Source organism: Mycolicibacterium setense (assembly GCF_000805385.1).
Taxonomy (GTDB): domain Bacteria; phylum Actinomycetota; class Actinomycetes; order Mycobacteriales; family Mycobacteriaceae; genus Mycobacterium; species Mycobacterium setense.
In genome coordinates, this window is the sequence record NZ_JTJW01000010.1 from 114,740 (window position 1) to 576,112 (window position 461,373).

Sequence of the window (461,373 nt, forward strand, 5' to 3'; positions counted from 1 at the left end):
CTCGCCCCCGTAGCTCAGGGGATAGAGCACGGCTCTCCTAAAGCCGGTGTCGCAGGTTCGAATCCTGCCGGGGGCACCAAGCACGTTGTATGACGTCGGGTCCCCCACCGCCATTTGCCTCACGTCGCCTTGGGCCTGAGCACCCACGCCGGAACCCAGTGCGTGACGGTCTTGCTCTCGGCGCCGTACCGCACGGCGTAGGTGACCAGGCCCCACCACTGGCCTTGCTCGCACAACGCCCAGCAAGTGAGTCTGCCTTCGACGACTCGCGCCATCTGGATGCCGCACGGGTGATAGCGGCCGAGCGAGTGAGGCTCGCGGGGAAACAAAGCCACCAGATCGATCAGGACGGTGGCCGGTGGCCGGACGACGCGGAACACGTCGCGGACCGGCTGACCGCCGTATCCGATGGCCTGCATATCGCCCACGTATCGATCATATGTTCGAATGACGTCCCCGTTGCGCGAAGGTCACTCTTCCCCGATTTTGTCGGCGAGCGCCAGTAGCGTCAGCAGCAGATTGGCGCTTGAGGGGGATGACGAGTGAACCGCACCGTGCAGTATTGGCGGCTTCTGCAGCCGGACGGCACTCCGCTGGCCGGTGAGTTTCCGGCCGAGCAGGTGGTGCATCGGCTCACCCGGGCCGAGGCCGACGGCCTCAACCGCTACCGCCGCTGCCCCGACGGGATGCTGCTCATCGCCCACGGCACGGACGACAGCCGGATGATGATCCTCGACAAGGTGCGTCGGGAGAACCTGCCCAGCATCGGTAGCGCGGCCGGCGCCCGGCGGGCCATCGGTCTCACCCCGGACGAGGGTCTGCTGGAACCGACATATTGTCTGTTCGGTGAGCGCAACATCGTTGCCATGCTGACAAGCGGTGACGGCCCGCGGGCGCGGCGGCTCGTCGACTATCTGGAACACAAGCTCGAGATCGAGGTCGGGATCGAGCCGGTACTGACCCAGAACCTCGACCAGGCGCTCGATGAGATGAGCGTGTCCAGGATCGACGTCGCCATCCCGGCGACTCGCATCAACCGCGAGCTGGTGGGTGGCGACTGGGTTCAGGCGCTCGACGGGGCCCGCGCGCTGGCCCAGGACGGTGTCGTCCGCATCGGAATCTCGGTGGGCCGTCGGGGTACCGGGGCCCAGAAGGATGCGATCCGCCGGCGGTTGCGCGAGCTGGTCGACAACCTACGGGGCTCCGGCGCGCTGTCGGAGTTCGAGAGTGCGCGCGTCGTCGGGTCCATCAGTGGCACCCCACAGTCGGTCGACCTTCTCGAAGACAGGTTCGTGGAGCGGACCGTGGTGGATGCCGACCGCCTGAACGATCCGGTCCGGTCAACCGCATATGCGCGAGAGCTGTTGCGGCAGTCGCTGACTCGCAACCATGACTATCTCTTGTCGGCTGTGGCGGCGGTTCCCGGTGCACCCGCACCGTATGCCGACACCTTCATAGAAGCGCCCGGCGATGAACGCGAATAAACGCCCGGTCGTACCGTTCAGCCTGCGAGAAAGGCTGCAGCACAACTGGGTTCGCCATCAGTGGGTGGACTGGCTGCTCGCCCTGGTCGTGGTCAGCGGGTGGCTGGCGTTGGGGCGGGCCGGTTGGTTGCCGTGGGCCCTGACCGAGGTTCCGCACGACACCCGCCGCACCGTGTATCAGGTGGTCGCGACGGTGGCGGCGACGATGGGCGGGTTCACGCTGACCAGCATCTCCATTCTGGTCAACCTGCTGCGCGCTCCGATGACCACGGTCGACAAGCTCCTACCCGCCGACGACAAACGCAGGGTGGGCACCGCATTCGTCGCGGCGTTGCCGACCCTGTTCACGTTGTTCGCCGCAGCGCTTGTCGGGCTGACCACCGACGCCAATCTCGACGACGGCTATTGGTGGATTCAGGCGGCCATCGTCGTCGCAGCTGTCGCGGCCGTGGCGTCGCTGGCGCGGGTCGTGTGGATCCTGCGGCGCCTGCTCGCGTTGTCGTCGGACGGATAAACCGCAGGGCGCTCAGTTGCCCACGAGGGAACGCCCACTGGCCTGCCAGGCTTTCATGCCACCGTCCAGTTCGACCACATCGGTATAGCCCAACGACTTCAGGGTCTCGGCGGCAGTCGCGCTCATGGGTCCGGTTCGGCAGTAGATCGCAATCGTGGCACCGCGATCGCTGGGCAGCCGGTCCGATTGCTCGGCGACCCGGTCGAATGGAATCGACAGGTCGGTACCGGGGATGTCGCCCTGGTAAGGCACGTGGACGTTGACCGTCAGCGTGTCGAATTCTCCTATGGTGGTGGCGAATTCGTCAGCATCGACCAGTCGATGGTGCGCAATGTTCGCCGCGCCGGATTCGAGGGAACCGGCAGACGGCCGGTCGGTTGATGCGCCGCACGACGCCAGAGCCACCGCGGCGACGATGGCCGCCCCTCCTGAGCACATCCGCTTGAACATGCCGAAATCATACCCCTAGGGGGTACTTGCACGTGGCACTTCGCCAGTGCTACGGTCGCCGTGTCACATACCCCCTAGGGGTATCAACGAAAGGAGCGGGACGATGACAGCTTCCTCGACGCAGGTCGATTGGCATTTGCGCGGAGAATGGTTCGACGTGTGCAGCTGCAAGCTGCCTTGCCCGTGCAGCTTCGCTCAGGAGCCGACGCACGGAGATTGCTTGTTCACCCTGGTCTGGCATGTCCGCGAAGGACACTACGGCGATACCGATTTGGCGGGCCTCACCGTGATCGCGCTCGGTGAGTTCGCCGGCAACATGTGGATCGGCGATCCGAACGCGACGATGAAGCTCATGTTCTACATCGACGAAAAGGGTGACGCGGCTCAGCGTGATGCACTCGAGCGCATCTTCACCGGCAAGGAAGGCGGCTGGCCGGCCGAATTCGCCAGCCTGATCGAGGAACTGCGTGGCATCGAATACGCGCCGATCACTTTCGAGGCCGCCGATGATCTGGCCTTCTGGCGTGCCGAGATTCCCGGCAAGGTCGACCTGCGGGTGGAAGCCCTGACCGGGCCGACGGCCGACCCGAATCGCCGGGTGACCACAACCAATGCCCCCGGCGCCGAGGTCGGTCCGGGCCAGGTCGCGACCTGGGGCGTCGTCAAGGAGGACTACGCCGTGGGCTTCGACTGGTCACATGAGCACAGCGGTGACTCGAGTAAGCACTTCCCGTTCGACTGGCGACCCGGGTCCGCGGATGCGGGCTCCGGCGCGGCGAACGCGGAAGCACAGGCCTCCTGCACCTGCGGCTGCTGAGTCGGTGACCGAAAGCCGGGCGGAGGCACCTGAAGCCTCCGCCCGGCTTCGGGCCACGACGCTTCGCCGGAAGTGCGTCAGTTCAATCCGTTCGACAAGATCATGGATTCCCCGGTCTTGAGCCTGCCCCGATCCGACACCAGGTACAGCACCGCATCGGCGACGTCTTGCGGCTCAAGCAAACCCGGCCGTGGCCTCCCCTGGGCGAACATCTCCTCGACATCGTCGAGGCCCGGATTCTCCAGATCCGGCCGGATCATCTTGTAGGTCGCCGGGTTGTGGATCATCGGGGTATTCACCCCGGACGGCAGCACCGCATTGACCGTGATGCCGAACTCGGCAACCTCATATGCGACCGATTTCACCAGCGCCACCACCCCGGCCTTGGCCGCCGCATAGTGACCGGAGTTGGTGGCTCCGGTACCCGCCACAATCGACGACGTCGCGACGATCCGCCCGGCCCGACGCTCGATCAGATGCGGCAGCACCGCCCGGAAGGTGTTGAACACCCCGGTCAGGTTGATGTCGATCATGGTCTGCCACCGCTGCTCGTCCATGGTTGCGATCGGGCCGCTACTGGCGATCCCGGCGTTGGCCAGCACGACGTCGATTCCGCCGAACTGCGCGACTGCGGCATTCGCCACTGACTGCATGGCCGCCAGGTCGCGAACATCGGCGGTCACCGCCAGGCAGCACCGCCCGAGCGCGGACACCTCCTGCACGGTCCGCTCCAGATCCGCCGGTGTGGGCAACGGATAGTCGACCGATTCGACCGGCGCGACGATGTCGCACACCACGATGTCGGCGCCTTCGCGCGCCAGCGTCGTGGCATGCGCTCTTCCCTGCCCGCGGGCCCCTCCGGTCACCAGAGCCGTCTTGCCATCCAGCGCTCCCACGAATACCCCTCCTGTAGTTCGGCCTACAGATGCAGACCACGAGCGGCGGCAAAACTCGTCGACGCGCACCGTCGCACCACCGGACTCACGTGTCACACAACCCGGCTGGCAACACACCGAGAAGTCGTCAGCGAGCCTTCTTCGGCCCGGCAAATGAATGCAATGGCCTGACCGGGGAGAGTTCCTTGAGAGCAAATCCGCTGCACCGTGAGGTCCCAGGGGGTTTTCAGGAATATCGTGAGTTGTACTAATGTTATCTACAGACGGGGGTCTTCAGCTCACACACAGCTAACAACCCGGAGGCGAGAAAGATGCGTTCGAAACTGATCAAAGCCGCTGCAGTCGGGCTGGGTACGTTGGCCGTGCCGGTCGGCGTGGCAGTCGCGGGTGCAGCGCCGGCATCGGCTGGTCCCGAGATCTGCGCAACCGGTCCGTACGGCTACGTACAGGCTTGCGTCGAAGGTCCCGGCTGGGGTCGCTGGAACGGGTGGGACAACGGTTGGCACGGTCGTGGCCACGGCCACGGGCACGACGACTGATTCGGCTTTAACCACGGGTAACGCCGTGGCGGGATCCAAGGATGGATTTCCGCCACGGCGTTATTCGTTTCAGGATCTCGAGTCGCTCTCTTAGTTGTAGTAGCGTCGCCGCCATGGAGGACGTCTGGATTCTCGGCGGCTATCAGAGCGATTTCGCGCGCAATCTCACTCGTGAGCATGTCGACTTCGCCGGCCTCACCCGCGAGGTCGTCGACCGCACGTTGGACAACGCCGGCGTCGACGCCGCCGGCATCGGCGTCGTGCATGTCGCAAACGCCTTCGGTGAACTGTTCGCCGGCCAGGCCCACCTCGGTGCCATGCCGGCCACGGTGCATCCCGACCTGTGGGGCACCCCCGCTTCCCGGCATGAGGCCGCATGCGCGTCGGGCAGCATCGCGATCCTGGCGGCCGTCGCCGACCTGCGCTCAGGCGCGTACGGCAGTGCCCTGGTCATCGGAGTGGAGCTGGAGAAGACAGTGCCCGGCGATACCGCGGCGGCCCACCTGGGCACCGCTGCCTGGACCGGCTATGAAGCCGACGGCACCAGGTTCGTCTGGCCGTCGATGTTCTCCGACGTCGCCGACGAGTACGACCGGCGCTACGGCCTGGACGCCGAGCATCTGCGTGCCATCGCCGCGCTGAACTTTCGCAACGCCCGGGCCAACCCGAACGCCCAGACCCGGGGCTGGACGGTGCCCGACCCGATAGAGGATGACGATGCGACCAATCCGTTGGTGGAAGGCCGGCTGCGCCGCTTCGACTGCAGCCAGATGACGGACGGCGGAGCGGGGCTGGTGCTGGTCAGCGACAGCTTTCTGCGCGCGCATCCACACGCCCGGCCGATCGCCCGCATCGACGGCTGGGGCCACCGCACCGTCGGCCTCGGTCTGCGCCAGAAACTTGACCACAGCGCCGATGATCCCTATCTGCTGCCACATGTCCGTGACGCGGTGCTCGATGCCTTCTACCGGGCCCAGGTGGCTCTCGATGACGTCGACGGGTTCGAGGTCCACGACTGCTTCACCCCCAGCGAGTACCTCGCCATCGACCACATCGGGCTGACCGGTCCCGGCGAATCCTGGAAGGCCATCGAGAACGGCGAGATCGAGATCGGGGGCCGGCTGCCGATCAATCCCAGCGGCGGCCTCATCGGTGGCGGCCACCCGGTCGGTGCCTCCGGAGTGCGGATGCTGCTCGACGCCGCCAAACAGGTCAGCGCCGACGCGGGGGCGTATCAGATCGAGAACGCAAAGACCTTCGGCACCTTGAACTTCGGCGGCAGCACCTCAACCACTGTCAGCTTCGTCGTCACGGCAGGCAAGGAGTAGGCATGCACACCGAGATCGTGACCAAATTCCTGTCCACCCTGCCCGAGGATGACACCCACCCCTACCGCACCGGGGCGTGGCGTCCGCAGACCACTGAATTCGACGCGGATGACCTACGGGTCGTCGACGGTGAGATCCCTTCCGACCTCGACGGCGTCTACCTGCGCAACACCGAGAACCCGCTGCATCCGGCGTTGCAGACCTACCATCCCTTCGACGGGGACGGAATGTTGCACATCGTCGGCTTCCGCGACGGAAAAGCGTTCTACCGCAACAGGTTCATCCGCACCGACGGCTTCCTGGCGGAGAACGAGGCGGGCGGGCCGCTGTGGCCCGGTATCGCCGAGCCCGTCGAACTGGCCCGGCGCGACCACGGCTGGGGCGCCCGCACGCTGATGAAGGACGCCTCGAGCACCGACGTGACGGTGCATCGTGGCGTAGCGCTGACCAGCTTCTACCAGTGCGGCGACCTCTACCGCGTCGACCCCTACACCGGAGACACGCTGGGCAAGCAGGATTGGGGTGGAGCCTTCCCCACCGCTTGGGGCGTATCGGCGCACCCCAAGGCCGACGACGCCACCGGTGAACTGCTGTTCTTCAATTACGGCAAGCAGGCGCCCTACATGCACTACGGCGTGGTGGACGCCGACAACCGGCTGGTGCACTACATCGACGTAGAACTGCCCGGACCGCGGCTGCCCCACGACATGGCATTCACCGAAAACTACGTGATTCTCAACGACTTTCCGCTGTTCTGGGACGCCGAGTTCCTGAAGAACAATGTGCACCTGCCAAAGTTGCACCGCGACATGCCGTCCCGGTTCGCGGTCCTCCCCCGACGCGGCACGGCCGCCGACGTCAAGTGGTTCGAGGCCGATCCCACCTACGTGCTGCACTTCACCAACGCCTTCGAGGACGGCGACGAGATCGTGCTCGACGGATTCTTCCAGGGCAACGCGGCACCCGCACTGGCGCTCGACAAGATGCAGACCAGGCTGCACCGCTGGCGGTTCAACCTCGTCACCGGGCAGACCCGGGAGGAGCAATTGTCGGACAGCATCACCGAATTCGGCATGATCAACTCCCGCCACGCCGGACGCGACTACCGCTACGCCTATGCCGCCACGGGCAAGCCGGGCTGGTTCCTGTTCGATGGATTGGTCCGCCACGACCTGCACACCGGTTCCGAACAACGCTATGCCTTCGAGGACGGGGTGTACGGCAGCGAGACGGCCATGGCCCCGCGAGTGGGCAGCCGCGATGAGGACGACGGCTACCTGGTCACCATCACCACGGACATGAACGACGACGCATCCTATTGCCTCGTGTTCGACGCGGCCCGGGTTACTGATGGCCCGGTGTGCAAACTCGCTCTGCCGGAACGTGTTTCCAGCGGCACCCACGCCACCTGGGCGCCGGGCGACGAGCTGCGTCGTTGGCTGGTGCGTGACTGACGCAGCACTGCCGGGCGGCGCCACGAACGCCGTCGGGCAGATGCTGGCGCTCGCCGGCGACGAATGGACGTTGCTGGTGATGCAACAGGCCCTGCTGGGCGCCACCCGTTACGGGCAGTTCATAACCAGGCTGCCGATCTCCAACTCGGTACTGACGCGCCGCCTGGCTTCTCTCACCGAAGACGGTCTGCTGCAACGTCACCGCTATCAGGAGCGCCCGCCACGGGACGAATACCTCACCACGCCGCGCGGGCGGGCGCTGTGGCCGGTGCTGGTGTCGATCTGGGAGTGGGAACGCCACTGGGTTTCCGAGCATCGTGAGTCACTGCCCCGGATGCGTCACCTGGCCTGTGGCGCGGATTTCACGCCGGTTCTGACGTGCGGAGAGTGCGGGGCGCCAACCACTTCCGGTGAGGTGACCGCCGCGTGGGGACCCAGTGGCGGGTGGCGGCGATCGCTGCCCGCGGTGAAGACCCGGCGACGCTCCGAGGATGATCGGCGCGATTCCCCGTCCGGTCTGTTCCCCCAGACCATGAGCGTGCTGGGAAACCGGTGGGCGTTCGCCATCCTGGTGGCAGCGTTCACCGGCACCAGCCGGTTCTCCGAGTTCCAACGGGTGCTGGCCGCTCCGCCGGCATCGATCGCCGACCGCCTCCAGACGTTCCGGGACAACGGAATTCTCTCCACCTCCGACGGCGGCCCCGAATACCGGCTGACGTCGAAAGGGTCCGCATTCCTACCCGTGCTGGTGACGGCACTGGCCTGGGCGCAGCGGTCGTTCCCGGCCGTCGAAGGCCCCGCCGTGATCCTCACGCACAACGGTCCCGGGCACGCCTTCTCCCCGGTGCTCAGGTGCGATGGTTGCGGAGATCGGCTCACCGGCGCGACGGTGTCCGCCGTCGAATCGCCATGACCAGTGCCGCCGACAGTGCGAGTGCGGTCAGGGCAACGGTGGTCCACACGGGGCCGAGGTTTCCCACCCTGGCGCCCAGCGAGGCTGCGGCCAACGCCGGACCACAGGTGGCCCCGATGTTGAGCGCCGCCGTCGCATACGAGCCACCCATCGTCGGGGCGCCGGACGCCGCGTACAGAACGCGGGCAATGAGTGTGCTCCCGACGGCGAAGGCCGAGACTCCCTGGAGAAAGACCAGGAACAGCAACGGCGCCGGATGAGCCGCCAAGGCGGCCAACATGATCCAGCCGAGAAGCAACAGCGGGCCGCCCACCGCGATGATCAACCGGGGACGACGGTCCGAGAACCGGCCGGCCACCGTCACGCCGATGAACGAGCCGCACCCGAAGATCGCCAACGCCACCGGCACCCAAAGCTCTCCCATACCGGCGGTGTCGGTCACGATGGGCGCCAAGAATGTGAAGGTGGCGAATGTGCCGGCATTGACGAGGGCGGCCAGCAGCATCGTCGATGCCAGGGCCGGTGTCTTGAGTGCAGCCAGCTCGGCACTGAGCGCAGGGGCATCACCGACGCGGCTCGAATTCAGTTCCGAGCGACCGCAAATCCCGTGCAGAATGCCGAGAGCGGCGGGAACACAAAGCAACGCGATCGCCCAGAACGTCGCGCGCCATCCCAACAGCGCACCGAGCATCGCCCCGCCCGGCACGCCCGCGATGGTGGCCGCCGTCGTACCGCCGAGCAGCACCGACAGCGCCCGCCCCTTGCGATCCGGCGCGACCAGTGTGGTGGCGGTGCTCAGCGCGACTGCCAGGAATCCCGCATTGGCAAGCGCGGCGATCACCCGGGTGACGAAGAGGACCGAAAAGGTGGGCATCACCGCACTGATCACGTGACAGAGCCCGAAGATCACCACGCAGCCGAGCAGGCTCGTCCGGGCGGGCCACCGGCGGGCGAGTGCCGCCATGACCGGCGCGCCGATGACCATCCCGACGGCGAAAGCCGAGGTGAGTAGGCCGGCAGCGCCGACTGTGACGCCGAGACCGACGGCGATGTCCGGAACCAGTCCGGCGAGCATGAATTCCGAGGTGCCCATGGCGAAGACCGCCACGGCAAGTAGGTACAGAGCAAGAGGCATCGAGGACTCCGAGGCAAGAGAACGGACAGGAGACGTCTCGTCACCACGGCCAGCACCCGACCGGCGCGAAAGAACCGAAGAGTCAGTGATTCAGGGGGCTGACGGTGTGACCGAAAGCCCCCAACTCGTGCGCCTCAGGGCTCGACATGCCGCCACCCTACTCAATGCCCGGGACGGGCGCGCAACCGAATTTACTTCGCGGCGCTCACTGTGAGCCTCTAAAAAGAGGTTGCTGACGTCGGTGCCGACCCGAGCCGGCGACTGTCAGGCGCACACGCGGGGACAGGTCTGTCCGGGGATGGAGAGCGGGGGCCGAATTCGTACGGCGCGACGGCCGCCGTCACACCATGGCCATCGCGCCGGCGTACCGGCCACACCCGATTCCAGGAAGTTGACATGCACAAACCAGTCGAAAACACACCAAAAATATTCTGGCACTCTCCTACGTCGAGTGCTAATATCGGCGTTGCACAGTGATTGGCTGCCTGCCAGGGTGGCGGGCTCTGAGACGTTACGGGAGGTGAATTGCTGTGCTTCGTTTTGATCCGTTCAGCGACCTTGATGTGTTGACCAGGAGTTTGCTGACAGGTGATTCAGGGTCAACACGTACACCCAGGTTCATGCCCATGGACCTCTGCAAGATCGGGGACCACTACGTCCTGACGGCCGACCTTCCGGGCGTCGATCCGGGCTCGGTGGACGTCAATGTGGACAACGGCACCCTCACCATCTCGGCGCATCGGACCGCCCGTTCCGAGGAATCCGCCCAATGGCTGACCAATGAGCGGTTCTTCGGCAACTTCCGACGCCAGCTGTCGCTCGGCGAGGGGATCGAGACGTCGGCGATCTCAGCCACGTATGAAAACGGTGTCCTCACCGTGACGATCCCGATGGCCGAACGTGCCCGGCCCCGCAAGATCGAGGTGGCCCATGGCGCCGACCGCAAGTCGATCGAAACCACCACTGTCGACGCGGACAGTTGATCCCGCCGCGGCGGTCCAGCCTGAACTTCAGGTTGGACCGCACCGCGGGCCATTCGATGTCCAAGATCGAGTAGACGACGGTGTCACGGCGCGAGCCGTCAGGCGACAATTGATGGCTGCGCAGCACCCCGTCGAGCTTGGCTCCGAGCCGTTCGATCGCCGCCCGGCTGGTGAAGTTGAAGAAGTGCGTGCGGAATTCCACTGCCACACAATTCAACTCGTCGAAGGCATGGCCGAGCATGAGTAGTTTGGTCTCGGCGTTGACGCCCGTGCGGCGCGCTGCAGCGGTGTACCACGTGTGCCCGATCTCCAGCCGCCGGTTGGGGCCGTCGACGTGCAGGTAGCTCGACGAACCCACCAGCTTGCCGTCGAGGTCGCGCACCACGAAGGTCACGCCGTGGTCGGAAGCTCGCAACTCGAACATGCGCTGCACCCACTCGGCGGCACCGCCACGTTGCGGCGTCATCGTGTACCAGAGCGAGCCCAGCTCACCGTCGGCCGCGGCAGCGTCGATCTCGGGAACATGCTCAGAGGTCAACGGCTCCAGCGTCACCCAGCGTTGCCCGGTCAACTCCACCGGAGACACGAACTCGCTCACCGCTTCACTCCTTGCTCTTCGCGCAAGCGCTCATCTTCACCCGTTGCTCTTCGCGCAAGCGCTCATCGGGTCCCAAACGTCGACACCAACGACCACACCGAACACAACCCCGCCAGTACAGCCATCGCGCCACCGACATAGAGCCCGTAACCCGCGGCCACCGGCCCTTTGACGTTGAGCGTGTAGTACCACACCGTCAACCCCACCAGGCCGAGCGAAATCACGAATGCCACAGCCGAAGCCCAGCGCTGTGACAGTCCGCGCCCGGCCATCGCACCTGCCACGATCAGGCCGGCCCCCAGCAGAACGATCAGCTGACCGACGCCGAAACCACGCGGTAGCACGATGCTTCCCACGGCCCCACCGATCGCATTCGCCCGGCCTCCGCCGTCGGCACTGGTGGTCAGCCACGGTAACCAGGCCACCACCACGAGGACCGCGGCGCAGAGCGCCACGAGCCACCCTGGACGCAGACGAACCATGCCGACGAGACTATCGGGTGTGACCGAACTACCCGACTGGGCCAGACAGCTCGATCTCGCCCCGCACCCAGAAGGCGGCTGGTACCGCGAGACCTGGCGCAGCGAACTGACGATCAGCCAGTCGTCGCTGCCGTCCGGCTACTCGGGCCCGCGCAGCGCCGGTACCGCGATCCTCTTCCTGCTCATGCCCGGCCAGCAGTCGGCCTGGCACACAGTCCGCAGCGCCGAGCTGTGGTTCCACCATCGCGGCAGCCCGCTGGTGCTGGAGATCGGCGCGGACAAGGACACGGCAGCCACGCGGCTGCTTGGCCCGGACATCTCGGCCGGGCAGCACCCGCAACTGCTGGTGCCGCCCGGCCACTGGCAACGCGCCAAACCTCGCGATGACGAGCCCACCCTGGTCAGTTGTGTGGTGGTGCCCGGCTTCGACTTCGCCGACTTCGCGCTCAGCCCTGCAGCGACGACAGATTGAATCCGGCGCCGGTCGGATCCGTCACCGCGGCCAACCGGCCGTACGGCGTGTCCTCGGCCGGACGCACCACCGAGCCGCCGTTGGCCACGATCACCTCGATCGTCTTGTCCACGTCTTCGGCACCGAAGAAGGTGGTCCACGCGCCTGGCACACCCTCGGGGAGGTACACCGAACCGTCCATCACACCGACCAGCGCCTCGCCGTCGAAACTCGCGGTGCTGTAACGGAACTCATCGGTGTCCGACACGACCTCGGTGCTCCAGCCGAACACCTTGCGGTAGAAGTCCAAACCCCCGGCGTAGTCACGGGTGGTCAGCTGGTGATACACCGGTGCGCCGGCCTCGTTGAACAATGCGAAGCCCTCATGTCCGGCGGGCTGCCAGATGCCGTAGAAGACGCCTGCCGGATCCGTCATCATCGCCATCCGGCCCTTCGCCGGGATATCCATCACCCCACCGCAATTGCCGCCACCGGCGGCCGTGGCCGACGCCACCGTGGCATCGGCATCCGCGGTGTGCAGGTAGGTGGTCCAGGCATCGGGGGCGTTCCACTGCGGGTCATTGCGCATCAGGCCGGCGACCACATGGCCGTCGACGGACCCGGTGATGTAGCCGCCGTATTCCGGGCCGCCGGTCTCGAACGTCCAACCGAACACCGCGCCGTAGAACTGCTGGGCACGCTCCGGGTCGGAGGTGGTCAAGTCGATCCAGTTGGGGGCGCCCAGCGGCGCGCTCTGACGGGTAACCACGATGGTTTCTCCTTCACGGTGAATGGTCGGTCGCTAGGTCTGACCATCGCCGCGGGGAAAACTCATCGGTAGCGCGCAGAGATCCTCGCGCGGTGTTCGGCGGGTGAGCCGTAGAGCGAACGGTTGAGCGCGGCCCGTTTGAGATAGACGTGCACGCCGCTCTCCCAGGTGTAGCCGATGCCGCCGTGCAGCTGCATGGCCTTGCCGGCCACGTCGACTGCCGCCTCGGTGGCATAGGCCTTGGCCATTGACACCTCCACGCCACCCGGATTCTCGACGGCGGCATTCACGAGTCGCCGGGCCACCGAGATCGCGACGAGCATGTCGGCGCAGGCGTGCTTGACGGCCTGGAACGAGCCGATCGGCCGGCCGAATTGCTCACGGACCCGGACGTAGGACACCGCGGCATCGAGCATGGCCTGCGCGACACCGAGACTGTCGCAGGCCACCGCGAGCGCGGCTCGTTCGTTCAGCCCATGCAGCGCGGCATCCGGGTCGCCGTCGAATCGCCACACCGCATCCTCGCCGACCTCGACTCCCTCGGCCGTCACGGTTGCGAGCCTGCGGGTTTCGTCGAGCACCGGTTGCTCGGTGATCGTCAGCCCCGGGGCGTCGGCGGCCACGTCCACCAGCACCGGCACCCGATCGGCGTCTCGTGCGGGCAGCAGCAGCCGCTGGGCGCCGGCCGCGTCCGGCACGAAGGCGGCCCGGCCGTGGACGCGCCAGCCCAGTCGGGTGGTGGCCAGATCGAAGGCTGCGGGTTCACCTGCCCCCGGTAGGGCGAGCGCGGCCCGGGAACTTCCGGCAACGACGTCCCGTAACAGCGCCTCGCGCGAGGTGTTCGGTTGCACCGCGTTGAGAGCACCGATGGCCAGCACCGCAGCTCCCAGGTAGCCGGTGGCCGCAGCGGCGCGGCCCAGCTCCTCACAGATCACCGCGATCTCGGCGAAGGTGGCGCCGGCACCGCCGGCCTCCTCGGGGGCATCCAATCCGACCCAGCCCGCCGAGACCAGCAGGGGCCAGTCGATGGTGTCCTTGGCCAGTAGATCGGCTGCTACCGAACGCAGTTCGTCGTGAATCGCCGCAAAATCAGGAACGTCGCTCATCACACCGCACTCGGTTCTCGGGGCAGGTCCAATCCACGCTCACCGATGATGGTGCGCTGGATTTCGCTGGCTCCGCCGGGGATGGTCCATTCCCACGATCCGATGAAATCGAGCATCCAGGCGCCCGACTCCCAGCCGCTGGAGGCCGGTTTGGCCAGCACGGTGTGAGCGGCCGGGCCGCCGATCTCCGCGCCGAACCCGGTCATCCGCTGCAGCAGTTCGCTGTAGTACAGCTTGACGATCGAGGCGTCGGCCGGCCCGGCTTTCCCCGCCTCGGTGCGTTCCACCAGATCCCGGCACAGCCCTCGCAGGCCCGTCAGCTCGGTCTCGAACCGCGCCAACCGATCTGCCACCACGGGGTCCTCGACGGGAGCGGCTTCGAGAAGCCACCTGAAGCCGGCATTACCGAGCCGTTCGGAAAGCTCCAGCATGGTCATGCCGCGCTCGGCGCCGAGCGTGGCCTGGGCGACCTGCCAGCCCTTGTTCACCGGCCCGACCAGATTCGCCGCGGGTACCGCGACGTCGTTGAGGAAGATCTCGCAGAAATGCGAGTCCCCCACCGCGTTCCGGATCGGCCGCACATCGATGCCGGGGCTGGTCATGTCCATCAGGAAGTACGAAATACCGTGCCGCTTGGGCGCTTCCGGGTCGGTACGGGCCAGCAGCAGACACCAGTCGGCGTGCATCGCGCCACTGGCCCACAGCTTCTGGCCGTTGACGATGAAGTTGTCGCCCTCGGCGCGGGCGGTCGTACGCAGCGCGGCCAGGTCCGAACCGGCCTCCGGCTCGGAGAAACCCTGCACCCAGGTCTCGCCGTCGAGAATCGCGGGCAGGTGCCGTCTGCGTTGCTCGTCGGTGCCCGCGGCGAGCAGGGTGGACGCCGCATGGTGGATGCCGACGAACGCCAACACCAGGCGTGGCGCATCGTGGGCGGCCAGTTCCTGGTACAGCACGATCTGTTCGGGCACTCCCATGCCGCCGCCCCATTCGGCCGGCCAGTGCGGCACCGCGTATCCGGCGGCGTGCAGTTCGGCGAACCAGGCCTTCTGGAAGGACACGAACTCGTCGTCGCTGACACCAGTCTGGTTGGCGCGCCAGTCTTTCGGGACGTGCGCTGCGCACCAGTCCCGCACGGTGGCGCGGAACTCGTCGAGGTCGGTCATGACGAGAACAATCCGGTGAGCCCACGCCCGCCGAGCCGGGTGGTCAGGACATCTCGGGTCTTGGACACCCCGAATGGCAAGCGACGCAACGGCTGACTGTAGCGCGAGAGCCATGACAGCACCGTCTCGTCGCAGAACCCCACGGCCCCGTGCAGCTGATGGCAGACCCGGAACACCACCTCGGCGGCCTCGATCGCGGCCAGGCGCAGCGCCAGCGCATCGTTGACGGCCTCGTCGGCCGGGTTCGTGGCCACACTCCACAGCGTGTACTTGGCCAGCATGTCGACGCCGCTGCGCTCCACCTCGGCGTCGGTCAGCTGGAACTGCACACTCTGGAAGGACGACAATGTCTGCCCGAACTGTTTACGCAGGCTGACGTGCGCGGTGGTCAGATCGATCGCCCTGTCCAGCATGCCGAGCAGGGTCCAGGACGGCAGGGTCAGTGCCAGAGCCACATCATCACTGCCGGCACCGTCCACAGCGGACAGCTCCAGCCCGGTCGCGAACGACGGACCGGCACCACCGAGTCTCGCCACAGTGCTGCGCGCACCGTCCAATGTGACGGTGGCCCAACGGTTGTCCAGCCCCTGCAGGGCGGCCTCGGGCGCGGCCCCGTCCACGACGATCAGGCCGTCGACTTCCAGGTCTTGCGGGGCGGACAACCGCTCGGCGACCGGATAGGGCAATGCCCAATAGCCGGCGCTGCGGCACACTGCGGCCGCCGCCTCCAGTGAGTCGGCGTCGGAGCGGGGTTCGAGTTCCAAGACACCGAGGCTGTCCAGCACGGGCGTGACCAGTGCGGCCCGGGTGTCGGGCTTCGCGTCGGCCTGGGCCAGCAGTTGGTCGCCGCCTGCCGCCTCGAACGCCTTGAGCGCCTGGCGGCCATATTCTTTGGCGTCGTCGCTGAGATCGAGGATCATCGCCGTCACGCCTTCCCGGCCAGCATGGTCCGCGACAACAGGATGCGCTGCATCTCGATGCTGCCCGACGACACGGTCGACGCCTGCGAGTACCGCCAGTGGTCCTCGACCTCGGCCCGGAAGTACTCGGCGTGACTGTCGCCACCGCGCGGCACCGCTGCGGCAATCTCCATGAGCACCTCCGCACTCTCCTGATCCAGCCGCGTCACCGCAATCCGATAGGCCGCGGAGTCACCGGGATTCACCCGTCCGGTCGCCTGCATCGACACCACCCGGTAGGCCATCAGCCGAGCGCGGCGACAGTGCGTGAGCATCCGCGTCCACCGGCCCCGCAGCTCGGCCGGCAGTTCCTCCCACTTGTCGCCCAGCACCCCGGGGGCGGCCTGCAGCAGCCGCTCGCAACGTGCATAGCGGGCGATCCCGACGCGTTCGAAGGACACCACGTCCTGCACGATCGACCAACCCTGATCAACAGTGCCGAGCACATCGGCCTCGGTAACTTTGAGGTCGTCGAAGAACACCTCGTTGAGGTGATGCGGGCCCATCATGGTGCGGATCGGACGCACTTGAATACCCGGTGAATCCATCGGCACCAGGAAGATGGTCATGCCCTGCTGCTTCTTCTCACCTTTCGAGGTGCGCGCCAGCAGGAAGCACCACTGCGCCATGGTGGCGTAGGAGGTCCAGATCTTCTGGCCGTTGACCCGCCAGCCGTCACCGTCCCGCCGGGCGAAGGTCCGCAGCGAGGCCAGGTCAGATCCCGCCTCGGGCTCGGAAAAGCCTTGGCACCAGATGACTTCACCATTGGCGATCGGGGGGAGATGCTTGCGCTGCTGTTCCTCGGTGCCGTGCCGCATGATGATCGGGCCCACCCAGTTGACACCCATGTACTGGGCGCCACGGGGCTCATGGTGCGCCCACATCTCCTCGCGCACCACGGTCTGCTCCCAGACCGACGCGTCACCGCCGCCGAACTCCTCCGGCCATGACATGCACAGCAGATGCCGCTGCGCCAATGTTCGGCAGAACTGCTGGGTCACAGCCAGATCCGCGGGGTCATCGGTGAACGCGCCGAGAAAATCGGCGGGCACCTGGTCGGCGATCAGCGCGCGCAGATCACCGCGCAGCGTGTCGGCCGCCTCACCAAAATCGAAATCCACTCCTGGCCTTTCTGTTCCGACTGTTCAGCCGGCGATATCCCGGGGACCCAGCCCAGCGAGCACTTCGGCGGTGTCCGCGCCCAATTCGGGTGCGTACCCGGCGATCCGGCCCGGCGTCCGGGAGAACCAGGTCGGCACACCGGGCATGCGCACTCGACCATGCTGGGTGTCGACGCTCTCGAACAATCCGACGGCCTTGAGATGCTCGTTCTCGAACAGCTCATCGGGTGTGAGCATCGGTGCCGCCGGAATCTCCAACTCCGTGAACAGATCCAGCCACTCGGCGGTGGTGCGCTCCTTGAGCGTCTGGGCCACCAGGCTGTACACCGTGTCGATCTGGCGCGCCCGCTGCTCCAGGGTGGCGAACTCGGGGCCATTCCAGCTCGGCTGCACCCGGTCGATGAAGGTGTTCCAATGCTTGTCGTTGTAGATCAGCGCCGCGATGTGACCGTCCTTGGTCTCATACGGCCTGCGGTTGGGCGTGACCGCCCGGGGATATATCGCGGGCCCCAGCGGAGGGTCGAACATGGCGCCGTTGGCATGTTCGACCAGCATGAAGGACGCCATGGTCTCGAACATACTGACCTCGACCTCCTGCCCCTCGCCGGTGCGCTCCCGGTGGAACAACGCCATGGTCGTGGCGTACAGCGCGGTCAGGCCGGCCACCTTGTCGGCCATGATGGTGCCGACATAGGAGGCCTCACCGGTCAATTCCTGTTGCACCGCAGGCAATCCGCACTCTGCCTGGATGGTGTCGTCGTACGCCGGACGGTCGGCATCCGGGCCGCGACGGCCATACCCGTAGCAATTGGTGTACACGATGCCGGGGTTGATCGCGGCCACATCGTCGTAGCCGAAGCCGAGCTTGGCGACAGCCTTGGCCCGCATCGAGTGGATGAACACGTCGGCGTCCTCGATCAGCGCCCGCAGATCGGCCTTGCCCTGCTCCGAACGCAGATCCAGCACCACACTGCGCTTGCCGCGGTTGACGTTGACGAACACGCCGCTCATGCCGGGCGCCGGGCCCACCGAGATGTAGCGGGTGTTGTCCCCCGCCGGTGTCTCGATCTTGACGACGTCGGCGCCCATGTCGGCCATGATCTGCGTGCAGTACGGACCCATCACCATGGCCGTGAGGTCGATGACCCGAACGCCCTTCAGTGGGCCGGTTCTCATGAGCTGACTCCCTCTGCGGCCGCGCCGCTCTTCGCGTGCGCGGCACTGAAGCTGTAGCGGATATGATCGGCGTGCCCGTCGGGAACGACCGGGAAGATCACCGGGTCGCTGATCTCACGGATGCGATCCATCTGCTCGCCGACCTCCTCCACGGTCCACGACGGCTGGTACACCCCCGGCGACTCGGCAATGACCGCGCGGGCCAGCCGCCCGGCGATCGCCACGAAGAATTCGCCGGTGACCGAACAGGATTCATGTGACAGCCAGCCCACGGCGGGGGCCACGAGATCCGCGCCCATCGGCGGATACGCCGAGGTGTCCAGGCCCTCTGCCATCCGCGTCACCGCGCCCGGCACGATCGCGTTGCACGACACACCTTCGGCAGCACCTTCCAGCGCCACCACGTTGCACAGCCCGAGGATGCCGGCCTTGGCAGCCGCGTAGTTGGCCACCTCGTGGTTGCCGTACAGCCCGCCGATCGACGAGGTCAGCACCACCCGGCCGTAGCCCGCGTCGCACATGAGCGGAAACGCCGGCCGCACAACGTGGAACGCACCGCGCAGATGCACGTCGAGCACCGCGTCGAAGTCGTCATAGGTGAGTTCCTTCAACGATCCGCGACGCACCGTGCCCGCGTTGTGGATCAGGATGTCGATGCGGCCGAAGCGGTCGACGGCGGTGTCGATGATGGCCTGGCCACCGTCTGCAGTGGCGACAGAATCGGTGACGGCCACGGCTTCTCCACCGGCCGAGACGATTTCGTCGACGACGGCCTGCGCGGGCGCGGAGTCCGTGCCATCTCCGGTGAGACTGCCGCCCGGATCGTTGACGACGACCTTCGCGCCGCGCGACGCCAGCAGCAGCGCGTACTCACGACCCAGCCCCCGGCCGGCCCCGGTGATGACTGCGACGCGATCGTCGAATCTGAGGGTGCTCAAGCGAACGGTTCCTCGCCCTCGAGCTTGGTGCGCTGCAACAGCCGGCCGGACATCGGGTCGTACGGGGTGGCCCGGTGCATGGTCCCGGTGTTGTCCCAGATCACCAGATCGCCGACGCTCCACTTGTGACGGTAGGTGAAATCGGGCTGAGTGGCCCAATCCCGCAGGCGCACCAGCAGTTCGGCGCTTCTCCGGAAGTCGACGTCGACGATATGGCGCGCCGTGGCGCCCAGCACCAGCGACTTACGACCCGACTGGTGCGTCCACACCAACGGCAGTTCGCGGTCGCCGATCGCCATCATGCGACGCAGCGCCTTCGCGGTCGGTTCAGGGTCGTAGTAGAACAGCGTGTTCCACGCCGAGTGCATGACCCGCAGCCCCTCGATGTCGGCCTTGTCCTCGTCGGACAGGTCGTCATAGGCGGCGTAGGTGTTGCAGAACTCGGTGTCACCCTCCTCCGGATTACCCAGCGCCACACTCTGCAACAGCGAGGCCAGGATCGGCACCTCGTTCATGGTGCCGTCGATGTGCCAGTACAGGGAACCTTTGAGATAGTCGGCCTGCTTGTTCACGTCGGTGTCGAGGCTGACCTTGTACAGCTTTTCGCCTTGGTGCTCCGCGGCGAAGGTGCCGAGGGTCTCGGTGAACGCGATCTGCTCGTCGTCGGTGAACCCGATCTGCGGGAACACCAGCACCCCGCGCTGCTCCAGCAGCTCACGGATGCGCCCGGCATGCTCACCGGAGAGCAGCGCCGCCTTGTCCGCCCGTATCTCGTTGCCGATGCGCGGCTTGATGTCCCGGGTTTCGAGTGCGGTCGTGGTCGTCATGACGTGAGCTCGAGTCCGTCGAGGTCACCGTTCGCGCGCCATTCCGCGATCAGATCGTCGAACGCGTAGAACCCCGGCGAATAGAAATCGCCAAGGAAGGCGCCGTTGCGCTCGGCGCCACCACGGCCTTCATTGTTGTAATAGCCAGGCGTACAGGACAGCTCGAACGCCGAGTTGTCGATAGACAGTTCGCGCACCGTCGAGACCCAGGCGTCCTGGCCCTCCTGGCTGGGTTCGACCGTTGTCGCACCGCGGTTCTGCGCCTCGGCGATGATGTAGGCGATGTGCTGGGCCTGCTGCTCGAACATCGCCGTGGTGTTGGCCGACACGCCGCCCTGGATGAAGCCCATGAAGAACTGGTTGGGGAATCCGCGGCTGGTCATCCCGTGCAGGGTCTTGTAGTCGTTCTGCCAGTAGTCGAACAGTGACAGTCCGTCCCGGCCGACGATGCGGTCGATCGCGAACCGGCGGCTGATCTCGGTGGAGATCTCGAAGCCACTCGCGAAGATCACGCAGTCGACCTCGAATTCGACACCGTCGGCGACGATCCCCTTCTCCGTCAGCCGTTCCACACCCTTGGACGCCGACACGTCGACGAGCTTCACGTTGGGACGGTTGAACGTGGCCAGATACTGCTCACTGGAAGTCGGCCGCTTGCACATGAATCGGTAGTACGGCTTCAGCGCCTCGGCGGTCGCGGGATCCTCGACGATCTCGCCGACGAGGCGGCGCAGCCGCTCCATGATCTTGAAGTCCTCTTCTTCGCGGAAGGCCATGATCTGCTCGATGGTCACTTCTGCGGGGTTCGGTGTGGCGGCGATCCGGGCGGTCAGGTTGCGTCCGAGCTCTGTCCAGAAGTCGCACACCAGGTCCGGTTCGCCGAACACCACTCCGACGAACGGCGACCAGTTGTGGAAGTTGCGCTTGCGCTCTTCCTGCCAGCCCGGTTGCAGGGACGCGGCCCACGCCGGATCGGTGGGCGGGTTGGATCGCGCATCGACCGACGACGGCGTCCGCTGGAAAACCAACAGCTCCTTGGCGTCGCGGCCGAGGTGCGGCACCAACTGGATACCCGTGGCGCCGGTGCCCACCAGGGCGACGCGCTTGTCGGCCAGCTTGTGCAAACCACCGTTGGCATCACCACCGGTGTAGTCGTAATCCCAACGTGCGGAGTGGAACACGTGGCCGCCGGCGGCCTTGTAGTCCTTGATTCCCGGGATACCCGGCAGCTTCGGACGGTTGTAGGACCCTTGGGCCATGACCACGAAGCGGGCCCGGATGTCATCGCCCCGGTCGGTGCTGATCTGCCAACGTTGTGTCGCGTCGTCCCAGCGCAGTTCGCGCACCTGGGTGGAGAACAGCGCGCCGTCGTACAGGCCGAAATGCTTGCCGATGTTGCGGCAGTGCTGGAGGATCTCGGCCCCGTCGGCGAACTTCTTCGACGGCATGAAGTCGAGCTCTTCGAGCAGCGGGATGTAGCAGTACGCGTCGTTGTCACATTGGATTCCGGGGAAGCGGTTCCAGTACCACACCCCGCCGAAGTCTCCGGCCATCTCGATGACGCGGATCCCCTCGACGCCGGCCTTCTTCAGGTACGCGCCGGCCAGCAGACCGGCGAAGCCACCTCCGAGAATGACGACGTCGGAATCCTCGGTGATCGGATCCCGCTCGGTCACCGTCGTGTACGGGTCCACCTCGTAGAACTCGGCGAACTCGCCTTCCAGCTCCAGGTACTGATCGGCGCCCTCGGGCCGCAGACGCTTGGCCCGCTCGGCGGCGTACTTTTCGCGGATCGCATCGATGTCGAAGTCGGCCGGGGTGTCGGTGGGCCCGCAGGTGTTCGGCTGGGTTGATGGCTCCTCGCGCAAGCGCTCGTCGGCCCTCATACGTTGGCCTTCTCGGGCAGCGCCGCGGGGTGTAGCGGCGCGGGCATGTCGTGCACCGCGGGCAGCACCTCGGCGGCGAACAGCTTGGTGGACTCCATCGCCTTCTCGTACGGCATGGTGCCGAACTGCGGGACGATGGTGACCTCACAGAACGAGCAGGCTTCCTGTGCGGCCTTGAGCTTCTCGAACACCGTCTCCGGCGTGCCGATCAGCAGGTTGGACGCGTGGTATCCGGGCGGGCCGCCCTTCTTCTGGTTGCCGACCTCCGAGGCCAATACCGCCGTCGCGCTGGCCTCACGGGCGGCGTAGGCCTCATAGCCCTTGACGCCCTTGAAGTTCGAGGCGTCGGCAAATCCGTAGTGCACGTTGACGTCCCGGTTGGCGGTCCAGATCCACTCTTCTGTTTGAGCGACCTCATCCTCGGAGCCGACGCAGTACATGAACATCACGTTCTTGGGCTGACACGGCCCCAGGCCCTCTTCGGCACGGAAGGTGTTGACCTTGCGTACTTCCTCACCGGCATCGGTGATCGGCTTGTTGCCCACGAAGAGCGGCACCATGCCGCGCCGGGACAGGATCTCCAGCGACTCGGCGGTCGACGAGGAGCTGTAGATGCGGTCGAACAGGTCGGTGCTGATCGGCTCGGGGCGCAGCGACATCTCGGGGAAGCTGAAGATCTTGCCCTCATAGGAGAACCGCTCGCCCGAGAACGCCAGCTTGAGGATGTCCAGCGTCTCGTTGAAGCGATCGCGGCTCTCTTCGCGCGGCACGCCGACCGCGGCGAACTCACCCTTGGACACCCCACGTCCCAGGCCGATCGTGGTGTAGCGACCGTTGGAGACGATGTCGAGGTAGGCGATCTGGGTGGCCAAGCGGATCGGGTTCCACCACGGCACCACCGCCACGAAGGTGCCCAGGCTGACGCGCTCGGTGCGCCCGGCGAAATAGGTCAGGGCCTGAATCGGGTTGGGCGTCATGCCATATGGCGTGCCGTGGTGCTCGGGGAACCAGATCCCGTCGAAGCCGAGTGGCTCGGCGAGGTCGCCGAGGGCCAGCGCGGCCTGCACACACTTGTAGTCCGGTGTGGCGGGCGGGGTGCTGAAGTCACCGGCCAGCACACGCTCCCAGTCCTGCGAGTTCTGCGCCCCGGTACCCAGATTAACTTTCATGTTCGCTCCTTATCGGGCGATTTGTGTGCGTTTGGCGGCGCTGACCGCCGGTGAACGCACACAAATCACTGGATGTCTTGGGGCTCTCCGACGCCCATGTACTTGGAAAGTTGGTAGTGCAGGTTGACCGTGCTGCGTTCGCGGTACGGATTCGGCAGAGTTCCGGGGAATCCTGCTGATTTCATCCCCTGTTGCACCGCCGCCATATTCGAGAAATCCTGCGGCAGCACCGACAGCCAGTTCGGTGAATCCTTCGGGGTGTAAGCCCACTCGGTCTGCGGTTCTTCCCCTTTGGGGTACAGCTCGAAGACCGCGACCTCGAAGATGCACTTGTCCGGGTTGTAGCTCGGATCGGGTCGCGCGCTGTAGCACAGCGCGCTGGTCAGACCCTGTCCCACTTGGAAGTTCGGGAAGATCTGCCACGCCGTGCCGCTCTGCCCCAGGATGTCCGGCGGGATGGTCGGCCAGATCACGCCACGCTTCTCGTCATCGCGGCGCGCCGAGGCCAGCCAGTGCTGCAGCACCTCGTCGGCGGGGGTGCCCTCGGGCAGTTCATCGACCAGTCGCTTGGCGGCATTGACCAGTGTCTGCGTGGTGGTCGCGTTGGTCTCTTCCATGGTGTAGACCTGCATCTCGGCAGTGGAGATGCGCGGATCACCGGTGCCCAGGCGGATCTTGGACTTGGTCTCGTCCATGCCTTTCGGTGCGTCGTAACCGATGTTGCTGTGCTTGCCCTGCGCCTTCGCCCAGCCCTTGAACTCACCGAACTTGTTGAACTCCGGGTGCGTGGTGAACACGTGGTAGGTCTCGTTGAAGGCCTCCATCGCGACCTTCCAGTTGCAGTCGAAGTACAACCATTTGCGCCACTTGTAGCGCATGTTCTCCAACCCGAAGGGGTCGAGGATCTTGGCGGCCGGCATCAGATAATCGGCCAACGACTCACAGTCGGGATCCATGTTGATGAACAGCCACCCGCCCCACGTGTCCACCTGCACGGGCGCCAGGTGGGTGTTGCGTGGCGTGAGTTTGCCCTGCCAGTCGTCCTGTTCCCGGATGTGCGTGCACGTTCCGTCGAGACCGTAGGTCCAGCCGTGGAAGCCGCAGACGAAGGATTTTCGGGCCCGGCCGGTCGCGTTCTTGGCCCCATCGGGGTTGTCGATCAGCTTGCGTCCGCGGTGCATGCAGACGTTGTGATAGGCCGAAAAGGTGTGCGCGCCCGTTCGTACAATGATGATCGAATCGTCGAGGATGTCGTACGTCAGGTAGCTACCGACCTCGGGGATCTCTTCGACCCGCCCGACCTGCTGCCACACCTTGCGCCACAGCCGATCCCGTTCGGCACGTGCGTAATCCGCGGAGATATAGGCCTCGACCGGGATGGTCGTCGGCGCAGACAGGTCCTCGGCGATGGCTCCGGTCGAACCGTCCGGTTCGGCGTCGACCTCCATCGCGGCGTCGAGATCGGATTCGGTATGGGCCATTACATCCTCCTGATGGCGTCGCGGAAGGATTCGTCCTTGAGGAACAGCGAGGTGTTGTCGGCGCCGAGATGGGTCCAGCGCAGGTTCAGCCCGCCATCGACCAGGATGGTCTGGCCGGTGATGTAGCTCGACAGATCCGAGAGCAGAAACAGGATTGCCCCGGCCTGCTCCTCGGGCGTTCCACGGCGGCCCATCGCGATCGCCCGCTGGTCACGGTCGGGGTCGGCGTCCACATACGTTGCCGACGCCGCGGTTTCGGTCACCCCGGGCGCGACGGCGTTGACGCGGATGCCTTCTGCGGCAAGCTCTGCGGCCATGGTGCGGGTCGCCGCGACGATCGCGGCCTTCGCGGTGCCATAGGCGACGTGGTAGGGCGCGGTGTTCATCCCGCTGATCGAGGACACCGACACGATCGAGCCCGGAATCCCTTGCGACCGGATCTCGGAAGCCACAGCCTGGCTCATGAAGAACATCGTTTCCAGGTTCGCGGTGAACAATTCGCGCCAATCGGCCCGTGACACCCGCGTTGCCGGCATCCACGTGGACGGGGCTGCGCCGCCGGCAACGTTGACCAACCCGTACAGCGCGCCGTCGGCCCGTCGTGCCGCGTCGAGCACGGTGGCGATGCCCTCATCGGTCGAGGCATCGGCGGCCACCGTCACCACGTCCAGCCCTTTGTCCGCCAGGGGCGTGACGTGCGTGTCGAGGTTGTCCTGCGACCGGCTCACCGCCACGACCGTGGCCCCTGCCTCGGCCGCCATTCGCGTGACGGTGGTGCCGATGCCTCCACCGCCGGCACCCGACACCACCACGACCCGGCCGTCCAGGCTCAGGGAACTGTCCATGCGCAACCCTTGCCGACTCTCGTGTCTTAATTGTCCGGACAACAAATAGCGATCTTCATATTGGAGAACACTATTCCCCAGCACTTATTCGACCGTCAAGGGCTGATCTGAAGACCATGACATCTATTGTCTGGACTACGGAGAGTTGCTAACGTCCGAGGTCATGAGCGCGCCTCCGGTATCCGACGCGAGATACACCGCAAACCCGACCGTGGCCGAGACCTGGACGCTTCAGCAGGTCAGCGGCCCGAGCCGGCTGTTCGGCGCGAACGGCCTGCGGACCGGTCCGGACGGCCGTATCTACATCGCACAGGTCACCGGCAGCCAGATCAGCGCGCTCGACCTGGGAACCGGCCGGCTGGAAACCGTCAGCGCCAAGGGCGGCGACATCATCGCCCCCGACGACGTGGCGTTCGACGCCAGCGGCAACCTCTATGCCACCGAGGTGATGGACGGACGGGTCAGCGTCCGCGGCGCCGATGGCACCACCCGGGTACTGCGTGGCGACGTGCCCTCGGCCAACGGCATCACGTTCCATCAGGGCCGCCTGTTCGTCGGGGAGTGCCGCGAGGGCGGTCGGCTCATGGAGTTCGACCTCGCCGGTGGCGCCCCGCGCATCCTGCTGGAGGACGTGCCCTCGCCCAACGCCATGGAAGTCGGCCCCGACGGGTTGCTCTACTTCCCCGTGATGGGGGCCAACGAGATCTGGCGGATAGACCCCGACCAAAACGGCCCTGTCGAGCCGCAGGTGGTGGCAGGTGGGCTCGGGGTTCCGGATTCGGTCAAGTTCGACGCCGACGGCCACATCGTCTCGACACAAGTGGCCAGCGGTCAGGTGCTGCGCATCGACCCGCGCAACGGTGAGCAGACGCTGCTGGCCCAGTTGACCCCCGGTCTGGACAATTGCACCTTCGTCGACGGTCGGCTGTTCGTGTCCAACTTCACCGGTGAGATCACCGAGATCTCGTCAGACGGCGCTGAGGCGCTGCTGCCGGGAGGGCTGAACTGGCCACTCGACCTGGCCGTGGGCCCGGACGGCAACCTGTATGTCGCCGACGGCACCTACTTCTACCGGGTCAGCCCAGACGGGACCCTGCAGACCGTCGCCATGCTGTTCTCCCCCGGCTATCCAGGGTTCCTGCGTGGGGTGATCGCCTCGGGCCCAGGAGAATTCATCGTCACCACCGCCGCCGACACCGTGACCCGTTTCCGCCCCGATGGCGCCGAGGATGAGGTGAGTGAGGTACTCGCCGGCGGCATCGATCAGCCCTACGGCGTGGCACTGGCCCCCGACGGCTCGGTACTGGTGGTCGAACAGGGTGCGGGACGGCTGCTTTCGGTGCGCGACGGATCCGTCACCGTCCTCGCCTCGGGCCTGGACACCCCGGTCGGTGTGGCGGTCGGACCCGACGGCGCACCGCTGGTCTCGGTGGCCGGTGCCGTCCTGCGCATCAGCGGCGGAGGTGGCACGCCCCTGGTCGACGGATTGCGCACCCCGCACGGCATTCTGGTACGCGACGGTGCGCTGTACATCGTCGACTCCGGCAGCAAAGAGGTTGTCGAGTATGACCTGGATACGGCGGCCCGCACCACGATCGCCGCCGGGCTGCCGGTCGGCCCACCACCCGGGGTCACCCCGAAGCCGCTGAAAGGTATGCCGCCGTTCTCCGGGCCGCAGGGCCCGTTCGCCGGGATCGCCGCGGGACCCGATGGCACCCTCTACATTTCGGGCGACGGCGACGGCAGTGTGCTCGCATTGCGGCGGAGTTGATCGAATTATGACAATCACCCCAGCGGATCACCGCTACCTGCAGGTCGCACGCACCCTTCGCAAGGAAATCGTCGACGGGGTCTACCCGGTGGGCTCTCAACTGCCCACCGAGCACGAACTGTGCGAGCGCTTCGAGGTGAGCCGCTACACCGTGCGCGAGGCGTTACGGCGGCTGCGCGACGACAACCTCGTCACCTCGCGGCCACGAGCCGGCACCACCGTCGCGCCCAGGGCCGCGACCAATACCTATGCCCAGGACGTGGTCTCGATCAACGACCTGCTGGCGTTCGCCACCGGAGCCCAATTCACCATCGAGTCCAATGCGATGGTCACGATCGACGAGGAGCTGGCCGGGCGCACCGGGCTTCCGCTCGGGGAGCAGTGGCTGGCGGTGCGCGGCTACCGGCAGTCCGAGGACGATCCCGCACCGGTGTGCCGTACCGAGTACTACATCAACCGCGCCTTCGCCGCGGTCGGGCGGATGCTGCAGCGACATTCCGGCCCGATCTTCCCACTGATCGAAGACCTGTTCGGGGTCAGCATCGTCGAAGTGCACCAAGAGATTTCAGCGATCGTCACCTCAACCGAGCTCGCGGCGGGCCTCAAGGTCGCGGCGGGCACCGCGGCCCTGCAGATGCAGCGCACCTATACGACGTCCGACGGGGAGATCGCTCAGGTCACCGTGAACACCCACCCGTCGGATCGGTTCCGTCACGCCATGACGATGCGCCGGGTCAAGGGCTGAGGCCGTGGTGCGAAGCCTGGTGCGACAGGACGAGGCACGTACCGCCGACGCCTATGCCCGCGGGCTGTGGGTGTCGACCACCTTGGCCGACGCGCTGGCCGCCGCGGCGCACGACGAGCCCGACCGAGTGCTGCTGATCGACGGCGAGATCGCCCTGACGGCCCGCGAATTGCACGAGCGGGCACGGGCTCTGGCGATGCAGCTGGGCGACTGGATGCCGGCGGGCAGCGTGGTGTCCTTCATGCTGCCCAACTGGTACGAGGCGGCCATCATCTACCTGGGCGCCACGTTGGCGGGAATGGCGGTCAACCCGATTCTGCCGTCGCTGCGCGACCGGGAGCTGTGCTTCATTCTCGATGACGCACAGAGCCGGGCGATCTTCATTCCCGCCGAGTTCGGTAATCATGACTACGCCGCGATGCTCACCCGGGTCTGCAGCCGGATGGAATCACCGCCGCACGTGGTGGTGCTGCGGGGCGATCCGGGACCGCACCGGGCATTCGACAGCCTTCCCGCGGCAGCCGACCGTGCACTGCCGGCACTCGATCCGGATGACATCCGGATGATCATGTACACCTCGGGCACCACCGGTCGCCCCAAAGGCGTCCTGCACAGCCACAATTCGATCCATGCACTGATCCGGCAACTGCACGAGCACTGGATGATCGACCCCGGCGACACCTTCCTGGTGCCCTCTCCCATCGCCCACATCGGCGGCTCCATCTATGCCTTCGAATGCCCGCTGCTACTGGGCAGCACCGCGGTGCTGATGCAACGCTGGAACGCCGAGGCCGGAGTGGCCTCGATGACCGCGAACGGCTGCACCCACATGGCCGGGGCGACACCGTTTCTGGAACAACTGCTGGGTGCCGCCGAGCAGGCCGGCACCCGGCTGCCCGACCTCAAGGTGTTCATCTGCGGCGGCGCATCGGTGCCTCCATCCCTCATCCGGCGGGCGTCGGACTACTTCGAACGCGCCCTGGTCAGCCGGGTCTACGGTTCTACCGAGGTGCCCGTCACCACCGTCGGCTCATTGGCACCGAGGAGCGTCGAGCACGCCGCGGAGACCGACGGCCGTCCCGGCATCGCCGAGGTCCGGCTGGTTTCCGGCGAGATCCGCGCCCGCGGTCCCCAGATGCTGCGGGGCTACCTGCACCCCGAGGACGAGATCGAATCCTTCGACGAGGACGGCTTTTTCCGCACCGGAGACCTCGGCCGATGGGTGGACGGCGATTACCTTCAGGTGACCGGTCGGGCCAAGGACCTCATCATCCGCAACGGCGAGAACATCTCGCCCAAGGAAGTCGAGGACATCCTGGTCGGTCAACTCGGCATCACCGAGGCCGCCGTGGTGGGCCTGCCCGATGACCGCACCGGGGAACGGGCCTGCGCAGTTCTGGTGACCGCCGACGGCCATCGCCCGGATGTGGCCGAATTGGGCCGGGTGCTGGCCGAACACGGGCTCGCCCGGTTCAAGACACCCGAGCAGGTGGAGGTCTGGGATGCTCTGCCGAAGAACGATGCGGGCAAAGTACTCAAGCACCACATCCGAGCGACGCTGAAGGGTTGACCGAAATGCAGGTTGCGATCGTCACCGGGGCCAGCAGCGGTATCGGATTCGGCTGTGCCACCGCGCTTGCCGCCGCGGGCATGGCGGTGCTCGGCGCCGGACGCGACGAGGACCGACTGGCCGAACTGGAACGCGCGATCGGCGATCCGGAGCGGGTGGAGACCATCGCGGCGGACCTGACCTCCGACGACGGCCCGAGCCGAGTGGTCGAGGCGGCCGTGCGACGCTGGGGCCACGTCGACTTCCTGATCAACAATGCCGGCATCGGCAGTCCCAAACCCCTGCATGAAACCGATGACGACACCCTCGACTACTTCCTGGGGATCATGCTGCGCGCCCCCTTCCGGCTGGCACGAGATGTGCTGCCGCACATGGGCCCCGGTTCGGCGATCATCAACGTCACCTCGACCTTCGCCGTCGTCGGAGGGCTGCGCGGCGGCGCGTACTCGGCCGCCAAGGGCGGGTTGACGGCGCTGACCACCCACATCGCTTGCCAGTACGGTGCACAGGGCATCCGGTGCAACGCGGTGGCTCCGGGTGTGACGGTGACGCCGATGGTCGAGCACCGCCTCCAGGACGACGGATTCCGCAAGATGCAGACCGAGATGACCCCGCACACCCGTCTCGGCCGGGTGGAGGACATCGCATCCACCGTGGCATTCCTGTGCTCCGAGGGCGGCAGCTTCATCAACGGCCAGACGATCGTCGTCGACGGTGGTTGGAGTTCGACGAAATACCTTTCCGACTTCGCACTGAACGCAAAGTGGACTGCGCAATGAATATGTTCGCCGTACTCGACCAGGCGGCAGCGCGTTTCGGTGATCGGGGTGCGCTGTTCCTCGGCGAACGTCAACTCCTGACGTGGGCGCAGTTGCGCGATCGGGTGCTACGGCTGGCCACCTCGCTGAAGACGCTCGGTGATCGTGGCACCCGCGTCGCCGTCGCGAGTGAGAACCGGCCCGAGATCGTCGAGCTGATGTTCGCCATCTGGGCGGCCGAATGCGTCTTCGTCCCCATCAACTACAAGCTGCATCCCCGCGAGATGGCGGACATCCTGGCCGATTCCGGTGCGGCCCAGGTGTTCGCGTCGGCCAAGATCGCGGACGGCCTGGCGGCCGTCACCGATGTCCCGGTCGAGATCATCGGCAGCCAGTCCTACTCGGACCTGTTCAACGCCGAGCCGGCGACCCCGCCGGCGACCGATCCGGATACCCTGGCGTGGCTGTTCTATACCAGCGGCACCACCGGAAAGTCCAAGGGCGCCATGCTGTCCCACCGCAACCTGATGGCGATGACGGTGGCGCACCTGGCCGATTTCGACGATCCGGATGAGAATTGCGCGCTGATCCATGGCGCCCCGATGTCGCACGGCTCCGGCCTGTACATCCCGCCCTACGTGCTGCGCGGCGCCCGCCAGGTGGTGCCCGAATCTGCCGCATTCGAGCCCGACGAGTTCCTGGACCTGTGTGGCCAACACCCGGGCAGCAGCGCCTTTCTCGCGCCGACCATGGTGCAGCGCCTCATCCAGACCGGCCGGCCCCGCCCGCAGAACCTGAAAACCGTGGTCTACGGGGGCGGACCGATGTACGTCGACAGCCTCAAGAAGGCACTGGCCGCCTACGGTCCGATTTTTGTGCAGCTCTACGGGCAGGGCGAGGCACCGATGACGATCACCGGTCTGCGCAGGAGCGATCACATTGGCGCCGACGACGCGACGCTGGGCTCGGTCGGGTATCCGCGTTCGGGCGTGGAAGTTGCCGTGCTGAGCGAGACCGGCGAGCCGGCGGCCGTCGACGAGATCGGCGAGATCGTCTGCCGCGGCGACGTCGTGATGTCCGGCTACTGGAACAACCCGGCCGCCACCGCCGCCACGCTCAAGGACGGCTGGCTGCACACCGGCGACATGGGTTCCTTCGATGCCCGCGGCTATCTCACCCTGCGTGACCGCTCCAAGGACGTGGTGATCAGCGGCGGCAGCAACATCTATCCCCGCGAGGTGGAGGAAGCGCTGCTGGAGCATCCCGACGTGGTCGAGGCCGGCGTCGTGGGTGCGCCCGACGCCGATTGGGGTGAGGTGGTGGTCGCGTTCGTGGTGGGCTCCGGGACCAACAGCGTGGACGCCGCTGCGCTCGATGCGCACCTGCTGGAACGCATCGCCCGGTTCAAACGGCCCAAGCGCTACGAGTTCATCGACGCACTGCCGAAGAACAGCTACGGCAAAGTGCTCAAACGCGAACTGCGCGCGCGTCTGGTTTGACTCTCACCACATCAGGCCGCGGATCAGCTCTGTCGGCGGGATATCCTCGGCGGCAACCAATCCCGACGGTGCGCGGCATACCCAGTCGATGGCATTGACCACCCGGGCGGCTGTGGACAAGCACCCGGCGTCGGTCACGTCGAGGACCGGATGGGAGAGGCTGGTGCTCATCTCGATGCGCGGCTCGCCCTCGACGATCACCTTGTGAATGCCGGACTGCCCCTCGGGCGGGTACTCCCAATCCGGCGCCGCCGCAGGCGTGAGCCGGGTGGTGTGCTCGACGGTGATCACCGGCACGCCGCCGCGCAATCCTTCGGCGGCGAAACGGGTTCCGGCCAGCTGCCCCGGCTCGACGGTCATCATCGTGCAGTCGATGCGCTCGGTGGCATACCACGGCTCGAATCGCTGACCCACCTCGTCGAGTTCCACCCCGATGCGATCGGCGAGGTTGCGTACCAGGCCGCCGAACATCGACGTGATCACCCCGGGCTGGAATGCCATCGGCAGGTCGTCATCCGGTGTGGTGCCGAAACCCATGGCGGTGCCGGTGTATTCGTAGTCGTCGTAATTGCCGTAATCGAAGATCTCCTTGACCGTCACCGACTCGGCGCGAGTGACCAGGCTGAGCGCCGCGTACACCGCGGTATCGCCCGAGAAGCCGGGGTCGATGCCGTTGACATACAGCGTGGAATTCCCCGCGGCACATGCCTTCTCAAGCGGCACCCGCAACCAGTCGTCGGCCTGGCGCGGTGTCACCAGCCACACCATCGAGGTGCCGACCACATTGATACCGGCCGCCAGGAACCGTGACATCTGTTCGATGGCCTCCATCGGGCGGGTCTCGCCCAACGCCGTGTACACCACGCAATCGGGGCCGAGCGCGATGAGCGCATCGATGTCGTCGGTCGCGACGACGCCCGTCGGCGCAGGGTGTCCACACAGTTCGGCGGCGTCGCGCCCGATCTTGTCCGGCCCGGCGGCATGGACACCGACCAACGACAGATCGGGCCTGCCGATGATCGCCGCCAGAGAATGCCTACCGACATTGCCTGTCGAGAACTGAACCACTCTGCGCATCCCGTCAACCTATATTGTTGACTTCAGTCAGCAGAAGGGGCCGGGAAACGAGATGCCGGAGAAGACTTATCGCGTGATCCAATGGATGACCGGCGACGTGGGCCAGGTCGGGATACGTCATTTCGCCGACAACCCGGTGTTCGACCTCGTCGGTGTCCTGGTCCACACACCGGAGAAGGTCGGCAAGGATGCCGGCGACATCGTCGGCATCGCTCCCACCGGCGTCATCACCACCGACGACGTCGAATCCATCACCGCACTCGACGCGGACTGCGTGTTCTACACGCCGGTGATCATGGATGTCGACACGGTGTGCCGCCTGCTGCGGTCCGGCAAGAACGTCGTCACCACCAGCGGCTTTTTCCACCCGTCACCGGATTTCGCGGCGGATGCCGAGAAGATCCGTGCGGCCTGCGAAGACGGCGGAGCATCGTTTCACGGCGGCGGAATCCACCCCGGCTACGCCGGGGACATCCTGCCGCTCACCCTGTCCAGGGTGATGAACAGGATCGACGCCATTCATGTGTACGAGGTCGTCGACGTCCTGAAAGATGCGCCGATCGACCACATCGATTGGATGGGATTCGGCAAGGACAAGGACAAATTCCTCACCGAGCCAACCATTCTGGGCCTCGGACAGCCGTTCTTCGCCCAGTCGATGCACATGATCGCCGACGGCCTCGGCGTCACCATCGACGAGGTGACCGCCGCCGAGGTCGGCGTCGCGACCGCGGTCGCGGACATCCCGCACGACGAGGGCGTGATCCCGAAGGGCACGGTCGCCGCCCAGCGGCACCAATGGACCGCGTGGGTGGGCGGGCGACCACTCATCACCCTGCACGCGATCTATGTGACCGCGGGACCCGACGGACTCGAACCTGCGTGGGACTGGGGCGAGACCCGGTACGAGATCGTGATCGAGGGCGACCCGGCGACCGAGCTGACCCTCAAGGGCGTCAGGCGGGCCGACGGCACCATGTCCCATCCCGGCTACGACTGGACGGCCATGGGTGCGATCAACGCGATACCCGATGTGTGTGATGCCCCGCCCGGCTGGCTCAATCACCTCGATCTGGGCCTCATCCGCCCCCGCGGACTCGTCCGCCGATGACCGCCCGATCCCCGTAACGCGCGAGCAGACGCGGAGTCGCACAAAACTGGCTGCAAAAGTGCGACTCTGCGTCTGCTCGCGAGAGAACGTTACGACGCGTAGAGCGCCTTGAACTTGTTGAGCGACTGCTGGATATCACCCTTGAGTGCCGCCGCGACCACCATGCCGATGGGCCCGAACAGGGCCGGCCCCCCGAGGTGGACGTCGAAGGAGACCTTGGCACCGTCCCCTCCATCAACGGCGGCCGGCGTGATCTTTCCGATCAGCTTGACCTTTACCCCGCCACGGCCATCGCCGTTGAGGGTCAGGGACTGCGGCGGCTTGTAATTCACCAGCGTCCACTTCACGCGGTTCAGCATGCCCTTGACTTCGACGATCGAGTCGATGACCGTGCCCTTTTCCAGGGTCTCGGGCAACTCCGACCGCCAAGCGCGGTGAATGCTCAGCCATTGGTCGTAACGGGACAGATCAGAGGCGTACTCCCACGCCTTCTCCGGCGGCAACGGAACATCGACGGAGACAGACAATTTAGCCATAGGTTACTGCTGCGGAGCCTGCGGATCGTCCTTGCGGATCGCGCCCTTGGCCGCGTCCTGCGCCTTGTCGACATGCTGGCTGTACTTGCCCTGCGTCTTCTGATCGACGATGTCGCCGGCCTTGTCGATCGCCGTGTCGACCTTGTCGGCGTTCTTCGACAGCAGGTCTTTCACCTTGTCCAAAAATCCCATTTACCCACCCTATCGTCTGGAGATCATCCGAACTTCTTCTGGGAACGCGCGTCATTGTGCCCCGCGTCAGCTATCTCCACAACCGCCGCGTCTCCCCCAGCACGATGCCCTGCACCCACCACAGCACCTCGATCAGCGCGGCCCCGAGCAGGCCGATACCCAGCGCGATGCCGGTGACCTTGAGATTCGACGGATCCAGCATGAACAGGCGCTGAGCCAGCGGCAAACAGAAGATCAGCACATACGCCAGGCCCGACACCGCCACCAGCGCCACCCGCCACCATTCATACGGCCGTGCCACCACCGACAGCACCCACAACGAGGACACCAACAGCGTGATCAGCGCCGCGGTCGAGGCCTGCGTCTGTTCCACCGCACTGGCGGCCCGGCCCTGATAGGCCACCAGATAGGAGACGAACGTGGCGGTGCCGACCACCAGCCCCGAGGGCAACGCCGCCGTCATCACCCTGCGCACGAAACCGGAGTGGGCCCGTTCGGTGTTCGGGGCCAGCGACAGGATGAACGCCGGGATGCCGATTGTGAACCATGCCGCGATGGTGACGTGGATGGGCTGGAACGGGAACAACAGCGGATCGGTGCCGAACCACTTGGACGACAACCCCGCGATCCCCACCAAGACTGCCAGCAGCACCGAGTACACGGTCTTGGTGAGAAACAGATTCGAGACCCGTTCGATGTTGCCGATCACCCGCCGGCCCTCACCGACCACGTAGGGCAGCGTGGCGAACTTGTTGTCCAACAACACGATCTGAGCCACCGCACGCGAAGCCGAACTGCCCGAACCCATCGCGACGCCGATATCGGCATCCTTGAGGGCCAGCACATCGTTGACCCCGTCCCCGGTCATCGCCACGGTGTGACCACGCGACTGCAGGGCGTGCACCATGGCCCGCTTCTGGTCCGGGCGCACCCGGCCGAACGTCGTGTACTGATCGAGAGTCTCGGCCAGCTGCTCCGGGTCGTGAGGCAACTGCCTGGCGTCCATCGTCTCGCCGTGCAGGCCGAGCTTGCCCGCCACCGCACCCACCGACACCGCGTTGTCGCCGGAGATCACCTTGACCGAAACATGCTGGGAAGCGAAGTAATCGAGAGTGTCACCGGCATCGGGACGGATCCGCTGCTCCAACACCACCAGCGCAACCGGCGTGACGGTGCCGGGGGCCCGCGGCGCGTCGACAGCCAGATCGGAGGAACCCACCAGCAGCACCCGCAGGCCCTTGGCGCCGATCTGCTCGGCCTGCTCGGCCACCGGCGAGGCGGAATCCAACAACACGTCCGGCGCGCCGATCACCCAGTTGCCGTGGTCGCCGTAGGACGCTCCACTCCATTTGGTGGCCGACTTGAACGGGGCTGTCGCCGTGGCCGTCCACCCCGGCGGCATCTTGTAGGCCTCGGCGATGGCCACCATGCTGGCGTTGGGCCGGGCATCGTCGGCGGCCAGCTGGGCCAGTACCTCGGCGACATCGTCTTCGGTGAACGCTTTGAGATCGCTTACCCGCATACCGTTTTCGGTCAGCGTGCCGGTCTTGTCCGCGCACACCACGTCGACCCGGGCCAGGCCCTCGATCGCGGGAAGCTCGTTGACCAGGCACTGACGCCGGCCCAGCCGCACCACGCCCACCGCGAACGCGATCGAGGTCATCAGCACCAGACCTTCAGGCACCATCGGCACCAGCGCACCCACCATGCGCAACACCGCGTCCTGCCAGTCGGCATCGGTGGTAAACAGCTGGGTATAGATGGTGAGCAGGCCGGCAGGCACCAGCAGGTAGGTGATGAACTGCAGAATCTTGTTGATGCCGTTGCGCAGTTCGGATTTCACCAGGGTGAACTTGGAGGCCTCCGCGGCGAGCTTGGCGGCGTAGGCCTCGCGCCCCACCTTGGTGGCCCGATAGGCACCGGAGCCGGCGACAACGAAACTGCCCGACATCACCGCGTCGCCCACATCCTTGGCGATCGGATCGGCCTCACCGGTCAGCAGTGACTCGTCGACCTCGAGGTTGGATTCCTCGATGACCTCGCCGTCCACCACGATCTGATCGCCGGGCCCGAGTTCGATGATGTCGTCGAGCACGACCTCGCTGGGAACCACCTCGCGACTTCCCGCCGCCCGGCGCACGGTGGGCCTGGCCTGCCCGACGATGGCCAGCTTGTCCAAGGTCTGCTTGGCGCGGATCTCCTGGATGATGCCGATCGCGCTGTTGGCGATGATCAGCAGGCCGAACGCACCGTTGATCACCGATCCGGTGGACATCACGATCAGGAACAGCACACCGAGAATCGCGTTGATCCGGGTGAAGACATTGCCGCGCACGATCTCCGAGACGCTGCGGGCGGCCCGGGTTGGGACATCGTTGCTCTTACCCTCGGAAACCCGCTGAGCCACCTCGGCTTCGGTGAGACCAGTGACATTGATCGTCGTCATGCGCGCGAAGTCCTCGTCCCGTCGGGGTCGTGATCAGACGTCAGTTTGCCATCCGAGAGCGCTCAGAACTCCCACCACGGATCTAACGCCGCAGAATCGGCATCAACCCGTTGCCCGGGACGCGGCACCGCGATCTGCACACCGGCCGGGTCGGCCGCCGTCATCAACCGTCGCACCGGCTCGGCCCACGGGTGCGGGGCCAAGCGGAACGTCGCCCAGTGGACCGGCACCAGCAACCCCGAATCGGTGACATCCAGATGGGCGCGCACCGCCTCCTCGGGGTTCATGTGGATGTCTGGCCAACTCGGGTGATACGCCCCGACCGGAAGCAAAGTCAGATCGAAAGGCCCGTATTCCGAACCGATTTCGGAAAAACTCTTTGTGTAGCCGGTGTCCCCGCCGAAGAACGCCCGGTGTTGGGGACCGATGACGGCCCACGACGCCCACAGCGTGGTGTTGCGCTCGAACAGCCGTCCCGAGAAATGCCGGGCCGGCGTGCAGACCAGGGTCAGCTCGCCGATCCGGTGACTCTCGTTCCAGTCGAGCTCGATGATGCGATCTTCAGGTATCCGCCACTTGCGCAGATGTGCCCCGATGCCCAGCGGCACCACGAACGGCGCGCGCTGCGTGCGGGCCAACCCCAGGATGGTGTCGATGTCGAGGTGGTCGTAGTGATCGTGGCTGATCAGCACGGCATCGACGGCGGGCAGCGCCTCCAGCGGCAGCGGGGGTTCATGCAACCGCTCGGGGCCCACCACCCGCGACGGCGAACACCGACGGCTCCAGATCGGGTCGGTCAGCACGCGGTAACCGTCGATCTCGATCAGCGCGGTGGAGTGCCCGTACCAGGACACCGCGCACACCGCGGCTTCCCCGTCGGCAGGTTCTGCCAGCGGGATCGGCCCGGGTGGCCGGCTGGCGGAGCGGGAGCTCAACATCTCGGAGAGCAGCATCCGCCACTCCTCGCGGCTCATGCTGACGCCGGGCGAGGCGGGCTCGATGTTGACGAACACACCGTCGGCGTACTGCGTGGACCGCTGCGCCGTCGGGCGGATATCACGAGGCAGGGCGCCCACCGAGGCATACGTCCCGTTCAGCGCGCGCACCAACCACCCACCGGCCAGCACTGGCACTGACCTGACCCCGAACCGCAGCGCAGCGCCCAGCATGTCAGGCCCCGATGAAGTTGGGCGGCCGCTTCTCGATGCGCGCCACCTGCGCCTCGATGACGTCCTTGGACGCCCACGCCTTGTCGAACAGCTCCTTGTGCGCCGGCCAGGACTCTTCGTAGGCACCGTCGTCGTTGAGTACACGCTTGGCGTGCTGCAGCGCCAGCGGAGCGAATCCGGCCAGCTCGGCGGCCCACTTCTGGGCGTCGGCCAGGGTGCCGATGCGGTTGGCCATCCCGGTCTGCAGTGCGGTTTCGGCGGTGAGCTTCTCCGCGCCCAGCAGCATGCCGCGCGCTCGGCCGTAGCCGACCAGCGACGTCAAGCGCCGGATGCTCCAGTTGTCCAGGGCGAGGCCGTACTTGGCCACCGGGAACTGGAAGTAGGCACTGGGGGCGACGACCCGAAGATCGCAGATCATCGAGAGGATCACACCCGCGCCGATCGCCGGCCCGTTGATCGCGCCGATGACCGGAACCGGGGTCTTGTCGATCGCCAGGTTCAGCGCCAGGGCCTTGTCGGGAAGCTTCTCGGCCATGCCTGCGGCATCGGTCAGGTCAGCTCCCGAACTGAACACCGGACCCGCGCCGGTCAGCACGATGGCCCGCACATCCTCGGTCACGGCGCTCTCCACGGCTTCCCGCAAGCTGTCGACAAGCTCGCAGTTCAGCGCGTTGCGCCGCTCCTCGCGTTGCAATTCCAGGGTCAGGACATTGCCGTCTCTGGTCACACCAATCATGTGGTCAGCCTATATACGCTTCAGCTGTGAGTCGGATCGGCGCCCGCGCGCTACGTGATGCAGTGCTCGACGAAGGTTCGTTCCGGAGTTGGGACGCTCCGCCGCTGACGGTCGCCCGTTCGCAGGACTACCAGCGGGAACTCGACGCGGCGTCATCGAAGACCGGGCTCGACGAATCCGTGTTGACCGGCGAGGGCACCATCTTCGGCCGCCGCGTGGCCGTCGTGGTCTGTGAGTTCGACTTCCTGGCCGGATCGATCGGGGTGGCCGCCGCCGAACGGATCACCGCCGCGGTCACCCGCGCCACCGCCGAGGGACTGCCGCTGCTGGCCTCACCGAGTTCGGGCGGCACCCGCATGCAGGAAGGCACCGTGGCCTTCCTGCAGATGGTCAAGATCGCCGCGGCCGTCGAACTGCACAAGCAGGCTCACCTGCCCTACCTGGTGTACCTCCGCCATCCCACCACCGGCGGGGTGTTCGCGTCCTGGGGTTCGCTCGGGCATGTCACCGCCGCCGAGCCCGGTGCGCTGATCGGTTTCCTCGGGCCGCGGGTGTACGAGCACCTGTACGGCGAACCGTTCCCGCCGGGGGTACAGACCGCCGAGAATCTGCATGCCCATGGCGTGATCGACGGGGTGGTGCCACTCGCGCTGCTGCGCGACACCCTCAATCGCACCTTGCGCGTGGTTTTGGACCCTCCTGCCCCGCCCCCCGCCGCGGCGGTACCCGAGCCGTTGCCCGACGTGCCGGCCTGGGAATCGGTGCTGGCGTCACGGCGCCCGGACCGGCCCGGCGTCGGCTACTTGCTGCGCCACGGAGCGACGGACCGGGTGCTGCTGTCGGGAACCGAACGCGGCGAGGCGGCGACGATGCTGCTGGCGCTGGCCCGCTTCGGCGGACAACCCGCGGTGGTCGTGGGCCAACGACGCAGCGAGGGCGGACTCGTGGGGCCCGCCGCCTTGCGCGAGGCCCGGCGGGGCATGGCCTTGGCGGCCGGACTGCAGCTGCCGCTGGTACTCGTGATCGACACCCCGGGCCCGGCACTGTCCATCGAGGCCGAGCAAGGCGGGCTGGCCGGTGAGATCGCCCGCTGTCTGGCTGAGCTGGTCACGTTGAACACGCCCACGGTGTCGGTGCTGATGGGTCAGGGCAGCGGCGGGCCCGCGCTGGCGATGGTTCCCGCCGACCGCGTGCTGGCTGCCGCGAACGGCTGGCTGGCTCCACTGCCGCCCGAGGGCGCCAGCGCCATCGTGTACCGCGACACTGCCCACGCCGCGGAACTGGCTGCCGCGCAAGGGGTTCGCTCTGTCGATTTGTTGCGCACCGGCATCGCCGACGCGATCGTGCCCGAACATCCCGACGCCGCCGACGAGCCGCGGGCGTTCACCGCGCGGCTGTCGGCCGCCATCGCCGGCGAGTTGGCCCACTTGCGTGCGGTGCCCGGCGAACAGCGGTTGCAGACCCGGTTGGAGCGCTATCGGCGCATCGGGCTCGGTTGAGGCTCCCGGGCCGCCCGGACCGCCCGGACCCAGATCGCCGAGATCGACGCTATGGTCGTCGGGATCGCAGATTCACGACCATAGCGTCGATCTGGGCGCGCGGATTGCCCGCGCTCAGACCTCGATGGGCGGGTTCAGCCGGTCCATCGTGTACTGCCGATCACGCCGCGCGGCCCACGAACTCGCGGCCAGCGAGGCCACCAGCACGCCGGCCAGCACCGCGATCGCGATCCACAGCCGTGAATCGATCCCGCCCACGATCAACTGGCGAAGACCGTTGACCGCATACGTCATCGGATCGACAGGATGCAGGATCTGGAACGGTTTGGCGGTGGTCTCGACGGGATAGATGCCGCCGGCCGAGACCAGTTGCAACATCAGGAAGGCCAGTGTCACCACCCGGCCCACCGACACCCCGAACAATGCGTTGAACGCCTGGATCAGGGCCAGGAACGCACCCGCGACCAAGAGCAGGAACGCCACGGTGGCCAAGGGGTATTTGGCTTGCAGACCCACCCCGAAATGCACCACCACATACATCACCAGCACCTGGCAGACCACGATCAGCAGCGCGGGCCAGTAGGAGGCCAGGACCACCCGTAGCGCCCCCAGCCCATTGACCACCGGACGGGACTGCAACGGCTTCAACAACATCCAGATGATGAGCGCACCGATGAACAGCGCCAACGGCAGGAAGAAAGGTGCGAACCCGGTGCCGAACGTGGCGGCCGGATTGTGCGTCTGGATGTCCAGCGCCACGGGCGCGGCCAGTGTGCGCGCCACCTCGGTGCGCTGCTGCGGGGTCCAGGACGGGACCTGGGTGGAGCCCTCCTTGAGCGCGGTGGCCAGTTGCTGGTTGCCTGCCTGCAGCTTCTCCGTGCCCGCGGCGAGCTCCCCTGCCCCGCTGGACAATTGGCGCCCACCGTTGGCCAGCTGCACCAAGCCGCTGTTGAGCCGCCGGGCGCCGTCGTTGAGCTGGTGCGCACCGTCGCGCAGTTTGACGACGTCGGAGCGCAAACCGCCGGTGACCGCCTTGGTGATGAACACCCGCAGTTTGCTGTTCGGGTCGCCCAGTTCGTTCTCCAGCTGGGCGGCGTTGTCACGCAACCGGATCAAACCTTCATCGGTGGTGGGGTCGAGGCCGCGAGCCTGCAACAACCGCTGCGCACCGGCCAGGAACTCCCCGGTGTCGCGCACCGTGGGATCGGGGCTGTTGCGCAGGATTCCGACCGCCTGGTCGACGATCGCCGCGGCCTGGGCCTGGTCGATGTTGAGCGCCGCGATCCGGTCGGTGGTCGAGCGCACCGCACCGGACAACCGCTGCGCGGCCATGCCGACTTCGTTGGGATCCAGGCCGAGCCCGCTCACCCGGTCCAACACCGTCAGCAGCGGATCGGTGGCGGTATCCACCGCCGTAGACAGTTGCCTGGTACCCGCGGCCAACTGGGCAGACCCATCACGCGCGGTGACCAGGCCCGCGGTCAGAGCGTCGGCCCCGGTGGACAGCCGGTGCGCACCGTCATTGGCCGCGGCACTGCCGTTGGCCAATTGCTGCGCGCCGTCGGCGGCCTTGATCAGACCGGCCCCGGCGTCGGTCAACCCAGTGAGGACGGTGCCGACCGTCCGTTCGCCGATGTTCGCGTTGATCTGGTTGATCACCTCACGAGCCGCGTTCTGGCCGATGATCGAACCCAGGTAGTTGTTGGCGTCGTTGAACGTGAAGCGGACATTGGCCTGGTGCGGTGAATCACTCGACGGTGAGGAGATGCTGGTGCTGAAATCCTCCGGAAGCGTGATCGAGAAGTAGTACTTGCCGCTGGATACGCCCTCGGCGGCTTCGGCAGCCGAAACCCGGTGCAGCTGAAGCTGTCCCGAATCCACGAGCGCGTCGGAGACCTCGTCGCCGGCCTTGATCTGCTGGCCCTCCGCGACGGTACCCCGATCCTCGTTGACCAGTGCCACCGGAACCTTGTCCACCTCACCGAACGGGTTCCAGAACGCCCACAGGTACATCGCGCCATACAGCAGCGGCAGCAGGATGACCGTCACGAGCGCGATACGCGGCATCGTGCCGCGCGAGAAGCGTTTCAGGTCAGTGCCCAAAGACATTCCGGCCAGCACGGTTACTCGCCACCTTTCTGCGAACCGGCCAGCTCGGCCGGCGTCGTGTTGGGCACTGTCAGCTGGGCACGCACAGCCGAGGCCAGATGGCCGGGCACCCCGTTGATCGTCGCGGTGATGACGGTCTGCTTCTCCCCCAGCGCGATCAGGCGCCCCAGCAGGATGTCCCGGTTGCGGTCATCGGTGAGGTGGTCGAGGTTGCCGACCACCAGCAGCGGCGGGCTCGAGGTGTTGGCCAGAGCGATGCGCAGCAGGATCTGATCGAGCTCGGTCAGCCCGTCGAAGTACGCCGTCAGCGACGGCAACGGCAGTTCACCGAACACCGGTGCGCACATGGCGGCCAGCGCGTCCTCGTCGGCCCGGCCCACCAGGGTGTACCAGGGCGCGTCCCATCGGAGTTGCTCGGTCACCAGGTCGCGCACCGTCACCGACTCCGACACCGTGTCGAGTTCATCGATCCCGGCCAGCGCCGCGGCACGGAAGATGTCGGTGGCACCGGTGCGCCCGAATACGGTCAGCTGCCCGCGTGCCGTTCTCATCCGCCCGGCCAATGTCATCAGCAGTGCGGTACGACCGGTACCGGCCGGACAGACCAGCACCGTGACGCCGCCTTCGTCGATATCGAGGTCGACGGGCCCGTACACCGGGCCCCATGGGCCGTGCATGGCGATCGCGCGCGCGGTGATTGCCGGTGGCTTTTGCTCGTCCTCACCGGTATCAGGCTCGAGACTTTGCTCAGGCATAGGCACATCACAACACATCCGGCGGGTGCGCACAGGCAACCGCAAACCCGGATTACCTGTCGATTCTTGTGGGGACGCTGGCGAAGTCCTCGCCGGTCTTCCGGTGACGACGGTCACTCCAAGGCTGCGACGTGTCATTGCCGAACTGACACAACCGATTTCGGATCGGGACTCCGGCGGCGGCACGTGTTGACAATTTCGCGGTGTAGGGTTTCTAATGAAAGCCGCGCTTCGTTAGGTGAGGCTCCTACTCGAACACAGGCCACTGATCCGACGACGTCGAGAGACGCCCAGGGTTAGGACAGGTCTTCCCGGCCTAAGGGATGACCCGAAGTGGCTTCCCACCTCTGGTGGGACACGTCGTGTAGTGCCAAAGCTCTGATGAGGAAGTGCACGCGCCGGCATATTTGGCCGCGCGCCCAACTTCCTCTTCAGCGTGTTTGCATCTGATGATTGCGCGCCCGCACATCAAGATCAGCGGCGTTGCGTGCGCCCGACAGCAAGGAGGTGACGACGACATGACATCGAGCGACGATCCGTATCCCAGTCCGATTCGAAAACGTCTGTCCACAAGCACCTTTCCGCTGTCGATGACCGCCTAGGTCCGCCTCCCCGGACGCCCGTGGTGGCTGACTGCCGCACGCCTGTCGACGCGGAGAGCTCCGATTCAACTGGAGATGATCCGATGCAGCGCAACACCTTTCTCCGTCATGCCCGCGGCTTGGTCAAGGGACCGATCGCGTGGATTCACACGCGGGCGTCGCTGACCCCGCAGGAACGGCACAACCTGCGGATGAGCAACACCCCGGTGGCGGTCCTGACCGCGTCCCTGGGCGGCGGCTCACATTCCGCTCCGTAGCCGATCCAGGCGCAAATTCCTTTGATCTGACCATGTTTCACGTCACCAACCGCGTGAACTGACCCCTTCCCAATCCGCACACCGCCTCAAGTCTCACCGAATCCGGCTTCCCCCAGCCGGTTCGGTGCGATTTGTGGTGCATGCCGACCACCGACCGGAGCAGCGACGATGAACACCTCTGTCGAACAAGCCACTCTCACCCCCACGAAGGCCGCCGACCGCCTGCTCCCGCGCGCGGCCGCTGAGGCACACCACGATGTCGAGATCACGCTGGCGAACGTGCGAGGCCACGTCGACGGCCTGACCATCGCGGATGCCGCCGAACGCCTCACCGAAGACGGCCCCAACGAGGTCGCCCACGACAAGGCACCGCCCGCGGTCCTCCAGCTCTTGGAGGCCTTCAAGAACCCGTTCATCGCGGTACTCGTGGTGCTGGCCACCATCAGCTCGGTGACCGACATCTACCTGCCCCTTCGCGGTGGGCAGGACGCCGACTACACCGGTGTCGTGATCATCGTGATCATGGTGGTGCTCAGCGCCCTGCTCCGGTTCTGGCAGGAGTACCGCTCGGGCAAGGCGGCCGAGACCCTCAAGGCGATGGTGCGGACCACCGCGACAGTGCGACGCCGGGCCGCTCCGGGTGCCGCACCCGAGCTCATGGAGGTCCCGATGGCGCAGATCGTCACCGGCGACATCGTGCAACTGTCGGCCGGCGACATGATCCCGGCAGACATCCGCCTGCTCGATTCGCGCGACCTGTTCGTCAGCCAGGCGGCACTGACCGGCGAAGCCCTGCCGGTGGAGAAGTACGACACGCTCGGCGCGGTGGCGGAGAAATCCGCGACCGTGGTCGCCGACGACGATGCCGGCCCGCTCGACCTGCCCGGCATCTGTTTCATGGGCACCAACGTGGTGAGCGGCACGGCCACCGCGGTCGTCGTGGCAACCGGCGCGCACACCTACTTCGGGTCGCTGGCCAAGGCGATCGTGGGCTCACGCGCGGAGACGGCCTTCGACCGGGGAGTCAACAGCGTGAGCTGGCTGCTGATTCGCTTCATGTTGGTGATGGTGCCGATCGTGTTGCTGATCAACGGTTTCACCAAGGGCGATTGGCCCGAGGCCTTCCTGTTCGCGCTCGCGGTCGCGGTAGGGCTCACCCCGGAAATGCTGCCGATGATCGTGTCGTCCAATCTCGCCAAGGGCGCGGTCGCATTGTCGCGTCGCAAGGTGGTGGTCAAGCGCCTCAACGCAATCCAGAACTTCGGCGCCATGGATGTGCTGTGCACCGACAAGACGGGCACGCTCACCCAGGACCGGATCATCCTCGAGCATCACACCGACATCCGGGGCGAGCGGAACGACAACGTGCTCGCCTTGGCCTGGCTCAACAGCTTTCATCAGAGCGGCGTCAAGAATCTGATGGACCGCGCCGTCCTGCACTTCGCTGAAGGGACTCCCGAAACGCTGCTCGCCGCGTCCGCCTATCGCAAGGTCGATGAGCTTCCGTTCGACTTCGAGCGACGCCGCCTGTCGGTCGTCGTGCAAGACGTCGACCGGGACCATCTGCTGATCTGCAAGGGAGCAGTCGAGGAGATGCTCGCGGTGTCGAGCCGGGTGTGGGACGGCGCAGCGGCCCGAGCGCTCACCGACGCCGACCGTGGGGCGCTGGCCGGAACCGCACGCGACTACAACCGCGAGGGATTCCGGGTGCTGCTGGTGGCCACCCGGCAGATCCCGCGCAGCCGGCGCACGCACCGCTACCGCATCGAGGACGAGAACGACCTCGTCATCCACGGCTTTCTCACCTTCCTCGATCCGCCGAAGGAGACGGCCGCGCCGGCCATCACGGCCCTCGCCGAACACGGCGTCACGGTCAAGGTCCTCACCGGTGACAACGAGGTCGTCAGTGTCAAGATCTGCCGTGAGGTGGGGCTCGATCCCGGACAACCCGTTCTCGGCCCCGAGATCGACACGCTTGACGACGACGACCTCCGGCGCATCGTCGACGAACGAACCGTGTTCGCGAAGCTGACGCCGCTGCAGAAGTCGCGCGTGCTGCGGGCACTGCAGGCCAACGGCCACACCGTCGGTTTCCTGGGCGACGGCATCAACGACGCACCGGCACTGCGTGATGCGGATGTGGGCATCTCGGTCGACACCGGCACCGACATCGCCAAGGAATCCGCCGACATCATCCTGCTGGAGAAAAGCCTGATGGTGCTCGAAGAAGGTGTGGTCAAGGGCCGGGAGACGTTCGGCAACATCATCAAGTACCTGAACATGACCGCGAGTTCGAACTTCGGCAACGTGTTCTCCGTACTGGTGGCCAGCGCCTTCATCCCGTTCCTCCCCATGCTGGCGATCCATCTGCTGATCCAGAACCTGCTGTACGACATCTCCCAGCTGGCGCTGCCGTGGGACCGCATGGACAAGGAGTTCCTGCTCAAGCCGCGCAAGTGGGATGCCAGGAACATCGGCCGGTTCATGATCTGGATGGGACCGACGTCATCGATCTTCGACATCACCACCTTCGCGGTGATGTGGTACGTCTTCGCGGCCAATTCGCCCGAGATGCAATCGCTGTTCCAATCGGGCTGGTTCATCGAAAGCCTGCTCTCGCAGACGCTGGTCGTGCACATGCTGCGCACCCAGAAGATCCCGTTCATCCAGAGCACCGCGGCGCTGCCGGTACTGCTGACCACCGGGGCGGTCTGCGTGCTCGGGATCCTGATCCCGTTCTCGCCACTGGGAGCGGCGGTCGGATTGCAGCCGCTGCCGTGGCAGTACTTCGGATGGCTGGTCGCGACACTGGTGTCCTACTGCGTTGTCGCTCAGGGGATGAAGACCATCTACATCCGCAAGTTCGGTCAATGGTTCTGAACATCTGAGGGACGATGGGCAGATGACTGAGTCACGGACCTACCCACCCGGCGTCCCCTGTTGGGTGGACACCGACCAGCAGGATGTGGCTGCCGCCCAAGACTTCTACGGTCGGCTGTTCGGCTGGACATTCGAGAACGTGCTGCCCGAGGACGCCGAGGAGTCGTATTCGATCGCCACCCTGGAGGGTCGGGACGTGGCCGCGATCGCGTCCGCACATTCCGGTGACGAGATCGCCTGGAACACCTACATCGCGGTGGCCGACGCGGACGCCACGGCCACCGCGGTGGCGGCCGCCGGAGGGACCGTGACGAGCGGGCCCGTCGACGCGGGACCGGGTGGGCGTCAGGCCGGTTGCGTCGATCCCCGCGGCGCACATTTCAAACTGTGGCAACCGCGGCGGCGCCTCGGCGCCCAGCTGGTCAACGTTCCCGGCACCTGGAATTTCAGCAACCTGCAGACGACCGATCCGCAGGCCGCCGCGACCTTTTACGCGCCGTTGTTCGGCTGGGAGTTCGACAACGCCGGCTTCGCGACGATGATCCGCCGGCCCGGCTACGCCGACCATCTGGCCGCCACCGTCGACCCCGGTATCAAGGAACGGCACGCCGCTGCGGGTACCCCGCCCGGATTCTCCGATGCGGTCGGCTGGGTCGGGCAGCTGCAGGACGAGCAGCAACCCGAACACTGGGAAGTGGCATTCGCCGTGGCCAACCGCGACGAATCCGTGTCACTGGCCGAAAAGCTCGGCGCGGCAGTCATTTCCAGCTCCGAAAACGAGTGGTCGAACAACGCCCTGATCCAGGACCCCCAAGGCGCCCGGCTCATCCTGAGCCAGTTCGTCCCCCCGACGGGGTGAGAACCGAGCGGTGCCGGGTGCGGACGGTGAGCACCGCCGCGGCGATGATCACCTCGACCAGAGCCAGCAGGGTCGCGGTGGTCATCAGCGCCGAGGTCGCCGGCGCCACCGCCGCCGCGCCGTGGCGATGCGCGGGCATCGGGGCGTGCACGGCGATCATCGCCAGGCTCATCAACGCGATGGTGCACCAGACTCCGGGGGTGCCACTGCGCCACAGGTGAGCCGCGCAATACAGACAACCCACGATCATCGCCGCAAGCACACCGGCGGCCACCAGGTTGGCGGTCGCCTCCAGCATCAGCACGTGCAGCGCCGCCGAACTCGCGGCCAACAGCGCGCACGTCCGCCGCCCGAGAACGCTGCAGGCATGTGCGGCCGACATGATCCCTATCGTCGCAGCAATGAGACCTCAGCGTGGCTTGAACCGGATGAGCTGCGAAATCCCCGGTGCGAGTCCGCGTATCGCCGTACCGTCTGCCCTATGACCAACTTCGAAGCCCGACCCGCGCGTCGTCGCCGTCGGCGCCAACGCTTGAGCCGGTCACCACGGGTGATGGGCACAGTCCTGCTCGCGGTCGCGCTGACCGCCGCATGTTCGACCAACACGACCTCCAGCGGCACGACGAGCAACACCGCCGACGCCGTCAAGGGCGAATCCGCGTCCGGCCGTGTCGTGGTGATCACCACCGGTGGCACCATCGCCACGAGCACCGATGCCAACGGCGTGCGCCGCCCGACCGTCAGCGGCGCCGATCTGGCCGCCGGCCTGGACGTTCAGGTCGTGGATGTGATGAAGAAGGACAGCTCGCAGCTGACGCCGGCCGACTGGGACGTGATCGCCTCGGCAGCCAAGAAAGCGGTCGCCGACGGCGCCTCCGGAGTGGTCATCACCCATGGCACCGACACCATGGAGGACACCGCGATGTGGCTGGACGTCACCTACAACGGACCCGCACCGATAGTGCTGACCGGGGCGCAGCGCAGTTCCGACGCCCCGGACGCCGACGGGCCGACCAACCTGCGGGACGCGCTCACCGTGGCGTCCAGTCCTGCCGCCCGCGACCAGGGCGTGATGATCATGTTCGCCGGGGACGTCTTCCAGGCGTTGGGAACCCACAAGGTGAACACCCAGGATCTGCACGCGTTCGGCGGCACGCCACCGATCGGTTCCGTCGCCGACAACACCTTCAAGCTGGACCACCCCGCGCAGCGGCCCTTCGTCGGTGACGTGCCTGCGGCCGGTGCACCACGGGTCAACGTGGTCGCGGCCTACCCTGGCGACGGCGCCGGGCCCATCGATGCCGCCGTGGCCGCGGGCGCACGCGGAATCATCGTGGAGGCACTGGGATCCGGCAATGCCGGTGAAGGCGTGGTGGACGCGGTGCGCCGCCACGCGCCGGCCGGCGTCGCCTTCGGAATATCCAGTCGAGTCCCCGACGGTGAGGTCATCGCCGAATACGGTCCGGGTGACGACATGGTCAAGGCCGGCGCGGTGATGGTTCCTCGCCTCCGGCCCAGCCAGGCCCGAGTGCTGATGATGGCTGCGCTGGCCACCAAACAGCCGGTCGGCGAGGTGATCAAACGCTGGGGCTGAACGGTTTTCAGCGCTACCCGTCGGCGAGCCCGAGGAGTTTGACGCTTTCGCTCCGCATGTCGACCTTGCGGATCTTGCCGGTGACGGTCATCGGGAACTCGTCCACGACAAGCACATAACGCGGGATCTTGTAGTGGGCCAGCTTTCCGGTGGCGAAGGCGCGCAGTGCCTCGGCATCCACGGGCGCGCGGCCCGGCTTCATCCGCACCCACGCGCAGATCTCCTCGCCGTACTTCGCATCGGGCACGCCGATCACCTGGGCATCGTCGATGTCGGGGTGGGTGTAGAGGAACTCCTCGATCTCACGGGGATAGACGTTCTCACCGCCGCGGATCACCATGTCCTTGATCCGGCCGACCACGGTGCAGTAGCCGTCCTCACGCATCACCGCCAGATCCCCGGTGTGCATCCAGCCGTCGGGGTCGATGGCCTCGGCGGTTTTCGCCGGCTCATCCCAGTAGCCGAGCATGACCGAGTAACCGCGGGTGCAGAACTCACCGGGTTGCCCGCGCTGCACCGTCTCGCCGGTGTCCGGGTCGACGATCTTGACCTCGATATGCGGATGGGCCCGACCGATGGTGGCGGTACGGCGCTCCAGATCGTCGTCGACCAGCGTCTGACACGACACCGGTGAGGTCTCGGTCATGCCGTAACAGATCGCCACCTCCGCCATGTGCATGTCGGCCACCACGCGCTTCATCACCTCGACGGGGCACACCGACCCCGCCATGATCCCGGTCCGCAGTGAGGACAGGTCGAATTGCGCGAAATCGGGGTGCCCCAGCATCGCGATGAACATCGTCGGCACCCCGTACAACGCGGTGCACCCCTCGGATTCCACGGTGGCCAAGGTGATCCCGGGATCGAAACCGGGTGCAGGGATGACGATCGTCGCTCCGTGGGTGAGCGCACCGAGGTTGCCCATCACCATGCCGAAGCAGTGGTAGAACGGCACCGGGATACACACCCGGTCGCCGCGATCGAAATTGATCAGCCCGCCGACGAAGAACCCGTTGTTCAAGATGTTGCGATGGCTGAGCGTCGCCCCTTTGGGGAATCCTGTTGTCCCCGAGGTGTACTGGATGTTGATCGGGTCGGTGTTGGAAAGCTCGCCGCTCCGGGCCCGCAATTGTTCCTCGCCGACCTGCTCGATGTGTAACCGGTCCCAGTCCAGGGTGCCGAGGAAGATGATGTCCTTCAGCGCCGGACACTCCGCTTGCACCTCGGCCACCATCGTCACATAGTCGGAGGACTTGAACGCGGTGGCCGACACCAAAGTCCGGATGCCGGATTGCTTGAGGACATAGGCCAGTTCGTGAGTGCGATACGCCGGGTTGATGTTGACCAGGATCGCGCCGATCTTGGCCGTCGCGAGCTGAAGCATCACCCATTCGGCACAGTTGGGCGCCCAAATGCCGACGCGATCACCCTTCTGCACGCCCAGGGCCATGAGACCGCGTGCCACCGCGTCGACTTCGTCGTTGAGCGCGGCATAGCTCCAGTGCCGCCCGGTGGCCACCTCGACAAGCGCATCCGCGTCCGGCCCGGCCGCCACCATGCGCTCGAAGTTCGCCCCGATGGTCTCTTCCAGCACGGATACATCGGTGGGGCCACGGTCATAGGAACTGATCGCCGTATTCATTCCACAAGATCCTCGTATCGGTATTCGGTGGAAATCGGTTCGCCCGCTGCATGAGCCGCGTCCTCACGCTTGCGCAACTCGACGCGGCGGATCTTGCCCGAGATGGTCTTGGGCAGATCGAAGAACTCGACCCGGCGCACCTTGAGATAGGGCGCGAGATGGTCACGGGCATAGGTCATGACGTCTTTCGCTGTGTCCGCGTTGGCTTCCCAGCCTTCGGCCAGCGCCACATACGCCTTGGGCACGGACAGCCGGGTGTCATCGGGCTGCGGCACCACCGCGGCCTCGACCACCGCTGGATGCTCGATCAGCACGCTTTCCAACTCGAACGGCGACACCTTGTAGTCACTGGACTTGAACACGTCGTCGGTGCGGCCGATGTAGGTGATGTAGCCGTCCTCATCACGGCTCGCGACGTCGCCGGTGTGGTAGTAACCGCCGGCCATCACGGCCTCATTGCGTTGCGGGTCACCGAGATAGCCGGTCATCAGATTGTGCGGGTGCGCCGCGAGGTCCAGGCAGATCTCCCCCTCGTCGGTCGGCTTTCCGGTGATCGGATCCACCAGCACCACCGGGACGCCCGGCATGGGACGGCCCATCGAACCGGGTTTCACCGGCTGGCCCGGAGTGTTGCCGACCAGCAGCGAGGTCTCGGTCTGGCCGAATCCGTCGCGGATCGTCAGGCCCCACGCCTTCTCGACCTGGGCGATCACATCGGGGTTCAGCGGTTCACCTGCGCCCAGGATCTCCCGCAGCCCCTCGGGCCGCTCACCGAGGTCGGCCTGGATCAGCATGCGCCACACCGTCGGTGGGGCACAGAACGTGTTGACCTTCGCCCGCCGCAACTGGCCCATCAACGCCGCGGCGTCGAATCGCGCGTAGTTGTAGACGAAGATGGTCGCCTCGGCGATCCACGGCGCAAAGAAACAGCTCCAGGCATGCTTGGCCCAACCGGGTGAGCTGATCGCCAGGTGCACGTCACCGGGCGTGACGCCGATCCAGGCCATCGTGGTCAGATGCCCGACCGAATAGCTGACCTGGGAATGCTCCACCAGTTTGGGCCTGCTCGTGGTGCCGGAGGTGAAATAGATGAGCATCGGGTCATCGACCGTGGTGCCCGGGTCGAATCGCCGCGCCGGCACCGCGTCGGCGTCGGCGTAGCTGTGCCAGCCGGCGGGCGCGTCGCCGACCGCGATACGCACATAGTCGCCCGGCACCTCGGCGAACTTGACCGCATCGGCGGAGTTGGCGATGACGAACCGTACGCCACCGCGAGCGATGCGATCCGACAGGTCCGCCGGGCCCAGCGCCCCGGTGGTCGGCATGATGACGGCGCCCAGCTTGGCGATGGCCAACATGGACTCCCACAACTCAACCTGGTTGCCGAGCATCAGCAGGACCCGGTCACCCTTGGTCACGCCCAGCTCCTGCAACCAGGCCGCGACGCCATCCGACCGCTGCGCCATCTCGGCAAAAGTGACCTTCTGCTCGGAACCGTCCTCCTCGACGATCCACAACGCTGTGCGGCTGTTGCCCCTGGCGATCACATCGAACCAGTCGACAGCCCAGTTGAAAGCACCTGTGATCGACGGCCAGGCGAACTCCTCGACGGCCTTCTCATAGTCGGCGATGGTCGCGACCAGCTGGTCACGGGCCGTGCGGTACCGGTCTGTGTTGCTCGCGACGGAATCCATGACAGCTATGCTCTACGTCACACTTGCCCGCCCGCTACCCCCGAAAGTGGGTGCCGACGATGCGCCCCTGGTTGCTGCGCCCGCGCGACGCCGACGCGGTCCGTGCCGAGCTGCGCAGGATGGCCGGCGATACCGGGCTTCCGTTGGCCTTCGGCGGGCAGGTTCATGAGGGCACGCTGCTGTTGAGCGAGTTCTTCGGCACCCGCACCGGCGCCATGCGCGGGCTCGCGGTGCTGCCCCGGGCGGGGCTCGGCGGGGCCAGCGTGGTGTCCCGTCGCCCGATCTCCGTGCCCGATTACCGGCGTGCGTCGACCATCACCCACGACTATGACGAGCCGGTGCTGTCCGAGGGCATCCGCTCGATCCTGGCCGTGCCCGTGATCGTCGACGGCACAGCCCGGGCCGTGCTGTACGGGGCGCACCGCACCAGCGCCCCGATCGGCGGGCGGACCGCGGCCGCGATGGTGGCCTCGGCGCAGCGGTTGAGCGAGGAGCTGCGGGTACGCGACGAGGTGGACCGCCGGCTGCGGATGCGTGAGGCCGCACTGACCAACTTCGCCGATCAGCCGGCCGATACCGAGCAGATCCGTGAGGTGCACGCCGACCTGCGCCGGCTGGCGGCCGACACCCCGGACCTGGCCGGGCCGTTGCGGGAGCTGGCCGACCGGCTGGCCGTGGCACTCCGGGGCGACCCGCCGGCCAGCGCCCCGCTGACCACCCGCGAGCTCGACGTGCTGGCGCAGGTGGCTCTGGGATGCACCAATGCCGAAGCTGCCCAGCGGCTTTCACTCAAACCGGAAACGGTGAAGAGTTATCTGCGCAGCGCGGCAGCAAAACTCGGTGCCCGCAACCGGCACGAGGCGGTGTCCAAGGCCCGGCGGCTGCGCCACATTCCTTGACCGTGGGGCGTCAGAGACACTTGCGCTGAAGATAGCGGCCACTGGGTGGCAGTAATCTTCAGCGTAATGCTCGGCACCGCACACCACCTCGGACTGGGAGGATGGCCCACATGACCTCGATCCAGCCGTTCCGCATCGCAATTCCCGACGCCGACCTCGACGACCTCAAGCAGCGCCTCGCCCGGACCCGGTGGCCCGAGGCCGAATGCGTCGACGACTGGACCCAGGGCATCCCACTGGACTACACCCGCGACCTCGCCGACTACTGGGCCAACACCTACGACTGGCGGGCCCGCGAGGCCGCGCTGAACCGGTTCGACCACTTCACCACCGAGATCGACGGGCTCGACATCCATTTCATCCACCAGCGGTCCGGGCGTGAGGACGCGTTTCCGCTCCTGATCACCCACGGCTGGCCCGGATCCATCGTCGAATTCCACAAGGTGATCGAGCCGCTGACCGAGGCCGGGTTCGACGTGGTGTGCCCCTCGCTGCCGGGCTACGGATTCTCCGGCAAACCGAGCACCCCGGGCTGGGGTATCGGGAAAATCGCGCAGGCCTGGGACACGTTGATGACCCGGCTGGGCTACGACCGGTACGGTGCCCAGGGCGGCGACTGGGGTGCCGCGGTGACGACGCAGATCGGCCGAAACGTAGGCTCGTGCGTGGCCATTCACGTGAACATGCCGATCGCCCAGCCGCCGGCCGAGGGCATCGGGGAGATGACCGAGGACCTACAGAAGGCCCTGGCCCGCATCGACTACTACCGCAAATGGGATTCGGGCTACATGAAGCAGCAGTCCACCCGACCACAGACCGTCGGGTACGGGCTGGTGGACTCCCCCGTCGGTCAGCTGGCGTGGATCGTGGAGAAGTTCTGGTCATGGATGGACTGCGACGGGAACCCCGAAAACGTGGTGCATCGCGATGAACTGCTCGACAACGTGATGCTGTACTGGCTCACCGCGTCGGCGGCGTCGTCAGCCCGGCTGTACTGGGAGAGCCACGACACCTGGGGCGGTGGCGGGGAATACGTCAGCCTGCCCACTGGGATCGCGTCGTTCCCGCTGGAGATCCTGCGCGCGCCGCGAAGCTGGTGCGAAACCGGTTACAACGTCACCCACTACACGACGATGCCCCGGGGCGGCCACTTCGCGGCGTTCGAGCAGCCGGAGTTGTTCGTCGAGGACGTGAAGACTTTCTTCGACACGGTGCGGTGAAACCGGCCCGACATCGAAAAGCTGTGATCGCGCGTCGGTTTCTGCACTTGCGCTGTGGATTCGGCGCGGCAGCAGCCGGAGGGTAGAAAGCGGAGTAGGCGTGCCCGCAGCACCTCAGGCCAGCGAGTCCACCCAGGCCCGGTGCAACGCCGCGTAAGCCCCGTCGGTCCGGCCGATCAGATCGGCGGGTGCGCCGTCCTCGATGATGCGGCCGTGCTCGAGCACCAGCACCCGGTCTGCGATCTGCACCGTGGACAGCCGGTGCGCGATCACCAGTGCGGTGCGGTCGGCCAACACGGTTTCCAACGCGCGCTGCACCATTCGTTCGCTCGGGATGTCCAGTGAGGACGTCGCCTCATCCAGGATCAGCACCGCCGGATCGGCCAGGAATGCCCGGGCGAATGCCACCAGCTGTCGCTGCCCCGCCGAGAGCCGGCCGCCGCGCTTGGCGACATCGGTGTCATACCCGTCGGGCAACATGCCGATGAAGCGGTCCGCACCAACTGCCTCGGCCGCCTCCCGAACCTCCGCGTCGGTGGCCTCGGGCCGCCCGAACCGGATGTTGTCGGCGACCGTCCCGGAGAACATGAAGTTCTCCTGCGTGACCATCACGACGTGCCGGCGCAATTCGGACTGCGTCAGCGCCCGCAGGTCCACACCGTCGAGGGTCACCGATCCGGCTGTGGGGTCATAGAAGCGGGAGATCAGCTTGGCGATGGTGGTCTTGCCCGCACCGGTGGTGCCGACCAGCGCCACGGTCTGGCCGGCCGGCACCGAGAGCTCAAGCCCGGGCAGGACCGGACGGCCCGGCGAGTACTCGAACCGCACGTCATGAAACGTGACGGCGCCCTTGGGGTCCGGTAGTGCGACCGGTGCCGCCGGATCCGCGATACGCGGCTGCTGCGCCAGCACCCCGGCCAGCTTCTCCAGCGCCGAGGACGCCGACTGGAACGTGTTGAAGAACTGCGAGATCTCCTGCATCGGTTCGAAGAACATCCGCAGGTAGAGCAGGAAGGCGGCCAGCGTGCCGATGGTCATCTCGCCGTGAAGCACGCGAGAACCGCCGTAGAGCAGCACCACACCCGTGGTGAGGTTGCCGACCAGCTTGACGCCGGGCATGAAGATGGCCAGCAGCTTGAAGGTCTTCTCGTTGATCGCCCGGTACTCGTCGGCGACATCGTCGAAGATCTCCTGGTTGCGCGGCTCGCGCCGGTACGCCTGCACGGCCTTGATGCCCGTCATGGTCTCGACGAACTGCACGATCACCAGCGCCGCGCTCTCGCGCACCAGCCGGTACGTCTTGCCCGACTCGTTGCGGAACCACCACACCAGGGCGACCAGGATCGGAAACGCCACCAGGCACATCAGGCCCAGCCGCCAATCGAGTGCCACCAGCAGGACCGCTGTGCCGAACAGCGTCAGCACCGCGGTGATCAGGCTGTCGAAACCCGTTTCCAGCATGTCCTGGATGGCCTCGACGTCGTTGGTGGACCGGCTGACCACCCGGCCCGACGTATACCGGTCGTGGAAGGCCACATCGAGTCTGCCGAAATGCCGGAACACCCGACGGCGCAACTCCAACAGCACGCGCTGGCCGACCCGACCGGAGCGGCGCAGGAAGAACATGCGGCTGATGGCCTGCACGATCACCACCGCGCACAACGTCCCGACGATGAGCATCAGCTCACGGGCCGGGCCGCCCTCGAGAATCGGCGGGATACCCCGGTCGATACCGCGCTGCACCAGGATCGGAACCGACAGCCGGGCAGCGTTTTCCACGACGACCACCAACGCCAGCGCCGCGACAGTCCACCGGTACGGACGCAGCAGTGACACGAGCAGTGCCCGCGCCTCACGGCGCCGGGGCACGCTTTCGTCGATCGGGAGGGTGTTGGCGTCGCCGGTGGTGCCGGTGGCACCGTCGCGGTCCTCGGTGACCTGTCCGCGCCAGTCAGTGACGGTCATCGGCGCTGCACCTCCGCGCTGAGATGTGGTGGCTCGCCGACTTCATCGATGGCCGCACGTTCGGCTTGGCCACGTTCCAGCCGGCCCAACTCCTCGTCGTCCTCCCATTCACAACTGCGCTCGCAGGCGTCGTCGAGTTCGTCGTCGGCGGCCAGCAGATAACGGTATTGCGGCACCTGCGCGAGCAATTCGGCGTGCGTCCCGATGTGGGTGATGGTGCCGTCCTGGAGCAGGGCGACCTTGTCCGCCAACAGCACGGTCGACGCACGATGCGCCACGATGATGCCTGTCACCCCGCGCAGCACGCGGCCCAGAGCTTCCGTCACCACGGCCTCGGTGTGTACGTCCAGCGCCGACAACGTGTCGTCGAGCACCAGGATCTTCGGCGCCGCCAGGATCGCGCGGGCCAGCGAAAGACGTTGGCGCTGACCGCCGGACAGGCTCATGCCCTGCTCGCCGATCCGGGTGTCCAGGCCGAACGGCAGGTCGTAGACGAACTGCGCCGCCGCGATCTCGATGGCCTGGCCCAACTGCTCGTCCGTGGCGTCCGCACGGCCCAGCCTCAGATTCTCGGCCACCGACATCGAGAACAGCGTCGGATCCTCGAACGCGGTGGCGACGGTCTGCCGCAGCGCCGGCAGGCTCAGTTCCCGGATGTCGCGGCCGTCGATCAGGATCTGCCCTTCGGTGACGTCATAGAGCCGCGAGAACAACGCCGCCAGCACCGATTTGCCCGATCCGGTCGCGCCCACCAACGCCAGTGTCTGCCCCGGCTCGACGACGGCGGTGGCATGGCGCAGTACCCATTTGCCCTCCCCGTCGGGGAACTTGAAACCCACATCACGCAATTCCAGCCGGCCGCCGCGGGGCGGCAGCGACACCGGGCCGTCGGCGATCTCGATCGGAGCGTCGAAGATCTCGGCGATGCGGTTGGCCGCGGTGAACGACTCCTGCGTCATCGACAGCAGGAAACCCAGGGAAGCGATGGGCCACACCAGCGACAGCATCATCGTGATGAAGGCGACCAGGGTGCCCATCGTGACGTGGCCGTGGCCCGCCGCGTACGCACCGAACCCCAACACCACGATCAAGGTGAGGTTGGGAATCACCTCCAGCAGCGTCCAGAACTTCGCCGACACACCCACTCTGGCGACCTGGGTGTCATACAGCTGCGTGGCCTGCTCGTCGAACCGGTCGATCACATAGTCCTCACGGCCGAATGCCTTGACCACCCGCAGCCCGAGCGCCGCCTCCTCGACATGAGTCGCGACGTGCCCCGTCTGGTCTTGCGCCAACCGCGACAGCCGGGTGTACTCGCGCTCGAAATGCAGGACGGTCAGCGTGATCGGCACGATCGACACCAGCACCACCACACCGAGCGGCCAGTACATGGCCAGCAGGATCGACGTCACCACGACGATCTGCAGGCCGTTGAGGATCAGGAACACCAACCCGAAGGACAGGAACCGGCGGATCGTGGACAGGTCGTTCATCACCCGCGACAACAGCTGCCCGGACTGCCAGCGGCTGTGGAAGCTCATCGGCAATATCTGCAGGCGCGCGTAGAGATCCTTGCGGATGTCCGCCTCGACGCCCATGGTCGCGCGGGCCACCAGCCAGCGCCGGATGAACCACAGCACCGCCTCGGAGATGCCGACCGCGACCGCGGCCGAGCCCAGGACCCACAGCCCGTGCGGATCCTGGTGGCGCACCGGACCGTCGATCACGGCCTTGGTCATCAGCGGAATCGCCACCGTCGCAGCCAGGCTGACCACCGCGACCACGACCATCACGATCCAGCGGGCCCGGTACGGCAGCAGATAAGGCAACAGCCGCCACAGATCTGAACTGGTCCGGAGCCGCTTCGAGGGCGGGGCGATCGCGGGTTGGCTCACTGAGTCCATCTTCCCATCACGGGCAAACGATTAACCTCACGCAGCCGGTGCCTCCTCGGCGAATTGCGTGTCGTACAGCTCGGCGTACCGGCCGCCGCGGGCCAGCAACTCGCGATGCGTGCCGCGCTCGACGATGCGCCCGTCCTCGACGACGAGAATGAGATCGGCCGCGCGGACCGTGGACAACCGGTGCGCGATGACGATCGAGGTGCGCCCGCCCAATGCCTCGGCCAGAGCCTGCTGAACGGCGGCCTCCGAGGCCGAATCCAGCGACGCCGTCGCCTCATCGAGCACCACCACCCGTGATCGTCCCAACAGCAGGCGCGCGATGGTCAACCGCTGCCGCTGTCCTCCCGACAGACGGTATCCGCGCTCACCGACAACCGTGTCCAAGCCGTCGGGCATGGCCGCGACCACATCGTCGAGCCGGGCGCGGCGCAGGGCCTCCCAGAGTTGGTCGTCGCCCACACCCGGGGCGGCCAACTGCAGGTTCGCGCGGATCGACTCGTGGAACAGATGCCCGTCCTGGGTCACCATGCCCACGGTGTCCTTGAGCGACGCGAACGTCACGTCCCGCACGTCGGTCCCGTTGAGCCTGATCGCCCCGGAGTCGACGTCGTAGAGCCGGGCCAGCAGCGACGCGATGGTCGACTTGCCTGCCCCCGACGATCCGACCAATGCCACCATCTGCCCGGGCCGGGCGGTGAACGAAATACCGTGCAGCACCTCGTCACCACCACGCTCATCCAGCGTCGCCACCTCTTCCAGCGAGGCCAGCGACACCTTGTCCGCCGACGGGTAGGCGAACCGGACGTCGTCGAATTCAACGGACACCGGATCCCGGTCATCCTGGCCGGGCACAGCCACCGCGCCGGGCTTCTCGGCGATGAGCGGCACCAGGTCCAGCACCTCGAAAACCCGCTCGAAGGAGACCAGCGCGCTCGCGATCTCGACCCGCGCGTTGGCCAGTGCGGTCAGCGGCGCATACAGCCGGGTCAGCAACAGCGCCAGCGACACGACGGCACCGGCCTGCAGCTGCCCGCCGATCGCCAGCACGCCGCCCAGCCCGTAGACCAGGGCCAGGGCCAGCGCCGACATCAGCGTCAGCGAGTGCATGAACGCCGCCTGCAGCATCGCCGTGCGCACCCCGATGTCACGCACCCGGTCAGCGCGCACCGCGAACTCGTCGGACTCACGCGCCGGGTCGCCGAACAGCTTGACCAGCGTGGCCCCCGGTGCGGAGAACCGTTCGGTCATCTGGGTGTTCATCGTGGCGTTGTGGGTGGCCGCCTCGCGGGACAGCCCGGCCATCCGGGCGCCGATGCGGCGGGCCGGCAGCACGAACAGCGGCAGCAGGGCCAACGACAGCAGGGTGATCTGCCAGGAGATGCTGAGCATCACCACCAGCGTCAATGTCAGAGTGACAAGGTTGGCGACGATGCCCGAGAGCGTGTCGGAGAAGGCGCGCTGTGCCCCGATGACGTCATTGCCCAGCCGGCTCACCAGCGCGCCGGTCCGGGTGCGGGTGAAGAACGCCACCGGCATGCGCTGCACATGGTCGAACACGGCGGTGCGCAGATCCAGGATCAGCCCTTCACCGATGTTGGATGACAACCACCTGGTCAACAGGGCCACCGCGGCTTCAGCGACGGCGATCGCGGCGATGGTGCAGGCCAGCAGGACCACCGTCGACGCCGGCCCGCCCTGCGTGATCGCGTCGACCACACGGCCGGCCAGCACCGGCGTCGTCACCGTCAAAACGGCACTGACCACGCTGATCGCCACGAACCCGCCCAGCATCCGGTGGTGGCGCGCGGCGAACCGCCAGATCCGGGACAACAGCCGCCGATCGGCCAGTGCGCGCAGGTCACCGTCGCGGGCATGTGCCTGCCGGTACAGCGACTGCCGCGCCACCGTTTCCATACTCATGAGCATCACCGTAAAACCTGAACAATTATTGAGGTCAAAGATTCCCGGGCGCCTGCGCGATCAGCTGTGGTTCATCGGGCAAGATGGCGGTTATGGATAGCGCAACCGGTGGCATTGCCTCGCCCCGGGTCCTCGTCGTAGACGACGACCCCGACGTGCTCGCCTCCCTGGAACGTGGGCTGCGGCTGTCCGGGTTCACCGTATCGACGGCCGTGGACGGGGCCGAGGCGCTGCGCAGCGCCACCGAGACCCGCCCCGACGCGATCGTGCTCGACATCAACATGCCCGTGCTCGACGGTGTGAGCGTGGTGACGGCCCTGCGCGCGATGGACAACGACGTGCCCGTCTGCGTGCTGTCTGCGCGCAGCAGCGTCGACGACCGCGTGGCCGGGCTGGAAGCCGGCGCCGACGACTACCTGGTCAAACCGTTCGTGCTGCAGGAGCTGGTGGCCAGGGTCAAGGCCCTGCTGCGCCGGCGCGGCGCCTCGGCCACCTTCTCGTCCGAGACCATCCAGGTGGGCCCGCTGGAGGTCGACATCCCGGGCCGCCGCGCCCGCGTCAACGGTGTCGATGTGGACCTGACCAAACGCGAGTTCGACCTGCTGGCCGTGCTGGCCGAACACAAGACCGCGGTGCTGTCCCGGGCACAGTTGCTGGAACTGGTCTGGGGCTACGACTTCGCCGCCGATACCAACGTGGTGGACGTGTTCATCGGCTACCTGCGCCGCAAACTCGAGGCCGGCGGCGCGCCGCGGCTGCTGCACACCGTCCGGGGCGTCGGATTCGTCCTCAGGACCCAGTAGCGACATGACGAGCGCCACCGCCAGGAGTCAACGGCCATGAGCCTGCTGACCCGGATCTTCCGCCGCACACCGTCGCTGCGGACCCGGGTCGCGTTCGCCACCGCCATCGGCGCGGCGATCGTCGTCGTCATCGTCGGCACCATCGTCTGGGTCGGCATCACCAACGACCGCAAGGAACGCCTGGACCGCCGTCTCGACGAGGCCGCCGGATTCGCCATCCCGTTCCTGCCGCGCGGCCTCGGCGAGATCCCCCGCTCCCCCAGCGATCAGGACGCGGTGATCACCGTGCGACAGGCCGGCGACATCTCCTCGAACTCCAACGTGATCCTGCCCGAGCTGCCCGACGGCTACGCCGACACCTATATCGACGGCGTGCGCTGGCGGGTCCGCACCGTGCAGATCCCCGCGCCCGGCCCGATGTGGGTGGCGGTCGGCGCGACCTACGACGCCACCATCGCCGACACCAACAATCTGCACCGCCGCGTGATCATCATCTGCGTTTTCGCCGTCGGTGCAGCGACCGTATTGGGCTGGGTACTCGCCGCATTCGCGGTGCGTCCGCTCAAACGGCTGGCCGAGCAGACCCGGCAGATCGAGGCAGGCGACGAGGCGCCCGACGTCGAGGTGCGCGGCGCGAGCGAGGCCGTCGAGATCGCCGACGCCGTCAACGGCATGCTGCAACGCATCTGGAAAGAACAGGACCGCACCAAGGCCGCGCTGGCCTCGGCCCGCGACTTCGCCTCGGTGTCCGCCCACGAACTGCGCACCCCGCTCACCGCGATGCGGACCAACCTCGAAGTCCTTTCCACCCTGGACATGCCCGACGACCAGCGCAAGGAAGTGGTCGGCGACGTCATCCGCACCCAATCGCGGATCGAGGCCACCCTCGGCGCGCTGGAGCGCCTCGCCCAGGGTGAGCTGACCACCACCGACGACCACGTCACCGTCGACATCACCGAACTGCTCGACCGCGCCGCGCACGACGCCATGCGCGTCTATCCCGATCTCGAAGTGTCGCTGGCGCCCTCACCGACCGTCATCATCATCGGCCTGCCGACCGGGCTGCGGCTGGCCGTGGACAACGCGATCGCCAACGCCGTCAAACACGGCGGCGCCACCCGGGTCCAACTGTCGGCGGTCAGCTCACGCGAAGGCGTCGAGATCGCCGTCGACGACGACGGGGTGGGCGTGCCCGAGGAAGAACGTCAAATGGTGTTCGACCGCTTCTCCCGCGGGTCGACGGCGTCACGGTCCGGCTCCGGCCTGGGACTGGCCCTGGTCGCCCAGCAGGCCGAATTGCACGGGGGCACAGCGGCTCTCGAATCAAGCCCACTCGGCGGGGCACGGCTGCTGCTACGCCTTCCCGGCCCGCACTAGGTTCCCGCTGGTTTCCTGCGACAAGCAAAATCGCCCGCCCCGTTGCGGAGGCGGGCGATCTGCGTCGTGCCGTTACTTCTTCTCGCGCTGGGACTTACCGCTGTCCCAGCGGTTGAACCCGGCCTTCTCCGCGGATTCGACGTCCGCGAACCAGATCTCGGCGACCGTCACCGAGTAGGACGGGCTCTCCGGCGAGTGATAGAGCATCGAATCCTCGTTGCCCTTGATCAGATAACCCGTCGGCGTGCCCGCACCCGACACCCGCACCGAGCCGGCACCGTACGGCGACTCCTCGACGACCTTGACGTCATCGTCGGGTGCCTCATGAGCGCCGCCACCGGAGGCGAACTTGGCCGCCCCGGCCGCCCCCGCTGCGCCGGCAGCCGCGGCACCGGTGCCGCTGACCTTGGGCAGCTGCGTGGTGGGCTCGTCTCCCGCACCGGCCCTGGGCAGCTTGGTCGTCGCATCATCGGCGACAGCCGTTGATGCGGCAGCGGTTCCGCCGGCGGCCTTGGCCGCGGTGCCGCCACCACCCGCGCCCTCGGGGCGACGGCCGAGGGCGCCGTACACCGGCACCTCCCGCTTGACCCGACGCAGCGTCAACGCGAGCGTCAGCACCAGCCCGAGCACAAAGGCCAGGGCCATCAACCACCAGTTCACATCGCTCATCGTCGTGCTCCAATCTCACGAGAGCCGGGCAGTTCGGCGAACGCCTCTTCCTCACTGGTGGGCTTGACCGTCACCACCGAAATCAGCCAGGCCACCAGTGACCCCACCACGAATGCGAGCAGATACCACAACCATTGGATTACGAAGTCCATGTCGAATCTCCCTAATTGACCGTGATCTCGACACGGCGGTTCTGCGCCTTGCCTTCTGGGGTGTCATTGCTGGCGATCGGATTCGCCGAACCCGCGCCCGACGACCTCACGTGGTCCGCCGGCAGGCCTTGTGAAACCAGGTAATCGGCAACGGCTTTGGCACGGTTGCCGCTCAGCGGAACGTTGATCGCGTCATTGCCCGAGCTGTCGGTGTAACCGGTCACGTCCACCTGCGCACCGGCGCAGGACTTCAGCTTGTCGGCCACCTGCGACAGCAGCTGCTGCGACGCCGGGGCCAGCACGAATCCGTCGGTGCTGAAATTGATCGGGGTACGCAGCAGTGCACTCACGTCGCCCTGCAGCGCAGCGCACGGCCCGGGTGTCCCTCCGGGGGCTCCGGGAGCCGCAGGCGCCGAAGGAGCCGGTGTAGCCGCGACCTGAATGTTGTTGACCAGCTTGATGTTGGGCCACGCCGCCTTCGCGGCCGCCTCGACCGCGGCACGTACCTCCGCCGAAGGCGCGGTGCCGGTCAACGTCAGCGTGTCACCCTCGATGCTGAAATTGAAATCCGGAATACCGTCGGCCGCGGCATCGAAAACCTTGCCCAGCGCCGAGACATCGGGAGTACTCACCCCCGGCCGCAGATTCAGGTTGTCGATCAAATTGACATCCGCACCGAACTTTCCGCGCAGCCAGTCCAGCAGCGAGGCCTTCGCCGCCGCATCGGGCAGGTCACCGGTGAGGGTGAAATCGTTGCCGTTACGGGCAATCGACAACGGCGCGAACGAAAGATTCGGCAAATTGACGTTGGGCGCGTTGACGTCCGGGGCATTAACATCCGGAGCCGTCATCGTCGCCGTGGGATTGATATCGGGAAGAGTGACATCACCGTTCTTCCGCGAGTGGTCCAACCCACCCCAACCGATCAGCCCCAGCAACAATGGAACCGCCGCCAGCGCCAACAACCAACCCAAACCGGGTGGTCGTCGATATAGTTTGGAGGCTGTTTGCCAGCCTGTGATTGTCCGAGATTCGTCCGAACCCGACATTTGGGTACTCCTGAAAGTCGACGAACAGTTATCTACAGCAGCGAAACAGGTTGACGGTAGCAGCAAATGGAATTTGACGGTTAGGTTCGGCCAATACTTACCGAACCCACGGCAACATCAACGCGTGGCGAGCAGATCGATCACGAAGATCAACGTCTTGCCCGAAAGCCGATGTCCCGAACCGGCCGGTCCATACGCCTGCTCCGGTGGTATGACGAGCTGGCGGCGACCGCCGACCCGCATCCCGGGAATTCCGTCCTGCCAGCCCTGAATTAGGCCCCGCAATGGAAATTCGATGGATTCTCCGCGGTTCCACGAGCTGTCGAACTCCTCGCCGGAGTCGTATTCGACACCCACGTAATGCACCTCCACAGTGCCCCCTGGCACTGCTTCGGCGCCGTCGCCGACCACCAGATCGGTGATGACCAATTCAGTTGGGGCGGGTCCGCCCGGGAACTCGATGTCAGGTTTTGTACTCACCCGATCAACGCTAGTCCGGCAGACTGGTCGCGTGGCCAAAGATCAAGACATCCTCGCCGAAGTTCACCGGCTCGTCGCCGAAGAGCAGGAGCTGCGGGACAAACTGCAGCACCGGGAGATCGATGAGTCCGAAGAGCAGCAACGACTGAGATCAGTGGAAGTCGCGCTCGACCAGTGTTGGGACCTGTTGCGCCAGCGCCGCGCGCTGCGTGACACCGGACAGGACCCGGGCCTGGCCCAGAAGCGCCCTCCCGACGAGGTCGAAGGTTATCGGGGCTGAGCGGACCGGCGTGAGGTGACAGATAAGGCGTTGGACGCCGTCATCATCGGCGGTGGGCACAACGGCTTGGTGGCTGCCGCCTACCTGGCTCGCGCGGGGCGCCGGGTCCAGGTGCTCGAACGCCTCGACCACGTAGGCGGCGCAGCGGTTTCGGCACACGCCTTCGAAGGCGTGGACGCCCGGTTGTCGCGGTACTCGTACCTGGTCAGCCTGCTTCCCCAACGGATCATCACCGACCTCGGGGCCCGAATCCGGCTGTCCCGTCGCAGAATTTCGTCGTACACGCCGGATCCGGCCACCGGCGGCGCCGCCGGACTGCTGATCGGCCCGCATCCGACCTTCGATGCGATCGGCGCCGGCGCCGACGCGGCCGGATTCGCCGATTTCTACCGCCGCTGCGGACTGATCACTTCCCGGATCTGGCCGACGCTGCTGCAGCCGCTGCGCGGCCGGGCCCAGCTGCGCCGCGACGTGCTCGGCGGGCAGGATGCCGAGACGGCCGAGGCCTGGGAAGCACTGATCGAACGGCCCGTCGGCCAGGCGATCAGCGCCGCGGTGTCACATGATCTGGTGCGCGGTGTGATGGCCACCGATGCCCTGATCGGGACCTTCGCCGACATCGACGATCCGACACTGATCCAGAACGTGTGCTTTCTCTACCACCTGATCGGCGGCGGCACCGGCGACTGGGACGTCCCGGTCGGCGGGATGGGCGCGGTGAGCGGGGCCCTGGCTGCCGCCGCCACCGGATTCGGCGCCGAAATCATCACCGGGGCAGATGTTTACGCGGTCAACCCGGACGGCGAGGTTCGCTATCGGCAGGGCGGGTCGGCACGACGGGTGAACGCCGACCGGGTGCTCGTCAACGTCACCCCCGCGGCTCTCGCCGGCCTTCTCGGCGATCCGGTCCCCGAGACCGCGCCCGGCGCGCAGGTGAAGGTCAACCTGATGTTGCGCCGGTTGCCCCGGCTGCGCGACCAACGCGTCACGCCCGAACAGGCTTTCGGCGGTACGTTCCACATCAACGAGGGGTTCGGCCAACTGGCCGCAGCCTACCGCGATGCGTCAGACGGACGGGTTCCCGATCCGCTCCCCTGCGAGATCTATTGCCACTCCTTGACCGATCCGAGCATCCTGTCCGAGGACCTGCACGCCTCAGGGGCACACACGCTGACCGTATTCGGTCTGCACACCCCGCACTCACTGGCTGCCGGTGATCCCGACCGGACCCGCGACCGGCTGACCTCGGCCGTGTTGAACTCGCTCAATTCGGTTCTGGCCGAGCCGATTCAGGAGGTCCTGATGGAGGACGCCGCCGGCCGGCTGTGCATCGAGGCCAAGACCACCGCCGACCTGGAACAGTCCCTCGGTATGACCGCGGGCAACATTTTCCACGGCGCGCTGCGGTGGCCGTTCGCCGAGGACGACACACCGCTGGACACCCCGGCGCAACGGTGGGGGGTGGCCACCGCCCACGACCGGATCCTGTTGTGCGGCTCTGGCTCGGTCCGCGGCGGGGCGGTTTCGGGTATCGGCGGGCACAATGCCGCGATGGCCGTGCTCGAAAGCTGACGGGGTTCAGCGGCCTTCGATCAGTTCGGCGAGGCCGTCCAGCACACGCGCCAACCCGAACTCATAGGCATGCGTAGCGCTGTAGGCCGCTTCGAACGCCTGGCCGGCCGCTGTCCCGACGCGCGAGGCCAACGGATACACATCCTCGTCGAGCACCCGCTCCAGCAGCGGGCCGGCCCGTTCCCACCATTGCCCGTCACTCTGGCCGCTGCCCGCCGCGGCCCGGCGCGTATCGATGGCGATCCGGGCAACCGAATTGACGAAGCCGAGCACATACGTCAGGGCGCCATCCATCTCTAGATCGCTCAGACCGAGAGCGTCGAAGGCACTCAACTCATGGTCGTACTTGGCGATCATGCCCGGCCCGAGCGGCGGACGGGTGGTGGGCAGGTAGGCCAGCCAGGGGTGACTGTCGAACATCGCCAGGTTTTCTTCGGCGATCGCGGAAACCTTTTCCCGCCATGACTTTCCGCTGAAGGCGCGGCGCGGCATCTGGCGGTAGACGGTATCGACCATCAGGTCCAGGAGTTCGGCCTTGCCCGGTACGTAGGTGTAGGTGGCCATCGGAGTCAGGCCAAGTTCCGCGGCGACCGCCCGCATGGTGAGCGCGTCGAGGCTGTCGGCGTCGGCGATCCGGATCGCGGCGGCGACCACCGCGTCTACCGTCGTGCGTTGTTTCGGTCCCCGCCCGCTGCCGCCCTGACCAGGCTCCCGCCACAGCAGTTCGAGCGTGCGCACCGGATCTCCGGCACTGCTGCGGTCCGCACCTGCGCGTTCCTTCACCACGGCGCTCCTCTCCGTACTATGTATAGTGTACGACGTACAGACTACTTCCCCCGAGGAGAAACATGGCCACCACGCCCCAGGCCGGCGAGTTCACCCCCACCACAGCCGATGTCGACTCGGTGAACGCATGGTTCGCCCGATACGACGCACTGGTCAAGGAAACGAACGTCGAAGCCATGGCGGACGAGGCGATGTTCCCGCTCAACGAGGTGACCGACGGCCGCGCGGAGGCAGTCGACCGCGCCGGGTTCATCGCGCAGATGGCCCAGCAGTTGGGCCAGAACACCGATTTCGCGATGGAGTCCACCCGCACCCCGCATTTCATCAACGAGAACCTGGTGTTCGTCATCACCGACGCGACGTTCACCGCCGACGGCTCCAGCCAGCGGGTGCGCTACGGCGATCTACTGGTCAAGTGCGACGGCGACTGGAAGTTCCAGACCATGGTGCAGGGCGGGTGGGGAGAGAGCTGATCCCGGGCGGACACGACTAAGGCGTGGTGATCTTGCACAGGATCGCCCGCAAGGCTTCGAGGTCCCCGGCGTCGAGCGCTGCGAGCGCTTCCGGCGCCGGGTCCTCGACCCGATCGATGCGCGCCAGCAGCGCGCGCCCGGCGTCGGTGAGCGAGACCACCTTGCAGCGCCGGTTGGCCGGGTCGACCGCACGCACCACCAGCCCCCGCTCCTCGAGGTCGTTGACCGCGACCGTGGCCGCAGGGGCATCGACCGTCGCCGCGTAGGCCAGTTGTTTGACCGTCAGTGGTTCGCGCGCAAGCCGTTTCAGGATGCGGATACGACTGAACGGCAGTCCGGACCGCTCGATCACCGCCCGCCGCCAGCCGTCCCGATGGTCGAACACCAATGCGGTCAGGGCGCGCCACACCTCATCGGCCAACTCGGATCGCCGCTCACCGGACATGGCTCACCTCCGGCACATGATGCTCACCGATCAGCGGCGCCAGCTTCTGCGCGGAGCGTAAAGCCCACGGCGTGGTGGATATGACGCCCAGCGCGAAGATGACCAAACCCAGTGCGGCACAGACGAACCACAGCGGCCGGGCGGCCACGGCGAAGTCGGCGCCTGTCCCGGCCAGCGCGGCACCGGCTACCGAACCACACAGTGCCACACCGACACTGACGCCGACCTGACGACTGGTGGAGGCCACCGCCGACGCGGCACCGGCCCGGTCGAGCGGCATACCGCTGACGGCCGTGGTGGTGATCGGTGCGTTGACCATCGAGAAGCCGATGCCGAAGACCGCGAACATGATCAGCAGCTGCCACACCGGGGTGTCGGCGGTCAGCCGGGTCAACAGGATGGTGGCTACGGTGATCGTCGCTCCCGACACCAGCAGCGAGGGCCGGCTGCCGTAGCGGCCGACCAGCCGGCCCGACAACGGCGAGAAGATCAACGCGCCTGCGGCAACAGGCAGGTAGATCAGGCCGGTGTGCATCGCCGAGTAGCCCCGTTCGGTCTGCAGGTACAGCGACATCATGAACAGGAATGCCCCGTAGGCGGCGAAAGCACAGACCGCGATCAAGGTGGCCGACGCGAACGGCACGCTGCGGAAGAACCTCAGATCGATGAACGGGTCCTTCCGGCGCGATTCGTAGCGCAGAAACGCCACCAGGGCCACCAGAGCGACGGCGGCGACAGCGAGCGTGCGCGCGTCGGCCCAGCCGTAACCAGGGCCCTCGATGAGCACGAACGCGACGCCGAACAGGAACGCCACCCCGAGGGCCTGGCCAACGGGGTCGAGGTCCCGCATGGTCGCCGACTTGGATTCGGGCACGAAGATCGCGGTGAGCACGACGGCCAGCGCGCAGATCGGCAGGTTGATCCAGAACACCGCGCGCCAGTCGACATACTCGATGAGCGCCCCGCCCACGATCGGGCCCAGGGCCATCGAGATGCCGACCACCCCGCCCCAGACGCCGATCGCGCGGGCGCGCTCGACCCGGCCGGTGAACACCTGCGTGATGATCGACATGGCCACCGGGTTGAGCATCGAACCACCGATGGCCTGCAGCAAGCGGGCGGCGATGAGGGTTTCGATGTTGGGCGCCAGGCTGCACAGCAGCGAGGCCACGGCGAAAATCGTCAGGCCCAGTTGGAAGGTCCGCCTGCGGCCGAACCGGTCCCCGGTGGCACCGGCCAACAACAGCAGCGAGGCCAGCACCAGGGTGTAGACGTCGACGATCCACTGCAGCTGTGACGGCGACGCGCCCAGATCGTCGCGGATGCTCGGCAACGCGACGTTGACGATGGTGGCGTCCATCGACACGATCAGCAGGCTCAGGCAGCACGACACGAGGACGATCGCCTTGCGCCGCGGGCTGAGCGTGCCGATGGTTGTATTCACACAACTATTGTGAAACTACAACTGTTGTTCGGGCAAGTCGAAACTTCCCACCGCACGAGACCCGCCATGGGAACCTCACGCCGGCGACGATGAATGGCGTTGGGAGACAATCGTCACCGTGAACGAACGGAACTCCCGCGTCGCGGCCGCGGTGACCGCCGCGGGCATCGAACCGGCCATCAGAATCCTGGACGCCGACGCCAAGACCGCCGCCGCGGCGGCCGAACAACTCGGCTGCGAAGTCGGGGCGATCGCCAACAGCCTGGTGTTCGAGTGCGACGGCGAACCGCTGCTGGTGATGGCCAGCGGTGCGGCGCGGGTCGACACCGACGTCGTCGCCCGACATCTCGGTGCCACCGCCATCCGCAAGGCCGGCCCCGAGCTCGTCCGCAGCGCGACCGGACAGATCATCGGCGGCGTCGCGCCGACGGGCCATCCGGCACCGCTGCGCACCGTCGTCGACCAGACCCTGGCGTCCTACCCGGTGATCTGGACGGCAGCAGGCACCGCCGATTCCGTGATGCCCCTGACCTACGCACAGCTACTGGCACTCACGGGCGGGGTGGCGCTGGCCGTGCGCTGATCCGGACATGGCAGAAGCCCGGCAGCGCAGGGCTTCCGGGCTTCTGTCAGTTGGTCTCAGCGCTTGTCGATGTTGACGTAACCGCGCTCGGTGTAGCCGGTGTAGATCTGGCGCGGACGGCCGATCTTGTTGGGCTCCGAGTGCATCTCCCGCCAGTGCGCGATCCAGCCGGGCAACCGGCCCAGCGCGAACAGCACGGTGAACATCCGCGTCGGGAAACCCATCGCCCGGTAGATCACGCCGGTGTAGTAATCGACGTTCGGGTACAGCTTGCGCTCGATGAAGAAATCGTCGGTCAACGCGATCTCTTCGAGCTGCTTGGCGATGTCGAGCAACTCATCGTCGCCACCGAGCTTGCCCAGGATCTTGTCGGCCTGCTCCTTGACGATGCGCGCCCGCGGATCGTAGTTCTTGTAGACCCGGTGACCGAAGCCCATGAGCTTCACGCCGTCTTCGCGGTTCTTGACCTTCTTGACGAAGGTCTGCACATCGTCGTCACCGGTGCGGATCTTCTCCAGCATCTCCAGCACCGCCTGATTGGCGCCGCCGTGCAGCGGGCCCCACAGCGCGTTGATGCCACCGGAGATCGAGGTGAACAGGTTGGCCTGCGACGAACCCACCAGGCGCACCGTCGAGGTCGAACAGTTCTGCTCGTGATCGGCATGCAGGATCAACAGCATGTCCAGCGCGCGGACGATCTCGGGATCAACCTCATACGGCTCGGCCGGGAAGCCGAACGTCATCCGCAGGAAGTTCTCCACCAGCGTCAGCGAGTTGTCCGGGTACAGGAACGGCTGACCCTCGGACTTCTTGTAGGCATAGGCCGCGATGGTCGGCAGCTTGGCCAGCAAGCGGATGGTCGAGAGCTCGACCTGCTTGTTGTCCAGCGGATCCAGCGAATCCTGGTAGTAGGCGCTCAGCGCGTTGACCGCACTGGACAGCACCGGCATCGGGTGCGCGTTGCGCGGGAAGCCGTCGAAGAAGCGCTTGAGATCCTCGTGCAGCAGGGTGTGCCGCTGGATCTGGGTGGTGAACGCCTCCAACTGCTCGGCCGTCGGCAACTCACCGTAGATCAGCAGATAGCTGACCTCGATGAACGTCGAATTCTCGGCCAGCTGCTCGATCGGGATGCCCCGGTACCGCAGGATCCCGGCGTCACCGTCGATGTAGGTGATCGCCGACTTGGTCGACGCGGTATTGACGAAACCACCATCGAAGGTGGTGTAGCCGGTCTTGGCCAGCAACGGACCAAGCGCGATGCCGTCACTGCCCTCGGTGGCTTGGACGATCTCCAGATCAATCTCGCCACCGGGGTACTTGAGAGTGGCAAGCTCCTGCCCACTCGACGGGTTTTCGGCCACGGGAATCCCTTCATCCTCGTCGGGAACCGACAACTGCTCTACAAAAGGTAGTCGCAATCGATCGGCGCTGCCCGCGGGGGGTTACCAACGGGTTGTGAAACCGGCTCAGTCTCGGCTGGGCGGGCCGCCTGCGACCTATCCCAGGCCCGCAACGACGTCGAGGAAATCGGAGTACGTGGCCTCGATCCGGGCGACGATGTCGTCCACGGTCACGGAAGCCCAATCGGCCCGAGACCCCAGCTCAGCGATGCCGGTCATGATGATCGAACTCCACAACACCGCCGTCAGTTTGAGCCGGCGATCATCCCCGGGCACGCCCATCCGCTGCGCCAGCACCGCATTGACCGCGTCCGCCCGGAACTCCGAGGCCGACTGCATCAACGCCGGCGACGAGGTGATGATGCGCGCCGAAGCCAACAACCGTTCCGAGGTGAGCTGAGTCGGCGGCGCGGTCTTGGTCTTCAGGAACGCCTGGATGTGCGCCCGGTACAGCGCCTCGATGTCACTGATTCCGGACGGTTGCGCGGCCAGCTCGACCGCGACGATCTCGATCACCTCATCGATGAACGCGAGGATGACGGCATCCTTGGTCGCGAAGTAACGGCTGAATGTGCGCGGGGACACATCGGCCACCGCGGCAATCTGTTCGACCGTGGTCTGCTCGAAACCCTGGCGGTCACAAAGATCGATGGCGGCCTCGATCAACATCGTCCGGGTGCGTTGTTTTTTACGCTCACGCAAACCCGTAGCCGCCTGCCGCGCAACGTCACCCACGACACTGGATGCTAGCGGTCAAAGGCCTGATTTTCGGTCCTTTCGGCAACTATGTGGCGCGGAGTGCCATTCGCCGGTGGTCACACTTTGTCAGGCTCGGACTGTTCGAGCGGCACGCCGGCGTTCACCCGGTAACGCACGAACGCCGGCACCACGAGCGCTGCGATCACCACGCCGACGACCACCAGGGCACCGCCACCGGCCGCGGCGGCCGTCGTGCCCACCGCCGCCGCTGCAGCGCCGTGCAATGTGTCGGCCAACCGCGGACCACCGGCGACCACGACCGTGAACACGCCCTGCAGCCGGCCGCGCAGTTCATCCGAGGCCGCCTGCTGCAGGATCGTCGACCGGAACGCCGCCGACACCATGTCCGCCGCACCGCCGATCGCCAAGAACGCCAGCGCAATCCACAACACCAGCCCGGCCTGACCGTGGCCCATCCCACCAGCCAGTCCGAACCCGACCATCGCCACGCCCCACACCACGATCGCCAGCACCACCGCCAGGCCCTGCCTGCGGATTCTGGGCAGCCAGCCCGAGAACACCCCGCCCGCGACCGCACCCACCGACATCGCCGCCGCCAGCAGCGCCATCGCGGTGCCACCCGCGACCGGCCCGCCGAAACTCTCGTGCGCCATCTGAGGGAACAACGCGCGCGGCATGCCGAAGATCATCGCCACCAGATCGACGACGAACGACATCAACACCACCCGGTTGCCTGCCAGATAGCGGAAGCCGTCCAGCACAGCCGTCAGCCCCCAACGGGAGGTCCCCTCCTCGGTGCTCGCCGGTGGCATCGGCGCCAGCCGGAAGGTCGCCCAGATCGGGACCAGGCAGGTCACCGCATCGATCAGGTACAGCGTCGACAGGTCCACCCAGTTCAGCAGCAGTCCGGCCAGCAGCGGGCCGACGATCGCGCCGAACTGCATGACCGTCATGTTCAGGGAGTTCGCCGCGGGCAACTGCTCACCCGGCAGCATGCGCGGTATGGCGGCAGAACGGGTCGGGCTGTTGACGGCATAGAACGCCTGCTGCACACCCAGCAGACACAGCACCACCCAGACGTTGTTCAGTGCCAGCGCGGCCTGCAGCCACAGCAGCACCGAGGCCGCGGCCAATCCGATCGAGGCGATGATCAGCAGCAGCCGGCGATCCATCGCGTCGGCCCAGGCGCCGCCCCACAGCCCGAACACCACCAGCGGCACCAGTGCGAACAGACCCGACAACCCGACGTAGAACGAGTTCTCGGTGAGCACGTAGAGCTGCACCGGCACCGCGAAGATGGTCAGGTTGGCGCCGATGACCGTCGGGATTCCGGCCAACCACAACCGCCGGAAATCCGGTGTGCGCAGCGGGGTGGTGTCGGCGAAAAGGCGTCTCACCTACGGCTGGAGGCGTTCGGCGCGGTTGCCGATCACGCGAATTCGGTTGTGCACCCGGTCCTCCCGGCCCTGCCAGAACTCCACACTCTCCGGGGAGATCAGATACCCGCCCCAGTTCGGCGGCACCGGAACGGTTTCGAGCCCGGCGAACCGCTCGGTCACCTCGGCGAGCTGAGCCAGCAGCGCCTGCCGCGACGCGATCGGAGCGGACTGCTGCGATGCCCAGGCACCCAGCTGTGAACCCCGGGGCCGTTTGGCCCAGTACTGCTCGGTGTCCTCGCGGGTCACCTTGGTCACAGGACCACGCACGTGCACCTGCCGTCCCAGCTGGTACCAGGGGAACGTCGCGGACGCGTAGGGGTTCGCGGCCAGCTGTGTGCCCTTGGCAGAGTCGTAGTTCGTGTAGAACGTGATGCCCGTCTCGTCCATGCTCTTGCACAACACCGTTCGGGTGACCGGTCTTCCCTCGGCGTCGGTGGTGGCCACCACCATGGCATTGGGTTCGGCCACCCCGGCGCGGTACGCGTCTGCCAGCCAGGTCCGCAGCAGACTCAGCCAGCCGATCGCCGGGTCCTCGCCGAGCCAGTCGACATCGAGGTCGCCGCAGCCGTCCTTCTCGACGTAATCCACGCGCATGGCAGCCAGGTCATGGTGGTGTTCGGGGGGTTGTCCGGAGGGTCTTGCCACCGCGGTAACGCTACGCCTGGGAGTGGTGCAAGAATCTGGCCATGCCAGCTGTACCGGAAGACTTCGTTGCAGGCCTCGAAGGCGTCGTTGCCTTCACCACCGAGATCGCCGAGCCGGACAAGGACGGTGGTGCGCTGCGCTACCGGGGCGTGGACATCGAGGAGCTGGTGAGCCGCCGGGTCACCTTCGGCGACGTGTGGGGCCTGCTGGTCGACGGCAGCTTCGGTACGGGTCTGCCCCCGGCCGAGCCGTTCCCACTGCCGATCCACAGCGGCGACGTGCGGGTCGACGTCCAGGCCGGGCTGGCGATGCTGGCACCGATCTGGGGTTATGCACCGCTGTTGGACATCGATGACACCACCGCGCGGGACCAGTTGGCCCGGGCGTCGGTGATGGCGCTGTCCTACGTCGCCCAATCCGCCCGCGGTATCTACCAGCCGGCTGTGTCTCAGCGCACGATCGACGAATGCGACACGGTCACAGCGCGTTTCATGACGCGCTGGCAGGGCGACCCGGATCCCAGGCACGTCGAGGCCATCGACGCCTACTGGGTGACCGCCGCGGAGCACGGGATGAACGCGTCGACGTTCACCGCGCGGGTGATCGCCTCCACCGGCGCCGATGTCGCGGCCGCCCTGTCGGGCGCGGTGGGCGCGATGAGCGGACCGCTGCACGGCGGCGCCCCGGCCCGGGTGCTCCCCATGATCGAAGAAGTCGAGAAGACCGGCGACGCCCGCGCGGTGGTCAAGGGCATCCTGGATCGCGGCGACAAGCTCATGGGCTTCGGCCATCGCGTGTACCGCGCCGAGGATCCGCGGGCACGGGTGCTGCGGGCCACCGCCAAACGTCTTGAGGCGCCCCGTTACGAGGTGGCCGCCGCGCTGGAGCAGGCCGCATTGGCCGAGCTTCGGGAGCGCCGTCCTGACCGGGCCATCGAGACCAATGTCGAGTTCTGGGCCGCGGTGATCCTGGACTTCGCCCAGGTGCCTGCGTCGATGATGCCTGCGATGTTCACCTGTGGGCGCACCGCCGGATGGTGCGCGCACATCATGGAGCAGAAGCGGCTGGGCAAGCTGGTTCGCCCGGCCGCCATCTACGTCGGCCCCGAACCGCGCAGTGTGGAGTCGGTCGCCGGATGGGACAAGATCGCCACCGCATGACTGGTGGCCGCGACGTGTTCGCTTCTGCAGCACACGCTTTCGCCCGGCTGGTGCAGGTGCTGCCGGCGGGCTCGCTGGACGGGCCCGGCCTCGGCGAGTGGGATCTGCGCGCCCTCGTGGGCCACACCTCGCGCTCGCTGATCACCGTCAGCACATATCTGCAGAACCCGGCGCCGACGGCCGACCTGGCCGGTCCGGTGGAGTACTACGCGGCCATGCGGACAGTCATGTCCGACGCCGGTGCCGAGGCCATCATCGAACGCGGCAGGCAGGCCGGGCGCGACCTGGGCTCCGATGCGGCTGCCGCGGTGGATGCGCTGGCGAGCCGGGCGCTGGACGACATCGACGATGCGGGCGATCCTTTGATCACCGTCATCGGCGGGTTCGGCATCCGGTTGAGCCACTACCTGCCCACCCGCGTCTTCGAGCTGGCCGTACACAGCCTCGATATCGCCAGGGCCACAGGCCTTTCGGCGGATCTGCCGGCGGAAGTACTGGAGGCAGCCGGTGTGCTCGCGACCCAGATCGCGGTGGAACTGGGCGAGGGCGAGACCGTGCTGATGGCGCTGACCGGGCGGGCGGAGCTGCCGCGAACGTTCTCCGTCACCTGACCGTTGCCGCCGCGGCCACGGCTTCTGACGAGATCAGGTCCCTTTCCGTCACAAGGCGTGGGTTCGCGTCCGAGCTTTTGTCGGAGGGCAGTGGTTGCATGGGAAGTGTCCGGCGATGAGATCCGCCCGCCGCGCGGGTCTGCATTGAGTCCGCTCACCAACCCCAGGAGAAGATCATGGCGATCGAAGTAACACCCGCAGTCCTGCCGCACCTTGTTGTCGACGACGCCGCGGCGGCAATCGACTTCTACGTCAAGGCCTTCGGCGCCACCGAGCTGGGCCGGGTGCCCGGGCCCGACGGCCGCAGGCTCATTCACGCCGCGCTCGGCATCAACGGGTCCACGGTCATGCTCAATGACGACTTTCCCGAGTACAACGACGGCAAGTCGACGACGCCTAAAGCCCTTGGTGGCACCCCGGTGACCATCCACCTCACCGTGACCGATGTCGAGGCCAGTTTCGCCAAGGCGGTCGACGCCGGCGCAGAGGTCGTAATGCCGCTGGAAGACCAGTTCTGGGGCGACCGCTACGGCATGGTGCGCGATCCGTTCGGTCACCAGTGGTCACTCGGGCAGCCGGTGCGCGAGGTCAGCCCGGAGGAGATCGAAGAGGCGATGAAGTCAGGCCAATAACCCCGCTCTCTCGCGATACATCCGGGCGCTGTCGCACCGTCGCCGCCGGTTTCGGTGCGGCAGCCCCGTGGCGTGGCGCCGCCGGACACGCCCGGTCGCCGCGCCCGAGTGGCATCCTGAGCCGGTGATCGACGTCGTGGTCGCCGAGCCTGCGGAGATGGGCCCAGACGCCTCGGGCGCAGCCGAGCAGTTGGTCCGATCGGCATTCGGCGACGGCTTCCGCGAACATGACTGGCTGCACGGCGTCGATGGCGTGCACGTGCTGATCACCGAGGACGGCGAACTGGTGGCCCACGCCGCGGTGGTGCCCCGCACACTGCGCCACCTCGACGACGTCTTCGACACCGGATACGTCGAAGGCGTCGCCGTGCGCGGCGACCAGCAGGGCCGTGGCCTGGGCCGGCTGGTGATGGACCACGCCGAATCGATCATTCGCACCCGGCACCGGATCGGGGCCCTCAACGCCGTGGAGGACGCCGCCGCCTTCTATGCCGGCCGCGGCTGGCAGTTCTGGGCCGGTCCAACCGGTGCTGACACCCCCGAGGGGGTGATCGACACCTCCGACCCGACCGACCGGATCTTCCTGTTCCCGACGGGCAGCACAGCTCTCGATCTGACGATGGCAGCACCGCTGATCTGCGATTGGCGCGTCGGCGACGTCTGGTAGCCGCCGACCCTGCCACGGCATCTGACCGGCCGCGCACAGTCCATACTGGTCTCCGCGCGCTGTCGCGATACGCCACGAAGGAGACCGATGAACACCCAGCCGACCGGCACCTCGCCGGCTGCCCGGCAGCTGCGCTGGCGCGTCGTCGACATCGTCGTCGCCAGTGTCCTCGCGACGGCGGCCGGCCTGGTCTTCGTGGTGTGGAACATCGCGTCCAACCCGATCAGCGCGCCGCTGAGCGCGCTGCTGCCCGGACTGCAGGCACTGCTCGCCGGAGGGTGGCTGTTCGCCGGCGTGCTCACCGCCCTGGTGGTCCGCAAACCGGGCGCTGCCCTCTACGGCGAGCTCGTGGCCGCCACGGTGTCGGCGCTGGTGGGCAACCAGTGGGGTGTGCTCACCCTCGAATCCGGACTGGTGCAGGGCCTCGGCGCGGAACTGGTCTTCGCGGTGTTCGCGTATCGCCGTTGGGGATTGCCCGTCGCGTTGATCGCGGGCGCCGTCGCCGGATCGGCCCTGGCCGTCAACGATCTCATCCTGTGGTATCCCGGCTCGTCCAACACGTTCGCGGCGATCTACACGGCCTCGGCGATCATCTCCGGTGTCCTCGTCGCCGGCCTGCTGTCCTGGTTCGCGGTCAGGGGTCTGGCCAAGACCGGGGCGTTGAGCCGATTCGCCTCGGGCCGGATCGGCCCCGACGCTCGATGAGCCCGGCGCACGGCACCGGTGCCACCGTCAGGGCGCACAACTGGGGTTGGTGCCACGCCGGACGCGCCACCTGGGCCGTGCGCGATCTCGACCTGAGGATCGAACCCGGGGAGCGGGTCCTGCTGCTCGGCCCCTCAGGGGCCGGGAAATCGACTCTGCTGCACGGTATCGCCGGTCTGCTCGGAGGGGCCGAGGAAGGCCGGCAGACCGGCACCCTCCTGGTCGACGGCGGCGCGCCGGCCGACCAACGGCACCGGATCGGCATGGTGCTGCAGGATCCGGACTCCCAGGTGATCCTGTCCCGGGTCGGTGACGACGTCGCCTTCGGCATGGAGAACTTCGGGGTCGAACGCGAACAGATCTGGCCCCGCGTCCGGGCCGCGCTCGACGCAGTCGGGTTGAATCTCGGGTTGTCCCAATCCACTTCGGAGCTTTCCGGCGGTCAGAAGCAGCGGCTCGCGCTGGCCGGGGTGATCGCCATGAATCCGGGTCTCATCCTGCTCGACGAACCCACGGCCAACCTCGACCCGGCCGGTGTCGTCGACGTGCGCGACGCCGTTGCCGAATCCGCTGCGCGCACCGGCGCGACACTCATTGTCATCGAGCACCGCACCGAGATATGGCTGCCTGTCATCGACCGGGTCATCGTGCTCGGGGCCGATGGCAGCGTGATTGCCGACGGAACACCGGAGCAGACCATCCGGCGCCACCACGACTACCTGGTCCGGGCCGGTGTCTGGGTACCCGACACCGCGCTTCCCGAGATCAGCCGCCGCCGGTTCGCCCCGGACGAATCACTGTTGTATGCCGCAGATCTCGCACTGGCACATCCCGGTGATCCCCCGATGCACATCGGGTTGAATTTCGAGATCACACCCGGCCGGACGACGGTGATCACGGGCCCGAACGGGGCAGGCAAGTCAACGCTGGCGCTCACCATCGGCGGTCTGTTGCCCGTGCCCGCCGGGCGCCTCGAAGCGCATCCCGCTTTCGCTCCCGCCCCGTCGCGGCGCACCCCCGTCAAGTGGCGGTCGAAAGAACTGCTCACCCGGATCGGCAGCGTGTTCCAGGACCCCGAACACCAGTTCCTCGCCGGCACGGTGCGTGACGAACTCTCGTTGGGCCCCAAGGCGATCAAGCTCGGCACCCGCGAAATCACCGCCCGCACCGACGAACTCCTCGAACGCCTGCACCTGGCACACCTCGCGGCGGTGAACCCCTACACGCTCTCCGGCGGTGAGAAGCGCCGGCTGTCGGTGGCCACCATGCTGGCCACCGCGCCCAGGGTGATCATCCTCGATGAGCCCACGTTCGGCCAGGATCGCCGCACCTGGGAGGAATTGACCCGCCTGCTCGCCGAAATCGCGGACGCCGGAACGGCCGTCGTCGCTGCCACCCACGATCTGGACTTCGCCGCCCTGCTCGCCGACTCCCGCATCGTGCTGCCGGACTGGGAGCCCTCGTGATCAATCCGGTCGCGCGACTGCTCACCGCCCTGATCATCGCGGCCGCCCTGGTGCTGTCGGTCGACTGGGTTTCGGCACTGACCGCACTGGTGGGTGAGATCGTCTTGTTCGCCGCGGTCGGGGTCCGGCTGCGTGCGGCCCTGACCCGCGGCGCCGTGGTCGCCGTCGCGGCCGCGCTCACCGCCGTCACCATCCTGCTCTATGGCCAGACGAGCGGAACCGTGTACTGGCACTTCTTCCTCGTCACCATCAGTGACGGATCCATCGCGCTCGCGGTGGCCACCTTTCTTCGCGTGCTGGCCATCGCCCTGCCCTCGGTCATCCTGTTCATCGACGTCGAATCGACCGAATTGGCAGACGGTTTGGGACAGGTGCTCCGGCTGCCGGCCCGGTTCGTGCTCGGCGCACTGGCCGGCCTGCGTATGGTCGGCCTGCTCGGCCAGGATTGGCGGTATCTCGGTTATGCCCGCCGGGCCCGCGGGGTGGCCGACCACGCCAGGATCCGGCGGATCGCCGGTCAGGCGTTCGCCCTGCTGGTGTTCGCCGTGCGCCGCGGGTCGAAGCTCGCCACCGCGATGGAGGCCCGCGGGTTCGGCGCCTACCCGCACCGGACCTGGGCCCGCCCGTCACCCTTCGGTGCACGCGAATTCGCTCTGATCGCGGCGGGATTCGTGATCGCTGCAGCCGCGATCGCAGTGTCGGTCGCCTCGGGAACGTGGAACTTCATTGGCACTCGATGACATTCTGCGCCGCCTCGGCGCTGCAGCGACGACCGTGCTGATCGACGGCCGTTCCGGATCGGGCAAGTCGACGCTGGCAATGGATTTGCACCGATTGTGGACCGGCAGCGTCGTCGTCCGGCTCGACGACATCTACCCGGGCTGGGACGGGCTGTTCTGGGCCGCAGAGCATGTGCGGCACTCACTGCTCGAGCCGCGAGCTGCCGGGCGTGCCGGCCAGTGGCGACAGTGGGACTGGGCCACCGCAGCGCCCAGTGGCCGGCACACGGTCGAACCCGCACAACGCCTGATCGTCGAGGGCATCGGTGCGCTCACCCCGGCCGGCCGGGCGTGCGCGGATCTGGGCATCTGGGTCGAGGCCGACGACGCCGAGCGCAAGCGCCGCGCGCTGGAGCGCGACGGCGACACCTACCGACCACACTGGGACCGGTGGGCCGCCCAGGAGGACGAGTTCATCGCCCGGTTCCAGCCGAGGGCATGCGCGGATCTCATCGCGGTGCCCACCGCGGACGGTTTCGAGTTCGCCGCGGCCGGTTAGCGCCCGGTCAGCGCAGGGCCGACAGAACCTTTTGCCGCACAGTCGGTTTCGGCGCCGTCGCGGCGACGGCCACCATCTCGTCCACCGAGGTGAACTTGACGCGCGGCCGGTCCTCGCCACCGCGGGCGATCTCGGCGGCATCGATGGCCTGCCAGCCTGCGGCGTCGACCATGGCGGGCCGGCGCGTCCGCACCAGCTTCTCCAGGGCGGCGGGCTTGTGCACCGGATCGGTCAGCACACCCGCGTTGTAATCGTCGACCAGCTGACGCACGGTCTGCGCCGCACACGACTTGTTGGTCCCGATGAATCCGGTGGGCCCACGCTTGATCCAGCCGGCCACGTAGGCGCCGGCCGTGTCGCGGACTCGTCCGCCGTCGTTGGGCACGACAGCCGCGTCGTCATCGAAGGGAAGATCGGCAATTGCCTTGCCGCGGTACCCGATTGAGGTCAGCACGAGCCCGGCGTCGAGGCTGCGCACCTCGTCCGTCCCGGTCACGCCGAATTCGATGCCGCTGACTCTTCCCTGCCCGAGCATCCGCTGGGGGGTGAGCCGGTAGGCCAACCTGATCCGCGGGCGGGTGGCAGGGGCGGACGAATTGCCGAGCTTGGCCAGGATCTCGAGCTTGTTGCGCGTCAACGGATCCGTCGCACGGGCCAGGTCCGCGACCACCAGTTGATGATCGGCCTCATCGAGCACGACGTCACAGCTTCCGGTCAGACCGATCAGCTCAGGAAGTGTGAAGGCCGATTCGGCGGGGCCACGGCGGGCCGCGATGACCACCTCGGAAACCTTCGAGGAACGCAGGGCCGCGAGCGCATGATCGGAGATGTCGGTGCGGGCCAACACGTCCGGATCGGTGGTGAGCACCCGGGCCACGTCGAATGCGACGTTGCCGTTGCCCACGATCACCACCCGCTCATGGCTCAGGTCCACGGGGAGGTCGGTGAACTCGGGATGCCCGTTGATCCAGGCCACCATCTCGGTGGCGGTCCCGGTGCCGGGCAGCCCCATGCCGTCGATCTCGAGACGACGGTCGTTGGGCGCGCCCACGGCGTACAACACGGCGTGATGATGCTCCAGCAGGTCGGCATGCGACAGGTGCTTGCCCACCTCGACGTTCAGGAAGAACTTGAACCCCGACTGCTTGCCGATCACGTCGAACAGCCGCGTCACCCGCTTGGTGCTCTGGTGGTCGGGTGCGACACCGGCACGGACCAGCCCGTAGGGCGTCGGCAGCTTCTCGAAGACGTTGACCCGCACACCCCGCTGGGTCAGCAGCTCGTCGGCCGCGTACATGGCGGCCGGACCGGAGCCCACGATCGCCACGGTCAGGTGGCGGTCACGCGGCTCGATCCGCGGCGCCGCGATCACCGGCGCCAACTTCGACGTCGGCGGCAGCTTGCCTTCCCGCTTCGGGTAAAAGGCCGCGTTGAGCTCGATGAACGGCAGCTGTTTGTCGGTCAGCTTGGTATCGGCCGCGATCGCGCCGACCGGGCAGGCGCTCACGCACGCGCCGCAGTCCACACACGCGTCGGGATCGATGTAGAGCATCTCGGCCGTCGCGAAGCCCGGCTCATCCGGTGAGGGATGGATGCAGTTCACCGGGCACGCGTAAACACAGGACCCGTCGCTACAACACGACTGGGTGATCACATGGGGCATCTAAACCTCTACAGACCTTGCGCTTCCGGGCAAGCTTCAGGCGACCGAGACCAGGTGCTCGCGCTGCGGTTCGCTACGGTAGCGGCTCGGCGGACCGTCGATCTTGCAGATCCGCCAGATCAGCTTGGCGATCGGGTTCATCAGGCCGGTGTCCTGGCACAGCATCCGGACATCGCCGAACATGTCCCGCAGCATCTTGCGCGACTCGGGCGACCGGAAGAACAGCTCCTTGCGCACCGAGCGCGGGATGTCGAATTCCTTCCAGAACGCACGCGGCGGCACGATGATCGCCGAGCACAGGATGCGCATGGTCAGCGGCACGAACAGCGACAGGATCCAGCGCTGCCGGCGACGCAGGTTCGGCACCCGCTTGTGCAGGTACTGGTGGGCGAACGAGATGTGCCGGGCCTCCTCGGCGACGTGAATCGCCATGACCCGTTCCATGATCGGATGCAGGGCCTTGCCCTCGCGCAGCACGTTCTTCTGCGTGTGGTCGATGGGCTCCTCGCCGGCGAGCACGCCGAAGAAGAACGGGATCGGCAGCGGGCCCGCGGCCAGCGGGATCAGCGGCTGCAGCCACTTGAGCAGGCGCGGCATACCCGGCACGTCCATGCCGATCCGGTTCACCATCTCCTGGAACATCAGCGTGTGGTTGCACTCTTCAACCGATTCGTGCAGGCAGTACCGGTACTCCGGCGAGCCGTTGGGCACCCAGAACGAGTACTCCATCAGGCCGCGGATCAGGATGTTCTCGAAGTGCAGGCCGACCTTGGCGACGTTGGCCTGGCGCCACATACCGATCTCGATCTGCCGCTCGACGGGCTGCGACTGGTACCACGGGTGACCGCCCATCGGGTCGGTCCCGGGCAGGATCCAGCGCGGATCGTTCGGGATCACGGCAAACTCCGGGGAATCCCAGTCGATGTCCTTGTAGGGGTTGAAATTGCGCCGCACCGACCCCTCGGACAGTGTGGCGAGCATGTCGACGTACTGGGTGTCGTCGCTGACGTCCATGTTCTTGCGCCAGCGCCTGACCATCTTGGTCCGAGCCATGTTGCAGAACCTCTCTATACTCGTCGGCGGTTTACATCTACCCACTTGTTGTACAAACGGTACCGCAGGTATCGAGTAAAAGTCCATGCCTGATTCCACCGGCTCGACCACAGGTCTCCATCCCTGGTCGCCACCTCGACAAAACGCCAGATAGGCGCACCGGCGGCAGGGCGACAGTGATGGGCGCCACATCCGGGCCGGTTCGCGTGGAAGGGCCCACGCTCGGCCGATCCCAGCCGCCTTTAGGCTGGTCCCATGGCTGAACTGATCATCCCCGCCGACCTCCAGCCCCGCGACGGGCGTTTCGGATGTGGCCCCTCCAAGGTCCGTCCCGAGCAACTCACCGCGCTGGCCGCTGCCGGGGATCTGTTCGGCACGTCGCATCGGCAGCCGCCGATCAAGAATCTGGTGGGCCGCGTCCGCGACGGGCTGCGGCAGCTGTTCTCGGTTCCCGACGGCTACGAGGTCATCCTCGGCAACGGCGGTTCGACCGCATTCTGGGACGCCGCGGCCTTCGGCCTGATCGACAAGCGCTCACTGCACCTGACCTACGGCGAGTTCAGCTCCAAGTTCGCCTCTTGCGTGGCCAAGAACCCGTTCATCGGCGACCCGATCATCGTCAAGACCGACCCCGGCACCGCGCCGCAGCCCCAGTCCGACCCGTCGGTGGACGCCGTCGCCTGGGCGCACAACGAGACCTCGACCGGTGTCTCGGTGCCCGTCCAGCGTCCCGCCGGCGATGCCCTGGTTCTGATCGACGCCACCTCGGCCGCCGGCGGCCTGCCCGTCGATATCGCCGACACCGACGCGTATTACTTTGCGCCGCAGAAGAACTTCGCCGGCGACGGCGGCCTGTGGCTGGCCATCGTCAGCCCCGCGGCGCTGGCCCGCATCGAGGCGATCGCCGGATCCGGCCGGTGGGTTCCCGACTTCCTTTCGCTGCCCATCGCCGTGGAGAACAGCCTCAAGAACCAGACCTACAACACCCCGGCCATCGCCACGCTGATCCTGCTGGCCGAGCAGATCGACTGGCTCAACGGCAACGGCGGGCTGGACTGGGCGGTGAAGCGCACAGCAGATTCGTCACAGCGGCTGTACTCATGGGCCGAGAGCACGTCGTACGCCACCCCGTTCGTCACCGATCCGGCACTGCGTTCCCAGGTGGTCGGCACCATCGACTTCAGCGATTCGGTGGATGCCGCCGCGGTCGCCAAGGTGTTGCGAGCCAACGGGATCGTGGATACCGAGCCCTACCGCAAGCTGGGCCGCAATCAGTTGCGGATCGGCATGTTCCCGGCCGTGGAGCCGGACGACGTGAGCGCCCTGACCAGCTGCGTCGACTGGGTCGTCGAGAAACTCTGAGCAAAACTCTGAGCAGAACCCTTCAGCGCACCTTCGATTCGGCCGTCTCCCGCCAGCGTGTCAGCCCGGTCACGGGCCGATAACGCAGTAGGGTTCGCGAAGGAGGTCAGGTCGGTATGCGAGAACTCAGAGTCGTTGGATTGAACGTAGACGGCAGACGCATCATCTGTGAATCCGACGACTCCGAGAAGGACATGTTCAGCTTGCGTGTCGATGACCGGCTCCGCGCTGCGATGCGCGGTGACAAGGTCGCCTCGAATCAGACCGACATCGATGTAGAGGTGCAGAACGTGCTGCGACCCAAGGAGATTCAGGCGAAGATCCGCGCCGGTGCGTCGGTCGAGCAACTGGCCGCGTCCGCTGGGGTGCCGGTCGAGCGGGTCGAACGGTTCGCGCATCCAGTGCTGCTGGAACGCGCCCGCGCGGCCGAGTTGGCCACCGCAGCGCATCCGGTCCTGGCCGACGGACCCGCAGTGCTGACACTGCTGGAAATCGTCACGACAGCCCTGGTGGGCCGCGGCCTCGATCCCGACTCCGTCGCCTGGGACGCCTGGCGCAACGAGGACAGCCGCTGGACCGTGCAGCTGGCCTGGAAGGCCGGCCGGTCGGACAACGTCGCACATTTCCGGTACACCCCCGGAGCCCACGGCGGCACCGTGTCCGCCTCCGACGATGCGGCCCGTCAGCTGATCAACCCCGATTTCGGCCGGCCGCTGCGTCCGGTTGCCGTGGTGCCGCACCTGTTCGACAACCACGAGCCTCACGAGGTTCAGGAGACGCCGGCGGCGGTGCCCGAGCAGATCAGCCGCCCGGCCGAACCCGCGCCCGCTCCCCCGGCCCCCAAGCGCGGCCGCAAGGCCCGACCCGCCGTCCCGGCCTGGGAGGACGTGCTGCTGGGCGTCCGCTCGTCGGGAACTCAACCCTGATCGTTTGATCGCTCAACGCCGAGGAACCCAGCCAGCGCGCTGCGAGCCTCGGCGTAGTGCATTTCTCATGTGACGCATGCGACGGCCTCACCCGCTCCGATATTAGTTATAGTGTCTAATAACTAGACTTGCTATACATCTGGAGGGGTCATGCCGCGCACCGAGAACGACACCTGGGATCTGGCCACCGGCGTCGGCGCCACCGCCACCGGCGTGGCCGCGTCACGGGCGCTGGCATCCAGCGCGTCCGACCCACTGATCTCCGACCCGTACGCGCGGCCCCTCGTCGACGCCGTCGGCGTGGACTACTACGTCCGCCTGGCCCAGGGCGACCTGGTCGCCGCCGACACAGCCGACCCGCTCGATCCGCACCTGATCGCCGACGGCATGGCCATCCGCACCCGCTACTTCGACGACTTCCTGCTGGCCGCCGGCGAGGCGGGCATCCGGCAGGCCGTCATCCTCGCCTCGGGCCTGGACTCCCGCGCCTACCGGCTGCCCTGGCCGGCCGGGACGACGGTGTTCGAACTGGACCAGCCCGCCGTCATCGAGTTCAAGAGCCGCGCGCTTGCCGGTCTGGGCGTCGCGCCGACGGCGGAGCTGCATGCCATCGGCATCGACCTACGCCACGACTGGCCCGCCGCCCTGCGGACCCGAGGTTTCGACCCGCAGGTCCCCACCGCGTGGATCGCCGAAGGACTGCTCGGCTACCTGCCGCCCGACGCGCAGGACCGGCTGTTCGACAACATCACCACACTGAGCGCACCGGGCAGCCGCCTTGCCACCGACTGGATCAGCGAGCAGTCGCAGCTGGCCGACAGCCGGATCCGGACGCTCACCGAGCACCAACGCGAGCAGGGCCTGGAAGTCGACGACCTTTCGGAGCTGATCTTCACCGGCGACCGCAACGCCGTCGCGGACTACCTGACCGAAACCGGCTGGAGACCCGAAACCACCACTGCCGAACGGATGTTCGCGGTCCACGGCAGGAAGTTCCAGCGCGACGAGGCCGTCGCCGGATTGCTCGACGCCAACTACACCGCGGCAGAACTGGTGGCCTGAGCCGTCAGCCCTGGCCCAGCCCGATCGCCAGGAGCGCCAGCCAGCCGCACGCCACGCCGACGCCCGAGCCCAGGACGAACCAGCGCCACACCGGCCGGTGCCGCCAACCCCACACGGTGGGCGCCAACCCGCCGACGGCCACCATGTTCAGTCCGATCGCCAGCAGCGGGTGCACCCGAAGCAGTCCTACCCCGAGCACCACGATGGCCGCGCCCAGCACCACGGCCACGAAGCCGGCCACGGTCAGGCCGGTCCCCCACGGCGTGGAATCGTCGGTCACGGAGTCAATCTAACGCGATCTCAGCTCCCGAGCCTGGCACGTTCATAGAACGCGAGCGCCGCCGCCGTGGCGACGTTGAGCGAATCGGTGCCCCGCGACATCGGGATGCGCACCCGCACGTCGCTGGCCCGCATCGTGTGCTCGGTCAGCCCGGGCCCCTCGGCGCCGACCAGAACCGCCACCCGATCGCCGTCGAGCTGCGACATCGCCTCGGACAGGGTGGCGGCAGCCGGATCAGGCGTCATGGCCATCAGCCGAAAACCTTTGTCCCGCAGTAGTTCTAGATCACCGGGCCATGAGTCGGCCCGCGCGAACGGCACCAGCAGGGCATGACCCATCGACACCCGCACCGCCCGCCGGTACAGCGGGTCGGCACAACCCGCGCCGAACACCACCGCATCGACCGCCAGCCCGGCGGCATTCCGGAAGATCGACCCGAGATTCTCGTGGTCGTTGACGCCTTCGAGCACCGCCACGGTGCGGGCCCCGGAAATCACCTGCGCCACCGACAACTCGGGCGCCCGCGAGGCCGAGGCCAGCACGCCGCGGTTGAGGTGGAACCCGACCGCGGCGGCCATCACGTCCGGACTGGTCCGATAGAACGGCACGTCCACGCCCTCGAGGTCGGCGGCCAGTTCCGTCAGGCGCCGGTCGGTGCCCAGCAGCGCGCGAGGGACGAAGCGAGACGCCAGCATGCGCTGAGCCACCAGCACGCCCTCGGCGATCACCAGACCCTTGCCACTCGGCAGGTCGGGCCGGCGGTCCACACTGTTGAGATCGCGGAAGTCGTCCAACCGGGAATCGGCCGGATCCGCTATATCGATGACCTGCAGCAGTCTCACGCGCCTTCGAGGACCATCGCCGACAATAGATCGGTCGCCGTCAGCAGAGTCTGGCGTTCATCAGGGCCCAGCCGGGACAACTGCACCTTGAGCCATTCCTGGCTGGCCTTGCGCTCGGCCTCGACAAGGCTCACCCCGGCCGGCGATGCGGACACCACGATCTGACGTCCGTCCACCGGATGGGCGGCGCGGGCCACCAGGCCCTGCTCGGCCAGAGAAGCGATGACCCGGGTCATCGACGGAGGGCGCACCCGCTCACGCAACGCCAAGGCGCCCGGCGTCATCGCACCTTCCTTGGTCAAGGTGGCCAGCGCCGAGAACTGGGTCAGCGAAACCGGGGATTCCGCACGCCGCGTACGCAATTGACGGGCGAGACGGACCACTGCCAGAGCGAGATCATTCGCGAGCCGCGCCTCCGGATCTTTCACATCGGAAATAGTACTGAGGCTGGCGTCGTAAAGGGCTAAAACCAAGACCAATGAATGGCCGCCCCATCGGATACGTTGGTCACCGATGACCGAGGAGACCAACGACGCGCCAGAGCCCCAGCCGCCGTCACTGCCCGCCGCCCTACTGGAGCCGTGGCCGGTGATCGTGGTGATCGCCACGGGCTGGCTGATCGCCACCATCGTCGCCTTCACCGTCGACGGTCTGCAACACTGGCGGCCGTTCACCGTCGCCGGCCTGGCAATCGGCGTCCTCGGCACAACCATCTTTCTGATCCAGCGCCGTGCCGTGCGCCGCGGATCCCGCGGCGCACAAAGCGGATTGACCTGAGGAGACACCATGGCCGCACCACTTCTGCAAGCCAGCGTCGACATCGACGCACCGGTCGACAAAGTCTGGGAACTCATCTCGGACCTGAGCCGGATGCCGCAGTGGAGTCCGCAGTGCCGGCTGATGAAGCCGCTGGGCCCGGTGCGTCCCGGCACCCGCACGTTCAACCTCAACCGGCGCAAGTTCATGTTCTGGCCCACCACGTCACGCATCACCGAGGTCGTCGACAACAAGCGGCTCGCGTTCCTCGTGGAAGGCAACAACACCATCTGGAGCTACGAACTGGAACCGACCGCCTCGGGCACCCGGGTGACCGAGTCCCGTCACGCCGAGAACGGCACCACCGCGGTGTCCAACGCTCTGGTCGGGGCGTTGTTCGGCGGAGTGCCGAGCTTTGAGGACGAACTGGTCGACGGGATGAAGGCCTCGCTGGCGCGGATCAAGGCCGCCGCCGAGAACTGAGCCAACCCGCCGATTCGCCTCAGTCAGCGGTATCAAGCACGCCGTCGTCATACGGCTCATACAGCGGCGACCCGGTGCCCTGCGGTGCCGGTGTGTCCGAATGAGCACCGCAGCCGTACTCGGCCTCCACCACATGACCGTCGGCCGACAGATCGTTGGCGCACACACCGAACATCACGCCCAGCGCGCCGCCGAGCGGTAGATAGAAACCACAGTCACGGCAGACGCGCCGCGTCGAGCGGGCCATCGCCGAACCGGGCCCGTAATCGCCGTCGTGCCAACGCTGCGCGGCCTGCGCCCGGCCCCACTCACTGAGCACCCGGCGCCGGCCGAGGCCGAGCTCGAGAGGGGCGTCGTCGATCAGCGGATCCCCGGTGGCCACATAACCCGGAACCAGCCGCGGATCATCCGTCGGTGGAGCCAGCAGGTCGCCGGGGCCGAGATCACCAGGGCGGAGCCGCTCGTTCCACGGAATCCACTGCGGCGCCAGCAGCGCCGTCGGCCCGGGAATCAGGACCAGCTCGCTGATGGTCACGTGATCGGCACCTGGATAGGCCGCCACCACGACAGCCCACTGCCAACCGCGGTAACCAGGCAGATCGGCCAGGAATCGGTGTGTCGCCGAGGCAGCGTCCTCGATGCTGACGCCGAGGTATTCACCCACGGCACCCTCGCCGCTGAACTCGATCAGCGCCGCACGAGCCTGTTCGGCGGCACCGCGAAGCAAGGCCTCCTGCTCGCGCGACGGCGCCGCCGGGGGAGCTGCCCGGCCGGATTCGGAAGACTGCTCAGCTGGTTCGGTCACGCTTTCCATCGCCTCCATAGTGCCTGATCGGGGCAACCACAGGCCACACCGGTCGCCTGTCGGCCGTCTGCGGGCCGGATAGGAGAGAATCGGGAGGTGACCTACTACCCGCCGCGGCCGCCGGCCGATCACGGCGCGGAACATCCCGGAATGGCCAACTACCCCAGCGGGGAGACACCGCGTCGGCCACGCAGGCAATCGGTGCCCAGCTCCAACCGCTGGCTCCCGCCGCTCGACGAGCAGCACACCGCCGCATATTCGGCGCCACAGGACGCACCACCGCCCCGCGGGGTCGGATCAGCGGCCGGTGAGCGTGTCACCGTCACCCGGGCGGCCGCGGCACGCAGCCGCGAAATGGGTTCGCGGATGTACGGTTTCGTGCACCGCGCCGCCACCGCGGACGGCGCCGACAAGTCCGGGCTGACGGCACTGACCTGGCCGGTGGTGGCGAACTTCGCCGTCGACGCGGCCATGGCCGTGGCGCTGGCCAACACGCTGTTCTTCGCCGCGGCCAGCGGTGAGTCCAAGAGCAAGGTCGCCCTCTATCTGCTGATCACAATCGCCCCGTTCGCGGTGATCGCCCCGCTCATCGGGCCCGCCCTGGACCGCCTGCAGCACGGCCGCCGGGTGGCGCTGGCCGCCTCGTTCGCATTGCGTACGGGGCTGATCGTGGTGCTGATCGCCAACTACGACGGCGCCACCGGCAGCTATCCGTCCTGGGTGCTCTACCCCTGTGCACTCGGCATGATGGTGCTCTCGAAATCGTTTTCCGTGCTGCGCAGCGCGGTCACCCCGCGCGTGCTGCCCCCGTCGATCGACCTGGTCCGGGTGAACTCCCGCTTGACCACCTTCGGCCTGCTGGGCGGCACCGTCGTCGGCGGCGGTATCGCCGCGGGTGCGGAGTACCTGTTCAACGTGGCGCAACTGCCCGGGGCGCTGTACGTGGTGGTCGCGGTCAGCGTGGCAGGCGCGGTGCTGGCGATGCGGATCCCGAAATGGGTCGAGGTCACCGAGGGCGAGGTACCCACCACGCTGAGCTACCACGGCCAGTCGGGTGACCCGGGCGAGCTGCGCCGTCACCCCGGCAAGCCCAAGGCCGAACGTCAGCCGATGGGCCGCAACACCATCACCGCGTTGTGGGGCAACTGCACCATCAAGGTGATGGTCGGATTCCTGTTCCTCTACCCCGCATTCGTCGCCAAATCCCACGATGCCAGCGGCTGGGAACAGCTGCTGATCCTCGGACTGATCGGCGCCGCGGCAGGCGTCGGCAACTTCGGCGGCAACATCGCCGCCGCCCGGCTCAAGCTCGGCCACCCCGCCCAGCTGGTGGTGCGGGCCGCCACCGCGGTCACCGTCGTCGCCCTGGCCACCGCGCTGACCGGGAATCTGCTGGTGGCTGCCGGCGCCACCCTGGTCACCTCGGCCGCCAGCGCCGTCGCCAAGGCCTCGCTGGACGCGTCGCTGCAAGACGACCTGCCCGAGGCGTCGCGGGCATCGGCATTCGGCCGGTCGGAATCGGTGTTGCAGCTGGCCTGGGTGGCCGGCGGCGCGACCGGGGTGCTGATCTATACAGACCTCACAGTCGGGTTCACTACGATCACGGCCGTGCTGATACTGGGTCTGGCGCAGACCATCGTGAGTTATCGCGGCGAATCACTGATTCCCGGCCTGGGCGGTAACCGCCCCGTCCACGCCGCACCGGAAGGCGGCGGCCGGCCCGCGGCGGCGCCGTCGACTGCACAGTGGGGGTCCCGATGAAGCGTGCCCTCGCGGTCCTGGCGGCCGTTGTCGTGCTGGCGATCGCCGGCACCGCGGTCGGGGTCTGGCGGTTGCACAGCTCCCACGGCGAGCGGCTGCCGCAGATCAGTGCGTACTCGCACGGGCACTCGGTGCGCATCGGCCCGTTCCAGTACTGCGAGGTGCTCAACCTCGACGACTGCGAAGAACCGCGTGACACAGGCGAGTTGGTGGTGACGAAGGACAATCCGATCCAGCTCTCGGTGCCCAGCTCGGTCGGCCGGGCGCCGTGGCGGCTGCTGCGGGTGTACGAGAATCCGATCGACACGACGGTCACGTACTTCGCGCCCAACACCACACTGGCCGTCACCATCCCCACGGTCGACCCCAACCGGGGCCGGCTCACCGGGCTGGCGGTCCAGCTGCTGACCCTGGTCCAGGATCAGGCCGGCGAGGAGTTCGCGCTACCCCATGCCGAGTGGTCGGTCAGCACCGTCTGGCCGGACAGGCCGGCGCTACCCCGCTGAGTGGCCTGCCGGTACCCGCTCCCCCTCGGGTGTCGGACCGGGCGGCGTTCCATCGCCGAAAGGCTTACCGCCCAACGATTCCCGGCCATGCGGCGTGAGCCAGTTGGCCAGGTCCGGACCCTTGGGCACGATCTGCGTCGGATTGATGTCCGAATGGACGATGTAGTAGTGCTGCTTGATCTGGACGAAGTCGATGGTGTCACCGAAGCCCGGTGTCTGGAACAGATCTCGCGCGTACGCCCAGAGCACGTCCATCTCGGCGAGCTTGGACCGGTTGCACTTGAAATGGCCGTGATAGACCGGATCGAACCGGGCCAGCGTGGTGAACAATCTGACGTCGGCCTCGGTGATGGTGTCACCGACCAGATACCGCTGGGTGCTCAGCCGCTCGGTGAGCCAGTCCAGCGCCGTGAACAACCGGTCGTAGGCGGCCTCGTAGGCCTGCTGTGAGCCGGCGAACCCGCACCGGTACACACCGTTGTTGACCTCGGTGTAGATGCGCTTGGCCACCGCATCGATCTCCGCGCGCAACGGTTCGGGATACAGCTGCGGGGCACCCTCGCGGTGATACTCCGACCACTCGGTGGAGAAGTCCAGCGTCATCTGGGCGAAGTCATTGGTGACCACCGCGCCCGTGGCGACCTCGACGATCGCGGGCACCGTGATGCCCTTCTGGTAGTCCGGGAACCGCTTGAAGTACGCGTCCTGCAACCGCGGAATCTTCAGCACCGGGTCGAGCCCGTCGGAGTCGAGGTCGAACGTCCAGCTGCGGGCGTCATGCGTCGGACCGCAAAAGCCAATGGACAGAGCACTTTCCAGGCCCAGTAGCCGTCGGACGATGATCGTGCGGTTGGCCCAGGGACAGGCCCGCGCCACGATCAGCCGGTACCGGCCCGCCTCGACGGGGTAACCATCGGATCCGTCGCGCGTGATGCGCGTGGTGATGTAGTTGGTGTCGCGGTTGAACTCACCGCTTCCGCTCGCGACGTAGGAGCCCTGGGTCATGACACCAGCATGCCCGCCGAGAGTTGGCTTGTGTTCGAGAAATCAGTGGATCCTCGAACACAAGCCGACGTTCGGCCACGGTGCTGTCAGGCGTCGAGTTCCTGCGCGACGGCCTTGACCACCTCGGACACCCGGCGCGCGACCTTGCGGTCGGGGTAGCGGCCCTTGCGCAGCTCGGGCTGCACGATGTCCTCGAGCAGCGTGATCATGTCCGAAACCATGCCGTGCAGCTCATCGGGAGTGTGCTTGTGTTCGGGACGCTCGGCCTCCCGCCGGGCACGGCTCAGGCTCGGCGGCGGGTCGATGAGCTTGAGGCTCAACGCCTGCGGGCCACGACGACCGGCGGCCACACCGAACTCGACACGTTGACCGGCCTTGAGGCCTTCGACACCCGCGGGCAACGCCGAGGACCGCACGTAGACGTCCTCACCGTCCTCCTGGGACACAAAGCCGAAGCCCTTTTCGGCGTCGTACCACTTCACCTTGCCGGTCGGCACTGCTACTCACCCGCTCGTCTTGTCAGAACCTGTACACACATAAAGTTCGCGCCCCGTCAGCGCCGGGACGCGATGCAGAGATCTTACTCGGCCCTGGCCGGGTGCTTCACCCCTATTACTCGGTAGGCTTGCAACCACCTCTGAAAGAGAGATGCGCGGCTGATGCGAGTGATACTCAACGTCATCTGGTTGATCTTCGGCGGCCTGTGGCTGGCGCTGGGATACCTGCTGGCCGCGTTGATCTGTTTCGTCCTGATCATCACCATCCCATTCGGGTTCGCCTCGCTGCGCATCGCCTCCTACGCGCTGTGGCCGTTCGGCCGCACGATCGTGGACAAGCCCGGAACCAGGCCCGGCGCCCTGATCGGCAACATCATCTGGGTGCTGCTGTTCGGCATCTGGCTGGCCATCGGCCACCTGGTCAGCGCCGCGGCCATGGCCATCACCATCATCGGAATCCCGCTGGCGCTGGCCGACCTCAAGATGATCCCGGTCTCGCTGGTCCCGCTGGGCAAGGAGATCGTCCCGGTCGACTCACTGAAGGCCGCGGTATGACTCTGACCCCGCTCGGGTTGCCCTCGGTGCACCGATCCGGCGTACCGGGCGACGGCGCGTCTCTCGGCCCGGCCCCCGCCACCGGTCCGTTGGTGGACACGTACGGCCGGGCCGCCACCGATCTCCGGGTGTCGCTGACCGACAAGTGCAACCTGCGCTGTACCTATTGCATGCCTGCCGAGGGTCTGGACTGGCTCCCCGGCGAGGCGCTGCTCAGCGCCGAGGAACTGAGCCGCCTGCTGCGCATCGCCGTCACCCGACTCGGCATCACCAGCGTGCGGTTCACCGGCGGCGAGCCGTTGGTCACCCGCCACCTCGAAGATGTGGTGGCCGCCGCCGCGGCTCTTCACCCGCGACCGGAGATCACCCTGACCACCAACGGCATCGGCCTGGCCCGGCGTGCCGCGGGCCTCAAACGGGCCGGGCTGAACCGGATCAACGTGTCGCTGGACAGCATCGACGCCGCGCACTTCGCCCGGATCACGCGCCGCGACCGGCTGGCCGATGTGCTCGAAGGCCTCGCGGCCGCCAAAGCCGCCGGACTGGAGCCGGTGAAGGTCAACGCCGTACTCGACCCGGTTTCGGGTCTCGACGATGTCGTGGACCTGCTTGGCTACTGCCTGGATCACGGATACCAGTTGCGGATCATCGAGCAGATGCCGCTGGACGCCGGACACACCTGGCAGCGCGGGACCGTCATCGACGCCGATGCCATCCTGGGCGCCCTGGGCCGTCACTTCGACCTACAGCCCCATCCGTCGCCGCGGGGATCCGCTCCGGCCGAGCTGTGGCAGGTCGCCGCGAGCGCAGACCATCCGGCAGGCGCAGTCGGGGTGATCGCCTCGGTGTCGCACGCGTTCTGTTCGGCTTGTGACCGCACCAGGCTGACCGCGGACGGCCAGATCCGCAGCTGCCTGTTCTCGACCGAGGAGAGCGATCTGCGTGCGCTGCTGCGGGGCGGCGCCGACGACGACGCCATCGAGGCGGCCTGGCGGACCGCGATGTGGGCCAAGCCCGCGGGGCACGGCATCAACGACCCGGATTTCGTCCAGCCCGTACGACCGATGAGCGCGATCGGCGGCTAGATGACAGACCCCACCGTGGCCGTGACGGTCCGTTATTTCGCCGCTGCGGCCGCCGCCGCGGGAGTTGATACGGAAACGTTAGATTTGGCAAAGGATTCGACCATCGCGACGCTCGTCGATCACCTCAGCGGTCGCGACGCGGACCTCGCACGAGTGCTAAAGCGCTGCTCATACCTGTTGGACGGGGTGGCGGTCCGCGATATGGGCAAGCGTGTGTCAACGTCTCAGACCGTGGATGTGTTACCGCCTTTCGCCGGCGGTTAATCGTGATTTCCATCACATAACGAAATGATCACGAGCTGGCTACAGCACGGTGGAGCGCCTCGCCCACCTGCGGCAACACAAAAATAACCTGCACCTTTAAACAACTTTTAGAGTTTGCTCTGGGCCAAAACGCCCGAGGCCGCCAAAAGTGACGCGATAGCGGGCAGCGGTTACCGTTCATTCCCAAGTCAACCGACCCTAATCGGTTGGCCCACCCCGACCGATAGCGCCGAGCTCCATCCATCGGGCAAGGGTTCACAACGAACAACGAGGATGGAGGCGGGGGACCCAACCGGTCCACCGATTTATTTCAGGACCAGGAGCCGCTTGCGGCCCCTTGGGGTGAAGCCGTCGCCGTTTCGACGACGCCGGCCGGGTGACCTCTCTGACCCGAACCCGACAGCTGACCTCGTGGGCGCATACGAGAGGACCTTCACGCTTATGAGTGGACGGCATCGCAAGCCTGCTTCCTCGTCTTCAGCAAAGAATGTCGCCAAGATCGCCTTCACCGGAGCTGTGCTCGGTGGCAGCGGCCTCGCACTGGCCGGACAGGCCATGGCCGCCACCGACGGCGAGTGGGATCAGGTAGCCCGCTGCGAGTCCGGCGGCAACTGGGCGATCAACACCGGCAACGGCTATCACGGCGGTCTGCAGTTCTCCCCCAGCACGTGGTCGTCCCACGGCGGCGGCGAGTACGCACCGGCGGCCTACATGGCCACCAAAGAAGAGCAGATCGCAGTCGCCGAGCGCGTGCTGGCCGGCCAGGGCAAGGGCGCTTGGCCCACCTGCGGCCGTGGCCTGTCGGGCGCCTCCCCGCGCAACGTGGTCGCCGAACCCGCTCCGGCCCCGCTGGATGCGCCCGCCGTGAACGGTGAACTGCCGCCGCCGCCCGAGGCTCCGGCCCCGGCACCCGAGGCCGCCCCGATGGACGCCCCGCTGCCGCCCGCCCCCGAAGCGCTGCCGCCGGCCCCCGAGGCTCCGGCCCCGGCACCTGAGGCCGCCCCGATGGACGCCGCACTGGCGCCCGCTCCCGAGGCCGCGCCGATCACCGACGCCGCACTGCAGGTGCCCGCCCCTGAGGCCCCGGCCCCGGCTCCTGAAGCGCCCGCTCCGGCCCCTGAGGCCCCGGCTCCCGAAGAGGCGCCTGCCCCGGCACAACCGGTCGCCTACGTCGATCAGATCCAGCAGGCCATCGAGAAGCAGGGCCTCGACGGCAACATCGTCATCAACGGCTGAGTGTCAGGCCGAACCGACCCATTCGTCGGTGCCGTCGGAGAAGTACTGGTGTTTCCACACCGGTAGCCGCTCTTTGACGGTGTCGACGAGACGGGCACAGGTTTCGAACGCCGCCCTGCGATGGTCCGCTGCGACAGCGGCCACCAGGGCGGCGTCTCCTATATGTAGGGTTCCGATGCGGTGGCTGACCGCGATCGCCCGCACGCCGGACGCCTGCTCGGCCACCTCGGCGGCGACCTCTTGCAGGGTTCGCAGGGCATAGGGGTGAGCGGAGTAATCGAGCCGGATGACCGAACGTCCCTCGTCGTGATCGCGCACCACGCCGGAGAACCCGACCACCGCGCCGGCCGCCTCGTGGGCCACCAGCGCCTCGTATTCGGTCAGCGAGATCGGTGTCTCGGTCAGTTCGACACGTATGATGGACGCGCTCATGTGTGGTCCTTTCCGCCCAGCTGGTCCAGGGCATGCTCCAGCACACCGCCCAGCACGCCCAGCCCGTCCTTCACGCCACCCGGCGACCCGGGCAGGTTGACGATCAAGGTGCGCCCAGCGACACCACACACGCCGCGGGACAACACCGCAGTGGGCACCTTGTGCGAGCCGGCACGCCGGATGGCGTCGGCCAACCCGGGGATCTGATAGTCGAGCACCGACATGGTCGACTCCGGCGTCGCGTCGGTGGGCGATATGCCGGTCCCGCCGGAAGTGATGATCAGGTCGACGCGCTCGGCCAGGGCGGCCCGCAGGGCGTCGGCGACGGCGTGTCCATCGGCGACCACCACCTGCTCGGTGACGTCATACCCGCGGTCGGAGAGCCAGCTGACGATCAGGGGGCCCGTCCGGTCGTCGTACACCCCTGCCGCGGCACGGGTCGAGGCGATGATGACCCGCGCCGAACGCGTCACTGCTTGGTTTCTTCCGGCTGTCTTTCCCACAATCCCGTTTTACCGCCTTCTTTGCGCACCACTTTGATGTCGTCGATGCGCGCAGCGGGGTCGACGGCCTTGATCATGTCGTACAGGGTCAGCGCGGCCACGCTCACCGCGGTCAGCGCTTCCATCTCGACCCCGGTGCGGTCCGTGCTGCGCACGGTCGCGGTCACGGCCACCGCGGCATCCCGGACGTCGAAGTCCACGTCGACGCCGGTGAGGGCCAACTGGTGGCACAGCGGTATCAACTCGGGTGTCCGCTTGGCGGCCAGGATCCCGGCCACCCGCGCGGTGGCCAGGGCATCACCCTTGGGCAGGCCGCCGGAGGCGATGAGGGCCACCACATCCGGCCGCGTGTGCAAAGTGCCCACGGCGACCGCGGTGCGCTTGGTGACGTCCTTTGCCGTGACGTCGACCATGTGCGCCGCGCCGGACTCGTCGAGGTGCGACAGTCCCACTGTTACCTGTTGACGACCGTGGCCGACTGGATGAAGGGCAGCTCTTCGGCCGGCAATGGAAAGGTCACATCGCCGAACGGTGACAGTGCGCCGGTGCGGTCGGTGGCGAGCTCGCTGACGGCGTGATCATCGCCGTCGGAGAGCACCGGCCAGCCGTTGTCGACGTAATGGTTCTTCTTGTTGTCAGCCACGCCCCACATTGTGGCAGGCGGCCGATCCGGTGGCGAGACCGGCGCGGCGGTCGGCGCGAAGTAGCTTTACGCTGGTCAGGATATGACCGCCGCACAGACCCCCGGAATCCCGCTGGGCGCCTGGTTGGCCGAACTCGACGACAAGGGCCTGATCCGCCTGCTGGAACTGCGGCCCGACCTGAGCCAGCCGCCGCCGGGAACGATCGCCGCGCTTGCCGCGCGCGCCACCTCACGCCAGTCGGTCAAGGCTGCCACCGACTCACTGGACTTCCTGCGGCTGGCGGTCCTGGATGCACTGCTGGTGCTGCACGCCGAGACCCACGCCGTCCAGATGTCCCAGGTAATTGACCTGTTGGGTGACCGCGTCGGCTCCGGCGACGTGACCGCCGCGGTGGACGACCTGCGCGAGCGCGCCCTGGTGTGGGGCGAGGCCGCCGTCCGGGTGGCCCCCGAGGTCGCCGCCGGCCTGCCCTGGTTTGTCGGCCAGGCCGCCATCGAGAGGCCCGAGCGCAGCCCCGACGAGATCGCCACCCTGCTCGGGAGCCTCGACGACGCCCAGACCGAGCTGCTGGCCCGGCTGCTGGAGGGCTCGCCCATGGGCCGCACGCGCGACGCGGCTCCCGACACTCCGCCCGACCGGCCGGTGCCGCGACTGCTGGAGGCCGGGCTGCTGCGCCGGATCGATGACGAGACGGTGATCCTGCCCCGGGTGGTCGGCCAGGTGATGCGCGGCGAGGCACCCGGCCCGCTTGAGCTGACCGCACCGGCACTCCGGACGACGTCGACGACGCCTGCCGATGTGGACGCGGTGGCCGCCGGCGCGGCCATCGACCTGCTGCGCGAAATCGACCTGATCATCGAAACCCTCGGCAGCACACCGGTTCCCGAGTTGCGCAACGGCGGCCTCGGCGTCCGCGACGTCAAACGGTTGGCCAAGGCCACCGGCATCGACGAAGCCCGGCTGGGGCTGCTGCTGGAATTGGCCGCGGGTGCGGGACTGATCGCCGCCGGGATGCCCGAACCCGACCCGGGTGACGGGACCGGGCCCTACTGGGCGCCGACGGTGGCCGCCGACCGTTTCATCGAATCGCCCACCTCGGTGCGCTGGCACCTGCTGGCCGCGACCTGGCTGGACCTTCCGGCCCGGCCCGCCCTGATCGGCAGCCGCGGGCCGGACAACAAACCTTTTGCCGCACTGTCGGATTCGCTGTACTCCACAGCGGCGCCGTTGGATCGCCGGCTGATGTTGAGCGTGCTGGCCGAACTGGATCCGGGCGCCGGGGTCGACGGAGCCGAGGCTGCCCGGGCGATGCTGTGGCGGCGTCCACGCTGGGCGGCGCGTCTGCAACCGGCCACGGTCGGCGGACTGCTCGCCGAGGCGCACGCGCTGGGCATGGTGGGCCGCGGCGCGATCAGCACGCCGGCCCGTGGGCTGCTGGCCGGCGATCCCGACGAGGACGTGCTGGCCGCGATGGCCAAGGCCCTGCCCAAACCGCTCGACCACTTCCTGCTGCAGGCCGACCTCACGGTGATCGTGCCCGGCCCGCTGGAGCGGGATCTGGCCGAGCACCTGGCCGAGGTGGCCACCGTCGAATCGGCGGGCGCGGCGATGGTCTACCGCATCAGCGAAGCGTCCATCCGTCGCGCGCTCGACGCCGGACGGACCGCAGGCGACCTGCACACCTTGTTCGAGAAGCACTCAAAAACCCCGGTGCCGCAAGGGCTGACATATCTCATCGACGACGTCGCGCGCCGCCACGGCCAGCTGCGGGTCGGGATGGCCACCTCGTTCCTGCGGTGTGAGGATCCGGCACTGCTGGCCCAGGCCGTCGCCGCGCCTGGCGCCGACCGCCTCGAGCTGCGGCTGCTGGCGCCCACCGTGGCGGTGTCCCAGGCGCCGATCGCCGACGTGCTCACGGTGCTGCGGGAAGCGGGATTCGCGCCCGCCGCCGAGGACTCGACCGGCAGCGTCGTCGACATCAGGGCGCGCGGCGCGCGCGTCGTCGCACCGACCCGGCGCCGCGTCTACCGCCCGCCCTCACCGCCGAGCGCCCAGACCCTCGGCGCGGTCGTCGCGGTGTTGCGCAAGGTGGCGTCCGGACCGTTCTCCAGTGTGCGTCTCGACCCGGCGATGGCCATCACCCAGTTGCAGGACGCCGCCATCAACCAGACCTCTGTGGTGATCGGCTACGTCGACCCCGCCGGAGTGGCCACCCAGCGGGTGGTCTCCCCCATCAACGTGCGCGGCGGTCAGCTGACCGCGTTCGATCCGGCCGCCGGCCGGGTCCGCGAGTTCGCCATCCACCGGGTCACCTCGGTGGTGTCCGCCGACAATTAGCATCCCCGACCAAAAATAATGACCGCTGTTGCGGCGTGTCGGCGTGCGGACTCGGTCACTCGTCGGCCGGTGTGTCTGCGCGCTCTGGATAATGGACAGGATGACCAGCCAGCCTGAAGCCGAGGGAGCCGCGCATGACTGACGGCCCCCTGATCGTGCAGTCCGACAAGACGGTGCTGCTCGAGGTCGACCATGAGCAGGCCGGAGCGGCCCGTGCGGCCATCGCACCGTTCGCCGAGCTCGAACGCGCCCCCGAACACGTGCACACCTACCGGATCACCCCGTTGGCGTTGTGGAACGCCCGCGCGGCCGGCCACGACGCCGAGCAAGTGGTCGATGCGCTGGTCAGCTTCTCGCGATACCCGGTGCCGCAGCCGTTGCTGGTCGACATCGTCGACACCATGGCCCGTTACGGACGCCTACAGCTGATCAAGCACCCCGCACACGGATTGACGCTGGTCAGCCTGGACCGCGCGGTGCTCGAAGAGGTGTTGCGCAACAAGAAGATCGCCCCGATGCTGGGCGCCCGCCTCGATGACGACACCGTGATCGTGCACAACAGCGAGCGCGGCCGCGTCAAGCAGATGCTGCTCAAGATCGGCTGGCCCGCCGAGGACCTGGCCGGCTATGTCGACGGCGAAGCCCACCCCATCTCGCTGGCCCAGGACGGCTGGCACCTGCGCGACTACCAGGAGATGGCCACCGACTCGTTCTGGGCGGGCGGCTCAGGTGTGGTGGTGCTGCCGTGTGGTGCCGGTAAGACCCTGGTCGGGGCGGCCGCGATGGCCAAGGCGGGCGCGACGACGCTGATCCTGGTCACCAACACCGTGGCCGGCCGGCAGTGGAAGCGCGAGCTGGTGGCCCGCACCTCGCTGACCGAGGACGAGATCGGCGAGTACTCGGGTGAGAAGAAGGAGATCCGGCCCGTCACCATCGCGACGTATCAGGTGATCACCCGCCGGACCAAGGGCGAGTACAAGCATCTGGAGTTGTTCGACAGCCGCGACTGGGGGCTGATCATCTATGACGAGGTGCACCTGCTGCCCGCCCCGGTGTTCCGGATGACGGCCGACCTGCAGTCCCGCCGCCGGCTCGGCCTGACCGCGACGCTCATCCGAGAGGACGGCCGCGAAGGCGATGTGTTCTCACTGATCGGCCCGAAGCGCTATGACGCGCCGTGGAAGGACATCGAAGCCCAGGGCTGGATCGCCCCCGCCGAGTGCATCGAGGTCCGGGTGACGATGACCGACAACGAGCGGATGCTCTACGCCACCTCCGAACCGGAGGAACGCTACAAGCTCTGTTCGACGGTGCACACCAAGATCGCGGTGGTCCGCTCGATTCTGGAACGCCACCCCGGCGAGCCGACGCTGGTGATCGGCGCCTACCTGGACCAGCTGGAAGAGCTGGGCGAGGAACTCAACGCCCCGGTGATCCAGGGGTCGACGAAGAACTCCGAACGCGAAGCGCTCTTCGACGCATTCCGCCGTGGCGAGATCTCCACCCTGGTGGTCTCAAAGGTGGCGAACTTCTCCATCGACCTGCCGGAAGCCTCTGTCGCCGTTCAAGTTTCAGGCACTTTCGGCTCCCGCCAGGAAGAGGCCCAGCGTTTGGGCCGGCTGTTGCGGCCCAAGGCCAACGGCGGTGGTGCGGTGTTCTACTCGGTGGTCTCGCGTGATTCCCTGGACGCGGAGTACGCCGCGCACCGGCAGCGCTTCCTCGCCGAGCAGGGCTACGGCTACGTCATCAAAGACGCCGACGACCTTCTGGGCCCGGCGATCTGACGGTGCGCGTTCAACGCTGAAGATCGTGGTTACCTGGTGACCACAATCTTCAGCATTGCGAGTTATCCACAGATCGCGGAACGGGTCTGGTGAGCGCGGCGTCGCGTATACAACCATGACAGCGTGGACGTCGACGAAGTGCTTCGACATCAGTCGGGGGTCATTGCGCGTCGGCAAGCCCTCGATGCAGGGATGCAGTCGCATGACATTCGGCGGTTTCTCAGACGCAATGAGTGGGCACGCGTCCACGACGGCATCTATGTGGATCACACCGGACCGTTGACCTGGTTGCAACGAGCTTGGGCCGCAGTGCTTTACGCAGCTCCGGCAGCGCTGTGCCTGGAGTCGGCGTTGACCGACGGAGGCTCGGTGATCCATGTCGCGGTCGGCCGCGACCGAGGCGTGCTGGCCGAACCACATGGAGTTCGGATCCATCATCTCGCGCACCTGCACGAGCGAGTGCTGTGGAATATCGGTCCGCCGCGGCTGCGTTACGAGGAAGCCGCGCTTGACGTCGCATGCCAGGCCATATCCGAATTCGACGCGATTGCGGTGCTGGCCAACGCCTGCCAGTCACGGCGTACCACCGCGCTACGTCTACTGCGAGCTCTTGACGCACGCCGACGGGTTCGCCGACGGCGGTGGCTACGGGCGGTGCTGGCCGACATCGTCGAGGGCACCTGCTCGGTCCTGGAGCACGCGTACCTCAATCGCGTGGAGCGGGCACATGGATTGCCGCGGGCCGCTCGACAGAAACGCTCAGCCTCGTCAGTCGGTGTGTGCTACCGCGACGCCGAGTATGGCCAACGGCTCGTGGTGGAACTCGACGGCCTGCCGTTCCACAACTCGGCGTCAGCACGGAACAAGGATTTCGAGCGCGATCTCGACGCCGCGGTCGACGGCCGATCAACCATCCGATTGTCCTATCGCCAGGTTTTCGACCGACCCTGCCAGACCGCCGCGAAGATCGCTCAGGTGATGCGCCGGCACGGGATCGCGGTGAGTGGCCACGCCTGCGGGCCGGGATGTGAATTCGGCCGCCTCGGTCTCGCGGCCTGACGTCTGGACACCTGCCAACGCTGAAGATCGTGGCTACCTGGTGACCACAATCTTCAGCACTCGCGACTCAGGCTCAGGTGTGCGGCCCCATCTGCTTCACGACGGTCAGCAGCACCACCGAATCCGCGAGCGCCTGCAGGCTGTGCCGGGTGCGCGGGATCACGATGTGATCGCCGGGCGAACCCTCCCAGCTCGCTTCGGAGTTGGCCAGCTTCACCCTGCCCTCGATCACCTGCAGCGTGGCTTCACCGGGACTCTCGTGCTCGTCGAGCCCGTTGCCCTCGGTCAGCGCGATCAGCGTCTGGCGCAGTTGGTGTTCATGCCCGCCGTACACCGTGTGGGCACTGCGTCCGCTGCTGGCCGAGCGGGCTGTGGCCAACTGCTGACGTGCGATCGCGGTGAGCGAGATCTTCTCCATATCCGCCAATCGTGCCACCTCCTGTCGATGAACCGTGAGCGATTTCCCACGCTACGCCCGAACGTGCTCCGCGCGTCCACCGTCGTCGACACCGTCGTTGGCACGGGACAGCTGAGACTTCACCTGGCGCGATAGTTCGTCGGCCAGGATCTCCGGCCGGCCGTCGAGCAGCCCCGCGATGGCCTGGGCAGCCACCAGCGCAGGATCGGTCTTCTGCTCTGCCGGGATGTAGCTGACCATGTCGGTGTCCATGTATCCGACATGCAGTGCGGCAACGTGGATCCCGCGGGGCGCCAGCTCGGTGCGCAATGCGTCGGTGAGCGCCCACTCGGCGGACTTCGCCGCCGCATACGCTCCCGATGTCGGTACGTGGTACCACGAGAGCACCGACAAGACGTTGAGAACCGCTCCGCCACCGTTCTTTTCGATCACGGGTACGAACTCGCGGCTCACATTCAAGGTGCCGAAGTAGTGCGTCTCCATCTCCGCCCGGATGTCCTCGATCGGGCCCGTCAGCAGCTGCGCCCGGGTGGAGATACCGGCGTTGTTCACCAGCACCGTGACGTCGTCGGCGACGGCGGCCGCGCGGCGTACCGACTCCGGGTCGGTGATGTCCAGCTGGATCGGGATGGCACCGGGCAGGTCCACGGTGTCCGGGTTTCGGGCCGCGGCGTACACCTTGGCGCCGCGGGCGAGCAGTTCGGCGGCCAGATGGCGGCCCAACCCGCGGTTGGCCCCGGTGACCAGTGCGGTGATGTTGTTCGTCATGGCATCCTCCAGGTGATTCGACGTGTCGTTCAGTGCCCACCTCAACGCGCCGCCTCGCGTCCACAGTCCCGATCGGTGAGAGATACCGCCTTCCAGCTGTGAGGCGTTATGTCGTGGCGCCGGCAGATCGGCTTGCCACACGATGGGCCGATGCGCACACACGGACATGTCGCACGAACCGCGGCGGCGCTCGCATCGGCGATGGGAATCGGCCGCTTCGTCTACACCCCGATCCTCCCGTTGATGTCGGCCCAGGCCGGCCTCAACGCCCACGACGCCGCGATCCTCGCGACCGCGAACTACGTCGGGTACCTCGCCGGCGCGCTGGCCGGGTCGATCTCGCCGCGCCTGTCCCGCTCGATCACGGCCTGCCGCGTGTGCCTGCTCGCCATGGCCGCCAGCCTGGCCGCAATGCCCTTGTCCACCAACACCATCGAATGGGTCGTGTTGCGCGGCGTGGCCGGTTTCGCCAGTGCGTTGGTGTTCGTCATCGCCGTCAACACCATGCTCGAGCACCTGCACGGCCATCCCGCACACCTGGCCGGATGGGGTTTCGGCGGGGTCGGTGCCGGTATCGCACTGTCCGCCCTGCTGGTGCTGGCCACCGGCGACTGGAAGGTGGCCTGGTGGGCCTCGGCGGCGGTGGCGGCGCTGCTGGGCGCCTGCGCCTGGTCCATGCCCGCGTCGCCACACCCGGCCGCGGCCACTCCGGCCACCGAAACCCGGCCGGCCCACGGACCATTCACGTTGCTGCTCACCGGCTACACGCTGGAAGGCGTCGGCTACATCATCGCCGGCACCTTCCTGGTGGCGGCGGTCGCCGAGGGCGCACCGGGCTGGTTGGGCGGAAGCACCTGGCTGGTCGTCGGACTCGCCACGGTGCCCTCGGCAGCGCTTTGGGCGGCGTTGAGCAGCCGATGGTCACATCCGGCGCTACTGGTCGCGGCGCTCGCGCTACAGGCAGTCGGGATCGCCGTGGCCGGCGCGGTGGGCGGGGTCACGGCCGCACTAGTGGGCGCGGTGCTGTTCGGCGGCACCTTCATCGGTGTCAGCACACTGGCACTGGCGGCAGGCAGGCTGCTGCGGTATCCGCGCGCCGTCGCGCTGCTCACCACCGGGTACTCGGTCGGCCAGATCGCTGGGCCGGTAGTGGTCGCTCCGCTGCTGCACCGCGGCTTCGCTCCCGCCCTCCTCGTGGGTGCAGTCGTGGTGCTAGCCGCCGCGGTGGTGTGCGGGGTGATGCGGATCGTCTTCCGGCAGCCAGACGTCGGGGGCATCGAGCCCGAGATCGCCGACACCGCGGGTGAACTCGTCGACCACGGCGAGCACGGCCGGGGCGGTCTCGTCACGACGCCACACCAACGACCAGGTCCACAACGGTGACGGGGACACCACGGGGCGGCGGACCAGTCCCGTGGGCAACGACGCGTCCTGCCCCTTGGGGTTGTTGAGGACAGGCCGGCGCAACCGCCGGACATGTTCGAAGAACGTGGGGCCGGTGACGCCGCCGTCGTCGGTCCGCAGCACACGTGCACCGACGGCTGCGGCGAACTGTTCGCCATAGCTGTTCCAGGAAGACCAACTCGCCGCGTCCGTGTCGATCAGCACCGTCGTGTCGCGGGCGTTGACGGGGGATTCGTCGGTGCCCGTGCACAGGGCATACAACCGGTCCACCCCGATCAGCCTGGCCTGCAATGAGAGCGACTCCAGGTCACGGTTCTGCACCCAGCAGATCGCCAGATCGAGGCTGCCGTCGGCGACCCGGGCCGCCTGGGTGTGCGACGGCATCACCCAGGTGTCCACCCGGACCTGGGCCACGCCCACCGCCCGGTCGGCCCAATCGGTCGGGCACCAGTTCACATACCCGATCCGCACCGGATCCGACGTTGCCAAACCGTGTGCGCGCCTGCGCAATTCATCGGCCTTGTGAATCAGGGACCGCGCCTCCGGCAGCAGCGCGCTGCCGGCCTGCGTCAACGCCACCGAGCGCCGGTCACGGTCGAACAGGGTGACCTTGAGATCGCGCTCCAGTGCCTTGATCTGCTGGGACAGCGACGGACCGGCGATCCGCAGCCGTTCGGCCGCGCGGCCGAAGTTCAGTTCCTCGGCGACGGTCACGAAGTACCGCAACTGGCGCAACTCCACCGAACGAGCGTATTAGGCGGAACCTCTCAGAAACGAGCCAACCCGTCATATCAACCGGACATCACCGCCGCCGGGGATGCGTTGAGCAGTGCATCAGACCAGATCCAACCGAAGGGACCACCCATGAGCACCACACCACACGTCGCGGTCATCACCGGCGCCTCGCAGGGCATCGGCGAAGCCCTGGTCGCGGGCTATCGCAAACTGGGCTACGCCGTCGTCGCCAACTCCCGGAACATCGGCGAAAGCGATGACCCGATGGTGCTGGCCGTACCCGGCGACATCGGGCAACCCGGTGTGGGCAGGCAACTGATCGACGCCGCGATCGAGCGCTTCGGCCGCGTCGACACCATCGTCAACAATGCAGGCATCTTCATCGCCAAGCCCTTCACCGAGTACACCGACGAGGACTACGACGCCGTCACCGGAGTCAACCAGCGCGGCTTCTTCGAGCTGACCCGCGCCGGGATCGCCGCGATCGAATCGCACGGCGAAGGCGGGCACGTGGTCACCATCTCCACGAGCCTCGTCGACCACGCCAACTCCCAGGTGCCCTCGGTACTGGCGTCCCTCACCAAGGGCGGGCTGAACGCCGCGACCAAGGCGCTGTCCATCGAGTACGCGTCACGGGGCATCCGCGCCAACGCCGTCGCTCTGGGGACCATCCGCACCCCGATGCACGCCCCCGAAAGCCACGAATTCCTGTCTGCGCTGCATCCGGTCGGTCGCATGGGCGATATCGACGATGTGGTCGAGGCGGTGCTGTACTTGGAGCGGGCCGGATTCGTCACCGGCGACATCCTGCACGTGGACGGAGGCCAAAGTGCCGGGCATTGAGGAAGATACGGCGACGATACTTCGCCATGTCCTCGACGAATGGAAAGCCGGCATCGCCGCGCACGATCCACAGCGGGTGGCCGCGGTATTCACCGAGGACGCGATCTTCCAGGGGTTGCGCCCCTACAGCGTCGGCCGACAGGGGGTGATCGACTACTACGAGTCGCAGCCGGTCGGGCTGACAGTCGATTACCGGATCGACGAGATCCGCCGGCCCGCCGACAACGTCGTGCTCGGATACCTCCGCGCAGACTTCACGCGGCCCGACGGCACGACCATCCCGCTGAACCTCAGCGTCCTGGCCACCCGCGACGACGACTGGCGCATCGCGCACTATCAGGTGTCAGCGGTGCCCGACTGAGGGCAGCTCAGCGCACCACCGACCGGCCCCACTTGGGTTCCCGATTACAGGCACCAGGGATAGCACCGAGTGCTCGGCGGGGGATTCGGCCCATCCCACACCCACGGATCGGGAGGCCCGGGCTTGTTACGAGGAACATTGCCCTTTCCGTAGTCGACGAACCAGAAGGTATGGCAGATGTTCATGTCCCACACCATGTCGCGACCCGGCCCCGGCGGGTAGGCCATGTCCTGCCCTGGGCACCATTGAAATGGACCTTGATTGTCGGCCTGGGCGGGGCCTGCGCCCAGGCCGAGCCCGCCCGAAAGCAGGGCAACGGTTGTCATCCCCGTGATGAGTGTTCTTTTCATCATGTTTCCCTTCGAGAGGCGCACCCCTCAGTCGGCGTCCCTCAGGCAGGAATCCGCTGCTAGCTGCAGGTCACCTTGATGGTGAAGGGTTTGGTGATCATTCCGGCCATCGGGTTCTTCACATCGGCGCCCTGGGCCTCACCGGAGATGGTGTAGGTGTCACCGTCGACTTTCACCTCGGCCGTGCCCGTCTTGACGCCCATCATGTCGCTCACGCCCAACGCGTTGCCGTCGACCACCAGGGCCACCGACTCGACCTTCGGCGGGGCTGCATCAGACATCACGACGGCGACTGCCTGTTGGGGACCTGCCGCCCCGCTTCCGACGGTGATCTTCCCCCCGTGCTTGACGCAGGACACCGAAGCCGGGTCCAGGTCGGCCAACTGACCGCCGTCGACCGTGACCTCAGCGGCGCCGCCGGTGCTGACCTCGGCACCACCGGCACTCACGTCGGCGCCGGCTGCTGCCGGGGTCGCCGGAGCCTCTGCGGGGGTGCTGCCCTTGTCGTCGGAACAGCCCACCAGCACGCCCGCGCCGGCTATCAGTCCGATCAAGGCCGGAACAACTCGGTTCATCGATCTTCCCTTTCATTCGTGCGTCGCGTACATCGCGCGGTGTGAAGCAGTCGAGGAAGACCAAATCGCCACCGATCCCGAATGATTCGCTTCAGGATGCAAGTGAACGTAAGGCGCTCACCATCGGGTGACTGAGGTAACGGACTACCCCAGTTTCGTCGGCGCCGCTACGTCATCGGCGGCGTCCGAATCGGATCGGAGACTGGGGTAGTCGATTACCCCAGCCGAAATCGCCGACAGCGTCAGCCTTGATTCATGGCCACCGATGCCCGTCGGGCCCGATACCTGCAGCGGTTGCCATTGCCGTATGCGACCGCATTGCGGTTGCGCGACGCCGGGATTGCCGACGAGCTCATCGCCGAGTGCGTCGGCGTCGATCTCGATGCACTCCCGACGTTCATGCGATTGGCCCAGGCCAAGCTCAACCGGGCAGCCAGGGAATCGCCGAACGAATCGGACCGCGATGGGTCGGATTGATTCGTGTGCGTGAAACTTTCGGGTGTGCGAGATCGCCGAAGCGAGGCGCCCGCAGCGGTTAAGATTTGCCGGTGATCCGCCAGTGGCCACTGGTCGGACGATCCGAGGAACTTCAGGTGATCGCCGACGCCACGCGGGCGGGCGCCGAGCGCGCCCGCGGGATCGTGTTGTCCGGCTCCTCCGGCGTCGGCAAGACACGAGTGGCCCGCGAAGCTGTAGCCGGCTGTGGTCCGCGGAACGCGCGCCGGCACTGGATCGTCGGCACGGCCTCGGCCCGCAGCGTCCCGCTGGGCGCTTTCGTCGACATCGCCAGCGATTTCGGCCCCGACCCGTTACGACGGGTACGCGAGGTGATCGACGGGCTCATCGGTGACGCTCGGTATGGCGAAGTTGTCGTCGGTGTCGACGATGCGCATCTGCTCGATGACCTCTCGGCATTCACCGTGCACCAGCTCGTCACCCGCCGACTGGCCACCGTGATCCTGACGATCCGCTCGGGAGAATCACCGCCGGACGCGATCACCGCGATCTGGAAGGACCAACATCTGGAACGCCTTGAACTGCAACCGCTCTCACCGCCAGAAATCGCCGACCTGGTGGAGCGCGTACTCGATGGCCCGCTGGACTCAATCAGCGCACAACGACTTTGGCAGTACACCCAGGGAAACGCCCTGTATCTGCGTCACCTCCTCGACAACGAGGTGGCCGCCGGACGGATGACACAGCGCGCGGGAGTCTGGCTGTGGGACGGGCAACCCCGGCTGTCACCGACGCTGGTGGAGTTGCTCGAGGCGCGGATAAGTGAGGCGCCGACCTCCGTCCACGAAGTTCTCGACGCCCTCGCCATAGCCGAGCCGTTGGAAACCGACGTTCTGGAGGTGATCGCCGAAGCCGACGCGGTCGCCGAGGCCGAATCACTGGGCTTGATCAGCGTCGACCCCAGCGTACGACCCGCGTCCGTGCGGCTGGCGCACCCGCTGCTCGGCGAGGTCCGGCGCACCGGATCCCTACGGCTGCACCGGCTGCGCGGGCGCATCGCCACCGAACTCGCGCGAAAGGGCTCCACAGATCCCCGAGACCTGATCCGCCGCGCAGTGCTCGTCATCGATTCCGACCTGCCGCCCGACCCAGAACTCCTCCTCGCCGCCGCAGCGGCCGCGATGCAACTGCTGGACCATCGGCTGGCCGAGACCCTCGCCGCGCGCGCCGTTGCCGTCGGCGGTGGGCCTTGGGCCAAGATCGCGCACGCGATGGCGATCACGTGGCAAGAGCGCGGCATCGAGGCGGAGGCAGTACTGGCCGAACAGGCCGAGCAGGCGACGGGTCTCGAGCGGACTCAGGTGGCGATTCTCCGCGCGATGAACTTCCTGCTGATACTCGGGCGAGTGGCCGATGCCGAACGCGAACTTGAGTTGCTGCCCGCAGACGATGAAGCCGCCCAGGCGATCGCCACGGCACTGCGGCCACTGATCGAGCTGGTACGCGGTCACTCCAGAACCGCGGTCGACATGGCGGTGGCCGCCGAGGCCGAGGCACCAGCCAGCGACGTCGCGAAAATCTTCCTGGCTTGGGTGTTTGTCACCGGTCGTGGCGACCTCGGACGCATCGACGAGATCGAGTCCGCGGCGAACAGCGGCTATGCGGTCGCCGACAAGTCTCCGGAAGTCGGACACCTGCGGCGCCGGTTGGCATTTCAGGAAACACACGGCTACCGGCTGGCGGGTGCGCTGACCCAGTCGGACGCCGTCGTCGCCCGGATCAGGCGCGACACTCTCGATGTTCCGTTCGAGGAGTCGTGGCACATGGTGATGGTCGGCCTGTCCGCGATGAGCCGGGGGGCTCTCGATGACGCACGGCGTTCATTGCGCGACGCGCTTGCCTATCTCGGTACCGGCGACAGCGGCCGAATGGTGAAGACATTCGGGCGGACGTGGTTGACGACGGTGATCGCGATGGCCGGACAAGCAACCGATGCACGCCGTGAGTTCGATGGCATCGAGTGGTGGGCCCAAGACCCCGAGGCCTGCATGTTCGACCCCTATCTGCGCCTCGCGGAGGCCTGGGTGTGTGCCGCCGAAGGCGCTGTCTCTCAGGCTGTCTCGATCGCTCGCGGTGCCGCGGCCAAGGAATTGGAGCTTGGCAGGCCGGCGTGGGAGGTGGTGCTGTTGCAGACTGCGACGCAGTTCGGCGACCGCACCACCGCGCCGCGGCTCGCCGAACTGACAGCCCATGTCCAGGGACCCCGAGCGCCCGCTGCGGCGGCACATGCAGCTGCGCTGGCGGCCGGGGACGGCGACGCCCTGCTCGACGCGTCACATCGCTACGAGACGTTCGGTGACCGCCTTGCAGCCGCCGACGCCGCGGCCCAGGCTGTCGTGGCCTACCAGCACGCGAGCTTGCGTGGCGCGGCCATGACCGCGTCGGCCACCGCCGGCCGCCTCAGCGACGAGTGCCAAGGGGCTCAGACCCCCGCGCTGCGGGCCGGGACCACCGCGCAGCCCTTCACCGCCCGCCAACGCGAGATCATTTCGCTTGCCGCACAAGGCCTGTCCAACAAGCAGATCGCAGAACGGCTCACGATGTCCATCCGCTCCGTTGAGGGTCACCTCTTCCGGGCCTCGCAACGCGTCGCAGCGAACAGCCGCGAACAACTGATCTCGATTCTGCGGGGAAGCTGACCGCAGCGTCGAAGTTCAAATCACCCGGAGTGAATCTCCGTCGTATCCGAACCGGGACCGCAATTGGACGAGCAGACGCTCTGCCTCGGCGATACGCGCATGTAGCCGCACCAGCGCTTCCGGCATCGGCGCGTCGACCACCCGGCTGCGTTCCCTCACCCGCCGCCACCGCAGTTCGGTGGCCGCGAGATTCTCCCGCAGCTCGGCGATTTCGCCGATCAGGATGTCCTCGAACAGCCGCGATTGGGCAATGTCGGCGCTGTGCACGGGCCTGGAACAGTCGGCCGCCGCGGTCGCACGGCAAACCACGCGCGACAAGGGGTTGAACACCGCGGCCGCATCGGCCCCGACCGTCAGGGCGGAGATGCTTCCGCTCCCGAACTCCCGTGATATCAGCGTCACGTGAGGATCATGGAGCACCTCACCAGCCCAGGCCACCTCACACGTGTAATCCGGCATACCGCCTCTGGTCATCTGCCGGTTACCCGATGTACCTTTGACGGCCTTCACGCGGGGTCCGCCCAGGGCCGGCCTCGGCGGCTAGCTCAGCGCGGGGATGACCTTCTGCTCGAACAGTTCGATACCGGACCGGTCGTAGGCAGCCTCGGGGAAGTACAGGATTGCGTACTCGCACCCGAGGTCGCGCATCCGCTGCAGCTTCTCGATGACCTGCTCGGGTGTACCGCTTGCCGATTCGGGTGCGGTCACATTCGCGAGCATGGCGTCGACGGAGGCCTCGCCGGCCACCGGTGCCTGTCGGGCCCGCAACCGCGCTACGCGATCGGCGACATCGGCGTCGGAGTCGCCGATGACGGCGTTGAAGTTGGCCGATCGCACGATGGCGCCGTAGTCGGTCCCGACATCGCGGCAATGGTCGGCCAGCACCTGCGACTTGTGGGCGAAGCCTTGGGGCTCTGAGGTGAAGTTGGTGTACTGCGCGTACTTGGCAGCGATGCGCAGCGTGACCTTCTCTCCACCGCCGGCGATCCACATCGGGATCCCGTTGTTCTGCAGCGGCTTCGGGGCGACGATCGCACCGTCGACCTGGTAGTGCCTGCCGTCGAAGCTGACCCTCCCGTCACGCCAGGCGTCACGCATGATCTGGACACCCTCATCGAGCCGGCCGAGCCGCACCCCGGCGGACGGAAAGCCGTAGCCATAGGCCCGCCATTCGTGTTCGTACCAGCCACCGCCGATGCCCATCTGCACGCGGCCACCGGAGATGATGTCGGTGGTGGCGGCGATCTTGGCCAGGTACACCGGATTGCGGTAGCTCATCGCGGTGCACATCTGGCCGAGCTTGATCCGCGATGTCGTCGCGGCATAGGCCGACATCAGGGACCAGGCCTCGTGTGTCGCCTCGTCGGTCGGAATCGGAACGGTGTGGAAGTGGTCGTAAACCCACAACGAGTCCCATGCACCTGCGTCTGCGTAAGCAGCCAGGTCACGCATCACCGACCAGTGCTTTTCGGTGGGAATGTCGACGAGGTCAAGGCGCCAGCCCTGCGGGATGAAGAGTCCGAAGCGCATGGACCCCGACTCTACGACGCCAACTCGTGTCGCGGTACGGCGCTAGCCTGAATTCCATGGCCCTTTCCAAAGAAGAACGCGAACAGTTCCTGGCTGAACCGCACATCGCCGCCCTCTCGGTGTACGCAGGCGACAAGCGCGGTCCGCTGACCGTCCCGATCTGGTACCAGTACACCCCCGGTGGCGAGCCGTGGGTGTTGACCGGGGTGGGATCACGCAAGCACCGGCTGATCGAGGCGGCCGGTCACGTGACATTGATGGTCGAGCGTCTCGAACCGACGGTGCGCTACGTTGCCGTCGACGGTGCGGTGAGCCGCATCGAACCTGGCACCGATGAGCAACTCGTCGAGATGACCAAGCGGTATCTGGCCCCCGAGAAGGTGGAGCCCTACCTGGAGTTCGCCCGCCGCGAGCATGGCGAGAGCGTCGCCGTGTTCATCAAGCCCGAGCACTGGCTGTCGTCCGATCTGGGGTCTCTGTGACACCGTGAGCTCGCGTCAACGGCTGTTCCGGTGGCTCTATCGCCTGGGATTCACCCCCTGGGACGGTCATCCGTTGGCGCACAGCCTGACCGAGCTGGTCGAAAACACCTCGTTGCCCCCGGGAACCGCGCTCGATCTGGGCTGCGGTACCGGGGACAACGCGATCTACCTCGCCAGGCACGGGTGGCAGGTCACCGGTGTGGATTACGTGGCCAAGCCGCTGAAGAAGGCCCGCGCCAAAGCCGGCCCGCTGCCGGTGCAGTTCGTCAAAGCCGATGTGACGCAACTGAGTTCAACGGGCATCCGACCCGGCTTCCAGCTGATCATCGACAGTGGGTGTCTGCACGGCATGAGCGCTGCCGACCGCGACGCCTATGTCCGGGAGGTCAGCGCGGTCGCCGCCCCCGGTGCGCAACTGCTCATCGTGGCCTTCATTCCCGGTGCGTCGACGGGTGTGCCGGGCATCGGATTCGAGGAAGTGCAGCGCCGTTTCAGCCACGGCTGGACACTGCTCTCGAGCGGAGACGAGCCGGCGCTGGACCAGAACAACATCCACGGGGCACGGCATTATCTGTTCGCGCGGAGCGACTGAGCCTCACTCCGCACGACCGCCGAGATGCTTGGCGAGGAACCGATCGGCCCGGTGGTAGAAGTCGAGGCGGTTCTCGGGTTTGACGAAGCCGTGGCCTTCGTTCTCGTACATCACATACTCGTGATCAAGGCCGCGTTCTTTCATGGCCGCCACGATCTGCTCGGACTCCGCCCGCTTGACCCGCGGATCGTTGTCGCCCTGGCCGATCAGAATCGGAATCCGGATGGCATCCACCCGCGACAGCGGCGACCGAGACCAGAGAAAGTCCGAATCGTCCCCAACGCGCTTGTGCCACAGCATGATCAACGGCTTCCAATATTCAGGGAACGACGCGATGAGAGTGTTCAGATTGGACGGGCCCACCATCGAGATCGCACATTTGAACACCTCGGGCGTGAAGGTCGCGCCGACCAGCGCCGCGTACCCGCCATAGGACCCACCGTAGATCGCCACCCGGTCCCGGTCGACGATCCCCTGCCCGACAAGGTGATCGATCGCGTCTAGCAGGTCATCGTGCATCTTGGCGGCCCACTCACGGTTACCGGCGTTGAGGAAATCCTTGCCGTAGCCGCTGGAACCACGGAAGTTCACCTGCACGCACAGGTAACCACGGTTGGCCAGCCATTGCGCCTCGGGGTCGAGGCCCCAACCGACACGGGCCCACGGCCCGCCGTGCACGTTGAGGACGGTGGGCAGATTCTTGCGGTCGCCCCCAGGCGGAAACGTCAGATAGCCGTGGATCGTCAGGCCGTCACGTGCGGTGTAGCTGAACGGTTCCATAGGCACCAGCGGATACTCGTTCAATTCTGGCCGGTGATCGAACAGAAATGTGGCCGTTTGCGTTTCACGATCCCAGCGGTAGAACTTCACTGGTCCTGAATCCTGGTCGAACGCGACAAGCCAGGTCGTGTCGTCACCGTCGCGGTCGCTGATCATAAGATCGCCGGGATGCAGCCGCTCGAGTGCCGCGATGTCGCCACGAATCGAGTCGTCGAAGATCCGGTATTCCAGCCGCTCGCCGTACACCGTCACGCCCTGGATCTCGCGGGTGTCGGGATGGACGATCACACCGTTGATGTCGTAGGTGGGGTCCTCGGCGATCACCTCGGTGACGCCCGTCTCGATATCCATCTTGACCAGCCGGCTGGTGTTCGAACCTACCGAGGACTGCAGGTACATCGCCGTGCCGTCCTTCGTAAAGCCAACCGGCCCGGTAGATTCCGCGTCCTCCGGCCCGACTTCGAGCAAGGTCCGCCACGGAGACGTCTCGTCGTCACGCACCACGATGACGAGGCCGCCGTCGGCGGTCGGCGTCGCCGCCCCCCGAACCTTCAGCTCGTTGTCGACCACCCAGCCGAGATAGCCTGGATTCTCCACGATCTTGCGCAGCTCACCGGTGCGCAGGTCGAGGTGGTACACATCGTGCAGCTGCGGATTCTCCTGGTTGATACCGACCAGGACGTCGTTGGGAAACTGCTTGCGGTGAGCGATAATTCGACACTGCACGCCATCGATCGGGGTCAGGTCCCGTTCGACCCCGGTCTGCATATCGACATCGAACAGCCGGAAGTTCTCGCTGCCGTCCTTGTCCCGGACGAACATGACGTGCCGATTGTCCCAGGTCCAGAAGTAGTTCTGGATCCCACGGCCGGTGTCGTGGGTAACCGGTTTCTCGTTGCCCACCCCGGCGTCACCGACAAACACGTTCAGCACGCCGTCGAGCGGGGCGAGATAGGACAACCGCGCGCCGTCCGGGGATATCTGCGCCGCGGCGCGTTCGGGCTGGCCCAGTAGGACCTCGAGCGGGATGAGTTTGACGTCTCCCATGGCATCGGACATTCCGGCCCCCGTCGTCGGCGATGCGATCAATCATGCCCACACGAAGGTGCCGGTGGCTACAGGCCCAGCGCGGCGATCGCGCCGTCGACTGTTGCCTGACGCAGTTGCTCGTAGGGAACATCGGGGAACTGCAGGCAGCAGTCCTGCAGGCCGCCGAAGGCGATCACGGCGCGGGTGGACTGCTCGAGCGTCGGTCGGCGGCCGAACACCAGCACGCCCAGCCTGGCCCGCCACGCCAGCAGCTGGTCGATCAGCCCGAGATCGGCCAGCGTGGTCAGCTCGGACACCACCAACACGAGGTCGGCCAGGTGCCGATAGTGGAAGTCGAAGTACCCCTCGAGAAGTTCCCGCGGTGTGGCCCGCGCGGCTCCACGCTTGCGTTCCTGCTCGGCGATGAAGGCCTCACCCTCGTCGATGAGGGGTTGCACGATGCTGCGGACCAGATCCTCACGCGACCGGAAGTGGTAATACAACGCGGGTTTGGTCATGCCGAGGCGGTCGGCGATGTCCTGCAGACTCGTCCGCACGACGCCCTTCTCGGCAAACAGTTCGCGCGCCACATCCTGGATGCGTTGCCGGGTATCCAATGGAGGCTTGGCCACGTACCCACCCTAACTTACTTAACGATAGGTAAGCTCGCGACAGGAACACTTACCGACCGTTAAGTAAGGGGGCATCGTGAAGGTACTCATCTCCGGCGCCAGCATCGCCGGGCCCGTACTGGCCTACTGGCTGTCGCGACACGGGGTAGACGTCACCGTGGTGGAACGCTCACCGGCGCTGCGCAAGACAGGCGGCCACGCCGTCGACCTGTTCCGGCCTGCCATGGAGATCTCCGAGCGCATGGGGGTACTGCCCGAGATCGAGGCGCACGCCACCGGCACCACGGAGATGGTGATCCACCGGCCGGGCGCGTCCCGCCCCGCCCGCCTCGACTACGTCAAGATCATCGGAGCGATGTCCGACCGGCACGTCGAGATCATGCGTGACGACCTCAGCGAGATCTACTTCCGGGCCGGCCGAGACGACGTCGAATATCTCTTCGGGGACACCATCACCTCGATCTCGCCGGACGGCGATGTCACCTTCGAGCACAACGCGCCCCGACGTTTCGACGTGGTCGTCGGCGCCGACGGACTGCACTCCGGCGTACGTCGGATAACGTTCGGCGACAACGTTTCCGAGAGCTTCCTCGGGGGATACCTCTCGGTGGTGTCAGTGCCGAAGAGCTTGGCCCGTGACGGCGAGATGACCGGCTACTTCAAACCCGGCCACATGGCCGGTATCTACACCGCCGACCATCTCGACGATGCCCGCGCGGTGTACGTCTTCCGTCCGGACCGGCCGCTGGATTACGACTACCGCGATGCGGAGCGCCAAAAGTCGCAACTGCGCGCCGCGTTCGAGCACATGGGTGCCGAGGTGGACCGCTGGCTGGACGAGGTCCAGCGGACGCCGACGTTCTACTTCGACGCCATCACACAACTGCAGATGTCCACGTGGTCGCGGGGCCGGGTGACCCTCGTCGGCGACGCCGGGTACTGCCCCGGACCCGCTGTCGGCGGTAGTACCAGCCTCGCGGTGTACGGCGCCTATGTCCTGGCCGCCGAGATGGTGCGGGCCGGTGATGATTACGCCGCGGCGTTCGCGGCCTACGAACGCACGATGCTCGCGCCGGTCCAGGGCAGCCGAAAGCTGGCCCGGGTGAACGCCAAAACCGTGGTGCCGACGAGCGGATGGGGTATCCGCGCGCTGGTGGGCGCGGGCCAGTTGATCTCGCTGCTGCCACTGGGTCTGGTCCAGTCACTTGCCCGGCTCAACACCAAGGGAGTACGGCTCTACGACACCATGCCGCTGCCTGACTGGCCCGATCGACGGCCGTCCGGAGCCTAGGTGCGTCGTTAGTCCTCGATGAAGGTGACTGTCTCGTCGAGAGGCGCGCGGCCGGTACGGATGTAGTTAACCGAGACGTCCTCGTACCCGATCGACATACCGCAGAAGAGCATGAGCTCCTCCGGGGGCGACACGAACGCCGCGACGGTCTTGCGAACCTTCGCCCACGACATCTGCGGACAACTGTGCAAGCCCTCAGCGCGCAGCAGCAGCATGACCGTCTGGAGGTACATTCCCAGGTCCGACCACTGGGGCCGCCCGAGGTCACGGTCGACATAGCAGAACAGCGCGGCGGGCGCTCCGAAGGCGTCCCAGTTCGCGATGGCTGCCCGCTGCCGGGCCTCCCAATCCGCCCGGACGATACCGAGCGCGCTGTAACGCTCCTTGCCGAATTGGGATCGGCGCTCGCTGTAGGGCGATTTGAGCTCATCGGGATACATCACGTACTCCGGCTCGTCCCACGGGTCACCGGCGGCGACGCGCTCGACAGCAAGCTTCCTGAGCCGTGCGAGCGGTTCGCCGGTCAGCACGAAAATGTGCCAAGGCTGGAGGTTCGAACCCGACGGCGCCCAGGCGGCTGCCGACAGCACGCGCTGCAGCACCTCCTTCGAAACGGGCTCGTCCGTGAACCCACGCACCGCACGCCGGGTCGTAACCGCCTCATAGACGTCCACAATCACCCACCTTTCCGAGTGGACCCGATACGACCTGCCGTATTCAGCCTGACGGCTGCCGGACGCGGACGCGCCCTTGGAAGTCCGTAGTCAGTGGTCGGTCATGGCGGTCGGTCATGGCGGTCGGTCAGGACGTGACGCTCAGCTCGCCCACGAGATCGTGCGCAGCTGCCTGCGGGAGGTGATACCGAGCTTGACGAACACCTTCCGCAGATGCCATTCGACCGTATGAGTGCTGATGAACAGTTGGGCACCGATCTCCTGGTTGGTCAAACCCTCGCCTGCCAGCCGTGCGATCTGAGTCTCTTGGCCCGTCAACGCGTCACCCGAACTCGCCGGTTGCTTGCGCACCTTTTCACCGGTAGCAACCAGTTCCCGGCGGGCCCGCTCGGCGAAGGCCTGTGCGCCCATCCGCGTGAACATCTCATGAGCCTCACCGAGTTGGCGGCGAGCGTCGATACGCCGGTTCATACGGCGCAGCCATTCGCCGTACAACAAGCCCGCCCGCGCGCGGTAAACCCCGAAGCTGGTGCGCCCCAAGTACTCGATGGCCTCGCGGTAGAAATCCTCGGCTCTGTCGTCCTCCGCAATCAACGCCCGGGCGTAAGCCACGAAGCCCCGAGCCAAGTCGGCTGTGCTGACCAGTCCTCGTTCGACCACCCGATGCGCCGCGAGCGACGCTGCGTCGCGCTCCCCCACGCGCACCGCTGCCTCCGTCAGCTCCAGCAGGCACCAGCCGTGAAATCCGAGGTTCTCGAATTCACACGCCCCTCTCACGGCGGTGAATGCCTCCTCATATCGTCCGAGAGCGTTGTAGAGCACGGCACTGAGGCCCCCGGCGGCATCAAGCGCCCGACCTTCGCCCCGGTCGGCCGCGGCAGCGGCCACCGCCTTCAACTTGCCGATCGCATCGTCATTGCCCCTCCACGCGGCAAGCGACAGCACGTGATACCTCAAGGGCGCATCACCCGTTGCCGCGGCGATCAGGTTCGCCTCATCGAAAAGGGTTGCTGCCGTCATGAACTCACCGGCGAACACATGGGCGCCGGCCCGGAAAGCCAGCGCCGGCGGAAGCACCGCCAGGGCCCCCGCATCACGGGCCTGCCGAACCAAAGCGGTGGCCAATCGCTGCCAGAGCCCGTCGTCCCATACATCAATGGCGGCCGCATCCTGGACGATGGTCAGCCCCAGTGACATCCACTGCAGCGCTTGTTCGTCGTTGCTCTTCGCCTGGTCACACATGAGTTCCAGCGCGGAACGGAGCTGATCGGCGCCGGTGGTGATGCTCCCCGACAGCCGGCTCGCCAAGCCACTCAACAACAGATCGATCGGCCGCTTCAAGTCCGCCACCCGGTCCACCGCGCGGCATGCGGCGTCGGCCACTGTCGCCAGTAGGCCATCGCCGAGCCGCCCCGCGTACATCGAAGCGACGAGCGCCTCGAGATACGTCTCGCGGGCCAGGTCGTCATCCAAGCCTTCCAGCCGCTGGGCCGCCTCGAAGAGTTGAGCCGCGGCTCCGCTGAGCAGACGGCCACCGCCGGCACCCCCGCGTCTGCGGGCGAACTCGATCTGGGCGCTCAATCGTATGGCCTTGGCGCGCTGCAGGTCCGACAATGGCGCGAGTTCGGCAATCGCGAGAAGCTCGCCGGCCGACGCTGGCGCCGCCGCAACGAGTTTCGCCTCCGCGGCAGCAAGCGCTCGTGCGCCACGCAGTGCCGGATCGGCCGTCAGGACAGCGGCGCGCTCCAGAAACGCTGCCGCGGCCGCGATACCGCCGCGGCTCTGGGCCCGCGCGGCCGAGGTTTCCAGCTCCGCGGCCACCACATCGTCGGGCCCGCCGGCCGCGTTGGCGGCATGCCACGCCCGACGGTCGGGATCGGACTGCGGATCAGTGGCAGCTGCCAGTGCCCGATGGATGGCCCTGCGATCGGTCAGATCGGCCGCGCGGTAGGCGGCCGAGCGCATCAGCGGGTGGTGAAAGCGCATGCGCGGGCCGAACTCGATCAAGCCGGCAGCCTCAGCGGGACCCAGTGCGTCGATCGGAATGCTCAGTTGCTCGGCAGCACGCACAAACAGAGAAGGGTCGCCCACCGGCTCGGCGGCCGCGAGCAACAGCAACTGTCGGGTCAGTGGTGGCAGGTCCTGAATGCGGAGGATGAAGCCTGCTTCTGTGGCCGCCGCCGAGCCGCGCTTACCCGCGATCCAGAAACCTCCAGACAGCTCAGCCGCTGTCACGTTGCGGGGCACGTCGAGCAGGGCCAGAGGAATGCCGCGCGTCTCCGCAACGATGCGGTCGCGCACCAGCGGGTCGATTCCTCCCACCATCACCGATTCCAGCAGGTCGCGCGCGTCGTCTGCGGACAGGCCACTGATCGACAGGTGCGGCAAGCCGACCAACTCCTGCGCGCCGTCGTCGCGGGCTGCGAACAGAACGGCGATCGGCTCGGCCAGCAGACGCCGTGCAACGAAAGCCAGTGTCTGGACCGACACCTGATCCAGCCACTGCGCGTCGTCGATGACGCAGAGCAGCGGTCGGTCATGGGCGGCCGCCGCAAACAGGCTCAAGACGGCGAGCCCGACCAGGAACCGATCCGGGGTCGGACCGACACCTCGGCCGAACGCCACGACCAGCGCCTCACGCTGCGGATCCGGCAATTCATCGACGTGCGCCATCAGCGGCGCGCACAACTGTTGCAGCCCAGCGAATGCCAGTTCCATATCGGACTGGACGCCTGCCACCTGAACGCAGCGGATCCCCGAGGCCTGCTCAACGGCGTAGTGGAGGAGTTCGGTCTTGCCGACGCCGGCCTCACCCCGGAGTACCAGCACCTGGGAACTACCTGCTCGCGCCGTCGAGATCAGCCCGCGTAACACCGTGCACTCGTCTGCGCGGCCGCGCAGACGTTGCCCCTGACCCTGGCTCGACATAGGCACCACCGCGTGATTTTGCAGTGGACCTTACCGTTTTGGCGACCGTACCGATTTGCTGTTCGCCGAGTTTTCCGATCGCCGACACCTCACGAATCCGCGCACCGGTGGCTGGTTGCGGCACGACCACGCACTTTCAAGGGCGCTCGGGACTGCGCAGTGGCGTGATGCTCAGCTCTGCCCGGTTCAACAATCGAGGAGATCTGATGAGCGAAACAAATACGCTGCCGCGCAACACCTCAAGCTCCGACGAGTTGGTGCCGTCGCGCTACGCGATGCGCGTAGGCGACATCGAAGTGATGGTGATCAGCGACGGAGTGCTGCCCATCGCAGGCAAGACCATCGCCTACAACGCCGACTCGGCCGACCTGGCGTCCTGGATGAACGACCAGTTCCTGCCGCCGGATGTGCTCGACTGGCCGCTCAATGTGATCGTGGTGCGCAGCGGCGGCCGCACGATCCTGGTCGACGCCGGGCTCGGGCTCGAGTTTCCGGACTTCCCGACGGCCGGGCGGATGGCCGCGCGGCTGCAGGCTGCCGGGGTCGACCTCGCATCTGTGACCGACGTGGTACTCACCCACCTGCACATGGACCACATCGGCGGCCTGCTCGGCGACGGACTACGAGAGCGGCTCCGTCCGGACCTGCGGGTCCACGTGGCGGCCGCCGAGGCCGAGTTCTGGGAAGCGCCCGATTTCTCCCGCACCGCCATGCCGGACGGTGTTCCCGATGCGCTTCGCTCCGCCTCCGCACGGTTCTTGGAGCAGTACCGCAGCCAATTGCGGCCGTTCGAGACCGAATGCGAGGTGGCGCCGGGCGTACTCGCGGTTCGCACCGGCGGCCACACTCCCGGGCACAGCGTGGTCCGCCTGGCCTCCGGTGCCGACAGGCTGACATTCGCCGGTGACGCGGTGTTCCAGGTCGCGTTCGAGCACCCCGAGTGGTTCAACGGCTTCGAGCACGACCCCGAGGAGTCTGCCCGCGTCCGCATTCGTCTCCTGCAGGAGCTGGCCTCGACCCGCGAGGCGCTGGTCGCCACCCACCTACCGTTCCCGTCCGTGTGTCACGTTGCCAACGCCGGCAACGCCTTTCGTTGTGTGCCTGCTGTCTGGGACTACTGAAGAGTTTTGAACGACGGTCGTCGGCGGCCGGGCGTAACGTGACCGCATGGGCGAACTTTCCGAGCAAGTGATCGCGTTCCTGTCCGAAGGCACCCGTACCGCGGTGCTGGGTTGGGTTGCGGCTGACGGCCGACCTTTGGCGGCGCCGGTGTGGTTCGTGGTGGATGACGGCGCGCTCGTCTTCAACACCGGCAAGGACACCGCCAAGGGCCGGGCTCTGGCTCGTGACCCGCGAGTGGTGCTGTGCGTCGACGATTCCAAGCCGCCGTATGGCTTCGTCCAAGTCCAGGGCGTCGCGTCGATCAGCGAGGATCCCGACGAGCTTCTCGACATCGCCACCCGCACCGGCGGCCGGTACATGGGTGCCGAGCGTGCCGAAGAATTCGGCGCGCGCAATGGCGTGCCCGGGGAACTCGTGGTGCGGGTGAAACCGACGAAAGTCCATGCCGCGTTCGACGTGGCGGATTGAGGTGGCCTGATGGGAACCGGAGTGCCCGAAATTTCGGCGTTCGCCGACATGCTGTCCAGCGATCACGGGCTCTGTGTGCTGAGCACGCTGCGCCGCGACGGCAGTATCCAGTCCTCGGTGGTCAATGCCGGCGTGATGGCACACCCGGGCACCGGTGAACCCGTCGTCGCCCTCGTGGCCATCGGCGGAGCGCGCAAGCTCGCGCACCTCCGCCAGGATCCGCGGGCCACCGTCGTCGCCCGCGCCGGCTGGCAATGGGTGACGGTCGAGGGCACGGCCGAGATCATCGGGCCCGACGATCCGAGCCCTGACACCGACGCCGAGAAACTACGGCAGCTGTTACGCGCGGTCTTCCAAGCGGCCGGCGGCACGCACGACGACTGGGATACCTATGACCGCGTGATGCGCGAGGAGCGTCGCGCCGCGGTGCTGATCTCGCCCGTCAGGGTGTACTCGAACCCTTCCTGACGACAAGACGTGAAAACCCCCAAAATCCTTGGAAATTGGGGGTTTTCACGTCTGGTCGCGCTAGGAGTTAGCCCTCCAGCGAGGCGGGCGGCAGGAAGCGGTCGCCGTACTTGGCGGCCAGCTCCTTGGCCCGAGCGACGAACGCCGCCTTGCCAACACCACCGGCACCTTCGTAACCGACGATGAACTGGGCCGAACCACCGGTGTACGGCGGGAAGCCGATACCCATGATCGAGCCGATGTTCGCATCAGCGGTCGAGGTGAGAACGCCCTCGTCGATGCACTTCTGGGTCTCCAGCGCCTCGGCGAACAGCATGCGGTCGATCATGTCCTGCAGCGGCGGGGTCGAGGACCCGGACTTGAACGTCTCCCGCAGGCCGGGCCACAGCTGGGTCCGCTTGCCGTCGACGTACTCGTAGAAACCGGCACCCTTCAGACGCGACGGGCGGCCGAGCTCGATCATCTTCTCCACGACAGCCTCCGCCGGGTGCGGCACGTGGGTGCCACCGGCGGCCTCGACACCCTCACGGGTGGCGACGGCGATCTTGTGCATGAGTTCAAGGTTCAGCTCATCCGACAGCTGCAGCGGCGCCGCCGGGTAGCCGGCCTGCGAACCCGCCTGCTCGATGGACGCGGGCTCGACGCCCTCGCCCAGCATGGCCAGTGCCTCGTTGACGAAGGTGCCGATCACGCGGCTGGTGAAGAAGCCGCGGCTGTCGTTGACGACGATCGGGGTCTTGCGGATGGCCAGGGTGTAATCGAACACGCGGGCCAGCGCCTCGTCAGAGGTCTTCTCGCCCTTGATGATCTCCACCAGTGGCATCTTGTCGACAGGCGAGAAGAAGTGGATACCGATGAAGTCCTCCTGGCGCTTCACACCGGTCGCCAGACCGGTGATCGGCAGCGTGGAGGTGTTCGACCCGAGCAGTGCGTTGGGCTCGACGATGTCCTCGATCTCCTGGAACACCTTGTGCTTGAGTTCCTGGTTCTCGAACACGGCCTCGATCACGAAGTCGACGCCCTTGAGATCCTGCGGATCGGCAGTCGGGGTGATCTTGGCGAGCAATGCGTCGCTCTTCTCCTGCGTAGTCTTGCCACGCTTGAGCGCCTTGGCCTCGATGCCCTCCGAGTACGCCTTGCCCTTCTGGGCGGCCTCGATGGTGACGTCCTTGAGGACGACGTCGTAGCCGGCCTTGGCCGACACATAGGCGATACCGGCGCCCATCATGCCCGCGCCCAGCACACCGATCTTCTTGATCTCCTGCTTGGCGATGCCCTCGGGCCGCGAGGCGCCACCGTTGATGGCCTGCAGGTCCAGGAAGAACGCCTGAATCATGTTCTTGGCAGTCTGGCCGGTGACCAGCGAGACGAAGTAACGGCTCTCGATGCGGCTCGCGGTGTCGAAGTCGACCTGCGCACCCTCGACCGCGGCGTCCAGGATGGCGCGCGGTGCGGGCATCGGGGCGCCCTTGAGCTGCTTGCGCAGCAACGCCGGGAACGACGGCAGGATCGCCGCGAGCGCCGGGGTGGACGGGGTGCCGCCGGGGATCTTGTAGCCCTTGACGTCCCACGGCTGCGTGTGGGCTTCCGGGTTGGCCTTGATCCACGCCTTGGCGGCGGGGATCAGCTCGTCGACCGAGCCGACGAGTTCATCGACCAGGCCGGTCTCCTTCGCCTTGGTCGGGTTGAACCGGGTGCCCTGACTCAGGACCTCCATGAAGGCCTTCTGGATGCCGAACATGCGCACCGTGCGGGCCACGCCGCCACCGCCGGGCAGCAGGCCCAGGGTGACCTCGGGCAGACCGATCTGGCTCCCCTTGACGTCGGCGGCGATGCGGTGGTTGGTGGCCAGCGCGATCTCCAGGCCGCCGCCCAGCGCGGCGCCGTTGATGGCGGCCACGACGGGCTTGGGCAGGGTCTCCAGCTTGCGGAGGTCGGCCTTGATGGTCTCGACCATCTCGAACGCCTCAGCGGCGTCGTCGGGCCCGATGTTCATCATGCCCTTGAGGTCGCCACCGGCGAAGAAGGTCTTCTTCGCGCTGGTGATGACCACACCGGTGATCGAATCCTGCTCAGCTACAAGCTTTTCCACGACATTGTGCATGGATTCCTTGTAGTGCTCGTTCATCACGTTGGCCGAACCGGTCGGATCGTCCAGCGTCAGGGTGACGATGCCGTCGGCATCCTTGTCCCACTGAATGGTGTTCTCTGCCATGGCTTTTCCTTAGACTCGCTCGATGATGGTGGCCACGCCCATGCCGCCGCCGATGCACAGCGTGATCAGGGCACGCTTGGCGCCGCGACGCTCGAGCTCGTCGACCATGGTTCCGGTGATCATGGCGCCGGTGGCGCCCAGCGGGTGGCCCATCGCGATGGCGCCACCGTTGACGTTGAGCTTCTCGTCGGGGATGTTGAGGTCCTTCTGGAACTTCAGCACCACGGAGGCGAACGCCTCGTTGAGCTCGAACAGGTCGATGTCATCGACGGTCAGGCCGGCACGGTCCAGCACCTTCTTGGTGGCCGGGGTGGGGCCGGTGAGCATGATGACCGGGTCGGCACCGCTGGTGGCGGTGGCCACGATGCGGGCGCGCGGGGTCAGGTTCTGAGCAGCCCCGGCGCTCTCACTGCCGATCAGCAGCAGGCCGGCGCCGTCGACGATGCCCGAGCTGTTGCCACCGGTGTGGACGTGGTTGATCTTCTCGACGTAGTGGTACTTCTGCAGCGCCACGTCATCGAAGCCGCCCATCGCACCGATACCGTCGAACGCGGTCTTCAGCTTGCCCAGGCTCTCCACGGTGGAGCCGGGACGCATGTGCTCGTCGTGGTCGAGAACCACGAGGCCGTTCTGATCCTTGACCGGGACGACCGACTTGGCGAAGTAGCCGCCGGACCAAGCCGCGGCCGCGCGCTCCTGCGACCGCGCCGCGTAGGCGTCGACGTCCTCGCGGGAGAAGCCCTCGATGGTGGCGATCAGGTCGGCGCCGATGCCCTGCGGAACGAAGCCGATGCGGTAGTTGGTCTCCGGGTCAGAGGCCCAGGCGCCGCCGTCGGAGCCCATCGGAACACGGCTCATCGACTCGACACCGCCGGCCAGCACCAGGTCGTCCCAGCCGGAACGGACCTTCTGGGCGGCCAGGTTGACTGCCTCAAGGCCCGACGCGCAGAAGCGGTTGAGCTGGAAACCACCCGTGGTCTCGGGCAGTTTGGCCACCAGGCCCGCGGTGCGGGCGATGTCGCCGCCCTGGTCGCCGACCGGGGACACCACGCCCAGGATGACGTCGCTGATCAGCGTCTCGTCCAGGTCGGGGTAACGGCTGCGGATCTCCTCGATCAGGCCGACAACCAGGTTGACCGGCTTGATCTCGTTGAGTGCGCCGCCGCGCTGCTTGCCACGGGGCGTGCGGATCGCCTCGTAGATGAAGGCTTCTTCGGACATGTGTCTACTCCAGGTCCTGTTCAGGTTGGGTTGTGGAGCCACCCAGCGAATGTGGGCAGCACGCTGACCGCAGCCTAACAGGCTCGCCCAACCCGTTGGTTGGGCCTATGCTCAGCATCTCCTGTGTGCGAGTGCCGGACCAACCCCGGCGCAGTTTTCTACCTCTGGGCTGTGCCACGCGAGGCGCAGCGACCCTCAAGTGGAAAACGGCGTGGCAGCAGGCAATGCCTCACCCCAGCGCCTCACCTTCACCCGACGCCGTTTTCGACGCCAGGGCTGCCCACGCGAAATGCAGCGACCCTCAAGTGGAAAACGGCGTGGCAGCAGGCAATGCCTCACTCTCACCCGTCACCGTTTTCGACCCCAGGGCTGCTCCCCGCGAACCGCAGCGACCGTCAGGTAGAAAACCGCGTGAAGGGGCGAAGGTCAGGCCGAGCGCGGCGCTTCGATCTCGATCAACGACGGGTAGTCGGTGTAGCCGATGGGCCCGGGGGCGTAGAAGGTCGTCACGTCGGGCTCGTTGAGTTCGGCACCCAGGATCAGCCGGTCGATCAGATCCGGGTTGGCCAGGAAGGCCCGCCCCACCGCGGCCGCACTGATGGCGCCCCACTCGGCGTAGCCCTCCAACTGTGAGAAGTCGGTGCCGGAGTTGCGGCCGGTGTTGAGCACGAACGTTCCCGACCACACGGCGCGGATGACGCCGAAGGCGTGCTCGGCCGGGTCGATGAGCACGTGCAGGTAAGCCAGGCCAAGTGGTGCGATGCGCTCCAGCAGCGCCTCATAGGTGCTGACCGTGTCGTCTTCCCGCATATCTCCGGCGGTGTTCCCGGGAGAGATCCGCAGCCCGACCCGGCCGGCGCCGATCTCGTCGACCACGGCCTCGACCACCTCAGCGGTGAACCGAGCCCGGTTCTCCGGCGAGCCGCCGTAGGCATCGGTGCGCTGGTTGACCACATCGGAGCTGAACTCGTGCAGCAGGTAGCCGTTGGCGCCGTGGATCTCCACGCCGTCCATGCCCGCGTCGATCGCCCGGCGCGCGGCCGCACGGAACTGCCCGACGATCTCCGCGATCTCGGCGGTGTCGAGCGCCCGGGGCGTCGGCAACGGCTTCTTGCCGGCAGGCGTGTGGGCGAGCAGGTCGGCGGCGATCGCCGACGGCGCGACCGGATCGAACCCGCTGATGTCGGGGTGCGCCATGCGGCCGACGTGCCACAGCTGGACGAACATCTTGCCGCCGGCGGCGTGCACCGAGTCCGCGATCTCGGCCCAGCCATGCTGATGACGGTCGGTGTAGATGCCCGGCGTGTTCATGTAGGCGCCGTTGGCGGTCTCGGCGACCGCCGTGGCCTCGCTGATGATCAGGCCCGCGCCCGCCCGCTGCGTGTAGTACTGCGCGGCCAGCGGCGACGGGGTGCCATCGGCATCGGCGCGCGAACGCGTCAGCGGCGCCATGAACAGACGGTTGGCGGCAGCCGTGTCGCCCACCTGGATCGGCTGCAGCAGCGCGGCGTCGGCGTTCAGTTTGTAGGTCACGCCGATCTAAAGCGCCGTCGGCATCCCGATCATTCCCGCACTAGCCTCATGCAACATGACCGTCACACGGCTGCAGCCCTATGCCGTCACCATCTTCGCGGAGATGTCTGCGCTGGCCGCCCGGCTGGGCGCGGTGAACCTCGGACAGGGTTTTCCCGACGAGGACGGCCCGGCCGAGATGCTCAAAGTGGCGCAGAACGCGATCGCCGAAGGCCACAACCAGTACCCGCCCGGGCTCGGCATCCCCGAGCTGCGCCACGCGATCGCCGCGCAGCGCAAACGCCACTACGGCATCGAGTACGACCCCGACACCGAGGTGCTGGTGACCGTCGGCGCCACCGAGGCCATCGCCGCGTCGGTCCTCGGGCTGGTCGAGCCGGGCTCCGAGGTACTGGTGATCGAGCCGTTCTACGACTCGTATTCACCCGTGATCGCGATGGCCGGGTGTGTGCGCACCGCCGTACCGCTGGTCGCCGACGGCGCCGGCTTCAGGATCGACATTGACGGTCTACGCCGGGCGGTGACGCCCAGGACGCGCGCGCTGATCCTCAACTCCCCGCACAACCCGACCGGCGCCGTGGCCTCCGATGCCGAGCTACGCGGCGTCGCGGCGCTGGCCATCGAGCACGACCTGCTGGTGATCACCGACGAGGTCTATGAACAGTTGGTGTTCGGTGTCCAGCACCTGCCGTTGGCCGGCTATCCCGGCATGGCCGAGCGGACCGTGACCATCTCCAGCGCGGCCAAGATGTTCAATGTCACCGGCTGGAAGATCGGATGGGCCTGCGGCCCTGCCGACCTCATCGCCGGGGTACGCGCCGCCAAGCAATATCTCAGCTACGTGGGCGGTAGCCCTTTCCAGCCCGCGGTGGCCCATGCGCTCAATCACGAGGACGGCTGGGTGGCCGACCTGCGGGAGTCATTCCAGGCCAAACGGGACCGGTTGGGCAACGCCCTGGCCGACATCGGATTCGAAGTGCACGACAGCCGGGGCACATACTTCCTGTGCGCCGACCCACGGCCACTCGGCTATTCGGACAGCACGCAGTTCTGTGCCGAGCTGCCGCACAAGGCCGGAGTGGCCGCGATCCCGATGTCGGCATTCTGCGACCTCGAGGCCCCACACGCTGATCTGTGGAATCACTTGGTGCGCTTCGCTTTCTGTAAGCGCGACGACACCATGGAAGAGGCGATCCGCCGGCTCGGCGTGTTGCGGAGCTAGCTTTCGTCGCTCAGTTCGACGGCGCGTTCCCTGGCCGTCATCGCACCCCAGATGCCATAGGCCTCCGGAGCGGAAAGGGCGTGCACGCGGCATCGTTGCAGCACCGGACATTCCCGGCAGATCGCCTTGGCGGCGTCCTCCCGCCGGCGCAGCTGGCGTCCCCGGACCTCATCGGGGAAGAAGACCTCTGCCGGATGGTCCCGACACAGGCCGCGCAGCTGCCAGCTCCATTCATCCAGCGCGGGTGGTGGCAGATTGCGCGGTGAGCGGTAGACCGGGATGGAAGGGCGAGGGGCGGCTGTGCCAGGTATCGATTGGCGCGCAACGATTTCCAGTGGCGGATGGTTGTCGAAAAGCGTGCGGGACAAGGCATTCACCCCTTCGGCGGACGTGGCGTGTGGCCTGCCATGCTGCCAGCCCAGCCCGAGACGCCACGCTGTCAGCATGTAAGGAATCAGCCGCAGATCCCGACACTTTGCTGCCCCATTTCGCCACGCCGTGCGCGATCGAGTGGTAGGCCCTGTCTCCACCGGGACGGGTGCGATTCGAGTAGTCCGATACTCGCGCGCAGCGTCCAAGTATTTGCCACCATCGTAAAGACACTGGTGGGAGGGCTGATGAACCTCGAATCGACAACGCTTGGCCGCGCTGCCGGCCTCATCGCGACCGCGGCGGCGGCAATGCTGACGGTGGCTTGCAGTGGAGAGACCAAGAGTGACCCGCCGCCGCCTCCGCCTCCGGCGAGTGGGAGCGCGACACTGCCGTCGACCACAACCACAGCGTCAGGGCCGGCCACCACTTACAGGGCCCCGACAACCACCGTCAATCCAGGCGGGTACACCAGTACGACGACGTCGACCACGACAACGCTCACCGTCCCGGGGCCGACCACAACATTGCCCACTCCGACGATCACCACAACCACCCCCACCACCACGGATGTGCCGTCGGTTCCGTCGACCACTCAGGCGCCGCCAACGTGAGCGACGATGCAAAGTCGCTCACCCAATCGGCGGAGCGGTGGCTGAGCCTGGCGGCCCTCGTGGTCGCGCCCACTTCGCTGGTCACCGGGTTGTGCTACTTCTTCGGCCTGCTCTTCATCCGAAGCAAGCTGCAGTATTTCGGTGTCGACCCGTCGACGCTGGGTTACACGTCGGCTGACTATGCCGTCACCACCGTGGGGCTCTTCTTCTTCGCAACCCTGCGCGTGTTGATCGTCCTCGCGGTGCTGGTGGTGCTTGTCGTGGCTCTCCGGCACTGGGCCGGCACCGGGCGCCGAATCACGTTGTTGCGCACCATCGCATGGTTGTCGGCGGCCCTCGGCGCAGTGAGCTTGACCGCCGCCGTGGTCTGGCTGGCGTCGGAGCTCAATCTGATCAAGTGGATCGTCGACAACCCCACTCAGATGCACATGGCGGTCACGATCGCCGCCGGAATCGCACTCCTGGCTGCCGGCTATTGGATTCTCACCCTCACCGGGTTGGGCCGGCTACCCAAGATGGCCGAGCGGGTACTGCTGGCCTTGGCGGCCACAGGCCTGGTGGTGGCACTGTTCTGGGCCACCGACCTGTACGCCGTCGATCAGGGCAAGGGCCACGGCAGGTATGCGTCAACACACCTGTGGGCGGCCGACGGTGAGTACACCGCGGTGCAACTCGACACCACTGAGGCGCTGAACATTCCGGACAACCTGGTGAAGATGACGGTGCTGCCTTCCCAGGGTCCACCTGCTGCACCGATCTACCGCTACCAGTGTCTCCGCGTCCTGGAAGCACATGCGGGCCGCTACGTGCTGGTGCCGGCCAAGTGGTCACGGGAGCAGGGTTACGCCATCACCGTGACGCCCGATGCGACACACCGCGTCACGTCGGTGGTGGACTCGACACCCGTGGCGAAGGGGGCGACAGTCGACGAGTTCTGGCAATGCCCGGAGGTGGTCCGCACCTACCAGAAGCCCGACCTGGAGCCGATCATGATCGGTCCCGAGCAGGCACAGACGCTCGTCGGCGCCGACAATCTCAGTACTACCGGCCCTGACACCAACAGCGACACCGCACCCGCAAACGGGCAGCCCACGTCGAAAGGTTGTGTACCCGAAGGAGATCCGGCCGCACTCCCCGCGGCGCTGCCGCCGTATCCGGAAGGCATTGCCGCGACGCGGGAACGCGAGATCGCGGGCGGCGAAGCATCCAAGCGGGTGCGGTTGCAGCAACGGGTGATGATCTTCCCTGACCCCTCAGCGGCCGAAAATTTCATGGCCGCCGTGCAGGATCACTGGGGATATTGCACGGGCAAGACCATCGCGGTACATCGACAGGGGCAGGCTCAGCCACGCACCCTCGGCGCGCGCGTGGTGCAAAACAGCGTTCTGTCAGTGACGGATTCAGCGCCATCGAGTTCAGTCGCCGACTGCGCCCACGCCCTGGCCGCCAAATCCAATATCGTCGTCGCGGTCGACCTGTGTGGCGCCGAGGAGCCGGCTCAGGCGGCCGCGGTCGCCTTCGACGTGCGTAAACGTATTCCCACCGACTAGGGCAGCGTGGCCGCCACCGTCCACAGCGCGGCCAAATCCTGCGGCTCGGTCCGGATCGGGCTGAGCGCCACATCGGTGGCCCCGGCGTCGAGATAGCTCTGCAACTGTGCGCGGACTTGCTCCGCCGTCCCGACCGCCGCCAGTTCGGCGACACCGGAAACCTGTTCGCGGGCAATCACTTTCTGATATGACGGAATGGACTCATAGAACGCCAGCTGTTCGGCGGCCGTGGCACGGGCCGCGTCCGCATCATCGTCGACGAGTACCGGCACCATGGCCACCACCTTCGGCTGCGGCCGGCCCGCCGCCGATGCCGCCTCGGTGATCGTCGGCACGATGAACTCTCCCACCGTTCGCGGGCCCGCGAGATACGGCAACGTCCCGTCGGCCAATTCACCTGTCACCCGAAGGGCTTTCGGCCCCATCGCGGCGACGTACACGGGGACCGGGGTGCCACCGGGCACGTCGACGGGCCACTCGGGACTCGCGGTGAACGCGGCCCCATGGAAGTCGACCGCACGATCGTCGAAGATTGCGCGCAGCACCTGGAGGTGCTCCCGCAATCGCCCCACCGGATCGGCCCACACCGTCCCGAAGGCCTGGTGCTCGGGTGCATGCGAGCCCAGACCGAGCCCCAGCGTGAAGTTGCCGTGCGTGCCCGCCTGCGCAGTCTGCGCGGCAGAAGCCACCAGCAGTGGATGCCGCGGATTGAGCGGCACCACCGACGTGCCCACACCGAGACCGGGGACCGCGGCCCCGATCAACGCGGCCAGGGTGATGGCATCGGCATCGAAGCGTTGGGCCAGCCAGATCTGGCGGACACCGGCCGCATACGCGGTGCGCGCCTGTGAGATCGCGGCGTCGACGAGGTTGGGGGCGGACGGGTCGGGGGCGAGGACTACTCCGGTCGGCATACCGGCACCAACCGCCCGGCCAGTCCGGGCTATTCCGTTCTGCTCACGCTGCGCCATACCGGCGACAAGCCGGAAGAGTTGATCACGACCGCCGTGAACGGCTCATGACGCGCTGCCGCAGGCGCTCGATGGCCACGTCGAGGACGAGTGTCCGTGCGCGCTTGACGAGGAACTCCGGGATCGGCATCGCGAGGTCGACGATGACGTCGAACCGCACCCGGGTCCTGTCCACCTCCGGGGTCAGGTTGTATTCGACGTGCTGCCCGCGCTGCTGCATGTTGGGTTCGGCATCCCACACCATCCAGTGGTCGCCCCAATGGAATTCGAGCAGCTCTTTGTCGGTGATGCCCAGCAACCGCATCGTCGCCCTGACGTGGTGCGGCTTGCCGTCGGGGTAGCGGTCGATGACCTTGACGCGACGGTGCAGTGCAGACCAGGACGGCAGCGCGTCGACATCGGCGAGCACCTCCATGATCGCCTCCGGCGAGGCGTCGAAGACCTCCTCGCGTGATGCCCGTACGGCCATATCACCGAATGTAGCGACCCGGGCCGCCAAAGGTCGGCATTTGGCGGCCGACAGCAAACACCGAAACGGCTGGGCTCAGCCTCGCGCGACGATCACCGGTGTGGTCGAGGAATTGACGACCGCGGAACTTACCGACCCGAGCAGCAGTCCGGTGAATCCGCCGCGTCCGCGATTGCCGACCACGACCAGCTGCGCGGTTTCGGCCTGGGCCAGCAGTTGCCGGGCCGGCTTGTCGGGCATGACCACGCGCCGCACCACGACGTCGGGATACCGCTCGCCCCACCCGGCCAACTGCTCGGCAAGCGCCCGCTCGGCATCCGCGCTCAGGTCTCCCCACTTCATATCGGGAAACTCGGAGTTCAGATCGGTCCAGGTGTGCACCACCACGAGCTCCACACCACGGCGCGACGCCGCGTCGAAGGCGATCTCGGTGGCGAACTCGGAGGCGCGCGATCCGTCGACCCCGACCACCACTGGCCCCTCCGACGGATAGTCGTTCTCAGGGATCACGGCGACCGGTCCGTGGGCATGAGCCGCGAGACTCGAGCTGACCGATCCGAGCAACCGGCGTCCCCATTTGCTCAGACCACGGGAACCCACCGCCACCAGATCGGCATGCCGCGAGTAGTCGATCAGGGTGGCAACCGCATGCCCGGGAACCGCTTTCGCGATGATCCGAGGCTCCTGATGGCCGGCGATGGTGGTGACAGCGACGCGGCGCGCGGCATCGAGCACCTCCTGGCCCTGCTGATCCTGGTAGTCCCAATAGTCCTGGGGCAACGCGACATCCAGCCAGATCGGTGACGCAGCGCCCGGCAGCGCGTTCACCAGCGTGAGCCCCACGCCCCGCAACACGGCCTCGCGCGCGGCCCAGGCGACTGCCGCGTCCGACGACGCCGATCCGTCAACTCCGACGACGATGCCGTGCCGTACGTCGTGATCACTCATCCGAATCTCCTTGTGCCGCGCGGCAGATGATCACCGGCACGGGGCTGTGGTGTAGCAGGTTGAGACTCGTCGAGCCCAGCAGCACACCGGCCAGTGCGTTGCGGCCCCTGGACCCGACCACCACGAGTCCGGAGTCGTCGACATGTTTCAGCAGCGCCTTGCCGGGCGAGTCCGGCTCGATGAAGCACTTGGCATCGACGCCCGGGTGGCGCTTGTTGTGACCGCCGACGGTCTCGGTAAGGGCGGCCAGTTCGGCGGACTCCACGCCATCCCAGTCGATCAGCAGCGGGATGGTGACACCGGTCTCGGCCGGTGCGGCCAAGGACAGCGAGCGCACCGCGTGGACCGCCAGCCCGAACTGATCGGCGAACTCGAATGCCGTCGCAAGCGCGGCCTGCGCAGCTGCACTGTCATCGACGCCGACCACCACGGGCCCATCCCCCGGCACGAGCCGGTCTCCGCGGAAGGCAACCACCGGGCACGCGGCCCGGGTGGCAACCGACAGCGCCGTCGACCCGAGCAGCAGCGCCGCGGCCGGGGTCACCGTCTTACCGCCGAGAACGACGAGACGCGCGTCGGCTCCGGCGTCGATCAGTACCTGATCGGCGGGTTCGTTGAACGAGACCGTGGACACCGCCAGCTCGGGCTGGCCGTCACGCACGGCCTGCTCAGCGGCCTTGAGGAACGCGTCCGCCATATCGCGCTGGTACGACATCATCGCTGCGGTGAATGCCGCCGCGGTCTGGGTCAGGTTGCGGCCGACGGACGGCAGTGCGTGCACGATGCGCAGCGGCACGCCGAACCGCGCCGCGACCGCGCCGGCCCAGCGTGCCGCGGCGAGCGCACCGTCGCTGCCGTCGATTCCAACCACTACGGGTGCGTTCGAGGAAGTCACACCCTCATCGTGGCTGCTGCGCGTCGCAATGGCCAGGGACCAAAGACCCTGGCTGCCTGTCAGCTCCAGCCGATGTCGGCGATGTCGGTGCTCGACTGCGGTGGCCGTCCGGGTGCGGCCGGCGAGGTCCGGGAGAACCTCGGAGCAGGGGCGGCCTGCGCGACACCGTCGACGGTGACCAGCGTCGACCGGGCCTGGAGATGCTCGCTCTCGGCGGCCTCACCCCAGGTGAGCACCGGCGTCACACAGGCGTCGGTGCCGGCGAAGATCTCGGTCCACTCCGCCCGGGTCTTGGTGGCGAACCGCTCAGTGAAGATGGCCCGCATCTCGTCGTAGCGCGTGAGCTCGAACTGGCCCGGGATCTCGCCGGGGTCCAGGCCGAGACCGGCGACCAACTGTGCGAAGAACTGCGGCTCTATGGACCCGACCGCCATGTAACCGCCGTCGGAGGTCTCGTAGGTCCGGTAATACGGGGCGCCGCCGTCGAGCAGGAACGACTCACGTTCGTCGCGCAACGATCCGGTGGCCCGCATGGTCCACATCATCTGCGACAGCATGCTGACCCCGTCGACCATCGCGGCGTCGATCGCCTGCCCCTTACCGGAGCGCTCCCGCTCGAACAGCGCGGTGACGATGCCGATCACGACGAGCATCGAGCCGCCGCCGAAATCCGCGACGAGATTGAGCGGGGCCACCGGCGGGCGGTCGCGGTAGCCGATGGCCGATAGGGCGCCCGTCTGTGACAGGTAATTGATGTCGTGGCCGGCGGTGGTGGCCAGCGGGCCGTCCTGGCCCCAGCCGGTGATCCGGGCGAAGATCAGCCGCGGGTTCACGGCCTCGCACTCGGCGGGACCGATACCGAGGCGCTCACAGGTTCCGGGCCGGAAGCAGTCCAAGAGCACGTCGGCCTTGGCGACCAGATCCAGTAGCTTGCCCGGCTCGGCCTTGACGTCGAGGTCCACGATGCGCTTGCCGCGGTGCAGCAGGTCGACGTTCTCGGCCGGCATGGTCAGCCCACCCGGTCGGCGCACCCGCACGACGTCGGCGCCCAGGTCCGACAGCATCATCGCGGCGTGCGGCCCGGGGCCGATGCCTCCGAGTTCGATAACTCGCACTCCGGCGAGCGGTCCGGTATTGGTCATGCGAGGCACACTAAAGGATGAGCGAAAACCCCTACACCGTCGGCGACTACCTACTCGACCGGCTCGCAGAACTCGGGGTCACCGAGGTCTTCGGCGTTCCCGGCGACTATCAGCTGGAATTTCTCGACCACATACTGGACCACCCGACGCTTCGGTGGGTCGGCGGCGCGAACGAACTCAACGCCGGCTACGCCGCCGACGGCTACGGCCGGCTGCGTGGCATGGCCGCACTGGTCACCACATTCGGGGTCGGCGAGCTGTCGGCGGCCAACGCGATCGCGGGCAGTTACGCCGAGCATGTGCCGGTGGTGCACATCGTCGGCGCGCCGTCCAAGGATTCCCAGGGTGCGCGCCGGATCGTGCATCACACACTCGGTGACGGCGACTTCGAGCACTTCCTGCGGATCAGCCGCGAAATCACCTGCGCCCAGGCCAATCTGGCGCCCGCGACGGCGACCCGTGAGATCGACCGCGTGCTCTCAGAGGTGCGCGAGCAGAAGCGGCCCGGCTACCTGTTGCTCGCCACCGACGTGGCCAGGTTCCCCACCGAACCTCCCGCCGCGCCGCTGCCCCGCTACACCGGCGGCACGAGTCCCCGGGCGCTGTCGATGTTCACTGCCGCCGCCGCCGAGCTGATCGGGAAACATCGGCTGACCGTGCTCGCCGATTTCCTGGTGCACCGACTGGACTGCGTCGACGAACTCAACGCGCTGCTGGCGGCCGACACCGTCGGCCACGCCACCCTGATGTGGGGCAAGAGCCTCGTCGACGAGAGCTCACCGAACTATCTGGGCATCTATGCCGGTGCGGCCAGCGAGGATTCGGTGCGCGAGGCGATCGAGGACGCGCCGGTGCTGGTGACCGCCGGCGTGTTGTTCACCGACATGGTCAGCGGATTCTTCAGCCAGCGTATCGACCCCGCGCGCACCATCGACATCGGTGTCAACCAGAGTGTGGTGGCCGGACAGGTCTACGCCCCACTGGACATGGCGGCCGCGCTCGGCGCCCTCACGGCGATCCTCAGCGAGCGCGGCGTCACGTCACCGGCGCTGCCCCCGCTGCCCGCCCGGCTTCCTGTCGAGCCACCGGGCCGGGACACCGCGCTGACTCAGGAAGCCCTGTGGGACAGGCTTTCTCAGGCACTGACCCCCGGCAACGTGGTGCTCGCAGATCAGGGTACGTCGTTCTACGGGATGGCCGGACACCGGTTGCCCTCGGGGGTGACGTTCATCGGCCAACCTCTCTGGGGCTCCATCGGTTACACACTGCCCGCCGCGCTCGGCGCCGGGCTCGCCGATCGCCTGCGCCGCACGGTGCTGCTGATCGGCGACGGCGCCGCCCAGCTGACCATTCAGGAACTCGGTGCGTTCGGCCGCGAGGGCCTGGCCCCTGTCGTGGTGGTGGTCAACAATGACGGTTACACCGTGGAACGCGCAATCCATGGCGTCACAGCCGAATACAACGATATCGCCGGGTGGCGCTGGACCGAGCTGCCCGCAGCGCTCGGCGTCCCCGATGCACTCACGTTCCGGGTCAGCACCTTCGGGGAGCTCGACGATGCCCTGACCAGGGCCGCGGCCGCGCGCGATCACATGGTGTTCGTCGAGGTGATGCTCGGCCGGATGGACATCCCGCCCCTGCTGACCGAGTTGGCGCAGTCCGCCTCGGACGCCAATTCGAGCTAGCCCGGCGACGCGCGACATCGGAATCGAGTAGGTCACTACTCTATGCGGCGCCGCGCCCCCTGGATGGAATGGCAGTTGTATCGCCTACCTCACAGGGAGAACGTCCGATGTCGACAGAAATCTTCGCGAAAATTGGTGACATCAAAGGTGAATCGGTCGATATCAGGCATCCCGACGAGATCGATGTGGTGTCGTTCTCGTGGGGTGTCGCCAACAGCGCCACCGCGGCACCGGGTGGCGGTGGCGGCGCGGGCCGGCCGACGTTTCAGGATCTGCTGTTCGTCCACGCCATCGACAGCGCCACACCCGAACTGCTGCTCACCTGTGCCACCGGGCGGCATCTGCCACAGGCCACGATCAGTCACCGCAAGGTCGGCGAAACCCAGGACTATCTGACCGTCAAGCTCTCCGATGTGACCGTCACCGCCGTCGCCCAGAGCGGCGCCGAGGTTCAGCCATACACCGAAACGGTGAGTCTGCGGTTCGGGAAGGTCGACCTGCTGTACCGACGGAGGCGCCCGGACGGCTCCTTGGACGAGGGCAGGCACTTCATCTTCGACGTGCGAACCAACCAGCCCGGCTGACCGCGCCCGGAGGCTCAGCCCTTCTTGACCTTGAGCACCTGCTTGCGCAGACCCTCGGTCGCGGTTTCCACGCCGCCCTTCATGGTCCGCTTCAGGATGAAGCCCGGCAGTGGCACCGACAGGTCGATCGTGATGTCGAACCGAACCTTGGTCTTGTCGCCGTCGGGGGTCAGGGTGTAGCTGGCGTCCTGAGCCTTGAGTTGCCCGGCGCTCACCAGCGTCCAACTGACCTTGTTCTCGCCCCAGGTGTATTCGATCACCTGCTCGTCGGTCAGCCCGGCGGCCTTCACCGTCATCTTGACCTGCTTGGGCCGGCCATCGTCGTAGCTCTCGAGGATCTCGGCGCGCTGGTATTGCGGCGACCAGCTCGGTGTCGCCTCGACGTCGGCGACAACGTCGAGGATCTCCTGCGGGGTCGCCTCGATGACTACTTCACGGGAATCGCTGGTTGCCATGCGGCGAGATTACTCGGCGCTAGGCTCAGGATATGAGCAATGCCGTCGATCCGACCGCTCGTCCCAGCGGACCCGGATGTGCGGAGTGCACGGCCGCGGGTGGCTGGTGGGTACACCTGCGGCGTTGTGCGGCGTGCGGGCACATCGGGTGCTGCGATGATTCGCCTGCCCGTCACGCGTCGGCGCACTGGGGCGAAAGCGGACATCCGATCATCCGCTCGTTCGAACCGGGCGAGGACTGGTTCTGGAACTTCGAAACCAACGAGTACTACGACGGGCCCGAGCTCGCCCCGCCGCAGCATCATCCGAAAGATCAGCCGGTGCCGGGCCCGAAAGGCCGGGTGCCGCGGGACTGGGCCGAACAGTTGCGGAACCGTTAGCCGTTAGCCGGCCAGCACCGCCTTGGCCGCGTTGTAGCCGGGGATGAAGGTGATTCCGGGGCCGCCGTGGCATCCTGCGCTGGCCAGGTACAGGCCGTCGATGGGAATCGGTTGACCGACATACCCTTTGGGACCGGGGCGGTTGGGACCCATCTGCTCGGGATGAATGAGACCGTGGCAGTAGTCGCCGCCCGGTGCGCCGAACATGGTTCCCATGTGGCGCGGCGTGAACGTGGTGTGGCGGATGATCCGGCGTTCGAAATCCGGTGCCAACCGGGCGATCTTCTCGATCACGCGCCGGCCCATCTCGGCTTTCGTCTCTCCGTACCCTGATGTGGACTCCTCGACGGGGAACCACAGCGCAAACGCCGAGGCCGCATGCTTGCCCGCCGGGGCCAGCGTCGGATCGTGGGCTGAGGGAATCTGGAAGGCGATCGCGGGATCGGCGGGCACGATCCCGCGGCGGGCGTCCTGCCACTGCTGTTGCAGTTCTTCGGGAGTGCTGAAAAGCCCGATGGCAGCTTGCATCTCAGGATCGTTGAGCATCTCGTACGGGCTGTCGAAACTGGGGGCTCCGTCGAGCGCGAAGTGCATCTGCAGGTAGCTGCCGCGGTGGTCGATGCGGGTGAACCGCTCGCGCACCTCGCCCGGCAGCGCCTCGGCGTCGATCAGCTTGGTGACCGTGGTGTCCGGGGCGATCGCCGATACCACGATGGGCGCGGTGATGGTCGTGCCGTCGACCAGCCGTACTCCGGTGATCCGGCCGGCCTCGACCGATATCCGATCGACACTGCTGCGCAACCGCAGCTCACCGCCGGCCGCGGTCAGCATGCCGCCCAGATGTTCGGTCAGAGCACCGATTCCACCCACCAGCTTCTTCATCAGCACGGCGTTCTCGTCGGGCACCGCCAGTCCGTACGCCAGCGCGGCCGCACTGCCCGGCGTCTCGGGCCCACGGTAGGTGGTGTTGACCGCAAGAAAGGCCAGCATGCCACGCAACGCGCCGTGCTTGTCCCGGTCCGGTAGGTAGCGGTCCAGCACGTCGCTGACCGATCCGAACAGCAGGTCATCGATCGCGGCCCGCTCGGATTCCGTTGTCGCACAGGAATACATCTCATCGAGTGAGCGGGGTGGACGGCCGGCGTCGAATCGGCCCAGCGCCCGGGTGGGCGCCATGCTCCAAGACATCAGCCCGGCCATCCCCGCCACCGCGTCGGCGCCGTGGACCTCACCGAGGTGGGCCAGCATCTTCATCGGGTCGGCGTAATAGACCACCGGTGGGTCTCCGATCCCGCGCAGCGACACCGACATGACCTCGAGGTCCACGGTCGGCAAGCTGTCCAGCCCGAGTTCGGTGCTGACGACAGCCGAGGTGGGGAACTGCAACGAGCCGGCGATCTCGAACCGGTAGCCGTCGAACAATTCCACGGTGGATGCCATGCCGCCGGCATATCGCTTGGCCTCCAGACACAGGGTCCGCATTCCGGCCCGGGCCAACATGGCCGCAGCGGCCAGCCCGTTGTGCCCCGCGCCGATCACGATCGCGTCGTAGTCCGCCATCGACTGAGGCTGACACCGACCCGCATGTTTTGTCAATAATGACAAAACATCAATCAAGCCCGGTTCGCAGCGCCTCCAGGGCGGTCCGGCACATCCGCGCCAGTTCGGGCAGTGAGCGCTCTCCGGCCTTGTCGCCGACCATCCACAACTCCATGGCACCGAACACCGCGGCCGCGACGCATCGGGCCGTGACCACGATCCGCAGCCCGTCGTCGCCGTGCGGCACCTCGCCTCGGCGCGCCACGAGCCGCTCGGCGACCGCGTCGGCGAAGTCGGATTCGACCTGCCGGATGTGTCGGACGATCCGATCCGGATCGAGTTCGGCCGCGCGCATCCCGGCGATCTTGGTCACCGCGTCGACGTCATACGGGAAGGCCAGGACCGCGGACTGCACCGAGTCGAGGATCGATTCGGTGGCCGGCCGCTCGGCCAGCGCGGCCCGGAACCAGTGCAGGCCCGCGTCATAGTCGGCGAACAGCAGATCGTGCTTGGACGTGAAGTGCCGATAGAAGGTGCGCAGCGATACGCCGGCGTCGGCGGCGATCTGTTCGGCCGACGTGTCCTCGACGCCCTGGGCGAGGAACCGCACCAGCGCGGCCTGGCGCAACGCCTCGCGAGTGCGCTCACTGCGCGCGGTCTGCGCCGGCCTGGCCATGCCGGTGAAGTTACCGCATCGGCAAGCCCGCGCCACAGAATGTCAATATTGACAAAACTCATGTTGGCGAGTGTGCTCACGAAATGGTGTCTCTCATCGTTCACGCGATACTGGGTATCGCCGTCGTCGCGCTCATCGTGAGACTGAATCCGCAGATCTTCTCCCGCCCACCCGGGCCCGCATTCTCTGCGGTGGAGGTCGCCTTCTATGCCGTCGGCCTCGCGTCGATCCCGATCTGCTGGTACTTCAACATGCGGTTCGTCGCGGACTACGCGCAACCGGACGGCAACCCGATCTGGGGGCCGGGCAGCTGGGCCGAGTTCATCGCGCTGGGGTATACCAACCCCGCGGCCGGCTCGGCCAGCGCCGACTACACGATTGCCAATGTCGTTCTGCTGCCGCTGTTTACCATCATCGACGGGCTGCGCCGCGGCATCCGTCACCCCTGGCTGTTCTTCGTGGCGAGCCTGTTCACCAGCTTCGCGTTCGCGTTCGCCTTCTACTTCGCCACCATCGAACGGCAGCGCCGCCACCAACAGGCGGCAGTCGCCGTCAGTTGAGCGGTCTCAGCATCGCGGTGCACGCTGCCACCGCATCCTCGGTGATCTCCCCTATCTGACCACCGCTCTCCACGGTGATCGCGGTGAGCTCGCGCAACCCGCCGATCATCATGATCGTGCGACGCCGCGAGATCGACACACCGGCAGAGCGGAACGCTTCGCTGTTCGTCATCGCCTGCACCATGGCGATGAAATTCTCCATCGACTCACGCTGCATGGCCCGCGCTGCGGCACCGAGCGTCGGGAGATCGCGAATCCAGGCCAGCATCAACGCGGGGTTGGCCTCATATGAGGCGATCCACGCCTCGACGGCCTGGCGGACCTGGTCCTGCCATGGCGCAGTCCGGTCCACTCCCCCGGCGACCTCACGCACATGTTTGGTGTTGACGCTGGTCAACAGCGCCACAAAACACTCCTCGCGACTCGCGAAATGCTCGTAGAAGGTACGGCGCGACGTCTTGGCCCGGCGCACGATGTCAGCGACGGTCGTGTTCTGATAACCGTCCTCCACGATCGATTCGATCATGGCAGCGAGCAGTCGCGATCGGAACGCGCTCTTGCCGGCCTCGACCGACGTGGTGGGACTGTTCATCTCGGGCAGTCATCGTAATGCCGGCCAGGGGTGCGTGGTGGTGCTGTTTCAGCCGATCGGTGTCAGCGGGCTCAGCACGTCGCGCACGAACTGGGCGATGTTCACCGACGGATTGCCGTCGGGGAAGCTCACCGTGGCCAGCACAGTGCCCCCGGCGTCGGCGAAGTTCTGGTCGGCGCGCCCCTGATGTGTCGACGATGTCACCACGATGATTCCCGTCGCGCCCGCCTTCTTCGCCAGCGGAACCGAGAACTGCGCGTTCTGAACCGTGCTGTTGGCCCGGTCTTCGACGATGATGCGGTTGGCCGGAAGACCGAGCATGAGAAGCAGATTGCGCATCTGGCCGGCCTCGGTCTGTCCGTTCCGCGGGTTGCCGCCGGTGACGATGACGGGCGATTGCGGAAACGCCTGCGCGATGGCGAGGCCGGTGAGGACGCGGTGATACAGGATGGCGCGCATCGAACCGTCGGGCTTCAGGCCGTAACCAAGGATGACGATGGCGGGCTTGGTGAAGTCCTTGCCCGCCACTGCCGGCGCGGCCGGAGCGGGCACCGGACTGGCGATCAGGGCCAGGGCGCACACCAGCGCCGCGACGAGAACCCGCACGCCGTTCCGCATCTCACCCCCAACAGCTGCGACACTTGTGAATGTCGTTGCCAATGAGGTCGATGTTACCGATCGGGCAAATGTGGCATCAGTGCCGAACCGCGCCGCTCATTCCGCCACGCTCACGTACACCGTCTCCGGCCGCGTGACAGCGGCCACCTTGCCGCCCGCCACCAGCACCGTCGTCCTGGACCGGCGCCGGCGCACCGCCTCGGCAGTGGGAGCCTGTTCCGGATCCCGCCCGGCCAAGTGATGTAACAGCCGCAAGGTGGACCACAGCCCGGTCCCGGTGGCCCCGTGTGCGGCGTCGGTCGACACCAGCGCCCGCGCCACCGCCCCGTCGGTGAACAGCCCGTCGAACGCCCGGCCCGCGGCCGCGGCCAGCATCCTGTCGTGGCCGAACGGCATCGACGCCGGCATCCGGTCACCCGCCCGGACCAACACCGCCCCCGAACCGGGCTCAGGAACATGCACCCGGGTGAGGCACACCAATGACACCGTGTGACCGCGCTCATCACGGCCGGGATCGGATACCACGGTGATCGGGAACGGCTCGGTGCCATCGAGGACGTGCGCATGCGCACGCTCGCCGGCGATCCAGCCGGCCGTCTGTGCCACCGTCTGTCCCTTCGCCGGGTCCATCACCGCGCCGGGCAGCGACAGCTGCCCGGCGTGCGGGTCACGTTCACGGCGGTAGAGCACCAGCGCCGGGTCCTCCGGATCGTCGGTGATCGCCACGAGGTCCACCGACAGCCATGTGCGCCGATCGTCTGCGGGTTCGTCACGCACATCCCAACTCTGTCATGCCACCTGCTCTCGTCGGGCCGTCGCGGCCCGCAATCGCGCCCAACTGGCGCGGAGCTCGGCGCGCACCCCGGCGAACGTCGTGGTGCCGGTGAGCACACCGTCCTCGAAGACCGTCCGCAGCCGTGAATTGGCTTCCTGATCCGCGGTGGCCCGCTGCACCAGCGCCAGCGAGCCGTCCATGCCGCCCAGCACCGCCAACCGACCGCGCGCCGAACGCTTGGTGCCCGAATCGGTGACCGGTTCCTTGAAGATGTCGCGGCCCTGCCCGCCCACCTGCACCCAGGTCGCCTTGACCGCCAGCGAGAAGGTGTCCCGGGTGACGAATTGGTATGTGTAGGAACCGAATCCGAAGACCGGGACGGTCGAGACATAACCCTGCCGCATCAGGTTCGTGGTGATCGAATCGGCCCGTTCGAAATTGATGGAATCGCCGTAGATCACTCCGACGTGCGGGTCCAGTTCTCGGTAGCCCGCGGCGTTCTCGATCGTCCCGAACGTCTCGGCCAGCAGATTCACCACACCCTTGCGCTGCGGGCTACCGGCCGGCGCGGCCGGATCGCCACACAGGATGAGCTCTGGTTCGCCAGAGTCGGGGCGGATCACCAGCTTTCCGTCGCGCGCCATGATCGTGTCCTTCAGCGCGGGCAGGAACTCCGTCATCACCTGCCACAGGTCCCAGCTGTCGCTGACCACCGAGACGATGCCCGACGGATACAGGGCCAGCAGTCGCTCGAAGGTGGCCAGCTCCCCCTCGGGTCCGTTCGCAGTCATCACCGAGTGCTCGGTGGCCGGCACCGAACCACCCAGCACGGTCCCGTCGGGTGAGCCGGGATAGAACCGGTCGATCCATCCGAGTGCCGACAGCGAATCGGTGCCGGTGAAGCTCAGCAGGTGCGCGGCGCCACTGACCGACGCCGCACCCATGCCGGCCATGCCGCGGGCCGAGAAGTCGTGGCCCTGCCAGTCGACCGCCGCCAGCGGGGCGCCGGACGCAGCGGCGCGCTCGTCCAGCAGGCAGCGGTTGCGCCAGGCCGTGGTGGCCGAGGTGATGGGCTGCCAAAGCGCGGCCGACAGATCGGTCTCGATGTAGTTGGTCAGCCAGAAGAACCGCGGTTCGGTGTTCTCCACCGTCAGGTACGGCACCCCCAGCGGGGTGACGGTCCCCTCGGGCAGCGCCCGGAACCGCAGCGGCAACCTTCCGTACGCGTGCAGCTGCCGAATGTGCTCGGAACCAACACCGTTCGGACCCAGAATATCGGTGACACGCTCGTCGTAGGCACGGCACACCTCGTCGATGTCGGCGTCGAAGAAGGTCTGCCAGCGGGCCGCCAGATCGGTCAGATATGCCTGCAGCCCGAAGAACACGGTCCAGTCAACCTCGGGGATGCGGCTGCCGCGGGCGGTCAGGTTGGAGTACACGAACTCGGTGCCATCCGGGTACTGCCTGCGGTGATCGAGCTTGTAGGCGTCGGTCTCCATCAACACGGTCAGCGCATCCAGGGTGTCGCGGCGGTAGTCGCGCGGGTTGAAAGTCATGATCAGTTCTCCATTTCGGTCAGCAAGGACACGACGTGCCCGATCAGCGGCACCTGCTGGACTTCGGCAGGCAACGCATCCGGGTCGACGTCGGGGCTGGTGTTCGCGGCGGTGATCGACGCGAAGTGAGGCAGCAGGTTCTCGCGCCACCGCCCGGTGAACAGCCCGTGCGTCACCCACAGGTGCAGTTCGGCAGCGGGCTCGGTTTCGCGGATCGCCTGTGCGAGACCGGCGAAAGTGCCTCCGCCGTCGCAGATGTCGTCGACGAGCAGGTACCGACCCTCGGTGAGCCCGTCCGGCGCGGCGAAGCCCGACAGGGCCCCCGACTTCGGGTCGCGCACCTTGCCCGCGGTCAGCAGCGGCACGCCTAACTTGTCCGCAACGGCGCCGGCGCGGTCGACGGCACCCTTGTCGGGCGCGATCACACCGTCCCAGGCGATCTCGGCCAGAGTCGATGTTGCGATGAGTTCGGTGGCGCTGACGGAGTGGACTGTCGTTCCGTGGGCTGCGGCCGCCGCAGCCCACGCCCCGGAGTGCGGGTCGGCCGCGATCACGTCACGGATCCCCGTCGCCCCAGTCAGGCGTGCGACACCCTGTGCGTCGTAGGTCGCGTCGTGATCACCTCGCGCCGACGGCAGATACGGCATCACCAGAACCGGACGTGCGCCCTCATGGAAGGCGGCCCATTGCGCCAGTGCGGCGAAATCCAGTGCGCCACCGGTATTCCAGGCGACCGGGCGCCCGCCGGAGACCGGTTCGAGGTGACGGACTGCGACGTCGCCGCCGGGGTACGCCTCTACGGCTCCAGGTGCGGCGCGCAACTGCGGGGTGACGGGGTCGAAGGTGTGGAAGCTCAGGCTCATGATCGAAGCGTACCAGAGATATGGGCATATTTGCCCATATCTCTTTCATGGCACTGATCGCACCCGTAGATGACGCGAAATTTCCTCAGACAACAGCCACCAACTCCTCAACAGCCCTTGTCCCCCGCCATGCACGCTGGCGGGACCACAGATCCGCTGAAAGTTGTGACCGGTAAGGAGTTTGACGCACGCAAGGTGATCTCAACCGAAACACCTGGAGGTGATGTGATGTCGATGAAGAAATCGCTCGATCTGTACACCGAGGCGATAACCGCACAGGGGTACGGATATCTCGCCGCATTGGCAACGACAGTGGTCTTCGCGGTGCTCTGGCGGATCGCGGTTGCCCCGCGGCGTCCCGCGGTGACCGAGCCGCTCAGCCCGACAGAGCTGGCGTTTCTGCGATCGGACATCGCACCGGTGGTGAGCTCGCTGGCAAGTCTGCGCGCCAGTGGACGTATCACGGCCGACGGACGGGTGGACCACGCTGTGCGCAGCCCGGAGATCGACCGGTTTACCGGACAGATCTTGGAACGCGTCGACGCCGACTCGGACCACACCGTGTCGGGTCTGTATGCGGCGGCCGGCGACGAGCTCGCAGCGCTGGAAGAGCACTTGAGCCTGCGCGGCCTGGTGCGCACCAGGGCCGAACGGGCCCGCATGCGCTGGGGCACAGCACCGTCGATCGTGATGATGGTGGTCGGCATCGGTTACGGCGTGTACCTGCTGACGTCGTTGTCCGACCGTCCGCTCCACGCGGCCACCCTCAGCGCCGTCGTGCTGGCCACCGTCCTGTATGGGGCGTTTGCGCTCCCGCACCTGCTCGGCGTGAATCGCCTGACCCGCGCGGGCCGCCGGCTACTCGCCGCCCAGCAGAAGGAACTGGCCTATCTGGAACCGGCCAAGCGCCCCGCCTTCGACACCTACGGCCCGGCAGCAGTGGCGATGTCGGTGGCGCTGTTCGGCACCGGCGCACTGTGGATGCTGGACTCCGATTACTCGACGTCGGTGGAACTGGCCGGCGATTCCTCCGGCGGCGCCGACGGCGGCGGTTGCGGTGCCTCCTGCGGGGGCGACGGCGGTGGTGGCGGTGGCGGCGGCTGCGGTGGTTGTGGTGGCTGCGGAGGTTGCGGCGGATGAGTGCCGCGAGCCGTACCGTGCCCGCACTGGGCGATGTGGGCCTCGGCTGGCGGCGTGAGATCGCCGGGGTGATCGCCGATCTGCGGCCCGGGTTCTGCGAGGTGATCGCCGAGTCGATCCCGATCCGTCGCCGTCGAGCTCGGCCCGACCCGGCGCTGTCGGATCTTGCCGCCCGCGGCATCCCGGTGATCCCGCACGGCGTAGCACTTTCGCTGGGCGGCGCAGAACCCGTGCAGCCCAAGCGAGTACGCAGGCTGGCGGCCTGCGCGGAAGCACTCGGCTCCCCGGTGGCCAGCGAGCACATCGCCCTTGTCCGGGCCGGCGGGATCGAAGCCGGGCATCTGCTGCCGGTGCCCCGCACGCACGAAGCGCTCGACGTGCTGGCGGCCAACATCGACCGCACTCGTCGCGAGCTTCCCGTGCCACTGGCACTGGAGAACATCGCCTCCTTCGTCGAATGGCCGGAGTCAGATCTCACCGAGTCGGAGTTCCTCACCGAGTTGGTGGAACGCACCGGGGTGCTGTTGGTTCTCGACGTGGCGAACGTCTACGCCAACGCACGCAACCGCGGACGTGATCCGCTGCGGGAGCTGGAGCGGCTGCCGGTGGAGCGAGTGGCCTACAGCCATGTCGCAGGGGGTCGGCAGGGCGAGGATTTCTACCACGACACCCACACCGCTCCGACCCCGCCGGAGGTGCTGGACCTCGTCACAGCGCTGCGGGAACGGGTCGACACCCCTTTCATGTTGGAACGCGATGGCCAGTTTCCGCCCGCCGCAGAGCTTTTCGACGAGTTGGACACGATCGCCGTGGCGGCCGGGGCCGCTCCGATCACGACCGGGGCAAGGGAGGTGTGGGTATGACGAACACATTGGCCGCACGTCAGGAGGCTCTGGTTCGGGCGTTGGTAGCCGGCGGCCCCGTGCCGCCGGGCTTCGATCCCGCCGCAGTGGCCGCGGCGGGCGAGGTGTGCCGTCACAAGCGCGACGCGCACTCGGGTGCGAGTACCCGTCGGCGTTGGTGGTGGCCCGTAGGGCGCTGAAATACCGGACAGCGACCAGCGTGACACGATGATCAGATGAGTGACTGGACGAGGGAACGACTTTTCGGCGCTGTGAAAGCGGCCGGAGCGGCTTCGATGGTGGGTTGTGCGTTGGTGCTGGGTGCCGGTGCGGCGCAGGCAGATCCGGTGCCGTTCGAGCCGCCGAGGCTCGTGCCGACCGACGGCTCGACCGTCGGTGTGGCCCAGCCGATCATCATCAACTTCCCGGGCCCCGTCGATGACGCCGGTGCCACCGAAAACGCCATCCACATCTCGTCCGTCCCGGAAGTGCCCGGCAAGTTCTACTGGATGACTCCCACGCAACTGCGCTGGCGTCCGCTGAGCTTCTGGCCCGCCCACACCTCGGTCACCGTCGACGCCGCCGGCACGGTGTCCAGCTTCAACACCGGGGACACGCTGGTGGCCACGGCCAATGACACCACCCACCAACTGACCGTCACCCGTAACGGGACCGTGGAGAAAACCATCCCGATGTCGATGGGCATGGCATCCGGCGGCCACCAGACTCCGAACGGCACCTTCTACGTGCAGGAGAAGATGCCCTCGGTGGTGATGGATTCGTCAACCTATGGCGTTCCGGTCAACTCGCCGAACGGATACAAGCTGAACGTCGATCTGGCCGTCCGATTCGACGACAGCGGCGACTTCGTCCACAGCGCCCCATGGTCTGTGGCTGACCAGGGCAAGCGCAACGTCAGTCACGGCTGCATCAACATCAGCCCCGCCAACGCGAAGTGGTTCTTCGACAACGTCAAGCCCGGCGATCCCATCATCGTCGAGAACTCGACCGGCACCTACACCCGGCACGACGGCTCCAACGACTGGCAGATCTAGGTCTCGAGAAGCGCCGCGACGGTTCCGACGATCGTTGTCAGCAGTCGATCTGACGCCGGTTGCCACATCTCGTGGCGCTTCTTCGGCGTGATGTCCACAGGGTCACCGTCCCGTGTGACACGGCCCGTCGTCAGGCTGATCCTGAATCAGCCATCGTCGTACTTCCGCGTAGCCGATCAATGCATGGCACTTCGTCGCGGTGCCGCCCCTAGGCATGATTGCGGCGATGCTGCGCCGCCGCCAACCGGAGCAACTCGGAATACCCCTGTTCAAAGTTCTTCCGTGTATCGGCATCGAATCGATCCGCGAGGTAACCGTTCAGCTCGTTGGCGATGATCGCAACGAGCTGCTCCTGCGACCGATCACGTAGGTCAAGCATCAGGATGTTGTTGTCACGCAACTCGACGATCTCGGCCTTGCGATCACCGTCGGGCAGACGATCCTCAAGCAAGTCGAACACGATCTCCGTCATCCACGAATTCCAGGACCAGCTACCGTCCAGAAACCGGACAAGGCTGTTCATTACTCGTCTCCCACTGTGACCGTATCGGGATTCCCGCCGATGCCTGCGAACCGCACAAACTGGATGTCGTCCAGGTCGTCGGGATCGTCGTTGGTATGGCGAAAGACCACGACCTGCCCGACATGCACGTAAGCGTCTGCTGGGTAGTCCTGACTGTAGAGCCGCCGGTGGATCTTCTCCTTTCCGGGAAAGTCGGCGCTGATCACGAGCGTGAACGTGTCGTGTCCGCCGATCTCCGAGGATGGTTCCGCGTTCCGGAAGTCGACCATGCCGGTCGACTTGTAGCCAGCGGCGAACCTCGACTCGCGGACCCGGTCCTGTGCTTCGGTCTCCAGGAATGCACCGACGACAAGGAGCGCGAGGCCTACCCAGGTCGTCCAGATGAGAACAGTGAAGACGCTGTCGTCGCCGGTAACCTGCTGCACCAGTAGTGCGATCCCCAACGTGGCGAACGGGAGCGCGATACCGACGAGCGCCATCCCAGCAGCCAAGCTTTGTATTCGTGACCAGCGGCGTACACGTGCCTGGAGCTCCTGAGCCGTCGCAGTGCTCATGTCAGACATAGTTTCTCGCAACCGCTGCTACCGATCACAAGAACCCCACCGGAGTTGGGATCGGTAGCGTCGCCGCGTGTGGTCCGCTTTGTCCCGTAACGACATAGACGGCACGGGAGGACGAGATCATGTGGTGGTTGATTCCGGTGGTGGTCATCGCGTTCGACCTGGCGCTCGTCGCGATCTTCGCAACCCTCAAACGGCGGCGGCTTGGTGGGCTTGGGACTGCCCGCCGCGGGAGGTTCGGGTCAGTTGCCGGCGCCGGCGGAGCAGCCATCTGGGCGACAGGTGCTGACTTCGGTCTCGGCGACGTAGGTCATGGGGGCCACTCGGGTTGCGCTGGTGGCCACAGCGGCTGCGGCGGCGGAAGCAGTTGTGGCGGGGGCGGCTGCGGCGGTGGCTGCTGATGATCACGCTGCGAAGGGCTCGCGCCCGGCATGCCGCCGGGCAGGTGATCGCTGATCTGGAATTGCCGGAGGCGGTGTTCAAGACCTGCCCCTGGCAGCCGCGTGAACTCATCGAAACCGGTCTGCGACAGTGGTTTCGATGCTGTGCGGTAGCGCTGCGCGACGGTCAGACCATCGGGATGCCCTCGCGTGCGGTCGATGAAGCCTGGCATGGCCTGATCCTGTGCACCGTCCGCTATGCGGCGTTCTGTGACGCCGCCTACGGGCGGTTCCTGCACCACCATCCCGAGGGCGGTGCGCCGCCTGCCGTCGCTGCGGCCGGAGAGTGCATGGACGAACAGTTGCGCCGCACCGTCATCGCTTGGTCCATGGTCGCTGAGCCGGGTGAATGTTGCGTCCTGTGGGATCTGGACTCTCGCCTCGGGCTCGATGAGCCATGGGGCATCGCTGCGCACCGGGTCGCGGACATCGAGGCGGCGCTGACCGGCCGGGCCGGCGTTTCCGTGTCGGGGTGACAAACCAGTCTGGCGGCGGGGCCACCGCGCGGGCGATTAGATCCTCAATGGTCGCTCTGGGTCATCGAGCGCTCGCCGCGGGCCCGGCCCCAGACACAGAAAAACCCGCTACGAATAGCGGGCTATCTCAGTGGCCAGGGCCGGGATCGAACCGGCGACCTTCCGCTTTTCAGGCGGACGCTCGTACCAACTGAGCTACCTGGCCGGAAGGCACCGGCTCTTGCAAACCGAACTGCCTCGCCGTGATGGCGACCCTGACGGGACTCGAACCCGCGACCTCCGCCGTGACAGGGCGGCGCGCTAACCAACTGCGCCACAGGGCCTTGCTTTCCTGCGTGCTCCACGTTTCCGTGGTGCGTACCCCCAACGGGATTCGAACCCGTGCTACCGCCGTGAAAGGGCGGCGTCCTAGGCCACTAGACGATGGGGGCCTGTCCGAATCTCTCCGGGGTACTCATCAACCTCGTTCGTTGGGAGCTTCGATAGCTTAGGGTACAGATGCCCAAATCCTCAAACCCGGTGGTCGTAACACCAAAATCATCCATCTTGTACCCTGTCTTTTCGCGCCCCTATAGCTCAGTTGGTAGAGCTACGGACTTTTAATCCGCAGGTCCTAGGTTCGAGTCCTAGTGGGGGCACCACACACCCCGCCCACGCGGCGGGTAACGGTGCGGCGCACGCGCTCTGCGCGTGAGCCGTTCACACGCTCCGCTACAGCCGCCTCACAGGTCCGGGGATGCGTGAGCACCACGAGCCACACCCGTTTATCGTTATGCCCGGGGGTCGGAAGTGGACCGAGCGTGAACTCTTCGCGTTCGGGTCGACAGTTCGAATGAAGGAGTCACCGAATGCTCTCCCGGCGCCCGCGTACCCGAGTCCTGGCCACCGCGATCGGTGCCGCCGCGCTGGCTGCCAGTGCCGCATTCGGGGTCGCACCGGCCCACGCCGACGCCCAGGACGACCAGTTCTTCACGATCGTCAAAGACCTGAACATCCCCACCACTTCGGCCGAGGAGGCAGGGCAGGTCGGCCGCGGGGTTTGTGACGCACTCACGAAGGGCAAGATCGAGCCCGCCCGCACCGTACGGGGAGTCATCAGCCAGTTGATGAATCAGGCCGGTATCGACAAACACCAAGCCGCGAACCTGGTGCGGGGCGCGGTCAAGGTGTACTGCCCACAGAACGCCGCATTCGTCGGGCGCTGAGGCGGGCTGTTCAGACCTTCGGGCAGTAGTGCATCCCGTTGTCGCGGTGCCCGATTGGCGGCAGGTTGCGGGCCGGGGTGTGCACCAGCGGAGCGTCGGCCGGAAGTCGTCCGGAGGCACGGTCCCAGGCGCTGCGCGCCCGTGGATGCATGCGCCGCCGCGGGGGCACCAGGTTGAACACCCTGCCAACCACTTTGCCCAGCAGTCGGTGCAACTTCTCGTCGCGCTCAGACCAGGTGTATCCCATCAGCTCCCGCACGGCCGGGTGGTAGAGGCCGACGGTGAACCAGACGAACAACGGGTGCACCAGGTACTTACGCTGCACGGCCCACATCCAGTCGGGCAGCTTCGACGCGAACGGCGGCTTCGGCAGCTCACTGAGATCCAACACATCGCGAGCAGCCTGGTTGTTCTCCAATACGTTGCGGCACATGTGTTCCCAGTAGACCTGGAAGTCCTCCCAGGTTTCCGGTACTGGCCGCATGCTCATCCCGTACATCGAGTACCACTGCTTGTGTTCCTCGAACAGCTGCCGCTTGTCGGCCTCGGAGATCCCGCCCGCGAGCCGGTCCGCGACGATGATCGTGCCGACGAAGAACGTGGAATGCGCCCAGTAGAAGACCTCGGGATTCAACGCGTGGTAACGGCGCCCCTGCGAGTCAGTCCCTTTGATGTTGACGTGGTAGTCGCGCACCTCGGCACCGGTCCGCGGCGCGCGGTCGCCGTCGAACACCACGCCGCCGATGGGGTACAGCGAGCGCAACAGGCGGGGCCAACGTTCTTGGAAGAAGATCGAATGCTCGGTCACCGCCGCACCGAGCTGCGGGTGCATGTTCTGCATCGATCCGGCCCACGGCCCCTGGAGCATGCCCCGCCAGTCGCCGAAGTACTTCCACGTCAGCGAATCCGGTCCCAGCGGGATCGGCGGCGCCTCGTAGCCGCCGGGGGCGGCCGGGCAGCCCGCGGCCACCGCAGCGGATCCGCTGGTCACGGGGCATGTCTCAGAAGTATCTTGTGTCACAGGTGCGCTTTCTGCCGGCAAGACGATGGTTCTCTGTGAAATGTGACTACATACGTTGTCATCAGAGCTTAGGAGTAGATGTGCCGTCCGGTCAACGACGCGGCCGATGGTCGGGTGTTCCGCTACAGGAACGCGCGGCTCGTCGCCGCGACGAACTGATCGCCGCAGGCGTCACCCTGCTGGGCAAAGCGGACGGCCCGGCGCTGACGGTCCGAGCGGTGTGCCGGGCGGCCGAACTCACCGAGCGCTACTTCTACGAGAGCTTCAATGACCGCGACGCGTTCGTCCGGGCGGTCTACGACGACGTCTGCGCGCGGGCGATGTCCGCCCTGACCACCGCCGCCACTCCCCGGGAGGCAGTGGAACGGTTCGTCACACTCATGGTCGACGACCCCACCCGCGGCCGGGTGCTGCTGGTCGCCCCGGAAACCGAACCGGTGCTGACCCGCTCGGGCGCGGAATGGATGCCCGACTTCATCGGCCTGCTGCAGCGCAAACTGACCCGCATCGCCGATCCGGTACGTCAGGCCATGGTCGCCACCAGCCTGATCGGGGCCCTGACCGCGCTGTTCACCGCCTATCTCGACGATCGCCTGCCGGCCAGCCGCGAACAATTCATCGACTACTGCGTCGACATGCTGGTCGGCCGCGTCGGCAGTTTCTGAGAAGGCCCCGACTATTCGTCAGGGGTGCTGGCCTCGGCGATCGGCTCCTCCTCGGCCGCGGCGGCCTCATCTTCGGCAGCCTTGGCCTCGCGGCCCGCCGGGCTGCCGATCGATGCCCCCGGATGGGTCTCGGTGGCATGGTCGCCGTCGCAATTGAGCGACACCTGCGTCACGTCTTCTTCGTATTCGTAGTAGGTGTCGGAGGTTTGCGGCACCAGTTGCCGGACAGTCCAGGCGTTGGTCACTATGCACTCGTCGCGCGGCAACCGACTGCCGACGGTGACAGCGACATGCGCGGTGCCCCCGCCGTCCTCGATAGCGGTGACGGCGTCGCTGTAGGTCTGCCCCACGACATCCGGCGCCGCATGGGCCGCCCCCGCGCCCATCACCGCGAACGCAAATCCCGCCGCGGACACACTGATGACACTTCCGAACCCGATCGCGATCCTCATATAGCCAGACCTTCCCCGTCCGGTGATCTCTCCCGGAGAGGTGGGGTGCCGGCACCTCAGGCCCGCGTGTCAGCATCCCCTCGTTCCGCGGCAGGTGCCACAGATGACTCTTTGGGAGCTGACCTGCATTTTAGTCCGCAGTGGGGCTCAGATCGAGGAATTGACGCCGACTCAATCGCTACTCGTCGGGAGTGCTGGCCTCGGCGAGTTCTTCCTCCTCGGCTGCGGCCGCCTCGTCAGCGGCCTTCTTCGCCTCGCGCCCAGCCGGGCTTGCCAGCGACGCACCCGGGTGGGTGGCCGAGGCATATCCGCCGTCGCAGTTGAGGGACAGCATCACCTCGTCCTCGGCGTGGGTGTACTCGTCACCGGCGTCGCGGACAAAAGGGGCATCCCAGGCATGGGTCACCACACAGTCGTCCTGGGACAACTTGCTGCCGACGGTCACCGCGACCTTGGCAGTGCCGCCATCGTCCTCGATCGCGGAAGAGGCGTCACCGAACGTCTCGCCCACGACATCAGGGGCGGCCGTTGCCACACCCGCTCCGAACAGGCTGACGGCGATGAAACCCACCGCCCCAACCCCGGAAATGACGAGGTTCTTCATGTGCGCTCGACCCCTTACGGCTATCTCGGACTGCAACATCAGTCGGCGAGATTACCGAGCGGTGAACGAAAAGCGGTGGCGCAGAAGGGAACTGTACGTGAACGCTAAGTGGCGTCGAGCCGAATGAGCACGGACCTACTCGTCGGGAGTGCTGGCCTCTTCGAGCTGCTGCTGCTCCTCGGCAGCGGCCTCGTCGGCGGCAGCCTTTGCCTCACGGCCGGCCGGGCTGGCGACCGAAGCGCCCGGGTGGGCGGCGGTGGCGTGGTCGCCGTCGCAGTTCAACGCGACCATGACCTCGCTGTCGGCATGCCCGAACGAGCCGCCGCTGTCACGCACGAACGGGGCGTCCCACGCGTTGGTGACGATGCAATCGCCCTGGGACAGCTTGCTGCCCACCGTGACCGCCACCTTGGCACTGGCACCGCTGTCCTCGATCGCGCTCGAAGCGTCCGAGTAGGTTTGGCCGACGACGTCAGGTGCGGCAACCGCGACGCCCGCACCGAACAACATGGACACGGCCGCACCGGTGACAACGGCAGCTCCGGCACCAACGACAAGCTTCTTCACGTGTGCCCAACCTCCGAGCGTGGTATCCGATAGATGTTCGTGCGGATCCTACAGTCGGCACCGGATCGCCGCAGGACTCGTGAAGTAGCCCCGGCGGGGCAACTTGATGTCACCGGTTTACACAGATATATTGACTGCAACCAGCAGGTACAGATAACTGAGCGTCCGCGGGACGCGAGGAGGGTGAGGGCATATGACGCAGGAATACACCGACCTGCAGCTCCTGCACGAACTCGAGCCTGTCGTGGAAACCAGCATCAACCGCCACATGCGGATGCGTAAGGACTGGAATCCGCACGACTACATCCCGTGGTCGGACGGCAAGAACTACTACGCGCTCGGTGGCCAGGACTGGGAGCCCGGACAGTCCAAGCTGTCCGAGGTCGCCAAGACGGCCATGATCCAAAACCTGCTCACCGAGGACAACCTGCCCTCGTATCACCGCGAGATCGCGATGAACATGGGCATGGACGGCGCCTGGGGTCAGTGGGTCAACCGCTGGACCGCCGAGGAGAACCGCCACGGCATCGCCCTGCGCGACTATCTCGTCGTCACCCGTGCCATCGATCCGGTGGAGCTCGAGGAACTGCGCGTCGAGCAGGTCACCCGTGGCTTCTCCCCCGGCCAGAACCAGCAGGGCGACCTGTTCGCCGAGAGCCTGTTCGACTCGGTGATGTATGTCTCGTTCCAGGAGTTGGCCACCCGCGTCAGCCACCGCAACACCGGCAAGGCCTGCGACGACCCGATCGCCGACCAGTTGCTGCAGCGAGTCTCCGCCGACGAGAACCTGCACATGATCTTCTACCGCGACGTGTCCGCGGCCGGCCTGGACATCGCGCCCAACCAGGCGATGGGCTCCCTGCACCGGGTGTTGGACAACTTCAAGATGCCCGGTTACACGGTGCCCGACTTCCGGCGTAAAGCCGTGATCATCGCCGTCGGTGGCGTCTACGACCCGCGCATCCACCTCGACGACGTCGTGATGCCCATCCTGCGCAAGTGGCGCATCTTCGAGCGTGAGGACTTCAGCGGCGAAGGTGCCCGGCTGCGTGACGACCTCGGCCGCATCATCGAGGAGCTCGAGGATGCCTGCGACAAGTTCGAGGTCGCCAAGGAGCGCCGCCAGGAACGCGAGCGCAAGGTGGCCGAGAAGAAGGCCATGAAGAACCTGCTGGTGTCGTCTTCGACTTCATGACCCTGACCGCCCCGCCGCCCACAGCAGCGGCAGCGCCGGCCCGATCCCAACTTCGGATCGGGCCGTTCGCGTTGCCCAGTCCCGTCGTCCTGGCGCCCATGGCCGGGGTGACCAACGTGGCGTTCCGCACCCTGTGCCGCGAGCTAGAAATCGCCCGCGCCGGCACCGTCAGCGGTCTCTACGTGTGCGAGATGGTCACCGCGCGGGCACTGGTCGAACGCCATCCCGTCACCATGCACATGACGACCTTCGGCCCCGACGAATCGCCGCGGTCGCTGCAGCTCTACACCGTGGACCCGGAAACCACCTACCTGGCGGCCAAGATGATCGCCGACGAGGGCATGGCCGACCACATCGACATGAACTTCGGCTGCCCGGTGCCCAAGGTCACCAAGCGCGGCGGTGGGTCGGCGCTGCCCTACAAGCGCAGGCTGTTCGGCCAGATCGTCGCCGCCGCTGTGCGCGGCGTCGCGGGCACTGACATTCCGGTGACGGTGAAGTTCCGGATCGGTATCGACGACGCGCATCACACTCACCTGGACGCCGGGCGCATCGCCGCCGAGGAAGGCGCGGCAGCCGTGGCGCTGCACGCTCGCACCGCCGCCCAGCGCTATTCGGGCACGGCCGACTGGGATCAGATCGCCGCGCTCAAGGCCCACGTCACGAGCATTCCGGTGCTCGGCAACGGCGACATCTTCGAGGCCGACGACGCGCTGGCGATGATGGCCGCGACCGGCTGCGACGGCGTGGTGATCGGCCGTGGCTGCCTGGGTCGGCCATGGTTGTTCGCCGAGCTCTCCGCGGCCTTCAACGGCCGGCCTGCCGCCACTCCGCCGACGCTGGGCGAGGTGGCCGACATCGTCCGCCGCCACGGCGAGCTGCTCACCGCGCACTTCGGTGAGGACAAGGCCATGCGTGACATCCGCAAGCACGTGGCCTGGTACCTGCACGGATTCCCGGCCGGAGCCGAGCTGCGGCGCGGCCTGGCCCTGGTGAAGACGCGTGCCGAACTCGATGACCTGCTCGGCCAACTCGACGGCGACGCGCCGTTCCCGCCGGCGGCGGGCGGCCCGCGCGGCCGGCAGGGTTCGGCCGCCTCGGTGTCACTACCCGAGGGGTGGCTCGACGATCCCGACGACTGCGCGGTGCCCGTCGGGGCCGATGTGATGCATTCCGGGGGCTGACCTGCATTCGCACCGAGATGACATCGAGACGGCACTGTCACCGGGTTGGGTCTAGCTCGGTCTCAGGATGCCTCAGTACGATGAAACCCCTGCCGCGACTGGCTCGACTGGCCAGTCCGGCACCGTGCTGCTAGAAGAGATGAGGAGAAAAACCTCAGCAGCACCAGAACACACCGCGGGAACGATGCGCACCGACGCGCACGCGCGAGCTCGAAGAGTCGGAGGCCGGTAAGGACATGAGTGACGCGGATAACGCCACTCCCGGCCGTCGCCACCGCTCGCCGGAGGGTGCGTCGGACAACCAATGGATTACCCGATCCCGCAAGCCCTTGCCAGGCGCCGCGCCGTGGGAGCGCCAGGATGCGGATCTACCCGATGATTCAGCCCCCGATGAGCCCACCGGCAGTCACGCCGACGGGGTAACTGTCGCCGATCTGATCGCCAAGGTCGCCGGCACCGGGTTCACCCCGTCGCGCCACCGGCTCGAGCCGGACGAGCCTGATGAGCTTGAGGCAGAACCAGAACCCGAACCCGAACCGCAGCCTCAGGCGCATTACTTCCTGGAACCCGAGCCGGAACCAGAAGTTGAGCCGGAGGCTGCGCCGGAACCCGAGCCGGCGTACGCACCCGCCTATGTCCGCCCGCCCGTGCCGGAGCCGACCGACGTCATCGCCGCGGTGCGGATCGAGCCGGACAGCGATGCGCCTGAAGATCCCTTCGGAGCCGAGGATTTCCCGGAGTACGAGGACCCGGTCGAGGACCCGCTGGATCACCATGAGACCGACACCGACAGCACGGACACCGATGTGCTGCCTGCCCTGCAGGTCTACGACTACGACGCACCCGAGGAGCGCCCGGCGTGGCGCGTCCGCCCGACGCCGCCCGACGAGCACGATCCGGACGAAACCACCGTGATCGAGGGCCTGCGGCCCCCCATCAACCGCCGGGTGATGCTGGCCGGACGAGCCGCCGCCGCGATGCTCGCGGTACTCACGCTGGTCCTGACCGGCGGCGCCTGGCAGTGGCAGTCCTCGAAGAACGACAGTCTCAACAAGGTCGCCGCGCTGGACCCCAACTCGCGCGACATCCTCGACCCCAATGCCCAGTTCGGCGACGAGAACTTCCTGATCATCGGCACCGACAGCCGGTTCGGTGAGAACGGGGGCATGGGCGCGGGCGACACGGAGGACGCCGGCGGCGCCCGCTCCGACACGATCATGCTGGTGAACATTCCGGCCAACCGGGAACGTGTCGTCGCCGTGTCGTTCCCCCGCGACCTGTCGATCAGCCCGATGCAGTGCGAACCCTGGAACCCGGAGACGGCAACCTACGGTCCGCTGTACGACGAGGAGACCGGGACCTACGGTCCGGACGAGATCTACACCGAGACCAAGCTGAACTCGGCTTTCGCCTTCGGCGGGCCGAAGTGCCTGGTGAAAGTGATCCAGAAGCTGTCCGGGTTGTCGATCAACCGGTTCATGGCCGTCGATTTCGCCGGCTTCTCGAAGATGGTCGATGCGCTCGGCGGGGTCGAGGTGTGCAGTACCACCCCACTCGAGGACTATGAGCTGGGCACCGTGCTGCCGATCGCCGGACGTCAGATGATCGACGGCCACACCGCGCTGAACTATGTGCGGGCCCGCCAGGTGACCACCGAATTCAACGGGGATTACGGGCGCATCAAACGCCAACAGCTGTTCTTGTCCTCGCTTCTGCGATCGCTGATCTCCCGCGACACATTCTTCTCGCTGAACAAGCTGAACAACGTGGTCAACATGTTCATCAGCGACAGCTTTGTCGACAACATCAAGACCAGGGACCTGGTTGACCTCGGCCAATCGGTGCAGGGTGTGAACGCCGGCCGGATCACCTTCGTGACCGTGCCGACCGTCGGTTACGCCGACGAGTACGGCAACGAGGTCCCGCGCACGGACGACATGCGCGCCCTGTTCGACGCGATCATCAACGACGACCCGCTGCCCGGTGAGAAGAACCCCGACAACACCCCGGTGCCCGGCACCCCGGAATCGGCGACGTCGTCCGTCCAGGCTGCCGCCCCATCGGAGACTCCCCAGTCGACCGCTCCGGCCCCCGCACCGGCCACCACCGACAGTGGTGAGACGGTCAGCGCCGTCACCACCGAACCGCAGCAGGTCACCGTGCAGGTGTCGAACTCGACAGGCGAGAGCGGCCTGGCCTCCACGGCGGCCACTGAGCTGCAGGAACACGGTTTCAACGTCAACACCCCCGACGATTACCCGAGCACGCTTCCGGCCACCACGGTGTTCTTCTCCCCCGGCAACGAAGAGGCGGCCGCGACGGTGGCCAGCTCCTTCACCAACCCGACCATCGAACGCGTCTCAGGCATGGGCGACGTGGTGCAGGTGGTGCTGGGCTCGGACTTCAATTCGGTGAGCCCGCCCACTCCGAGCGGCTCGGAGGTGCAGGTGCACGTGCTGAAAGGCACCGGCGCCAGCCCGACCCATCTTCCCGAGGACCTGACGGTCACCAACGCCGCCGACACCACCTGCGAATAGTCCGGTAGGCGGCATTCACCGTTCGTTCATCGGCGGATCGTGACTACAGGCCCGCTGACCGCATAATCTTGCAGCATGCGTACCCATTACAACGAGCAATTGCGTTCACTTACGGACCAACTCGGCCAGATGTGCGAGTTGGCGGGTACCGCAATGGAGCGCGCTACACAGGCGCTGCTGCAGGCCGATCTCGCGCTCGCCGAGCAGGTCATCAGCGACCACGACCAGATGACCACGCTGAGCACTCAGGCCGAGGAGGCCGCGTTCGTGTTGCTGGCGTTGCAGGCTCCGGTGGCGGGTGACCTGCGCTCGGTAGTGGGTTCCATTCAGATCGTTGCCGACGTGGACCGGATGGGCGCGCTGGCGCTGCATGTCGCCAAGATCGCACGCCGTCGCCACCCGCAGCACGTGCTGCCGGAGGAGGTGAACGGCTACTTCGCCGAAATGGGCCGCGTTGCAGTCGAATTGGGGAACGCCGCTCGCGAGGTGCTGCTCACCCAGGATCCGGAGAAGGCCGCCCGGATCCAGGAGGAAGACGATGCGATGGATGATCTGCATCGCCACCTGTTCTCGGTGCTGATGGACCGCGAGTGGAAGCACGGCGTGACCGCTGCGGTCGACGTCACGTTGCTGAGCCGCTTCTACGAGCGGTTCGCCGACCACGCTGTCGAGGTGGCCCGGCGGGTGATCTTCCAGGTCACCGGCTCCTACCCGGACGGGGATCCGGTTTCGACGAACCAGTGACTCAGGGCCGGTCGGCGGGCGGCACCAGACGGACCCCGTCTTTGTGCGCCCCGGCCAGGTCTCCGAGCACCTTGACCAGCACCTGCAGGTCCGCACCGCTGTAACGCAGCAGGAACTCGCGTGTCCCGCGATCCATCTCCTCGTGCAGCTGCCGGTGCACGTCGGCGATGAGTTCTCCGTCGGCGGTCAGCCCGAGCTGGATCTCCTTACGGTTGCCAGGCACCGGTGCGCGGGCCACCAGGCCGGCCTCGACCAGCCGCTGCACGTGTTTGGAGACGGTGCCCTTGAGCCGGCCTGAGCGTGCCGCGAGTCCGACGACGCTGACCGGGCCCTCGGCGATCTCCGCCAGCAGGTGCATCGACGACGTCGGGAGCGTACGCAGCACGTGCTGCAGCCGCTGCGGGCATCGGGCCGCCATGAAATCGCGCTCGGCGTCGCCGTCCCCGTCGTTCCCGAGCCGGTCGCCCACCGTGGTCATGAGCCCGGCGATGGCCTCGATCAACTCGAGTTTGGTTTTCACGGAAACCATCTTGCCACCCGGCGCGGGTGTGCGTAGATTGTTTCCACAGAAACCATATCCCTCGAAACCAAAGGAGCCGCCGTGAAAGCAGCACTGGTCACCGAATGGGGCGCGCACCCCGCCTACACCGACGTGCCCGAGCCTGAGGCGCACGACGGCACCGAAATCGCCGCCGTCGAAGCCTCGGCCCTGACCAATCTCACCCGTGCCCTGGTGTCCGGAAAGCACTACGCCAGCACGGAGATTCAACTGCCGGCCGTTCCGGGCGTCGACGGAGTGGCGCGGCTTACCGACGGCCGTCGCATCTACACCGGAGCGCTCGGCTACTCGGGGATGATGGCGCAGCGCGCACTGGTCGACCCCGACGGCGGTGTCGAGGTCCCCGAGCATGTGGATTCGGTGACCGCCGCCGCACTACCCAACCCCGGCATCTCGGCCTGGACTGCACTGTCACACGCCGCAGCCGTCAAACCCGGCGACCACGTGCTGATACTGGGCGCCACCGGCGTAACCGGTTCGATGGCAGTGCAATTGGCCAGCGCCATGTTCGGCGCGGAGACGGTGGTGGCCGCCGGTCGCAACGCCGAACGGCTGGCGTGGCTACGGTCGGCGGGCGCCCACCACACGATCGCGCTCGGTGAGCAGGATCTGGGTGCCCAGGTCGCCGAGATGCACGCCGAGCGCCCGTTCGACGCGGTACTCGACTACCTGTGGGGAGACCCGGCCGCACAGGTGCTCACCGCCCTGGCCGCCGGCCATTCCGCCGCGCACTACCATCCGACCCGCTTCGTGCAGATCGGGTCGATGGCCGGACCGGGGCTGCATCTGGACGCCGGAATACTGCGCGGCACCGGGATCACCCTGAGCGGGGTGGGCATCGGCAGCGTGCCACCCGAGGTGCTGGCCCGGGCCCGAACCGAGGCACTGCCCCGGCTGTTCGCGATGGTCGCCGACGGACAACTCGAATTACGCACCCAGCCAAGGGCATTGGCGGACGTCGCCGAAGTGTGGGCGGGCCGCGAGCCGTCGGGAACCCGCGTGGTGCTGACGCCCTAGACGCCTCGGCCGGTCAGCCGAAGCGGCCCGAGATGTAATCCTCGGTCGCCTTCTGGGTCGGGTTGGAGAAGATCTTCTCGGTGTCGTCGATCTCGATCAGCCGGCCCGGTTTGCCGGTGGCCTCGAGATTGAAGAATGCGGTCTGATCGCTCACCCGGGCGGCCTGCTGCATGTTGTGCGTCACGATGACGATCGTGAAATCCTGCTTGAGCGTGGAGATCAGATCCTCGATGGCCAGCGTCGAGATCGGGTCGAGCGCCGAGCAGGGCTCGTCCATCAACAGCACATCGGGCTGCACAGCGATCGCGCGGGCGATGCACAACCGCTGCTGCTGACCGCCCGACAGGCCGCCGCCGGGCTTGTCCATGCGGTCCTTGACCTCGTTCCACAGGTTGGCACCGCGCAACGAACGCTCGGCCACCTCGTCGAGGGTCTTCTTGTTGCGCACACCCTGCAGTTTCAGCCCGGCCACCACATTGTCACGAATGGACATGGTGGGGAACGGGTTCGGGCGCTGGAACACCATGCCGATGGTCTTGCGCACACCCACCGGGTCCACGCCGGCGCCGTAGATGTCCTCACCGTCGAGCAGCACCGACCCCTCGACACGGGCCCCGGGGATGACCTCGTGCATGCGGTTCAGCGTGCGCAGCACGGTCGACTTGCCGCAGCCCGACGGGCCGATGAAGGCCATCACACTGCGCGGCTGCACCGAAAGCGAAACCTCGGAAACGGCGTGAAACGCGCCGTAGTAGATGTTGACGTCCTTGAGATCCAGCCGCTTGGCCATGGGTAACTCCTACACCTTCTTGGGGGAAAAGAATTTGGCCACCGCACGCGCGCCGACGTTGAGCAGGGCGACCAGAAGGATCAGCGTCAGCGCCGCACCCCAGAGCCGGTCGGTGGGCACCGGGTTGGCGCCCGCGCCCGCCGAGATCTGGTCGTACATCATGCCCGGCAGCGATCCCATGAAGCCGCCGAACATGTCGAAGTTCATCGCCTGCGCATAGCCGACCAGGACCAGCAGCGGCGCAGTCTCGCCCATCACGCGGGCCAACGCCAGCATGATTCCGGTGACGATGCCCGACAGCGCCGTCGGGATCACGATTCGGACGATGGTCTTCCATTTGGGCACGCCCAGCGCGTAACTCGCCTCACGCAGGTCCATCGGAACGATGCGCAGCATCTCCTCGGTGGCCCGCACGATCACCGGAATCATCAACAGCACCAACGACAGTGACACCGCGAACCCGGACCGGCCGAATCCCAGCGTGGCCACCCAAAGTGCGTAGATGAACAGTGCGGCCACGATCGAGGGCACGCCGGTGAGGATGTCCACCATGAACGTGGTGACCTTGCCCAGCCGCGTGCCACCGCCGTACTCGACGAGGTACACGCCGACCATCACGCCGATCGGAATGGAGATCAGCGAGCACACCAGGCCTTGGAGCAGGGTTCCGACGATCGCGTGGTAGGCACCGCCACCTGCGGTGAACGTCGTCATCCCGGACTGAGAGTTGGTGAACCACGTGGGCGAGCTCAATGCGGCCCACCCCCGCACGATCACCGAGTACAGCACCCACACCAGCGGTACCAGGGCGACCAACAACGAAAGGCTCACCAGCACCGTCGCGAAGTGGTTGGTCAGCTTGCGGCGCAGACTGACGCCCTGGAACACAGGCGTCTTGACCGGCCGCTCAAGCGTGGACGTCATGCGCGCCCCTTTCCGGCGACCGCGGCGCGGGCCAGCGAGTTCACCACGAAGGTGAGGATGAACAGCACCAGGCCGGCGGCAATGTAGGCGCCCGCCTTGTACTGGTCGTTGAATTCGCTTGCGGTGGCAGCGATCTTGCTGGCGAAGGTGTAGCCGCCGTCGAACAGCGTCCAGCCGAACGCGGTCTGGGTGCCGCGCAGGATGATCAGCAGCGCGATGGTCTCACCGAGGGCGCGCCCCAGACCGAGCATGGCGCCGCTGATGTAGCCGGACAATCCGAAGGGCAGCACCGTGGTTCGCACCACTTCCCAACGGGTGGCGCCCAGCGCCAGCGCGGCCTCGATCTGTCCGCGTGGGGTCTGGGTGAACACCTCGCGGGTCACCGCGGTGATGATCGGCAGGATCATCACCGCCAACACGATTCCTGCGGTGAATATGGTGCCGCCGCCGGCCACCGAAGCGGTGCCCGTCTTGAACAGGAACAACCAGTCCAAGTGCGTATTGAGCCACACCGCAAAGGGTTTGATCGCCGGTGCCAGCACGTACAGGCCCCACACGCCGTACACGATCGACGGCACGGCGGCCAGCAGGTCCACCAGGTAGGCCAACGGACCGGCCAACCGCCGCGACGAGTACTGGGTGAGGTAAATCGCGATGCCCAACGCCACCGGCATGGCCAGTATGAGCGCGAACACCGAGACGAACACGGTCACCTGCAGCAGATCGAAGATGCCGAAGTGCATCGCCGAGGTGTCGGTGGTGATCCAGTTGCCGCCGTAGAGGAAGAAGTTCTCCTCGTTGCGCCTCAGCGCCGGAATCGCGCGCCAGAGCAGGAACACCGCGATCGCCGCGATGAGCGCGACGATGAGGATGCCGGAGCCTTCTGCAAGCCCACGGAAGATTCGGTCGCCGAGGCGAACCTTGGCTCCCTTGGATGGATCGGTGGAGATGGGTTCCGGCTCGGGGAAGGGGGAGGCGAGCGTCTCCCCCGACCCCGAATCAGCTGGATTCGGCGTTGTCACTATTGTCCCGTCGGGGCCCCTGGTGGTCATGTGGTCGGAAAATCCATCCTCACCCAGATCCGTCCTCTAATGCCAGCCGGGCTACTACGCGATGGCTTCGACGGAGGTCAGCAGACGCTGCTTGAACTCGTCGGGGAGCGCGATGTATCCGGCCTGCGACAGGCTGGCCTGGCCCTCGTTGGCGGCCACGGTCAGGAAGGACTTCACGGCCGCCGCGGTGTCGGCGTCGTAGCCCTTGGAGCAAACGATCTCGTAGGTGGCCAGCACCAGGGGGTAGACACCGGCTTCCTTCGAGGCGTAAAGCGCGTTCAGATCGAGGATCAGGTCCTTGCCCTCGCCCTCGAACTTGGCTGCGCCGACGGCCTTGGTGGTCGACTCGTCATCCAGCGGCACTGCGCCGGCGCCGCTGTCGATCTGGGCGTAGGGCAGGCCGGCTGCGGCGGCGGGGCTCTTCTCGACGTAGCCGATCGAGCCGGGGGTGGCCTGGACGGCCTGCACCACACCGGAGGACTTCTGGGCGCCCTCACCGGCGCCGCCCTGGAACTCCTTGCCCGCACCCTTGGTCCAGGTCTGCGGCGCGGCGGCGGCCAGGTACTTCTGGAAGTTGTCGGTGGTGCCTGAGGAATCCGAACGGTAGATCGGCTTGATGTCCACGTCCGGCAGGGTGGTGCCGGCGTTGAGCGCGGCCACTGCCGGATCGTTCCACTTCTTGATCTGGCCCTGGAAGATCTTGGCGAGCACGTCGGGGGTGACCACGAGCTTGTCGACGCCCTCGACGTTGTAGGCCAGCGCGACCGGACCGAACACCAGCGGCAGGTTCCAGGCCTCGTTGCCTCCGCAACGCTCGGCGGCCTTGGCGACCTGATCGTCCTTCAGCGCGGAGTCGGATCCGGCGAAGTCGACCTGCTTGGCGATGAACTGGTCCACGCCAGCGCCCGAACCGGTCGGGTTGTAGGCCAGATTCTTGCCCGAGCAGACCTGACCCCACACCTTGTTGAACTCGGCAATGGCGTTCTGCTGCGCCGTCGAACCTTCGGCCGTCAGCGAGTTCTTGCCGCCGCACTCAGCCGATGCGGCCGACGCGCTTCCCGCGGCCGACGAGCTCGTGCCTGCGGCGTTGTTGTCGCTGCCGCACGCAGTCAGGGTGAGCGCCGCAATGGCGGTCGCGGACAGCGCGACGCCGAACGGCTTGCCTACACCCTTGCCAATGCTGATGAGCTTCACTTGTCCCACTTTCCGTTGACGGCTTCGAACCCTCCGGCAACGTATTAGGCCCCAGTGGACGGCTCGCGGACAGCAGGTGAATCGGCAGTGAATAGGTTCAGCGTGTTCACAGCTGAGCGGGTTAACCGGCGGCGTACGCCACGTCGACGCCGAACACCTCAAAACCCAAGTTTCGGTAGGTCGCCACGGCGGCCGAGTTATCTGCCTCGACGTAAAGTAGCACCGTTGGCAGGGACCGCGCGGCGAGGTGGTGCAGGCCGACCAGGGTGAGCACCGAACCCAGACCCCGGCCCTGTGCGGACGGATCGACGCCGACGACGTAGACCTCGCCGAGGTGGCCCTCATGGACGGCGTCGCGGGGCGCGACATGAACCTTCGTCCAGTGGAAGCCCAGGAGAGCCCCGGTGTCTTCGTCGAACGCCTCGAACAGGCCCTCCGGATCGAACCACGGCTCGCCGCGCCGTTCGGCGATGTCGTGTTCGGTCCAGCCGCCCTGTTCCGGGTGCCAGGAGAACGCGGCGTTGTTGACGCGCAGCAACTCGGCATCGTCGCGCGGCCCGGCATAGGTGGCGATCCGCACACCCTCAGCAGTACGCACCGGCGGCAGGTCTGTCAGCGGACGACGCATCTGCAGCAGTTCGCGCACCGACTTGAGATCCAGTGAGGCCGCCAGCGCCCGGGCTGCTTCCAGGTTGCCGTGCGCCCAGACTCGCGTGCCCGCTGCGCCCGCGGCGAGGCCGGCACGGGCCAGCGCCGCACCGATGCCGCGGCGGCGGGCCCGCGGATGCACCGCCAGTTCGGCCATCGCCGGGTCATCCTCGGCGGCCGGGGCCAGGTTCAGGTAGCCGACGAGGTCTGCACCGTCGGTGGCCAGGAGATGGCGGGTGCGGTCGTGGGCGAGCTCGCGCAGCACCTGATCGCCTACCGGTGCCACGCCGTCGGACGCAGCGGCTGCCGCGATGAGGGCACGAATCTCGGTCTGCTCGGCGTCTGACAGCCCGGTGCGCCAGTCGAGTTCGGTCACTGGCTGGGCAACCGCCCCGCCAACGGCTCGCCCGCGTCGTCGGTTGCCGGTTCGAAGTCGTCGTCGCCGTGGTCGTCCGGTGAGGCATCGGCATCGCTCGGCTCGGCTGCCGCGGTGCGGCCGCGCGACGGGCGCACCGCCTTGTAGCCGACGTTGCGGACGGTGCCGATCAGCGACTCGTACTCGGGGCCGAGCTTGGCCCGCAGACGACGCACGTGGACGTCGACCGTGCGGGTACCGCCGAAGAAGTCGTAGCCCCACACCTCCTGCAGCAGCTGCGCCCGGGTGAAGACGCGGCCGGCATGCTGGGCGAGGTACTTGAGCAGCTCGAATTCTTTGTAGGTGAGATCGAGGGGGCGCCCACGCAGGCGTGCGGTGTAGGTGCCTTCGTCGATCGCGAGCTCACCGAGAGTGATCTTGCCGACATTCTCCTGGTTGGCACCGCCGCCACGCCGGCCCACCAGCAGCCGCAGCCGGGCGTCGATCTCGGCCGGTCCGGTGCCCGGCAGCAGGATCTCGTCCAGGCCCCACTCGTGGTTGACGGCAACCAAGCCGCCCTCGTTGACCACGGCGACGACCGGGACGGAGCTACCCGTGGTTCCCAGCAGGCGGCAGAGGCCGCGCGCGGCCGCGAGATCGGTACGCGCGTCGACGATCGCCACGTCGGCACTGCCCGCTTCCAGCAGCGAGGACACCTCTGTCGGTGCTGTGCGCACGGTGTGAGCCAGCAGTGTCAGGGAGGGCAGGACCGACTCGGGATGCGGGTCGACGGTAAGTAGCAACAGATCCAACAGGTCCTCCGGCGCGCCGGCAATCACTTCTCACGAGCGCCCGGACCACGATGTCCACACGGTCGGATTCATGACTGACATGTAGCCGTTACCGGCCTTTAGTGATCTAACGATAACGCCTCACCTGCTGATCAGCCGCGCCGAGCGCTTCTATCCGAGCGCTGTGGGCGACAATGTGCCCGTGCGCAAACTGCTGATCGGGCTCACCGCGACCGTGACCGCGCTCATCGTCGGGGTTGTCGGCACCGATTTCGGCTCGGCGATCTACGCCGAGTACAAGCTTGCCCGCAACGTACGCACTGCGGCCGGGCTCGAGTGGGATCCGTGGGTCGCCATCCTGGGTTTCCCGTTCCTCACCCAGGTGCGTAACCACCGCTACCGGGAGGTCGAGATCCGGGCCGCCGGCGTCGACCATCCCGTGGTGGGCAAGGCATCGCTGGAAGCCACGCTGCACGGTATCGACCTCACCGACTCGTCGTGGCTGATCAGGCCGGACGCGAAACTGCCGGTCACCAAGGCCGAGAGCCGCATCATCATCGACTCCACCCATATCGGCAGGTTCATGGGCATCGACGACCTGCTGGTGGAGGCTCCGTCCCGGGAAACCAACGACTCCACGGGAGGCACCACGGAGTCCGGCATCTCCGGGAGTCAAGGACTGGTGTTCACCGGCACCCCGAGACAATCCGGGCTGGACAAGCGGGTCAGCGTCGCGGTCGACCTGTCCTTCGCCGACAGCGACGACACCACCCTGGTGCTGACCGCGACCGGGATCCTGACCGGTCCCGGGACGGCCGACGAGCCCGTGCCCGAGGAGAAAACCGCCGCGGTCCTGTCAGAGTTCAGCGACTCGATCACAGGTCAGAAGCTGCCGTTCGGGCTCTCCCCGACCACGGCAGGCGCCCGCGGCTCGGACGTGATCATCGAGGGCATCGCGTCGGGAGTAACGATCGACCTCGCGGGGTTCAGACAATCATGAGCTCTTCGATGGTGCTGGTAATCGTGGTACTCATCGCCGCGCTCGGGGTGGCCTACGTGATCGGCCGCCTGATCACACTGCGTGCCGGCATGATCAGAGCGGGCGAGCAGGCCGCCAACATCGACACCAGTGACCTCGGGCTGTCGCAGACGGGCCCGACCGTCCTGCATTTCTCGGCCGAGTGGTGCGGACCCTGCGCCGGGGTCCGACGAGTCGTCGACCAGGTCTGCGCCGAGTTGCCAGAAGTTGCTCACGTCGAAGTCGACATGGACGCCAATCCCGAAGCCGCCAGGCGGCTTTCGGTCCTGTCGCTGCCCACCACCATCATCTTCGACAGCCACGGGCGGCCGCGGTACCGCACCAGTGGGGTTCCCAGGGCCGCTGACCTGCGCTCGGCGCTGGAACCGCTGTTGGCCTGACCCGGCGGTTATTGGGTAAGCTGTCGCTCGTGTCAGCCCGCCTCGAGCTTGTGCTCACCAAGCGCCGCGCAGTCGATCTGTGCCGCGTCGCGGGTTGCTGCTGTTGTTGTTGCTGTTGATTGCAGCCGCGCGTTTTCGCGCGCCCGCTCAGGCCTCGTGCCTGGGCCTGCACACCATCAGACCTTCTACGACAACAGGAGTTCGTCCTCATGTCATCGACATCAACCCGGCCCATCGCCGATAGCCGGCCTGCCCAGGTCGACGTTCGGGGGCCACGGTTCGCCGCCTGGGTCACCACCGCGGTACTGATCGCCACCCTGCTGGCCGCCGGGGTGAGTGAGTTCGCGGCCGCGGTGCTGCTCGGCGCTCAGGCGGCGGTGTTCGCCATCGGCGCGCTCGGCGGCCCGCGCAAGCATCCCTATGGCCGGCTGTTCGCCACGTTCGTCGCGCCGCGTCTGGCACCGGTCACCGAACGTGAGCCGGTACCGCCGCTGAAGTTCGCCCAATTGGTCGGCTTCGTTTTCGCCGTCATCGGTACCGCAGGTTTCGCCTTCGGCATCACTGCCGTCGGCCTGACCGCCACCGCCCTCGCATTGGTGGCGGCCTTCCTCAACGCCGCCTTCGGCATCTGCCTGGGTTGCCAGATCTACCCGCTGGTTGTCCGGCTCCGCCGCATCCCCAGTCCTGCATGACACCCGCCTGACATCTCAAATAGCAAGCAATCGAAAGGAATTCGTACATGGCACGTTCCGACGTCCTGGTCTCGACCGAGTGGGCCGGGAACAACCTCGATACCGCCGGCGTGGTGTTCGTCGAGGTCGACGAGAACACCAGCGCCTACGACGACGAGGGGCACATCCCCGGCGCCGTCAAACTGGACTGGAAAGACGATCTGCAGGACGCCGTGAAGCGTGACTTCGTCGACCAGCAGCAGTTCTCGAAGCTGCTGTCCGACAAGGGCATCAGCAACGACGACACGGTGATCCTGTACGGCGGCAACAACAACTGGTTCGCGGCCTACGCCTACTGGTACTTCAAGCTGTACGGCCACGCCGACGTCAAGCTGCTCGACGGCGGCCGCAAGCGCTGGCAGCTCGACGGGCGCCCGCTGGTCAAGGATGCGGTGACCCGTCCGGCAACCTCCTACACCGCCTCGGCTCCGGACAACAACATCCGCGCCTTCCGCGATGAGGTCATCGCCGCGATCGGCGCGAAGAACCTGGTCGACGTGCGCTCCCCTGACGAGTTCTCCGGCAAGATCCTGGCCCCGGCGCACCTGCCGCAGGAGCAGAGCCAGCGGCCCGGGCATATCCCCGGCGCCATCAACGTTCCCTGGAGCAAGGCAGCCAATGAGGACGGCACCTTCAAGTCCGACGAGGAACTGGCCAAGCTGTATGCCGCAGCCGGCCTCGACGGCGACAAGGAGACCATCGCCTACTGCCGGATCGGTGAGCGCTCGTCGCACACCTGGTTCGTGCTGCAGGAGCTGCTGGGACACGCGAACGTCAAGAACTACGACGGCAGTTGGACGGAATACGGCTCCCTGGTGGGCGCCCCGATCGAGTTGGGAAGTTGATATGTGCTCTGCACCCAAGCAAGGACTGACGTTGCCCGCCGGCGTCGACCTGGAGAAGGAAACCGTCATCACCGGTCGTGTGGTGGACGGCTCCGGCCAGGCCGTCGGCGGTGCCTTCGTGCGCCTGCTGGACTCCAGCGACGAGTTCACCGCTGAGGTCGTGGCCTCGGCGACCGGTGACTTCCGGTTCTTCGCCGCTCCGGGCACCTGGACGCTGCGTGCCCTGTCCCCCGCAGGCAATGGCGACGCGAGCGTGGCCCCGACCGGTGCGGGCATCCACGAGGTCGACGTCAAGGTCGCGTAGCGACGATCAAGGCGAGGCACGAGCCGATGAGGAGCTACGCCATCGGCACCGCTTGATTTCTGCCGCCCGAACGTGGGCTTGTGTACGAAGATTCATCGTGATCTCGGACACAGGCCCACGTTCGGCGTGTATACGGGCGTCCCGACCCGGGGCGCCGACACCCTCGACCAGGAACTAGACTTACTCCCGTGGTGCTCTTCTTCGAGATAATGCTCGTCGCGGCCGTCGTGGTCATCACGTGGTTCGCGTTGTACGCGCTGTACCGCCTCGTCACCGACGAGTCGTGACCTCCGGCGGCGACGCCCCGGCGCGAGAGCCGGGATCCGGTGATCGAGCCTTGGCGGCGGCCGCCGAACGGGCCAAGGAAACCGCCGCCCGCAACATTCCGGTCTTCGACGACCTCCCGATTCCCGCCGATACGGCCAACCTGCGCGCCGGCGTCGAGCTCAACGATGCGTTGTTGGCGCTGTTGCCGCTGGTCGGCGTCTGGCGCGGTGAGGGTGAAGGCCGCGACACCCATGGTGACTACCGGTTCGGTCAGCAGATCGTGGTGTCCCACAACGGCGGGGACTACCTGAACTGGGATTCGCGGTCGTGGCGGTTGACCGAGTCGGGCGAATACGACTCCCCCGGGCTTCGCGAAAGCGGTTTCTGGCGGTTCGTGACCGATCCCGACGATCCGGCCGGTCGTGACGAGTCGCAGGCCATCGAGCTGTTGCTGGCCCATTCGGCCGGCTATGTCGAACTGTTCTACGGCAAGCCGCTCACCCAGGCCTCCTGGGAGCTGGTCACCGATGCGCTGGCCCGCAGCAAGTCCGGTTTGTTGGTCGGCGGCGCCAAGCGGCTGTACGGAATCGTCGAAGGTGGGGACTTGGGGTACGTGGAAGAACGCGTGGATGCTGACGGCGGGCTCGTCCCGCACCTGTCGGCCCGGCTGTCACGGTTTGTCGGCTGATGCGCCGGCCGATTGTCGCGGCAGGTCTGCTTGCCGCAGCAGCATTCCTCGGTGCGTGTTCGTCGGAGGGGCCGCAACCGGCTCCCACCTCACCGCCGCCCGAGCACGGGACGTACGCGCACTGCCTGTCCGAGCACGGTATTCCGGCGGCGCCGGGCCCGGTCGCCGGGCCGCCGTCGGGGGTCGATGATCAGACCTGGCAGCAGGCCACCAAGGCCTGTTCGACGCTGGCGCCCGGCCCCAGCTAGTCCAGGCGTCCTCCGCCTACCTCGCCATTCAGCGGCTCGACGGGCTGCCCCAGATATGGGGCGGCCCCCGAGCCTTGGTACCTGGTTGGACAGACCGGGAGGCTCGGGGGCCGGGTGGCTGCGGGGAATTCGCCAGCGCGCGCAGGCTTTACCCCGGCGCTGCTAGCGGGCAGCCACCTCACATGTCCATAAGTCACTCAATTTGACGGACCACCTCCTTCCCTGTGTGCCCACGAAGGTACCCCCGTCGGCGCACCCCGACAAGCGATTTATGAGCAGCTCAGCGATCGCTGACGATCGCGGAGTCGACCAGGCCGGAAACGTCCGCTGCCAGCGGCGCATGGGGCAGCAGCCGCCCGTCCAGAGTGTGCACCCGAGCCGCGAGGGTGATGCTGGAAACCAGCCAAACACCTTGCGCGCTAAGCAGATCCGATGGTTTGAGCGCACGGAAGTCGCAGTCATAGCCCTTGTTGCGGGCCACCTCGAACAGTGCCTGTTGAGTGGTGCCGCGCAGGATCGGATACCACGGCGGCGGGGTGAGCAGCAGCGGCTGGCCGGCCTCGCCTTCGGTCGCGATCACCACGGTCGAGCGCGGCCCCTCCAGCAAGTAGCCGTCGGAGCTGACGAAGATCACGTCGCCCGCACCGTGACGCTCGGCGTGCCGCAGTGCGGCCATGTTCACCGCATACGACAACGTCTTGGCACCCGCGGCCAGCCATGGCATGTCGCCGGCGTTCAGGGGCAGCCCGCGGTCCAGGGTGATCGCCGCCAGCCCGGCACGCCTCACCCCGGCCACCCGATCGGCCAGGGCGCCGATGGTGGCGAAAGAGGTCGCGGGCCCGCCGCTCTCCCGTCCCCGGCTGTACACCAGGCGCAGCACGCCCTCGCCGTCGTTCTCCGCGGACCAACGCTCGACTCCGAGCTGTACCGCCGCCCGCCAGGCCCGCAGATCTGGCTCAGGTAGGTCGAGCATCTTGGCCGACTGCGTCAACCGCGCCAGGTGGGCCTCCAGCAGACACGGCCTGCCGTCGCGCACCAGCAGCGTCTCGAAAACTCCGTCTCCGCGCACGGCGGCCAGATCGTCGGCATGCAGCAGCGGAGCGTTGGGGTCATGGATCTGCCCGTCGAGGGTGACCAGTACGGCTGGTGGGCTCGCCATGGGTCGCCAGCGTAGCGACAAGCCCGATGAGCCGCTTGCGCGAAGAGCGACAAACGTAGAGTTGGCGTATGTCTGCACTGCCGTCAGCTGTTCCGGCGCCCGAGACCAGTCCCGACGCCGGCTCCGTCTGGCACTACGGCGATCCGCTCGGTGAACAGCGTTCCGCGGCGAGCGCCGCGGTCTGGGTGGACCGCTCGCACCGGGCGGTCCTGACCCTGACGGGCAAGGACCGTCAGACGTGGCTGCACAGCATCTCCAGCCAGCACGTCAGCGCACTGCCCGAGGGGGCGGTCACCGAGAACTTGAGCCTGGATCTGCAGGGTCGTGTCGAAGATCACTGGATCCAGACCGACCTCGGCGGCACCACCTATCTGGACACCGAGCCGTGGCGGGGCGAACCGCTGCTGACCTACCTGCGCAAGATGGTGTTCTGGGCCGACGTACAGATCGAGCCCGCGGATATGGCGGTGCTGTCGCTGCTCGGGCCCGGTCTGGCCGATCAGCAGGTCATTGAGGCCCTGGGCTGCGATCAGGTGCCGGCCGAGGCGACGGCGGTGGCCCTGCCCGGCGGCGGCTTCCTGCGGCGCCTTCCTGCTGCCGGCATCGAACTGGATCTGGTGGTTCCGCGGCAGTCCGTCGCCGAGTACACGCGGCGGCTCAGCGAGGCCGGTGTGCGGCCGGCGGGTGTATGGGCCTATGAGGCCCACCGGGTGGCGGCCAGGCGTCCTCGATTGGGTGTGGACACCGATGAACGGACGATCCCGCACGAGGTCGGCTGGATCGGTGAACCCGGTCTCGGTGCGGTCCATCTCGACAAGGGTTGTTACCGCGGTCAGGAGACCGTCGCCCGGGTGCACAACCTGGGTAAACCGCCCCGGATGCTGGTGCTGCTGCAACTCGACGGCTCCGCCGACCGGCCTGTGACCGGCGACGCGGTGACCGCGGGTGGGCGCAACGTCGGTCGGATCGGCACTGTGGTGGAGCACGCCGACGAGGGCCCGATCGCGTTGGCGCTGCTCAAACGGGGATTACCGGTCGATACCGAGCTGGTCGCGGGTGCCGAGGCGCAAGCACCGGCCGTGATCGACCCGGATTCGATGCCGGAGGCCGATGCCACCGCCGGCGCCGGCCGGGCAGCTGTGGAACGTCTCCGGGGGCGTTAAGCCGTGGAACTGCGCAAGAGCACGTAAACTCACTCGGTCACCGACGACGTGACGACCGTCTCCGCGCGGATTCCGCGATCCTGGTGACGGTCGTGTTGTTGTGCAACGAGGCATGGCAGCCGGGCCCCCAGCCGCTCACCGTGAGGCAGGGCCTGACAGCACTTCGCGGGCGGGCACGGTAAAGTGTTGGCAGGACAATAAAGACACACAGATCGGAGCCGCCTAGCAATTGGGCCGCTCCGTTATTGCGCGAGGGGGTCCCCCCATGGGCCGCGGCCGGGCGAAGGCAAAGCAGACCAAGGTGGCACGTGAGTTGAAGTACAGCTCACCGAACACCGACTTCAGTCAGCTCCAACGTGAGCTGTCGGGATCTCCCGATTCCGGTGACGGCAGTGACGACGCCGATGAATGGTCGGGTGAGGATGACTGGCGGCGCTGAGCCGCCTGCATTCCGTCCCAGAACTTAGATATGGGTCGCGCTGGCTGCGCATGACGCTTACCAGCGCGACCCTGTCTACTGCCTAGAACCGCGGATGCTGTCCAATCAGCTGGGCGCGCACACTGTCCTTGCCGCCCTTCTTGACGGTTCCCAGCGTCCAGCAATCCAGGTGCCGTGCGGTCAGGATGGCCAGTGCGCGGTCGGTGTCCTCGGGGGCCACTACCGCGACCATCCCGATGCCCATGTTGAACGTCTTCTCCATCTCGGCACGCTCGATGCGTCCGCGCTGGGCGATCATCTGGAACACGGGTGCCGGGGTCCATGTGCCGCGGTCGAGTTCTGCGGTCAGTCCGTGGGGCACCACGCGCTCCAGGTTGCCTGCCAGGCCGCCGCCGGTGACGTGGCAGAACGTGCGCACCTGCGTCTCGGCGGCCAGCGCCAGGCAGTCCTTGGCGTAGATGCGGGTCGGCTCCAGGAGCTCCTCACCCAGGGTGCGGCCGAATTCCTCGACATGGCCGGCCAGGTTCATCCGGTCGATCTCCAGCAGCACCTTGCGGGCCAGGGAGTAGCCGTTGGAGTGCAGTCCGCTGGAGGCCATGGCGATGATCACATCGCCCGGACGGACACGATCGGGCCCGAGCACATTGTCGGCCTCGACGATGCCGACGCCGGTCGCGGAGATGTCGTAGTGGTCGGGTTCCATCAGCCCGGGGTGCTCGGCCGTCTCGCCGCCCAGCAACGCACAACCGGCCTGGACACAGCCTTCGGCGATGCCTGAGACGATCGCGCTGACCCGTTCCGGCACGGTGCGGCCGACGGCGATGTAGTCCTGCAGGAACAGGGGCTCGGCGCCACACACCACGAGGTCGTCGACCACCATGGCGACCAGGTCCAGCCCGACGGTGTCGTGCTTGTCCATGGCCTGGGCGACGGCGAGCTTGGTGCCCACGCCGTCGGTCGAGGCGGCGAGCACCGGCTCGCGGTATCCGCCGCGTAAGGCGAACAGCCCGGCGAAGCCGCCCAGGCCGCCGCGAACCTCCGGACGGGTCGCCTTGGCGGCGAGGGGTTTGAAGAGTTCGACAGCGCGGTCACCGGCTTCGATATCCACCCCGGCCGACGCGTACGAAATGCTGTTGTGTTCGGCGATGCCGTGCTGTTCGGCGCCCTTAGTCATCGCAAGCAAGGCTACCGCCCCGCTGTTGCGGCGGTACAGCGCAGGAGGTGTTAAGGACCCCTCAAGGAGGCCGGGACGACGACCTCAGGGCCTGCGCAGCGCCGATGCGTTGTCGTTGTCGGCCTGCAGCGGGACACCTGTGCGGGCCGCGGTGGCGAGCATGTGCTCGATGACGTTCTTGCCCAGTGCGGTCTCCCCGGGCAGTTCGATCGGGTAGTTCCCGTCGAAGCAGGCCGAGCACAGCCGGGTCGGCGGCTGTTCGGTGGCCGCGATCATGCCCTGCTGGGAGATGTAGCCCAGGCTGTCGGCGCCGATGGCGTGCCGGACCGCCTCCAGCATCTCGCCCTCGTGCTCGGCGGATGCCGCGTTGGCGATGAGCTCGGCCGGGGTGGCGAAGTCGATGCCGTAGAAGCAGGGCCAGCGCACCGGCGGTGAGGCGATCCGAACGTGGACCTCCAGAGCCCCGGCCTCACGCAACATGCGGACCAGGGCGCGCTGGGTGTTGCCCCGCACGATCGAATCGTCGACGACGATGAGCCGTTTGCCCCGGATCACCTCCCGCAGCGGGTTGAGCTTGAGCCGGATGCCGAGCTGCCGGATGGTCTGCGAGGGCTGGATGAAGGTGCGGCCCACGTAGGCGTTCTTCATCAGGCCCTGTCCGAACGGGATGCCCGATTCCTGGGCGTAGCCGACTGCGGCCGGGGTGCCTGATTCCGGGACGCCGATCACGAGGTCGGCGTCGATCGGGTGTTCCCGGGCCAGCCGGCGGCCGATGTCGACGCGCGTGGCGTGTACCGACCGGCCCACCAGTGTGCTGTCCGGGCGAGCGAGGTAGACGTACTCGAAGACGCAACCTTTGGGTTCGGGGTTGGCGAACCGGGTGGAGCGCACGCCGTCGGCGTCGATGGCCAGGAGTTCACCGGGCTCGATGTCGCGGACGAAGGAGGCCCCGACGATGTCGAGTGCGGCGGTTTCCGAGGCCACCACCCAGCCGCGGTCGAGCCGACCGAGGGCCAGCGGACGCACGCCGTGCGGGTCGCGCGCGGCGTAGAGGGTGTTCTCGTCCATGAAGGTCAGGCAGAAGGCTCCGCGCACCGTAGGCAGCAACTCCAGGGCAGCCTGCTCCAGCGTCGCGTCGGCCGCACCGTGGGCCAGGAGCGCACCGAGGATGTCGGAATCGGTGGTGGCCAGCATGTTTCCGGCGTGCTTCGTGTCGATCAGGCCGGCTGAGCGGGCCCGGGCGGCGAGTTCGGCGGTGTTGACCAGGTTGCCGTTGTGCCCGAGGGCGACGCCGGTGCCCGCTGCGGTGTTGCGGAACACCGGCTGGGCATTCTCCCAAGTGGTGGAGCCGGTGGTGGAGTAGCGACAGTGGCCGACGGCGACATGTCCCGGCATCGCGGCCAGGGTCTGCTCGTCGAACACCTGGCTTACCAGCCCGAGGTCTTTGAACACCAGAATCTGCGAGCCGTCGGAAACGGCGATGCCGGCGGCTTCCTGGCCGCGGTGCTGCAGCGCGTACAGGCCGTAGTAGGTGAGCTTGGCGACGTCTTCACCCGGGGCCCAGACCCCGAATACGCCGCATTCCTCGCGCGGTTCGTTCTCGTCGTCGAGTTGCTGGCCAGTCACGATAGGGCTGCTCCCGGGGCGGGCGGTTTGGTGACGTAACCGAGTCTACGGTCATCCCGGGTGTAGGACGGAATCCGATGCCGTGTCCGAAACGGAATTCGCTCGTTCGGGTGGCAAAGGGCCGGGTTTCGGATCGGAAAGGCCCAGGCGAACTTCCGTGGACCGGCCGGCAAATGACCGGTGCACGTCACAGTCGCCACGGATGGTGAGAAATGTCGCACTCCCGCGGCTCCAGCTAAGGCGGGCTCCGGAATGTCGCTGACGTCGGAGGGGCGGTCAGGAGCCCATGGCGTGGGCCATCGCGACCACGACCGGGCCGAGCAGCGGCAGCGCCACGTTGGAGAAGGCGTAGACGATGGTGTAGGCCATCAGCGGCGTGGCGTTGCCCGCGGCCTGCTGGACGGCGGTGACGCCGGGGGTCGAGCACTGCTGGCCGGTGATGGCGCCCAGCGCGAGCGGTGCCGGCAGGCGCATGACCTTCCACGCCACCAGCAGCGACACGGTCGCCGGTATCGCGGTCATCGCGATACCGGCGATGGGGAGGCCGATCCCGAACTGCTCGACCAGCGCCACCGCTTGCGGCCCCGACGACAATCCGACGGCGCAGATGAACACGGCCAGCCCGAGCGTCTTGATGACGTCGGCCGCATCCGAGTCGTACTGCCCGAACGTCGGCCGCTTCGAGCGAATCCAGCCGAACAGCAGACCCGTGAGCAGGCAACCCCCGCCGGTGCCGAGCGTGAGCGGGATGCTTCCGACCTGCCAGACCAGGCCCCCGATGAGGAAGCCGGCAACGATGCCAACCGAGATGAAGACGAGGTCGATCTTGACCGTCGGGTCGAGCCGGAACCCGACCCTGCCGACCACTCGGTCGAGGTCGCGGGAGGCGCCGACGAGGCGAACGATGTCGCCGTGCTGGATCACGGTCCCGTCGTTGACGGGGAGGTCCTGGTCGCCGCGGGTCACGCGCTGGAGGAACACGCCGCGACGGTCTTTCACGCTGACCTCGCGCTTGAACTGGCCGAGCGTCGTGGTCCGGTACTCACGGGAGGTGAACACCACCTCGGCCACATCGATGTCCATCGTGAGGTCGTCGCCTGCGACTTCCTCGCCGATGTTGTCGCGCACTCGCACGAGATTGTCGCGCAGGCCCACGACGAGAACTTCATCGTTTTCGGCCAGTTCGAGGTCGGGACGGAGTTCGAGAAGCTTGCCCGCCCTGGAGATCTGCTCGATGGCCGTGGCATCACCCAGGCCGTCCTGGACGCGCGCGACCGTCTGACCTGCCGCCGTCTCCACCCGATAGACGCGTCCGACGATGCGCGGTGCCGCCGGCGTGGCGGTGTCCTCATCCGCGCCTCCGCCGAGCTTCTTCCACAGTTTGGTCGCCTCGTCCCGCAGGGAGACACGCATGACGAGCGGAAAGATCTGACTGGACAGCAGCACGATGGTGATGAGCCCGCAGATGTAGGAGATCGAGTACGCGGTGCCCACATTGGCCTGCAGCGTCTCGATCTCGGATTCCGACAGCGGCAGCCTGGCGATCGCGTCGGCGGCCGTGCCCACCACGGCAGACTCGGTGGCTCCGCCGGCGAGCAGTCCGGCCGCGGTACCGACGTCCAGCCGCATCAGCAGGATCGCGGCGGCGGTGATGCCGAGGACCGACGCGATCTCGATGACCGTGAATGCGGCGTATTTCAGGCTTTGGCGATTGAGGCTGCCGACGAAAGTCGGCCCGGAGATGTAGCCGAGCGTGAAGATGAACAAGGCGAAGGCGATGGTCTTGACTTCGTCGTTCAGCTTGATGTCGCCGAGCATGCCGATCAGGATCGCGACGACCAGCGTTCCGGCCACGCCGCCGAGCGAGATCTTCCAGACGCGCACCTTGCCCACCGCGAACCCGATTGCCAGGCAGAGGAAGAGCGCGATCTCGGGCGTCGATTCCAGCGCGTAGACGATGCGGTCGATCACGGTCATCTCTCGCCCGCCCGCAGGAGTTCGCCATAGAGACACGCACGGACCATTGGGGGCGGCTCCTCTACTGTCGAGCGGTCATCGCCTGGTGGCCACGGCTTTACCGTGACTGAATCTATCGGGATCCCCCGCTGTACGCGGCGCAACCGCCGATTCCATTTCCGCTGGGGTACAGGAGTATCCGCAGATCATTCGGCATCGAGCCGTACCAGGGGCAGCCAGCGGGCCACCTCGCCGGCCCGCGATCCCGACATCTGTACGGCCACACCGGCCGCGTCGAGGTCGAGCAGTCCGGTGGCCAGCAGCAGCCAGGTGCGGGCATCCGTCTCCACGACATTGGGCGGGTTGCCCCGGGTGTGGCGCGGCCCTTCGATGCACTGCACCGCAACGAAAGGCGGGACCCTGACCTCGACGCTGGCGCCCGGCGCCAGCGCGGCGAGGGTGCGCGCGGTCAGGCGGACCGCCTCGGCCAATTCGGCGCGAGCGGGTTCGGCACGGGTGGGTTCGCGCAGCCACCCCGCCACGGCGGCGACCGCCGCCCTTGTCTTCTGCGGATCGACACTGCCTCGCGCGGCCATGACATAGAGTCTCGCAAAGTGTTTGCCGATCACCGTGATCCGCCGTACCGCACGGCCGGTGCGGTGCTGTTGCTGATCCTTGCGCTGGTGTTCGGGTTGATCGTCGGGCAGTTCCGGGGCGCATTCGAAGCCAAGACGCCCCTGACCCTGCTGGCCTCGCGGGCCGGCCTGGTCCTCGATCCGGGGTCCAAGGTGACCTACAACGGCGTCCCGATCGGCCGGGTGGGCGGGGTGAGCACCGACGGCGGGGACCCGCTGCGGGCGTTGGTGCGGCTCGACATCAACCCGAAGTACCTGGACCTGCTGCCGGCCAACGTGCAGACCTCGATACAGGCGACCACGGTTTTCGGAAACAAGTACGTGGCCTTCACCTCGCCGGAACATCCGAGTTCGCAACGGGTTTCGAGCTCCACACCGATCGACGTCACGGCGGTCACCACAGAGTTCAACACCTTGTTCGAGACCATCACGGCCATCTCCGAACAGGTCGACCCCATCAAGCTGAACCAGACCTTGTCGGCCACCGCCCAGGCGCTGACGGGTTTGGGCAGTGCGTTCGGGCAATCGCTGACCGACGGCAACACGATCCTCGACGATGTGAACCCGCGCATGCCCGCGCTGCGCCACGACATCGCCGCACTGGCCGACCTCGGCGAGCGCTATGCGGCGGCCGGACCCGACCTGTTCGACGGCCTGGCCGACGCCGCGCGCAGCGCCGGGACCTTCAACTCCCAGCGCGGCCACCTCGACGCCGCGCTGGTGGCGGCCGTCGGTTTCGCCGCGACCGGTTCCGACATCCTCGAGCGCGGCGGCCCGTACCTGCAGCGCGGCGCGCAGGACCTCATCCCGACGTCGAAGCTGTTCGACGCCTATCAGGGGCAGTTGTTCTGCACCATCCGCAACTACCACGACGTCGCGCCCGCCTTCTATGCGACGTTCGGCGGCGATAACGGATATTCGTTCGAAAGCACGGGGACCTTGTCGAGCTTCGGCGTGGGCAACACCTACGTGTATCCGGACAACCTCCCGCGGGTCAACGCCAAGGGCGGGCCCGAGGGCAAGCCCGGTTGCTGGAAGCCGATCACCAAGGACCTGTGGCCCGCGCCGTATCTGGTGATGGACACCGGCCTGTCGATCGCGCCTTACAACCACGTCGAGCTCGGCTCGCCGATATTCGTCGACTACGTCTGGGGGCGGCAGATCGGTGAGCCCACGATCAACCCGTGACGCCTTTACGATCTTGAGCCAGGGAGAGCTTCGCGCGATAAAGGGGACTCGTGAACGGTAGTGCCGATGCCTAAGCGCGCAGTACGAGCGAGCCCGCAACAGCCCGCAGCCTGGCCTCCCGCGCTGCCCGCCTGGCGCGCCCTCGGTCTTTCGCTCGCGCCGATCGGGGGTGCGGCGTTCAACGGGGTCGCCGGCTTGTGTGCCGCCGCGATAGCCGCGGTGTTGGTTTTCGCGTTCGCCCGGCTTCACCGGCATGCCCCGGATGCGGTGTCGACGGGCGATCTGGTCGCCTCCACCGTGGGCGCGGCCGCCGGGCGGTTCACCAGCCTGATCCAGCTGGCGGCGTACGTGTTGTTGGGCGTGGGTGCCGCGCTCACCCTCGCGCTGCAGCCATTGACCGGGGCACCGGATCTGGAGACTGCGCTGGCGGGCTGGTGGTGGCCGGGGTGGTCGGTGACCGTGGTGGTCATCGCGGGCGCGGTGGTGGCGTATCTGCCCACCCGGGCGGTGGGCGCGACGGCCGCTGCGCTGGCCGGCGTGGGCCTGCTGATCTTCTTCTACATGGCGCTGGCGATCGTGGCCCGAGTGTTCTCTGGCACGCCCCCGATGGAGTTCGGGCCGAGCCACGTCGATTCGGTTCTGCTCGCCACGGCTGCGGCCATACCGCTCGGCCTGGGGCTGGTGGGATTCGAGGCGGCGACGGTGGTCAGCGGACGCCTGGCGTCGGTGGCACGCCCAGTGGGCGCCGCGGTCGGCATCACCGCGCTCGGCGCGATCGCCCTGTTGCTGGCCGCCAACATCGGCTCGACCGGCGGTTTCCACACCACCGCCGTGAACCTCTCGCTGATCATCTCCCAGTTCTTCGCCGACGCCGGGTTCTATTGGTTCGCCACCGGGGCGTTGTGCGTGGGCTCTGCGGCGCTGCTGGCTCTGACGTGGGCGGCCACCCGCGTCGCGGGACGGTTGTTCGGCTCGGGGCCCGAGGTGGCGATCCTGGTTCCCGCGGTGATGTGTCTGCTCGCGGTGGCGTCCTGCCGGTTTCAGGAACATCTGGGCAGATTGCAGCTCACGGTCCCTGCACTACTTCTCCTCGTCGTCTATGTGGTTGTCACCGAGGCCAATTCGCGGGTCGAGGGATCAGCGGCCGCACAGCAGGCGCCGCGCCTGATCCTGGTGGTCGTCGTGGTGTGTGTGGTGCTGGTTCCGCTGCGGGTCACCGATTTCTCGGTGCCCGCGCTGGCGCCGCCGGCCGTCACCGCGGCGCTCCTGGCGGTGGCAGCGCTTTTGGCGCGGCTTGGTAGGCCAGTGCAGCCAGCGCACCTACCTCATTGATCGCCAGGTGGGTCAACACCGACGCGGCCAGGCTGCCCGAGCGTTGCGCGAACCGGCCGAACACCCATCCGGCGATCCCCGTGACCAGAACGGTCGGGATCACGGGCTGGCCCGCGGCGCGGGCGTCGGCGATGTGTGACAGCCCGAAGGCCGTGGCCTGCAACATCTGACCGCCTGCCGGGCCGAACGCCTCGGTGCCGACTTTGGACAGTGCGGCCCGGAAGGCGGCCTCTTCAGGCCAAACGGTCCCGAGCGGGATCCGCAGTGCCAACCATCGCCCCGGATTTCCGGGCAGCACCTTGTCGCGCATCTCGGTCCGCACCAACGGCACCGCCGAAGTCGCCGCGACACCCGCGCTCACCGCGGTCGCTGCGACCGCGCCCAGCCTCAGACCGGACCACAACGCCGGTGGGCGCAGCCCCGCACGCGCGCCCGTCGCGACCATCAGCAAGCTGCCCAGCGCGGCGCGTACCAGCGGCTGCCACCGGCCCGGTAGCCGGGGATCGACCAAGCCGTTCCACACGACCAGCCCCGTGGCCAGCCCCACCGCGTGAATCCGACCGGCCGCCATCAGAATTCGGGTCCGTCGTTGGCCTGGCTCTTTTCCAGCGCCACCCTGATGCGCTCGGTGTCCTCGGATGTCCACCCCTCGGGTGGCGCCACTGCCGCCCACCCGTCGAGCACCCAATGGCCGTAGTTGTGCCCGTGTCCGGCCGGAACGCTCGACGCGTTGGTGATGTCGGCGGCCACCTGCCAGAACGTGATGATCGGATACCAGCGCATCGAGGTCGTGCGGTCCCCGCCCGGCGGCTCGACCAGCCAATCCGGTTCGGAGAACAGCAGATCCGTCGACCACCAGATGATCGGATCGGATGGGTGCTGCAGGAACAGCACGCGGGTGCCCTCCCACGGCGCCGCGGCGTCGTCGGCGATCTCGGCCGCGCTGGCGGCCTCCGAGAACCGCACGGTGCGGCCGTTGTCGTAGCGGGGGCGCACTTGCGGCGTGCCCGGATCGCGACGCTCGGTCAGGCCCCGCCACAGCGGGCTGGCGTTGGGCGGGCCGACCCAGAGGACCGAGGAGAAGCCCATCCGGGAGATGTCGGGCAGCCAGCTGAACGCGCCCTGGCCGCCCATCGATCCGAGGCTCTCGCCGTAGAGCACCAGCTTCGGGCGGCGTTCGGGAGGCAGCTGCTCCCAACGCTCGTGGATCGCGTCGATCATCAGCCTGCCGATGTCCATGGATTTCTCCCGGTCGGCCATGAACGAAATCCAGCTCGGCAGATATGAATACTGCATACCGACCATCGCGGTGTCCCCGTTGTACATCATCTCCAGCGCCCGGGCGGCCACCGGGTTGACCCAGCCTGTGCCGGTGGTGGGGACGATGACCAGCAGCTGGCGGTCGAAGGCATGGGTGCGTTCGAGTTCGCTGAGCAGCACCGCAATTCGCTGATCCTCGGTTTCGGCGGTGTGCAGGCCGGCGTAAACGCGGATGGGTTCCTTGGCCGGCGCACCGTTGACCTCTTCGAGCTCGGCGGCACGCGGGCCGGTCGCGACGAAGTTGCGCCCCTGGAATCCCAGCGAGTCCCACGCCGCGAATGAGTCTGGGCTGCCAGACCTTTCACGTTCGGTCGGTTGGCTGACACCCTCTCGGGTGGTGGCGTCCTGTGGCTGGAAGACCCGGCTCGCGCCGGCCAGGAATCCGCGGTAGAGCACGCCGTTGACAAGGGTGATCACCAACACCACCACGATGGCGGTTCCGATGAACTGGGCCACCTCGCGGTGCAGGTGCCAGCGCCGGATGAACAATCTGGCCAGCGACCGCACGGCATCGCGCAGCATTCGCGCGGTTGCGATCAGTGCGGCGCCCACCGCCACCGCGATGATCAGGGTGCGCAGATAGCCGAGTGTGGCCGGACCTTCCATGCCCATCAACGCCGAGACCTGCCGTTGCCATGCCGCCGCGGGGATCAGCATCAGCACTCCGGCGATGGCCGTGCCCACCACGACGAATGCTTGCAGCCAGAACAACTGCTGCTTGGACGGTGGCCACCAGGCGCGTTTGCGTAACACGAAGCGGTACAGCGCATTTCCCAGCAGGACGCCGATGCCGTAGCCGATGGCGAAGTTGATGCCGCCGATCAGCCCGGCGAACAACCAGTCACGCGGCAGCAGCGACGGGGTCAGCGACAGGCAGAAGAACAGGGCTCCGACGGCGATGCCGACGAAGTCCAGTCGCACCAGGCTCCAGGCCCAGCGCAGCAGAGGATGACGTTCGTTGAGGTTTTTCGCCGTCACCCGAACAGCCCGGGCAGCACGCCCTCCGACGTGCTCCGTAGCTCCGCGAGGCTGATACTGAACTGGCCTTGGACCTCGATCGAGGGTTCGCCGCCTTCGGGGCCCTGGTCGACGACACCGACCCGGGTCACCGGCAGGTCCCTGGCCTCACACATCGCCCGGAACCGGCTCTCCTCGGTGCGGGGCACCGCGACGAGCACGCGGCCCGCAGACTCCGAGAACAGGAAGACAAACGGCGTCACGCCTTCTGGGAGGTCCTCCGGAAGGATGACCCGGCAACCGGTTTCACCGGCCAGCGCGGCCTCCACGACGGCCTGGATGAGCCCGCCCTCGGACAGGTCGTGGGCCGCGGAGATCAGGCCGTCACGCGACGCCGCGGTCAGCACTTCGGCCAGCAGCTTCTCGCGGGCCAGGTCCACCTTCGGCGGAACCCCGCCCAGGTGATCACCAGTGACCTGGGCCCAGACCGATCCGTCGAACTCGTCGTGGGTGTCGCCGAGCAGCAGCAGCGTCTCACCCGGTTCGGTGCCGAGAGACGTAGGGACACGTCGGCGCACATCTTCCAACACGCCGAGCACGCCGACCACCGGAGTGGGCAGGATCGCCGTCGAACCGGTCTGGTTGTAGAAGCTGACGTTGCCGCCGGTGACCGGAATGCCAAGGGCGGCACAGCCGTCGGCGAGCCCGCGGACGGCCTGGCTGAACTGCCACATCACGCCGGGGTCTTCGGGGGACCCGAAGTTGAGGCAGTTGGTCACAGCGACCGGGGTGGCGCCGGTGACCGCGACGTTGCGGTAGGCCTCGGCCAGCGCGAGCTGCGCACCGGTGTACGGGTCGAGCTGGGTGTAGCGGCCCGAGGCGTCGGTGGACACGGCGATGCCGCGGCCGGTCGTCTCGTCGATGCGCAGCACACCGCCGTCGGCGTGTTCGGCCAGCACGGTGTTGCCGCGCACGTAGCGGTCGTACTGCTCGGTGATGAACGCCCGGCTGCACAGGTGAGGGCTGCCGATCAGCGCCAGCAGCGTGGCCTTGAGCTCGTCACCGGTCTGCGGGCGGGGCAGCTTGGCCGAGGTGTCGGCGACCAGCGCGTCCTGGGTGTCGGGACGGGCCACCGGACGCTGGTAGACCGGGCCCTCGTGGGCCACGGTGCGGGGCGGGACATCGACCACGGTCTCGCCGCGCCAGGTGATCTGCAACCGGTCCCCGTCGGTGACCTCACCGATCACCGTGGCCAGCACTTCCCATTTGCGGCAGACGGCCATGAACGCGTCGACGTTCTCCGGCGTCACCACGGCGCACATGCGTTCCTGGGACTCGCTGGAGAGCACCTCGGCCGGGGTCATGTCCTTGGCCCGCAGCGGCACCTGATCCAGCTCGATGCGCATCCCACCGTCCCCGGCGGACGCGAGTTCGGATGTGGCACAGGACAATCCGGCTCCGCCAAGGTCCTGGATGCCGACCACCAGGCCGGCCGAGTACAGCTCGAGGCAACACTCGATGAGCACCTTCTCGGTGAACGGGTCGCCCACCTGAACGCTCGGGAGCTTCTTGCGGCCCGCACCGGATTCGTCGCCGCTGAAGGTGTCCGACGCCAGCACCGAGACACCGCCGATGCCGTCCAGGCCGGTGCGCGCACCGAACAGGATGATCTTGTTGCCGGTTCCCGAGGCGAACGCCAGGTGCAGATCCTCTTTGCGCAGCGCACCCACGCACAGCGCGTTGACCAGTGGGTTGCCGGCATAGGACGGGTCGAAGATCGTCTCGCCGCCGATGTTGGGCAGGCCCAGCGAGTTGCCGTAGCCGCCGACACCGCGCACCACACCGTCGAGCACGCGACGGGTGTCGGGGGCGTCGGCCGCGCCGAAGCGCAGCTGGTCCATGACAGCGACCGGGCGGGCACCCATCGCCATGATGTCGCGGACGATGCCGCCGACGCCGGTGGCCGCGCCCTGGTAGGGCTCGACGTAGGACGGGTGGTTGTGCGACTCGACCTTGAAGGTGACGGCCCAGCCGTCACCGATGTCGACGACGCCGGCGTTCTCGCCGATACCGGCCAGCATGCCGGCGCGCATCTCGTCGGTGGTGGTCTCACCGAAGTAGCGCAGGTGCACCTTCGAGGACTTGTAGGAGCAGTGTTCGCTCCACATCACCGAGTACATGGCCAGTTCGGCGTCGGTGGGGCGGCGGCCCAGGATCTCGCGAATCCGCTGGTACTCGTCGTCCTTGAGACCGAGTTCGCGGTACGGCTGGGGCTGATCGGGGGTGGCGGCTGCCCGCTCAACAGTGTCGGTGTCGTGGGTGAGCTCAGACGTCACGCCCACGAGTCTATCGTTGCCGATATTGCACGTCCGACCGGCGAAAGCTGACTGCGCCTCCACCTGCCCGCACGGCGGCATACTCAGCGGATGCGGAAGCTCGGCAGCAAGGGCCGTCTCGCCCGTCGGGCTTGGCGCTATGAACCCGCGATGCAGAAGGCGTTGCCCTCGGGGTCGGCGAGCACAACCCAGTTGAACTCCGGGCCGAAGCTGTGCCGACCGGTCTCGGCGGCCCCGAGTGCCACCAGCCGCGCCACCTCGGCCTCCATGTCTGCAGCATGGAAGTCGAGGTGGATCCGGTTCTTCCCCGGCGTCGGGTCCGGAACCTTCTGAAACCCCAGCCTCGGGCCGTCAGACCCTTGCAGCATGACGAATTCACCTGGCGCAAAGGCATTTACGTCACCACCCACGGCCTGCGCCCACCACTGGGCCAATGCGTCGGGATCGCTGCAGTCGAACGTGATCATCTCCACAGACAGTGCCATGGCGCCGACCCTAGATCAGGCCGGTGACAAAAACGCCCGCAATGCCGCCGCGTAGGCGGCCACATCGCCGGCACCCATGAACTCCCTGGCCGAATGCATCGCGAGTTGCGCCGCCCCGACGTCGACGGTGGGGATCCCGGTGCGTGCCGATGTCATGGGGCCGATGGTCGACCCGCACGGCAGATCGGCCCGGTGCTCGTAGCGCTGCAGCGGCACCCCGGCCTGATCGCAGGCCAGCGCGAACGCCGCCGCGGTCCGGCCGTCGGTGGCGTAGCGCAGATTGGGCTGCACTTTGAGCACGGGACCGGCGTTGACAGCGATCAGATGGCCCGGCTCGTGACGGTCCGGGTAGTTCGGGTGCGTCGCGTGCGCCATGTCCCCGGAGGCCACCATCGATCCGGCCAGCCGGCGCAGGAAGTCCTCCCGGGTACCGCCTGCGGCGAGCACGATGCGTTCCAGCACGGTCGGCAGCAGCTCGGACTGGGCGCCGTGATCCGACGTCGAGCCGACCTCCTCGTGGTCGAACAACGCCAGCACGGGGATGTGACCGACGGAATCGGCCGCCAGGAAACCCTCCAATCCCGCGTAGCAGGTGGCCTGGTTGTCCAGCCGGGGCGCGCTGACGAACTCCCCGTCGGCGCCCGTGACCGCCGACGGCGTCAGGTCGTGGGTCATCAGATCGAAGCCCAGCACGTCGCGCTCGTCGACCCCGGCCCGCTCGGCGACGAACCGCAGGAACGATCCGGGGCGTTCCCCCAGGCCCCACACCGCGTTGACGTGGCGCTGCGGGTCGGGGCTGACGCCCTTGCGGTCCTCGGAGAGGTGGATGGCGAGCTGAGGCACACGCAGGATCGGATCGTCGATCCGCACCAGCAGATGCTCGATCGTCGGACCCCGGCGCACCGAGAGGCGGCCGCTGATCCCGAGGTCGCGGTCCAGCCAGGAATTCAGCCAGGCCCCGCCATAGGGCTGCAGCGCGACCACCTGCCAGCCGGCGACGACGCGGTCAGGGTGCTGCTTGACCCTCAGATTCGGACTGTCGGTGTGGCCGCCGACCACCCGGAACGGCGCGGCCGGTTCGGTCCGCTCGGTATTCCACGCGACCAGCGAACCCGCCCGCACCGTGAAGAATCTTCCGCTCAGGCCCGATTCACCGCTCGCGGTGGCGGGCCAGCTGTCGGTCTCGGCCAGCTCGGTGAACCCCGCATCACGCAGACGCTGCGCCGCGGTGGCGCATACGTGAAACGGTGACGGCGAGGCATCGATGAATTCGCACATGCTCTGGGGGCTGGCTGCCATATCTCTATCTTGACCGGGTTTCCGCCGCGCGCCGCGTTAGGGTTCACGTTGTGCCCGCACCACAGCCCCAGCCGGTCCTGGCCCCGCTGACGCCGGCCGCCGTGTTCATGGTCATGACCATCGCCGAGGGCGGCGAACCGACGGTTCACGACACCCTGGCGGACATCTCAGGTCTGGTGCGCGCCATCGGCTTCCGTGACCCCACCAAGCACCTGTCGGCGATCGTGTCGATCGGGTCCGACGCCTGGGACCGCCTGTTCTCCGGTCCCCGCCCCGCCGAACTGCACCCGTTCGTCCCGTTGGAGGGCCCGCGTCACCGGGCCCCGGCAACTCCGGGTGATCTGCTGTTCCACCTGCGCGCCGAGTCCATGGACGTGTGCTTCGAACTCGCCACCAAATTCGCCGATGCGCTGGCGGGCGCGGTGACGATCGTCGACGAGGTGCACGGGTTCAAGTTCTTCGACAACCGGGATCTGCTCGGCTTTGTCGACGGCACCGAGAATCCGAACGGTTCGGTGGCCGCCAATGCCAGCCAGATCGGTGAGGAGGATCCCGATTTCGCCGGTGGCTGCTATGTGCACGTGCAGAAGTACACCCACGACATGAGCTCGTGGAATTCGCTGTCCACCGAGGAGCAGGAGCGGGTGATCGGCCGCACCAAACTCGACGACATCGAACTCGACGATGCGGTCAAACCTCCCAATTCGCACGTGGCGCTCAACGTGATCGAAGACGACGACGGCAACGAGCTCAAGATCATCCGGCACAACATGCCGTTCGGTGAGATCGGCAAGGGCGAATTCGGCACCTACTACATCGGTTATTCGCGCACACCCGCGGTCACCGAGCGGATGTTGACCAACATGTTCATCGGCGATCCGCCCGGAAACACCGATCGCATCCTGGATTTCTCCACCGCCGTCACCGGTGGCCTGTTCTTCACGCCCACGATCGACTTTCTGGATGATCCACCGCCGCTGCCGACCTCCCCCGACGAGGCGGCGGCAGCGGAATCTCCACCGGCTCAGGGCCACGACGGCTCGCTCGGCATCGGCAGTCTGAAAGGAATCCCGCAATGAACAACCTGTACCGCGAGCTCGCCCCGGTCACCGAGGCCGCCTGGGCCGAGATCGAACTCGAGGCAAGCCGGACCTTCAAGCGTCACATCGCCGGCCGCCGCGTGGTCGATGTCAGCGAGCCCGGCGGCCCGGTCACCGCGGCGATCAGTACGGGCCACCTGCTCGACGTCAGCTCGCCTGGTGACGGCGTGGTCGCCCACCTACGTGAAGCCAGGCCACTTGTGCGCCTGCGGGTTCCGTTCACGGTGTCGCGCACCGCGATTGACGATGTCGAGCGTGGCGCCCAGGACTCCGACTGGGATCCCGTCAAGGATGCCGCCAAGAAGCTGGCGTTCGTCGAGGACCGGGCGATCTTCGAGGGCTATCCCGCGGCTTCGATCGAAGGCATCCGCAGCTCCAGCTCCAACCCGGCGCTGGCCCTGCCCGACGACGCCCGCGAAATTCCGGACGTGATCGCCCAGGCTCTTTCGGAACTGCGCCTCGCCGGCGTCGACGGGCCGTACTCGGTGCTGCTCTCGGCCGAGACCTACACAAAGGTGAGTGAGACGACCGCGCACGGTTATCCGATCCGCGAGCACCTGAGCCGACTGGTGGACGGCGAGATCATCTGGGCGCCCGCGATCGACGGCGCGTTCGTGTTATCCACTCGCGGTGGGGATTTCGACCTGCAGCTGGGCACCGATGTCTCGATCGGCTACCTGTCCCACGATGCCGAGAGCGTGCAGCTGTACCTGCAGGAGACCCTGACGTTCCTGGCCTATACCGCCGAGGCCTCGGTCGCCCTCACCGCCTAGTTTCGCCCACCGCGAGCGCGCGTGTCGGTACGCCGGCCCGCCGCTCGCGTACCTCAGCGGTCGCTCGCGGTGCGATGCCCGTTAGGGCGGGGATACCAACGAGAACAATCGATCGTTGGTGCGTTGAACCAGAGTGGTATTGACCTTCCAGACCTCTTTTGCTTCATGTGAAGCAGGACCGGGTATCGACCACAGCACGTCGCAGGTCGTCAGATCCACACCTGCTACTAGTCCGTTGCCCTCGTCGCGCGCAACGGCAACTTCTCCGTCAGAGCCGATGTAGTACGTCCAAAGGCTTTCGCCGTGGCAGGTTTTGCCGGCCTCACCAGTTCGTAGATCAAATTGCTCCCACACTCGGTGATCGGCGTCCGATGCAACGAAGAATCGAGATCCGATCAGACGGGCGTACGGGGAAGGCACTGACGGGGGCAGCTCGAGAAGCTGTTGCCCTTCGACGGTAAGGACGAGGTCTCTTGCCTTCGACCCGACAATTGGCACGTCGAGGGACCGGGTCTCTAAGGTGCCCGTGGTCGCCGGTTCACCGAGTTTGTTGCCACCGCTATCAAAGAAAGCAACTCGCTCGGCCGTGTAGTCGCCTGCCGTGGTGTACTCGTACCCGAAGCCGCCCGGATAGACGACCGCCCTGCCTAATTGAACGCCGTCCGGCATCACCGGTTTCACGACTTTGCCGTCGGCCACAGAGAACACGAGATCGGCGACCTTGCCAGTGCCCTGGACTGCAAGAACGGACGGAATGCTGTCGAGATGCCGCACAGTGAATTGCGAGGTTAAATTTCCATCGCCTGGTACGAACCAGGTCAATTCACCATGCGGACCGACGCCATACACACCCTTATTCGCAACCGACGCGATTGCATAGTCGGCAAATTGCTCGAGATTCGGTTGGCCCTGCGGACCAGCGACGCGCAGATCCGTCGGGCCGTCGAAAACTAGTTCGCCGGACGTGGTATCGACGACCCAAGCCGTTGACGGCAGGTTGGGGCCAGAGTTCTGCCGAACACAAAGCACCTTCGGCGGCCCATTGACGAAACAATTGAAATCCGTTGCGCCGTCTGCTGGGCCAAGCCGCACCGGCCCGAACATCCGCTTACCGCTAGACACATCGAGGCCGAGCAGCAACCAACCCTCATCGGTAATCCCTAGGAATACACCCAGGTCATCAATGTTCCCTACCGGCCGCACCACAGTTCCGGGCGCTAGCCCGAGGTCGCCTACAGTGACTGTCCACCCAGGCACCGGCTGTTGGCGCATCGACGACGACAACAGCGTCTGTTGCGGCAAGTTGGGCGCAATCGGCTCGGATTGCGGGTTTCCCTCTGTCGCTTTGCCGCCACAGCCCACTACGGCCAGGAGGACAACGATCACTACTGATAGCCGCCAATACGGCGAGGGCAGCACGTGCCTTGACATCATCCGCGCACTCATGCAGCTGCCTTGAGCCGCTCCACCGCGCGGCCGTCGGCGAGTTCCTCGCGGTGTTCGGGATGCTCCCAGTAGAAGCGCACCAATTGCCGCAATTCGCTACCCCCAGGCGTGTACCAATCAGACGGAAGCGTTCGGACCGTACCGTCGGTGGTCGTGATGTACGTCGTTCCGGTGGGCTTGCGACCATTCCGTGGACGGTCCGCAACTTCCGCCAGTTCGTTCCAGGAGCGCCGCGCTGTGGACATCGTGTTTCCTATCTCGATGCCTTCGAAACTCATTCGTAGACAGCTCATTCCACGTTGCCTGAGGATCTGACGCACGCTGAACACTCCGACAAGAACTCCAGCAGCGGAAATGAATATGAAGTATCTCTCGTCTCCGCTAGGTACCGGGATACTCAGCATGCCAAGGGGCGCGAACACCGCGTAGACAACCATCGCAAGGAACACAGCGACCGTCGACGACATGAGACAACGGTCAACACGGGAATCCGGCCTGAAGGTGGTGCTACCAGTCCGACAAGCGGCACGTGGCACGACATTGCGAGAAGCGACGATCACCAGCATCGCAACCAGACCCAGAGCGAACACTGCGAACCCCAAAGCCACTACCGCCGACAGCAACTCCCCGCGCTGGAGGAATATGACCGTCCAAATGACGCAAAACACTCCGAAAGGGCCAAAAAGGACAGACAGATATCCGACTGCGATGGAAGATTTCATGGCGCGCACATCACGTTCCCGACGAGCTTCCCAACGTAGCCAAAAACGAATCCACCCGCCGCATTTCCACCCATCGCAGCGAGCGGACCGACACCCGGTATCGCACCTACCGCGACAGTGGTGGCCAAACCTCCGGCCAATCCGATTCCACCGGACCAGGCGGCGACACATTTCTCGTACGCGGAATCGCCCATATATACCCCGAGAGCCATCTGCGCGATGCCCATTGCCGGGCCGCCCCACTTTGCGCCTGCCTTCAGCCCATCAAGGACGTGTGGGCTGATCCCTTGGATGCCCGCGCCTGCCTTTACCTCCAGCCCCGAAAGCGCACCGCCTGTCAACGTCGGTATGGGATCTTGGAAAAACGAATCCGGCAGCACCGCATATTTTTTGTCTGCCGTCAGACAGTCGCCGGATCGGGTTCCATCCGGGTTCTGGGAGATGGTCATGTGCGTGCCATCAGCCCACGTCACCTCAGTGGTTTTTCCGCCGTCCTGACGGGGAGTGGTAGTCGTGTCGGATATCCAATTACCGTTCTTGTCGAGATGGAGGACTCGGAGGGTCCCGATCGGGTAGTCCATCTGGCTCGGCAAGTCTTCTAGGTACTCCGTTGCGATCTGCTGACTGCCGTCAAGCATCGTGTACGTCGTGACCTCATTGCCCCGTGGGTCTTTCGTATGAGTTACTTCGCGAACAGTCGTTGCCATGTCCTGGGCGCGCGCTATCTCTTGGAATTTCCTACCCTCTTCGGTCTCAGGGTTCGGCACGTCGTCAGCCGGGGGAGGTGGTAGAATTTTGGGCGGTCCCTCGACCATTTGCCCGAATGGGGCCCCTTTGCTGGCCCTTACCGCGAGCAGCCTTCCCCTCGTTGCACCATCGGCTTCATCTACCGCCACGAGTAGTCGATTGACTTCGCTTTGCGCGGCCTCAGCCTGCTTCTGGAGTTTCGCAGCTTTTTCGGCTGACATTTCCGCCGGGTCGATCAAGACAACCCACTGGTCAGTGACATGGAGTTCACTTGCGTCAATCTCGTCAGCCTTGGCAAGCAAACCCTGGCGGGCAGCGCCAATCCACGCACTGCCGCTCTGCAATGCGCCTCCGAAGTCCTCGGTGTAATCCTTGAACGCCGAAGCTCTGTCGGTTGCTTTTACGAACATGTCCGCAGCAGCATCGTGGGCTTTGCCGGCCCACCCTCGCGACTCAGGCATCCGATCGATGCGGTCGTCGAGGTTGCGGACCGCTGTGTAAAAGGACTCTCCTGCGGCCTTGATCGAAGCCCCGGCAGGATCCAGCGATTGAGGGTTCCAGCTTTGTAGCCGGGAACGCGACGGCAACACTCAGAACAGTCCTTTGAAGCTAGTGGCGAGTGCCGCGTCGTCCACTTCATACCGGTCACCGGCGCCACGGACGGCTCGGCCCATAGCACCGATATCGTTCGCGATGTCAGTGGCCACCAGGCCCAGATGCTCGCCTACCAGGCGTGCCGCCCACTGTGTTTCGGATCCAGGCAGTCCGTCCGCACTGGTGGTCGCGGTTTTGCCGACATCCAGCCCGCTGATTTCAGCAGACACTGCATCCACCTGTGCAGCAAAGCTGCGCAACACGTCCGGATCGACTAACACCGCGCCCCCAAGGATGTTTCAAGCCAGCGATGCTTCGCTAGCACACCAATGTCGCGATTGAATCTAACACCGCGTGCGTGGGAGTCACCGCACCGAATTAGAGCGTGAAGGTCAGACCGAAAGAACCGCGTCCAGCGCGGAGTAGAACAGTCCGAGCCCGTCATCGGACGGACCGGTCAATGCCTCGGTGGCATGTTCGGGGTGCGGCATCAGGCCGACGACGCGGCGGTTGGCCGAGCACACGCCCGCGATGCCGCGCATCGAGCCGTTGAGGTTCTCGCGATAGCGGAACACCACGCGGTCCTCGCCCTCGAGTTCGTCGAGCACGGCTTCGGAGGCGACATAGCGGCCCTCCCCCGATTTCAACGGGATCAAAAGGTCCGCGCCGGCGTCGTACCGGGTCGTCCACGCCGTGGTGCTCGACGCCACTTCCAGCCACACATCACGGCAGATGAAATGCAGGCCGGCGTTCCGTGTCAAGGCGCCGGGCAGCAAGCCGGCCTCGCACAGCACCTGAAAGCCGTTGCAGATACCCAGCACCGGCATGCCGCGACCGGCAGATTCGACGACCGAGCCCATGACGGGTGCGAACTTCGCGATCGCACCGCAGCGCAGGTAGTCGCCGTAGGAGAAACCGCCAGGGACGACGACTGCGTCCACGCCCTTGAGGTCGGCATCGGCGTGCCACAGGCTGACCGCCTCGGCCCCGGCCAGCCGGACCGCACGGGCCGCGTCGACGTCGTCGAGCGTCCCTGGGAAGGTGATCACCCCGACACGGGTGGTCACACGCCCTCCCGGCTCACCGAGAAGTCCTCGATAACAGTGTTGGCCAGCAGAGATTCCGCGATCTCGGCCAGGGTTTCGTCGGCTACGGAGTCGTCGACTTCGAGCTCGAAACGCTTGCCCTGACGGACGTCCGAGATGCCACCATGTCCGAGCCGACCAAGTGCCCCGACGATCGCCTGACCCTGCGGGTCGAGGATCTCCGCCTTGGGCATGACGTGCACAACCACCTTTGCCACGGCGCACACTCTACCGGCACGACCCTATGTAGGCCGTGCACAGTGGGTCGGTCAGCGCATCGAGCACCCGGCGATCCGCCGGCGCCGACCACGCGACCCGTGGCGGTGTGCTCGACCACATGGCCAGCTCGACCACGGTGCTGTTGCGCGGATCGGCGATCAGGTACTGGTGCAGGACCCGGGTATTGCCGAAGTTGATGGCCGCCGCGAGCCTCCCGGGCCGATCGGTGGTGATCGACGTCCCGGCCCCCGGGCAGCTGCGCAACGCGCCGGCCGCCCCCTGAACCACCGCCAGGGCTGTCTGACCGCCCTGCCACGTCTCCCCGCGCCAGTGGATGACCTGGACGCGCAGTTGCCAGTCCCCGTCGGGCTGCCCGACCTCCGATCGCGCCGCCACGGCGTACTCGCGCGGATCCCCCGGTATCGGCGGCGACGCGCATTCCTCTTCGAAGCGGAAGCGTGGAGCGGTCGCGGTCACCGCCAAACCGGCCAGCCCGGGCCAGTGGTACTGCCGGTCCAACGGAAGGTTCGACGTGGCGATCCACGCCGAATCCGGGATGCGGTCACACAGGGGCGGACAGTCGGCGCCGGGGTCCGGCCAGGCTGAAGGGGGCGCTGCGGCCAGCCCGCAGAGCACGAATGACATCGCCACGATCACCCGCCATATCCCCACCGAGCGCCACAATATAGGTATGCAACTCACGCATTTCGGACATTCGTGCCTACTGGCCAGCATTTCGGAAACCACCGTGCTGTTCGACCCGGGAAACTTCTCGCACGGTTTCGAAGGCATCACCGGCTTGTCGGCCATCCTGATCACCCACCAGCACCCTGACCACGTCGATACCGCCCGACTGCCCGCGCTGATCGCCGCCAACCCCCAGGCCGCGCTGTATGCCGATCCGCAGACCGCGGCCCAGTTGGGTGAGCCCTGGCGGGCCGTGCATCCCGGTGACGAGTTCCGGATCGGCGCACTCAACGTACGAGGGGCCGGCGGCAAGCACGCGGTGATCCACCCGGAAATCCCTGTGATCGACAATATTTCGTACCTGCTGGGCGACGACGAACATCCGGCACGGCTCATGCACCCGGGTGACGCCCTGTTCGTCCCCGGCGAACCGGTCGACGTGCTGGCCACGCCGGCAGCCGCACCGTGGATGAAAATCTCTGAGGCCGTGGACTTCCTGCGCGCGGTGGCTCCGACGCGGGCCGTGCCCATCCATCAGGGCATCGTCGAGCCGAATGCGCGGGGGATCTATTACGGGCGGCTGGCCGAGATGACGAACACCGATTTCCAGGTGCTGTCCGAGGAGAACGGCACCGAATTTTGATGCACGGCTCGGCCGTGGGCTTCTGACCGCGAGCAGTTCTCAGGCGATATCCGCGGCCGCACCCCGTCCGGCCGCGCGCCCGGAGAAGATGCAGCCGCCGAGGAAGGTCCCCTCCAGCGACCGGTAACCGTGCACCCCTCCTCCGCCGAACCCGGCCGCCTCGCCTGCGGCGTAGAGGCCGGGGAATACGGCACCGTCGGATTTGAGTACCCGTGAGTCCAAGTCGGTTTCCAACCCGCCCAAGGACTTTCGGGTCAGGATGTGCAGTTTGACGGCGATCAGGGGACCCGCCTTCGGGTCGGTCAGCCGGTGCGGGGCGACGACGCGGGTGAACCGGTCACCGAGGTAGCCGCGGGCCGCCCGAATCGCGGTGACCTGCCCGTCCTTGGTGAACTTGTTGACCACCTCGCGGTCTCGCGCGGTCACCTCGGCCGCCACCGTGGCGTAGTCGATTTCGGCCACATCCGGCACATCGTTCATCGCGGCCACCAGTTCGCGCAGCGAGCGTGCGCTGACGAAGTCGACGCCGCGGTCGACGAATGCCTGTACGGGCGCCGGCGCACCGGGGCGTACTCGCGCCAGCACATCACGCACACTGCGCGACGTGAGGTCGGGGTTCTGCTCCTGGCCGGACAGCGCGAACTCCTTGGCAATGATCCGCGCGTTGAGGATGAACCAGGTGTAATCCTGCCCGGTGCGGCAGATGTGTTCGAGCGTCCCGAGGGTGTCGAACCCGGGGTACAGCGGCCCGGGCAGCCGTTTCCCGTTGGCATCCAACCACAATGAGGATGGGCCCGGCAGAATGCGGATCCCGTGGTCGGGCCAGATCGGATCGTAGTTGGTGATGCCTTCGGTGTAGTGCCACATCCGGTCGCTGTTGATGACGTGAGCACCGGCGGTCTCGGAGATGCCGATCATGCGGCCGTCGACGTGGGCAGGCACGCCGCTGAGCAATTGCTCGGGCACCCGTCCCATGCGCGCCGGCCAATTCTTGCGGACGAGATCGTGATTGCCGCCGATGCCGCCGCTGGCCACGATCACCGCGGATGCGCGGAACTCGAACTCTCCGACGACGTTCCGTGACGACGGCGCGCCGCGAGGCGCATCGGACGGCTCAAGTACCGCACCCCGTACCCCGACGACGGCGCCCTCGGAGACGATGAGTTCATCGACCCGGTGTCGATGCGCGAACCGCACTCGGGGCTCATCCGACAACCGGCGGGCGAAGACGTCGACGATGGCCGGGCCGGTCCCCCAGGTGATGTGAAAGCGCGGCACCGAATTGCCGTGGCCCAGTGCGCCGTAACCGCCCCGCTCGGCCCATCCGACCAACGGGAAGGTCTGCAATCCCCGGGCGCGCAGCCAGCTGCGCTTCTCGCCTGCGGCGAAGTCGACGTAGGCATGAGCCCACTCGCGGGGCCAGTGGTCTTCGGGCCGGTCGAAGCCTGCGGTGCCCAACCAGTCCTGCAGGGCCAGTTCCTGACTGTCACGTATACCGAGCCTGCGCTGTTCGGGACTGTCGACGAAGAACAGGCCGCCGAAGGACCAGAAGGCCTGCCCTCCGAGGTTGGCGGCATTCTCCTGATCCAGGACGAGCACACGGAGCCCCTGGCCATGGTTTCCGGTTCGGTCGGCGTGCTCCACCAGTTCGCACGCGGCGACCAGTCCGGCCAGACCCGCCCCCACGACAATGACATCGGCGTCTGCCATGAGACGCAAGACTAGCCCTAGTCAGGCGGCGTCGGTCAGTACCGCAAGGCCTTGCCATCGATAGACCGTGGGCACGCAGCGGTGCAGCAAAGCCAGGTCTATCGCGTCCAGCATCGCCTGGCGCGGGCCGGGCCTGCGCAGATGCCGTGCGGCGACCGCGACGCGCACCGTCCCCTCGCGACGCGCCGTCCGTTCGGCCGCGAGCACCACGGTGCGGCACCACCATGGCTCCGACAGGAATCCTTCTCCGATGCCCACCACCCGGGCGCGGGTCGTGGTCTGACGGACCAGGTCGGTGATGCCGTTGAGGTCAGCGAGCAAACGAAAGCCGTTGCGCGGCAATGCGGTCACCGTGCCCTGCGATACCGTCCAGCCGGGAGCGGCGAACAACCTGGTGCGCAACCCGAGGTGTTCGAGGACCCGGTCGGCGCCCATCAGCCTCAGGTTGGCCTCATGGGCGGGCAACGAGGCGAACTCGCCGCGCCGCTTCTTGGTGGCCGCCTCGTCGTAGCCGTGCAGGACAACGGCGTCGCCGCCGGTGCGGCGTTGCGCCACCCAGTCCACGGTGTGGGCGTCCCGGTCCAACCGGTAGCCGCCCTTGAGCCGCGGTGCCACCATCAACGACGCGGGAACGCCACGGGCATCGAGCTCGGCGCAGAACGCCACGACATCGGCCAGCGTGCGGTCGCTGATCTGCGATATCGAGACGATGAGTTGTCCGGTCACGCTGCCAGTGTGGCAACGTCACATGTCGGGACGGTGTCGAACACTCTGACGCAGAATGTCCATTCGGCCAGAGCCGTCGGTCAGGCGGGCAGGACGGCCTCGATGGCCGCGATGACCTCGGGTGCATCCGGCTCGGTGCGGGGCCGGAACCGGTTGGCCACCGTGCCGCCCGGGGCGAGCAGGAACTTCTCGAAGTTCCACTGGATGTCCCCGGCCTCGCCGGCCGCGTCGGCGGCCTGGGTGAGCTCGGCGTAGAGCGGGTGGCGGTCGACGCCGTTGACGTCGGTTTTGGCGAGCAACGGGAACGTCACGCCATAGTTGGTCGAGCAGAAGGTCTGGATCTCCTCCGCGCTGCCCGGCTCCTGGCCCATGAACTGGTTGCAGGGCACGCCGACGACGGTCAGCCCGCGCGGGCCGTATTCCTGGGCGAGCTTCTCCAGCGCGGTGTACTGCGGCGTCAGCCCGCATTTGGAGGCTACGTTGACCACCAGGACTGCGCCGGTGGCCAATTCGGCCAAAGTTGTCGGCTTGCCATCGAGAGTGGTCAGCGGGATGTCGTTGAGGCTCATCGCCCCGACGCTACCGGACCTACTTGTCGAACAGGATCTCGGCCAAACTCTCCACCTTGGCGATCGGATCGCCCGCGGTGTCGATCGCATCGTTGAGCCACAGCATCGAAAAACCGTGCACCAGAGACCAAGCGGCAAGCGCGGCACTCGCCGGATCAGCGGCCGCCTTGGGGTCGGTCAGTGTGCCGACGCCGCGGTTCAGTTCGGCGCCGGCGGCCGAGGCTGCGGCGACCAGTTCAGCGTCGGTGTCGTCGTAGAGCGACTTGTCGAACATCACCTCGTAGTGGCCGGGGTGGTCGAGGGCAAAGCGCACGTAGGCCTTCGCGGCGTCGATGAATTGCGGGCGGGCCCCGGTCAGTGCGGCGGCCAGGAGCCGGAATCCTTCGGTGGCCAGTGCGGTGAACAGCCCGCGCCGGTCGGTGAAATGGTGGGCGGGCGCCGCGTGTGACACGCCTGCGGCCCGCGCGAGCTCGCGCAGCGAGATGCCGTCGGCGCCGCGCTCGGCCACCAGCGTGGCGGCCTGAGCGAGAATCACGGCCTTCAGGTCGCCATGGTGATAGCCCATGCGCGTCATCTTATCCCCACATCTTGACAGCGCCTAGATCATGCGGATGTCGATGACCACGCGATCAAGCGTTCGGACCGCCGAAGAGGCTGTCTACCTGGCCGCTGCCGTAATTGTCGCGGTCGGCGGCGGCTAGCAACCAGGCGTACTGGAACGCGGCTTCCTTCCACCGCTCGTATCGTCCCGACAGGCCGCCGTGGCCGGCCACCATCTCGGTCTTCAGCAGGACGGGATGCCCGTCCGTCTTCGTATGCCGCAGAGCGGCAACCCATTTGGCCGGTTCGACGTAATACACCCGAGTGTCGTTGAGCGAGGTCATCGCCAGGATCGCGGGATAGTCCTGCGCCGCCACATTCTCATACGGCGTGTAGGACTTCATGTAGCGGTAAACCTCGGGGTCCTCCAACGGATTTCCCCATTCGTCCCACTCGGTCACGGTCAGCGGCAACGACGGATCCAGAATGGTCGTCAAAGCATCGACGAACGGGACCTGAGCCAGGATCCCCGCGAACAACTCCGGCGCCATGTTGGCCACCGCACCCATCAGCAACCCGCCGGCACTGCCCCCGAGCGCCACCAGATTCTGCGGGCGGGTAACCCCGCTCTCGACGAGATGCCTTGCTGCCGCGATGAAATCGGTGAAGGTGTTGGTCTTCTCCAGCAGCTTGCCGTGCTCGTACCACGGCCGCCCCAGCTCGCCGCCGCCGCGCACGTGCGCGATCACGAACACCATGCCCCGGTCCAGTAATGACAACCGCGCGATGGAGAACCGTGGATCCTCACACGATTCGTAGGCACCGTAGCCGTAGATCAGCGCAGGCGCCGGAAACTGCAACCCGGCCCGATGGATGATCGACACCGGGATTCGCGCCCCGTCAGGTGCGGTGGCCCAATCGCGGCGCTCCACATAGTCTTCCGGCCGGTAGCCACCCAGCACCGGCTGCTCGCGCAGCAGGGTGCGCTCGCCCGTCGCCAGGTCCAGGTCGTAGATCCGCGCAGGAGTGATGAACGACGTGGCGCCGATCCGCAGCTTCGGTGTGGACCAGTTCGGATTCCCGCCCATTCCCGCGGCGGTCAACTCGGAGTCGAAGGTCAGCTCTTCGCGACTGCCGTAGCCCTCGTCGGTGAGCCGCCACAGCGCCATCTTCGGCAATGCCTCACTGCGGTAGCTGATCACCAGGAAGCCGTCGAATGCGTCGACGCCGTCCAATCGCACATCCGCACGATGCTCGATCAGCGTCCGGAAGTCGCTGGGGTCGCTGACCGGAGCGTCCACCAGCATGAAGTTCTCGGCACCGTCGTTGTGCAGGATCAGGAACCGGTCCTCGCCCCCGACCACGGCGTGCTCGACCGAATACTCCACCAGGTCGCGGCGCTCCCATACGGTGGTGAGCTCGGCGGTCGGATCGTTCGCGTCGACATATCGGACCTCGGTGGTGACCGCGCTGCCCGAGGCGACGAACAAGTATTTGTCGCTGCGGCTACGGCCGATCGCGACCCAGAACCGTTCGTCGGGTTCGTGATACACCTTCTCGGCGGCCAGACCAGAAGCCAGGCGGTGCCGCCACACCGTGTCCGGCCGCCAGGCTTCGTCGACGGTGGTGTAGTAGAACGTGCGGCTGTCGGCCGCCCAGGTGCCACCGGCGCCGATGCCGACGATCGTGTCGTCGTACAGCTCACCGGTGCGTAGATCCTTGAACCTCAAGGTGTAGCGTTCGTCGCCCTTGACGTCGACCGAGAAGGCCAGAATGTTGCCGTCCAGGCTGACCGTGGCCGCGCCGAGCGAGAAGTATTCGTGGCCGTCGGCCTCTACGTTCTCGTCGAGGAGAATCTGCTCGCCGGGAATCTCACCCTCGCCGAGTTCGGGCGGCGTCCAGTCGTCCGGATCGCCGATCGGGCACCGGCAGTGCACCGCGTACTGCTTGCCCTCGAAGGAGCGCGCGTAGTACCACCATCCGGCCCGGCGCATCGGCACCGACAGGTCGGTTTCCTTGGTACGGGCCTTGATCTCGTCGAAGATCTTCTGCCGCAACGGCTCCAGATGAGCGGTCGCATCGTCGGTGTACGCGTTCTCGGCCTCCAGGTGCGCGATCACCTCCGGATCGTCCTTGTCGCGCAACCACTCATAGGGGTCGATGAACACGTCGCCGTGATGCTCGCGGCGGTGGTTGCCCCGCTTGGCCACGGGCGGCTTCACGGACCCGGTCATGCGCCGATCCAATCTTCGAATCGCAGACCCGAAATCCGTTCGTATGCCTCGATGTAACGGTCACGGGTGGCAGTCACGATGGCCTCGGGAAGCGGTGGCGGCGCAGTGTCACCGTGCCGGTCCCAGCCGGAGTCCGGACCGGTCAGCCAGTTGCGGACGAACTGCTTGTCGAAACTGTCCTGTACCACGCCCGGTTGGTACGTTTCGGCGCGCCAGTACCGGGACGAATCCGGGGTGAAGACCTCATCGGCCAGCACCACGTTGCCGTCCGGATCGACTCCGAACTCAAATTTGGTGTCGGCGATGATGATGCCCTTGGTCAGCGCGTGGTCCGCACCTTGCAGGTAGGTCTGCAGCGTGCGTTCCTTCAATTGATCGGCCAGCTCCGCACCCACGAGGTCGATGACGGCGGCGAATGCGATGTTCTCGTCGTGTTCGCCGATGTCGGCCTTGGTGGCGGGGGTGAACAGCGGCTCGTCGAACTTGCTGGCCTCACCGAGCCCGGCAGGCAGCGGGATACCGCACACCGAACCCGACGCCTGGTAGTCGAGCAGCCCGGAGCCGGTCAGGTAGCCACGGGCCACGCACTCAACGGGCAGCATCTTGAGTCGGCGTACCACCAGGGCACGCCCCAGCACCTCTGCGGGGATGCGCTCGTCGTCTGGCGGACCGGCCAGGTGATTCGGCGCGCTGATCAGATCGAAGAAGAACACGCTCATGGCCGTCAGGATCCGGCCCTTGTCCGGGATCTGTGAGTCCAGGACATGGTCATAGGCCGAGATACGGTCGGTTGCCACGAAGAGCAGATGGTCGTCGTCGATGCGGTACAACTCGCGGACCTTGCCGCTGGCCAGGTGCTGGTAGTCGGACAGAGCGGGGCGCATTGGGCCACCCTATGTGTTGGGATCGGTTTCATGAGATCGCGGTACCTGCCCTATGCCAGCAGACCGGGCCGCTTGTTGGCGCAGTTGTTCAGCGACGTGGCCGTCATCACCTGGACCGCGGTCTGGGTATTGGTCGGGGTGGCCGTGCATTCGGCCGTGTCGACCATTGCCGAGGTCGGCAGGCAGGTCCAGAGCGGCGCCGACGGGGTCGCCGACAACCTCGCTTCCGCTGGTGACAGCACCGATCACGTTCCGCTGATCGGCGACACGCTGAGCACGCCGTTGCGCGCCGCGAGCGAGGCGGCCCTGGACATCGCGGGTGCGGGCGCCAACCTGGACAGCACGGCCAGCTGGCTGGCCTGGGTGCTGGCCCTGGCCGTGGCCGCGGCACCGATCTTGTTCGTGGCGATGCCGTGGCTCTATCTGCGCGTTAGGTTTTTCCGGCGCAAGTGGACGGCCATCACCCTGGCCTCGACGGCGGCCGGGGAACAACTGCTGGCGCTGAGGGCGCTGGCCAACCGGCCGCTGGCCAAGCTGACCGCGGTGTCCGACGACCCGGTCGGTGCGTGGCGCAGTCAGGATCAGCAGGCCATTCGCGGCCTGGCCGCCCTCGAACTGCGCTCCGCCGGCATGCGCCTCCGCCGCATCGAGTGACAACCCGTGATTTGTGTGCGTTTAGCGGCGCCCACCGCCGGTGAACGCACACAAATCACAGGGGTGGGAACCGTTTGGCGGCGCAACCACGTCCAAACTTCGTGCTCGACGACTATCTGCGTGACCACGACGGCGTGATAACCCTGGCTCAGGCCAAGCAGGCCGGCCTGAGCCAAGACGCGGTCAATCGCAGAGTCCGCTCCGGGAAATGGCTGCGCTGCTCGCCTGGGGTGTACTTCGCCGATGATCGTCAGTTCACCGATTCAGCCCGGATCAGGGCCGCGGTGTGGTCACTCGGTCCCCACGCGACGGCCACTGGGCTGGCAGCAGCTTGGTGGCACAGCGTGACGAAGTACCCGCCCGAGTTGGTCGAGGTCACGGTCCCCAGGGACAGCCACCATCCTCGCCGGTACGGCACCAAACTGCGCCGGCGTGATCTCGACCCCACAGACATCGTCGAACGCAGGGGTCTGCGGGTGACGGCGCTGCCGCTGACGGTCGTGGAGGCCGCGGCCCGGCGGGGCGGCGGCGCAAAGCTGATGGACAGCGCGTTGCAACGCCACACTGAACTGGGCGACCTGTGGCGCGCGCACCTGCGCAACAAGGGCAGGCACGGCTCGCCTGCCGCCCGCAGGTTGCTGATCGCCGCGGCGGACGGAGCACGCTCCGAAGCGGAACGAATGCTGATCAAGCTGCTCAGGGAAGCCCGGATCACCGGATGGAAGGCCAACTACCGCCTGGGCCGATACGTGATCGACGTTGCCTTCCGCGCCTACAAGCTCGCGATCGAGACCGACGGCTGGGCGTTCCACAGCGATCAGGAGGATTTCCAGAAAGATCGGGTCAAGCAGAACGAGATCGCGCTGATGGGCTGGCAGGTGCTGCGGTTCACCTGGCTGGACTTGACCGAATACCCGCAGCGGGTTGTCAGCGAGATTCGCTGCGCTATCCAGTACCGCTGAGCCGCCGCAGCCAGCTTCCGAACGGGTGGCGCACGGTGACCGAGCCCATCCGCACCCGGCCGCGCACGATGAGATGGAGGTGGTCCGACGGCGGGCTGGTGCGCACCTTGACCGTGGCACTGCCTGCGACGGCGTTGACGCCGTTGAGGTCGGCGGTGGCCGCGGTGGGCACGATGATCTCGGTCGAACTGCAGTAATCGTCGACGAGGATCTCGACGACCCGGCTGGGCAGGACCGCCGAGGTGAAGTCGAGGGTCGTGCTGCACAGCCGGGTGTTCAGGCGCAGCGTCGGCGCCACGGTCCACTGGCCGCGACGCACGATCGACGACATCCACCCCCGCAGTTCCTCGGGCGCGACCGCCGGCCGCTGCGTTGCCGGTGCTGCCAGTGGCAGATCGGCGACCACGGCGTTCAGCTCGCCGCGCGTGCGCGCCGCCAAGGCGGCGTCGTAACGTTCGGTGAACTCGTCGAGCGTGATCATGCCCTCGGCTACCGCGCGTTCGAGCAGATGTCCCACCCTGGCGCGCTCGGCATCTGAGACTCTGAGATGGTCATCCTGGCCTGAGTCCATGTCCGCCAGGTTAGGCGAATTCCACGACCAGGTGCCGGATCCCGGTGTGGCGGTTGCTGCGGGTCCACTCGACGGCCTTGGCCAACTGGGCAGACGAGAACCGTGACAGCAATTCCTCGAACAACACGCGAAGCTCGAGCCGGGCCAGGTTGGCACCAAGGCAGTAGTGGATTCCGTAGCCGAAACCCAAGTGGGGGTTCGGTTTACGGGTGATGTCGAAAGCGTCCGGCCGGTCGAACACCAACCCGTCGCGGTTCGCAGACCCTTCCCATACCTGGACCTTCTGCCCGGCCTCGATGTCGCAGCCACCCAACGAGACGGCTCGGGTCGCGGTGCGGCGTTTGGACGGTGACGGCGAGGTCCAGCGCACCATCTCCTCGACGGCCGTGGGCAGTTGGCCGAGATCCTCACGCAACAACGCCATTTGGTCGGGATGCTCGATCAGTGCCAGCAGCCCGCCTGCCACCGAATTGCGGGTGGTCTCGGCGCCTGCGCTGAACAGCAGGCTGAAGAACAGGTAGAGCTCGAGATCGCTCAACTCGGCATCCGACGCGTTGGCCACCACCGACAGCATGTCGTCGGTCGGCTCGGCACGTTTGGCGGCGATGAGTTCCTGGCCGTAGGTGTACATCCGCGAGCCGGCCTCTTCGGGCGACAACTGTGCCATCGCCGCCGAACGGGAGCCGCCGAAATCGAACTGCGGCTCGATCGCCTGGAACAGCCAATGCCGTTCGGATTCAGGCACTCCCAGCAGAATGCAGATCATCTGCATCGGCAGCTCGGCCGCCACGTCGACCAGGAAGTCGAACGGCACACCCGGCTCGATCCCGTCGAGCAACCGGCGCGTGCGGACCCGCAGGTCGTCTTCGACCCGCCGGATCATCCGCGGGGTCAGCCCGGAGCTGACCAGCCGCCGGATCTCGGAATGCCGCGGATCGTCCATCATGTTGAGCACCTGCCCGGCGATCGAAAGATCCTGCAGCAGCGTGCCCCCGAACGGCCGGGTGCCGCCGGTCACCGACGAGTAGGTTTCCGCATCACGCAGCACCGCAAGGGTTTCGGCGTGGGTGGCCACCGACCAGAAGCCCTCACCGTCGGGAGTGTGTTCCGTCGGCGAGTGCCAGTACACCGGTGCTTCGATCCGGTGCACCGCGAACAACTCGTGCGGGAATCCGGCAGCGAAATTGTCCAGATCGGTGAGGTCGGCCGTCAAACTCACAAGATGGCGCCGGAGGTGTACTTTGCGGCTTCGGGGTAGCGGCTGACCAGCTCGTCGACGGCGGAGACGACTCCGTCGACCTGGGCTCCGGCGGCTCCCGTGAAGGCCTGCTTGTCGGCCAGTGCGGCTGCCAGAGCTGCCCGGTCCAGCGGCAGCCGCGGGTCGGCGGCCAACCGGTCCAGCAGATCCGGCTCCAGTCCGCGCTCACGCATGTCCAGCGCGACGGCGACGGCGTGTTCCTTGATCACCTCGTGGGCGGTTTCGCGGCCCACCCCGGCGCGCACCGCGGCGATCAGGATCCGGGTGGTGGCCAGGAACGGCAGGTAGCGGTCCAGCTCGCGCTGGATCACCGCCGGGTAGGCGCCGAACTCGTCGAGCACGGTCAGGATGGTCTCGGTCTGCCCGTCGATGGCGAAGAACCCGTCCGGCAGCGCAACGCGGCGCACCACCGAGCAGAAAACGTCGCCCTCGTTCCACTGCGCGCCGGCCAGTTCGGCGGCCATCGAGGCATAGCCGCGCAGTACCACCTGCAGGCCGTTGACCCGCTCGCACGACCGGGTGTTCATCTTGTGCGGCATGGCCGAGGAGCCCACCTGACCTGGCGCGAAGCCCTCGGTGACCAACTCATGGCCGGCCATCAGCCGGATGGTGTGCGCCAGCGAGGACGGGCCGGCGCCGACCTGCACCAGCGCCGAGAGCACGTCGTGGTCCAGTGAGCGCGGATACACCTGCCCAACGCTGGTGAAAACGTCTGTGAATCCCAGGAATTGGGCGACACGCCGTTCCAGTTCGGCCAGCTTGTCGGTGTCCCCGTCGAACAGATCCAGCATGTCCTGGGCGGTGCCCATCGGCCCCTTGATACCGCGCAGCGGGTAGCGGTCGATCAGCTCACGCAGCCGGGTCAGGGCCACCAAACACTCTTCGGCAGCCGAGGCGAACCGCTTGCCCAGAGTGGTGGCCTGGGCGGCCACATTGTGCGACCGGCCCGCCATCACCACGTCGCGGTAGACCACGGAGCGTTCGGCCAGCCGGGCCACCACCGCCACGCCGTGGGCGAACACCAGCTCGAGGGATTGGCGGATCTGCAACTGCTCGACGTTCTCGGTGAGGTCGCGGCTCGTCATGCCCTTGTGGATGTGCTCATGGCCGGCCAGCGCGTTGAACTCTTCGATGCGGGCCTTGACGTCGTGGCGGGTGACGCGCTCACGCGCCGCGATGGAGGCGAGGTCAACGTTCTCCAGCACCCGCTCGTAGTCGTCGATCACGCCGTCGGGCACCGGGACACCCAGCTCGGACTGCGCGCGGAGCACGGCCAGCCAGAGTCGGCGCTCGGCGACGATCTTGGCCTCGGGCGACCAGATCGCGACCATTTCGTCGCTGGCGTAGCGGTTGGCCAGAACATTCGGGATCGTCACGAACACACAGCTTACGACCCGGGCCGGGGTACCAATGAGACAGTGGACGGATGTACTTCGTCGGACTCGACCTCGCGTGGGGCGAGAAGAACCAGACGGGCGTGGCCGCCATCGACTCCGGTGGGCGGGTCCTCCACGTCGGTGTGGCGCAGGACGACGACGATATCGCGGCGGCCGTCGAGCCCTACGTCAGTGGTGACTGCCTGGTGGCCATCGATGCGCCGCTGATCGTGAAGAACCCGACCGGCCACCGGCAGTGCGAACGGGATCTCAACCGGGACTTCCAGCGGTTCGACGCCGGCGCGCGCCCGGCCTTCACCGAACGCCCCGAGTTCAAGCATCCCCGCGGCGCCCGCATCGCCTCGGCGCTCGGATTGGACATGGATCCGTCATCGACGTCGAACCGCCGCGCGATCGAGGTCTATCCGCATCCGGCGAGCGTCGTGCTGTTCGGCCTCGACAAGACCCTGAAGTACAAGCGCGGCTCGTTCGGCGATCGCCAGCACGAGCTGCTGCGGTTGATGACGTTCATCGAAGAGCTCGACGGGGCGACGCCGCGGCTGCGCGCAAACCGCAGCGTCAGTTGGGTCGAGTTGCGTCGGCGCATCGAGGCCGCCACGCGGCCGGGCCAGCTCGACCGTGACGAGGACCCCGTCGACGCCATGCTCTGCGCCTACATCGCGCTGTACTGGTATCACCGGCCCGAGGACGTGACGATCTACGGCGATTTCGCCTCCGGTTACATCGTCACCCCGTCACTGCCCGCCGACCGGCTGCCCCGCTCACGACCAACACCGGCACGCGAAGATCCGCCGTCGAGCGCGGTGGCCGAATACGCTGCCCGGCGTCCGGATCTGGTGGCTGCCACAGAGAAGTACCTCAAGCTGGTCACCGGACTGCTCGACGAGGCGGGCATCAACTACCTGAGCATCACCGCACGGACCAAGAGTGTCGATTCGTTCGCCGCGAAAGCCAACCGCCGTGCGGCCGACGGCACTCCGCTGTACAGCGATCCGCTGGTGGAGGTCACCGACCAGGTGGGCCTGCGCGTCATCACCTATCTGCGTGAGGATGTCGACGCCGTGGCCAACCTGCTGGCCGAGGAGATGCGGCTGCTCGACGATCAGGACATGGGTTTGCAGACGGCCCGCCAGGGCCGGTGGGGTTATGCGAGCCGGCACCTGCTGATCGGTGTGGAAGGCGAACAGTATCCGGCGTCCATCCAGGTCCGCACCGTCCTGCAGCACGCGTGGGCCGAGTTCGAGCACGATGTGCGGTACAAAGGCTCGATCCCGGCCGAGCATGTCAGCGAACTGGACCGCCGGTTCACGTTGGCCGCCGGGCTTCTGGAGCTGGCCGACCGCGAGTTCACCGAGATCCGGGAACGGCTGCGCCAGACCATGTCCGACGAGGACGAGGGCGCGGAATTCGCAGAGTCGTCTGCGGACGCGCGCATCGCCACCCCGGTGCTGGCCACCTTTCTGGGCAACCGCTTCGCCGACGCCGGCTGGTCGCGCACCGACCACTACAGCTGGATCTCGGGGCTGCTGCTCGAGCTCGGCATCACGTCACTGGATGCGCTGACCGGTGTGCTGGATTCGGTGGACACCGATGAGATCAACCGCCTGATGGACTACCGGTACCCGCCAGGGGCAGTGCGTCGCCTCGACGATGCCCTGCTGGCCGTATTCGGAGACCGCTACCTCGGGCTCGACGGCAATGCCCATCGGATCGCGTTGCTGCAGAACCGGATCGAGAAGTTGCGCGCCGACTCCTAGGGCGCGTCACCGAGGTGGGTCGGGTCGGTGATACCCGGCCCACGAATACCCAGTTGACGGTTGATCAGCATGGTGACGCCGAACAGAACGACGCCGATGACGACGAGGGCGAGCGCCAGGATGTACTGCTCCGGCGGTCGTCCCGAGGTGGGCAGCACCAGGTACATCGAGGCGATGAAGCCGATGACGGGCAGCACGGTCGGAGTCTTGAAGTGCCCGCCCTCTTCTCGGACATCACGTCGCAGCACCAGGACCGCGATGTTGACCACCGAGAAGACCGCGAGCAACAACAGCGACGTGGTGCCGCCGAGGATCGCGACGGTGTCTCCGCTCGCGAAGGCCGACACATAGAAGATCAGGCTGAACGCGATGAGCGTGGTGAACAGGATTGCCACCCAGGGGGTGTGCCGCCTCGGGTGCACCGCGCCCAGCACCGGCGGCAGCACGTGCTGACGGGCCATGCCGTAGATCAGTCGACTGGCCATCAGCATGTTGATCAGCGCGGTGTTCGAAACCGCGAACATCGAGATGATCGGCAGGATGTTCGAGAACGGCAGCCCGGGTGCGGCCGCTTCCATGACCTTCACCAGGGGTGACGAGTCGGCCTCGGCAAGTTCCCCGACCGGCACCAGCGCGACGGCGATGATGGCTACGACGACGTAGACGAGGCCGGCGATCCCCAGGCCCGTCAACAACACCTTGGGGAAGATCCGCACCGGATCCTTGGTTTCCTCAGCCATATTGACCGAATCCTCGAAGCCGACCATCGCGAAGAACGCCAGCGATGTCGCCGCGGTGACGGCGATGAAGGCGTTCTTCTCCCCGGACGTGTCGAATGCGACAACGCGGGAGAAATCGACCTCGACACCGCTGATGATGGCCCACAGTCCGACCACGACGACAATCACAAGGCCGGTGATCTCCACGAACGTGAGAAAGACGTTGAGCTTGACGCTTTCGCTGACGCCTCGGAGATTCACCGTGGCGATCAACGCCATGAACAGCAGTGCCAGCGCGACAGTGCCCAACCGCTGCCAGCTGAAGATGTGGTCGAAATTCACCTCGATGGCGTCGAAGAAGCTGATCGCGAAGAACCGTGAAGCCGTTGAGGCCGAGGTGATTCCAGAACACATCACGATGAACGCCACCAAAAAGGTGACGAACTGGATGCCAAATGCCTTGTGCGCGTACAGCGCTGCGCCGGCTGCCTGCGGATACTTGGTGACCAGCTCGAGATAGCTGAACGCGGTGATGGTGGCGATCAGGAAGGCCGCCAGGAACGGTAGCCACGCGGCACCGCCGACTTCCTTGGCGACTTGCCCCGTCAACGCATAGACGCCCGTGCCGAGAATGTCGCCGACGACGAACAGTAGTAAGAGTCCGGGCCCCATCACCCGCTTGAGCTGTGGCTCCTCCGCGGTTGCGGGTTGCGACATTCCCCCTCCTTCAGCCGGTCAGACGCGTACCCGCCCGCTCATCGACGGGCGCCAGCACGTCGATGACGTCGATCAATGTGGCGCGGGCACTGGCTCTGGGCCCCTCCCCTTCGTCGACCAACGATGCCACGACGGCTCCGTCGACCGCACACACCAGGGCGGTGACCAATTCTGCCCGCACCGAACGACCCGAGCGTTCCACCACCTCGACCACCGCGTCGGTGCGCTGTTGGAGGATGCGGCGCTGGATGTCGCGCAGCCCCGGCTGGCGGGCGCAGGCGATGTAACGCTCGTAGCGCGAGATCAACTCCTCGGTTCCGCGCCACTCCGGTGATTCCCCGAGCAACAAGTCGACGAGGATGTCCGCAGTCGATTCGGCACCGCGGCGCCGTCGCGAAAGGGCAGCCACACCGGCGGTCAGTTGTTCGGTTTCCCGGGTTCCGATGTACTCGACGGCCTTCGCGATGAGGTCGTCCAGTGACGAGAAGTAGTACGTCGTCGAGGCCAGCGGGAGGCCGGCGCGACGGGCCACGGCACGGTGCCGGACGGCGTCGAAACCGCCTTCACAAAGTAATTCAGCAGCCGCCCTGACGAGGGCGTACCGCCGACGCTCCCCTTTAGGGGTGACCGCTGCCGTCACGGTTCACATGCTGCCAGCCAGGCCCTCTCCACATCGGGCTTTCGGTCAATCATCAGGCTCTACTCAGGTTTTGCCACCGCCTCGCCGGCATTGCGAATGCCACCGTCCGATGCCATTGTCGGGCGATGGCAAGATGGCCCGCATGCCCAACTTGACCCGTCGCGCAGTTCTGCGCCTCGGCGTCGGTGCGGCTGCCGGCGCTGCCGGTGCTGTAGCCCTCGCCTCCGCCCCGGTCTCACCCGCCAGCCCGGTGTCTGCCCCGACATTCACCACCGGCTCATTCGTGTCCGCCGCGCGCGGCGGGACGAACACCAACTGGGCCATCGCGCGCCCACCCGGTCAGACTGGCAAACTCCGTCCGGTTATCGCGTTGCACGGCAAAGGGCAGGATGCGGCCGGCGTGATGGCCGGCGGAGTGGAACAGGGCTTGGCCGACGCGGTGGCGGCCGGGCTGCCGCCGTTCGCGGTCGTCGCGGTCGACGGCGGCGGAAGCTATTGGCACAAACGGGCGTCCGGTGAGGACTCAGGCGCGATGGTGCTCGACGAGCTGATCCCGATGCTCGGCGATCAGGGCCTGGACACCTCACGGGTTGGGTTCCTCGGCTGGTCGATGGGCGGCTACGGGGCGTTGCTGCTGGGCTCACGGCTCGGGCCGGGCCGCACCGCAGCGATCTGTGCGGTCAGCCCGGCGCTCTGGACGTCCTCGGGCGCCGCTGCGCCCGGCGCCTTCGACAGCGCAGCCGATTACGCCGCCAACAGTGTGTGGGGCCAGAGCGCGCTGGGATCGATCCCGATCCGGATCGATTGCGGCAACAGCGATCCGTTCTACTCGGCCACCAAGCAGTTCATCGCCGAGCTGCCCAATCCGCCGGCGGGTGGCTTCTCCCCCGGCGGACACGACGGCAGCTTCTGGAGTTCGCAGCTGCCCGCCGAGATCTCCTGGATGGCCCCGCTGCTCGTGGCCTAGTTGGCTAGACGCTGATCCGACCCTCGGCGGCGGCCAGACCGATGTCGGTGCGGAAGTGGCTGCCCGGCAACCGGATCGACTTGACGAGCGCATATGCCGCATCACGTGCGGCGGGCAGGTCCGCCCCGGTGCCTACCACCGAGAGCACCCGGCCGCCCGAGGACACCACTTCGCCGTCCTCACGGCGCGCCGTGCCGGCATGCAGCACGCCATCGGCTTCCGATCCGTGGATGACGTCGCCGACCCGCGGCCGGCCCGGATAGTTCTCGGCGGCCACCACGACGGTGACGGCGTAGCCGTCGCGCCACTGCAGCTCACCGAATGAGGCGAGTTCGCCGGTGGCCGCGGCGTTCAGCAGTTGACCGAGCGGCGAATCAAGCAGCGCCAGAACCGATTGCGTCTCCGGATCACCGAAGCGGCAGTTGAACTCCACCACCGCCGGGCCGTTCGACGTGATCGCCAAACCCGCGTACAGCAGACCCGAGAACGAGCTGCCGCGCGCAACCAATTCCGCGGCAACGGGTTTCACCACCTCGTCGACGATCTGGTTCTTCACCGAGTCCGGCAGCCACGGCAACGGGGCGTAGGCGCCCATGCCGCCGGTGTTCGGCCCGGTGTCGCCGTCGCCGACGCGCTTGAAGTCCTGCGCGGGCAGCAGTGGCACGACGGTGGCGCCGTCGACCACGCAGAACAGCGACACTTCGGGACCGTCGAGGAACGACTCCAGCAGTACCGGGTGCCCCGAATCGAGCAGGCTGGCGGCATGCGCCCGGGCGGCGTCGCGATCGGCGCTGACCACCACGCCCTTACCGGCGGCCAGGCCGTCGTCTTTGACCACCCAGGCGGCCTGACCGGCCGACGGGCCGAACCGGTCCAGTGCCGCGTCGAGGTGGGCGGGGTTGTCGACGATCTCGCTGCTCGCGGTACGGACGCCGGCCGCGGCCATGACGTCCTTGGCGAAGGCCTTGGAGCCCTCGATGCGGGAGGCGTCCTTGCTCGCTCCGAAGCAGGCGATTCCGGCGGCCCGGACGGCGTCGGCCACTCCGAGCACCAGCGGAACCTCGGGGCCGATCACCACAAGGTCACTTCGCAGGCGCTGCGCCAGCTTCACCACGGCCTCGCCGGAGGTGATGTCGACGTCGTACTGGTCGGCGATGGACTGGGTGCCGGCGTTGCCGGGGGCCACCGCCAACTCCTCCACCTGCGGATCGCGGCGCAGGGCCAGCAGCAGGGCGTGTTCACGGGCACCGGATCCGATAACGAGGACGCGCACGGTCGTAGCGTAGCGGGAAACCTCCGGGCATACACTTGACGCCGCAGTGTATGGTCGAACGCAGAAATGTGCTCGCCGTCACACGAGGAGATGATCCGGCTTGACCACGATGAATGCCTGCCCGTTCGGCGCCGACGGTGATGTCCCCCCAGTCGCTTCGCTCCTACCCCCGGGGATGGACTTCACCGATCCCGACGTCCTGCTCCGCGGAATCCCCGTCACCGAGTTCGCCGAACTGCGCAAGACCGCGCCCGTGTGGTGGAACGAGCAGGATGAGTCGATCTTCAATGACGGCGGCTACTGGGTGATCACCCGCCACGAGGACATCAAGACCATCTCCCGCGACGGCGGCGCGGTGTGGTCGACCAACGCCAAGGGCGCCGTCATGCGCCTCCCCGAAGGCGTCACCTCAGAACAACTCGACCTCACCAAGGCACTGCTGATCAACCACGACGCGCCCGAGCACACCCGGCTGCGCAAACTGGTGTCACGACTGTTCACGCCGCGTTCAGTGGCTGGGTTGGAAGAGAAACTGGCCGTGGCGGCCCGCAACATCGTGGCGGCGGCGGCCGAGAAGGACACCGGCAATTTCGTGGACGACGTGGCCATGAGCCTGCCGCTGCAGGCCATCGCGGACCTGATCGGCGTACCCGAGGAAGACCGGGAGAAGCTCTTCCACTGGACCAACGCCATCATGAATACCGACGATCCGGATTTCGACAGCGATCCGACCATGGCCAACGCGGAGCTCATGGGCTACGCGTACAACATGGCCGAGCAGCGCCGGAACTGCCCGGCCGATGACATCGTGACGCGCCTGGTGCAGGCGGATGTCGATGGCGACTCGCTCGGCGAGGTGGAGTTCGCGTTCTTCGTGATCCTGCTGGCCGTGGCAGGCAACGAGACCACCCGCAACGCCATGACGCACGGGATGAACGCGTTCCTCGAAAACCCCGACCAGTGGGAGCTTTTCAAGCGCGAACGGCCCGAGACCGCCGTTGACGAGATCATCCGCTGGGCCACCCCCGTGCACTGCTTCCAGCGCACCGCTCTGGTCGACACCCAGATCGGGGATGTCACCGTGAAAGCCGGCCAGCGCGCCGGCCTGTTCTACAGCTCGGCCAACTTCGACGAAGACGTCTTCGACTCGCCCTTCACGTTCGACATCCTGCGCAACCCCAACCCGCACCTGGCCTTCGGTGGCAACGGCGCGCACTACTGCATCGGCGCCAATTTGGCCCGCATGGAGATCAAGCTGATGTTCAACGAGATCGCCGATCAGATTCCCGACATCACCAAACTGGGCGAGCCGCAACGTCTTCGGTCCGGATGGATCAACGGGGTCAAGGACCTGCCGGTGTCCTATCACCGTTGACCGACTGCTTGGCCTGTCGGTTGTTCTAGGATTCGCCCATGCGTACGCACGGGTGGGCCGGCTCGGCGCCGGCCACGGACGACGAGGCGATTGCCCGCATCCTGGCCGCAGCCGGGAAGGCGATCGACGAGCGCGGGGCGGATTTCTCGATCGCCGACGTGGCCCGCACCCTCGGCGTCACCCGCCAGACCGTCTACCGCTATTTCCCTAGCACCGATGCCCTGCTGGTCGCGGCTGCCGTCCATGCAGCCAGTGACTTCCTGGACCGGTTGGCGGCGCACATCAAGGGCATGACCGATCCGGTGGAGGCGGTCACCGAATCCATCGCCACCTCGCTGGAGTGGTTGCCCCAGGACAAGCACATCGGTTTGCTCGTGGCTCCCGGGCGTGCGAACGCGCACACCGAGTCGGTGACGTCGGATGTCGCAGTCGACTTTGCCCGCGCCATGCTGCACAAGATGGACGTCGACTGGGCCGAGGTGGGGTACTCGGACGCCGAACTCGATGAGCTCGCCGAGCACCTACTTCGGATCATCCAGTCGTTCGTCATCGACCCGGGCCGGCCGCCCCGCACCGGAGCGGCCCTGCGCGGCTATCTGACGCGGTGGGTCGGTTCGGCCGTGGTGGGCGGCCGTGTGACGTCCGACAGGCGGCCGGCGGGAATCTGAACCTGTATCCGCCTTCAGCGTCGTTCGAAATGCTGGTAGTCGACCGGGTCCCGCCAATGCCCACCCCACCGCCAGCCGCGCTCGCCGAAAGCGCGCACGACGACGTCACCATCGCGGATCATCCCCTGATCGGTGCGGGTGCGGTCCAGGTACTTCCGGGCCGTGGTCGGCTGCAATTCACCCGAGGCCGAGATGAACGGATTGATCAGCGGGTTGACGTCCACCGCGCGACCGTAGGCATGCAACGACCATGATCCGTTCGCCAGCGACCGGCAATTGAACGCCGAGGTGTTGTTGTCCTGCATGGACAGTTCATCATCGGCACGCGGATAGTTCTCCACCGTGCGAATCTTCTCGATCGGGAATCGCGCCGCATACAGATCCCCGAAGATCCCGATCACGTCGCTGACCGCGTCACGGTGCACCACCAGCTCACCCCGGTGCGAGCGCCCGCCAAACCCGATATACGACAAGGTAATTCGGCGAAGGTCGGCTGGCGGCACCGGACATCCGGGACGCCAGCTGACACCCAGTGCGGCCGCGTCCACCGGCCGAACATGCGCGGGTTGCATCGCCGCGGAACTGGGCTGCGGCGCGCCGACGGCAGGCGACTGCATCCTCGGCTCCGGCGCATCATCGGCACAGCCCGCCATGCACCCGGCGAACACACCGACCACCAGGGCACAGGCGCGGACCGTTGCGATGCCCACCCAGCCACTCTAGGTCGCGAATCGACGGACTTCCGTGGACGCCGAAACGAGAAATTGGCGCCCGAGCGACCCTCGACCGGAATTTAGACTCGAGCCCTCGACACAGCTGAGGGGCGGTGAAGCATGGGGAACAGAGGTAGGGCGACACTGGCCCGGGCCCGTGCGGCAGCGTTCTGCTGTTGCGTTTCGCTGTTACCGGCTTGCAGCGTCGGCATATCCGTGAAGTTCAACGCACCGAGCACCGCCGCCGCCGCCGCAGCCACAGTGCTTCCCGTCGAAGACGTGCGCAGCATCTCCGGAGTGGCGGAATTCCATGAAGTAGCCGAGTTGGATGTCGCCGCACCGGCTGCCATCCCGAACACACCCGCTGGGTGCCGCGGACTGTTCGACCCACCCACCGTGTTCGGCGCCGACTGGGAACAGTTCCGCGCCGCAGGCTACAGCGCATTGCTCGACGCTCCGGTGCTCCCCATCATGGCCGACGTTCGCCAAGCAGTGGCCGTCTACCCGGACTCGACCACAGCGCAGACGAAATTCGACCGGCTCACGGACGCGGTACCCGACTGCACCAAGGCAGGTACCGGATACCACCGGCGCACGGTGCAGAGCCCTGATCGGAACACCCTGCTGCTCAACAGCGAAGAAGCCGACGGCCCCTACACCACGTACCGGCTCACCGGCACCACGCTGATCAGCACGACCGCACTCGGACTTCCCGACAGCGAGCGCGTCGCTCGGGAGGTACTCGACGATCTGGAACGAGCGCAGCGGTAAAGGACTGCCCCTGAGGGCTAAACCACCGTCAGCGGCAGGGACTTCCGCGGCTCGAACACAAACGATGCACCACCGCTGAACTTCGCCACTGCGACCTCACCGAATTCCTTTTTCGCGGTCTCGGTTTCGATCACCCGAGCCGTCCACTCCTGGTCTGAACCGATGACCTCGACGGAGAGGTGCGCGTCGACGGCGGCGACGATGGCCTCCAACGGCCGGGTCTCGGCAGGCCCGGCCAGGGACACCCAGGCACCGTCTTCATGGGCCGGGGAACGCCGCACCGACACCGTGTCGGGGCCGAACTCGGCATCGACGTATGCCACGGGATTGAACATCGGATGCAGTTCGAGTACCCGCATCGCACCTTCGATACCGCCCGGCAGATTCAGTGCCCGGTGAATACGCTCGGCACCCAGTCCCGCCACGCCGATCAGCTGCTTGGTGCAGATGTCGGTGGCCAGTGCGGTGTCCGCGCCGGCGCGTGCCCCCACCGCCAGGATGAACGACAGGTTCAGCAGATGCATCTGCAGGCACACCTCGTCGGCGATGCGGACCAGCGCCGAGTGAGAGAACGCCGCGAAGTCGAAGTCCGACAGCAGCGGCCCCGAGTAGTCCGATGCGCCCTCGTCAGAGGTGTCGATGGGGTCCAGAACCGTTCGGGCAGCACGAGTCCGGCCGATCACCTCGAGCGCCGGGATGTCATCGACCTCCGGGTAGGACTCGTCGATGATCACGGTCCAGGCGCAGTGTGGCTGCCGGTCGGCCGGGGTCCGGGGCGGCCGGTGAATCGGGCGCACCTGGCATTTACGGTTGGTGGCCAGCGCGGTGGCATCGAAAGTGGGGTCCTCGATGTCGTGGCACATGCCGCGCACGTAGTCCTCACCCATCGGCTCGACGTCGAGCAGCGCCCCACAGTGATCGAGGTGGAACTCGCCGTGCCAACGATCGTGAACCGTATAGCGGAAATCCATGAACTGCGGCGGGGCACCGATGTCGAGCTGCAGGCCCTTGAAGATGGTGATGATGTCGACGCCCTCGTATTTGAGCGCCTTCTGCATCCGCCTGGTGTAGATCGGGCTGGCTGCCGCCCACTCCTCGATGGCGATCTGCAGCATTTCCGGTCTGCCGAAATTGCTGATGCACCAAGCCATCCCGGAGCGGTCGATCATCTGCCCCATGAGCAGCAGCTCGGGAACCAGGGTGACCAGCTCGTCGCGGGTCAGCGAGGCGTACCTACTTGTCATCGAGCTCGCTCCCGGTGTTCATCTTCACGGCGGCGTTCACGTTGGCGCGCCGATCCTCGTCAAGCCCCTTCTCAGCGGCCTTGCGGCGCTTGGCCACCACCTTGGACACCGTGCCGTTGAGGCCGGAACCGAGCGGGAAGCCGAGGTACTGGGTGAGGAAGATGGCGATGTCCTTGAGCTCTTCCTCGGTGAACTCCCCGTTGAGCAACGCGGCGTTGACCTGGATCTCGGCGAGGTCCTGCGAGCCGACGGCAGTCACCGCCGACAACGTCATCAGCCGCTTCTCGCGCATGGACAGTCCGGGCTTGGTCCAGATGGTGCCGAAGAGGTGGTCGACCGTCAGATCGAAGTAGGGGTCCCCTTCGATGTTCGGCATCTCCCAGCCGTAGACCTCGTTCATCTTGGCCAGGCCCTTGGCGCGCAACTCGTCCATTTCTCGATCCTCTCTAACCGACTTCGCCGTGTGAAGCCGTGTGCGGCACACCGAGTCCGGCGGCCAGGTCACGCAGGGCGATCTCGGCCAGCGGCAACTCGACGCCGGTGGCCTCGCCGAGCCCGAGCGCCAACCGCAGGTCCTTCTCGGCCAGCCCCCGCGTGTGGACGAACATGTCGTAGATCCAGTGGTCCGACGGCAACGGTGACGTGTCGTCACGAACCATGATCGCGCCCGGCCCGCCGCTCTGCGCATCACTGTGCCGCACCACGCGGCCGAGCTTCTGCAGGTCGATCCCCGCCGCCTCGGCGAGCTTCTGCGCCTCGCATGCGGCGGCGAAGCCGATGAACGTCAACATGTTGCGGGCGATCTTCATCCGCGTGCCCGCTCCGGGTTCTCCGGCGCGGACCACCATCGAGGCCCACTTCTTGAACACGGGCTTGACCAGGTCGTACGCGTCGTCATCTGCGCCGACCATGACGGCCAGTTCGCCCTTGTCGGCCGCGCCGGCCCCTCCGCTGACCGGAGCATCGACGATACGAATGCCCTTGGGTCGCAGCTGGTCTGCCAACTCTCCGGCAGTGCCCGGCTCGATCGTGGAGTGGATGGCGATCACGGTGCCGGGCTTCGCATGAGCGGCGAGTTCGGCCACCACGTCGCGCACCTGCGCGTCGGTCAGCACGGTGACACTGATGACGTCGGCCACCGAGACTCCGGCAATGCCGTCCGCAGAGGTCGCCCCGAGCTCCACCAGCGGCGCCATCGCCTCGGCGCGCACGTCGAACACGACGAGTCCGCCAGGCCAGTCGGCAAGCCGCTTGGCCATCGGTGCGCCCTGATTGCCCAGGCCGATGTAGCCGAGTTTCAGCGCGGTGCTGGTTTGCTCCTCGCGCGAGCGCTCGTCGGTCATGACCGGATGATCTGTCCGCCGTCGACGTTGAAGATCTGGCCGGTGATCCACTTCGCCTGATCACTCAGCAGGAACAGGCACATGCCGACCAGATCCTCCGGTTGGCCCATGCGCGACAACGGGATTCCCTTGACGATGTCGTCCACCATCTCCTTGGGAGTGGTGGTGCGGTTGGCCTCGGTGTCGATGGGGCCGGGCGCGATGGCGTTGATCCGGATGTTCTGGCCGCCGAGCTCACGTGACAGCTGCTGGGTCAGGCCGTTGATGCCGACCTTGGCCAGACCGTAGTAGTTGGCGTACAGCCAGGCTGCCGTCGATGACTGGTTGACGATCGCACCGCCGCCACGCTTGGCCATCTTGCGGTACACCGCACGGGTACACACCAGCGCGCCGTCGAGGTTCACGCTCATGAACTTCTTGTAGTAGTCCCAGTCGACGGTGAGCAGGAAGTCCAGCTTCATGCCGCCGAAGATCGCGGCGTTGTTCACCAGGTAGTCGATGCCACCGAACTCCGAAAGCGTCTGCGCCGCCATGTCCTTGGCCGAGTCGATGTCGGAAACGTCGACGCGCACCGCGAGCGCGTTACCGCCCTCGCCCTTGATACCGTCGGCGACCTTCTGCGCGCCTTCGGTGTTGATGTCGGCGACCACGACGGCCGCCCCCTCACGTGCCAGAGCTTCGGCGTAGGCCTGGCCGATACCGCCGCCCGCGCCGGTGACGATGGCCACCTTGCTGTCGAACTGTCCCATGTCTCATTCCTTTCCGGCCGACTGGCCAGTCATGCCACGGTTCTCACGAGATCGCGTGGCACAACTGGCCGCTCGACATCAATTAGCCAGGGTCGCGATGGTCTTGATCTCGGTGTACTCCTCGAAGCCGGCCAGGCCCATCTCGCGGCCGACCCCGGACTGCTTGTAGCCGCCGAAGGGTGCATCTGCCGAGTACCAGATGCCGCCGTTGACGTTGACGGTGCCGACGCGCAAGCGCGCCGCCACAGCCTGGGCACGGTCGTCGTCGCCGGAGAACACCGTGCCGGACAGGCCGTACGGCGAATCGTTGGCGATCCGCACCGCATCGTCGTCGCCATCGTGGGCGATGACGGTCAGCACGGGCCCGAAGATCTCCTCGCGCGATACCCGGGCATCGTTGTCCAGGCCGGCGATCACGGTCGGCTCGATGTAGAACCCGGTGTCGAGATCCGCGGGACGTCCACCGCCGCACGCGAATCGGCCGCCCTCCTGCAACGCCAGATCCAGGTAGGACTGCACGCGGTCGCGCTGACGAGCCGAGATGAGCGGGCCGCACACCGTGCGCTTGCTGTTGGGGTCGCCCGGCTTGATGCCGCCCAATGTGGCTGCCGCGGCCTCGACCGCCTCGTCGTAACGGGCCCGTGGGACCACCAGGCGCGTGGTGATCGCGCAACCCTGACCCGCATGCATGGCCACCGTGAAGGCCGCCATCGAGCAGGCGCCGGCCAGGTCGGCGTCGTCGAGCACCAGGAAGGCCGACTTGCCGCCGAGCTCCAGGAACACCTTTTTGAGGGTCAGAGCCGCGTCCGTCATCACCGCACGTCCGGTCGCGGTGGATCCGGTGAACGAAACCATGTCCACCCGAGGATCTTTGGACAGCAGCGCGCCCACCGAGTGATCACTGGAGGTGACAACGTTGATCACGCCGGCCGGGAAGTCAGTCTGCTCGGCGATGATCTGGCCGATGGCCGCGGCCGCCCACGGGGTGTCCGGGGCCGGCTTGAGGATCAGGGTGTTGCCTGCAGCCAGCGCCGGGCCGACCTTGGCCAGGTTGATCTGGTGCGGGAAGTTCCACGGCGTGATGGCACCCACGACGCCGACAGCTTCACGGGCCACCACCCGATTGGTCGGAATGCCTTGCGGGGTGGCGTGTCCCAGGTCGGTGCGCCACTGGTAGTTCTCAGCGGTGTCTGCCGAGAAGGCCAGATCGTCGATCGGCCCTTCGAGCTGGGCACCGGCGGTGAGCATGCGCGGGGCGCCCACCTCGGCGATGGTCAGTTCCCGCAATTCCTCGACATTTTCGCGCAGCGCATCCCGCAGCTGCCGAAGGCAGCGCACTCGGAGCGCGGTGTTCGTCGACCAGTCCGTGTCATCGAACGCCCGACGCGCGGCGTTGATGGCGTTGCCCATGTCCTCGGTGTTCGCATCGGCGGCGACGCCGAGCACCTCCTCGGTGGCGGGGTTGACGGTCTCGAAAGCTCCACCGCCCCCGGCGACCAGCTTGCCGTCGATAAGCAGTTGACTCTGGCGATCGGCCAGTACCGGCATCGGTGAACTCCACTTCACGAATTCTGGACAACTGTCCGGCTGTCTCGTCTCGAACGATAGCCGCAGACAATGTCGAGCCGCAAGGCCGTACCCCACCGAGCCCTGTCCCTCCTAGAAATGCACTGCTCATCGCGGCAGGTGGGGATCCATACTTGCTCAACCTCGACATCGTCGGATAACTTGGACATGTGTCCAGCGATGCGGTGTCCGCAGTCACAGAACCAGCTCCGGAGCCAGGCAAGGAAGCCCCGCGCAACCGTCGGCAGGAAGAGACCTTCCGCAAGGTCCTGACCGCCGGAATCGAAATGTTGCGCGAGTCGTCCTACGCCGATCTGACGGTGCGCGCGGTCGCCGCACGCGCCGGGGTCGCCCCCGCCACGGCGTACACGTACTTCTCGTCGAAGAACCACCTGATCGCGGAGATGTACCTGGACCTGGTCAGCCAGTGTCCGTACTTCACGGACGTGAACGACTCCATGACCACCCGCGTCGACAAGGCGCTGCGCGCGTTGACCCTGGTGGTCGCCGACGAGCCCGAGGTCGCTGCCGCCTGCACCACAGCCCTGCTGGGCGGCGGCACCGATCCGGCGGTGCGCAAAGTGCGCGACCGCATCGGAGCCGAGATCCACAAGCGCATTCGTTCGGCCGTCGGGCCGGATGCCGATTCCCGCATCGTCTCCGCCCTGGAGATGACGTTCTTCGGCGCCCTGGTGAATGCCGGCAGTGGCGCGTTCACCTACCACCAGATTGCCGACCGATTGACCTACGTGGTCGGTCTCGTCCTCGGAGAGGACAGATGAGCATGAGCCTCGGAGGAAACCAAATGAGCCACGTCGTCGGAGAAAACCAAATGAGCCACGTCGTCGGAGATGACAAATGAACCTGAGCCAAGTCGAGCCGATCCTCGACCCGTACGACTACGACTTCCACGAAGACCCGTACCCGTACTACCGCCGCCTGCGTGACGAGGCGCCGCTGTACCGCAACGACGAGCGCAATTTCTGGGCGTTGTCCCGGCACAAGGACGTCGTCGCCGGCTTCAGAAACAGTGTTGCGCTGTCCAACAAGCACGGCGTCGCGCTCGACCCGATCTCACGCAACGACGAGGCCCACCGGGTGATGTCCTTTCTCGCCCTGGACGATCCGGCCCACCTGCGGTTGCGGACCTTGGTGTCCAAGGGCTTCACGCCACGGCGGATCCGCGAGCTGGAGGGCCGGGTAACCGAGATCGCGGTGCAGCATCTCGATGAGGCGTTGCAGAACAACAGCTTTGATTACGTCGACGACTTCGCCGGGAAGCTCCCGATGGATGTGATCTCCGAGCTCATGGGTGTGCCGCAGGAGGACCGGGTGCGCATCCGTGCCCTGGCCGACGGTGTGATGCACCGCGAAGATGGCCTCGCCGACGTTCCCGAATCGGCCATCGCCGCATCGGGTGAGCTGCTGGTGTACTACGCCGACATGGTCAAGCAGCGCCGCAAGGCAACCAGCGACGACCTGACCTCCGCACTGGTGGAGGCCGAGATCGACGGCGACAAGCTCACCGACGACGAGATCATGGCGTTCCTGTTCCTCATGGTGGTCGCCGGCAATGAGACCACCACCAAACTGCTCGCCAATGCCGCGTATTGGGGCTACAAGAATCCCGATCAGCTGGCCCCGGTATTTGACAACCATGACCTGATCCCACTGTGGGTCGAGGAGACGCTGCGGTACGACGCCTCCAGCCAGATCCTGGCCCGCGCGGTGGTCGAGGACATCGACTTCTACGACACCACCGTTCCCGCGGGTGATGTGCTGATCCTGCTGATCGGCTCAGCCAACCGCGACGAGCGCGTTTTCGAAAACCCAGACAAGTACCAGATCGGCCGTGACATCGGTTCGAAGCTGGTGAGTTTCGGCAGCGGTGCCCACTTCTGCCTGGGCGCGCACCTCGCCCGTATGGAGGCCCGGGTGGCGCTGACCGAGTTGTTCAAGCGAATCCGTGGATACGAGGTGGATGAATCCGCAACCGTGCGGGTGCATTCCAGTTCCGTTCGAGGATTCGCGCATCTCCCTATCTCGGTGTCCCACCGATGAGACCTATTGCGGTGTCCCCCACACAAACCCATCAACGTAAAGGCACGTAAATGGCCCGATTCGAACCTCATCCCGACCGCAGACCGGCCATCGTGGCCGGTGCGTCTTCCGGCATCGGCGCCGCCACGGCGACAGAGCTGGCCGCACACGGCTTCCCGGTCGCCCTCGGCGCACGCCGTGTGGAGAAATGCCAGGAATTGGTCGACCAGATCACGGCTGCCGGTGGAGAGGCGGTCGCGTTGCCGCTCGACGTCACCGACGCGCAGTCGGTCAAGTCGTTCGTACACAGCGCCACCGAGGCCCTCGGCGATATCGAGCTGCTGGTGGCCGGTGCCGGTGACACGTTCTTCGGCCAGCTTCACGAAATCAGCACCGACGAATTCGAGAATCAGATCCAGATTCACCTGATCGGGGCGAATCGCCTCGCCACTGCGGTGCTTCCGGGCATGGTCGAACGCCGGCGTGGCGACATCATCTTCGTCGGCTCTGACGTGTCCCTGCGGCCGCGGCCGTACATGGGCGGCTACGGCGCGGCCAAAGCCGGCCTACTGGGCATGGCCAAGACCCTGCAGATGGAACTGGAGGGCACCGGTGTGCGCGCCTCCGTTGTCCATCCCGGACCTACCAAGACCGCCATGGGCTGGAGTGCGCCGATGGACAAGGTCGGCGAGATGCTCGAGGACTGGGCCAAGTGGGGCCAGGCGAGGCACGACTACTTCCTGCGCGCAGCCGATCTCGCGCGGGCCATCACCTTCGTCGCGGAAACCCCGCGCGGCGGCTTCATCGCCGAATTGGAGATTCAGCCCGAAGCTCCGCTCGCCGATGTCAAGGATCGCCAGAAGCTGAAAGTGGAAGGCTGAGAAGCATAATGACAAGCTCAGAACTCAAGGAAGTGCAACGCGTTTCGGGTGGTGAAGGCGAGGAACACGGCCACCTCGAAGAATTCCGCACCGATCCGATCGGGCTGATGCAGCGCATCCGTGACGAGTGTGGCGATGTCGGTTGGTTCCAGCTCGCCGACAAGCAGGTGCTTCTGCTGAGCGGAGCACAGGCCAACGAATTTTTCTTCCGCTCCAGCGACAGCGAGCTCAACCAGGCCGAGGCCTACCCGTTCATGACCCCGATCTTCGGCGAAGGTGTGGTGTTCGACGCCGACCCGGAGCGACGGGCCGAGATGCTGCACAACACCGCCCTGCGCGGTGAGCAGATGAAGGGCCACGCGGCCACCATCGAGAACGAGGTCAAGAAGATCATCGCCGATTGGGGCGACGAGGGCGAGATCGAGCTGCTCGATTTCTTCTCCGAGTTGACGATCTACACCTCGACGGCCTGCCTGATCGGGCTGAAGTTCCGCGAGCAGCTCGACCGCCGGTTCGCCGAGTACTACCACCAGTTGGAGCGCGGCACCGACCCGCTGTGCTACGTCGATCCCTACCTGGACATCGAGAGCTTCCGCATCCGTGACGAGTCGCGAGTCAAACTCGTTGCGCTGGTGCAGGAAATCATGAACGGTCGGATCGCCAACCCGCCGAAGGGCAAAGAGGATCGCGATCTGCTCGACGTGCTGGTGTCCATCAAGGATGAGGAAGGCAATCACCGGTTTTCTGCCAACGAGGTCACCGGCATGTTCATCTCGCTGATGTTCGCCGGGCACCACACCAGCTCGGGTACCTCGTCGTGGACTCTCATCGAACTGCTGCGCAACCCCGACGTATACGCACAGGTGCAGCAAGAGCTCGACGAGCTCTACGCCGACGGCCAGGAGGTGAGTTTCCATGCGCTGCGCCAGATCCCGAAGCTGGACAACTCGCTCAAGGAAACTCTCCGCCTGCATCCGCCGCTGATCATCCTGATGCGGGTGGCCCAGGACGAGTTCGAGGTTGCCGGTCACCCGATCCACAAGGGCCAGATGGTGGCGGCCTCGCCGGCAATCTCCAACCGGATCCCGGAGGACTTCCCCGACCCCGACGCCTTCGATCCCGCCCGCTACGAGAAGCCGCGACAGGAAGACCTGATCAACCGATGGACCTGGATCCCGTTCGGGGCGGGCAAGCACCGTTGCGTGGGTGCCGCGTTCGCCCAGATGCAGATCAAGGCGATCTTCTCGGTCCTGTTGCGCGAGTACGAGTTCGAGATGGCGCAGCCGTCGGAGAGCTACCAGAACGACCACTCCAAGATGGTCGTGCAGCTGGCCCAGCCGGCCAAGGTCCGCTACCGCAGGCGTGTTAAGGCCTGAAATGGGCTGCTACCGCGTTGAGGTCGACGAGGATCTGTGCCAGGGCCACGCCATGTGCGAGCTCGAAGCACCGGACGTGTTCCGGGTGCCCAAACGCGGCGTCGTCGAGATCCTCGATCACGAACCACCCGACGACATGCGCGCGGCCGTCGAGATGGCTGTCGAAATGTGTCCTACCCAAGCACTATCCGTAAAAGAGAAGGAAGGCTGACAATGGCGTCATTCGAGCGTGCCAAGCTGGAGGACTGGGTCGAGCGTTGGCTTCAGGTCAACCGCGACGCCGAGAAGGCCGGCGATTGGAAACCGTTGGCGGACTTCTACACCGACGACGCAACCTACGGCTGGAACATCGGCCCCAAGGAAGACGTCATGTGCGTCGGGATCGACGAGATCCGCGAGATCGCGTTAGGCCTGGAGATGGCGGGACTGGACAACTGGACCTACCCCTACCAACGCACCCTCATCGACGACAAGCAGGGCGAGATCGTCGGTTTCTGGAAGCAGATCGCCACCGACGGCGACGGCAATCAGGAGGAGATCTACGGCATCGGCGGCAGCTGGTTCCGGCTGGCCGACGTTGACGGCGAACCCAAGATCGAGTGGCAGCGTGACTTCTTCGACTTTGGCCACGTGCAGAAGCTGTATCTGAAGCTCATGGAGAACGGCAAACTCTCCGAGGGCATGCAGAAGCGCATCGAGCGGTCGCTGGCCGGGGAGAAGCTGCCCGGCTACTACCCGCTCGGTGAGGCTCCCGTCAAAATCTGGTAGTTCCCGGCCAAGCAGTTGCTTGGGGGTGGGTGTGACCCACGCAACTAATGGCTCTAGTCTGTGGTCAACGGCTCTAGTGGAAGGCACACGCGATGAAGACCAAAGGCGCTCTCATCTGGGAGTTCAACCAACCGTGGTCGATCGAGGAGATCGAGATCGGTGACCCCGTCAAGGACGAGGTCAAAATCCAGATGGAAGCCTCGGGCATGTGCCATTCCGACCACCACCTGGTGACCGGTGACATCCCGATGGCAGGTTTCCCGGTGCTCGGCGGCCACGAAGGCGCCGGCATCGTGACCGAGGTCGGCCCGGGCGTCGACCACATCCAGCCCGGCGATCACGTCGTGCTGTCGTTCATCCCGTCCTGTGGTGAATGTCCGGCCTGCCAGGAAGGTCTGCGCAACCTGTGCGACCTCGGCGCACTGCTGCTGAGCGGGACGGCCGTCTCCGACGGCACCAACCGCATCCACGCGGTCAAGAACGGTCAGCCCGTCATCCCGATGACCCTGCTCGGCACGTTCAGCCCGTACATGGTGGTGCACAAGAGCTCGGTCGTGAAGATCGATCCGTCCATCCCGTTCGAGGTGGCCTGCCTCGTGGGTTGCGGTGTCACCACCGGTTACGGCTCCGCCGTCCGTAGCGGCGATGTCCGCCCCGGCGACGACGTCGTGATCGTCGGCGTCGGCGGTGTCGGCACCGGCGCGCTGCAGGGCGCGCTGGCCGCCGGTGCGCGCAACGTGTTCGCCGTGGATCCCGTTGAGTTCAAACGGGACAACGCGCTCAAGTTCGGTGCCACCCACGCTTACCCGGACATCTTCTCCGCCATGGCCGGCGTCGCCGAAGTCACCCAGGGCCGGATGGCGCACAAGACGATCGTCACCGTCGGTGAGCTCAAGGGCGAGGACATCGACCACTACATGAACATCACCGCCAAGGGCGGCACCGTGGTCGCCACCGCGGTCGCCAACATGGCCGAAAGCGACGTCAAGCTCAACCTGTCGATGCTGACGCTGCTGCAGAAGCGCCTGCAGGGCACCATCTTCGGCGGCGGCAATCCGCACCACGACATCCCGCAGCTGCTGAGCATGTACAAGGCCGGCCGGCTGAACCTCGATGACATGGTCACCCGGCAGTACAAGCTCGAGCAGATCAACGACGGCTACGCCGACATGCTCGAGGGCCGCAACATCCGCGGCGTCATCCGCTACACGGACGCTGATCGCTAGCCATTTGCCCGCGAAACGGCATTCCAGCAGAAAAAGATCGAGTGCCCCCCTGCTGGAATGCCGTTTCGGCATTTACGGAGGAATTTCGTGACCGAAACACAAACCGAGACACCCGTAGTCCTCGCCTCACGGTCGTCGTGGAGGTGCGTGCAATCCGGCGACCGCGAGGGCTGGCTGGCGCTCATGGCCGAGGACGTCGTGGTCGAGGACCCGATCGGTGAGGCCGTCACCAACCCCGACGGCACGGGCGTGCGCGGCAAGGAAGCCCTTGGCGCGTTCTACGACGCCAACATCGGGCCCAACGAGCTGACCGTCACCTGCGAGGAGACGTTCCCGTCCAGCTCGCCCAGCGAGATCGCCTACATTCTGGTGCTGCGCACCAAGTTTCCCAACGGGTTCACCGCCACCGTGCGCGGTGTCTTCACGTACAAGGTGAACGACGCAGGGCTGATCACCAACCTGCGCGGGTACTGGAACATGGACGCCATGGAGTTCGCAGACGCGTCAGAAGAAGGCAAGAACTGACCGGCGGAACGCTCGCCGGCCGCGGTGCGATCGTGGTCGGCGGCACCCGTGGCATCGGCTTGGCGGTCGCCGAACTACTGGCCGCTCAAGGCGCCGGAGTCGTGGTCAACGGCCGTGACTCCTCGGCAGTCACAGCCGCCGCCGAAGCCATTTCCGGTGTGGCCCATGCTGGTTCACCCGCCGACCCGGCGGTGGCCGACGCGCTCGTCGACACCTGTGTGGCCGAGTTCGGCCGCATCGACATCCTGGTCAACTGTGCCGGTACCGCCGAGCCGGCCGGGTCCTCGATCCTGAATGTGTCCAGTACCGAATTTCACGATCTGCTCGACGCCCACCTGGGCACGGTGTTCGAGACCTGCCGCGCCGCGGCGCCGAAGATGGTGGCCCAGGGCGGTGGCGCCATCGTCAACACCAGCTCGTTCGCCTTCCTCGGCGACTACGGCGGCAGCGGCTATCCGGCGGGCAAGGGTGCGGTCAACGGGCTGACCCTGGCCATCGCCGCCGAACTCAAGGAACACGGGGTACGGGCCAACGTGGTGTGCCCGGGCGCCCGCACCCGCCTGTCCACCGGATCGGACTACGAACAGCACATCGCCGACCTGAATCGGCGTGGTCTGCTCGACGACGTCAGCATGCAGGGTGCTCTCGACGCCGCACCGCCGGAGTATGTCGCCCCGACGTACGGCTACCTGGTCAGCGACCAGGCCAAAGACGTGACGGGCCGCATCTTCATCGCCGCGGGCGGGTTCATCGGCGAATTCGCCCGGCCCTCAACCGGTTTCATCGGCTACCGGGACCACCACAGTGCGCCGCCGTGGTCGGTCGACGAACTGCACGGACTGATCTCCGGAGCATCGGGGACGTAAGGCGTAGGGCCGGATCGCGGGCTCACTATGCTTGGCGACCATGGCGTCCGTCTTCACGAAGATCATCAACGGAGAACTGCCCGGGCGATTCGTCTACCAGGATGATGACATCGTCGCGTTCCTCACCATCGCACCGATGACGCAGGGTCACACGCTGGTGGTGCCCCGGGCCGAGATCGACAATTGGCAGGACGTCGAACGTGCCGTGTTCGGCCGGGTGATGGAGGTGTCACAGCTGATCGGCAAGGCTGTGTGCCAGGCGTTCGGTGCGCAACGTGCCGGGGTGATCATCGCCGGCCTTGAGGTGCCGCACCTGCATGTGCACGTTTTCCCGGCCTACAACCTGGCCGATTTCGGCTTCGCCCACGTCGACAACAACCCATCGCCCGAATCCCTCGACGAGGCGCAGGCCAAGATCAAAGCCGCGCTGGCAGATCTGCAATCCGCGGCAAGCTGACGGTGAACCGGCAGCCCTGACCGGGCGCCGTGGTGACCTTGACGGTGCCGCCGTGAGCCAGCACGAGCGAATGCACGATCGACAGTCCCAGGCCGGTGCCGCCGCTGGCCCGGGTGCGTGAGGTATCGGCGCGGTAGAACCGTTCGAATACCCGCCGCGCGTCGTCCCCGTTCATTCCGGGACCCTCGTCGCACACCTCGATGATGGCGTCGTCGCCTTCGGTGCCGACGCGCACCGTGATCCCGGCGGTTTCCGGGGTGTGCTGCACCGCGTTGGCGACCAGGTTGCTCAGCACCTGACGCAGCCGGGCCTCGTCGCCGAGCACCTCCGGGGTTCCGGGGCCGTCGAACACCTCCATGCGCACGCGACGTTTCGGAGCGATCGACTGCGTGTCGTGCACGGCATCGGTGGCCAGCGTCAGCAGGTCGACGCGATTCTGATCGAGTGGGCGCTGCGCGTCGAGGCGGGCCAGCAGGAGCAGATCCTCGACCAGCAGGCCCATCCGCCGGGATTCGCTCTCGATCCGGCCCATGATCATCTCGACATCGCGGGCAGCGCCCTGGCGGTACAACTCGGCGAAGCCGCGGATCGTCGTCAGCGGGGTCCGTAACTCGTGGCTGGCATCGGTGATGAAGCGGCGCATCCGGTCCTCAGAGGTCCGTGCCTGCTCGGCCGAGGCGTCCGAGGACGCCACCGCCCGCTGAATCTGCGCCAGCATGCCGTTGAGCGCCGAGGACAGCCGTCCCACCTCGGTACGCGGATCACGTTCGGGGACACGACGATCCAACTGTCCGGCCGCGATGGCAGCGGCGGTGCGTTCCACCTCGACGAGCGGACGCAGGCTGCGGTGCACGACGGCGTAGCCGACGATACCGAGGACCACCAGCACAACCGTGCCGATGCCCACCTGCGACCAGATCAACGCGCGCACCGACGACTGGACGTCGGACAGATCGATCGCGACCGTCGTGAGCTCGCCATTCGGGCCCTGCACGGTCATGGCCCGCCACTGCACATTCGACGCGCCGACGGACTCGACGGTCACCGGCGCCGGGCCGACGTCGTTGTCGTCCGGTAGCTCCGGTTCCGCCTCGCGGTCGTTGATCGCGATCCAGGTTCTGCCGTCCTGATCGACGCCGCGAACATAGAAGTTCGACGGCGGCCGAGTCGGGTTCGGCCCTTCCAGGGGCGTCGAGGCCAGTTGACGGGGCTCCTGGGCCCAGCTTCCCGCCGCGTCGAGCAGCGTCTGATCGATGCGGCTGATCTCGGTGTGCCGCATGATCGAGGTCACCGCGACGCCGGAGGCCAACAGGCCACACGCCACCAGAACCAACGCGACGGCCACCAAACTGACCCGCAACGGCACACCGCGCCGCTCCACCCGGTCAAACACCTCAAAAGTATGCCGCCGACGGGCCGGCCGTCAGCGCGGCTCGCGCAAAACGTAGCCGACACCGCGCAGGGTGTGCAGCAGGCGCTTTTCGCCGGTGTCGATCTTGCGGCGCAGGTAGGACACGTAGGACTCGACGACGTTGACGTCACCGCCGAAGTCGTAGCGCCAGACGTGATCGAGGATCTTGGGCTTCGAGAGCACGGTGCCCGCGTTGATGATGAAGTAGCGCAGCAGGGTGAACTCGGTCGGGGACAGCGATACCGGCTCGCCGGCCTTCCACACCTCGTGCGTGTCCTCGTCGAGCTCGATGTCGGCGAACGACAGTTTGGCGCTGCGGGGTTCCTCGACGCCACGCCCGGACCGGCGCAGGATGACCCGCAGCCTGGCCACGACCTCTTCGAGGCTGAACGGCTTGGTCACGTAGTCGTCCCCGCCCAGGGTCAGGCCGGCGATCTTGTCCTGCAGGCTGTCGCGGGCGGTGAGGAACAACGCGGGTGCGTCGATGCCGTCGGCACGCAGCCGGCGCAGCAGGCCGAAGCCGTCCATACCGGGCATCATCACGTCGAGAATCACCGCGTCGGGGCGGACTTCCCTGGCCTTGTCCAGCGCAGCGGCACCATTGGACGCGGTGTAGACCTCGAAACCCTGGAACTTCAAGCTGACGGACAGCAGCTCCACGATGTTGGCCTCGTCGTCGACGACGAGGATCCGGGCTTCCGGGACGCTCTCAGGTACTGCAGGCATGGCCATTCCCTGATGTTGATGGTGCCTGTTGAACTCATCCTGCATGCACGCTGTGCACTTCCTGTGAGTTTAGCTGTGATGCGGGTAACTACACTGACGCCCATGAACCTCGGCAAGACGCTGGTCCAGGTTGCTACCGCGCCCGTGCGTGTGAGCCTCGCCATCGCCGACCTCGGCCTCGGCATCGCCGGCGGGACCGTGAGCGTCGTCCAGCGGTCGCTGAACGATGCCAACCCGCTGGGCGGCAGGTCATCGGTGGCCGGGATGCTCGGACTAGACGATGCCGTGGAGCGGGCGAACCGGTTGGCGCGGCTCCTCGACGATGACGCGCCGCTCGGCCGGGCACTGGCGCCCGAGGGCCCGATCAATCGTTTGCTGCGACCGGGCGGGATCGTCGACCAGCTGACGGCCGAGGGTGGTCTGATGGACCGGTTGACCGCGGACAACGGCGCCGTGGCCCGGGCGGTCGCCCCCGGCGGCCTGGTGGATCAGGTCACCATGGAGGGTGGCCTGCTGGACCGGTTGACCACCGCCGATGGCGCCGTGTCCCGGGTGATTGCCCCGGGCGGGCTGGCCGATCAATTGTTGGCCAACGACGGGCTGTTCGAGCGGGTGCTGCGCGAGGACGGGGTGGCCGATCGCCTGCTCGCCGAAGGCGGTCTGCTCGACACCCTGACCGATCCCGACGGCCCGCTGCTCAAGCTCGCCGACGTGGCCGACACCCTGAACCGGTTGGCGCCGGGGCTGGAGGCCCTGGCCCCCACCATCGACGCGTTGCACGAGGCCGTCATCACCTTGAGCCAGGTGGTCAACCCGCTGAGCAACATCGCCGACCGCATCCCGCTGCCGCGCCGTTCGTCTCGGCGGACCTCCCCGCGACCGGTCGTCTCACAGCGCATTGTCGATGCCGACGACTGACCCGTTAAGCTAGGGCGCGTTCCACCCGCCTCCTTAGCTCAGTGGTAGAGCGTTCGCCTTGTAAGCGGAATGTCATCGGTTCAATCCCGATAGGAGGCTCCACACGTGCGCCGATTGTTGTCGGTGCCAGCGAGTAGCTTCCCGATATGAGGCTGTGTCGAGGCTGTGGCTCACCACTGGAGAAGCGCAGCCAAAAGGTCTACTGCAGTAACGCATGTCAGGGGTCAGCCCGGCGGAAGGCCAGCACAAAACGCTGGCTCGAATCCGGGGAGGCGTACATCACTTCGCTTCCCAGCCACTACATCCGGCTCTACCTCACTCAAGCGCAGTCAGGCTGCTGCGCTATCTGTGGCGCAGCCAGCACCTGGCAGGACCTCCCCCTCGTATTGGTCATGGACCACATCGATGGGAACCCGACGAACAATCGCCGGGAAAATCTGAGACTGGTCTGCCCGAACTGTGATTCGCAGCTGCCGACGTACAAGAGCCGCAACCGTGGCAATGGCCGCCATTTCCGCCGACAGCGGTACGCCGACGGCCAGTCGTATTAGGTTCCCTGCAGAATCGCGACCAACTCATCACGGCTGTTGGCTCCCACCCGCTGACAGGCCCGGAACAGGTGACCTTCGACCGAACGGACCGACATCGTCAGCCGCTCGGCGATCGCCCTGTTCGACAACCCTTGCGCGGCAAGCGAGATGACCTCGCGTTGTCGGCCGGTGAACGGTTGTGCTGTCACCACAGCACGCAGCGCGGGCGTGAGGGCACCGTGGCCTTCGCCCGCCAATCGCTTGGCGACAGCGGACGCGCTCAACGCCGCACCGCGCAGGCCGGCTCGTTGATAGGCGACGACAGCCTGGGCCGCGGCATCGGCTGCGGCAACGCGGTCGCCGAACGCCTCATAGTGGCGTGACGCGGCGAGCAGTCCTTCCCCGCTGCCCGCCGCGAGCGCGGTTGCGTGGGAGGCGGCAGCGGGGGCCCGTGGCCCTTGCACCTGTCCAGCGAGTTCAGTCAGCCGTGCCGCGGTGGTGGCGTCGCCGAACTGTGTCGCGGTCTGAAGCAGCAGGGTTTCCTGCGCCGGACACCCCGACTCCTGGGCAGCGGCGGCCCGCAGTATCGAAATAGCCTGCGACACAGTACCTTCGGCAGCATTAACCCACGCCAGGGCGAGAGATCTCTCGGGGTCGAACAAGCACGCATCAGGATCCTGCGCCCACCACTCGAGGGAGTCGAATTCCCGACGGGCGTCCTCGGCACAGCCGGCCATCGCGGTGACGGTGGTCAACCACACTCGCCCGATCGCTCTGATGACTCGGCCGCTGTCCCCGGTGCCCAGGTAGGCCAGCGATTCCTGCAGCCACCGCCGGGCGTCGGCCAGTTCACCCAGATCCATGGCCACCATCCCGGCCAGCAGGCTGTGCCACGACTCTTCGAATGGCACGTCGAGCGTCTCGTGACGGATGCGCGCCACGGCAGCACCTGACTGCGGTAGTGCACCTGCGAACCGGTATGCCCGGGCCTGCAGGGCCGCTAGTTGAAACCGCAGATGCGACACCTCCGCCGAGTGTGCAGCCAGGCGATAGCCCGCATCGGCCGACGATTCGATCTCGTCGATGCGGCCGAGATCCCCGAGTCCGGTGACCATCACCCAGGCTGACACCATGCGGGCAAGATCATCGGCGAGCGGGTTCGCCAGTACGGGTGCGGCCAGCCCGATCGCCGCGGTGGACCGCCCCCGCATGAGATCGACGAGAGCCCGCGGCGCCTCGGCGAGCTGTTCCGTGTCATCTCCGGCGGGCAACACCTCGTCGAGTTCCCGCTCGGCGTTGGCCGGATCGCCCAGCCCGCCGGCGAAGTTCACCGCCCGCAGCACCGCAACCTGAGATCTCTCAGGACCCGTGGTGCAACCAGCGAGTTCGGCCAGGATCGCCTCGGCCGCGCCCGGCCGCTGCAACCAGATGTTGGCCATCGCCAAGGTGATCTTGGCGTCGAAGCCGCCGCCGGCAATCACCGCACGCTCCGCGAGATCCTGTGCGAGGTGTGCGTCATGCATTTGGGCGGCGGCCGAGGCCGCATCCACCAGGAGCGCAGCGTCGGGCGTCAGGTCCGATTCGATGGTCAGCACGGCACGGCGCACCACATCTCGTGGATCGGTACCAGGTCTTCTGGCCAGTTCGGCCGCGATCCGACCGCGGAGCTGACGCAGCCGCACCGAGCCGGTGCGCCTGACCTCGCCGAGCATCGGATGAGCCAGTCGCACCGCCGGGCCGTCACCGCCACCGACGCTCACCAGTCCCAGTGACTCGGCGTCGGCGAGGGCGTCGGGGTCGGTGACGGCCGCCAGCGTCTCGATGTCCAGCGGTTCGGCCACCGCCAAGGCATCGAGTACGCCCCGAACACTGTTGGGCACCTGGGCTATCCGCGCTTCGACAATCTCGGCGAGCGTGGGCGACAAGGCGGGGTGTCCATCCCACAGCCACACCCCGGAATGCCGCACCATCCGTCCGGCATGGACCTCGGTCTCGACCAGATGGCGAAGGTACAGCGCGTTGCCGCGGGTGAGGTGCCAGAATCGGCGGCCCGAAAGAGATTGCACCGGACCGTCGAGCACCTGCTCGATCAGTTCAGTGGTCTCCTCGAGTGACAGTGGTTGCAGTTCAAGACGTTCCAGGTGCTGGTCTTTCCAGATCGCAGTGATGGCATCGGGTGGTGATTCACCGGAGCGGATGGTGAGGATGACGGTGGCCAGCCGCCGGCTCACCAGTTGGTGAACCGTAAAGGCCGAAAGCTCGTCGAGCAGGTGAGCATCATCGATTCCGATGACAACGTCCGTCGCCTCACCGATGAGCCCGTCGATCGCTTCACGCACCCGGCGCAGCGGATCTGGCCCGAAGTCGCTGCCGATGCCGGCGACCGCGCCGAGCGGGACACTACGCCCCGAGGCGGTGCCGACGATCCAATGCCGCTGTGCGCTCGGAGGACTGCACGCTTCGACGGCCTCGCGCGCCAGTCGGGTCTTGCCGACGCCCGCGGACCCGGACAGCACGATGCCGCGGGCGCGATCACCGCTCTGGCGCGTAGCGTCGGCGATCAGCCGCAATTCTTCAGAGCGACCGACCAGGGGCCACCGACGGATCACCGGCGGATTCTAAACCGTCACGCGCGCCCCGCCGGCGGGATCGGACAATCCGAATATTCACACGCGCGAAAGCAATCCGGCGGATCCGCGTGCAAATGAGGTAGTCGACTACCCCAGCCGGCCAGCCGCAGCGCACCTTACATTCGGGACCGTCCAGCAGCTGGGGAGGATGCCATGTCCAAGTTCACATTCGGGTTGATGACCCGGGCAGTGGCGCTGTGCGCGTTGCTGTTCGCGCTGAGCACGCCCGTGAACGCCGGCGCGGCGCCACCGGAGGTCACGGCGAGTGAGAACCCGGTCCTCATCGCCCACCCGCATTTCACTTCGAAGAACATCGACCTGACGTGGCACCTGGACCCGTTTCAGGTGGCGACCTTGGCCGTCACCGAGGGCGGGACATCGGTACTCAACCAGGTGGTGAGTTCACCGAACGGCGAAGGCATCGTGCCGCTGAACGTCGTCTACGACAAGATCTACACGGCGACACTGAATGACGCCTTCGGCAAGCCGTTGGGTGCGCCACTCACGATCACCACCGACAAACCACAGATCGACATGCCGCTGTGCGCGCAAAGGTGTATCAAGAGCATCGACGTCCAACCACACGGCGGCTGGGCCCAATTCGACATCGAGACCAGCAAGACCATGGTGATCACAGTGGAGGCCAGTACCACGCCGCCGGATGCCAACGGCAAATGGAGCGACCCGAACGTCGTGACGTCCTTCGTCGGGACGGTCATCCCGACCAACCACTACGCACCGGGTCTGCCCAATCTCCAACCGAATACCACCTACCACTACGTCGTGCGTGCCCACCTGCAAGGCCACGAGCAGGTCAAGACCGGCAAGTTCACGACGCTGACGCGGCGAGTGGCAGTGGATTTCGACGAGGTCCAGATGATCGAGGACACCGACGGCCCGCTCGACGGCGACTGTGACTGTTTCTTCGTCTTCGGCGTCGGCGATCTGGACCCGATCTGGTACGGCGATTCCAACAATAAGAAGAGCATCGGGAGCGGCACGACCGCACCGATCGATGTGTCGGCCGGCTTCACCAACGCCCCGAACGACCTCTTGCTCGGCGTGGCGGGTTACGACGATGACACGGACGCCTTCGAGGTGATGACCTTTGACTGCCTCGTCGGACACGGCGCACCGAGGGAAGGCGAATCCTGGAAGGACAGTTGGAGCGCGGACGGATGCCTGCAGCACTCTGGCGACGAGATCACAGTGTCTTTGTCTCGCCAGGGGCCACCCGGGGATCCAGGCGCCGTCGATGAGCAGTTCACCGAGCCGTTCACGATCGCGGTCGACGGGGTTCTCAAGTACAAGATCCGCGGAACCTACCGGGTCAGCTACAGCTAAACCCGCGTGGTCAGCTTCCGCAGCGTCTGGTACTCGCTCTGCTTGTAGGGCCTGCCATCTGGTTGCAGCAGATCGCTGAACCACACGTTCGGCACCTTGGTGTAGGGCTTGTCCCACGAATCCCACGGGAAATAGGTCTGGGTCTTGCCGGCCACGAGCCCCCAGCTGTAAGCACCGACATTGTGTCGTTTGGCCACCGGCAGTACGCCTTCGACCGTGCTGCCCTGGTCCCGTGCCAGGTATTCGGTGCACAGGATCGGCCGCCCCAGCGGGGCGAGTTCGGCGATGCGGGCCTCGAATTCGGCGGGGCCCGCATACGAGTGGAAGGAGATGACGTCGGAGTTGTCGAGTTGGAAGTTGTCCATCTCGCTGCGGCTTCCGCGATCCCAGCTGCCCTGCCACACACCGCTGGTCAACGGCTGCACGGCGTTGACCGAACGCGCCCAGCCGAACACCTGGGGCAGCAGACCTCCGACGGCGTCGATCTTGTCCTTGCGCTCGACCTTGCGGTACTGCTTCGCCGGGTTGTCCGGCTCGTTCCACAGGTCCCAGCCCAGTACCCGGTTGTCGTTGCGGAATTGGCTCATCACGCCGACCACGTAGTCACGCAGCACCGTGCGGTAGCGAGGGTCGTCGATGCGCTGCGCTCCTGGGCTCTGCACCCAGCCCGAGTTGTGTACGCCTGGCGTCGGCGCCCGTTGCGCGCCGACCTGTGGGTGCGGATCCCAGCACGAATCGAAGAAGACGAACAGCGGCTTGATGCCTTGGCGCGCCGCGATGCCGACGAATTGGGCCAGCCGGCTTTGGAATCCCGCCCGATCCTGTGCCCACAGCAGATCGTGCAGAAACACCCGGACGGTGTTGAACCCGAGTAGCCGGCACGCCCCCAGCTCGCTGTCGATGCGCCGCGCGTCGTAGGTGCCGGGCGAGAACATCTCGATCTGGTTGATCGCATTGGAGGTGACGAAGTTGGTGCCGACAAGCCAGCCCTGTGCCTGATACCACGCGTTGGCGCGCTCCACGGGCCACTGGCCTGGTGCCGCGGACGCGCGCGGGGTCACGGGAAGAGGTGCCAGTACCTGAGGGAGTGCCGCTGCTGCTGCCAGAACCAGCGGGATCTTGAGGGCCGTTCGACGGTGCACTTAGTGAACATAGTGGTGCTCAGCAAAGCCCTCGGGCTCACGGATGACATTGCAACCATTGAGGTTTCAAACTGTTATCAACCCGGCACCGTCAGAGCCGGCCCACCGTGAAATCGGCGGCCTGGCCCGGCATCCCGTTCAACACGTATGCAGTGTGGGCGAAGTTGGGTACGCCCGCGGGTGTGCCGTCGCAGATGGTGTCCCCTGGCTCGCACAGTTCGATGGTCTTGTCCTTGTAACGCGGCCCGATCACCATCGCCGGTGCGCCGATGTCGCGCATGAACTCGTCGGACGGCGTGCCCAGCAGCACTACCGAGGCCACATGGTCGGCAACCTCGAGCGGCATGGGGTCGGGGATGAACTGCTTGTACTCGGTTGGGATCCCGTCCGGCACGGCGGCCGAGGTGACGAAACCAGCCACGACGGCGCCCTGGGAGTACCCGCCGAGCACGACCTTGGTCTTGGGGCAGTCCTTCGCCGTGGCCTTGATGTGGTTGGCCGCATCGCGGATGCCGTCGACAACGGTCCTGGCGAATTCGATGCGGTCGCCGAAGTTCCCGCTGGCCTGGTAGTTCACCGGATAAACCTCAACCGAACGGTCACCGGTGCGTGCGCGCAACGCGTCGACGAAGGATTGCCCCGGCCCGCCGACCCCGGGCGGCTCGTACGTGCCGCGGGCGAACACCACCTCGACGTCGGGGCACGGCTGCGCCGACGCGGTGGGCATGGGGGCGATGGGGACGGCACAAGCGGCAACCAGCATCGCACCTTGGATCAATTTGAAGACGTTCATATCGACTCCACGCCTACACCGGATCGTGACGAACGTTACGGTTCCCCATGCTGACACATTCCAAACGCGGGCAACAGGGGGCAGCGCACTCGTGTTGACCTAGCCCAGCGGTACGTCCAGGTGGGGTCTCGGGTCGGCGGCACCGGGGCCGTCGAAGTGCCACCATTCCCCGGAATAGACGGTCAACCCTCCGGCCTTCATGGCCTCGCGCAGCCTGGCCCTGTTGGCTTGGGCGGTAGGGCTGATCCCGTCGGTGGCATAGGCCAGGCTGCGCGGGGTGAAGTCGTCGAATCCGGTGCCCATGTCGGCCCCGGCGATCGTCACGTCCACCGAGCGGCCCGCCTCGTGGCTGCGGGCATAGGCTCCGGGCCTGGCCACCCAGTTGGGGTTCGGCACCACCTCGAACATTCTGACCTGCACCTCGTGTGGCCGGTAGCAGTCCCAGAACACCAGCGTCTCAGGTCGCAGCGCCGCCGCGGCCGCCACCAGTCCCGGGACCATGGACTCGTGCACCAGGCACGGCGCCCCGGATGGATAGAGCCGCTGGCCGACGAAGTTGTCACTGGTCGCATACCGCAGGTCGATCACCGCGTCGGGAATCACGGTCCGTACGTCGACCAGGCCCGCCTCGGCCGCCGGCTTGGCCGATGCCGCCGCGGGCCAGACCATGCCAGGCAGCAGGAGCAGGAGCAGGACAGCGAGGGCACGGCGCACGGTCAAATTGCACCACATCCACTTCATTTCCTGTTCAAACACCATTTCGTCTTTCGCGTCAATTTCGTCGGGCCAAGGTGCCCGCAGCGATAGGCTTTGCCCGTTCTGCGCAGGAGGACCGCATGAGCCTCGACGAGAACCAGAGATCGATCGATGAGCTGCTCGATCGGGCCGTACACGCTTGCAACCGGGGTGACCGCGCCACCGCAGCCACCCTCGCCGAGCAGGTTCTTGCTGTAGACCACGGCAACCCCGATGCCGAGGACCTGCTCGCCTCCGACGGTCACGGAGAAATCCGCCGGCTCACGTTGATGTTCATCGACCTCGTCGACTCGACGGCTCTGTCCACGCGCGTCGAACCGGAGACCTACCGCACGCTTGTCGGCCGATACCGCCAGGACGTGATACGCCTCGTCAATCACTACGAAGGCCACATCAGTTCGACCAAGGGTGACGGCCTGCTGGCCGTGTTCGGCCATCCCAAAGCCCACGAGAACGACGTCAGACGTGCCGTCGCCGCCGCTTTGGAGATCACGCATGCGGTCGCACGAATCAGCGAACAGGCCGTCCGTCGTTTCGGGGTGACAATCGATGTGCGGGTCGGCGTGCACCGGGGCGTCGTCTACCTCGACACCGCGCAGGACGACGTCTACGGATTCGCCGCGAATCTCGCCGCCCGCATCTCCTCACTCGCGGCACCGGGGACGGTCGCCGTATCGGACGCGGTCGCGGCCCTGGTCGGCGGCACGTTCGAACTCGCGGCCTGTGCGGCCGCACCGGTCAAGGGCGTCGACGAGCCGGTGAACCACCATCAGGTGCTCTCGGACTACCCGACAGTGGTTACGCCGCGGATGGCCGCGCTGGTCGGGCGGCGCCGCGAGCGTTCCTGGTTGGAGCACGCCTGGCACCAGGCAAGAAATGGCACGTCGAAATGCCCAGGAGTCGCGTTCCGCGGCGAGGCGGGCATCGGCAAAACGCGGCTGGTGCAAGTCGCCTCGGAGCTGGTCATGAAATCGGGCGGAGCGGTCGTCGAACTGCGGGGTTCACCGTTGCACGTCGACGCCGGCCTGTACCCGATACGGCGCCTGCTCGAACGCCGTTGTGGCATCAGCCGCCTCACCGAAGCCACTGAGCGGGTACGTCTGCTGGATACCGAACTACGTTCGCGGGCAATGGATCCGGCGACAGCCATACCGCTGCTGGCACCGGTGCTAGGAGTCGCACCCGAACATGGATACCAGCCCGCCATCGCCGAGGGCCGCACCCTGTACGAGCTGATCGGCGCCACAGTGCACCAATACCTGTTGGCGTGTCTGAACGGCGATGCAGGCCTCATCGTGGCCGAGGACATGCACTGGTTCGATCCTTCGACCATGGACGTGGTGAATGCCCTGCTCGCTCGGGCCGACGGGCAGCTACTGGTGGTGCTCACCGGACGAGAAGGCAAGTGGCTCAAGCCCGACTGGCCGGTCGAACTGTTCGAGCTCACAGCGCTGAGTGCCGACGAGTGCGACGAGATGATCGACGCGCTGGCGCCGGTCGTGACAGACGCGCAGAAGGCCGTCGTGCGAAGTCGGTGTGACGGAATCCCGTTCTACATCGAGCATGTCGTAGCAGCCTTGGACTCCGGCGGGTACGACGAGCATGTACCCGAGGCGCTATATGAGCAGTTGTTCGCCCGACTGCACACCCGGCCGGGTGTGGTGCCCGTGGTCGAGGCGGCGGCCGTCATCGGGCGAAGCGGTGATCTTGCCCTGCTCCGGTCGGTGGTAGGCCCCGACGTCGATGCCGAAACCGTGGTCGCTGAGCTGACCGAAGCCCAGGTATTCCAGGTCGAGGCCGCCGACCGCTGGCGGTTCCGCCATGAATTGCTACGCGAAGTGGCCGGGGAGTTGGCGCCGCCGAGTAGGCAACGTGAGCTTCACGCCCGGGTGGCACGCCAGCTGGTTGACGACGGCTCTGGTGTGGAGCCCGATTGGCGGTTGGTCGCACGTCATTACGAGGGTGCGCACCGTTTCGTCGAAGCGGTTGCGTCGTACCAGAAAGCGTGCGTACAGGCCAGGCGCCGCGGTGCCGCGTTAGAAGCGTGCACATATCTGACCAACGCGCTCGATCAGTTGGACCATTGCGCCACCGGACCGGAGCACGACAGGCTGGAGATTGCGCTGCGCCTGGAGCGGGGTTTTCTGATCGGGGCCGCGCACGGAAGCATGAGCGGTGACGCCCCGGCCGACTTCGAACGCTGCCTGGAATTGGCGGCCGACGGGCTACATCAGGACGAACTCTTCGCCACCCTGACCGCACTGCTGAGCTACTACGTCCCCCGGGCCGAACTGCGCCGAGCCCACGAACTCTTGGTCTCGGCCGGGAGCATCACGAAAGACCGGCCGTGGCTGGACCGGGCGATCGCCTCCTCGATGGGTTCCGTCACCTGGCTCGAGGGGAACTTCGCGGTGGCCCGCGGGCATCTGGTGAGGGCCTTGGTCAACCGGTCCGCGGCCGATCCACCCGAGCTGGACACAACCTGGCGAGGCAACACCGACCCCATCTCGGGCGCACACACCTACCTCGCACTCACTCATCTCATCGCCGGGGACCTCGGGCGCGCGAAGGCTGAACTGGCCGGGTCGGTGCGCCGCTGCGAAGAGCTCGGCTTCCCTCTGAACGCTTTCAATCGGGCACACACATACTTCAAGGAGATCTGGGTGTGCCTCGAGGCCGGCCAGGTCGACGCGGCAACCACCCTTTCCGCTGAAATGCGCCGCTGCACCGAGGATTCCGGTCTGGACCTGTGGCGTGTCGTCAGTGCCACCGAGCACGCCACCGTCAAGGCGGTCGCGGCCTTGCGCGCCGGCGCCGACGCCGCCGCGTTGGAAGCCGCCGCGGCGAACATCGCAAGGCGCGTCGACGGATCGCGACTGATGCATCTGAATGTCTATCTCACCTTTCATGACTCGATCGTCGGCCGACTGCTGATCGCTGCAGGCCGGACAGACAAGGCACGCGAACGGCTTGAAATGTCACTACAACAAGCGGAGGACAGCGGAATGCACTTTCACGACGCCGAACTGATGCGGTTGCGCGCCCACACGTTGTCGACGGAATCGGCCCAGCGCACGGCCCTGGCCGCTGCATTGGACCTCGCCCGCCGCCAAGACGCAGTCCTCTTCGAATTACGCTGTCTCCTGGACTCTTTCGATTTGTTCGGCGACGGTGACCCCGCTGCGCTGGCCACCGTGGTGAGCCGCTTGCCCGAGAACGCCCGCTGGCCGGAACAGGTGCGGGCCGAGCGGATCCTGTCGTGACTACCGTCGCGGTGCTCGGGGGCGGCGTCGGCGGTCTGACCGCGGCCCACGAACTGGCCGACCGCGGGTTCGATGTCACCGTCTACGAGTGGCGGCCGGCGTTCGGAGGGAAGGCCCGGTCGATGCCGTTTCCCGGGTCGGGAACCGGTCAGCGCAAGGACCTGCCCGGCGAGCACGGGTTCCGATTCTTCCCCGGCTTCTACCGCCATGTCCCGGACACCATGGTGCGGATCCCGCACAACGGCCGAACCGTCGCCGACCACCTCGTCACGGCAACGCAGATGATGTTGGCGCAGGCGAACGGCGCCAACGAGGTCATCACGCCAACCCAGTTCCCGCCTTCGCTCGACAACCTGTCGGTCACCATCAAGGCCATCTGGGACCTCGGTGTGGGCCTGGGCATCCCGCCGCTCGAGATGACCGCCTTCGTGGAACGGCTGTTGACCCTGATGTGCTCGTGCGAGGAACGCCGGTTCGGTCAGTGGGAGCACACCAGTTGGTGGGATTTCGTCGAGGCCGACAAGCGCTCAGTCAAGTTCCAGAAGTTTCTGGCCAGAGGCATGACCCGCACCCTCGTCGCGGCCAAGGCCGAGGAGATGTCGGCCCGTACCGGCGGACTCATCCTGTGCCAGTTGATGTTCGATCTGGTGCGAACCGATGGGCGCTTGGACCGGATCTTGGACGGGCCGACCAGCGACGTCTGGATCGACCCGTGGACCGCACATCTCGAGGACCTCGGCGTGGAACTGAAGCACGGCTGCAAAATCGAGAGGATCGACTGCAATGGCACCCGCATCACAGGGGTGTCGATGTCGGTCGACGGCCAGTCCACGCAAGTGGTGGCCGACCATTATGTGGCAGCGCTGCCCAAAGAGCGCCTCCAGGACCTCCTCACCCCTGCTCTGAAGGCAGCCGAGCCGCGACTGGTCGCCCTACCGCGCCTGAAGACCGACTGGATGAACGGCGCGATGTTCTATCTGGACGTCGACAAGCCCCTGATCCCCGGCCACTCCATCTTCATCGACTCCGCGTGGTCGTTGACCGCAATCTCCCAGGCCCAGTTCTGGCGCGGCTTCGATTGGACGAAGCGCGGTGACGGCCGCGTCGAAGGCATTCTGTCGGTTGACATCTCAGCCTGGGACAAGCTCGGCAGCAACGGGCAGAAAGCCAACGCATGCAGTCGTGAGGAGATCCGCGACGAGGTGTGGAAGCAACTCACCGACCACATCGACGACGGCTCGCTCGACGATGCAAATGTTCTCGACTTCTTTCTCGACCCGGCGATCGACATCCCCGCTCCTCCGTCAAAGGTCGAGACCAAGAACCACGAACCCCTGCTGATCAACACCAAGGGCTCGTGGACCGACCGGCCTGATGCTGTCACTGCCATTCCGAACCTCTTCCTGGCGGCGGATTTCGTCAGGACCTACACCGACCTGGCGACGATGGAGGCCGCCAACGAGGCCGCCCGTCGTGCGGTGAACGGGATACTCGACGCCACCGGGTCAACGGCGCAGCGCTGCCCGGTCTGGCCACTGCGGGAGCCACCGGCACTGGCGCCGATCCGCAGGTTCGACAAGCTCCGGTGGCAGGCCGGCCTCCCCGTCATCAAGCCGCCCATCAAGATCGACGCGAGCGGGGTGCCCGGCCCCACCGGTGTCCTCGCCCGCGGCCTGCTCTCGGTGCTCGGATTCAGCTGACTTCCTACAGGAAAGATCTCGCCGATTCTTTGGGGTGATCGGCGATGCCCGCGAGCGCCCGTAGGTTACCGGCGACGTCACGGCTTTCATTGCTGGTGATGCCGCGCAGGAGGAGTGCAATCGGCGGCCACTTCTTCGGCGGTTCCAGGTACCAGGCACCCAGGCCCGCCGCCCACGCGATCTGATGGACCCGCTTCTCATGCGTGGCGTCTTGGGCCAGGGCCAGACCGATCGCGAAGTTCCAGGCTCCCTCTCGGAACTGCGTGAGGGTGGTCTTGATGAACACGTCCTCCTTGGGTATGGCCAAGCGGAGCAGCCGCAGCCGAGGTGAGCGGCGCTGGACGATGTCGAGCATGTCGGGGGTCTGCAGGGCCACGAGTCCGTTGACGCGGTCGAAATCAGGTTTGATCTCCCTGAGCCGGTCCGCGGACAGCTCGACCACGGCGATCCCGAGGTCGTAGCAGATATGTGCGTTCAAGCTGGCGACCATGTGCTGCAACATGGACGCCCGGGTGTTGTGGTGGTTGATGAACGCGACCTCCCACGGGAGTGTCAGTGCCTGCCGTTCGTACCGGTCCGGATGGAAGAACGCGTTCAGCGCATCGAAGTACCGCTTCGCGAACACGCAGTCGAGTTGCTCGATCCACTGGGGATCGCGGAACTTGCCGTCTTCGACCGCGCGTTTGATCGCGATGGTTCCCCTCTTGTAGAGAACGGCGAAGTAGCCGATGGTGCTCTCCGCCTCGATCGACCAGTCGATGATCGCGTCCAGACTGCGCACCACGCCATCGAAGGTTGTCGCTTCTTCCAGGGGTTCCAGAACGAGAGTCTGTGTCGTCATGGTTGATCCACCGCCTTTGTCCGACCGAGTACAGATTCGCCCGGTACGCCCGCGGTGTCGTGAGTAGCCGCCTACCCTAGTTTCCTGCGGAAATGACACTCTCTTCTTCAGGCATGTTGCTTTCCGATGTACGATAACCACACTCTTGATAAGGCGTCGGACCCTCCGACGACCACCTGGGTTATGCGCATAAGCCCTGCGCACAAGTAGACCGACGGATTGGAGCGATCCTATGGCGTCAGCCGCACCGGAGACCGTCGCAAACCGCTACGCCGGCAGACGGGTCGAACGGGTGGAGGACACCCGGTTGCTCACCGGACGCGGTACGTACGTCGACGACATCACGCGACCCGGCATGCTCCACGCCTGCTTCGTCCGCAGTCCCTATGCGCACGCCAGGTTCAGCGTCATCAATGCCGCTGCAGCCCTGGCGCTTCCCGGCGTGCACGCCGTGCTCACCGCCGCCGACCTCAACCCGGAGGTCAGAGAGGCCTGGCACGCCGTCGCGGGCAAGGACGTACCCGACACCCCGCGCCCGCCGCTGGCCGAGGGCGAGGTGAAGTTCGTCGGCGATCCGGTGGCCCTTGTCATCGCCGCGAACCGCTACATCGCCGAAGACGCAGTGGACCTTGTCGACGTCGACTACGAGCCGCTGCCCGCGATCGCCGACTTCCGCCAGGCACTCACTTCCGAGGTGTCCGTCCACGAGGCCTTCAGCGACAACAATGCCGGCGGCATGGCCGGAATGCCGCCCGATGAGGAAGTCTTCGGGTCCGCGCCGCATGTGGTGAAAGAGCACATCTACCAACAGATGCACGTCCCGGTGCCGATCGAGACCCGGGGCATGGTCACCGAATGGTCGGCAACCTCGGGCGAGCTGACCATTTGGGCGTCTACCCAGACCCCGCACGAACTGAGGGCCTTCGCCGCGCGCCTGCTCGGCATCCCGGCCCAGCACGTGCGGGTCATCATGCGCGACACCGGCGGCGGGTTCGGCCAGAAGGTCGTTCCGATGCGCGAGGACATGTGCATCATGCTGGCCGCACGGCACGTGCCGGGTGCGCTGAAGTGGATCGAGGACCGCCGGGAGAACCTGATGTCGGCCGGTCAGTCCCGCCACGTGGACGGCGACGTGCGCATGGCATTCGACGATGACGGCAACATTCTCGCCGCCGACATCGACTTCATCCAGGATGTCGGCGCGTACCCGACGCCGTATCCGGTGCTGACGACCGCGGCGATCGGCATGTTCTTCCCCGGCCCGTACCGGGTGCCCAAGGCCAGCTTCAATTACAAGACGGTGTTCTCCAACACCGCCGGCCTGCACGCCTACCGTGGCCCGTGGCAGTACGAAACCCTCACGCGCGAAATACTTCTCGACATCGGCGCCCGCATGATGGGCATGGATCCGGTGGATCTGAGGCGCAAGAACCTGTTGCGCCGCGACGAGATGCCCTACTTCAACCCCAACGGCATGCCGTATGACCATGTGGCCCCGATCGAGACGTTCGAGCAGGCCGTCAAGATCCTCGATCACGAGGGCTTCCGCAAGGAGCAGGCCGAGGCGCTGGCTCAGGGGCGCTATCTGGGGCTGGGTTTCTCGGCCTACATCGAGCCGACCGGCGCGGCCACCGGCCACCTCGCGAGCGAGGGCTGCACCATCCGGATGGAGCCGACCGGCAAGATCAATGTGTACGTCAACGGCGGGTCCACCGGAAACAGCTTGGAAACCACCGTCATCCAGCTCACCGCCGACGCGCTCGGTGCCGACATCGACGATGTCGCGACCATTCAGGGCGACACCGCGGTGACGCCTTACGGCGCGGGCACCCAGGGCAGCCGCAGTGCCCCGATGACCGCGGGTGCGGTCAACGAGGCGGGCACCATCCTGCGCACACAACTGGTGGCGATGGCAGCGGCACGACTCGAGGTCGAGGAGTCCGAGATCGAGCTCGGAGGCTCGAAAGCGGTCGCGCGCAACAATCCCGAGAAGAGCGTGAGCTTCGCCGATCTGGCGTACCGCGCCCACTACGAGCCCCAGATGCTGCCGCCGGGAATGTCGGCCAACCTGGAGGCCACCGCGCGCTACACCGCACCGCCGACCGCCCCGATCCACTGGGCCAACGCCACCCACGCCTGCACCTGTGAGGTCGACGTGGTCACCGGGCACGTCACGCTCACCCGCTACATCGTCAGCGAGGATGTCGGCCCGATGATCAACCCCAACGTGGTCGAGGGTCAGATCGCCGGCGGCACCGTCCAGGGCATCGGCGGGGCGCTGCTGGAGAAGCTGTCCTACGATGACGCCGGAAACCCTTTGTCCTCAACCTTTGTCGACTATCTGCTGCCCACGGCCACCGAGGTGCCGGTGATCGAGTACGGCCACGTCGAGATCCCCGGCCCCGGCGTCGGCGGCTACAAGGGTGCGGGCGAGGGCGGGGCCATCGGCTCCACGCCCGCCGTCATCAACGCCGTCAACGACGCGCTGGCGCCGCTCGGGGTCACTCTCACCACACTGCCCGCCACCCCGGCGGCCATCGTCGAGGCCATCGAGCGGGCGCAGCAAACCAGCTCGCAGGAACCATCAAGAAGGGATCACTGATCGTGGAGCTCAACAACGAATTCCGGGTCGCGGTACCTGCGGCGAAAACCTGGGAGGTGCTCACTGACGTCGAACGCGTGGCGCCGTGCCTGCCCGGCGCCACGCTGCTGAGCGTCGACGGTGATGATTTCACCGGTGCCGTCAAGGTGAAGGTCGGTCCGATCACGGTGTCCTACAAGGGCGATGCCACGTTCCAGGAAAAGGACGTGGCCGCCCAGCGCGTGGTCCTCAAGGCCAACGGCAAGGAGACCCGCGGCAACGGCACCGCCTCGGCCATCGTGACGGCCCAGCTGAAAGACGAGGGCGACTCGACGACCGTGGTGGTCACCACGGATCTGGCGATCTCCGGCAAGGCCGCTCAGTTCGGCCGCGGTGTGTTGGCCGACGTGTCCGGCAGCCTGATCGACCAGTTCGCCCGCAGCTTGGAGGCCGAACTGCTCGGCAGTTCGCGGGCAGCGGCCGAGACCGGCACCGCCACAACACCTGACGCACCGCAGGAGGCCGCTCCGATCAACGCGCTCGCCCTGGCCAAGGTGATGGCGGTGCCGATGGCCAAGCGGTTCGCCCCGGCCATCGGCGCGGCCGCCGCCGCGGGCGTGCTCGGCTTCCTCATCGGCCGGGCCGGCCGCAAGAGCCGCAGACACACCGTGCTGACACCCGAGGACCTGCAGGCCGCCCTGCTGCGGTTGGTGTCATGAAGCCGGCCCCCTTCGCGTATCACCGGCCCGCCACGATCTCCGAGGCGGTGGCCATGCTGGGCGAGTACGGCGAAGACGCCAAGATCCTGGCCGGCGGTCAGAGCCTGGTGCCGATGCTCGCCATGCGACTGACGCACTTCGAGAACCTCATCGACATCTCGCGGCTGTCCGAGCTGAACGACATTGCCCTGCAGGGCAACGAGGTTCGGATCGGCGCGGCCACCCCGCATGCCATGGTGGGCCTGGACGACGAGATCGCCGATTCGGTGCCGCTGCTCACCCTGGCCACCCCGCACATCGGGCATTTCCAGATCCGCAGCCGCGGCACCCTCGGTGGTGCGATCGCGCACGCCGACCCGGCCGCCGAGTACGCAGCCGTCGCATTGGCCCTCGACGCAACGATCGAGGCGACGTCGGCACGCGGCACCCGCCAGATTCCGGCAACGGAGTTCTTCACCGGGCTGTGGGAAACGTCGCTGGCCGCCGACGAGATCCTCACCGCGGTGCGCTTCCCGGTGGCCTCGGGCCGGAGCGGCTTCGGCATTGCCGAATTCGCCCGTCGCCATGGCGATTTCGCGATAGCCGGCGCTGTCGTCGGTTTCGAACTCGACGAAGATGACCGAATTACCCACTGCGGTATCGGCCTGCTCGGGCTGGGCTCAACCCCGTTGCGGGCCACCCCGGCCGAGGCGGCGTTGATCGGCACCCCGATCGGCGGCCTCACCGCCGACGAGATCGGGCAGCTGGCGGTGTCCGAGCTCACCGACATTCCTTCCGATCTGCAGGGCACCGCGTCATACCGGGCGCGGGTCGGGGCCGCCATGGTCTCCAGAGCCTGGACCCAGGCAACCACGCACGCCGAGGAGGCTCTCAATGCATGAACTGCCGGTTGCGGTTTCGGTCAACGGGCGGGACTACCAGGGTGTGGTCGAGCCCCGCGTCACGCTGGCTGATTTCCTGCGGGACAACTGTGGTCTGACCGGTACCCACCTCGGCTGCGAGCACGGTGCCTGCGGCGCCTGCACGGTCCTGCTGGACGGGCAGGCGGTCAGGTCATGTCTGGTGTTCGCCGTCCAGGTGGACGGCCAGGAGGTGACCACGGTCGAGGGCATCGCCGGCCCGGACGGTCAGCTTTCCCCGGTTCAGTCCGCGCTCAAGGAGTGCCATGGGCTGCAATGCGGCTTCTGCACACCGGGATTCGTCACCTCGATCACCGCGATGCTGCGGGACAACCCGAACCCCAGCGACGAGGAGATCCGCGAGGGGCTTTCGGGCAACTTCTGCCGCTGCACCGGATACCAGGGAATTGTCAACGCCGTGCACCGGGCCTGCGAACACGCGGAGACCGACGCGGGGCTCAAGCCTCTAGCTCAGCAATGACTTTCGCGATCCGGCGGGCCCGGGTGTCCGCGGCCTTGGCTGCCTGCACCGAAGTGACATGGGCCTTCTGCTTGCTGTAGGAGAGGCGGTCCCACTTCGCCGCAGCGCCCGGTGACTCCTCCAGTGCGGCCCGTAGGTCATCGGGGACCTCCACGGTGCGCGGCTCGGTGTCAACGGTCAGGTCGACATCGATGGCATCGCCGCCGCCGATCCCCGACTCGTTGCGGCGCTCGGCGCTGAACGGAATCAGGAACTTGCCGCCCATCGGCGCGATCGTCGACCGGTATCGGTAACCGTTCACGTCGACCACCACGGCCGGGCGCTTCCCCGCCGCCAGCGCGTCGACCACGTCGGCGGGAACCTCGATACCGGTGTTGTTGGCGTCCTGGAACATCGTCGTCGAGAACTTCATCAACCCTCCCTCCGCCAAACGTAGCCGGTAAGAGTGGAGGTATGAAGATCGGATTCATCGGCCTGGGCAACATGGGCGCGGCAATGGCCGCCAACCTGCTCAAGGCCGGACACGAGGTCACCGCGTACAACCGCTCCCCCGGCAAGGTCGCCGAGTTGGCCGCCCAGGGTGCGCGACCGGCGGCCTCGGTGTCCGAGGCTTGTCATCGCGACGTCGTCGTGACCATGCTCGCCGACGACGCCGCGGTTGCGGCCGTGACATTCGGGGATCACGGCGTGGTCGCCTCGCTACCCGCAGGCGCCGTCCACGTCTCGTCATCGACCATCAGCGTCGCCCTCGCCCAGCGGTTGGCCCAGGCCCACGGCGAGGCCGGCCAGGGTTTCGTCGCCGCCCCGGTGTTCGGCAGGCCCGAGGCCGCCGCGGCCGCCAAGCTTTTCGTCGTGGCGGCCGGCGCCCCGGCGGTCGTCGAGACGGTGACACCGCTTTTCGATGCGATCGGGCAGCGCACATTCGTCCTCGGCCACGATCCTCAGGCCGCGAACCTCGTCAAGATCAGCGGCAACTTCCTGATCGCCTCGGTGATCGAATCCCTCGGTGAGGCAATGGCTCTGGTGGGCAAGGCCGGCGTGGACAAACAGCAGTACCTGGAGTTGTTGACCTCGACACTGTTCGACGCGCCGGTGTACCACACCTACGGCGGGTTGCTGGCCCGTGAGGAGTTCAGCCCGGCGGGTTTCGCCGCCCCACTCGGCCTCAAGGACGTCAAGCTGGCGCTGAGCGCGGGCGAGGAGCTACAGGTGCCCCTGCCGGTTGCGAGCCTGCTGCGCGACCGTTTCCTCACGCTGCTGGCCACCGGCGGCGGCGAATTGGACTGGTCGGCGATCGGTGCGCTCAGCGCGTGGGAGGCCGGAGGTGCCGGACCTGCCTAGGAACGCGACAACGCTGAAGATTGCGGTCACCTGGTGACTGCAATCTTCAGCTCAACGTCGAACGCGAAAGCTAATCGGCAGCGACGACGCCGCGCAGGCCGTCGGCGCCGTACAGCGGTTCCAGCATTCCCGAGATGTCGGGTCCGCGCCGCAGAGCATGCCCGCCGTCGACACCGATGGCCTGACCGGTGATCCAGCCCGCGGCGTCGCTGAGGAGGAACACCGCCAGGTTGGCGATGTCCTCGACCTCACCGAAGCGCGGCATCGGCGTGCAGGCCTCGTAGTCGTCACGGGCGGCCGGGAGTTCGAAGACAGGGCCGACCATCTCGGTGCGGGTCAAGCCTGGCCGGATGCTGTTGAACCGCACCGAGGAAGGCCCGAGCTCGTCGGCGGCCAGTTTGAGCAGATGGTCGAACGCCGCTTTGCTCACGCCGTACGCACCGAACCATCGGTGGGTGTTGCTCGACGCGATCGAGGAGATGCCGACGAACGATCCGCCGCCACCACGGACCATCTCCCGGCCCGCGTGCTTGATCAGGTACATCGTGCCGTTGACGTTCAGGTCGACGGTCTGGCGCCACAATTCGGAGTCGATCTGCGTGATCGGACCGATGGTCAACGACCCGCCGGCGCTGTGCACCACACCGTGCAGCTGGCCGTGCCAGGCCGTGGCAGCGTCGACCGCGTGGCGGACCTCGTCCTCGTTGGTGACGTCGGCGGGCTCGTAGCGCACCGATCCTGGCCCCTGCGCACCCAGTTCGTCGGCAGCCGCGCTGAGCTTGTCGGCATTGCGCCCGATCAGCATGGCGTTACCGCCTGCGGCGACGATGGCAGCCGCGGCACCCTTCCCGATGCCGCTACCGCCACCGGTGACCAGGTAGGTGCGATCCTTCAACGACAGTTCCATGTGTCCCATCCTTATGGTGTATCGCGCTGTGCGGGCTTCGGTTTGCCGAGGGTGCGCCAATCCGGCACATCCGGCGGCATGCCGACGGGCCAGCGGTTCTCGTTGACCGATGCCCAGTGCGCATGCCCGAGTTCGTGAATGTGGAAAGCATGGCGCAGCGCCTCGGTGAAGCCCATCGCGTCGCTGGCCGCGTTGACCGAATCCTTGACCAACAGGGCCGCCATCGTCGGCCGCTCGGCGATGCGCCGGGCGAATTCGAGTGTCTTGTCTTCGAGTTCGTCGCGCGCGAAGATCTTGGACACCATCCCCAGCCGGTAGGCCTCGTCGGCGTCGATCGAATCACCGGTCAGCAGAAGCTCTTTGGCCTTGCGGGCACCGAACTCCCACGGGTGGGCGTAGTACTCGACGCCCGGCATCCCCATCCGCACGCCGACGACGTCGCTGAACTTGGCGTCGTCGGCCGCGACGATCAGGTCGCAGGCCCAGATGAGCATCAGGGCAGCCGAGATGGCGTTGCCCTGCACCTGGGCGATGGTGATCTTGCGCAGGTCACGCCACCGCCGGGTGTTCTCGAAGTAGAAGTGCCACTCCTGCAGGTAGGTGCGCTCGGTGACTCCGGCTGCGGTGGCGCCATGTGAGCGGAATGTCGGGTGCTGCGTCGGGCCAGGTTCACGCTCGGCCAGAGCTTCCTCGGAACCGAGGTCGTGGCCCGCCGAGAAGTTCTTGCCGCGCGCGCCCAGGATCACCACGCGGACCGCATCATCGGCCTCGGCCCGGCCGAACGCCTCGTCGAGTTGCACCAGAAGTGTCCGCGACTGGGCGTTCTGCGCATCCGGACGGTTCAGCCAGATCCGGGCGATGCGTCCGTCGTCGAGTGTTTCGTATTCGACCTGGCGGGCTGCGTCGGCACTGACCATTTCGGACCACCTCTTAGGCAGGGTAAGTAAGTTACGAACTGCACATTACGTGTATCAAGTAACCGGGCTCACACCGGGATCACAGCTAATGCGCAGGCGCTTCACAGCGGGCGGACCGATATGGTCCGCCCCCGCCATCTGTGCGGCCATTTTGCCTTGTAGAGAGTATTATGTCGATACACGACAGGACCACTCACACTCGTCGCCGCACCACAGCGGCGAGACGCTCAGCAAACATCTAGAGACCCTCGAGAGAAAGCACGACATGGCTGCATCCCTGCTTGTCACCCGCCGCTTCGTCGTCGCGGCAGGCATTGCCACGGCCATCGCCTCAGCCCCCGCTCTGGCGGTCCTGACTACTTCGTCTCAGGTGCTGGCCTCCTGCCCCAACGGCGAGACCGAGGACATCTACACCGGAGTGTGCGTTCCGGACCTCGTGCCCAACTCCCCTGAGTTCACCTCCGCCCCGAACCAGTTGCCCCAGCTCGACGGGATTCCGTGCACCGGCGGCAATTCCGGCCAGTGCATCGGCCTGGCCGAGGAACAGCAATCCGAGGGCCCGCAACCAGTTCCGCAGTCGACCGTCGGCAGCAGCCCGACCGTGACCGGCCACATCGGCTGATCCAGCCGCACCGCAGAGACCGCACAGTAAACCCTCAGCGGGCCTAGACTGTTGAGGTGAGATCGCGTGTCGCGCCCGCCGTGCTGTCCATCGTGGGCGCCGGTTGTGCACTGTCCCTGTGGCTGAGTCCGCCGGTCGCCCAGGCGGCGTGCACCTCGGGTGAGCAAGAGGACGTCTACACGACCACGTGCACGCCTTTTCTGGTTCCGAATTCGCCGTCCCCGTTCACCGGGATCCCCGGCAACCCCGATCTGCCCGCGGTGGCTCTGCCCGGCGGAGGCGGGGCGATCCCGTGCACGGGCCACAACGCCGGCGAGTGCATCGGACTGGCAGAAGAGGACGAGGCCGAAGGGCCTCAACCCATTCCACGTTCGACGATCAGCTCCAGCCCATAGCACTCACAGCCAACCCGTAGATCTGATGCAGATCTCTCACAGCGTCCATACAATTCCCCCAACACAACAATCGAATACCTAGAGAAAGCGTGACGATGGCGACCTTCCCGATCTCGATGCGACGACTGATCTTTGCCGGCGGGTTTGCGGTCGCCGCAGCCACCGCGCCGGCGATCGCGGCCTTCGCCGTACCCATGTCCTCCGGCCCGGCGGTCGCCTGCCCGACGGGCGAAGAAGAAGACCTCTACACCAACATGTGCGTCCCGCACACCGTGCCGAACTCCCCCGGCAACTTCAGCAGCATCCCCGGCAACCCCAACCTGCCCGCAGTGAACGAGCCCGGTGGTGGCGGCTCGATCCCCTGCACCGGCGCCAATACCGGCCAGTGCATCGGCCTGGCCGAGGAAGCACAGTCACAGGGGCCGCAGCCGGTGCCGGAGTCGAGCGTCGGCAGCAGCCCGACCGTGCACGGTTCCATCGGCTGATGGCGTGGGGCGGCCGGGGTTCTCCCGGTCGCCTACAGTTGTGTCATGCCTGCGAAAACTGAGACCGCCGAGATCGACGACGTAGAGCCGCTCGCCGACAGCACCGCCCGCCAGGCGCGTCGCGTCGTCGCCACCTACGCGACCGACGCCGACGAGTGCCGGATGTTCCTTTCCATGCTCGGCATTGGGCCCTCGAAAACCGAGGCGTAAATGAGTCCGGAGGGCGGCCCCAAAGCCGCCTCCGGTAACTCCGACTTTGTCGTGGTGGCCAATCGGCTCCCCATCGACATGGAGCGGTTGCCGGATGGCAGCACAACCTGGAAGCGCAGCCCCGGTGGGCTGGTGACCGCACTGGAACCGCTGCTGCGTAAACGCCGCGGCGCCTGGATCGGCTGGGCCGGTGTCCCCGACAGCGGCGAAGAGCCGATCCTGGAAGACGGCGTGCAGCTGTATCCGGTGGAACTGTCCGCGCAGGATGTCGCGGACTACTACGAGGGGTTCTCGAACGCGACCCTGTGGCCGCTGTATCACGACCTCATCGTCAAACCGGTGTACCACCGCAAGTGGTGGGACAGCTACGTCGACGTGAACCGTCGTTTCGCCGAGGCGACGGCCCGGGCCGCCGCGCCTGGCGCCACTGTCTGGATTCAGGATTACCAGCTACAGCTCGTGCCCAAGATGCTGCGCATGCTGCGGCCCGACGTCACCATCGGTTTCTTCCTGCACATCCCGTTCCCGCCCGTCGAACTGTTCATGCAGATGCCGTGGCGCACCGAAATCGTCGAAGGCCTGCTCGGAGCTGACCTGGTCGGATTCCACCTTGCCGGAGGCGCCCAGAACTTCCTGGTCTTGTCGCGCCGCCTGGTCGGGGCCAACACGTCGCGCGCCTCGATCGGCGTCCGCTCACGCTTCGGCGAGGTCTCCTACGGCTTCCGCACCGTCACGGTCGGTGCCTTCCCCATCTCGATCGACTCCGCCGATCTGGACGCGAAGGCACGTAACCGGGCGATTCGGCAACGTGCCCGGCAGATCCGCGCAGAGCTCGGCGACCCACGCAAGATCCTGCTCGGCGTCGACCGGCTCGACTACACCAAGGGCATCGACGTCCGCCTGCGTGCGTTCACCGAACTGCTCGAAGAGGACCGCATCAAACGCGACGACACGGTGCTGGTCCAACTGGCGACACCGAGCCGCGAGCGGGTCGAGAGCTACATCGCGATGCGCGAGGACATCGAACGCCAGGTCGGGCACATCAACGGTGAATACGGTGAGGTCGGGCATCCGCTGGTGCACTACCTGCACCGGCCGGTGCCGCGGGACGAACTCATCGCGTTCTTCGTCGCTGCCGACGTCATGCTGGTCACCCCGCTGCGCGACGGGATGAACCTGGTCGCCAAGGAGTACGTGGCCTGTCGCAGCGACCTCGGCGGCGCCCTGGTGCTGTCTGAGTTCACGGGCGCGGCAGCCGAGCTGCGCCAGGCCTACCTGACCAACCCGCACGATCTCGAGGGTGTCAAGGACGCGATCGAAGCCGCGCTGACGCAGAGCCCCGAGGAGGGCAAGCGCCGGATGCGGGCGCTGCGACGCCAGGTGCTGGCCCACGATGTGGACCGCTGGGCCCGCGCGTTTCTCGACGCGTTGGCCAACGCGAAAACAGCTTGAGCGTTGGCCAACGCGAAATCAGCCTGAGCGGTGGCTCCGTCAGCCTGAGTGCCGGCTAGATGTACTGACCTGAGAGGTTAGGTACGCGGGTGGCCGGTGGTTGGCCGCCGAGTGCGGTGTGGCCGCGGTGGTGATTGTAGTTGTGTAACCATCTGGGGTATTCGGCGCAGCGTTCGGTGTCGGTGGTGTAGAGCCGGGCGTAGGCCCATTCATCGGCCAGGGTGCGGTGGAAGCGTTCGACCTTGCCGTTGGTCTGGGGCCGATACGGTCGGGTTCGGCGGTGTTGAATCGGGCCTAGCGCTTCTTTGAAGGCATGCGATCGGTAGCAGGAACCGTTGTCGGTCAATACTTTTCGTACGGTGATGCCGCATTCGGTAAACCATGCGTGTGCCCGCGACCAGAAAGCCGCAGCGGTGTCTTTGCGTTCGTCAGTGAGTATCTCGCTGTAGGCCAATCGTGAGTGGCTGTCGATGGCGGTGTGCAGAAAGTGGTAGCCAATCGCGGGGTGTCGTGAGGTTTTTCGCAGTGAGCGGTGGGCTTGGGAATGACGCCTGCCCGTCGAGCGACCCAGCAGTCGCCAGCCTCCACCGTCGGGGATCTTGCCCAGTTTCTTGACGTCGACATGGACCAGATCGCCACACCGCTGGGGTTCTATCCGGCGTACGACCAGGCCCGTGGGTCGGTCGAGCCAGCGCAGTTTGGCCAGGCCGTAGCGGGTCAGCACGCGATGGACTGTCGAGGGATGCAACCCAAGCAGATAACCGATGCGGGCAGGCCCCCACCGACGAATGACCCGGACTTTGATGATGCGCCGTTCGGTCCGGGTCGGAGTCTGGTTTGGACTGCGGTGCGGTCGTGAGCTGCGATCGACCATTCCGGCCTCGCCGAGCTCGCGATAGCGGCCGGCCCAGCGGGCCGCCGTGGTCACCGCGACCTGGAATCGTTCCGCGGCGCGCCGAAGCGGCCAACCGTCATCAACGACGCATCGGGCCAGGCGCAGACGCCCGGTTTCTGACAAAGGGGCATTACGGTGGGACACGAAGACCTCCGAAGTGAGTTGGTGCGTTCCTAGACAGCTCGCACTTCACTCGGAGGTCTTCGTTATGTCACCACGCCACGCCGTACCTAACCTCTCAGGTCAGTACAGCTAGATCGGATTGATCGCATTGATCAACCAGTCCCCGTCGACCTTGCGGTAGTCCACGCGAAGCCGGCTGCCGTCATACAGCGGCTGGCGAGTCTGGTCGGTCACCGTGCGATTCATGTACACCAGCACCGATCCCGATTCGCGTTCCGCGGTCATCACGCCGACGCCGACGACACTGATCTGGACCACCAGCTGGCGCTTGCGTGCCTCGGGGATCACCTTGGCGGTGGCGTCCTGCTGGAACTTCTGCCGGAAGTCCGGGGCCAGCAGCGGATAGATTTCCGTCAGGCTGCGTTCGACTGTCTGATAGTCGTAGCCGAACACCTTCGGGATCTGATCGGCCGCGACCGCGGGCAACGCGGCCCGGGTGGCCTCCTGGCCATGTTGCACCACGCGGTTCCAGTACAGCGAGCCACCGATTCCGGCTGCCGCGACGAAGACCACGGCCAAGACACCGATCAGCAGGGCAGTGAGTTTGGAGCGCATCAGTTTCCACCGTCGGGGTACTTGAGGTCGTATCCGGTCATGTGCCCGTTGTCGTCCTCGTGCACGATCACCCGCAACCGGTAGGGCCTGGTCGGTGAATTGACGCCGTCCATGTCGGCGACTGTCACCCGGACCGCCACCAGCACCGACGCGTTTCCGGCGATCTCGTCGACCTTCTCCAGCGCGGCACCGTTCACCACGGCTTCCGAGCTGGCCTGGGTGTCGCGGAACAGTGCCTTGAGGTTGTCGGCGTTGTTCCCCTGGCTCATCATGTCGCGCAGCGGGCCGCTGGTGCCGTCGATGAAGCGGCTGACGCTCTCATCGATGGTGTCCTGCGTGTAGGTGAACATGTTGATCACGGTCTGCTTGCCGGTGTCGACGAATCGTTCGTCGCGGGCCTGCACGGCGTCCACACTTTGTTGCTGATCGCGCATGACGTAGGCCAGCGTGCCCAGCGCCGCAGTCCCCACACCCAGCACGAGGACCGCCACCAGCGCCACCAGACTGCGGTGAGCCCGCCGCCGCGGCGGCGCCTTCAGCGGTGTCAGCTTGGGCGCCTTGGGCGCCGAAGTGGCCGGTGAATCGACCACGACGGCGGTTGTGGTCACCTCTGCGGCGGTCGCGGCCCCGGTCGGGCCGGCCGCCCTGGACGCGCGCCTACGCGGCCTCGGATTCGAGGCCGTTTCTTCGGTCATCAAGCCTGCCTTGGATCCAGCATCAGGTCTACCCAGGTCTCCGCGGGATGCAGATTGTCGGCGCCGGCGGCATACACACCGGTGCCTCCGTCGGCGTCAGCGAAGACCCCACTGTGCTGATCGTAGGTGCCCGTCATGGGAGCGCTGGCCAGAGGTGGTGCCTCGGCCGGCAACGGTGCGTCCGGAGCCGGTGCGGGCGCTTCCGGAGCCGGAGCCGGCTCGGGTGCTCCCGGGGGCGTCCGCCCGTACGGCGGCACGAGCTGGTCCGGCGGCGCGAAGTACGGCCACGGCGGCGGCGGGGTGCCCGGCTTGTTCGGCGGCACCGGCAGCGGGAACGGTGCGTGCGGCGCGGGCCCCGGGCCCGGCTCGACACCCGGCGGCAACTGCACCACCGGCGGCCCCGGATCCGGATCGACCTGCGGCGGGATCATCGGGAACTTGTTGGGCGGCAGGATGTTGCGCCCGTCCTCGATCGGCGTGCCGTACGGCACCGGCGGACCGCGCCAGGGGTTGGTGCCCACCGGGATGTAGCCGTTCGGATCGCGGCACAGCTGGACGGTGGGGGCTCGCTTGCCCGGGAACTCCTGGCACGGGTAGTTGCGGGCGCCACGCACCACGGCCGGGTCGTTCTGCGCGGTCTTGCAGTACATGTCGGTCGGCAGGTCCCGCAGGGTCAGATCGGCCGGGGAGCGGGTCTGGGTGGGCGGAAGGAATCCCGTGAGACACGGCGGCGCATCGCCGAGGTCGACCTTGAAGTCCAGCTTGCCGCCCTCGTCGACGGGCACACCGCCGGCCACCGTGTTCAGTGCGGCCATCAGGGCCGGGAAGATCACCAGCGCCTGCTCGAGCGACTTGCTGTAGATCACGCCGATCCGGCCGAAGTTGGCCAGGTTCGCCGCGAGCACGGGGAACGTCGGGCGGATTCCGCTGAACGCGGTGTTGGCCGCCTCGGTGGCGCCGGGAACGGTCTTGAGGGTGGTGCGCAGCTGCGGGTCAGCCTTGTTCACCTCTCCGGTGAACCGGGCGAGCCCGTCGGCCAGCGACCGGATGTTGTCACCGCTGCGCATCTGCGCTTCCAGGAACGGCCCGGCCTGGTCGATCAGCTGGGTGGTCTCGCCGGAACTGGCGTTGGCCTCTTCGATCAGCAGGCGCGAGGATTCGATGAGCCGCGCCAGTTCGGGCCCGGAGCCGTTGAATGCCTTGAACGTCTCGCGCAGCAGATCCTGCAATCGGCTGTTACCGATGCTGCTCACCAGCGCGTCGGCCTCGTGCAGCATGCCGGCGATGTCCTGGCCGACCCGGGTGTTCTGCTGGTCGATGGTCGCACCGTTGCGCAGCTTGTCGGTTGACGGTGACTCCGGCGGAATCAGATCGATGTACTGCTCGCCGACGGCCGAGACGCTTTTCACCGTGGCGGTGACGTTGTTCGGGATCGTCGTGCTGCTGTTCAGCTGCATCCTGGCGACCACACCATCGGGCGCCAGGCCCACCGAATCCACCCGGCCGACCGTCACACCGCGGTAGGTGACGTTGGCGTTCTCGTAGATGCCGCCGCCGGCGACGAAGTTGGCGTTGACGTGATACGTGCCGATACCGACGGCAGCAGGTAGATGCAGATAGAACAGCGAAATCGCACCGACGGTGAGGACGGTGACGATCCCGAAGATCATCAACTGCATGCGGGTCAGCCGGTCGATCATCTACGGCTTCTCCTCGTGCTGGGTGGCAGTTCCGGCGGGAATCTTGAACGGGTCGGCCGCCTGTCCCGACAGGTTGGCCATCTCCCCGGTCAGCCAATCCGGCGGATTGATGACCTCATCGAGGTGCTTCATGTTCGGGTCGAATCCACCCGTGGTGAAAATCGACTCGCCGAACCGGCGCAGCGTGAGGTCGAAGGTGACGAACACGTTGAGGTAATCGCCGCGGACCGCGTTGCGCAGGTACTTGTAGTGGAACGGGAAGGTCGGCAGGAACTCCAGGTCCTTGATGAAATCGTCGGCATTGTCGTTGAACGCCTTGATCACCGGGTAGAGATCCTTGATGTCTTCCGCGAAATCGTCCTTGGTCTCGGACAGGATCCGCGAACCCACCTCGGCGAAACCGCGCAGCGCGGTGAACGCCTCGACCATGTTGGCGCGGTTCTCGTTGAGCACCTTGAGTGCCCCGGGCAGGGTGTCCAACGTGCGGCCCAGGTTGTCCTTGCTTCGGGCCAGGATCGACGCGAAGCGGTTCAGGCCGTCGGCTGCGGCGATGATGTCATTGGTCTGCTGATCCAGAGATGCGGTCAGCTCCGCCAGACGCGGGATCAGCTCGGCGAAGCTTCCGGCCCGGCCGGCCACCGCGGCGTAGGCCTCATCGGTGATGTCCTGCAGCGCACCGAGATTGCCCTTGTTCACCACCATGCCGAGCGAGGACAGCACCTCTTCGGTGGTCGGGTAGCGGCTGGTCTGCGACAGCGCGATGTTGGAGCCCTCGCGCAACTGCCCCTCTGACGGTTCGTCGACCGGCTCGGCCAGCTGGACGTGCTGAGAACCCAGGAGCGACGTCTGAGCAACGCGCGCAACGGCATTCGCCGGGAGCTTGACGCCACCGTCGATCGACAGCTGCACGGCCGCGTAGAAAGTCCCGTCCGGACGCTGCACGGCGTCCAGGCCGGACACACTGCCGACGGTGACGTCGTCGACCATCACCGGAGAGTTCTGCGGCAGGGTCGCCACATCGGGCAACTGCACGGTCACGGTGTAGGAACCCGATCCGTGCCCGGCGGTCCCCGGCATGTTGAGTGAGTTCAGTCCGCCGAACTGGCAGCCGGCCAGCAGCATCGCGCCACTGCCGATCGCCAGCGTGCGTCCGCCGAGCCGGGATGCCTTACCCCTCAATGCTTTACCCCTCGTCATCCGCCGGCTCCTGCCTCAGCAGGAGCAGGTGCAGGCGCGGGTCCGGCGGCGGGCCCCGGCGCGGGACCGACCCCTGTTCCGGGTGCGGGTGCGGGTGCATCCGGCGGCAGGATCAGCGAACTCAGCGTCGCGTCATGCGGGATCTGCGGCGGCGTCACACCCGGGTTGTTCTGCCACTGCAGGTACGGCACCGGAGTCTCCGACTTCGCTTCCGTCTCGGGGGTGTCGTAGATGATCTGCCCCTTGTAGGCGGTGATGCTGTTGACCGGGTGGAACAGCACCGGCGGGTAGTTCATCGTGATGCGGCGCAGCACCGGCCCCATCCGCTGCCTGCAGATCTCGGCGCGCTTGTAGTTGTCCGGGTTGGCGCCGATGTCGAAGGTGCCACCACAGATGAACTGCGTCGGGTTGGCGAAGTTGGGCAGTGACAGCAGACCGCCGACGGTGCCCTGGGCCGGGTTGTAGATGTTGTAGAAGTTGGCCAGACCGTTGGGCGTGACGTGCAGGATCTGCTCGATGTCGTCACTGTGATCGGTCATGATCTGGGTGAAGTCCGCGAGCTTGCCCACCTGGGCGATCAGCGCGTCGTTGTTCTCGTTGAGGAAGCCACGCACATCGCTCAGCGCCTGATTCAACGTGCCCAGGGTCTGGTCGAGACCGTTGGAGCTGTCGGCCAGTACCTGCGACACCGAGGCCACGTGATTGGTGAACTGCACGATCTGTTCGTTGCTGTTGGACAACGCGTTGACGAGGACCTGCAGGTTCTTCACCGTGCCGAACAGGTCGGTGCGGGAATCGCCCAACCGGCCTGCGGTCTGGGACAACTCACGCAGCGCGTTGCGGAACGAATCGCCGTTGCCGTCGAACGTGGTGGCCGCTTGATCGACGAACTGCGCGATCGGACCCTGGACCGAGTCGGCCTGCGGCCCGAGCTGTGAACTGAGCTGGGTCAGTTGCTCTTTGACCTCGTCCCACTCGACGGGCACGCCGGTGCGGTCGAGTCCGATCGACGCGCCGTCGGCCATCACGTCGCCTTCGGTGTAGGCCGGTGTCAGCTGAATGAACCTGGCCGACACGAGGTTCGGCGAAAGGATCAACGCCTTGGCATTGGCCGGGACCTTGATGCCGCGGTCGAGGGTCATCTCGATCTTGACGTCCGAGGGCCTCGGCTCGATCGAATCGATCGTGCCCACCGGCACGCCGACGATCCGCACCTCGTCGCCGGGGTACAACCCGACAGCATTGGTGAAGTACGCCGTGAGTTTGGGACCGGTCCGCGACGGCCACACCTGGTAGACGCCGACGGCCAGCGTCACCAGCAGCAGTGCCGCAAGCGCGATGCGTATCCAGCGGCTGCGGCTGGACACCGAATTATCTTGTGTCATGGCGATTTCGGCCTAATGATCGTGCGTTCGGAGATGTATCCACGCAGCATGTCAGCGAGGCTGTCAGGCAGCTTCCCTGGCTGGAAGTAGGTATCGAGCAGCACCTCGGACATCGACGCCGGCGGCAGACCGTACAGGTTGATGTTGAAGCCCGGACCGTTGCCGACCACCTCGGCGAGTGTGGTCGCGTAGGGCGGCAGCCGCCTCAGCGCCTCGCCGATGTGCTCTTTGCGCTCCAACAGGTTGTCCATCACCAGGTTGAGCTTTTCGAGCGCCGGCTTGAACTCCTTGCGGTTGTCCGCGACGAATCCGGAGAGTTGCCGGGACACATCGTCGATACCGGCGATCAGATTGCTCAGCGCCTGCCTGCGCTCGTCGAGTGCGGCGAACAGTTGGTTGCCATCGGTGACCAGTTGGTTGACCTGGCCGGCCCGCGCAGCCAGCAGATCCGACACCCGCTTGGCATGGGTCAACAATCCCTCGAGGGCCTCATCGCGCTTGTTGATGCTGCGCGACAGGTTGGCCACGCCGTCGAGCGCACCCCGCAACTGCGGCGTCGCATCGCGGAGCGTGTCGGTCAACGTCTGGAGGGCCTGCTCGAACTTCGGCTTGTCCAGCTCGCTGACATTCTGGCCGAGATCCTGCAGGGCCGTATTGAGCGTGTAGGGAGTCGTGGTGCGCCCCAACGGGATCACCGTCGAGGTCCCGCTGCCCTTCGGTGTGACCGAGAGCGACTTCTGCCCGAGCACGGTTTCGGTCTTGATCGCCACCAGTGACTGATCGCCAATCTTGATGTTGCGATCCACGGTGAAGCTGACCTTGGCGGTGTCACCGGCCAGCGCCACCCCGGTGACCTTGCCGACCGCGATGCCGGAGACGTTGACGTCGTTGCCGGGGTCGATCCCGCCGGCATCGCTGAAATATGCCTCGTACTTCTTGCCCTGCGGGAAGAAGGGAAGCCCGCTGTAGCCGAAGGACACCAGCACCACACATGCCACCAGAGCGATCCCGAAGATCCCGGTGCGTAGCGCTGTGTCGCCGTGCTTAGCCATTCTCCGAACACCTCCCCTTGGACGGGTCCGGCGGGCCGCCGAACGGAATCAGAATGTCGCTGCCTGCCGGACCGTTGACCTTCATCCGGATCGAGCAGTAATAGATGTTGAAGAACGAGCCGTAGGCGCCGAGTCCGTTGAGCCGCAGGTAGTTCTCGGCCAGCGGTTCGATGACCTTGTTGACGTCGGCCTTGCGTTCGTCGAGGCGTTGGGCCAGCGGACGCGCATTCTCGATGACGGCCTGCAGCGGGCGACGCGACTGTTCGAGCATGTCGGTCAGATCGTTCTCGGCCGAGGCCAGCGGTGCGATGGCGCCGGCGATCGGGTCGCGCCCCTCGGCCAGGCCGGTGATCAGCTTCTGCAGCTCGTCGACGCTGGAGTCGAACTGCGCGCCCTTCTCGTCCACGGTGCCCAACACGGTGTTCAGGTTGGTGATCACGTCGCCGATCAACTGGTCGCGGGCGGCCAGGTTCTGGGTGAATGCGCTCGTGCTGGTCAGCATGTTGGCCAGCGCTCCGCCCTGGCCCTGCAGCATCTCGATGATCGCGTTGGAGATCTCGTTGACCTTGTTGCCGTCAAGGCCTTTCATCACCGGGCGCAAGCCGCCCAGCAGTGCGTCGAGATCCAGTGCCGGCTGGGTGTTCTGCTGCGGGATGGTCGCACCCGGGGCCAGCTTGCGCAGCTCGCCCGGGCCGGAGGTGATCTCCAGATACCGGTCGCCGACCAGGTTTTCGTAGCGCACCTTGGCTTGGCTCGACGTGTAGAGCTGGTAGCGCTTGTTGACGTCGAATGCCACATCGACGGTGTTGTCCGGATTGAGCTTGACCGCGTTGACCGTGCCGACCGGCACACCGGCGATGCGGACGTCCTGGCCCGCCTTCAACCGCGAGGCCTGGCTGAACGTGGCGTGATAGCCGTTCTCCGAGGCGAACCGGAATTCGCCGAACACCACGACCAGCATCCCCGCCACCAACAGCATCGCGATGGTGAAGATGCTGACTTTGAGCATGGTCCGGTCAGGACGTGCACCCGCGGCCATCAGAACCGGTCCCTTTCCGCGAACGCGCCGTTGAACAAGAACTGAAGTGTCGCCGGGGCGTCGAACTGCACCTCGGTGTTTGGCTGGAACGGCACATAGGCGTTGTCGGTCACCAGGAACGGCGCGTGGTACCAGCTACCGCCGAACTGCTTGGACGGGATATCCGGCAAGCCACGGCAGTTGGGGCCGCCCGAGGCGTTCACGATCGGCAGGCTCTCCGGATAGGTGTACGCCGGAGCGCCGGGCAGGAAGTTCGACGACACGAACAGACCGGGCCGGATGCCACCGATGATCGGCGCGAAACGGTCGACACCGATCGACACACCTTTCAGCACGCAGCCGAACTCCGGCGAGTAGTCGCTGGCCACCTTCAGCGGGGCCCGCAGTCGCTGGATCGCGGCGATGTAGTCGTCGGCGGCGGGCTGCAGGGTCGCGGTGCCGTTGTTGGCCAGACCGGTCGCGGCCAACAGCGTGGCGTTGAGGTTGGTCTTCTCGTCGACGATCGTCTTGTTCAGGGCAGGCACGTTGTCGACGATGGTGGCCAGGTCCGGCCCGGCGTCGCCGTAAATGTTGGCGACGGCGGCGGCCTTGGCGAAGTCGTCCTGCAGCGTCGGCAGCTTCGGATTGATCTGTGCCAGGTACCCGTTGAGTCCGGTCAGGGCCGCGCCCAGGTCGTCTCCGTGACCGCGCAGACCCTCGCCGAGGGCGGTCAGGGTGGCGTTCAGGCTGACCGGGTCGATCTTGTTGAGCACGTCCGACAGCGTCTGGAACAGAGTGTTGACCTCGAGCTGCACGTCCTTGGCGGCCACGGTGCTGCCCGGGCGCAGCGATGTCGGCTGCGGCTCTGCGGGCGGCTGGAACTCCACCGACTTCGCACCGAAGATCGTGTTGCCCGCGATCCGCACGGTGGCGTTCGACGGGATGTAGCGCATCTCGCCGCGCCTGATCGACAGCGTCAGCTTGGCGTCGCTGCCGGCGTACTCGATGTTGGTGACCTTGCCGATCTGGATGCCCCGGTACTTCACCTTGGCGTCGCGTTCCATCACCAGGCCGGCCCGCGGCGCGGTGAGACTGACGGTGTCAGTCGGCGTGAAGGCAGCTGTGTAGGACAGGTAGGTGAAGACCACGGCGGCGGCCACGATCGCCGCCAGGATCGCGGCGGCGATCCTGACATGGCGACGGTGTTTCGAGCTTGCCTCTGTCATAGATATTCCTGCCACCTAACCGGAAAGGTTGAAGTTGCCGGACGCGCCGTAGACGGCCAGGGAGATGAACAGGGTGATGGTGACGACGACGATCAGCGAGGTGCGCACGGCCTGACCGACCGCGATCCCCACGCCCACCGGGCCGCCGGAGGCGTTGTAGCCGTAGTAGGTGTGCACCAGCATCACCGCGATGGCCATCACGATTGCCTGCAAGAACGACCACAGCAGGTCACTCGGTATCAGGAAGGTATTGAAGTAGTGGTCGTACAGGCCCGCCGACTGCCCGTTGATGAACACCGTGGTGAACCTCGCGGCGAAGAACGCTGCCAGCACCGACAGTGAGTACAGCGGCACGATAGCGATCAGGCCGGCGAGCAGTCGGGTGGACACGAGGTAGGACACCGCATGTACCGCCATCGCTTCGACGGCGTCGATCTCCTCGGCCACTCGCATGGCGCCCAGCTGGGCGGTGGCACCCGCGCCGATCGTGGCGGCCAGGGCGATACCGGCGATCACCGGCGCCACGATGCGCACGTTGAGGAAGGCCGACAGGAAGCCGGTCAGGGCCTCGATGCCGATGTTGCCGAGTGACGAATAGCCCTGCACCGCAATCACACCGCCGGAGGCAAGGGTGAGGAAGGCCGCGACGCCGACGGTGCCGCCGATCATCACCAGGGCGCCCGCGCCCATGGTCATCTCGGCTACCAGCCGGATGGTCTCCTTGCGGTAGCGGTTGATCGCGTTGGGCAGGTACCGCATGGTCTCGCCGTAAAACAGTGCCTGTTCGCCGACGTTGTCGACGGCCTTGGGCACGCCGCGGAACAGGCGGCGGAAGCGGAGTGTGGCGTCATAGCTCATCGAACAAGCACCCGCACCCCGATTGCCGTCATGATCACATTGATCACGAACAGGCAGATGAAGGCGTAGACCACCGTTTCGTTCACTGCGTTACCGACACCCTTCGGGCCTCCTTTGACGGTCAAGCCGCGGTAGCACCCGACCAGGCCGGCCACCACACCGAACAGCAGTGCCTTGATCTCGGCCAGTACGAGCTCGCCGAGGCCGGTCAGCACGGTAAGGCCGTTGATGAACGAACCCGGGTTCACCCCCTGCAGGAACACGGAGAAGACATAGCCGCCGGCCAGGCCGATGGCGCAGACCAGGCCGTTGAGCAGCAGCGCGACGAAGGTCGAGGCCAGCACGCGGGGTACGACCAGACGCTGGATCGGGTCGATGCCCAGTACCCGCATGGCGTCGATCTCTTCGCGGATGGTGCGGGCGCCGAGATCGGCGCAGATCGCGGTGGCACCCGCGCCGGCGACGACCAGCACGGTGACCACGGGACCCAGCTGGGTGATGGTGCCGAAGGCGGTGCCTGCGCCGGACAGGTCGGCGGCACCGATCTCGCGGAGCAGGATGTTGAGCGTGAACGCGACCAGAACCGTGAACGGGATGGCGACCAACAAGGTCGGCACCAGCGAGACCCGGGCGATCATCCAGGTCTGATCCAGAAACTCTTTGAACTGGAACGGTCGACGGAACATCTTGGCGAAGGTGTCCAAGGACATCTCGACGAAGCCGCCCACGGCCCGGGCCGGAACCGCAAGCTGTTCGATCAACCTGGGCTCCGTTCTCGGGGTACTCGGATGGGAAAAATTTCGCGGAAACTCGTGTTAGCGAAAGCTTGACGGCCACGTGTCGTGGTCGCTCTCCCACCCCTTGGTCTTACGGTGCTCTTAGTGAGCCGGATCATACTAACTAGAACACGTTCGCACTGTCAAAGAATTCAAAATGCTCATGTCGGACGCTATTTCCGCTGATCAGAGCGCGCCGAACCGAACCCAGATTGGAACACGTTCTACTACTTTCGAGCGACGGTCAACGAGACCGTCAGTCTCGTGAATCCATCAGCTCAGTGGCCGAGAATCCACGCCCCAGGTCACGATCAGCAAAGTAATCGTGCAGTGCCCCGCTGAGGTCGGCCGGGTTCCAGGCATCGGAATCCGCAGTGAAATGCTTCTCCGCTGTGGGCGGCGCGACCAACGTGACAGTTGGACCATAGACGATGAACAGCTGCGCGTTGACGGCTTCGGACGCGGGCGCGGCGAGGAATCGGACGAGTGTGACGACATGGTCGGTCGAGAGCGGATCGACCTGTCCGTCCGGGGTGTCAGGCGCATCGCCGAACACGCCTGCGGTCATGGCCGTGCGGGCCCGCGGCGCGATCGCGTTGGCCCGGACACCGAAGCGCTCGAGGGCACGGGCCGCCGACACCGTCAGGGCGGTGATGCCCGCCTTGGCGGCGCCGTAGTTGGGCTGACCGACCGGACCGGACAGTCCGGCTTCCGACGACGTGTTGATGATCCGGCCGTAGACCGTCCCATCCCCCGCCTTGGCCTTGTTGCGCCAGTAGACGGCAGCGTTGCGGGTCAAGAGGAAGTGGCCGCGCAGGTGCACTGCGATGACGGCGTCCCACTCTTCGTCGCTCATGTTGAACAGGATCCGGTCGCGGGTGATGCCCGCGTTGTTGACCACGATGTCCAGGCCGCCGAGGCCGTCGGCGGTGGCGACCAGCTCATCGGCGGTCGAGCGCGCGCTGATATCGCCGGCGACCGCGACACCCTTGGAGCCGGCAGCCGCGATCTCGTCGAGGACGTCAGAGGCATCCAGCGCACCTGCCATGTCGTTGACCACCACGGTGGCCCCGGCCTTGGCCAGGCCGATGGCTTCGGCGCGGCCCAGGCCCGCGGCCGCACCGGTGACCACGGCCACCTTTCCGGACAGATCGATCTGGGCGTCGGTTGTCATTTCGCTCCTCGCGTGCGCTTCATCGTTTCCGCGCATCGCGTGCGCGGGACATTTTTATGAATGCCTCTAGTCTTTTCGGATCAGGGCAGCCCGGGGGCATTCGGCGACGGACTGCTCGGCCAGATCCTCCTGGTCGGCAGGCACCGGATCGGCCTTGACCACGGCGTAGTCGTCGTCATCAAGATCGAACAAATCGGGGGCAATACCCACGCAGACCGCATTGCCTTCGCAGCGATCACGGTCAACTTCTACTCGCATGGCGACCTCCTCACGACGTGTGCACGCACGGGGCTGCGTGCGCGCAGCCACAGAATACGACCACACCTGACGGATACCAGCCCGACACCGGCCTGGATCCTAAGACTAGAACGTGTTACAACCAGGTGAGAACTAAGGTCTATCAAGCAGTGAGGATGCAGCGCAATGCGGATCGGTTACACCCCCGAGCAGGAGGAGCTGCGCCGCGAGTTGCGCGCGTACTTCTCCAAGTTGATGACGCCCGAACGGGTCGAGGCCCTCAGCTCCTCCGAGGGCGAGATGGGACGTGGCACCGTCTACCGCGACACCGTCGCGCAGATGGGCAAGGACGGCTGGCTGACCCTGAGCTGGCCCAAGGAGTTCGGCGGCCAGGAGCGCCCGCCGATGGACGGGCTGATCTTCACCGACGAGGCCGCGATCGCGGGCGCCCCGGTGCCGTTCCTGACCATCAACAGCGTCGCGCCGACGATCATGCACTACGGCACCGAGGAGCAGAAGAAGTTCTTCCTGCCCAAGATCGCCGCGGGCGAGCTGCACTTCTCGATCGGCTACTCCGAGCCCGGCGCCGGCACTGACCTGGCCGCCCTGCGCACGACTGCCGTGCGCGACGGCGACGACTACGTGGTCAACGGCCAGAAGATGTGGACGTCGCTGATCGCGTACGCCGACTATGTGTGGCTGGCCGTCCGCACCAACCCCGAGGCCAAGAAGCACCGCGGTATCTCGATGCTGATCATGCCGACGACGGCCGAGGGCTTCTCCTGGACGCCGGTGCACACCATGTCGGGCGTGGACACCAGCGCCACCTACTACCAGGACGTGCGCATCCCGGCCACCAACCTGGTCGGCGAGGAGAACGCCGGCTGGAAGCTGGTGACCAACCAGCTCAACCACGAGCGCGTCGCACTGGTGTCGTCACAGCCGATCTATGTCGCGCTGGACGGAGTCCGCGAGTGGGCCCAGAACACCAAGGACGTTCACGGCAAGCGGCTCATCGACTCCGAGTGGGTGCAGCTCAACCTGGCCCGGGTGCACGCCAAGGCCGAAGTGCTCAAGCTGATCAACTGGGAGCTGGCCTCTGCGGACGGCGCACCGTCTCCGGCTGATGCCTCGGCCGCCAAGGTGTACGGCACCGAACTGGCCACCGAGGCCTACCGCCTGCTGATGGAGGTGCTGGGCACCGCGGCGACGCTGCGCCCGGACAGCAGGGGCGCGCTGCTGCGTGGCCGCATCGAGCGGTTCCACCGGTCGGCGCTGATCCTGACGTTCGGCGGCGGCACCAACGAGATTCAGCGTGACATCATCGGCATGGTCGCGCTCGGCCTGCCCCGAGTGAACCGGTAAGGACGGCACACCAATGGATTTCAAGACGACCGAAGCGGCCGCCGACCTGGGTGGCCTGGTGCGCACGATCACCGAATCGGTGTGCACGCCCGAACATCAGCGTGACCTCGACAAGCTGGAGCAACGGTTCGACCGTGACCTGTGGGCCAAGCTCGTCGAGGCCGACGTGTTGTCGGCCGCAGCCCCCGAATCGGTGGGTGGCGGTGGTTTCGGCGTGCTCGAGCAGGCCGCCGTGCTGACCGCGCTGGGCCGCCAGTTGGCCGCCGTGCCCTACCTGGATTCGGTAGTGCTGGGAGCCGGCGCGCTGGCCGCGTTCGGCTCCGAGGAACTGCGCACCGAGTGGGCGGCGCCTGCCGTGGCCGGCGACAAGATCCTGGCCGTGGCCCTTGACGGCGAAATGGGTCAGGGACCGGTGCAGGCCCAAGCAGACGGTTCCGGGTACAAGCTCACCGGCAGTCGCACCCAGGTCAACTACGGACCGATCGCCGACGCATTCCTGGTTCCGGCCGAAACCGATTCGGGGACCGTTGTTTTCCTGGTTTCCGGGGACGATCCGGGCGTGACGGTCAGCGTGCTGAGCACCACCGGCAAGGGCAGCGTGGCTCATCTGGAGCTGGAGGGCACCACGGTGGACGCTGCCCGCGTCGTCGGCGGCGCCGAGGTCGCAGCCTGGCTGACCACGCATTCGGCATTGGGCCGCAGCGCCTTCCAGCTCGGTGTGCTGGAGCGGGCACTGGAGCTCACCTCTGAGTACGCCCGCGAACGCGAGCAGTTCGACCGGCCGATCGGCAGTTTCCAGGCCGTCTCGTCGCGGCTCGCCGACGGCTACATCGACGTCAAGGGGCTGCGCCTGACGCTGACCCAGGCGGCCTGGCGGTTGTCCGAGGACCTGCCCGCCGACATCGACGTCGCCAGTGCGGCGTTCTGGGCGGCCGAGGCCGGCCATCGTGTCGCCCACACCGCCGTCCACGTGCACGGTGGCGTCGGCATCGATATGGACCACCCGGTACACCGGTACTTCCTGGCCGCCAAGCAGAGCGAGTTCGGTGTCGGCGGAGCGACCGGACAGCTGCTGCGCATCGGCCGCGAACTCGCCGACACGCCGGTCTAGGGATGGGGGGTCCAACCGTCACCCAGCTGCTGGCTCCGCTGGCCGAGGTCACCGACCGCGGTATCTACCAAGAGGATTCGTTCGTCAGCTGGGCCGACCACATCGCCGCCGGCGCGCAGTTGGCTGCGGCGCTGCGGAAGCGGCTGGACCCCTCCAAGCCTCCGCATGTCGGGGCGCTGCTGGGCAACACCACGTTTTTCTCCAGCCTGCTGGTGGCCGCGGGCCTCAGTGGGCTGGTGCCCGTCGGGCTCAATCAGACCCGCCGGGGCGAGGCACTGGCCCGCGACATCGCCAAGGCCGATTGCCAGCTGGTACTGGCCGACTCATCGGTGACGGTTCCACCGGGGGTGGACTACATCGATGTCGAATCCGCCGAGTGGGCAACCGAACTCGCGTCGTACGACAAGACCCCGGTGTCCTTCGCCGAGCTGTCGGCCGATGACCTGTTCATGCTCATCTTCACCTCGGGAACCAGCGGCGATCCCAAGGCCGTACGGGTCACCCACGACAAGGTGGCGTTTCCGGGGCGGATGCTGGCCGACCGGTTCGGGCTGGGCCCAGCCGATACGGTCTACCTGTCGATGCCGCTGTTCCACTCCAACGCGATCATGGCGGGCTGGGCCGTCGCGGCCGCGGCCGGTGCGTCGATCGCGTTGCGCCGCAAGTTCTCCGCCTCCGGCTTCATGCCTGATATCCGGCGCTACGGCGCCACCTACGCCAACTACGTCGGCAAGCCGTTGTCCTACATCCTGGCCACCGAACCGGCGCCCGACGATGCCGACAACCCGTTGCGGATCCTCTACGGCAACGAGGGCTCTCCGCGGGACCTGAGCCGGTTCGCCGACCGGTTCGGCGTGACGGTGGTGGACGGATTCGGCTCCACCGAGGGCGGCGTCGCGATCGCCCGCACCCCCGATACGCCCGAAGGTGCCCTCGGCCCGCTCACCGACCAGGTGAGCATCGTCGATGTGGAGACGGGTGAGCCGTGCCCGCCGGGCGTGGTCGGCGAATTGGTGAACCCGACCGGCGCCGGCTGGTTCCGCGGCTACTACAACGATCCCGACGCCGAGACGGCCCGCATGACGGGCGGCGTTTACCACACCGGCGACCTGGCCTACGTCGACGAGGACGGCTACGCGCACTTCGCGGGGCGCCTCGGCGACTGGATGCGGGTCGACGGCGAGAACCTGGGTACCGCGCCGATCGAACGAATCCTGTTGCGTCACCCCGACGTTGCCGAGGTGGCGGTGTACCCGATCCCGGATCCCGACGTCGGCGATCAGGTGATGGCCGCGCTGGTGTTGGCCGGCGACGCACGGTTCGACGCGCAGAAGTTCCGGGCCTTTCTGGCCGAGCAGTCCGATCTGGGGCCCAAACAGTGGCCGTCCTATGTACGGGTCGGCGCGGCATTGCCGCGCACCGAGACCTTCAAGGTGATCAAGCGGCAGCTGTCGGCCGAGGGTACGGACTGCGCGGATCCGGTCTGGCCCATCTCCCGCTGACCGCGCACCCGGCGCCCCTCCTTGAGCGGCAACGCTATTCATGCGAAATGCGCGATCCGCGCCAATAACGCTGTGGCGGCCTGAAGCGGATTTTTCCGCCATGGCGTTACTGGCGCGGTTGTGCAACCTCCTCGGCGCAACACCTCGAGGCCCCTGCATGGCACCCTGCGCCACCCGTTTCGATACCATTGGCATCGAAATATGGGAGGCGCAGCATGCACATCGCAGTGACCGGAGGCACCGGCTACCTCGGCGCCCACACCGTGCGGGGCCTGCTGGCCGCCGGCCATCACATCCGTCTGTTGGTCGCACCGGGCTGCGGTGCCGATGAGGTGATCGGCCGTCTTGCCGCGCTCGGTGAGATGTCCGTGCTCGAGGGCGACATCCGTGACGGTGACACCGTGGCGAAGCTGCTGACCGGCTGCGACGCGCTGATCCATGCCGCGGGCATCGTCGGCACGGATCGCCGGCGCGAGAAGCTGATGTGGGAGATCAACGCCCACGCAACGGAATCGGTGCTGAATCGCGCCGTCGAGGCCGGTCTCGATCCGATCGTCTCGGTCAGCAGTTACAGCTCGCTGTTTCCGCCGCCGAACGGGGTGATCTCCGCCGATACCCCGCCGGCGCCGGGCCGCAGCCCGTACGCCCAGACCAAGGCGTACGCCGATCGGGTGGCTCGACGGTTGCAGGACGCCGGGGCCCCGGTCGTGGTCACCTATCCGTCGAGCGTGGTGGGTCCGGCCTACTTCACCGCTGCCGGCGTCACCGAGCGCGGCTGGGCACCGATCGCCAAAGCCGGTCTGGCTCCCCGGATGACCGGTGGCATGCAGATGATCGACGTGCGCGACGTCGCTTTGGTACACGAGCGGTTGATGGCCCCGGGCCGCGGCCCCATGCGCTACGTCTGCGGCGGCGTGATGGTGTCGTTCAACGAGATGATCGACGTGCTGGAACAGGGCGCCGCCCGCAGAATCCGCCGAATCCCGTTGTCGGCGGCCGCCTTCCGCGGCATCGGCTGGTGCTCGGATCTGCTCGGCGGGGTGCTGCCACTGGGTGACGGGATCAGCCACGAGGCGGCGATGCTGCTCACCGCGGCCACTCCTACCGATGATGCGAGCACCCTCGCCGATCTCGGCATCGTGGCGTGGCGTTCGCCGCAGACTGCCATGCTGGCGTCATTCGCCAGGTGACACACCCAGGGCCTGGCTGAGCAGCTGCACCAGCTGCTGCTGGAGTTCGGGCGAATCATCGTCGGTCGCCACTGTGGTGGTGAACAGCGCCGCACCCGCCGCCATGGAGAGCACAGCCTTCGCGTCCGATTCCGTCCCGTATCCCCTGGCGGTGAACATCTCGATCGCCGGCCCGCTGAAGCCGTCCCACAGCGACCTGCGCAGTGCGGCGTTCTCACGCAGCGCCAGCAGCAGCCCGGGCACCGCCTCACTCACGTCGGGGCGGCTGAACAACTGATGGCTACCCCGTACCACCCAGTCGATCCAGCCGCCCAGGTCGGTGCCGGAAAATGGTGACATGTCCGGTGATTCGCCAAGTATCGCGTGCAGCACCAATTCAGCTTTGGACGACCAACGCCGATTGAGGCTGGACCTGCCCACCCCGGAGCGCGCCGCGACCAGCCGAACGCTGAGATCGTCCCAGCCGACCTCGACCAACAGCTCCCGCGTGGCCGCGAGCACCCGCTCGTCGATCGACGTGTCGCGTGGTCGCCCGGCCATTCCCCGATTCAACCGCATGATCGCGCGGGTAGCGTCGGGGACGTGGGCTACCGCGAGCACGATCCGCCGCCACCACTGAGCGACCTCGTGGAGTGCCGATGGGTACGCACCGGCCCGGCACAGCCCGGCCGTGTTCTGCCCGACGGGTGCATGGATCTGATCGAGATGGACGACAAGGTCGTCGTCGCCGGACCCGACACCGCGGCGTTCATCGCTGCCGGCAGCCGGGATCCCATCCAGGGGTTACGGTTTCGGCCCGGAGCCTTGCCGCGACTGCTCGGTGTCCCGGCGTACGAGCTGCGCAACACGCGGGTGGATCTGCTCGAGCTGTGCCGCATCGACCGCAGTGGGTCGCTCGACACGCTCGCCGTGACACTGGCCGCCCGGGCGATTCGAGCCGAGACCGCGCCATGGCCCCTCCCTGTACTTCGTGACGTCACGGGTCGACTGGCGGCCGGCGAATCGGTCTCTGCGACGGCACGTCATGTCGGCTGGTCGCCCCGAACCATGCAGCGGCAGTGCGCGGCGGTCTACGGATACGGGCCTGCGACCCTGCGCCGCATCCTGCGGTTCCGCCGCGCGGTCGGGCTGATCGGCACCGGCATGAGCGTCGGCGCTGTCGCGGCGCAGGCCGGCTATGCCGATCAGCCCCACCTGCACCGTGAGATCCGCGCGTTGGCCGGAGTGGGAATTCGTGAACTGCGTCAAGCGCCCAATGGCGCGAACAGGTCCACCGAGGTGCCGTCGGGATCTTCGACGGTCGCGTAGCGCTGGCCCCAGGGTGCGTCGAACGGCGTGAGGGTTCCCGGGTGGCCGGCGCCGGTGAGTCGCTCATAGAGCTCGTCCACCTCGGCCGGCGAGGCCAACCCGAAGGCCAGCGCGACACGTCCGGGCCCGGTCGGCGGCGTCCAGCCGGGGTGCATTCCGGCGATCACCTCCTCGGTGTCGAACGCGAGACGATTTCCGCCCGGCAGCGCTACCTCCACGTGCGGCCCGTCCGGTCGGGGCACCGGCAGACCGAGGAGCCGGTAGAAATCCAGGGATCGGGTCAGGTCCGTGGTGACGATCTCGATGACCGCCGCACTCAGGTTCAAAGCCATAACCGCAGGTTAGAACGGCCGATCGCGTCTCGTCGTGAACAGATCGGACAAGCTGTGTCTTTGTCGGACTGCCGGTACCGAGTAGGTTGGCCATGACTGTTAGTTACTTGCCAGTAGGGAGTCCCAGATGCCCGCTCCGTCCGCCGCCGACTTCGCCCGCCTGCGCGCGCTCGTCGCCATCGACGACGTCGAAGCCCGGCAGTCCAAGCCGATCGACGAGGTGTTCACCGGCAAGGAGCTGACCACCATCCCGGTCGGCACCGCCGATGACGTGACCGCCGCGTTCACCAAAGCCCGCGCCGCACAGGCGCAGTGGGCCAAGCGTCCGGTCAAGGAACGCGCAGCCATCATCAAGCGCTTCGGCACCCTGCTGGCTCAGAATCGCGACTTCCTGATGGATGTGGCCCAGGCCGAAACCGGCAAGGCCCGCTCAGCCGCGCAGGAAGAGATCGTGGACATGATCTTGAACGCGAACTACTACGCGCGCGAGGCGGCCCGCCTGCTCTCGACCAAGCGGGTGCAGGGTCTACTGCCCGGCTTCGTCAAGACCGTGGTCAATCACCATCCCAAGGGCGTCATCGGAGTCATCTCGCCGTGGAACTACCCGATGACCCTGTCGATCTCGGATTCCATCCCGGCCCTGCTCGCCGGCAATGCCGTGGTGGTCAAACCCGACAGCCAGACCCCCTACTGCACGCTGGCCAATGCCGAGCTGCTGTACGAGGCCGGACTGCCGCGCGATCTGTTCGCGGTCGTGCCCGGGCCGGGCTCGGTGGTGGGCACCGCGATCGTCGAACACTGCGACTACATGATGTTCACCGGTTCGACGGCCACCGGGCGATCACTGGCCGAACAGTGCGGCCGCCGCCTGATCGGCTTCTCCGCCGAACTCGGCGGCAAGAACCCGATGATCGTCACCAAGGGAGCCAACCTGAAGGTGGCCGCCAAAGCCGCCACACGCGCCTGCTTCTCCAATGCCGGTCAGCTGTGCATCTCGATCGAGCGGATCTACGTCGAGCGGGACGTCGCCGACGAGTTCACCGCCAAGTTCGCCGAGCAGGTGCGCAACATGAACCTCTCGGCGGCCTATGACTTCACCGCCGACATGGGCAGCCTGATCTCAGAAGATCAGATCAAGACCGTATCGGGCCACGTTGACGATGCAAAAGCCAAGGGCGCCAAGGTTGTTGCCGGCGGCAATGCACGTCCGGACATCGGCCCGCTGTTCTTCGAGCCGACCGTGCTGACCGGCGTCACCGACGAGATGGAATGCGCGCGTAACGAGACCTTCGGTCCGCTGGTGTCGATCTACCCCGTCGACTCGGTCGAAGAGGCCGTCGAGAAGGCCAACGACACCGAGTACGGCCTCAACGCCAGTGTGTGGGCCGGGTCGAAGTCCGAGGGTGAGGCGATCGCCGCCCGCATCAATTCCGGCACGGTCAACGTCGACGAGGGCTACGCCCTGGCGTTCGGCAGCACGGCGGCCCCGATGGGCGGGATGAAGGCCTCCGGTGTAGGACGGCGTCACGGGGCCGACGGAATCCTCAAGTACACCGAATCCCAGACGGTCTCCACTGCACGGGTGATCAATCTCGATCCGCCGCTGGGGATTTCACAGACCGTGTGGCAGAAGGCGCTGACGCCGATGATCCGGGCGCTGCAGAAGCTGCCCGGCCGCTAGACCGATCGAATGTGCGTACAGATCGCGAAAACGCACGAAATCGCGATCTGTATGCACGCTCGGGCTCTGCTCTGTCGCTATCCGGGACGCCGCGCGACGACTGCGAAATTCAGCGGGATCCGAGGCGCCTCGGGCGGCAGCATCCAGCCTTGAGGGCAAGGCACCAGAGCCGGGAAAGCCGGCCAGTCCATGTAGGGCAGTTCGGCCAATGCCTCGATGACGAGTCCGGCCTGCAGTAGGGACGTCACCACTTCGGACAGGTCGTGGCACCACTCGTGGTTACGCACCTGGGTGATCTGACCGGCCGAGTTCTCGGTGTAAGTCCCTGAGTCGTCGTAGGTTCGGACGCCGCCACCGCTGAGGTAATCGTCGGTGATGTTCCACGGTTCGTAGTCCATCGCGCTCAGGATCGGATGGTCGTCGCGGATCATGAACACGCCGCCCGGCTCGAGCAGGTCGTGGATCGATCGGGCCCAGCTGGCCAGTTCCGGCAGCCACACGATGGTTCCGGTACTGGTAACCACGGTCTCGAAGCGTCGCTGGATCAACGCCGACGCGAACCGGGCATCGCCCTCGACCCAGGTGATGTCGCGGCCGTCGGCTTCGGCAATTCTGGCCGCATGCCGCAGCGAATTCGGGGACAGGTCGACCCCGTGGACATCGCGGGCACCCAGCCTCGCCCATGAGATGGTGTCGGTGCCGATGTGGCACTGCAGGTGCAGAAGAGAGCGGTCTTTCAACCCGGCTTCCGGTAGGTGCGGCGCAAGCACGTCGAGGTCGTTGCGCACCACCCATGAGATCTCGGTGGGATCGGCCAGGAATCCTGCCACGTCATACATTTCGGAACTGGCATGCACATCGGCCCGCTCATCCCAGTTCGCGCGGTTCGCCGCAAGAGCGTCGGCTTCGTTCACCAGCTGATCCTTTCCTCGCCGACGCGACCATACCGGGCTGGACGAGGAAGTGCCGCTAGGTTTTTACCGGACCGCTCAGTTTGAACAGCCGTTGGGCATTGCCGCCCAGATAGTCGGACCGCGCCTCGTCGGTGAGGTCCAGTTCATCCAGGCCGGCGAGGGCGTGCTCGTGAACAATCATCGGGTAATTCGTGCCGAACAGAGTTTTCTGTTGTCCGGTACGGGTTTTCATGAACCTGACGAGTTCGGGTGGCAGGCGTTTGGTGGTGTAGGCCGACGTGTCGATGTAGACGTTCTCGTGCTTGCGGGCGACGGCAACCATCTCCTCTGTCCACGGGTAGCCGACGTGCCCGCACACGATCACCAGCTCAGGAAAATCCAGCGCCACCTGATCGATGTAGGGAATCGGGCGCCCCGTCTCCGACGGGCGGAGCGGGCCGGTGTGGCCGACCTGCGTGCAGAACGGCACACCGAGTTCCACGCACTCGGCGAACAGCGGGTAGTAGCGCCGGTCGGTGGGCGCGGCGCCCCATAGCCACGGCACCACCCGCAGCCCGACGAAGCCGTCGTCGCGCACCCGGCGCCGCAGTTCTCGGATTGCCTCCATCGGACGGTCCAGATCCACTGTAGCCAGACCCGCAAACCGGTTCGGGTGCAAACGAATCCATCCGGCGACCTCGTCATTGGAGATCAGGTCGAGGCCGTTGGGACCACGCCACGCGCTGAGCAACCCGACATCAACCGAACCGGCGTCCATCGCGGCCAGCGTGGCCTCGATCGGTACCTCGTCGTCCGGTATCGCCCCGCCGGTCCAGCGCCGCAGCGACGCGAAAATGTCGTTGCCGAGAAACCGCAGCGTCGGGTGCTGCATCCATACGTCGACGGTCATAGTGCTCGACTGTAGCCGCGAGCACCGCGCGGAAAGCCCTACTTTTGGGCGATACCGTCCAGGCGCTTGGTGGCCGCCTCGAAACCGCTCACCAGCTCAGCGATGATGTCGGCGACAGGGCGGATCTCGTTCATGCGTCCCACGATCTGACCGACCGGCATCGACACGGTGTCGGGATTGTCCGACTCGTTCATCCGCTGATGAGCCTCGCTGACCAGAATGTTCTGCAGTGGCATCGGCAGCGGCTCCGGGGCATCCGGCGCGTCCCAGGCGTCGGTCCACTTGGTCTTGAGCAACCGGGCCGGCTTGCCGGTGTAGATCTTGCGGCGCACGGTGTCGGCGGTCGTCGCCCGCAGCAGCGCCTCCTGGATCGTCGAGGTGCCGCCGGGCAGACGGTGCCCGAGGTCATACTCGGCCGAGGTCAGGAACGCCGAGCCCATCCACACACCCGAGGCGCCCAGCGCCAGGGCGGCGGCCACCTGCTTGCCGGTGCCGATACCACCGGCAGCCAGCACGGGGGCCTTACCGTCAAGGGCATCAACGATTTCCGGCCACAGCACCATCGAGCCGATCTCGCCGGTGTGCCCACCGGCCTCGTGCCCCTGGGCGACGACGATGTCGACGCCGTTCTCGACGTGGCGCAGCGCGTGCTTGGCACTGCCGGCCAGCGCGGCCACGGGAACACCCGCGGCATGGGCCTGCTCGATGACATCGTTGGGCGGGGAACCCAACGCGTTGGCGATCAGCTTGATGGGATGCTTGAGCGCGACTTCGACGTGGCTGCGGGCCACCGAGTGCAGCCAGCCCAGCACACCCTCGTTGCGTTCCTCATCCTCGGGCAGCGGCGGAACACCCAGGTCGGCAAGGGTTTTCGCGACGAAGTCGCGATGGCTCTGCGGGATCAGCTTGTTGATGTCGACGGCGGTGCCCTCGGTGGGGACCTTGGCCGGCATCACGATGTCGACGCCGTAGGGCTTGCCGCCGGTGTTGGCATCCATCCATTGCAAGACCTCTTCGAGGTCGTCGGCATCGTTGAACCGCACGCAGCCCAGCACGCCGAGCCCACCGGCCTTGCTGACCGCGGCCGCCACCTTCTCCGAGGGGGTGAAGACGAAGATCGGGTATTCGATCCCGAACCGTTCGCACAACTCTGTTTTCATGATTTCGCTCCGACATGATTGGCGTGCACGTCATCGGCGGCCCGCTCCTCGGTCTGGTCCTTGGCCCACCGGTAGTCGGGCTTGCCCGCCGGTGAACGCTTGACCTCGTCGACCAGCCACAGGCTGCGCGGCACCTTGTATCCGGCGATCTCGCTGCGCACGAACGCGTCGAGTTCGGCCAGGGTCGGCCGGGCGCCCTCACGTGGCTGCACGACGGCGGCGACGTGCTGCCCGAAGCGCTCGTCGGGCACGCCGACCACCAGCGCGTCGAACACGTCCGGGTGACCCTTGAGCGCGGCCTCGACCTCTTCGGGGTAGATCTTCTCGCCACCGCTGTTGATCGACACCGAGCCGCGGCCCAGCATGGTCACGCTGCCGTCGGCCTCGACCTCGGCGTAGTCACCCGGGATGGCGTAGCGAACCCCGTTGTAGGTCCGGAAGGTCTCGGCGGTCTTCTTCTCGTCCTTGAAGTAGCCGACCGGGATGTGCCCGCACTTGGCGATGATGCCGCGAACGCCCGATCCGGGCTTGACCTCGTTGCCGTCCTCGTCGAGCACCTTGGTGTTCTTGTCGATGGTGACCCGCGGGCCACCGGTGTGCGACTGGCCCTTGGCCACGATGCTGGTGCCGCCGAAACCGGTCTCCGACGAGCCGATCGAATCGGTGATGATCCGGTTGGGCAGCAGCTCGAGGAACTTCTCCTTGAGGCTGGTGGAGAACAGCGCGGCAGTGCTGGCGAGCAGGAACAGGCTCGACAGGTCGAACTCCTTGCCCTTTTCCTGGTGCGCCAGAAGCGAGTCCAGCAGCGGGCGCGCCATCGCGTCACCGGTGAAGAACAGCAGGTTGACCTTGTGGGCGTGGATCATCTGCCAGACCTCGTCGGCGTCGAACTCCGGTGCCAGCACCACGGTCTGGCCGGAGAACAGCGACATCCACGTGGCCGACTGGGTGGCGCCGTGGATCATCGGCGGGATGGGCAGCCGGATCATCGGCGGGTTGGCGACAGCCTGCTTGGACAAGTCGTACTCGTCGGCGACGGGCTCGCCGGTCGCGAAGTCGGTTCCGCCGAACAGCACCCGGTAGATGTCCTCGTGACGCCACATGACGCCCTTGGGGAAGCCGGTGGTGCCGCCCGTGTAGAGCAGGTAGATGTCGTCGGCGCTGCGGGGCCCGAAGTCCCGCTCGGGAGACCCCTGGGCCAGCGCATCCTCGAAGGCCACGCCGCCGTAGCGCTGGTAGTCGTCATCCGACCCGTCCTCGACCACCAGGACGGTCTTCACATTCGGCGTCTCCGGCAGGACATTGGCCACCCGGTCGGCGTAACGCCGCTCGTGGATCAGCGCGACCATGTCGGAGTTGTCGAACAGGTACTTCAGCTCGCCCTCGACATAGCGGAAGTTGACGTTGACCAAGATCGCGCCGGCCTTCACGATGCCCAGCATCCCGATCACGATCTCGATGCGGTTGCGACAGTAGAGGCCGACCTTGTCGTCCTTCTTCACACCCTGATCGATCAGATAGTGCGCCAGGCGGTTGGCCTTCTCCTCCAACTGCCCGTAGGTCAGCTGCTCGTCGCCGGAAATCAGCGCGACACGGTCCGGCACAGCGTCGATGGCGTGCTCGGCAAGATCAGCAATATTCAGAGCCACAGAACCTAAACTAGAACGTGTTACATTTCGATACAAGTCCGGGGTTATCCAGCATGGAGGAAAGCATTCGTGAGCGAGTCTGAGAAAGGGCCCGACGCCCTCATTGAGCAGCGCGGACACACCCTGATCCTGACGCTGAACCGGCCGGAGGCGCGCAACGCGCTTTCCACCGAGATGCTCTCGATCATGGTCGAGGCCTGGGACCGCGTCGACAACGATCCGGAGATCCGCACCTGCATCCTCACCGGCGCCGGCGGCTACTTCTGCGCCGGTATGGACCTCAAGGGCGCTACCAAGAAGCCGCCGGGCGATTCGTTCAAGGACGGGAGCTACGACCCGTCCCGCATCGATGGCCTGCTCAAGGGTCGCCGGCTCACCAAGCCGCTGATCGCCGCGGTCGAGGGTCCGGCCATCGCCGGTGGCACCGAGATCCTGCAGGGAACCGACATCCGCGTCGCCGGCGAGAGCGCCAAGTTCGGCATCTCGGAGGCCAAGTGGAGCCTCTACCCGATGGGTGGCTCGGCGGTGCGCCTGGTGCGCCAGATTCCCTACACCATCGCCTGCGACATGCTGCTGACCGGACGGCACATCACCGCCGCCCAGGCACTCGAGTACGGGCTCATCGGCCACGTCGTACCCGACGGCACCGCGTTGGACAAGGCCCTGGAGATCGCCGAGGTGATCAACAACAACGGCCCGCTGGCCGTGCAGGCCATCCTCAAGACCATCCGCGAGACCGAGGGCATGCACGAGAACGAGGCATTCAAGCCCGACACCGCCAACGGCATCCCGGTGTTTCTGTCCCAGGACGCCAAGGAAGGCCCGCTGGCGTTCAAGGAGAAGCGCGCACCCAAGTTCCAGATGAAGTAGTCGCCCTCTAGGGCGCCCGGCAGGCGTTCATCTTTGAGCCAAAATTGAGGCCCTGCTCGGTGTTTCGAGCAGGGCCTCAATCGTTTTCAGGCTCTCAGCGCCAATGCCTGGGCGGAGGTGGGCCCCAATGCCCCGGCGGGGGCGGCGGCCCCCAGAACCGCGGTGGTGGAGGTGGCCCCCAGAACGGCGGCGGAGGCGGCGGCGGCCCCCAGAACGGCGGCGGCGGAGGTGGTCCCCAGAATGGCGGCGGAGGCGGTGGCGGCGGGTGCAGCGGTGCCGGTCCCCCAAACTGCAGGCCCACCGGCGCCGAGCTGATCACCGGCTCGGCGTTGGCCTGGGTTGCCATGCCGACGGCACCGGCCAGAAGTGCCCCGCTCAACAGCATTCCGCTCATCAGAGTTCGCCCACTCGTATGTCGTGCCATAACCCGCACCCCTCCATCATCGCGTCATCCCCGATTTTGGAAGGCTATCTAATTAGATGGGCTATACGGAACCTGTGAATCACCTTGCACAGCGAATACTTAACTGGCACATAGGTGTACACAGTCGATGAAGCGCGCGCAGAAGGTCAGGCGCCCACTCGAGCCGTCGGGGTGAACACCACGGGCATCGATTCGGGCCCACTGACGAAGTTGGCCGGCCGCAACGGCAGCTGGTCGTCGTTGGCCAACCGCAGATCGGGCAACCGGGTGAGCAGCCGATCGAGCATCAACCGCAACTCCAGTCGCGCCAGCTGGTTACCGAGACAGAAATGAGTCCCGAAACCGAAAGCCAAGTGGCTGTTCGGGTTCCGGTCGAACCGGAATTCGTCGGGGTTGTCGAAAACGGCTTCGTCGAAGTTCGCGGACTCGAACATCAACATGAGCTTCTCGCCGGCCTTCAACTCGGTGCCATGGAACACCGTGTCCTCGGTCAGGGTGCGGCACATGTTCTTCACCGGCGAAGTCCAGCGCAGCGTCTCCTCGATCGCGCCGGGCAGGACATTCCGGTCCGCGACGAGCGCGTCCCACTGATCGCGGTGGCGCAGTAGCTGTTCGGTGCCACCGGAGAGCGTGTGCCGGGTGGTCTCGTCGCCGCCGATCAGGATCAGCAGCGTCTCGAACACGATCTCGTCATCGGTCATCCGCTGGCCCTCGACCTCGGCGTTGACCAATATCGAGAACAGGTCATCGGTCGGCTCGGCACGGCGCTTGGCGATGACGTCCATGGTGAACGTGGTGTACGCGGCGAACGTCTCCATCAGCTTTCCGATGGCGGCCTCGTCGAGATGCGAACTCAGCCCGCACACCAGATCGTCCGACCACGTCAGCAGCATTTCGCGCTCGGTAGGCAGCACGCCGAGCATGTCGCCGATCACCGCCATCGGCAGCGGCGCCGCGATATCGCGAACGAAGTCGCATTCCCCCCGTTCACACACCGCGTCGATCAGTGTGTCGCACAGGTTCTCGATCGAGGGCACCTTGTCCATCACGCGCTTGCGGGTGAAACCGGAGTTGACCAGCTTGCGGCGCAACACATGTGCCGGATCGTCCATGTCGATCATGTACGGCATGCCGGGCTGGTCGGGGCGGATACCGCCGGTGTTGGAGAACAGCTCCGGGTTGCGTTCGGCGTCGATCACGGCCGCATAGGTGGTGGCCGCCGCCAGGCCGTTGCGGTCGCGGAACACCGGCTGGTTGGCCCGCATCCAGCGGTAGGCCTCCCGGGCTCCCCCGTCGGCGTAGAACGTGCCGTTGGTGAGGTCGACATCGGGCTTGAGCAGGACTTGGGTCACGAAATCTCCTTGGCATCAGCGAACGTCATCTGCACATTGCGAACCGAACTGGACAACAACGCCCGCTTGGGCAGGCCCAGGGCCGCGAGTTCTTCGGCGTACGGGTGGTCCCCGAGCCGGATCCGAACCCCACCCGGCCGGTAGCGCACACCGGAAAGCCGCATCTGGCCTTCGGTTTCGCGCAGAACTCCGTCGAGATGGGAGAAGGTGGACTGCACCTGCGGCTTGGCGGTGAAGGCCGACGGCACCGGCAGGCCGGGCTTGAAGTCCATCCCCACCGCCAGCCGGCCGTCGATGTTCACGTCGAAGCTGAACGGCTTACCGTCACGAATGGTGAAATCCGCCAGGACCTTCGGATATCCCCAGATCTGCCGCCCCGCCTGCAGCGTGAATTCGCCATCGACCGGCAGGTGGTGCACGAAGGCCCCGGCCGAACCCAATCCGCGTAGCCCGGACGCCTCGGAACCGGGCCGGTTCACCATGACGTTGGTGCCGTACTCCAGATACGGACCCAGATCACCGTCGATGTAGTGCATCAGCATCAGCACGACGACCGCGCGGTGCGGCCGATGCCGGTACACACGCAGACCGCTGTAGTCGATCATGCGCTGCGCGGCGTCAGCGTCCACCGAGAACATCGCCATGTGCTGTTCGGCGGTGCGGATCTGCACCGGCATGGTCAGCACGGTGCCCAGCACATTGTGTTGCGAAGGCCCGGAAGAGGGCGCGCTGTGACTCACGCCATAAATCTAGAACCTCGAGTAGACAGGTTGCAAGAAAGTGTCTAGTCGCGCCTAAACGAGGGCGGCAAGATCCCGGATCTGCTCGACGGAGCGGGCCCCGACGACCATCATGGTGACGCCGGAGGCCTCCCAGGCCTTGATCTGTTCCTTGACGTAGTCGAGGTTTCCGACGATCGCGGAGTCGTCGACCAGTTCGTCGGGAATGATCTTGGCCGCCTCGTCCTTACGGTCGCTGCGGAACAGTTTCGTGACGTCGTCGACGACTTCCGCGTAACCCATCCGGCGGTATACGTCGGCGTGGAAGTTGGTGCCCTCGGCGCCCATTCCGCCCATGTACAGCGCGAGGTGCGGCTTCATCAGCTCCATGATCGCGGGCCGGTCATCGGTCACCACGACCTGTGCGGTCGCGCAGATCTCGAACGTCTCGCGGGTACGCCGTGCGCCCGGGCGGGCGAAGCCCTCGTCGAGCCATTCGTTGTACATGCCGGCGATGCGGGGCGAATAGAAGATCGGCAGCCAGCCATCGGCGATCTCGGCGGCCAGCGCGACGTTCTTGGGACCCTCGGCACCCAGCATCACCGGGATGTCCGCGCGCAGTGGATGGGTGATCGGCTTGAGATTCTTGCCCAGGCCGGTGGTGCCCTCGCCGGTGAGCGGCAGCGGGTAGTGCGGCCCGTCGCTGTGGACCGGGGCCTCCCGGGCCCAGACCTGACGCAGGATGTCGATGTACTCACGGGTGCGGGCCAGCGGCTTGGGGAACTTCGCGCCGTACCAGCCCTCGACCACCTGCGGGCCGGACACACCGAGGCCGAGGATGTGGCGGCCGCCGGAGAGGTGGTCCAGCGTCAGGGCGGCCATCGCGCACGCAGTCGGGGTACGGGCAGACAGTTGGATGACCGACGTTCCCAGTCGCATACGGGTCGTTTCCCGGCCCCACCAGGCCAGTGGGGTGTAGGCGTCCGAGCCCCACGCCTCGGCGGTGAACACGGTGTCGAAGCCCTCCGCCTCGGCGGCGGCGACGAGTTCGGCGTGGTTGGTCGGCGGCTGTGCGCCCCAGTAACCGAGTTGAAGACCCAACTTCATTAGCTCGCCTTTCCACACACGGTTGAAACCATTCTTAGAACCTGTTCTACTCGATGCTGTGACCACAGGCCAAAGCAGCCCGGTGCAGATCGACAAGCATGAACGGCCCCTCTCGGCGCCGCTGAAGCTTGCATTCGACTACACCCGTTCAGTCGGACCGCTCCTGTCCCAATTCTTCACCGCACTGCGCGATCGACGCATCGTCGGCGTACGCGGGTCAGATGGACGGGTGCTCGTACCACCCGCTGAGTATGACCCGATCACCTACGCGGCTCTGACCGAGGTCGTGCCCGTCAGTGCGGTCGGCACGGTGCAGTCCTGGACCTGGCAGTCGACGCCGCTCGAAGGTCAACCACTGGACCGGCCGTTCGCCTGGGCGCTGATCAAGCTCGACGGCGCGGACACCGCGCTGTTGCATGCCGTGGATGTCCCCGAGGGCACCCTGAAAACTGGCGACCGCGTACATGCGCATTGGATCGACGAACCGGTCGGCGCGATCACCGACATCGCCTATTTCGTACCCGGCGATAGTGAAGAACCAGTGGAAGCATCCTCCCGTCCCGATGACCGCGAGCCGGTCACGGTGCAGGTGACGCCCAACGTCATCGAGATCCAGCACACCGCATCCCTACCCGAGACCACCTTCCTCAAGGCGCTCGAAGAGGGCAAGCTGCTCGGCGGCCGGACCAAGAAAGGCCGCGACGGCAAGCCCGGCAAGGTCTACTTCCCGCCGAAGGAAGCCGATCCCGCGACCGGTTTGGCGCTCGACGAGTTCATCGAGCTGCCGGACCAGGGCACGGTCACCACGTTCGCGATCATCAACATCCCGTTCTCCGGCCAGCGCATCAAGCCGCCCTATGTCGCGGCCTACGTGCTGCTCGACGGCGCCGACATCCCGTTCCTGCACCTGGTGACCGAGATCGATCCGGCGGACGTGCGAATGGGGATGCGAGTGCAGGCCGTGTGGAAGCCGCGCGAGGAATGGGGCCTGGGTATCGACAACATCGATTACTTCAAGCCCACCGGCGAGCCCGATGCCGATTACGACTCCTACAAGCACCACCTGTAAAGGTGCGCCCGATGAGCGCTTGCGCGAAGAGCAGAGGACTTGAGCATGACTGATATCGCAGTGGTGGGCTTCGCACACGCGCCCCACGTCCGTCGCACCGACGGCACCACCAACGGCGTCGAGATGCTGATGCCGTGTTTCCACAAACTGTACGAAGAACTCGGCCTCAAGCAGACCGATATCGGATTCTGGTGCTCCGGCTCGTCGGATTACCTTGCCGGCCGCGCATTTTCGTTCATCTCCGCAATCGACTCGATCGGCGCGATCCCGCCGATCAACGAGTCCCACGTCGAGATGGACGCGGCCTGGGCGCTGTACGAGGCCTATATCAAGCTGCTGACCGGCCAGGTCGAGACCGCGCTGGTGTACGGCTTCGGCAAGTCCTCGGCAGGCACGCTGCGCCGGGTGCTCGCGCTGCAGACCGATCCGTACACCGTGGCGCCGCTGTGGCCGGACTCGGTGTCCATGGCAGGCCTGCAGGCGCGGGCGGGCCTGGACGCCGGCAAGTGGACGGCCGAGCAGATGGCTCAGGTAGCCCTGGATTCCTTTGCCGCAGCGGGACGTACCGACTCCGAGCAGGTCACCGGGAGCATCGAAGAACTGCTAGCCCAGCCGTACTTCGCCGATCCGCTACGGCGTCACGACATCGCCCCGATCACCGACGGCGCGTCCGCGATCGTGCTGGCCGCCGGCGACAAGGCCCGCGAACTCCGCGAGAACCCGGCCTGGATCACCGGATTCGAGCATCGGATCGAGACGCCGATCCTGGGCGCTCGCGACCTGACCACCTCGCCGTCGACCGCTGCGTCGGCGAAAGCGGCCACCGGTGGTGACGTGGGCTCCATCGACATCGCGGAGATCTACGCCCCGTTCACGCACCAGCAACTGATCCTCACAGAGGCGATCGGGCTGGGGTCGAAGACGTTGGTCAATCCGTCGGGTGGCGCGCTTGCCGCCAACCCGATGTTCTCGGCCGGACTGGAACGCATCGGATTCGCCGCGCAGCACATCTTCGACGGTTCTGCGCAGCGCGTCCTGGCGCATGCCACGAGCGGCCCTGCGCTGCAACAGAATCTCGTCGCCGTTCTGGAAGGGAAGTAACGAGATGGCTGGCACTTCAAAGAACTTGGCCGCGGTGCTGGGAACCGGGCAGACCAAGTACGTCGCCAAGCGCCACGACGTGTCGATGAACGGCCTGGTTCGCGAGGCCATAGATAAGGCGCTCCGAGACTCCGGTTCGACGTTCGACGATATCGACGCCGTGGTGGTAGGCAAGGCGCCCGACTTCTTCGAAGGCGTCATGATGCCCGAGCTGTTCATGGCCGACGCCACCGGCGCGACCAACAAGCCGCTGATCCGGGTGCACACCGCCGGTTCGGTGGGCGGCTCGACCGCCATCGTGGCGGCCAGCCTGGTGCAGTCCGGCAAGTACAAGCGTGTGCTGACGATGGCGTGGGAGAAGCAGTCGGAGTCGAACGCCATGTGGGCGTTGAGCATTCCGGTTCCGTTCACCAAGCCGGTCGGCGCGGGTGCTGGTGGGTACTTCGCCCCGCACGTGCGCGCCTACATCCGCCGCTCCGGGGCCCCGAACCACATCGGCGCTCTGGTGGCGGTCAAGGACCGGCTCAACGGCGCGAAGAACCCGCTGGCTCATCTGCACCAGCCCGACATCACCCTGGAGAAGGTGATGGCCTCCCCCATGCTGTGGGACCCGATCCGCTACGACGAGACCTGCCCGTCGTCCGACGGCGCGGCGGCCATGGTGATCGGCAATGAGGAGGCAGCGGAAGCGCACTTGTCGAACGGGCATCCCGTGGCCTGGATCCACGCCACCGCGTTGCGCACCGAACCGCTGGCCTACTCGGGTCGCGATCAGGTCAACCCGCAGGCCGGCCGTGACGCGGCGGCGGCATTGTGGCGCGATGCCGGCATCACCAGCCCCATCGATGAGATCGACGCGGCCGAGGTGTACGTGCCGTTCTCGTGGTACGAGCCGATGTGGTTGGAGAACCTCGGTTTTGCCGCCGAGGGCGAGGGCTGGAAGCTCACCGAGGCCGGAGAGACAGCGATCGGCGGCAGGATCCCGTTCAACGCCTCCGGCGGCGTCCTGAGCTCGAATCCGATCGGCGCGTCCGGCATGATCCGGTTCGCCGAGTCGGCCATCCAGGTGATGGGCAAGGCCGGCGACCATCAGGTCGAGGGGGCCCGCAAGGCTCTGGGCCACGCCTACGGCGGTGGCGCACAGTACTACTCCATGTGGGTGGTCAGTTCCGACAAACCAGCAGTCCGGTCATGACCATGAAGTACACCCTCAGCGTGGCCATGGGCCCGCTGGAGCATCTGACCGGATTGGCCCGCACCGCAGAGGAAGTCGGGTTCGATTCGATCGCGCTGCCCGATTCGCTGTTCTACATGGAGAAGCAGGCCGCGGACTATCCGTACACGCCGGACGGGTCGCGGATGTGGAATGCCGAGACCCCGTGGGTGGATCCGCTGATCGCGGCCGCCTCGATGGGTGCGGTCACCTCGACGCTGCGGTTCTACACCAACGTGATGAAGCTCGGGTCGCGCAACCCGCTGCTGCTGGCCCGCCAGGTCGGTTCGGTGGCCAACCTGACCAACAACCGGTTCGGGTTCGGTGTCGGGATCGGCTGGGCGCCGGAGGAATTCGAGTGGTGCGGGGTGCCGTTCACCAAGCGTGGCGCCCGCGTCGACGAGATGATCGAGGTGCTCAAACTGGTGCTCGGCGGCGGCATGGTCGAGTTCCACGGCGAGTTCTACGATTTCGAGCGTCTGCAGATGAGCCCGGCGCCGTCCGAGCCCGTGCCGTTCTACGTCGGCGGGCACACCTCGGTCGCGCTCAAGCGGGCGGCCCGGGTCGGTGACGGCTGGACCAGCGCGATGATGACGTGTGCGCAGCTGGCCGAGACCGTGACGGCGATCAACAAGCTGAGGGCCGAATATGGCCGCGCCGACGAGCCTTTCGAGTTCCAGGCGGTCTGCATCGACAAGTTCGATCTCGACGGGCATCGTGAGCTGGCCGAGGCCGGCATCACCGACAACATCGTCATCCCGTGGATGCTCGAGGGCCTGGGCTTCGATGCGCCGCTGGAGAAGAAGCAGGACTCTCTCAAGCGGTTCGCCGACACCTACATCCACTCCGGCTGGCAGGGCTGACATGGCGATCACGAACCCCGAGCATCCCGCGCACCTGGCGGGCAAGCGGTCCCGGGATGCTGTTGCCGCGCGGGACAAGCAGGCATGGCTGGACAATTTCGCCGACGACGCGATCGTGCAGGATCCCATCGGTCCGTCGTTCTTCGACCCCGAAGGCAACGGCCACCAGGGCAAGGAAGCCATCGCGGCGTTCTGGGACAAGGCAATCGCGCCGACCGACGACCTCGCGTTCAACTTCGTCGACACGTACCAGTGCGGCAACGAGGAAGCCAACGTCGGCAGCATCGTCACCACGATGGGCGGGCACCGCATCACCACCCCGGGTGTCTTCACCTACCGCGCCAACGAGGCGGGGCAGCTGGTGGCGTTGCGCGCGTTCTGGGAAGTGGACCGCGCGAGCGCCGAGAAGATCTGAGCGGCCCAATCCCCGCCGAAACGGCATTCCGGCAGACGAAGTGCGAGTAGAGACCTGCTGGAATGCCGTTTCGGCGGAGGCAAGTTAAAGCTCGGCGAGGCCCGTGAGGTAACGCTGGGCGAGCTCCCGGTACGCGGCCGGATTGCTCTGTATCCACGTGTGTGCACCGGTGCCCGCGATCGGTCCCCGGATCTTCGCGGGTGCACCGGTGACCAGCACCTCGTCGGGAATCTTGGTGCCCCCGACCACCAGTGAATGCGCCGCGATCAGGCTGCGCCTGCCGATCACCGCTCCGTCGAGCACCGTGCAGTGGTTGGCGATCAGCGCCTCTTCGCCCACATGTGCACCGTGCACGACGCACATGTGGGCGACGGTCGCGCCAGGGCCGATGTCGACGGGGATTCCCGGCGGTGCGTGCAGCACCGAGCCGTCCTGGACGTTGGCACCCCCGCGGATGACGATGGGTGCGAAGTCGCCCCGAAGCACGGTGTTGAACCACACCGAGGCGCCGGCCTCAACCGTCACGTTGCCGATCAGTGTTGCCGTCGGGGCCACGAAAGCGCTCGGGTCGACCACGGGCGCCCGGCCCTCGAACGAATACAGCGGCATCGTCCACATATACCGCAGGAAACCGGCCGTGGCGCAGCGACGCGTACCCTGAACAGTAACTATGTCGCTCACGACAACCAATCACCCCAGGTTCTTGATCACCATCGGCGTGGCCGCGGCCGTCATCGGCACGGCCGCCGCATGCACCCCGGCCGAGAATTCGCCACCCACGCCGTGGGCGCCCGTACCGACCTCGTCGTCGCCCACGGCCGCGCCGAAGTCGCCGAAATCGCAGCCGTCCGACTACAGCCATCTGCTGCTCCAAGCCGAGGATGTCAGCATTCCGCCGGACACGTTCACCGCGCGGTCCAGCAACGTCAACCCCGATGGTCAGTCCGGGGCCAGCGCGCTGTTCGTCAACGCCGATGACACCAGGGCGATCGCCGACACCATCTTGATCTACCCCGACGTGGCGACCGCGTCGGCGACGCTCAAGCAGGCTTCCGCCGCCGTGAGCACCATGGTGACCGGTGGCCAGCCGCAGCCGGTGCCCGTGGGGTCGAACGGGACTGTCATCGCGGGCACCGCGCCTGACGGCTCCAAGGCGGTCACGCTGCTGATGTTCACGCAGGGCCGCGCGGTGGTGCGTATCGAGTTCGACAGCACGCCGGACGATCCGGTGTCGCCGCAGACAGTGGCCAGTGTCGGCCGGATGCAACAGATCGCCTTGCGAATCGGCCTTCCGGAGCGGGAGTAACTCCCGGTCACGGTGGGTATGCCGCAGGTCACGCCTCAATTATTGCCATGAGGGCTCCAAAAACTGTAACGTGTTCTAGTTAGAGAGCACCGATACGGGAGGCCCACCGTGACTACCGAACATGCCGGCATCAGAGAGATCGACACCGGCGCCCTGCCAGACCGCTATGCGCGGGGTTGGCACTGCTTGGGACCGGTCAAGAATTTCCTTGACGGTCAGCCGCACTCTGTCGAGATATTCGGCACCAAGCTGGTCGTGTTCGCGGACTCGGAAGGGTCCCTCAAAGTTCTTGATGGGTACTGCCGGCACATGGGCGGCGATCTGTCGCAGGGAACCATCAAGGGCGACACGGTGGCCTGCCCGTTCCACGACTGGCGCTGGGGCGGTGACGGCAAGTGCAAGCTCGTCCCCTACGCCAAGCGCACTCCGCGGCTGGCCCGTACCCGGGCCTGGCACACCGACGTGCGCGGCGGCCTGCTGTTCGTCTGGCACGACCATGAGGGCAACGACCCGCAGCCCGAGGTCCGGATCCCCGAGATCCCGGAGGCGGTCAGCGACGAGTGGACCGAGTGGCAGTGGAACTCGATGCTGATCGAGGGCAGCAACTGCCGCGAGATCATCGACAACGTCACCGACATGGCGCACTTCTTCTACATTCACTTCGGCCTGCCGACGTACTTCAAGAACGTCTTCGAGGGGCACATCGCGTCGCAGTACCTGCACAACGTGGGCCGTCAGGACATCGGCGGCATGGGCACGCAATACGGTGAGTCGCACCTGGATTCGGAGGCCTCGTACTTCGGGCCGTCGTTCATGATCAACTGGCTGCACAACAACTACAGCGGCTACAAGGCCGAGTCGATCCTGATCAACTGCCACTATCCGGTCAGCCAGGATTCGTTCATGCTGCAGTGGGGCGTCATCGTCCAAAAGCCGAAGGGCATGGACGACAAGACCACCAAGAAGTTGGCCGACGCGATGACGGACGGCGTCAGCCAGGGCTTCCTGCAGGACGTGGAGATCTGGAAGCACAAGACCCGCATCGACAACCCGCTGCTGGTCGAGGAGGACGGCGCCGTCTACCAGATGCGCCGCTGGTACCAGCAGTTTTATGTGGATGTGGCCGACGTCAGTTCTGACATGACCGACCGTTTCGAGATGGAGATCGACACCACCGCGGCCAATGAGAAGTGGCATGTGGAGGTTGAGGAGAATCTCAGGCTCAAGGCCGAACAGAAGTCGGCCGAGAAAGAAACAGCGCAGTCCTGATGACCACACGCAACGAGCGGAGCCAGGCGCCGGATGTCGACGACCTGGCCCGCTCGATGCTGCTCCTACACGGCGCACATGATGACGACGATCATCACGGCGGCAGCAGCACAGGCGCTGCCGGCGGTTCTTGGGCCAAGGCACCGAATTTCGCCTCCGATCCAGAACGCGCCGCGGCAGTCCGCGAGTCCAGCGCACGGGACCGCGAGCGCTACCTGACGTCGGGCCTGGTGTCGGTCGACTGCCGGTTCTGCCATGTCGCGGTTCAGGTGAAAAAGCTCAGCGCAGAACACACTTCAGTCCAGTGGTCTTCCGAGGCCGTCCGGCGATGCGCGACGTTCGAGGAGATCCGGTCCGCCGGTGGAGATCCGGCCCGTACCCGGTCATGCCCTCGGCTGACCGACAGCATCAAACACGCGGTGGCCGAGGGATGCCTGGAAGAGGTGTCCTCGGCGCCCTCTCCCGGCGACGGCTAGTTCGCCCGCTGCAACTCAGCCACACACGCACCCAACGATTCGTCGCCGGCTCCGTCAGCCAGCGGCGGCAGCACGATACCGTCGGCGACATCACCGAACCTGGCCTTCAGGACGGCCGGGATCTCGTCATGACGCCCGCAGACCACGAGCTCGTCGAGCATGGAATCGGTGAGCACCGAGGGTAATTCGTCCCACAGCTCGGTACGGACCAACGACCGCAGCCGCTCCGGAAGGTCCGCCATGCCACGCCTGGCCAGGCCGGTGGCATAGGCCGGCGTCGAATACAGGAATGCCAACATCCGGCGTTGCCGTTCCCGTTCTCTGGCCACGGCCTCGTCGGTGCGGCCGGTGGCGATGGCGGTCGAAGCGACGACGAGCGGTTCGTCCGCCCTGCCGGAGCTGTCGGCGCCCAGCGCCAATGCGGGGCGCGCCACGTCGCGCAGGTAGTCGGGGTCCGAGTTGGTGGAGTGCGTGACGATCCCGTGCGCGATGCCTCCGGCGAGTTCACACATTCCGGCGTTCACCGCTCCCAGCCAGACCGGCGGGCGCACCGCGTCGCTCGGGCCGGGATTGAAGTAGGGCTGCATCCGGGTCAGCCGGTAGTTGTCACTCTCGAAATGCACTGTGTCCCCGGTGCGGAACGCCTCGAACAGGGCGTCCAGCGCACCAACGTAATCCCTGAGCCGGGCAATCGGATCGCTCCACGGCATGCCGTAGCGATCCCGGATGTTCTGCTTGATCTGCGTACCCAGGCCGAGCTCGAACCGTCCGCCGGAAAGCACCGACAGGTCCCAGGCTGTGTACGCCGTCAGCGTCGGACTGCGCACGAATGCCAGTGTCACGGCGGTACGCACGGTGATGCGCGAGGTGTGTTCGAGGGCCAGAAGTGAGACCGCGAGGGAATCGTGCACGGTCTCCGCGACATGCAGGCCGTCAACGCCCAGGTGCTCGGCCCGCCGCGCGTAGTTCGCGGTGGCGGTCAGCGGCATACGCGGGTCGAGCGCCAGATAGACCTTCATCTAGGGATTCTCCCGCGACCAGACGCAGAATCGCACGAAACCCCACTGGGTAATGCGATTCTCCGCCTGCTCGCGGAGAAGGTCACAGCCCCTTGAACCGCTCCTTGACCGTCTCGGAGGTCAACCCGTAGTCGGCCAGTGAATAGGTGTGCTTCGGCGCGCGCGGGCCCTGCTTGCTGGCTGTGTGGCTGTCGGTCACGGCCTGCCGCGCGGCGTCGGTGAAGTCGAGACCGAACGTGCGGTAGATGCCTTCGACTGCACCGATCGGGTCCTCGATGAACTCGAAATAGTCGACGTCGCAGAACTGCGCCGGATCATGCTTGGCCCGTTCGGCATTGAACAATTCCAGTCCGCGCGACCAGGTTTCCATGGCGTCTTCGCCGATGACATTCCCGGTGAACGTGTTGGACCACCCGGCGGTGGTGTGCTGCGACAGCGAGCACATCGAGGCCATGATGGTCTCCGCCGGGCGGTGGCACTGGACCACCAATGCGTCCGGGTATGTCGCGAACAGCGCATCCAGGGCGAACAGATGACTGGGATTCTTGAGCACCCAACGCTTCTCGGGCTCGTTGAGGCCGATCAGCTGCAGGTTCTTCCGGTGCCGCCGATAGGGCTTGGTCCAGTCCTGACGAGCCAGCCACCGCGAGTAGGTCGGCACATGGGCCAGCGTCTCGTAGGACACCGAGTGCAACGACTGGCGCAGCAACTGCCAGCATTCCTCGACCTCGTCAGCGGTCATGTAGTGCAGGCCCGTGTAATCCGGGTTCTCCTCATGGGCCTGCTTGAATCGGGCATCGAGCGCACTGAAGACCGGGTTGTCAGGCCAGGTTTCGCGCGGCGGCCGCGGCTGCGGGAACTCCGCCAGCCACATCTCCAGCCCCTGATGCATGGGGTCAGCGGTCAGCAACCGGTGGATCACCGTGGTCCCGGTGCGCGGCAGTCCGGTGACGAAGATCGGCTGTTTGATCGGCACGTCGGCGTGCTGGGGGTACTGCTTGAACGCGGCTTCCGAGACGAGACGGGCCACCAGTGCGTTGCGGGTGAAGAAGCGCTGCATCTTGCTGCCGAGTTCGGTCAGATCGGCGTCGCGCTGGTACGACTCCAGCAGCACCGCGAGTGCTTCCCGATAGTTGTCGTCGTCGGTTCCGAAATCATCCAGACCGCAGGCCTTTACGGCCGAGGCGTGCAGATCCTCGACGGTGCCCACGTTGGTCCGCGGCCCGCTCATGGCGCGACTCCTTCTCGCTCGTGCCTCGCTGCGATCATCACTCGTCGTCGCCTTCGCGTCACGCCTTGTACTCCCCGCAGTTGACGTCGAGAGCCTGGCCGGTGATGCCGCTGGACAGATCGCTGGCCATGAACAGGATCGCCGAAGCCACCTCGTCCTCGGTCGGCAGTCGCTTGAGGTCGGATGACGCCGCCGTCGCCTTGTAGATCTCCTCGACAGTGGTGCCGTACTTGCCGGCCTGGTGCGTGAAGTAGCTCTCCAGCGTTCCGCCCCAGATGTATCCGGGCAGAACCGAATTCACCCGGATGCCCTGATCGCCGAGCTCGGTGGCCAGAGTCTGCGACATCGCCAGCAGGGCCGACTTGGCCATCTTGTACGCGCCGTACTTGGCCTGCGAGTGCCGGACCACCATCGAGTTCACGTTGACGACGGAGCCGTTGCTCTGCGCCAGGGCCGGGGTGAAGGCCTGAACCATCCGAAGCGCACCGAACACGGTGAGCTCGATGGCGTCGCGCATGTGCTCGAACGTGGTGTTGGCGAAGGGTTTCATCGACGGCACCCGGAACGCGTTGTTGATCAACACGTCGACCTTGCCGTATGCCTCGAGCGACGTGTCGACCAGGTTCTTCACCTGCTCCTCGTCGGTGATGTCGGTACCGACCGAGATCGCGCGGCGGCCCAGGTCGGTCACCTGCTTGGCCACCTCCTCGAGACGTTCGACGGTGCGGGCGGCCAACACCAGATCGGCGCCGGCCTCGGCGCACCGCCGCGCCAGGGTGGTACCCAGGGCGGGGCCGACACCGCTGATGACGACGACCTTGTTATCCAAAAGACCTGACATGACTACCCCAGCATCCTGTTGGCGATTTGATTCTGGCGCAGCGCGATCCGGGCCCGCCAGTCCTGCTCTGAGATCTTGTTGTGCTCGTAGTACGGCAACGCCTTCTCGACGTCGGCCACGTCGACGAGTTCCACACTCGGGCCGTCGGCCTCGGTGAGCTCGCGTGACAGCCGCTGCCAGCGGAACTGCAGATAGCCCTTGCCGTGGCCGAGGGTCTCGCACCAGTTGGTCACGCCCGGGTTGGCGTCGGAGACCACGATTCGGATCTTGCCGTCCGGATCCGCCTGCGCCTGAGTGCCGTTGAGCGAGGTCTGGTGGTTGATGTAGTCGAGCGAGATGTACCAGAGGCTGCCGAGCTGGAAGCCCAAGTAGGGCGCGTCGGTAACCGGCAGCGTGATGACCATGGCCTGATCGGGCGTCATGTCGTAGTGCCCGACCGACGAGTACTGCGTGGCCAGACCGCCGGGCGTCAGTCGCGGCGCCACCATGGTGTTGACCGGCAGGTTGTTGTAGAACCACTGCGGGAACTGCAGCCAGGTCTTCACCCGCTGTACGAGCTGCTTGCCCGCGACGGCGTAACGCTTCTCGATCAATTCCTTGGTCAGCGGTGGCGGCGCAGTTCCGGCCGTGTCGGTGCGCGCGACGCTGATGTAACCGCGTTGCGCCGACCAGTCGTTGTACACCTCACGGACCAGCAGCTGCGACGGCGTCGTCGGGGTGAACCGGTACTCGAAGGTGCCATCGGCCGCGATGTCGAGTTCGCGGTCGTCGAAGGCGGCCTGACTGGCCGGCACGTTGTCGTCGGTGTATTCACCACCCAGGATCTGGAAGCTCAGATCGGTCGTGGTGCCCCGCTTCCCGGTGACGACGTACTCATGGCCGGGCAGCACGCGGGTCCCGAAGTACAAGGTGTCGGGGTTGTCCAGGGCCATCTTCGTGTACGGCCCGGTTCCCGACTGCATGAACGGGTGATCGCGGTCGTAGTCGAAGGCCAGGTGTATGCAACCCGAGATACATCCGGCCAGGTACTGCAGGCCTTCGAGGAGATCGGCTTCCGAGTCGATGAATGGTGCGGCGGCCACCAGGCGTTCAGCCTCGGCGATTGCGTCTGTCAACGGCTGTGAGTACATCCAGCATCTGCTCTCTCGATCCAATATTGGACCGCAGTGGTAGAGTTTCCTACCTGACACTAGAACGCGTTCCAATTCGCGTCAATGCCGAGGAGGGCAAGATGACGGACGTCGAGCCCGCCGGTCGCGCCTCACCACCCACCGCCAGGGTGGTGGCCATCCTCGATTTCCTGTCCCGCCATCCGCAGGAACGGTTCGGGCTCTCCGAACTGACCCGCCGGGTCGGATTGAGCAAGCCGACCTGTCTGGGCATCCTCAGCACCCTGGCCGAATCGGGCTATCTGATCCGGGACAGCGGTGACAAGACGTACCGCCTCGGCCCGGCGCTGATCGCACTCGGCCACCTGGCTCAGGAGTCGATGCGCGTCAACCCGGCGGCCCGCTCCGAATTGCTCGCGCTGTCAGCTGCTTTCGATACCTCGGTGGGCCTGTCCGCCGTCGTCGATGACCGGATCACGGTGCTGGAACTGGTCGGTCCGGCGGGGCGCGACCCCGGAGTGCAGGTCGGCCAGAGCTATCCGTTCGCACCGCCCGTCGGCCTGATGTTCGTGCTGTGGGACGACGATGCGCTGCGCGCCTGGCTCGCCAAGGCGCCGACCGTCCCGCTGCGCACGGAATCGGCCCGGCTGCAGCGGGTGATCGAAAACTGCCGCACCGACGGATATCTGGTGGAGCGCCTGACACCGGGCGGACGCAGGCTCTACGCGCTGATGGCGGGGATGTCGACCAACCTGCCCGACGAACTCCGCGCGCTGCTGAGCGAGCTGGTGTCCGACATCGGCGAGCGGGTGTACCTGCGTCACGAGGAGGAGACCGAAGGACGCCGCGGCAGTGCCCGCTCGGATATCAGCGTCATCTCCGCGCCGGTGTTCGACCACTACCAGCGTCAGGTCATGGCCGCCTCACTGCACATCGGAACCGCCTTGACCGACAAGGAGATCAGCGATCGGGCCAGGGCGCTCGTCGCCACAGCCGATGCGCTGACCAAGCAACTGGGCGGAACCAAGCCGGTGCACTGAGTTGACTTGCAGCCTCAGCGGCAAGGCGTATCAGTCCGCGCGAGATTTGGTGAAGAGATAGATCCGGTACGCGAAGCCCTCGGTTTCCAACTCGTGGTAGACCTTCCCGTTCTTCATGTCCATGTCGTCGCGTAATCCGAACAGCTGCTTCAGTGCGCGCTGGTCGCCCTTGCTCATGCTGGCCAGCTCCCATCGCGTCTGCATCCCGCGCATAACCTCGAGCCTGATGTCGCGTTGCGAGATCATCTTCAGGTGCGTCTTGGCCAGCGCCGCGTCCCAGTCGTCGAGCAGTTCCTTCGGTCGGGAATCCGTGTAGAGGAAGTGCCCTCCCGGGGTCAACACGCGCGCCACCTCATCCAGGAAGACGTCGAGATGCGGGTAGCAGTGCGAAGACTCGACATTGATCACAGCGTCGAATGATTCATCGGGGAACGGCAGGTGTTCAGCGTTCCCGCTGACGAAGTCCAGGCCGGGTATCTGATGGCGTTTGCGGCAGAACTCGATGCCCGCAGAGTTCAGGTCCAACCCCGTATAGGAGGCGGGCCGATACGTGCGCGTGAGGTAGGAGGCGCCGCCGCCGTGGCCGCAACCGACCTCGAGCACTCGCTTACCGGTGAGGTCACCTGCTTGCGTGGCAGTGGCGTGGTAAAGCTGGAGGGGGTAGCGGCTGGGTTCATCGGACTCTTCCAGCTTCAACCCCAGCGGAGGGTCCTCCTCGTAGCCGTTGTTCATCATCACAACGTCGTAGGGTGAGAGTCGGCGAGTCATCCAGGGATAGCTGTACCTGGTCATCGTGGGAAGAAGCTTCCAGCCGATCGGGTTGTACAGCCTGCCGACGTAGAGCCGTTCTTTGAGTGTCATAGCTGATTCTCCCAAACACCTCAGTTTGCTGAATACAAAACGAGCAAACAAATCTTCGCGAGATTGATTTCAGCCGCCACCGTCCGTCGCCCGTGGTCGCCGCCTCAGCCGTCGAGGGCACCATTTCGATGAACGCCACGGGTGCGCAGGGCGCGATGCGCCTGCAATAGGGCGCGCGTCTGCCGTCAGGTCTTGGCGGCACGGCACATCGGAACCGCCTTGACCGGCATGGCCATCAACGATCGGGCCAGGGCGCTCGCGGCGACGGCCGGTGCGCTCCGAGGCCGTGCTCAGAAGTTGTTACAGGTGTCGAAAACCGTCTGCAGCAACCCCAGATACGGCTGGTTGGCCGGTTGGGCGGCTATGCCCTCGGCCATCCGCTGCCGTTGATCCCGCGGTGAGCCGAGAAACTGACGCAATACATCCTGAACTGCCGGCGAGGCGCCGGCCATGGGACTCTGAGCGTTCAGAGCGCCCATCACCTGCGGATAACTGCAGCTGGTGTTGACGGCAGAATCCAGCCTGGGATCTGCCGACGCGACACCGGCCCCGGCGATCATCGAGAATGCCAGACCACCGACTGCGACAACCGATTTGATCGACGAACGCTTCGTCATGTGAGGACCTCCTCCCCCTGTCCGGACTCTACTCCCGCGACGTCGACAGGCCCGGGTTTTCGAGATTTGCTTTGCGGAAGCAACCATGCGCTTGCGTACGCAAACTCTTTGCCATAGGTCACTTCTCCTCCGACGGCAGCAGCAGGGAGCGGACAACCGGACGTGAAGCCGTATCCCGCAACAACGCACTGGCGGGCCGCTGGCGAACCATTTGCGGCCACCAGAACCAGCGGCCGAGCAACGCCGCGATGGCCGGGGTCATGAGTGCGCGAACCACCAAGGTGTCCAACAGCAGACCGATGCCGATCGTGGAACCGATCTGCCCGATGATTCGCAGATCGCTGGCCACCATCGACATCATGGTGAACGCGAAGACCAGACCGGCCGCCGTCACGACCTTTCCGCTACCACCCATGGCTCGGATGATGCCGGTGTTGATACCCGCGCCGATCTCTTCCTTCATCCGGGAGACCAGCAACAGGTTGTAGTCAGAACCGACGGCCAGAAGAATGATCACGGACATCGCGAGCACGAGCCAGTGGAGGTTTATGCCGAGGATGTGTTGCCAGATGAGCACCGAGAGGCCGAACGCCGCGCCGAGAGACAGCGCCACCGTACCGACGATGACGAGGGCTGCGATGAGACTTCGCGTGACCAGCAACATGATCACGAAGATCAGACACAGCGCGGCCACCCCTGCGATCAACAGATCGTATGTCGACCCGTCACGCATGTCCTTGAACGTCGGCGCGGAACCGGCCAGATAGATCTTGGCGTTCTCCAGGGGAGTCACCTTGAGCGCTTCTTCGGCCGCCTTGGTCACCAAGTCGACCCTCGAAATGCCTTCGGGCGTCGCCGGATCGGACCGATGCGAAATGATGAAGCGAACCGACTTCCCGTCCGGCGAGAAGAACAAGTTCATCGCGCGCTTGAAGTCTTCGTTCTCAAGGACTTCGGGCGGAAGGTAGAAGGTGTCATCGTTGCGCGCCGCGTCGAAGGCCCGGCCCATCGCGGTGGCATCCTCACTCACCTCGTTCATCATCGCCAGGGAGCCCGCCATGGTGCTGTGCATGGTCATCAAGCCGGCCCGCATCACCCTCATGCTGGCGATCATCTGCGGGAACTGGGCGATCATCTGGGGCATGAGCACATCGAGCCGGTCGGTCCCCAGGCTGAGTTCGTGCACTCCGTCGGAAACCGCGTCGACCCCGTCGAGCGCGTCGAAGAGGGACCGGAACGACCAGCAGATGGGAATGTCGAAGCAGTGCGGCTCCCAATAGAGGTAGTTACGGATGGGCCGCCAGAAATCGTCGAAATCAGCGATATGGTCGCGCAATTCATCGGTGACGGCATCCAACTCATGCGTGTCCTGTGTCATCGCATGGGTGGTGTCGGCCATCTTCAGACCCACATCGTAGAGACGCTGCGTGATGTTGATCATCGTGGTCAGATCGTTCGCCTGCTTCAACAGGTCACTCATGCGATCCCGCTGGAACGGCAACACCTGCTGCTGGTTGGCGTTCTGCATGCTGAGCAAGAACGGTATCGAGGTCCGATCGATCGGGTTGCCCTCGGGCCGGGTGATCGCCTGCACCCTGGATATGCCTGGTACGGCGAAAACACCCTTCGCCAGCTTGTTCAAGATCAACAGGTCTGCCGGATTACGCATGTCGTGATCGGCCTCGAGCATGAGGACGTCGGGCGTCATCCGGGACTGCGGAAAGTGCCGTTCGGCGGCCGCATATCCGACATTGGCCGGAATATCGGCAGGCACGTACAGGCGGTCGTTGTAGCTGGTTTGGTACGCCGGCAGCGCCAACAACCCGATGAGGGCGATCACACAGGCCGTGACGAGAATCGGTGCGGGCCAACGGACTATCGCCGTCGCGAGCCGCCGCCACCGCCGGACGATGATCTTGCGCTTGGGTTCGAAGAGCCCGAAGCGACCGCCCACCGCGAGAACGGCCGGAACCAGCGTGAGCGCCACCGCGACCGCGACGATCATCGCGACGGCGGTGGGGACACCCATGGTCTGGAAATAGGGCAGCCGAGCGAAGCTGAGGCAGAAGATGGCTCCGGCGATGGTCAGGCCGGAACCCAGCACCACCTTGGCCACGCTTCGATACGTCGTATAGAAGGCGGCCTCGCGGTCTTCGCCGGCCTGACGCGCCTCCTGATAGCGGCCGAGGAAGAATATGCCGTAGTCGGTTCCCACCGCGATCCCCAGGGAGACCAACAGATTGACCGCGAAGGTCGACAGACCGATCACCTGGTGTTCACCGAGAAGCGCGACCACTCCGCGCGCCGCCTGAACCTGTACCCCGACCATGACCAGGAGAAGCACCGCGGTGACGATCGAGCGGTAGACGAGGAGCAACATCGTGAAGATCACCACGAGCGTGACGATGGTGATCTTGATGATGGATTTGTCGCCGGCGTGGTTCATATCCGAGACCAACGGCGCGGGTCCTGTGACGTAGGCCTTGATGCCCGGCGGCGGCGGTGTCCGCGCCACGAGGTCCCGGACTGCCTCGACGGATTCGTTGGCCAGTGATTCGCCTTGATTGCCGGCGAGGTTCAACTGAACATAAACGCCTTTGTCATCAGCGCTCTGGACACCGGGCGCCGTGAGGGGGTCGCCCCAATAGTCCTGCACGTGCTGCACATGCCGGGTGTCGGCTTTCAGCTGGCGAACCAGCTCGTCGTAATAACGGTGCGCCTCATCGCCGAGTGGTTGGTCTGCCTCCAGGACGACCATTGCCACACTGTCCGAATCGGATTCCTCGAAGCTCTTGCCCATGCGCTGCGCCGCCTGGAATGACGGGGCGTCCTTGGGGACCAGGGAAACCGAATACTGCCGCCCCACCTGCTCGAGAGACGGAACGGCAAAGGTCAGAATCGCGACGACCACCAACCATCCGAGGATGATCGGCACCGCCAGCCGATGGATCATCCTGGCAGTAAACGGCGGCTTGTTGCTCACCGCGGTCAACGTTCGTCGGGTTTGAGCAACAGGGAACGGACCAGCGGGCGAGGGCCGGTCGGCCGGAGCATCGCGCTGGCGGGCCGCTGACGGACATGCAGCGGCCACCAGAACCATCTGCCCAGCAGAGCGGCGATGGACGGGGTCATGAACGCGCGCACAACCAAGGTGTCGAAGAGCAGACCGATACCGATCGTCGAACCAACCTGGCCGATGGTGCGCACATCACTGGCCAACAACGCGAACATCGTCGAGGCGAACACCAGACCCGCGACCGTCACGACCTTTCCGCTGCCGGCCATGGCACGGATGATGCCGGTGTTGACGCCGGCTTTGATCTCCTCTTTCATCCGGGACACCAGCAGCAGGTTGTAGTCAGAGCCGACAGCCAAAAGAATGATGAGTGCGATCGCGAGCACGATCCAGTTCAACTGGATTCCGAGAACGTGTTGCCAGATGAGCACCGAGAGCCCGAACGCCGCGCCGAGTGACAACGCCACCGTCCCGACGATGACCAAGGCCGCGACGAGGCTCCGGATCATGATGAGCATGATGATGAAAATCAGGCACAGCGCGGCGATTCCGGCGATCAGCAAGTCATAGGTCGACCCGTCCACCTGATCTTTGGCCATGGCCGAGCTCCCGGTGAGGAAGATCTTGGCGTTCTCCAGCGGTGTGCCCTTGAGTGCCTCCTCCGCAGCTGTTCTGATCGGGTTGACGCGGGCAATACCTTCAGGTGTCGCCGGATCGCCTCGCTGGGTGATGAGCAGCCGCGCCGTTTTCCCGTCCGGCGACAAGAAGACGTCCATCACTCTCTGGAAGTCCTTGTTCTTGAACACGTTGGGCGGGATATAGAAAGAATCGTCATTCTGGGCGTTGTCGAAGGCTCTGCCCATGGCAGTGGCGCCCTCGGACATCTCATCCATCTGCGCCAGGATTCCCCCCATGGTGCTGCGCATCGACAGCATCATGGACCGCGTGCTCTGCATGGTGGTGATCATGGCCGGGAACTGCGCGATCATCTGCGGCAGAAGCAGATTGAGTTGATCGAGGTTGCCGATCAGATCGTGCATCGTCACCGTGAGCTTGTCGACGCCGTCAAGCGCCTCGAACAGGGATTTCGTCGACCAGCACAGTGGGATGTTGAAACAGTGGGGCTCCCAGTACAAGTAGTTGCGAATCGGGCGCCAGAAGTCGTCGAAATCCGCCATGTGGTCCCGCAGCTCGAGCGTGACGTCTTCCAGGTCGTGAGTCTTGCTGACCACATCGTTGGTCGCGACCGCGAGCTGTTGCATGAGGCCGTACATGCGTTGCATCACCGCGATGGTTTTCGTGATTTCGTCGGCCTGGTCGAGCAGGTCGTTCATCCGGGCCTTCTGAAAGGGCAACAGCTGCATCTGGCCGGCATTCGAGGAGCTGATGATGAACGGAATCGTCGTGTGCTTGAGGGGAATACCCTCGGGTCGTGTCGCCGACTGCACCCGGGCGACTCCGGGGACGGACAGCACACCCTTGGCCAGTTTGTTGAGCACCAGGAAGTCCGCCGGGTTACGCATGTCGCGGTCGGCCTCGACCAGCAAAATGTCGGGCGAGGCCATGAGTGACTGCTGAAAATGGCGGGCTGCGGCGTCATATCCGGCGTTGGCGGGAATGTCCTTGGGCAGGTACTGCTGATCGTTGTACCCGGGCTGGTACGCGGGCAGCGCCAGCAGCCCGATCAGCGATACCGCGCAGGTGGCGACCAGGATGGGTGCGGGCCAACGAACGATCGCCGTGCCGATTCGGCGCCAACGGCGAACGATGATCTTGCGCTTGGGCTCGAACAACTTGAATCGGCTGCCCAGCGCGAGAACGGCCGGGATCAGCGTGAGTGCCACCGCAACTGCCACCATCATGCCCAGTGCGCACGGGATGCCGAGCGTCCGGAAGTAGGGCAAGCGGGTGAAGCTGAGGCAGAAAACAGCGCCGGCGATGGTCAATCCGGACGCCAGCACCACCTTGCCGACGCTGAGATATGTGGTGTAGAACGCGGTTTCGCGATCCTCGCCGGCCTGACGTGCTTCCTGATAGCGCCCGACGAAGAAGATGCCGTAGTCCGTTCCCGCCGCGATGCCGAGGGTCACCAGAAGGTTGACGGCATAGGTGGAAAGCCCGATCGCACCGTGATCAGCGAGAAGTGCGACAACTCCTCGGGCCACCTGCAATTGAATGCCCACCAGGAACAACAGGATCACGGCCGTGAAGATCGAACGGAAGAAGAAGAGCAACATCGCCAGGATCACCGCGAGGCTCAGACCGGTGACCAGGAGGACGGTCTTGTTGCCGCTCGCACTCAAATCGGCGACCATCGCCGCCGGGCCGGTGACATAGGCTTTCACGCCTGGCGGTGGTGAACTCCGATCGACGATGCCCCGGACCGCTTCCAGCGATTCATTGGAAAGCGCTTGTCCGAGGTCGCCCGCGAGACCCATCTGGACGTACACGGCCTTGCTGTCGGCACTCTGCGCTGCGCCCGCCATGAGTGGGTCGCCCCAGAAATCCTGGACGTGCTGTACATGCGCTGTGTGGGCTTTCAGCTGACGAACCAGATCGTCGTAATAGCGGTGCGCATCGTCGCCCAGGGGCTGTTCGCCTTCCAGGACGATGATCGCCGAGCTGTTCGAGGTGGCTTCGCCGAAGTTCCTGCCCATGCGCTCGACCGCCTCGAACGACGGCGCATCGCTGGGAATCAGGGATACGGAGTGCTCTTTCTCCACCTGCTCGAGCGGGGGAACCACAGCGCTCAAGACGTAGGCGATCACCAACCACCCGATGATGATCGGCACCGCGAGTACCCGGATCATCCTTGCTACGAATGGCGGTTTGCCGCCGGTCATCTGGCTACTCATGCGGCCTTCAGGAGGCAGTAGGTGAAGGCGCTCTCGCCGTTCTCGACCTTCTCCGCCTTGACCTCATCATCGACGATGATGCGGCAGCCGATCCTGTCGCTGTCTCCCTGCGCGATGACGTTGACCATGGAGGTGGCCTCGGTCATCGGGAACTTCAACGACCATGGCAGGCTTGCCCCTTCGACGAACCGCGGCTCGGCATCGACGTCGAAGTAGCTGATGTTAGCCACCGTCCCGGGTGGGCCGAACACCTCATATACCAGTTGTTTCGGGTCGTAGGGCCTACGTTCCTCGAGCTCTGTGTCGGCATATGCGGGGCGGGTCTCAGAACCGAAGACACCGTGCAGCCGCATAACGGTGAATCCCCCGGCACCGAGGACCACCAATACCAACAGCGGAATCCACATCCGCTTCAGAACCCCCAAATCACCAACCCCCTGAATCCGTGGTCCAATCCGGACAATCCGCGCCGCAGGTACCGGCCAAGTGCATCGACCGATACCCGAAAGACGCCGGCGATTCATTTGCGGCAGTGCTCTCGGGCCTGCCGCAAATGGGTGTCACGGCAAGCATGCAACAGCCCGGGTAGGACGATCCGAGCCTGACCAGTAGAGCATTCAGGCAACCTCCATATCTGTCCATTCCCAAGGTGATACGGGATCGTAATGCATTTGGCGGGGCCGCCGCCCCGGAACTCAATTTAACGCGGCTAACAATTTTCATGTAACTGAATGGCCGTTGTGTGACTCTGCAAAGAAATTCAAGATTGCCGAATTCACCGCTTCAGGCCGTTCAAGGAAGCCAAGGTGGCCCGCGTCCGCAATCTCGAGATAGCGCCCGTTGGGCAGGGCATCTGCGACTTCGGCCCCGAGATGCGGGGGCATCACCAGATCGTCGGCGAATCCGATCACGAGCACCGGAGTGTTGACCGTCCGGTAGGCCGGCCTTCGATCTTCCAGCGGAGCGACGCCATACTGAGCGCGAATGCCCGGTGTCACCTTCGCCGGCCATCTGGTGAACGTGTCGATCCAGTCCCGAGCAGAGCCTTCGTTGTTCAACGTCTTCGGTGAAAAGTTCTCCAGCAGGCGCAATTTCGCGTCGTATGTGGCGGGCAACCGCACACCGGCATCGGCGAGGTCCCGCTCCGCGATGCGAAAGAACTCGCGCGTACAGTCATGGCGCCCGCGGGTTGCCATCAACGCCGACCGGCTCACCAGCTCGGGCCTGGCCAGCATGAGCTCCTGCGCGATATACGAGCCCATCGACACCGCCACCACCCGGACGGGGGCGATGTCGAGTCGCTCGATCAACTCCGCCGTGTCGGCCACCATCGTCGTCGTGGTGAAGCCGTCGGCGTCCGACGTCGCGCCCACGCCCCTGTTGTCGAAGGTGATGACGCGATAGCCCGCGGCGCGGAATGCGGGCACCTGATAGAGATCCCAGGTACGTCCGACACCGCCCTGCCCGGCGATGAACAGCACAGGCTCACCGTCGCCGCGGTCTTCGTAGGCCAGGTTCACCCGTCATCCGCCCGCACGGCTGCTCATGCGTCCAGGCGGGCGAACTCGCCCTGCCGGTACTGGTCGACGCACGCCGCACGGCGGACCTTTCCGCTTGTGGTGATCGGAATCGAACCGGGCGGCACCAGAACCAGATCTGCGACACCCAGGCTGTGCGTGTTGAAGATCGCCGAGGTCACTTCACGTTTGACAACAGAAAGCGGATCCTCCGGCGCCTCGGGCGACGGCGCCCGCGTCCTGACTTCGACGATGACCACGAGCTTCTCGGTATGGCCGTCCGGGACGGCTATGGCCGCACACCGGCTCCGGCTGATCTCCTGGATCGTCGCCTCGATGTCGTCGGGAGAGTGATTACGCCCGTACACGATGAGCAGATCCTTGATACGGCCGATGATGAACAGCTCGTCCTCGAACATGAATCCCGAGTCCCCGGTGCGCAGCCACGGCCCCTCGGGCGTGCCGTCCGACGGAGCGACAAGCTTCCCACCGAAGGTTGATTCCGTCTCTTGCGGTCGGCGCCAGTATCCGCTCGCGACATTCTCGCCGTATACCCAGATCTCTCCGACGGTTCCGGCCGGACATTCGCAGCACGTCTCGGAATCCACGATCCGGATCAGCGGCGAGACCGGGACGCCGTAGCTGACCAGAGGCGTGCCGGCTCCGTTCTGGCAGCGCCGCGCAGTGCCCGCGGTCAGCGGTTCGGACTCGAAGCGCACGATCGCAGGGGGCTCACCCGATTCGCGAGTTGCGATGTACACCGTGGCTTCGGCCATTCCGTAGGACGGACGTATCACTTTCCCGGGCAGGTTGAACCGAGCGAAGTGCTGGGTGAAGCGCTCAAGGGTGGCCGGGTGCACACGCTCACTTCCGGTGATGATGACGAGAACGTCCGACAGATCCAGACCGGCCATGTCCTCGTCCGAAGTCTTGCGCACCGCCAGTTCGAATGCGAAGTTCGGTGCGGCCGTGTAGGTACGGCCGTTGGTCGCGAGCATCTGCACCCAACGGGCCGGGCGCTGCAGGAAGGCCACCGGGCTCATGAGTATTGCGGGAACGCCCGACAGCACCGGCCCACAGACCCCCAGGTACAGACCCATGTCGTGATAGAAGGGCAGCCACGACACGATGGTCGAGCCCTCCGGGACGACGTTTCCGAATTCCGCGAAATAGCCCGACATCAGCTGCTCGAAATTCACCAGCAGGTTTCGGTGCGACATCATCACCCCGGCCGGATTCCTCGTCGAGCCCGACGTGTACTGCAAATACGCTGTCTCCGTGGCGCTTTCACCCGGGCCTCCATGCGCTGCCGGAGCATCGAAGTCCAACGTGTCGACCTCGACGACCGCCGGAGCGGATCCGCCGCCCGCAGATCTGACGAAATCGCTCACCGCGCCGGAAACCGCGGACGTGGTGAGGATGACGGTCGGCGCCGCATCCTGGAGCACCGAGCTGACCCGCTCGTCGCTGACGCCTCCGAGTGGAACCGCCAGGGGGACGGCGATCAGTCCCGCTTGCAGCGCACCGAAGAAGGCGACGATGTAGTCCAGCCCCTGTGGCGCCAGGATGAGTGCGCGGTCGCCGGGCGCGCCGACCCTCCCGAGTTCCCGTGCAACGCCAACCGCACGCCGATACAGCTGCGCGTACGTCAGGCTCTCGGTTGAGCCTTCCCAATCATTTTCGTAGTCAACAAACGTCATCGCCGTGTCGTCGCCCTGCAGCCCAGCTCGATCCCGCAGCAGCGTCAAAATGGATGCCTCGCCCACGGACGTCAGAGTATCGCGCTAATCGCGCCAACATATCCGGAACCATCAGCAAACTATATTTCGATGACCATATGAATCACATCGAGGTCATTCCCCGCCATCGATCGCTGCGAGCGAAGCCATGGCGCGCGCACAACGATGGCCTCTGATCTTGACAATCAAGGTATTTGCCTGGTGAAGCGCGCGAAGTGCTTGCAATCGAGGCCATCTTCGCGATCGATTGAACGGATTCGGCGACAACATTCCGCAGCGAACCATACTGTTATTGATTACGACCGCCTTGGCGGGCGTTGAGCCCCTAATGGCCGCACCACATAAGCGGTCTAAATTCTGCGGCCCGACGCACGAATAGGGGGCATCGAGCCTGACAGCGGCCGAACCGCGGAAAGGCCTGTCGGGAGGAGGGGCAATTTGAGCGTCACACCAGTTACTCCGGTTGCGGTCATCGGCATGTCCTGCCGGCTCCCAGGGGGCATCGACTCGCCCGAGCGGTTGTGGGAGGCGTTGATCCGAGGCGATGACCTGGTCACCGAGGTTCCACCCGACCGTTGGGACGCCGACGAATACTACGATCCGGAACCCGGGGTGCCCGGTCGGTCGGTGTCGAAGTGGGGTGCGTTCCTCGATGACGTCGCCGGATTCGATGCGGAGTTCTTCGGTATCAACGAACGCGAGAGCGCCGCACTCGATCCACAGCACCGGTTGTTGTTGGAGACCGCCTGGGAGGCCATGGAGAATGCCGGCCTCACCCGGGAAGCGTTGTCAGATTCACCGACCGGGGTGTTCGTCGGTCTCACGCACGCGGACTATCAGATGCTCGCGGCCGACGCGCAGGCTCTCGAAGCCGCATATGGCTTCAGCGGCAACAACTTCAGTCTGGCGTCCGGGCGGATCGCTTACGCGCTCGGGCTCCACGGCCCCGCGCTCACCGTTGACACCGCATGCTCCTCCGGTTTGACCGCCGTACATCTGGCGTGCCGCAGCCTGCATGAGGGCGAGAGTGATCTCGCCCTGGCCGGTGGCGCCACCTTGGCTCTGGACCCGCGCAAGTTCGCTTCGGGTTCGGCGGAGGGAATGCTCTCGGCGACCGGACGCTGCCACGCCTTCGACGCCGCGGCCGACGGGTTCGTGTCCGGCGAGGGCTGCGTCGTCATCCTGCTCAAGCGGCTGCCCGACGCATTGCGTGACGGCGATCGGATCCTGGCCGTCGTGCGTGGTACCGCCGCCAATCAAGACGGTCACACCGTGAACATCGCGACGCCATCGGATGCCGCACAGACCGCGGTGTACCGAGCGGCATTGGCTGCCGCCGGCGTCGATCCCGTCACGGTCGGCATGGTCGAGGCGCACGGCACCGGGACGCCGGTGGGCGACCCTATCGAATACTCGAGCCTGGCCAAGGTTTACGGCACCGACGGCCCCTGTGCACTGGCATCGGTCAAGACCAATTTGGGGCACGCACAGGCAGCTTCCGGCGCCATCGGCCTGATGAAGGCCGTTCTCGCCGTACAGCACGGCGAGGTTCCGCAAAACCTGCATTTCACCCGTCTGCCCGAGCAGCTCGCCGCGATTCAGACCAATCTCTTTGTGCCCCAGGAGACCACGCCGTGGTGCACCAACGGGCATCATCCCCGCAGGGCGGCGGTGTCGTCATACGGGCTGTCGGGGACCAACGTGCACGCCATCCTGGAACAAGCACCGGAACAGCCGGCGAACCCCGCCGCCGTAGACCGGGAAACCCGATCGGCGACCGAACCCATGTTGTTCCCGTTGTCGTCGACCTCGGCCGACGAACTGCGGAACACGGCCGGCCGGTTGGCGGACTGGGTGCAGGCACATGATGATGTCGCGCTTCCGGATCTGGCCTACACCTTGGCGCGCCGACGGGGGCACCGGCCGGTACGCACCGCCGTCAGTGCGAGCGGCCGACCGGAACTCATCTCGGCGTTGCGCGAGGTCGCCGACAGCGATACCCCGTATCAGCCGGCGGTCGGACGCGACGATCGTGGTCCCGTCTGGGTGTTCTCGGGTCAGGGTTCGCAGTGGGCGGGAATGGGAGCCGAGCTCTTGGCGACCGAACCGGTGTTCGCCGCCACGGTGGCGCAGGCCGAACCGATCATCTTGGCCGAGTCCGGATTCTCGGTGACCGAGGCGATGTCGTCGGCGGACGTCGTCACCGGTCAAGATCATCTGCAGCCGACGTTGTTCACCATGCAGGTCGCCATGGCCGCCACCATGAAGGCGCACGGCGTGCACCCCGGTGCGGTCATCGGCCACTCCCTGGGCGAGGGCGCCGCAGCTGTCGTCGCAGGCGCGCTGTCGTTGGAAGACGGGCTGCGGCTCATCTGCCGCCGGTCTCGCCTGATGTCCCGAATCGCCGGCAAAGGTGCCACCGCGGCGGTGGAACTACCTGCCAAACAAGTACTTTCCGAGTTGACGGGCCGCGGTATCAACGATGTCGTGGTGGCAGTGGTGGCGTCGCCGCAGTCCACCGTCATCGCCGGCACCACCCAGACGGTGCGGGATCTGGTCGCCGACTGGGAGAAACGTGGGGTGATGGCTCGCGAGGTCCCCGTCGATGTGGCCTTCCACTCCCCGCAAGTCGAGCCGATCGTCGGCGATCTGGCCGAGGCGCTCGCCGATCTCAAACCCATGACACCCGAGATTCCGTTCTACTCGGCGACGTTGTTCGATCCCCGAGAACAACCGGTGTGCGATGCCGACTACTGGGTGACGAACATGCGCCGGATGGTGCGTTTCGCCACCGCCGTACAAGCCGCGCTGGAGGACGGCCATCGGGTCTTCGCCGAACTGTCCCCACATCCTCTGCTCACCCGCGCCCTCGAGCAGACCGCCGCAGGCCGGGAAACCCCGATGGCCGCGCTGGCCGCGATGCGCCGGCAGCAGCCGATGCCGAATGGTTTGCGCGGACTGCTGATCGACGTGCACAGCGCGGGCGCTGCGGTCGACTTCTCGGTGCTCAGCCCGAGCGGTCAACTGGTGGATGCGCCGTTGCCGACGTGGACGCACCGCCGAATGTGGATCGACGGCGGCGGTCATGACTCCCCCACCCACGGTGGCTGCACCATCGCTGTCCACCCCCTGCTCGGCGCCAACGTTCGGTTGCACGAAGAACCGGAACGCCATGTCTGGCAGGCAGATGTCGGCACAGCGGCCCAGCCGTGGCTGGGCGATCATCAAATCCGAACTGTCGCGGTACTTCCCGGAGCCGCCTTCTGCGAGATGGCGCTCGCTGCCGCCAAGGCTGTTCTGGGCGAGGTTTCCGAAGTCCGGGACATCCGGTTCGAGCAGGCTCTGCTCCTGGACGAATCGACGGAGGTCGGAGCGTCCGCCTCGGTGTCCTCCCCCGGCGGGGCCACCTTCACCGTCGAGACCGATGAGGACGGTCAGCAGACGCGGCACGCGATCGCGGTCCTGCATGCCGCCGCGGATGAGCAACCGCCTGCATACGACATTTCTGCGATCCTTGCCGCGCACCCTTGCGAGGACGACGGCGCCGAGGTCCGTAATCGCGTGGGCCAGCATGGCATTCAGTACGGCCCGGCGTTCACCGGACTGGTCACCGTGCGTACCGGAGAAGCGCATGCCCGCACGGTGCTCGCCGAGGTCGCCCTCCCCCGCTCGATCCGCTCGCAACAGGACGCGTACGGCGTGCACCCGGCGCTTCTCGACGCTTGCTTCCAATCGGTCGAGGCTCATCCCGAGGTTCAGGCGCTCGGCGGCGACGTCCTGGGACTGCCGTTGGGAGTGCGCCGGCTACGCACATACGATTCGGCCCGCAGCGCACACTACTGCTACACGCGATTGGTCAAAGCCGACCCCACCGGTATCGAGGCGGACATCGATGTACTCGACAAGGACGGCGCGGTCCTGCTGACAGTGCAGGGACTTCGCCTCGGCACGGGTGCTTCCGCAAGCGGACACGATGATCAGGTTCTCAGCGAAAGACTGCTGACCGTCGAATGGCGCCAACGGGACCTGCCGGAGGTGGAATACGCCGAAGCTGGATCCTGGCTGCTCATCAATGCCTCCGACGGCCCCGACGCGGTGGCCGACGAGCTGAGCAGGATCCTGAAAGAGCGTGGCGCACAGTGCACCACCATGAGCTGGCCCAATCAACCAGACGACTCGCTGACCTGCGCTCAACTCGGCAATCATCTGCGGGAGGGCCGGTTCACCGCCGTGGTCGTCACGACGTCGCCCAACAATGGCGACCACGCCGACCAGTCACCACTGCTGGGCCGGGAGTATGTCCGCCATCTGGTGCACATCGCCCGACAGCTACCGGAGATGAGCGGAGAACTACCTCGCCTCTATGTCGTGACCCGCAACGCTCAAACGGTCCTGGCAGGGGACGTGGCCAATCTGGACCAGGCCGAGCTGCGGGGCCTGATCCGGGTCATCGGCACCGAACATCCGCACCTGAGCGCCACTCAGATCGACGTCGACGAGGCCACTGACGTCGAGCAGCTGGCCAGCCAATTGCTCAGCGGGTCCGAAGAGGATGAAACCGCGTGGCGCAACGGCCGGTGGTACGCCGCACGGCTCTGCCTCGCCCCGCTACGCCCTGATGAGCGCCGCACCACCATCGCCCATCTAGAACGCGACCGCATGCGGCTGCAGATCCGTACACCGGGCGACCTGGAGTCGATGGAACTTGTTGCCTGCGAGCATGTTCCCCCGGGACCAGGCCAGATAGAGGTCGCAGTCAGTGCATCGAGCATCAACTTCGCCGATGTGCTCGTCGCGTTCGGACGCTACCCCGCCTTCGACGGGGTGCTGCCCCAACTCGGCATCGACTTCGCCGGTGTGGTCACCGCGGTCGGGCCCGACGTGACCGACCACAAGGTCGGCGATCGCGTCGGTGGCCTGTGCGCCGACGGTTGCTGGGGCACCTTTGTCACCTGCGATGCGCGCCTGGCGGCCACCGTGCCAGCCGGGCTGACCGACGCCGAGGCGGCCGCACTGACCATCGCGACCGCCACCGCTTACTACGGGCTCAACGACATGGCCCGGATCAAGTCGGGCGACAAGGTGTTGATCCACTCCGCGACCGGCGGCGTCGGGCAGGCCGCGATGGCCATCGCCCGCGCCGCGGGCGCGGAGATCTTCGCCACCGCCGGTAGCGAGCAGCGCCGACAGCTCTTGCGCGACATGGGTGTTGAGCATGTGTATGACTCGCGCACCGTGGAGTTCGCGGACCAGATTCGCGAAGACACCCAGGGATACGGCGTGGACATCGTGCTGAATTCGGTGACCGGTGCCGCCCAGCGGGCCGGCCTCGAACTGCTGGCATTCGGCGGGCGGTTCGTGGAGATCGGCAAGCGGGACATCTACGGTGACACCCGGCTCGGGCTCTTCCCCTTCCGGCGCAACCTCTCGTTCTATGCCGTCGACCTGGCACTGATGTCCGTCAGCCATCCCGACCGGCTCCGGGAATTGCTCGAAACCGTGTATCTGCTGACCGCGGAAGGTGATCTGCCGGCACCGGAGGTCACCCACTACCCACTCGACGACGCCGCCACCGCGATCCGGATGATGAGCGGCGCACAACATACCGGCAAGCTGGTGCTCGACATTCCACACACCGGCTCCAGCCGGCTGGTGGTCCCACCGTCCCAAGTGCAGGTGTACCGGCCCGACGGGGCCTACATCATCACCGGTGGTCTCGGCGGCCTCGGATTGTTCATGGCCGAGAAGATGGCGGCCAACGGATGTGGACGGATCGTGGTGTCCTCTCGCTCGCAGCCGACCGATCGGGCTGCGGAGATTCTCGAGCGCATCCGGGCGACGGGCGTCGACGTACTCGTGGAGTGCGGCGACATCGCCGAGTCCGCCACCGCGGAACGGTTGGTGGCCGTGGCGACCGCCGACGGGCATCCGGTGCGCGGTGTCTTGCACGCCGCGGGCGTGATCGAGGACGCCGCGCTGACCAACATCACCGATGAGCTCATCGAGCGGGACTGGGCGCCAAAGGTTTACGGGGCGTGGAACCTCCACACGGCCACCATGGGCCAGCCCCTGGACTGGTTCTGTTCGTTCTCGTCGGCCGCAGCGCTGGTCGGTTCGCCCGGCCAGGGCGCGTATGCGGCTGCCAACAGCTGGCTGGACGCCTTCAGCTTGTGGCGCCGGTCCCAGGGATTGCCGGGCACCGCGATCGCATGGGGAGCCTGGGGACAGATCGGGCGGGGCACCGCCCTGGCAGAAGGTGCGGGCATCGCCATCGCGCCTGACGAGGGCGCGTATGCGTTCGAGGCCCTGTTACGTCATGACCGTGCCTACACCGGGTACGCACCGATCACGGGAACTCCGTGGTTGAGCGTATTCGCCGAACGCAGCCCGTTCGCCGAGGCATTCCGATCAACCGGCCAATCCGCCACGGGCACCGGCAAGCTGCATGCCGAACTCGAAGAGCTGCCCCCGGAGGAATGGGCCGGCAAGTTGCGGCATGTCATCTCCGATCAGGTGGGCGTCATCCTGCGCCGCAGTGTCGACCCGGACCGCCCGCTCTCCGAGTACGGCATGGACTCACTGGGAGCACTCGAACTGCGCACCCGCATCGAGAACGAAACCGGTATTCGAATCTCGGCGACAGGAATCACGACCGTGCGCGGCCTGGCAGACCTGCTGTGCGAAAAGCTGATGCCCGCGGGGGCTGCCTGAGATGCGAAATGCCGAGAAACTGGAGCAGGCCGCGCCCAGCAAATACCGTAGCGGGCATCGGAATCGAGGTGCCCGCCGATCGACCCAGCCCGCATCCGAGTCCCGGGTCGTGCCGACCGTCACCTCCGGCGAGCCGCCTGCCGCGCCGTATGGCAGGCCCCGCGCCGACCGACTGTTTCTGACCCCGTTTCCGCGGTCACCGACCCTGAGAACATGGAAATGATTCTTTGACAATAGGTTTGGACAACTCGATACCGACCCGGCCGGGAAGATCAGCAGGGGGGCCGCACCGACGTCCGCGGGGCCGATACGCGATGAGGGCCAAGCCGTTCAGGTCGGCCGTCCCTGACATGTACAGTTCCGCGGATCCGCACGGACAGCGGGCTCAAAACTGCTCGCCGTCAGGTCGCAAGAAACCATACAGCAAATAACACACGAGGTAGGATTTCGGTCATGTGGGGCTCGTTGGTAGTACTGGCACTTTTGACGACCATCAATCCTGTGCGCCTCGGAATCATCCTTCTGGTTCTCTCACGGCCACGGCCGGTGCAGAACCTGCTCGCCTACTGGGCGGGCGCAGTGCTGATCGGACTGGCGAGCCTCATCATTCCGCTGTTCGTGCTCCACTCCACTCCGGCCTCGTCCGCTTTCGCGCAGAAGTTTGCGCACCCCACCGCCGACCCGCTCACGCAGCGCATCACCATCGGCATCGGCATAGCGCTCCTGGCCATCGCCGCGATCATGGTGGCCCGCAACGTGCTACGGAAACCTGTCGCCGCGGGTAGTCATCGGAAGGCGGCAGGCGACGGCACCGGAACCACCTCGACGCTCGTGGACGATTCCGGTGCGCCGCCGGCCATCACCAGGCTGCTGTACTCCACCCCGGGCGATGGCGATACCGATACCAAATCTCGGGGGTTGGCCGGTCGCGTGCGCGAGGCCTGGCAGAACGGATCCCCGTGGATTCCCTTCGTCATCGGGGTGATCGTGGTTCCGCCACTCGACGGTCTTCTGTTCGCCCTGGCCATCGTCGTCGCCTCCGGTGCCTCGTTCGAAGTCCAGGTGGTCGCGCTGATCGCCTTCGTCTTCGGCGTACTTCTCGTGGAGGAGATCATTCTCGTCAGCAACGTGGTCGCGCCGGAGAAAACCCAAGCGGCACTGCGCAAGTTGCACGAATGGGCCAGTGCGCATCGCCAGACGTTCGCGGCGGCCATCTGCGCGGTTGTCGGCGCCTCCTTGGTGCTCCGGGGCGTGGGCGGCCTCTGATCGGCGGATCGGTATGATCCGGCTGTCCAACGTAGGTTGATCTGTGGGGATGGAATCACATGTCTGCGCGCGTCGAGCAGTTGGAGTTTCAGGCGGAGGCACGCCAACTCTTGGACCTGCTGGTTCACTCGGTCTACTCCAACAAGGACTCGTTCCTCCGAGAGCTGATCTCAAATGCCTCGGACGCCTTGGACAAGCTGCGCCTCGAAACGCTGCGGAACAAGGAGCTGACCGCCGACACCTCCGACCTCCACATCGACATCGAGGTGGGGCACGATCCGCGGACACTGACAATCCGCGACAACGGCATCGGGATGACGCGCGACGAAGTCGTGGACCTGATCGGCACCCTCGCGAAGTCGGGAACTGCAGAGCTTCGTAAGCAATTGCAAGAGGCCAAGAAGGCGGCGGCCTCAGAGGAATTGATCGGACAATTCGGCGTCGGCTTCTACTCCACGTTCATGGTCGCGGACAAGGTCGAACTGCTCACCCGTAAGGCCGGCGAGAGCGAAGCCACCCGATGGGTGTCGAGCGGCGACGGTACCTACACCATCGAATCCGTCGACGACGCACCGCAGGGCACATCGGTCACTCTGTACCTGAAACCCGAGGACGTCGAGGATCAACTTCACGACTACACCGCCGAGTGGAAGATCAGAGAGCTCGTCAAGAAGTACTCCGACTTCATCGCCTGGCCGGTCCGGATGGAGGTCACGCAACACACGCCCTCTGCAGAAGAGGGCACCCCGGACACCGTCACCGTCGAAACCCAGACGCTGAACTCCATGAAGGCGTTGTGGGCCAAGCCCAAAGACGAGGTTTCCGAAGAGGAGTACCACGAGTTCTACAAACACATCGCCCACGCCTGGGACGACCCGCTCGCTGTCATCCCGATGAGAGGGGAGGGCACCTTCGAATACCAGGCGTTGTTGTTCATCCCTTCGCACGCGCCGTTCGACCTGTTCACCAGGGACGCCAAGACGGGTGTGCAGCTCTACATCAAGCGGGTCTTCGTCATGGGTGATTGCGAAGAACTCATGCCCCGGTACCTGCGCTTCGTCAAGGGTGTGGTGGATGCACAGGGCATGTCACTCAATGTCTCTCGTGAGATCCTGCAACAGGATCGGCAGGTTACCGCGATCCGTCGCCGGTTGACGAAGAAGATCCTGTCGACCATCGCGGATCTGCAGTCCGGCAAGCCCGAGGACTACCGCACCTTCTGGACACAGTTCGGCGCTGTCCTCAAAGAAGGCCTGATGTCCGACCTGGACAACCAGGCCACGCTGCTGCGGATTTCATCGTTTCACTCCACGTTCTCCGGCAGTGACGGCGATGAGGGGCTCACCACGCTGGCTGAGTACGTCGAACGCATGAAGGATGGTCAGGAAAGGATCTTCTACGCCACGGGACCGTCGGCGGAGCAGCTTCGGAAGTCGCCGCACCTGGAGGCGTTCAAGGCCCGAGGTTACGAAGTGCTGCTGCTCACCGACCCGGTCGACGAAATCTGGGTGGGCTCGGTACCCGAGTTCGACGGCAAGCCGCTGCAGTCGGTCGCCAAGGGCGAGGTCGATCTCGACTCCGAGGAAGACAAGTCCGAGCACGAGGCTGAGCGAGAAGCCCAGAAGCAGGAGTTCGCCGATCTGCTGGCCTGGTTGAAGCAGACTCTGAGCGAACAGGTCTCGGATGTGCGATTGTCCGGTCGATTGATCGAGTCGCCGGCCTGCTTGGTCACCCCAACGTTCGGCATCACACCGTCGCTGGCGCGCATGTACCGGGCCTCCGGGCAAACAATCAGCGCCGGGAAACCCATACTCGAGCTCAATCCGACGCATCCGCTGGTCACCAGCTTGCGGCGGGCGTACGAGACAGGCGGTGACGCTGCTTACTTGCATCGGTTGGGAGAAACCAGCGAATTGCTGTACGGAACCGCCCTCATCGCTGAAGGTGAAATCCCCGAGGACCCAGCCAAATTCGCCGGACTACTCGCCGACCACTTGGCCCGCACCGTGTAAGACGCTTCATCGCAACCGATTTCGTATCAATTCGTCAAAATCGGCGAGTGAAGCGATGCTCGGGCTCGTACCGTACGAGAATGAGCAACGTACTCGATCTGCTCGACCAGACCATGTACGACATGGAGCAGGCCACGGGATCGAAAACTCTGCTGCAGGGTGTCTGGGTGTACGACCGTCCGATCGACATCGACGGTCTACGGCAGTTCCACCGTCACCTTGAGCGAGGTCGGTTGTCTCGCTGTATCGCACGGTCGCCCTTGCCGTTCGGCCGCCACCGCTGGGTGGCACCAGACATCCTGCCTGAGCTCGAGATCGTCGAGACGGCCCGCCCGCGTGAACAATTTGACGCCTGGCTCGACGAACAGGTGAACTCCCCATTGGATTGCGAGCACGGTCCCGGATGGCACCTTGCGGTGCTCCCGTTCACCGACGGAGGCACAGGCGTGAGCCTGGTCGTCTCACACTGCCTCACAGACGGCGTCGGACTGGGGCAGGCGCTGGCCGATGCGGCATGTGGCCGCGACGACCCGATCAGCTGGCCGTCTACCGCGTCGCGCGGCCGATTACGGGCCGTGCGAGAAGACGCCGGCCAGACTGTGCGCGATTTCCCGGCCATCGGCCGTGCCATCGCCGCCGCAATACGCTTTGGACAACAAGGGCGCAACGGTGCCGAAACAGCCAGACCGCCCACCACGACATCGCCTGCGCCGCCCCCTGAAGCCGATGACACCCACCTGCTCCCAACGGCAACGATATTCGTCGACGCCGAAGAGTGGGATGCCCGCGCGAACGCGCTCGGCGGGACTCGGAACACTCTGCTTGTGGGTTTGGCAGCTCGCCTCGCCCAACGAGCCGGACGGGTTGCAGCGGACGGTTCAGTGGTCGTGACGCTACCGGTGAACCAGCGCACTGCGGACGACACCCGCGCCAACGCGATCGGAGGGGTCCGCGCCACAGTCGACCCGGCGTCTGCAACGACGGATCTGACTGAGATCCGGGCCGCGGTCAAGCAAGCGCTGATTCGGTTCTCGGAGGAACCCGACCCCCAGCAGGTACTGAATGCGCTGGTGCCCCTCATGTCTGATCGGGTCCTGAACGCCGCCCGTCGTGCGACCAGGGGAAACCCATTCAATCTCGTCGGCGCGTCCAACGTCGGAGAGATCCATCCCGCCGCCGGCCGGCCCGATGGGACGGCTGCTGATTCCTTCGCCATGAGGTTGCACCACACCGGAGTGTCCACGGCCACACTGCACCGGTACGGCGGTGTGCAAACCATGCTTTCCGGAACGATGGACGGACGGATATTCGTCTCGTTGAGTTCCTACCTACCGGGCCATGCCAATTCGAACGATGAGCTACGCACGCAGCTCTCGACAGCGTTGAATGATTTCTAGCTCACCGCTCGATAGGTGTCAGTGATCGAAAAGTCCTTCAAGGCACTCGAAAGTTCTTGTTTCAAGCTGTCATTGGAATTGAGACAGTCTGGCAGGTACGAGATAGCCGAGATGAAGACCTTGCCGTTCACCGTTCCGGAGAGCACAGACTGGATTCCGCCGAGCCGGCGCATTCTCGCCTCGGTCACGCCCAAGTGGAGAACTCTCAGGGCGAAGGACTCGGCGTCCGTGCCATCGGGCCGGCCGACGGCCGGGTTGACCACACGAAGGTTCGAAGAGCCGACTTGGTTGGGTGAGACCACAGTGGTCGCGCTGCGGGCAGCCCTGAGAAGCCGCGCAGGCAGCAGTGGGACGATGGCGTTCACTGCCATCTCGTTGTCGGCCGCCTCCCGGTGGCGAATCAGCGTTTGTTTGACCGCGGCCCGGATCTCCCGCAGGTCCGTCGTGGCGAGTTCGGGGTCGACGGTGACGGTGGCATTGCCGATCGCGTTGGCCCGAGTGTCGCCGTCAGCGCGCTCATCGACCGGCATGATCACCTCGACCGAACCGTCCGCAGCAACCCGGCCTGCCCGTTGGCCGAGCCGAGCCGCCAATCCCACGAGTAGCGAGTTGCTGGTTCCGCCGAGTGCGCGTGCGCGGGCGTCCCACTCGTCCGCATCGACCAAGACCGTTGCCATCGCGTGGATGACCAATTTGTCGGAGCCGGCGGGCGGCGCAGGTGGTGTGATGGCCGGGGCGGTGGTACCGCCGGCAGTATCGCGGCTGCGTCGGACCAACCGGATGGCGGCGGCGACCGCGCGGCCCATGGCGGGGATGTCGCGCAGGGTTTGGCCGGCGTCTTCGCGGAGGGCGCGCCACCGCCCGCGCGATCCGGCGGCCGGCCAGCTCATCGGGTCGTCGCGACCGAGCGACGCATCCGTCAGCGCGGTGCTCAAACCGACGCCGTCGGTGAGGAAACGGGAAAGGACGAAACTGACCCCGGTACCGCCGTCGGTGAACGGGAGCGCCGCGAGGCGCCATCCGGGACCGCGTTCGCAATCCAATGGGGTGTTGATCTGTTCGTCGAGCCAGTCGTCGAATTCTTCACGCGGGCGGGCCGACTCCATGATCTCGAGGTCGGGCAATCTGTCGGGTGCTATCCAGCGGTGGCGGCCGAACGGCAAGGGTGATCGCTCGATGCAGCGGGATAACCGTCCCCGCTGAAGATGTTCGTGGAACCGCCGCAGACCATCGATGTCGATCGGGCGGTCGTACACCCAGATGCACTGCAGTTGGCTGGCACCTCCGACAGCTTGCCCCACGTCGAACATGGTCTGGTCGAGCACATCGAGTACATTGCTCATTTTTCCAACCGCACTTTCCAAGAGAGCCGAGCAATTCTAGTTGGTTGCCGATGTCGAGTAAGGCGAATGCAGCCCCACAGGCCCATCGAGGATGGAGAATTTACCGCCGAGACCAGCCTCGGCTGCGAAATCCAGAAATACGTCCAAGGCCACGTGATCTTCAAATGCGAATCCGGTGCTGTCAAACACGGTTAGATCGTGCACTTGGGGCAGCGGTTGGCCAGTCGAACGTGCAATTCCGACCAGGTCCGGCAGGGTGACATTGATTGCATCCCTTTCAAGAACCTGGCATTCTCCTTCGTTCAATGCCTGGTCCAGATGGTCGACACAAATGTACGCCCGGTTCAGCACCGACAACGGCAATTCGGTCTTTCCGGGCTCGTCCGACCCAATGGAATTTATATGAAGGTGGGAGGACAGCCTCTCATCCCTGACGACCGGGCCTGCACCCGGACGTACCGATGTTGCGGTAACCAGAATGTCCGCACCCTCGACCACCCCATGCGGATCATCAAAGACCTCAAACTGAGCGGACGTGAAGTTGCAACGATCCTTCAGGGATTCAGCGCACTTTCTGTCGATGTCGTAAACTTGGATCCGCTCTAGAGCGAACGAAACACACAGCGCGTGGATCTGCGTAACGGCCTGCAATCCAGCACCCACTATCGCCGCAGTTCGCGAATCAGGGCGAGCGAGCATCGAACTGGCCACAGCGGTAGCAGCACCAGTACGAATCGCAGTGGGAACAGTGGCGTCACAGATCGCGAGCAATTCACCGCTGGAATCGCTGTACCTACATATTGCTCCTACCACAGTCGGCAACCGATGTTCGGCGTTGTTGTTCGGCTTATAGCTGATTGTTTTCAATGTCATTCCGCGGTTGACTTCGAGATACGGCATGTTCTCGATCACCCCACCGCCGACACTATGGTCGTGCACAAACCCATTTCGGGGAGGACAGCCTCGCCAACGTTCGCGGGAAACCTCCGAAAAACCGTTGCGCAACCGGTCGATACATGTCCGCATTATCACGTCCATTCCGACCATGTCCACGAGGCGCCTCGTATCGCTATACGAGAGCATTAATGCGTCCACCGTTCCTCCACCCTTGCATGTTTGATGCGTCCGTCTGACTGCCCATGTGAACTTTCATCCGCGTCGGCCTCCGACAGATACATTCCGGTGAGCGAAAAGTCGTTCAAAGCATTTGAAAGGTCTTGTTGTAAGCGGTCATTCGTGTTGGTACGGCCCGGCAGATAGGAATGGGCCGAGATGAAGACCTTTCCGTTGGCCCGTCCGGACAGAAATGACTGCGTTCCGCCGAACCGGTTGAGCATTGCTTCCGTGAGCCCCAGATGGGGCAGAACCTTGACGGCGAACTGGTCGGCGTCGGTGCCATCGGCCCGGCCGGCGGCCGGGTTGACCACACCGAGGTTGGATGAACCGACCTGGTTGGGCGAACCGACCCGGGAAGTGGCCCCGAGGAACCGCTTGGGCAACAGCGGAATGATGGCATTCACCGCGTGCTCCTCATTGGGCTCCTCCCCGTGACGAATCAGCGCTTGTTTGACCGCGGCCCGAATCTCGCGCAGGTCCGTTGGCGCCAGCTCAGGGTCGACCGTGACGGCTGCATTGCCGATTGCGTTGGCGCGAGTGTCACCGTCAGCGCGCACATTGACCGGCATTCCCACGACGACCGAGCCGTCGGGGCCGACCCGTCCCCCTCGTTTGGCGAGTCGGGCGGCCAATCCCACCAGCAGCGAGTTGCTGGTCCCCCCGAGTGCTTGTGCTCGGGCGTCCCACTCGTCGGCATCGACGAAGATCGTTGCCATCGGCACTGTGGTGGGCTCGTCGGCGCCGGGCGACGTCGTTGGCGCGATGGTCGGTCCGGCAGCTGCGGCAGCGGTGCGGCTGCGTCTGGCCAACCGGACGGCGGCGACGACAGCACGGGCCACGGCAGGGATGTCGCGCACGGTCTGCCAGACGTCCTCGAGCACGGCCCGGAGCCGCCCCCGCGATGCGGCAGCCGGCCAGCTGATGGGATCGTCGCGACCAAGCGCCGCATCCGCCAGCACCCCGCACAGCCCGACGCCGTCTGTGAGGCAGTGCGAGACGACCAAACTCACGCCCGCGCCGCCGTCGGTGAACGGGAGCACCGCCAGGTGCCACCCGGGACCGTGCTCGCAATCCAGCGGCGTGTTGACCTGTTCATCGAGCCAGGCCTCGAATTCTTCACGCGGGCGCGCCGACTCGACGATCTCGAGGTCCGATGAGCCCTCGGATGCAATCCAGCGGTGGCGGCCGAACGGCAAGGGCGATTGCTCGATGCGGCGAGCCAACCGTCCCTGCCGAAGATGTTCATGGAACCGCCGCAGACCGTCGATGTCGATCGGACGGTTATAGACCCAGACACTCTGCAGCCGGCTGGTGACTCCTATCGCCCGCCCGAGATCAAACGCACGCTGGTCGAGTACATCGAGTACGTTGCTCATTTTTCTTCGGCGCTTTCCAAAACGGACTTGAGCTGTTCCACGTATCCACTGAGCGATCCGGGGGTGAACATCTCGAAGTGTGTGCAGCCCACCGGTATCACGGTGATCTCGCCGGAAAGATAAGGGCGCCAAGTGTGCAGGAGCGATCGGGCAGCCCTGCGGTTACGCAGACGCGCCAGCCTCGACCTGATCCCTTCCCCGGTGTCCTCGCACCGCGGACGGGCAGCCGAGAACAACACGACATCGCCGTCGAACACATCGGGCGCATGGTCGAGGAGTAGCAATTGGCCCGAGCTGACGCTTCGCGCCATGAATTCCGTGAGCCGTTTGGAGGGAGGACTGGCCCCGTGTCGCGCGACGATGTCGGCCACCCTTGAATACGTCAGCGGTCTCCAATGCATCGGAACACCAATGCCATTGGTCCGCAGAACGTAGTCCAGAACCCAGCCTTCGACGACGGCTCGGTTTGTTGCGATAACCCTGGTCAGACGATTCCAGTATCTGTTCGGGTTCAACAAGGCGTCCAGTAACACGAGACGCTGCACTTCACATCCACGTCGCTGAAGCTCAACCGCGAGCGCATGGGCCGCTACGCCGCCGAACGACCATCCGAGAATCCGATACGGCCCAGAAGGATGCAGATCCTGAATCCTGTCTGCATAGCTCGCCGCCATGCTCTGTATCGACATTGCTTCGGGCTCACCATCCGGGGGAACATGATTGATCCCGATGATCGGGCCGTCCACGTACTGTCCCAACGCCCGATACGACCAACTCAGGCCGAAGCCATCATGGATACAGCACAGCGGCACACCGTTGCCCGGCTTGAGCACCTCGACCGGAACCACTTCCTGTGAGCTCTCGGCTCGGCCCACAACCTGAGCCAGACTGCGCACCGTCGGCGCATCGAACATCACCCGCACCGCCAACTCGGTTTCCAAACTGGCGTTGGCCGAAGCGATCACCCGCATTGCCGACAGCGAATCCCCGCCAAGGTCGAAGAACGAGTCATCCACTCCGACCCGCTCCAGACCCAGAACCTGCGCATAGATGCCCGCCAAGATCTCCTCGGTAAGCGTTGCCGGGGGACGGTATTCGTGACCGTCGGTGTAGTCCGGCACCGGCAGCGCCCGCCGATCCAACTTGCCGTTCACCGTCAACGGCAAACTGTCCAGCACCACCACGGCTGCCGGCACCATGTAGCTCGGCAACCGCTGCGCCAGGGCGATGCGGATTTCGGCCGGGTCTGCGCCACCCGTCACGTAACCGACAAGACGTTTGTCGCCCGGGCGGTCCTCACGAGCGATGACCGCCGCCTGATCCACGCCCGCCAGATCCGCCAGGGCAGTTTGGATCTCGCCCAATTCGATCCGATATCCGCGGATCTTCACCTGCTCGTCAGCCCGACCCAGATAAAGCAACTGCCCGTCGGGCGCCCAGGACACCAGATCCCCGGTGCGATACATCCGCTGCCCCGCAGCGAACGGGCACGCCACAAAACGCGACGCGGTCAACCCGCCCCGGCGCAAATACCCGCTGGCAAGGCCGGCTCCGGCCACGTACAACTCACCGACCACCCCAGCCGGCACCGGCCGCAACCATGAATCCAGCACGAAGAACGCCGCGCCCGGTACCGGCGTACCGATCGGGACAACGCTCGGACCGGATGCCTCAGACTTCTTCAAAGGCGCACTGAACGACGCATACCACGTCTCCGTCGGACCGTAGGCGTTGAGCATCAACCGACCCGGCGCCCACCGATCGACCAAGTCAGTCGGGCAGGCCTCACCGCCCACCACCAACGCCGTCGACTCCAAGCCGTCCGGGGAAAGCACCGCCGCAGCAGACGGAGTCTGATTCAACACCGTCACACCCTCGGCAATCAGCAACGCGTGCAACTCATCCGGTGAACCCGCTACCGCCTCGGGCACCACGACCAACCGCCCGCCGCTCAGTAGCGGGCCGAAAATCTCCCACACCGACACGTCGAACGCGTACGAATGCCACTGCGCCCACACCCCGGCGTGCAGGCCCACATCCAACGACGTGAGCAAACCGGTGACATTGCCGTGCGGGACGGCCACTCCCTTCGGAACGCCGGTAGTACCCGAGGTGTGGATCACGTACGCGATGTCGTCGGGAGCCACCGCCGGCAATGCGGTGCTCGACTGGCCATCGATCCGCGGATCGGCCACATCGACGACCTCGACCCCGCACACGCGCAGCCGCTCAGCCAGACTGCCGGTACTCAGCGCCACGACCGGCTTGGCACCAGCGACAACGACAACGATCCGCGCGTCCGGGTGTGCCGGGTCGATCGGCAGGTACGCTGCCCCGGCCTTGAGTACCGCCAGGATCGCGACGATCGCCTCAACCGACCGGTTGAGCAACAACGCCACACACTCACCCGGACCCGCCCCATAGCCGACAAGTAGGTGCGCCAGCCGATTCGAGGCCTGGTCGAGTTCTCGGTACGACATGGACCTGCCGTCGAAGGTCACCGCCGCCGCATCAGGCACCCGGGCCACCTGCTCGGCGAACAGCATCGGTATCGACATCTGAGGAGACGCAGGACGGGTCAACGTGGCACGGTTGCCGATCTCGTCGAGACGAGCATGTTCGACAGCGTCCAACACATCGATCGACGACAAGCGCAGTGTCGGATCGACGGTCATCGCCGCCAGAACCCGCTCCAGCCGCCCGATCAACGCCACGACGGTCTCGGCATCGAACACGTCGGTCCGGAACTCCACCGAACCACCGATCCCGGCCGAAAGTCCCTCCGCATCGAACCTCTCTCCCAGGGAGAACACCAGATCCATCCGTGCGGTGCGCGTTTCGGCCAGCTGTGGCGCGGCGTAAACATCGCCGGTAGCCGACTCGGCAGCAGAGGAAGCAGTGGAGTTCTGCCATGCCAACATCACCTGGATCAGCGGGTGATGGCTCAGGCTCCGGGTCGGGTTGAGCCGCTCCACCAACATCTCGAACGGCACGTCCTGATGCTCGTAAGCGGCCAGGCTGCGCTGACGCACCTGTCCGACGAGCTCGGCGACGGTGGGATCGGCGGCCAGATCCACCCGTAGCACCAGAGTGTTGACGAAGAACCCGACCAGCTCATCCAGGGCGGGATCACTACGCCCGGCAATCGGGAAACCCACCGCCACATCGGAACTGGTGCTCAGGTTGGACAACAGAGCTGACAACGCGGCTTGGACCACCATGAAACTGGTCGCGTTGTGCTCACGCGCCACCTGCGCCACCCGCTGCTGCAACTCCGCCGGCCATTCCACCTCGACGACGGCGCCCCGGTGATCGGCCACCGCCGGATACGGCCGGTCGGTCGGCAACTCGAGGCGGTCGGGCAGTCCCGCCAAGGCGTCCTGCCAATAAGCCAGTTGACCGGCGATACGGCTTGCGGGGTCAGCCAGATCGCCGAGTTGCTCGCGCTGCCACAGCGTGTAGTCCGCGTACTGCACCGGCAAGGGAGACCAATCCGGCGCCTGCCCGCCACACCGGGCCGCATAGGCGGCGGCCACATCTCGGGCGAGTGGAGCGAAGGACCATCCGTCTCCCGCGATGTGGTGGACCACTGCCACCAGCACGTGCTCGTTCTCCGAAACACGGAAAAGCGTTGCCCAGATCGGGATCTCGGTACTCAGATCGAAGGGATGCCGTACCGCTGTGTCGATGGCACCGGCCAGCCGGTCGGCCGGCCAGTCAGCTGCATCAACAACCTGGCAGCCGATATCGGCCTGTTCGGCAGGGATCACCAGCTGCCGGGGAACACCGTCGACCGCCGGGAAGACCGTGCGCAGACTCTCGTGCCGGGCCGCCACATCGGCCAACGCCCGGCGCAGCGCGTCGACGTCCAATCCGCTGACCCGATAGATCATCGGCATGTTGTAGATCGGTGAAGGACCGTGCAATTGGTCCAGGAACCACAACCGCTGCTGGGCGTAGGACAGCGGTATGACATCCGGTCGCGGTTGCGCCACCAACGGCGCACGTCCACCCGAACTTTCAGCGACACGTGCCGCGAGTTGCGCCACAGTGGGTGCCTCGAACACAGCACGAACCGCGATATCTGAGTCCAGACTCATGTTGACCGCATTGATCAGCCGAGTCGCCGACAGTGAATCCCCACCCAGATCGAAGAACGATTCGTCGATCCCGACCCGCTCCAGGCTCAACACCTGGGCGTAGATCCCGGCCAGGATCTCCTCGGCGGGGGTAGCGGGGGCACGATAACGATCGAGGTCGGAGTATTCGGGTGCCGGCAGGGCGCGTTTGTCGAGTTTGCCGTTGACCGTCAACGGCAAGCTGTCCAGCATCACCACCGCAGTCGGCACCATATACCCCGGCAACCGGTCGGCCAGTCGCGCGCGGACCTGTACCGGATCGGCCGTGCCGGTGATATAGCCGACCAATCTCTTGTCGCCTGGATGGTCCTCCCGCACAATCACGGCGGCCTGACCGACCCCTTTCAAATCTGCCAGAGCGGACTGGATTTCACCCAGTTCGATGCGGTAGCCCCGAATCTTGACCTGTTCGTCAGCGCGTCCCAGATACCGCATCTGCCCATCAGCACCCCACGCAGCCAGATCTCCCGTCCGGTACATCCGCGACCCGTTGCCGCCGAACGGACACGCGACAAACCGAGAAGCAGTCAACCCGCCCCGGCCCAGATACCCGTTCGCCAACCCGGCCCCGACCACATACAGCTCACCCACCACGCCAACTGGTGCCGGCCGCAGCGAGCGATCCAACACGAAAAAGCCAAGGTGCCCCAACGGCACACCGATGGGGCTGACGCTGCCGTCAACATCGCCGGCCACGATCTCCCGGAACGACGCGTGCACCGTCGTCTCGGTAATCCCGTACATGTTGATCAACCGGGTGGAGTCCTTGTGAGTCTCAAACCACGGCCGAAGGCGCTGTGGCTCGAGCGCCTCCCCACCGAAGATGACCGTCTCCAACTTCAACTTGCCGCTCGGGCCAGCTTGCAGCGCATCGACGGACTGCAACGCATAGAACGCCGACGGGGTCTGGCTCAACATGGTGACGTGCTCGGCAAACAACAACGCATGCAAGTCTTCCGGCGCCCGTGTCACCGCTTCCGGCACCACCACCAATCGCCCACCAAACAGCAGCGCGCCCCAGATCTCCCACACCGAATAGTCGAACGCCAACGAATGACACTGCGTCCACACCTGACCCGCCAGCCCCAGCTCGGCATCAAGGGTATCCAACAGTCGAGTCACGTTGCGGTGACTAACCGCAACGCCCTTCGGAACACCCGTCGTCCCCGAGGTATAGATCAGGTATGCAACATCGTCTGGAGCAGGCGCGGGTAATGAAACGCCGGACAGTGCGCCGATACCCGGATCGCCGACATCGATGACGGCCAAGTCCCCCCGCGCCAGCCGCGGTCGCAACTCGGAGGTGGTGATCGCCGCGACGGGGCGGGCGTCGTCGAGCATGAACTCAATACGCGCATGGGGATGCATCGGGTCTATCGGCAGGTACGCTGCCCCCGACTTCAATATCGCCAGAATCGCGACAACAGGATCCACCGACCGGGCCAGCAGCACCGCCACACACGCGCCCGGCCTCGACCCCTGCTCAACTAGCCTGTACGCCAATCGATTCGACGCTTCATCAAGTTCCCGATAAGACAGCGAGCGACCATCGAAACTCACCGCCACCGCAGCCGGGTCACGGGCCACCTGCTCGGCGAACAACTCCGGGATCGACTTCGACACGGCAACTTGTTCGGCCAGCACCGCCCGGTTGCCCCACCGGTCGATGCGGGCGTGGTCAGCAGCCTCCAGCAGATCTATCGACGACAACGTCGCTGATGGATCGGCGGTCAGTGCTTCCACCACCCGTGTCAATCGGTCGATGAACGTCTGAATGGTCGAGGCGTCGAACACATCGGTGCGGAATTCCACCGCCCCGGTGATCCCGGCCGGCTCACCGGCGCTCCATCGTTCTGCCAACGAGATCGTCAGATCCATGCGGGCGGTCTGAGTGTCCGCTTCCAGCGGGGTGGCCTGCATACCGCCCAAGGTCGGTTGGGTGGCTGGTCCGTCGTCCTGATTGGTCAGGTTCTGCCACGCCGTCAACACCTGGACCAGCGGATGGTGGGTCAAGCTGCGGGCCGGGTTGAGCCGATCGACCACCATCTCGAAGGGCACATCCTGGTGCTCATAGGCGGCCAGGCTGCGCCGCCGCACCTGCGCCAACAGATCGGCAAAGGTGGGGTCACCGTCGAGTTCTACCCGCAGCACCAGGGTGTTGATGAACACCCCGACCAACTCATCCAACGCCGGATCGTTCCGTCCCGCGATCGGGAAGCCCACCGCCACATCGGAACTGCCGCTCAGGCTCGACAGCAACACTGCCAGGGCGGCCTGCACCACCATGAAGCTGGTGGCGTTGTGTTCGGTCGCTGCGCGCGCGATCTGCCGCTGCAACTCGACCGGCCACTGCATCGCCAGGCTGGCGCCTTGATAGTCGGCCACCGGCGGATACGGCCGGTCGGTGGGCAACTCCAGACGCTCCGGCAAACCGGCCAGCGCCTCCTCCCAATACGCCAGCTGGCCAGAAATCCGGCTGTTGCAATCGGTCGGATCACCCAGATACGAACGCTGCCACAACGTGTAATCCGCGTACTGCACCGGCAACGGAGACCAAGCGGGCGCCTGCGCCGCACACCGGCTCACGTAAGCCAGGCCGATGTCCCGCACCAGCGGACCGATCGACCAGCCATCACCTGCGATGTGATGGACCACCGCCACCAGGACATGCTCGCCCTGTCCTGTCCGGAAAAGGCTTGCTCTCAGCGGAATCTCGGCGGACAGATCGAACTTGTATCCGACGACCGAACGGATCGCGTCGTGTAGTCGGTCCGGGGACCAGTCGACGGCGTCGACCACCTGCCACCCGAGATCAGCCTGCGTCGCGGGCATGACTACCTGTCGAGGCACGCCCTCGACGGCGGGGAACACCGTGCGCAACGACTCGTGGCGCTCCACCACATCGGCCAGCGCCGCACCGAGCGCACCAACATCCAACCCACCGGTGATCCGATAGGCCGTCGGCATGTTGTAGATCGGTGAGGGTCCCTCGAGCTGGTCCAGGAACCACAACCGCTGCTGGGCATACGACAACGGAAGGACATCCGGCCGTTGTTGGGCCACCAGACGTTCACGCCGCCCCGAACCCTCACCGGCATGCGTTGCCAGTTGCGCTACGGTCGGCGTCTCGAACACCGCCCGAACCGCCAGATCGGAATCCAGGCTGGCATTGATCGAGTTGATCAGCCGCATCGCCGAGAGAGAGTCGCCGCCGAGGTCGAAGAACGAGTCATCAACCCCGACTCGCTCCAAACCGAGCACCTGCGCGTAAATCCCGGCCAGCACCTCCTCGACAGGAGTCGCGGGAGCACGGTAATGATCGACGTCGGCGTACTCCGGTGCCGGCAGGGCGCGTCTGTCGAGTTTCCCGTTCACCGTCAGCGGCAACGCATCGAGCGCCACTACGGCCGCGGGCACCATGTAACCGGGCAACCGGTCCGACAGGGCGGCACGCACAACAGCCGGATCCGCGGCGCCGGTGATGTAGCCGACCAGACGCTTGTCACCCGGACGGTCCTCACGGGCAATCACTGCCGCCTGACCAACCCCGGGAAGCGCAACGAGAGCTGTTTGAATTTCCCCCAATTCGATGCGGTAGCCACGTATCTTGACCTGCTCATCAGCACGCCCCAGATAGCGCAACTGCCCGTCAGGACCCCACGACGCGAGATCGCCGGTCCGATACATCCGGGCGCCGGCCCCGCCGAACGGGCACGCCATGAACCGGGTAGCACTCAGTCCACCGCGACGCCAGTATCCGTATCCGAGTCCGGCGCCCACCACATACAACTCGCCGACCACGCCAACCGGCACCGGCTGCAGCGACGAATCGAGCACGAAGAACCCGAGATGGTCCAAAGGCACACCGATGGGGCTGACACTGCCCTCAACGTCACTGTCCACGATCTCCCGGAACGAGGCATGCACGGTCGTCTCGGTGATGCCATACATGTTGATCAGCCGAGCGGAGCCCGAATGTCGCTCGAACCACGGTCGAAGGCGCTGTGGCTCAAGGGCTTCCCCACCGAAGACCACCGTTTCCAGCTTCAACTGACGGCCGAGATCAGGCAGCAACACGTCAACGGACTGGAGCGCATAGAACGCCGACGGCGTCTGACTCAGCACCGTCACCTGCTCGGCGACCAACAAGCCCAACAGTTCTTCCGGAGATCGTGTCACCGACTCCGACACCACCACCAACCGACCGCCATACAGCAGTGCCCCCCAGATCTCCCACACCGAATAGTCAAAAGCCAACGAATGGCACTGCGTCCACACCTGCCCCGCCAGACCCAACTCGGCATCCAAGGTGCCCAGCAACCGAGCTACATTCCGATGGCTGATCGCCACGCCTTTCGGCACACCTGTCGTGCCGGAGGTGTAGATCAAATACGCCACGTCATCGGGAACCGGCCCTTGCAGTGCGGTACTCGGTTGCGCCTCGATCGCGGCATCGGCAACGTCGACGACGGTCAGCCCGATCCCCTCCAACCGCGCGCGCAATTCAGCGGTGGTCACCGCGACAACCGGAGCCGCGTCACCGAGCATGAACCGGATCCGCGCATCAGGATGCATCGGATCGACCGGCACATACGCCGCCCCCGACTTCAACACCCCCAAGATCGCGACGACTGCCTCGACCGACCGAGGCACCAGCACCGCCACGCACTCACCCCGGGCTGCGCCGTAGCCAACCAACCAGTGCGCCAACCTGTTCGACGCCTCATCGAGCTCGCGGTACGTCATCGAGCGGCCATCGAAACTCACCGCAACCGCCTCGGGCGCACGAGCCACCTGCACGGCGAACAAACCCGGGATCGACGCCACAGGAACGGCGAGCTCGGTCAACACCGCGCGATTGCCGAGATCGTCGAGGCGAGCGTGCTCGAGGACATCGAGCACATCGATCGACGACAGCCGCCGCGCCGGATCCGCGGTCAGCGCCTCAGCGACGCGGGTCAACCTCTGTATCAAGGTTTCGATGCTGGCCGCGTCGAACACGTCGGTGCGGAACTCCACGGTGCCGCCGATCCCGGCCGGCTCGCCGGCCGGATTCCACCGTTCGGCCAACGAGAACGTCAGATCCATCCGGGCCACGTGGGTGTCGACCGTCAGCGGGCTGACCTGCGCCTCACCCAACGCCGACGCGCTCGCCGCATCGGTAGAGAAGTTCTGCCAGGCCAACGCCACCTGGACCAGCGGATGATGGGACAGCGATCGGGTCGGCTTGAGCCGGTCCACCAACACCTCGAACGGCACATCCTGGTGCTCGAGAGTGGAAAGGCTGCGCTGACGCACCTGCTCCAGTACTGCGCCGGCAGTCGGATCACCCGTCAGATCCACCCGCAACACCAACGTGTTGACGAAGAACCCCACCACCCGATCCAGCGCGGCATCACCACGGCCTGCGATCGGAACACCCACCGCCACATCCGAACTCGCACTCAGCTTCGACAACAGCATCGTCAGCGCAGCTTGCACCACCATGTATGTCGTCACGTTGTGATCCCGCGCGACAACGCGGATCCGCTTGTGCAGTTCAGCCGGCAACGACACGGCCACGCTGGCACCCCGATGATCCGCCACAGACGGATACGTTCTGTCGGTGGGCAACTCGAGGCGCTCGGGCATCCCCGCCAACGCCTGTTCCCAGTACGCCACCTGCCCGGAGATGCGGCTGTCGGGATCGCCCAGATCACCCAGATATGTGCGCTGCCACAACGTGTAATCCGCGTACTGCACCGGTAACGGTGCCCAGTCCGGCGCTCGTCCCGCAGACCGGCCGGCGTACGCCAACTGCAGGTCGCCGATCAACGGGGCTACCGACCAGCCGTCGGCAGCGATGTGGTGCACCACCGCGGCCAGAACATGCTCACCCTTGTCCGCCTGGAAAAGGGCTGCCCGCAAAGGAATCTCGCGGCTCAGATCGAAGGCTTGCCCGGCCATCGCTCCGATGGCCTCGTGCAACTCAGCTGCTGACCAGCCGCCGGCATCGATCACTCGCCATCCGCAGTCGGCTTCCCCGGCGGGTACCACCACCTGCTCCGGAACTCCCCCGACCGACCGGAACACCGTGCGCAAGGACTCGTGACGCTCCACCACATCGGCCAGTGCCACACCGAGGGCGTCGGTGTCGAGATGACCGGTGACCCGTAATGCGACCGCCATGTTGTATATCGGTGACGGACCCTCCAACTGGTCGAGGAACCACAACCGCTGCTGGGCATACGACAAGGGAATGACAGCCGGCCGGACCTGCGCCACCAGCGGCTCACGCTCACCCGAACTCTCGCCCGCACGGGCCGCCAGCTGCGCCACCGTCGGCGACTCAAACACCGCCCGAACCGCCAGATCAGCACCCAGACTGGCGTTGATCGAGTTGATGAGCCGGGTCGCCGACAGCGAATCCCCGCCGAGATCGAAGAACGAATCGTCCACCCCGACCCGATCCAACCCCAACACCTGGGCATAAATGCCGGCCAACACGTCCTCAACCGGAGTGCCCGGAGCACGATACAGCCGACCGTCGGCGTAGTCCGGAGCCGGCAAGGCCCGCTTGTCGAGCTTGCCGTTGACGGTCAGCGGCAGCGCATCGAGCAGCACTACCGCCGCAGGCACCATGTAACTCGGCAACCGCTCCGACAATGCGGCACGCACAACAGCCGGGTCCGCAGAACCGGTGATGTAGCCGACCAGGCGCTTGTCGCCGGGCTGGTCCTCGCGTGCAATGACCTCGGCTTGCCTCACTCCGTCCAGATCGGCCAGGGTAGACTGAATTTCACCCAATTCGATCCGATACCCGCGAACCTTGACCTGCTCATCAGCACGCCCCAAGTACCGCAACTGCCCATCGCTGTCCCATGACGCGAGGTCGCCGGTACGGTACATCCGTTCCCCGGCCTCGCCGAAGGGGCACGCCACGAACCGCGACGCACTCAGTCCGCCGCGGCGCCAGTACCCGCATCCCAACCCGGCGCCCACCACATACAACTCACCCACCACGCCAACCGGCACCGGCTGCAAGACTGGATCCAGCACAAAAAAGCCGAGATGGGCCAAGGGCACGCCGATCGGGCTGACGCTGCCCTCAACATCGCCGGCCACGATCTCCCGGAACGACGCGTGCACCGTCGTCTCGGTGATCCCGTACATGTTGATCAACCGCGGCGAGCCGGGGTGACGGTCCAGCCACGTCCGAAGGCGCTGCGGCTCAAGAGCTTCCCCACCGAAGACCACCGTCTCCAACGTCAACTGACCCGGCCCAGGCTGCAGCGCTTCCACAGCTTGCAGCGCGTAGAACGCCGACGGCGTCTGGCTGAACATGGTGACCCGCTCGGCCACAACTAAGGCGTATAAGTCCTCAGGAGCCCGCGTCACTGCCTCGGGCACCACCACCAACCGGCCGCCATACAGCAGTGCCCCCCAGATCTCCCACACCGAATAGTCGAACGCCAACGAATGACACTGCGTCCACACCTGACCCGACAATCCCAACTCGGCATCCAACGTGTCGAGCAGCCGGACCACGTTCCGATGGGTGATCGCCACGCCCTTGGGCTGACCCGTCGTTCCCGACGTGTAGATCAAATACGCGACATCATCAGCCGCCGGCGCCGGCAACTCCTGCTGCCTGCGCCCGGGATGATGACCCACGTCGTTGAAATCGACGATCTCCAGCTCGCAGCCAGACAACCGGCACACCAACTCCGAACTCGTGACCGCCACGACCGGTTCAGCATCACCAAGGATGAACTGAACCCGCGAATCAGGATGCATCGCATCGATCGGCAGATACGCCGCCCCTGACTTCAACACCCCCAAGATGGCCGCGACCGAGTCCGCCGACCGTGGCAAAAACACCGCAACGCACCGACCAGGGCCCGCACCTTTCGCAATCAGCAAGCAGGCCAAACGATTCGACAACTCGTCGAGCTCCGCATACGACATCGACCGGCCACCGCAAGTCACCGCCACCGCATCCGGGGCACGGGACACCTGCGCTGCGAACAACACCGGGATAGAAGTCGAACCGCTGGCCGGCACAGTCAGTGCCGCCCGATTACCCCACTCGAACAACTCAGTGTGCTCGTCCTCATCCAAGAAATCGATCGCGGACAACCGTCGAGTCAAATCAGCAGTCACGACGACCCCTCACCCTGGTCTGCCTCAACGGCCCCCGAGAGGGCCATGCGGGGGCGGCTCCTCACCGAGAAGCACTTGTCGACCTGCGCAAGTTCTACCGGCAGCGACTGCTCATCGATCTTCATCGGAATCTCCCACCGCGTGGTGTACTGCGGGCTCCCCGGCTCTTCTATCCGCGGGGGCACTGACCCGGTGGGCTCCTTCGCCGGACATCACTGCCCGGCCTGCAGGATCCTCGGCGGAGGTCGCCGACAGGCTGGGTTGCTCGTCAACGTTCACCTGCCCCCCGTCAAATCGATCAGTGGCGATCGTTCAAGAATCCAGAAGGAAGGCCATTCCGCCCCGCTGCCCTACCCTCTGAAATCTGTTTCCTACGCTGCACCCCAGCTATGGATTTGCTAGTTGCAAGCTGCCAGCATATCCACTTCCCGCTGGGCGGGCGTGAGAATCGCATATCCGAGAAAAACAACCTTGCAGCGCCCTAGGGACCGAAGTCAAGGTTGACGATCTCGCCAATTTAGGCAAATAAAATCGACACCCGTCGATCGGACGAGAACCGGCCGGTTCGGCCGGCCAAGTACCTCCCCTCCGTTCGACCGAATCGCTGCGCGTTGCCGCCGCCACCACGATCGCCGTCTCGGCACGCGCCCGTAGCCGGGAGGAGCTGGTCGGACCACATGTCTTGCCCCTGAACTGCTATCGAAGATGACTCGGACACCGTGGGGACACGCATCACGCTCATGTAGTTCAATCCAGCGAAGTCGACCGCGTCGATACCCGATTCGGACGACTGCGCGGCGCCACCAGGAGGCCATCCCTGACTACGGAAAACTTCGGTTCTTTGCAACTGCAGCAAATAACACACACAAATCGCCCTGTACTGCACCGCAGGCACAATGTGGCGAAGAATGGCTTGGCGGCATACACCTCGAATACCCACTGATGCCGCCCGAAAGACGGCGAACATTAGTTTGCGATTGCAATGATTAGCGAACTTTCAAGATCTTGCTTGGGAAGCGGAAACGGATACCCCACCGGCGCAATTGCGCGGCGGTCACCAGGGTGCGAGATGTTGGAGCAGAGAAATAGATCCCGTCAACGGTCACGGGATCTGGAGTCCGGCACGCCAGAGGACTACCGCACCGTCTGGACACAGTTCGGTGCGGTAGTCCTCAAACAGGGTCTGATGTCGGACATGGACGACGGGCAGGACTCTGCCGGAGCCGAGATGCTTCTACCAACGGGCCAGTTCTACGAAAATGCTGCGGTCGGACGATCTACCTCGGTCGTCACCATACGAGTGGCACCAGCCGGTAGTGCACCTTCTGCGTGTACTCCCCATATCCGGCGAGCTGCTGACGAAGCAGCTTCTCTTCGTCTTGGATGCGGAAGGTGTACAGGGTCAGGACGGGGATGAGAACGGCCAGCCCCCACCATGAACCGAGCGCGAGAGGCATTCCCGCCACCATGAGCAGCGCCCCCATGTACATCGGGTGCCGGACGAGCCCGTAGAGGCCGGTAGAGACCAGCGTCTGCTCCGACTCGACGGTGATGTTGGCCGACGCGTAGCTGTTCTGGACGATCGTGAATATCGTGATCACGAGGCCGATCGCGAACATCGCGTTGCCGATCCACGACACTGCGGTGGGCACCGGGGACCAACCGAATCGATGGTCGAGGCCACAGAACACCGGCAGCGCGACGGACAGTACTGCGATGACGCCGACAACCGCCTTCTGCACCGGTCGCGACTCCGCCTTCTTCCCGATGCGCATGCGCCGCTCGACGACCGCCTGGTCCTTCCTCAACAGGTAGACGGTCGAGACAATCGCCATGACCGAGTACACGGTCAGGAAGACCCAGGCTTGCCAATAGTTGAACGTCCCTGCCGGCACAAAAAGCAGTGCGCCCAACGCCACCAGACCCAGAACCGACTGGACAGCCACCCGAAGATTCATGCTCATGTCATCCTCCATGTGTGAACGCGCTCAAAGATGCTTGCCGGACAGCGTGAAATCGTTCAAAGCGTTTGAAAGATCTTGTTGTAAACGCTCATTCGTGTTGGTACGGCCCGGCAGATAGGAATGCGCCGAGATGAAGACCTTTCCGTTCGCTCGTCCGGACAGAAACGACTGCGTTCCGCCGAACCGGTTCAGCATCGCCTCCGTGAGCCCCAGATGGGGCAGAACCTTGACGGCGAACTGGTCGGACTCCGTACCATCGGCCCGGCCGGCGGCCGGGTTGACCACACCGAGGTTGGATGAACCGACCTGGTTGGCCGAACCGACCCGGGAAGTGGCCCCGAGGAACCGCTTGGGCAACAGCGGAATGATGGCGTTCACCGCGTGCTCCTCGTCAGGCACCTCCCCGTGACGAATCAACGCTTGTTTGACCGCGGCCCGAATCTCACGCAGATCCGTCGTCGCACGTTCGGGGTCAACCGTGACGGTCACACTGCTTCTCGCGTTGGCGCGAGTATCACCGTCAGCGCGCACATTGACCGGCATCGTCACGATCACCGAGCCGTCGGGGCCGACGCGTCCCGCACGATGCGCGAGCCGAGCTGCCAATCCCACGAGAAGGGCGTTGCTGGTCCCCCCGAGTGCTTGTGCTCGGGCGTCCCACTCATCGGCGTCGACGAGGACCGTTGTCATCGGGACCGCCATCGATTCGTCGGAACCGGAGACAGGTGCCGTGGCAGTCGGCGAAGGTGCCGCGATGGCATTTCCTGCCGCCTCGCGGCTACGCCGGGCCAACCGCATCGCGGCGACAACGGCACGGCCCACGGCGGGGAGGTCGCGGACGGTTTGGCCGGCATCCTGGAGCACGGACCGCCACCGCCCGCGCGATCCGGCGGCCGGCCAGCTGATCGGATCGTCACGGCCGAGTGCCGCATCCGCCAGTGCCTCGCAAAGCCCGACACCGTCGATGAGGCAATGCGAGACGACCAAACTCACGCCCGCGCCGCCGTCGGTGAACGGGAGCACCGCCAGGTGCCACCCGGGACCGTGCTCGCAATCCAGCGGCGTGTTGACCTGTTCATCGAGCCAGGCCTCGAATTCTTCACGGGGCCGGGCTGTCTCGATGATCTCGAGGTCGGATGAATTGCCGCAGGCTACCCAGCGGTGGCGGCCGAACGACAGCGGCGACCGTTCGATGCCACGGGTTAACCGTCCCCGCCGAAGATGCTCGTGAAACTGTCCGAGCCCTTCGATGTCGACCGGACGTTCATAAACCCAGACACTCTGCAGAAGACTGTTGACTCCTATCGCCAGCCCGAGGTCGAACGTGCGCTGGTCGAGCACATCGAGAACATTGCTCATCTTTGGAACTGCATCCACGTCGAGTTCGCGCGTCTCGTTCTTGTATGTGGTCCGCATTGGCGATCACCGTCCCAAGATCAGCGCTCGACGCTTTCGCGCCACAGCATCGTTACGAACTATTCCGCGTCATTTTCCAAAACAGAGCTGAGTTGTTGTACGTACGTGTTGAGGGATTCGGGAGTGAACATCTCGAAGTGAGTGCAGCCCACCGGTATCACCGTGATCTGACCGGAAACATAAGGTCGCCAACTACGCTCAAGTGCTCGTGCCGCCCGTTGGTTGCGCTGTCGCGCCCACCCCGACCGCGACCTCGCCGCCGAGAACATCACCACATCACCGTCGAAAACCTCGGGTTCGTGATCGAGCAGCAGTAGCTGGCCCGCACTGACACTGCGCGCCATGAATTTCACCAACCGCCGCGACGGAGGACTCGACCCGTGCCGCGCTATGATGTCGGACACCCGCGAATACGTCAGCAACCCGAAATGCACCGGAACCCGAACCTTGTTGGTGCGCAGGATGTAATCCAAAACCCATCCCTCGGCCACCGCACGATTACTCGCAATCTTCCGGGTGATGCGTTTCCAGAACCGGTTCGGATTCAACAATCCATCCAGCAGCACCAGCCGCTGCACCTCGCATCCCCGGCGGGCAAGCTCAACAGCGAGCGCATGCGCGACCACGCCACCGAACGACCAGCCCAAAATCCGATACGGGCCAGTCGGATACAACTCCTGGAGCCGATCGGCGTAGCTGACTGCCATGTCCGGTATCGATGATGCTTCCGACTCACCATCGGCCAGCGCTCGGTTGATCCCGACGATCGGCCCGTCGACGTACTGTCCCAACGCCCGATACGACCAACTCAACCCGAAACCGTCATGCACACAGCACAACGGAACACCGTCGCCAGGTTTGAGAATCTCGATCGGAACCACTTCCTGTGAGCTCTCAGCCTTGCCCACCTGCTGCGCCAGACTGCGCACCGTCGGCGCATCGAACATCACCCGCACCGCCAGCTCCGAATCGAGACTGGCGTTGGCCGCGGCGATCACCCGCATCGCGGAGAGGGAATCCCCACCCAGGTCGAAGAACGAGTCGTCGACTCCGACGCGCTCCAGACCGAGGACTTCGGCGTAAATGCCTGCCAGGATCTCCTCGGTGAGCGTTTCCGGGGCCCGATACCGCCGAGCATCGACATAGTCCGGCACCGGAAATGCGCGACGATCCAACTTCCCGTTGACCGTCAACGGCAAGCTCTCGACCACCACCACGGCTGCCGGCACCATATAGCTCGGCAACCGGCTCGCCAGGGCGGCCCGGATTTCGGTCGGGTCTGCGGTACCGGTGACGTAACCGAACAGACGCTTGTCACCGGGGCGATCTTCCCGAGCGATGACCGCCGCCTGATCCACTCCTTCCAGCCCAGCCATCACCGCTCGGACATCACCCAATTCGACGCGATACCCACGGATCTTGACCTGCTCATCCGCCCGACCCAAATACATCAACTGTCCATCAGCGCCCCAACGCACCAGATCCCCGGTGCGATACATGCGCTGCCCCACGGCAAACGGGCACGCCACAAACCGCGACCCCGTCAACCCACCCCGGCCCACATACCCACTCGCAAGCCCGGAACCGGCCACATACAACTCACCGACCACCCCAGCCGGCACCGGCCGCAACCAACGATCCAACGCAAAGAACGCCGCACCCGGCACCGGCACACCAATCGGCACAACCCCCGAACCAGCAACCAGCGGTGCACTGAACGACGTGTACCACGTCTCCGTCGGCCCATACCCATTGACCATCAACCGACCCGGCGCCCACCGATCCACCAACTCCACCGGACACGCCTCACCAGCCACCACCAACGCCGTCGACTCCAAGCCGTCCGAGGAGAGCGCCGCGGCAGCAGACGGCGTCTGATTCAAGACAGTGACACCCTCGGCAACCAGCAACGCGTGCAACTCATCCGGCGAACCCACCACCGCATCCGGCACCACCACCAAACGCCCACCGCTCAGCAGCGCGCCGAAGATCTCCCACACCGACACGTCGAACGCATACGAGTGCCACTGCGACCACACCCCCGCAGCCGGCAACCCCACATCCAATGAAGTGAGCAACCCGGTGACGTTGCGATGAGGGACCGCAACGCCCTTCGGGACGCCAGTGGTACCTGAGGTGTAGATGACATAGGCGACGCCATCCGGATCCGGCACCGGCAATGCAGTGCTCGCCGCGGTGTCGATCCGCGGGTCCGCGACATCGACGACAGCCACGCCCAAGTCGTCCAATCGCCCGGCCAGCGCGCCAGTGGTCACGGCGGCCACCGGCCGGGCATCCCCAACCACCACCGCGATCCGCGCATCAGGATGCGCCGGGTCCATCGGCAGATACGCCGCCCCTGACTTCAGCACCGCAAGAATCGCAATAACCGCCTCAGCACTGCGATTGAACAACAACGCCACACACTCACCCGGACCAGCACCATGCCGGGCAAGTAGGTGCGCCAATCGATTCGACGCTTCGTCGAGTTCTCGGTACGACATGGACCTGCCGTCGAAGGTCACCGCCGCCGCATCCGGCACCCGGGCCACCTGCTGGGCGAACACCTCCGGAATCGAGCCCGCCACCCTAGCCGGTGCGGTCAGCGCGGCCCGGTTGCCGATCTCGTCGAGACGAACCTGCTCGTCGGCCCCCAACACGTCGATAGACGACAAGCGCTGCGCCGGATCGGCCGTCATCGCCGCCAGAATCCGCTCCAACCGCCCGATCATCGCCTCGATGGTGACCGCGTCAAACACGTCGGTACGGAACTCCACCGAACCACCGATACCAGCCGAGGCGTTCTGCTCGTCGAATCTCTCTCCCAGCGCGAAGACCAGATCCATGCGCGCCGTGTGGGTTTCGGCCATCTGGGGCGCGGCGCGTACCTCACCGTCAGCCGCCTCAGCAGTGACGCCGGCGGGGTTCTGCCATGCCAACATCACCTGAATCAACGGATGATGACTCAAACTCCGCGAGGGGTTCAGCCGCTCCACCAACACCTCAAACGGCACATCCTGATGCTCGTAAGCTGCCAGGCTGCGCTGACGCACCTGCCCGACGACCTCGGCAACGGTCGGATCGGCGGCCAGATCGACCCGCAACACCAACGTGTTGACGAAGAACCCGACCAGCTCATCGAGGGCCGGATCGTTACGGCCGGCAATCGGGAAACCCACCGCCACATCGGAACTGGAACTCAGATTCGACAACAACACCGCCAACGCGGCTTGGACCACCATGAAACTGGTCGCATTGTGATCCCGGGCAACCGCCGCCACCCGCCGCTGCAACCCGGCCGGCCATTCCACTTCGACGACGGCGCCCCGGTGATCGGCCACCGCCGGATACGGCCGGTCGGTCGGCAACTCGAGACGGTCCGGTAACCCTGACAGGGCTTCCTGCCAGTAAGCCAGTTGACCGGCGATACGGCTTGCGGGGTCAGCCAGATCGCCGAGTTGCTCACGCTGCCAGAGTGCGTAGTCCGCGTACTGCACCGGCAGTGCAGACCAATCCGGTACCTGCCCGCCACAGCGGGCTGCATAGGCGACAGTCACGTCTTTGGCGAGCGGGGCGAAGGACCAGGCGTCCCCGGCGATGTGGTGGACCACCGCCACCAGCACATGATCATCGTCGGAAACCTTGAAAAGCGTTGCCCAGATCGGGATCTCGGTTGTCAGATCGAAGGGATGCCGTACCGCCGTGTCGATGGCACCGGCCAGCCGGTCGGCCGGCCAGCCGGCTGCATCAACAACCTGGCAGCCGATATCGGCCTGATCGGCAGGGATCACCAGCTGCCGGGGAACACCGTCGACCGCCGGGAACACCGTGCGCAAAGACTCGTGACGCTCCACCACATCGGCCAACGCCCGGCGCAGCGCGTCGACGTCCAATCCGCTGACCCGATAGATCATCGGCATGTTGTAGATCGGTGACGGACCGTGCAATTGGTCCAGGAACCACAACCGCTGCTGCGCATACGACAACGGCACCACCGCAGGCCGACGCATGGGCACCAGCGGTGCCCGTCCACCCGAATCCGTGGCGATTCGAGGCTCCAGCTGGGCCACTGCGGGCGCGTCGAACACCGCGCGCACCGCCAGATCAGTGCCGAATGCGGCGTTGATCCCATTGATCAGCCGTATGGCGGACAGGGAGTCGCCGCCGAGGTCGAAGAACGAGTCGTCGACGCCGACCCGGTCCATGCCCAGGACTTGAGCGAAGATGCCGGCCAAGATCTCCTCTGAGGGCGTGGTCGGGGCGCGATAGCTGTCAGCATTGCTGTACTCCGGTGCCGGCAACGCACGTCTGTCCAGTTTGCCGTTGACGGTCAACGGTATTGCGTCGACGACGATCACCGCCACAGGCACCATGTAGGTCGGAAGGTGTTCGGCCAGCTGGGCCCGCGCCTTACCATTGTCCACCAACCCGGGCGTCGTCTCGGTGACGTAACCGACGAGTCGCTTCTCGCCTGGTTGATCCTCGCGGGCGATGACGACGGCTTGTTCCACGCCATCCAGATCGGCCAGTGCGACCTGGATCTCGCCGAGTTCGATGCGGTAGCCGCGGATCTTGACCTGCTCATCGGCGCGGCCGAGGTATTGCATCTGCCCATCACTGCCCCAGCGCACCAGATCGCCGGTCCGATACATGCGCGTTCCCACGCCGCCGAACGGGCAAGAGACGAAGCGGGATGCGGTCAACCCGGCTCGACCGACATAGCCGACGCCGACGCCGCGGCCCGCCACGTACAACTCCCCCACAACGCCTGGAGGCACTTCTCGTAGCCAGCGATTCAGAACGAACAACGCGGCCCCGGGCGCCGGGGCACCGATCGGAACAGTGTTGGCAATCCCTGTGTCAGCTGTCAACGGGGCACTGATCGCCGCGTACACCGTGGCTTCGGTGGGTCCATAGGCGTTGATCAGGACACGTCCCGGCGCCCACCGTTGGACCAACTCGGTGGGGCAGGCCTCCCCGGCCACCACCAAGGCGGTGGATTCCAGGCCCTGCGGTGAGAGCATCCCCGCGGCCGACGGTGTTTGACTCAAGACGCTGACCTTCTCGGCCACCAACAAATCGTGCAGATCCTGCGGTGAACGGGCCACCTCCTCGGGCACCACCACCAGCCGTCCGCCGTGCAACAGCGCGCCGAAGATGTCCCACACCGATACGTCGAACACCAACGAATGCCACTGCGACCACACCGTGCCTGGGCCCACCAACGCCGGATCCACTGCTCCGAGGAATTGCGTCACATTCTGATGAGTGATCGCGACGCCTTTCGGGACACCCGTGGTGCCCGACGTATAGATCAGATAGGCGACGTCATCGGCGGCCGGCTCCGACAACGCGGTACTGGGTTGCGTCTCGATCCGGGGGTCAGCGATATCGATGACAGTCAGGTCGTGCCCGTTCAGCCGTGCGCGCAACTCAGCGGTGGTGACCGCCGCGACCGGGCCGGCGTCTCCCAGCATGAACTCGATTCGCGCATCGGGCACCATCGGGTCGATCGGCAGGTACGCGGCCCCCGACTTGAGCACTGCCAGGATCGCGACGATCGCCTCGGCGGAATGGTTGAGCAGCAACGCCACGCACTCACCCGATCCGGCGCCATGGCCAACGAGTAGGTGCGCCAAGCGATTCGACGCCTCATCAAGCTCGCGATAGGTCCACGAACTCCCACCGCACACCACCGCCACCGCATCCGGGTCACGCGCCACCTGCTCGGCGAACACCACAGGAATCGAAACGCCGGTCACCGTTTCGGCCAGCACCGCCCGGTTGCCCCATGCGTCGAGGCGCACGTGATCACCGGGCTCCAGGAGATTCATCGACGACAGGTTCGCTGCGGGATCCGCGGTCAGTGCTTCGACCACCCGTGTCAACCGGTCGATGAAGATCTGGATGGTGGCGGGGTCGAACACGTCGGTGCGGAATTCCACCGCTCCGGTGATGCCGGCCGGCTCACCGGCACTCCAGCGCTCTGCCAACGAGATCATCAGATCCATGCGGGCAGTCTGAGTGTCCGCTTCCAACGGGGTGGCCTGCATACCGCCCAAGGCCGGTTGGGCGGCTTGTTCGTCGTCCTGGCCGGCCAGGTTCTGCCACGCCATCATCACCTGAACCAGCGGATGGTGGGTCAAACTGCGGGCCGGGTTGAGCCGATCGACCACCATCTCGAACGGCACATCCTGGTGCTCATAGGCCGCCAGACTGCGCCGCCGCACCTGCGCCAACAACTCAGCAGCCGTGGGATCCCCGTCGAGTTCTACCCGCAGCACCAGGGTGTTGATGAACACCCCGACCAACTCATCCAACGCCGGATCGCTACGCCCGGCGATCGGGAAGCCCACCGCCACATCCGAATTCCCGCTCAGGCTCGACAACAACACCGCCAACGCGGCCTGCACCACCATGAAGTTGGTGGCGTTGTGCTCAGTCGCTGCGCGCGCGATCTGCCGCTGCAACTCAACCGGCCACTGCATCGCCAGGCTGGCCCCGTGATAGTCGGCCACCGGAGGATAGGGTCGGTCGGTGGGCAGCTCCAGACGCTCCGGCAATCCGGCCAACGCCTGCTCCCAGTACGACAACTGGCCGGCGATCCGACTCTCCGGATCGGCCGGATCACCCAGATACGAGCGCTGCCACAACGTGTAATCCGCGTACTGCACCGGCAACGGAGACCAACCCGGGGATTCACCCGCGCACCGGCTCACATAGGCCAACCCGATATCACGCACCAGCGGACCGATCGACCAGCCATCGCCGGCGATGTGATGGACCACCGCCACCAGGACATGTTCACCCTCGCCGATGCGGAACAGGGTTGCCCGCAAAGGAATCTCGGCGGACAGGTCGAATGTGTACCCAACGGCCGCGCGAATCGCATCATGCAGCCGATCGACGGGCCAGTTCGTGGCGTCAACGACCTGCCAGCCCAGATCGGCCTGCCCCGCCGGCAGCACAACCTGCCGAGGTACACCGTCGACGGCAGGGAACACCGTGCGCAGCGACTCGTGGCGCTCCACCACATCGGCCAGCGCCACACCGAGCGCATCGATATCCAACCCGCCGGTGATCCGATACGCGGTCGGCATGTTGTAGATCGGCGACGGGCCCTCAAGCTGGTCGAGGAACCACAACCGCTGCTGGGCATACGACAACGGCAGGACATCCGGCCGAGGCTGAGCCAGCAGCGGTTCACGCCGACCCGAACCCTCACCGGCACGCGTCGCCAGCTGCGCCACCGTCGGCGTCTCGAACACCGCCCGGACCGCAAGGTCGGTATCCAGACTGGCGTTGACCGAATTGATCAACCGCATCGCCGAAAGGGAGTCACCGCCCAGATCGAAGAACGAATCATCGGCCCCGACCCGCTCCAACCCGAGCACCTGGGCATAGATCCCGGCCAGCACCTCCTCCACCGGAGTCGCCGGAGCACGATATTCCTGACCGTTGACGTAGTCCGGGGCAGGCAGGGCGCGCTTGTCGAGTTTCCCGTTCACCGTCAGCGGCAACGCATCGAGCGCCACTACAGCCGCGGGCACCATGTAACCGGGCAACCGGTCCGACAGGGCGGCACGCACAACAGCCGGATCCGCGGAGCCGGTGATGTAGCCGACGAGACGCTTGTCACCGGGGCGATCCTCCCGGGCGATGACCTCGGCTTGTCTCACCCCATCGACATCAGCCAGGGCAGACTGGATTTCGCCGAGTTCGATGCGGTACCCGCGGATCTTGACCTGCTCATCAGCACGCCCCAGGTACCGCAACTGGCCGTCAGGACCCCACGACGCCAGATCGCCGGTCCGATACATCCTCGTCCCCGCACCACCGAACGGGCAGGCGACAAACCGCGTCGCACTCAACCCACCACGACGCCAGTATCCGTATCCGAGTCCGGCGCCCACCACATACAACTCGCTCACCACACCAGCCGGCACCGGTTGTAACGACGAATCTAGTACGAAAAAGCCCAGGTGCCCGAGCGGAACGCCAATAGGGCTGACGGTGTCTTCAGCATCGTCGACCACGATCTCCCGGAACGAGGCATGCACGGTCGTCTCGGTGATCCCATACATGTTGATCAATCGCGTCGAACTCGAATGTCCTTCCAACCACGGCCGAAGGCGCTGTGGCTCAAGGGCTTCCCCACCGAAGACCACCGTTTCCAGCTTCAACTGATGGCCCAGTTCAGGTTGCAGCGCATCAGCCGACTGCAATGCATAGAACGCCGACGGCGTCTGACTCAGCACCGTCACCTGCTCGGCCACCAACAAACCGAGCAGTTCCTCCGGAGATCGTGTCACCGACTCCGACACCACCACCAACCGGCCACCGAACAGCAACGCCCCCCAGATCTCCCACACCGAATAGTCAAAAGCCAACGAATGGCACTGCGTCCACACCTGCCCCGCCAGACCCAACTCGGCATCCAACGTCGCCAGCAACCGATCCACATTCCGATGGCTGATCGCCACGCCTTTCGGCTGACCCGTCGTGCCGGAGGTGTAGATCAAATACGCCACGTCATCGGGAACCGGCCCTTGCAGTGCGGTACTCGGTTGCGCCTCGATCGCGGCATCGGCAACGTCGACGACGGTCAGGCCGATCCCATCCAAGCGAGCGCGCAATTCAGCGGTGGTCACCGCGACAACAGGTGCCGCATCGCCGAGCATGAACCGGATCCGCGCATCAGGATGCATCGGATCGACCGGCACATACGCCGCCCCCGACTTCAGCGCGGCCAAGATCGCGACGATCGCCTCGACCGACCGAGGCACCAGCACCGCCACGCACTCACCCCGGGCTGCGCCGTAGCCAACCAGCCAGTGCGCCAACCTGTTCGACGCCTCATCGAGCTCGCGGTACGTCATCGAGCGGCCATCGAAACTCACCGCAACCGCCTCGGGCGCACGAGCCACCTGGGCAGCGAAGAGGCCCGGTATCGATTCCACCGGAACCGCCGCCTCGGTCAACACCTGCCGGTTGCCGACATCGTCGAGGCGAGCGTGCTCGAGGACATCGAGCACATCGATCGATGACAGCCGCCGCGCCGGATCCGCGGTCAGCGCCTCAGCGACGCGGGTCAACCTCTGTATCAAGGTTTCGATGCTGGCCGCGTCGAACACATCGGTGCGGAACTCCACGGTGCCGCCGATCCCGGCCGGCTCGCCGGCATCATCCCACCGTTCGGCCAACGAGAACGTCAGATCCATCCGGGCCACGTGGGTGTCGACCGTCAGCGGACTGACCTGTGCGTCCCCCAGCATCGCCTCGGTTGCGGCGTCGGCGGTGAAGTTCTGCCAGGCCAACGCCACCTGGACCAGCGGATGATGGGACAGCGATCGGGTCGGCTTGAGCCGGTCCACCAACACCTCGAACGGCACATCCTGGTGCTCGAGTGTGGCCAGGCTGCGCTGACGCACCTGAGTCAACAGTTCGGCAACGGTGGGGTCGCCGGCCAGATCCGTACGCAACACCAACGTGTTGACGAAGAACCCCACCACCCGATCCAGCGCGGCATCACCACGGCCTGCGATCGGAACACCCACCGCTACATCCGAACTCGCGCTCAGCTTCGACAACAGCATCGTCAGCGCGGCTTGCACCACCATGTATGTCGTTGCGTGGTGTTCCCGCGCGACTTCGCGCATCCGCTTGTGCAGTTCGGCCGGCAATGACACAGCCAGGCTGGCACCACGGTGGTCGGCCACCGGGGGGTAGGGGCGGTCAGTCGGTAGTTCCAGGCGTTCGGGTAGCCCGGCCAACGCCTGTTCCCAGTACGCCACCTGCCCGGAGATGCGGCTGTCGGGATCGCCCAGATCACCCAGATGCGCGCGCTGCCACAACGTGTAATCCGCGTACTGCACCGGCAGCGGTGCCCAGTCCGGCGCTCGTCCCGCAGACCGGCCGGCATACGCCAACTGCAGGTCGCCGATCAACGGGGCTACCGACCAGCCGTCGGCAGCGATGTGGTGCACCACCGCCACCAGCACGTGCTCATCTCCGGACAACCGCAAAAGTGTTGCTCGCAAAGGAATCTCGCGGCTCAGATCGAAGGCTTGCCCGGCCATCGCTCCGATGGCCTCGTGCAGTTCGGTGGCCGACCAGCCGCCGGCATCGATCACTCGCCATCCGCAGTCGGCCTCCTCGGCCGGCATCACCACCTGCTCCGGAACTCCCCCGACCGACCGGAACACCGTGCGCAAGGACTCGTGCCGCTCGACCACATCGGTCAGAGCCTGTCCCAGCGCGTCCGTGTCCAGGCGCCCGGTGACTCGCAACGCGACCGCCATGTTGTAGATCGGCGACGGGCCCTCCAACTGGTCGAGGAACCACAACCGCTGCTGGGCGTACGACAGCGGAAGGACATCCGGCCGCTGTTGAGCCACCAATGGCTCACGGCGGCCCGAACTCTCACCGGCGCGTGCAGCCAGGCCCGCGACCGTCGGTGTCTCGAACACCGCTCGCACCGCGAAATCAGCGTCCAGGCTGGCGTTGACCGCATTGATCAAGCGCGTCGCCGACAGCGAATCCCCGCCGAGATCGAAGAACGAATCGTCCACCCCGACCCGATCCAACCCCAACACCTGGGCATAGATCCCGGCCAGCACCTCCTCCACAGGAGTCGACGGAGCACGAAAACCCTCACCATTGACGTAGTCCGGGGCGGGCAGAGCCCGCCTGTCGAGCTTGCCGTTCACCGTCAGCGGCAGCGCATCGAGCACCACGATCGCGGTGGGCACCATGTAACCGGGCAACCGCTCCGACAACGCGGCACGAGCGATGGCCGGGTCCGCAGAACCGGTGATGTAGCCGACCAGGCGCTTGTCGCCGGGCCGATCCTCCCGGGCGATCACCGCCGCCTCGCGTACCCCGTCGACCTCGGCCAAAGCGGTTTGAATCTCACCTAATTCGATGCGGTAGCCGCGGATCTTGACCTGCTCATCAGCACGCCCCAGATACCGCAACTGTCCATCGGCGCCCCAGGACGCCAAGTCCCCGGTCCGATACATCCGCGCGCCGCCACCCCCGAAGGGGCACGCCACGAACCGCGACGCAGTCAACCCACCCCGGTGCCAGTACCCGCATCCCAACCCGGCGCCCACCACATACAACTCACCGACCGCACCCACCGGCACCGGCTGCAACGTCACATCCAGGACGAAGAACCCGAGATGGGCCAAGGGAAGGCCGATCGGGCTGACACTGCCCTCAGCGTCCCCGCTGACGATCTCTCGGAACGAGGCATGCACCGTCGTCTCGGTGATCCCGTACATGTTGATCAACCGCGGCGAGCCGGGGTGACGGTCCAGCCAGGCGCGAAGACGCTGCGGCTCAAGCGCTTCCCCACCGAAGACCACGGTGTCCAACTTCAGCTGACGGCCCAACTCAGGCTGCCGTGCATCCACGGCCTGCAGTGCATAGAACGCCGACGGCGTCTGGCTGAAGATGGTGACCTGCTCGGTAGCCAGTAAGGCATGCAGCTCCTCCGGAGCCCGCGTCACCGCTTCGGGCACCACCAGAACCCGCCCGCCGAACAGCAACGCCCCCCAGATCTCCCACACCGAATAGTCGAACGCCAACGAATGGCACTGCGTCCACACCTGACCCGCCAGGCCCAACTCCGCATCCAGTGTGTCCAACAGCTGGACCACGTTCCGATGGGTGATCGCCACGCCCTTGGGCTGGCCCGTCGTCCCTGACGTGTAGATCAAATACGCGACGTCATCAGCCGTCGGCGGCGACAGGCTTTCGCTCTGGCCGGCCCACTGGCCCAGATCATTGAAATCGATGACCGCGAGATCACACCCGGCGAATCGGGCCTTCAGTTCCGTAGTCGTGACCGCCACAACGGGTTCGGCATCACCGAGCATGAACTGAATCCGCGCATCCGGATGCATCGGATCGACCGGAAGATACGCCGCTCCGGACTTCAACACGGCGACAATGGAAACAATCGCCTCAACGGAGCGAGGAAAGAGCAACGCCACCCGTTGGCCTGGGCCGACGCCCAGGCTGACCAACCAGTGCGCCAACCGATTCGACGCCTCATCCAACTCCGCGTATGTCATCGAGCGACCGTTGAACGTCACCGCCGGCGCCTCGGGCACCCGAGCCACCTGAGCGGCGAGCAACTCCGGAATCGACGCCGACACCGACGACGAACCGGTCAGCGCAGCGCGGTTGCCCCACGCGAACAGTTCAGCGTGCTCGTCCTCATCCAAGAAGTCCATCGACGACAGCCGCCGACTCAGGTCGGCCGTCACGACGACGCCTCCGCCTCAGCCGTGATCGCCATCAATACCTTTCGCAACCGATCGATCAACCGCACGACAGTGGCCTCGTCATAAACATCGGTGCGAAACTCAACGGTCCCCCCAATCCCGGCCGGCTCGCCGGTCTCTGTCCAACGTTCACCCAGCGCAAAGGTCAGATCAGTACGGGCAGTGTGGGTCTGGGCAGGCAGCGGGGTCACCCGGACATCGCCCAGCGTGAGGCCACCGGCAGCATCTGCGCTGTGCTGCCAGGCCAGGTTCTGCCAAGACAACAGCACCTGCACGAGCGGGTGATGGGTCAGGCTGCGGGTGGGGTTGAGTCGATCCACCACGACCTCGAACGGCACATCCTGATGCTCAAAGGCCGCCAAGCCGCGCTGACGCACTTGCTCCAGCAGTTCACCGATTGTCGGATCTCCGGCGAAGTCGACGCGGAGCACCAATGTGTTGACAAAGAACCCCACCAAGTTGTCGAGCGCGGGATCATTGCGGCCCGCAATCGTTATGCCCACCGCCACATCCGAACTCGCACTGAGCTTCGACAGCAGTAGCGCCAACGCGGCCTGCACCACCATGAAACTGGTGGCATTCTGCTCGCGGGCCACGCGCGCGATCCGCTGCTGGAGTTCAGCGGGCCACTCCACCACCAAGCTGGCTCCCCGGTAGTCGGCCACCGGTGGATATGGTCGATCTGTCGGCAACTCCAACCGCTCCGGCAGGCCCGCCAAAGCCTGCTCCCAGTACGCCAACTGACCGGAAATCCGACTATCCGGATCGGCCAGATCACCCAGATACCCCCGCTGCCACAGCGTGTAATCCACATACTGCACCGGCAACGGCAGCCACTCCGGCGGCCTCCCCGCAGACCTGGCGGCATACGCCGCGCCCAGATCTGCCACCAAGGGGGTGACCGACCAGCCGTCGGCAGCAATGTGGTGCACGACTGCGACCAGCACATGCTCACCTTCCGCGACGCGGAAAAGCGTCGCCCTCAACGGCAATTCAGTCGACAGGTCAAATGAGTGACGTGCGACTGCGCCGGCAGCCTCCACCAACCGGTCCGCCGTCCAGCCCGCTGCGTCCACGACCTCCCAGGACGGACGGGCATTCTCGGCCGGCACCACGGATTGCTGCGGCATCTCCCCGGCCAGAGTGAACAGGGTGCGCAGACTCTCATGGCGGCCCACCACATCTGCCAGCGACTGTCCGAGCGCGGCAGCGTCGAGGTCTCCGGTGAGGCGCAGCCCGACGGCCAGGTTGTAAACCGGTGACGGACCGTTCAATTGGTCGAAGAACCACAACCGCTGCTGGGCATAAGACAAGGGAACCGTCTGCGGGCGAGGCATCACCTGCAGCGGTGGACGCGCCGCGTCATCCTGTTGACGGTCCAGGCAGGCAGCCAACCGGCCGACGGTGGGCGTATCGAACAGATACCGGACCGGCACGTCCTTGCCGAGCGCCGACTGGAGCCGCGCGCTCACCCGGATGGCGATCAACGAATCCCCGCCCAGGGCGAAGAAGTCGTCGTCGAGGCCAACCCGATCCAGACCGAGCACCTCGGCGAAGACCTCGGCGACAGTCTTTTCCGTCGGTGTCTGCGGTGACCGGAACGAGGCGGCCACGAACACCGGCTCGGGCAGGGCCCGGCGGTCGATCTTGCCCGAAGAAGTCAGTGGGAACTCGTCGACGACCACGATCTGACTCGGCACCATGTATTCCGGCAGCCGAGAGGCCAGCCACTGACGAACTTCGCTGACCTTGCTGTTGGTGTCAGGGTCATTCGCGTGGGTGCTGCGCTCACGCGACCCGTCTGGCAGATAGAGATCGGTCAGGACCGGGATCTCTGCCGCTGCGGTGGCTTCGAGGAAGACCGCGTCGACGGTGCCGGGCTGCGAACCCCACGTGACGGCAACGTGATAGCCGGCGGCCTCGCCGAGCCGGTACAGCAATTCGGGTGTCACGGCATCCGAGGGCCCGTCGGCGGCCTTCGCCTGTGCCACGGCTTCAGACACTGAGCGTCCGTCGGCAAGGGCTTGTTCGATGACAACATCACCGATCACACCCGCCCGCGGGATCGCGCTGACCCGCACCGTCGACGGACGCTGAGCCGTCAACTCGGCGTGCAACCCGCTCAGGCCCGCGCAATCCGCCCACTCCCAGGTGAGTGCTTCCGCAAGCGACCGGACCTCGGATGCTGACTTGTAAATGACGACGTCGTAGCGGTAACGGGTCAGCTCATTGTCGGCTTCACCGCGCTTGACCTGGATCCCGATGCCTCCCACCTCCGGGTGGTCGGTCGCCCAGCTGGTGAAGAACTCCGGCGCCAAGAGCAACTCCGGCTCTCCGAGGACGGCGCGCTGCACTCGCTGGCGGATATCGTCGGTCTCGGCACCCGATCCACTGCGGGCCAACGCGATACCGGTCTGGAAGGCGCCTTGCAGGCTGTGATTGCGCACATCACCGACGAACAGTCTCCCCTCTGGGGCCAACAGCCCCATGGCGTTGTCGATGACCTCCGTCAGGTACGCCGCGTTGGGGAAGTACTGGATGACCGAGTTGACGATGATCGTGTCGAAGTATCCGTCCGGCAGCCCCTCGACCACATCGGCGGGCTGTACCCGCAACCGAACGCGGTCCCCCCACGGTTGTCCGGCCACCGCTGATTCCAGCGTGCGGATGGTCGGCGCGGAAAAGTCTGTGCCCCAATACTCCACGCAGTTCGGGGCGATCTCGGCAAGCACGAGACCCGAACCCACACCGAGCTCGAGTACCCGCTGAGGCCGCAGCGCCATGATTCGATCGACCGCACCCGAGCGCCATTCACGCATCTGGTCGATCGGGATCGGATCCCCGGTGTAGCTGCTGTTCCAGCCACGGAAGTCGCTGCCGAACTCCACCACTTCGAGGTCGGCGTCGTACAGCTCGTCGTAGACGTGCTGCCACTGATCGACAACCTCGGCATCTTTATCGGCACTGCTGGTCCGCTCCAGCGCAACATAGGCGACCAGGTGATCGGTGGCATCACGGTGGTAGACGGTGGCAGCGGCACGCGCGACCGGTGGGCAGGCGAGCAACGTGTTCTCGATCTCGCCCAACTCAAGACGCTGCCCGCGCAATTTCACCTGCGCATCAGCACGACCGAGATACTCCAGCGCGCCGTCGGAGTTCCATCGCACCAGATCACCCGTGCGATACAGGCGCGTCCCCGGAGCACCAAAAGGATTGGCCACAAACCGATCCGCGGTCAGATCCGGTCGGCCCACATAACCCCGCGCCAACACCGGACCAGCCACGTACAACTCGCCCACCACACCAACCGGAACCGGGTTGAGCCGCACATCCAACACCAATGCACACGTGCCGGGCACAGGAGCACCGATACGCACCGGCTCGCCGGCCGACAACGCACTCCACGTCGCCCAGATCGTCACCTCAGTCGGGCCATACGCATTGAACATCCGCCGACCAGGGGCCCATGCCGCCACCAACTCCGCCGGACATGCCTCACCACCGGTGATCAAGGTGGTCAATCCGCCCAACCGGGTACGGTCGAGCGTCGCCACCACCGACGGTGTGATCAACGCCGCTTCGACCTGTTGTTCGTCGATCACTGCCGTGAGCGCTTCACCCGCATAGGAATCCGGCGGAGCCACCACCAACGCCGCCCCCGACGCCACCGCCCACAACCACTCGAACACCGAGGCATCGAACGTCGGCGCGGCCACCATCAGCACGCGCGCACCCGCACCCACCCCGAACAACTCACGAGTGGCCGCAGCGACACCCAACACACCAGCATGGCTGATCGCCACACCCTTCGGCGTACCCGTCGATCCCGACGTGAAGATCACGTACGCCGCATCATCAACAGCCAACGGGGACAACCGGTCAGCATCGGTTATCGGTTCCGCAGAAGCTGCCGACAGGTCCAGTGCGTCCATGTCGATGACTGTGCGCGTCCCGACTCCTGCTCCGAGGTCTTCGCCCCGGGTCAGCACACACACCGCTTCGGAGGCATCGAGCACGGTGCCGATCCGCTCGGCCGGGTGCGCCCGGTCCACCGGCACGTACACCCCGCCGGCCTTGAGCACCGCCCACCACGCGATCACCAACTCAGCGGACCGGCCCATCGCCACACCGACCGCGCGCTCAGGGCCCACCCCCGCGCCGATCAGCACCCGCGCCAACCGGTTGGAGGCTTCGTCGAGCTGCCGGTAGGTGAACTCCCGTGGGTCGTCCACCACCGCCAGACCGTCCGGATCGGCGGCCACCGCAGCCGTCAACAGCTCTGGAGCCAGCCCCACCTGCGCAGCGACTCCGACGCCAGACCACTTGTTCAACACCAGATCTCGCTCGTCGGTGTCGAGCAGAGCCACCTCGCCCACCGTCACCGTCGAGTCGGCAACCACAGCCTCGACCATCCGGTCGAACCAACCCACCAAGCGTTCGATGGTGGACCGGTCGAACAAGTCCGTGGCGTAGGTCAACACGCCGGCGGCCATCGGTGCGCCCGAGTGCTCGTCGGGCACCTCCCTGATGTCGACATCGAGATCGAACTTGGCGGTGCGGGTGACCATCGACATCGGCTCGATGCCCGCACCCTCCAAGGCCACCTCGGGGCGCACGTTGTTCTGGAAGACCAGGGCGACCTGGAACAGCGGATGGTGCGAGGTGGAGCGCGTCGGGTTGAGTTGCTCGACCAGCAACTCGAACGGCACGTCCTGATTCGTGTATCCGTCCAGCGCCTTCTGGCGGACCTGATCGAGCACGTCGCTGAACCTCTGCTGAGAGTTCAACCCGACCCGCAGAACCCAGGTGTTGACGAAGAATCCGACCAATTCCTGCAGGGCCTGATCGTTGCGCCCGGCGATCGGCGTCCCCAGCGCGACGTCCTCACCGACCCCGGCCCGGTGCAGCACGACAGACATGACAGCCTGCAACACCATGGACGTGGTGACGTTGTGATGCGCGGCAACCGCTTTGATTCCTGCCCAGGTTTGGGAATCGATGCGCAGCTCGACCCCGTCGCCGCGATAGCTGGGCACTGGCGGACGCGGACGATCGGTGGGAAGCGACACCACCTCGGGCAGACCCGCCAGCTCCTTCCGCCAGTAAGACAGCTGCTCGGCGATTCGACTGCCCGGATCTTCCAGGTCTCCCAGATGTTCACGTTGCCACAGCGAGTAATCGGCGTATTGGACGGGCAGCGCTGACCAGTCAGGAACCTGCCCGGCGCATCGGGCCGCGTAGGCGATCCCGACATCCTTGACCATCGGTGCCATCGACCAGCCGTCGAAGGCGATGTGGTGCAGGACGATTCCGAGGACGTACTGCTCGGGCGCCACGGCGTAGATCTGCGCGCGGATGGGGATCTCGGTCGCCAGGTCGAACCGATACCCCGCCAGCGCGATCAACTCGCTCATGACAGCGTCTTCTTCGTCCTCTGGAACCTGCACCACTGCGGGACCGCCGCGCCGCCACATGCCCTCCTGCGCCGGCATCACCTTCTGCGACGGCACGCCATCGACGTCAGGGAATACCGTGCGCAGCGATTCATGCCGCGCGATGACGTCGTCAAGGGCTGATCCCAGAGCTTCGACGTCCACCGCACCATTGATCCGGAACCCGATCGGCATGTTGTAGGTGGCGACCCCGCCCTCGAACCGGTTGAGGAACCACAGCCGCTGTTGCGCATAGGACAACGGGATGACGGCTGGACGCTGCTGCGGGATCAGCGGCCGGCGTCCACTCGTACCCGAGCCCACACGGGAGGCGAGTTGGGCGACCGTGGGTGCGTCGAAGAGGGTGCGCACCGCAAGGTCGACATCAAGTCGGCTGTTGACGGCGGCGAGCAATCTCATGGCCGACAGCGAGTCGCCGCCGAGGTCGAAGAAGGAGTCATCGATACCAACGCGTTCCAAGCCGAGGACGTCGGCATAGATGCCGGCCAGAATCTCCTCGGTGGCAGTGCTCGGCGCCCGGTAGTGGTCGATGTCGGTGTATTCGGGTGCGGGCAGGGCGCGTTTGTCGAGCTTGCCGTTGACCGTCAACGGCAGCGCATCCAGCACCACGACCGCGGCGGGCACCATGTACGCCGGCAACCGCTGCGCCAGCGCTGCCCGCACATCTGCCGGGTCAGCCGTGCCGGTGACATAGCCGACGAGACGCTTGTCACCCGGACGGTCCTCCCGAACGATCACCACCGCCTGATCGACACCATCCAGATCAGCCAAAGCTGTTTGAATTTCACCCAATTCGATGCGATAACCACGAATCTTGACCTGCTCATCAGCACGCCCGACATACCGCAACTGCCCATCCGGACCCCACGACACCAGATCCCCGGTCCGATACATCCGGGCACCCACCCCGCCGAACGGACAGGCCACAAACCGAGACGCACTCAATCCCGCGCGCCGCACATAACCCAACCCGACACCACGACCGGCCACATACAACTCACCCACCACACCCGCAGGCACCGGACGCAACCACCGATCCAACACGAACAACGCCGCACCCGGCACCGGCACACCGATCGGCACCACACCCGACCCGACCTGTAACGGGGCCGGCCACATACAACTCACCCACCACACCCGCAGGCACCGGACGCAACCACCGATCCAACACGAACAACGCCGCACCCGGCACCGGCACACCGATCGGCACCACACCCGACCCGACCTGTAACGGGGCGCTGATCGTGGCATACACCGTCGTCTCCGTCGGACCGTAACCATTGATCATCACCCGACCCGACGCCCAACGATCCACCACCTCGGCAGGACACGGCTCAGCAGCCACCATCAACGCCGACACCGAACCCAACGCCTGCGGATCCAACATGCCTATCGCAGAAGGAGTTTGACTCAGAACCGTCACACCCTCGCCAACAACCAACCCCTGCAAGTCCTGCGGTGAGCGGGTGGTCTGCTCGGGCACCACCACCAGCCGCCCGCCGTGCAGCAACGCGCCCCAGATCTCCCACACCGAATAATCGAACGCCAGCGACGAACATTGGGCCCACACCTGCCGCGGCCCCATCTCGACACCGACATCCATCCCATCGAACAACCGCGTCACATTCTGATGAGTGACCGCAACACCTTTGGGAACACCCGTCGTCCCGGACGTGTAGATGATGTGCGCGATGTCCTCCGGCGCCGGCACCGGCAACGGGGCCGTCGACTGCACATCAATGCGCGGATCAGCCAGGTCGATGACTGCCACGCCAAATCCGGCCAGGCGATCCATCAACTCGGTGGTCGTGATCACCGCCACCGGAGCCGCGTCACCGAGCATGAACTCCACCCGAGCATCCGGCACCACCGGATCAATCGGCAGATACGCCGCACCCGACTTCAACACACCCAGAATCGCCACAACCGCATCAGCCGAACGACCGGTCATCAGGCCCACACACTCGCCGGCACCGGCGCCCTCAGCCATCAGCAAGTGCGCCAACCGGTTCGACGCCTCATCCAACTCCCGGTACGACATCGAACGGCCGTCAAAACAGACCGCCGCCGCATCCGGAGCAAGCCCAACCTGCGCGAGAAACGCCTCCGGAATCGAAGACTCCACCACCGACCCGGTCAACACCGCTCGATGACCCACCTCATCCAGCCGCGCACGATCAGCCGCATCGAGCACATCCACGGACGCCACGAGCTCAGTGGGATCAGCGACCATGCCGGCCAGTACGCGCTCCAACCGCGCCGCGAGGTCAGCGACGTCGAAATCGGAGAACGGCTGACCGGTTCCCATGGTGCTGAGCAGCAGCTGATCGCCCGAGCTGGAGAAGATCAGCCCGAACCCACCGACCACGCCGGCGTTGGTCAGCGAAGCCGATGCGGGCACTCCACCGAAGTCCAACGTGAATGTCGAGGGGAGGAAGTTCACGCTCACCCGATTGGCCATCTGGCCCGCGGCGTGCGGATTGACCTTGCGCTCAAGCGCATGCACCGGAAACCGCTGATGCAGCACGGCTTCTTGTATGCGAGCCTCGACATGGTCGACGAAATCGGCGATCGAAGTTGTCGGTGCGGCCGTCAATACCAGCGGTACGACGCCCGCGACCATCCCCGGAAGGGTCCGTGATTCGGGACGTACACGTCGGCTGACGGGGAAGTCGAGCACCACATCTGAGCCGTCTGCACACCAGCCACGCACCAGAAGTGCGCACGCGGCTGTGATGATCGAGGAGCGGGGAACGTTCTTCGAGTCGGCGAACTGATCGAGCCGGCGGAGCAGCCCTGAATCCAATTGCACTGGGGCCGAGGGCCAATGAGCGTCAGCTTTGTCGACAACTTCGGCGGACTCAAAGCGCGGGCCACCGTCCGGTGGAAGATGCTCACGCCAGTACGCCTGGTCCTCGAGATACTCGCCGGACGCTTCGTATTCCGACTCGCAGTCGATCAGATCGGACAGCGAACCGAAGATGGGGGGTGGTATCGGCGCACCGGTGACGAGTGCGGAGTACACCGAGGCGAGCCGCGACCCGACGAGAGCGATACCCGTTCCGTCCAAGACGATGTGGTGACAGCACGCGATCAGGAAGTGCTCGTCGGCACGAGTTTTGAAGAGTGCGCACTTGAACAGCGGTCCTGTCATCGACATGGGCGTGCGCTGGATTGCCGCCGCCATGTCCCGGGCGTCTTGCTCCGGATCGGCTGCGCCGGTCAGGTCATGGAACGCCAGCTCAACATTCGGATACTCGACCGTCCTCTGGAAAACCTGTCCATCCGCTTCGAAGAACGTGGCCCGCATCGGTTCGGCCTCGCGGACCACCCGGGAGACCGCCCACTCAAGGGCATCGCGGTCTACCTCACCTGCGATTCGGACGAACAAGCCGAGTTGCCACTCCGTACCGGAAGAACCGACGTCTTGCGCAAGCCATATGTCGAGCTGTGCGCGCGTTACTGGCAGCGCCTGTTCAACATGCTGCATCGAACTCTCCCACCACGAAAAGAAATGCGAACCCCCCGGCCCTGTGATTGATCGGGACCCCTAGCTCTGCGCCAATCTGTCGCGCAGGCTCTTGGGTCGGATGTCCGGCCAGTTCTGCTCGATGTAGTCCAGACACGCAGCGCGGTCAGCTTCGCCGAACACCACCTTCCAGCCGGCAGGAACATCCGCGAAGGTCGGCCACAGACTGTGTTGCTCCTCATCGTTGATCAAAACGAGAAAGCTGCCGTTTTCATCGTCAAACGGGTTGATGCTCACCCTGGTCCTCCCCATCGTCGAGTGGGCCAGGAAAAACGCTCGCGAATCCGCCGCGAGGCGTCCAGCCTCGCACCCGTCCTCACGATGCCTGTTTCTTCTCGACTCACTCCAGCTATGACGTGTCTAGTTGCAGAGCGCCAGCATATCCAGATCTTCTTGACGGGGGTGCAGAAATTAGCGATCCACGAATAATCTGTTGCTGAGCGGAGGGTATTCGACCACTTACTCGACGCATCAGTGACTATCGAGCAAATAGTCGATACATCCGTCGTGAGGAACTGCCCTCGCGCCATTCAGTACCTTCAGCCGCTGCGGGGAAGCGGAGATCCTGACCCTCGACTTCGGCAGGCGCGGTGCGCCGGCGTTGTCGCCAATGGCAGCACCTCGATGGTCGGCCGGCGGAGATGAGTGAAGTTCGTTCCGCCCGAGTGGCGTGGGCGTGAAGCACGGACGCGGGATCCTCTCGGCGAACACTACGCACGCGGCACGCTCAGCGAGATCTCCCCTCGCCGCGCCCCTCGCTGCCTGGGGGTTTTCTGTTGTCATGCTGAATGGTCGTAAGGGTTCGCCGACCGGCCGACCACGTGCCACAGCGAAGCCATGGCCACCACCGGCGGACCCGGAGCCGCTCCGCGCCCATGCGTTCAGGGGGCAGGCGATTCAGGGGTCCCGCGACTGAGCACTGGCTCCACCCGCGCCACGCGCGGCATTCCAGGGGCGCCCAAAACCCAGGGCCGAAGTGCCCCACAAACGTGTAGTTCAATCCAGCGAAGCTGAGGGCAAAACACCCAGTACGCCACCAATGCCTCAACACCATCAATGAGAAGTTCGAACCAGCCGTCAAGACTGTCAGCAAATCCGAGCTAACGCCCGCATCTGCATGACGCCGCGACTCAAGATCAGAACTGTGCGGTCAATAGTTAGCCACGCAATCCTTACTCACATTATCAAGATCACTTGATTTCAAAGTTTTCGTTCGCAATAACCGGCTAACAAATGGTCCGGAATCGGCGCCCCCTGGGTCGCGGCGACTTGATCATCATCGCCGCACGATGAAGGTCGGCTGCCTGCCCCAAAACCCGCACGAATTGACGCGACAAGCGCACGTGCGTGCAGAGACAGTAAACATCGGTACTTGACCAGTGAAAGAAATCGCCAACTTAATTGCTGGCAGCGTCATTTTTCTTGCGCCGGACGCGACTGAAACCGAAGGCCGAAAAGTTCGCTCGCGGGCGACAGCGACCAGGGCTCAGCCGAACGCCTCAGCTGACGCTCGCCAGCACCAGCGGCAGAACATCGGGCGCTCCGGCAGCGCGCAGCAGCCGGGCCGCCATGGTCAGCGTCCATCCCGTGTCGGTCATGTCATCGACCAGCAGCACCGGCCCGTCGACATCGAGTTGCGGCGGTTCCCAGGCACCGTCCAGCGCCGCCACCCGATAAGCCGAGTTCGCCGCGGTGACGGGCCGTCGTTGCGGGGCGTAGGGCAAGATGCCCAGGTTCGTCAGCCGCCCGATCTGCGCCAGCCGCTGCACCGTCGAAGAGATCAGCAGCGGATGCGTCTGGGAGTCCAGCCCCATCACCGCAGTCGGTCTCCGATCCCAGTCCCATACCTTGAGCACCTCGACCGCCGCGGCCAACACGTCGTCGGGCAGCTCCGCATCCGGCTCGGCCAGCAGACGACGCAGGCGCGCTCCCCACCCGAGATCGGTGAGCCTGCCGATCGCGCGGCCCGGCGCCGCACCCTCGCCGATTCGGCCGGACAGCGGCACACCGAGCGCAGCCAGCCCAGACGGCCACTGCTTGCGAGGGGCGACGAGGACACCTGGCCTGGACAGGCGCTGTGCGGTATCCGTGAGGATGTCCTGCGCCACCGCAGCCTCGTAACGCCGACCGGTGCAGTTGTCACAGCGCCCACACCGTGCGTCCGGTACCAGCTCGGGATCGTCGAGCTGGCCCCGCAGGAAAACCATCCGGCAGCCGGCTGTGGCCTGGTAGTCCAGCATCGCCTGTTGCTCGCGGCGCCGAGCCTCGTCCAATGCGCGGTAACGGGCCTCGTCGTAATCCCAGGGCACACCGGTGCCGACCCAACCGCCCTTCACACGGCGGACCGCACCATCCACGTCGAGCACCTTGAGCACCATCTCGAGGCGGGACCGGTTGAGATCCACCAGCGGTTCCAGCGCCTGCGTGGACTGTGCGCGATCGGTCTCCAGTGCCCCGATGACGCGGCGCACCATCGATTCGGACGGGAAGGCCACCGACGCGAAGTACCTCCAGACGTCCTGATCCTCTGTGCCGGGAAGCAGGATCACCTCGGCGCTGTCCGTCGCACGGCCGGCGCGTCCCACCTGCTGGTAGTAGGCGATCGGCGACGACGGTGCGCCCAGATGCACGACGAACCCCAGGTCGGGTTTGTCGAAGCCCATTCCCAGGGCGGACGTCGCCACCAATGCCTTGACCCGGTTGTCGAGCAGGTCTGCTTCGAGTTGTTCACGCTCGGCGGTGTCGGTGGACCCTGTGTAAGCGGCCACCTTGTGACCGCGCTCGGCCAACATCGCGGCCACGTCGTGCGCCTGGGCGACCGTCAGCGTGTAGATGATGCCTGAGCCCGGAAGGGAATCCAGGTGCGCCGCGATCCAGGCAGCGCGTTGCGCCGGAGTGCCCACCTGCACCACAGACAGCCTCAACGACTCGCGGTCCAGACCACCGCGCAGCACCAAGGTGTCCGATCCGCCGACGCCCAGCTGGGCCGCGACGTCACTGACCACCCGATCGTTGGCAGTCGCGGTCGTGGCGAGAACCGGTACCTGCGAACCCAATTCGCCGATCAAGGTACGAATCCGGCGGTAGTCCGGCCGGAAGTCATGTCCCCAGTCGGAAACACAATGGGCCTCGTCGACCACCACCAGACCCGCATCGGCGGCCAGTGCCGGCAGGACGTTGTCTCGGAAATCGGGATTGTTGAGTCGCTCTGGGCTGACCAGCAGCACGTCCAGTTGTCCGTCGGCAACCTGGCGGTGAATCCCGTCCCACTCGGTGACATTGCCGGAGTTGATGGTGGCGGCCCGAACCCCGGCCCGCTCGGCAGCGGCCACCTGGTTGCGCATCAACGCCAGCAGTGGGGAGACGATGACCGTTGGGCCGCGACCGGCGGCGCGCAGCAGCTTGGCCGCGATGAAGTAGACCGCGGACTTGCCCCACCCGGTGCGTTGCACGACGAGCGCGCGCTGCCGCTGGACCACCAGCGCCTCGATGGCCGACCACTGGTCATCACGCAACACAGCCCCCGGCCCGGCCAGTTGTTCGAGGATCGACTGGGCCTGCTCGCGGGTTGCCATGGCCCAATCATGCCGGGCTCGGACGACACTCCTCGCCGCGCCAGGTGGCGATGATCGAAAACACAAGGGCCGCTAAGCGTTCCGCTTAAACATGGATGCTTGTCATATTTGGCGAATCGCCATCGTGAGCATGGCCGGCCAGGTAGACGTGGTACTCATGCATACCGGGGGATATGTAGGGCGCGTGGGTGGTTTGGCGGTAGCCCTGGGAGTTGGATCTGCTCTGGCTCTGGGGATGGGATGCGGGGTGGCCACGGCCGACTCGACAGACTCGTCCACGTCATCTGCTTCGTCTGGTTCATCCCGGTCCTCGGGACCGTCGGCGAAGACGCCTGATCGAGCCAAACCGAAACGACAGCACGCATCGAAGCCGCGCAAGCATGCCTCAGCCAAGATGGACGACTCCGAATCCGGCGACACCGGATCCAAGGCCCTCGATGACCCCAAAGATGTCGCGTCGACTGCGAGAGCCGCGATCGACAAGTTGGGCGCCGAACTGCGCACCGCCGTGCATGACGCGCTGGGTTCGGTCGCCTCCGACCGGCCAGGCTCCGACGACAAAGCAGCGCTGAAGATCCCCACCGCCAAGGACCAGACGAAGCGCTGGGCCAAAACTGTCGAGCGCCTCCTGCCCGCTCCGGCCGTACCGTCACACCCAGAGGCGGACACCGCCGTCGAGCCCGCGAAGGCTGAGCCCCCAACGCCCGCAGCGGTCACGGTCGACGCGCTCACCCGCGTGGCACCACCACTGTCGGCGATCGGGCGTGAGCCGGGCCCGAAGATCCCCGAGCCGAAGATTCCCGCGCCGTCAACGCTCGACGACGTCGAAGGCGCGGTAACCGGTGCCGTCGCCACCGTGATCAACACGGTTCTGAATCCGTTCTCGCTGAACTCGGCGCCCGACTCGCCCGACTCGCCCGCCGAGCCTCCCGACGCCTGGGCGATGCTGGCATTCGCGCGCCGCGAGTTCGAGCACGCCCTCCGTCAGCCGCAGGATCTCCTGACCCGGGTCAGCACGCTCAGTAACGCCGTCACCGCACAGGGACCGGTGGCACTCGCGCCCGGCATCGTCGTCCCACCGGAACTCGCGGACCATGTCATCGCGACGCCCGGCCCGTCGCTGACCGACCAGATCACAGTGTTCGGCATGGAGGCGCTCAAGCAGGTCTCTCAAGTCATCGGCGTCAACATCACGATGAAACTCGGCGAGCTGATCACCACCCCCACGCCGCCGTGGTTCACCACCATCGGGCTCACGGTCACCAAGGACACCTATGAGGGCGGTGACGTCTGGGTGATCACGCCGCCCAACCCGACCGACGAGCGGGTCATCGCGGTGCACGGCAGCGGATTCGTATACGACCCCAACATCATTCACTGGATGGACTACACCCAGATGGCACGCGAGACCGGAGCCACGGTCGTCGTCCCCCGCTACCCGCTCATCCCCGACGGCGGCACCGCGGAGAAGTCGGTCCCGCCGATGGCCGACTTCATCGCCAACGAGGTCGAGACCTACGGGGCCGAGAACGTCAGCATCTACGCAGATTCGGCCGGCGGCACGCTGTCCGCCCTTGCCGTGCAGAAAATCGTCCGCGATTGCAATGGCGATTCCGGCTGCTTGGAAACCCGGGTCCCGTCGCGCATGGTGCTGCTCTCCCCCGGCCTCAACGGAGAGGAGATCTACACCGATCCGAACGTTGAGTTGGTCAATGATCCGGTCGTCTGGCTGACCGAGGAGGACAAGGAGTACTACGGCCAGTGGGCCAGCGGCCCGGAAGAACTCTGGAACCCGCTGCTAGGCCCAACCGACGGTATGCCGCCGACCACGATCTATGTGGGATCACGCGAGCAGGCCGCGCCCGGCGCCCTGCGATACGCCGAGCGGATGGTCGATGCCGATCCGAATGCCGACGTCACCGTGGTGATCGGGATGGGCCAGATCCACGACTGGGCCCAAGGCGGTCCCATCCCGATCAACTCGCAGTCGGCGAACTACCGTGACGACGTCTATCGCCAACTCGGCATCGTCGATGACACCGACGCACTCGCGTCAGTGTCTGCAGCCGACGCCATCGCGCTGGCGCCCGGAATCGTCGTGCCGGACAGCCTCATCGACGACATCGACGTGACCGACGCCGCGTCGGTGTTCGACCAAGTGACCGTGCTGGCGTTGACGGCGTTCCGGGAGATCTCCCAAGTCATCGGTGTCGATATCACGACGAGCTTAGGTGGCGGCATCGCCGTGCCCGATCCGCCGCCGATCCTGACCCTCGGGCTGGATGTGCGGGCAACGGAGTTCACCGCCCAGGACGCCAACGGTGTCGAGCAGACCTGGCAGGTCTGGGAGATCTCGAACCCCAGATCGGATTCTGACGAGCACGTCATCGCGTTCCACGGAGGCGGATTGGTTACCCCGCCCAACATTTTTCACTGGCTGGACTATGCCCAGATGTCGCGCCAGACCGGCGCGACGGTCATCGTGCCGCGCTACCCGCTGATTCCTGACGGCGGGACCGCCGACAACACCATCCCGCCGGCGGCAGATCTCATCGCCGCTTACGTCACCGAGCATGGCGCCGAGAACGTCAGTGTGTACGGAGAATCCTCCGGTGGAATGATCGCCGTGCTCGCGGTGCAGAAGATCGTGCGCGACTGCGAGGGCGACACCCAGTGCCTCCGCAGCCGGGTCCCGTCGCGCATGGTGCTCAGCTCACCCGGCCTCACCGATCCTGAGGTCTTCACCGATCCCAATGTTGTGCTGGTGAACGATCCGCTCTTTGAGGTGCCCGAGTCCGATGGTCTGGCCCAGTGGCGATCGCAGCAGGATCCCGAACTGTCCGACACGTTCCTCGGGCCGGTCGAGGGCCTGCCGCGGACCACGATCTACATCGGCACGCGCGAGATCATCGCGCCTGGGGCGTTGAAGTTCGCCGAGGTGATCGACGATGCCGGCGGCGACGTCAGCGTCGTAATCGGGATGGGCCAAATGCATGGCTGGGCCACCCTCCCGATCAACTCGCAGTACGCCAACTACCGTGACGACGTCTATCGCCAACTCGGCATCGTCGATGAAACGGTCAGCCTCTAAGCCTTGGCGGCCGCGGCTTCCTGTTCGCGCTTGATCTCCAGCGCGATATCGATCAGCTGGTCTTCCTGGCCGCCGATGAGCTTGCGCTGGCCGACGCGGAGCAACAGCTCGTGGGCGGGCACTCCGTAACGTTCGCCCTGGCGCACCGCATGCTTGAGGAAGCTGGAGTACACGCCCGCGTAGCCCATCACGAGCGCGTTGCGGTCCAGCAGGCACTCGGCCGGCATCGCCGGGGCGACAACCTCTTCGGCGGCATCGGCGATGTCGAAGAAGTCGATGCCGGTCTTGACGCCGATCTTGTCGAACACCCCGACCAGCGCCTCGACCGGGGCATTGCCGGCACCGGCACCGAACCGACGGCACGAGCCATCGATCTGCTTGGCACCCGCGCGCACCGCTTCGACACTGTTGGCCACGCCGAGACCGAGGTTCTCGTGACCATGAAAGCCAACTTGAGCGTCGTTACCGAGTTCGGCGACCAGCGCCGCCACCCGGTCGGCGACACCTTCGAGCACCAGGGCACCCGCGGAGTCCACGACGTACACGCACTGGCAGCCGGCGTCGGCCATGATGCGGGCCTGCTTGGCGAGTTTCTCCGGCGGAATGGTGTGGCTCATCATCAGGAACCCGACGGTCTCCAGGCCCAGTTCACGGGCAAGCCCGAAGTGCTGGATCGAGACGTCGGCCTCGGTGCAATGGGTCGCGATGCGGCAGATCGAGCCACCGTTGTTCTGGGCTTCCTTGATGTCTTCCTTGGTGCCCACACCGGGCAGCATCAGGAAGGCGATCTTGGCTTCCTTGGCCGTCTCGGCGGCCAGCTTGATCAACTCCTGCTCCGGGGTCTTGGAGAACCCGTAGTTGAAGCTCGACCCGCCCAGGCCGTCGCCGTGGGTGACCTCGATGACCGGCACGCCCGCGGCGTCCAGGGCGGCGACGATGGCGCCGACCTCGTCCTTGGTGAACTGGTGCCGCTTGTGGTGCGACCCGTCGCGCAGCGACGTGTCGGTCATCCGGACGTCCCAGACGGGGTTGAAGAAAATGTCACTCATGCTTGCGCACCTCCTGAAACCGCTGATGCCAGTTCCTTGGCGATTTCCTCGCCGACCTTGGTCGCCGCGGCGGTCATGATGTCCAGATTTCCAGCGTAGGGCGGCAGGTAATCACCCGCACCCTCCACTTCCACGAACACCGTGACCAGGTGGTTTCCACCGTTGACCACGGACGGTTCGTCGAACTGCGGTTCGTTGAGCAGGCGGTAACCCGGCACGTAGGTCTGCACCTCGGCCACCACATCCTTGATCGACTGCGTGATCGCGGCGTGGTCCGCATCCTCGGGTATCGCGCAGAAGATGGTGTCGCGCATGATCATCGGCGGCTCAGCCGGGTTCAGGATGATGATCGCCTTGCCATTGTGGGCCCCACCGATATCGCGCACACCCGCGCTGGTGGTCTTCGTGAACTCGTCGATGTTGGCCCGGGTGCCCGGACCCGCCGAAGCCGACGACACCGACGCCACGATCTCGGCGTAGGGCACGTCCACGACACGGCTCACGGCGTACACCATCGGGATGGTGGCCTGTCCGCCGCAGGTGACCATGTTGACGTTCGGCGCATCGAGGTGCGCGCGCAGGTTGGCCGGCGGGATGACGCCGGGGCCCACGGCCGCCGGGGTCAGGTCGATGGCACGGATACCGGCCTCGGCGTAGCGCGGCGCCGCGTCACGGTGCACGTAGGCACTGGTGGCCTCGAACACCAGATCGGGCTTCTCGTCCTGGGCGAGCAGCCAGTCCACACCCTCGTGACTGGTTTCCAGGCCGAGCTTGCGGGCCCTGGCCAGCCCTTCGGACTGCGGATCGATGCCGATCATCCAGCGCGGCTCGAGCCACTCCGAACGCAACAACTTGTACAGCAGGTCGGTGCTGATGTTGCCCGACCCGACGATGGCAACTGATGCTTTGTCAGCCATATTCGGCTCCCTTATTCGAAACTCAGTCTTACTGAACCTAACCCGGCGAAGTCAGCGACGAAATCGCTGCCCGGAGGTGCATCTATCGCACGCGTGCACGAGCCCGGCAGCACGATGTCACCGGCCTTCAGGCGCACGCCGAAGCTCTCCACCTTGCGAGCCAACCAGGCCACCGCGGTGACCGGATTTCCCAGCACCGCATCGCTGCGTCCCTCGGCTACGACCTTGCCGTGGTTGGTCAGGACGGCGTCGATGTTGCAGATATCGATGTCCTTTGGCGACACCCGCGCTTCCCCGAGCACCCAGCCGGCGCTGCTGGCGTTGTCCGCGATGGTGTCGCACAACTTGATCTGCCAGTTGGTGATGCGGGTGTCGATCAGCTCGATCGCCGGGGCGAACGCGGCCGTCGCAGCGAGCACGTCCTCCTCGGTGCAGCCGGCCCCGGGAAGATCGTCGGCCAGGATGAACCCGACCTCGACCTCGACCCGCGGGTACAGGAAGTTCGACGAGGGCACCGGGACGTTCTCGAACACCTCCATCTCATCGAGGAGATGGCCGTAGTCCGGCTCGTCGACACCCATCATGTCCTGCATGGCCTTGCTGGACAGGCCGACCTTGTGGCCGATGATGCGGGCACCCTCGGCGACCCGCTGCCGGATGTTGATCAGCTGGATCTCATAGGCATCCACCACGTCGATATCGCCGTACCGATCCGTCAACGGCGTCATCGGAACCCGGCTCCGCTCGGCCTCGGCGAGATCGGCCGCGAGCTCGTCGCGCACCTCGACACTAAGCATTTTGGTGAATTCCCCTCGCTTCTTTGACCGGCGCAGTTGTCCACAGGCCCGGCAATTCTATAACGTGTTCTACATGACTGGACAGGAGTACGACGTTGTCGTGGTCGGCAGCGGCGCTGCCGGCATGGTCGCCGCCCTCACCGCAGCCCATCAGGGCCTCTCGACAGTAGTCGTAGAGAAGGCGCCGCACTATGGAGGTTCCACTGCGCGGTCAGGTGGTGGGGTGTGGATCCCGAACAACGAGATTCTCAAACGCGACGGCGTGAAAGACACCCCTGAGGCCGCGCGCACCTACCTCCACAAAATCATCGGTGACGTGGTGCCCGCGGAGAAGATCGACACTTACCTCGACCGCTCGCCGGAGATGCTGTCGTTCGTCCTCAAGCACTCGCCGCTGAAGCTGTGCTGGGTGCCCGGATACTCCGACTACTACCCCGAGACGCCCGGCGGCAAGCCCACCGGCCGCTCGGTGGAACCCAAGCCGTTCAACGCCAAGAAGCTCGGCGCGGACGAGAAGGGCCTGGAGCCGCCGTACGGCAAGGTGCCGATGAACATGGTGGTGATGCAGCAGGACTACGTCCGGCTCAACCAGCTCAAGCGTCATCCGCGCGGCGTGCTGCGCAGCATCAAGGTGGGCGTCCGCTCCGTGTGGGCCAACGCCACCGGCAAGAACTTGGTCGGCATGGGTCGCGCACTGATCGCCCCGCTGCGCATCGGCCTGCAGAAGGCCGGTGTCCCGGTCCTGCTGAACACCGCGCTGACCGATCTCCATGTCGAGGACGGCGTGGTCCGCGGCATCTATGTTGTCGATCCCCGCGACACTTCCGCTGAGCCGCAACTGATCCGGGCCCGACGCGCGGTGATCCTGGGTTCCGGCGGGTTCGAGCACAACGAGCAGATGCGGGTGAAGTACCAACGCGCACCCATCACCACCGAGTGGACCGTGGGCGCGGTGGCCAACACCGGCGACGGCATCCTGGCCGCCGAAAAGCAGGGCGCCGCACTCGAATTCATGGAGGACTCGTGGTGGGGCCCGACGGTCCCGCTGACCGACTCGCCGTGGTTCGCCCTGTCCGAGCGCAACTCCCCCGGCTCGATCATCGTCAACATGGCCGGCAAGCGGTTCATGAACGAATCGATGCCCTATGTCGAGGCCTGCCACCACATGTACGGCGGCGAGTACGGCCAGGGCGCCGGCCCCGGCGAGAACATCCCGGCCTGGCTGATCTTCGACCAGCAGTACCGTGACCGCTTCATCTTCGCGGGTCTGCAGCCGGGACAACGCATTCCGAAGAAGTGGCTGGAGTCGGGCGTCATCGTCAAGGCCGACACGCTCGAGGAGCTGGCCGCCAAGACCGGGCTGCCCGCCGACGCGTTCGCCGCGACCATCGACCGCTTCAACGGCTTCGCCCGCTCCGGGGTGGACGAAGACTTCCACCGCGGCGAGAGCGCCTACGACCGCTACTACGGCGATCCCACCAACAAGCCCAATCCCAACCTCGGCGAGATCAAGCACGGCCCGTTCTACGCGGCCAAGATGGTTCCGGGCGACCTGGGCACCAAGGGCGGTATCCGCACCGACGTGCGCGGCCGGGCGCTGCGCGACGACAACTCGGTGATCGAGGGGCTTTACGCCGCAGGTAACGTCAGCTCACCGGTGATGGGTCACACCTATCCCGGCCCCGGCGGAACCATTGGTCCCGCCATGACCTGGGGTTACCTCGCAGCACTCGACATTGCAGGGAAGAAGTAGAAGTAGATGCCAATCGATCTCGACAAGGCGCTGGGCGCCGAGCTGGAACCCATCGAGTTCTCCTGGACCAGTAGCGACATCCAGCTCTACCACCTGGGCCTCGGTGCGGGCGCCGACCCGATGGACGCACGCGAGCTGCGCTACCTCGTCGACGACACCCCACAGGTGCTGCCGACGTTCGGCAATGTCGCGGTCAGCTTCCACATGACCGAGCCGCCCAAGGTGCAGTTCCCCGGCATCGACATCGAGCTGTCCAAGGTGCTGCACGCCAGCGAAGCCGTCAGCGTGCCCGGCCCGATCCCTACCAGCGGCACCGCCAAGTCGGTGCAGCGCTTCACCGAGATCTGGGACAAGGGCAAGGCCGCCGTCATCGTCAGCGAGTCAACGGTGACCGACTCGTCGGGCACCGTGCTGTGGACCACCAAGCGGTCGATCTTCGCCCGCGGTGAGGGCGGCTTCGGCGGCGAGCGTGGCCCGGCTACCTCGGCCGAATTGCCTGATCGCGCACCGGATATCGAGATCTCGTTGCCGACACTTCCGCAGCAGGCCCTGCTCTACAGGCTGTGCGGCGACCGCAACCCCCTGCACTCCGACCCGGCGTTCGCCGCGGCGGCGGGCTTCGACCGGCCGATCTTGCACGGACTGTGCACCTACGGCATCGGCTGCAAGGCCATCGTCGACAACCTGCTCGATGGCGATGTCTCCCAGGTGGCCTCGTACGGCGCCCGGTTCGCCGGCGTGGTTTTCCCGGGCGAGACCCTGCAGGCCAACATCTGGAAGGAAGACGGCAAGTTCATCGGGGTGCTGACCGCACCGTCGCGGGACAACGCCGTCGTGCTGTCGGGCGTGGAGCTCGTCCCGGCCTAGCCTTCTTCTCCCCCGCTTTGTCACGCTGGAGTGGCTGTCGAATTCGACGGCCACTCCAGCGTCATATCTGGAGCAAAAATGGCGACGGCGGGCGCCGGTTGACACCGACGCCCGCCCTACACCGAAAGACTGACCTACATCCGACGCCAGAGATCGTCCGACCGACGCGGAGGCTCCTGTGGTGCCACCGGGGCCGGGCCGGGTGCCGGCTGGCTCGGGCTGGGCCCGGCAGCGGCGGGCGGCGCAGCAGCGGGCGGTGCGGTCGCAGCGGGCGGAGCCGGATGAGCGGCCGGAGGCGCTGCATGCGGAGCCGACGACCCCGCCCCATCGGAGCGGTCGGTCAGCTGAGACTCACGGGCATCCAGACCTGCTTCACGCCGATCCTGCGCAGCATCGCGGTCGTTCTGCGCCGCCTCGCGGTCTTCCTGCTGCTTGTCCCGCTCGTTGAGCTTGGCTTCGCGTTCCTCTTGCTGCTGTTGCGGATTGGGGCCGCCAGGCTGCCCCGGGCCGCCGGGCTGACCTGCACCGGGTGCACCGTCCTTGCCCGCACCGTCGCCCTTGGCGCCTTCCATGGCCTTCATCAACGGCTCCATCAGCGAGCCGAACTGTCCACCCATCTGGCCCGCCATCTGGGCCGGCGCCCCGGCCATCTGACCCATCTGGCCCATTTGCCCCAGCATCTGGCCGAGTTGGCCGACGCCCTCTCCACTGCCTTGGTCAGCCTTGTCGTAGGCGCCCTGGGCGTCAGAGAGCTTGCTGTTGAACATGTTTTCTTTGGCCGACAACGCCGTGACATTCGTCGTCATCGACGCCGCCAGCGTCGGCAAGATCCCGGCGATGGTCATGCTCATCGCATCTTCGCCCGCCTGAATCGGCGGCATCTCGGGCAGGTCGACCGGCGCGGCGTTCCAGCTCAGCGGCGCGTCGGGAGTGGAGAGCGGATCAGCCACGGAGTCCCCCTTGAGTCAGCTCACCAATCGTCATAGTCGTCATCGCCATCCCCCAACTCATGTTCCAGCGGGGCTGGAACTGCCAGACCTGACGTGGTCCCTCCGCCTTCGCCACCGCGTTGGCCCATCATGCCCATCGGGCCGCCGCCGCCCATGCCCGCTGCGTTGGCCGCGGCGACCGGTGCGAGACCGGCCAGCACGGCGCCGCTGGCGCCCGGGTCAACGGAGACCGGCGCGGTGTTGCCGCCGACAAGTTTCGACAGCAGGGGTGTCTGCGGGCTGCCGCCGCCCGGCCCGCCCGGCAGTCCTGCGGACTTGACCATGCCCGCACCGTTGCTCGGGCCGGCACCGCCGGCCAGCGGATGATTCGAGAACGACGAGAACGGGCTCGGACCGGCACCCGAACCCTTCCCACCCGAACCCAGCATCGACGTCAACTGCTGCAAGGGCTGAGACAACTGCTGCAGCGGTTGGGAAAGCTGCTGGGGAATCTGACCGAGCATCTGCGGGATCTGCCCCAGCATCTGCGGGAGCTGGCTGATCAGCTGCATCATCTGCTCGCCGCCCTTTGAGGCGGCCTCCGTCGCCTGCGCGGTCGGGGGCGTGCCGACCTGCGGGAGGTTGGCTATGGTGCCCAGGCTGCCGGCCATCTCACTGCTCGCGGCCGAAACCGTCGCGATGTTCTGCGACAGCCCCATCTTGATGCGGCTCTCGATCAGCTGTTGGACATTGGGCATGACCGCCGCCGCTGCCTGGAGCGCCATGACCTCCTGCTGGACCTCTTCGGCGGCCGCGTTGACCGCGGTCTTGGTCTGCACCACGGCCGCCGCCATGGTGGTCAGCGCGGTGGCGATGGCTTGAGCCTGAGCGGCGTTCGCCTCATGGCCGGCGATCATCGTGGTGGCCTCGCCTGAGGCGGCGAGCGAACTGGCGCCCTTCCACCCCTCGCCGAGCTTCGCTAGCTGGCTGGTCTGCTGCGGAACGACGCTGCCGCTGATCTTGGTCGCGAGCTTCGTATACGACGCCGCGGCCGCAGTCAGCTGGTCCTCATCGACATTCGGCCAAGCTGGTCCTTGCAACGTCTGCGACCCGTACGGGCTGCTGTCGCGCGGCATCCCCATGCCACGGCCCCCTTCTACGCGTGATGCACATGCGGAGCAAACATTACCGTGCCGATCGGGGGTGGCGATGCACCTTTATCCGAGGATCAATCCCGACGTCGGCACCCCGGTGCCCGCGGTGACCAGCACATGCTCGACATTGTCGACCTGGTTGACCGACGTGCCCCGCAACTGACGCACACCCTCGGCAATGCCGTTCATCCCGTGGATGTAGGCCTCGCCCAACTGGCCACCATGGGTGTTGATCGGCAGCCGTCCGCCGACCTCGATGGCGCCACCGGCGATGAAGTCCTTGGCCTCGCCCTTTCCGCAGAAACCGAGCTCCTCGAGCTGGATCAGCGTGTACGGGGTGAAGTGGTCGTAGAGGATCGCCGTCTGGATGTCGGCGGGCGACAGACCGCTCTGGTCCCAGAGTTGACGGCCGACCAGGCCCATCTCGGGCAGCCCGAGCTCCTCGCGGTAGTACGAGTACATGGTGAACTGATCGGTGCCCGCACCCTGGGCGGCGGCCTCGATGATCGCCGGCCGGTGCTTGAGGTCCTTGGCGCGCTCAGGCGTGGTGACGACGATGGCCACGCCGCCGTCGGTCTCCTGGCAGCAGTCCAGCAGCCTCAGCGGTTCGGCGATCCACCGCGAGTTCTGGTGATCCTCGATGGTGATCGGCTTGCCGTAGAAATGCGCCTTCGGGTTGTTGGCCGCGTGCTTGCGGTCGGCCACCGACACAGCACCGAAATCCGCACTCGTGGCGCCATATTCGTGCATGTAGCGCTGGGCGATCATCGCCACCGACGCGGCCGGGGTGCTCAGCCCGTGCGGGTAGGACCAGCTGTACTCGACGCCGCGGGAGTCGGCGTTGACGGTCAGACCGGTCATCACCTGGCCGAAACGGAACTCCGAGCGCTCGTTGAATGCCCGGTATGCCACAACGACTTCCGCGACACCGGTCGCGACGGCGAGAGCGGCCTGCTGGACGGTCGCGGCCGCGGCACCGCCGCCATAGCCGATCTGGCTGAAGAACTTCAGATCACCGATCCCGGTGGACCGGGCCACCGCAGTCTCCAGATTGGAGTCCATCGTGAAGGTCACCAGGCCGTCGACGTCGGAAGGCTTGAGGCCGGCGTCATCCAACGCGTCGAGCACCGCCTCGGCTGCCAGCCGCAGCTCACTGCGGCCGGAGTTCTTGGAGAAGTCGGTGGCGCCGATACCGGCGATGGCGGCTTTACCAGACAGGCTCATTGTGCGCCTCCCAGAACGAGGGTGGACGTGGCGATGACGTGATTGCCAAGGCTGTTGCTGCCCACCACTTTCAGGGTCACCAGGTCGCCTTCGATCTCGGTCACCTCACCGGTGAAGGTGATCGTGTCGTAGGCGTACCACGGCACGCCGAGTCGCAGCTTGATCGACTTGACGATGGCGTTGGGTCCAGCCCAGTCGGTCACGTACCGGCCGACCAGACCGGTGTCGGTGAGGATGTTGACGAAGATGTCCTTGGAACCCTTGGCCTGCGCCTTGTCCCGGTCGTGGTGCACATCCTGGTAGTCGCGCGTCGCGATGGCGGTGGAGACGATGAACGTCGGGTCGCCGTAGATCTTGAGTTCGGGGAGTGGAGTGCCCACTTGAACGTCGGAGATAGTCAGGCTCATGCTTGGGGCTCCCATGCGTACAACGTCCAGGCCGGGCTGATCTCACTGTCCGGGAAGTCGATATAGGTTGCGGTGACCGGCATTCCGATCTTCACCTGATCGGCAGCGATACCGCGCAGTTCACCCAGCATCCGGACGCCCTCTTCGAGTTCGACCAGCGCGATGACGAACGGCAGGCTGCGTCCGGGCACCTTCGGCGCATGGTGCACGACGTAGCTGAACACCGTGCCCTTGCCGGAGGCTACGACGTAGTCAGACTCCGTCACCGGGTCCTTGTAGTCCTTCCACACGGCGGGCACCGGCGGGTGCTGCAGGGTGCCGTCGGGGCGACGCTGGATCCTCAACTCGTGGGCGTTGACACCGTCCCAGAAAAACTTGGTGTCCCGTGACGAGGACGGCCGCATCAGTTTGTCCGGATCGAGATCCTCAGGGATGACTGCCGTTTCGGCCGCGCCCTCGTCGGTCTGCTTTCCGGCCGGCAGGAACTTCATGATCCGCCAGTCCATGTCGGCAACCTCCTCGTCACCGACATGCCAGCGGATCTTCTGATTGATGAAGTAGCCCTCGCCCAATGCGGTCTGCTTCGGGCCGACGATGCCGACGATCTCGGCGCTCATCGCCACCTGCTCGCCGGGTTGGAGGTAACGGTGATAGGTCTGGTCGCAGTTGGTGGCGACGACGCCGACATACCCGGCGTCGTCGAACAACTTCATCGCACGACCCAAAGGATCATCGTCGGAGCGGGTGCGGCCCAGGCCCATCATGGTCCAGACCTGGATCATCGCCGGCGGCGCCACGATGCCGGGATGCCCGGCGGCCCGGGCGGCGGCCTCGTCGACATAGATCGGGTTCTTGTCTCCGATCGCGTCGACCCAGTGGTGAATCATGGGCTGATTCACCGGATCCCGAGCCACAGTCGGCTTGCTCGTGCCGGACGCGATGATCTGTTCGATGCCTGCCTGCAGATCGCTCACCTGCACCCTCCTCGTCGAAAGTGAAGTTGTTCGCGAGATTCGGTCAATTCTTCGCCATCGAGCTCACACTCGGCGACACCGACCGTCATCGCGGAACCCGCGGCACCTTCAGACCGGACGCCGCGATCATCTCGCGCATGACTTCGTTGACACCACCACCGAAGGTGATCACCAGGTTGCGTTTGGCCATCTTGTCCAGCCAGATCAGCAGCTCGCCGGTCTCGGGATCGGCCGGGTTGCCGTACTTGCCGACGATCTCCTCGGCCAGCCGCCCGACTTCCTGGATGCGTTCGGTGGAGAACACCTTGGTGGCGGCGGCATCGGCCACGGCGATGGTCTCGCCGGACGCGGCGACCTGCCAGTTGAGCAGCTCGTTGATCCGCCAGATCGACTTGATCTGGCCGAGAAGGCGTTTCACGTCGTCGTGCTCGATCGGGGTGACACCGTCCGAGCCGGGCTTGGATGCCCAGGCGTGCACTTGGTCGTAGATGCCTGCGATGCGGCCGGCCGGACCGAGGCCGACGCGCTCGTGGTTGAGCTGGGTGGTGATGAGCTTCCAGCCGCCGTTCTCCTCACCGACGAGCATGTCGGCGGGGACGTGCACGTCGTTGTAGTACGACGCGTTGGTGTGGTGTGCGCCGTCGGACAGGATGATCGGCGTCCAGGAATAGCCGGGATCCTTGGTGTCGACGATAAGGATCGAGATGCCCTTGTGCTTGGCCGCGGTCGGGTCGGTACGGCAGGCCAGCCAGATGTAGTCGGCGTCGTGTGCGCCCGTGGTCCACATCTTCTGCCCGTTCACGATGTACTCGTCACCGTGCCGTACTGCGGTGGTCCGCAAAGACGCCAGGTCGGTGCCGGCGTCGGGCTCGGAGTAGCCGATCGCGAAATGCACTTCACCGGCGAGAATTCCGGGCAGGAACTTCTTCTTCTGTTCCTCGGTGCCGAGCGCCTGCAGCGTCGGGCCCACCGTCTGCAGCGTGACCATCGGCAGCGGGATGTCGGCGCGGTTGGCCTCGTTGATGAAGATCTGCTGCTCGACCGGGCCGAAGCCCAGGCCGCCGTACTCCTTGGGCCAGCCGACGCCGAGCTTGCCGTCGCTGCCCATCCGCTTGATCACCGTGCGGTAGGCCTCGTTGTGCCGGTCGGACTCCATCGCCGCGGCCTCTTCGGGCGTGATGAGAGTCGAGAAGTATTCCCGCAGTTCGGTTTGCAGTGCCCGCTGCTCGGGCGTCAGGTCGATGAACATCAGGCTCCCACCAAATCGAGGCGATGCGACGGACCGCCCAACAGCCGGGTCAGATCCTTGATCGAGGAGTAGTAGCGGTCCATCGGGTAGGTGATGTCCATACCCATACCGCCGTGCAGGTGATGGCACAGCCGCATGGCCGGCGCGGCCTGCGAGGTGAGCCAATAGCCCAGGATGCTCAGATCCTCGTCGGCGTCCAGCCCCTCGGACAGCCGCCACAGCGCCGAAGTGGACAGCAAAGAGATTGTCCGCGAAGCGATGTAGATCTCGGACAACTGTGCGGCCACGGTCTGGAACGTCGAGAGCGGTCGGCCGAACTGCTCACGCGTCGCCACGTAGTCGGCGGTCAGCCGCAGCGCCCCGGCCACCAGTCCGGCCGCGAACGCCCCTGTGACCGCCAGTGCCAGCTGGTTGACCCGGTGTGCACTCGCGCCGTCGAGGACATCGGCGGCGTCGACGGCGACATCGGCGAACGTGACGGCGTATTCGTCGGAACCGTTGGAGGTCGGGGTCTTGGTGACCGTCACACCGTCGGCCGCGGGCGATACCACCACCACGGCGTTGTCGGCGGTGACCACCAGCCACTTCGCCGTCTCGGCATAGGGCACACCGATCTTCGTGCCGTTGAGCTTGCCTTCCGCGAAGTTGGTCGCGGGACGTTCGGGCAGTGACTGCCCGGGCTCGTTGAGCGCCGCCGAGAGCACCGCACCGCCTGCGACACCGGACAGATACCGGTCCTGCTGCGCCTCGGTGGCCAGGTCGAGCAGCGATACCAGACCGAGGCCCACGGTGGCCAGCGCGGGGCCGGTGGTGCCGTGCCGACCGATCTCGGTCAGCGCGGTCGACAGTTCGGGCAGACCCAACCCGTCACCGCCGAGTCGGTCCGGCACTCCCAGCGCCGCGACACCACCGGAAACCAGTGCATCCCAGGTGTTGTCGCGTTCCAGAACAGAGGTCACCACGTCGGCGACAGCCTGCTGTTCTGGGTTCGGTGTGAAATCCACCCGAATCCTCCTTGATTCGTCAGGCGATCAGTGCGCTCGTTGGGCTCAGGCGATCAGTGGTTGACCGGGCACTTGCCGGTGTAATCGACCGGCCAATGCTTGATGCCGTTGAGCCATCCGGACTTCAGCCGCTCGGGATCGCCGATCGGCTTGAGGTCGGGCATGTGATCGGCGACCGCGTTGAAGATCAGGTTGATGGTCAGGCGGGCCAGGTTGGCGCCGATGCAGTAGTGTGCCCCGGTGCCACCGAAGCCGACGTGCGGGTTCGGGTCGCGCAGGATGTTGAAGGTGAACGGATCTTCGAACACCGCGTCGTCGAAGTTGGCCGAACGGTAGGACATCACCACACGCTCGCCGGCCTTGATCTTGACACCGGAGATCTCGGTGTCCTCGCTGGCGGTGCGCTGGAAGGCCGAAACCGGTGTGGCCCAACGGATGATCTCGTCGACAGCGGTCTTCGGCCGCTCCCGCTTGAACAGCTCCCACTGATCGGGGTTCTGCGAGAACGCGATCATGCCGTGCGTGATGGAGTTACGGCTGGTCTCATTGCCCGCGACGGCCAACATGATGACGAAGAAACCGAACTCGTCGTCGCTGAGCTTCTCGCCGTCGATGTCGGCCTGGATCAGCTTGGTGACGATGTCATCGGTCGGGTTCTTGCCCCGCTCCTCGGCCATCTTCATGGCATAGGTGATGACCTCGAAGGAGGACATGGCCGGGTCGACGTCGGCGTACTCGGGATCGTCGCCCGCGGTCATCTCGTTGGACCAGCGGAACAGCTTGTCGCGGTCGTCCTGGGGCACACCGAGCAGTTCGGCGATCGCCTGCAGCGGCAGCTCGCAAGACACCTGCTCGACGAAGTCACCGGTGTTCGAGGCGGCCGCATTCTTGGCGATCTGCTGAGCCCGGGAGTTCAGCTCGTCCTCGAGCCGCGAGAGCGCTCGCGGGGTGAAGCCACGGGAGATGATCTTGCGCAGCCGGGTGTGGTGCGGGGCGTCCATGTTCAGCAGGACGGCGCGCTGCAGGTCGACGGCTTCGCGGGTCATCTCCTGGGGCCAGACCGGAATTGCGCCGTTCATCGCGCTGGAGAACACCTCGCTGCGCAGCGAGACGTCCTTGACGTCCTCGTGCCGGGTGACCAACCAGTAGCCCTTGTCACCGAAGCCTCCGGTCCCGCCGGGAACGTCGACCCAGTGAACCGGCTCGGCCTTGCGCAACTCGGCGAGTTCCTCGACCGGCAGGCCCTTGAGGTTGAGCTCGGAATCGAGGAAGTCGAATTCCTTGGGGATGTTGGGGCAGCCCATGTGTCTAACTCCTAGTGTCTGTAGCAAGCCGTGCGCGTAGCCAGCAATGCTTGAAACAACGTGGTCTAGTACCAATTGAGACCATTGAAACACGGCTTGACCGCAGATCAAAGGTAGTGGTGCATCGCCGCTTGTCAGAGTAATGAAACGTGTTCTAGCCTGACTTCATGGGTAACCCTGTCATCGTCGAAGCCACCCGCAGCCCCATCGGCAAGCGCAACGGCTGGTTGTCCGGCCTGCACGCCACCGAGCTGCTCGGAGCCGTCCAGAAGGCCCTGATCGAGAAGGCCGGAATCGACCCCGGCAGCGTCGAGCAGGTCATCGGCGGTTGCGTGACCCAGTACGGCGAGCAGGCCAACAACGTCACCCGGCAGTCCTGGCTGATCGCCGGTTTGCCCGAGCACGTCGGCGCCACCAGCATCGACTGCCAGTGCGGCAGCGCCCAGCAGGCCAACCACCTGGTCGCCGGCCTGATTGCGACCGGGGCGATCGACATCGGTATCGCCTGCGGCATCGAGGCGATGAGCCGGGTCGGGCTGGGCGCCAACGGCGGCGGCGCCCGTGCCGCATCCTGGGACATCGACCTGCCGAACCAGTTCGAGGCCGCCGAGCGCATCGCCAAGCGCCGTGGCATCACCCGTGCGGACGTGGATGCTCTGGGCCTGGCCTCGCAGAACCGGGCCAAGCAGGCCTGGGCCGAGGGCCGGTTCGACCGGGAGATCTCCCCGATCGAGGCACCGGTCATCGACGAGAACAAGCAGCCGACATCCGAATGGAACACCGTCAGCCGCGACCAGGGTCTGCGTGACACCACCGCCGAAGGCCTGGCCGCCTTGAAGCCGGTCATGGACGGCGGCATCCACACCGCCGGCACGTCGTCGCAGATTTCGGACGGTGCGGCCGCGGTGCTGTGGATGGATGAGTCCGTGGCAAAAGCGCTAGGCCTCACTCCCCGTGCCCGGATCATCAGCCAGGCCAACGTGGGTGCCGAGACCTACTACCACCTCGACGGCCCGGTGCAGTCCACCGCGAAGGTCCTCGAGAAGGCCGGCATGAAGATCGGCGATATCGACCTCGTCGAGATCAACGAGGCGTTCGCGTCGGTGGTGCTGTCCTGGGCTCAGGTGCACGGCGCCGATATGGACAAGGTCAACGTCAACGGCGGTGCCATCGCGCTGGGCCACCCCGTCGGATCGACGGGCGCGCGCCTGATCACCACCGCTCTGCACGAGCTGGAGCGCACCGACAAGAGCACCGCGCTGATCACCATGTGCGCCGGCGGGGCGCTGTCCACCGGCACGATCATCGAAAGAATCTAGTGACCTCTTCCGAGCCTTCCGCTGGGCCTGTTTCAGATGCGGACCGCATCGCAGCCGCACAGGCCTACATCGACGCACTGGTGAGCCATCAGGCCGACGCGGTCCCGTTCACGCCGGACTGTATCCGCATCGAGATGGGGCTGAAGACCGGCCGCTCCGGAGATCACCTGCGCCGCAGCCTGAACAACGGTCCGCAGTTCAAGTTGATCGAGAAGACGACGCCGCCGGAGTTCACCGTCGACGGCGATCACGTCCGTGCTCGCTTCGACGTGCTGACCAAGCCGCGCCTGTTCGGGCGCCGCGTGTGCTCGCACGTCGACGAGACGTTCCTGATCCCGGCATCCGACGGAAAGATCCACCACATCCGCGCTTCCCTCACCCCCTTCATCAGCCGCTAAGGTCCAGCGCATGGCCAAAACCCCTCGCCCGCTCAGCCCCAAACAGGTCGAACGGCTCAACGCGAAATCGACCGGCACCGCCATCAAGTGGATGTCGCGCGCCCAAACGTGGATCTTCAAGAAGACGGGCGGGCGCGTCGGAGACAAGTTCCTGCGCGGCGCCGAAGTGGGCATCCTGACCACGATCGGGCGCAAGTCGGGCGAGGAGCGGGACAGCCCGCTGCTCTATCTCCAGGAAGGCAAGCGCATCGTGCTGGTCGCCTCGCAGGGCGGCCGGGCCACCAACCCGATGTGGTACCTCAACCTGGTGGCCAATCCCCGGGTGAAGTTCCAGACCAAACACGAGACGCTGGAGCTCACCGCGCGCGATGCCACCGACGCCGAGCGCGAGGAGTACTGGCCCAAGTTGGACGCCATGTACGCAGACTTCGCGAACTACCGGTCCTACACCGACCGCAAGATCCCGATCGTGATCTGCGACCCGGCCTGACCGACGTTCGCCTGAAGCGCCCCCGACCTTGAGGTCGGGGGCGCTTCACGTTGCGAGGTGTCCGGGAGCTGGCCAATTACGCAACTCTCGGTAGCAGAATTGACGGGTGAACAGAATTTTGATTATGTTCTGTGAGCCCGCCCACAGTGAACGGCGAGTGAGCGGCAGCCCACATTTCCGTGAACCGATGGAGACCCTATGCAACGACCCACCCGCCGCCGGGCTGCCGGTGCCGCCGCGAGCACCCTGACGGCGTGTTCTCTGTTCGCGGCCGCGACCCTGCCCGCCGCGGCGATGACCGTGACCTTCATCCGGCACGCCGAATCGCAGGCCAACGCCTCCGGCTACATCGACACCAGCATTCCCGGGCCGCACCTAACCAATGACCAGGTCAACCAGAACGACGGCGAGACCGGCGAGCAGCAGGCGCAGGCCTGGGCGGATAACCAGTCCGCCGACGCGTTCGACGCGCTCTACGCCTCGACCATGATCCGCACCCAGGAGACCGCGGCACCGTTCGCGCTCAAGAGCGGGTTGCCGGTCACCGTCCTGGGCGCATACGACCCGGATCATCCGCAGCGGAACTCCGGCGTGCAGGAAATCAATGCCGGCATCTTCGAGGGCCTGCCCGAGGGTGAAGGGATCGGCCGCATCGGTTACATCCTGGCCCCGCTCACCTGGACCTTGGGCTTGCAGTTCGTGCCGATCCCCGGCGGCGAGACCGGCCTGGAGTTCAACGAACGCGTGACCAACGCGCTGACCCAGGTCGAGGATGACACCGAAGACACCAATGGCGACGGCGAGATCGACGCCGCGGTGTTCTCGCACGGCGCCACCATCATGATGTGGACCATGATGAACGTCGACAACCCGAACCTGTTGTTGATCGTTCAGCATCCGCTGAACAACACCGACACGGTGGTGGTGGAAAAGAATGCCGACGGTAGCTGGACCCTCAAGGAATGGGCCGGTGAAGAGGTCGGTCCCGCGAACTACCCGACCCAGATGTTCGTCAACGTGCGCGATCTGATCGTGGCGCCGCAGAAAGCGGCCTACGACATGCGGCTCCCGGTCCTTTCGCTCGACGCCGAGGGCATTGTCACCACCGGCGCGCAGGGTGTGCAGAACGTCGCCAACGCCGGCGTGAAGTTCGTCAAGGACTCGATCACCGACACTGTCAACGCGATCACCGGAATCCCCGGCTCGCTGGGACAGTCGACGACTCAGGTCTCCAAGCTCAGCACCGAGACGACCGCCGCTGGCGACACCGCGTCTCTCGACGATCCCGCCGAAGGCGCCACCACCGTGGTCGCGAACGTCAGCGAGACCACGCCGACGGTCGAGAAGGTGCCCGAGCCGGTTCAGCCCAAGATCACCGCCGCCCGCACCGCCAACGGCGCGACACAGCTGACCGATGGCAACAAGGCGGAGCCGGGTAAAGCTGCCTCCGCGGTGCGTGCTCGGGCCAACCAGGCCGCCGACGATGTGCGTAGCGGGATCGAGTCCTCGGTCAAGCAGGCCCGTGACACCGTCAAGAAGCTGACCGGCGCCGCGAAGGCAGACAAGTCCGATGACAACAAGGACAAGCCGAAGGTCAAAGACGCGGCGTGAAATAGGCAGTAGCGCAACGTAATACCGACCGGGCCGGTCCCCCTCCTCACGTGAGGAGGGGGACTGAGCCATGTCCGAACCCGCTGTTCCGGACGGGGAAGTTTCTTCAAATACCGTTCCGCACAATGGGATACCTGCTCGACAGACCACCAAACGGCCAGACAATGCAGTAGGCCGGCCAACGCAGTGTCACCGGCAGGTCACGTGAAATCCGTACAGCCACAATGGAGGAGACACATGAACCGCCACAAAGGTGACGCGCCGCCGTCACGATATCGCAGCATTATCGGGGGTGTCGCCTTGGCATTCCTCGCGTTCTTCCTGGCGATGCCCGTCGCCCATGCCGCCGAGGTGATGCGTGTGACGTTCGTCCGTCACGCCGAGTCGGAGGCCAACGCGAACCACATCATCGACACGACCGTTCCCGGTCCCGGCATCACCGCGACCGGACGCCAGCAGGCAGAAGACGTGGTCGACAGGCTCGGTGACAACAACTACGACGCGATCTACGCCTCGACCATGCTCCGCACGCAGCAGACCGCGACCCCGATGTCGCAGTACCTCGGCCTGCCGATCCAGGTGGTCGACGGCATTTCCGAGATCCCGGCAGGCGCGTTGGAGGGCAAGTCGCAGGATCAGTACGGGACGGCCTACATCCTCGCGCCGCTCAAGTGGGCGGGTCTCTTGCCCGGCGCGCCGGCCGACCTCACCGCAACCCAGCCGGGCACCGACTTCGACGGCAACGATTTCAATGCCGGCGTGAACGGTGCCCTGCAGGGGATGTACGACAAGGGCGATCGGAACGCCATCGTGTTCTCGCACGGCGCCACGATCATGTTCTGGACGATCATGAACGCGAAGAACCTCAGCATGGCCCAGAAGGGCATGCTGCTGAGCCAGTACACGTTGGGCAATACCGACTACGTCGTTGTCGAAGGCAACCCCGAAGACGGCTGGACCCTGGTGGACTGGAATGGCCAGAAGTTCACGCCCGAGCCATCATTCGAGCATGAGGTGGGCCTGCAGTTCCGCACCCTGAGCCGGCAGCTGCAGCAGGCTACGGACGGTATCGTGCAGTCCTTCGCCTCAGGCAATCCCGCGACCATCGCCACCGCGATCAACCGTGGCGTCGCCGCCGCGGGCTTCTCGGTGCTCAAGTTCAATCGCGCGGTCAACGCCGAGATCATCAAGCGGACGACGGCTGCGATCCCGACCAGCACCGAAGATCTGCAGGAGAAGGTGTCCACCGGCGTGGAGAACATGAAGGCCGCGGTGGAAACCAACGTCGTCACGCGCAACCTCGCCGCGGCACCGGACGCGGTGGGCGACACCGGCACGGCGTCAGGCAAGTCAGCCGACGAGCCGTCAACCGGCGCAGCTGTGAAGTCGAAGGTTCGGGAGACCCTGGACAGCATCGCCACTCCGCGTGGTGCGAGCGATCTGTCCGACGGCAACAAGGCGGTACCGGGTGTGAAGAAGGCGCTCAGCACTACCGGCGAGCAGGTTCGGACCGCCGTCAAGGATGCCCAGAGCCAGGTGTCGTCGTCGATCAAGCAGCTCGGCGACGCCGTCAAGAAGGCCACCGGCCAGACCGCCGGCGCCAGTGACGGGGCCGGCAGCGACGGCGCCGACAGCGACGCAGGCGGCGCCAAAGACGCTGCCTGAGCGACCTACATTTCCCTACATTTCCCACGGAGCCCCAGACCTTTCGGTCTGGGGCTCCCTTTTCTTTGGACGGGTAATCGGAATGGACCCGTCGGATATCCCCGTGGCAATAACAAGTCTCGAACAACGGGACATCCGCACATTTCCGAAAAAATCAGTCATACGTTCATTTCGCTCCACTTATACACAACGATTGGAGGAACGCAGCGAAATGAGTTGTTTCAGACGCTCGGGTATCCGGGCGACGATCGCGGGAATGGGAATGATGTTCCTGGCATTTCTTTTGGCCATTCCGGTCGCCCACGCAGCGGAAGTCATGCGGATCACGTTCATTCGCCACGGCGAGTCCACCGCGAACGCGGCGAACGTTGCCGACTCCTCGGTGCCGGGTCCCGTCCTCACCGAGAAGGGCCGACAGCAGGCCCGCGACATCGTTAAAGTGCTGGGCGACAACAACTACGATGCGATATACGCCTCGACGATGGTCCGGACCCAGCTGACCGCCGCGCCGATGGCCGAGTACCTCGGCCTCCCGATCCAGGTTGTTCCCGGCCTCCAGGAAATCGAGGCGGGGATCTACGAGGGAACCCCGGAATCCGATGCCGTGAAGGGTTACCTGCAGGCTCCGTTGAAATGGCTGCAGGGCGATCTCGATGCCCGCATTCCCGGTTCGATCAACGGCCGGGAATTCGATGCGCGTATGGATGGTGCGATTCAGACGATGTATGACAACGGGGACCGGAATGTGGCGGCATTCTCGCATGGCGGCGCCATCATGTTCTGGGTTTTCCTGAATGCCGAAAATGCGGACCCGATGTGGCTGATGACCAATCCCCTGCGAAATACCGGTTACGTGGTGGTGGAGGGCAATCCTGAGGACGGCTGGCGCGTCGTCAATTGGAACGGCACCGAGATCGGGCCCGAAACCCCGTTCCGCGTCGAGGCCCTGCGTCAGGTGCGGACACTGTCGAGGCAGCTCAATGCCGCGGCCACGCAGGTGACGGATGCGTTCGCCACGCGCGATCCGGCGGCCATCGCCACCGCGATCAATCGCAGCATCGCCGACGCCAGATTCTCGGTGACCAAGTTCAACCGCGCCATCGGCGCCGAGATCATCGACCGGGTGAACAAGGCAATCCCCAAGAGCGAGAGCGAATTACGCGAGAAGGTCTCGACGGGTATCGAGGACACCAAGACCGCCGTGAACAACATCGTCAAGACCGCGGCCGATGATGTCCAGACCGCGGGTGACACGACCACCGAAGAGGCGGACTCGACCGCCGAGTCGGCCGTCACCGAAGCGCGTACCGTCGCCAAGTCACGCACTGGTACAACCGATCTCAGCGATGGCAACAAGACCGTTCCCGGCCGCAAGAAGGCTGTGACCGACTCGGGCGACAAGGTACACGCAGTCGTGGAGAAGACCCGCGATCAGATCTCGTCCTCGGTGCGCGACATCAAGGATGCGGTCAAGAAGGCCACCGGCCAGACCGGCACAAAAGACAAGGCGGAGAAGGACGCCGCTTGACGCACGAGCAGACACGAAACCCCCCAATTCCACTGGGAATTGGGGGGTTTCGCTGGGGGTACCACCCGCTTGCGGGGGACTGTTCGGCGGAGAAACTTATGCGCCGTATACGGGCACCGCGGGGCGGGCCTTGGCCAGCAGGTCGTTGACGACCGGGCCCAGCTCGGCGGGATCCCACTTGGCGCCCTTGTCGATCTGCGGTCCGTGCGCCCAACCCTCGGCGATGCGGATCTTGCCGCCTTCGATCTCGAACATCTTGCCGGTGACGTCCTTTGACTCGACGCTGCCCAGCCACACCACCAGAGGCGAGATGTTTTCCGCGGCCATGGCGTCGAAAGCCTGGTCCTGGGTGGCCATCATGTCCGCGAAGACGGTCTCGGTCATCCGGGTCCGCGCCGACGGGGCGATGCCATTGACGGTGACGCCGTAGCGGCCCATCTCGGCCGCGGCCACCAGGGTCAGCGCGGCGATGCCTGCCTTGGAAGCACTGTAGGTGGCCTGGCCGACGCTGCCCTGCAGACCGGCGCCGGAGCTCGTGTTGATGATGCGAGCGTCAACGGTTTCACCGGCCTTGGACTTGGCCCGCCAGTACGCGGCGGCGTGCTTCATCGTGGCGAAGTGCCCCTTGAGATGCACTGCGGTGACGGCGTCGAACTCTTCTTCGGTGGCGTTGGCGAACATCCGATCGCGCACGATGCCGGCGTTGTTCACCAGGACGTCCAGGGTGCCGAACGCGTCGACCGCGGTCTGGATCAGGCCCTCGGCCTGCGCCCAGTCAGCGACGTTGGCGCCGCTGGTGACGGCCTCACCTCCGGCCGCGACGATCTCGTCGACCACGTTCTGCGCCGCGCTGCCGCCGCCGGCCGGCGAGCCGTCCAGGCCCACTCCGATGTCGTTGACCACGACGCGGGCACCCTCCGCCGCGAACGCGAGCGCGTGCTCACGCCCGATACCGCCACCGGCGCCCGTCACGATGACCACCCGGCCGTCGAGCAATCCCATTGTCATGTCTCCTTTTTCGAATTACTTGATGTCGGCGGTCGTGGTGGACAGGTAGTGCGGCGGCTCGCCGCCACCGTGCACCGCCAACGACGCGCCGCTGATGTACGAGGCCGCATCCGAGGCCAGAAATGCCGTGGCCCAGCCGATATCGGCCGGCTTGGCGAGCCGGCCCAGCGGCACATTGCGCGAGATGGCCGCGATGGATTCGGCGTCGCCATAAAACAGTTCGGACTGTTCGGTTTCGACCATGCCTACGACCACCGAGTTCACCCGGACCTTCGGCGCCCACTCCACGGCCAGGGTTGAGGTGAGGTTGTCGATGCCGGCCTTCGCCGCACCGTAGGCAGCCGTCCCCGGCGTTGGCCGGTGGCCGCTGACGCTGGAGATGTTGACGATGGAACCGCCGGAGCCCTGGTTCTGCATCACCGCGTTGGCATGGGTGGACACCGACAGCGCGCCGATCAGGTTGAGCTCGATGATCTTGGTGCTGAACTTCGCCGACGCATCAGCGGCCAGCACGTACGGCGAGCCGCCGGCGTTGTTGACGACCACATCGAGGCGGCCGTGCTTCTCGACGACCGCGTCGATGAGGGCCTTCACCGAGTCGTCATCGCGGATGTCGCAAGAGTGGAACTCGTACGGCAATCCCTCGACCGGACGGCGAGCGCAGGTCACCACGGTGGCGCCCTGACCGGCAAAAACCGCGCTGATCCCAGCGCCAACCCCTCGCACTCCGCCGGTCACCAGGACCACCTTGCCGGTCAAACCCAAACTGATGGCACCGGCTTCTGGCGTATCTGTCACTGTGCTAGCGTACCAAGCAAGTGCTTGCTTAGGTAGCGACCCCTTCAGGAAGTGGATTGATGACGATCACCACCAAGACAGTCGAACCGGGCATCGTCTCGGTCACCGTCAACTACCCGCCCGTCAACGCCATCCCGTCGGCCGGCTGGTTCGAACTCGGCGATGCGATCACGGCCGCGGGCCGCGACCGCAGCACCCACGTCGTGATCCTGCGGGCCGAGGGCCGTGGCTTCAACGCCGGCGTGGACATCAAGGAAATGCAGAACACCGAAGGCTTCACCGCGTTGATCGACGCGAACCGTGGCTGCTACCACGCATTCAAGGCCGTCTACGAGTGCGAGGTCCCCGTCGTCGCGGCCGTCAACGGCTTCTGTGTCGGCGGCGGAATCGGACTGGTCGGCAACGCCGACGTGATCGTCGCGTCCGATGACGCCAAATTCGGCCTGCCCGAAGTGGAGCGCGGCGCGCTCGGTGCCGCCACTCACCTCTCCCGCCTGGTCCCCCAGCACCTGATGCGCCGGCTGTTCTTCACCGCGGCCACCGTTCCCGCCGAGACGCTGCACCACTTCGGATCGGTGCACGAAGTGGTCCCGCGCGCTGAGCTCGACGAGGCCGCGCTGCGCGTCGCCCGCGACATCGCCAGCAAGGACACCCGGGTGATCCGGGCGGCAAAGGAGGCACTGAACTTCATCGACGTGCAGCCCGTCAACGCGCGGTACCGCATGGAGCAGGGCTTCACCTTCGAACTCAACCTGTCCGGCGTGTCCGACGAGCATCGTGACGCGTTCGCCGGGACCGAGAAGGGATCCAAATGATTCGGCGGGCACGAGCGAAGCGAGAAGGGGAGAAATGACAGACAAGAGGACAACTCTCGACGAGGCGGTGGCCTCCATCGAGAGCGGTATGACCATCGGCATCGGCGGCTGGGGCTCGCGGCGCAAGCCCATGGCCTTCGTGCGCGCCCTGCTGCGCACCGATGTCAAAGACCTGACCGTGGTCACCTACGGCGGTCCCGATCTGGGCCTGCTGTGCTCGGCGGGAAAGGTCAAGCGCGTCTACTACGGCTTCGTCTCACTGGACTCGCCGCCGTTCTACGACCCGTGGTTCGCCAAGGCCCGCACCAGCGGTGCGATCGAGGCCCGCGAGATGGACGAGGGCATGCTGCGCTGCGGCCTGCAGGCCGCCGCCCAACGGCTGCCGTTCCTGCCGATCCGCGCCGGGCTCGGAAGCGACGTCCGCACGTTCTGGGGCGACGAGCTCAAGACCGTGAAGTCGCCCTACCCGACCGACGGTGCCCACGAGGAGCTCATCGCGATGCCCGCGCTGAACCTCGATGCGGCGTTCGTCCACATGAATCTCGGTGACGCCCAGGGCAATGCGGCCTACACCGGTATCGACCCGTACTTCGACGACCTGTTCCTGATGTCGGCACAACGCCGATTCCTGTCGGTCGAGCGCGTGGTCTCCACCGAGGAACTGGTCAAGGCCGTTCCGACGCAGGCCCTTCTGATCAACCGGATGATGGTCGATTCTGTGGTCGAGGCGCCCAACGGCGCCCACTTCACCACCAACGAGCCGGATTACCGGCGCGACGAGAAGTTCCAGCGCCATTACGCGGAGGCCGCAGGCTCCGACGAGACCTGGGCCGAGTTCGTCAAGACGTACCTGTCCGGTAGCGAGGCTGATTACCAGGCCGCCGTTCGGAAGTTCGAGGAAGCTCAGTCGGCCCAGAAGGAAGATGCCAAGTGATTGCCGTAACCCGCGCTGAGGTGTGCGCCGTCGCCTGTGCCGAACTGTTCCGTGACGCCGGCGAGATCATGGCCAGCCCGATGACCACCGTCGTCCAGATCGGCGCCCGGCTGGCCCGGCTGACCTTCTCCCCCGACATCGTGCTGACCGACGGTGAGGCCCGGATCCTGGCCGACACCCCGGCGATCGGCGCTCCGTTCACCGTCGAGGGCTGGATGCCGTTCAACCGCGTCTTCGAGACCCTGGCCTGGGGCAAGCGTCATGTGGTGATGGGCGCCAACCAGATCGACCGCTATGGCAACCAGAACCTGTCGGCCTTCGGTCCGATCCAGCACCCGACCCGCCAGATGTTCGGCGTCCGCGGCGCCCCCGGCAACAGCATCAACCACGCCACGAGCTACTTCGTGGGTAACCATTCCAAGCGTGTGTTCACCGAATCGGTGGACATCGTCTCCGGAATCGGCTGGGACAAGATCGATCCCGAGAACCCGGCCTACCGATTCGCCAACATCTACCGCGTGGTGTCCAACCTGGGTGTGTTCGACTTCAACGGCCCCGACCACCAGATGCGCGCGGTGTCGCTGCACCCCGGCGTCGAGGCTCAACAGGTTGCCGACAACACCTCCTTCGAGGTCCACGGTTTGGACTCCGCCGAGGTCACCCGTTTGCCCTCCGACGAGGAGCTCAAGTTGCTCCGCGAAACCATCGATCCGAAGTCGTTGCGCGACAAGGAAGTGAAAGTAGTCGAGGCGAAATAGTGGGCAAGCTCAAGACTCCGCTGACCGAGCTGGTCGGTATCGAGCATCCCGTCGTGCAGACGGGAATGGGCTGGGTGGCCGGTGCACGACTGGTCGCCGCAACCTCCAATGCCGGCGGGCTCGGCATCCTGGCGTCAGCGACGATGACGCTCGAGGAACTGCAGACCGCCGTCACCAAGGTCAAGGCCGCCACCGACAAGCCCTTCGGCATCAACATGCGTGCCGATGCGGGCGATGCCGGTGCCCGCGTCGACCTCCTGATCCGCGAAGGAGTCAAAGTCGCCTCCTTCGCTCTAGCTCCCAAGCCCGAGTTGATCGCCAAGCTCAAAGACGCCGGGGTCGTGGTGATCCCGTCGGTCGGCGCGGCCAAGCACGCCAAGAAGGTGGCCGGCTGGGGTGCGGACGCGGTGATCGTGCAGGGCGGTGAGGGCGGTGGCCATACCGGTCCGGTCGCCACCACGCTGCTGCTGCCGTCGGTGCTCGACGCGGTCAAGGACACCGGCATGCCTGTGATCGCCGCAGGCGGTTTCTTCGACGGGCGCGGCCTGGCCGCCGCACTGTCCTACGGTGCGGCCGGAGTCGCCATGGGGACCCGGTTCCTGCTGACCTCGGATTCCACCGTGCCCGACGCGGTCAAGGAGCGGTATCTGCAGGCGGCGCTGGACGGCACCGTGGTGTCCACCCGCGTCGACGGCATGCCGCACCGGGTGCTGCGCACCGGCCTGGTGGAGAAGCTGGAAAGCGGCTCGCGGGCACGCGGTTTCGCGGCCGCGATCGGCAACGCCCAGAAGTTCAAGAAGCTCTCGGGCATGACCTGGTTGTCTATGGCGAAGGACGGCCTGGCCATGCGGCACGGCAAAGAGCTGACCTGGTCGCAGGTCGTGATGGCCGCCAACACCCCGATGTTGCTCAAAGCCGGTCTGGTGGAGGGCAATACCGACGCCGGCGTGCTGGCCTCGGGGCAGGTGGCCGGAATCATCAACGACCTGCCGTCCTGCGCTGAGCTGGTCGAGAAGATCGTGGACGAGGCCATCGAGCACCTGCAGTCCGCGTCGGGCTACATCCAGTAACCTCCCCTGCCGAGCAGACACAGAATCGCCCTTTTCTCCTCGGAGAAGGGCGATTCTGCTGGGGCCCCTCCCGCTTGCGTGGGACTGCTCGCGCTGTTTCGCGGCGATTGGCACAGTGGATGCATGGACATCCGTCGCGTCGAGAACCCCGTGGTGAGGCGGGCCGCCCAAGGACTGCACAACTTCAACAGCAGGCACCCGTGGAGCCACAACGACCATTTCCATCGCTGGATCCTGGCGAACCTGCCCGCGCACCGTGGCACCGCGATCGACATCGGATGCGGCCAAGGCGGGTTGGTGGCTCAACTGGCCGGTGAGTTCGCCCGGGTCCGTGGCACGGATCTCGATGCGGGCATGCGCGCTGAGACGGCCCGGCGGTGTGCCGGCCTGACCAACGTCACCATCGACGACAGCCAACTCGCCGAACTCTACGGGCCCGTCGACCTGATCACCATGATCGCGGTGCTGCACCACCTCGACGTCGAGCAGGCGCTGATCGACGTCAAACGACTGCTGCGCCCGGGCGGGCGGTTCCTGGCGGTCGGACTGGCCGCCCCCAGCTCCCTCCGCGATACCGCGTGGGATCTGGCGTCCGCGGTGACCAACCCGCTCATCGGCCTGATCAAGCACCCGCGCCCGGTGCCAGGCGGGCCGGTGCCCCCGCCATTCCCCGTCCGCGATCCTCAACTCAGCTTCGATCAGCTGCAGACGATGGTCCGGGACGTCATGCCGGGCGCACAGATGCGCCGCCGGCTGGCATTCCGGCACACCATCGCCTGGACGAAGCCCGGCGGGCAGGCCGGCGCATTGTTACCGGAGTGATAAATCATCGATCCCGCGCCTGCGGTCCGAACCGTGGATTTCCGCGCCCCGACCGCTCGCGCCGAGCCGGCATCCACGCGGTCACCGCAGGTGGGAGCGGTAATCGGAGCGGCGGCGGCAAATGGCTGTATGACTGCCACGTTCCCGCGAAATAACTTGTGCGTTAACGCGATTTCACAGGGCTGAACACGGTCCAGTGCGTTCTTTTGACGGCCTCCGCAACCCTCTTACGCTCGTGAATCAACAGCTTGGAGGGACGGATCGTGGCCGATTCACATGTGGGTGGCGCAACGCCTGCCGACGCTTTGCTGCGACTGGGGAAGTACTTCCACCGCGGTGAGATCTCGGACGATCAGCGGACCCTGCACAAGGTCGGCGGCCGCTCGGCTGATGACTTCTACCGGGACCGCTGGGCACACGACAAGGTCGTGCGCTCGACCCACGGCGTCAACTGCACCGGATCCTGCTCCTGGAAGATCTACGTCAAGGACGGCGTGATCACGTGGGAGTCGCAGCAGACCGACTATCCGTCGGTCGGCGCCGACAAGCCCGAGTACGAGCCGCGCGGCTGCCCACGTGGAGCGTCGTTCTCCTGGTACACGTATTCGCCTGCGCGCGTGCGCTATCCGTACGTCCGCGGTGTGCTGCTGGAGTACTACCGCGAGGCCAAGGAGCGGCTCAAGGACCCGGTGCTGGCGTGGGCCGACATCGTCGAGGATCCAGAGAAGTCGAAGCGCTACAAGAGCGCCCGCGGCAAGGGCGGGTTCGTGCGTGCCGAATGGTGGGAGGCCGCCGAGATCGCCGCGGCCGCCCACGTCCACACCGTCAAGAAGTACGGACCGGACCGCGTGGCCGGCTTCTCACCGATCCCGGCGATGTCGATGGTCAGCCACGCCGTCGGCGCCCGGTTCATCTCGCTGCTCGGCGGGTCCATGCTGTCGTTCTACGACTGGTACGCCGACCTGCCGGTCGCTTCGCCGCAGGTGTTCGGCGACCAGACCGACGTGCCCGAATCAGCCGACTGGTTCGACGCGGGCTACCTGATCATGTGGGGCTCCAACGTCCCCGTCACCCGAACACCCGACGCGCACTACATGACCGAGGCCCGGTACCGCGGCCAGAAGGTGGTCGTGGTGTCGCCGGACTACGCCGACAACACCAAGTTCGCCGACGAGTGGCTTCCGGCCCGCCCCGGCACCGACGCCGCCCTCGCGATGGCGATGGGCCACGTGATCCTCAAAGAGTTCTTCGTCGACAACCAGACGCCGTACTTCACCGAATACGTCAAGAAGTACACCGACCTGCCGTTCCTGGTCACCCTGGTCGAACGCGACGGACGGGTGCTGCCGGGGAAGTTCCTCACCGCGGCCGATCTCGGCGGCGAACATGCGGAAACGGAAGCCGCCGACTCCAAAACGGTCCTGCTGGACCAGGCCGGGCGGCCCGTGGTGCCCAACGGCTCACTCGGGCACCGGTTCACCGCCTCCGGTGAGGGCCGCTGGAACCTCGACCTGCAGGGTGTCCACCCGATGCTGACGCTGCACGGCGACAACGACGGCACAGCGAACGTTGCCCTGCCGCGGTTCGACAGCGACAAGCCGGGCGTGCTGGAACGCGGCGTACCCACCAAAATGGTTGCCGGACACCGCGTGACAACGGTGTTCGACCTGATGCTGGCGCAGTACGGAGTCGCCCGCGACGGGCTGCCCGGGCAGTGGCCTTCCGGTTACGACGACGCCACCGAGCCCTACACACCGGCCTGGCAGGAAACGATCACCGGTGTGCCCGCGCAGGCCGCCGAGCGCATCGCACGGGAGTTCGCCGACAACGCCGAACGTTCCAAGGGCCGGTCGATGATCCTGATGGGCGCGGGCACCAACCACTGGTTCCATTCCGATCAGATCTACCGATCGTTTCTCACGCTGGTCATGCTCACCGGCTGCCAGGGCGTCAACGGTGGCGGCTGGGCACACTATGTCGGCCAAGAGAAATGCCGGCCGGTGACCGGTTGGGCCACACTGGCATTCGGCCTCGACTGGCAGCGGCCGCCGCGGCAGATGCAGGGCACGATCTTCTGGTATCTGGCGACCGATCAGTGGCGCTACGACCCGTTCACCTCAGAGGTGATGGCCTCACCTCTGGCCGAGGGACGCTTCGCCGGCCGCACCGTGGCGGACAGTATCGCGCTGGCCACGCGGCTCGGGTGGATGCCGAGTTACCCGACCTTCAACCGCAACCCGTTGGATCTGGCCGATGAAGCCATCCGGATGAGCAAGGACGCGGCGGAATACGTGGTGGACGGGCTCAAGTCGGGTCATCTGCAGTTCGCCTGCGAGGATCCCGACGCCCCGGAGAACTTCCCGCGGTGCCTCACGGTGTGGCGGTCCAATCTGCTGGGTTCGTCCGCCAAGGGCAACGAGTACTTCCTCAAACATCTTCTCGGCACCGACTCCGCGGTGGCCGCGCGCGACGAGGACGGCATCCGCCCCCAGGAGGTGCGCTGGCGCGACGAGGCACCGGTAGGCAAGCTCGACCTGTTGCTGTCGCTGGATTTCCGCAACACCAGCACCACGTTGTTCTCCGACATCGTCCTGCCCGCCGCGACCTGGTACGAGAAACACGACCTGTCGAGCACCGACATGCACCCGTTCGTACATGCCTTCTCGCCGGCGATCTCGCCGCCGTGGGAGACCAAGACCGACTTCGACGCGTTTCACCGCATCGCCCGCGGTTTCTCGTGGTTGGCCGAAAAGCACCTGGGGAAGCGCAAAGACATCGTGGCGATGCCGCTGCAGCATGACAGCGCCGATGCCACCGCCCAACCCGGCGGTCACGTGCTGGACTGGCGAGCCGGCGAGTGTGAACCGATTCCCGGCAAGACCATGCCCCGGCTCATCACGGTGGACCGCGACTATCCGGCGATCGCCGAGAAGATGGCCGCGCTCGGGCCGATGGTGGAAACCGTCGGACTCACCACCAAGGGGGTGACCACCCATCCCGATGAGGAGGTCGAGTACCTGCGCGGGATCAACGGCGCGGTGGTCAGCGGTGTGGCGATCGGACGCCCCTCGCTGGCCAAGGACACCCACGCCGCCGAGGCCATCCTCGCGCTCTCGGGCACCACGAACGGGCGCTTGGCCGTCGAAGGCTTCGAAGCGCTGGAACGGCGAACCGGAACCGAACTGGTTGACCTGGCCAAGGAGAACGAAGGCAAGCGAATCACGTTCGCCGACACCCAGGCCCGACCGGTGCCCGTCAACACCTCGCCGGAATGGTCCGGCTCGGAGACCGGTGGCCGGCGCTACTCCCCCTTCACCATCAACACCGAACGGCTGAAGCCCTGGCACACGTTGACCGGCCGCCAGCATTTCTATCTGGATCATGACTGGATGAGTGAACTCGGCGAGCAGCTGCCGACGTTCCGGCCGCCGCTGGACATGACCGCGTTGTTCGACGAACCCGCCGTCGGCGACACCGCGGGAGGCATCACGGTGCGGTACCTGACCCCGCACTCCAAATGGTCGATTCACTCTGCCTATCAGGACAACCTGTACATGCTCACGCTTTCGCGTGGCGGCCAGTGCATCTGGATGTCGGACGTCGATGCCGCCAAGATCGGGGTCAAGGACAACGACTGGATCGAGTGCACCAACCGCAACGGCGTGGTGAACGCCCGCGCGATCGTCAGCCACCGTATGCCCGAGGGCCTGGTGTTCATGTATCACGCCCAGGACAAAGCGGTCGACGTGCCGCGCACCGAGAAGAACGGGAAGCGCGGCGGCATCCACAACGCGCTGACCCGCATCATGATCAAGCCCACCCATCTGATCGGCGGGTACGCGCAACAGTCCTTCGCCCTGAACTACCACGGGCCCACCGGAAACCAACGCGACGAGGTCACCACGATTCGTCGTCGCTCGCAGGAAGTGGAGTACTGACGCATGACCGGACACAAAGCTTGCGGAGTGGACCAATGAGGGTGATGGCGCAGCTTGCGATGGTGATGAACCTCGACAAGTGCATCGGCTGCCACACCTGCAGCGTCACGTGCAAGCAGGCCTGGACCAACCGCAGCGGTGTGGAGTACGTGTGGTTCAACAACGTGGAAACCCGCCCCGGACAAGGCTATCCACGCCAATACCAGGATCAGGAGAAGTGGAAGGGCGGCTGGACGCTCAACAAGCGCGGCAAGCTGACCCTGAAGTCGGGCTCCCGGTTCAAGCGGCTACTGAACATCTTCGCCAACCCTGACCTGCCCACGGTGTCGGACTACTACGACCCGTGGACGTACGACTACGAGAACCTGCTGTCGGCGCCGGCCATGGACACCACGCCGGTGGCACGGCCCAAATCCCTGATCACCGGCCGGGACACCAAGGTCACCTGGGGTGCCAACTGGGATGACGATCTGGGTGGCGGGCCGGAGCAGGTGGGCCGGGACCCGTTGCTGGCCAAAGTTGCCGAAGTATCCGAGAAGGTCAAGCTCGAGTTCGAGCAGACGTTCATGTTCTACCTGCCGCGGATCTGCGAGCACTGCCTCAACCCGGCCTGCGCCGCGGCGTGCCCCTCCGGCGCGATCTACAAGCGCTCCGAAGACGGCATCGTGCTGGTGGATCAGGACAAGTGCCGAGGCTGGCGGCAGTGCGTCACCGGGTGCCCGTACAAGAAGATCTACTTCAACCACAAGACCGGCAAGGCCGAGAAGTGCACGTTCTGCTATCCCCGCGTCGAGGTCGGTATTCCCACCGTGTGTTCGGAGACCTGCGTCGGGAGGCTCCGCTACATCGGCGTGATGCTGTACGACGCGGACGCGGTGCTCGAGGCAGCATCGGTCACCGACGACAAGGACCTCTACCCGTCACAGCTCGGGGTGTTCCTCAACCCGCACGATCCACGGGTGGTCGCCGAAGCCGAACGGGCCGGCATCTCCCCGGAATGGATTGAAGCGGCCCAGAATTCACCGGTGTACCGGCTGATCGTCGACTATCAGGTGGCCCTGCCCCTGCATCCGGAGTACCGGACCATGCCGATGGTCTGGTACGTGCCGCCACTGTCACCGGTGGTGGACATTCTCAAGGAGACCGGTCACGACGGCGAGAACAAGAACAACCTGTTCGGCGCCATCGACACGCTGCGGATCCCGATCGAATACCTCGCCGAGTTGTTCACCGCCGGCGAGGTGGGCCCGGTGCGAGCCTCGCTGCAGCGGCTGGCGGCCATGCGGGCCTACATGCGGTCGGCCAATCTCGGCGAAGAGTTCGACGAGACCATCCCGGAATCGGTGCGCTTGAGCGGCGAGGAGATCGAGGCGATGTACCGGCTGCTGGCGATCGCGAAATACCAGGACCGCTACGTCATCCCGACCGGGGCCGGCTCCGATGCGCACCGCCTCGACGCGATTGCCACCGGTTGCAGCCTGGACGGCGACGGCGGGCCCGGAATGACCGCATACGACACCATGGTGGACAAGTTCCATCTGACCAACACCAACGATGCTGTTCCGCAAGGTGATCCGACGCGGGTCAACCTGCTCAACTGGGACGGCCGGAGCACAGACGGGCTGTTGCCGACCACATGAAGCTACTTACTCTCGGCCGCAGAACAGGTACGGGCTCCGCTTTGTCCGAGCGCCAGCAGCGTCTGGTGTGGCGCATCACGGCGCTGTTGCTCGACTATCCGACGGCCGAAACCGCCGATCTCGTCGACCAACTGGACGCTGTCACAGCCGAACTGCCGGATTCGGTGCGGGCGCCGCTGACAGAATTCCTGCGTCAGTTCGGTGAAACGGACCCGATGCAGCGTGCGTCGAACTATGTCGAGACGTTCGACATGCAGCGGCGCAGCAGCCTGCATCTCACCTACTACGCCTACGGGGACACCCGCAAGCGCGGCATGGCCTTGTTGCGGTTCAAGCACGCCTACCGCCAGGCCAGCATCGACATCGGGGACTCAGAGCTTCCCGACTATCTGCCCATGGTGCTGGAGTTCGCGGCGACCGTCGACCAGGTGCAGGGTGAGCGGCTACTGGCCGAGCATGTCCCCGTGCTCGAACTGCTGCGACTCTCACTGCAGGACAACGACTCCTACTACACCGGGCTGCTGGCCGCGGTCCTGGCCACGCTTCCGCCGGTGAACAGTGCCGACCGCCGGCGGATCGCCCAGCTCGCCGCCGAGGGGCCGCCCGACGAGGATGTCGGCCTCGACCCGTTCGCGATGGACCCGATGACGATGGATCCCACTGGTCAGGGGGCAAGGCGATGAGCAACGTGTTGTGGGTGACCCTTCCGTACATCGCCTTCACCTCTTTCATACTCGGACACATCTGGCGCTACAAGAACGACCAGTTCGGGTGGACCACAAGGTCTTCGCAGATCTATGAGAGCCGACTGCTGCGGCTGGGAAGCCCGCTGTTCCATTTCGGCATGCTCGGCGTCGTGGGCGGGCACGTCGTAGGGCTGCTGATCCCGCAGTCGTGGACCGCGGCGGTGGGTATCTCGGAGCATGTCTACCACCTCATGTCGGTGAGCCTGGGTTCGCTGGCCGGTCTGGCCGTCATCGCCGGGGTGGGCATCCTGCTCTACCGCCGGGTCACCGTCCCGGAAGTGCGCACAGTGACCACGTTCAACGACAAGGTGATGTACCTGCTGTTGGTTGGTGCCCTGGTGACCGGAATGCTGAACACGCTGACCAACGTGTTCTCGACGTACAACTACCGCGAAACCGTGTCGCCGTGGTTCCGCAGCTTGTTCACGCTGCATCCGGCACCGGAGCTGATGGCCGAATCCCCGTGGACGTTCCAGGCGCATGTCCTGATAGTGGTTGCCTTGCTCGGCTTCTGGCCCTACACCCGGTTGGTGCACATGTTCAGCGCGCCCATCGGTTATATGTTCCGCCCCTTTGTGGTCTACCGCAGCCGCGACCCGCAGCGGGCCGGCAAGAACCGCTACGCCAAGGCGTGGGTGACGCCGCAGGCACCACCCCCGCGCAACCGTTGGGTGTGAGCCTTCCCTGACGCGCAGACGCAAATGTCCCCCAAACCGGCTGGTTTGGGGGACATTTGCGTCTGTTGGTGGAGAGACTAGAGGCGCTCGATGATCGTCACGTTGGCGGTGCCGCCGCCCTCGCACATCGTCTGCAGACCGTAGCGACCGCCCGTGCGCTCCAGGGTGTTGAGCATGGTGGTGAACAGCTTGGCGCCGGTGGCTCCCAGCGGGTGCCCCAGGGCGATCGCGCCACCGCTCGGGTTGACCTTGGCCGGGTCGGCCTTGGTCTCCTTGAGCCAGGCCAGCACGACGGGCGCGAAGGCCTCGTTGATCTCGACGGTGTCGATGTCATCGATCGACAGGCCGGTCTTCTCCAGCGCGTACTGGGTGGCCGGGATGGGGCCGGTCAGCATCATCACCGGATCGTCGCCACGCGCGCTGATGTGGTGGATGCGGGCACGCGGCTTCAGCTTGTACTTGTTGATCGCCTCCTCGGAGGCCAACAGGACCGCCGCCGCACCATCGGAGATCTGGCTCGCCAGTGCGGCGGTCAGTCGGCCACCCTCGACCAACGGCTTGAGCGACGCCAGCTTCTCCAGCGTCGACTCGCGCGGGCCCTCGTCGACGCCGAAGTCACCGACCGGGACGATCTCGTTGTCGAAGTGTCCGGCCCGGATCGCGGCGAACGCGCGCTGGTGGCTGTTGTAGGCGAACTGCTCCATCTCCTCGCGAGAGATGTCCCACTTCTCGGCGATCATCTCCGAGCCGCGGAACTGCGAGATCTCCTGGTCGCCGTAGCGGTGCAGCCAGTTCTTGGATTCGTTTGTGGGTGAGGTGAATCCGAACTCCTTGCCGACCACCATGGCCGACGAGATCGGGATCCAGCTCATGTTCTGCATACCGCCGGCCAGGATCAGGTCAGCGGTGCCGGACATGATTGCCTGCGCGCCGAAGGAGATGGCCTGCTGGCTGGAACCGCACTGTCGGTCGACGGTGACGCCGGGGACGGCCTCGGGGTAGCCGGCGGCCAGCCAGGTCAGGCGGCCGATGTTGCCGGCCTGCCCGCCGATGGCGTCGACGCAGCCGACGATGACGTCGTCGACCGCACCCGGGTCGACGTCATTGCGGTCGAAGATGGCGCGGAACGCGTGCACGCCGAGATCGATCGGGTGCACCTCTGCCAGCGAGCCATTCTTCTTCCCGACCGGCGTACGCACTGCGTCGACGATGTATGCCTCAGGCATTGTTTGTCTCCTTTGACAGGGTGATTCCGCCGAGAACTACGGCGAGGTACTGGCGGCCGACCTGCTCGGCCGTGAGTGGTCCGCCCGGTTGATACCAGCGGACCGAGACCCAGGTGGTGTCGCGGATGAACCGGTACACCAGGTCGACGTCCAGGTCGGGGCGGAAGGAGCCGTCGGCCATGCCCTGCTCCAGGATGTCCAGCCACATCCTGCGCTGCTCTTTGTTGCGCTCATCGACGAAGCCGAACTGCGGCAGCGAGGACAGCCGCTTGGCCTCGTCCTGGTAGATCACAACCTGCGCATGCCGGTGCTCGATGGCCTCGAACGAGGTCATGAACAATCCGGTGAGCCGCCCCAGCGGGGTGGACTCCTGATCCAGGATCTGCTCGTATCGGGCGAACAACCAGTCGAGGAAGTCCTTGAGCACTTCCTCGACCATCTGCTCTTTGGACTTGAAGTGGTGGTACAGGCTGCCCGACAGGATTCCCGCGGAGTCGGCGATATCGCGGACTGTCGTCGCCTTCAGGCCGCGTTCGGCAAACATGGTCGCGGCCAGGTCCAGAAGCTCGTCACGTCTGCTTGCCGGCTGGGCGGGGGTATCCGGCTCCATCGACACAGCATAGCAACCAAGCGCTTGCTAGGTCACGTGCATACGAGAAAACGGGCCCCCGCCAAGGAGCCCGCCAGTTCTCATCGGGATCACGCAGGCTGGGGCACACCCCCGGCCACCGCAACGGCGGCGCCACCGTCCGCCACAACTGACGCCACCTCTTCACCCCGTCGAACGCTACGCCGAGACAACGCCACAGACAGCGCAGTCGCCGCGACCAGCACCGCCAACGCCACCGCACCAGCCGCCACTGACGTCGGCCAGACCCCGTTGAGCAGCAGAACCGCCGACAGGCTGCAGGTCGGGATGCCGAGCAGAATGAGGAACCAACCGGTGAAATGCCCCAGGTCGAGCCGGGCCGCCTTCGTCACACCGAGCCCCAACAACACGAAGAACAACGTCCACATGATCGCCCACGTGGCCCAGATGACGGCGAACACCGGATCGGTCTCCACGCTCTTGATCGCGTAGTACGCCGCGATCACCGCGACGAACGTGCTGTACCAACCGAATCCGCGCGGATCGATGTCGAAGATCTGGATGAACGCGAACCACAGATACGTGAATCCGAACAGATAACTAGGCCACGTGGCGTTGACGACGCCGGGATCGCCGCCCGCCTGCACGAGAACCAGCGTCGGCAGAACCACCTGGGCCGCACCGACGAACAGGTTCAGCGGCGCGGCACCCCGCCCACTGACCAACCCAACAGAGACCAGTCCGTTGACGAACAGCGCCACGCCGACGAGAAGCAGCCCGACGTTCCCCATCAGCGGGCGATCCATTCCACGAACTGGTCCGACGTGATGACCGGTGCGAAGAAGTTGTTGATCCGCTCGAACGCTGCCCGCTCCTGGTCAGGATGCGCCGCACCGGTCGCATCGCCGATCACGATGGGCAACAGACCGTGATCGCGCGCCGCGCGGGCGTTGCCCTCCACGCACCAATCGAGATGGATCCCGGTGAGCACCAACACCTCGACCCGCTGCCGGCTCAACGCGCCGGGCAGGTCCGTGCCGACGAACGCCGTTTGCAGTGCTTTCTCGTACAGCTCGTTGTCGCCGGGCTCGACCAGGTCGCGCAGTTCTCCGACAAGTTCGTTGTCCCAGGCGATCTGCTCGGGCGTGGCGTCGATGTGTCCGGTCCAGCCGTCGTACTGCACCCGGTCGAAATCCGTCTTCGGGTAGTCATCGCGGAACACCGAGAACCCGATCCAGTTGAACGAGACGAAGTTCGGGGCCGAACGCGCCGCCTTCGCCACCTTCACCGTCGCCTCAAGGCTGCCGCGGAACGCGTGCCCTTCCGCGTACTGAACCCCGCCCGGCTTGTACAGCGAGTTGGACTGGCTGATCGACAGGAACGCAGCGGGCCGGGACAGGATCTCCCGGAAGTTCAGGCCCTCCCACTGCTTGGCGAGCGGCGGGATGGCGGCGCGGTTGTCGGCCGGATGGCCGAGCTCCTTTGGATCGAGCGCGATCGGTTCCAGCGGAGTGGTTCGAGAGGAGCCCTCGACGGAGAGTGCGGTCACACGGCATACCTTCGGCCCACGGCAGCCGGCCCGACAGTCTTTGAATCGGCGCGATTCTGGGCGGCCTACCGGTAGTCGTAGGACCAGTACGCCGAGCAATACTCCGGCAGATCAGTCACCGCAGGGCGATCCGCGCGTGCGCGCGACAGATTGAACAGATACCACGGGTCGGCGTGCGGTCCATCGGAGCGCACGCACGCGCGGATGTGTCCGGGCAGCCGGTGTAGTGCGGGATCGATGTCCGATGACAACCGGGACAGGTACTCGGCGTCGAGTTCACCGGTCTGCTCGAAGCGGTCGATATTGCGGTCGGCCACGAGGCGCTCGGGATTGAGCGCTGCCAACCCCAACAACGCCACCACCCCGGCGACCAGCACCGCATGGGGCAGCCACCGCCCCGACATCCGAATCCCCGTCAGTGCGACAAGAAGGAACACCACGCCCAGCCACAGTTCGATGGTCACCACCATCACCCGGTCGGTGCTGAAGCCGTAAGCCTGCTGATACAGCCACATTCGGTGGATCGCCGAAACCACGACGACAACCGATGTGGCACAGAGGATTCCGACAAGCACACGCAGCAAGCGGCGGTCGGTCACGCCGACCCGGCCGGCCACCCGGATCACCGCACCCAGCACCAGCAGGGTCAGCCCCGACACCCACAGCAGCTGCCAGAATCCCTGCCTGGCGTACTCGGCGTAGGTCAGCCCTTCGGTTTCCAGCACATGGGTGTGACCACCGAACAACACCGCGGCCTGCACCACCACGAACGCGATGAACAGCGCGTCGAGCACACCGAGCGGCAGCGCCCACTCCCACCGCGGCACCGGCCGCATCGGTGCGGGTGCCAGCGCATCGAGCCTCGGCGGGAACCGGGTCAGGTAGGCGCCGCCGAGGACGAGGGCCGCGACGATGCCGAAGACCACCACCCGGGCGACGACATCGCCGCCGTCGACGGTGGGTACGAGGCTTCCGGCCAGGTGAGCGAAAGCCGCGTCCGCCGAGGCGAACAGGGCCCCGAACACCAGCGCCAGGACCACGGTGAGGCCGATGACCATGGCGACGCGGCCAGGATTGGCGACGCCCACCCGGTTCGGCAATCCGCGTCGCACCCAACCACTCACGCGGGCCGGCAACAGCCACGGCAGGAAAGGCCCGGCGAACACCGCCGTCCACGTGCGTCCACCGAACAGGGTGCACCAGCCGGTAATCCAGGCCGCCATGATGCAGAGCACGCCCAGCCAGTCGGCGGCCAGCAGCGCGGGCACGGCCAACAACGCCAGGGTGAGCGCGATCCCTGCCCACTCCGTCCGGGTCGGCCTACGCTCGGCGGTTCCGTACACCACGGCGACGACGATCATCCCGATGACGAGGTAGCCGATGCTCAGCACCGACGGCCGCCACAGCGCGGTACCCACCAGGCCGCCGACCACTGCGGCTGTCAGCACCCGGTGTGGCGCCGACGCCAGCGGTGCGATCGGCCACACCCGCCGCGGCCATACCGTCCACCCGGGCTCGCCCGAACTCGGCAACGCCGGCCCGATCAGATACTGCGGAACTCCCGGAAATGTCATCGTCATACCGTGTCCTCCCCCGTCGTCGATTCCGGAATGCCCACCCTGATCCGGCATCCCGCCTCGGTATCCATCACTTCGATGACCCCGCCGTGCAATTCCACTGCCCACCGCGCGATCGCGAGACCAAGCCCGGTTCCACCGTCCGAGGTGGCGCCTCGGGTGAACCGCTCAAAGACCCGCTCCCGCTCGGCGGCCGCGATTCCCGGGCCTTGATCGGCCACCTCGAGTCGCAGCCCCGTCGCACCGCGGGCCGCCAGCACCGTCACATGTCCGTCAGCCGGGCTGTGCCGAATCGCGTTGTCCACCAGGTTGACCACGACCTGGCGCAGTCGTGCCGGGTCCGCGACGGCCTTCAGGTCCGGCGGCGACACCCTGATCACCACGGGCACACCGCCTGCCGAAACCGAGACATGGGCAACGGCCTCGTGCAGGAACTCATCGACGTCGAACCGACTGATCTGCAACGGAAGCGCACCGCCCTCGATGCGGGACAGATCGAGCAGGTTGGTCACCAACTCGCCGAGACGTTCGGTCTGCGACAGCGCCAATCGCATGGTCTGGGCGTCAGGTTCGACCACCCCGTCCACCACGTTCTCCAACACCGCCTGCAACGCGGTGATGGGCGTCCGCAGCTCGTGGGACACGTTGCCGATCAACCCACGCCGGTACTCGTCGGCAGCGCCCAGGTCCGCCGCCATCTGATTGAACGCGACTGCCAGTTGGCCGATTTCGTCGCGGGAGGTGGCACGTACCCGGAGGCTGTAATCACCACGGGCCATGGCCCGCGCGGCCGCGGTCATCTGCCGCAGCGGCGAGGTCATGCCGTGGGCGAGGAACTGAGTCAGGATGAGCGACGTGGCGAGCGCGGCCAGCAGCGCGTACCGGAACTGCCAGCTCGCGCCGATCCAGAACGTGAACGAGGCCAGCAGGATCGCACCTCCGACCAACAGGCCAGTCTTGACCTTGAACGACGCGAACGGGTCCAGCGGCCGGGGTAGCCGATCCCATAACTCGGCGATGACGCTCATCGTGCCCCTCGGCTCTTCGCGCAAGCGCTCATCGTGCCCCTCGGCTCTTCGCGCAAGCGCTCATCGCGGAACCTCGAGGGCGTACCCCACCCCGTGCACCGTCCGGATCAGCTCGGAACCGAGCTTGCGCCGTAGCGCCTTGACGTGACTGTCCACGGTGCGACTCTCGACATCCGAGGTCCAGCCCCAGACATGTTCCAGCAGCGTCTCGCGGGCCACCGCGGCCCGTGGCCGGCCGACGAGGAAAGCCAGCAGGTCGAATTCGGTTCGGGTGAGGTGGATTTCCACGGCGTCGTCGCCGGAGCCCTGGTGAACCCGGCGCTCGGTCAGGTCGATACGGTAATCGCCAACTGACAGCGGCTGATCGGCAATCGCTCGGTCCACGCGGCGCAGCAGTACCCGGACCCGGGCCACCAGTTCACGCATGCTGAACGGCTTGGTCAGATAGTCATCGGCGCCGATTCCCAAACCGATCAGCATGTCGGTCTCATCGGTGCGGGCGGTCAGCATGAGCACCGGCACGACCCGCTCGGCCTGGATGCGCCGGCACACCTCCAGCCCGTCGAAGCCCGGCAACATCACGTCGAGCACCACCAGATCCGGCTGGGACGCCGCGGCGGTTGCCACCGCTGACGGGCCGTCGACGGCGGTCTCGACCTCGAACGCCTCGGCGCGCAGGCGGGTGGCCACCGCGGAAAGGATGGTCGGCTCGTCGTCGACCACCAGGATTCGCTTCACGGATCTGAGCGTAAGCGCTGGTTGTGGTGCTTCCGGGCAGCGATTGTGAAGATCCTGTGGAGACCGTGGCGCGGAATGGAAGCCGAACGAGTCACACAAGCCCCAGTAGCACCGGATTCCTTGAGGTGCCGAAGTGCCCGCCTATGAGCGACAATTCAGCGATAATCGCCCCATACGCCGCATCGACAACTTCTGCCGCAGAGGCCGCCACCACACGCGTCACTCGCGCCTAAACGACCACGCAGGCAACAGTTTTCGGGTTGCCCACCTATGAGCGACAGAGTCGCTCATAGCCGGGCACGTAAGACATGCCGGCCAAAACTACGGCTGGTCCTCAGGCCCGCTGACTCGACACCGAGATGACCTCGCCGGTCAGGTAGCTCGAGTAGTCACTGGCCAGGTAGGCGATGGTGGTGGCGATCTCCCACGGCTCGGCAGCGCGGCCGAACGCCTCGTCCGAGGACAGCCGGTCCAGCAGTGCGGCGTCGGCCGACTTCTCCAGGAACTTGTGCCGCGCGATGCTCGGCGAGACGGCGTTGATCCGCACCCCGTATTCGACAGCTTCGATTGCGCTGCACCGGGTCAGCGCCATGACACCGGCCTTGGCGGCGGCGTAGTGCGACTGCGAGTGCTGCGCACGCCAGCCGAGAACACTGGCGTTGTTGACGATGACGCCACCGTGCTCGACGTCGCGGAAGTACCGCAGGGCCGCACGGGTGGCCCGCATGACCGAGTTCAGCGTGACGTTGAGGACGCGGTCCCACTCGTCGTCGGTCATGTCGACCAGTGGGGTCTCGCCGCCGAGGCCGGCATTGTTCACCAAAACGTCCAGGCGGCCCATCTTTTCGACGGACCGGGCGATGAGCGCGTCGACCGCCTCGGTGGAGGTAACATCGCAGACCACTGCCTCGACCCGGCCCTGGCCGAGTTCGGCCAGCTGATCGCGGGTCTCGTTCAGGCGCCGCTCGTGGTAGTCGGACACCACGACGTCGGCGCCCTCCAGGAGGGCGCGGCGCGCGGTGGAGGAGCCGATGCCGGTACCAGCGGCGGCGGTGACGAGGACGACCTTGCCCTTGAGCAGGCCGTGGCCCTCAACCTCTTTGGGAGCTACGGAGAGATCGCTCATCAGCCTTTTGCCTCTCGGGGTAGACCGAGCACGCGCTCGGCGATGATGTTGCGCTGGATTTCGTTGGACCCGCCGTAGATGGTGTCCGAACGCGAGAACAGGTACAGCCGCTGCCACTCGTCGAACTCACCGTCAGGCAGCGTCAGCCCGGCCGTGCCCTGCACGTCCATGGCGATCTCGCCGAGCTCGCGGTGCCAGTTGGCCCACAACAGCTTCGAAACATTGTCTTGTCCGGGCTGTTCGACATCCATCGTGGCCAGCGCGTAGGAACGCATGGCCTGCAGGCCGGTCCACGACTCGGTCAGCCGCTGACGGATCAGCGGATCGTCGGCTGCACCGGTGCGCTTGGCCAGTTCGACGAGGTTGGAATGCTCACGGGCGTAGCGGATCTGCTGGCCCAGCGTGGAAACGCCGCGCTCGAAGGTCAGCGTTCCCATGGCGACGCGCCAACCGTCGCCGGGCTGACCGACCACGAGCGAGGCCTCGGTGCGGGCGTCGTCGAAGAACACCTCGTTGAACTCGGAGTCACCGGTCAGCTGGATGATGGGGCGGATCTCGACACCCGGCTGATCCAGCGGCACCAGCAGATAGGAAAGGCCGGTGTGCCGCTTGGAGCCCTTCTCCGTGCGGGCCACCACGAAGCACCACTGCGCCCAGTGGGCCAGCGATGTCCAGACCTTCTGGCCATTAATGTGCCACTGCTCGCCCTCCGCATCGAGCTCGGCCGTCGTCGCCACATTGGCCAGGTCACTGCCGGCGTTGGGCTCGGAGTAGCCCTGACTCCACAGCTCGGTGACGTCGAGGATCTTGGGCAGGAACCGCTTCTGCTGCTCGGGGGTGCCGTACTCGATGAGCGTCGGCCCGAGCAGTTCCTCGCCCAGGTGGTTCACCTTGTCCGGCGCGTTGGCGCGGGCGTACTCCTCATAGAAGGCGACGCGGTGCGCAACCGACAGCCCTCGGCCACCGTGCTCCACCGGCCAGCCGAGGCACGTCAATCCCGCCGCGGCGAGATGCTGATTCCACGCCCGTCGCTCTTCGAAGGCTTCGTGTTCACGCCCCGGTCCACCAAGGCCCTTGAGGGCTGCGAATTCGCCAACGAGATTGTCTGCGAGCCACTGCCGGACCTCGGCCCGGAACTCCTGGACCTCTATCACCCCTGTAGGCTAACCTACCAAGCACTTGCTTTGTTAAGGGAGCATCATGACCGGGGCACACCATCCGCTCGCGGGGCCAGATCGCCGTACCGTTCCAGCGGTACTGGACCGGGTTGCCGTGCAGTTTTCCGACCATGAGGCCCTGGTCACGCCTGCCGGCGGAGTCGGCAATCCCGGCGGAGTCCAGCGTCTCACTTACTCGGAACTACGCGCGCATGTGCGCCAAGCCGCCGCGGCGATGATCGATCTCGGCGTCGCACCCGGCGACCGAGTGGCGATCTGGTCGCCCAACACCTGGCACTGGGTGGTCGCCTGCTTGGCCACCCACTACGCCGGCGCACAGATGGTGCCGCTCAACACCCGCTACACCGCGAGCGAGGCCACCGACATCCTGGCCCGCACCGAGGCACCGCTGCTGATCGCCGCGGGTGAATTTCTCGGTTCGGACCGCACCGCCGAACTGGACCGGGACGCGCTGCCCGCGCTCCGGCACATCGTGCGGGTGCCCGTTGAGAAGGAAGAGACCGGCGACGAGTCCTGGGATTCCTTTTTTGCCCGCGGGACCGACCTGGATGCGGTCGACGCCCGCGCCGCCGCGGTACAGCCCGATGATGTCTCCGACATCCTGTTCACCTCCGGCACCACCGGACGGAGCAAGGGTGTGCGGTGTGCACACCGGCAGTCGCTCGACGGATCCGCCGCCTGGGCCGAGTGCGGCCAGGTCACCAGCACCGACCGCTACCTGTGTATCAACCCGTTCTTCCACAACTTCGGTTACAAGGCCGGCATCCTGGCCTGCCTGCAGACCGGCGCGACGCTGTACCCGGTGCTCACCTTCAACCCTGAGCAGGCTCTCAAAACCATTGCCGAGCACCGCATTACCGTGCTCCCCGGCCCGCCGACCATCTTCCAGACCCTGCTGGATCACCCGAAGCGGGCGGAGTACGACCTGTCGTCTCTGCGCTTCTCGGTCACCGGCGCGGCGGTGGTGCCGGTGGTCCTGATCGAGCGGATGCAGTCCGAACTCGACATCGACATCGTGCTGACCGCCTACGGGCTGACGGAGGCGGCCGGATTCGGCACCATGTGCCGTGCTGATGACGACGCCGTGACCGTCGCCAACACGTGCGGACGGCCGATCGCCGATTTCGAACTACGCCTGGACGATTCGGGCGAAGTGCTGCTGCGCGGGCCGAACGTGATGCTCGGCTACCTCGATGACCCGGCCGCGACAGCCGAGGCCATCGACGCCGACGGTTGGCTGCACACCGGCGATATCGGCACGCTCGACGCGCGCGGCAACCTGACCATCACCGATCGCCTCAAGGACATGTTCATCTGCGGCGGGTTCAACGTGTACCCAGCCGAGATCGAGCAGGTGCTGGCCCGATTGGACGGCGTCGCCGAGTCTGCCGTGATCGGCGTTCCCGACGAGCGACTCGGTGAGGTCGGCAAGGCCTACGTGGTGGTCAAGCCCGGCGTGACGCTGGACGAGGCCGCCGTGATCGCCCATACCCGCGAGCATCTCGCGAACTTCAAGGTGCCGCGATCAGTTGAGTTTCTGGATGTGCTGCCGCGAAATCCTGGCGGCAAGGTGATCAAACCGGTGCTGCGCAGCAGAGGGACCCGAGAAGGGGTGCAATGGACCTGAATTTCGACGACGAGACCGAGGCCTTTCGGGCCGAGGTCCGCGAATTCCTGGCGGCCAACCGGGAGTCCTTCCCGACCAAGTCGTACGACACGCTCGAAGGCTTCGAACAGCATCGCCGTTGGGACAAGGTGCTTTTCGACGCCGGACTGTCGGTGATCGCCTGGCCCACAAAGTACGGCGGCCGCGATGCCACGCTGCTGCAGTGGGTGGTGTTCGAGGAGGAGTACTTCCACGCCGGCGCGCCCGGACGGGCCAGCGCCAACGGCACCGCCATGCTGGCGCCGACACTGTTCGCACACGGCACCGAAGAGCAACTTCAGCGCGTGCTGCCGAAAATGGCGAGCGGCGAGGAGATCTGGGCCCAGGCCTGGTCGGAGCCCGAGTCGGGCAGCGACCTGGCCTCGCTGCGCTCGACGGCCACCAAGGTCGACGGCGGCTGGAAGCTCAACGGACAGAAGATCTGGAGCTCGCGGGCGCCGTTCGGTGAGCGCGGCTTCGGCCTGTTCCGGTCCGACCCTGAGGCGCAGCGGCACAAGGGCCTGACCTACTTCATGTTCGACCTCAAGGCGCCCGGGATCACCGTGCGACCGATCGCCCAACTCGGCGGCGACACCGGCTTCGGTGAGATCTTCCTCGACGACGTCTTCGTACCCGACAACGACGTGATCGGCGCCGTGCACGAGGGCTGGCGCGCCGCGATGAGCACGTCGAGCAACGAGCGCGGCATGTCGCTGCGCAGCCCGGCTCGCTTCCTGGCTCCCGCCGAACGGCTTGTCGCGCAGTGGAAGTCGAATCCTGATCCGGTGTTCACCGACCGGGTGGCCGACGCCTGGATCAAGGCCCAGGCCTACCGGCTGCACACCTTCGGCACCGTGACCCGGCTGGCGAACGGCGGTGAGCTGGGTGCCGAGTCCTCGGTGACCAAGGTGTTCTGGTCGGACCTCGACGTCGCCCTGCATCAGACCGCTCTGGACATGCAGGGTCCCGATGCCGAGCTGGTCGATCACTCGACCGAGGGCCTGCTGTTTGCCCTGGGCGGCCCGATCTACGCCGGCACCAACGAAATCCAGCGCAACATCATTGCCGAGAGATTGCTTGGCCTACCGCGTGAATTGGGAGGGAAGCCGAAGTGAACTTCCAGATCGACGAACAGCAGCGCGACTTCGCGGCCAGCATCGACGCGGCGCTCAGTGCCGCCGATGTTCCGGCCGCCGTGCGCGCGTGGGGCGACGGCGACACCGCGCCCGGCCGCAAGGTGTGGGCTCAACTGACCGACCTCGGGGTGACCGCCCTGCTGGTGCCCGAGAAGTACGACGGCATCGAGGCCAGCCCGGTCGATCTGGTCGTGGCCCTGGAACGGCTGGGCTACTGGGCGGTGCCCGGACCGGTCACCGAATCCATCGCCGTGGCACCGATTCTGCTCGCGAACGACGAAAGGGCCACAGGTCTGGCTTCAGGCGAGTTGATCGCAACGGTCGCCATGCCCCCGCAGGCACCGCGCGCGGTCAACGCCGACGTCGCCGGTCTCGTCCTGCTGGCCGCCGACGGACAGGTCGGCGAGGCCACCACGGGAGCCGCGCACGATTCCGTCGACCCGGCCCGAAAGTTGTTCGACGTCACCGCCTCCGGCGACACCCAGGCCGCCGATACGGTGCGGGCCTATGAGTTCGGTGTCCTGGCGACGGCCGCCCAGTTGGTCGGCGCCGGTCAGGCCATGCTGGATCAGTCCGTCGAATACGCCAAGCAGCGCACCCAGTTCGGCCGGATCATCGGCTCGTACCAGGCAATCAAGCACAAGCTGGCCGATGTCCTCATCGCCGTCGAACTGGCCCGTCCGCTGGTCTACGGCGCGGCACTGTCGCTGGCCGAGAACTCACCCGACACCGCTCGCGATATCAGCGCCGCCAAGGTGGCCGCCTCCGACGCCGCGCTGCTGGCCGCCCGCTCGGCGCTGCAGACCCACGGCGCCATCGGGTTCACCCAGGAACACGACTTGTCCCTGTCACTGCTGCGCGTACAGGCGTTGCGCAGTGCCTGGGGCGATCCGACCGCACACCGTCGTCGACTGCTGGAGGCCCTCTGATGAGTGAAGAACGTCAACTGCTGCGCGAAACCGTCGCCGCGCTGGTTGACAAGCACGCCTCGCCGGAGGCCGTGCGCGCGGCCATGGAATCCGACCGCGGCTACGACGAGAAGCTGTGGAGCCTGCTGTGTGAGCAGGTCGGCGCCGCAGCGCTGGTGGTTCCCGAGGAACTCGGCGGCGCCGGAGGCGAACTCGCCGATGCCGCAGTGGTTCTCGAAGAGCTCGGTAAGGCCTTGGTGCCGACTCCGCTGCTCGGCACCACCCTGGCCGAGCTCGCCCTGCTCGCCGTCGACGACCATGAGCCACTCGAGAGCCTTGCCGAAGGCACCTCGATCGGCACCGTGGCCTTCGACCCCGACTACGTCATCAACGGTGATGTGGCCGATGTCGTCATCGCGGCCGACGGCGAGAACCTGACCCGCTGGACCACGTTCACCGCCACCCCCAAAACCACCATGGATCTGACCCGCCGGCTGTCCGCGGTGATCCCCGGTGACACCGTTGTCCTCGGTGCCGATCCCGGCCTCGCCGACACCGCGGCCCTGCTGATGGCCGCCGAACAGATCGGCGCCGCGTCGCGCTGCCTCGACCTCACCGTCGCCTACACCAAGGACCGGGTGCAGTTCGGTCGCGCGATCGGCAGCTTCCAGGCGCTCAAACACCGCATGGCCGACCTTTACGTCAAGGTGTCCTCAGCGCGTGCAGTGGTCAACGACGCCATCGCCGCACCGTCACCCACCACAGCCTCCCTGGCCCGCTACTTCGCCAGCGAGGCGCTGTCGGCGGTGAGCGCCGAGGCCATCCAGCTGCACGGCGGCATCGCCATCACTTGGGAGAGCGACATCCAGCTGTACTTCAAGCGCGCCCACGGCAGTGCTCAGTTGCTCGGACCGCCGCGGGAACATCTGCGCCGGCTCGAAGCTCAAGTGTTCTAGGCGGCCCGCCGCCGTGGTGTTCTAACGTGTCCAGCTTTCGCCGAAACCGCATTCCAGCAGGTGTCTACTCGCACTTTTCCTGCCGGAATGCGGTTTCGGCGGTTGGATCAGCGTTGCTAACCTCACTCCGATGACCGACCACGTCGCACTGCGCGCCGGGATCCCGCCGTTCCACGTCATGGACGTGTGGCTGGCCGCGGCCGAACGCCAGCGCACCCACGGCGACCTCGTCAACCTGTCGGCAGGGCAACCCAGTGCCGGGGCGCCGGCGGCAGTGCGCGATGCCGCCGTCGCCGCACTGAACCACGGCCAGCTCGGCTACACCGTCGCGCTCGGTCTGCCGGAGTTGCGCGCCCAGATCGCCGCGTCGTACCGCAAATACGGCGTCGAGGTCGGCGTCGACGAGGTGGTGCTCACCACCGGCTCCTCCGGCGGATTCCTGCTGACCTTCCTGGCCTGTTTCGATGTCGGCGATCGGGTGGCCATCGCCAGTCCCGGCTACCCCTGTTACCGCAACATCCTCACCGCGCTGGGCTGCGAGGTGGTCGAGATCCCATGCGGGCCCGAGACCCGTTTCCAGCCGACGGTGGCGATGCTCGACGCGCTCGATCCCCCGGTGGCCGGCGTGATCGTCGCCAGCCCGGCCAATCCGACCGGCACCGTCATCCCGCCCGCCGAATTGGCCGCCATCGCCACCTGGTGCGACCACTCCGGCGTCCGGTTGATCAGCGATGAGGTCTACCACGGCCTGGTCTACCCCGGCGCGCCCGCAACCAGCTGCGCGTGGGAAACCTCGCGAAACGCCGTGGTGGTCAACAGCTTCTCGAAGTATTTCGCGATGACCGGCTGGCGGCTGGGCTGGCTCCTGGTGCCCACCGAGTTGCAGCGCGCGGTCGACCGGCTCACCGGCAACTTCACCATCTGCCCGCCGGCCTTGGCCCAGCATGCGGCGGTGGCCGCGTTCACCCCGGAGGCGCTGGCCGAGGCCGACGGTCTGCTGTCGCACTACGCCGACAACCGCACGCTGCTGCTCGACGGGCTCCGCGGCATCGGCATCGACCGCCTGGCGCCGACCGACGGCGCGTTCTACGTGTACGCCGACGTCAGCGACCACACCGAGGATTCCTTGGTCTGGTGCTCGAAGCTGTTGGCCGACACCGGCGTTGCCATCGCTCCCGGCATCGACTTCGACACCGTGCGCGGCGGCTCCTATGTCCGGCTGTCCTTCGCCGGCCCGACCAGTGACATCGAAGAGGCGCTGCGCCGCATCGGTGCCTGGTTGCAGTAGATCGACTCTGCGGTGAGGGCGTTGTCCACTCGCACTTTCACGCCCTGAGCGCAGAGTCAGCCCTTTGGACGCTGCGTGGCGTACCAGTCGAGCAGGTCCGGGTTGTCGACGGCGCTGCGCTCGACCACCTTGGCCGCATCCGCCCCCTGGAACAGCTTCTTGATCGGCACTTCGAGCTTCTTGCCCGTGCGAGTGTGCGGAACGCCCGGTGCCACAATGATGTCGTCGGGCACGTGCCGCGGCGACACCTCGGTGCGGATAGTCTGAATGATCTTGTCCCGCACAGCATCCGTGAGCTCGATGCCCTCGGCGGGCACCACGAACAACGGCATCCAGTATCCGCCGTCGGGTTGTTCGGCCCCGATCACCAGCGCCTCGGCGATCTCGGGCAGCCGCTCCACCGCCTGGTAGATGTCGGCGCTGCCCATGCGGATGCCGTTGCGGTTCAGCGTGGAGTCCGACCGGCCGTGCACGACGATGCTGTCGTGGTCGGTGATGGTGATCCAGTCACCGTGACGCCACACGCCGGGGAACATCTCGAAATATGCGGCGCGGTACCGGGATCCGTCCGGGTCGTTCCAAAACGCGATCGGCATCGACGGCAGCGGCTTGGTGATCACCAACTCCCCGACCTCGCCACGCACAGGCCTGCCCGACTCGTCCCACGCATCCACCGCCGCTCCCAGGTAACGAGTGGACAACTCGCCCGGCCACACCGGCACCGTCGGCGCGCCGCCGATGAACGCCGAGACCACGTCGGTGCCGCCACTCAAGGAGGAGACCTGGACCCGCTCGCCGACGTTGTCGCGCAGCCACAGCGCCGACGAGGGCGGAAGCGAGGATCCGGTGATGCCCACGGTTTTGAGTGCCGACAGGTCATGCTCTTCGCGGGGTACCGCACCGGCCTTGGCGCAGGCCAATACATAGCCGGGGCTGGTGCCCAGCACCGTCGCATGGACGGTGGCCGCGATGTGCCACAGCGCGTCGGCCGTCGGATAGGTGGGGCTGCCCTCGTAGCAGACGATGGTGGCCCCGACCAGCAGCCCGGCCACCTGGAAGTTCCACATCATCCAGCTCGGGCTGGTGTACCAGAAGAAGGTGTCCGCACCGCCGATGTCGGACTGCAGCGACACCGCCTTGAGGTGTTCGAGCAGCACGCCGCCGTGGCCGTGCATGATGCCCTTGGGCAACCCCGTGGTGCCGGAGGAGTACAGCACCCACAGCGGATGATCGAAATCCACCGGCGTGGTGGACAACTCGGCCTTGCCCGTCGTGGCCGAATCCCAGTCCAGCCAGTCTTCGCGGGCCGCTCCCAGTCGCGACACCAGCACCGAAGCCTTCAACGAGGGCAGGCCGTCACGCACGGCGGCGATGTCGGCACTCTTGTCGTGCGACTTGCCGCCGAACTGATATCCGTCCGCGGTCACCAGCACGATCGGTTCCAACTGGCCGAGCCGGTCCAGGGCGGCTTTGGCGGTGTAGTCCTGCCCGCATGCACTCCAGACCGCGCCGATGCTCGCGGTCGCCAGGAACGCGATGATGGCCTCGGCGATGTTCGGCAGATAGCCGACCACCCGATCCCCCGGCTCGACACCGAGCGATCGCAGGGTGTGCGCGAAAGCCGCGGTACGGCGCAACAATTCGGACCAGGACAGCTCCGTGACGGCCCCGCCCTCGGCGACGGTGAGGATGGCCGGCCGATCGGTCCGGGCCTGCCTGGCCACCTGGTCGACATAGTTGAGGCGCGCCCCGGGGAACCACCGCACACCCGGCATCTCGTCACCGGTGAGCACCGCTTCGGGCCGCTCACCCAGATCGAAGTAATCCCACAATGCGCCCCAGAACGCCGCCGGATCGTCGACCGACCACTGCCACAGGTGCTGATAGTCCGGCGCGCTGATCCCGGTGCGGGCTTCGACGAACCGGGCGAAATCGGTGACCCGGGCGGCTTCGGTACCTTCCGGCGTCGGCTCCCATTGCGGTTGACTCATCTAGCGCTCCACCCACCATCCATCGTGTACGACGCCCCGGTCACCATCCGGGCGTTCGGGGACGCCAGCCAACCTACCAACGCACCAACCTCTTCCGGCTCCACCAATTGTTTGACGGCGCTTTCTTTCAGCAACACCTCGGCGAGCACGTCCTGCTCCGGAATGGCGTGGATGCGGGCCTGATCGGCGATCTGCTTGGTCACCAGCGGGGTCCGCACATAGCCAGGGTTGACGCAGTTGCTGGTCACCCCGTGCGGGCCGCCTTCCAGCGCGGTCACCTTGGACAGGCCCTCCAGCGCATGCTTGGCGGTGACGTAGCCGGACTTAAACTCCGAGGCGCGCAAGCCGTGCACCGACGAGATGTTGACGACGCGGCCGAACCCCTGCGAGTACATGTGCGGCAGGGCGGCGCGGATCAACAGGAACGGCACCTCGACCATCAACGCCAGCAGCATCCGGAACCGCTCGGGGGGAAATTCCTCGATCGGGTGGATGCTCTGCACCCCGGCGTTGTTCACCAGGATGTCGCAGTCCAGCTTCAGGGTTTCCAGTGCCGAGACGTCGAGAAGGTCTACCGCCCAGGCTTTTCCGTCGATCTCGCGGGCGACGGCCTCAGCCCCGGACGCATCGATGTCGGCCACGGTGACCACCGCGCCGAGGTTCGCCAGCTCGCGTGCACATGCCGCACCGATCCCGCTGGCGGCACCGGTGACCAGGGCGCTGCAGCCGGCAAGATCACTCATACCGCGGCCCGTTTCAGGTCAGCGGCATCGATGTCGGCCAGGTCCACACCCTTGGTCTCGCGGGTGAACGCCAGCGCGATCAGCGTGACCAGCGCGGCCACCGCGAGGTACACCGCGATCGGCACCGAGGAGTTGTAGGTCTTCAACAACCACACGGCGATGATCGGCGCCAGCGAGCCGGCGACAATCGAGGTCACCTGATAACCAAGGGAGACACCCGAATAGCGCATCCGGGTCGGAAACATCTCGGACATCAGCGCGGGCTGCGGCGCATACATGAGGGCGTGGATCACCAGGCCCAGCGTGATGGCCGCGGTCACCGGCAGATACTGACCGCTGTCCATCATCGGGTAGGCGAAGAAGCCCCAGCAGACCGCGCCGACGGCACCGAGGAAGTACACCGGGCGGCGGCCGTAACGGTCAGAAAGGGTCCCCACTATCGGGATGGCCACCAGGTGCACCGTGTGCGCGACGAGCAGCCACCACAGGATGTCGCTGGTGTCGGAGTGCACGTGCTCCTTGAGATAGGTGATCGAGAACGTGACCACCAGGTAGTACATGATGTTCTCGCCGAATCGCAGGCCCATCGCGGTGAACACCCCGCGCGGATAACGTTTGAGCACCTCGATCGCGCTGAACGAGCTCGCCTTGATCTGTTCGGCTTCCTGTTGGGCCGCAACGAAAATCGGGGCGTCGGTGACCTTGGTGCGGATGTAGTAGCCGATCAGCACCACCACCGCTGACAGCCAGAAGGCCACACGCCAGCCCCACGACAGGAACGCGTCGGCGCTGAGCAGCCCATTGAGCAGCAGCAACACCACGGTGGCCAGCATGTTGCCGACCGGGACACCGGCTTGCGGCCAGCTCGCCCAGAAACCACGCGACTGGTTCGGGCTGTGCTCGGCCACCAACAGCACCGCGCCACCCCACTCTCCGCCCACGGCGAAGCCCTGCACGAAGCGCAGGACCACCAGCAGCACGGGTGCCAGGTAGCCGATCTGACCGAAGGTGGGCAGACAGCCCATCAGGAACGTGGCGAGGCCGACGAGCACGAGGCTGAACTGAAGCAGCTTCTTGCGACCCAACTTGTCGCCGTAGTGACCGAACACGATGCCGCCGAGCGGGCGGGCCAGGAAGCCGATCGCGTACGTGCCGAAGGCTGCCATGATGGCGTCCAACTCATTGCCGCCCTGCGGGAAGAACAACTTGTTGAAGACCAGTGTGGCGGCGGTTCCGTAGAGGAAGAACTCGTACCACTCGACCACGGTGCCTGCCATCGAGGCGGCGACGACGCGGCGCAGGCCGGTCAGATTGGGCGCGCTCATCCGCGGCTCTCCTTGTGACATGGCACTGTGATGCCCCTTACAGCTTTGGTGAGTATTCATGCACGCCGAACGGTCCGCAATGGGTAAATCCGCACTATCAGTCTGCGAAAATGCAGAAATGGACGGTGCGCAAAGGCCCACCCGCCCCAGCGCGGACGACCTGCTGGTTCTGCTGGCCGTCGGCCGCTCCGGCCGCTACACCGCGGCGGCCGATGAGCTGGGCATCAACCACACCACGATCTCGCGGCGCATCGCTGCTCTCGAGCAGGCCATCGGGGGCCGGGTACTGACGCGGGCGGGCGGCGGGTGGGAACTCACAGACCTCGGCCGCGAGGCGCTGGCCGCTGCCGAAACCGTCGAGACCGCGGTGTCCACCCTTGCCGCCACCGGCACCCGGCAACTCGAAGGCGTGGTGCGGATCTCGGCGACCGACGGTTTCAGCGCCTACATCGCCGCGCCCGCCGCAGCCCAGGTGCAGCGTCGGCATCCGCGCCTGACCGTCGAGATCGTGACCGCCACCCGCAGGGCCTCCCAACAGCGTTCGAGCCTGGACCTCGAGATCGTCGTGGGCGCACCCCAGGTGCGGCGTGCCGAGGCGATCCGCCTCGGCGACTACTGCCTGGGCCTCTACGGCGCGCAGTCCTATCTGGCCGAACACGGGGCCCCGGACAGCATCGCGGACCTGGCCCGATTTCCGCTGGTGTACTTCATCGACTCGATGTTGCAAGTCGACGACCTCGACATGGCCGCGAGTTTCGCACCGGCCATGCGTGAATCGGTGACCTCCACCAACGTGTTCGTCCACGTCGAGGCGACGCGAGCCGCCGCGGGTCTGGGGCTGCTGCCGTGTTTCATGGCCGACCGGCACGAGGATCTGGTGCGGGTTCTGCCCGCCGAACTCACGGTTCGGCTGGGCTACTGGCTGGTGGCCAGGGCCGAGACGCTGCGCCGGCCGGTGGTGGCGGCTGTCGTCGAGGCGATCCAGGACCGGATGGCCGACCAACAGGATGTCCTGCTCGGAAACCTCGCCGCATCATGATGCGCGCGTGCCTGATGCCATGTTGCGTAGGTAGGCGTTCGACTGATGCGCCGGCCGAGCCAAATCCTTGCGGTCGTGCCCCGATATTGCTGCAGTGAGTGGTATGCCATTCATCGAGCACGACCGCGGACGGGCCTATTACCGGCACTGGGCGGTACCCGGGCCCCGCGCGGCCGTCGTCTTCCTGCACGGCTTCGGTGAGCACACCGGGGTCTATCACCGGTACGGATTCGCGCTCAACGCCGCCGGCATCGACCTGTGGGCAGTCGACCAGTTCGGCCATGGCCTGACCCCGGGCACCCGAGGCGATTTCGGCTCGATCGAGGACAGCTCGGCGCTGGCCGAGGCACTCACCGCCGTCGCCGAGCACGAGACGCCCGGCATACCGCTGGTGGCACAAGGACATTCGTTCGGTTCGGTGGTGACCTTGTTCCGGCTACTCGGCGAGCCCGACCGGTACCGCGCCGGGGTCATCTCCGGCGCCCCACTGGTGCCGATCCCCGAAATGCTGGACAGGGACACATCATTGGATCTGGACCCCAGCTGGCTCTCGTCCGATCCGTTCTACCTGGACGCCCTGGAGAACGACCCGCTGGCGTTCGTCGACGCCGACGGCGCCGCGCTCACCCGCGAGCTGGACCGCGCGTGGGATCGATTCGGTGCCGAGCTGCCGACGCTCACGGTGCCCACCCTGGCCCTGCACGGCTCGGCCGATGTGATCGCCCCCGCCGGGGCGGTGAAGGCCTACGCCGACGAGGTAGACCCGTTGCAGTTCAAGGAGTTTCCCGGCGGCCGCCATGACATCCTCAACGAGTCGGTGCACCGGGACGTGGCCGCGGCCATCGTCGAGTTCATCGACGCGCAGATCGGCTAGCGCCGAGCGTCGTACCCTGCCGTGAGCCAGTACACGGTCCGGTCGAGGCTCGGCAGGATCTCGGTGATGGCGATCTCACCGGCGGTGAACCGGCCGACCAGGCCGAACACCAGGCTGGTCACGATGGTGTCGAGATCGTGCACGAATGTCTCGTCGACCCCGGTCAGGATGGACAGACCCGTGGGCACGACCGTGTCGAGGCCTCTGCGCACCAGGCGCTCACCGCCGGGTGCGGCCCTGGCCCGCGAGTACGCCCTGAGCATGTCGGGGTGCTTCTCCCACGGTTCGAAAATGGTGCGGAACATCCGCATCAGCGCCTCATAGAGGGACTCATCCGGCTCACGCACCTGCCCGGTCATGGCCAGCCCCGAATACCGGTTCTCCGCCATCCAGGAGTCCAGCGCGGCCAGGATCAACTCGTCGCGGGTGGAATAGCGCTTGTAGATCGTGGCCAGTGAGGTCTTGGCCCGGCGCGCCACCTCCCGCAATTGGACCGCGTCGTAGCCCTCGGTCTCGAGGAGTTCGACGACGATGTCGAGGATCCGATCACGTTCTTCTGCCACTTTGAGAACACCCTTGCCGCCGGAGAGTAACCAGGTTACCGTACCGCTGTAACACGGTTACAGCCATTCGGCGGAGTGAGGATCAATGGGAAATCTGGACGGAAAAGTCGCCTTCATCACCGGGGTGGCCCGGGGTCAGGGCCGAAGCCACGCGGTGGCGCTCGCCAAGGAAGGCGCGGCCATCATCGGTGTCGACATCTGCGCCGGCATCGCCTCCAACCCGTACCCGATGGCCAGCCGCGCCGAACTCGACGAGACGGTCGCACTCGTCGAAGCCGCGGGCGGCAAGATGATCGGCACAGTCGCCGATGTCCGCGACTTCCACGCACTCAAGGACGCACTCGACGCGGGTGTCGAGCAGTTCGGACGCCTCGACATCGTGCTCGCCAACGCCGGCGTGGCCCCCACCGCGTTTCGGGAAGTGACCATCGAAGAAGACCTCGAGATGTGGACCGATGCGGTCGGCGTCAACCTCGTCGGCTCTTTCCACACCGCCAAGGCGGCCATCCCCCATCTGATCGAGGGCGGACGCGGTGGATCCATCGTCTTCACCAGCTCCACCGCCGGGCTGCGCGGCTTCGGCGGGATGCAGGGCGGCGGCCTGGGCTATGCGGCGTCCAAGCACGGCATCGTCGGGCTGATGCGCACACTGTCCAATGCCCTTGCCCCACACAGCATCCGGGTCAACACCGTGCACCCCACCGCGGTCAACACCATGATGGCGGTCAACCCGGCGATGACGGCGTTCCTGGAGAACTACCCCGACGGTGGTCCGCATCTGCAGAACCCGATGCCGGTGTCACTACTGGAACCGGAGGACATCAGCGCGACCATCAGCTACCTGGTGTCCGACGCCGCCAAGTACGTCACCGGGGTCACCCTCCCCGTCGACGCCGGCTTCACGAACAAGCTCTGATGGGGCGGGTCGCCGGCAAGCGCGTGCTGATCACCGGCGCAGCACGCGGTATGGGCCGAAGCCACGCCGTACGTCTGGCCGAAGAGGGTGCCGACGTCATCCTGGTCGACCTGTGCCGATCGGTGGACGAGATCGACTATCCGCTGGCCTCGCGTGAAGATCTCGACGAAACCGCGCGACTGGTCGAAAAGCACGGCCGGCGCGCCCTCACCTACGTGGTCGACGTGCGCGACGCCGACGCGCTGGCGACCGCAGTCGCCGACGGCGTCAAGGAGTTGGGTGGCCTGGAGGCTGCGGTGGCCAACGCCGGCGTCATCACCGCGGGCACCTGGGACACCACCACCGCCCAGCAATGGCGCACCGTCGTCGACATCAACTTGATCGGGTCCTGGAACACCTGCGCCGCGGCACTGCCGCACCTGGTGGAGCGCGGCGGCAGCCTGGTCAACATCAGCTCGGCCGCGGGCATCAAGGGCACGCCGCTGCACACCCCGTACACCGCGTCCAAGCACGGCGTGGTGGGGATGAGCAAGGCGCTGGCCAATGAGCTTGCCGCCCAGCATGTCCGGGTCAACACGGTGCACCCGACCGGCGTCGAGACCGGGATGCGGCCGGCGACGCTGCACGCCTTGATCGCCGAGCAACGTCCGGATCTGGCGCCGCTGTTCGGCAACGCCATACCCATCGTGATGGCCGAGGCGATCGACATCAGCAATGCGGTGCTGTTCCTGGTCTCGGATGAGTCCCGTTATGTGACCGGCCTGGAGTTCAAGGTGGATGCGGGGGTGACGATCCGATGACCGCATCCGATACCCGCACCGAGCGCGGCCGCCGCGAGTTCGCCGAGGTGATGACGTTCGCGGCACCCGAGGATGATTCCCCGGCGACCACCAACCTCGTCGACTTCGTGTTCGCCGAGGTGTGGCCACGCAGCGCCCTGAGCCGTCGGGATCGACGCTTCGTCACCCTGGCATGTGTCGCGGATGCCGATGCGGAAGAGCCGTTGCGCGACCACGTCTATGCCGCACTCAACAGCGGCGACGTCTCCATCGTCGAAATGCGGGAAACTGTCCTGCATTTCGCCGTGTACGCCGGCTGGCCCAAGGCCTCACGGTTCAATGGCGTGGTCGACGAGGAGTGGGCCAGGATTCACCGCGAACGCGGTCTGACCCCGCCTGCACCCGAGCCGCTGCTGCCGCTGACCACGCCGAGTGATCCGGAGGACCGGTTGCTGTGCGGTGAGCAGTCCTTCCGGGACGTCAACTGCATGCCGTACACACCGATTCGCGACAATCCCTTCTCGGGTGCAGGCATCCTCAACTTCGTCTTCGGGGAGATGTGGCTGCGGCCCGGACTCGGAATGAAGGAGCGACGGCTGATCACGGTGGCGTGTGTGGCGTTTCAGGACGCTCCCATCCCGATCGTCAGCCACGTCTACGCCGCACTGAAGAGCCGCGATGTGTCATTCGAGGAAATGGACGAACTGGCATTGCATTTCGCGGCCTATTACGGCTGGCCCAAGGCCTCGCACCTGAACCAGGTGATCGGCGAACAGAAGGAGCGCGCCGAGGCGGAATGGGCTGCTGAAGCGGAGGCGACGTCATGAGCAGCGCCCTGACGACGCTGCCCGCCGACCCGGCCGGACTGGTGGTGGGTGGTGAACGCATCACCCAGTCATCGGTGCCGCAACACCAGCATATCTTTCCGGGAAATGGACAGCCGAACGCGAGCATTGTCCTGGCCGGCCCCGCCGAGATCGACCTCGCCGTAAGTACCGCGTGGGACGCACAGCGCGTGTGGACGGCACTGACCGCGGACCGCCGCCGCGACATGCTGATCGATCTGGCCGACGTGGTGCACGAGCATCTCGACGAACTCACCGCGCTCAACGTGCATGACTACGCGGTGCCGGTGTCCTACGCGGGCACCGCGCACCTGCTCGAACGGTTCCTGCGCCACTTCGCCGGCTACGCCGACAAACCCCACGGGTCGAGCTCGCCGGTCAGCGGGTCTCACGACGTCAACCTCATCGAGCGCGAGCCCTACGGCGTTGTCGGCGTGATCGCTCCGTGGAACGGCTCGTTGGTCGTCGCCGCCTCGTGCATCCCGCCCGCCCTGGCGGCCGGCAACGCCGTGGTGTTCAAACCGTCGGAGTTGGCTCCGCTCGCCGCGCTGCGCTTCGGCGAGCTGTGCCTGGAGGCCGGATTGCCACCCGGGCTGGTCAACGTCGTACCGGCCGCGGCGGAGGGCGGCGAACTGCTGGTTCGTCATCCCGGCATCCGCAAGATCCACTTCACCGGCGGCGGAGTCACCGCACGCGCGGTGCTGACAGCGGCCGCGCAGAACCTGACACCGGTGGTCACCGAACTCGGCGGCAAGTCCGCCAACCTGATCTTCGCCGACGCCGACCTGGATACCGCCGCCCAACTCTCGGCCCACCAGGGTCCGTTGATGCAATCAGGGCAGAGCTGTGCGTGTGCCAGCCGAATCCTGGTGCACGAGTCCGTCTATGACGCCTTCGCCGAGAAGTTCCTCGCGATTGTGGGCGCCGCCCGCATCGGGGACCCGTTCGATCCCACCGTGAACTTCGGTCCGGTGATCAGCGACACCGCCGCCCACCGCATCCTGAACACGATCGACCAGGCGGTCAGCGATCGGGCCGGTGAGCTGCTCATCGGCGGGCAGCGAATCGGCGGCGAGCTCGCGGAGGGTTATTACATCGAGCCCACCGTATTCGGCAACGTGGACAATTCCTCACCGCTCGCCCAGGTCGAAACATTCGGTCCGGTCGTCTCACTCATCAGGTTCGGTGAAGAGGCCGAAGCGGTCCAGCTCGCCAACGACACCCCCTACGGCCTGAATGCCTTTGTCCATACCCGAGATCTGGCTCGGGCACACGGGGTCAGCAGGCAGCTCGAAGCCGGCTCGGTATGGGTCAACCAGTTCAGCCAGATCTCGCCGCAAGGGCCCTACGGCGGTTACAAGCAGAGCGGATCCGGCCGTACCGGCGGCCTCGACGGGCTGCACGAGTTCCAGCAGGTGAAGAACATCCGGATCGGTATGAGCTGAATTCTGCGGCTCCGGTTGACGTGAGCCACGCAACACCCCACAATAACCGTCATGAACGGTCATAAATCCACAATGACGGTCAGCCGTGTTGCCGGTTGAGCGTCATGAGGCGATCGTCGAGGCAGTCGGAACCGCGCAGGCGATCAGCACGGACGAACTCGTCCGTCGCCTCGGGGTATCGGCCGAAACAGTCCGTCGCGACCTGGCCTTTCTCGAAGAACGCGGAGCATTGCGCCGGGTTCACGGCGGCGCCGCCGCGGTAGCCGACCACCGTCCCATCGAGCCCTCGTATTCCGAGCGCACGATGATCCGCCACCAGGCGAAAGCTCAATTGGCCCGGGTGGCCGCGGGCCTGCTCGAGAACGGGCAGACGGTGATCATCGACATCGGCACCACTGCCGTCGCCGTGGCCCAGGCCATCCCCCGCTCGTTCACCGGCACCATCATCACCCCGTCACTGCCGGTGGCGGTCGAGCTGGCCGACCGCCCGGGAATCGAGCTGCTGCTGGCCGGCGGACGGGTCCGGGCCGGCGACCTGGCCTGCTCGAACGCGCACACCAAAGCCTTCTTCAACGACATCTACGCCGATATCGCCCTGCTCGGGTCCGGCGGCGTGGACGCGGCCGCCGGGCTCACCGACTTCCATCTCGATGAGATCGACGTGCGCCGCACGATCATCGCCAACAGCGCGCGCAGCTACATCCTCGCCGACTCGTCCAAGCTCGGGCAGGTAGCGCCGTACCGGGTCTGCGATCTCAGCGCGGTCGACGGACTGATCACCGACCAGAGCACCGACTTGGCTGTGGAATCGGCCTTCGGAGAGACGGGAGGTGTGGTCATGCCGGCGCGGCCGGCGAGCGCCTGAAACGGGTGCGGGCGACGTTGCAGCGCCGCCCGCGGACCGAGCCATCCCTTCGCGAAACAGTCAATTTCCCTCAGAAAGCCCGATCGATGACAAATTCTTCCACATCGCCGTACGGCTACACCGAGACCTTGGAACGCAACACCGGCAAGTTCGCATCGTTTGCCGTGGCCTTCGCGTTCGTCTCGATCGCCACCGGCATCTTCACCGCCTACGGCAGCGTGCTCAACACCTCAGGGCCACTGGGCATCTGGACCTGGCCGATCGTCATTGTCGGTCAGATCGCTGTCGCTCTACTGCTCGGTTCGCTGGCCGCCCGCATCCCGGTGACCGGCTACGCCTATCAGTGGGTCTCGCGACTGGCCAATCCCATCCTCGGCTGGATCACCGGTTGGATCTCGTTCACCTTCCTGGCGATCGTCGTCGTCGCCGTCGACTACACCGTGGCCGCGACGGTGGTGCCCGCATTATTCGACTTCACCGGCACCCCGGGCACGTCATTCCTGATCACCGCGGGCGTGATGCTGCTGCAGGCACTGCTGGTCGGGTTGTCGACGAAATGGACCGAACGCGTCAACAACTTCGCCGTCACCGCCGAACTGATCGTGATGGTCGCCCTGGTGGTGCTGCTGTTCATCGTCGGTGTGATCGCGCACAAACTGTCCGTCGGCAATCTGTTCTCCCACGGCGACATTCCCGCCGAGGGCTATTGGAGTTTCGGCACCGCCACCTCCGCCGGACCGTGGATGCTGGGATTCCTGCTCGGCGCGTTCACCATCGTGGGCTTCGAGTCCGCCGCCAACCTTGCTGAGGAAACCAAGCGACCGGAAATCGTTGTGCCGCGGGCAATGTGGCAGGCCGTGCTGGCGTCCGGCGTGCTGGGTTTCCTGTTTCTCTTGGTGGTGACCGCCGGTGTCAACGATCCCACCGCGCTGGCCCAGTCGGGTACACCGATCGCCGACGTCATCCGCGACATCCTCGGATCGTTCGTGGGGACCGCCCTGCTGGTCTTCGTCGCCGTCGGGATCTTCGCCTGCGGTCTGGTCATCACGATGAGCGGAGTGCGGTTGGTCTGGGCGATGTCCCGCGACCAGCGCTTCCCGGGTTGGCAGGTGCTGCACAAGGTGTCCCCGCGATTCAAGACGCCGCTGAACGCCACCATCGCCATGTTCACCACATCCGCTGTGATCCTGGGCGTGTTCTCCACCAGCACCGACGCCCTGTTCAAATTGTTCTCGGCGGCGACTCTGCTCCCGGCGATCATCTACGCGATCACGGTCACCCTCTACATCGCCACCCGCCGCAAACTGCCGCCCAGCGCAGGATTCAGCCTCGGCCGGTGGGAGACACCGGTGATCGTCGTGGCCGTAGCCTGGCTGGTCTTCGCACTGGCGCTGTTCCGGGACGCGTCCTTCCGTGATCCCTGGCTGTACATCGCGGTGATGGTCGCAATTGGCGCGGTGTACCTCGGCTACCTGCTGGTCACGCGCGGCAAGGACGGTTTGAAGATGCCAGGGATGGCCTCGATCGACGCCGAACTGGATGCCGTGAAATGACCGTACTGGCCATCGATCAAGGCACGTCGGGGACCAAGGCGGTCGTTGTCGACCCCGAAGATGGTGTCGTGGGCGTTGCCGAGGTCGCTGTCCACCCGCGTTACCTCGACGGCGGCGGCGTCGAGCAGGATCCGGCTGAACTGCTGGAGTCCGTGCTCGGCGCCGGACGCGCCGCGCTCGAGGAGGCAGGACGCCCGGTCGACGTCGTGTCTCTGGCGAATCAGGGCGAAACCGTCCTGGCCTGGGATCCCAGCACCGGAAGACCCCTGACCCAAGCGATCGTGTGGCAGGACCGCCGGGCCGAGGGCCTGTGTGCCGACCTCGCCCGACACGCCGACATGCTCGCCGGCAGAACCGGACTGGTGCTCGACCCGTACTTCTCGGCGCCGAAAATGGCCTGGCTGCGCCGCAATGTCGAGAGCCACGGCGTCGTGACCACGTCGGACACCTGGCTGCTGAACCAGCTCACCGGTGAGTTCGTCACCGACGCCACCACCGCCAGCCGCTCGGCGGCCGTGGAACTGGGCGCCCGGGACTGGAGCCACGAGTTGCTCGCCTTGTTCGGCCTGGACGGCGAAAGGCTTCCGCGGATCGCCGCCAACGACGAGATCATCGGCACTACATCGGCTTTCGGACCAGATGTCCCAGTCGGGGGCATCGTGGTGGACCAGCAGGCTGCGCTGCTGGCCGAGGCGTGCCTCGAACCAGGCATGGCCAAGTGCACATTCGGGACCGGCGCGTTCCTGCTGTCGAACACCGGGACCACTCCCGTGCGTTCCACCACGGGTCTGACCTCGTCGGTGGCCTGGCGGGTCGGTGGTATCGACTCGTTCTGCATCGACGGCCAGGTGTACACCGCTGCATCGGCCGTCAAATGGCTGACCTCCCTCGGGGTTATCAGCGGAGCCGCGGAGATGGATGCGATCGCCGAATCCGACAACGCCGGGGTGCTGTGCGTGCCCGCGCTGGCCGGCCTCGCCGCGCCATGGTGGAAATCGCAAGCCACCGCGACGATCTCGGGGATGACCCTGTCGACCGGGCGCGGACACCTCGTGCTGGCGGTACTGCAGGGCATCGCCGCCCAGGTTGCCGAACTGGTCTCGGCGATCGACGCCGATGCCCCGCCACTGACCCGGCTGCGTGCCGACGGCGGGCTCACCCAATCCACCGTCCTGATGCAGGCCTGCGCAGACATCCTGCAGGTGCCCGTCGACGTGTACCCGTCGGCGCATGCCACCGCGTTGGGCGCCGCCGCATTGGCGCGGCTCAGCCTGGCGCCCGAAAAGTCGGTGGCCGACGTCGTCGCCGACTGGACCCCGTCGGCAAGCTACGAACCCCGCTGGAACCCGGAGCGCGCCGCCGAATTCCGCTCGGCCTGGCGCGAACTCGCCGAGACCACGTACAACCAGGAGATTTCATGAACACCCCGAGTGGGCCCGACGTGTTCGACGTCGTGGTCATCGGAGCCGGGATCGTCGGCTCGGCCATCGCGCGCGAGCTGTCCGGATACCAACTGTCGGTTGCCCTGCTCGAAGCCCGCGACGATGTCGGCGACGGCACCAGCAAGGCCAACACGGCGATCCTGCACACCGGGTTCGACGCCAAACCCGGAACGCTGGAATCCACCATGGTCAGCCGCGGCTACGAGTTGCTGTCCGACTACGCGCAGCGCACCGGGATCCCGGTCGAGCACACCGGTGCCATCCTGGTGGCCTGGGACGACGAACAGCTCGATGCCCTACCGGGATTGAAGGAGAAGGCCGAGGCCAACGGGTATCACCGGTGCGAGATCGTGGATTCCGCAGCCGTCTATGCCGCGGTCCCCGATCTGGGGCCGGGCGCCCTCGGCGGGCTCACGGTGCCCGACGAATCGATCATCTGCACCTGGACGGTCAACCTCGCCCTGGCCACCGACGCCGTCAACCGGGGCACCACCCTGCTGACCGATCACCGGGTGGAGCGCGTCGAGACCGGCACCGAGGTCACGACGCTGCACACCTCCGCAGGCCCGGTGCGCACCCGGTGGGTGGTCAACGCAGCCGGTCTGGGTGCCGATGTCATCGACACCCTGTTCGGCTTCTCGCGATTCACCGTGACCCCGCGCCGCGGCGAGCTCATCGTCTACGACAAGCTGGCCCGGCCACTGGTCGACAAGATCGTGCTGCCGGTACCGACGTCACGCGGCAAGGGTGTTCTGGTCAGCCCCACCATCTACGGCAACGTCATGCTCGGCCCCACCTCGGAGGATCTCACCGACCGCACCGCGACCGGTACCTCGGAGACCGGTTTCGAGTTCCTACTGGAAAAGGGTCGCGCGCTGATGCCGCGGCTGCTCGACGAAGAGGTCACCGCGACGTATGCCGGCTTGCGGGCAGCGATCGACCACGGCGACTACCTGATCGAAGCCGATCCGGCGCAGCACTATCTGCTGGTCGGTGGGATCCGGTCCACCGGTCTGACCGCCGGCATGGCGATTGCGGAATACGCCCGCGGCCAACTGGTCTCGGCAGGTCTTGAGCTGACGCCGGCCGGCGAACTGCCCGATCCGCCGCAGATGCCCAACCTCGGCGAGGCGTTCCCCCGTCCCTATCAGCAGGCCGACAAGATCGCCGCCGACCCTGCCTACGGCCGGATCGTGTGCTTCTGCGAACGAGTCACCGAAGGTGAGCTGCGCGACGCCTGTCATTCCGTCATCCCACCCGCGGCTTTGGAGGGCCTGCGACGGCGCACCCGCGTGATGAACGGCCGCTGCCAGGCATTCTTCTGTGGCGCCGAGGTGCAGTCGGTGTTCGAGCGGGAATCCGAGGAGAATCACAAGTGAGCACCTACGACGTCGCGATCATCGGCGCCGGGCCCGCGGGCCTTACCGCCGCCGCCGAGCTGGCCCACAGTTCAGACCTGAATGTGGTTGTGCTGGAACGTGAATCCGAGGCGGGCGGCATTCCGCGGCACAGTGACCACCCCGGCTACGGCATCCGCGACATGAAGACTTTCATCGGCGGGCCGGCATACGCACGTCGCCTGGTCCGCGAGGCCACGGCCGCCGGGGCCGAGATCCGTACCTCCACCATGGTCACCGGCTGGACCGGCGAGAAGGTCCTTGAGCTCACCTCGCCGGCCGGCCGCGAACGCCTCGACGCACGTGCGGTCATCTTGGCCACCGGCGCCCGCGAGCGGGCCCGCCCAGCCCGGATGATCCCCGGCGACCGGCCCGGTGGCGTCTACACGACAGGGCAGCTGCAGAACACCGTGCACCTGCAGCACCGCAGCGTCGGCACGCGTGCCGTCATCGTCGGAGCCGAACTGGTCAGCTACTCGGCGGTGCTCACCCTGAAGCACGCGGGATGCGAAACCGTCCTGATGACAAGCGAATACCCGTCACCCGAGTCCTACGCGGTGTTCAACATCGCCGGCCGCACCCCGCTGATGGGTGTCGAGATTGCCACCACCACCCGGGTGACCCGCATCATCGGCAAGGGCACCGTTCAGGGTGTGGAGGTCGAGAACACGCGGACTGGGCAGCGCCGAATCGTGGCCTGCGACACCGTGGTCTTCACGGGTGACTGGATTCCCGACCACGAGCTGGCCCGCCTGGCCGGTCTCGACATGGACCCGCACAGCCTCGGGCCCGTCGTCGACACCGCACTGAGGACCAGCCGGGAGGGGGTGTTCGCGATCGGAAATCTGCTGCACCCCGTGGATACCGCCGACATCGCCGCGCTCGACGGCCGGCACGTGGCTGCACAGGTGCGCCGGTATCTGGGCGGTGCCACCGCCCCGGACCAGGCGATACGCATCGAGGCCGCGGCCCCGCTGCGCTGGGTAGCCCCAGGTCTGCTGCGGCCCGGCGATCCCGCGCCCGCGCGGCACCGGCTGCTGCTGTGGACCGACAGCCTGGTGCGCATCCCGAAAGTGGTTGCGCGCCAGGATGGGAAGGTCATCGGCCGCAAGGTCCTACCGTGGCCGGCCTCACCCGGCCGGGTGTTCCGGGTACCGTCCAGCATCCTCGACGCGGTCGATCACCGCGGCGGTCCGGTCAGCCTTTCGCTGGGGTGAACCCGCCCACCGTCACGCGGCATCATGTCCGCTACGGCGACCATCCGCGCCGCCCGCGTCGCGTGCGGTATCCGACTTTGCGGTGCCGGGCTCGGCGTTGGCATGCCTGGTGATGGCGGTGTTCTTCTTGGCACCGTTCTTGCTGACACCGTCACGAACCGTGTCGATCGATGCCGAGACCAGATCCCTCACATCTTGGGCAGTCTGCCGCGCACGGTCTTTCACGCGGGTCGACGACGTTGTCGCCTTACCGGGCGCCGTCGTGTCACCGTCCTTCACCGCCTGCTCTGCCCGCGGCTTCAGAGCGGTCTTCAGCGGCGCCGGCTGGTCGACGGTCGACTGGACCTGCCGAGTGATATCCCCGGCTAGGGTGTCCGGGGACGGATCAGCGGCCGTCGACGACACGGCTGCAGGCTCCGGTTGCGGAGCGGGCGAACCCTCGTTAACCGCCTGCTCGAGCTCGTGGATGACCTTGGCGGACACCGCACGGTTGAACTTGATGACAGAAAAGTTCGCTTCCGCCACACCCCGGTTGATCGCAGTCGCGATCGTCGCGATGTTCCCCGTGGCGAACGCATCGGTGACCTGCTGCGTGGCAGCTGCGAGCTGCCTTGTGAGCGTGCGGGCCTGGAGCTTCACCTCTGCTCCAAGCGTGGGTTCGGGGCTGAACTCCTTGCCATTCCAGCTCACCAGGGTCCAGCCGTCCTCGGGGTTGCCTTCGATGACCACGTAATCGGTGTTGTCGAGCACGCTGGTCCGCAACAGTTCGACCTTCTGCGCCAGCGTGAGATTCTGCGCGTTCATCATCGTCCAGAACATGATGGTGCCGCCATGAGAGAACACCACGGGGTTACGGTCACCCTTGTCGTACATCGTCTTGAGCGCACCGTCGACTCTGGCGTCGAGCTCATTGCCATCGATCGATCCCGGGATCCGCAGGTCGCGTTGACCCGCGATGGCCCACGCAACCATGTAGCTCGCGTAGCCGCTGCCGGCTTCGCTCTCGGGCGTCCCCTCGAAGTCACCGGCCTCGATCTCCTGCAGACCGGGCAGCACCTGAATCGGCAGACCCAGGTATTGCGACATCGGCGCGGCCGTCAGCTGAGTTCGCACCATCGTCGATGCGTAGATGGCGTCATAGTTGTTGTCGCCCAACGTGCCGACCACATCTTGGGCTTGCTGCTGACCCTTCGGTGTCAGAACGGGGCCGGGTGTCGAGGTATCGATGATTCCGGAGGTGTTGCCGAACGACTGGCCATGACGCACGAAAGTCACCCTCATCAATTCGGCTGCCGCAGCGGGGATCGCGGCCCCGACCAGAAGCGCGAATACGCCCAGGGTGACCCCTAGGAACCTCCAGAATGCTCCGGGATGAGAAGTACCATTCACTGGGCTTTTCCTGTTCCTGAGTGCGGTGATATGGCTATGCGGCCGAAGTGAATCGGATGTTCAGCGCTGTGAGGCCCCGCAGCAGGAACGTGGGCTCGTAGGTGTAGTTGCGCGCGCCCGCCGGGCCGTGCACGGATTCGTCGATGGTGATGTCTCGCATCCGGTCCAGCAGACGGCGGACGGTGATCTGTCCCTCGACCCGCGCCAACGGTGCGCCGGCGCAGGTATGGATGCCGCGGCCGAACGCGATGTGCTCGCGGACGTTCTTGCGGTCCGGGCGGAACTCGTGGGGATCCTCGAACTTGCGGGGATCGCGGTTGGCCGCACCGAGGCACAGCATCACGATGGTCCCGGCCTTCAGGTGCACGCCGCCGAGCGTGGTGGTCTTGCGGACCAGCCGGAAGTCGACCTTCGTCGGGGCGTGCATCCGCAGCGCTTCCTCGATGAAAGTCGGTATGCCGGCCGGGTTCTCGCGCAGCATCTGCTGGTACTCCGGGTAGTCGCCGAGGGTCTGGACGGCAGCGGTGAGCAGTTTGGTGACGGTCTCCTGGCCGGCGGCGAACAGGAACGTGGCCGGCTTGACGACCTCGAGCAGTTCGGGCGTGGAACCGTCGGGATACGTGGCGGTGGCCATGCCGGACAGCACGTCTCCGCGCGGCTCGCGGCGGCGCTCCGCGAGATACCCGGCGAACTTTTCGTCCAGATACCCCAGCGGGTCGCGGCCGACGGCCGATCCGTCGAGGGCACCGACATGGTTGCCCTCCGGAGGCCCCGCGCCCAACTCGGCGAGGAATTCGGGGCGGTCCTGCTCGGGAACGCCCAGCAGGTCGATGATCGCTGAGGTGGCAAAGGGTTTCGCGTACTCGGACAGGAATTCGCACTTGCCGTTATCGATGAACTGGTCGATCTGGTGATCGACCAGCTGCCACATGTAGTCCTCGTTCTCCTTGAGGCGCCGCGGCGTGAGCAGCTTGCTCAGTAGCGAGCGGGCCCGCTCATGCTGCGGCGGATCCATCACCACCATGTGCTCGTGGATCGGGAACAGGTGGCGGTGCGCTTCGATCTGCTCGCTGATGTCGTCACCGTCGGGCTCGAAGGGCAGCGGCGGGAACAGCCCGCCGATCGCGTTCACCGCCGAGAACGACCCGTGGTCTTTGAAGGCCGCCATCACTTCCTGATAGCCCGTCACTGCCACCACACCGTGATGCGGTTCGGCGAACACCGGCCCGTTGCTGCGCAGGTACTCGTAGTAGTCGTACGGATCCTGAGTGACGGCCGGATCGGCGAAGTAGTCGACTGAGGCGAGATCGGTCATGGCTCACTGGCCTTTCGTGCTGGTGGGGAGCAGGCTGATCGCCTGACGCGGGCAGGCGTCGACGGCGGATTTGACGTTTTCCCAGGTATCTTGATCCCACTGGCCGCCGGTCCGGGCAGCGCTGGCCACTTCGTCGTCGGACAGGTCGAACACCTCAGGGGCAAGTTGGATGCAGAGTGCATGACCCTCGCACAGGTCGGCGTCGACGTGGACCCCGGTCGCGCTCATGTCTTCGGGCATCGGTTTCCTCAGCTTCTGAATTTGATCAATCGATCAAACCGTTAGGATGGCTCATGCTTACCACCCCCGCCCTTCGACGGTCAAGGTTCTCTGACAGCCGGAAACATCCTTTGTCGGGCAATGATTTTCGGAGGCTGGGCTGATGGCGGCGGCACGCGCGGTCAAGGACAAGGACGCGGGCACCCGCAAGCGCCTCATCGAGGCGACCGCCCAGGTGATTCGCGATGAGGGCTACGCCGCGGCCACCACCCGGCGCATCGCAGCCGTGGCCGGGGTGCGTTCGGCGCTGGTCTATTACTACTTCGACACCCTCGACGATCTGTTCATCTCGGTGCTGCGCAGCGGCGCCGACGCCGCCCTCGCGCGATTGCGCGAGGCCATCACCACCGACGATCCGCTGCGCGCCCTGTGGCTGATCAACTCCGACTCGCGGGTGACGGGGCTGAACACCGAGTTCATGGCGCTGGCCAACCATCGCAAGGCAATTGGTGCCGAACTCAAGACATACTCCGAGCGGGTCCGCGACATCGAAGCCACGGCCATGGCCGGGGTGCTGCGCGCCCACGGCGTCGATATGGAGGAGTTTCCGCCGGTGGTGATGTCGATGCTGCTCACCCAGTCCGCCCGCAGCCTGTGCAACGAAGAGGCGGTCGGCGTGACCGAGGGCCACGCCGAGTTCCGCGCCTTCGTCGAACGGTTCCTGCGCCGATTCGGCACCGGCCAGGCGGCTACTTGAGCATGCTGCCGGCGTCCACGGTGACCGGCAGGCCGGTGATGTAGCGGGCCTCGTCAGAAGCCAGGAACAGCACCGCGTTGCTGATGTCGACAGGCTCGACCCAGCCGACCGGAAGCACGTGCATCAGCTGGGCAACAACGGCCATATCGTCGGGGCCCGGGTTCTCCAGGTCGGGACGGAACAACTTCATCGTGCCCTCGTTCATGAACATCGGGGTGTTCACGTTCGTCGGGCACACCGCGTTCACCCGGATCGAGTGCTGACCCAACTCCACGGCAAAGCTGCGCATCAGGCCGATGACCCCGTGCTTGGCCGCGATGTAGTGGCCGGTGTGCGGGTAGGCCTTGAGCCCGCCGACCGAGCTGGTGAGGATGATCGATCCGCCCCGGCCGCCGGAAATCAGATGGGGCACCGCGGCTTTCACGGTCTTCCAGACACCCGACAGGTTGACGCCGATCATGTCGTCCCAGTCGGATTCCTTGGTCTCGTGCAGCACGTCGCCGCCGTTGCCGATACCGGCGTTGGCCGCCACGATGTCGAGGCGGCCCAGCTGCTCGACACCGCTGTCGACCGCGGCCTTGAGCGCATCGAAGTCCCGCACATCGAGTTCCGCCGTGACGATCCGCCGATTCAGTCCCTTGACCAGATCAGCCGTCTCCGCCAGATCGTCCGGGGTCGACGCCGGGATCGCACTGGTATCGGTGATCGGGCTGCAGACGTCGACGGCGATGATGTCGGCACCCTCTTGCGCCAATCGCAGCGCATGGCTGCGCCCCTGTCCGCGTGCCGCCCCGGTAACGAGGGCTACCTTGCCCTCGACTCTGCCTGCCATGGCCATCCTTCCGATGATTTGATCAGTCGATCAAACCGTTACATTTGGCAGCGGCGTTGTCAATGCCTTCTTTGATCAATCGGTCAGGTTCCGGCCATCAGCCACGGCCTCCGCACAAACGTAACTGGGCCCCATCCTGTCGGATGGGGCCCAGCTAGGTGTGCTGCGTTATCTACTCGGACGAGGAGCTCGAGCTTCCCTTGGAGTCGCCGGCTCCCTTTGAATCAGTGGACTTGGCCTCGGTGGCCTTGGCCTTGGTTTCCTTGGCCTCCTTGGCCTTGGCCTGCCGGGCTTCCTTGGCCTCGTTGATCTTGGCCTTGATCCGGTCGGCGACCTTGCTCTTGCTCTTGGTCTTGGCCTCGGCCGCCTTGGCGACCGACGGCGCGGCGGCGGCTTCGGCAGGAGCCTCGGCGGCAACCACATCCGTCGCTGCCGGAACGGCACTGGCGGCCGGCGTCTCAACCTTCACGGCCTCGACAGCCGGGGTTTCGACCTTGGGTGCCTCGACGGCCGGGGTCTCGGCCTTCGGCGCCTCGACGGCCGGAGCCGCTTCCTTGACCGACTCGACGACCGACTCGGTCAACGCCGCCTTGGGCGTAACCGCCGAGACCAGCTGAGCAGCGACACTCGTCGGCACCGCCGCCGGGGCGGTGGGCTCCGGAGTGTTGTCGATGGCGTCGGCGAGGCTCTTGGGGATGTTCACCAGCAGGTTCTGCAGCAGACCTGCGACCACCCGGGCGCCTCCCTGCTCGCCGGGCTCGGCCCAGGTGAGAAGGGCCGGCCACTCGGTGTAGCCCCCGGTACCCGTCTCGTCAGGGTCGGAGTACTTGAATCCGTTGAGGGCCGCGTTGACCAGGATCCCCGGCGTGTTGATGACGGCATTGAAGGCACCCTGCGCATCTCCGGCGGCCACACTGGTGCTGACCGCCTCGGCAATGCGCGCGAGTTCGAACGCCGGGCCGCTCACCGTCGCGAAGGCACCCTGGAACACGGCGCTCACGACCACGCTCGAGGTGAAGGTCGCGGCGATCAGATTCGTGAAGTTCTGGGCGATCTGCTCCGGGATGCCGGCCAGGTACTCGGTGCCGCCACGCGGCGTGCCCGAAAGGATGAACCCGGGAGCGATCAGCGAACCGAAGGCGCCCTGGAACGCGTACAGCATGGAGTGGTTGAACCACCGGTACGCCTCACCGATGTCGCCGGCCTCAAGTGCGGCCTGCGCCTGCGCCAACCGGGCCTGCCCGTTGGGGCCGTTGTACCAGTTCTGCAGGTTGGTGGGGATGGCCTCGAACGCCGCGCCGAACTTGCCCGCGTAACCCTGCTGGTTCTCCAGCACCTGGCTCAGCAACGGTGCCGGATTGGCCGCGAGTGCGGCGCCCAGGGACTGGAGGTTGCCGAACGTGTTGCTGACGAGGGTCCCGTACACGTCGACCGGCGAGGCGGTGGCGTCCATCGTCGACGCCGTCAGGTCGAAGGCCAGGTTCTGCGCCTGCTGAATGACCGTGCTGTTCTGAGCAACCGGGGTCACCGCGATGGCGCTGGCGCTGACCATTGCGACGCCGGCGAGAAGGAACCGATCCTTCCGGCTCACCGCTGGGGCGACGCCGGAGGAGAGGGCAGGTTGGGGCACGAAATCTCCTGAAGCTGATAATTGACTGAGGAACGACCAAAAATTAGCTTAGCTTTCCCTAAATATCAATAGGTATGCCTACCCTGACTTTCTGGCACGTAAATATGCGCTGAAACGCGAACTGGGCCCCCTCTGCGGGAGGGAGCCCAGTTGCTGTCAACGACGAAAAGTCAGAGCCAGGTATCGGACGTGGTGGTCGTCAAGAACGCCTCCAGATCGTCACGCCACTGCGCCGGGGTGTTCTTGTCCGGCTCGATCCCTGTGTACTCGCCCCGGTAGAACAGCAGCGGCCGAGGCTTACGTTTGGGGACTTCGGACAACGAATGCACCGAACCGAACACCACGAAGTGATCGCCACCGTCATGCACGGAGTGCACGTTGCAGTCGATGTGGGCAAGGCTCCCGTCGATCACCGGGGAGCCGAGTTCCGATGGCGTCCAGTCGATTCCGGCGAACTTGTCCGGCGCCTTCGAACCGAACTGCGCAGACACATGCTGCTGCTTCTCGTGCAGCATGTTCACGCAGAACTTCCCACTGGCCTCGATGGCCTGCCACGCCCGTGACTGCTTGGTGGGGCAGAACAACACCAGCGGCGGGTCGAGCGACAGCGCGGCGAACGACTGGCAGGCAAAGCCGATCGGCACCTCATCGTGGAGTGTCGTGATGACCGTGACGCCAGTACAGAACTGGCCGAGCACATTTCGGAATGTGCGCGGATCGATCGCGGGCGCCGACATGTCTACTTGAATCCGACGGAGAAGTCGTGGCCCCAGAGGCTCACCCCGACACTCTCCCGGGCGATCCAGCTCTCATCCTCGACTTCGAGTCCCTCACAACCGAATTCCATGTCGAACCCACCCGGGGTCTTCATGTAGAAGGACAGCATCTTGTCGTTGATGTGCCGGCCGAGCGTCGCCGACATCTTCACCTTCCGGCGATTCGCGCGATCCAGGCAGAGGCCGACGTCGTCTGAGTTCTCGACCTCGACCATCAGGTGCACGATGCCGGTCGGGTTGGGCATCGGCATGAACGCCAGCGCGTGGTGACGCGGGTTGCAGCCATAGAAGCGCAGCCACACCGGATCGCCGTCGGCCGGGCGTCCCGCGAGCTGCGGAGGCAGCTGCATCGAGTCACGCAACCGGAAGCCCAGCACATCCTGATAGAACGCTTGCGCCGCCGCGTCGTCGTCACAGGTCAGCACCACATGTCCGAGACCCTGCTCGGCGGTGACGAACTTGTGGCCATACGGGCTGACGAATCGCCGGCCCAGGTACTGCGCACCGTAGAACGCCTCAAGCACATTGCCGGACGGATCCGAGAACCGGATCAAACCCTCGACCCGGCGCTCGCGCACCTCGTCCTTGGTGCCCTCGACGAAATCGACGCCCGCCTTGGACAGACTCTCGCGCAGATTCTGCAGTGCGGGTGCGTCGGCGACCTCCCAGCCGGAGATCAGCAACCGGTCCCGCTCGCCGGGCACGATCACCAGGCGCGCGGCGAAATCGTCCATCCGCAGGTAGAGCGCACCGGGAATGCCCACGTTGTCAGGGGCGGAGCCCTCCACCATGCCCAGGACCTTCAGCCCGAACTCACGCCAGGCTGCCACGTCGGTGGCCTCGATGCGCATGTAGCCCAGTGCCTTGATGCTCATCTGCTAACTCCCGAGGAAATCGATGGTGAGTTTGTTGAACTCGTCGAACTTCTCGACCTGAGCCCAGTGTCCACACTGCCCGAAGACGTGCAGCTGCACCCGCGGAATCTGCTTGACCGCGACCAGTGCGCCGTCGAGCGGGTTGACCCGGTCCTCCCGGCCCCAGATCAGCAGCACCGGCTGGCGCAGCTTGTACACCTCGCGCCACATCATGCCGAGCTCGAAGTCCGCACCGGCGAACGACTTGCCCATGGCGCGCGTCGCGGCCAGCGACTCCGGCGTGCTGGCGATCGCGAACCGCTCATCGATGAGCTCGGGGGTGACCAGCTTCTGGTCGAACACCATGATCCGGATGAAGGCTTCGAGGTTCTCGCGGGTCGGTTCGAAGTTGAACTTGGCCAGTGCCTTGACGCCCTCGGTCGGGTCAGGCGCGAACAGGTTGACCGACAGGCCGCCCGGGCCCATCAGCACCAGCTTGCCGGCGCGATCGGGGTAGTCCAGCGCGAATCGGACCGCGGTGCCGCCGCCGAGCGAGTTGCCCAGCAGCGGAATCCGGCCCTGCAGACCGAGATGGTCGAACAGTCCCAGCAGCGCCTTGGCGCTGTAGCGGTTGTACTGCTCGTGCTCGGTGTGCTTGTCGGAGTAGCCGTAGCCGGGCTGATCGACCGCCAGCACGTGGTAGTGCTCGGCCAGCACCGCGATGTTGCGGCCGAAGTTCGACCAGCTCGACGCGCCGGGGCCACCGCCGTGAAGGAGCACGATGGTCTGCGCGTTCGGGTCACCGGCCTCGTGGTAGTGCAGCCGCATGTCATCGCGGACCTGCGCGTACCGGGAGGTGGATTCGAAGGTGATCTCTTGCGTAGCAGTCATGTCTGGCTTCAGCTCAGACCATCGTGTCGGCCGGGGGCAGACCGAACTCGTTGTTACCGAAGATCAGGTAGGCGCGCTCGGGATCGTTGGCGGCGTGCACCCGGCCGGCGTGCGCATCACGCCAGAACCGCTGCACCGGAGCGTCATTGGCCAACGCCGTGGCGCCCGATGCCTCGAAGAGCCGGTCGATCGAGGCGATCGCGCGGCCGGTGGCGCGCACCTGATCACGACGAGCGCGAGCCCGCAGCTCGAACGGGATCTCCTCACCGGCGACCAGCAGCGCGTATTCGTCGGCGACATTGCCGGACAGCTGACGCCAGGCGGCGTCGATGTCGCTGGCCGCCTCGGCGATCCGGATCTTGGCGAACGGATCGTCCTTGGCCTTCTCACCGGCGAACGCCGCGCGGACCCGCTTGCCCTGGTGCTCGACGTGAGCGTCGTAGGCGCCGTAGGCCATACCCACGATGGGAGCCGAGATGGTGGTGGGATGGATTGTGCCCCAAGGCATCTTGTAGACCGGCGCGGTGTTGGTCTCATAGCCGCCGGCGGTGCCGTCGTTCATCGCCTTGTAGGACAGGAAGCGGTGCTTGGGCACGAAAACGTCCTTGACCACGACCGTGTTGCTGCCGGTGCCGCGCAGGCCGACCACGTTCCACACGTCGTCGATCTGGTAGTCGGTGCGCGGGATCAGGAAGCTGCCGAAGTCGACGGGGCGGCCGTCCTTGATGACGGGGCCGCCGAGGAAGGCCCAGGTGGCGTGGTCACAACCCGAGGACCAGTTCCATGAACCGTTGACGATGTAGCCGTCGCCGGCCTCGGTGACGGTGCCTGCACCCATCGGGGCGTAGGAGGAGGAGATGCGCACGGCGGTGTCCTCACCCCAGACATCTTCCTGGGCCTGCTGGTCGAACAGGGCCAGATGCCAGTTGTGGACGCCGATGATGCCGGCCACCCAGCCGGTGGAACCGCAGGCGCTGGCCAGCCGCCGGACTGCCTCGTAGAAGTCGGTCGGGTCGCACTGAAGGCCGCCCCACTGCTCGGGCTGCAGCAGCTTGAAGAAACCGATGTCCTCCAGGGCTTTGACGTTCGCATCGGGCAGCTTGCGCAGATCCTCGGTCTCCTGAGCGCGCTCACGCAGCGTCGGCAGCAATTCATCGATGCCGGCCAGAACTGCCTGCACGTCACGCTGTTCAATGGATGTCACGGAAATGCCTCCCAAGAATCGGACTGCGATAAGCGCGAGCTGACCGCTTAAACAGAGATTAGAACACGTTACGATTTGTGTCGAGCAGCGGGTTGCAATGGGCAGCTGGACCTGGGCAAGTACGTTTTTGTAACCTGTTCTAGTTATGAGTGAAGAGAGGGGCCAGCCGTGACTGATGAGCCACTGGGCAGCCATGTGCTCGAACTGCAGGTGAGTGCGGTCATCGAGGAAACAGCCGACGCCCGGTCCCTGGTGTTCTGTGTTCCTGACGGTCCTGACGGCCCTAGCATCCCCGCCGACCGGCTGCGCTACTCCCCCGGCCAGTTCCTGACCCTGCGGGTACCCAGCGATCGCACCGGCTCGGTGGCCCGTTGCTACTCGTTGTCCAGCTCGCCGGTGACCGACGACCAACTGACCGTCACGGTCAAGCGGACCGCCGACGGCTACGCGTCGAACTGGCTGTGCGACAACGCCCATGCCGGGATGCGGATGCACGTGCTGGCGCCGTCGGGCAATTTCGTCCCCAAAGATCTCGACACCGACTTCCTGCTGCTGGCCGCGGGCAGCGGCATCACCCCGATGATGGCGATCTGCAAATCCGCGCTCGCCGAGGGCAGCGGCAACGTCGTCCTCGTCTACGCCAACCGCGACGAGAACTCGGTCATCTTCGGTGCGACATTGCGTGAGCTGGCCGCCAAGTACCCCGACCGGTTCACCGTCGTGCACTGGCTGGAGACGGTGCAAGGGCTGCCCAGCCCCGCCGCGCTGGCCGGTCTCGTCGCCCCTTACGCCGCCCGCGAAGCCTTCATCTGCGGGCCCGGACCGTTCATGGCCTCAGCCGAGGAGGCGTTGAAGAAAGCCGGGGCCGCCGACGAGCGCATCCACATCGAGGTGTTCAAGTCGCTGGATTCCGACCCGTTCGCCGCTGTCGTGATCGAGGAAGACGACGACAGCGACCAAGGGCCGGCCACCGCGGTGGTCACCCTCGACGGCACCACCCACGAGGTCCGCTGGCCCCGATCGGCCACGCTGCTCGACGTGCTGCTGGACAAGGGCCTCGACGCCCCGTTCTCGTGCCGCGAAGGCCATTGCGGCGCATGCGCGGTACTCAAGAAGTCCGGAGACGTCGAGATGAAGATCAACGACGTGCTCGAACCCTCCGATCTCGACGAGGGCCTGATCCTGGGTTGCCAGGCCAGGCCGGTGTCGGATTCGGTCGAAGTCACCTACGACGAGTAACGAGCGGATACCTTTCTTGACGATGACGATCAACAGGCTCTCCGCAGCGAGCGCGGCAGCAGTGCTGACCGCGGCGGCGCTGACGTTTCCCGCGTCGGCCACGGCGGCCGCGAACTCGGCCGTCACCTCCATCCCGAGCCCCCAGGGCACGGTCGAGATGCACGTCAACGCGGACTGCGCAGGCACGCAGTGCACGTTCAACACGCAGGCCAACCTGCTGACGCCGGACGGCCCCATCGGATTCCCCGGTGACGTGTGGGCGCGCCAGACCATCACCCTGCGCAGCACCAACAAGGACACCTGGCAAGAGGCCTCTTACAGCGCACCGGCCGGGATGCCCCGGGAGATCAAGGGCTCCAACCACGACAACGTGCTGTCGAAGCTGTACCGCTCGATGAACAAGGTCGAGATCTCGGCGACCTACTTCGGCGGCGGGCCCATCGAACGCTTCCGCATCGAGGGCGTGTCGGTGCCCACCGAGTGGCGGACCGGTCAGCCGAACACCAAGGACCAGTTCATCATCTGCTCAGTCATCCAGGTGGTGTTCGGGGGCGTCAACCTGACCACGCCGACCGCCTGCACCCAGACGGGTTTCTGACATGTGCTTGTGCACGAGCTTGCGCCACCGGCGGTGCCGATAGGCGTAGATGCCTCGGGCAAGCGCCGCGACGGCCGAAGTGAGCCGGCCCGCGTCGATCTCGACGGTGTCGCTGTACCGGCACGACTGATCGGTGACCGGTTCGACGTGCAATGTGTGATCCCAGGACCGCAGCACCCCGCCGTATTCGTGGGTGCGGATCGTGCGGGTGGTGTCGTCGACATCGAGAACCTCGATGGTGTGCCGATAAGCCGGGATCACGTGGAAGGCGAACAGCCAACCAGTGCCCCGGTCCCCTGCCTCGAACGGTTCGGTACGTCCGGCCAGCGCCGGCACGCCGAACAGGCCCCGGCAGACGTAGAGAAACGTCGGGACCTGCTGCATGGCCTGCCACACTCGTCCGGTGTCGGCGGGCAGAATCGTTTCAACATGGATGCGCTGCATGCCATCAATTCTCGAGTGCCGGACAGCGGCTGACTACTCGCTTTTCGCGCGGAGGCGACGATGACCCCGACCGACCGATTTCGGGCCCGTAAGCAGCCCAGACAGCAGCGCGCGGTCGAAACCCGCCAAGCCATCCTCGAGGCGGCGGCTCGCGTTTTCGCCGAGTACGGGTACGCCGCGGGCACCACCAACCGCATCGCCGCGGCCGCGGATCTGTCGATCGGCTCGCTGTATCAGTACTTCCCGAACAAGGACGCGATCCTGTCGGCGCTGACCGACGCACACGTCGACGCCGGCGCGGCACTGCTGCAACAACGCACCGCCGCAGGTCTGCCCGAATCGCTCGAGGACCTGCTGCGGCTGTTCGTCCGAGCGGCCATCGACAACCACCGCGACGACACGCGCCTGCACCGCGTGCTGTTCGAAGAAGCTCCCCGGTCATCGGCCCTGCTGAACCGGTTGCACCACACCGAGGAAGATGCCGTCGGTGCCGCAAAGGCCTTGCTGGACAGCCATTCTGAGGTGACGGTGGCCGACACCGCATTCGCGGCGCGCATGGTGGTCGCCACCGTCGAATCGCTGACCCACCGGCTGCTGGCGTGCGAGAAGCCCGCCGACGCCGAACAACTCGAGGACGGCATCGTCACGATGCTGGCGGGGTATCTGCGGGGTTAGCGCGGCAGGCCGAGCAACCGCTCACCGGCGACGGTCAGCAGGATCTGCTCGGTGCCGCCGGCGATCGTCAGGCAGCGCGTGTTGAGGAAGTCGTGCACCTCACGGTTGCGCACCGCACCCCCGCCGTCGGACAGCTCCAGCCGGAACTCCGCCAGCGCCTGGCGGTAGCGCACACCGATCAGCTTGCGGGCGCTGGCCTGCGCCCCGGTGTCCTGACCGCTGACGGCCAGCTGGGCGATCCGCTGATCCAGCAGCGAACCCACCTGGGCCGTCAGGATCAGCTCACCCAGCCGGTCCAGATCGGCTGGGTCCACCTCCGGCTTGGCGCCGAGGGTGCGCAGCAGCTCCTCCATCGGATTGCCCAGTGCGGTGCCGCCGGCCATCGCCACGCGCTCGTTGGCCAGCGTGGTGCGAGCCAGCCGCCAGCCGTCGTTGACCGTGCCGACCACCATCTCGTCGGGCACGAACACATCGTCGAAGAAGACCTCGTTGAACAGCTCGTCGCCGGTGATCTCGCGCAGCGGGCGGATGACGATGCCCGGCGTCTTCATGTCGATCAGGAAATACGTGATGCCCTTGTGTTTCGGAGCGTCGGCATCGGTGCGGGCCAGGCACACACCCCAGTGCGCCTTCTGCGCCGCCGAGGTCCACACCTTCTGTCCGGTCAGCTTCCATCCCGGCTCCCCGTTGGGTCCTTCGGCGCGAACAGCTTTCATGCGCAACGCGGCCAGGTCGGACCCGGCGCCCGGCTCGGAGAACAGCTGGCACCAGGACAGGTCACCGCGCAGGGTGGCCGGCACGAACCGGTCGATCTGCTCCGGACTGCCGTGCTCCAGGATGGTCGGCACGGCCCACCACCCGATCACCAGATCCGGGCGCTCCACCTTCGCCTCGGCGAGTTCCTGATCGATCAGAAGCTGCTCGGCCGGGGATGCGTTGCGGCCGTACGGACGTGGCCAATGCGGAGCCAACAGGCCGGACTCGGCCAGGGCCACCTGTCGCTTCTCCGCCGGCTGCGCGGCCACCTCGGCGACGGCGGCGCTGATCTCGGGGCGCAGGTCGGCCACCGACTCCAGATCGATCCGCAGTTCACGACGCACGCCCTGCTGGGTGAGTGCCGAGACGCGGCGAATCCACCGGCGCCTACCCCCGAGCGCATGCGAAATGCCGTATGCGCGACGGAGATACAGGTGCGCCTCGTGCTCCCAGGTGATGCCGATGCCGCCGAGCACCTGGATGCAGTCCTTGGCGTTGGCCTCGGCCGCGTCCACACCCGCGGCCGCCGCCACCGCCGCGGCGACCGACAGCTGCGAGTCATCGGATTCCGACACAGCGCGCGCCGCGTCGGCCGCCGACACCGAAACCCGCTCGGAGCGCAGCAGCATCTCGGCGCACATGTGCTTGACGGCCTGGAAACTGCCGATCGGCTTGCCGAACTGTTCACGCACCTTCGCGTATTCGGTGGCGGTCTGCAGCGTCCAGCGCGCCAGGCCCGCGGCCTCGGCAGCCAGGACCGTCGCGGTGATGTCCTCGAACCGCTGCCGCGAAACCTCGAGCACCTGCGCGGGCGCCGAATCGAAAACGACCCGGGCCAGCGGCAGCGAGAAGTCCGTGGCGGTGAGCAGTTCGATGCTCACCCCAGCCGAGCTCGCGTCGACCAGGACGACGCGGTCTCCGGCAGGCAACAACAGCACCCCGGCGGCGTCCGCGCCCAGAACGTACTCGGCGATGCCCGAAACGGTGTCGAGGTCGCCGTCGAGCGTCAGGTCCGCGCTCAGCGCCGCACCGGCGGTGCGCTCACCCGACACCAGGGCCTCGAGCACGGTCTCGTCCGTGACGATCAGGGTGGCCAGAGCGGTGGTCGCCACGGGACCGGGCACCAGCGCGGCGGCGGCCTCGTCGACCATTGCGCACAGGTCCTCGACCGTGCCGCCGGCACCGCCCTGCTCCTCGGAGACCGCGACACTGAAGATCCCTAGTTCCGCGAGACCGCGAAACGGCGTGCGCCACGCATCGGGATCGTGTTCACCCTCGCGGACGGCAGAGGCTGTAGCGGTGGCTGCCGCCCAGCTCCGCACCAGGTCACGGGCGGCAAACTGCTCGTCGGTGATGGTGGCAGATGCGCCGGACATGGTGGACCTCCTAGCCCCTAAAGCGAGAAGTCCGTGCTTCCCACTAGAACGTGTTCTAATGGTGACAGTGTTCGACCGTCAAGTCGACCCGCATCACAGCAGGACACGTCCGTGTGTTTACCGGCGCGGAGGTGCGTAGAAGGAGATCGCCGTGCGTATCGTTTTCGATGAGGTACGCGACGAGAGGGGGCCACACACCGCATGTCCAGCGCACCACAGCAGGCAGGCAGCGAATCGTCCGGGTCTGACACCCGACCCCGTGAGGTTCTGAACGTGGCTGTCCTCGCCGAATCCGAGCTCGGCTCAGAAGCACAGCGGGAGCGCCGCAAGCGCATCCTGGACGCGACCCTGGCCATCGCCTCCAAGGGCGGTTACGAAGCCGTCCAGATGCGTGCCGTCGCCGAGCGTGCCGATGTCGCCGTCGGAACGCTCTACCGCTACTTCCCTTCCAAGGTGCACCTGCTGGTGTCGGCCCTCGGCCGCGAGTTCGAACGGATCGACGCCAAGACCGACCGGGCTGCCCTCTCCGGCGGTACCCCGTACCAGCGGCTGAGCTTCATGGTCGGCAAGCTGAACCGGGCCATGCAGCGCAACCCGCTGCTCACCGAGGCCATGACGCGAGCCTTCGTCTTCGCCGACGCCTCGGCCGCGGGCGAGGTGGACCACGTCGGCAAGCTGATGGACTCGATGTTCGCCCGGGCCATGAGCGACGGCGAGCCCACCGAGGACCAGTACCACATCGCACGGGTCATCTCGGATGTGTGGCTGTCCAACCTGCTGGCGTGGCTGACCCGGCGCGCCTCGGCCACCGACGTCAGCAAGCGACTGGACCTGGCGGTGCGGTTGCTGATCGGCGCGGAGGACAAACCTAAGATCTAGCGGGTGAGCCTTCCCGCCGAACTTCAACGTGCGCTGACCCAGGCCGCACAGGCGCCACGGCTGCTCATCACCTCTGATTTCGATGGCACCCTGGCCCCGATCGTCAACAATCCCGCTGATGCCCGCCCGCTGCGCGACGGCGCCGAAGCCCTTGTGTCGTTGTCCGGGTGCCCCGGCGTCGAGACCGCCCTGATCTCCGGCCGTGCGTTGGAAGTGCTGCGGGAGCTGTCCGGGATGCCCGCGGCCGTGCACATGGTCGGCAGCCACGGCGCCGAATTCGACTCCGGATTCACCCACCCGATCAACCGGGCCCTGCTCGATCAGATCGCCACCGAACTCACCGCGATCGCCGCCGCCCGGCCGGGAGCCACTGTCGAACTCAAACCCGCGAGTGTTGCGCTGCACGTGCGCAACGCCGAACCCGCCGACGCCGAAGCCGCGTGCGCGCAGGCACTCGAATCCGCCCAAGCGTGGGGTGCGCAGCTGACCAAGGGCAAGGCCGTGCTCGAATTCGCGGTGATCACCACCGACAAGGGCGCGGCGATCGACATCCTGCGCGACGAACACCAGGCCTCGGCGGTGATCTACTTCGGCGACGACGTGACCGACGAAAAGGCGTTCCGACGGCTGCGCGACGGCGACGTCGGCGTCAAGGTGGGGACTGGCGAGACGCTCGCGGAATTCCGCGTCGACGAGCCCGAAGACGTTGTGGCAGCGCTGAAGTACCTGTTGGACGCGCGCCGCTCCGCCGAAACGGCATTCCAGCAGAAAAAAGCCGAGTAGAGGCCTGCCGGAATATCGTTTCGGCGAAAGAGATCTAGACCGGGCCCGACGTCCGGCCGCGCACCACCTCGGTGGGAAGCACCTCGATCACGGGCAGCCCCGACCGTGGCGGGCTGTGGAGCAACTCTCCGGCCCGCCGCCCTTTGGCGACACTGGACTGCACCACCGTCGAGAGGCCACGGCGCAACGCCTCGGGCACCCCGTCGAATCCCGTGACCGTCATCTCGCCCGGCACGTAGATGCCGCGCGAGCGCAGATAGTCCATGGCCGACAACGCCAGCACGTCGGCGGTGCACATGAGAGCCGTGATGCGGGGATTGGCCTCCAGCGCCCTCTCGGCAGCGGCAGCGCCGGACGTCGGCATATGGTCGTAGCTCTCCACCACGGTCAGCGTGTCCGGTGCCAGACCGGCGGCCGTCATCGCGTCGTACACACCGTGAATCCGCTCGCGCTGCACATGGAAATGCGGGGACAACACCCGATCCGGGTCTGCCAGTGCGGATTTCGTGCCCGCATGCGGCCAGTCGCGACCCAGCCGCATGGTCAGCAGGCCGATGTCGCGATGGCCCAACTCCAATACGTGCTCGGCCAGCCGCCGCATCGCACCGCGATCGTCGATGCCGACCCGCGATACCCCGGGAACGTCTTTCGGCTGATCTACCACCACCACCGGCAACTGACGCTGACGCACCACCGGCAGGTACGGATCGTCATCGGAAGCCGAATACACCACGAATCCGTCGACGCCCGCCGCGAGCACCGCCGCCGAACCGTCCTCGAAACTGCGGTTGGGCCCGATTGCCACCAGCAGCAGCCCCTGCCCCACCGCCTCACACGATTCGGCAAGCCCCGCAACGAAATCCAACGCCGCGGCATCACTGAACGAATAGTTGAGCGGCTCGGTGATGATCAACCCCACAGCGCCGGCCTTGCGGGTCCGCAGCGAGCGCGCCACCGGATCCGGACCCGCGTAACCCAGGCGCTTGGCCGCATCGAAGATCCGATCGCGAAGCTCCGCCGACAACTGGTCCGGACGGTTGTAGGCGTTGGAGATGGTGGTGCGGGAAACCTTCAGTTCGGCCGCCAACGAAGCCAGGGTGGCCCGCCGTGGCGGGTGGGGACTCCTTGGCATGCTTCCCGAGGCTAGTGGATGGCTGAATTCCTCACCCGGTCAACCGTCCACACCGCCAGCCAGATGCCGCAGGCAATCGTGACGATCACGAAGCTCGGCGGCATGTTGAAGATCGCGGAGATCGTCAGCCCGGCCCACACCGACACCACGCTGATGGCGGTCGAGATCGTCATCGCCAGAATCGGCCGCGCCGTCACCATGATCGCTGTCGCAGCCGGGGTGACGACGAGTGCGAAGAGCAGCAGCGTGCCCACGGCCAGCACCGCCATGGTCACCGCGATGCCCAGCAGAACCATGAACAGCACCGACAATGCACGTACCGGCACCCCTTTGGCCTCGGCCACCTGGGCGTTGACCGATGCGAACAGCAATGGGCGGAAAACGAATACGACCGTGGCGGCCAGCACGAGCAGCAGCGCGGCGAAGGTCAGCAACTGCTGATGAGTGATGGCCAGCAGGTTGCCGAACAACACGTTGGTCAGCGTCGACGAGTTCTTGGTGGCCAGCGAGTTGAAGAACAGGCCGAAACCGGTGGCCAGGGCCAGCACCGTGCCCGTGGCCACCTCGCGGTCATGCGCCCGGCTGCCCAACGTCCCGATCACCAGGGCCCCGCCGACGCAGAACGCCAACAGGCCCATCCCGACCGGAAGCCCGAGCAGCGCCGCGCCGGTGGCGCCGGGCAGGCCGATGTGGGCCAGCGCGTGGGCGGCGAAGGCGGTGTTGCGCACGATGACGAAATAGCCGATCAGCCCGGCCGCCAGCGCCACCAGCGTGCCGCCGATCAACGCGTTGCGCATGAACGCCGAGGTCAGGATCTGCCACCAGTTGTGCTGATAGCCCAATGCGAACGTGCCCTGCGCCAGCAGACTCGCCGACATCACACGCTCCTCATGTACATCTGTCCCAGCGGGGTGTGGGCCACCTGCACCTGGGTGCCGTACAGGTGGGTCAGCAACTCGGCATCGACCACCTCGTCGATGGCCGCGTGGTGAGCGTGCCCGTCGAGCAGATAGATGGCGCTGTCGAGCACGCTCAGCAGCGGGTTGAGGTCATGGGCGACAACGAGAATCGTGACGCCGAGGTCTTGGTTCAGCCGGGCCAGCAGCTGCACGATCTCGTGCTGGTTACGCAGGTCGAGCGCGGCCAGCGGTTCGTCGAGGATGAGCATCTTCGGATGTCCGACAAGGGCATTCGCCAAGGCAATGCGCTGCCGCTGTCCGCCGGACAGTTCTGAAAGGCGCATGTTCGCGAACCCGGTTGCCTCCACCCACGCCAATGCCTCGTCGACCCTGGCCCGGTCGGCAGCCGAGGTGCGGGTGAAACCCCACCGCCGCCCCGTGAGTCCGAGTGTCACTGCACCGCGCGCCCGGATGGCCTCCCCCGCACCTGCGGCATAGTCCTGCGGGACATAGCCGATCAGGTCGTTGTGCTCTCCGGGCGCCCCACCGAGCACCTGGACCGACCCCGACGCCGCGGGCAGCAGGCCAAGCATGACCTGCAGCATCGTCGACTTGCCCGATCCGTTGGAGCCGATCAGCGCGACGATGCCACCGGCCGGGATCTCGAAGGTGCCCTCCGACCAGATCAGCCGGCCCCCTCGCACGGCACTCACGTCGTCGAAGACGAGTGCGGGCTGCTCTGCGGTGCTGTTCGGTGACACTAGTTCTGTATACCGAGCGCTTTGGCGAGCGCGGTCAGTTGGTTCACCTGCCAAGCCTCGAACGAATCCGTTCCCGGCGCCACCGTTTCGGTGACATCGACAACCGGAATTCCGGCTCCCTCGGCGGCAGCCCGGATCTGCTTGGGCAACGAACCCTCGGTCTGGGTGTTGTAGATCAGCACGTCGACGCCCCGATCGCCCAGCAGGCGCAGGAACGCGTCCAGGTCGGCCGGCGACGGGTCGGTCTCGTTGGACGACGCGGCCTGGTAGCCCTGCGGCGTCTGGTTGACCAGGCCGACCGCGGCCGCCATGTCGTCGAACACTGTCTCGGTGGCGGCGTAGCGCTTACCGGGGGCCTTGGTCTTGATGTCGGTGATCAGCTGTTGGTAGGGCTGCATCGAGGTGGTGAACTCCGCTCGGCGCTGCGCGAAGTAATCGCGCGCGTCGGGAGCCAACTGACCGAGTTCCTCTGTCACCGTGTCGGCGACGCCGGTCACCGCGTCCGGGCTGTACCAGGCGTGCGGGTTGTTCGAGTGCTCATGGGCATGTCCGCCGTCCCCGTCCCCATCCCCATCCCCATCCCCATCCCCATCCCCATCCCCATGGTCATGGTCATGGTCATGCTCGCCATCGCCGGTCCCGACAGCGGAGACGACGACGGCGTTCGGCGCGGTGCTCTGGGCCAGCTTGGCGGCCCACTCGTCGTAGTGCCCGCCGTTGATGACCACCAGCTGCGCGCCCTGGAACTTGGCCGCGTCCGCGGGCGACGGCTCGAAGTCGTGCGGATCGACCGACGACCCGGCCAGCACGGTGGTGACCTTCGCACAGTCACCTCCCAGTGCGGACACGATGTCGCCCCACTGATCGACACTGACCACCACGTTGACCGGTGTGGTCACGCAGTTTCCGGCGGACTCGGCCTGCTGGGTTTCGTCGGAGCCGCATGCGGCCAGGGCGAAGGGGGTGGCCAGCAGCAACGCGGTGGCCAGGGCGCGGAAGTTCAGGGGCGGGAGCACGGCGATAACGATAACCGTTTGCATTAGCAGATGCACGCCAGGATGATGATTTATTGAAAATCGTTTTCAATAAGGAGTCCGATGTCCGACTTGTTGCCCGTCACCGTCCTGTCCGGCTTTCTCGGCGCCGGGAAGACCACGCTGTTGAACCACATCCTGGCCAACCGCGACGGCAGACGCGTCGCCGTGATCGTCAACGACATGAGCGAGGTCAACATCGACGCCGCGCTCATCGCCGGGCAGGGCCACCTCGACCGGA

At 66.1% G+C, this 461,373-nt stretch carries 410 protein-coding genes, 6 tRNA genes, 5 pseudogenes and 2 riboswitches (1 of these 423 running past the window's edge); of the genes and pseudogenes, 190 read left to right on the forward strand and 231 right to left on the reverse strand.

The features are described from left to right. The first annotated feature begins 3 nt into the window (after positions 1 to 3). Positions 4 to 79 (forward strand) — tRNA-Arg (locus QQ25_RS25815). Between the two features lie 40 nt (positions 80 to 119). Here QQ25_RS25815 and QQ25_RS25820 read toward each other — a convergent pair. Then, complete coding sequence (locus QQ25_RS25820; protein ID WP_276014599.1) at positions 120 to 419, reverse strand: hypothetical protein; 300 nt, start codon at positions 417 to 419, stop codon at positions 120 to 122. Between the two features lie 123 nt (positions 420 to 542). Between QQ25_RS25820 and QQ25_RS25825 the strand changes: the two genes are divergently transcribed. After that, the gene (locus tag QQ25_RS25825) at positions 543 to 1,484 is read left to right on the forward strand and encodes a hypothetical protein (protein ID WP_039324783.1); all 942 of its coding nucleotides are present in this window, start codon (positions 543 to 545) and stop codon (positions 1,482 to 1,484) included. Then, positions 1,471 to 1,998 carry a hypothetical protein gene (locus QQ25_RS25830; RefSeq protein ID WP_039324785.1) on the forward strand — a complete coding sequence of 176 codons (528 nt, stop codon included), beginning with the start codon at positions 1,471 to 1,473 and terminating at the stop codon, positions 1,996 to 1,998. The genes QQ25_RS25825 and QQ25_RS25830 overlap by 14 nt, the downstream gene beginning before the upstream one ends. Positions 1,999 to 2,010: 12 nt before the next feature. Here the strand turns inward: QQ25_RS25830 and QQ25_RS25835 are convergent, their stop codons facing one another. After that, on the reverse strand, positions 2,011 to 2,448 hold the full coding sequence (locus tag QQ25_RS25835; RefSeq protein WP_052236081.1) for a rhodanese-like domain-containing protein: 438 nt from the start codon (positions 2,446 to 2,448) through the stop codon (positions 2,011 to 2,013). Positions 2,449 to 2,551: 103 nt separating this feature from the next. Between QQ25_RS25835 and QQ25_RS25840 the strand changes: the two genes are divergently transcribed. Beyond that, positions 2,552 to 3,265: a DUF1326 domain-containing protein gene (locus tag QQ25_RS25840; protein ID WP_082017689.1), complete on the forward strand. Its 714-nt coding sequence runs from the start codon at positions 2,552 to 2,554 to the stop codon at positions 3,263 to 3,265. 77 nt (positions 3,266 to 3,342) lie between these two features. Here QQ25_RS25840 and QQ25_RS25845 read toward each other — a convergent pair whose 3' ends face one another. Continuing rightward, a complete protein-coding gene (locus QQ25_RS25845) occupies positions 3,343 to 4,161 on the reverse strand; it encodes a mycofactocin-coupled SDR family oxidoreductase (protein WP_039381946.1) in 819 nt (272 codons plus the stop codon). Between the two features lie 311 nt (positions 4,162 to 4,472). Between QQ25_RS25845 and QQ25_RS25850 the strand changes: the two genes are divergently transcribed. From QQ25_RS25850 to QQ25_RS25865, 4 genes are all read left to right on the forward strand, one after another. Then, on the forward strand, positions 4,473 to 4,700 hold the full coding sequence (locus tag QQ25_RS25850; protein ID WP_039324788.1) for a hypothetical protein: 228 nt from the start codon (positions 4,473 to 4,475) through the stop codon (positions 4,698 to 4,700). Positions 4,701 to 4,813: 113 nt separating this feature from the next. Continuing rightward, a complete protein-coding gene (locus tag QQ25_RS25855; protein WP_039381947.1) occupies positions 4,814 to 6,028 on the forward strand; it encodes an acetyl-CoA acetyltransferase in 1,215 nt (404 codons plus the stop codon). 2 nt (positions 6,029 to 6,030) lie between these two features. Then, positions 6,031 to 7,482 carry a carotenoid oxygenase family protein gene (locus QQ25_RS25860; protein WP_039381949.1) on the forward strand — a complete coding sequence of 484 codons (1,452 nt, stop codon included), beginning with the start codon at positions 6,031 to 6,033 and terminating at the stop codon, positions 7,480 to 7,482. A gap of 40 nt (positions 7,483 to 7,522) precedes the next feature. Further along, positions 7,523 to 8,395 carry a winged helix-turn-helix transcriptional regulator gene (locus QQ25_RS25865; RefSeq protein WP_039382639.1) on the forward strand — a complete coding sequence of 291 codons (873 nt, stop codon included), beginning with the start codon at positions 7,523 to 7,525 and terminating at the stop codon, positions 8,393 to 8,395. On the opposite strand, the gene QQ25_RS25870 is transcribed toward QQ25_RS25865, so the two are convergent. After that, positions 8,358 to 9,530, reverse strand: coding sequence for a Cmx/CmrA family chloramphenicol efflux MFS transporter (locus QQ25_RS25870; RefSeq protein WP_039381951.1), 1,173 nt, complete (start codon positions 9,528 to 9,530; stop codon positions 8,358 to 8,360). The two genes, QQ25_RS25865 and QQ25_RS25870, sit on opposite strands and share 38 nt — an antisense overlap. Before the next feature lie 530 nt (positions 9,531 to 10,060). Here QQ25_RS25870 and QQ25_RS25875 point away from each other — a divergent pair. Continuing rightward, positions 10,061 to 10,513, forward strand: a complete 453-nt coding sequence (locus QQ25_RS25875; RefSeq protein WP_082017690.1) for an Hsp20/alpha crystallin family protein — start codon at positions 10,061 to 10,063, stop codon at positions 10,511 to 10,513. Between the two features lie 7 nt (positions 10,514 to 10,520). Here QQ25_RS25875 and QQ25_RS25880 read toward each other — a convergent pair. Continuing rightward, a pseudogene (locus QQ25_RS25880) lies at positions 10,521 to 11,111 on the reverse strand (GNAT family N-acetyltransferase); the annotation flags it as partial. A 62-nt stretch (positions 11,112 to 11,173) separates the two neighbouring features. Continuing rightward, complete coding sequence (locus QQ25_RS25885) at positions 11,174 to 11,593, reverse strand: hypothetical protein (RefSeq protein ID WP_039381955.1); 420 nt, start codon at positions 11,591 to 11,593, stop codon at positions 11,174 to 11,176. A 19-nt stretch (positions 11,594 to 11,612) separates the two neighbouring features. Here QQ25_RS25885 and QQ25_RS25890 point away from each other — a divergent pair, with 19 nt between their 5' ends. Continuing rightward, on the forward strand, positions 11,613 to 12,065 hold the full coding sequence (locus QQ25_RS25890) for a cupin domain-containing protein (RefSeq protein WP_039381956.1): 453 nt from the start codon (positions 11,613 to 11,615) through the stop codon (positions 12,063 to 12,065). On the opposite strand, the gene QQ25_RS25895 is transcribed toward QQ25_RS25890, so the two are convergent. The 12 genes from QQ25_RS25895 to QQ25_RS25950 all read right to left on the reverse strand — a co-directional run bounded on the left by QQ25_RS25895 (position 12,040) and on the right by QQ25_RS25950 (position 25,484). Then, entirely contained in the window at positions 12,040 to 12,813 is a 774-nt protein-coding gene (locus QQ25_RS25895; protein WP_039381958.1) for a VOC family protein, read from the reverse strand. The genes QQ25_RS25890 and QQ25_RS25895 overlap by 26 nt on opposite strands. 62 nt (positions 12,814 to 12,875) lie before the next feature. After that, entirely contained in the window at positions 12,876 to 13,919 is a 1,044-nt protein-coding gene (locus tag QQ25_RS25900) for an acyl-CoA dehydrogenase family protein (protein WP_101906455.1), read from the reverse strand. Further along, positions 13,919 to 15,082: an acyl-CoA dehydrogenase family protein gene (locus QQ25_RS25905; RefSeq protein WP_039324806.1), complete on the reverse strand. Its 1,164-nt coding sequence runs from the start codon at positions 15,080 to 15,082 to the stop codon at positions 13,919 to 13,921. Before QQ25_RS25905 ends, QQ25_RS25900 begins: the two co-directional genes overlap by 1 nt. After that, a complete protein-coding gene (locus QQ25_RS25910; RefSeq protein ID WP_039382643.1) occupies positions 15,079 to 16,002 on the reverse strand; it encodes an acyl-CoA dehydrogenase family protein in 924 nt (307 codons plus the stop codon). Before QQ25_RS25910 ends, QQ25_RS25905 begins: the two co-directional genes overlap by 4 nt. A 5-nt stretch (positions 16,003 to 16,007) precedes the next feature. Further along, on the reverse strand, positions 16,008 to 17,162 hold the full coding sequence (locus tag QQ25_RS25915) for an acyl-CoA dehydrogenase family protein (RefSeq protein ID WP_039324809.1): 1,155 nt from the start codon (positions 17,160 to 17,162) through the stop codon (positions 16,008 to 16,010). Positions 17,163 to 17,186: 24 nt separating this feature from the next. Further along, positions 17,187 to 18,338 (reverse strand): CaiB/BaiF CoA transferase family protein, encoded by a 1,152-nt coding sequence (locus QQ25_RS25920; protein WP_039381962.1) that lies wholly within the window; start codon positions 18,336 to 18,338, stop codon positions 17,187 to 17,189. Beyond that, positions 18,335 to 19,276 (reverse strand): SDR family NAD(P)-dependent oxidoreductase, encoded by a 942-nt coding sequence (locus QQ25_RS25925; protein ID WP_039324812.1) that lies wholly within the window; start codon positions 19,274 to 19,276, stop codon positions 18,335 to 18,337. The genes QQ25_RS25920 and QQ25_RS25925 overlap by 4 nt, the downstream gene beginning before the upstream one ends. Continuing rightward, on the reverse strand, positions 19,273 to 20,103 hold the full coding sequence (locus tag QQ25_RS25930) for a TauD/TfdA dioxygenase family protein (protein ID WP_039381964.1): 831 nt from the start codon (positions 20,101 to 20,103) through the stop codon (positions 19,273 to 19,275). The genes QQ25_RS25925 and QQ25_RS25930 overlap by 4 nt, the downstream gene beginning before the upstream one ends. Further along, positions 20,100 to 21,989, reverse strand: a complete 1,890-nt coding sequence (locus QQ25_RS25935) for a flavin-containing monooxygenase (protein WP_052236082.1) — start codon at positions 21,987 to 21,989, stop codon at positions 20,100 to 20,102. Before QQ25_RS25935 ends, QQ25_RS25930 begins: the two co-directional genes overlap by 4 nt. Continuing rightward, a complete protein-coding gene (locus QQ25_RS25940; RefSeq protein WP_039381965.1) occupies positions 21,986 to 23,158 on the reverse strand; it encodes an LLM class flavin-dependent oxidoreductase in 1,173 nt (390 codons plus the stop codon). The genes QQ25_RS25935 and QQ25_RS25940 overlap by 4 nt, the downstream gene beginning before the upstream one ends. A 65-nt stretch (positions 23,159 to 23,223) precedes the next feature. Beyond that, positions 23,224 to 24,639 carry an aromatic ring-hydroxylating oxygenase subunit alpha gene (locus QQ25_RS25945; RefSeq protein ID WP_039381967.1) on the reverse strand — a complete coding sequence of 472 codons (1,416 nt, stop codon included), beginning with the start codon at positions 24,637 to 24,639 and terminating at the stop codon, positions 23,224 to 23,226. Further along, entirely contained in the window at positions 24,639 to 25,484 is an 846-nt protein-coding gene (locus tag QQ25_RS25950; protein ID WP_039381968.1) for an SDR family NAD(P)-dependent oxidoreductase, read from the reverse strand. The genes QQ25_RS25945 and QQ25_RS25950 overlap by 1 nt, the downstream gene beginning before the upstream one ends. 163 nt (positions 25,485 to 25,647) lie before the next feature. Between QQ25_RS25950 and QQ25_RS25955 the strand changes: the two genes are divergently transcribed. From QQ25_RS25955 to QQ25_RS25975, 5 genes are read left to right on the forward strand one after another with little or no spacing between them, the layout of a single operon-like run. After that, on the forward strand, positions 25,648 to 27,255 hold the full coding sequence (locus QQ25_RS25955) for an SMP-30/gluconolactonase/LRE family protein (protein WP_039381970.1): 1,608 nt from the start codon (positions 25,648 to 25,650) through the stop codon (positions 27,253 to 27,255). A gap of 7 nt (positions 27,256 to 27,262) precedes the next feature. Next, positions 27,263 to 28,000, forward strand: coding sequence for a GntR family transcriptional regulator (locus QQ25_RS25960; protein WP_039381971.1), 738 nt, complete (start codon positions 27,263 to 27,265; stop codon positions 27,998 to 28,000). 19 nt (positions 28,001 to 28,019) lie between these two features. After that, positions 28,020 to 29,570, forward strand: a complete 1,551-nt coding sequence (locus QQ25_RS25965; RefSeq protein ID WP_039382647.1) for an AMP-binding protein — start codon at positions 28,020 to 28,022, stop codon at positions 29,568 to 29,570. Between the two features lie 5 nt (positions 29,571 to 29,575). Continuing rightward, a complete protein-coding gene (locus QQ25_RS25970) occupies positions 29,576 to 30,349 on the forward strand; it encodes an SDR family NAD(P)-dependent oxidoreductase (RefSeq protein ID WP_039324825.1) in 774 nt (257 codons plus the stop codon). Beyond that, positions 30,346 to 31,827: an acyl-CoA synthetase gene (locus QQ25_RS25975; protein WP_039381973.1), complete on the forward strand. Its 1,482-nt coding sequence runs from the start codon at positions 30,346 to 30,348 to the stop codon at positions 31,825 to 31,827. The genes QQ25_RS25970 and QQ25_RS25975 overlap by 4 nt, the downstream gene beginning before the upstream one ends. 3 nt (positions 31,828 to 31,830) lie before the next feature. Here the strand turns inward: QQ25_RS25975 and QQ25_RS25980 are convergent, their stop codons facing one another. Beyond that, positions 31,831 to 32,904: an NAD(P)H-dependent amine dehydrogenase family protein gene (locus QQ25_RS25980; RefSeq protein ID WP_039381975.1), complete on the reverse strand. Its 1,074-nt coding sequence runs from the start codon at positions 32,902 to 32,904 to the stop codon at positions 31,831 to 31,833. A 52-nt stretch (positions 32,905 to 32,956) separates the two neighbouring features. Here QQ25_RS25980 and QQ25_RS25985 point away from each other — a divergent pair, with 52 nt between their 5' ends. Beyond that, a complete protein-coding gene (locus tag QQ25_RS25985) occupies positions 32,957 to 34,015 on the forward strand; it encodes an NAD(P)H-dependent amine dehydrogenase family protein (protein ID WP_039381977.1) in 1,059 nt (352 codons plus the stop codon). An 89-nt stretch (positions 34,016 to 34,104) separates the two neighbouring features. On the opposite strand, the gene QQ25_RS25990 is transcribed toward QQ25_RS25985, so the two are convergent. The 5 genes from QQ25_RS25990 to QQ25_RS26010 form a co-directional block, all read right to left on the reverse strand. Further along, positions 34,105 to 34,551 carry a type II toxin-antitoxin system Rv0910 family toxin gene (locus QQ25_RS25990; protein ID WP_039381978.1) on the reverse strand — a complete coding sequence of 149 codons (447 nt, stop codon included), beginning with the start codon at positions 34,549 to 34,551 and terminating at the stop codon, positions 34,105 to 34,107. A 3-nt stretch (positions 34,552 to 34,554) separates the two neighbouring features. Continuing rightward, entirely contained in the window at positions 34,555 to 34,743 is a 189-nt protein-coding gene (locus tag QQ25_RS25995; RefSeq protein WP_039381980.1) for an antitoxin, read from the reverse strand. Between the two features lie 70 nt (positions 34,744 to 34,813). Further along, the gene (locus tag QQ25_RS26000) at positions 34,814 to 37,189 is read right to left on the reverse strand and encodes a cation-translocating P-type ATPase (RefSeq protein ID WP_039381982.1); all 2,376 of its coding nucleotides are present in this window, start codon (positions 37,187 to 37,189) and stop codon (positions 34,814 to 34,816) included. 62 nt (positions 37,190 to 37,251) lie between these two features. Next, positions 37,252 to 38,358, reverse strand: a complete 1,107-nt coding sequence (locus QQ25_RS26005) for an MBL fold metallo-hydrolase (protein ID WP_039381984.1) — start codon at positions 38,356 to 38,358, stop codon at positions 37,252 to 37,254. Between the two features lies 1 nt (position 38,359). After that, the gene (locus QQ25_RS26010) at positions 38,360 to 39,094 is read right to left on the reverse strand and encodes an enoyl-CoA hydratase (protein WP_039324839.1); all 735 of its coding nucleotides are present in this window, start codon (positions 39,092 to 39,094) and stop codon (positions 38,360 to 38,362) included. 26 nt (positions 39,095 to 39,120) lie between these two features. On the opposite strand from QQ25_RS26010, the gene QQ25_RS26015 reads away from it, so the two are divergent. Further along, positions 39,121 to 40,593, forward strand: coding sequence for a carboxyl transferase domain-containing protein (locus QQ25_RS26015; RefSeq protein WP_039381985.1), 1,473 nt, complete (start codon positions 39,121 to 39,123; stop codon positions 40,591 to 40,593). A 114-nt stretch (positions 40,594 to 40,707) separates the two neighbouring features. Here the strand turns inward: QQ25_RS26015 and QQ25_RS26020 are convergent, their stop codons facing one another. Both QQ25_RS26020 and QQ25_RS26025 read right to left on the reverse strand, forming a co-directional pair. Further along, positions 40,708 to 42,702 (reverse strand): YhgE/Pip domain-containing protein, encoded by a 1,995-nt coding sequence (locus QQ25_RS26020; RefSeq protein ID WP_039382648.1) that lies wholly within the window; start codon positions 42,700 to 42,702, stop codon positions 40,708 to 40,710. A 14-nt stretch (positions 42,703 to 42,716) separates the two neighbouring features. After that, positions 42,717 to 43,457 carry a P-loop NTPase family protein gene (locus tag QQ25_RS26025; RefSeq protein ID WP_039381987.1) on the reverse strand — a complete coding sequence of 247 codons (741 nt, stop codon included), beginning with the start codon at positions 43,455 to 43,457 and terminating at the stop codon, positions 42,717 to 42,719. 223 nt (positions 43,458 to 43,680) lie between these two features. Then, a riboswitch (M-box (ykoK) riboswitch) is annotated at positions 43,681 to 43,853 on the forward strand. 289 nt (positions 43,854 to 44,142) lie between these two features. Here QQ25_RS26025 and QQ25_RS30685 point away from each other — a divergent pair. The 3 genes from QQ25_RS30685 to QQ25_RS26035 all read left to right on the forward strand — a co-directional run bounded on the left by QQ25_RS30685 (position 44,143) and on the right by QQ25_RS26035 (position 48,055). Next, positions 44,143 to 44,316, forward strand: coding sequence for a hypothetical protein (locus QQ25_RS30685; protein WP_101906452.1), 174 nt, complete (start codon positions 44,143 to 44,145; stop codon positions 44,314 to 44,316). Between the two features lie 168 nt (positions 44,317 to 44,484). Next, a complete protein-coding gene (gene mgtA, locus QQ25_RS26030; RefSeq protein WP_039381988.1) occupies positions 44,485 to 47,196 on the forward strand; it encodes a magnesium-translocating P-type ATPase in 2,712 nt (903 codons plus the stop codon). A 22-nt stretch (positions 47,197 to 47,218) separates the two neighbouring features. Then, positions 47,219 to 48,055 (forward strand): VOC family protein, encoded by an 837-nt coding sequence (locus tag QQ25_RS26035; protein WP_039381990.1) that lies wholly within the window; start codon positions 47,219 to 47,221, stop codon positions 48,053 to 48,055. Here the strand turns inward: QQ25_RS26035 and QQ25_RS26040 are convergent. Then, the gene (locus QQ25_RS26040) at positions 48,021 to 48,437 is read right to left on the reverse strand and encodes a hypothetical protein (protein ID WP_039381992.1); all 417 of its coding nucleotides are present in this window, start codon (positions 48,435 to 48,437) and stop codon (positions 48,021 to 48,023) included. The two genes, QQ25_RS26035 and QQ25_RS26040, sit on opposite strands and share 35 nt — an antisense overlap. 99 nt (positions 48,438 to 48,536) lie before the next feature. Here QQ25_RS26040 and QQ25_RS26045 point away from each other — a divergent pair, with 99 nt between their 5' ends. Continuing rightward, positions 48,537 to 49,649 (forward strand): asparaginase, encoded by a 1,113-nt coding sequence (locus QQ25_RS26045; RefSeq protein ID WP_234711983.1) that lies wholly within the window; start codon positions 48,537 to 48,539, stop codon positions 49,647 to 49,649. A gap of 13 nt (positions 49,650 to 49,662) precedes the next feature. On the opposite strand, the gene QQ25_RS26050 is transcribed toward QQ25_RS26045, so the two are convergent. Both QQ25_RS26050 and QQ25_RS26055 read right to left on the reverse strand, forming a co-directional pair. Continuing rightward, complete coding sequence (locus QQ25_RS26050) at positions 49,663 to 51,279, reverse strand: AMP-binding protein (protein ID WP_039382652.1); 1,617 nt, start codon at positions 51,277 to 51,279, stop codon at positions 49,663 to 49,665. 8 nt (positions 51,280 to 51,287) lie between these two features. Continuing rightward, complete coding sequence (locus QQ25_RS26055; RefSeq protein WP_039381993.1) at positions 51,288 to 52,985, reverse strand: AMP-binding protein; 1,698 nt, start codon at positions 52,983 to 52,985, stop codon at positions 51,288 to 51,290. Between the two features lie 59 nt (positions 52,986 to 53,044). Here QQ25_RS26055 and QQ25_RS26060 point away from each other — a divergent pair, with 59 nt between their 5' ends. Together QQ25_RS26060 and QQ25_RS26065 are read left to right on the forward strand one after the other, a co-directional pair. After that, positions 53,045 to 53,884, forward strand: coding sequence for a helix-turn-helix domain-containing protein (locus QQ25_RS26060; RefSeq protein WP_039324857.1), 840 nt, complete (start codon positions 53,045 to 53,047; stop codon positions 53,882 to 53,884). Between the two features lie 110 nt (positions 53,885 to 53,994). Then, positions 53,995 to 55,104: an epoxide hydrolase family protein gene (locus tag QQ25_RS26065; protein ID WP_039382653.1), complete on the forward strand. Its 1,110-nt coding sequence runs from the start codon at positions 53,995 to 53,997 to the stop codon at positions 55,102 to 55,104. Positions 55,105 to 55,218: 114 nt separating this feature from the next. Here the strand turns inward: QQ25_RS26065 and QQ25_RS26070 are convergent, their stop codons facing one another. The 3 genes from QQ25_RS26070 to QQ25_RS26080 are packed head-to-tail and all read right to left on the reverse strand — an operon-like array spanning position 55,219 to position 60,893. Continuing rightward, positions 55,219 to 57,069, reverse strand: coding sequence for an ABC transporter ATP-binding protein (locus QQ25_RS26070; protein ID WP_039381995.1), 1,851 nt, complete (start codon positions 57,067 to 57,069; stop codon positions 55,219 to 55,221). Continuing rightward, a complete protein-coding gene (locus tag QQ25_RS26075) occupies positions 57,066 to 58,964 on the reverse strand; it encodes an ABC transporter ATP-binding protein (RefSeq protein ID WP_409370978.1) in 1,899 nt (632 codons plus the stop codon). The genes QQ25_RS26070 and QQ25_RS26075 overlap by 4 nt, the downstream gene beginning before the upstream one ends. Before the next feature lie 36 nt (positions 58,965 to 59,000). Further along, positions 59,001 to 60,893: an ABC transporter ATP-binding protein gene (locus QQ25_RS26080; protein ID WP_039382655.1), complete on the reverse strand. Its 1,893-nt coding sequence runs from the start codon at positions 60,891 to 60,893 to the stop codon at positions 59,001 to 59,003. A gap of 92 nt (positions 60,894 to 60,985) precedes the next feature. Here QQ25_RS26080 and prrA point away from each other — a divergent pair, with 92 nt between their 5' ends. Then, positions 60,986 to 61,696: a two-component system response regulator PrrA gene (prrA, locus tag QQ25_RS26085; protein ID WP_029110266.1), complete on the forward strand. Its 711-nt coding sequence runs from the start codon at positions 60,986 to 60,988 to the stop codon at positions 61,694 to 61,696. Between the two features lie 36 nt (positions 61,697 to 61,732). Next, positions 61,733 to 63,073: a sensor histidine kinase gene (locus tag QQ25_RS26090; protein WP_039324865.1), complete on the forward strand. Its 1,341-nt coding sequence runs from the start codon at positions 61,733 to 61,735 to the stop codon at positions 63,071 to 63,073. 72 nt (positions 63,074 to 63,145) lie between these two features. Here QQ25_RS26090 and arfC read toward each other — a convergent pair whose 3' ends face one another. From arfC to QQ25_RS26110, 4 genes are all read right to left on the reverse strand, one after another. After that, positions 63,146 to 63,742 (reverse strand): channel accessory protein ArfC, sunset domain variant, encoded by a 597-nt coding sequence (arfC, locus tag QQ25_RS29875; RefSeq protein WP_052236083.1) that lies wholly within the window; start codon positions 63,740 to 63,742, stop codon positions 63,146 to 63,148. Further along, positions 63,739 to 63,894: a channel accessory protein ArfB gene (gene arfB / locus QQ25_RS31145; protein ID WP_029110268.1), complete on the reverse strand. Its 156-nt coding sequence runs from the start codon at positions 63,892 to 63,894 to the stop codon at positions 63,739 to 63,741. The genes arfC and arfB overlap by 4 nt, the downstream gene beginning before the upstream one ends. An 11-nt stretch (positions 63,895 to 63,905) precedes the next feature. Continuing rightward, positions 63,906 to 64,943 (reverse strand): channel-forming protein ArfA/OmpATb, encoded by a 1,038-nt coding sequence (arfA, locus tag QQ25_RS26105; RefSeq protein WP_082017693.1) that lies wholly within the window; start codon positions 64,941 to 64,943, stop codon positions 63,906 to 63,908. Positions 64,944 to 65,060: 117 nt separating this feature from the next. Further along, the gene (locus tag QQ25_RS26110; RefSeq protein ID WP_039324869.1) at positions 65,061 to 65,423 is read right to left on the reverse strand and encodes an FKBP-type peptidyl-prolyl cis-trans isomerase; all 363 of its coding nucleotides are present in this window, start codon (positions 65,421 to 65,423) and stop codon (positions 65,061 to 65,063) included. 31 nt (positions 65,424 to 65,454) lie between these two features. Between QQ25_RS26110 and QQ25_RS26115 the strand changes: the two genes are divergently transcribed. Continuing rightward, positions 65,455 to 65,703, forward strand: coding sequence for a DUF2630 family protein (locus QQ25_RS26115; RefSeq protein WP_039324871.1), 249 nt, complete (start codon positions 65,455 to 65,457; stop codon positions 65,701 to 65,703). Positions 65,704 to 65,718: 15 nt separating this feature from the next. Next, entirely contained in the window at positions 65,719 to 67,275 is a 1,557-nt protein-coding gene (locus QQ25_RS26120; protein WP_039324873.1) for a phytoene desaturase family protein, read from the forward strand. A gap of 6 nt (positions 67,276 to 67,281) precedes the next feature. Here the strand turns inward: QQ25_RS26120 and QQ25_RS26125 are convergent, their stop codons facing one another. Beyond that, positions 67,282 to 68,058, reverse strand: coding sequence for a TetR/AcrR family transcriptional regulator C-terminal domain-containing protein (locus QQ25_RS26125; RefSeq protein ID WP_052236151.1), 777 nt, complete (start codon positions 68,056 to 68,058; stop codon positions 67,282 to 67,284). Positions 68,059 to 68,123: 65 nt separating this feature from the next. Here QQ25_RS26125 and QQ25_RS26130 point away from each other — a divergent pair, with 65 nt between their 5' ends. Next, the gene (locus QQ25_RS26130; protein ID WP_039382000.1) at positions 68,124 to 68,534 is read left to right on the forward strand and encodes a hypothetical protein; all 411 of its coding nucleotides are present in this window, start codon (positions 68,124 to 68,126) and stop codon (positions 68,532 to 68,534) included. 16 nt (positions 68,535 to 68,550) lie between these two features. Here QQ25_RS26130 and QQ25_RS26135 read toward each other — a convergent pair whose 3' ends face one another. Together QQ25_RS26135 and QQ25_RS26140 are read right to left on the reverse strand one after the other, a co-directional pair. Further along, on the reverse strand, positions 68,551 to 68,979 hold the full coding sequence (locus QQ25_RS26135; RefSeq protein WP_039382001.1) for a MarR family winged helix-turn-helix transcriptional regulator: 429 nt from the start codon (positions 68,977 to 68,979) through the stop codon (positions 68,551 to 68,553). Next, positions 68,969 to 70,423: an MFS transporter gene (locus tag QQ25_RS26140; RefSeq protein ID WP_039382003.1), complete on the reverse strand. Its 1,455-nt coding sequence runs from the start codon at positions 70,421 to 70,423 to the stop codon at positions 68,969 to 68,971. The genes QQ25_RS26135 and QQ25_RS26140 overlap by 11 nt, the downstream gene beginning before the upstream one ends. Before the next feature lie 118 nt (positions 70,424 to 70,541). Here QQ25_RS26140 and QQ25_RS26145 point away from each other — a divergent pair, with 118 nt between their 5' ends. Continuing rightward, positions 70,542 to 71,006 carry a YbaK/EbsC family protein gene (locus QQ25_RS26145; protein WP_234711984.1) on the forward strand — a complete coding sequence of 155 codons (465 nt, stop codon included), beginning with the start codon at positions 70,542 to 70,544 and terminating at the stop codon, positions 71,004 to 71,006. A 56-nt stretch (positions 71,007 to 71,062) separates the two neighbouring features. Here the strand turns inward: QQ25_RS26145 and QQ25_RS26150 are convergent, their stop codons facing one another. The 4 genes from QQ25_RS26150 to pdxH all read right to left on the reverse strand — a co-directional run bounded on the left by QQ25_RS26150 (position 71,063) and on the right by pdxH (position 75,159). Further along, a complete protein-coding gene (locus QQ25_RS26150) occupies positions 71,063 to 72,367 on the reverse strand; it encodes a citrate synthase (protein WP_039325200.1) in 1,305 nt (434 codons plus the stop codon). Between the two features lie 135 nt (positions 72,368 to 72,502). Continuing rightward, entirely contained in the window at positions 72,503 to 73,141 is a 639-nt protein-coding gene (locus QQ25_RS26155) for a TetR family transcriptional regulator (RefSeq protein ID WP_039324886.1), read from the reverse strand. 80 nt (positions 73,142 to 73,221) lie between these two features. Then, entirely contained in the window at positions 73,222 to 74,523 is a 1,302-nt protein-coding gene (locus QQ25_RS26160) for an MFS transporter (protein ID WP_039382005.1), read from the reverse strand. Next, positions 74,524 to 75,159, reverse strand: coding sequence for a pyridoxamine 5'-phosphate oxidase (gene pdxH / locus QQ25_RS26165; protein WP_052236084.1), 636 nt, complete (start codon positions 75,157 to 75,159; stop codon positions 74,524 to 74,526). Between the two features lie 92 nt (positions 75,160 to 75,251). Here pdxH and QQ25_RS26170 point away from each other — a divergent pair, with 92 nt between their 5' ends. The 8 genes from QQ25_RS26170 (at position 75,252) to QQ25_RS26205 (ending at position 81,729) form a co-directional block, all read left to right on the forward strand. Beyond that, entirely contained in the window at positions 75,252 to 76,370 is a 1,119-nt protein-coding gene (locus tag QQ25_RS26170) for a citrate synthase 2 (protein WP_039324893.1), read from the forward strand. Next, positions 76,367 to 76,981, forward strand: a complete 615-nt coding sequence (locus QQ25_RS26175; RefSeq protein ID WP_039382006.1) for a maleylpyruvate isomerase N-terminal domain-containing protein — start codon at positions 76,367 to 76,369, stop codon at positions 76,979 to 76,981. The genes QQ25_RS26170 and QQ25_RS26175 overlap by 4 nt, the downstream gene beginning before the upstream one ends. 176 nt (positions 76,982 to 77,157) lie before the next feature. Continuing rightward, a complete protein-coding gene (locus tag QQ25_RS26180) occupies positions 77,158 to 77,613 on the forward strand; it encodes a VOC family protein (protein ID WP_039324897.1) in 456 nt (151 codons plus the stop codon). Between the two features lie 124 nt (positions 77,614 to 77,737). Then, complete coding sequence (locus QQ25_RS26185; protein ID WP_039382660.1) at positions 77,738 to 78,280, forward strand: GNAT family N-acetyltransferase; 543 nt, start codon at positions 77,738 to 77,740, stop codon at positions 78,278 to 78,280. A gap of 87 nt (positions 78,281 to 78,367) precedes the next feature. Continuing rightward, a complete protein-coding gene (locus QQ25_RS26190; protein ID WP_039382008.1) occupies positions 78,368 to 78,985 on the forward strand; it encodes an ECF transporter S component in 618 nt (205 codons plus the stop codon). Further along, the gene (locus QQ25_RS26195) at positions 78,982 to 80,451 is read left to right on the forward strand and encodes an ABC transporter ATP-binding protein (protein WP_039382010.1); all 1,470 of its coding nucleotides are present in this window, start codon (positions 78,982 to 78,984) and stop codon (positions 80,449 to 80,451) included. Before QQ25_RS26190 ends, QQ25_RS26195 begins: the two co-directional genes overlap by 4 nt. Then, positions 80,448 to 81,191 carry an energy-coupling factor transporter transmembrane component T family protein gene (locus QQ25_RS26200; RefSeq protein WP_407661826.1) on the forward strand — a complete coding sequence of 248 codons (744 nt, stop codon included), beginning with the start codon at positions 80,448 to 80,450 and terminating at the stop codon, positions 81,189 to 81,191. Before QQ25_RS26195 ends, QQ25_RS26200 begins: the two co-directional genes overlap by 4 nt. After that, positions 81,178 to 81,729, forward strand: coding sequence for a nucleoside/nucleotide kinase family protein (locus QQ25_RS26205; RefSeq protein ID WP_039382011.1), 552 nt, complete (start codon positions 81,178 to 81,180; stop codon positions 81,727 to 81,729). The genes QQ25_RS26200 and QQ25_RS26205 overlap by 14 nt, the downstream gene beginning before the upstream one ends. Before the next feature lie 7 nt (positions 81,730 to 81,736). Here the strand turns inward: QQ25_RS26205 and QQ25_RS26210 are convergent, their stop codons facing one another. Together QQ25_RS26210 and QQ25_RS26215 are read right to left on the reverse strand one after the other, a co-directional pair. After that, complete coding sequence (locus QQ25_RS26210) at positions 81,737 to 83,392, reverse strand: 4Fe-4S binding protein (protein ID WP_039382013.1); 1,656 nt, start codon at positions 83,390 to 83,392, stop codon at positions 81,737 to 81,739. Positions 83,393 to 83,428: 36 nt separating this feature from the next. Then, positions 83,429 to 84,445 (reverse strand): AurF N-oxygenase family protein, encoded by a 1,017-nt coding sequence (locus QQ25_RS26215; protein WP_039324911.1) that lies wholly within the window; start codon positions 84,443 to 84,445, stop codon positions 83,429 to 83,431. Between the two features lie 255 nt (positions 84,446 to 84,700). Between QQ25_RS26215 and serC the strand changes: the two genes are divergently transcribed. The 3 genes from serC to QQ25_RS26230 all read left to right on the forward strand — a co-directional run bounded on the left by serC (position 84,701) and on the right by QQ25_RS26230 (position 87,795). Beyond that, on the forward strand, positions 84,701 to 85,807 hold the full coding sequence (gene serC / locus QQ25_RS26220) for a phosphoserine transaminase (protein WP_039382015.1): 1,107 nt from the start codon (positions 84,701 to 84,703) through the stop codon (positions 85,805 to 85,807). Positions 85,808 to 85,923: 116 nt separating this feature from the next. Next, the gene (gene sepH / locus QQ25_RS26225) at positions 85,924 to 86,733 is read left to right on the forward strand and encodes a septation protein SepH (protein ID WP_039382016.1); all 810 of its coding nucleotides are present in this window, start codon (positions 85,924 to 85,926) and stop codon (positions 86,731 to 86,733) included. 150 nt (positions 86,734 to 86,883) lie between these two features. Beyond that, positions 86,884 to 87,795 carry an SAM-dependent methyltransferase gene (locus tag QQ25_RS26230; RefSeq protein ID WP_039382018.1) on the forward strand — a complete coding sequence of 304 codons (912 nt, stop codon included), beginning with the start codon at positions 86,884 to 86,886 and terminating at the stop codon, positions 87,793 to 87,795. 4 nt (positions 87,796 to 87,799) lie between these two features. Here the strand turns inward: QQ25_RS26230 and QQ25_RS26235 are convergent, their stop codons facing one another. From QQ25_RS26235 to QQ25_RS26245, 3 genes are read right to left on the reverse strand one after another with little or no spacing between them, the layout of a single operon-like run. Continuing rightward, positions 87,800 to 88,075, reverse strand: coding sequence for a DUF2537 domain-containing protein (locus QQ25_RS26235; protein ID WP_039324919.1), 276 nt, complete (start codon positions 88,073 to 88,075; stop codon positions 87,800 to 87,802). A 20-nt stretch (positions 88,076 to 88,095) separates the two neighbouring features. Next, the gene (locus QQ25_RS26240) at positions 88,096 to 88,911 is read right to left on the reverse strand and encodes a TrmH family RNA methyltransferase (protein WP_039382662.1); all 816 of its coding nucleotides are present in this window, start codon (positions 88,909 to 88,911) and stop codon (positions 88,096 to 88,098) included. Between the two features lie 2 nt (positions 88,912 to 88,913). Then, the gene (locus QQ25_RS26245; RefSeq protein ID WP_039324923.1) at positions 88,914 to 89,345 is read right to left on the reverse strand and encodes an Rv0880 family HTH-type transcriptional regulator; all 432 of its coding nucleotides are present in this window, start codon (positions 89,343 to 89,345) and stop codon (positions 88,914 to 88,916) included. A gap of 85 nt (positions 89,346 to 89,430) precedes the next feature. Between QQ25_RS26245 and QQ25_RS26250 the strand changes: the two genes are divergently transcribed. Further along, a complete protein-coding gene (locus QQ25_RS26250; protein ID WP_039382020.1) occupies positions 89,431 to 89,694 on the forward strand; it encodes a DUF2530 domain-containing protein in 264 nt (87 codons plus the stop codon). Positions 89,695 to 89,703: 9 nt separating this feature from the next. Continuing rightward, positions 89,704 to 90,156 carry an SRPBCC family protein gene (locus QQ25_RS26255; protein ID WP_039324927.1) on the forward strand — a complete coding sequence of 151 codons (453 nt, stop codon included), beginning with the start codon at positions 89,704 to 89,706 and terminating at the stop codon, positions 90,154 to 90,156. Positions 90,157 to 90,175: 19 nt separating this feature from the next. Here the strand turns inward: QQ25_RS26255 and QQ25_RS26260 are convergent, their stop codons facing one another. Next, positions 90,176 to 90,961, reverse strand: coding sequence for a DUF3027 domain-containing protein (locus tag QQ25_RS26260; protein WP_039325202.1), 786 nt, complete (start codon positions 90,959 to 90,961; stop codon positions 90,176 to 90,178). A gap of 150 nt (positions 90,962 to 91,111) precedes the next feature. On the opposite strand from QQ25_RS26260, the gene QQ25_RS26265 reads away from it, so the two are divergent. Beyond that, on the forward strand, positions 91,112 to 92,722 hold the full coding sequence (locus QQ25_RS26265) for an MFS transporter (protein WP_234706210.1): 1,611 nt from the start codon (positions 91,112 to 91,114) through the stop codon (positions 92,720 to 92,722). Next, the gene (locus QQ25_RS26270) at positions 92,719 to 93,228 is read left to right on the forward strand and encodes a DUF2771 domain-containing protein (protein ID WP_039382022.1); all 510 of its coding nucleotides are present in this window, start codon (positions 92,719 to 92,721) and stop codon (positions 93,226 to 93,228) included. The genes QQ25_RS26265 and QQ25_RS26270 overlap by 4 nt, the downstream gene beginning before the upstream one ends. Here QQ25_RS26270 and QQ25_RS26275 read toward each other — a convergent pair. Together QQ25_RS26275 and QQ25_RS26280 are read right to left on the reverse strand one after the other, a co-directional pair. Beyond that, positions 93,217 to 94,233 carry a glutathione S-transferase family protein gene (locus tag QQ25_RS26275; RefSeq protein WP_039382024.1) on the reverse strand — a complete coding sequence of 339 codons (1,017 nt, stop codon included), beginning with the start codon at positions 94,231 to 94,233 and terminating at the stop codon, positions 93,217 to 93,219. The two genes, QQ25_RS26270 and QQ25_RS26275, sit on opposite strands and share 12 nt — an antisense overlap. A gap of 86 nt (positions 94,234 to 94,319) precedes the next feature. Beyond that, complete coding sequence (locus QQ25_RS26280; RefSeq protein ID WP_003884584.1) at positions 94,320 to 94,730, reverse strand: cold-shock protein; 411 nt, start codon at positions 94,728 to 94,730, stop codon at positions 94,320 to 94,322. A 162-nt stretch (positions 94,731 to 94,892) separates the two neighbouring features. Here QQ25_RS26280 and QQ25_RS26285 point away from each other — a divergent pair, with 162 nt between their 5' ends. The 4 genes from QQ25_RS26285 (at position 94,893) to QQ25_RS26300 (ending at position 97,870) form a co-directional block, all read left to right on the forward strand. Then, on the forward strand, positions 94,893 to 95,285 hold the full coding sequence (locus tag QQ25_RS26285) for a YccF domain-containing protein (protein ID WP_039382025.1): 393 nt from the start codon (positions 94,893 to 94,895) through the stop codon (positions 95,283 to 95,285). Next, the gene (gene moaA, locus QQ25_RS26290; protein WP_039382027.1) at positions 95,282 to 96,370 is read left to right on the forward strand and encodes a GTP 3',8-cyclase MoaA; all 1,089 of its coding nucleotides are present in this window, start codon (positions 95,282 to 95,284) and stop codon (positions 96,368 to 96,370) included. Before QQ25_RS26285 ends, moaA begins: the two co-directional genes overlap by 4 nt. Beyond that, positions 96,371 to 96,634: a MoaD/ThiS family protein gene (locus QQ25_RS26295; RefSeq protein ID WP_039324939.1), complete on the forward strand. Its 264-nt coding sequence runs from the start codon at positions 96,371 to 96,373 to the stop codon at positions 96,632 to 96,634. Positions 96,635 to 96,882: 248 nt separating this feature from the next. Beyond that, a riboswitch (cyclic di-AMP (ydaO/yuaA leader) is annotated at positions 96,883 to 97,067 on the forward strand. Positions 97,068 to 97,075: 8 nt separating this feature from the next. Next, positions 97,076 to 97,870 carry a transglycosylase family protein gene (locus QQ25_RS26300; RefSeq protein ID WP_039324940.1) on the forward strand — a complete coding sequence of 265 codons (795 nt, stop codon included), beginning with the start codon at positions 97,076 to 97,078 and terminating at the stop codon, positions 97,868 to 97,870. A gap of 3 nt (positions 97,871 to 97,873) precedes the next feature. Here QQ25_RS26300 and QQ25_RS26305 read toward each other — a convergent pair whose 3' ends face one another. From QQ25_RS26305 to QQ25_RS26320, 4 genes are read right to left on the reverse strand one after another with little or no spacing between them, the layout of a single operon-like run. Then, a complete protein-coding gene (locus tag QQ25_RS26305) occupies positions 97,874 to 98,302 on the reverse strand; it encodes a molybdenum cofactor biosynthesis protein MoaE (RefSeq protein WP_039382029.1) in 429 nt (142 codons plus the stop codon). Beyond that, the gene (locus QQ25_RS26310) at positions 98,299 to 98,775 is read right to left on the reverse strand and encodes a MogA/MoaB family molybdenum cofactor biosynthesis protein (RefSeq protein ID WP_039324942.1); all 477 of its coding nucleotides are present in this window, start codon (positions 98,773 to 98,775) and stop codon (positions 98,299 to 98,301) included. Before QQ25_RS26310 ends, QQ25_RS26305 begins: the two co-directional genes overlap by 4 nt. Beyond that, the gene (moaC, locus tag QQ25_RS26315; protein WP_039324943.1) at positions 98,772 to 99,257 is read right to left on the reverse strand and encodes a cyclic pyranopterin monophosphate synthase MoaC; all 486 of its coding nucleotides are present in this window, start codon (positions 99,255 to 99,257) and stop codon (positions 98,772 to 98,774) included. The genes QQ25_RS26310 and moaC overlap by 4 nt, the downstream gene beginning before the upstream one ends. Before the next feature lie 2 nt (positions 99,258 to 99,259). After that, positions 99,260 to 99,457 carry a hypothetical protein gene (locus QQ25_RS26320; RefSeq protein ID WP_019345946.1) on the reverse strand — a complete coding sequence of 66 codons (198 nt, stop codon included), beginning with the start codon at positions 99,455 to 99,457 and terminating at the stop codon, positions 99,260 to 99,262. 73 nt (positions 99,458 to 99,530) lie between these two features. Here QQ25_RS26320 and QQ25_RS26325 point away from each other — a divergent pair, with 73 nt between their 5' ends. From QQ25_RS26325 to QQ25_RS26335, 3 genes are all read left to right on the forward strand, one after another. Next, a complete protein-coding gene (locus QQ25_RS26325) occupies positions 99,531 to 101,786 on the forward strand; it encodes a helicase-associated domain-containing protein (protein ID WP_039382030.1) in 2,256 nt (751 codons plus the stop codon). A gap of 134 nt (positions 101,787 to 101,920) precedes the next feature. After that, on the forward strand, positions 101,921 to 103,570 hold the full coding sequence (locus tag QQ25_RS26330; protein ID WP_039324947.1) for a DNA repair helicase XPB: 1,650 nt from the start codon (positions 101,921 to 101,923) through the stop codon (positions 103,568 to 103,570). 123 nt (positions 103,571 to 103,693) lie between these two features. Then, positions 103,694 to 104,629, forward strand: coding sequence for a type IV toxin-antitoxin system AbiEi family antitoxin domain-containing protein (locus QQ25_RS26335; RefSeq protein WP_039324948.1), 936 nt, complete (start codon positions 103,694 to 103,696; stop codon positions 104,627 to 104,629). A 73-nt stretch (positions 104,630 to 104,702) separates the two neighbouring features. On the opposite strand, the gene QQ25_RS26340 is transcribed toward QQ25_RS26335, so the two are convergent. Next, on the reverse strand, positions 104,703 to 105,047 hold the full coding sequence (locus QQ25_RS26340; protein ID WP_039324949.1) for a cupin domain-containing protein: 345 nt from the start codon (positions 105,045 to 105,047) through the stop codon (positions 104,703 to 104,705). 51 nt (positions 105,048 to 105,098) lie between these two features. Further along, a complete protein-coding gene (locus QQ25_RS26345; RefSeq protein WP_052236152.1) occupies positions 105,099 to 105,815 on the reverse strand; it encodes an SDR family oxidoreductase in 717 nt (238 codons plus the stop codon). 201 nt (positions 105,816 to 106,016) lie between these two features. On the opposite strand from QQ25_RS26345, the pseudogene QQ25_RS26350 reads away from it, so the two are divergent. After that, positions 106,017 to 106,985 (forward strand): annotated as a pseudogene (locus tag QQ25_RS26350) (YbfB/YjiJ family MFS transporter); the annotation flags it as partial. A gap of 42 nt (positions 106,986 to 107,027) precedes the next feature. On the opposite strand, the gene QQ25_RS31430 reads toward QQ25_RS26350, so the two are convergent. Next, the gene (locus QQ25_RS31430) at positions 107,028 to 107,960 is read right to left on the reverse strand and encodes a LysR family transcriptional regulator (protein WP_082017695.1); all 933 of its coding nucleotides are present in this window, start codon (positions 107,958 to 107,960) and stop codon (positions 107,028 to 107,030) included. A gap of 123 nt (positions 107,961 to 108,083) precedes the next feature. Here QQ25_RS31430 and QQ25_RS26360 point away from each other — a divergent pair, with 123 nt between their 5' ends. Beyond that, positions 108,084 to 108,797 (forward strand): SDR family NAD(P)-dependent oxidoreductase, encoded by a 714-nt coding sequence (locus QQ25_RS26360; RefSeq protein WP_039382666.1) that lies wholly within the window; start codon positions 108,084 to 108,086, stop codon positions 108,795 to 108,797. Continuing rightward, on the forward strand, positions 108,784 to 109,158 hold the full coding sequence (locus QQ25_RS26365; protein ID WP_039324954.1) for a YybH family protein: 375 nt from the start codon (positions 108,784 to 108,786) through the stop codon (positions 109,156 to 109,158). Before QQ25_RS26360 ends, QQ25_RS26365 begins: the two co-directional genes overlap by 14 nt. 44 nt (positions 109,159 to 109,202) lie before the next feature. Here the strand turns inward: QQ25_RS26365 and QQ25_RS30875 are convergent, their stop codons facing one another. Together QQ25_RS30875 and QQ25_RS26370 are read right to left on the reverse strand one after the other, a co-directional pair. Beyond that, positions 109,203 to 109,508, reverse strand: a complete 306-nt coding sequence (locus tag QQ25_RS30875) for a hypothetical protein (RefSeq protein WP_131546233.1) — start codon at positions 109,506 to 109,508, stop codon at positions 109,203 to 109,205. Between the two features lie 59 nt (positions 109,509 to 109,567). Beyond that, positions 109,568 to 110,083 (reverse strand): lipoprotein LpqH, encoded by a 516-nt coding sequence (locus QQ25_RS26370; RefSeq protein WP_039324956.1) that lies wholly within the window; start codon positions 110,081 to 110,083, stop codon positions 109,568 to 109,570. 255 nt (positions 110,084 to 110,338) lie between these two features. Between QQ25_RS26370 and QQ25_RS26375 the strand changes: the two genes are divergently transcribed. Both QQ25_RS26375 and QQ25_RS26380 read left to right on the forward strand, forming a co-directional pair. Continuing rightward, the gene (locus tag QQ25_RS26375; protein ID WP_039324958.1) at positions 110,339 to 110,560 is read left to right on the forward strand and encodes a hypothetical protein; all 222 of its coding nucleotides are present in this window, start codon (positions 110,339 to 110,341) and stop codon (positions 110,558 to 110,560) included. Positions 110,561 to 110,631: 71 nt separating this feature from the next. Beyond that, a complete protein-coding gene (locus QQ25_RS26380; RefSeq protein WP_052236088.1) occupies positions 110,632 to 113,238 on the forward strand; it encodes a LuxR C-terminal-related transcriptional regulator in 2,607 nt (868 codons plus the stop codon). 15 nt (positions 113,239 to 113,253) lie between these two features. On the opposite strand, the gene QQ25_RS26385 is transcribed toward QQ25_RS26380, so the two are convergent. Together QQ25_RS26385 and QQ25_RS26390 are read right to left on the reverse strand one after the other, a co-directional pair. Continuing rightward, positions 113,254 to 113,640, reverse strand: coding sequence for a hypothetical protein (locus QQ25_RS26385; protein WP_131546235.1), 387 nt, complete (start codon positions 113,638 to 113,640; stop codon positions 113,254 to 113,256). Between the two features lie 138 nt (positions 113,641 to 113,778). Continuing rightward, positions 113,779 to 114,768 (reverse strand): LLM class F420-dependent oxidoreductase, encoded by a 990-nt coding sequence (locus QQ25_RS26390; RefSeq protein WP_039382035.1) that lies wholly within the window; start codon positions 114,766 to 114,768, stop codon positions 113,779 to 113,781. A gap of 56 nt (positions 114,769 to 114,824) precedes the next feature. Between QQ25_RS26390 and QQ25_RS26395 the strand changes: the two genes are divergently transcribed. Then, the gene (locus QQ25_RS26395; protein WP_039325213.1) at positions 114,825 to 115,250 is read left to right on the forward strand and encodes a pyridoxamine 5'-phosphate oxidase family protein; all 426 of its coding nucleotides are present in this window, start codon (positions 114,825 to 114,827) and stop codon (positions 115,248 to 115,250) included. Positions 115,251 to 115,254: 4 nt separating this feature from the next. Then, on the forward strand, positions 115,255 to 115,842 hold the full coding sequence (locus QQ25_RS26400; RefSeq protein WP_039382037.1) for a class I SAM-dependent methyltransferase: 588 nt from the start codon (positions 115,255 to 115,257) through the stop codon (positions 115,840 to 115,842). A 3-nt stretch (positions 115,843 to 115,845) separates the two neighbouring features. On the opposite strand, the gene QQ25_RS26405 is transcribed toward QQ25_RS26400, so the two are convergent. Together QQ25_RS26405 and QQ25_RS26410 are read right to left on the reverse strand one after the other, a co-directional pair. After that, positions 115,846 to 117,681, reverse strand: a complete 1,836-nt coding sequence (locus tag QQ25_RS26405) for a S9 family peptidase (protein ID WP_234711985.1) — start codon at positions 117,679 to 117,681, stop codon at positions 115,846 to 115,848. Positions 117,682 to 117,737: 56 nt separating this feature from the next. Beyond that, a complete protein-coding gene (locus QQ25_RS26410; RefSeq protein ID WP_039324970.1) occupies positions 117,738 to 118,283 on the reverse strand; it encodes a TetR/AcrR family transcriptional regulator in 546 nt (181 codons plus the stop codon). 76 nt (positions 118,284 to 118,359) lie between these two features. Between QQ25_RS26410 and QQ25_RS26415 the strand changes: the two genes are divergently transcribed. Then, positions 118,360 to 119,574 carry an FAD-dependent monooxygenase gene (locus QQ25_RS26415; RefSeq protein WP_039382039.1) on the forward strand — a complete coding sequence of 405 codons (1,215 nt, stop codon included), beginning with the start codon at positions 118,360 to 118,362 and terminating at the stop codon, positions 119,572 to 119,574. 8 nt (positions 119,575 to 119,582) lie between these two features. On the opposite strand, the gene QQ25_RS26420 is transcribed toward QQ25_RS26415, so the two are convergent. Together QQ25_RS26420 and QQ25_RS26425 are read right to left on the reverse strand one after the other, a co-directional pair. Beyond that, positions 119,583 to 120,248 (reverse strand): nitroreductase, encoded by a 666-nt coding sequence (locus QQ25_RS26420; RefSeq protein ID WP_039324975.1) that lies wholly within the window; start codon positions 120,246 to 120,248, stop codon positions 119,583 to 119,585. A 141-nt stretch (positions 120,249 to 120,389) separates the two neighbouring features. Beyond that, positions 120,390 to 123,176: a helix-turn-helix transcriptional regulator gene (locus QQ25_RS26425; protein WP_039382040.1), complete on the reverse strand. Its 2,787-nt coding sequence runs from the start codon at positions 123,174 to 123,176 to the stop codon at positions 120,390 to 120,392. Between the two features lie 206 nt (positions 123,177 to 123,382). Between QQ25_RS26425 and QQ25_RS26430 the strand changes: the two genes are divergently transcribed. The 3 genes from QQ25_RS26430 to QQ25_RS26440 are packed head-to-tail and all read left to right on the forward strand — an operon-like array spanning position 123,383 to position 125,234. Next, positions 123,383 to 124,297 carry an MBL fold metallo-hydrolase gene (locus tag QQ25_RS26430; RefSeq protein ID WP_039325214.1) on the forward strand — a complete coding sequence of 305 codons (915 nt, stop codon included), beginning with the start codon at positions 123,383 to 123,385 and terminating at the stop codon, positions 124,295 to 124,297. 46 nt (positions 124,298 to 124,343) lie between these two features. Next, a complete protein-coding gene (locus QQ25_RS26435) occupies positions 124,344 to 124,766 on the forward strand; it encodes a PPOX class F420-dependent oxidoreductase (protein WP_039324979.1) in 423 nt (140 codons plus the stop codon). A gap of 21 nt (positions 124,767 to 124,787) precedes the next feature. Then, positions 124,788 to 125,234: a TIGR03618 family F420-dependent PPOX class oxidoreductase gene (locus QQ25_RS26440; RefSeq protein ID WP_198530877.1), complete on the forward strand. Its 447-nt coding sequence runs from the start codon at positions 124,788 to 124,790 to the stop codon at positions 125,232 to 125,234. A 67-nt stretch (positions 125,235 to 125,301) separates the two neighbouring features. On the opposite strand, the gene QQ25_RS26445 is transcribed toward QQ25_RS26440, so the two are convergent. From QQ25_RS26445 to QQ25_RS26455, 3 genes are all read right to left on the reverse strand, one after another. Then, the gene (locus tag QQ25_RS26445) at positions 125,302 to 127,449 is read right to left on the reverse strand and encodes a 3-hydroxyacyl-CoA dehydrogenase NAD-binding domain-containing protein (RefSeq protein WP_039382042.1); all 2,148 of its coding nucleotides are present in this window, start codon (positions 127,447 to 127,449) and stop codon (positions 125,302 to 125,304) included. A 9-nt stretch (positions 127,450 to 127,458) separates the two neighbouring features. Continuing rightward, entirely contained in the window at positions 127,459 to 128,670 is a 1,212-nt protein-coding gene (locus QQ25_RS26450) for an acetyl-CoA C-acetyltransferase (RefSeq protein ID WP_039382043.1), read from the reverse strand. Positions 128,671 to 129,096: 426 nt separating this feature from the next. Next, the gene (locus QQ25_RS26455) at positions 129,097 to 130,203 is read right to left on the reverse strand and encodes an alkene reductase (protein WP_039382045.1); all 1,107 of its coding nucleotides are present in this window, start codon (positions 130,201 to 130,203) and stop codon (positions 129,097 to 129,099) included. Positions 130,204 to 130,258: 55 nt separating this feature from the next. Between QQ25_RS26455 and QQ25_RS26460 the strand changes: the two genes are divergently transcribed. Beyond that, entirely contained in the window at positions 130,259 to 131,425 is a 1,167-nt protein-coding gene (locus QQ25_RS26460) for a pyridoxal phosphate-dependent aminotransferase (RefSeq protein WP_039382047.1), read from the forward strand. Here QQ25_RS26460 and QQ25_RS31590 read toward each other — a convergent pair. Together QQ25_RS31590 and QQ25_RS31015 are read right to left on the reverse strand one after the other, a co-directional pair. After that, on the reverse strand, positions 131,422 to 131,871 hold the full coding sequence (locus tag QQ25_RS31590; RefSeq protein WP_082017699.1) for a WhiB family transcriptional regulator: 450 nt from the start codon (positions 131,869 to 131,871) through the stop codon (positions 131,422 to 131,424). The two genes, QQ25_RS26460 and QQ25_RS31590, sit on opposite strands and share 4 nt — an antisense overlap. Before the next feature lie 353 nt (positions 131,872 to 132,224). Further along, positions 132,225 to 132,389 carry a hypothetical protein gene (locus QQ25_RS31015; RefSeq protein ID WP_157847854.1) on the reverse strand — a complete coding sequence of 55 codons (165 nt, stop codon included), beginning with the start codon at positions 132,387 to 132,389 and terminating at the stop codon, positions 132,225 to 132,227. Positions 132,390 to 132,404: 15 nt separating this feature from the next. Between QQ25_RS31015 and QQ25_RS26470 the strand changes: the two genes are divergently transcribed. Beyond that, positions 132,405 to 133,958 (forward strand): sensor domain-containing protein, encoded by a 1,554-nt coding sequence (locus QQ25_RS26470; protein WP_039382049.1) that lies wholly within the window; start codon positions 132,405 to 132,407, stop codon positions 133,956 to 133,958. Here the strand turns inward: QQ25_RS26470 and QQ25_RS26475 are convergent. The 5 genes from QQ25_RS26475 to QQ25_RS26495 form a co-directional block, all read right to left on the reverse strand. Further along, the gene (locus QQ25_RS26475; protein WP_039382051.1) at positions 133,955 to 134,872 is read right to left on the reverse strand and encodes an LLM class F420-dependent oxidoreductase; all 918 of its coding nucleotides are present in this window, start codon (positions 134,870 to 134,872) and stop codon (positions 133,955 to 133,957) included. The two genes, QQ25_RS26470 and QQ25_RS26475, sit on opposite strands and share 4 nt — an antisense overlap. 82 nt (positions 134,873 to 134,954) lie before the next feature. Further along, positions 134,955 to 135,398: an SRPBCC family protein gene (locus QQ25_RS26480; RefSeq protein ID WP_039324994.1), complete on the reverse strand. Its 444-nt coding sequence runs from the start codon at positions 135,396 to 135,398 to the stop codon at positions 134,955 to 134,957. A gap of 75 nt (positions 135,399 to 135,473) precedes the next feature. Beyond that, positions 135,474 to 136,346, reverse strand: coding sequence for a universal stress protein (locus QQ25_RS26485; protein ID WP_039324996.1), 873 nt, complete (start codon positions 136,344 to 136,346; stop codon positions 135,474 to 135,476). Beyond that, positions 136,339 to 137,241, reverse strand: coding sequence for a universal stress protein (locus QQ25_RS26490; protein WP_039382053.1), 903 nt, complete (start codon positions 137,239 to 137,241; stop codon positions 136,339 to 136,341). The genes QQ25_RS26485 and QQ25_RS26490 overlap by 8 nt, the downstream gene beginning before the upstream one ends. A gap of 59 nt (positions 137,242 to 137,300) precedes the next feature. Further along, positions 137,301 to 138,383, reverse strand: a complete 1,083-nt coding sequence (locus tag QQ25_RS26495) for a CaiB/BaiF CoA transferase family protein (protein WP_039325001.1) — start codon at positions 138,381 to 138,383, stop codon at positions 137,301 to 137,303. Positions 138,384 to 138,400: 17 nt separating this feature from the next. Here QQ25_RS26495 and QQ25_RS26500 point away from each other — a divergent pair, with 17 nt between their 5' ends. Together QQ25_RS26500 and QQ25_RS26505 are read left to right on the forward strand one after the other, a co-directional pair. Further along, positions 138,401 to 140,068: an alpha-keto acid decarboxylase family protein gene (locus QQ25_RS26500; RefSeq protein WP_039382054.1), complete on the forward strand. Its 1,668-nt coding sequence runs from the start codon at positions 138,401 to 138,403 to the stop codon at positions 140,066 to 140,068. A 107-nt stretch (positions 140,069 to 140,175) separates the two neighbouring features. Continuing rightward, a complete protein-coding gene (locus tag QQ25_RS26505) occupies positions 140,176 to 140,652 on the forward strand; it encodes an Hcp family type VI secretion system effector (RefSeq protein WP_039382056.1) in 477 nt (158 codons plus the stop codon). Positions 140,653 to 140,666: 14 nt separating this feature from the next. Here the strand turns inward: QQ25_RS26505 and QQ25_RS26510 are convergent, their stop codons facing one another. After that, positions 140,667 to 141,107, reverse strand: a complete 441-nt coding sequence (locus QQ25_RS26510) for an SRPBCC family protein (RefSeq protein ID WP_039325007.1) — start codon at positions 141,105 to 141,107, stop codon at positions 140,667 to 140,669. Between the two features lie 32 nt (positions 141,108 to 141,139). Here QQ25_RS26510 and QQ25_RS26515 point away from each other — a divergent pair, with 32 nt between their 5' ends. Continuing rightward, positions 141,140 to 141,487, forward strand: a complete 348-nt coding sequence (locus tag QQ25_RS26515; RefSeq protein ID WP_039382058.1) for a UBP-type zinc finger domain-containing protein — start codon at positions 141,140 to 141,142, stop codon at positions 141,485 to 141,487. A gap of 3 nt (positions 141,488 to 141,490) precedes the next feature. Here QQ25_RS26515 and QQ25_RS26520 read toward each other — a convergent pair whose 3' ends face one another. Both QQ25_RS26520 and QQ25_RS26525 read right to left on the reverse strand, forming a co-directional pair. Further along, positions 141,491 to 143,047: a phytoene desaturase family protein gene (locus QQ25_RS26520; RefSeq protein WP_039382059.1), complete on the reverse strand. Its 1,557-nt coding sequence runs from the start codon at positions 143,045 to 143,047 to the stop codon at positions 141,491 to 141,493. A gap of 49 nt (positions 143,048 to 143,096) precedes the next feature. Continuing rightward, complete coding sequence (locus QQ25_RS26525) at positions 143,097 to 143,702, reverse strand: TetR/AcrR family transcriptional regulator (protein WP_039382061.1); 606 nt, start codon at positions 143,700 to 143,702, stop codon at positions 143,097 to 143,099. A gap of 83 nt (positions 143,703 to 143,785) precedes the next feature. On the opposite strand from QQ25_RS26525, the gene QQ25_RS26530 reads away from it, so the two are divergent. Continuing rightward, entirely contained in the window at positions 143,786 to 144,262 is a 477-nt protein-coding gene (locus QQ25_RS26530; RefSeq protein WP_039382063.1) for a DUF2834 domain-containing protein, read from the forward strand. Here the strand turns inward: QQ25_RS26530 and QQ25_RS26535 are convergent. From QQ25_RS26535 to QQ25_RS26555, 5 genes are all read right to left on the reverse strand, one after another. Next, entirely contained in the window at positions 144,255 to 144,854 is a 600-nt protein-coding gene (locus QQ25_RS26535) for a TetR/AcrR family transcriptional regulator (RefSeq protein ID WP_039325017.1), read from the reverse strand. The genes QQ25_RS26530 and QQ25_RS26535 overlap by 8 nt on opposite strands. Before the next feature lie 48 nt (positions 144,855 to 144,902). Continuing rightward, entirely contained in the window at positions 144,903 to 145,472 is a 570-nt protein-coding gene (locus tag QQ25_RS26540) for a YdcF family protein (protein ID WP_039382065.1), read from the reverse strand. 96 nt (positions 145,473 to 145,568) lie between these two features. Further along, complete coding sequence (locus QQ25_RS26545; protein ID WP_052236089.1) at positions 145,569 to 146,249, reverse strand: NUDIX hydrolase; 681 nt, start codon at positions 146,247 to 146,249, stop codon at positions 145,569 to 145,571. A 12-nt stretch (positions 146,250 to 146,261) separates the two neighbouring features. Continuing rightward, positions 146,262 to 147,803, reverse strand: a complete 1,542-nt coding sequence (locus QQ25_RS26550; protein ID WP_052236090.1) for a nicotinate phosphoribosyltransferase — start codon at positions 147,801 to 147,803, stop codon at positions 146,262 to 146,264. A gap of 2 nt (positions 147,804 to 147,805) precedes the next feature. Beyond that, positions 147,806 to 148,666, reverse strand: a complete 861-nt coding sequence (locus tag QQ25_RS26555) for a phosphoribosyltransferase family protein (protein WP_052236091.1) — start codon at positions 148,664 to 148,666, stop codon at positions 147,806 to 147,808. Between the two features lie 228 nt (positions 148,667 to 148,894). Between QQ25_RS26555 and QQ25_RS26560 the strand changes: the two genes are divergently transcribed. The 4 genes from QQ25_RS26560 (at position 148,895) to QQ25_RS26570 (ending at position 151,703) form a co-directional block, all read left to right on the forward strand. Next, complete coding sequence (locus QQ25_RS26560) at positions 148,895 to 149,806, forward strand: TIGR04222 domain-containing membrane protein (protein WP_039382684.1); 912 nt, start codon at positions 148,895 to 148,897, stop codon at positions 149,804 to 149,806. Then, positions 149,803 to 150,669, forward strand: a complete 867-nt coding sequence (locus QQ25_RS26565; protein WP_039382066.1) for an MbnB/TglH/ChrH family RiPP precursor modification enzyme — start codon at positions 149,803 to 149,805, stop codon at positions 150,667 to 150,669. Before QQ25_RS26560 ends, QQ25_RS26565 begins: the two co-directional genes overlap by 4 nt. After that, positions 150,666 to 150,848, forward strand: a complete 183-nt coding sequence (locus tag QQ25_RS30315) for an SCO6045 C-terminal-like domain-containing protein (protein ID WP_082017701.1) — start codon at positions 150,666 to 150,668, stop codon at positions 150,846 to 150,848. The genes QQ25_RS26565 and QQ25_RS30315 overlap by 4 nt, the downstream gene beginning before the upstream one ends. A gap of 96 nt (positions 150,849 to 150,944) precedes the next feature. Next, positions 150,945 to 151,703, forward strand: coding sequence for a L,D-transpeptidase (locus QQ25_RS26570; RefSeq protein WP_409370980.1), 759 nt, complete (start codon positions 150,945 to 150,947; stop codon positions 151,701 to 151,703). Positions 151,704 to 151,911: 208 nt separating this feature from the next. Here the strand turns inward: QQ25_RS26570 and QQ25_RS26575 are convergent, their stop codons facing one another. Both QQ25_RS26575 and QQ25_RS29880 read right to left on the reverse strand, forming a co-directional pair. Further along, positions 151,912 to 152,175, reverse strand: coding sequence for a hypothetical protein (locus QQ25_RS26575; protein WP_131546237.1), 264 nt, complete (start codon positions 152,173 to 152,175; stop codon positions 151,912 to 151,914). A gap of 50 nt (positions 152,176 to 152,225) precedes the next feature. Further along, positions 152,226 to 152,705 carry a hypothetical protein gene (locus tag QQ25_RS29880; RefSeq protein WP_052236092.1) on the reverse strand — a complete coding sequence of 160 codons (480 nt, stop codon included), beginning with the start codon at positions 152,703 to 152,705 and terminating at the stop codon, positions 152,226 to 152,228. A gap of 481 nt (positions 152,706 to 153,186) precedes the next feature. On the opposite strand from QQ25_RS29880, the gene QQ25_RS26585 reads away from it, so the two are divergent. Next, positions 153,187 to 153,702: a UCP032817 domain-containing protein gene (locus tag QQ25_RS26585; protein ID WP_039382690.1), complete on the forward strand. Its 516-nt coding sequence runs from the start codon at positions 153,187 to 153,189 to the stop codon at positions 153,700 to 153,702. 131 nt (positions 153,703 to 153,833) lie between these two features. Here the strand turns inward: QQ25_RS26585 and QQ25_RS26590 are convergent. From QQ25_RS26590 to QQ25_RS26600, 3 genes are all read right to left on the reverse strand, one after another. After that, a tRNA-Phe gene (locus QQ25_RS26590) sits at positions 153,834 to 153,907 on the reverse strand. Positions 153,908 to 153,948: 41 nt separating this feature from the next. Then, a tRNA-Asp gene (locus QQ25_RS26595) sits at positions 153,949 to 154,025 on the reverse strand. Positions 154,026 to 154,060: 35 nt separating this feature from the next. Then, positions 154,061 to 154,133 (reverse strand) — tRNA-Glu (locus QQ25_RS26600). 134 nt (positions 154,134 to 154,267) lie between these two features. On the opposite strand from QQ25_RS26600, the gene QQ25_RS26605 reads away from it, so the two are divergent. Both QQ25_RS26605 and QQ25_RS26610 read left to right on the forward strand, forming a co-directional pair. After that, a tRNA-Lys gene (locus QQ25_RS26605) sits at positions 154,268 to 154,343 on the forward strand. A 207-nt stretch (positions 154,344 to 154,550) separates the two neighbouring features. Beyond that, positions 154,551 to 154,907, forward strand: coding sequence for a DUF732 domain-containing protein (locus QQ25_RS26610; protein WP_039325026.1), 357 nt, complete (start codon positions 154,551 to 154,553; stop codon positions 154,905 to 154,907). A gap of 10 nt (positions 154,908 to 154,917) precedes the next feature. Here QQ25_RS26610 and QQ25_RS26615 read toward each other — a convergent pair whose 3' ends face one another. Next, on the reverse strand, positions 154,918 to 155,928 hold the full coding sequence (locus QQ25_RS26615) for an oxygenase MpaB family protein (RefSeq protein ID WP_039382071.1): 1,011 nt from the start codon (positions 155,926 to 155,928) through the stop codon (positions 154,918 to 154,920). An 80-nt stretch (positions 155,929 to 156,008) separates the two neighbouring features. Here QQ25_RS26615 and QQ25_RS26620 point away from each other — a divergent pair, with 80 nt between their 5' ends. Then, positions 156,009 to 156,593: a TetR/AcrR family transcriptional regulator gene (locus tag QQ25_RS26620; RefSeq protein ID WP_039325029.1), complete on the forward strand. Its 585-nt coding sequence runs from the start codon at positions 156,009 to 156,011 to the stop codon at positions 156,591 to 156,593. Between the two features lie 11 nt (positions 156,594 to 156,604). Here the strand turns inward: QQ25_RS26620 and QQ25_RS26625 are convergent, their stop codons facing one another. The 3 genes from QQ25_RS26625 to QQ25_RS26635 all read right to left on the reverse strand — a co-directional run bounded on the left by QQ25_RS26625 (position 156,605) and on the right by QQ25_RS26635 (position 158,216). Continuing rightward, positions 156,605 to 157,045, reverse strand: a complete 441-nt coding sequence (locus tag QQ25_RS26625; RefSeq protein WP_039325032.1) for a hypothetical protein — start codon at positions 157,043 to 157,045, stop codon at positions 156,605 to 156,607. 178 nt (positions 157,046 to 157,223) lie between these two features. Continuing rightward, the gene (locus QQ25_RS26630; protein WP_039325035.1) at positions 157,224 to 157,649 is read right to left on the reverse strand and encodes a hypothetical protein; all 426 of its coding nucleotides are present in this window, start codon (positions 157,647 to 157,649) and stop codon (positions 157,224 to 157,226) included. Between the two features lie 135 nt (positions 157,650 to 157,784). Further along, positions 157,785 to 158,216: a hypothetical protein gene (locus tag QQ25_RS26635; protein WP_039325036.1), complete on the reverse strand. Its 432-nt coding sequence runs from the start codon at positions 158,214 to 158,216 to the stop codon at positions 157,785 to 157,787. A 193-nt stretch (positions 158,217 to 158,409) separates the two neighbouring features. Between QQ25_RS26635 and QQ25_RS26640 the strand changes: the two genes are divergently transcribed. From QQ25_RS26640 to phoU, 4 genes are all read left to right on the forward strand, one after another. Next, on the forward strand, positions 158,410 to 159,411 hold the full coding sequence (locus tag QQ25_RS26640; protein ID WP_039325038.1) for an acyl-ACP desaturase: 1,002 nt from the start codon (positions 158,410 to 158,412) through the stop codon (positions 159,409 to 159,411). Then, on the forward strand, positions 159,408 to 160,595 hold the full coding sequence (gene dusB, locus QQ25_RS26645; RefSeq protein WP_052236093.1) for a tRNA dihydrouridine synthase DusB: 1,188 nt from the start codon (positions 159,408 to 159,410) through the stop codon (positions 160,593 to 160,595). Before QQ25_RS26640 ends, dusB begins: the two co-directional genes overlap by 4 nt. Before the next feature lie 236 nt (positions 160,596 to 160,831). After that, on the forward strand, positions 160,832 to 163,132 hold the full coding sequence (locus QQ25_RS26650; protein ID WP_039382073.1) for an LCP family protein: 2,301 nt from the start codon (positions 160,832 to 160,834) through the stop codon (positions 163,130 to 163,132). A 75-nt stretch (positions 163,133 to 163,207) separates the two neighbouring features. After that, complete coding sequence (phoU, locus tag QQ25_RS26655; protein WP_039325042.1) at positions 163,208 to 163,876, forward strand: phosphate signaling complex protein PhoU; 669 nt, start codon at positions 163,208 to 163,210, stop codon at positions 163,874 to 163,876. A 1-nt stretch (position 163,877) separates the two neighbouring features. On the opposite strand, the gene QQ25_RS26660 is transcribed toward phoU, so the two are convergent. Continuing rightward, the gene (locus tag QQ25_RS26660; RefSeq protein ID WP_039382695.1) at positions 163,878 to 164,396 is read right to left on the reverse strand and encodes a MarR family winged helix-turn-helix transcriptional regulator; all 519 of its coding nucleotides are present in this window, start codon (positions 164,394 to 164,396) and stop codon (positions 163,878 to 163,880) included. Between the two features lie 81 nt (positions 164,397 to 164,477). Between QQ25_RS26660 and QQ25_RS26665 the strand changes: the two genes are divergently transcribed. Continuing rightward, positions 164,478 to 165,452, forward strand: a complete 975-nt coding sequence (locus QQ25_RS26665) for a quinone oxidoreductase family protein (protein ID WP_039382074.1) — start codon at positions 164,478 to 164,480, stop codon at positions 165,450 to 165,452. A 13-nt stretch (positions 165,453 to 165,465) separates the two neighbouring features. Here QQ25_RS26665 and pstB read toward each other — a convergent pair whose 3' ends face one another. From pstB to QQ25_RS26695, 6 genes are all read right to left on the reverse strand, one after another. After that, positions 165,466 to 166,242, reverse strand: coding sequence for a phosphate ABC transporter ATP-binding protein PstB (pstB, locus tag QQ25_RS26670; protein WP_039325046.1), 777 nt, complete (start codon positions 166,240 to 166,242; stop codon positions 165,466 to 165,468). A 9-nt stretch (positions 166,243 to 166,251) separates the two neighbouring features. Continuing rightward, positions 166,252 to 167,166, reverse strand: coding sequence for a phosphate ABC transporter permease PstA (pstA, locus tag QQ25_RS26675; protein ID WP_039325049.1), 915 nt, complete (start codon positions 167,164 to 167,166; stop codon positions 166,252 to 166,254). Further along, complete coding sequence (gene pstC / locus QQ25_RS26680; protein ID WP_039325051.1) at positions 167,163 to 168,218, reverse strand: phosphate ABC transporter permease subunit PstC; 1,056 nt, start codon at positions 168,216 to 168,218, stop codon at positions 167,163 to 167,165. The genes pstA and pstC overlap by 4 nt, the downstream gene beginning before the upstream one ends. A 54-nt stretch (positions 168,219 to 168,272) precedes the next feature. Further along, positions 168,273 to 169,412, reverse strand: a complete 1,140-nt coding sequence (pstS, locus tag QQ25_RS26685) for a phosphate ABC transporter substrate-binding protein PstS (protein ID WP_039325053.1) — start codon at positions 169,410 to 169,412, stop codon at positions 168,273 to 168,275. Between the two features lie 121 nt (positions 169,413 to 169,533). Further along, positions 169,534 to 170,436: a mycothiol synthase gene (gene mshD / locus QQ25_RS26690; RefSeq protein ID WP_039382075.1), complete on the reverse strand. Its 903-nt coding sequence runs from the start codon at positions 170,434 to 170,436 to the stop codon at positions 169,534 to 169,536. Beyond that, on the reverse strand, positions 170,433 to 171,227 hold the full coding sequence (locus QQ25_RS26695) for a winged helix-turn-helix transcriptional regulator (RefSeq protein ID WP_039382697.1): 795 nt from the start codon (positions 171,225 to 171,227) through the stop codon (positions 170,433 to 170,435). Before QQ25_RS26695 ends, mshD begins: the two co-directional genes overlap by 4 nt. A 163-nt stretch (positions 171,228 to 171,390) precedes the next feature. On the opposite strand from QQ25_RS26695, the gene lmeA reads away from it, so the two are divergent. From lmeA to QQ25_RS26735, 8 genes are all read left to right on the forward strand, one after another. Further along, positions 171,391 to 172,206 carry a mannan chain length control protein LmeA gene (gene lmeA / locus QQ25_RS26700; protein WP_039325057.1) on the forward strand — a complete coding sequence of 272 codons (816 nt, stop codon included), beginning with the start codon at positions 171,391 to 171,393 and terminating at the stop codon, positions 172,204 to 172,206. Then, complete coding sequence (locus QQ25_RS26705; RefSeq protein ID WP_039382076.1) at positions 172,203 to 172,625, forward strand: thioredoxin family protein; 423 nt, start codon at positions 172,203 to 172,205, stop codon at positions 172,623 to 172,625. The genes lmeA and QQ25_RS26705 overlap by 4 nt, the downstream gene beginning before the upstream one ends. Positions 172,626 to 172,654: 29 nt before the next feature. Next, complete coding sequence (locus tag QQ25_RS31660) at positions 172,655 to 172,744, forward strand: Ms5788A family Cys-rich leader peptide (RefSeq protein WP_350222965.1); 90 nt, start codon at positions 172,655 to 172,657, stop codon at positions 172,742 to 172,744. Positions 172,745 to 172,834: 90 nt separating this feature from the next. After that, on the forward strand, positions 172,835 to 173,317 hold the full coding sequence (locus tag QQ25_RS26710) for a DUF4395 domain-containing protein (RefSeq protein ID WP_039382078.1): 483 nt from the start codon (positions 172,835 to 172,837) through the stop codon (positions 173,315 to 173,317). Between the two features lie 47 nt (positions 173,318 to 173,364). Then, positions 173,365 to 174,201, forward strand: coding sequence for a sulfurtransferase (locus tag QQ25_RS26715; protein ID WP_039325062.1), 837 nt, complete (start codon positions 173,365 to 173,367; stop codon positions 174,199 to 174,201). A gap of 1 nt (position 174,202) precedes the next feature. Beyond that, positions 174,203 to 174,505 (forward strand): DUF1416 domain-containing protein, encoded by a 303-nt coding sequence (locus QQ25_RS26720; RefSeq protein WP_003884652.1) that lies wholly within the window; start codon positions 174,203 to 174,205, stop codon positions 174,503 to 174,505. A gap of 283 nt (positions 174,506 to 174,788) precedes the next feature. Then, a complete protein-coding gene (locus QQ25_RS26730; RefSeq protein WP_039325251.1) occupies positions 174,789 to 175,460 on the forward strand; it encodes a heme-binding beta-barrel domain-containing protein in 672 nt (223 codons plus the stop codon). Further along, positions 175,460 to 175,708: a hypothetical protein gene (locus tag QQ25_RS26735; RefSeq protein ID WP_039325253.1), complete on the forward strand. Its 249-nt coding sequence runs from the start codon at positions 175,460 to 175,462 to the stop codon at positions 175,706 to 175,708. Before QQ25_RS26730 ends, QQ25_RS26735 begins: the two co-directional genes overlap by 1 nt. Positions 175,709 to 175,988: 280 nt before the next feature. Here the strand turns inward: QQ25_RS26735 and QQ25_RS26740 are convergent, their stop codons facing one another. Further along, positions 175,989 to 176,867, reverse strand: a complete 879-nt coding sequence (locus QQ25_RS26740) for an aminodeoxychorismate lyase (RefSeq protein ID WP_039382080.1) — start codon at positions 176,865 to 176,867, stop codon at positions 175,989 to 175,991. Positions 176,868 to 176,935: 68 nt separating this feature from the next. On the opposite strand from QQ25_RS26740, the gene ygfZ reads away from it, so the two are divergent. Further along, entirely contained in the window at positions 176,936 to 178,030 is a 1,095-nt protein-coding gene (ygfZ, locus tag QQ25_RS26745; protein ID WP_039382081.1) for a CAF17-like 4Fe-4S cluster assembly/insertion protein YgfZ, read from the forward strand. A gap of 265 nt (positions 178,031 to 178,295) precedes the next feature. Continuing rightward, positions 178,296 to 178,469, forward strand: a complete 174-nt coding sequence (locus QQ25_RS30325) for a DUF3073 domain-containing protein (protein WP_082017703.1) — start codon at positions 178,296 to 178,298, stop codon at positions 178,467 to 178,469. Between the two features lie 82 nt (positions 178,470 to 178,551). Here the strand turns inward: QQ25_RS30325 and purM are convergent, their stop codons facing one another. The 4 genes from purM to QQ25_RS26765 all read right to left on the reverse strand — a co-directional run bounded on the left by purM (position 178,552) and on the right by QQ25_RS26765 (position 183,821). After that, on the reverse strand, positions 178,552 to 179,643 hold the full coding sequence (gene purM / locus QQ25_RS26750; protein WP_039325259.1) for a phosphoribosylformylglycinamidine cyclo-ligase: 1,092 nt from the start codon (positions 179,641 to 179,643) through the stop codon (positions 178,552 to 178,554). 84 nt (positions 179,644 to 179,727) lie between these two features. Beyond that, the gene (gene purF / locus QQ25_RS26755) at positions 179,728 to 181,269 is read right to left on the reverse strand and encodes an amidophosphoribosyltransferase (RefSeq protein ID WP_039325261.1); all 1,542 of its coding nucleotides are present in this window, start codon (positions 181,267 to 181,269) and stop codon (positions 179,728 to 179,730) included. A gap of 276 nt (positions 181,270 to 181,545) precedes the next feature. After that, positions 181,546 to 183,246 carry an aspartate-alanine antiporter gene (gene aspT, locus QQ25_RS26760; protein WP_039325263.1) on the reverse strand — a complete coding sequence of 567 codons (1,701 nt, stop codon included), beginning with the start codon at positions 183,244 to 183,246 and terminating at the stop codon, positions 181,546 to 181,548. 185 nt (positions 183,247 to 183,431) lie between these two features. Further along, positions 183,432 to 183,821, reverse strand: coding sequence for a sterol carrier family protein (locus QQ25_RS26765; protein WP_039325264.1), 390 nt, complete (start codon positions 183,819 to 183,821; stop codon positions 183,432 to 183,434). 18 nt (positions 183,822 to 183,839) lie between these two features. Between QQ25_RS26765 and QQ25_RS26770 the strand changes: the two genes are divergently transcribed. Together QQ25_RS26770 and QQ25_RS26775 are read left to right on the forward strand one after the other, a co-directional pair. Then, on the forward strand, positions 183,840 to 185,048 hold the full coding sequence (locus QQ25_RS26770) for an MCE family protein (RefSeq protein ID WP_052236094.1): 1,209 nt from the start codon (positions 183,840 to 183,842) through the stop codon (positions 185,046 to 185,048). Positions 185,049 to 185,114: 66 nt separating this feature from the next. Then, positions 185,115 to 186,380, forward strand: a complete 1,266-nt coding sequence (locus tag QQ25_RS26775) for a hypothetical protein (RefSeq protein ID WP_039382085.1) — start codon at positions 185,115 to 185,117, stop codon at positions 186,378 to 186,380. Here QQ25_RS26775 and QQ25_RS26780 read toward each other — a convergent pair. The 5 genes from QQ25_RS26780 to QQ25_RS26800 all read right to left on the reverse strand — a co-directional run bounded on the left by QQ25_RS26780 (position 186,301) and on the right by QQ25_RS26800 (position 192,777). Next, a complete protein-coding gene (locus tag QQ25_RS26780; protein WP_039382089.1) occupies positions 186,301 to 186,951 on the reverse strand; it encodes an Rv0804 family intramembrane glutamic endopeptidase in 651 nt (216 codons plus the stop codon). The genes QQ25_RS26775 and QQ25_RS26780 overlap by 80 nt on opposite strands. Further along, positions 186,951 to 188,678: an alpha/beta hydrolase gene (locus QQ25_RS26785; protein ID WP_039382090.1), complete on the reverse strand. Its 1,728-nt coding sequence runs from the start codon at positions 188,676 to 188,678 to the stop codon at positions 186,951 to 186,953. The genes QQ25_RS26780 and QQ25_RS26785 overlap by 1 nt, the downstream gene beginning before the upstream one ends. Beyond that, complete coding sequence (gene purL / locus QQ25_RS26790; protein ID WP_039382700.1) at positions 188,675 to 190,993, reverse strand: phosphoribosylformylglycinamidine synthase subunit PurL; 2,319 nt, start codon at positions 190,991 to 190,993, stop codon at positions 188,675 to 188,677. The genes QQ25_RS26785 and purL overlap by 4 nt, the downstream gene beginning before the upstream one ends. Positions 190,994 to 191,130: 137 nt before the next feature. Next, positions 191,131 to 191,478, reverse strand: coding sequence for a VOC family protein (locus QQ25_RS26795; protein WP_039325276.1), 348 nt, complete (start codon positions 191,476 to 191,478; stop codon positions 191,131 to 191,133). Between the two features lie 15 nt (positions 191,479 to 191,493). Further along, entirely contained in the window at positions 191,494 to 192,777 is a 1,284-nt protein-coding gene (locus QQ25_RS26800) for a M18 family aminopeptidase (protein ID WP_039382091.1), read from the reverse strand. 50 nt (positions 192,778 to 192,827) lie between these two features. Here QQ25_RS26800 and QQ25_RS26805 point away from each other — a divergent pair, with 50 nt between their 5' ends. Together QQ25_RS26805 and QQ25_RS26810 are read left to right on the forward strand one after the other, a co-directional pair. Next, the gene (locus QQ25_RS26805) at positions 192,828 to 193,856 is read left to right on the forward strand and encodes a Dyp-type peroxidase (RefSeq protein ID WP_039325281.1); all 1,029 of its coding nucleotides are present in this window, start codon (positions 192,828 to 192,830) and stop codon (positions 193,854 to 193,856) included. After that, on the forward strand, positions 193,853 to 194,650 hold the full coding sequence (locus tag QQ25_RS26810) for a family 1 encapsulin nanocompartment shell protein (protein ID WP_039382092.1): 798 nt from the start codon (positions 193,853 to 193,855) through the stop codon (positions 194,648 to 194,650). The genes QQ25_RS26805 and QQ25_RS26810 overlap by 4 nt, the downstream gene beginning before the upstream one ends. An 81-nt stretch (positions 194,651 to 194,731) precedes the next feature. Here QQ25_RS26810 and QQ25_RS26815 read toward each other — a convergent pair whose 3' ends face one another. From QQ25_RS26815 to QQ25_RS26845, 7 genes are all read right to left on the reverse strand, one after another. Continuing rightward, positions 194,732 to 196,096 carry a 9-bladed beta-propeller domain-containing protein gene (locus tag QQ25_RS26815; protein ID WP_234711986.1) on the reverse strand — a complete coding sequence of 455 codons (1,365 nt, stop codon included), beginning with the start codon at positions 196,094 to 196,096 and terminating at the stop codon, positions 194,732 to 194,734. After that, positions 196,093 to 196,818 carry a hypothetical protein gene (locus tag QQ25_RS26820; protein WP_131546239.1) on the reverse strand — a complete coding sequence of 242 codons (726 nt, stop codon included), beginning with the start codon at positions 196,816 to 196,818 and terminating at the stop codon, positions 196,093 to 196,095. The genes QQ25_RS26815 and QQ25_RS26820 overlap by 4 nt, the downstream gene beginning before the upstream one ends. Then, the gene (locus tag QQ25_RS26825; RefSeq protein WP_039382096.1) at positions 196,815 to 198,155 is read right to left on the reverse strand and encodes a hypothetical protein; all 1,341 of its coding nucleotides are present in this window, start codon (positions 198,153 to 198,155) and stop codon (positions 196,815 to 196,817) included. Before QQ25_RS26825 ends, QQ25_RS26820 begins: the two co-directional genes overlap by 4 nt. Beyond that, entirely contained in the window at positions 198,156 to 198,440 is a 285-nt protein-coding gene (locus QQ25_RS26830) for a type VII secretion target (RefSeq protein WP_039382097.1), read from the reverse strand. It abuts the gene before it with no gap. A 111-nt stretch (positions 198,441 to 198,551) separates the two neighbouring features. After that, entirely contained in the window at positions 198,552 to 199,226 is a 675-nt protein-coding gene (gene purQ / locus QQ25_RS26835; protein WP_039382100.1) for a phosphoribosylformylglycinamidine synthase subunit PurQ, read from the reverse strand. Further along, positions 199,223 to 199,462: a phosphoribosylformylglycinamidine synthase subunit PurS gene (gene purS / locus QQ25_RS26840; protein WP_039325373.1), complete on the reverse strand. Its 240-nt coding sequence runs from the start codon at positions 199,460 to 199,462 to the stop codon at positions 199,223 to 199,225. Before purS ends, purQ begins: the two co-directional genes overlap by 4 nt. A 10-nt stretch (positions 199,463 to 199,472) precedes the next feature. Then, the gene (locus tag QQ25_RS26845) at positions 199,473 to 200,108 is read right to left on the reverse strand and encodes a hypothetical protein (protein WP_039325375.1); all 636 of its coding nucleotides are present in this window, start codon (positions 200,106 to 200,108) and stop codon (positions 199,473 to 199,475) included. 46 nt (positions 200,109 to 200,154) lie between these two features. On the opposite strand from QQ25_RS26845, the gene QQ25_RS26850 reads away from it, so the two are divergent. Further along, positions 200,155 to 200,793 (forward strand): MBL fold metallo-hydrolase, encoded by a 639-nt coding sequence (locus QQ25_RS26850; protein WP_039382102.1) that lies wholly within the window; start codon positions 200,155 to 200,157, stop codon positions 200,791 to 200,793. A gap of 39 nt (positions 200,794 to 200,832) precedes the next feature. Here QQ25_RS26850 and QQ25_RS26855 read toward each other — a convergent pair whose 3' ends face one another. From QQ25_RS26855 to QQ25_RS26880, 6 genes are all read right to left on the reverse strand, one after another. After that, on the reverse strand, positions 200,833 to 202,503 hold the full coding sequence (locus QQ25_RS26855; protein WP_039325289.1) for an FAD-binding dehydrogenase: 1,671 nt from the start codon (positions 202,501 to 202,503) through the stop codon (positions 200,833 to 200,835). A 21-nt stretch (positions 202,504 to 202,524) separates the two neighbouring features. Further along, on the reverse strand, positions 202,525 to 203,229 hold the full coding sequence (locus QQ25_RS26860; RefSeq protein ID WP_039382104.1) for a DUF2334 domain-containing protein: 705 nt from the start codon (positions 203,227 to 203,229) through the stop codon (positions 202,525 to 202,527). 80 nt (positions 203,230 to 203,309) lie between these two features. Then, positions 203,310 to 203,798 (reverse strand): glutathione peroxidase, encoded by a 489-nt coding sequence (locus QQ25_RS26865; RefSeq protein WP_039382106.1) that lies wholly within the window; start codon positions 203,796 to 203,798, stop codon positions 203,310 to 203,312. Positions 203,799 to 203,817: 19 nt separating this feature from the next. Continuing rightward, positions 203,818 to 204,363: a TetR/AcrR family transcriptional regulator gene (locus QQ25_RS26870; protein ID WP_039382706.1), complete on the reverse strand. Its 546-nt coding sequence runs from the start codon at positions 204,361 to 204,363 to the stop codon at positions 203,818 to 203,820. Positions 204,364 to 204,427: 64 nt separating this feature from the next. Next, complete coding sequence (locus QQ25_RS26875; protein WP_039382108.1) at positions 204,428 to 206,572, reverse strand: S9 family peptidase; 2,145 nt, start codon at positions 206,570 to 206,572, stop codon at positions 204,428 to 204,430. Next, positions 206,569 to 207,456, reverse strand: coding sequence for a phosphoribosylaminoimidazolesuccinocarboxamide synthase (locus QQ25_RS26880; RefSeq protein ID WP_039382109.1), 888 nt, complete (start codon positions 207,454 to 207,456; stop codon positions 206,569 to 206,571). The genes QQ25_RS26875 and QQ25_RS26880 overlap by 4 nt, the downstream gene beginning before the upstream one ends. 30 nt (positions 207,457 to 207,486) lie before the next feature. Here QQ25_RS26880 and QQ25_RS26885 point away from each other — a divergent pair, with 30 nt between their 5' ends. Continuing rightward, positions 207,487 to 208,110: a hypothetical protein gene (locus QQ25_RS26885; protein WP_039325295.1), complete on the forward strand. Its 624-nt coding sequence runs from the start codon at positions 207,487 to 207,489 to the stop codon at positions 208,108 to 208,110. 101 nt (positions 208,111 to 208,211) lie between these two features. After that, a complete protein-coding gene (locus QQ25_RS26890) occupies positions 208,212 to 209,072 on the forward strand; it encodes a type IV toxin-antitoxin system AbiEi family antitoxin domain-containing protein (RefSeq protein ID WP_039382111.1) in 861 nt (286 codons plus the stop codon). Here the strand turns inward: QQ25_RS26890 and QQ25_RS26895 are convergent. The 3 genes from QQ25_RS26895 to purB are packed head-to-tail and all read right to left on the reverse strand — an operon-like array spanning position 209,056 to position 212,277. Further along, positions 209,056 to 209,643, reverse strand: coding sequence for a DUF1707 SHOCT-like domain-containing protein (locus QQ25_RS26895; RefSeq protein WP_039382112.1), 588 nt, complete (start codon positions 209,641 to 209,643; stop codon positions 209,056 to 209,058). The two genes, QQ25_RS26890 and QQ25_RS26895, sit on opposite strands and share 17 nt — an antisense overlap. A gap of 10 nt (positions 209,644 to 209,653) precedes the next feature. After that, complete coding sequence (locus QQ25_RS26900) at positions 209,654 to 210,856, reverse strand: cytochrome P450 (protein WP_039382709.1); 1,203 nt, start codon at positions 210,854 to 210,856, stop codon at positions 209,654 to 209,656. A gap of 2 nt (positions 210,857 to 210,858) precedes the next feature. After that, complete coding sequence (gene purB, locus QQ25_RS26905; protein ID WP_039325378.1) at positions 210,859 to 212,277, reverse strand: adenylosuccinate lyase; 1,419 nt, start codon at positions 212,275 to 212,277, stop codon at positions 210,859 to 210,861. Between the two features lie 50 nt (positions 212,278 to 212,327). Here purB and relZ point away from each other — a divergent pair, with 50 nt between their 5' ends. After that, complete coding sequence (gene relZ, locus QQ25_RS26910) at positions 212,328 to 214,055, forward strand: bifunctional ribonuclease/(p)ppGpp synthase (RefSeq protein ID WP_039325300.1); 1,728 nt, start codon at positions 212,328 to 212,330, stop codon at positions 214,053 to 214,055. Here relZ and QQ25_RS26915 read toward each other — a convergent pair. Both QQ25_RS26915 and QQ25_RS26920 read right to left on the reverse strand, forming a co-directional pair. Continuing rightward, the gene (locus QQ25_RS26915) at positions 214,052 to 215,491 is read right to left on the reverse strand and encodes an APC family permease (protein ID WP_039382114.1); all 1,440 of its coding nucleotides are present in this window, start codon (positions 215,489 to 215,491) and stop codon (positions 214,052 to 214,054) included. The two genes, relZ and QQ25_RS26915, sit on opposite strands and share 4 nt — an antisense overlap. Before the next feature lie 10 nt (positions 215,492 to 215,501). Next, positions 215,502 to 216,131 carry a TetR/AcrR family transcriptional regulator gene (locus tag QQ25_RS26920; protein ID WP_039382116.1) on the reverse strand — a complete coding sequence of 210 codons (630 nt, stop codon included), beginning with the start codon at positions 216,129 to 216,131 and terminating at the stop codon, positions 215,502 to 215,504. Between the two features lie 133 nt (positions 216,132 to 216,264). Here QQ25_RS26920 and QQ25_RS26925 point away from each other — a divergent pair, with 133 nt between their 5' ends. Beyond that, positions 216,265 to 217,098, forward strand: coding sequence for an alpha/beta hydrolase (locus tag QQ25_RS26925; protein WP_039325380.1), 834 nt, complete (start codon positions 216,265 to 216,267; stop codon positions 217,096 to 217,098). A 4-nt stretch (positions 217,099 to 217,102) separates the two neighbouring features. On the opposite strand, the gene purD is transcribed toward QQ25_RS26925, so the two are convergent. Beyond that, a complete protein-coding gene (gene purD, locus QQ25_RS26930; RefSeq protein ID WP_039325307.1) occupies positions 217,103 to 218,371 on the reverse strand; it encodes a phosphoribosylamine--glycine ligase in 1,269 nt (422 codons plus the stop codon). Positions 218,372 to 218,480: 109 nt separating this feature from the next. Here purD and QQ25_RS26935 point away from each other — a divergent pair, with 109 nt between their 5' ends. Further along, on the forward strand, positions 218,481 to 219,746 hold the full coding sequence (locus QQ25_RS26935) for a cytochrome P450 (protein ID WP_052236097.1): 1,266 nt from the start codon (positions 218,481 to 218,483) through the stop codon (positions 219,744 to 219,746). Positions 219,747 to 219,784: 38 nt separating this feature from the next. Continuing rightward, a complete protein-coding gene (locus QQ25_RS26940; RefSeq protein ID WP_039382119.1) occupies positions 219,785 to 220,414 on the forward strand; it encodes a TetR/AcrR family transcriptional regulator in 630 nt (209 codons plus the stop codon). A gap of 14 nt (positions 220,415 to 220,428) precedes the next feature. On the opposite strand, the gene QQ25_RS26945 is transcribed toward QQ25_RS26940, so the two are convergent. After that, entirely contained in the window at positions 220,429 to 221,124 is a 696-nt protein-coding gene (locus QQ25_RS26945) for a M15 family metallopeptidase (RefSeq protein WP_039382121.1), read from the reverse strand. Positions 221,125 to 221,343: 219 nt separating this feature from the next. Between QQ25_RS26945 and QQ25_RS26950 the strand changes: the two genes are divergently transcribed. Beyond that, the gene (locus tag QQ25_RS26950; RefSeq protein ID WP_039382124.1) at positions 221,344 to 221,898 is read left to right on the forward strand and encodes a sensor domain-containing protein; all 555 of its coding nucleotides are present in this window, start codon (positions 221,344 to 221,346) and stop codon (positions 221,896 to 221,898) included. 17 nt (positions 221,899 to 221,915) lie between these two features. Here the strand turns inward: QQ25_RS26950 and QQ25_RS26955 are convergent, their stop codons facing one another. The 5 genes from QQ25_RS26955 to QQ25_RS26975 all read right to left on the reverse strand — a co-directional run bounded on the left by QQ25_RS26955 (position 221,916) and on the right by QQ25_RS26975 (position 226,782). Next, positions 221,916 to 223,142 (reverse strand): hypothetical protein, encoded by a 1,227-nt coding sequence (locus tag QQ25_RS26955; protein WP_039325316.1) that lies wholly within the window; start codon positions 223,140 to 223,142, stop codon positions 221,916 to 221,918. After that, positions 223,132 to 223,575 carry a carboxymuconolactone decarboxylase family protein gene (locus tag QQ25_RS26960; RefSeq protein WP_039325318.1) on the reverse strand — a complete coding sequence of 148 codons (444 nt, stop codon included), beginning with the start codon at positions 223,573 to 223,575 and terminating at the stop codon, positions 223,132 to 223,134. The genes QQ25_RS26955 and QQ25_RS26960 overlap by 11 nt, the downstream gene beginning before the upstream one ends. 13 nt (positions 223,576 to 223,588) lie before the next feature. Then, on the reverse strand, positions 223,589 to 224,485 hold the full coding sequence (locus QQ25_RS26965) for an NAD(P)-dependent oxidoreductase (protein WP_052236098.1): 897 nt from the start codon (positions 224,483 to 224,485) through the stop codon (positions 223,589 to 223,591). Next, a complete protein-coding gene (locus QQ25_RS26970) occupies positions 224,482 to 225,234 on the reverse strand; it encodes an SDR family oxidoreductase (protein ID WP_039325320.1) in 753 nt (250 codons plus the stop codon). Before QQ25_RS26970 ends, QQ25_RS26965 begins: the two co-directional genes overlap by 4 nt. Before the next feature lie 78 nt (positions 225,235 to 225,312). Continuing rightward, positions 225,313 to 226,782 carry an aldehyde dehydrogenase gene (locus tag QQ25_RS26975; protein ID WP_039382712.1) on the reverse strand — a complete coding sequence of 490 codons (1,470 nt, stop codon included), beginning with the start codon at positions 226,780 to 226,782 and terminating at the stop codon, positions 225,313 to 225,315. A gap of 188 nt (positions 226,783 to 226,970) precedes the next feature. Between QQ25_RS26975 and QQ25_RS26980 the strand changes: the two genes are divergently transcribed. The 10 genes from QQ25_RS26980 (at position 226,971) to QQ25_RS27025 (ending at position 234,939) form a co-directional block, all read left to right on the forward strand. Beyond that, a complete protein-coding gene (locus QQ25_RS26980; protein WP_039325322.1) occupies positions 226,971 to 227,582 on the forward strand; it encodes a TetR family transcriptional regulator in 612 nt (203 codons plus the stop codon). 76 nt (positions 227,583 to 227,658) lie between these two features. Then, positions 227,659 to 228,861, forward strand: a complete 1,203-nt coding sequence (locus QQ25_RS26985) for a cytochrome P450 (protein ID WP_039325324.1) — start codon at positions 227,659 to 227,661, stop codon at positions 228,859 to 228,861. 50 nt (positions 228,862 to 228,911) lie between these two features. Next, positions 228,912 to 229,721: an SDR family oxidoreductase gene (locus tag QQ25_RS26990; RefSeq protein ID WP_039325326.1), complete on the forward strand. Its 810-nt coding sequence runs from the start codon at positions 228,912 to 228,914 to the stop codon at positions 229,719 to 229,721. 8 nt (positions 229,722 to 229,729) lie between these two features. Further along, positions 229,730 to 231,097, forward strand: a complete 1,368-nt coding sequence (locus QQ25_RS26995) for a lanosterol 14-alpha demethylase (RefSeq protein WP_039325328.1) — start codon at positions 229,730 to 229,732, stop codon at positions 231,095 to 231,097. A 1-nt stretch (position 231,098) separates the two neighbouring features. Further along, on the forward strand, positions 231,099 to 231,308 hold the full coding sequence (locus tag QQ25_RS27000; RefSeq protein ID WP_039382128.1) for a ferredoxin Fdx: 210 nt from the start codon (positions 231,099 to 231,101) through the stop codon (positions 231,306 to 231,308). 2 nt (positions 231,309 to 231,310) lie between these two features. Then, positions 231,311 to 231,865, forward strand: a complete 555-nt coding sequence (locus QQ25_RS27005) for a Cif family virulence factor (RefSeq protein WP_039382129.1) — start codon at positions 231,311 to 231,313, stop codon at positions 231,863 to 231,865. A gap of 92 nt (positions 231,866 to 231,957) precedes the next feature. After that, positions 231,958 to 233,091 carry an NDMA-dependent alcohol dehydrogenase gene (locus QQ25_RS27010; protein WP_039325333.1) on the forward strand — a complete coding sequence of 378 codons (1,134 nt, stop codon included), beginning with the start codon at positions 231,958 to 231,960 and terminating at the stop codon, positions 233,089 to 233,091. Positions 233,092 to 233,178: 87 nt separating this feature from the next. Further along, complete coding sequence (locus tag QQ25_RS27015) at positions 233,179 to 233,616, forward strand: nuclear transport factor 2 family protein (protein WP_039382132.1); 438 nt, start codon at positions 233,179 to 233,181, stop codon at positions 233,614 to 233,616. A 29-nt stretch (positions 233,617 to 233,645) separates the two neighbouring features. Further along, entirely contained in the window at positions 233,646 to 234,482 is an 837-nt protein-coding gene (locus QQ25_RS27020; protein WP_039325336.1) for an SDR family NAD(P)-dependent oxidoreductase, read from the forward strand. A 40-nt stretch (positions 234,483 to 234,522) separates the two neighbouring features. Continuing rightward, on the forward strand, positions 234,523 to 234,939 hold the full coding sequence (locus QQ25_RS27025) for an HIT family protein (RefSeq protein ID WP_039382133.1): 417 nt from the start codon (positions 234,523 to 234,525) through the stop codon (positions 234,937 to 234,939). Here QQ25_RS27025 and QQ25_RS27030 read toward each other — a convergent pair. After that, complete coding sequence (locus QQ25_RS27030; RefSeq protein ID WP_039325340.1) at positions 234,899 to 236,332, reverse strand: sensor histidine kinase; 1,434 nt, start codon at positions 236,330 to 236,332, stop codon at positions 234,899 to 234,901. The two genes, QQ25_RS27025 and QQ25_RS27030, sit on opposite strands and share 41 nt — an antisense overlap. 30 nt (positions 236,333 to 236,362) lie before the next feature. Beyond that, positions 236,363 to 237,082 (reverse strand): response regulator transcription factor, encoded by a 720-nt coding sequence (locus tag QQ25_RS27035; RefSeq protein WP_039325386.1) that lies wholly within the window; start codon positions 237,080 to 237,082, stop codon positions 236,363 to 236,365. 96 nt (positions 237,083 to 237,178) lie between these two features. Here QQ25_RS27035 and QQ25_RS27040 point away from each other — a divergent pair, with 96 nt between their 5' ends. The 3 genes from QQ25_RS27040 to QQ25_RS27050 all read left to right on the forward strand — a co-directional run bounded on the left by QQ25_RS27040 (position 237,179) and on the right by QQ25_RS27050 (position 238,545). Continuing rightward, positions 237,179 to 237,994 (forward strand): hypothetical protein, encoded by an 816-nt coding sequence (locus tag QQ25_RS27040; protein ID WP_039382135.1) that lies wholly within the window; start codon positions 237,179 to 237,181, stop codon positions 237,992 to 237,994. 27 nt (positions 237,995 to 238,021) lie between these two features. Next, positions 238,022 to 238,096: transfer RNA gene (locus QQ25_RS27045), tRNA-Thr, on the forward strand. A gap of 44 nt (positions 238,097 to 238,140) precedes the next feature. Continuing rightward, positions 238,141 to 238,545: an HNH endonuclease gene (locus QQ25_RS27050; protein WP_039325345.1), complete on the forward strand. Its 405-nt coding sequence runs from the start codon at positions 238,141 to 238,143 to the stop codon at positions 238,543 to 238,545. On the opposite strand, the gene QQ25_RS27055 is transcribed toward QQ25_RS27050, so the two are convergent. Next, positions 238,542 to 241,133, reverse strand: coding sequence for a LuxR C-terminal-related transcriptional regulator (locus QQ25_RS27055; protein WP_039382137.1), 2,592 nt, complete (start codon positions 241,131 to 241,133; stop codon positions 238,542 to 238,544). The two genes, QQ25_RS27050 and QQ25_RS27055, sit on opposite strands and share 4 nt — an antisense overlap. A 174-nt stretch (positions 241,134 to 241,307) precedes the next feature. Between QQ25_RS27055 and QQ25_RS27060 the strand changes: the two genes are divergently transcribed. Further along, complete coding sequence (locus QQ25_RS27060; protein ID WP_039382138.1) at positions 241,308 to 242,498, forward strand: hypothetical protein; 1,191 nt, start codon at positions 241,308 to 241,310, stop codon at positions 242,496 to 242,498. Here QQ25_RS27060 and QQ25_RS27065 read toward each other — a convergent pair. The 3 genes from QQ25_RS27065 to QQ25_RS27075 form a co-directional block, all read right to left on the reverse strand. Then, complete coding sequence (locus tag QQ25_RS27065) at positions 242,495 to 243,640, reverse strand: glycoside hydrolase 5 family protein (protein WP_039325351.1); 1,146 nt, start codon at positions 243,638 to 243,640, stop codon at positions 242,495 to 242,497. The genes QQ25_RS27060 and QQ25_RS27065 overlap by 4 nt on opposite strands. A 91-nt stretch (positions 243,641 to 243,731) precedes the next feature. Next, positions 243,732 to 244,433, reverse strand: coding sequence for a cutinase family protein (locus QQ25_RS27070; protein ID WP_039325353.1), 702 nt, complete (start codon positions 244,431 to 244,433; stop codon positions 243,732 to 243,734). Positions 244,434 to 244,532: 99 nt separating this feature from the next. Then, a complete protein-coding gene (locus tag QQ25_RS27075; protein ID WP_052236154.1) occupies positions 244,533 to 245,165 on the reverse strand; it encodes a M15 family metallopeptidase in 633 nt (210 codons plus the stop codon). A gap of 104 nt (positions 245,166 to 245,269) precedes the next feature. Here QQ25_RS27075 and QQ25_RS27080 point away from each other — a divergent pair, with 104 nt between their 5' ends. Together QQ25_RS27080 and QQ25_RS27085 are read left to right on the forward strand one after the other, a co-directional pair. After that, the gene (locus tag QQ25_RS27080) at positions 245,270 to 248,452 is read left to right on the forward strand and encodes an ATP-binding protein (RefSeq protein WP_039325354.1); all 3,183 of its coding nucleotides are present in this window, start codon (positions 245,270 to 245,272) and stop codon (positions 248,450 to 248,452) included. Further along, positions 248,449 to 250,152: a hydroxysqualene dehydroxylase gene (locus QQ25_RS27085; protein WP_039382140.1), complete on the forward strand. Its 1,704-nt coding sequence runs from the start codon at positions 248,449 to 248,451 to the stop codon at positions 250,150 to 250,152. Before QQ25_RS27080 ends, QQ25_RS27085 begins: the two co-directional genes overlap by 4 nt. A gap of 4 nt (positions 250,153 to 250,156) precedes the next feature. Here QQ25_RS27085 and QQ25_RS27090 read toward each other — a convergent pair whose 3' ends face one another. After that, positions 250,157 to 250,993, reverse strand: coding sequence for a DUF5995 family protein (locus tag QQ25_RS27090; RefSeq protein WP_052236100.1), 837 nt, complete (start codon positions 250,991 to 250,993; stop codon positions 250,157 to 250,159). Between the two features lie 232 nt (positions 250,994 to 251,225). Between QQ25_RS27090 and QQ25_RS27095 the strand changes: the two genes are divergently transcribed. From QQ25_RS27095 to QQ25_RS27110, 4 genes are read left to right on the forward strand one after another with little or no spacing between them, the layout of a single operon-like run. Beyond that, entirely contained in the window at positions 251,226 to 253,595 is a 2,370-nt protein-coding gene (locus tag QQ25_RS27095; RefSeq protein ID WP_039382143.1) for a xanthine dehydrogenase family protein molybdopterin-binding subunit, read from the forward strand. Positions 253,596 to 253,597: 2 nt separating this feature from the next. Continuing rightward, positions 253,598 to 254,293 carry an SRPBCC family protein gene (locus QQ25_RS27100; RefSeq protein ID WP_039325361.1) on the forward strand — a complete coding sequence of 232 codons (696 nt, stop codon included), beginning with the start codon at positions 253,598 to 253,600 and terminating at the stop codon, positions 254,291 to 254,293. Continuing rightward, complete coding sequence (locus QQ25_RS27105; RefSeq protein ID WP_039325363.1) at positions 254,290 to 255,174, forward strand: FAD binding domain-containing protein; 885 nt, start codon at positions 254,290 to 254,292, stop codon at positions 255,172 to 255,174. The genes QQ25_RS27100 and QQ25_RS27105 overlap by 4 nt, the downstream gene beginning before the upstream one ends. Beyond that, positions 255,167 to 255,673: a (2Fe-2S)-binding protein gene (locus QQ25_RS27110; protein WP_039382144.1), complete on the forward strand. Its 507-nt coding sequence runs from the start codon at positions 255,167 to 255,169 to the stop codon at positions 255,671 to 255,673. The genes QQ25_RS27105 and QQ25_RS27110 overlap by 8 nt, the downstream gene beginning before the upstream one ends. Here the strand turns inward: QQ25_RS27110 and QQ25_RS27115 are convergent. Then, on the reverse strand, positions 255,651 to 256,085 hold the full coding sequence (locus QQ25_RS27115; RefSeq protein WP_039382146.1) for a YdeI/OmpD-associated family protein: 435 nt from the start codon (positions 256,083 to 256,085) through the stop codon (positions 255,651 to 255,653). The genes QQ25_RS27110 and QQ25_RS27115 overlap by 23 nt on opposite strands. Positions 256,086 to 256,126: 41 nt before the next feature. Here QQ25_RS27115 and QQ25_RS27120 point away from each other — a divergent pair, with 41 nt between their 5' ends. Further along, positions 256,127 to 257,014, forward strand: a complete 888-nt coding sequence (locus tag QQ25_RS27120; protein WP_039382148.1) for an NAD(P)-dependent oxidoreductase — start codon at positions 256,127 to 256,129, stop codon at positions 257,012 to 257,014. A gap of 70 nt (positions 257,015 to 257,084) precedes the next feature. Here QQ25_RS27120 and QQ25_RS27125 read toward each other — a convergent pair whose 3' ends face one another. Next, positions 257,085 to 257,921: an SDR family oxidoreductase gene (locus tag QQ25_RS27125; protein ID WP_039325391.1), complete on the reverse strand. Its 837-nt coding sequence runs from the start codon at positions 257,919 to 257,921 to the stop codon at positions 257,085 to 257,087. A gap of 11 nt (positions 257,922 to 257,932) precedes the next feature. Beyond that, a complete protein-coding gene (locus QQ25_RS27130) occupies positions 257,933 to 258,838 on the reverse strand; it encodes an enoyl-CoA hydratase (RefSeq protein WP_052236101.1) in 906 nt (301 codons plus the stop codon). A gap of 265 nt (positions 258,839 to 259,103) precedes the next feature. Here QQ25_RS27130 and QQ25_RS27135 point away from each other — a divergent pair, with 265 nt between their 5' ends. The 5 genes from QQ25_RS27135 to QQ25_RS27150 all read left to right on the forward strand — a co-directional run bounded on the left by QQ25_RS27135 (position 259,104) and on the right by QQ25_RS27150 (position 262,002). Next, the gene (locus QQ25_RS27135; protein WP_039382150.1) at positions 259,104 to 259,460 is read left to right on the forward strand and encodes a hypothetical protein; all 357 of its coding nucleotides are present in this window, start codon (positions 259,104 to 259,106) and stop codon (positions 259,458 to 259,460) included. 56 nt (positions 259,461 to 259,516) lie between these two features. After that, a complete protein-coding gene (locus QQ25_RS27140; protein ID WP_201774272.1) occupies positions 259,517 to 259,855 on the forward strand; it encodes a hypothetical protein in 339 nt (112 codons plus the stop codon). A gap of 95 nt (positions 259,856 to 259,950) precedes the next feature. Further along, a complete protein-coding gene (locus QQ25_RS27145; RefSeq protein ID WP_082017705.1) occupies positions 259,951 to 260,340 on the forward strand; it encodes an intersectin-EH binding protein Ibp1 in 390 nt (129 codons plus the stop codon). 45 nt (positions 260,341 to 260,385) lie between these two features. Further along, complete coding sequence (locus tag QQ25_RS30695; RefSeq protein WP_101906446.1) at positions 260,386 to 260,550, forward strand: hypothetical protein; 165 nt, start codon at positions 260,386 to 260,388, stop codon at positions 260,548 to 260,550. Next, entirely contained in the window at positions 260,551 to 262,002 is a 1,452-nt protein-coding gene (locus QQ25_RS27150) for an alpha,alpha-trehalose-phosphate synthase (UDP-forming) (RefSeq protein WP_039382154.1), read from the forward strand. A 55-nt stretch (positions 262,003 to 262,057) separates the two neighbouring features. On the opposite strand, the gene QQ25_RS27155 is transcribed toward QQ25_RS27150, so the two are convergent. The 13 genes from QQ25_RS27155 to QQ25_RS27215 form a co-directional block, all read right to left on the reverse strand. Then, the gene (locus QQ25_RS27155; RefSeq protein WP_039382156.1) at positions 262,058 to 263,041 is read right to left on the reverse strand and encodes an IS481 family transposase; all 984 of its coding nucleotides are present in this window, start codon (positions 263,039 to 263,041) and stop codon (positions 262,058 to 262,060) included. 108 nt (positions 263,042 to 263,149) lie between these two features. Then, positions 263,150 to 263,635, reverse strand: coding sequence for a mammalian cell entry protein (locus QQ25_RS27160; RefSeq protein WP_039382158.1), 486 nt, complete (start codon positions 263,633 to 263,635; stop codon positions 263,150 to 263,152). Beyond that, the gene (locus QQ25_RS27165; RefSeq protein WP_039382159.1) at positions 263,635 to 264,330 is read right to left on the reverse strand and encodes an Rv1363c family protein; all 696 of its coding nucleotides are present in this window, start codon (positions 264,328 to 264,330) and stop codon (positions 263,635 to 263,637) included. The genes QQ25_RS27160 and QQ25_RS27165 overlap by 1 nt, the downstream gene beginning before the upstream one ends. Continuing rightward, complete coding sequence (locus QQ25_RS27170) at positions 264,330 to 266,030, reverse strand: MCE family protein (protein WP_039382162.1); 1,701 nt, start codon at positions 266,028 to 266,030, stop codon at positions 264,330 to 264,332. Before QQ25_RS27170 ends, QQ25_RS27165 begins: the two co-directional genes overlap by 1 nt. Then, a complete protein-coding gene (locus QQ25_RS27175; RefSeq protein ID WP_052236102.1) occupies positions 266,031 to 267,227 on the reverse strand; it encodes an MCE family protein in 1,197 nt (398 codons plus the stop codon). It lies immediately after the preceding gene. Continuing rightward, positions 267,224 to 268,612: an MCE family protein gene (locus QQ25_RS27180; protein ID WP_039325412.1), complete on the reverse strand. Its 1,389-nt coding sequence runs from the start codon at positions 268,610 to 268,612 to the stop codon at positions 267,224 to 267,226. The genes QQ25_RS27175 and QQ25_RS27180 overlap by 4 nt, the downstream gene beginning before the upstream one ends. After that, a complete protein-coding gene (locus tag QQ25_RS27185; protein WP_039325413.1) occupies positions 268,609 to 269,664 on the reverse strand; it encodes a virulence factor Mce family protein in 1,056 nt (351 codons plus the stop codon). Before QQ25_RS27185 ends, QQ25_RS27180 begins: the two co-directional genes overlap by 4 nt. Continuing rightward, complete coding sequence (locus QQ25_RS27190) at positions 269,657 to 270,703, reverse strand: MCE family protein (protein WP_039325415.1); 1,047 nt, start codon at positions 270,701 to 270,703, stop codon at positions 269,657 to 269,659. The genes QQ25_RS27185 and QQ25_RS27190 overlap by 8 nt, the downstream gene beginning before the upstream one ends. Beyond that, a complete protein-coding gene (locus QQ25_RS27195; RefSeq protein ID WP_039325417.1) occupies positions 270,703 to 271,908 on the reverse strand; it encodes an MCE family protein in 1,206 nt (401 codons plus the stop codon). Before QQ25_RS27195 ends, QQ25_RS27190 begins: the two co-directional genes overlap by 1 nt. A gap of 15 nt (positions 271,909 to 271,923) precedes the next feature. After that, positions 271,924 to 272,766, reverse strand: a complete 843-nt coding sequence (locus QQ25_RS27200; RefSeq protein ID WP_039325419.1) for an MlaE family ABC transporter permease — start codon at positions 272,764 to 272,766, stop codon at positions 271,924 to 271,926. After that, positions 272,763 to 273,527, reverse strand: a complete 765-nt coding sequence (locus QQ25_RS27205) for an MlaE family ABC transporter permease (protein WP_003879810.1) — start codon at positions 273,525 to 273,527, stop codon at positions 272,763 to 272,765. Before QQ25_RS27205 ends, QQ25_RS27200 begins: the two co-directional genes overlap by 4 nt. A gap of 271 nt (positions 273,528 to 273,798) precedes the next feature. Then, positions 273,799 to 274,716, reverse strand: coding sequence for a 3-oxoacyl-ACP reductase (locus QQ25_RS27210; protein WP_039382165.1), 918 nt, complete (start codon positions 274,714 to 274,716; stop codon positions 273,799 to 273,801). Between the two features lie 66 nt (positions 274,717 to 274,782). Beyond that, positions 274,783 to 274,974, reverse strand: a complete 192-nt coding sequence (locus QQ25_RS27215; RefSeq protein ID WP_024453769.1) for a ferredoxin — start codon at positions 274,972 to 274,974, stop codon at positions 274,783 to 274,785. A 165-nt stretch (positions 274,975 to 275,139) separates the two neighbouring features. Here QQ25_RS27215 and QQ25_RS27220 point away from each other — a divergent pair, with 165 nt between their 5' ends. The 4 genes from QQ25_RS27220 to QQ25_RS27235 all read left to right on the forward strand — a co-directional run bounded on the left by QQ25_RS27220 (position 275,140) and on the right by QQ25_RS27235 (position 280,121). Beyond that, positions 275,140 to 276,318 carry an acyl-CoA dehydrogenase family protein gene (locus QQ25_RS27220; protein ID WP_039325427.1) on the forward strand — a complete coding sequence of 393 codons (1,179 nt, stop codon included), beginning with the start codon at positions 275,140 to 275,142 and terminating at the stop codon, positions 276,316 to 276,318. A gap of 13 nt (positions 276,319 to 276,331) precedes the next feature. Then, positions 276,332 to 277,429, forward strand: coding sequence for an acyl-CoA dehydrogenase family protein (locus QQ25_RS27225; protein ID WP_039325429.1), 1,098 nt, complete (start codon positions 276,332 to 276,334; stop codon positions 277,427 to 277,429). Between the two features lie 2 nt (positions 277,430 to 277,431). Continuing rightward, positions 277,432 to 278,931: a long-chain-fatty-acid--CoA ligase FadD17 gene (fadD17, locus tag QQ25_RS27230; RefSeq protein ID WP_039382167.1), complete on the forward strand. Its 1,500-nt coding sequence runs from the start codon at positions 277,432 to 277,434 to the stop codon at positions 278,929 to 278,931. Positions 278,932 to 279,146: 215 nt separating this feature from the next. Next, positions 279,147 to 280,121 carry an NAD-dependent epimerase/dehydratase family protein gene (locus QQ25_RS27235; protein WP_039382170.1) on the forward strand — a complete coding sequence of 325 codons (975 nt, stop codon included), beginning with the start codon at positions 279,147 to 279,149 and terminating at the stop codon, positions 280,119 to 280,121. On the opposite strand, the gene QQ25_RS27240 is transcribed toward QQ25_RS27235, so the two are convergent. Further along, on the reverse strand, positions 280,107 to 280,661 hold the full coding sequence (locus tag QQ25_RS27240; RefSeq protein ID WP_039382172.1) for a TetR/AcrR family transcriptional regulator: 555 nt from the start codon (positions 280,659 to 280,661) through the stop codon (positions 280,107 to 280,109). The two genes, QQ25_RS27235 and QQ25_RS27240, sit on opposite strands and share 15 nt — an antisense overlap. Before the next feature lie 42 nt (positions 280,662 to 280,703). Here QQ25_RS27240 and QQ25_RS27245 point away from each other — a divergent pair, with 42 nt between their 5' ends. After that, positions 280,704 to 281,429: a helix-turn-helix domain-containing protein gene (locus QQ25_RS27245; RefSeq protein ID WP_039382175.1), complete on the forward strand. Its 726-nt coding sequence runs from the start codon at positions 280,704 to 280,706 to the stop codon at positions 281,427 to 281,429. Here QQ25_RS27245 and QQ25_RS27250 read toward each other — a convergent pair. Next, a complete protein-coding gene (locus QQ25_RS27250) occupies positions 281,366 to 281,761 on the reverse strand; it encodes a VOC family protein (RefSeq protein ID WP_039382178.1) in 396 nt (131 codons plus the stop codon). The two genes, QQ25_RS27245 and QQ25_RS27250, sit on opposite strands and share 64 nt — an antisense overlap. Positions 281,762 to 281,888: 127 nt before the next feature. Here QQ25_RS27250 and QQ25_RS27255 point away from each other — a divergent pair, with 127 nt between their 5' ends. Beyond that, a complete protein-coding gene (locus QQ25_RS27255) occupies positions 281,889 to 283,442 on the forward strand; it encodes a succinic semialdehyde dehydrogenase (RefSeq protein ID WP_039382180.1) in 1,554 nt (517 codons plus the stop codon). A gap of 77 nt (positions 283,443 to 283,519) precedes the next feature. Here QQ25_RS27255 and QQ25_RS27260 read toward each other — a convergent pair whose 3' ends face one another. The 4 genes from QQ25_RS27260 to QQ25_RS27275 are packed head-to-tail and all read right to left on the reverse strand — an operon-like array spanning position 283,520 to position 288,054. Further along, the gene (locus tag QQ25_RS27260) at positions 283,520 to 284,356 is read right to left on the reverse strand and encodes a class I SAM-dependent methyltransferase (protein WP_039382182.1); all 837 of its coding nucleotides are present in this window, start codon (positions 284,354 to 284,356) and stop codon (positions 283,520 to 283,522) included. Between the two features lie 55 nt (positions 284,357 to 284,411). Further along, positions 284,412 to 285,245, reverse strand: a complete 834-nt coding sequence (locus QQ25_RS27265; protein WP_039382185.1) for an amidohydrolase family protein — start codon at positions 285,243 to 285,245, stop codon at positions 284,412 to 284,414. Between the two features lie 38 nt (positions 285,246 to 285,283). Then, a complete protein-coding gene (locus QQ25_RS27270; RefSeq protein ID WP_039325444.1) occupies positions 285,284 to 286,405 on the reverse strand; it encodes an NAD(P)H-dependent flavin oxidoreductase in 1,122 nt (373 codons plus the stop codon). Further along, positions 286,402 to 288,054 carry a medium/long-chain-fatty-acid--CoA/3-oxocholest-4-en-26-oate--CoA ligase gene (locus QQ25_RS27275; protein WP_039382187.1) on the reverse strand — a complete coding sequence of 551 codons (1,653 nt, stop codon included), beginning with the start codon at positions 288,052 to 288,054 and terminating at the stop codon, positions 286,402 to 286,404. Before QQ25_RS27275 ends, QQ25_RS27270 begins: the two co-directional genes overlap by 4 nt. Before the next feature lie 69 nt (positions 288,055 to 288,123). Here QQ25_RS27275 and QQ25_RS27280 point away from each other — a divergent pair, with 69 nt between their 5' ends. Further along, a complete protein-coding gene (locus QQ25_RS27280; RefSeq protein WP_029110305.1) occupies positions 288,124 to 288,924 on the forward strand; it encodes a crotonase/enoyl-CoA hydratase family protein in 801 nt (266 codons plus the stop codon). Between the two features lie 94 nt (positions 288,925 to 289,018). Here QQ25_RS27280 and QQ25_RS30330 read toward each other — a convergent pair whose 3' ends face one another. The 4 genes from QQ25_RS30330 to QQ25_RS27295 all read right to left on the reverse strand — a co-directional run bounded on the left by QQ25_RS30330 (position 289,019) and on the right by QQ25_RS27295 (position 292,526). Further along, entirely contained in the window at positions 289,019 to 289,348 is a 330-nt protein-coding gene (locus QQ25_RS30330; protein ID WP_234711987.1) for a hypothetical protein, read from the reverse strand. A 146-nt stretch (positions 289,349 to 289,494) separates the two neighbouring features. After that, positions 289,495 to 290,700, reverse strand: coding sequence for a cytochrome P450 (locus QQ25_RS27285; protein ID WP_039325446.1), 1,206 nt, complete (start codon positions 290,698 to 290,700; stop codon positions 289,495 to 289,497). Further along, positions 290,697 to 291,377, reverse strand: coding sequence for an acetoacetate decarboxylase family protein (locus QQ25_RS27290; RefSeq protein WP_052236155.1), 681 nt, complete (start codon positions 291,375 to 291,377; stop codon positions 290,697 to 290,699). Before QQ25_RS27290 ends, QQ25_RS27285 begins: the two co-directional genes overlap by 4 nt. A 117-nt stretch (positions 291,378 to 291,494) precedes the next feature. Further along, positions 291,495 to 292,526: an LLM class F420-dependent oxidoreductase gene (locus QQ25_RS27295; protein WP_039325450.1), complete on the reverse strand. Its 1,032-nt coding sequence runs from the start codon at positions 292,524 to 292,526 to the stop codon at positions 291,495 to 291,497. Between the two features lie 58 nt (positions 292,527 to 292,584). Between QQ25_RS27295 and QQ25_RS27300 the strand changes: the two genes are divergently transcribed. From QQ25_RS27300 to QQ25_RS27320, 5 genes are read left to right on the forward strand one after another with little or no spacing between them, the layout of a single operon-like run. Beyond that, positions 292,585 to 293,595: a Zn-ribbon domain-containing OB-fold protein gene (locus tag QQ25_RS27300; protein ID WP_082017706.1), complete on the forward strand. Its 1,011-nt coding sequence runs from the start codon at positions 292,585 to 292,587 to the stop codon at positions 293,593 to 293,595. Between the two features lie 45 nt (positions 293,596 to 293,640). Further along, positions 293,641 to 294,696: a thiolase family protein gene (locus QQ25_RS27305; RefSeq protein ID WP_039325454.1), complete on the forward strand. Its 1,056-nt coding sequence runs from the start codon at positions 293,641 to 293,643 to the stop codon at positions 294,694 to 294,696. 4 nt (positions 294,697 to 294,700) lie between these two features. Then, entirely contained in the window at positions 294,701 to 295,891 is a 1,191-nt protein-coding gene (locus QQ25_RS27310; RefSeq protein ID WP_039325456.1) for a thiolase family protein, read from the forward strand. 2 nt (positions 295,892 to 295,893) lie between these two features. Beyond that, positions 295,894 to 296,772 carry a TIGR03619 family F420-dependent LLM class oxidoreductase gene (locus QQ25_RS27315; protein ID WP_039382194.1) on the forward strand — a complete coding sequence of 293 codons (879 nt, stop codon included), beginning with the start codon at positions 295,894 to 295,896 and terminating at the stop codon, positions 296,770 to 296,772. A gap of 1 nt (position 296,773) precedes the next feature. After that, a complete protein-coding gene (locus QQ25_RS27320; RefSeq protein ID WP_039325460.1) occupies positions 296,774 to 297,187 on the forward strand; it encodes a nuclear transport factor 2 family protein in 414 nt (137 codons plus the stop codon). 84 nt (positions 297,188 to 297,271) lie between these two features. Here QQ25_RS27320 and QQ25_RS27325 read toward each other — a convergent pair whose 3' ends face one another. After that, positions 297,272 to 297,796, reverse strand: coding sequence for a gamma carbonic anhydrase family protein (locus tag QQ25_RS27325; RefSeq protein WP_039326858.1), 525 nt, complete (start codon positions 297,794 to 297,796; stop codon positions 297,272 to 297,274). Positions 297,797 to 297,857: 61 nt separating this feature from the next. On the opposite strand from QQ25_RS27325, the gene QQ25_RS27330 reads away from it, so the two are divergent. The 3 genes from QQ25_RS27330 to QQ25_RS27340 all read left to right on the forward strand — a co-directional run bounded on the left by QQ25_RS27330 (position 297,858) and on the right by QQ25_RS27340 (position 300,238). Next, positions 297,858 to 298,493 (forward strand): hypothetical protein, encoded by a 636-nt coding sequence (locus tag QQ25_RS27330; protein WP_039325462.1) that lies wholly within the window; start codon positions 297,858 to 297,860, stop codon positions 298,491 to 298,493. 108 nt (positions 298,494 to 298,601) lie between these two features. Then, entirely contained in the window at positions 298,602 to 299,762 is a 1,161-nt protein-coding gene (locus QQ25_RS27335) for a 3-ketosteroid-9-alpha-monooxygenase, oxygenase component (RefSeq protein ID WP_039325464.1), read from the forward strand. After that, positions 299,762 to 300,238, forward strand: a complete 477-nt coding sequence (locus tag QQ25_RS27340) for a hypothetical protein (RefSeq protein WP_039382197.1) — start codon at positions 299,762 to 299,764, stop codon at positions 300,236 to 300,238. The genes QQ25_RS27335 and QQ25_RS27340 overlap by 1 nt, the downstream gene beginning before the upstream one ends. Here the strand turns inward: QQ25_RS27340 and QQ25_RS27345 are convergent. The 4 genes from QQ25_RS27345 to QQ25_RS27360 all read right to left on the reverse strand — a co-directional run bounded on the left by QQ25_RS27345 (position 300,235) and on the right by QQ25_RS27360 (position 304,459). Beyond that, positions 300,235 to 301,257 (reverse strand): TIGR03617 family F420-dependent LLM class oxidoreductase, encoded by a 1,023-nt coding sequence (locus QQ25_RS27345; RefSeq protein ID WP_039382199.1) that lies wholly within the window; start codon positions 301,255 to 301,257, stop codon positions 300,235 to 300,237. The genes QQ25_RS27340 and QQ25_RS27345 overlap by 4 nt on opposite strands. An 82-nt stretch (positions 301,258 to 301,339) precedes the next feature. Then, on the reverse strand, positions 301,340 to 302,488 hold the full coding sequence (locus tag QQ25_RS27350) for a sulfotransferase family protein (protein ID WP_039325470.1): 1,149 nt from the start codon (positions 302,486 to 302,488) through the stop codon (positions 301,340 to 301,342). Positions 302,489 to 302,546: 58 nt separating this feature from the next. Beyond that, a complete protein-coding gene (locus QQ25_RS27355) occupies positions 302,547 to 303,329 on the reverse strand; it encodes an SDR family oxidoreductase (RefSeq protein ID WP_039325472.1) in 783 nt (260 codons plus the stop codon). A gap of 2 nt (positions 303,330 to 303,331) precedes the next feature. Further along, complete coding sequence (locus QQ25_RS27360) at positions 303,332 to 304,459, reverse strand: hypothetical protein (protein ID WP_039325475.1); 1,128 nt, start codon at positions 304,457 to 304,459, stop codon at positions 303,332 to 303,334. A 101-nt stretch (positions 304,460 to 304,560) separates the two neighbouring features. Between QQ25_RS27360 and QQ25_RS27365 the strand changes: the two genes are divergently transcribed. Continuing rightward, a complete protein-coding gene (locus tag QQ25_RS27365; protein WP_039382201.1) occupies positions 304,561 to 305,478 on the forward strand; it encodes an IclR family transcriptional regulator in 918 nt (305 codons plus the stop codon). A 30-nt stretch (positions 305,479 to 305,508) separates the two neighbouring features. Here the strand turns inward: QQ25_RS27365 and QQ25_RS27370 are convergent, their stop codons facing one another. The 7 genes from QQ25_RS27370 to QQ25_RS27400 all read right to left on the reverse strand — a co-directional run bounded on the left by QQ25_RS27370 (position 305,509) and on the right by QQ25_RS27400 (position 316,110). Further along, on the reverse strand, positions 305,509 to 306,270 hold the full coding sequence (locus tag QQ25_RS27370) for a phthiotriol/phenolphthiotriol dimycocerosates methyltransferase (RefSeq protein WP_308205463.1): 762 nt from the start codon (positions 306,268 to 306,270) through the stop codon (positions 305,509 to 305,511). 359 nt (positions 306,271 to 306,629) lie between these two features. Continuing rightward, positions 306,630 to 306,956 carry a hemophore-related protein gene (locus QQ25_RS27375; protein ID WP_101906444.1) on the reverse strand — a complete coding sequence of 109 codons (327 nt, stop codon included), beginning with the start codon at positions 306,954 to 306,956 and terminating at the stop codon, positions 306,630 to 306,632. Between the two features lie 118 nt (positions 306,957 to 307,074). Then, a complete protein-coding gene (locus QQ25_RS27380) occupies positions 307,075 to 309,909 on the reverse strand; it encodes an MMPL/RND family transporter (RefSeq protein ID WP_082017707.1) in 2,835 nt (944 codons plus the stop codon). 35 nt (positions 309,910 to 309,944) lie between these two features. After that, positions 309,945 to 312,827: an MMPL/RND family transporter gene (locus QQ25_RS27385; RefSeq protein WP_082017708.1), complete on the reverse strand. Its 2,883-nt coding sequence runs from the start codon at positions 312,825 to 312,827 to the stop codon at positions 309,945 to 309,947. Continuing rightward, entirely contained in the window at positions 312,824 to 313,234 is a 411-nt protein-coding gene (locus QQ25_RS27390) for an MmpS family transport accessory protein (RefSeq protein WP_101906443.1), read from the reverse strand. The genes QQ25_RS27385 and QQ25_RS27390 overlap by 4 nt, the downstream gene beginning before the upstream one ends. A 312-nt stretch (positions 313,235 to 313,546) precedes the next feature. Beyond that, positions 313,547 to 314,347: an alpha/beta fold hydrolase gene (locus QQ25_RS27395; RefSeq protein WP_039382206.1), complete on the reverse strand. Its 801-nt coding sequence runs from the start codon at positions 314,345 to 314,347 to the stop codon at positions 313,547 to 313,549. Positions 314,348 to 314,370: 23 nt separating this feature from the next. Then, positions 314,371 to 316,110, reverse strand: a complete 1,740-nt coding sequence (locus tag QQ25_RS27400; protein WP_039325483.1) for an AMP-binding protein — start codon at positions 316,108 to 316,110, stop codon at positions 314,371 to 314,373. Positions 316,111 to 316,521: 411 nt separating this feature from the next. Between QQ25_RS27400 and pks2 the strand changes: the two genes are divergently transcribed. From pks2 to QQ25_RS27420, 4 genes are all read left to right on the forward strand, one after another. Next, the gene (pks2, locus tag QQ25_RS27405; protein ID WP_052236106.1) at positions 316,522 to 322,794 is read left to right on the forward strand and encodes a sulfolipid-1 biosynthesis phthioceranic/hydroxyphthioceranic acid synthase; all 6,273 of its coding nucleotides are present in this window, start codon (positions 316,522 to 316,524) and stop codon (positions 322,792 to 322,794) included. A gap of 453 nt (positions 322,795 to 323,247) precedes the next feature. Continuing rightward, positions 323,248 to 324,060: a GAP family protein gene (locus tag QQ25_RS27410; RefSeq protein ID WP_039382212.1), complete on the forward strand. Its 813-nt coding sequence runs from the start codon at positions 323,248 to 323,250 to the stop codon at positions 324,058 to 324,060. A 59-nt stretch (positions 324,061 to 324,119) separates the two neighbouring features. Further along, positions 324,120 to 326,072, forward strand: a complete 1,953-nt coding sequence (htpG, locus tag QQ25_RS27415; protein WP_039382214.1) for a molecular chaperone HtpG — start codon at positions 324,120 to 324,122, stop codon at positions 326,070 to 326,072. Between the two features lie 80 nt (positions 326,073 to 326,152). After that, positions 326,153 to 327,469, forward strand: coding sequence for a WS/DGAT/MGAT family O-acyltransferase (locus QQ25_RS27420; RefSeq protein WP_039325490.1), 1,317 nt, complete (start codon positions 326,153 to 326,155; stop codon positions 327,467 to 327,469). On the opposite strand, the gene QQ25_RS27425 is transcribed toward QQ25_RS27420, so the two are convergent. The 10 genes and pseudogenes from QQ25_RS27425 to QQ25_RS27475 form a co-directional block, all read right to left on the reverse strand. After that, positions 327,466 to 328,812 carry a hypothetical protein gene (locus QQ25_RS27425; RefSeq protein WP_039382217.1) on the reverse strand — a complete coding sequence of 449 codons (1,347 nt, stop codon included), beginning with the start codon at positions 328,810 to 328,812 and terminating at the stop codon, positions 327,466 to 327,468. The genes QQ25_RS27420 and QQ25_RS27425 overlap by 4 nt on opposite strands. A gap of 36 nt (positions 328,813 to 328,848) precedes the next feature. Beyond that, positions 328,849 to 329,895, reverse strand: coding sequence for an ornithine cyclodeaminase family protein (locus QQ25_RS30335; RefSeq protein WP_039382220.1), 1,047 nt, complete (start codon positions 329,893 to 329,895; stop codon positions 328,849 to 328,851). Beyond that, positions 329,895 to 331,304 (reverse strand): WS/DGAT/MGAT family O-acyltransferase, encoded by a 1,410-nt coding sequence (locus tag QQ25_RS27435; RefSeq protein WP_234711989.1) that lies wholly within the window; start codon positions 331,302 to 331,304, stop codon positions 329,895 to 329,897. The genes QQ25_RS30335 and QQ25_RS27435 overlap by 1 nt, the downstream gene beginning before the upstream one ends. Beyond that, positions 331,301 to 343,591: pseudogene (locus QQ25_RS27440) on the reverse strand (non-ribosomal peptide synthetase); the annotation flags it as partial. The gene QQ25_RS27435 and the pseudogene QQ25_RS27440, both read right to left, overlap by 4 nt. 1,283 nt (positions 343,592 to 344,874) lie before the next feature. Next, positions 344,875 to 345,549 carry a methyltransferase family protein gene (locus QQ25_RS27450; RefSeq protein ID WP_039326879.1) on the reverse strand — a complete coding sequence of 225 codons (675 nt, stop codon included), beginning with the start codon at positions 345,547 to 345,549 and terminating at the stop codon, positions 344,875 to 344,877. Between the two features lie 24 nt (positions 345,550 to 345,573). After that, positions 345,574 to 346,965, reverse strand: coding sequence for a WS/DGAT/MGAT family O-acyltransferase (locus QQ25_RS27455; protein ID WP_082017710.1), 1,392 nt, complete (start codon positions 346,963 to 346,965; stop codon positions 345,574 to 345,576). 554 nt (positions 346,966 to 347,519) lie between these two features. After that, positions 347,520 to 366,860, reverse strand: a pseudogene (locus QQ25_RS31665) (non-ribosomal peptide synthase/polyketide synthase); the annotation flags it as partial. 78 nt (positions 366,861 to 366,938) lie between these two features. Further along, positions 366,939 to 368,201, reverse strand: a pseudogene (locus tag QQ25_RS31680) (condensation domain-containing protein); the annotation flags it as partial. 60 nt (positions 368,202 to 368,261) lie between these two features. Next, on the reverse strand, positions 368,262 to 368,477 hold the full coding sequence (locus tag QQ25_RS27470) for an MbtH family protein (protein WP_039382223.1): 216 nt from the start codon (positions 368,475 to 368,477) through the stop codon (positions 368,262 to 368,264). A 1,262-nt stretch (positions 368,478 to 369,739) separates the two neighbouring features. Beyond that, positions 369,740 to 371,815 carry a RecQ family ATP-dependent DNA helicase gene (locus tag QQ25_RS27475; RefSeq protein WP_039382225.1) on the reverse strand — a complete coding sequence of 692 codons (2,076 nt, stop codon included), beginning with the start codon at positions 371,813 to 371,815 and terminating at the stop codon, positions 369,740 to 369,742. Between the two features lie 394 nt (positions 371,816 to 372,209). Between QQ25_RS27475 and QQ25_RS27480 the strand changes: the two genes are divergently transcribed. After that, positions 372,210 to 374,906 (forward strand): alpha/beta hydrolase, encoded by a 2,697-nt coding sequence (locus QQ25_RS27480; protein WP_052236111.1) that lies wholly within the window; start codon positions 372,210 to 372,212, stop codon positions 374,904 to 374,906. Here the strand turns inward: QQ25_RS27480 and dmpG are convergent. The 3 genes from dmpG to QQ25_RS27495 are packed head-to-tail and all read right to left on the reverse strand — an operon-like array spanning position 374,903 to position 377,669. Beyond that, positions 374,903 to 375,955 carry a 4-hydroxy-2-oxovalerate aldolase gene (gene dmpG / locus QQ25_RS27485; RefSeq protein ID WP_039382226.1) on the reverse strand — a complete coding sequence of 351 codons (1,053 nt, stop codon included), beginning with the start codon at positions 375,953 to 375,955 and terminating at the stop codon, positions 374,903 to 374,905. The two genes, QQ25_RS27480 and dmpG, sit on opposite strands and share 4 nt — an antisense overlap. Continuing rightward, positions 375,952 to 376,872, reverse strand: a complete 921-nt coding sequence (locus QQ25_RS27490; RefSeq protein WP_039382228.1) for an acetaldehyde dehydrogenase (acetylating) — start codon at positions 376,870 to 376,872, stop codon at positions 375,952 to 375,954. The genes dmpG and QQ25_RS27490 overlap by 4 nt, the downstream gene beginning before the upstream one ends. An 11-nt stretch (positions 376,873 to 376,883) precedes the next feature. Next, on the reverse strand, positions 376,884 to 377,669 hold the full coding sequence (locus tag QQ25_RS27495) for a 2-keto-4-pentenoate hydratase (RefSeq protein WP_039382229.1): 786 nt from the start codon (positions 377,667 to 377,669) through the stop codon (positions 376,884 to 376,886). A gap of 73 nt (positions 377,670 to 377,742) precedes the next feature. On the opposite strand from QQ25_RS27495, the gene kstD reads away from it, so the two are divergent. Further along, positions 377,743 to 379,422 (forward strand): 3-oxosteroid 1-dehydrogenase, encoded by a 1,680-nt coding sequence (gene kstD, locus QQ25_RS27500; RefSeq protein WP_039326890.1) that lies wholly within the window; start codon positions 377,743 to 377,745, stop codon positions 379,420 to 379,422. A gap of 6 nt (positions 379,423 to 379,428) precedes the next feature. Continuing rightward, positions 379,429 to 380,289: an enoyl-CoA hydratase ChsH3 gene (locus QQ25_RS27505; protein WP_039325509.1), complete on the forward strand. Its 861-nt coding sequence runs from the start codon at positions 379,429 to 379,431 to the stop codon at positions 380,287 to 380,289. Positions 380,290 to 380,423: 134 nt separating this feature from the next. Here the strand turns inward: QQ25_RS27505 and QQ25_RS27510 are convergent, their stop codons facing one another. The 8 genes from QQ25_RS27510 to QQ25_RS27545 form a co-directional block, all read right to left on the reverse strand. After that, complete coding sequence (locus QQ25_RS27510; protein WP_039325510.1) at positions 380,424 to 381,239, reverse strand: hypothetical protein; 816 nt, start codon at positions 381,237 to 381,239, stop codon at positions 380,424 to 380,426. 20 nt (positions 381,240 to 381,259) lie between these two features. Then, a complete protein-coding gene (locus QQ25_RS27515; protein WP_039325511.1) occupies positions 381,260 to 382,360 on the reverse strand; it encodes a hypothetical protein in 1,101 nt (366 codons plus the stop codon). A gap of 75 nt (positions 382,361 to 382,435) precedes the next feature. Then, positions 382,436 to 383,596, reverse strand: a complete 1,161-nt coding sequence (locus QQ25_RS27520) for a 17-hydroxy-3-oxo-4-pregnene-20-carboxyl-CoA lyase (protein WP_039325513.1) — start codon at positions 383,594 to 383,596, stop codon at positions 382,436 to 382,438. After that, a complete protein-coding gene (locus QQ25_RS27525) occupies positions 383,593 to 384,003 on the reverse strand; it encodes a MaoC family dehydratase (RefSeq protein WP_196808337.1) in 411 nt (136 codons plus the stop codon). The genes QQ25_RS27520 and QQ25_RS27525 overlap by 4 nt, the downstream gene beginning before the upstream one ends. Continuing rightward, positions 384,000 to 384,977: a bifunctional MaoC family dehydratase N-terminal/OB-fold nucleic acid binding domain-containing protein gene (locus tag QQ25_RS27530; protein WP_039382730.1), complete on the reverse strand. Its 978-nt coding sequence runs from the start codon at positions 384,975 to 384,977 to the stop codon at positions 384,000 to 384,002. The genes QQ25_RS27525 and QQ25_RS27530 overlap by 4 nt, the downstream gene beginning before the upstream one ends. Before the next feature lie 85 nt (positions 384,978 to 385,062). Continuing rightward, a complete protein-coding gene (fadE29, locus tag QQ25_RS27535) occupies positions 385,063 to 386,226 on the reverse strand; it encodes an acyl-CoA dehydrogenase FadE29 (protein ID WP_029110859.1) in 1,164 nt (387 codons plus the stop codon). After that, on the reverse strand, positions 386,226 to 387,230 hold the full coding sequence (locus tag QQ25_RS27540) for an acyl-CoA dehydrogenase family protein (RefSeq protein WP_039382233.1): 1,005 nt from the start codon (positions 387,228 to 387,230) through the stop codon (positions 386,226 to 386,228). The genes fadE29 and QQ25_RS27540 overlap by 1 nt, the downstream gene beginning before the upstream one ends. A gap of 53 nt (positions 387,231 to 387,283) precedes the next feature. Then, positions 387,284 to 388,534, reverse strand: coding sequence for a cytochrome P450 (locus QQ25_RS27545; protein ID WP_039325517.1), 1,251 nt, complete (start codon positions 388,532 to 388,534; stop codon positions 387,284 to 387,286). Positions 388,535 to 388,701: 167 nt separating this feature from the next. On the opposite strand from QQ25_RS27545, the gene QQ25_RS27550 reads away from it, so the two are divergent. The 6 genes from QQ25_RS27550 to QQ25_RS29900 all read left to right on the forward strand — a co-directional run bounded on the left by QQ25_RS27550 (position 388,702) and on the right by QQ25_RS29900 (position 395,545). After that, entirely contained in the window at positions 388,702 to 389,853 is a 1,152-nt protein-coding gene (locus QQ25_RS27550) for a steroid 3-ketoacyl-CoA thiolase (RefSeq protein WP_039325518.1), read from the forward strand. Further along, positions 389,853 to 390,251: a DUF8021 domain-containing protein gene (locus QQ25_RS27555; protein WP_039325520.1), complete on the forward strand. Its 399-nt coding sequence runs from the start codon at positions 389,853 to 389,855 to the stop codon at positions 390,249 to 390,251. Before QQ25_RS27550 ends, QQ25_RS27555 begins: the two co-directional genes overlap by 1 nt. 10 nt (positions 390,252 to 390,261) lie before the next feature. Further along, the gene (locus QQ25_RS27560) at positions 390,262 to 390,741 is read left to right on the forward strand and encodes a nitroreductase family deazaflavin-dependent oxidoreductase (protein WP_039325522.1); all 480 of its coding nucleotides are present in this window, start codon (positions 390,262 to 390,264) and stop codon (positions 390,739 to 390,741) included. Between the two features lie 198 nt (positions 390,742 to 390,939). Further along, positions 390,940 to 392,352 (forward strand): histidine phosphatase family protein, encoded by a 1,413-nt coding sequence (locus tag QQ25_RS29895; RefSeq protein ID WP_052236112.1) that lies wholly within the window; start codon positions 390,940 to 390,942, stop codon positions 392,350 to 392,352. A gap of 237 nt (positions 392,353 to 392,589) precedes the next feature. Continuing rightward, entirely contained in the window at positions 392,590 to 394,017 is a 1,428-nt protein-coding gene (locus tag QQ25_RS27570; protein ID WP_039382235.1) for a histidine phosphatase family protein, read from the forward strand. Continuing rightward, on the forward strand, positions 393,956 to 395,545 hold the full coding sequence (locus tag QQ25_RS29900) for a histidine phosphatase family protein (RefSeq protein WP_234711990.1): 1,590 nt from the start codon (positions 393,956 to 393,958) through the stop codon (positions 395,543 to 395,545). The genes QQ25_RS27570 and QQ25_RS29900 overlap by 62 nt, the downstream gene beginning before the upstream one ends. A gap of 96 nt (positions 395,546 to 395,641) precedes the next feature. Here the strand turns inward: QQ25_RS29900 and QQ25_RS27580 are convergent, their stop codons facing one another. Together QQ25_RS27580 and QQ25_RS27585 are read right to left on the reverse strand one after the other, a co-directional pair. Further along, a complete protein-coding gene (locus QQ25_RS27580) occupies positions 395,642 to 396,547 on the reverse strand; it encodes an SDR family oxidoreductase (RefSeq protein WP_039325525.1) in 906 nt (301 codons plus the stop codon). Positions 396,548 to 396,568: 21 nt separating this feature from the next. Beyond that, positions 396,569 to 397,351 carry an SDR family oxidoreductase gene (locus QQ25_RS27585; RefSeq protein ID WP_039325527.1) on the reverse strand — a complete coding sequence of 261 codons (783 nt, stop codon included), beginning with the start codon at positions 397,349 to 397,351 and terminating at the stop codon, positions 396,569 to 396,571. 59 nt (positions 397,352 to 397,410) lie between these two features. Between QQ25_RS27585 and echA20 the strand changes: the two genes are divergently transcribed. From echA20 to narI, 9 genes are all read left to right on the forward strand, one after another. Continuing rightward, a complete protein-coding gene (gene echA20, locus QQ25_RS27590; RefSeq protein ID WP_039382237.1) occupies positions 397,411 to 398,166 on the forward strand; it encodes a (7aS)-7a-methyl-1,5-dioxo-2,3,5,6,7,7a-hexahydro-1H-indene-carboxyl-CoA hydrolase in 756 nt (251 codons plus the stop codon). Positions 398,167 to 398,200: 34 nt separating this feature from the next. Beyond that, positions 398,201 to 399,100 carry a cholesterol ring-cleaving hydrolase subunit IpdA gene (gene ipdA, locus QQ25_RS27595; protein ID WP_039382239.1) on the forward strand — a complete coding sequence of 300 codons (900 nt, stop codon included), beginning with the start codon at positions 398,201 to 398,203 and terminating at the stop codon, positions 399,098 to 399,100. Next, positions 399,097 to 399,858: a cholesterol ring-cleaving hydrolase subunit IpdB gene (ipdB, locus tag QQ25_RS27600; protein WP_039325534.1), complete on the forward strand. Its 762-nt coding sequence runs from the start codon at positions 399,097 to 399,099 to the stop codon at positions 399,856 to 399,858. The genes ipdA and ipdB overlap by 4 nt, the downstream gene beginning before the upstream one ends. Continuing rightward, a complete protein-coding gene (ipdC, locus tag QQ25_RS27605; protein WP_039382240.1) occupies positions 399,858 to 400,928 on the forward strand; it encodes a (3aS,4S,5R,7aS)-5-hydroxy-7a-methyl-1-oxo-octahydro-1H-indene-4-carboxyl-CoA dehydrogenase in 1,071 nt (356 codons plus the stop codon). Before ipdB ends, ipdC begins: the two co-directional genes overlap by 1 nt. 123 nt (positions 400,929 to 401,051) lie before the next feature. Further along, positions 401,052 to 401,750: a class I SAM-dependent methyltransferase gene (locus QQ25_RS27610; protein WP_039382242.1), complete on the forward strand. Its 699-nt coding sequence runs from the start codon at positions 401,052 to 401,054 to the stop codon at positions 401,748 to 401,750. 263 nt (positions 401,751 to 402,013) lie between these two features. Continuing rightward, positions 402,014 to 405,688: a nitrate reductase subunit alpha gene (locus tag QQ25_RS27615; RefSeq protein WP_234711991.1), complete on the forward strand. Its 3,675-nt coding sequence runs from the start codon at positions 402,014 to 402,016 to the stop codon at positions 405,686 to 405,688. A gap of 44 nt (positions 405,689 to 405,732) precedes the next feature. Next, entirely contained in the window at positions 405,733 to 407,328 is a 1,596-nt protein-coding gene (gene narH, locus QQ25_RS27620; protein WP_039382742.1) for a nitrate reductase subunit beta, read from the forward strand. Continuing rightward, positions 407,325 to 408,011, forward strand: coding sequence for a nitrate reductase molybdenum cofactor assembly chaperone (narJ, locus tag QQ25_RS27625; RefSeq protein ID WP_039382244.1), 687 nt, complete (start codon positions 407,325 to 407,327; stop codon positions 408,009 to 408,011). The genes narH and narJ overlap by 4 nt, the downstream gene beginning before the upstream one ends. Beyond that, entirely contained in the window at positions 408,008 to 408,751 is a 744-nt protein-coding gene (narI, locus tag QQ25_RS27630) for a respiratory nitrate reductase subunit gamma (protein ID WP_039325542.1), read from the forward strand. Before narJ ends, narI begins: the two co-directional genes overlap by 4 nt. A 77-nt stretch (positions 408,752 to 408,828) precedes the next feature. On the opposite strand, the gene fadA6 is transcribed toward narI, so the two are convergent. The 9 genes from fadA6 to ipdE1 form a co-directional block, all read right to left on the reverse strand. After that, on the reverse strand, positions 408,829 to 409,977 hold the full coding sequence (fadA6, locus tag QQ25_RS27635) for a steroid 3-ketoacyl-CoA thiolase FadA6 (protein ID WP_039325544.1): 1,149 nt from the start codon (positions 409,975 to 409,977) through the stop codon (positions 408,829 to 408,831). Next, positions 409,970 to 410,587, reverse strand: a complete 618-nt coding sequence (gene kstR2 / locus QQ25_RS27640) for a TetR family transcriptional regulator KstR2 (RefSeq protein ID WP_029108235.1) — start codon at positions 410,585 to 410,587, stop codon at positions 409,970 to 409,972. Before kstR2 ends, fadA6 begins: the two co-directional genes overlap by 8 nt. An 89-nt stretch (positions 410,588 to 410,676) precedes the next feature. Then, complete coding sequence (locus tag QQ25_RS27645; RefSeq protein ID WP_082017738.1) at positions 410,677 to 411,357, reverse strand: AmiS/UreI family transporter; 681 nt, start codon at positions 411,355 to 411,357, stop codon at positions 410,677 to 410,679. Further along, positions 411,357 to 412,115 carry a cysteine hydrolase family protein gene (locus QQ25_RS27650; protein ID WP_039325547.1) on the reverse strand — a complete coding sequence of 253 codons (759 nt, stop codon included), beginning with the start codon at positions 412,113 to 412,115 and terminating at the stop codon, positions 411,357 to 411,359. Before QQ25_RS27650 ends, QQ25_RS27645 begins: the two co-directional genes overlap by 1 nt. Positions 412,116 to 412,180: 65 nt before the next feature. Beyond that, complete coding sequence (locus QQ25_RS27655; RefSeq protein WP_039382245.1) at positions 412,181 to 413,695, reverse strand: DUF4153 domain-containing protein; 1,515 nt, start codon at positions 413,693 to 413,695, stop codon at positions 412,181 to 412,183. Then, complete coding sequence (locus QQ25_RS27660; protein WP_039326911.1) at positions 413,692 to 414,711, reverse strand: HAMP domain-containing sensor histidine kinase; 1,020 nt, start codon at positions 414,709 to 414,711, stop codon at positions 413,692 to 413,694. Before QQ25_RS27660 ends, QQ25_RS27655 begins: the two co-directional genes overlap by 4 nt. Positions 414,712 to 414,780: 69 nt before the next feature. Beyond that, on the reverse strand, positions 414,781 to 415,458 hold the full coding sequence (locus tag QQ25_RS27665) for a response regulator transcription factor (RefSeq protein ID WP_039382247.1): 678 nt from the start codon (positions 415,456 to 415,458) through the stop codon (positions 414,781 to 414,783). Positions 415,459 to 415,792: 334 nt separating this feature from the next. Beyond that, positions 415,793 to 416,584 (reverse strand): (5R,7aS)-5-hydroxy-7a-methyl-1-oxo-2,3,5,6,7,7a-hexahydro-1H-indene-carboxyl-CoA reductase, encoded by a 792-nt coding sequence (ipdF, locus tag QQ25_RS27670; protein ID WP_039325552.1) that lies wholly within the window; start codon positions 416,582 to 416,584, stop codon positions 415,793 to 415,795. Continuing rightward, the gene (gene ipdE1, locus QQ25_RS27675; RefSeq protein ID WP_039382248.1) at positions 416,584 to 417,738 is read right to left on the reverse strand and encodes an acyl-CoA dehydrogenase IpdE1; all 1,155 of its coding nucleotides are present in this window, start codon (positions 417,736 to 417,738) and stop codon (positions 416,584 to 416,586) included. Before ipdE1 ends, ipdF begins: the two co-directional genes overlap by 1 nt. A 46-nt stretch (positions 417,739 to 417,784) precedes the next feature. Between ipdE1 and fadD3 the strand changes: the two genes are divergently transcribed. From fadD3 to QQ25_RS27700, 5 genes are all read left to right on the forward strand, one after another. Beyond that, the gene (fadD3, locus tag QQ25_RS27680) at positions 417,785 to 419,389 is read left to right on the forward strand and encodes a 3-((3aS,4S,7aS)-7a-methyl-1,5-dioxo-octahydro-1H-inden-4-yl)propanoate--CoA ligase FadD3 (RefSeq protein WP_052236117.1); all 1,605 of its coding nucleotides are present in this window, start codon (positions 417,785 to 417,787) and stop codon (positions 419,387 to 419,389) included. Then, positions 419,380 to 420,522, forward strand: a complete 1,143-nt coding sequence (locus tag QQ25_RS27685; RefSeq protein WP_039382250.1) for an acyl-CoA dehydrogenase family protein — start codon at positions 419,380 to 419,382, stop codon at positions 420,520 to 420,522. The genes fadD3 and QQ25_RS27685 overlap by 10 nt, the downstream gene beginning before the upstream one ends. Beyond that, positions 420,519 to 421,472: an acyl-CoA dehydrogenase family protein gene (locus tag QQ25_RS27690; protein WP_039382252.1), complete on the forward strand. Its 954-nt coding sequence runs from the start codon at positions 420,519 to 420,521 to the stop codon at positions 421,470 to 421,472. Before QQ25_RS27685 ends, QQ25_RS27690 begins: the two co-directional genes overlap by 4 nt. Then, positions 421,472 to 422,407: an acyl-CoA dehydrogenase IpdE2 gene (gene ipdE2 / locus QQ25_RS27695; RefSeq protein WP_039325563.1), complete on the forward strand. Its 936-nt coding sequence runs from the start codon at positions 421,472 to 421,474 to the stop codon at positions 422,405 to 422,407. Before QQ25_RS27690 ends, ipdE2 begins: the two co-directional genes overlap by 1 nt. Before the next feature lie 130 nt (positions 422,408 to 422,537). Then, complete coding sequence (locus QQ25_RS27700; RefSeq protein ID WP_039382253.1) at positions 422,538 to 423,695, forward strand: pyridoxal phosphate-dependent aminotransferase; 1,158 nt, start codon at positions 422,538 to 422,540, stop codon at positions 423,693 to 423,695. 56 nt (positions 423,696 to 423,751) lie between these two features. Here the strand turns inward: QQ25_RS27700 and QQ25_RS27705 are convergent, their stop codons facing one another. From QQ25_RS27705 to QQ25_RS27715, 3 genes are read right to left on the reverse strand one after another with little or no spacing between them, the layout of a single operon-like run. Beyond that, on the reverse strand, positions 423,752 to 425,686 hold the full coding sequence (locus QQ25_RS27705) for an acetoacetate--CoA ligase (protein WP_039382255.1): 1,935 nt from the start codon (positions 425,684 to 425,686) through the stop codon (positions 423,752 to 423,754). After that, entirely contained in the window at positions 425,683 to 426,429 is a 747-nt protein-coding gene (locus QQ25_RS27710) for a 3-hydroxybutyrate dehydrogenase (protein ID WP_039382257.1), read from the reverse strand. The genes QQ25_RS27705 and QQ25_RS27710 overlap by 4 nt, the downstream gene beginning before the upstream one ends. Then, positions 426,426 to 427,754 (reverse strand): MFS transporter, encoded by a 1,329-nt coding sequence (locus QQ25_RS27715; RefSeq protein WP_039382259.1) that lies wholly within the window; start codon positions 427,752 to 427,754, stop codon positions 426,426 to 426,428. Before QQ25_RS27715 ends, QQ25_RS27710 begins: the two co-directional genes overlap by 4 nt. Positions 427,755 to 427,872: 118 nt before the next feature. Between QQ25_RS27715 and QQ25_RS27720 the strand changes: the two genes are divergently transcribed. Together QQ25_RS27720 and QQ25_RS27725 are read left to right on the forward strand one after the other, a co-directional pair. Further along, positions 427,873 to 428,793 carry a LysR family transcriptional regulator gene (locus QQ25_RS27720; RefSeq protein ID WP_101906441.1) on the forward strand — a complete coding sequence of 307 codons (921 nt, stop codon included), beginning with the start codon at positions 427,873 to 427,875 and terminating at the stop codon, positions 428,791 to 428,793. Positions 428,794 to 428,896: 103 nt separating this feature from the next. Next, positions 428,897 to 429,667 (forward strand): alpha/beta fold hydrolase, encoded by a 771-nt coding sequence (locus QQ25_RS27725; protein WP_039382262.1) that lies wholly within the window; start codon positions 428,897 to 428,899, stop codon positions 429,665 to 429,667. Here the strand turns inward: QQ25_RS27725 and QQ25_RS27730 are convergent. Continuing rightward, the gene (locus QQ25_RS27730; RefSeq protein ID WP_039382263.1) at positions 429,664 to 430,230 is read right to left on the reverse strand and encodes a TetR/AcrR family transcriptional regulator; all 567 of its coding nucleotides are present in this window, start codon (positions 430,228 to 430,230) and stop codon (positions 429,664 to 429,666) included. The two genes, QQ25_RS27725 and QQ25_RS27730, sit on opposite strands and share 4 nt — an antisense overlap. A gap of 85 nt (positions 430,231 to 430,315) precedes the next feature. Here QQ25_RS27730 and QQ25_RS27735 point away from each other — a divergent pair, with 85 nt between their 5' ends. From QQ25_RS27735 to QQ25_RS27775, 9 genes are all read left to right on the forward strand, one after another. Next, positions 430,316 to 431,146 carry a mycofactocin-coupled SDR family oxidoreductase gene (locus QQ25_RS27735; protein ID WP_039325580.1) on the forward strand — a complete coding sequence of 277 codons (831 nt, stop codon included), beginning with the start codon at positions 430,316 to 430,318 and terminating at the stop codon, positions 431,144 to 431,146. Further along, the gene (locus QQ25_RS27740; RefSeq protein ID WP_201774274.1) at positions 431,146 to 431,946 is read left to right on the forward strand and encodes a mycofactocin-coupled SDR family oxidoreductase; all 801 of its coding nucleotides are present in this window, start codon (positions 431,146 to 431,148) and stop codon (positions 431,944 to 431,946) included. Before QQ25_RS27735 ends, QQ25_RS27740 begins: the two co-directional genes overlap by 1 nt. Further along, complete coding sequence (locus tag QQ25_RS27745) at positions 431,943 to 432,752, forward strand: carboxymuconolactone decarboxylase family protein (RefSeq protein ID WP_039382265.1); 810 nt, start codon at positions 431,943 to 431,945, stop codon at positions 432,750 to 432,752. Before QQ25_RS27740 ends, QQ25_RS27745 begins: the two co-directional genes overlap by 4 nt. After that, on the forward strand, positions 432,749 to 434,215 hold the full coding sequence (locus QQ25_RS27750; protein WP_039382267.1) for an aldehyde dehydrogenase family protein: 1,467 nt from the start codon (positions 432,749 to 432,751) through the stop codon (positions 434,213 to 434,215). Before QQ25_RS27745 ends, QQ25_RS27750 begins: the two co-directional genes overlap by 4 nt. Positions 434,216 to 434,300: 85 nt before the next feature. Next, positions 434,301 to 435,080 carry a DeoR/GlpR family DNA-binding transcription regulator gene (locus QQ25_RS27755; protein WP_039382269.1) on the forward strand — a complete coding sequence of 260 codons (780 nt, stop codon included), beginning with the start codon at positions 434,301 to 434,303 and terminating at the stop codon, positions 435,078 to 435,080. Between the two features lie 86 nt (positions 435,081 to 435,166). Beyond that, on the forward strand, positions 435,167 to 436,633 hold the full coding sequence (locus QQ25_RS27760; RefSeq protein ID WP_039382271.1) for an amino acid permease: 1,467 nt from the start codon (positions 435,167 to 435,169) through the stop codon (positions 436,631 to 436,633). Next, a complete protein-coding gene (locus tag QQ25_RS27765; RefSeq protein WP_039382273.1) occupies positions 436,630 to 438,054 on the forward strand; it encodes an FGGY family carbohydrate kinase in 1,425 nt (474 codons plus the stop codon). Before QQ25_RS27760 ends, QQ25_RS27765 begins: the two co-directional genes overlap by 4 nt. Next, the gene (locus QQ25_RS27770) at positions 438,051 to 439,454 is read left to right on the forward strand and encodes an NAD(P)/FAD-dependent oxidoreductase (protein WP_039325591.1); all 1,404 of its coding nucleotides are present in this window, start codon (positions 438,051 to 438,053) and stop codon (positions 439,452 to 439,454) included. The genes QQ25_RS27765 and QQ25_RS27770 overlap by 4 nt, the downstream gene beginning before the upstream one ends. Then, the gene (locus QQ25_RS27775) at positions 439,451 to 440,689 is read left to right on the forward strand and encodes an NAD(P)/FAD-dependent oxidoreductase (protein ID WP_039325593.1); all 1,239 of its coding nucleotides are present in this window, start codon (positions 439,451 to 439,453) and stop codon (positions 440,687 to 440,689) included. The genes QQ25_RS27770 and QQ25_RS27775 overlap by 4 nt, the downstream gene beginning before the upstream one ends. 12 nt (positions 440,690 to 440,701) lie before the next feature. Here the strand turns inward: QQ25_RS27775 and QQ25_RS30345 are convergent, their stop codons facing one another. From QQ25_RS30345 to QQ25_RS27790, 3 genes are all read right to left on the reverse strand, one after another. Beyond that, a complete protein-coding gene (locus tag QQ25_RS30345) occupies positions 440,702 to 441,955 on the reverse strand; it encodes a histidine phosphatase family protein (RefSeq protein WP_234711992.1) in 1,254 nt (417 codons plus the stop codon). 157 nt (positions 441,956 to 442,112) lie between these two features. Continuing rightward, positions 442,113 to 443,393, reverse strand: coding sequence for a cytochrome P450 (locus QQ25_RS27785; protein ID WP_039382275.1), 1,281 nt, complete (start codon positions 443,391 to 443,393; stop codon positions 442,113 to 442,115). A gap of 3 nt (positions 443,394 to 443,396) precedes the next feature. Further along, positions 443,397 to 443,633 carry a ferredoxin gene (locus QQ25_RS27790; protein ID WP_234711993.1) on the reverse strand — a complete coding sequence of 79 codons (237 nt, stop codon included), beginning with the start codon at positions 443,631 to 443,633 and terminating at the stop codon, positions 443,397 to 443,399. A 142-nt stretch (positions 443,634 to 443,775) separates the two neighbouring features. Between QQ25_RS27790 and QQ25_RS27795 the strand changes: the two genes are divergently transcribed. Further along, complete coding sequence (locus QQ25_RS27795; protein WP_039325598.1) at positions 443,776 to 444,369, forward strand: TetR/AcrR family transcriptional regulator; 594 nt, start codon at positions 443,776 to 443,778, stop codon at positions 444,367 to 444,369. Here QQ25_RS27795 and QQ25_RS27800 read toward each other — a convergent pair. From QQ25_RS27800 to hsaA, 6 genes are all read right to left on the reverse strand, one after another. Beyond that, positions 444,362 to 445,201, reverse strand: coding sequence for a mycofactocin-coupled SDR family oxidoreductase (locus QQ25_RS27800; RefSeq protein WP_029108274.1), 840 nt, complete (start codon positions 445,199 to 445,201; stop codon positions 444,362 to 444,364). The two genes, QQ25_RS27795 and QQ25_RS27800, sit on opposite strands and share 8 nt — an antisense overlap. 172 nt (positions 445,202 to 445,373) lie before the next feature. Next, the gene (locus tag QQ25_RS27805; RefSeq protein WP_234711994.1) at positions 445,374 to 446,831 is read right to left on the reverse strand and encodes a hypothetical protein; all 1,458 of its coding nucleotides are present in this window, start codon (positions 446,829 to 446,831) and stop codon (positions 445,374 to 445,376) included. A gap of 170 nt (positions 446,832 to 447,001) precedes the next feature. After that, positions 447,002 to 447,568, reverse strand: coding sequence for a 3-hydroxy-9,10-secoandrosta-1,3,5(10)-triene-9,17-dione monooxygenase reductase subunit (gene hsaB, locus QQ25_RS27810; protein WP_039382279.1), 567 nt, complete (start codon positions 447,566 to 447,568; stop codon positions 447,002 to 447,004). Between the two features lie 2 nt (positions 447,569 to 447,570). Next, positions 447,571 to 448,482 (reverse strand): iron-dependent extradiol dioxygenase HsaC, encoded by a 912-nt coding sequence (gene hsaC, locus QQ25_RS27815; protein ID WP_039325605.1) that lies wholly within the window; start codon positions 448,480 to 448,482, stop codon positions 447,571 to 447,573. A 3-nt stretch (positions 448,483 to 448,485) separates the two neighbouring features. Then, positions 448,486 to 449,352: a 4,5:9,10-diseco-3-hydroxy-5,9,17-trioxoandrosta-1(10),2-diene-4-oate hydrolase gene (hsaD, locus tag QQ25_RS27820; protein ID WP_039382281.1), complete on the reverse strand. Its 867-nt coding sequence runs from the start codon at positions 449,350 to 449,352 to the stop codon at positions 448,486 to 448,488. A 13-nt stretch (positions 449,353 to 449,365) separates the two neighbouring features. Beyond that, positions 449,366 to 450,556 (reverse strand): 3-hydroxy-9,10-secoandrosta-1,3,5(10)-triene-9,17-dione monooxygenase oxygenase subunit, encoded by a 1,191-nt coding sequence (gene hsaA / locus QQ25_RS27825; protein ID WP_039325609.1) that lies wholly within the window; start codon positions 450,554 to 450,556, stop codon positions 449,366 to 449,368. 168 nt (positions 450,557 to 450,724) lie between these two features. Between hsaA and QQ25_RS27830 the strand changes: the two genes are divergently transcribed. Both QQ25_RS27830 and QQ25_RS27835 read left to right on the forward strand, forming a co-directional pair. Further along, entirely contained in the window at positions 450,725 to 451,795 is a 1,071-nt protein-coding gene (locus QQ25_RS27830; RefSeq protein WP_039382282.1) for a ferredoxin--NADP reductase, read from the forward strand. Positions 451,796 to 451,823: 28 nt separating this feature from the next. Then, on the forward strand, positions 451,824 to 452,393 hold the full coding sequence (locus QQ25_RS27835) for a hypothetical protein (RefSeq protein ID WP_039326925.1): 570 nt from the start codon (positions 451,824 to 451,826) through the stop codon (positions 452,391 to 452,393). Here QQ25_RS27835 and QQ25_RS30350 read toward each other — a convergent pair. Beyond that, positions 452,322 to 452,837, reverse strand: a complete 516-nt coding sequence (locus tag QQ25_RS30350) for an Rv1443c family protein (RefSeq protein ID WP_064876415.1) — start codon at positions 452,835 to 452,837, stop codon at positions 452,322 to 452,324. The two genes, QQ25_RS27835 and QQ25_RS30350, sit on opposite strands and share 72 nt — an antisense overlap. A gap of 60 nt (positions 452,838 to 452,897) precedes the next feature. On the opposite strand from QQ25_RS30350, the gene QQ25_RS27845 reads away from it, so the two are divergent. Continuing rightward, positions 452,898 to 453,512, forward strand: a complete 615-nt coding sequence (locus tag QQ25_RS27845; RefSeq protein ID WP_039382286.1) for a TetR/AcrR family transcriptional regulator — start codon at positions 452,898 to 452,900, stop codon at positions 453,510 to 453,512. On the opposite strand, the gene QQ25_RS27850 is transcribed toward QQ25_RS27845, so the two are convergent. Beyond that, positions 453,509 to 455,644 (reverse strand): acyl-CoA dehydrogenase family protein, encoded by a 2,136-nt coding sequence (locus QQ25_RS27850; protein WP_039382287.1) that lies wholly within the window; start codon positions 455,642 to 455,644, stop codon positions 453,509 to 453,511. The two genes, QQ25_RS27845 and QQ25_RS27850, sit on opposite strands and share 4 nt — an antisense overlap. A 201-nt stretch (positions 455,645 to 455,845) precedes the next feature. On the opposite strand from QQ25_RS27850, the gene kstR reads away from it, so the two are divergent. After that, complete coding sequence (gene kstR, locus QQ25_RS27855; protein WP_036442391.1) at positions 455,846 to 456,523, forward strand: cholesterol catabolism transcriptional regulator KstR; 678 nt, start codon at positions 455,846 to 455,848, stop codon at positions 456,521 to 456,523. 3 nt (positions 456,524 to 456,526) lie between these two features. After that, positions 456,527 to 457,306, forward strand: a complete 780-nt coding sequence (gene otsB, locus QQ25_RS27860) for a trehalose-phosphatase (protein ID WP_039382289.1) — start codon at positions 456,527 to 456,529, stop codon at positions 457,304 to 457,306. A 34-nt stretch (positions 457,307 to 457,340) separates the two neighbouring features. Here otsB and QQ25_RS27865 read toward each other — a convergent pair whose 3' ends face one another. From QQ25_RS27865 to QQ25_RS27880, 4 genes are read right to left on the reverse strand one after another with little or no spacing between them, the layout of a single operon-like run. After that, positions 457,341 to 458,438 carry an Rv3575c family transcriptional regulator gene (locus QQ25_RS27865; protein ID WP_039382291.1) on the reverse strand — a complete coding sequence of 366 codons (1,098 nt, stop codon included), beginning with the start codon at positions 458,436 to 458,438 and terminating at the stop codon, positions 457,341 to 457,343. A gap of 11 nt (positions 458,439 to 458,449) precedes the next feature. Beyond that, a complete protein-coding gene (locus QQ25_RS27870) occupies positions 458,450 to 459,316 on the reverse strand; it encodes a metal ABC transporter permease (protein ID WP_039325625.1) in 867 nt (288 codons plus the stop codon). After that, positions 459,316 to 460,098 carry a metal ABC transporter ATP-binding protein gene (locus tag QQ25_RS27875; RefSeq protein WP_039382293.1) on the reverse strand — a complete coding sequence of 261 codons (783 nt, stop codon included), beginning with the start codon at positions 460,096 to 460,098 and terminating at the stop codon, positions 459,316 to 459,318. The genes QQ25_RS27870 and QQ25_RS27875 overlap by 1 nt, the downstream gene beginning before the upstream one ends. After that, positions 460,098 to 461,138: a metal ABC transporter solute-binding protein, Zn/Mn family gene (locus tag QQ25_RS27880; protein ID WP_039382295.1), complete on the reverse strand. Its 1,041-nt coding sequence runs from the start codon at positions 461,136 to 461,138 to the stop codon at positions 460,098 to 460,100. Before QQ25_RS27880 ends, QQ25_RS27875 begins: the two co-directional genes overlap by 1 nt. Before the next feature lie 57 nt (positions 461,139 to 461,195). Here QQ25_RS27880 and QQ25_RS27885 point away from each other — a divergent pair, with 57 nt between their 5' ends. Then, positions 461,196 to 461,373: the 5' end (the start) of a GTP-binding protein gene (locus QQ25_RS27885; protein ID WP_039325629.1), read on the forward strand. It continues 953 nt past the right edge of the window; the window shows 178 of its 1,131 coding nt (coding positions 1-178); it begins with the start codon at positions 461,196 to 461,198; the stop codon falls past the right edge of the window.

Excerpts from the sequence above, each read along its gene's own strand:
- QQ25_RS31590 (WP_082017699.1), bottom strand. The coding sequence starts at position 131,871 with ATGCTGACAGCGTGGCGTCTCGGGCTGGGCTGGCAGCATGGCAGGCCA.
- hsaB (WP_039382279.1), bottom strand. The coding sequence starts at position 447,568 with ATGTCGGCGCCCGCGATCGATCCGCGCACATTCCGAAATGTGCTCGGC.
- QQ25_RS27385 (WP_082017708.1), bottom strand. The coding sequence starts at position 312,827 with ATGAGTAGCCAGATGACCGGCGGCAAACCGCCATTCGTAGCAAGGATG.
- QQ25_RS26560 (WP_039382684.1), top strand. The coding sequence starts at position 148,895 with ATGTCGATGAAGAAATCGCTCGATCTGTACACCGAGGCGATAACCGCA.
- QQ25_RS26270 (WP_039382022.1), top strand. The coding sequence starts at position 92,719 with ATGAAGCGTGCCCTCGCGGTCCTGGCGGCCGTTGTCGTGCTGGCGATC.
- QQ25_RS26705 (WP_039382076.1), top strand. The coding sequence starts at position 172,203 with ATGAGCTCTTCGATGGTGCTGGTAATCGTGGTACTCATCGCCGCGCTC.
- QQ25_RS27235 (WP_039382170.1), top strand. The coding sequence starts at position 279,147 with ATGCACATCGCAGTGACCGGAGGCACCGGCTACCTCGGCGCCCACACC.
- QQ25_RS27450 (WP_039326879.1), bottom strand. The coding sequence starts at position 345,549 with ATGAGCATGAATCTTCGGGTGGCTGTCCAGTCGGTTCTGGGTCTGGTG.
- QQ25_RS26575 (WP_131546237.1), bottom strand. The coding sequence starts at position 152,175 with ATGACGGAGATCGTGTTCGACTTGCTTGAGGATCGTCTGCCCGACGGT.
- arfB (WP_029110268.1), bottom strand. The coding sequence starts at position 63,894 with ATGGACTTCGTAATCCAATGGTTGTGGTATCTGCTCGCATTCGTGGTG.
- QQ25_RS26765 (WP_039325264.1), bottom strand. The coding sequence starts at position 183,821 with ATGGCCGCGCGAGGCAGTGTCGATCCGCAGAAGACAAGGGCGGCGGTC.
- kstR (WP_036442391.1), top strand. The coding sequence starts at position 455,846 with ATGTCCAGCGCACCACAGCAGGCAGGCAGCGAATCGTCCGGGTCTGAC.
- arfA (WP_082017693.1), bottom strand. The coding sequence starts at position 64,943 with ATGTCGGGTTCGGACGAATCTCGGACAATCACAGGCTGGCAAACAGCC.
- aspT (WP_039325263.1), bottom strand. The coding sequence starts at position 183,246 with ATGACCGTGATCGACCGCATCGTCTACGCGCTGGAATCGACGCCCGAG.
- fadA6 (WP_039325544.1), bottom strand. The coding sequence starts at position 409,977 with ATGCCTGAGGCATACATCGTCGACGCAGTGCGTACGCCGGTCGGGAAG.
- QQ25_RS26775 (WP_039382085.1), top strand. The coding sequence starts at position 185,115 with ATGCCTAAGCGCGCAGTACGAGCGAGCCCGCAACAGCCCGCAGCCTGG.
- QQ25_RS26390 (WP_039382035.1), bottom strand. The coding sequence starts at position 114,768 with ATGCGCTTCGGACTCTTCATCCCGCAGGGCTGGCGCCTTGACCTCGTC.
- QQ25_RS26965 (WP_052236098.1), bottom strand. The coding sequence starts at position 224,485 with ATGACCGACGAGCGCTCGCGCGAGGAGCAAACCAGCACCGCGCTGAAA.
- QQ25_RS25855 (WP_039381947.1), top strand. The coding sequence starts at position 4,814 with ATGGAGGACGTCTGGATTCTCGGCGGCTATCAGAGCGATTTCGCGCGC.
- QQ25_RS27035 (WP_039325386.1), bottom strand. The coding sequence starts at position 237,082 with ATGGCCATGCCTGCAGTACCTGAGAGCGTCCCGGAAGCCCGGATCCTC.
- QQ25_RS26080 (WP_039382655.1), bottom strand. The coding sequence starts at position 60,893 with ATGAGTATGGAAACGGTGGCGCGGCAGTCGCTGTACCGGCAGGCACAT.
- QQ25_RS25850 (WP_039324788.1), top strand. The coding sequence starts at position 4,473 with ATGCGTTCGAAACTGATCAAAGCCGCTGCAGTCGGGCTGGGTACGTTG.
- QQ25_RS26330 (WP_039324947.1), top strand. The coding sequence starts at position 101,921 with ATGACTGACGGCCCCCTGATCGTGCAGTCCGACAAGACGGTGCTGCTC.
- QQ25_RS26320 (WP_019345946.1), bottom strand. The coding sequence starts at position 99,457 with ATGTGGGGCGTGGCTGACAACAAGAAGAACCATTACGTCGACAACGGC.
- QQ25_RS27455 (WP_082017710.1), bottom strand. The coding sequence starts at position 346,965 with ATGCGGACCACATACAAGAACGAGACGCGCGAACTCGACGTGGATGCA.
- QQ25_RS27870 (WP_039325625.1), bottom strand. The coding sequence starts at position 459,316 with ATGTCGGCGAGTCTGCTGGCGCAGGGCACGTTCGCATTGGGCTATCAG.
- QQ25_RS25885 (WP_039381955.1), bottom strand. The coding sequence starts at position 11,593 with ATGGTTCGTCTGCGTCCAGGGTGGCTCGTGGCGCTCTGCGCCGCGGTC.
- QQ25_RS27480 (WP_052236111.1), top strand. The coding sequence starts at position 372,210 with ATGGACGACTCCGAATCCGGCGACACCGGATCCAAGGCCCTCGATGAC.
- QQ25_RS26130 (WP_039382000.1), top strand. The coding sequence starts at position 68,124 with ATGGCCACCACGCCCCAGGCCGGCGAGTTCACCCCCACCACAGCCGAT.
- QQ25_RS26170 (WP_039324893.1), top strand. The coding sequence starts at position 75,252 with ATGCCAGCTGTACCGGAAGACTTCGTTGCAGGCCTCGAAGGCGTCGTT.
- QQ25_RS27880 (WP_039382295.1), bottom strand. The coding sequence starts at position 461,138 with ATGCAAACGGTTATCGTTATCGCCGTGCTCCCGCCCCTGAACTTCCGC.
- mgtA (WP_039381988.1), top strand. The coding sequence starts at position 44,485 with ATGAACACCTCTGTCGAACAAGCCACTCTCACCCCCACGAAGGCCGCC.
- QQ25_RS27790 (WP_234711993.1), bottom strand. The coding sequence starts at position 443,633 with ATGCCCGAAGACATGAGCGCGACCGGGGTCCACGTCGACGCCGACCTG.
- QQ25_RS27420 (WP_039325490.1), top strand. The coding sequence starts at position 326,153 with ATGAGCAACGTACTCGATCTGCTCGACCAGACCATGTACGACATGGAG.
- QQ25_RS25860 (WP_039381949.1), top strand. The coding sequence starts at position 6,031 with ATGCACACCGAGATCGTGACCAAATTCCTGTCCACCCTGCCCGAGGAT.
- QQ25_RS27310 (WP_039325456.1), top strand. The coding sequence starts at position 294,701 with ATGGCTGGCACTTCAAAGAACTTGGCCGCGGTGCTGGGAACCGGGCAG.
- QQ25_RS27195 (WP_039325417.1), bottom strand. The coding sequence starts at position 271,908 with ATGACAGAGGCAAGCTCGAAACACCGTCGCCATGTCAGGATCGCCGCC.
- QQ25_RS27735 (WP_039325580.1), top strand. The coding sequence starts at position 430,316 with ATGGGAAATCTGGACGGAAAAGTCGCCTTCATCACCGGGGTGGCCCGG.
- QQ25_RS26370 (WP_039324956.1), bottom strand. The coding sequence starts at position 110,083 with ATGAACCGAGTTGTTCCGGCCTTGATCGGACTGATAGCCGGCGCGGGC.
- QQ25_RS27160 (WP_039382158.1), bottom strand. The coding sequence starts at position 263,635 with ATGCGCTCCAAACTCACTGCCCTGCTGATCGGTGTCTTGGCCGTGGTC.
- QQ25_RS27135 (WP_039382150.1), top strand. The coding sequence starts at position 259,104 with ATGGCTGCATCCCTGCTTGTCACCCGCCGCTTCGTCGTCGCGGCAGGC.
- QQ25_RS25975 (WP_039381973.1), top strand. The coding sequence starts at position 30,346 with ATGAATATGTTCGCCGTACTCGACCAGGCGGCAGCGCGTTTCGGTGAT.
- QQ25_RS26550 (WP_052236090.1), bottom strand. The coding sequence starts at position 147,803 with ATGACTTTCAACCCGCGCGACTACCGCCGCGACACCCTGGATGCGCTG.
- QQ25_RS27330 (WP_039325462.1), top strand. The coding sequence starts at position 297,858 with ATGTCGCTCACGACAACCAATCACCCCAGGTTCTTGATCACCATCGGC.
- QQ25_RS26405 (WP_234711985.1), bottom strand. The coding sequence starts at position 117,681 with ATGTCCGATGCCATGGGAGACGTCAAACTCATCCCGCTCGAGGTCCTA.
- QQ25_RS27060 (WP_039382138.1), top strand. The coding sequence starts at position 241,308 with ATGTCCAAGTTCACATTCGGGTTGATGACCCGGGCAGTGGCGCTGTGC.
- QQ25_RS27090 (WP_052236100.1), bottom strand. The coding sequence starts at position 250,993 with ATGACGACACAGACTCTCGTTCTGGAACCCCTGGAAGAAGCGACAACC.
- QQ25_RS25990 (WP_039381978.1), bottom strand. The coding sequence starts at position 34,551 with ATGGCTAAATTGTCTGTCTCCGTCGATGTTCCGTTGCCGCCGGAGAAG.
- QQ25_RS30685 (WP_101906452.1), top strand. The coding sequence starts at position 44,143 with ATGCAGCGCAACACCTTTCTCCGTCATGCCCGCGGCTTGGTCAAGGGA.
- QQ25_RS27200 (WP_039325419.1), bottom strand. The coding sequence starts at position 272,766 with ATGAGCTATGACGCCACACTCCGCTTCCGCCGCCTGTTCCGCGGCGTG.
- moaA (WP_039382027.1), top strand. The coding sequence starts at position 95,282 with ATGACTCTGACCCCGCTCGGGTTGCCCTCGGTGCACCGATCCGGCGTA.
- ygfZ (WP_039382081.1), top strand. The coding sequence starts at position 176,936 with ATGTCTGCACTGCCGTCAGCTGTTCCGGCGCCCGAGACCAGTCCCGAC.
- pstA (WP_039325049.1), bottom strand. The coding sequence starts at position 167,166 with ATGACGTCCACGCTTGAGCGGCCGGTCAAGACGCCTGTGTTCCAGGGC.
- QQ25_RS26540 (WP_039382065.1), bottom strand. The coding sequence starts at position 145,472 with ATGCGGAACGGCGTGCGGGTTCTCGTCGCGGCGCTGGTGTGCGCCCTG.
- QQ25_RS26795 (WP_039325276.1), bottom strand. The coding sequence starts at position 191,478 with ATGGCACTGTCTGTGGAGATGATCACGTTCGACTGCAGCGATCCCGAC.
- QQ25_RS27315 (WP_039382194.1), top strand. The coding sequence starts at position 295,894 with ATGAAGTACACCCTCAGCGTGGCCATGGGCCCGCTGGAGCATCTGACC.
- QQ25_RS26585 (WP_039382690.1), top strand. The coding sequence starts at position 153,187 with ATGATCACGCTGCGAAGGGCTCGCGCCCGGCATGCCGCCGGGCAGGTG.
- QQ25_RS27410 (WP_039382212.1), top strand. The coding sequence starts at position 323,248 with ATGTGGGGCTCGTTGGTAGTACTGGCACTTTTGACGACCATCAATCCT.
- QQ25_RS27250 (WP_039382178.1), bottom strand. The coding sequence starts at position 281,761 with ATGGCTTTGAACCTGAGTGCGGCGGTCATCGAGATCGTCACCACGGAC.
- fadD3 (WP_052236117.1), top strand. The coding sequence starts at position 417,785 with ATGACCGGGGCACACCATCCGCTCGCGGGGCCAGATCGCCGTACCGTT.
- QQ25_RS27290 (WP_052236155.1), bottom strand. The coding sequence starts at position 291,377 with ATGCCGGTGCAGATCCGCACCGCCGAACAGCACATGGCGATGTTCTCG.
- QQ25_RS26855 (WP_039325289.1), bottom strand. The coding sequence starts at position 202,503 with ATGGCAGACGCCGATGTCATTGTCGTGGGGGCGGGTCTGGCCGGACTG.
- QQ25_RS26875 (WP_039382108.1), bottom strand. The coding sequence starts at position 206,572 with ATGACCGGGTCCGTGAAGCCGCCCGTGGCCAAGCGGGGCAACCACCGC.
- QQ25_RS27545 (WP_039325517.1), bottom strand. The coding sequence starts at position 388,534 with ATGGGCTGCCCCAACATCCCCAAGGAATTCGACTTCCTCGATTCCGAG.
- QQ25_RS27325 (WP_039326858.1), bottom strand. The coding sequence starts at position 297,796 with ATGCCGCTGTATTCGTTCGAGGGCCGGGCGCCCGTGGTCGACCCGAGC.
- QQ25_RS27165 (WP_039382159.1), bottom strand. The coding sequence starts at position 264,330 with ATGACCGAAGAAACGGCCTCGAATCCGAGGCCGCGTAGGCGCGCGTCC.
- QQ25_RS27560 (WP_039325522.1), top strand. The coding sequence starts at position 390,262 with ATGGCCAAAACCCCTCGCCCGCTCAGCCCCAAACAGGTCGAACGGCTC.
- QQ25_RS27050 (WP_039325345.1), top strand. The coding sequence starts at position 238,141 with ATGAGGCTGTGTCGAGGCTGTGGCTCACCACTGGAGAAGCGCAGCCAA.
- QQ25_RS26990 (WP_039325326.1), top strand. The coding sequence starts at position 228,912 with ATGGCCCGATTCGAACCTCATCCCGACCGCAGACCGGCCATCGTGGCC.
- QQ25_RS26975 (WP_039382712.1), bottom strand. The coding sequence starts at position 226,782 with ATGCCGGTACTGGCCGATCGCCAGAGTCAACTGCTTATCGACGGCAAG.
- QQ25_RS29880 (WP_052236092.1), bottom strand. The coding sequence starts at position 152,705 with ATGGCGCTCGTCGGTATCGCGCTCCCGTTCGCCACGTTGGGGATCGCA.
- QQ25_RS26895 (WP_039382112.1), bottom strand. The coding sequence starts at position 209,643 with ATGGACTCAGGCCAGGATGACCATCTCAGAGTCTCAGATGCCGAGCGC.
- QQ25_RS26345 (WP_052236152.1), bottom strand. The coding sequence starts at position 105,815 with ATGACGAACAACATCACCGCACTGGTCACCGGGGCCAACCGCGGGTTG.
- QQ25_RS26230 (WP_039382018.1), top strand. The coding sequence starts at position 86,884 with ATGCCGCGCACCGAGAACGACACCTGGGATCTGGCCACCGGCGTCGGC.
- QQ25_RS27375 (WP_101906444.1), bottom strand. The coding sequence starts at position 306,956 with ATGACGAAGCGTTCGTCGATCAAATCGGTTGTCGCAGTCGGTGGTCTG.
- QQ25_RS27360 (WP_039325475.1), bottom strand. The coding sequence starts at position 304,459 with ATGTACTCACAGCCGTTGACAGACGCAATCGCCGAGGCTGAACGCCTG.
- QQ25_RS27745 (WP_039382265.1), top strand. The coding sequence starts at position 431,943 with ATGACCGCATCCGATACCCGCACCGAGCGCGGCCGCCGCGAGTTCGCC.
- QQ25_RS26375 (WP_039324958.1), top strand. The coding sequence starts at position 110,339 with ATGGCCACCGATGCCCGTCGGGCCCGATACCTGCAGCGGTTGCCATTG.
- QQ25_RS27150 (WP_039382154.1), top strand. The coding sequence starts at position 260,551 with ATGAGTCCGGAGGGCGGCCCCAAAGCCGCCTCCGGTAACTCCGACTTT.
- QQ25_RS27720 (WP_101906441.1), top strand. The coding sequence starts at position 427,873 with ATGGACGGTGCGCAAAGGCCCACCCGCCCCAGCGCGGACGACCTGCTG.
- ipdF (WP_039325552.1), bottom strand. The coding sequence starts at position 416,584 with ATGAGCGATCTCTCCGTAGCTCCCAAAGAGGTTGAGGGCCACGGCCTG.
- QQ25_RS26020 (WP_039382648.1), bottom strand. The coding sequence starts at position 42,702 with ATGTCTTTGGGCACTGACCTGAAACGCTTCTCGCGCGGCACGATGCCG.
- QQ25_RS26815 (WP_234711986.1), bottom strand. The coding sequence starts at position 196,096 with ATGAGTGCGCGGATGATGTCAAGGCACGTGCTGCCCTCGCCGTATTGG.
- QQ25_RS26570 (WP_409370980.1), top strand. The coding sequence starts at position 150,945 with ATGGTGGGTTGTGCGTTGGTGCTGGGTGCCGGTGCGGCGCAGGCAGAT.
- QQ25_RS26530 (WP_039382063.1), top strand. The coding sequence starts at position 143,786 with ATGGTGTCTCTCATCGTTCACGCGATACTGGGTATCGCCGTCGTCGCG.
- QQ25_RS26430 (WP_039325214.1), top strand. The coding sequence starts at position 123,383 with ATGAGCGAAACAAATACGCTGCCGCGCAACACCTCAAGCTCCGACGAG.
- QQ25_RS25980 (WP_039381975.1), bottom strand. The coding sequence starts at position 32,904 with ATGCGCAGAGTGGTTCAGTTCTCGACAGGCAATGTCGGTAGGCATTCT.
- QQ25_RS26435 (WP_039324979.1), top strand. The coding sequence starts at position 124,344 with ATGGGCGAACTTTCCGAGCAAGTGATCGCGTTCCTGTCCGAAGGCACC.
- QQ25_RS26025 (WP_039381987.1), bottom strand. The coding sequence starts at position 43,457 with ATGCCTGAGCAAAGTCTCGAGCCTGATACCGGTGAGGACGAGCAAAAG.
- QQ25_RS26935 (WP_052236097.1), top strand. The coding sequence starts at position 218,481 with ATGAATGCCTGCCCGTTCGGCGCCGACGGTGATGTCCCCCCAGTCGCT.
- QQ25_RS26395 (WP_039325213.1), top strand. The coding sequence starts at position 114,825 with ATGGCCCTTTCCAAAGAAGAACGCGAACAGTTCCTGGCTGAACCGCAC.
- QQ25_RS26040 (WP_039381992.1), bottom strand. The coding sequence starts at position 48,437 with ATGTCGGCCGCACATGCCTGCAGCGTTCTCGGGCGGCGGACGTGCGCG.
- QQ25_RS26090 (WP_039324865.1), top strand. The coding sequence starts at position 61,733 with ATGAGCCTGCTGACCCGGATCTTCCGCCGCACACCGTCGCTGCGGACC.
- QQ25_RS27770 (WP_039325591.1), top strand. The coding sequence starts at position 438,051 with ATGAACACCCCGAGTGGGCCCGACGTGTTCGACGTCGTGGTCATCGGA.
- QQ25_RS26450 (WP_039382043.1), bottom strand. The coding sequence starts at position 128,670 with ATGTCCGAAGAAGCCTTCATCTACGAGGCGATCCGCACGCCCCGTGGC.
- kstR2 (WP_029108235.1), bottom strand. The coding sequence starts at position 410,587 with ATGGAGCCGGATACCCCCGCCCAGCCGGCAAGCAGACGTGACGAGCTT.
- narJ (WP_039382244.1), top strand. The coding sequence starts at position 407,325 with ATGAAGCTACTTACTCTCGGCCGCAGAACAGGTACGGGCTCCGCTTTG.
- QQ25_RS26970 (WP_039325320.1), bottom strand. The coding sequence starts at position 225,234 with ATGGGACAGTTCGACAGCAAGGTGGCCATCGTCACCGGCGCGGGCGGC.
- QQ25_RS27345 (WP_039382199.1), bottom strand. The coding sequence starts at position 301,257 with ATGAAGGTCTATCTGGCGCTCGACCCGCGTATGCCGCTGACCGCCACC.
- QQ25_RS26800 (WP_039382091.1), bottom strand. The coding sequence starts at position 192,777 with ATGGCAGCCAGCCCCCAGAGCATGTGCGAATTCATCGATGCCTCGCCG.
- QQ25_RS26880 (WP_039382109.1), bottom strand. The coding sequence starts at position 207,456 with ATGCGCCCCGCTCTGTCCGACTACCAGCACCTGGCCAGCGGCAAGGTC.
- pstB (WP_039325046.1), bottom strand. The coding sequence starts at position 166,242 with ATGGCCAAGCGGCTGGATCTCAAGGACGTCAACATCTACTACGGCGCG.
- QQ25_RS27370 (WP_308205463.1), bottom strand. The coding sequence starts at position 306,270 with ATGACCAGGTACAGCTATCCCTGGATGACTCGCCGACTCTCACCCTAC.
- QQ25_RS26255 (WP_039324927.1), top strand. The coding sequence starts at position 89,704 with ATGGCCGCACCACTTCTGCAAGCCAGCGTCGACATCGACGCACCGGTC.
- QQ25_RS25900 (WP_101906455.1), bottom strand. The coding sequence starts at position 13,919 with ATGAGCGACGTTCCTGATTTTGCGGCGATTCACGACGAACTGCGTTCG.
- QQ25_RS25955 (WP_039381970.1), top strand. The coding sequence starts at position 25,648 with ATGAGCGCGCCTCCGGTATCCGACGCGAGATACACCGCAAACCCGACC.
- QQ25_RS26515 (WP_039382058.1), top strand. The coding sequence starts at position 141,140 with ATGAGCAATGCCGTCGATCCGACCGCTCGTCCCAGCGGACCCGGATGT.
- QQ25_RS26865 (WP_039382106.1), bottom strand. The coding sequence starts at position 203,798 with ATGAGCCTCAACGACATCCCGCTGACCACTCTCGATGGCAAGCCGACA.
- QQ25_RS27210 (WP_039382165.1), bottom strand. The coding sequence starts at position 274,716 with ATGACAACCGACGCCCAGATCGATCTGTCCGGAAAGGTGGCCGTGGTC.
- QQ25_RS26625 (WP_039325032.1), bottom strand. The coding sequence starts at position 157,045 with ATGAGGATCGCGATCGGGTTCGGAAGTGTCATCAGTGTGTCCGCGGCG.
- QQ25_RS27425 (WP_039382217.1), bottom strand. The coding sequence starts at position 328,812 with ATGAGCAATGTACTCGATGTGCTCGACCAGACCATGTTCGACGTGGGG.
- QQ25_RS26055 (WP_039381993.1), bottom strand. The coding sequence starts at position 52,985 with ATGGATTCCGTCGCGAGCAACACAGACCGGTACCGCACGGCCCGTGAC.
- QQ25_RS26535 (WP_039325017.1), bottom strand. The coding sequence starts at position 144,854 with ATGAACAGTCCCACCACGTCGGTCGAGGCCGGCAAGAGCGCGTTCCGA.
- QQ25_RS26065 (WP_039382653.1), top strand. The coding sequence starts at position 53,995 with ATGACCTCGATCCAGCCGTTCCGCATCGCAATTCCCGACGCCGACCTC.
- QQ25_RS27520 (WP_039325513.1), bottom strand. The coding sequence starts at position 383,596 with ATGAGCCTGTCTGGTAAAGCCGCCATCGCCGGTATCGGCGCCACCGAC.
- QQ25_RS27495 (WP_039382229.1), bottom strand. The coding sequence starts at position 377,669 with ATGCTTAGTGTCGAGGTGCGCGACGAGCTCGCGGCCGATCTCGCCGAG.
- QQ25_RS26210 (WP_039382013.1), bottom strand. The coding sequence starts at position 83,392 with ATGCCCCATGTGATCACCCAGTCGTGTTGTAGCGACGGGTCCTGTGTT.
- QQ25_RS26460 (WP_039382047.1), top strand. The coding sequence starts at position 130,259 with ATGACCGTCACACGGCTGCAGCCCTATGCCGTCACCATCTTCGCGGAG.
- QQ25_RS25995 (WP_039381980.1), bottom strand. The coding sequence starts at position 34,743 with ATGGGATTTTTGGACAAGGTGAAAGACCTGCTGTCGAAGAACGCCGAC.
- QQ25_RS26305 (WP_039382029.1), bottom strand. The coding sequence starts at position 98,302 with ATGAGCGCGTCCATCATACGTGTCGAACTGACCGAGACACCGATCTCG.
- QQ25_RS26060 (WP_039324857.1), top strand. The coding sequence starts at position 53,045 with ATGCGCCCCTGGTTGCTGCGCCCGCGCGACGCCGACGCGGTCCGTGCC.
- htpG (WP_039382214.1), top strand. The coding sequence starts at position 324,120 with ATGTCTGCGCGCGTCGAGCAGTTGGAGTTTCAGGCGGAGGCACGCCAA.
- narI (WP_039325542.1), top strand. The coding sequence starts at position 408,008 with ATGAGCAACGTGTTGTGGGTGACCCTTCCGTACATCGCCTTCACCTCT.
- QQ25_RS30330 (WP_234711987.1), bottom strand. The coding sequence starts at position 289,348 with ATGGCACGACATACGAGTGGGCGAACTCTGATGAGCGGAATGCTGTTG.
- QQ25_RS27525 (WP_196808337.1), bottom strand. The coding sequence starts at position 384,003 with ATGAGCCTGACTATCTCCGACGTTCAAGTGGGCACTCCACTCCCCGAA.
- QQ25_RS26215 (WP_039324911.1), bottom strand. The coding sequence starts at position 84,445 with ATGGCTCGGACCAAGATGGTCAGGCGCTGGCGCAAGAACATGGACGTC.
- QQ25_RS27105 (WP_039325363.1), top strand. The coding sequence starts at position 254,290 with ATGAAGCCGGCCCCCTTCGCGTATCACCGGCCCGCCACGATCTCCGAG.
- QQ25_RS27700 (WP_039382253.1), top strand. The coding sequence starts at position 422,538 with ATGACCGACCACGTCGCACTGCGCGCCGGGATCCCGCCGTTCCACGTC.
- QQ25_RS25935 (WP_052236082.1), bottom strand. The coding sequence starts at position 21,989 with ATGAGGGCCGACGAGCGCTTGCGCGAGGAGCCATCAACCCAGCCGAAC.
- QQ25_RS27305 (WP_039325454.1), top strand. The coding sequence starts at position 293,641 with ATGACTGATATCGCAGTGGTGGGCTTCGCACACGCGCCCCACGTCCGT.
- QQ25_RS27185 (WP_039325413.1), bottom strand. The coding sequence starts at position 269,664 with ATGGCTAAGCACGGCGACACAGCGCTACGCACCGGGATCTTCGGGATC.
- QQ25_RS27490 (WP_039382228.1), bottom strand. The coding sequence starts at position 376,872 with ATGGCTGACAAAGCATCAGTTGCCATCGTCGGGTCGGGCAACATCAGC.
- QQ25_RS27355 (WP_039325472.1), bottom strand. The coding sequence starts at position 303,329 with ATGTCAGGTCTTTTGGATAACAAGGTCGTCGTCATCAGCGGTGTCGGC.
- ipdE2 (WP_039325563.1), top strand. The coding sequence starts at position 421,472 with ATGAGTGAAGAACGTCAACTGCTGCGCGAAACCGTCGCCGCGCTGGTT.
- prrA (WP_029110266.1), top strand. The coding sequence starts at position 60,986 with ATGGATAGCGCAACCGGTGGCATTGCCTCGCCCCGGGTCCTCGTCGTA.
- QQ25_RS27390 (WP_101906443.1), bottom strand. The coding sequence starts at position 313,234 with ATGTGGATTCCGCTGTTGGTATTGGTGGTCCTCGGTGCCGGGGGATTC.
- QQ25_RS26175 (WP_039382006.1), top strand. The coding sequence starts at position 76,367 with ATGACTGGTGGCCGCGACGTGTTCGCTTCTGCAGCACACGCTTTCGCC.
- QQ25_RS27320 (WP_039325460.1), top strand. The coding sequence starts at position 296,774 with ATGGCGATCACGAACCCCGAGCATCCCGCGCACCTGGCGGGCAAGCGG.
- QQ25_RS27075 (WP_052236154.1), bottom strand. The coding sequence starts at position 245,165 with ATGTGGTGCAATTTGACCGTGCGCCGTGCCCTCGCTGTCCTGCTCCTG.
- pstC (WP_039325051.1), bottom strand. The coding sequence starts at position 168,218 with ATGACCACCAGGGGCCCCGACGGGACAATAGTGACAACGCCGAATCCA.
- QQ25_RS27710 (WP_039382257.1), bottom strand. The coding sequence starts at position 426,429 with ATGAGTGATCTTGCCGGCTGCAGCGCCCTGGTCACCGGTGCCGCCAGC.
- QQ25_RS26265 (WP_234706210.1), top strand. The coding sequence starts at position 91,112 with ATGGCCAACTACCCCAGCGGGGAGACACCGCGTCGGCCACGCAGGCAA.
- QQ25_RS26250 (WP_039382020.1), top strand. The coding sequence starts at position 89,431 with ATGACCGAGGAGACCAACGACGCGCCAGAGCCCCAGCCGCCGTCACTG.
- QQ25_RS27365 (WP_039382201.1), top strand. The coding sequence starts at position 304,561 with ATGACGGACGTCGAGCCCGCCGGTCGCGCCTCACCACCCACCGCCAGG.
- QQ25_RS26480 (WP_039324994.1), bottom strand. The coding sequence starts at position 135,398 with ATGGCCGTACGGGCATCACGCGAGGAGGTCTTCGACGCCTCGCCGGAG.
- QQ25_RS26135 (WP_039382001.1), bottom strand. The coding sequence starts at position 68,979 with ATGTCCGGTGAGCGGCGATCCGAGTTGGCCGATGAGGTGTGGCGCGCC.
- QQ25_RS27740 (WP_201774274.1), top strand. The coding sequence starts at position 431,146 with ATGGGGCGGGTCGCCGGCAAGCGCGTGCTGATCACCGGCGCAGCACGC.
- QQ25_RS26915 (WP_039382114.1), bottom strand. The coding sequence starts at position 215,491 with ATGTCGCAACCCGCAACCGCGGAGGAGCCACAGCTCAAGCGGGTGATG.
- QQ25_RS27000 (WP_039382128.1), top strand. The coding sequence starts at position 231,099 with ATGGGCTGCTACCGCGTTGAGGTCGACGAGGATCTGTGCCAGGGCCAC.
- QQ25_RS27265 (WP_039382185.1), bottom strand. The coding sequence starts at position 285,245 with ATGACCGTCGACGTATGGATGCAGCACCCGACGCTGCGGTTTCTCGGC.
- QQ25_RS26740 (WP_039382080.1), bottom strand. The coding sequence starts at position 176,867 with ATGGCGAGCCCACCAGCCGTACTGGTCACCCTCGACGGGCAGATCCAT.
- QQ25_RS27785 (WP_039382275.1), bottom strand. The coding sequence starts at position 443,393 with ATGACCGATCTCGCCTCAGTCGACTACTTCGCCGATCCGGCCGTCACT.
- QQ25_RS27175 (WP_052236102.1), bottom strand. The coding sequence starts at position 267,227 with ATGACGAGGGGTAAAGCATTGAGGGGTAAGGCATCCCGGCTCGGCGGA.
- QQ25_RS25870 (WP_039381951.1), bottom strand. The coding sequence starts at position 9,530 with ATGCCTCTTGCTCTGTACCTACTTGCCGTGGCGGTCTTCGCCATGGGC.
- QQ25_RS26005 (WP_039381984.1), bottom strand. The coding sequence starts at position 38,358 with ATGCTGGGCGCTGCGCTGCGGTTCGGGGTCAGGTCAGTGCCAGTGCTG.
- QQ25_RS27845 (WP_039382286.1), top strand. The coding sequence starts at position 452,898 with ATGACCCCGACCGACCGATTTCGGGCCCGTAAGCAGCCCAGACAGCAG.
- QQ25_RS26510 (WP_039325007.1), bottom strand. The coding sequence starts at position 141,107 with ATGGCAACCAGCGATTCCCGTGAAGTAGTCATCGAGGCGACCCCGCAG.
- QQ25_RS27010 (WP_039325333.1), top strand. The coding sequence starts at position 231,958 with ATGAAGACCAAAGGCGCTCTCATCTGGGAGTTCAACCAACCGTGGTCG.
- QQ25_RS26505 (WP_039382056.1), top strand. The coding sequence starts at position 140,176 with ATGTCGACAGAAATCTTCGCGAAAATTGGTGACATCAAAGGTGAATCG.
- QQ25_RS25905 (WP_039324806.1), bottom strand. The coding sequence starts at position 15,082 with ATGACCGACCTCGACGAGTTCCGCGCCACCGTGCGGGACTGGTGCGCA.
- QQ25_RS26960 (WP_039325318.1), bottom strand. The coding sequence starts at position 223,575 with ATGGACGAGTTGCGCGCCAAGGGCCTGGCCAAGATGAACGAGGTCTAC.
- dmpG (WP_039382226.1), bottom strand. The coding sequence starts at position 375,955 with ATGAGTGACATTTTCTTCAACCCCGTCTGGGACGTCCGGATGACCGAC.
- dusB (WP_052236093.1), top strand. The coding sequence starts at position 159,408 with ATGACCCTGACCGCCCCGCCGCCCACAGCAGCGGCAGCGCCGGCCCGA.
- QQ25_RS26985 (WP_039325324.1), top strand. The coding sequence starts at position 227,659 with ATGAACCTGAGCCAAGTCGAGCCGATCCTCGACCCGTACGACTACGAC.
- hsaC (WP_039325605.1), bottom strand. The coding sequence starts at position 448,482 with ATGAGCATCAAGGCACTGGGCTACATGCGCATCGAGGCCACCGACGTG.
- QQ25_RS26640 (WP_039325038.1), top strand. The coding sequence starts at position 158,410 with ATGACGCAGGAATACACCGACCTGCAGCTCCTGCACGAACTCGAGCCT.
- QQ25_RS25960 (WP_039381971.1), top strand. The coding sequence starts at position 27,263 with ATGACAATCACCCCAGCGGATCACCGCTACCTGCAGGTCGCACGCACC.
- sepH (WP_039382016.1), top strand. The coding sequence starts at position 85,924 with ATGCGAGAACTCAGAGTCGTTGGATTGAACGTAGACGGCAGACGCATC.
- QQ25_RS27760 (WP_039382271.1), top strand. The coding sequence starts at position 435,167 with ATGACAAATTCTTCCACATCGCCGTACGGCTACACCGAGACCTTGGAA.
- kstD (WP_039326890.1), top strand. The coding sequence starts at position 377,743 with ATGACTGGACAGGAGTACGACGTTGTCGTGGTCGGCAGCGGCGCTGCC.
- QQ25_RS25950 (WP_039381968.1), bottom strand. The coding sequence starts at position 25,484 with ATGGACAGTTCCCTGAGCCTGGACGGCCGGGTCGTGGTGGTGTCGGGT.
- QQ25_RS26555 (WP_052236091.1), bottom strand. The coding sequence starts at position 148,666 with ATGAGCCTGAGCTTCCACACCTTCGACCCCGTCACCCCGCAGTTGCGC.
- QQ25_RS27120 (WP_039382148.1), top strand. The coding sequence starts at position 256,127 with ATGAAGATCGGATTCATCGGCCTGGGCAACATGGGCGCGGCAATGGCC.
- QQ25_RS26295 (WP_039324939.1), top strand. The coding sequence starts at position 96,371 with ATGACAGACCCCACCGTGGCCGTGACGGTCCGTTATTTCGCCGCTGCG.
- QQ25_RS27225 (WP_039325429.1), top strand. The coding sequence starts at position 276,332 with ATGGATTTCAAGACGACCGAAGCGGCCGCCGACCTGGGTGGCCTGGTG.
- QQ25_RS27655 (WP_039382245.1), bottom strand. The coding sequence starts at position 413,695 with ATGACGATGACATTTCCGGGAGTTCCGCAGTATCTGATCGGGCCGGCG.
- QQ25_RS26780 (WP_039382089.1), bottom strand. The coding sequence starts at position 186,951 with ATGGCGGCCGGTCGGATTCACGCGGTGGGGCTGGCCACGGGGCTGGTC.
- QQ25_RS25865 (WP_039382639.1), top strand. The coding sequence starts at position 7,523 with ATGCTGGCGCTCGCCGGCGACGAATGGACGTTGCTGGTGATGCAACAG.
- fadD17 (WP_039382167.1), top strand. The coding sequence starts at position 277,432 with ATGGGGGGTCCAACCGTCACCCAGCTGCTGGCTCCGCTGGCCGAGGTC.
- QQ25_RS27145 (WP_082017705.1), top strand. The coding sequence starts at position 259,951 with ATGGCGACCTTCCCGATCTCGATGCGACGACTGATCTTTGCCGGCGGG.
- QQ25_RS27025 (WP_039382133.1), top strand. The coding sequence starts at position 234,523 with ATGGCGTCCGTCTTCACGAAGATCATCAACGGAGAACTGCCCGGGCGA.
- QQ25_RS27750 (WP_039382267.1), top strand. The coding sequence starts at position 432,749 with ATGAGCAGCGCCCTGACGACGCTGCCCGCCGACCCGGCCGGACTGGTG.
- QQ25_RS25910 (WP_039382643.1), bottom strand. The coding sequence starts at position 16,002 with ATGATCCTCGATCTCAGCGACGACGCCAAAGAATATGGCCGCCAGGCG.
- QQ25_RS27705 (WP_039382255.1), bottom strand. The coding sequence starts at position 425,686 with ATGAGTCAACCGCAATGGGAGCCGACGCCGGAAGGTACCGAAGCCGCC.
- QQ25_RS26885 (WP_039325295.1), top strand. The coding sequence starts at position 207,487 with ATGAGATCGCGGTACCTGCCCTATGCCAGCAGACCGGGCCGCTTGTTG.
- QQ25_RS26180 (WP_039324897.1), top strand. The coding sequence starts at position 77,158 with ATGGCGATCGAAGTAACACCCGCAGTCCTGCCGCACCTTGTTGTCGAC.
- QQ25_RS26190 (WP_039382008.1), top strand. The coding sequence starts at position 78,368 with ATGAACACCCAGCCGACCGGCACCTCGCCGGCTGCCCGGCAGCTGCGC.
- QQ25_RS26610 (WP_039325026.1), top strand. The coding sequence starts at position 154,551 with ATGCTCTCCCGGCGCCCGCGTACCCGAGTCCTGGCCACCGCGATCGGT.
- QQ25_RS26495 (WP_039325001.1), bottom strand. The coding sequence starts at position 138,383 with ATGACCAATACCGGACCGCTCGCCGGAGTGCGAGTTATCGAACTCGGA.
- QQ25_RS26000 (WP_039381982.1), bottom strand. The coding sequence starts at position 37,189 with ATGACGACGATCAATGTCACTGGTCTCACCGAAGCCGAGGTGGCTCAG.
- QQ25_RS25835 (WP_052236081.1), bottom strand. The coding sequence starts at position 2,448 with ATGTTCAAGCGGATGTGCTCAGGAGGGGCGGCCATCGTCGCCGCGGTG.
- QQ25_RS26630 (WP_039325035.1), bottom strand. The coding sequence starts at position 157,649 with ATGAAGAACCTCGTCATTTCCGGGGTTGGGGCGGTGGGTTTCATCGCC.
- QQ25_RS27550 (WP_039325518.1), top strand. The coding sequence starts at position 388,702 with ATGGGTAACCCTGTCATCGTCGAAGCCACCCGCAGCCCCATCGGCAAG.
- QQ25_RS26340 (WP_039324949.1), bottom strand. The coding sequence starts at position 105,047 with ATGGAGAAGATCTCGCTCACCGCGATCGCACGTCAGCAGTTGGCCACA.
- QQ25_RS29895 (WP_052236112.1), top strand. The coding sequence starts at position 390,940 with ATGCAACGACCCACCCGCCGCCGGGCTGCCGGTGCCGCCGCGAGCACC.
- QQ25_RS25945 (WP_039381967.1), bottom strand. The coding sequence starts at position 24,639 with ATGGCCCATACCGAATCCGATCTCGACGCCGCGATGGAGGTCGACGCC.
- QQ25_RS27765 (WP_039382273.1), top strand. The coding sequence starts at position 436,630 with ATGACCGTACTGGCCATCGATCAAGGCACGTCGGGGACCAAGGCGGTC.
- QQ25_RS27515 (WP_039325511.1), bottom strand. The coding sequence starts at position 382,360 with ATGGGGATGCCGCGCGACAGCAGCCCGTACGGGTCGCAGACGTTGCAA.
- QQ25_RS27040 (WP_039382135.1), top strand. The coding sequence starts at position 237,179 with ATGAACCTCGGCAAGACGCTGGTCCAGGTTGCTACCGCGCCCGTGCGT.
- QQ25_RS27800 (WP_029108274.1), bottom strand. The coding sequence starts at position 445,201 with ATGGCAGGCAGAGTCGAGGGCAAGGTAGCCCTCGTTACCGGGGCGGCA.
- QQ25_RS26820 (WP_131546239.1), bottom strand. The coding sequence starts at position 196,818 with ATGAAATCTTCCATCGCAGTCGGATATCTGTCTGTCCTTTTTGGCCCT.
- pdxH (WP_052236084.1), bottom strand. The coding sequence starts at position 75,159 with ATGCGCGTGGATTACGTCGAGAAGGACGGCTGCGGCGACCTCGATGTC.
- QQ25_RS27350 (WP_039325470.1), bottom strand. The coding sequence starts at position 302,488 with ATGAGCGGGCCGCGGACCAACGTGGGCACCGTCGAGGATCTGCACGCC.
- phoU (WP_039325042.1), top strand. The coding sequence starts at position 163,208 with ATGCGTACCCATTACAACGAGCAATTGCGTTCACTTACGGACCAACTC.
- QQ25_RS27080 (WP_039325354.1), top strand. The coding sequence starts at position 245,270 with ATGAGCCTCGACGAGAACCAGAGATCGATCGATGAGCTGCTCGATCGG.
- QQ25_RS27715 (WP_039382259.1), bottom strand. The coding sequence starts at position 427,754 with ATGAGCGCGCCCAATCTGACCGGCCTGCGCCGCGTCGTCGCCGCCTCG.
- QQ25_RS26710 (WP_039382078.1), top strand. The coding sequence starts at position 172,835 with ATGTCATCGACATCAACCCGGCCCATCGCCGATAGCCGGCCTGCCCAG.
- QQ25_RS27255 (WP_039382180.1), top strand. The coding sequence starts at position 281,889 with ATGCCCGCTCCGTCCGCCGCCGACTTCGCCCGCCTGCGCGCGCTCGTC.
- QQ25_RS26995 (WP_039325328.1), top strand. The coding sequence starts at position 229,730 with ATGACAAGCTCAGAACTCAAGGAAGTGCAACGCGTTTCGGGTGGTGAA.
- QQ25_RS26955 (WP_039325316.1), bottom strand. The coding sequence starts at position 223,142 with ATGACAAGTAGGTACGCCTCGCTGACCCGCGACGAGCTGGTCACCCTG.
- purM (WP_039325259.1), bottom strand. The coding sequence starts at position 179,643 with ATGACTAAGGGCGCCGAACAGCACGGCATCGCCGAACACAACAGCATT.
- QQ25_RS27005 (WP_039382129.1), top strand. The coding sequence starts at position 231,311 with ATGGCGTCATTCGAGCGTGCCAAGCTGGAGGACTGGGTCGAGCGTTGG.
- hsaD (WP_039382281.1), bottom strand. The coding sequence starts at position 449,352 with ATGACTGCTACGCAAGAGATCACCTTCGAATCCACCTCCCGGTACGCG.
- QQ25_RS27070 (WP_039325353.1), bottom strand. The coding sequence starts at position 244,433 with ATGAACGTCTTCAAATTGATCCAAGGTGCGATGCTGGTTGCCGCTTGT.
- QQ25_RS30350 (WP_064876415.1), bottom strand. The coding sequence starts at position 452,837 with ATGCAGCGCATCCATGTTGAAACGATTCTGCCCGCCGACACCGGACGA.
- QQ25_RS25830 (WP_039324785.1), top strand. The coding sequence starts at position 1,471 with ATGAACGCGAATAAACGCCCGGTCGTACCGTTCAGCCTGCGAGAAAGG.
- QQ25_RS25930 (WP_039381964.1), bottom strand. The coding sequence starts at position 20,103 with ATGACGACCACGACCGCACTCGAAACCCGGGACATCAAGCCGCGCATC.
- ipdA (WP_039382239.1), top strand. The coding sequence starts at position 398,201 with ATGACAGACAAGAGGACAACTCTCGACGAGGCGGTGGCCTCCATCGAG.
- QQ25_RS26045 (WP_234711983.1), top strand. The coding sequence starts at position 48,537 with ATGACCAACTTCGAAGCCCGACCCGCGCGTCGTCGCCGTCGGCGCCAA.
- QQ25_RS26300 (WP_039324940.1), top strand. The coding sequence starts at position 97,076 with ATGAGTGGACGGCATCGCAAGCCTGCTTCCTCGTCTTCAGCAAAGAAT.
- QQ25_RS27340 (WP_039382197.1), top strand. The coding sequence starts at position 299,762 with ATGACCACACGCAACGAGCGGAGCCAGGCGCCGGATGTCGACGACCTG.
- QQ25_RS27685 (WP_039382250.1), top strand. The coding sequence starts at position 419,380 with ATGGACCTGAATTTCGACGACGAGACCGAGGCCTTTCGGGCCGAGGTC.
- QQ25_RS27795 (WP_039325598.1), top strand. The coding sequence starts at position 443,776 with ATGGCGGCGGCACGCGCGGTCAAGGACAAGGACGCGGGCACCCGCAAG.
- QQ25_RS27580 (WP_039325525.1), bottom strand. The coding sequence starts at position 396,547 with ATGGGATTGCTCGACGGCCGGGTGGTCATCGTGACGGGCGCCGGTGGC.
- QQ25_RS25970 (WP_039324825.1), top strand. The coding sequence starts at position 29,576 with ATGCAGGTTGCGATCGTCACCGGGGCCAGCAGCGGTATCGGATTCGGC.
- arfC (WP_052236083.1), bottom strand. The coding sequence starts at position 63,742 with ATGAGCGATGTGAACTGGTGGTTGATGGCCCTGGCCTTTGTGCTCGGG.
- QQ25_RS27610 (WP_039382242.1), top strand. The coding sequence starts at position 401,052 with ATGGACATCCGTCGCGTCGAGAACCCCGTGGTGAGGCGGGCCGCCCAA.
- QQ25_RS27110 (WP_039382144.1), top strand. The coding sequence starts at position 255,167 with ATGCATGAACTGCCGGTTGCGGTTTCGGTCAACGGGCGGGACTACCAG.
- QQ25_RS27380 (WP_082017707.1), bottom strand. The coding sequence starts at position 309,909 with ATGATCCATCGGCTGGCGGTGCCGATCATCCTCGGATGGTTGGTGGTC.
- QQ25_RS26325 (WP_039382030.1), top strand. The coding sequence starts at position 99,531 with ATGACCGCCGCACAGACCCCCGGAATCCCGCTGGGCGCCTGGTTGGCC.
- QQ25_RS30325 (WP_082017703.1), top strand. The coding sequence starts at position 178,296 with ATGGGCCGCGGCCGGGCGAAGGCAAAGCAGACCAAGGTGGCACGTGAG.
- QQ25_RS26485 (WP_039324996.1), bottom strand. The coding sequence starts at position 136,346 with ATGAGTGATCACGACGTACGGCACGGCATCGTCGTCGGAGTTGACGGA.
- QQ25_RS27215 (WP_024453769.1), bottom strand. The coding sequence starts at position 274,974 with ATGCGAGTAGAAGTTGACCGTGATCGCTGCGAAGGCAATGCGGTCTGC.
- QQ25_RS30335 (WP_039382220.1), bottom strand. The coding sequence starts at position 329,895 with ATGCTCTCGTATAGCGATACGAGGCGCCTCGTGGACATGGTCGGAATG.
- QQ25_RS27130 (WP_052236101.1), bottom strand. The coding sequence starts at position 258,838 with ATGGTCAGTGCCGACGCAGCCCGCCAGGTCGAATACGAAACACTCGAC.
- QQ25_RS25840 (WP_082017689.1), top strand. The coding sequence starts at position 2,552 with ATGACAGCTTCCTCGACGCAGGTCGATTGGCATTTGCGCGGAGAATGG.
- QQ25_RS27645 (WP_082017738.1), bottom strand. The coding sequence starts at position 411,357 with ATGGGGAACGTCGGGCTGCTTCTCGTCGGCGTGGCGCTGTTCGTCAAC.
- QQ25_RS26850 (WP_039382102.1), top strand. The coding sequence starts at position 200,155 with ATGCAACTCACGCATTTCGGACATTCGTGCCTACTGGCCAGCATTTCG.
- QQ25_RS25820 (WP_276014599.1), bottom strand. The coding sequence starts at position 419 with ATGCAGGCCATCGGATACGGCGGTCAGCCGGTCCGCGACGTGTTCCGC.
- QQ25_RS26810 (WP_039382092.1), top strand. The coding sequence starts at position 193,853 with ATGAACAACCTGTACCGCGAGCTCGCCCCGGTCACCGAGGCCGCCTGG.
- QQ25_RS26870 (WP_039382706.1), bottom strand. The coding sequence starts at position 204,363 with ATGGGCTATCACCATGGCGACCTGAAGGCCGTGATTCTCGCTCAGGCC.
- QQ25_RS26940 (WP_039382119.1), top strand. The coding sequence starts at position 219,785 with ATGCGTACGCACGGGTGGGCCGGCTCGGCGCCGGCCACGGACGACGAG.
- serC (WP_039382015.1), top strand. The coding sequence starts at position 84,701 with ATGGCTGAACTGATCATCCCCGCCGACCTCCAGCCCCGCGACGGGCGT.
- QQ25_RS27220 (WP_039325427.1), top strand. The coding sequence starts at position 275,140 with ATGCGGATCGGTTACACCCCCGAGCAGGAGGAGCTGCGCCGCGAGTTG.
- QQ25_RS26500 (WP_039382054.1), top strand. The coding sequence starts at position 138,401 with ATGAGCGAAAACCCCTACACCGTCGGCGACTACCTACTCGACCGGCTC.
- fadE29 (WP_029110859.1), bottom strand. The coding sequence starts at position 386,226 with ATGTTCATCGACCTGACGCCCGAGCAGCGGGCACTGCAAACCGAACTG.
- QQ25_RS26445 (WP_039382042.1), bottom strand. The coding sequence starts at position 127,449 with ATGGCAGAGAACACCATTCAGTGGGACAAGGATGCCGACGGCATCGTC.
- QQ25_RS27435 (WP_234711989.1), bottom strand. The coding sequence starts at position 331,304 with ATGAGCAACGTACTCGATGTACTCGACCAGCGTGCGTTTGATCTCGGG.
- QQ25_RS26720 (WP_003884652.1), top strand. The coding sequence starts at position 174,203 with ATGTGCTCTGCACCCAAGCAAGGACTGACGTTGCCCGCCGGCGTCGAC.
- QQ25_RS26715 (WP_039325062.1), top strand. The coding sequence starts at position 173,365 with ATGGCACGTTCCGACGTCCTGGTCTCGACCGAGTGGGCCGGGAACAAC.
- QQ25_RS26475 (WP_039382051.1), bottom strand. The coding sequence starts at position 134,872 with ATGCCGACCGGAGTAGTCCTCGCCCCCGACCCGTCCGCCCCCAACCTC.
- QQ25_RS26565 (WP_039382066.1), top strand. The coding sequence starts at position 149,803 with ATGAGTGCCGCGAGCCGTACCGTGCCCGCACTGGGCGATGTGGGCCTC.
- QQ25_RS27295 (WP_039325450.1), bottom strand. The coding sequence starts at position 292,526 with ATGAAGTTGGGTCTTCAACTCGGTTACTGGGGCGCACAGCCGCCGACC.
- QQ25_RS26845 (WP_039325375.1), bottom strand. The coding sequence starts at position 200,108 with ATGTCATTCGTGCTCTGCGGGCTGGCCGCAGCGCCCCCTTCAGCCTGG.
- QQ25_RS26360 (WP_039382666.1), top strand. The coding sequence starts at position 108,084 with ATGAGCACCACACCACACGTCGCGGTCATCACCGGCGCCTCGCAGGGC.
- QQ25_RS27865 (WP_039382291.1), bottom strand. The coding sequence starts at position 458,438 with ATGCCAAGGAGTCCCCACCCGCCACGGCGGGCCACCCTGGCTTCGTTG.
- QQ25_RS26010 (WP_039324839.1), bottom strand. The coding sequence starts at position 39,094 with ATGATTGGTGTGACCAGAGACGGCAATGTCCTGACCCTGGAATTGCAA.
- narH (WP_039382742.1), top strand. The coding sequence starts at position 405,733 with ATGGCGCAGCTTGCGATGGTGATGAACCTCGACAAGTGCATCGGCTGC.
- QQ25_RS26735 (WP_039325253.1), top strand. The coding sequence starts at position 175,460 with ATGCGCCGGCCGATTGTCGCGGCAGGTCTGCTTGCCGCAGCAGCATTC.
- QQ25_RS27725 (WP_039382262.1), top strand. The coding sequence starts at position 428,897 with ATGCCATTCATCGAGCACGACCGCGGACGGGCCTATTACCGGCACTGG.
- QQ25_RS27240 (WP_039382172.1), bottom strand. The coding sequence starts at position 280,661 with ATGGCCGGGCGACCACGCGACACGTCGATCGACGAGCGGGTGCTCGCG.
- QQ25_RS27115 (WP_039382146.1), bottom strand. The coding sequence starts at position 256,085 with ATGAAGTTCTCGACGACGATGTTCCAGGACGCCAACAACACCGGTATC.
- QQ25_RS26070 (WP_039381995.1), bottom strand. The coding sequence starts at position 57,069 with ATGACCGTCACTGACTGGCGCGGACAGGTCACCGAGGACCGCGACGGT.
- QQ25_RS25985 (WP_039381977.1), top strand. The coding sequence starts at position 32,957 with ATGCCGGAGAAGACTTATCGCGTGATCCAATGGATGACCGGCGACGTG.
- QQ25_RS26425 (WP_039382040.1), bottom strand. The coding sequence starts at position 123,176 with ATGTCGAGCCAGGGTCAGGGGCAACGTCTGCGCGGCCGCGCAGACGAG.
- QQ25_RS26275 (WP_039382024.1), bottom strand. The coding sequence starts at position 94,233 with ATGACCCAGGGCTCCTACGTCGCGAGCGGAAGCGGTGAGTTCAACCGC.
- QQ25_RS27095 (WP_039382143.1), top strand. The coding sequence starts at position 251,226 with ATGGCGTCAGCCGCACCGGAGACCGTCGCAAACCGCTACGCCGGCAGA.
- echA20 (WP_039382237.1), top strand. The coding sequence starts at position 397,411 with ATGACGATCACCACCAAGACAGTCGAACCGGGCATCGTCTCGGTCACC.
- QQ25_RS27270 (WP_039325444.1), bottom strand. The coding sequence starts at position 286,405 with ATGAAAACAGAGTTGTGCGAACGGTTCGGGATCGAATACCCGATCTTC.
- QQ25_RS26285 (WP_039382025.1), top strand. The coding sequence starts at position 94,893 with ATGCGAGTGATACTCAACGTCATCTGGTTGATCTTCGGCGGCCTGTGG.
- QQ25_RS26520 (WP_039382059.1), bottom strand. The coding sequence starts at position 143,047 with ATGGCGGACTACGACGCGATCGTGATCGGCGCGGGGCACAACGGGCTG.
- QQ25_RS27570 (WP_039382235.1), top strand. The coding sequence starts at position 392,590 with ATGAACCGCCACAAAGGTGACGCGCCGCCGTCACGATATCGCAGCATT.
- QQ25_RS27850 (WP_039382287.1), bottom strand. The coding sequence starts at position 455,644 with ATGTCCGGCGCATCTGCCACCATCACCGACGAGCAGTTTGCCGCCCGT.
- QQ25_RS30695 (WP_101906446.1), top strand. The coding sequence starts at position 260,386 with ATGCCTGCGAAAACTGAGACCGCCGAGATCGACGACGTAGAGCCGCTC.
- relZ (WP_039325300.1), top strand. The coding sequence starts at position 212,328 with ATGTACTTCGTCGGACTCGACCTCGCGTGGGGCGAGAAGAACCAGACG.
- QQ25_RS27180 (WP_039325412.1), bottom strand. The coding sequence starts at position 268,612 with ATGACACAAGATAATTCGGTGTCCAGCCGCAGCCGCTGGATACGCATC.
- QQ25_RS26195 (WP_039382010.1), top strand. The coding sequence starts at position 78,982 with ATGAGCCCGGCGCACGGCACCGGTGCCACCGTCAGGGCGCACAACTGG.
- QQ25_RS25920 (WP_039381962.1), bottom strand. The coding sequence starts at position 18,338 with ATGAGAACCGGCCCACTGAAGGGCGTTCGGGTCATCGACCTCACGGCC.
- QQ25_RS26925 (WP_039325380.1), top strand. The coding sequence starts at position 216,265 with ATGGCCCGCATGCCCAACTTGACCCGTCGCGCAGTTCTGCGCCTCGGC.
- QQ25_RS30875 (WP_131546233.1), bottom strand. The coding sequence starts at position 109,508 with ATGAAAAGAACACTCATCACGGGGATGACAACCGTTGCCCTGCTTTCG.
- QQ25_RS27170 (WP_039382162.1), bottom strand. The coding sequence starts at position 266,030 with ATGATCGACCGGCTGACCCGCATGCAGTTGATGATCTTCGGGATCGTC.
- QQ25_RS27505 (WP_039325509.1), top strand. The coding sequence starts at position 379,429 with ATGCCAATCGATCTCGACAAGGCGCTGGGCGCCGAGCTGGAACCCATC.
- QQ25_RS27475 (WP_039382225.1), bottom strand. The coding sequence starts at position 371,815 with ATGGCAACCCGCGAGCAGGCCCAGTCGATCCTCGAACAACTGGCCGGG.
- QQ25_RS27190 (WP_039325415.1), bottom strand. The coding sequence starts at position 270,703 with ATGGCCGCGGGTGCACGTCCTGACCGGACCATGCTCAAAGTCAGCATC.
- QQ25_RS26035 (WP_039381990.1), top strand. The coding sequence starts at position 47,219 with ATGACTGAGTCACGGACCTACCCACCCGGCGTCCCCTGTTGGGTGGAC.
- QQ25_RS25940 (WP_039381965.1), bottom strand. The coding sequence starts at position 23,158 with ATGAAAGTTAATCTGGGTACCGGGGCGCAGAACTCGCAGGACTGGGAG.
- QQ25_RS30315 (WP_082017701.1), top strand. The coding sequence starts at position 150,666 with ATGACGAACACATTGGCCGCACGTCAGGAGGCTCTGGTTCGGGCGTTG.
- QQ25_RS26525 (WP_039382061.1), bottom strand. The coding sequence starts at position 143,702 with ATGGCCAGGCCGGCGCAGACCGCGCGCAGTGAGCGCACTCGCGAGGCG.
- QQ25_RS26650 (WP_039382073.1), top strand. The coding sequence starts at position 160,832 with ATGAGTGACGCGGATAACGCCACTCCCGGCCGTCGCCACCGCTCGCCG.
- QQ25_RS27125 (WP_039325391.1), bottom strand. The coding sequence starts at position 257,921 with ATGGAACTGTCGTTGAAGGATCGCACCTACCTGGTCACCGGTGGCGGT.